The organism is Rhizobium sullae, assembly GCF_025200715.1.
In the GTDB taxonomy this organism is placed as follows: Bacteria; Pseudomonadota; Alphaproteobacteria; order Rhizobiales; family Rhizobiaceae; genus Rhizobium; species Rhizobium sullae.
Map to the genome: position 1 here is coordinate 794,345 of NZ_CP104144.1, position 456,884 is coordinate 1,251,228.

The window sequence follows — 456,884 nt, forward strand, 5'->3', positions numbered from 1 at the left end:
GCTCAACGTCGGTTCAGGTGCCGGGCGTTCCTCGCTCGAAGCGGCTATCATCCTTGCTGAGGCGCTGGGCGCCGATCCGGCCCTGATCACAGTACGCGGTGTTGCAAAGAACGCAGGTTTTGCTACGCTCAGTATATTGAGAGCGCGGAAACTCTTTGATTTCAATCCAATGCAGCTCGAAGCAGGCATAGCCAAATGGAAGGCGAGTGGTCAGCTGGCAAATTCGTTCAGATGATCGGAAAGGCGGTGGGCGAGAGCCACGATCGTGAGGGTCGGGGTGTCGTTCCCCGCGGTTGGAAAAACGGAACTTCCAGCCACGAAAAGGTTTGAGACCCCATGCACGCGGCAATTGCGGTCGACAACGCCGCGCGCGGGATGGTCATGTATTCGGGTTGTTCCCATATGATGCCAAGTCCACATTGGATTTTGCAAAACGTCCCATTCTTCCTGGGTAACAAGAAGTTCTCCGAGACCGCTGACGCGCATCTCGTTCTGCAAAATGGCAATTGTACGTTTCAGGCTGTCGAGGGTAGACCCAGATAGATGCCAGGACAGCGACACAAGGGGCAGGCCGTAGCGGTCTTTCTTGTCTGACAGCGCGAGCCGGCTTTCGAAGCAAGGTTCAGGCTCGATGAAATGATGCAGTCGAAAGCCGCGAACAAGTGAAGGCGGCCTGAGCAGATGCATTCCGCTAGTCCACGTCATATGCTTCGGTGATATTGAGGGAAAGCTCCCCCGACCTGATAGAATGAGCCTATCACGCGCGTTCAGGAGCGATAGCCGATAATCGTCATAGGCGCGCTGGCTCTGACCGAGAAAGCATGGCTCTACCCATGCGCGATAGTTCAGCAGCGCTTCCTTAGCATGAATTTCGAACGGCAACGTCAGGCCATTAACCACATAGCCGCCGGCGTCGCGCCACCCCAATGTCCGCGCCACGCGCTGGCGTCTCGTAACGCGGACACGGTCGAGTCCTGCGAAAACTCTTCGAACATATTTATTCGACGGGAACAGGGTTCCGATTGTAAAGCGAGGGTGATCCATGAAATATCGACCAACCAAGCCGGGTTCTCTTTGTGCGGCAAGATTGGAAATCATCAAGAGCCGGGCATTTTCAATCCCGCCCGCTGCGATAACGAAGGCGCGTGCGCTCACTCGAAACGTCCTTCCGTGACGATCTATGCAGAGGGCCGCTGCTATCGTGGATTGCCCCGGCGCAAACTCCAAACTGAGAACCGTTGCATCAAAAAATAAATCAACGCTCGTTGAGCTTTTGACGGGCTCACGAAAATGACGTCCGAGCCGGCGATTATTACACAATCCAACGGAATCAGTGGCAATGATCGGCGATTGCGCAGGAAACAATCGCTGACGCTCGCCAAGAAGGCTAACGTCCCCGAGACCGAGCGTTTGGCAAGCGCGCTCATAATAGGGACCCAAGTGCTCGAGATCGAATGGCCAGCCGCTATTGCCGACCCATGTCCTTTCGACAAAATCCTGTCGATCCAGCGGCTTGCAGAAACCTCCCCATCCCAGTTGCTGCGTGCTCCCGCCAAGACCCTTCAAGCGGGTTGTCGCCAACGAAGCATATGGGAGTCCGCCGTCATGGCCGTCACCCGAAAAATTCGGCTGTCCCTGTCCATCGACGCCGCCGCTTTCAAGCACGCAAACCGACAAGGATCTCTTAAGGAAATTGGATGCTATTGTCAGGCCACTTGCGCCGGCCCCGACAATGCATAGATCGAACGAAAGCTCCGCTGGAGCGCTACTGGCAGATTCGATGCCCATTCATCCCCCCGACTATCAACGGTTCCCATCAAATTTTAGAAGGCCGCATTTGATGGGACGACATGCCATCGCCGAAGAATTCCGGCTGCGCATCGTTCCTGCTGCCGAAGTCGTTGATGGTAACAAGCGGACAATCACACCTCGGTTGCGTTCACGCGGCAGCCAGCGCTGCAGATCGTTGTGGAATGCTCAGACGGTCTTCAAATCTCCCAGCACCGTTGGGATCAGTTCCGAGATGGTAGGATGGATCGGCACCGACCATTGCAGGGCAGGGTAGGTCGTGCCGGCATTCATTGCATCGATGATGCCGTGGATCGCCTCGTCACCCTCGATGCCGAGGATCGCGGCGCCGAGGATCTGCTTGGTTTCAGCATCCGCGATAATCTTCATGAAACCTTGCGTCTCGCCACGTTCATTGGCGCGGCCGACGCGGCTCATTGGGCGTGTCGAAATCATGATCTTTTTGCCGGAAAAGCGTGCTTCCTTCTCCGTGATGCCCGCACGGCCGAGCGGCGGATCGATATAGAGCGCATAGGCTGGAATGCGGCTGCTCACCCTGCGGTCGCCGCCATCCAGCAGGTTAGCCGCAGCGATCTCGAAATCATTGTAGGAAGTATGCGTGAAAGCCCCACGGCCGTTGCAGTCGCCAAGCGCGAAGATGCCCTCGACATTGGTCATCAGCCTGTCGTCGACTGTAATGTACCCGCGCTTGTCCGTCGCAACGCCGGCGGCATCGAGGCCGAGATCGTCCGTGTTCGGCCTGCGGCCGGTTGCAATCAGCACATGGCTGGCCCCGATTACCGGCCTGCCGGCGCCAGTGCTGACGTCAACGCCATCGCCTCTCTTCGCAAAGGCGATGCCATCCGCATTCGTGTGAACTGCGATACCTTCCGCGCGCAGAATGTCCTCGATTGCGTCGGAGATATCCTCGTCCTCACGGGAGGCAAGTTTCGGTCCGCGTTCGACGATGGTGACTTTGGCGCCGAAGCGGCGGTACATCTGCGCGAATTCGAGGCCGATATAGCTGCCGCCGATGACGGCGAGATGGCGTGGCAGCGTGTCGAGGTAGATTATCGACGTGCTGGTGAGGTAGTCGATATCCTTAAGACCGGGAAAATCCGGAATGACCGGGCGGGCGCCGACATTCAAAAAGACTTGCGGCGCGGTCAGCGTCTCGCCATTGACCGAAACCGTCTTCGGGCCGGTGAATTGCGCCTGGCCGTAGACGATGTCCGCCGTCTCCATACCGTCGAACCAACCGATCAGGCCGTTGCGGGCATCCATGATGACGGTCTCGGCGCGCTTGCGTACGATCTTCATGTCGACGTCGATCCCACCGGTGATCTTTACGCCGTAGTCGGCGCCGCGGCGGGCGACATGTGCAGCACGAGCGCTGGCAACCAGCGTCTTCGTCGGCATGCAGCCGGCATTGACGCAGGTGCCGCCTAGATATTTGCGCTCGATCAGCGCCACCTTCATGCCCTTCCCGGCCATGCGGGCGGCGAGGAAGGGTCCAGACTGACCGGCCCCGATGAAGATCGCGTCATAATTTTTCATGGCACAGCCCCCACAATCAGCAGCGCGCCGCCGATGGCGACGGCATCCTCGATAAGTGCTGCCGGCAAATCCTTGCCGAAAGCGGCCGCGAGCTTTGCGCGGATGGCGGCGCCGCCGAGCGTGCCAACGACGGCACCGACGATGCCGGCGACAAGACCGGCTATCAGGGAACCGCCCGGTGCGCCGATCATGGCACCGGCCAGTGCACCCATGATGATGCGCGCACCGAATTGCATCGGCACCTTGCGGCTAGGCGTCGTCGGCAGTTGGTCGGTTATCAATTCGACGGCGGCAAGCAGGGTCAAAACCCACGGCGTCCACCGGTAGCCCATGAAGGCCAGAGGTGTCTGAGAGACGTCGAACCAACCGAGTGCGGCGCCCCAGGCGACAGCAGCTGGCGCAGTCATGGCTCTGAGGCCGGCAACAATTCCAATCAAGAAAGCAAGATACAGAAGCATATGACAGACCCTTCCCCCATTCGGGCCGTTGCAACGACGGCAGCGTGGCACAATCTCCGAGTGGTTGCAATTCACGCCCCATGGCCCATCTGCAAAATGCGAATGGAGCATCGAATGGACAAGGATCTTGCATTTCCGATCGCGATCGGCATTGCGCTTGGCGTGGGGCTCGGTGCCGTCTACGGCAACATTGCGCTCGGCATCGTGGTTGGTGTGCTTGCTTCGGTCGCCTACACGCTCTGGCGCCGAAGGACGGGACGCTAGTTCGCGAAGGCCTGGATTCCCGTGATGGCGCGGCCGAGGATCAGCGCGTGGATGTCGTGCGTGCCCTCGTAGGTATTGACGACTTCGAGATTGACGAGGTGGCGAGCGACACCGAACTCGTCCGAGATGCCATTGCCGCCGAGCATGTCGCGGGCAGCGCGCGCAATGTCGAGCGCCTTGCCGCAGGAATTGCGCTTGAGGATCGAGGTGAGTTCCACCGGCGGGTGGCCTTCCTCCTTCATGCGGCCGAGCCTGAGGCACCCCTGCAGGCCGAGCGAAATCTCGGTTGCCATGTCGGCAAGCTTTTTCTGGATCAGTTGGTTGGCGGCCAGCGGCCGGTTGAACTGCTTGCGGTCGAGCGTGTATTGCCGCGCCGTCGCATAGCAGGCCTCTGCCGCACCGAGTGCGCCCCAGGCAATGCCGAAACGGGCGGAATTCAGGCAGGTGAACGGACCCTTCAGGCCCGTCACGTTCGGCAGCAGGTTTTCCTCCGGCACGAAGACCTCGTCGAGCACGACCTCGCCGGTGATCGATGCGCGCAGCCCCACCTTGCCGTGGATGGTCGGTGCCGAAAGACCCTTCCAGCCCTTTTCCAGAATGAAGCCGCGGATCACGCCGTCCTCCGTCTTGGCCCAGACGATGAAGACGTCGGCGATCGGCGCATTGGAGATCCAGGTTTTGGTGCCCATGAGGCTGTAGCCGCCATCGACCTTTTTGGCGCGCGTCGCCATCGAGCCCGGATCGGAGCCGTGGTTCGGTTCGGTCAGCCCGAAGCAGCCAATCCACTCGCCGGCTGCAAGCTTGGGCAGATATTTCTGTTTCTGCGCATCCGAGCCGAAGGCCTCGATCGGCACCATGACGAGCGACGACTGCACGCTCATCATCGAACGGTAGCCGCTGTCGACGCGCTCTACTTCGCGGGCAATCAGGCCGTAGGCGACATAACCCAAACCCGCTCCGCCGTATTCCGGAGCAATCGTCGGGCCGAGCAGGCCGAGTTCGCCCATTTCGCGGAAGATCGCCGGATCGGTCTTTTCATGGCGGAAGGCTTCGAGCACCCGGGGAGTGAGCTTCTCCTGCGCATAAGCGTGCGCTGTGTCCTGCACCATGCGCTCTTCGTCGGTCAGCTGCTCCACAAGCCGGAAGGGATCGGCCCAGTCGAACGTTTCGCGGGTATGCTGCATGACGGTGTCTCCTCACCATTTTTCAGGCATGCCTGATCAAGCTGGCCATAACCCCGGGTAGGTTCGGCGTCAATCGGGAGGAATATAGCGGACGGGCTCTTTTCAAACAGGTTTCGATGTTCCAACTTGCCGTCCAAAGGAATCGAATGAGGAGGCGAAAATGACATCGAGCGCTCTTTTCGTGCATGCCGAAGGCGCTGACTGGATCAGCCCTGAGCCGGGCGTCACGCGCCGCATCATGGTCTACCTACCGGAAATGATGATGGTGGAAGTCGCCTTCGAAAAGGACGCGATCGGTGCTGCCCATTCCCATCCGCATATCCAGGCAAGCTACGTCGCCGAAGGCAGCTTTGCGGTCACCATCGACGGCAAGACCGAAGTCCTGAAACAGGGCGGCAGCTTCATCGTGCCGCCGAACCTCGTTCACGGCGTCACGGCGCTGGAGAAGGGGCGGCTGATCGACACCTTCACGCCGCACCGCGCCGAATTCCTGAAATAGTCATCCGGCCTTTCGGCCGGAATGCATTGCCGCCGCAAATGGCGGAATGAACCGCGCGTCCTCGCCTTTCACGGCCTCGCGCAGAAAGTCGATGACGGCGCGCACGCGTGGCGCTTGTCTCATATCCTGATGACAAGTGACCCAGTAGTTCCGGCAGAGGTCCACCTCGTCCGGCAGGACGCGCACCAGCTCCGGATAAAGGCTTGCGAAGAAATAGGGAAGCACGCAAAGCCCCAGGCCGTTTCGCGTCGCCGTCAGCTGCGCAAAGATGCTGGAACTCTGGAACTGCGGCTTGATGCGCGGATGGACGTCGCCGAGATAATCAAGTCCCGGCGCAAAGATCATCTCTTCGATATAGCTGATGAAGGGATGGTTGAGCAGGTCGTCGCGACAGGTAACCGGCGGGTTTTTGGCGAGATAATCCCGCGAACCGTAAACCTGCAGATGGTAGTCGGTCAGCTTCTCGGAAAAATACGGTCCGCCCTTGGGTTCGTCCAATACGACGGTAATGTCGGCCTCCTTGCGCGACAGCGACATGATCTGCTGGATCGTCACCAATTCGAGCGACAGATGCGGGTGATGTGCTGCGAATTTCGGCAGCACGCTCGCAAAGAAGAAATTCGCAAAGCCTTCCGGCGCGCTGAGCCGCACGACGCCTCGCTGTGTCATCGAGCCTGCGGCAAGATCGGCACGTAGGCGCTCGGTCTCCTGCTCCATCTTTTCGGCGGTGTCCACGAAACGCGTGCCCATCGCCGTCATCACGTAGCCGCGCGGGTTGCGCTCGAAGAGCTTGACCTTGAGAGCGAATTCCAGCCTGTCGATGCGCCGTGAGACGGTGGCGTGGCTGCTGCGCAGCTGCCTTGCAGCCGTCGAGAGCTGGCCGGTGCGCGCCACCGCTAGAAAAAACTGCAGGTCGTCCCAAGTAAATTGTGGAGGATTGCTCATGCGGCGTCACGCATCCATCTACGTCTTTGGTCCAATCGTCGATGGCTGCACAAGATCGGAAAGCGCCCTAGGTTTCGTTCTCACGCAGTTCTGTTCAAAAACGAACAGATACTGTTTGCAATTAATTGTAAAGCGCCCGTTGCCTCAACGCGGAATTTCCGTGATCGTAGGCGTAGCGTCGGCTGGTTGAGGAGAACCGCTGGCCAATTTTGAACAGACTCGCGATCTGGCCATCTCTGGGAGGAGAGACATATGCGAAAGAATCTCATTGCGTCCGTGGCATTCCTGCTTGCAAGCAGCACCGCGGTACTCGCCGACGGTGCTTCCGATGGAAAGGTGAAGATCGGCATCCTGAACGATCAATCCGGCGTTTATGCCGATTTCGGCGGCAAGTGGTCCGTCGAAGCCGCCAACATGGCGGCTGAAGATTTCGGCGGCAAGGTGCTTGACGCTCCGATCGAGATCGTCGACGCCGACCATCAGAACAAGCCGGACATCGCATCGAACATCGCCCGCCAATGGTACGATACCGAACAGGTGGACGCGATCATGGAACTGACGACCTCGTCGGTCGCGCTTGCTGTCCAGGCAATCGGCAAAGAGAAGAAGAAGATCGATATCGTCACGGGTGCCGCGACGACGGATCTGACGGGCAAGGCCTGTTCGCCCTACGGCTTCCACTGGGCCTATGACACGCATGCACTTGCCGTCGGCACCGGCGGCGCGCTTGTCAAGCAGGGCGGCGACAGCTGGTTCTTCCTGACGGCCGACTACGCATTCGGCTATTCGCTGGAGAAACAGGGGAGCGATTTCGTGAAGTCCAATGGCGGTACCGTCGTCGGTGCCGTGCGCCATCCGCTCGCCAGCCAGGATTTCTCGTCCTTCCTGCTGCAGGCTCAATCCTCCGGCGCCAAGGTCGTCGGCCTTGCCAATGCAGGCCTCGATACGGCGAATGCCATCAAGCAGGCGGCTGAATTCGGCATCACGCAGGGTGGCCAGCGATTGGCCGCGCTTCTCTTCACGCTCGCTGAGGTTCACGGCCTCGGCCTCGAGGCGGCGCAGGGCCTGACCCTGACGGAAGGCTATTATTGGAACCTGGACGAGGAGAGCCGCGCCTTCGGGAAGAAATACTTCGCGCGCACCGGCAGGATGCCGAACATGACCCATGCCGGCACCTACTCGGCCGTGCTTCAGTACCTGAAGGCCATCCAGAAGGCCGGCACGGACGAAACGGATGCTGTTGCCAAGCAATTGCACGAGATGTCGGTGGACGACGTCTTTGGCCGCGGCGGCACCGTCGGCCCGAACGGCCGCATGATCCACGACATGTACCTTTTGCAGGTGAAGAAGCCGGACGAAAGCAAGGAACCTTGGGACTACTTCAACGTTCTCGCCACCATCCCCGGTAAGGACGCCTATATCGATCCCGCCAAGAGCGGCTGCGATCTGGTGAAATAAGCTGATGGCGGTCTCCGCAACACAAACGAATGCGACGCCGCGGGTGGTCCTGTCCGCCCGCGGCCTTCGCAAGGATTTCGGCGGCTTCGCGGCCGTCAAGAATGTCGATCTCGATGTGCATGACGCAAGCGTCCATGCACTCATCGGGCCGAACGGCGCGGGCAAGACGACGGTCTTCAACCTGCTGACCAAGTTCCTGCAGCCGACGCACGGCACGATCACGCTCATGGGCACGGACATCACCCGGACGCCGCCGGACAAGGTGGCGCGCATGGGGCTGGTGCGCTCGTTCCAGATTTCGGCGGTCTTCCCGCATCTGTCGGTGCTCGACAATGTGCGTGTCGCCCTGCAACGGCCGAACAATCTCTCCACGCAATTCTGGCGGCCGGTGTCGGCGCTCGATCGCCTGAACAATCGTGCCGAGCAGCTGCTCGCAAGCGTCGGGCTTTCCAAGGAGCGGGACCAAATCGCTGCCGATCTCTCCTACGGCCGCAAGCGCGTGCTGGAGATCGCCACGACGCTCGCGCTCGACCCGAAGGTACTGCTGCTCGACGAGCCGATGGCAGGCATGGGGCGGGAGGACGTCAGCGTCGTTTCGGCCATCATCCGCGAGGTTGCCCGCGACCGCGCGGTGTTGATGGTCGAGCACAATCTCTCGGTCGTCGCCAATATCTGTCAGCAGGTGACCGTGCTCCAGCGTGGCGAAATCCTCGCCGAGGGCGATTATGCGACCGTCAGCCAGGACCCGCGCGTCCGCGAGGCCTATATGGGCACGGAGGAAGGTTGATGGCCGCCCTTCTGGACGTTCAGGGCCTTAACGCTTGGTATGGCGAAAGCCACGTCCTGCACGGCGTCGACATGCGCGTCGGCGAGGGTGAGACGATCACCATCCTCGGCCGCAACGGCGTCGGCAAGACGACGACACTGCGCACGATCACCGGCATTGTCCGGGCCCGCAAAGGCAAGATCAGCTTTGGTGGAGCGGACATGATGCTGGTGCCGCTGCACAAGACGGCGCACAAGGGCATCGGCTTCGTGCCCGAGGAGCGCGGCATTTTTTCGACACTAACGGTCTCGGAAAACCTGCTTCTGCCGCCGGTTGTTGCCGAGGGCGGCATGAGCCTCGACGAGATCTACGAGCTTTTCCCGAATCTCTACGAGCGCCGCGCGAGCTCTGGAACCAAGCTTTCCGGCGGCGAACAGCAGATGCTGGCGATTGCCCGCGTACTGCGCACCGGCGTTAAGATGCTGCTGCTCGACGAGCCGACGGAAGGTCTGGCGCCGGTCATCGTCCAGCGTATCGGCGAGGTATTGAAGAAGCTGAAGGAGCGCGGCATGACCATTCTCCTTGTCGAGCAGAACTTCCGGTTTGCAAGCCGTATTGCCGACCGTTTCTATCTGATGGATCATGGGCAGATGGTCGCCGATTTCCCGGTTGGCGAACTGCCGCAGCGGATGGATACGCTGCACAGGGTCTTGGGAGTGTGATGCCATGACGATGATCTTCGGCATTCCCGTTCAGGCGCTTCTCGGCCAATTGCTGATCGGCCTCATCAACGGCTCCTTCTACGCGCTTTTGAGTCTCGGCCTGGCGATCATTTTCGGGCTGTTGCGCGTCATCAACTTTGCGCATGGCGCGCAGTACATGTTGGGTGCCTTCGTCGCTTATCTGATGCTTGCCTATGGTGGCATCGGCTACTGGCCGGCGCTTATTCTCGCCCCGGTGGCTGTCGGCCTGTTCGGCGCCGTCGTGGAACGGCTCTTCCTACGGCGGCTCTATGATCTCGATCCGCTCTATGGCCTGCTCTTCACCTTCGGCATGGCGCTGGCGATCGAAGGGACCTTCCGCTATCTCTACGGCTCTTCCGGCCAGCCCTACGCTACGCCGGCAGCACTTGCAGGGGGAACCAACCTCGGCTTCATGTTCCTGCCGATCTATCGCGGCTGGGTGATCGTCGTGTCGCTGGTCGTCTGCATTGGCACCTGGCTTCTCATCGAGAAGACGAAGCTTGGAGCCTATCTCCGCGCGGCGACGGAAAATACCGTGCTGGTGCAGGTCTTCGGCGTCAACGTGCCGCTGCTCCTGACGCTGACCTACGCGCTCGGCGCCGGTCTTGCAGCCTTTGCCGGCGTGCTGGCGGCACCAATCTACCAGGTCTCGCCGCTGATGGGATCGAACATCATCATTGTCGTCTTCGCCGTGGTGGTCGTCGGCGGCATGGGCTCTATCATGGGGGCGATCGTCACCGGCTATGTGCTGGGCATTGCGGAGGGTCTTACCAAAGTTTTCTATCCGGAAGCGTCGAACATCGTGATCTTCGTGATCATGGCGATTGTACTTCTCGTCAGGCCCGCGGGCCTCTTTGGCCGGGATGCGTAAGATGACGGACATCACCGAAACCATTCGTGCAGAAAAGAGTCGCACCGCACTGTCCGTACAGGCAGGCTTCCTGACCATCGGCCTTTTGCTTCTGCTGCTCGCGCCGTTCTTCTTCTATCCGATCTTCCTGATGAAACTCCTGTGCTTTGCGCTCTTTGCCTGCGCCTTCAACCTGCTCCTCGGCTACACCGGGCTGCTATCCTTCGGACATGCCACCTTCTTCGGCGGGGCGGCCTATTTCACCGCCTATACGGTGAAATCCTGGGGCTTCCCGCCGGAGCTCGGTATCCTTACGGGCGTCGTGGGTGCGGCGTTCCTCGGTCTCGTCATGGGATATCTCGCTATTCGCCGTCAGGGCATCTATTTCGCGATGATCACGCTGGCACTCTCGCAAATGTTCTTCTTCTTTTGCCTGCAGGCGGAATTCACTGAGGGCGAGGACGGCATCCAGTCCGTGCCGCGGGGGCAGCTCTTCGGCTTCATCGACCTGAACAATTCGACCAACATGTATTATTTCGTGCTGGCAATCTTCATCATCGGCATGCTTCTGATCTGGCGTTTCATCCATTCGCCTTTCGGCATGATCCTGAAATCGATCCGCGAGAACGAGAACCGGGCGATATCGCTCGGCTATTCGGTGGCGCGTTACAAGCTCGGCGCCTTCGTGATGTCGGCCGCCCTTGCCGGGCTGGCTGGGGCGTTGAAATCGCTGGTCTTCCAGTTCGCGACGCTGACGGACGTCGCCTGGCAGATGTCGGGCGAGGTGATCTTAATGACGCTTCTTGGCGGAATAGGCACGTTGATTGGCCCGATCTTCGGGGCAGGGCTCGTTGTGACACTGCAGAATTATCTCGCGACCTCGGAATTCCCGGTCACGATCATCACCGGCGTCGTCTTCATGATCTGCGTGCTAATCTTCCGTCGCGGCATCGTCGGCGAGTTCTACGCTTCGTGGGTCGGCCGGAAACTGGGCTTCGTATATCGCCGTTGAACGGCCGGTGACATCAGATGGATCGTTACGACTATATCATCATCGGCGCAGGCAGCGCGGGCTGCGTGCTGGCCAACCGCCTGTCCGAAGACCGCAATCGCCGCGTGCTGCTGCTGGAAGCCGGTGGCAGCGACAACTACTACTGGATCCATATTCCGGTCGGCTATCTCTATTGCATCAACAATCCGCGCACCGACTGGTGCTTTACGACAGCACCGGAGGAAGGGTTGAACGGCCGGGCCTTGGGTTATCCCCGCGGAAAGGTGCTCGGCGGCTGCTCTTCGATCAACGGCATGATCTACATGCGTGGCCAGGCGCGCGACTACGACCTTTGGCGGCAGATGGGATGTGCCGGCTGGAGCTGGGATGACGTCCTGCCGTTCTTCCGCAAATCGGAGGATCATTACCGCGGAGCAGACGCAATCCATGGTGCCGGCGGCGAATGGCGCGTGGAGAAGGCGCGGGTACGCTGGGCCGTGCTCGATGCCTTCCAGCAGGCGGCAAGGGAAGCTGGTATTCCGATGACGGAGGATTTCAACCGCGGCAGCAACGAGGGCTCCGGCTATTTCGACGTCAACCAGCGCTCCGGCATTCGATGGAACACGGCAAAGGCCTTCCTGCGGCCGGCGATGAAGCGCGCCAATCTAACGGTTTTGACCAAGGCGCAAGTGCGGCGGCTGCTTGTGGAGGAGGGAGCCATTTCCGGCGTCGAGTTCCAGCATGACGGCATCGCGAAGCGCGCTTACGCCACCAGGGAGACAGTGCTTTCGGCTGGCTCCATCGGCTCGCCGCATATCCTGGAGCTTTCCGGCATCGGCCGCGGCGAGGTCCTGAAGAATGCCGGCGTCGACGTCGTTACCCAGGTCAAGGGCGTCGGCGAGAACCTGCAGGACCATCTGCAGCTTCGCCTCGCCTATAAGGTCACCGGTGTGCCGACGCTGAATGAGAAAGCAACGAAGCTGATCGGCAAGGCAGCAATCGGGCTCGAATATCTCATCCGCCGCTCAGGGCCGATGGCCATGGCGCCGAGCCAGCTTGGCATCTTCACGCGCTCAGGGCCTGACAAGGAGACGCCCGACCTGCAATATCACGTGCAGCCGGTCTCGCTCGACAAGTTCGGCGATCCGGTGCACGCCTTTCCAGCGATCACTGCAAGCGTTTGCAACCTGAGGCCGGAAAGCCGCGGCTCTGTCCATCTTGCGAGCCCGGATTTCGCCGCGCAGCCGACGATTGCGCCGAAATACCTCACGACGGAGCGTGATCGCGACATCGCTGTTCGATCGATAAGGCTGACGCGGCGGATCGTTTTGCAGCCATCCTTCGCGCGCTTCAGGCCGGAGGAATTCAAACCCGGCCCCTCCTATCAGACGGAGGCCGATCTGGAGCGGGCGGCGGGCGACATCGGCACGACGATATTCCATCCGGTCGGCACCTGCCGGATGGGCGCCGACAAGGACAGCGTTGTTGATCCGCGGCTCAAGCTGCGCGCGCTCGGCAAGCTCAGGATCGCAGATGCCTCCATCATGCCGTCGATCACGTCAGGCAATACGAATTCGCCGACGATCATGATCGCCGAAAAGGCTGCCGCAATGATCCTCGAAGACAACAGATAGGAGGCCAGCATGGCACAGATCGCATTTATCGGGCTCGGCAATATGGGCGGACCGATGGCGGCAAATCTCGTCAAGGCCGGGCATGAGGTGACGGGTTTTGATCTTGCTGCGCCAGTTCTCAAGGCGGCGGAGGAAACCGGCGTGAAGCCTGCGGGCCACATCAGCCAGGCGGTGGCCAATGCCGAGATCGTCGTCACGATGCTGCCGCAGGGCAAACATGTGCTGACGGCCTGGCCAGACATTCTCGCTTCCATTCCCGCAGGAACACTGGTGATCGACTGCTCGACGATCGATGTCGAAAGCGCTCGCAAGGCCCATGCGATGGCCAAAACCGCAGGCTGCCTCTCGCTCGACGCTCCCGTCTCCGGCGGAACCGGCGGGGCAGCGGCCGGTACGCTGACCTTCATGGCGGGCGGTTCAAAAGAGAGTTTCGCCAAGGCAAAACCGATCCTCGAAGCCATGGGCAAGAAGATCGTCCACTGCGGCGAAGCGGGTGCTGGGCAGGCGGCCAAGATCTGCAACAATATGATCCTCGGTATCTCGATGATCGGTGTTTGCGAAGCTTTCGTGCTGGCGGAAAAACTCGGCCTTTCGCATCAGGCGCTCTTTGATGTTGCCTCGACCTCGTCGGGCCAGTGCTGGTCGATCAACACCTATTGCCCGGTGCCGGGACCGGTGCCGACCTCGCCGGCAAACAACGGTTACAAGCCAGGATTTGCCGCTGCTCTGATGCTGAAGGATCTGCGGTTGTCGCAGGAGGCCGCACTTTCAAGCGGCGCATCGACCCCGCTCGGCGCCGAAGCCGCGCAGCTTTATGCGCTCTTCGAAAAGCAGGGCAATGGCGGAAGGGACTTCTCCGCCATCATCGAGATGTTTCGCAGCAAAGTCTGATTATTTCGCGATGAGCGAGAGGTGAAGCCTACTGGCCTCGCCAAGGAGGATATCGATCTCGCCCGGCGAAGCGAGTTCAATCGCGCCGCAAAGGGTGCCTGTGGTGATCAACGCGCCGGCCTTCAGCGAGCTTTCCGGCCGAAACCTGTCATTGGCGTAGCCGACAAGCCAGGTGAGCACGTCGCCTTTCGGATGCTGCGCCGGGGCGTCGTAGATCGGTTGTCCGTTGAAGGTAACTTTCAACTGTGTTCCGGTTGCCGTATCGATCAGCGCCTTCGGCATGGTCGGGCCGAGCACATAGCCGCAGTTGCCGAGCCGATCGGCGAGGAAGAGGAAAAAGGAGAGCCTGCCGCTTTCCTCGATGGCGGAAGCCAGGAGTTCGGCGCCGAGATGGACAGTCGCAACGGCATCGGCGACTTCGGCCCGACTGTAGTTGCTTTCGCGGATCGCAAGATCCTTTCCGAGACGAACGGCAATCTCCGCTTCAAACTTCATGCCCTTCGCCCAGGGGATTTGGGCACCGGAATCGGTTTCCGCGTAGGGATGGAGCGGCGCCGTCACGGCCTGGCCATCCGGCGAAGCGGTCACTTTCCAGGCATTGCTGGTGATGCCTTCTTCGGCGGCGAGGAAATTCTGCGCATCCATGGCGTGGCGGAGATCGGCGGGAAGCGCGAAACTGGCAGTCGGCGCCAGTTTACCGGCATTGTGGAGACTGCGAAGCCGCGCGGCAAGGGCACGCGGATCAAAGACCGCGTTTGAATCCATCATGATGTTTCCTCCACCTGATTTTTGAACGATCCAACATTAGCTGCCGGCCTTGGGCGAGGTAAAGGGCGCGGATGAAAAGACTGCTATTCCATCGCTGCGTGCCAAGTGTGGCGATAGTCTTTCAGGCCGGCAATCGCAGCTGGCGTGAAATGCCTTTCCGGACCGGGTGTGGGTCTGATGCCGGTGAGCAGTGCGGCGCCTTGACTAGTGCCGGTCGATCCGGGCAGGGCAATCACGTCACGCGCCGTCAGTGCTGCGAGAACTTTGAGGTACGTCTCGTTCAGCGCGAACGGCCCTTCGACGATGACGGGCCCCCTGGCGCCGATCAAGCCGAGGCAGGCCTCGGTCATCAAGGCGAGGTAAAGGCACATGGCGGCGTAGCGTTCCGCAGGGCTTGCCCTATCGGCATTCTGCCAGCGTCCTTGGCGGCCGGGGAAGGGGCCCGAGCCGGTGGCGACATTCGGCAGCAACATCAGGTTTCCCGCAACGACGGGGCCGAGAGCTGCCGCAACGTCCTCTGGCGGAACACTGCCGATTTCTGTGGAAAGAATCTCGAACTCACGGCCCCCCATGAAGCGGGAGGACGGCACAGCGCGGCCATAGGCATCGACATTGGCAAGCGCATCGCGCTTCGGGTCGAGATGGGTAAGGTCGCCGCCGACGCCGAAATTGACGACCCACGTGCCCGTCGAGACAACCGCAAAGGGCGCCTGGCGCGCAACGAGATGCGGCAGCAGCGAGGCATTGGAGTCGTGGATGCCACAATAGACCGGGATATCGGCAGCGATCTCGATGCTGCGAGCGATCTCCGGCAAGACGGGACCGAGCGCCTCAAAAGCCGAATGGATGGGCGCCATGAGATCGCGGACGCCGAGCGTATCGACCAGCGAGGAATATTCACCTGCCTTCGGATTCCAGAGATCCGTGTGGCAGCCAAGCGAGGTCAGCTCATTCGCCGTAACGCCCGTCAGCCGTGCCGCCCAATATTGAGGATAGGTGACGATGGTTGCCACCTTCGCGAATTCCCGCGGAAAGGCCGTTTTCTGATAGTGAAGCTGGGCGCCGACATTCAGCCCCATCGACTGGCGCGGCGAATAGGTCTCCTCGAAGGGTGGGCGCAGCGCGCTATAAGCCTCTCGGATCTCTTGCAGATATTCGTGCTCGTAATCGAGAACCGGCATGGCGAGCTTGCCATCGGCGCCGATGAGCGCTGCCGACGCGCCGTGTGTCGTGATCGAAATCGCATCGAAGCCCGGCGCCGTCGCGAAAGACTTCAATGCATCGAGCGCGAAGGCCCATAAGCCGTCGATATCATAATGCGGATAGATGCCGGACCTGACGACCGTATTCGCCGTCTTTGCGGCTGCGATTTCCGTGCCGGTTTGGCTGTCGAGCACGACGACTTTCGCATTCGTCTTGCCGATATCGAGAACGGCGATGCGGCTGTAATCGGGCATGTTGTTCATGGCATGTGGAAGACGGTGACCAGATCGCTCTGAACCGGTGAATTGTCCGGGTTGGTTTCCATGATGTCGGCCATATGCGCCCACCACTTCTTCATGATCGGATGCTCTGGCAGGCTTGCCATCGTGTGATCTTTCGGCCGCGTCAGCACGCCGAACAGCGTGTTCGTCTCGCGGTCGAGATGGATCGAATAATCGCTGGCGCCGGAATGATGCAGCAGCTCGATAAGTTCCGGCCAGATCTCGTTGTGCCGTTTCTTGTACTCGGCTTCCATGCCCGGGTTGAGCTTCATTTTGAAGGCGTGTTTTTCGAGGGTCATTTGGAGCTCATGGCTTTGATACGGCGGGCGACGATCGGAATGGCAATCGTGATGATGAGCAGCAGGCCGATGAAGATCGACATGACGATGCCCGGAACATTGAGCAGGCCGAGGCCGAACGTAACGAGACCCATGACGAATGCGGCGATGACGACACCGCCGATCGTGCCGGAGCCGCCGAGGATTGAGACCCCGCCGAGCACGACCATGGTGACGACTTCAAGCTCCCAGCCCTGCGCAATCGAGGGACGGGTGGAACCGAGGCGCGAGGTGAGGCACACGGCAGCGACGCCGCTCATGACGCCTGTCAGCATGAACAGGATGAATTTCACGCGGTCGACCGGTATGCCGGAGAAGCGGGCGGCGAAGTCGTTGTTGCCGATCGTATAGACCTGGCGGCCAAAGTTCGTTGCGTGCAACAGGATGGTAAACAGGATCGCCAGCACGATGAACAGCACGAATTCGAACGAGAAGACCCAGACGACATAACCCTGGCCGAAGAAGGCGAAATCGGTGGGATATTTGCCGTAGGCCTGATCTCCAAGCACGATATAGGAAATGCCGCGGAAGAGGCTCATCGTGCCGATGGTGACGACGATCGATGGCAGCTTCAATGCCGAGACGAGGAAACCGTTGAAAACCCCGCAGACGAGACCGGTGCCGATACCGATCAGGACGAGGCCCGGTGTGCCGATGCCAGCCTGAGCGGCCCAACCCATGGCGGTCGAGGCAAGCGCGATGATGGCGGCTACCGAAAGGTCGATCTCGCCGGCAATGACGAGCAACGCCATGGCGAAGGCGATCATCGCCTTTTCGGTGAAGTTGAAGGTCGCGTCCGAGAGGTTCCAGGCATTCAGGAAGTAGGGCGATGCCATAGAATTGAAGATGAAGATGGCGATGGCAACGCCGAAGAGCAGCACTTCCCAGCTGGCCATGATGCGGCGGAGCGGCGTGCCGAGACGATCGGGAATGACGCGTTTTTCGATTGGGGCGGAAACGGTGCTCATGCCGTCACCTCGGCTGGAGTTTCTGCGGCTGCCTTGTCGCGCAGGATGATGCGCCCGCGGCTGCGTTCGCGCCGGGCATTGAAGACGACGGCGAGGATGATGACGGTGCCGGAGATCGCCATCTGCGTGAAGGGCGAGATGCCGATAACGGGAAGCGCGTTCTTGATGACGCCGAGGAAGAGAGCTCCGAGAACGGTACCAATGACCGAGCCGACGCCGCCGGCAATGGAAATGCCGCCGATAACGCAGGCCGCCACACTGTCGAGTTCGAAGCCGCTGGCGATATCGACATAGGCGACGGCGTAGCGCGAGACCCAGAGATAGCTCGCAAGGCCGGCGAGCGCACCGGACAGCACGAAGGCGAGGAACTTCGTCCAGCCTGTATCGATGCCTGCATAGACGGCCGCCGTCGGATTGCCGCCGGTCGCATAGGCCGAGCGGCCGAACTGGGTGTATTTCAGCAATATATACATCAGCAGTACGATGACGATGCCTACCCAGCCGAGAACGGGCAGGCCGAGGATCAGGGTGCGCGGCACGGAAAGGAACGTCGGCGTCATCTGGTGGGCGTTCACCCAGGCGCCGCCGGAGAGCACGAAGGCCATGCCGCGATAGATCGTCAGTGTTCCGAGCGTGACGACGATCGGCGGAATTTCAAGCGCCCATACGAGAAAGCCATTGATCGCACCGAGGCAGGCGCCGATCGCAATCGCTGCAAGGATCAGGACGACCAGCGGCAAATCGGGATAGGCGGCATTCATCATCGCGATCGCCATGCCGGTGAAGGCAAGGTTGGCGGCGACCGAAAGGTCGATGGATTTCGTCAGTATCACGGTCATCTGCGCCAGCGCCAGAATGATGAGGATCGACGTATCGTTGAAGATGCCGGCGAGGTTCGAAGGCGTCGCAAAATCCGCCGCGCGCGTCGAAAAGACCCCAATCATCAAGACGATGATGAGGAAAAGCAGTGTTTCGCGTTTTCTGATCAGTCTTGCCATGTTTTACCTCATGCATTTCCGGTCGCTGCGCGCACCAATGTCTCCGGTGAAAGCTCTGCTCGCGCAAAGAGGCCGACCGACAACCCTTCCTTCATCACCAGCACCCGATCCGACATGCCGATGATTTCCGGCAGTTCGGAGGAGATCATGATGATCGAAAGGCCTTCCGCGGCGAGTTCGCTGATGAAGCCGTGGACGGCAGCCTTGGAACCGATATCGATGCCCTTGGTCGGCTCGTCGAGGATGATGACCTTGGGCTGCGTCGCCAGCCACTTGCCGATGACGACTTTCTGCTGGTTGCCGCCTGACAGCGTGCCGACAGGGACGGAGAGGGCGGCGGCGCGAAGGTCCAGGCGCTCGGCATATTTGCGGGCAAGCGCAAATTCGTTGGCGGCTTTGAGGAAGCCCTTGCGCGAGGTGCGCGTCAGCGACGGCAATGTCATGTTCTGGTAGATCGGCATCGGCAGCGCCAGACCGTGGCGGCCGCGCTCTTCCGGCACATAGACGATGCCGGCGCGTATGGCATCATGAGGAGAGGCAATCGACAGCTCCTTGCCGTCGAGTATGAGTTTGCCGGAGAGCGGCTTGGTGATGCCGAAGAGCGATTGGCAAAGTTCCGAGCGTCCGGCGCCGATCAGGCCATAAACGCCGAGAATTTCGCCCTTGCGGAGAGTGAAGGAAATATCGCGGAATTCCGTGCGGTGACAGTAATTCTGGACGTCGAGGACCGGACCGCCGATCTGCACCGGAAACTTGGGAAACACGTTTTCGACATCGCGGCCGACCATGAGCTTCACGATCGCGTCCTGCGGCGTTTCCTTCAGCCTGCCGTTTCCGACGGCGCGGCCGTCGCGGAAGACAACGAAGTTGTCGGCGATCTCGTAGAGTTCGTCGAACTTGTGGCTGATGAAAAGGATCGCCTTGCCCTTTTCCTTCAGGCCCTGGACGATGCGGAAGAGATCGTCGATTTCTTTACGGGAAAGGGCGGCCGTCGGCTCGTCCATGATGACGATACGGGCCTCGATCGAAAGCGCGCGGGCGATCGCCACCAGATGGCGCTGCGCGATCGAGAGGTCCTTCAGCCGGATCGTCGGATCGATATTGCTTTCGAGTGAGGTCAGCAGCTCCTTCGAGCGGCTGTTCATTTGCTTCCAGTCGATCGTGCGGAATTTTGTGCGCGGCGCATGGCCGAGGAAGATGTTTTCGGCAACGGTCAACTCGTCGAAGAGGACAGTTTCCTGATGGATGGCCGTGACGCCCGCATCGATTGCGGCCTGCGCGCTTGCAAAGGTGACTGGGTGGCCGTCGACGATGATTTCGCCTTCGTTCGGCCTGTAGATGCCGGTCAGGATCTTGACGAGCGTGGATTTGCCCGCGCCGTTTTCGCCGATCAGCGCCGTCACCCTGCCGGGATAGAGCGCGATGCTGACATTGTCGAGCGCCTTTACGCCGGGAAAGATCTGCGAGATGCCCCGCATTTCGAGGATGGCCTGCGCATCTGCGGCCTTGCGGTCCGTGACGGGTTGTTGAAGGGCAGTGTTCATCAGCGCGTTACCGGTGTCGAATGAGAAATCCCGGCGGCCCTAAAGCCGCCGGGGCTTATGTATAACGGTTCGAGATCAGAAGACCTTGGAGAACTGGTCGATGTTCGAGGCGTTGTAGACGAACGGGTCTGCCATTGCGGCCTCGCCGTTGTCGCCAACCTTGATCTTGCCCATGCGGCCGGCTTCGATCTCGCTGCCCGGCTTGCCGTCGGTTTCACCCTTGACAAGGCGATAGGCAATCTGCGCGGCCGAATAGCCGAGGTCGATCGGGTTCCAGATGGCGAATTCCTTCGTCGCGCCCGACTTGATCGCACCGGCCATTTCGGACGGCAGACCGAGACCCGTGACATAGACCTTGCCGACGAGACCCTTGTCTTCGACGACCTTGGATGCCGCCAGAACGCCGACCGTCGTCGGAGCGACGATGACCTTGACGTTCGGGTTGGACTTCAAGAGGCCTTCGGCTTCGCGGTAGGACTTGTCCGAAAGATCGTCGCCGTAAACGGTGGTGACGAGGTTCAGGCCCGGGAAGTCCTTGAGCTGCTTCTTCATCTGGTCGATCCAGATGTTCTGGTTCGTCGAGGTCGTCGTTGCCGACAGGATCGCGAAATCGCCCTTGCCGCCGTCGAGGTGATCCTTGGCAAGCGTCAGGCACATCTTGCCGATCAGCTCGTTGGACGATGGGTTGAGCTGCAGGATGCGGCCTTCAGCGGCGACACCGGAATCCCAGGAAATGACCTTGATGCCGCGCTGCGTAGCCTTCTTCAAAGCCGGAACGACAGCGTCCGGGTCGTTCGCCGAAATCGCGATGGCATCGACGCCCTGTGCGATCAGCGAATTGATGACTTCAATCTGGCCTTCGGCCGTCGTCGAGGTCGGGCCGGTATAGATCACTTCGACACCGCCGAGCTCCTTGGCGGCTTCCTGGGCACCCTTGTTGGCCGCATCGAAGAAGCCGTTACCGAGCGACTTGACGACAAGACCGATCTTCATGTCGGCGGCACTTGCCGTGCCTGCCATCATGGCGACGGCGAGTGCGACGCCCACCGCGAGTTTCTTTGCGAGTTTCATGCTTTCATCCTCCCACGTTGATTAAGACTAACTACACCTGGCCGGCGCTTCTCAGGCGACCGACGAGGAATCCTCCTTCACGGATTGCAGGCCGGCGCTCGCGACGACGAGTCGGATGCCTGCATCCTCGATCATCTTGGCGGAATCGTCTTGGATGCCGTCGTCGGTGATGATCGTCGAAACACGGTCGAGCGGGCACAGAATGAGGCTCGACCGGCGGCGGAACTTGCTGGAATCGACCATGACGACGAGTTCGTCGGCCTGATGCATCAGCTTCTGTTCGCTTTGAATGATCTGCGCGTCGGCTTCCATGATGCCGAGCGGGCCGACGCCCTGAGCTCCGATGAAAAAACGGCGCGCATAGAAATTGCGGATGGCGTCGTTGTCGAAGGGCGACAGGATGAGGCTCTGCTCGCGGTAGATTACGCCGCCCGGCACCGTCACCGTATTCTTGGAATGTTTTACCAAATGCTCGGCGATCGCGAAAGAATTCGTCATGACCTGCATGCGATGCGCCGACATGAAGTGCACCATCTGGAAGGTCGTCGTGCCGCCATTGATGATGATTGCGTCGCCCGGGTCGCAAAGATCGACCGCGGCCCGCGCAATTGCGCGCTTTTTATCGATATTGACAGATTCTGAAACTCTAAAGGGGCGGCCCGCGAGATTGCCGAGCTGCGGTGGATGGACGGCCTCGGCGCCGCCACGCACACGCCGGATCTTGCCCTGCACATGGAGAGCCGCAATGTCACGACGGATCGTAGCCTCGGAAGCCCCGGTCAATTCGGAAATATCCTGAATTGTGACGACCGATTTTTCCTGGACCGCGCTCAAGATGATGCGATGGCGTTCACGTTCGTGCATTTGGCTCCTCCCTGTCGCATTTATTTCGTATCCGTTAAAAGCTGTCAATCAAAAACGATCAAGAATCTTCATATTGCGCTGCACAATAATTGTTTTTGATCGTTTTCGATTGACAATGTGCGTTTTGATGAGCGATACCGTCACCGAATAGCACGTGGATTTCGTCCGCGCATAAGGCACACAAGGGAGGATGACATGGCGGCCACCGTCCGGCTTCTTGAGAACCGTTGGGATAATTCTTACGCAGCAGGGCTCGATGAACCCGGCAAGCTGCTCTACCGCTCGAACCTGCTTGGCGCCGACAAGCGCATTACCAACTATGGTGGCGGCAATACCTCGGCCAAAGTGATGGAAACGGATCCGCTTACTGGCGATAAGGTCAAGGTTCTCTGGGTGAAGGGCTCCGGCGGCGACGTCGGCACCATCAAGCTCGATGGCTTTGCGACGCTCTATCAGGACAAGCTCGATTCGCTGAAAGGCATCTATAAGGGCGTCGAGGACGAAGACCGCATGGTCGGCTTCCTGCCGCATTGCACGTTCAATCTGAATTCCCGTGCCGCCTCCATCGATACGCCGCTGCATGGTTTCGTGCCCTTCACACATGTCGACCACATGCATCCGGACGCGATCATCGCAATCGCCGCATCCAAGAATTCCAAGGAACTGACGCGGCAGATATTCGGCGACGACATCGGCTGGCTGCCCTGGCGCCGCCCGGGCTTCCAGCTCGGCCTCGATCTCGAAGCCTTCGTCAAGGCGAACCCGCACGCCAAGGGTGTCGTGCTCGAAAGTCACGGCCTCTTCACCTGGGCGAACGACGCCAAGGCCTGCTACGAGCTGACCCTCGACATCATCAACAAAGCCATCGTCTGGTTTGCAGAAAAGACCGAGGGCAAGACGATCTTCGGCGGTGCTGCAACGCAGAGCCTGCCGGTTTCCGAACGCCGCGCGATTGCGGCCCGCTTGATGCCGGAAATCCGGGGCCGGATCGGAAAGCAAGAGCGCAAGCTCGGCCATTTCGACGATCAGGATGCTGTACTCGAATTCGTAAATTCGAAGAGTCTGCGTCCGCTGGGTGCGCTCGGCACCAGCTGCCCGGATCACTTCCTGCGCACCAAGATTCGCCCGCTGATCGTCGATTTTGACCCGGCAAGGCCGGATGTCGATGCGATTGTTGCCGGCCTCGACAAGGCGCTGGAGGACTATCGCGCCGACTACGCCCGCTATTACAACGACTGCAAGCACGATAATTCGCCCGCCATGCGCGATGCGAACCCGGTCATATTCCTTGTTCCCGGTGTCGGCATGTTCTCCTTTGCCCGCGACAAGGCAACCGCCCGCATCGCCAGCGAATTCTACGTCAATGCCATCAACGTGATGCGCGGCGCTTCGACGGTTTCCGAATACCAAGGCCTGCCGGAACAGGAAGCCTTCGATATCGAATACTGGCTGCTGGAAGAAGCCAAGCTGCAGCGCATGCCGAAGCCCAAGAGCCTTGCCGGGAAGGTTGCCTTCGTCACCGGCGGTGCCGGCGGCATCGGCCGGGCAACGGCGGCGCGTCTGGTAGGCGAGGGCGCCTGCGTGGTGCTTGCCGATATCGACCAGTCGGCACTGGAGGCGACTGAAGCCGACTTCGTGAAGAAGTACGGTGCGGATGCGGTTCGCACCGTAAAGCTCGACGTCACCAGGGAGGATGCGGTGGTCTCATCCTTGGGGGAATCCTGTGTCGAGTTCGGTGGCATCGACATCCTCGTTTCGAATGCCGGCATTGCGTCGTCGGCGCCGATCGAAAGCACCGAGCTTTCGATGTGGAACAAGAACATCGACATCCTGGCGACCGGCTATTTCCTCGTTTCGCGCGAAGCCTTCCGCCTGTTCCGCAGGCAGAGCCTCGGCGGCAATGTGGTCTTCGTCGCATCGAAGAACGGCCTCGCATCATCACCGAACGCTGCTGCCTATTGCACGGCCAAGGCCGCCGAAATTCATCTCGCCCGCTGCCTGGCGCTCGAAGGCGCAGAAGCCGGCATTCGCGTCAATACGGTGAACCCCGATGCTGTGCTGCGCGGCTCGAAGATCTGGAACGGCGAGTGGCGCGAACAGCGCGCGGCTTCCTCGAAGATCGAAGTGGACGACCTTGAGGAACACTACCGCAAGCGTTCGATGCTGAAGCTCAACGTCTTCCCGGAAGATATTGCTGAGGCGATCTATTTTCTCGCTTCGGACCTTTCGGCAAAATCCACCGGCAACATCATCAACGTCGATGCCGGCAACGCACAGAGCTTCCCGCGCTAAGGCGTTATTTCCGGAGGATCACCCATATTGCGTGGATGATCCCCGGGATGTAGCCGCAGAGCGTGAGCAATATATTGAGCCAGAAATGCAGGCCGAGCCCGACCTGCAGGAACACGCCGAGCGGCGGCAGGATGATCGCGAGAAGTATGCGGATGACGTCCACGAGCGCCTCTTTGGTGGGTTAGGAATGAAGCAATAGAACGCAGAACAGGGCCCCATGGTTCGCGTTTCAGGGAGGATTTGATGGCTGAGTTCAGGATTGCGCAGGATTTGATCGTCGAGGAAAACGACAAGAGGACGGCGGCGCTCAAGGCCGATTACGACGCGCTCGGTGCAAACCTTGCCCGCCGCGGCATAGACATCGACGCCATTACGAAAAAGGTCGCAGCATTCTTCGTCGCTGTTCCCTCCTGGGGCGTGGGAACGGGTGGCACACGCTTTGCCCGCTTTCCCGGCACGGGCGAGCCGCGCGGCATCTTTGACAAGCTGGACGATTGCGCCGTCATTCATCAACTGACGCAGGCAACGCCGACCGTTTCCCTCCATATTCCCTGGGACAAGGCTGATGCCGGCGAGTTGAAGGCCAAAGGTGATGCGCTCGGCCTTAGCTTCGATGCAATGAATTCCAACACGTTCTCGGATGCGCCGGGCCAGAAATATTCCTATAAATATGGCTCGCTCAGCCATACGGACGCAGCGACGCGCCAACAAGCCATCGAGCACAACCTCGAATGCATCGAGATCGGAAAGGCGATCGGCTCCAAGGCCCTGACGGTCTGGATCGGCGACGGCTCGAACTTCCCCGGCCAGAGCAACTTCACCAAAGCTTTCGAACGCTACCTTGCCTCCATGGCGGATATCTACAAGGCGTTGCCGGAGGACTGGAAGCTGTTCTCCGAACACAAGATGTACGAGCCGGCCTTCTATTCGACGATCGTGCAGGACTGGGGCACCAACTATCTGATCGCTCAGACGCTCGGCCCCAAAGCGCAGTGCCTCGTGGACCTAGGTCACCATGCACCGAATACCAATATAGAGATGATTGTTGCCCGCCTGATCCAGTTCGGAAAGCTCGGCGGCTTCCACTTCAACGATTCGAAATATGGCGACGACGACCTGGACGCGGGTTCGATCGAGCCTTACCGTCTGTTCCTCGTCTTCAACGAACTGGTCGATGCCGAGCAACGGGGCGTAAATGGCTTCCATCCGGCGCACATGATCGATCAGTCGCACAATGTGACGGACCCGATCGAGAGCCTGATCAATAGCGCCAACGAAATCCGCCGCGCCTACGCGCAGGCCCTGATCGTCGACCGCGAGGCGCTTTCGGGCTATCAGGACGAGAATGACGCGCTGATGGCGACGGAAACGCTGAAGCGTGCTTACCGTGCCGATGTCGAGCCGATCCTCGCCGAAGCCCGCCGCCGCGTGGGCGGCGCCATTGACCCGATCGCAGCTTATCGCGCCAGCGGCTACAGGAAAAAGGTTTCCGCCGAACGCCCAGCCTCTGCGGCCGGCGGCGGCGGTATCATCTAGGCCTCCCGAGGCATCCGGGCCGCCGCTTCAACAGCGGCGGCCGGGTGGAAAACTCAAGGCTTCCATTCGCCGGCGATCTGACGTGTGGCGATGTTCAGCCGGTTCCAGACATTGATGTTGGCGATGGCGATGACGAGGGCCGCGAGGCTCTTGCCGTTGTAATGGCGTGCAGCCTCGTCCCAGATTTCGTCCGGTACCGGATCGGCACGGTCGCTGACGCGTGTGACGGCTTCCGTCAGTGCCAGGGCCGCGCGTTCAGCCTCGCTGAAATAGGGTGTCTCACGCCAGGCGGATACTGCAAACAGGCGCTCGTCGGTTTCGCCGAGCCTGCGGGCAATGCGCGGATGACCGTCGACGCAGACGCCGCAGCCGTTGATCTGGCTGGCGCGCAGATTGACGAGTTCGAGCAGCTTTGGCGAAAGACCGGTCTTTTGAGGAATATTCCCGAAAGCGAGCAGCGCCTGCATGGCTTCGGGGATGACGACGGCCGGGTTTCCCATTCTCGATTGCATGATAGTCCCTTTCTATGTTTCAGAAAATGACGCCGCCGGCCGCTTGTCTGTCACATGGACCGGAGTTCGTTCGTCATGGTGTTGACGGAACGCGATGGAGGAATGTGACCGATGAACGAAAAAAATTTTTAGCGGACGAATTCGAGGCGAGCCGTGCACACCTGAAGACTGTCGCCTACCGCATGCTCGGCTCGCGCGCGGAGGCGGAGGATGCGGTGCAGGAGGCGTGGCTCAGGCTCGGCCGCTCGGAGGTAAGCGAGATCGGCAATCTCGGCGGCTGGCTGACGACGGTTGTCGCGCGCATCTGCCTCGACATGCTGCGCTCCAGGAAGTCCCGGCGCGAAGAATCGCTCGATCCGCCGGTCCATGAGAAGATCGCCGATATGGCGACGTTTGCCGACCCTGAGCGGGAGATCGTGCTGGCCGATTCCGTCGGCGCGGCGCTCTTGGTCGTGCTGGAACAGCTGGCCCCGGCAGAGCGCGTCGCCTTCGTCCTGCACGACATGTTCGATCTGCCTTTTGACGAGATAGCGCCGATCATCGGCCGCACGTCGGACGCAACCCGCCAGCTCGCAAGCCGCGCCCGCCGCCGCGTGCAGGGAAAGACCGATGTGTCCGAGACGGGCATCGAGCATAAGAAGGAAGTCGTCCGGGCTTTCCTTGCCGCTTCGCGCAACGGAAATTTCCAGGCATTGCTTGCCGTTCTTCATCCCGACGTTGTCTTCGCGCCTGATGCGGCGGCCGCTCGTTTCGGAGACGCCGGCGAATTGCGCGGCGCGCAGGCGGTTGCCACGACATTCAAAGGCAGGGCGCGCGGCGCGCTGCCGGCCTTCGTGGACGGCGGCTTCGGTTTCATCGTCCGCATAGATGATCAGCTGCGCATCATCGTCAAAATCGGCTTCGATGGCGAGAAGATCGCCAAGATCGAGGCGATCGCAGATCCTGGCCATCTCGAGCAGATCGAATACCGGCTGTTCGACCAATAGGCCTGCCAGCCAATGGTGAGAAGGCGCGCGCAGAGCCCTGCGCGCGCCTTCTGATTTCTGCACATAGCTCCACTTTCCCGGTTGACAGGATTACCTCCGTCGATACTCTATTATAAGGACTGATATAACATAATTGCGGAACAACAAACTGGGAGCATGAAATGAAGACTCTAGTCGCATTCCTTCTCGGCACGGCACTCGTCGCCTTGCCGACCACGATGATGGCCCAGGAAAAAGGTGGCGTCATCAACGTCGCGACGATCGGCGAGCCGCCGACACTCGATCCGATGTCCTCGACTGCCGACCTCGTCGGCATCGTCACGCAGCATATCTTCGAAACGCTCTATACCTTCGACAAGACATGGAACGTCACGCCGCTTCTGGCTGAAAGCCTGCCGGAGATCAGTGCGGACGGAAAGACCTATACGATCAAGCTGCGCACCGGCATCAAGTTCCACGACAACAGCGACATGACCTCGGAGGATGTCGTTGCATCGCTTACTCGCTGGACAAAGATCGCCTCGCGCGGCAAGCAGGCTGTAGGCTTCATCGAAGCGGTCGCGGCAGTCGATCCTGCGACCATCAAGATCACGCTGAAGCAGCCTTATGCGCCGCTGACCTCGCTGCTTGCCTTCAACAATTCAGCTGCAATCATCATTCCCTCCGAAAAGCAGGACGAGCCGATGAAGGACTTCATCGGAACGGGTCCGTACATGCTGAAAGAGCGCAAAGCCGACCAGTATATCCAGCTCGTTCGCTTCGACGGCTACAAGTCGCGCGACGGCGAGAGCGATGGCTATGGCGGCGCGCGCCATCAGTATCTCGATGAAATCCGCTTTGTTCCGGTGCCGGATCCGAACACCCGCGTTGAGGCGGCGGTCTCCGGCCAGTATGACTATGTCGATTCCATTCCGGTCGAATCCTTCGACAAGCTGAAGGCATCGACGGCCTCGCAGCCAATCATCCTGAAGCCCTTCGGCTATCCGGTCTTCGTCTTCAACACGAAGGAAGGCATTGCGAAGAATATCGAGGTTCGCAAAGCGATCCGCCAGGCGCTCAGCATGGAAGACATGATGGCCGCCGCCTTCGGCAGCGCGGATTTCTACACGCTGGATGGCGATATCTACCCGGAAGCCTATTCCTGGCACACGGATGCTGGCGTCGAAGGCAATTACAATGTTGCAAAGCCGGAAGAGGCTGCCGAAGCCTTGAAGAAGGCTGGCTACAACGGCGAGCCGCTGCGCATCCTCACCAGCCGCCAATACGAGTTCCATTACAAGATGGCGCAAGTTGCGGTGGAATATCTGAAGCTCGCGGGCTTTACCGTCGATATGCAGGTCGTCGATTGGGCGACGCTGACGCAGCGCCGTGCCGATCCGAAGCTCTGGGATATCTACATCACTCACAGTCCCTTCCTGCCGGAGCCGGCGCTGATCGGTTCGCTATCGACCAGCTCGCCGGGCTGGTGGGATACCCCCGCCCGCAAGGCCGCTGTGGATGCCTTCACCTCCGAAGTCGATCCTGCCAAGCGCGTCGAGCTTTGGGCCAATGTCCAGAAAGCGATTTATGACGACGCGCCCTTCATGAAGATCGGCGACTTCAACGCCGTCTCGGCGGAATCGACCAAACTTGAAGGCGTCGACCCGGCCCCGTGGCCGTACTTCTGGAATGCTTCGATCAAGAAGTAAGGCCTGATCGCGGGATGCCGGCATTCAATGCCGGTATCCTCTTGCATTGTGCCCCGCCGGGCATCGGGAAAGACTTAATGATACGCTACATCCTCCAGCGCCTCTTCGGGATGATCGTCGTGATGTTCCTCGTAGTCACGATTGTCTTTGTCATCGTGCGCGTGACACCAGGCGATCCGGCAGCTGTCATGCTAGGCCCTGATGCAACGCCTCAGGACGTCGTCGAGCTTCGCAGCCGGCTCGGGCTCGATCAGCCACTCCTGGTACAATATGTCTACTACATCGGACAGCTCCTGAGAGGCGACCTCGGGCAATCGATCTTCCTGAACATGCCAGTGACGGCAGCCCTTCTCGACCGCGCCGAGCCGACCTTCTTCCTGACGCTGTTTTCGCTTGCCATCGCCTGCATCATCGCGCTGCCGATCGGCATCTACGCCGCCTATCGCCGGGGCTCCTTCGTCGATCAGGCGGCTACGACAGTTGCGATGTTTGCGGCAAGCATTCCAAGCTTCTGGCTCGGCCTGATCTTGATGCAGTTTTTCGCCGTGCGCTTCAATTTCTTCCCGGTTTCGGGCTATGGCGGGCCGGGTGCGGGCTTCTTTGTGCGCATGTATCATCTGACGCTGCCGGCCTTTGCGCTCGGTATCGTTTCCTCGGCGCTGATCTTGCGCTTCACACGCGCCTCCATGCTCGACGTGCTCGGCGACGACTATATCCGCACGGCGCGCGCCAAGGGCCTGATCGAGCGCCGCGTCATCCTCAAGCACGCGCTCAAAAACGCGCTGATCCCGATCCTGACCGTTATCGGGCTGACGGCGGCGGTGCTGATTTCAGGCGCGGTTGTCACCGAAACGGTCTTCGGCCTTCCAGGTGTCGGCAATCTGGTCGTCTCGGCAGTCCTTCGCCGCGACTATCCGGTTATTCAAGGCGCGCTGCTCATCATTGCAGCGCTCTATGTGCTGATCAATTTTGCGATCGACATGCTCTATCTTCTGATCGATCCGAGGGTGCGTTACTAATGGCCGATATTGCCGCAAGACCCGCGAAGAGCGAAGGCAGCAAGTTCATCCGCCGGTTCCTGAAGCGCAAGACCGTCGCATTCGGCGTGCTGGTTCTTACGATCTTCGTACTGTTGGCGATCTTTGCGCCATGGCTCACCCCTTACTCGCCCTCCAAGCTTTCGATCGTTAACCGGCTGAAGCCGCCGAGCGAGATATTCTTCTTTGGAACGGACGAATTCGGCCGCGACGTTTTCTCGCGAACGATCTTTGCGGGGCGCCTGTCACTGCTCGTCGGTGCTGCCGTCGTCGTACTCTCGGCATTGATCGGCGTGACCCTCGGTCTGCTCGCCGGTTTCTTCAAGCAATTCGACACGCCGATTGCCCGGCTGATCGACGCGATGATGGCCTTTCCGGACATTCTGTTGGCGATCGCGCTGGTCGCGGCCCTTGGACCATCTTTGACAACTGTCATCGTCGCGTTGTCGATCGTTTATTCGCCGCGCCTGGCGCGTATCGTCCGCGCGTCGACGCTGGTCATTCGTGAACTGCCTTACGTTGAGGCGGCGCAGGCGCTTGGAATTTCGACCTTTCACATCATGACCCGGCATGTGTTGCGCAATCTGCTCTCGCCGATCCTGGTGCAGGGGACCTTCCTCTTTGCCAGCGCCATGCTGGCCGAGGCGGGGCTTTCCTTCCTCGGTCTCGGCGTCAGCCCGGAAATTCCGACCTGGGGAACGATGATCGCCGCCGGCCGCCAATATATCGGCCAGGCCGACTGGATGACGCTGTTTCCGGGCGTCGCCATCATCCTTTCCGTGCTCTCGCTGCAGATGGTCGGCGACGGGCTGCGCGACATGCTCGATCCAAAACTTCGAAAGGACCTTTGAATGACTGGGGATAAAGCGAGCAAACCGCTCCTCCTCGCCAATGTGAAGCCGATGGCTTTCGGTGCTGTGAGCCCAGGTGGCGCCATCGACATCCTGGTCGATGGCGATGGCAAGGTCGCGCAGGTCGGTCCACAACTCTCCGTCTCAGAGGACGCGGTCCGCGTCGATGGTCAGGGCGCCTGGATTTCGCCGGGCTGGGTAGATCTGCATGTTCATATCTGGCATGGCGGTACGGATATCTCGATCCGTCCGTCCGAATGCGGCGCCGAGCGCGGTGTAACGACGCTGGTCGATGCAGGCTCTGCCGGCGAAGCCAATTTTCATGGTTTTCGCGAATACATCATCGAACCGTCACGCGAGCGCATCAAGGCCTTCCTGAACCTCGGTTCGATTGGTCTCGTCGCCTGCAACCGCGTCGCCGAACTGCGCGACATCCGTGATATCGACCTTGACCGCATCCTCGAATGCTATGCCGAAAACAGCGACCATATCGTCGGCATCAAGGTGCGCGCCAGCCACGTCATCACCGGTTCATGGGGTGTGACGCCGGTCAAGCTGGGCAAGAAGATCTCCAAGATCCTCAAGGTACCGATGATGGTGCATGTCGGCGAGCCGCCGGCGCTTTACGATGAGGTGCTGGAGATACTCGGTCCGGGCGACGTCATCACCCACTGCTTCAACGGCAAGGCCGGTTCGAGCATCACGGAAGACGAGGACCTTTTCGATCTCGCGGAGCGCTGCGCGGGCGAGGGCATCCGCCTCGACATCGGCCATGGCGGTGCCTCCTTCTCCTTCAAAGTAGCGCAAGCGGCAATCAAGCGCGGCCTCTTGCCCTTCTCGATCTCGACGGACCTGCATGGCCATTCGATGAACTTTCCGGTCTGGGATCTGGCGACGACCATGTCGAAGCTGCTTTCCGTCGGCATGCCCTTCGACAAGGTGGTGGAAGCGGTCACGCATGCGCCCGCCTCCGTCATCAAGCTTTCGATGGAAAATCGGCTTGCCGTCGGCCAGCGCGCCGATTTCACGATCTTCGATCTTGTCGATTCAGATATCGAAGCGACCGATTCCAACGGTGACGTTTCCGTCCTAAAGACGCTGTTCGAGCCCCGCTATGCGGTGATCGGCAGCGAGGCGGTTGCCGCAAGCCGTTACATTCCGCGGGCCCGCAAGCTCGTGCGCCACAGCCACGGTTATTCCTACCGCTAAGAGCCAGAACAGAAATTCGCATGACAGGAGTTTGCGTGAACACGTCTCCAGCTACCGCCAAGCCGGCAAGCTCGCCTTATGAAAGGCTCGCCGCGCTCGGTATCGAACTCCCACCTGCGCCGCCGCCGATCGCCCATTTCGTGACGCATGTGCAGGAAGGCAATATTCTCTACCTCTCCGGCCAGGGACCGCGCAAGGCCGACGGCTTCCTGTATTCGGGAAAGGTCGGTGCTGAAATCAGCATCGATGATGCCTACAAACATGCACGGCTGACCGGCATAAATCTCCTTGCCGTCATGCATGACGCGCTTGGCGATCTCTCACGTGTGAAACGTGTCGTGAAACTGCTTGGCATGGTCAACGCCGTGCCCCAGTTTGGAGACCATCCGAGCGTCATCAACGGATGCTCGGATCTCTTCGTCGACGTCTTTGGAGAAGAGACCGGCAGTCATGCCCGTTCGGCGGTCGGATTCGGCTCGCTGCCCGGCAACATCACGGTCGAAATCGAGGCGATCGTCGCCTTGCGCGATTGAGGAAGGAAAGCCTAGTGGTTGCGCCAGCCCATGATCTTTTCGATGCGTTCGGCCGATGCGCGCACATGCGCGGTATAGCGGTTTTCGTCGGAAAAAGCCTTCTGTTCGGGAAGGACAATGGAAATGGTCGCGACGCACTGACCATTGCCGTCACAGATCGGCGAGGCGATGCAGGCAACTGCATAGTCGGACTCACCAGCCTGGATCGACAGGCGGGACTGGAACGCCGCGCCGGCGGCGGCGGAAAGCACGCCAGGGTCCATCTGGGCGCGGCCGGTCGGCGAAGATTTGGCGCAGCGCTTGAAAAGTTCGACGCGCTCCTCTTCCGGCAGATTGCCGACAAGCAGGCGGCCGGATGCGGTCCAGTTCAGCGGAACGCGGGTACCGACGCGCGAGGCGACCTGGAAATGACTCGGACCGTCGGCCATGGCGAGAACGAGCATATAGTCGCCGTCGCGGCCGCAAACCTGAACGGTTTCGCCCGCTTCACGGCAAAGATCGTGCATCTCATGCGTCGCGACACTCATAAAATCCAGCGATCGGGCGTAGGCCAGGCCGTAGTGGTAGAGCCGCGAGCCGAGCCAGATCGTGCCGTCGCCATTGCGCGTCAGCATGTTCTTTTCGACCAGATCGTCGACGATGACGTAAACGGTCGAAAGCGGCGCCTTCACCGCCTTGGCGATTGCATAGACCCCCGTCGGGGAGCCGGTTTCGTAAAGGTAATCAATCACCTGCAGCGCGCGGTCGATGCCGCTTACCCGCGAGCGGCGCGCGCCTCTGCCACCCGTCTCTTCAACAGGGGCCTCGTCTTCGGAGTAAACTATTGATGATGTCTTGCCGTCCAATTCCACGTTCCTCGCATGCGGGCATGAGTCTATTACATTACTATGGCATAGCCGCCGTGCGTGCAAGTTGCAATACTCGCCATCTCGCCACCAATTTTGGAGATACACATGTCTGATGACATTCGCACGTCGATCGGCCTTCGTCCGGTCATCAATGTTTCCGGCACGATGACCAGCCTCGGCGCATCGATCGTCGTTCCCGAGGCAATCGCGGCAATGTCGTCGATCCTGCCGCAGTTTGTCGAAATCAACGATCTGCAGCGCAAGGCAAGCGTTGTCATCGCCCGGTTGACGGGCGCCGAAGCCGGCTTCGTGACCGCATCCTGCTCGGCTGGCATTTCGCTGGCTGTTGCGGGCACTATGACCGGCAACAACCTTCTTGCGATCGAGAAACTGCCGGATGTGGCGCCGGAAAAAAACGAGGTTCTCGTGCAGATGGGCCATGTGGTGAGCTATGGCGCACCGGTCGACCAGGCGATCCGCCTTGCTGGCGCCAAGGTGGTGCTGGTCGGCCAGGCGACGTCGACGCACCGTTTCCACATGGAAAATGGGATCACCGAAAAAACCGCCGCAGCCGTCTATGTCGTTTCACACCATGTCGTCGACTACGGCCTTTTGAACCTTAAGGAGTTCGTCGAGATCGCCCATGCTAAGGGCGTGCCGGTCATCGTCGATGCAGCATCCGAATACGACCTGCGGATTTTCCTGGAGCAGGGTGCGGATGTCGCGCTTTATTCCGGTCACAAGTTTCTGGGTGGCCCGACCTCCGGCATCGTCGCCGGCAGGAAGGAACTGGTGCGTAGCGCCTTCCTGCAGAACATGGGCATCGGCCGCGGGATGAAGGTCGGCAAGGAAAGCATCTTCGGCGTCATGGCGGCCCTGGAGGCATGGGAACAACGTGACCACGCCGGCATCCGCGAGCGCGAGGCAGGCTACCTCGATCTCTGGAGGCAGACGCTGGAGGGTCGTCCCGGCGTGACCGCACTGATCGAGCCCGATCCGACCAACAATCCGCTCGACCGCATGCGCGTCATCCTGAAACCGGAGGAAGCTCACATCACCGCCTGGGATATGGCCGACGCTCTGGCGCGCGGGACGCCGCCGATCATCGTGCGCGACCACGAGGTCGAGCATCAGTATTTTTATCTCGATCCCTGCAACCTGCACCCAGGCCAGGAAAAGCTCGTTGCGATCCGCTTGGCCGAAGAACTGGACAAGGCGCGTGCCTCCAACGAGATCATTGCAACGCCTATCGAAAACCGCAGCAAGCGCCGGTTCGACGGCGTGTTGCGCTGGCCGGATTAATCTCTTTCAAGCATTCAAGAGGAATTGGATATGGCAAGCTTTCCGGCACAGACGATGCAAGGCGCAGAGCCCGTTCTCTCGGTCGAGAACCTGACGACATCGTTTCTGGTCGATGGCGAGTGGAGGCCTGTCGTTTGCGATGTTTCCTTTAACATTGCGCCGGGTGAAACGGTCGCAATTGTCGGCGAATCCGGCTCCGGCAAGAGCGTCACGTCGTTGTCGATCATGCGGCTTCTGCAGCCGGAAACGAGCCGGATCGAAGGTAAGATCATGCTTGGCGGCCGCAATCTGCTGGCGCTTCCGGAAAACGCGATGCGGCAGGTGCGCGGCAATGACGTGGCGATGATCTTTCAAGAGCCGATGACGAGCCTCAACCCGCTCTTTACGATCGGCGACCAGATTTCTGAAGCATTGCTTTGCCATTCGGCGATGTCGAGGGCGGAGGCGCGGGCCGAAACGGTCCGGCTCCTGGAAAAGGTCCGCATTCCTTCCGCCGCCTCGCGTTTCGATGAATATCCGCATCGTTTCTCCGGTGGCATGCGCCAGCGTGTGATGATCGCGATGGCGCTTGCCTCCAAGCCGAGGCTCCTGATCGCCGACGAACCGACCACGGCGCTTGACGTCACCATCCAGGGGCAAATCCTCGATCTCATCAAGATGCTGCAGGATGAGGAAGGAACCTCCGTTCTCTTCATCACTCACGACATGGGCGTCGTTGCCGAAATCGCCGACAGAACCGTGGTGATGTATCGCGGCGAGCAGGTGGAAACCGGTCCAACGGCCGACATCTTCCATCGCGGCCGGCATCCTTATACGCGCGCGCTGCTTTCCGCCGTTCCGGTGCTGGGCTCGATGCGCGGACACGAAAGACCGCTGCGCTTCCCCGTCGTCAATGTGGCGACGGGCGAATCGGACATACCGGTGGAAGTCGGCGATACGGTTGCTGCTTCATCGAGGCCCATTCTGGAGGTGAGGAACCTCATCAAGCGCTTCGACATCCATTCGGGCCTCTTCGGCCGCCTGACGGGGCGGGTGCATGCGGTCGAAAATGTCTCTTTCGATCTCTGTGCCGGCGAGACGCTGTCTTTGGTCGGCGAATCCGGCTGCGGAAAATCGACGACCGGTCGCGCCATCATGCGGCTGATCGAGCCGCAGAGCGGGTCGGTGAAGGCGGACGGCAGGGATGTGCTGGCGCTTGACAAGCATGGCATGCGCGAGATGCGCAAGACCGTGCAGATGATCTTTCAGGATCCCTTTGCCAGCCTCAATCCGCGTATCCGCGTCGGCGCGGCAATCGCCGAACCTTATCTGGAACACAAGATGGGAACGGCAAAGCAGGCGAAGGAAAAAGTCGCCGACCTTTTGGAAAAGGTCGGCCTTTCAGCCGACATGGCGTCGCGCTTTCCGCACGAGTTCTCCGGCGGCCAACGCCAGCGCATCTGCATTGCCCGAGCGCTGGCGCTCGATCCGAAGGTCATTGTCGCCGACGAAAGCGTCTCGGCCCTCGACGTCTCGATCAAGGCGCAGGTCATCAACCTGATGCTCGACCTGCAGCAGAGCCTCAAACTTGCCTTCCTGTTCATCTCGCATGACATGGCCGTCGTTGAACGCGTCAGCCACCGTGTCGCCGTCATGTATCTGGGCGAGATCGTTGAGATTGGACCACGTGCTGCGGTTTTCGGCGATCCGCAGCATCCCTATACGAAGAAGCTGATGTCCGCCGTCCCAGTGCCCGATCCGGACCGGCGGCGTGAGAAGCGGGCGGCGGCCAATGACGAAATCAAAAGCCCAATCCGGCCGGTGGATTACAAGATCGTGCCGCTGGAGTACCATGAGGTTTCGCCCGGGCATCTGGTAGCGATGTAGGTCCGGCCCCTAAATCAATTGATGCTGAGCACCAATGACTGCGGCAGCCTTTGCAAGCCCTTTGTCGCGGGTGAGCAGAGTTAGTCCATAATGGTGGGCGACGGCCATATGCAACGCGTCGCCCGAGCGCAGGCTAGTGTCATGACGGTCGGAAAGACGGGCGGCTTCGATGAAGCAGCCTCTTGGAACTTCCAGGCATTCGAATATACTCTCGCGAAATTCCTTGAAGACCTTGAGCGCTTGGTTCGGTCGTCTTGGATCAGCATCGAATTTCTGATTTTCAAACTCATTGCAGAGGAAAATTCTGTGATGGTCCAATCACTTATCGATATCGATGCGTCACGGTTTCGGCTCAGCCATTCGAGGACGCGCGTCGTCTGCGTCTCCGGGGAAAATACTGTTATAAGAACAGAGGTATCGACGTAGAACATCAATAACGCGCGTTATCGCGAAGCGTTCGTATGAATGCATCCGAATCGACCGGCTCTGCCGATTGACTCATGGAGGCCGTTAAGGCCTTCATTTGCTCTTTGGCTTTTGGATCGGGACGATCTCTGCGACCGGTTTGCCGCGTTTCAAAATCTGCGGTCTCGCCCGCCTCGACGCGCTGGACCAGTTCGCTCAGATGTGCCTTCACATCCGCCAAGTTGACCTTGGTCATCATCGATTCCTTATGACTATCTAGGTAGTCACATTATGCGAAAATGTGCCTGGCTGTAATGACGTGCTGCGCCGATTGTGGCGTAAAAACAGCGAAAGCCGCCGTTGGGGGGAGGCGGCAGCTCTCGCACGGGGCAGGGAAATGTCCCCGGGAAGTCAGCAGAAGCAGGAAACCGTCGTCGGGTTCACGCCGGCGCGATTGGCGATCGCGTTGATGAAGCCGCCGACTTTGGCGGTATTCTTCTCACGTTTGCCGGCTGCCGTCTCCAGGAGTTGCCTGAAATCGTCAAGCTTCACGCCATCGGCGCGCATCACCATGGCGATCAGCGGGTCGCGAAGGGCTTCGGATATCGTGAGGTCACTGGTCTTTCTCATGGTTCGTCCTCCTTTCGTGGGCAGTCGCCCGTGTTCCGCTGATGCCGCCAGCCCTCTCGGCATTGACTTGTACGATCAGCGGTGTTACCGGTAAGTAACAATGCATTTGTTACCGATCGGTCACATCGATGTCAAGGACTTCGTCCGTAAAAAACTCCCAAACTTCGCATGAAATCTCCCAGGTGCTGACAGACGTGAAAATCCCGCCGAGGGAGCGTATCGTCTCGACGGCTTCGGAATTGTTCCGCGAGCATGGCATCCGCGGCATCGGCGTCGATGCGATTGCCGATGCGGCGCTCACCAACAAGATGACGCTCTACCGGCATTTCGGCTCGAAGGACGAGCTCGTCTGTGAGACGCTGCGCCGCGCCTCGGAAAAGGCCGAAGCGATCTGGCGTGATCTCGAGGCGGCGCATCCGGGCAACCCACGGGCGCAGCTCGACGCATGGGTTCAGGCGCGGGCCGAGTGTCTGAATGGCGAGCCGGCCGGTTGCGATCTTGCCAATGCGGCAATTGAACTGAAGGGCGAGGGACACCCCGCCCAGGAGGTGATCGAACGCCACAAGGCCGAGCAGCGTCAGCGCCTTGAAAAACTCTGTTCCTCCGCTGGGGCTCGCGAGCCCCAGCTTCTTGCCGATACTTTGACACTTCTTTTGGAAGGCGCCCGCGTTACCCGGCAGGCGATGGGCAGCGACGGTTGCTGCAGCCACTTTTCAAAAGCCTGCAAAGCGGCAATTGCATCACTCTGCTAACCTAACGGCTGTATCGGAACCTTCCATTTTCGAGTTCGTTTTCCCACTTGATGGGGAAGGCAATATCGGAGGTGGTAAAGATATGAACTACACCTATCTCCATCGTCTGTATGCCAAGCGCGCTGAGCTGGAAGCCAAGCTCGAGCTCCATGATGCGCGCAATTGTTTTGGCGAGGAAGAACTCGAGGACGGCACGCAATCCGACCTGCGCGAGCGCCTCAATGAAATCTCCGAAGAGATTGCAGCGCTGGAACGCTCTCCCGGCAGCTAAGCTGCGGTATTGAGGATTTCGATCGTCCGCTCGTCGAATTCTCCGCCATAGAAATGATCGATTGCTTCATGAAACGGTGAGCGTTGGTCGCTCACGGCTGCAAAAAGCGTCAGTGAAGAGCGAAGCTTGAGATCGTCCGGGGACCCGAGAATGTCGTGCGCCGTGCGGTCTTTGACCGAGAGGATCGCTTGGACGCAGCGAATGAGCCGGGAACCCAGAATGGGATCTGCCACATAGGCGGCAGCCTCCTCGGCGGAGCGGATTGCATATCTCTCAGCCATCGCCGATGAGCCAAGCCCGGCGATCTGCGGGAAAATGAACCACATCCAATGCGAACGCTTCCGGCCTGACCTAAGTTCTTCCAGCGCCTGATCATAAATGCCGTTCTGTGCATTGATGAAGCGCTCGAGATTGTAATCGATCTCACCTGCCATGGCTTCTTTTCCTTCCTGTCCTTAACGCATTGAAGGTGGCAGATTTCCACGCCCAGCAAGCAAGGTCGATCCGGTCAGCAGCTCTTTTCAGCGTATGGACTGTATTCGCGGCAATGGTCCAAGCTGTTGTGAGGCGACGTAACAGGTTGAGGCGCAGCAATGGCACCGGTCACCTCAGGCGATACAGAAGAACTGAGATGCGCGGTCAATCCGGCAACGCCGAGAAGGACCAAGGCGCCGACGACAAGCATCCGTTCACCCAAAGTGAGCTTCTGCGCGTTGAGATGTTGCACATAATCCAGCTCACCTTCGCCGGCGGCCTCGTCATGCTTTGCGTGGTGCGCCACCATATCATTGCGGCTCGGGTTCAAAATATCGTGATGCGTCATTTTTATTACTCCTGCGGCACAGCAGGACCGGGCGGATCAAAATAAGATGGCCGGTGGGGTTCCTGCGCGTCGGGTGCATGTGGTCTTCCAAGGGGCAGAGTTGAAGAGCCGATCTGCAAACTCACTGTTCAGAAAATCAGACCAATCGCGGATGCCGTGTAAACAGGCTGGTCCGCGGCGGCGATCCGCGATAGGTCAAGGGAGACGATGCTTTTGCGGATTCTCCCATGACCAAGCCATTCGGCGCGATGACTGTCGCGCAACTCTCGGTTCTCATTCAGAGCGGCGCTGCTGATCCGGTCGAGATCGTGCGGTCGATCTTCGAGGGCATAGATAAACACCCGGACAAGGCGATCTTCACGGTGCTTTTGAAGGAGCGCGCCGTCGAAGAGGCGCGCGCCTCTTCACGTCGTATTCGCGACGGCCGCTCGCTCGGCGCGCTCGACGGAATTCCGATCGCCTGGAAGGATCTCTTCGATATCGAAGGCCTTGCAACGACGGCCGGATCGAAAGTGCTGACGAGCGCTGCGCCGACGGCAAGCGATGCGGCGATCGTTACAGCGTTGAAGCGTGCCGGAATGATTTCGATAGGGCGAACGAATATGAGCGAATTCGCCTTTTCTGGTCTCGGCATCAATCCGCATTACGGCACGCCGCAGAACCCCCATGGCATCGATGTGCCGCGCATCCCGGGGGGCTCCTCTTCAGGGGCGGCCGTGGCTGTCGCTGCCGGCCTCGTGCCGGTCGCGATGGGAACCGATACCGGAGGGTCGGTCCGTATCCCGGCAGCCCTTAACGGCATCGCGGGCTACAAGGCAACGCGCGGCCGCTATACCATGGATGGCGTCTTTCCCCTTGCAAAGAGCCTGGATTCACTTGGACCGCTCTGTCGGACGGTCAAGGATGCCGTCTGGATCGATGCTGCCATGCACGGCCTGACCGCATCTAAGGTGTGTGCCCGCCCGCTGAAAGGCATTGAGGTTGCCATTCCCCAAAATGTGGTCTTCGACGGCGTGGAGCACGGTGTCGCGGCTGCCTTCGATGCGGCGGTAGAACGGCTGGCGAAGGCCGGCGCCATCATCAGTCGCATGGCGATGCCCGCTTTCGACGAAATATTGGCTTCGATGGCCCGGTGCGGAGCGCTGGTCACCGCCGAAGCGTTCGCGCTGCATCGCGAACGCCTGGCTGGACCGGAGGCTGCGGATATGGATCGTCGCGTCGTCATGCGCACGCGCCTTGGCGAGAAGACCGCAACGCCGGATTATATTGCGATCCTTGACCTTCGCGCGCGGCTCATCGCTGAAAGCGAGCGGCTGATCGGCGACAGGCTGCTTGCATTCCCGTCCGTCGCCCACGTGGCGCCGCCGATCGCGCCTCTGGAGACGGACGACGATCTTTTCGTTGCGACGAATGCCAAAACGCTGCGCAATACGGCACTCGGCAATTTCCTTGACTGGTGTGGCGTCTCGATCCCCTGCGGCACCGGTGATGCCGGGATGCCGGTCGGATTCTTATTGTCGGCCCCGGCCAATCGCGACGAGGCGCTGCTTGGTGCGGCACTTTCTGCGGAAGCCGTCATTCGCGGAGATTTCGTTTGAAGCATCAAGGCTTTGTTGCCTAGGATGCATGATAGTCGAGGAGGAGACTGATGGCACAGGCTTTGCCGAATGGCCGTTTTGCCGTTTCCACATGGTCGCTGCATCGCATGCTTGGAGCGGTTTATCCCTACAGTCCCGATCCGGAAAAAAGTTCGGGGCGCAAGGAGCCCTACGGCCCCGGTGCGGCCTGTCTGATCGAGCTGCCAAGGCAGCTTGCCGAGCGCGGCATTCACCGGATCGAGGTTTGCTCCTTTCATCTGCCGAGCCTTGAGAGAGGCTATCTCGCTGACCTCGGCCGTGCGATGGAGGCATCGGGCGTATTCTGTCAGACGCTCCTGCTGGAAGACGGCGATCCCGGTCATCGAGATAACGCCGAACGCGATGCCGCATGGATGGCCGGCTGGATCGAAAGGGCGGTTTCGCTCGGCGCGCAGAACATGCGCGTGATTGCCGGCAAGCAGCCGCCGACCGAGGAAAATCTCAGCCGGGCGCTGAAGCATCTGAGGTGGCTGGCCGACGAAGCGGAGGGCAGCGGCGTTCGCATCGTTGTCGAAAACTGGTTCGATCTTCTGCCTTCGCCTGAGCAGATGAACTGGCTGCTGGACGGGTTGGAGGGCAGAGTCGGGCTCAACGGCGATCTCGGCAATTGGGCTGCGCCTGAAAAATATGCAGGCCTTGCCGATATCATGCGCCGCGCGGAGCTTTGTCATGCGAAAGCGGATTACAATGCCTCCGGTCTGGATGCAGCCGACTATAGCAGGTGCCTGGAAGCCTGCAGCGATGCGGCTTATGCCGGGCCGTTCACGCTGATTTACGACTCACCGTTTTTCCGGGATGAGTGGGAAGGCATTTTATTGCAGAGAAGTTTCATCGAGGAATTTCAAGAGACCAACAAACACGCGCTCGCCTGAGCGGTGAACGGAGAATGGCATGACGGAAACATCGGCAATCGACAGCTTTGCGGACAGGATCAGGACGGGCGGGCACGGCGGCCTGGTTTCCGCCTGGGTCGGCATACCCGAACCGATGGTCGTTCACCATCTGACACAGGAAGACTTCGATGCCGTCGTTCTCGACATGCAGCACGGCATGTGGGACATGGCTTCGGCGTCGAATGCCGTTGCCCAATGCCGTTCCGCCGGAAAGCCGGCGATTGCGCGCATTCCGGTCGGCGATTTCGCTTCGGCTTCACGTCTGCTGGACGCCGGCTGCACCGGCATCATCGCGCCAATGGTGAATTCGGTCGCGGATGCACAGGCTCTGGTCAGGTTCACCAAGTACCCACCGCTCGGTGAGCGCAGCTGGGGTCCAACGCTGGCACTTAACCATATGAAGCTTTCGGGCGATGACTATCTTCGCACGGCCAACCGGTTGACGCTGACGATCGCCATGGTGGAGACGCGGGCAGCGCTCGATGCGGTTGACGGCATCCTCGGTGTTGAAGGCATCGACGGCATTTTCGTGGGGCCTTCCGATCTGTCGATCGCGCTTTCAAAGGGCGAAAAGCTCGCGCCGGATACCGATGACATCGACAAGGAGCTGTCGCGCATTGTCGCGCGGTGCCGTGCGCACAAGAAGTTCGTCTGCGCCTTCGGCAGTGATGGCAAACGTGCCGGCGGTTTGCTGAAGCTCGGTTGCGATCTTGTTGTTGCGAGCGCGGATACGACGCAACTGCGTGCCGGCGCTGCTAGTGCGATTGCCGCGGCGCGGTCGTTTGCCGTCAGTGGTTAGGCAAGTTGCTTGACGGCGAGCCAGATGACGTGCCGCGCGCCGCCGCGTTTGCCGTTGGCGCGTATGTTGACGGCGTCCGGAGAAAAGCCGGCGTCGCGCAGCCTGCGGGTGAAGCTCGGATCGGGGCTTGAGGACCAGACCGCGAGAATGCCCCCGGGATGCAGAGCGTTGCGGGACGCGCGCAGGCCGTTGAAATCATAGAGCCGGTCATTGGATTTCCGGGTCAGCCCCTCGGGACCGTTGTCGACGTCGAGCAGGATTGCGTCGAAGTCTGCTCTGGCCAAGCGGATCGTTTCACCGACATCGCCTTGGTGGATTAAGACCCGGGGGTCGTCGAGGCATCCCTTGAAAACGTCAGCCATGGGGCCGCGTGCCCAGGCAACCACGGCTGGAACGAGCTCTGCGACGACCACTTCTGCATCCGCCGGCAGGACCGCGAGCGCGGCACGCAGCGTGAAGCCCATGCCGAGGCCGCCGATGAGAACCTTCGGACGTTTGTGGTCTTTGATCCGCTCGTAGGAAAGCGTTGCCAGAGCTTCTTCGGATCCGCTGAGGCGGCTGTTCATCAGCTCGTTCGACCCGAGCATGATGGAGAATTCGTTGCCGCGCTGCTTCAGGCGCAATTCTCCCCCTTCCCCGGGGATGATCGTGGAATCGAGCTGTATCCAAGGTAGCATCTGCGGCGCAGCCTCACGGAAATTCTTGGTCTCCCCTAACATGAAACGCATGCCGGGGAGATATAAATCTCACGTGAGGGCTCTGTTGCCGCCGCTGTTTTCCTATTGCCGGCACGCTTGGCCGTAGCGGCTTGTCTTGGCCGCGGCGCCACGCTTCGGCGGCGGGCAGCGATTGATCTCGGTCGTGCCGGCGTCGCGCGGTATGATGACATCGACGCTGCCGGTCTCGACCGGATCAAGCGGAATGACGAACGCATTCGCCGGTGCGCTCTCCGGCGAAGTGCCGAGAGGAGGCGTACCGTCAATGCGTCCGGTATAGTCTGTACCCATATTGGATTGCGCCAACACGGGACCGGCGATGCCGAGAAAGACAATCGAAGTCACCGCGATCATCGTGCGCATGATCAAATTCCTTTCGAGCTGATCAACGCGGCAACAACGGCGAAGACGGCCATTTGTTCCGGGGCTGTTCGATCATTTGATCGGGAGCGCTTCGCCTTGAAATCCAGCGGGTTCAGCGTGCTGCCCAGTTGGCACCGCGGCGGAAGATCGACTTCATCTGCGGCACGCTGAATTCATTGGCCTGATGGCCGAGCGAGGAATAGAAAACGCGGCCCTTGCCGTATCTCCGCTTCCAGACGACAGGCATCACTACGCCATCGATCCAGTAGGCGTGATCGCCGGTGAACGTCGTCGTCGCCAACACCTCGTTCGACGGGTCGACATGCATATAATATTGCTCGGACGTATAGGGAAAATCGGCAATCCCCTCCATCACCGGGTCGTCCGGCCGGGTGATGTTGACCTTGTAGTCGATGATATTGCCGGGATGGGCAACCCATTGGCCGCCGATGATGAACTGATACTCGACGCATTCACGGAAGCTGTCGCCCGCACCGCCGTGATAGCCGGCGATGCCGACCCCATTTTCGATCGCAGCGGCGAGATTCTTGATCTCCTCCTTCTCGATCTTCGACATGGTGACAATCGGCACGACGAGGCTCAGATCATGCACCGACGGGTCGGCGAAGGCCTCGGTGCTGTGCTCGACATAGACCTTGAAGCCATCCTCTTCGAGCATGTCCTTGATGATGGCCGCGCATTCCTGCGGTTCGTGGCCGCTCCAGCCGCCCCAGACGATCAGTGCTTCACGCATGTTCTTTCCTCCTGAATATTACTTGCCCAACCGTCCATCGATAAGGGAGTCCGACAGCGGCGCCGGGCGCTCCGTCTCGGTGGTGATCGTCACCGTACGGCCCGTTTCGGAGGCGGTGTGAAACGCCTCCATGACTTCGAGAACGTGGAGCGCAAGGCTGCCGTTTGCCCGGTGCGGGCGGTTCGAACGGATGGCGTGCGCGAGATCAGCAACCCCGAGCGAGCGGTAGTTGCCGTCCGCGTAAGGCGCCGTCAGTTCCTGCGGCTCAAAGCTGCCGCCCTTTTTCAGGAACTGGACCTCGCCGCCGAAATGATTCGGGTCGGGAACGATCAGCGTGCCCTCCGTGCCATAAAGTTCAAGCGGCACATGCTTGTGTCCTGCAACGTCGAAACTCATGCCGATCTGCACGACAGCACCGTTGGCAAAGGCCATGATGCCGGCGACGTGGGTCGGCACGTGCACGGGAATGCGCTCGCCGTTGCGCGGCTCGCTGGTGATGACGCGCTCCTTGCGCGGCGCAGTCGCAAAACCCGCGACCTGCGCCACCGGTCCGAAGAGATTGACAAGGTCTGTGATGTAATAGGGCCCCATATCGAGCATCGGCCCGCCGCCCACCTCGTAATAGAAGGCCGGGTTCGGGTGCCATCGCTCATGGCCGGGGCACATGAAAGTGGCCGTGCCGCCAACAGGCTGGCCGATCACGCCCTGGTCGATCAGGGTTCTAGCCGTCTGGTGCCCACCGCCGAGGAAGGTATCGGGTGCTGCACCGATGCGAAGATTCTTCGATCTTGCAGCATCTGCCAGTTTTTTCCCCTCCGCGAAATTAATTCCGAGGGGTTTTTCCGAGTAGGTGTGTTTTCCTGCGTCGAGCGCTTGCAGGCCGACCGACACATGCGCCTTCGGCACCGTTAGGTTGACGATGATTTCGACCTTCGGGTCGGCAAAGAGCGCGTCGACGCTCTTTGCCGGAAGGTCGAATTCGGCGGCTTTCGCCTCTGCCAGCGATTGGTTGAGATCGGCGAGGCCGCGGATGTCGAGGATCGGGAACGAGGCCATGGCCTTGAGGTATGCGCCCGAAATATTGCCGCATCCGATGATGCCGATGCCGACTTTCTCCATGAATTCCTCCCAATCGATTTTTGAGCTTCAGCGTTCAAAGTGCCGGCCCTGTCGTGCTCCAGGGCGACTCGTAGAGTTCGTAAAGGGCAACGGCAGCCGCACCCTGCGCCCAGAAGTCGTCCGTGGAGTCGTCGAAGACGAGTTCGGTGACGCCTTTCAGCGACGGCGGGATCGCCAGCGCATAGGCATCGCGCAGACTGTTCAAAAACGGCTCGCCGAGCGCCAGGCTGGAACCAACGAGGATGACGCGCGGCGGGGCAAAGAGGGTGACGATGTTGGCGATCGTCAGCCCGACGGCCTCGCCGGCGCGGACGGCAGCACCAATCAGAACATTGTCCTCCGCCTTGATCAGCGCCCGGGCGTGGTTCATGCCGCGGCCGAGACGGATTGCTTCTGCAAAACGCCCATCGGCCTGCTGTTCGCCAAGGATCGCGCTTTCACCTGCCTGGCTCGACAGCCGCACGGTTCCCTGCGGGGCCATGCCGAGCACAAGGTCGCCGAGATTGTGGCTGAGGCCGCCAGCACCGCGGAAGAGCCGATTGCCATGCAGCACGCCGAGCCCGAGCGTCTGTTCTAGCGAAATCAGCACCATATCTTCGAGATCCCGCGCCTTGCCGAACCAATGATGGGCAAGCGTGATTGCATGCGCGTCGCTCTCGATGATGGTCGGCGTGCCAAGCCGCGCTGTCATCTCGGAGGCGAAATCGACATTCGTGTCGCGAAAGATGGGACTGCTGCGAACGTGGCCGGTGCGATGTTCGATGACGCCTGGAAGGCCGAGGCAGACGGTATCGACATCTTCCAGCGACAAGCCGGCATCGACGACGCAGCGGCGCACGCCGTCCTCCACCAGATCGGCGATGACTGTGATCGGCTGCCGGTCGATACGGATCGGCAGCGTGAGCTTCGACAGTACGTCACCGCGGAAATCGGTGACGACGAAAACGAGCCGGTTGGCGGCAATCTTCGCGCCGACCACGCGCGCGGCATCAGGGTTTAACTCGAGCATGACGCGGGGACGGCCGCGCGCCGCCTCGTTGCGTATGTCGCCTTCGTGACGCGGCAGAATGAGCCCGTCATCGAGCAGCGAGGCGGTAATTGCCGATACAGTGGTGGTCGAAAGTTCGGTGCGTTCGCTGATCTCCACGCGCGCGATCGGTCCGTGGCGGCGGATCGTGTCCAGCACGTTCAAGCGATTGATCGCGCGCATCAATTCTGGATCTGCGGTCTTCATGGAAACTAGCCGGGCAATCGCTTCGCTTCAGGGCCGACGGCCCCGAATATTTTTGACGGGATACGAATAAATAACAGACAGGTTACTGTCTCTGTCAAGCGGATTTGGCAAAAAATCGAGCCACTGGGTTGACATCGGGCAAAAGCTCCGGTGAATTAATCCGCATAGGGGAAAAATTGGTGAGGACATTGGCCCCTTGGGAGGAACATCATGACATATATGCAAAAGGGTATTGCCCTTCGCGGCAAGCGCATCGCATTTGTGGCAGCGGCTGCGGGAATCTCCGTAATGCTCGGCGCCGGGGCGGCCTCGGCAAAGACCGTGGTGAAGTGGCTGCATCTGGAGCTCGATCCGAAATTTGTGGCGAAGTGGGAAGAGATCGTCAAGAAGTACGAGGAGCAGCACGCGGACGTCGATGTCCAGATGCAGTTTTTGGAAAACGAAGCCTTCAAGGCCAAGCTGCCGACGCTTCTTCAGTCCGATGACGTTCCGGATTTTTTCTACAGCTGGGGCGGCGGCGTCCTCAAGCAGCAGTCCGAGACCGGCGCGCTCCAGGATGTGACGGCCGCACTCGACGCCGATGGCGGCAAGCTGCGCAACCAATATACTCCGGCCTCGGTCAATGGCCTTACCTTCGATGGCAAGGTCTGGGCTGTGCCTTACAAAGTCGGCCTTGTCAGCTTCTTCTATAACAAGGAGCTCTTCGCCAAGGGGGGCGTAAAGGCCGAGGACATCAAGAGCTGGGACAATTTCCTCGAGGCCGTGAAGAAGCTCAAGGATGCCGGCATTGTTCCGATTGCCGGTGGCGGCGGGGAGAAGTGGCCTATCCACTTCTACTGGAGCTATCTGGTGATGCGTGAAGGCGGACAGAAGGTCTTCGATGCAGCCAAGAAAGGCGAGGGCGAAGGCTTCCTGGATCCGGCCATCATCAAAGCTGGTGACGACCTTGCAGCCCTCGGCAAGCTCGAGCCCTTCCAGCCCGGCTATCTTGGCGTTACCTGGCCGCAGGCGCTCGGCGTCTTCGGCGATGGCAAGGCTGCCATGATCCTCGGCTTCGAAAATACCGAGGCGAACCAGCGCAAAAACGCCGGCGATGGCAAGGGCCTGGCACCGGAAAACATTGGCCGCTTTGCCTTCCCGGCTGTGGAAGGCGGGGCAGGCAAGGTCACCGACACGCTGGGCGGCCTTAACGGCTGGGTGGTCACGAAGAACGCATCCAAGGAGGCGCTCGACTTCCTCGCCTATCTGACCAATGCCGATAACGAGCGCGACATGGCCAAGGCCGCAATGCTGCTGCCAGTTGCCGTCGGCGCAGATGACGGCGTCACGAACCCGCTGCTCGCCGAATCTGCAAAACAGTTGGCGGGTTCGACCTGGCACCAGAACTACTTTGACCAGGATCTGGGCGCCGCCGTCGGTCGCGTTGTCAACGACGTCTCCGTCGAAATCGTGTCCGGCCAGATGACTTCGCAGGACGGCGCGCAGCAAATCCAGGACGCTTTCGAACTGGAGCAGTAGGCGCGCTCCTATTCCTTCCCGGCGCCTCTCAGGGGTGCCGGGATCGGACACGACGAATGCGAAGGCAGGACAGATGGCAAATATTTCCATTTCATCCGGGATTAGGACGGCAAGACCGGCCAAAAATCTTGCGCGGAACCGCAGTTCCGTTGCGCATGACCGCTGGGCAGTCCTTCTTCTCTTTCTGCCGCCAGCTTTGCTGCTTTTTACGCTCTTCGTCATCATGCCGATGGGGGAGGCGGCCTGGTACAGCCTCTACAAATGGAATGGCTACGGGACACCAACGGAATTTATCGCGCTCCGCAACTTCCAGGTCCTGTTCCGGAATGGGGCCTTCACGCAGGCGCTTGTCAACAACGGCCTCATCATCCTGATATCGATCGCCATCCAGGTCCCGCTGGCGATCTGGCTGTCAACGATGCTGGCCCATCGCATTCCGGGCGTCGTTACCTTCCGCTTGATCTTTTTTCTGCCTTACGTGCTTGCCGACGTCGCGGCCGGCCTCATCTGGCGCTTCGTCTATGACGGCGACTACGGGCTCTTTGCCGCAATCTCGAATTTCTTTGGCTTGGCGACGCCGTACGTCCTCGCCGACAAGGATCTCGCCATCTATGCGGTGCTTGCCGTTATCGTTTGGAAGTATTTCGGCTTCCATATGATGCTCTTCATCGCCGGCCTCCAATCGGTCGACAAAAGCGTGCTCGAAGCTGCCGAAATCGATGGCGCGACGGGCTGGCAGAAGTTCCGTTATGTGACGCTGCCGCTGCTTGGATCCACGCTACGCCTTTCCATCTTCTTCGCGGTCATCGGTTCGCTGCAGCTATTCGACATGATCATGCCGCTGACGGGTGGTGGGCCGTCGAACTCGACGCAGACGATGGTGACCTTCCTCTACACATACGGCGTCATGCGCATGCAGGTCGGTCTCGGCAGCGCCGTCGGCGTCGTGCTTTTTATCATCTGCATGACGCTCGCCTTCGGCTACAAAAGGATCTTCATGCGCAATGATTGATACGAGCTCCACCATGCGCATGCCGCTGCAGACGCGGGTCTATCTCTATGCGTCCTTGACGCTGATTGCCGCATTGGTTCTGATCCCGTTGCTGACGACGGCGCTCGGCGGCTTCAAGACTTTAGGCGATCTGCGCACCAATCCTTTCGGACTGCCTGCGGCATGGCAATGGTCGAACTACGCCGATATTCTCTTCGGCGAGCGATACTGGCTGCAGATCTTCAATTCGCTGGTGATTGCCGCGCTGACGGTCTCCCTCACGCTGATCGTCTCATCGATGGCAGCCTTTGCCTTCGCGCATGTCCGCTTCTTTGGCTCTTCGTTCCTGCTGAACTACTTCCTGCTTGGCCTGATGTTTCCGGCAGCAACGGCGATCCTGCCGCTCTTCATCCGGATCCGCGATCTCGGCCTGCTCGATACCTATTGGGGCGTGGTGCTGCCGCAGGTCGCCTTCGGCCTCGGCATGAGCATCCTGCTTTTCAGGAATTATTTTCGCAACCTCCCGGAAGAATTGTTCCAGGCAGCCTTTGTCGATGGCTGCGGCTATCTGCGCTTCTTCTGGTATATCTCGCTGCCGTTGTCGCGGCCGATCGTTGCGACCGTCAGCATCATCTCCTTTGTCGGCAGCTGGAACAGCTACATCCTGCCGCTGATCATGTTGAATTCGGAATCGAAATATCCGTGGCCGCTCGGAATCATGGTCTATCGCGGCGAGTTCGGCACCGAATGGCAGCTGGTGCTCGCCTTCATCACACTCACCATCCTGCCGACGGTCATCGTTTTCTTCGTCGCGCAGAAGCATATCATCGCCGGTCTGACGGCTGGCGCCGTGAAAACCTGACGGGCGCCGCGGATCACCGCCAGAGCTGATGAAAATGCTGGACCGGCCCGTGGCCCGAGCCGACGCAGAGCGTGCCGGCTGCAGCGACGGCTTGGGCTAAATAATCCTTGGCGATGGCGGCCGCGGTTTCAGGCGGCACGCCCTTTGCCAGTTCGGCGGCAAGGGCGCTTGAAAGGGTGCAGCCGGTGCCATGCGTGTTCTTCGTCGGAACGCGCGGCGCTTCGAACCAGGTGATCCCGCTTTCGCTTACAAGTACATCGGGGCTTTGCGTTCCGGCAAGATGACCGCCCTTCACGAGAACGGCAGAGGGGCCGAGTGCGCGCAGTTTTTCCGCCTGCTGTTCCATAGCGTCGCGGTTCGCTGCGGCCGGCTCTCCGAGCAGGGCGGCCGCTTCCGGCAGATTGGGCGTCAGAAGCGTTGCAAGCGGCAAAAGCCGGGTCTTGAGAATGTCGATAGCTTCAACATCGAGGAGGGCGGCACCTCCCTTGGCAATCATCACCGGATCGAGCACGATCGGGATGCGGCGATGCGGCAAAAGCGCGTTAGCGACAGCTTCGGCAATCGGCGCATTGGCGATCATGCCGATCTTTACCGCATCGACGCGGATGTCGGCGAACACCATGCGGATCTGCTCGGCCACGAAGTCAGGCGGCACGGCGTGGACGCCGGAAACACCCTGGGTGTTCTGCGCCGTCAGGGCCGTCACGACGGCCATGCCGTAGGTGCCGCGTGCCGAGAAGGTCTTCAGATCGGCCTGGATGCCCGCGCCGCCCGAAGGGTCGGACCCGGCGATGGAAAGAACGTTGCAGATCATGCCCGTGCCCTTCGGATTGCGCGAGTGATGTCGGCGGCAGCTTGCCGCGGATCGGGTGTGCCGCAGATGGCGGAAACGACCGCAAGGCCCTTGGCGCCTGCGGCAAGAACGTCCGCTGCATGCTTTGCCTTGAGACCGCCGATTGCGACCGCCGGTACGGGGCAGGCCTTCGCAAGCCTTGACAATCCATCAATGCCGATCGGAGGCTTGTGATCCGGCTTCGTCGATGTGGCAAAGACCGGTCCGATGCCGGCATAGTCGACCACCGCCCGATCGACGGTCGCTGCCAATTCCTCGGTCTCCACCGAAAGTCCGAGGATCATCGACGGTCCGATCCGTTCGCGTGCGATGCGGGTGGCCAGATCGTCCTGACCGATATGCAACCCGTCCGCATCGACCGCTATAGCCGCCTCGACGTCGTCGTTCACGATCAGGAGGGCGCCGGTTCCGGCAAGCGCGGTTTTCAGCGCACGGCCGGTCTCGATCAGGCTTGCCGTACCGGCCTGCTTATTGCGCAGTTGCACGATCGTCGTTCCGCCTGAAACGGCGGCGCGCGCCGTCGCGACCATGCCGGTTCCTGCACACAGGTCCGGGTCGAGAACGAGGTAGAGGGACAGATCGAAGCGCTTCATACCGGCGTCACCCTCGCCGCTGCATCGAGCGTCGTGCCGTCAAGCCCAGCAAGCGCGTCAAGGAAGCGCCATGAAAAGGAACCGGGGCCGTCTGCGAGCGCAGCTGCCTTTTCACCTGCGACGGCAAAGCTCGCCAGTGCCGCGACGGTGGCATCGAAAGGCTCCTCAGGCGCAATTGCGGCAAAGGCACCGACGAGGCAGGTGAGCGCGCAGCCAAGCGCCGTCACTTGGGGCATCAGCGGTGATCCGCCTGCAATGCGCACGGCGTTTGCGCCATCGGTGACGAAATCGACCGCGCCGGTGACGGCGACCACAGCGCCATATTGAATAGCGACGTCGCGTGCCGTCTCTTCCGCCTGCTCGACGGTGTCGCGGCTGTCGACGCCTTGGCCGCGGCTTTCGGCTCCGCCAAGCGCGATGATTTCCGATGCGTTGCCGCGAATGATTGTGGGATTGAGATCGATCAGCCCAGCCACTGTTTCGCGACGGAAACCGCTCGCATAATGGGCGACCGGATCGAGAACCCAAGGCTTGCCGTTTCTTGCCGCCGATCTGGCTGCATTGTGCATGCCCTTCACCCAGCTCGCCGAAAGCGTGCCGATATTGATCGTCAGCGCGCCGGCGATTGCGGCGAACTCGCCGGCCTCTTCTTCGGCATGGACCATGGCGGGCGAGGCGCCTGCGGCAAGCAGGACATTGGCGGCGATATTCATCGCGACATAATTGGTGATGCAATGAACGAGCGGCGGCGTCGCGCGCATTGCCGTGACCAGTCTTCCTGGCGAATTTTGTTTCGGCATTTTGCCCCTTTCTGGCGGGGCAGAGACGCCGGGAGCCAAGCACAATAAGACCGAAGGCTCCGAGCGACTCCCTCCGCCAGCATTATCCGGTTCAGGTTCGAAGGGTACTTCTCAGCCCGTCTCGCAACGAACGCCCCTGTCTCTCATTGTGATCTTCTTCGCAGACAAACGCCGATCTGTCACCCTGAAAAAAGTACATGGCTGGCTTGTGACCGCAACTGGCCAGAGATTGGAAGACTGCTGGCGCGTTGGCAAGCAGCGAGGTGATCGCGATGCCGCGGCCAGGCGGTACTCGGCACGCAGAGGAGAAACCAGGCAACAGAAAGATAGTCTGCGGGCTGGATGAGCAACCGCAGTTGTCCTGGACCTTGTTTGGGCTGGTTGAGTCCTGCCACCATTGGACGTTGAGAGGCTGCGATGGGAAACTCGGGCCTTCTCGTTGACCGAAAAGGCAAACTTCACCATTATGACGACGCTGAATCAGGGATGACCCCTGCAAGAACGAGCCGATGCGTCTGTTGATCAACGTCATTGTCGCGACCATGATGCTGCTGGGTTCGCTTGCCGCGCCCTGCATCGCCGCGCCAGTCGATCGCGCCCGCGCCGACCAGGTCGTCGTCGGTGTTCCTTCGACCCCCCATGGACACGATCGCGGTGACGGCCGATCTGTTTCGAGAATGCACTGTCAGCAGGACGGCATCGTCGCACAGGCTCCCGATCTCCTTTATTCGCAGCCGGACGCCATCGCGTTTGGCGTTATCGCTGCCATTGCCTTTGCGGGCGTTCTCGAAACAGTCGAGCAGCGCCCCCCGATCGCCTCGGTCTGATTTCCGTTCGCTCGAATCCAGACAAGAGGGAAGGGGCATGACTCTACGCATGTCGATATTTTCAAGCTACGGCAGTAAGTTATATACGTGTTTTAATGTTCTGCATCAAATAAACCGGGGCCGGCGATACCTCCGCGAGTTGGCGCTTGCCGTCGTCGCGGTGGCCCTGAGCGGCTGCATGCAGTCGCTCGACGGTCTCGGCGAGCCGTCGCACGACGTACCGCCGAAGCTGCTGGCCAGCATGCGCGCCAAAGGCATGAAGCCGGAAAGTCCAGTCCTCGTGCGCATCTTCAAGATGGAAAGCGAACTGGAGGTCTGGAAAGTCGACGGCAGCGGCAAATACGCGGTGCTCAAGGTCTATCCGATGTGCCGTTGGTCCGGCAAGCTTGGCCCCAAGACGAAGACCGGAGACCGACAGGCGCCCGAGGGTTTCTACCGCGTCTCGATGGGAGGTCTTAATCCAAAATCGCAATTCTATCTCTCCTTCAACCTCGGCTATCCGAACCGTCTGGAGACCGCACTCGGTTATTCCGGCGAGGCCCTGATGGTACATGGCGCCTGCTCGTCGTCGGGGTGCTTTGCTCTGACCGACCAGGGAGTGGGGGAAATTTACGCCGTGGTCGAGAAGGCCTTAAAAGGCGGGCAGCAAGCGCTCCAGGTCCAGGCCTATCCATTTCGCATGACGCCGAAGAACCTGGCAGCACATCGCGACGACCCGAATTTCGCCTTCTGGAAGAACCTCAAGGAAGGCTACGACATCTTCGAAGTTCGGCGACGCGAGCCGAGGGTCGCCGCCTGTAGCAGGAAGTACGTTTTCGACGCCGAATTCAAGGGCGGCGATCCTGGCGATCCGCTCGCGGGATGCCCGGAGCGCATCGATCCATCCGATCCGGCTGTCGTGGCCAAATCGTCCGCCGACGATCGGAAATACCGGGAACTGGCCGCCAAAAGCTTCACGCCGCTCGCCTATCAGGATGGCGGCATGCACTCAAGCTTCCGCGCGCTCCTCGAGGAAAACGGCGACGTCAAGCTCGCGGAGAAGGTCTCCGTCATCAAGTATCCGATCAGTCGCCCGGTAGCGGCGCTGGCCGATCCGTTCGACGGAAGCAAGTGACGAATCCTGTCGGGATCGCGGAGGCTGCCGCGTTCCACGACGCACGTGAAAGCGAGGACGCCGTGCAAATGACCCTTGCGGCGATCAGGATGGCGTTTGCCACGGCCGTCCACGCCCATGAAGCGCTGTCGGGCTTCACCTACGAGCCGTTCTGGCGCAACGAAGACGGTGACAGCGGCGATTGCAGAGGATTTCGTCCAACGCCGTTCGCCCCCGGTCAGGAAGGATGAAGTGACGCTGCTGCCTGGCGACCATCGGTTGGCGACGCGCAGACACGTTTTCCTTATCCGACAGGCCCAGATAAGGGAGTCGCCGGACGGCGCCTATAACCTCCGCTTGTTTCCAACGAAGATACGGTGCGACCCTTCTATGCGCCCCCAATGGGGTTCTAAGGCAGAGGAGAACGTCGAACCAGGCGGGGAATGGCGGCTCATGCGCGGCCCGCTCGCGGTCGGGCTCAAGCGCCCGTCGTATTGCGCCGGGACGATGGCGATCGATTACCCGCCGGAATCAAAACGCCGGATCTTGCCGAAAAAATTCAACCCATGTCGATCTTGGGCCTGCCCGAACGTCCTAGGTCGGTGAGGCGCTGCGGCGCCAGAAGCCATTCGCGGCGTCACGTGAGATCATGGGAGATAATTGACATGAGCTTTTCTTACCGTTGGGTCATCGTCGGTGCTGGCGCATTGATGACCTGTGTCGCCATTGGCGCGATGTTTTCGCTGGCAATCTTCCTGGAACCGATGGCGACGACGACCCATTGGTCTCGCGCCGGCATATCGAGCGCCATGACGCTCAATTTTCTCGTCATGGGCGTCGGAGGCTTTGCATGGGGTGCGGCAACCGACCGTTTCGGCCCGCGCATCGTCGTGCTGACCGGCGCAGGGCTCCTGGGGCTTGCTCTCGTCCTGGCAAGCCAGACGGAGTCGCTGCTTGCATTTCAATTGACTTACGGTGTTCTCGTCGGCCTTGCAGCCAGCGCTTTCTTCGCTCCGATGATCGCGACCACCACCGCCTGGTTCGAAACGAACCGCAGCCTTGCGGTTTCCTTGGTCTCCGCCGGCATGGGAGTGGCGCCGATGACGATCTCGCCTTTCGCACGCTGGCTGATCTCGGCCTATGACTGGCGGACAGCCATGTTCGTCATCGGCATTGTGGCCTGGGCGCTGCTTGTGCCGGCGGCCCTGCTGATCCGCCGTTCGCCGGCTCCCGCTAACCCTGCCGATGCAAGCCCGGGTCTGATCGCCGAGGGTGAGGGGATGTCGATCAAGCAAGCGTTCCGCTCGCCGCAGCTCCTTGTCCTCGGACTGACATTCTTCGCCTGCTGCGCGGCGCATGCGGGACCGATCTTTCACATGGTGAGCTATGCGATGGTGTGCGGCGTGGCGCCGATGGCTGCCGTCAGCATCTACAGCGTCGAAGGCCTGGCTGGGCTGGGCGGCCGCGTTCTCTTCGGTGTGCTCGGCGACAGACTTGGCGTCAAACCGGTGCTGGTCGCCGGGCTGATGGTCCAGGCGCTTGCGATCGCGACCTATCTCTTCGTCAGCCAGCTTAGCGAGTTTTATGCCCTCGCCGTCATTTTCGGTGGCGCCTATGGCGGTGTGATGCCGCTCTATGCGGTGCTGGCCCGGGAGTATTTCGGACCGCGCATCATCGGCACGGTGTTTGGCGCGGTGACCATGCTCTCAAGCATCGGCATGGCGTTCGGCCCGCTCGCAGGCGGCTGGATTTTCGATACATTCGCCAACTATTCCTGGCTCTTCATCGGCTCAGCCGTCGTGGGTCTCGGCGCCGTGGCGATAGCGCTTGCCTTCCCGCCGCTGCCGCGCGCGCGGCTTCAGCAGGCATAGGTCGTATACGGCAGCCTCCTTTACGGCGACCAACGCAGCGCCGCCGTTACCACCGGTGCGTCCCACAAAGCTATCTCCTCGTCGGTCAGCAACGCCAGCGTGACCGACAGGCCCTGCATGTCGAGCGAGGTGACATAGGTACCAACCAGCGCGCGTTCGATGTGGACCATCCGCTCTTCCATGAAGCGGTGGGCGGCATAGTAGGCAAGGTAAAGTTCGGCCGGCGGCGTGGCGCCAAGGCCGTTGACGAAGAGCAGGGCCTTCGTGTCCGGCTGTATGGAGATGTCTGCGGAGATTGTCTCGCAGAGATGGCGGATTATGGCCTCGGCTGAGGAGAAGTGCTCTCTCGAATGGCCCGGTTCTCCGTGGATCCCGATGCCCATTTCCATTTCGTCGGCGTTCAATGAAAATGTCGGCCGCTGGTTCTGCGGCATCGTGACTCCACCGAGCGCCACGCCCATTGTCCGGATACGGCCATTCAACCGGTCACCGATCCGCTTCAGCTCCCCAAGTTCCAGACCCTGTTCTGCGGCTGCACCGACGATCTTCTCGACGACCAGCGTGCCCGCGACACCGCGGCGTCCACGGCCTTCGCCGGTCCTTGCCGTCTCGATATCGTCGCTGACGACGACAGTCTCGATCCTGTGCCGATCAGCGGCCATTTCCATCGCCATCTCGAAATTCATGACGTCGCCGTCGTAGTTCTTGATGATGAGCAGGCATCCGGCGCCCGTGTCCGCCTCCTCGATGGCGCTCGCGATCTGGTCCGGCGTCGGTGACGTGAAAATATGCCCGAAACAGGCAGCGTCCAGCATTCCCTTGCCGACGAAGCCGATATGCATCGGCTCGTGACCAGCGCCCCCGCCGGAGATGAGCGCGACCTTGCCCGGCGTGAGGTGGCGACGGCGAATACATTTCCGCCCAGTGCCGAACACGACGAACGCCTCATGGGCGCGGACGAAACCTTCCATGCTTTCGGCAACCATGGTTTCCGCCGTGTTCATGAACTTCTTCATCGAGCCCTCCCCAAGGCGATATAGATTGCGGCTCTCAACTGATCCCGTGAACCCCCCATCAATCCGCGCCTCCGGAAAGCGCGGCAATTTTCTGCACGAGGTCGGAAATGGCCTCCTCCAGGAGGCGGTTCTTCCTCTCGTCCCCGAAATCCGGAACCATGAGGGAAAGTTGCCGCAACTTGTCAGCATGGCCAAGCTCTGGAAGTTTTCCCGGATGCGCCGTTTGATAGGCGTCCAGAAAACGTTCCTGCTCGGCAGCGCTAACGTGGCAAACCCGAAAAATCGTCGCCAGGTGCCGGGCCGGCAGAGGTGTGGCGTAGGTCGGGCTTGTGATCTGCGTGACGAAGCTGCGGTGCTTTCCAAGCTCGGTCGCAAGCCGCTGGCGCGTTCCGGAAGGCCGGTTGTCGATGATCTGCGCCAGGATGGACTTGTAAGCGATAATGGCGTCTTCGGTGTCGTCGCGCGCCATTTTAGTCTCCGACTGCCTTTGTTCCATCGGCTCTCAATCCGACGATTGCTGATCTTATCGCGCGAAGTTGTTCGGGCGCCACGGAAAAATGCCGCAAACCGATCGCGAGCAGTCCCGGAAGCCGCTGCGGATCGCTTGCGATACTTCCGCAGATGCTGACCGGCTTGCCTACCTGTGTTGCAAGCCGCATTGCGCCTTTAAGAAAACGCAGCACGGCCGGTGCGGCTGGGTGGAGGTACATCTGCGAGCCCGCGCGATCACGGGCGGAAGCGGTGAGATACTGCGTGAGGTCGTTGGTTCCAAAGGAGAAAAAATCAGCCGTTTCAAACGTGTCCAGCATCAGTGCGGCTATCGGTACTTCCACCATCATGCCGATTGGGGGAACGAGGTGAGATATGCCGCGGCTGGTGAGGCGCGCGGCCTCTTCATGAAATAATCTGCGCATTTCGTCGACTTCCGACGGAAAGGTCACCATGGGCAACATGACGCGCAGATTGCCGTAAACTGCAGCACGCAGCAGGGCGCGGGCCTGCACGCGGGCAATTTCCGGGCGAGCGAGCAAGAGACGGACGCCCCGCAGATCCGCCGCCGCTGGTGGATCATCAAGCCCGGTGAGCGGCTTGTCTCCGCCGATATCCAGCATACGGATTGTCACCGGCCGGTCCGCCGCCCATTTCAGGACGCGATGATAGACGGCAAGCTGCTTTTCTTCGTTTGCCGCGTCCGCGACGGACGAAACCGCAAATTCAGACCGCATCAATCCAATGCCTGCTGCCGTTGCCGGGTCAACCGCGTCCAGCTCTGCTGCATCGTTGATATTGATGGACAGCAGGACCCGAATGTCATCGGCTGTGCATATTTCGCCATTGTCGCAAGGGCATTGACCGGCGGGCGTCAAAATCGTTCGGTGCGAAACGCGTGCGGCATCGCCGGCATGGATGACGACTGCGCCGGCATCGGCATCGACCCGGATAGGGTCGCCTTCCGAAACCGCGAAACGCCCTGCGCCGACGACCATCGGGATCGATTTCGCTCGTGCGAGCAGCGCGACATGGCCGGCGGCGCTGCCATTGAAGAGAGCGATGCCGCCGCCCGCCGACCAATCATGCGCTAGAAAGCGGCTCGGTTCCATGTCTCTGCCGACGAAGATCGAGCCAGCGGGGAAATCAGCAACCGGCGTTCCAGCCAACGCGCAGAGCACGCGGTTCTTGATGTCCAGGATATCGACAGCGCGGGCCTGCACCTGCTCCTCGTCTGCTGTCTCCAATTCGCCGATGTAGTCGTCGAGCGTGCCGACCCATGCAAAGATCGAATTTTCTCCGGCATTCATGCGCGCTTCGGTAGTCTCCACTATGGTCGGGTCTCGGAGGACTTCAATCTGGAAATCGATGATGTCCCGGCTTTCGGCATCGGATTTCCCGGCAAGGCCTTCAAGCTCGCGGATCGATGTCTCGATGGCGTCCATCAACGCCTGGTAGCCCGGAGCGATCTGCCGTTGAGATGAAGGGGCGACACCCGGCAGCTCGGCCAGATAGGCCGGTCCGTGTGCGACCCCGGCAGAGGCGCTCGTTGCTCTCAGCCTATCCGTTTCGGCCATATTTCTTGTCCTCATCGAAATTGCGTTCGACGAGTTCCTTCAATGCCTTGATTGCTTCGTCTGCCAGAATTCCGTCGGCTTTTATGCGCAGAACCGACCCTTTCCGGATTCTGGCACCCATTATCTTGATGATGCTTTTGCCGTTCAGCCAGACATCGCTGCCGTTGACTGCAACTTCGATCGAACACGGGAACGATTTTGCAAGCCGGGTGAACGTCACGGCCGGACGCGCGTGCAGCCCCACGCCATGCCTGACCTCCACGTCCGTCTGACAGCTGACATGCAATGGCTTGGCCTTTATGGTTTCTATTTGCAGTTCGCGGCTCATCAGGGTGAAAGCTCCTCGGCTGTGGCGACGACCTTCGCCAGCGATGCTCCACCGGAGGCTTCCGCCGCAGCGATAACTGCGCCTTCGACCAATGGAGCGTTGCAGATCGCAACGCGTGCCGAGCGCGGCGGGCCGAGCATCTCGATCGCCATCTCGCTGTTCGTTTCCGCCCCACCGAGGTCGACGAAGACGGCAACACCTGCAGCGGACCAGGCAGCCTCGATTGCCCGCAGTATGCCGCCGGCGTCGGTACCGAGCTCTCCGCGTACGTTGCCTCCGGACCAGGCGAGTGGCACGCAGTCGCCCACCATCTGCCGCACCATATCGGCAATGCCTCGAGCGATCAGCGGCGAGTGGGAAACGATCACGATCCCGACATTTGCGGTATTTCCACTCATTGCGGATGGTTCTCCCCGAGATAGCGGCAGATGGCCGTGGTCAAGAGCGCGCAGCTTGACGCACCCGGATCCACATGGCCGATCGAGCGATCGCCGAGATACGACGCGCGGCCGCGCATGGCCTTCATGGCGGCGGTCAGGTTGGCGGAAAACTCGGCCTGCTGGGCGATGTCGTTCAACGACGAACACTTCTGAAGCGCATCCTGGACCGGATAGAGCACGTCGAGCAACGTCTTGTCGCCCGCATGGGAACGTCCGCGTCTTGCAACCGCGTCAATCGCCTTTTTCAATACGATCGGGAAATCCTCGGTCCTGTCCCGAGCACGCAGCTCCCGGCCGATTTCGATCAACAGCGTGCCATAGAGAGGACCTGCAGCACCGCCGACATTCATCACCAAGGTCATGCCAATCCTTTCCACGGCATCGGGAAAGGGAAGGCCGGTAAGCGCCGCCGCTTCTGCGCTTACCGCCTCCCATCCACGTTGCATATTGATGCCGTGGTCTCCATCGCCGATCGCGCAATCCAGCGCGCAAAGATGATCGGTATTTGCCGCGATGGCCGAGCGGCAAGCTTCGATCAATCCCGCAACAAGCACCGGTTCTGCCTGCACCTCATATCCTCCCAACGGCGGCGCTTTCTCACGCCATTGCTGCCGCGACCTCAAATGCTCCTGCCACCGCGACAGCACCAGGATCCGGCACTCCCTCCAAATCCCTCTCGCCGACATAGGACGCGCGCCCGGCCTTTGCCTTCTTCATCGCCTTTGTCGACTCTGCACCTACCATTGCCGCCTTCGCTGCCGCCGCGACATTGCCGGACGCGAGGGCTGCGAGTGCCGGGGCAAGCGCATCGACCATCGTCCTGTCGCCGATCTCGGCTCCGCCATAGAACGTCATCCGATCGAGCCCGGCAAGGAGGGCTGCGGCGATATCAGCTTTTTCCGCCATTGCCTTGGCTGCGGCGGTAAAGAAGATCGACAGCAGCACGCCGCTTGATCCGCCCATGCTGATGCTCAGAATATCGCCGACCGAAGCCAGCGTGGCAGCGGGCTCCTTCAGTGGCAGCATGTCGATGCGGGCAAGCACACTGCGGGCGCCGGTCGCAACCGTGGAGCCGGTATCGCCGTCGCCGACGCGGCCGTCCAAACGGTTAAGCTCGTCTTCGAGCGAGATCAGGTGCTCGCAGAGCGCGGTTATCAGGCGACGGCTCTGGCCGTCGTCGCTGCTTGCGGCTGTTCCGTTCGGTTTGGCGCCTGTTTGAGGGGCTGCAACGATCTTGATCTCATGATGTTCGACTGCCGGCACCCAGGCATGGGGTTCGACCACAGTCATCAAAGCCGCCTCGCGGGCGCCATCCAGCCGGATCAACGAGAGCGAGAAACCGTTCATGTTGAGCGCCGTCATCATCGACGCCGGCCCGATAATCAGTTTGACGCGGCGTGAGAGGGACGACGAGAGGACGGCATTGGCGATCACGCCCATTTCGAGAGGCGGTACGGCGCCGAGATTGTTGATGAGCAGGGCATAGCTTGCCGAATGGTTAACCTTCGCGGCAAGCCGTTCGGCCATTGTGGCCACGAGGTCTGCTACCGGTTGGAGCGCAATGCGCTCGGCGCCTGGTTCGCCATGGATGCCAAGGCCAAGCTCGCCTTCGTTGGCCCCGAGGCGTTCCTCCTGCAACTGGCCGGGGACGCTGCAGGTCGAAAGCGACATGCCAAGAGAGACGATGTCGGCTGCCGCCGAGGCGGCGTGTCCGGCCACTGTCTTCAGGTTCTCGCCGGCCTCGGCGTAATATCCGGCGATCTTGTGGATGAACAAGGTGCCGGCGACGCCGCGCGGCTGGTTGATATCCGCAATCGCGATGTCGTCGGCGACGATGACCATCTCGACGTCGAAACCCTCGCCGCGGGCCTTTTCCGCTGCGAGACCGAAATTCAACCGGTCGCCCGTGTAATTCTTCACAATCAGCAGAGTTCCCTTGGGGCCGGTAACGGCGCGGATCGCCGTCAGAACAGCGTCGACGCTTGGCGAAGCGAATATCTCGCCGGATACTGCTGCCGTCAGCATGCCCTTGCCGACGAAGCCCGCATGCGACGGTTCATGCCCGGCACCACCGCCGGAAATGATGGCCACTTTCGATTTGTCCCAGTCCGCGCGCAAGATCACTTTGATCTCCGGATATGTGTCGAGACGGGCGAGGCGGCCCGAACCGCTTGTCAAAAGCAGGCCGTTGAGCGCTTCGGTGACGATGTTTTCCCGGCGATTGAAGAAATGTTTCATTGATTGAGACCTGTCTGTTTTGCATGCCTGCTTCGGTTCAGTTTCCGCGGTTCAAGCGAGCCGCTGTCCGCTCGCGTCGAAATAGAGCGGATCGCGGAGCGTAAGATTGATCCTGTCGCCCGGTCTGATCGCGAGATATGGATCCGCAAGTGTGACAAGCTTGTGATCGCGAACGCGGATATGCAGATGGTTCTGATCGCCCAGGTGTTCGATCCAGTCGACCTCGGCATTGGCATCCTTGCCGACGATGATGTCGAGGTGCTCGGTCCGTGCGCCAATTGTCTTCGTACCCTTAGGAGGGCTGCCGCCCGGAAGCAGATTGGCGGGCAGGAGATTGATATGCGGCTGACCGAGGCGGGCTGCGACATGAAGGCTGGCGGGATTGCCGTAGATTTCCCGAGGCGTTCCGACCTGCAGGAGCCTGCCTTCAGCAACGATGCCGATGCGGTCCGCCATCGTCATGGCCTCCACCTGGTCGTGGGTAACGTAAAGTAAGGTAGAACCCAGTTCCTTCTGGATGCGCTTGAGTTCTAGCCGAAGCTCTGACCGAAGTTTGGCGTCGAGAGACGAAAGCGGTTCGTCCATGAGGTAGATCGCGGGCTCACGCACCAGCGCCCGACCGATCGCGACTCGCTGCATCTCCCCACCGGAAAGACGGGTCGAGCGATTTTCCAGCTTGTGGTCGATCCTGACCATACGCGCGATCTCGCGCACGCGCCGATCGATCTCATCAGTGCTGAGCTTCCGCACCGGCGCCTTCAAAGGGAAGGCAAGGTTCTCGTAGACCGTCATGTGCGGATAAAGCGAATATTGCTGGAAGACGAAAGCCACGTCGCGCTCGGCTGGGGATTCGCCGGCGACGTTGCGGCCGCCGATCTCGATACGGCCGCTGTCGGGCCGCTCCAGGCCGGCGATCAGACGAAGCGTCGTCGTCTTGCCGGCGCCGGTCGGTCCTAGGAGCACGACGAATTCGCCGTCGCGGATCGCAAGATCGAGGGCGCTGAGCGCCTGTGTGTCGCCGAAACGCTTGTTGAGGCCTTTAAGAACAACATCAGCCATGCAGGACCTCCGAATGGAGCGATGAAGCAACCGCGCGACCCGACCGGCAGTCGAAGAGCGCTAGATTGGCAGGGTTGAATTCGAGACCGACCGTTTCGCCGATGCGGAAGTTGCGGTTTGCCGGAACGCGGGCCTTGATCAGTCCGCTGCGGGTTTCGATCGCCACGATCTGATTTGTTCCGAGATACTCGCTGCCATAGACGGCACCGCGCAGGGTCGAGGCGTCACTGAAGCGGATGTGCTCCGGCCGCACGCCAAGTGCCAGCTCGCCTACGGTCAGGTCCTGGTGAATCTCTGGAACGGCGACAACGACGCCATCGAGAGAGATGAATCGATCGCCCTTCTGAAGGCCGGAGATAAAGCGCATGAAATTCATCGGCGGCGACCCGATGAAATCCGCGACGTACATCGTCGCGGGCTTGTTGTAGATCTCCTGCGGCGTCCCGAACTGCTCAATAACGCCATGGTTCATGACGGCGATCTTGTCGGCCATGGCCATCGCCTCGTGCTGATCATGGGTGACGTAGACCGTCGTCGCGTGGATGCGATTGTGCAATTCGCGAAGCTCATGAACCATGACCTCGCGGAACTCGGCATCGAGCGTGCCGAGCGGTTCGTCCATCAGGAAGCATTTCGGGCGGCGCACGATGGCGCGACCGAGCGCTACACGCTGGCGGTCGCCACCGGCAAGCCCGGAGACGGATCTGTTGAGAATATGATCGATCTGCAGCAGGCGCGCGGTTTCCTCCACTCGGGCCTGAATTTCCGCCCTCGACATTCCTTGCGACAACAGCGGAAAGCCAATGTTCTTGCGCACGTTCATGTGCGGATAGAGCGCGAAGAGTTGAAAGACGAAGGCGATATCGCGGGCGCTGGCACGATTGAAAGTGACGTCCTCGCCGTCGAGATAGATCTTGCCGCTGGTCGGCAATTCCAGTCCCGCGATCATGCGAAGCGTGGTCGTCTTGCCGCAGCCGGACGGCCCAAGAAGCGCTAGGAACTCGCCGTCATGGACGATAAAGCTCGAATCCTCGACTGCGACGAAGCTGCCGAATTGCTTGCGGAGATGCTCAATTCTGATTTCCGCCATGGTTCACTCCGGGAATTTCGAGACAACGATGAACATCGCCGTTCCCGCAAGCAGCGTCACTAGCGAGTAGGTATAGAGCACCAACAGGAAGGGCTGGAACAGCATCAGGAAGCCCGCTGCGATCAGGACCGTGGCGATGTTTTCCATCGGCCCGCGCCGCAGGAAAAAAGGCCGTTTCGGACGGGCAGGGCGGGGCGTTTCGATCAGGTGCGTCATTTGCGGACCGCTCCGAAGGTGATGCCGCGCAGCAGCTGCTTGCGCAGGAGAATGGTGAAGACCAGGATGGGGATCAGGAAGATCGTAGTCCCCGCAGCGACGGCCGGCCAGTCCTGCCCCCCCTCGCCAATGATCGTAGGGATGAATGGCGGCGCGGTCTGCGCGCTGCCCGATGTCAGAAGTGCGGCGAAGGCATATTCGTTCCAGGCGAAGATCAGGCAGAAGATCGCGGTCGCAGCAATGCCGGTCGTTGCCTGCGGCAGGACGACCTTGCGGAAGGCCTGCAGCCGCGTGTAGCCGTCGATCATCGCAGCTTCCTCGTATTCACGAGGGATTTCGTCGATGAACCCCTTGAGCAGCCAAACAGCCAGCGAAACATTGACCGCGGTATAGAGCAGGATCATGCCCAATGCCGTGTCGGACAAGCCAAGCTCCCGGTACATCAGGTAGATCGGGATCGCGACGGCGATCGGCGGCATCATGCGCGTCGACAGGATGAAGAACAAAAGATCGTCGGCGAGTGGCACCCTGAAGCGGGAGAAGCCGTACGCGGCCAAGGTGCCGAGAAAGACCGCAAGGAATGTGGAGCCGAAGGCAATCACCAGCGAATTGACGAAGCGCGGCAGGAAATTTGAGGGGCCGGCGATCACCATGTTGCGCTTGCGGGTCACCTCATCACAGGTGCCGGTCGGTGCGGGCAGGGAGGCAATATATTCCGGCGTCTGCCGCGTCCTCGTAGTCAGAAGATTGCAATAACCTTCGAGCGACGGTGCAAAGACGATCTTCGGCGGATAGCTGATGGAGTCCGGCGGCGACTTGATGCTGGTTAGGAAAATCCAGACGAGAGGGACGAGCGTGATCAGCGCATAGAGGATCACGATCGCGCCGGCGACCCGCTTACTGGCGAGGCTAGGCTCGACGACAGAGTGGGCAGCGTTTGCGGAGCTCATCGTTGCTTCACCTTATTGAGGGCTTTGACGTAGATGTTGGCGAGGCCGAAAACTGCGACGAAGAGAATAATCGCGAAGGCGGAAGCCCGGCCGGTTGCCCAGCTTTCGAAGGCTGCACGCTTCAGCGTGATCGAGGCGACCTCAGTGACCGAGCCAGGCCCGCCGCCGGTCAGCAGCGTCACCATGTCGAACATCTTGAAGTTCTCGATGCCGCGGAAGAGGACGGCGAGCATGATGAAGGGCAGGGCCATCGGCACGGTGATCGACCAGAACTGGCGCCAAGCCGATGCCCGGTCAACTTCGGCCGCTTCGTAGATGTAGTCGGGGATCGAGCGCAGGCCGGCGAGGCAGATCAGCATCACATATGGGGTCCACATCCAAGTATCGACGATGATGATCGCCCAGGGCGCCAGTGAGACGTCGCCGAGCATCCGGATATCCGATGTTGGAATGCCGCTAAGCCACGAAACCGCATAAGCGAAGAGACCGATCTGCGGTTCGTAGAGAAAACGCCAGAAATTGCCGACGACGGCGGGAGACAGCATCATCGGGATCAGGATGATGGTCGTCCAGAAGGCGTGGCCGCGAAATTTGCGGTCGATCAGATAAGCGAGCGTGAAGCCGATTACCGTCTGCAGGATGATCGTCCAGAAGACGAAATGCGCCGTGGTCTGCATCGCCTGCCAGATGTCCGGATCGGTGAGGACGCGCTCATAATTTCGCAAGCCCACGCCTTCAACAGCAGCATTCGGCCGGTTGGCACGATAATTCGTAAAGGAAAGATAGATTGCCCAGATGAGCGGGAAAATGTTGATGGCAAGCAACAGCGTGATGGCGGGAGCGATAAACACCCAAGCGATTGCGCTGTCCGACAGACCGCGGACGCGTCTGGCAACAGATACCGGCGTTGACCTTGCTGTTGCATCCGCTGCCTGCTCGACAATGGAATTGGAAATATTCAAGATGTCACCCGGTCTTTGTGTATGTGAGACATCCGGCGGCCAGGCTCCTTTGCCGATCCGAGCCGCCATTCTGACAAGGATGTCGCGTGTCCAGATGGACACTAGATCTTGCCGTCGTCCTTGAAGACCTCGGTCCAATCCTCCACCAACCCGTCAAGCGCTTCCTGCGCGGTTCCGTTGCCGGCAACGACGTAGTTGTGAACGCGTTTCTGCATGTCCTGGAGAAGGGTGGCGTAGCTTGGTTCGGCCCAGAAGTCCTTGACGATAGCCATGGAGTCCAGGAAGGCTTGGGCGTAGGGTTGGCTTGTGGCGAAGCCCGGCGCCTTGACGACCGAATTCAAGCAGGAGAAGCCGCCAAGTTCCCACCACTTGGCCTGCACGTCAGGCTGGGCGAACCACTTGATGTATTGCAGGGCGGCGTCCTTCTTGTCGGAATAGGAAACGACAGAGATGCCCTGGCCGCCGAGCTGGGCAAAATGCGCCTTCTCGGCCGGATTGGGGAAGAAACCGATCTTGTCGCCGCCGACCTTCTCGTCCTTGTAGAGGCCGGGCCAGGTGAAGGCGAAGTTCATCTGCATCGCGACCTGACCGGATTTGAAGGCGTCAGCAGATTCGACCATATAGACGTTGGAGCTGCCGGGCGGCGTGCAGCAGTCATAAAGCGACTTGTAGAACTCCAGGCCTTTGATCGCCTCGGCCGAGTTGACGATCCCCTCCATCTCGTAAGGCTTCTTCGGGTCCTCGTATTGGAAGCCCCAAGAGTAGAGGACGTTGGTCACGCCCATGGTAATGCCTTCCGAACCGCGCTCGGTGTAGATCGAAGCGCCGTAGACTGTCTTTCCGTCGATCTCGCGCTTCTGGAAGAATTCGGCGACCTGCTTCAACTGGTCATAAGTCTTCGGCGCGGCGAGATCCCAGCCATATTTCTCCTTGAATTCTGTCTTCAGCTCCGGCCTTTCGAACCAGTCCTTGCGATAGGTCCAACCGACCACGTCACCCATTGCCGGAAGCGCCCAGTAGTTCGGGGTGTTCTTCGGCCATTCGGAATAGCCGACGACCGTTGCCGGCACGAAGTCATCCATCTTGATGCCTTCCTTGTCGAAGAAGTCGTTCAGCTTAACATAATGGCCGTTTTCCGCCGAACCGCCGATCCACTGGCTGTCGCCGATGATCAGGTCGCAGAGCTTGCCATGAGAGTTGAGTTCGTTGAGAAAGCGGTCGGCATAGTTCGTCCACGGGACGAACTCGAACTTCATCGTCGTTCCGGTCTTTGCGGTGAAGTCCTTCGACAGTTCCACGAGCGCATTGGCCGGGTCCCACGCGGCCCAGCAGAGCGTCAGTTCATCGGCTTTCGCAAGATTGGGCAATGCCGACGACAGCATAAGTGCCGAGGCGAGCCCGAGAAGGGCTTTCGATTTCTTCTGCATAAGTTCCTCCCAGAACCAAAGGCCGGCTCCCCACCGGCGTCGCAAGTTCACCCACTTCTAAAGAATGCTCACATGAACTCCTCAATCATCATGTTTAGCAATGTGTTTAGTAAAACGCATTTTGATAAACAATGCAAGCGGCGATGTTGCGGCGCCGCGCGTAATTTGCGGGTGACCGGATGAGGGGGAAGCACTGCAAGGCAATTCAGCGCCTCTTGGGGCGCGTCGGAATAATCACTCGAGCCTTCTGCGAAAGAGCCATGACGCAGCACTTAGGGTTCCGACCGCGATCACGCAGAGTGGCCACGTCTGGTGCCACACCTCCATGAGGGGAATGTCCTTGAGGAAGATGCCCTTCACGATCACCAGGAAGTAGCGCAGCGGGTTGATCAGCGTGACCGGCTGCAGCCAGTCGGGCATATTCTCGATCGGTGTCGCGAAGCCGGAAAGAAGCATGGCCGGCACCATGAACAGGAAGGCACCGAGGATCGCCTGCTGCTGCGTCATCGACAAGGCGGAGATGAAGAGCCCCAGACCGGCAACGGAGGCGAGATAGAAGAGCGAGCTGCCGTAAAGAAGCAGCAGCGAGCCGCGCAGCGGCACGCCGAAGATGAAGATCGCTGCCAGGATATAGACCGTCATGTGAAAAAGCCCGATCATCATCGGCGGGATGAGCTTGCCGATCAGGATCTCATGGGTGCGAAGCGGCGAGACCATCAACTGGTCGAAGGTTCCAAGCTCGCGTTCGCGGGCGATCGAAAGGGCGGTGACGATGAGCCCGATGAGCAGTGCGATGCTCGCGATCAGGTTCGGCACCATGAACCATTGGAAGATCAGGTTGGGATTGAACCAGTTGCGCGGCACTGTCGTGACGGAACGGGCACCTCCACGTATGCCTGCTGGGGTCTCGGCGGACAATGCTGCGACGATCTGCGTGATGTATCCCGAGACGATCTGCGACGCATTGGAGCGCCGGCCGTCAAGGATGACCTGCAGATCGGCCGGTTCGCCGGCTTCGATCTTGCGCGAGAAATCAGCGCCGATTTCGATTGCGGCGGTTACTGTCTGGCGATCGATTGCGTCCCGCACGGTGGCTGGCGTGCCGGCGATGATAACCTGGCGGAATGTCGGCGAGCCGTCGATGCGCTGCACGAGTTCCTGTCCCCAGTAACCGCTGTCGCGGTTGAGCAGCATCACATCGACATTTCGAACCTCGAGCGTGGCCGCATAGGAAAAGACCAGCAACTGCACGATCGGTGGGCCGATCAGTATGGTACGGCCCCTCGGATCGCGGAGCACGGCCAGCAATTCCTTGACAATGAGCGCTTTCAATCGGGTCCACCACATCTTAGGCAATCCTCTTTCTGGTGCTGCGCGCGGCAAGCAGGAAAAGGACGGATCCGATCAGAAACATCACGAGGATCGCATGGAGGAACATCGGCCAGATATCGCCGGCCAGGAAAACCGTCTGCAGGCTGGGAATCAGATAGCGCGCCGGCACGATGAAGGTAATCCACTGGATCACCGTCGGCATCGAATTGATCTCGAAGAGAAAGCCCGACAGCAAGAAGGCGGGAAGGAAGGCCGTAATCAGCGCCAGCTGCGAGGCGAGGAACTGGTTCTTGGTGATAGCCGAGATCAGCAGGCCCTGCCCGAGGGCCGGCATGAGGAAAACTGCGGACAGAGCATAGAGCGCGAGGACGGAGCCGCGAAAGGGAACGCCGAACAGAAAGATGGCGAGCAGCACGCAAAGCGTCATCGATGTGAGGCCGAGCACGAAATAGGGGAGGATTTTACCGGCAAGCAGCTCGGCGGCCGTCACAGGCGTTGCCATCATAGCTTCCATCGTACCCCGCTCCCACTCGCGGGCAACGACAAGCGACGTCAATAGCGTTCCGACCAATGTCATGACAATTGCGATCGACCCCGGCACCAGAAACGACCGGCTGGTTAGTTCCGGATTGAACCAGAAGCGCTGCTCCACGGAAATCGGCGGCCCGCCTGCGGCCAGTTCGGACTGCTGCTGCAGCTGCCAGTTGGCGACGGCGCCCTGGACATAGTTCTGGACGAAATTGGCGGTGTTAGGATCGGAACCGTCGACGATCACCTGGACCTGCGGCCGGTTGCCCGCTGCATAGTTCCTCGAGAAATCCGCCGGGATGACGATGATGCCGCGAATGTGGGAAAGCACCAGGTCCTCTTCGAAAAGCCGCCTGTCGCGGCCTGTCGTCACCGAAAAATAGCGTGATGCCTGGAAGCTTGCGGCCAGATCATTCGTCAGCGGTGTTGTTTCCTCGATTGCCAAGCCGACTCGCGTCCGCGTCGTGTCCAGTGAGACGCCGTAACCGAAGAGAAAGAGCAGGATGAGCGGCAGCACAAATGCAATCAGAATGCTGCTCGGATCACGGATGACCTGAAAGCTTTCCTTGCGAACCAAGGCTGCGAAACGGCGGGTTCGGCTGGAGCGGGACAGCGCGCCCGTTGCGGGGAGGAGAGCCGTCATGCCGCAATCCTCTCCTGCGAGGTTTGCACCAGCGCGATAAATGCGTCCTCCATGGTCGGATCGGGATTGTCGGCATTTGCAAAACGCGCCTTCAGCTCATCCGGAGAACCGAGTGCGATCGAACGGCCGCGATAGATCAGCGAAATACGATCGCAATATTCGGCCTCGTCCATGAAGTGCGTGGTGACGAGGACGGTGACGCCCTTTTCGACGAGCCCGTTGATATGTGTCCAGAATTCGCGGCGCGTAATCGGATCGACGCCCGAAGTGGGTTCGTCTAGAAAGAGCGCTTCAGGCTCGTGCATGACGGCGCAGGCAAGCGCCAGCCGCTGTTTGAGCCCGAGCGGCAGATCCTTTGCGGACATCGCAAGACGCGACCCAAGATCGAAAATCGACGTCATCAACTGCGTCCGCTCGCGCTTGCGCACGCCTCTCAGGCCATAAACGCCGGCAAAGAAATCGAGATTCTGCGCCACGCTGAGGTCGCCGTAGAGCGAGAACTTCTGCGCCATGTAGCCGAGACGGTTGCGTGCCTCGGCCGCATCGCGCCGCAGATCGAAGCCGGCCACCCGGCCTTCGCCGCTTGTCGGTTTCAAAAGTCCGCAGAGCATCTTGAATGTCGTTGATTTGCCCGCGCCGTTCGGCCCAAGCAGTCCGAATATCTGCCCGCGCGGGATGTCGAAGGTGATGTCGTCGGCCGCCGTGAAGTCGCCGAAGCGCTTGGTAAGACCCTTCGCCTCGATAACCGGCCTGTCGTCATTGCGCGCCAGCGGCTCCTGCGCTTCGGCAAGCCTCGACCGGCCACCCGGCCCTCCGCCCAGCATGTCGACAAAAGCGTCTTCGAAACGCGGCTCGGCGGGGGTTATTTTTGCTGTGCCAGCTGCCGTAAAGCGACCGTCGTGGCCTGTTGCGGTAACCAGCCTGATTGCCTCACCCTGGATAACACCGTCGACAACGCCGTCTTCGTCTAGGAGCTTTGCAAGCAATTGACGGCGCCGTCCCGAAACACCGGTCAACCGAAAGACGCGGTCTTTGACGCGGCCGGTCAGATCCTTCGGTTCGCCGGAAAAAAGCAGCTTACCCTCGTTCATCAGCAAAACGCGGTCGCAGGCCTCCGCCTCGTCGAGATAGGCCGTCGACCAGACGACGCCGATGCCTTCCGCCGTCAAATTCTCGACCATCTTCCAGAGATCGCGCCGGGAAATCGGATCGACGCCCACCCCGGGTTCGTCGAGGAGCAGGAGGCGAGGCTTCTTTAAAAGCGCGCAGGCAAGGCCGAGCTTCTGCTTCATGCCACCCGAAAGCTTTCCGGCAAGACGTCCGGTAAAGCGCTTCAGGTCCGTAAAGGTCAGAAGTTCATCGTAGGTCGCCGCCCGTTCACTCTTCGGCAGTCCGCGCAGATCGGCGTAGAGATCGAGGTTTTCCTGGACCGACAAATCTTCATAAAGCCCGAAGCGCTGGGGCATGTAGCCAATGGCGGCCTGAATGTCGGCTGCTCGATCGCGCGTTTCGAAACCCAGCACCTCGACAGTGCCGTTTTCCGGAAGCATGAGACCGGTCATCAGGCGGATAAGCGTGGTCTTGCCCGCACCATCGGGCCCGACGAGACCCGTGATCTTGCCGCCGTCGATCGACGCTGAAATCGCATCGAGTGCCGGTTTCGCCTCGCCGAAACGTTTCGTCACGTCCTTCAGGCGAACGAGTTCGGCGGTATCGCGCGGTTTTTCCGGAGCACTCATTTTTCCGCTGCCTGCAATGATGGAAAGCGAAGCGTCACCGGCATGCCCTGGCGAAGATCCGGTCCGGGTTTTTCGATGACCACGCGCAAGCGATAGACGAGGTCGGTGCGAAGTTCCGGCGTCTCGACAGATTTCGGCGTGAATTCCGCAACCGGGGAAATGAAGCCGATGGTGCCGTCATAGGGCTGATCCGGTTTGGTATCGGACGTGACCTTGACTTTCATGCCTGGATGAATCCGGCCGAGTTCCGTCTCTGTGACATAACTGCGTATCCAGACGGGTTCCGTCAGCGACAACACATAGACGGCATCGGCGGATGATACGATCGCACCGGGCTCCTTGATCCGTGACAGGATGATCCCGTCGTTCGGGGCGCGAAGCTCCGTATCGCGAAGTGAGGTCCGCGCCGTCGAAAGCGTTGCTTCGGCCGCTTTCAACTGGGCCGCCGCCGCAGCGATGTCTTCAGCGCGGCTGCCTTCCTTCAGCAAAGCGAGCGCCTGATTTGCGGATTCGGCGCGGGCCGCAGCCATTGCTCTTGCAGCCGTCGCCTGATCGAGACCAGCCTGAGAAACCGTACCCTGTGGCCGCAGCTGCCGGGCACGATCATAAGCAAGGTTGGCATTCTCCAGGTCAGCAAGGCTTTCGTTGTAGGAGGCGCTTGCCTGCGCGATCTCTGCCGGCCGCGGACCGGCCTTGAGTTTGTCGAGCGTGGCACGCAGCGCAGCAACATTTGCCTCGGCCGAGCGGACTGCATAGTCGTAAGGCTCGTTATCCAGCCGCGCCAGAACAGCGCCGCGCTTTACGGAATCACCTTCGTCGACGTGCGCTTCCTCGATCCGGCCGTTGACCCGAAAAGCGAGCGAAACCTGGCGGATATCGACATTGCCGTAGAGCGTTAACTGTCTCTCACTTTGCTGCGCCCAGCCGAGCCTGGACGGCATGTCGTACCACCAGCCAGCCGCGGCTGCGCCGGCAAGAAGGATCGTAACCGGGATGATCTTGTTCATTCTGGTTCTCCTTTCGCCGGTTCGAGCACGGCGACAAGGTTACGTGCATGGGCCTGCAGCTTTGCGATCTGCTCTTCGCCGATGTGGTCCCACTCCATCTGCGCCAGCACGGCAGCATTCGCCATCCGGAAAACCAGAAGACTGCCGACGAAGGACAGGCTGCGCAGGCGCACGTTTTCGGAGGCGGGATCGTCTTTCAGGATAGCTCCGATCAGCCGCCGTCCCATATTGATCATCGGCCCCATGATGCCGGCATAGACCCTTTCGAAAGCCGCCGTCGGCTCCAGCTGCTCTCGGATGATGAAACGGGCCCAGGCCTCGGATTCTCGGCTGACAAAGAGGACCACCATCGTCTCGACGATCTCTGTCAGAAAGAGGCGCGCCTGCGAGGCATTAAGGGGCATATTCGCTTCATCGAGTTCCGCAAGATGACGGCCGACGCGGTGCCGTATCTCGGCGACATGTCCCGCGACAACGCCGGCCAGATATTCTGCGGTCGCGATGTAAAGCCCCTCCTTGCCGCCGAAGTAGTAGGGGATAGCCTGCAGGTTGACGCCTGCCGCATCGGCAAGCTTGCGCGTGCTGGCGCCATCGAAGCCATATCGGCCAAACACGTCGAGTGCCGCTGCAAGCAGCTTCTCGCGGGTGGCGTCGCTTCGGGGAGTGTCAGTTTTTGCGTTGCTGATCTCTTTCATAGCGCGATTATACATCGCCTTGAGTTTTCAGTCAATCGAATGAATTATTCTTCTTCGGAAGCCAGTTTGCAAAGGTTGGCGACGATGGCAAAAAACGAGCGCCGTCTGAAATGGTTGGATCGGTATCGAAGGTTGTGCGCCGAAACGGTCGAACTTCGGTTCTTATTCACATGCCACGGTGTCACAGAATTTACTAGCAAATTCAGCCACTTAATGACATTTGATGCGGGGCTGCATTCGATGCTTGATCACAATATGCATCAGACCGGATAACCGAACTCTTCCAGATCCAGGCCGGTTAACGCGATGACGCGACGGTTGCTATGCCGATAGTGGCCACCAACGAATGCGCGTATCTTTCGGTCGATATTCCTGTAAAGCCGTTCGTCAAATGATTGCGGAGTTAGGTGTTCGAAGACCGGCTGCAGCAGTCCGAAGCGCCGCGCGAAGCGGGGGATTTGAACGATCCCGCCGCGGCTGAGTTCGTTGTTGCTCATAAGGCGGTTTGCAAAGCGCTGAATGACTTGCATCGTAACCGGACGCCTGCTGTTGGTGAGGACCTTTGCGATCACGGCGGGAGGCGGCATCTCCATGAACTGGGTGATTTGCCCCACGAAGCCTTCCAGATCCCGCACCATCATCTCGAAAGGCAGCACCAGGACGCGGCCAAAGAGCTCCTGGTAGTGCCGGATCAGCCGGTCGAACTCGTAGACCTCGAGACGGAATCCAGGCATGCGTCCTAATTGCGGCTCAGGGGTCTCAAGAAACCGGTCGAGCGAGAGGTTCCCGCCGTCGGTAATGTACTGGCTATATATCGATCTGATGAGCGATACCTGCTCTCGTACCACGATCAAAATTCGCGCCGAGGGGAACGTGTGCACGAGCCGATCCGCAATCAGCATGCGATCGTAACCGCCACTCGGCGGATATCCGGAAAGTCGTTCGTGGCTAAGGACGAAGCGCAGACCGTTGACGCGCGCGGTCTCGATGTAGGGGAGGTAAAGGTTTCGGCACCCAGAGGGGTCGAAGGTGAAATTGTCGGGGAATGCGATATCTTTCACAATGCGCGTTCTCGACCCGCCGATGTCGCTGGAGTAACCATTGATGGGCTGGAAGCAATGGTCCTGCAGATAGGTCGATCCGGTCTTGTGATAGCCGATATGGATAAGTATGTCGGCGAAATCTGCGTCCGCGGGTGCCGTTCCTCCGCTATCAATCACCCGATTGAAGTTCATCGCGCCCCCTTTTTCAGCGAGCGCCCTTGGCTCCACCGGTTGGTTGCAGTCACCTGCCTGATGCAGGAATCCCATTTTGCCATGACGGTTCCCGTCGCAAAGCGGCGGACGGTTTGATAGCCGGCTTCCGCAAAGCTTCCACGCAGGCTATCGTCCAGCATCAAGGTCTTCAACGCGGCCGCTAAACGATCGACGTCGTCGACGGGAACGAGAAGGCCTGAGACGCCGTCCTCGATGATCTCCGCCGGGCCAAAATCGCATCGCGTGGAAATAACCGCCAGTCCCCCCGCCATCGCCTCCATCAAAACGTTGGGAAATCCCTCATAACGCGAACTGAGGACGAACAAGGCGGCGTCATCAATCCAGGAGCCGGCCTTTGCCGTCACGCCGGGAAGCGAGATTCTGTCCTGCAAATGCCGAGCCCGGATCCTCTGTTGCAATTGGTGCCGGTCCGGACCTTCGCCATAGATCGTCAGGCACCATTCGGGAACCTCCGCACATACTTTGGCAAATGCTTCAATAAGCGTATCGAAACCCTTCTGATCCACCAGTCGCCCAACTGCCACGACACGTAAAGCTCTACGGGCAGGAAGGTCGCGGCTTCGGTCACAAGGATTACTGATGACGACCGCCTTTGCTCTCAACGATGTGGGCAGAGTTTTTGAGATGGCCTCTGTTTGCATGATCAAGCGGTGAGCTTGCCGTAGAACCAAGGGCTCGACCATATTCCAGAGGAAATGCCTGGGTTGAGCATCGGGATTGTTGCGTTCCGACACCACCACTGGAATGCCTAGTCCGCGCGTGGAAAGCAGGGAAACAATGTTGATCTTTGTCAGAAAGGAAAGCACGACGTCCGGGCGAAGCTTTCGCAGTTCTGAGCGGAGCCGCAAGATCCGTTTCACGGTTTTGAAAGAGCCCCTGGAAAACGGGCCCACCTGGGCGTCCGGCAACCGGTGGACAATCACGCCGCTGGGCAAGGAAAAATAACTGTCGTCCTCATCGGAGATGAAAGCGAAGACATGCACTTCGTCGCCGCGCGCGTGGCGGTCTTTCACGATAAGGCTGACGACCCGTTCAGTCCCTCCGGCGCCGAGGCCTGCTTCAACTAACGCAAGTCGCATGCTTCCTCACAATCGCAGGTGCTGCTGCCGGGTTCGCGGCCCGGCGATGATTGAGGTTGTTCCTAACCTTCGCTGTCCCGCTCCGGTCGTCTTGAACAAGGTTCTCCCATAAAGCTCCGCTTGGTATCCGACGCGCAGCACACCATCTCTCATCCGAGAGGCACAGGAGTTACTTAGTCGAGATCAAAGTGCTCCTTGTAGTCCTGCTTGAGCCGAGCGGGCTGATCGTCCTTTCGAAGTACGCAGTTGCCGATGACAAGACGCTCTATCTCGGTGCCCATGAAGCAGTGGAACGCGTCTTCTGGGGTGCAGACGATCGGCTCGCCACGCACGTTGAAGCTTGTATTGACCAGAACGGGACAGCCGGTGCGCGCCTTAAAGGCAGTCAGCAACTCCCAGTAACGGGGATTGGTCTCTTTATGCACTGTCTGCACGCGAGCCGAGTAATCGACGTGAGTAACAGCCGGGATTTCCGATCGTGAGACGTTCAGGCGGTCGATGCCGAACAATTCCTCCTCGTCCGTGTTCGGATGATGTCTTCGACTTTGCAATACGTCGCCAACGAGCAACATGTAGGGACTGTCGACATCGATATCGAACCAGTCCGATATATCCTCGCGCCTCACGGATGGAGCGAACGGACGAAAACTTTCGCGATATTTAACCTTGAGATTCAGCGTTCTCTGCATGGTAGGCGACCGCGGATCACCCAATATGGATCTGGCCCCGAGCGCGCGGGGCCCGAATTCCATGCGCCCTTGCATCCATCCCACAGCCTTCTCCTCGACGAGAGCATCGACAGTGCTCTCGGCAACGTCGGTGTCTGAGAGAACGTCATAGATGGCGCCGGCGGCAGCAAGGCGCTGTTCGATCTCCTTTTGGCCGTAGGCCGGGCCAAGATAGGCACCGGCCATGCTATCGCGACCATTGACTATCCGACCATTGCGGAGGAATCCGTGCCAAACGGCAAGGGCCGCGCCAAGAGCACCTCCAGCGTCGCCGGCTGCCGGCTGGATCCAGATGTTCTCGAAAATGCCTGCCTTAAGGAGCTTGCCGTTTGCGACGCAATTCAGCGCGACACCACCGGCAAGGCACAGGTTTGTTTCGCCCGTTTCTCGTTGGGCAAAGCGTGCGAGTTTCAAAACCACCTCTTCGGTCACCGCCTGGACGGACGCAGCCAGGTCCATTTCGCGCTGGGTCAGGGTGGATTCCGGCTTTCGTGGTTCAGCTCCGAAGAGGCGGTGGAACGCCGGCGAGGTCATTGTAAGACCCGTGCAGTAGTCGAAATACTGCTGATCGAGGCGAAATGAGCCATCCTCTTTCACGTCGATCAGATAATCTAGAATAGTCTGGGCAAAACGAGGACGCCCGTAAGGCGCTAAACCCATAAGCTTGTATTCGCCGGAGTTTACCTTGAAACCCGTATAATAGGTGAAGGCGGAATAGAGCAGGCCCAGAGAATGGGGGAAGTGTATCTCCTTCAAAAGGGCGAGGCGATCGCCAACACCATGGCCAATTGATGTCGTACACCATTCGCCCACGCCGTCCATTGTCAGCACCGCCGCAGCCGAAAAAGGAGACGGAAAGTAACAGCTGGCTGCATGCGCCAGATGGTGCTCCGTGAACAGGAGAGAGCCTGTCCACTCTTTCGAGCCGGCCAGTTTTCCGAGCCTCTGCCGCAGAAGTTTCTTTTGGAACAGCTTCTCCTTGATCCATATCGGCATCGCGGTCTTGAACGAGCGAAAGCCTCTCGGGATCGTTGTGAGATAAGTTTCAAGCAATCGCTCGAACTTCAAGAATGGCTTTTCATAAAAGACGACATGGTCAATTTCTCCCATGCTGCAGCCTGCCTCGGCCAGACAGTATTCAATCGCCCTCGTCGGAAAGGCCGCGTCGTGCTTCCTGCGGGTGAAGCGCTCTTCCTGCGCTGCAGCGACGATACGTCCGTCCTCGATTAAGGCTGCCGCACTGTCATGATAGAAGGCCGAGATCCCGAGAACGCGCACTAATTCTCTCCCGGTCAGAACAGGGTGTAGATAAAGGGCGCAACCGCGGTGCCCTGGGTCAGGACCGCAAGAGTTCCAAAGACAGTGACCATGATAAGGACGGGCAACAGCCAGAATTTCCTGCGGATGCGCATATAGAGGAAAAGCTCGCGTACCATTTCCATGTGTCGGTCCTTCATCGATCTTCGATCGCAGCGAAAACTGCGTCGTCAGAACTGATTTCGCATTGTGGACGGATCCGCCCCCTCCAGTGGATGGTTGGTCCAATAAGTGGCTGCCGCCCGGTCGAATCGTAGCGCGAGAGGATCGTGGCCGCGCATTCTCAGGGCGAACCCGATCGGCACGAACGTCGTCACATAGATGAAGAGCATCACCACGGGGTTGGCGACCTTGAATAGGAGCAGGCCGAGCTTGCTCCAAACCTGATTGGGCATGGTCAGAGAGACCGGGTAAATAAGAGCCAGCAGAACCAGAAGGCCACCCAAGCTGGCAAAGCCCAGCATGACGGGTGTCATCGTTCCGCTGATGATCCATCTTGCCGTAACAAGACAAAGGAGGATACCGCCCACCGTGTAACCGAAATTACGATTCGATGGCCCTTCGGGAATATCCTCGAATAATAGCTCGTGCGATTCGCTCACTGTTTCTTGCCCATAGACCAGGGAACAGACGTAAGGGACGCAGCTCGATTATCGTTTTATTAGCCTCGCGGTGGATTCAACAGGTACGCACCGTCCCGGTCAATATGCCGATGGATATAGACAGCGTTTGCGTTCTTCCCGCAGCCTTACGCAGTTACCTGACATTCGTTGCAGTCTTGGACGTGCTGTCGACGGTTTGCAGATGCTGGCTGATGACATCGGCGGCAAAGGCTGCTCCGTCGCGGTTGAAATGGCTGTCGGGGGCGTACATGCGCGCTGGGTCGGGTTGGCTCTCCAGCGCCTGGCACAGATCAATGACCTCGATTCCTTCGGCTGCCGCAGCATCGGTCACGATCGTACGGAGCTGATCGAAGACGCCGTCTGTCGAGAACGGACCGATGAAGCGGTCGACTCTCGGCACATATACAATCGCGAATTTTCCACCCCATCTGGCGGCCAGCGTTTTAGCTCGACGCAATGTCTCCCTGAATTCCGGCATCACACGTGCAGCCTTCGGGTAAATTAGCCCGAGCCTCGTAAAGGTTTGCTGCAGGGCGAGGAAGTTTCGAAGCATCGCTGTTCGTTTCAGTACATCAACGAAGTTGATGGGCTTGCTGTTGTTCCGGTTCAATATGACTCTGGCCTCAAGCAAGGCCTGCTGCGCGGTCGACGGTGTTCCAAAGTTGGCGGTCGGCGATAGCGCATCGCGCAGCCAGGGCTTGCCTAGCTCGGTCTCGAAATTCTCCCAGTCATTGCCTTCGAAGAAAACCATCACCACGTGGCGTGGTCGAAAGAGCGGCCCAAAACGGCCCAGAGTCGCGAGTTCGAGCAAGGGGCCGTTACCGCGAATTCCCGCCCCCGCCGCGGAAAAACCGCTCGCCCTTAGACGCGACGCAAGATCCTGGCCTGGTGGCAGGCAGAACCCCTCGACGAAGGAATCACCCAAAAGCATCAAGTCCAGCTGTTTGTCATAGACATCGTCCGGATTGTTGAAGCCATAGCGGTCCGCAGTGTACTTTATGATTTGATTGTCAGGCGTGCACAAAACGACGTCGGTGTTTGGGAAGCCCGACAAAAGCGCTGTCGATAGCGCGTCTGTTTCCAAGAAACGATTCAGACTGCCTAGCGCGAAGCCGCGGACGATGTTCTTGTCCTGCTCAACCGTTTCAGCCTGCGCAGGGCTGAGTTGGCCCAGCATGGCCAGTCGCACCGAAATCGATTGGAAGGCGAGAAACGCCTCGAATGCGAAAAGGGCCACCAGGACGCTCAGTCCGTAAACGCCAACCGCCGTTGCAAAAGCCGGTTTCGCAAACAAGGCTGTTGCCAGGAAGGCAACGCCGAGCAGACCAGGTACGGCGACATAGCGGATGAAAAGTGGAAGGTCTGAGGCAAAATCCCGAAAGTTTAAAAGCGCATATGCCGGGCTCACCAGAAGATAAACAGCAATGAGTACGCAGATTAGAATGCCACGTTTTCGCTTGATCACAACGTTTCTGCTTTCTCGCCTTTGGGCTTCAAAAGGTCGCGCTTGACGTCTTGCTAAAATCGGCTGTCATTCGTCAGCCATTGCCGTTTTGCTAGGTTTGCTAGCTCAACGCGTGATGAAATGCCAAGTTTGCCGTAGATGCTGTGAAGATGCAGTTTGACGGTGCCGTGAGAAATTCCGAGCTCGTCCCCGATCTCCCTGCTGCGCAATCCATCGGCAGCAAGACGCGAAACCTCAACTTCACGCGGTGTCAATGCTTGCAGAAGGGAGGTATATTGGAAATCGCTTTCGCGGAGCCTGTCCAGCGCGCAGACCAGGTTTTTGTCCGTAAGATATGTGCCGCCGGTGGCAACGGTCCGGATGCAGTTGAGAAGTACCGTCGGTGCCTGTTCCTTCAGCACAATGCCATTGACGCGATATTGCATGGCTATGGCCAGATTTTCGTCACTGATATCGGCGGTAAGGACGACGATTGGCAGGTCCGGCCTACTGGCGCGGATGTAATGAATGAACTCGAGTCCACTCATTGCGGGCATTCGAAGATCCAGCACGACGAGATCAACCTTTTCCCCATCGATCACCTCGATTGCGTGTAACGCGCTTTGACATGTAGCGATCACCAGCAAGTCGTCCTCGGTCTCGATCATGCGGCGCAATCCGTCCAGAACAATCAGGTGATCATCGACAATGACAATGCGCAAGCTCATGGGTGCACCGGCAATCTGATCAATATGCGTGTCCACTGCGCAACCCTGTCGATCGAAAGTTCTCCACCACGGGCTGCGGCCCGTTCGCGAAGGCTGCGAGGTCCGGTCTTGCTGTTCTTCAGCTCCGCATGATCAAACCGTCGTTCAAAGCCGAAGCCTGATCCATCATCATCGACCGTCAGCAAGATCGTGCCGGCATCCAGCTGCAAGTTGATTTCAAGCGTTCGCGCGCCACCGTGACGCACCGCATTGGCAGTGGCTTCGGAAGCCATGCGTATTAGCTCGTAGACCATCGTGGCGGGAAGACGAAGATCTATAGGGTTGAGAGCGAAGCGAATATCGATCGACCATTGCTTTCGTAAACGCCGGGCCAATGCCTCGAATTGCAGTGCCAAATGAGATTCGGGGAGGGTGCGGTACCCTTGACCTGGTTCGAGCGCATGGATGAAAGAGCGAAGTTCGCGTTGCTCGTCGGCAAGCATGGCTTGGATTGCAGTTACGCGCCCGTCGATCTGTTGATGCTCCCCGAGAGTGAATGAACGCAGGGACTCGAGTTGCAACGCCGTTCCGGCCAGAGCTTGAAGCACTCCGTCGTGAAGATCGCGCCCGATCTTGATACGCTCCTCGACAGCCGCTGCATCGCTAAGCCTGCGCATCAACATGGCCTGCTCGAACACTGCTTTGATCCTGTCGGCGATGACCTCTGCAACCGCCACGTCGTCGAGAGAAAGTGTCGGTGGATCCAAGAGAAATATGCGCGCCTCAAGATCATCGACGCGGAATTGTGTCGAGACGGCCGAGGCAATCGAAAAATCGGCAGCGAGCGCAGGACAAACAGGTGACATCGCGTCAGCCCATTCGTCGAAATATCCCTCGCCCCGGTGGACGAGGACCTGGGAATGTACGGCGTCGGCGATTAAGAGGCTCGCGCGTTGCAAGGGTTCGGCGACCCATGGCCAATAGGCGTCCGGCGGCAATTGCGCGACACTGCAAGCGCCATTCTTGCGCACTGCTACATACGTCCACGGCTCATCCGAGTCGCTCCAGATAAGGAGTGCGCGGGGCAAGTGCATCACGTGCGCTGCGTATTCGAGAGCCGCGTCAGCGGGCCACTCAGGCCCTTCGGGTGCCGCAGGAGTTTTCTCCACCAGGCGCAGCATCTCGGCGCGAACGACTTCCTGGTGAGCACCGAGCCAGACCAGTAAAGTGCCAGCGACAGTCACGAACAGCATGTGTGACATGTCCGTCGTCACGTCGGAGGTGGTTTCGAACGCCATCAGGTATACAGGGGCCGTCATGCAGACGAGGGCCGTCCAAAACGCACCTCGCCAACGCCAATGCAGCGTCGCACTCAGGAGAACGAAGGGCATAAATATGAAAAATGGACTGGAAGCTCCGCCAGTAAGTAGCATGAAGACAACAAAGGTCGCGACATCGACCACATGGCGTATGAGGGTCCCGCTAACACGCGAAATCTTGCTTCTCCAAACGTGGATTGCGCAAAGGATCGCGTATGAGAGATAGGCCGACAGAAGCGGAAACACAAACGCCGCAGAAATTAGCTGATGCTCCGCGTCGAGCCAGGATAGGAGAACGCTGCCGATCGCCGACATGACACGGCCAATCGCGATGACCTTATCCGCACGGGCACGATGCGTGTTGATCCAGGTCGTTTGACGGCTCGGGGCGTCTGCTTCGTCGGTTGTGCTAAGATCCTGGGGTCGAACAGGCGAGGCGTTATAGGCCCTGAGGAAGAAGTTTCGCCAGACTTTCATGCGCATGGCCCGTCTCCAGCGATGGCCGAGCCGGGCTGCTTTGCCCTCGCTCGTAAACGGCGCTCAGAATTAACCTGCCGACTGCTAACTACTCGATGTGACGACTGGGATATTCTCAGGCCATGGACTTGCTGCTTCCTGAGTCCTGGAACGTTTATTACTTCTATATAACATACTAAAAAATGAACTTAAACAGAATGATGAATTGCATTGCTCCAATCATGCGAACGACTGACTGCTTGAAGGCCGTGGCAACTCATTTTTAATACGCGTGCCATCTCTTCCCGCCAGCCGGAGGCTTCTTGGTCATCTGGAATTCAGCAGGGATTGTATTCTTATCTTCGCCTCGCATTGTGAACTTTATTAGTTCACGCGAAGCAGAATTGTAGTCGTGGCTATGCCGCGAAAACATGATGAAAGCTGTGGCGACGCCAATCAACGGTTTCCGGAGGCGGAACCTGTCTGTGTATAGCCGGGAGCTCGGCTGTGTCGTTCGGCTGCGGGGGTAAATCCGAATAGACCAGCGCCGGCGATACGCCATAGCTGGCCGCCAAGTTGTAGAGGGCGTTGCTTGCGAAATATATGATCGACGCGGAAGTTATCGCGTCGCGCACTCGCTGCTCGTCGCCAATTTCAATGTAAAGCACGCCTGGAATCGACAGCGGCATTGTCCTGACGACCGGGTCGAGAACCAAGTTAATAGCCTGCGGCGTCACGTTGTTCAGGACAAATACGACGAGACCATATTGGCTCGACCGATAGCCTGCTTCGATCAATTCGGCAGGTAACCGCCCGTTCGATGGCATGATTTCGATGACGCTGCAGCCTAACATGGTCATCTCCTGGCCAAACATTCCGACCCGGCAATTCAGCCATACGCAGAACAGCATCGCACAGCAAATCACCCAGCGGAAACCATCCCCGCCAGCCATTTCGACAAAATACTGTAGCTCCTTCTCCGTCTGCGGAATATATGTCCTTGGATATAGGGGGTGAGATTTCCGACCCGGACGGCCGGGCAGCAGACGCGGTCCGGACGCTGCATTGGGATCAACAACAATAGGCCAAGTGCCGGATACGCGCGACGGATCTTGGCGCTGCATGGCGGCGGCCCATCAGACCAACCGCCGCCTATCGGATCGACGGGAGCAGGCTCACAGCTTCGTGTTCGGGTGCTGGTTCCGGAACGCCGCTTCTCCGGCCTCCGACACCTCGACCCACGTCTTGTCGGGTGCTGCGTCCGCGACGTAGCTGTCGTGCCAGTTCCACCACTTGTAGGTCGGGGTCTGAGGATAGCCCTGGGGCGAGTCCTCCCAGACCTCCTGCCGGCCCAGCGGCGTGATGTCGAGGTAGTTCCATGTGCCTCCCATCTGCTCGTCGCCGCGGTTGTTGATGAAGTAGGTGCGGAATACCCGCTCGCCGTCACGGTAGAACACGTTCGTGCCGTGCCACTCGTCCACGCCGAAGTCGGCGTCGAAGCTGTCCGTGATGGTGAACCACGGCATCTCCCAGCCCATCCGCGCCTTTAGCCGCGCGATGTCTGCCTGAGGAGCACGCGAGACGAAGACGAGAGTGGTGTCGCGGGCGTTGAGGTGGGCGAGGTGTGCGACCTGGTCGGCCACCATGGAGCAACCCCGGCAGGCGTGGTCTGGCCAGCCGAACACCCCCGGCTCAAAGAAGGCGCGGTAGACGATCAGCTGACGCCGGTCGTCGAACAGGTCGAGCAGGCTCGCCTTACCCGCGGGCCCCTCGAACGTATATGCCTTATCCACAGTCATCCATGGCATTCGCCGGCGCTCTGCGGCCAGGGCGTCACGGGCGCGGGTCTGCGCCTTTTCCTTCACGAGCAGCTGCTGGCGGGCCGCCTCCCACGCCTGCGGCGACACGACCGGCGGTGTGTGCATGATAGACTGTCCATTCTTTGCTGATGTCGTCATGGCTGCTGAAACCTCCTGGTTTGGGTGAGTTCCCGCGCCTTGTGGCCGAGGCGCGGGTCCATCCGCTGCTCATCGCTCGTTGTTGTCTGTGAGATAGTGTGGCACCGGAAAGCGAACAGTGGGAGTAACAAGTGTGGCGGCATTCCGATGGAGGCGATGACTACGACCGTAGCGTCACGCGATATGTCACCTCTTCGCGGCGCGGCCTCCCAGGTCGGCCAGCCAGTCTGTGCCGGCTCACGCCCCGTAAGCACGCACCGCGACCACACGCGCCTCGGCCGCGCCGTTTGTCGCGGTGACCGTCAGGCGGAGCGCCGACGCGTTTGTCGGCTCGTCGAGCCGATGCGTCCGATGCCGCCGCCGGTTCCCCGTCACTTCTGCCACCGTCCGCCAGCTTCCACCCGAGAGGATCTCGACCCGATAATTGCGGACGAGGCTCGGCAGCACATCGAAGGGCGTACTGTGGTGATGCAGGTTGATAAGGTCCTCCTCGACGTCATCGTCGAAGATAAGGGAGATCTCGCCCACCCGCTGCGGCTCGGCCCAGTCGAGCCTGAGCCAGGGCGTGGGGTCGCTGGAAAGCGGCTCGGAAAGCCACATATTCGGCCCGCCATAAGGCCGCGCATAGCCGCCGATCACTTGGCCAGCCTCGTAGATATCAGTCAACTCTGGAAGGCGGAAGCAGAGGCCTTGCCGGTGAAGCACCTGCTTCCATTTCCGGAACTGCTCGGCGAATGCCTCGTCGGGCTCCGGCGCACGGTGGCGGAAATAGATTACGCCCGTGACGGCCCGCTCCGCCGTATGGAGCGTAAGAGCCTGGTTCGCGCCGAAGACGAGGAAGGCGTTCTGCGGTCCTGCCGGCCACCAGTCGATGGCCAAGGTGACCCATTGTCGCTCGCCCGCTTCGATCATGACCGTCCGACGGTCGACCAGCTTGAGCGGCAGATAGTTCTGCGGCAGATCAGGGTCGTGGACCTCGACCACGAGTGCTGTCGCCTCTGCTGCGTCGACCAGCACCTCGATCGCTGCGAGACTCGGCCTGATCGGAACGATCATGCCAAGTGCGGCGTCGAGCCGGCAGCGGCCTGCCGGCTCCTCGACGGCGATCCGGCGGAGCGTTGAGGAGGCCGTGACCGCAGCCACCCGCGCGAGATCGTCCGGATCGGTGTTCTCCGTGCCGAGAAGCGAGGCGTCCGCCCGGATGAGCGCGTTCCTGACCCGTGGGAAGGCGGCATGGCCGAGATCGCGCGGCATGAGCCCTGTGCAGGCCCCGATCGCAGCGGCGACCCCCGCCGCCTCGCCCTCGATGGCACAGGTTGCCATGACGCGCGTCGAGCCGAAGGCGACGTGGCTCGCGCTGATGTTGCGCCCCGCCATCCAGAGATTGCCGACGTTGATCGAATAGAGGCAGCGGAGCGGAATATGGTAGTTGCCGTTCGGATGCCAGTGCCGCGATCCGCGCTCGGTCGTGTAGACCCCGCCCGGCGGGTGGAGGTCGATCGACCAGCCGCCGAATCCGATCCTGTCCTCGAAGAGAACCTGGCCGAGCACGTCGTGCTGGGTCAGCGTGTAATCACCTACGAAGCGGCGATATTCACGCTTGCCCGGAACCGAGCCGATCCATTCGAGCGTCAGATTCTCCGCGTCGAAGCGGCCGGAATTCTTGATATAGTCCCAGATTCCGCAGACAACGGCCTGGAGTTCGTCGCGGATCCTTTCGTTGTCGTGGACGACGTCGAGCTCGCCTCCCCATTCGATCCACCAAAAGGCGCAGCCGTTCATGTCGGCGCGGATCACCCGGTGCTCGGGGATCCCGGCCGCGACGATGTCGCGGGCGAAGGAGGGCGGCACGAACTTGGTCGGGTGGCCGGCGTCCTTGGAATAGAAGAGGATCGTGCTCCCGAGCGTGTTGTCATCGGGCACTTCGGGCGCCCAGGATTCCTGAAATTCCGACCGCGCCTCCCGCCCCATGCGGAAGCGGGCGCCGGCGAGCGCGCCAACGAGGCCGTCGCCGCTGCAATCGATGAATTGGTCGCCGGTAAAGGTGATCACCGTCTCCGAGCCCATCTGCCAGCCGGTGGCGGAGCGGATTGTCCTCGCCTCGTCCGGCCCCGCGACCTCGACCTCACGCACATCCGTGTTGAGGAAGAGCTTGATGTTCGGCTCCGCGCGGACCGCCTCCAGCACGACGAGATCCCAGTAGTAGGGATTGCCGTCGGGATTGCGGAACTGGTTTTCGACGAAGAGCTCACCCATGATCCCGGTCTCGCGGGCGAAATGCTGGCTGCCGTGTGCTGTTGCTCCGCATACCCAGACCCGCACTTCGCTCGAAGAATTACCGCCGAGTACCGGCCGATTCTGGACGAGGGCGACTTCGACGCCTTGCCGCGCCGCGCCGATCGCGGCGCAGACGCCCGCGAGTCCGCCACCGATCACCGTGACGTTGCTCTTGACCGATCGTGTCTTCATCGCCGTTCCTCGCCGTCGGTGCTGCCGCTGGCCGAAGGCTCGCCTCCGACCGGATGCCCCGGCCCATAGGGATTGAAGGCGGTCATGTGCTTCGGCACACGCTGCGCGACCAGCACGAAGAGCAGGCCGGCCGTTAGCGTGTCGCTCGCCCGCCCGGCGAAGAACTCGGTCCAGTTCTCACCATTGCGAGTGCCGGTATAGAGCGCGATCGCCGCGGTCTTGGCGATCTTCGACTGTGGCTCGCCGGTGATTGCAACGGTGAGTGCGCCCCGCTCGCCCGAAAGGCGCAGGAAGTCGATCCCGGTCGGCTCTTGCCCAGCTCGCGACACGGCAAGCGCGACGTCGCCCGGGGCCAGCAGCCCGGCGCCGATGCGCGAGGCCTGGTTGCCGTCGTGGAACCAGACGGGAATGCCGATCCTGAGGAGCCGGATCGCGAGCTCCTGCGCGGGGATGGCGTCGCCCCACTCGCCGTAGATGTGCACCCGGTGCGCCACCGCGATCGCCTCGGCGACCTTGGTGATCGCTTCGAGATCGATCTCGGCGAGCGCGTTCCTGAGAGCGTTCGCCGCCGTGCCGGCAAGCACGCGCAGTACTTGGTCAGGCCTGTCGTTGGGCTGGATTGCCGAGCCGATATCGCTCTCCCAGGAGGATTGCGCGGCGCGCCCACGCTCCATGGCGATGGCCGTCCGGAGTGCCGGATAACCGTCGAAGCCGAGCTGTTCGGCAAGGCGTGTGACCGTCGCGGGCGACGTCTTTGCGGCTTCGGCGAGCCAGGTGATCGAGGAGCCCGCGACCTTTTCCGGCGAGGCGAGGATGATCTCGGCGACGCGCCGCGCAGCGCCCCGGCACTCGGGCATTGCATCGACGATCTGCTGGAGCGGATTGGCCTTTCCGGCACGGTTTGCGGCGGTTGATGGGTGGTCCATGGGGGTTCACTTATTTCAGGCCGCTATGCGTCATCGCGGCGACGAAGCGGCGTTGCAGGAAGATGAAGACGATGAGGATCGGAAGGATCGAAACGACGGAGGCGGCCATGGAGAGCCCGGGATCGATCTGGCCCTGCTCGTCGGTGAAGTTGGTGAGGCTCAAGGGTAGCGTATAGACGTCCGGATTGGAGATGAGGACCAGCGGCGCCTCATAGTCGTTCCAGGACCAGACGAAAGCGAGGATGCCCAGCGCACTGAGGACAGGTGCCGCCATCGGCAGGTAGATCCGCCTGAAGATTTGCCACTCGCTCGCTCCGTCGATCCGCGCCGCCTCGGCGAAGTCGCGCGGCTGGCTCACGAAGAACTGTCGCATGAGGAACGTGCCGAAGACCGTGAACATGCCGGGCAGGATCAGGGACCAGAGTGTGTCGTAGAGTCCCAGCTTCTGGAAATAGATGAACCTTGGTACCAGGAGGAGCTGGGCGGGAATGGTCGCGGTTGCGAGATAGAGGAGAAAGATGAACTCACGTGCGCGGAAGCGGATCATTGCGAAGGCGTAGCCCGCCATGGAGGCCGTGACGAGTTCGCCCGTGACCCGGAGCGCTGCGACGAAAAGCGAGTTGAGGAAGGCCGGGACGACCGAGTGCTCGCCCGTCAGCACCTCCACGTAGTTCCGCCACTGGACCGGATCGGGAATCCACTCCATCGGAACGCGGTAGGCGTCGACGCTCTGCTTGAGCGAGGTCGAGATCATCCAGGCGAAGGGGGCGAGGAAGAGAAGCGCCAGCGCCCAAAGCCCGATCCCCCAGAGCCATCGGTTCAGAAGTCGGCGGCGCTCGCGCGCACTGCGCAAGACGCCCGGCCGGGACCGCGCTGGCGTAGAATGCGTGACCTCACTCATAGAGCGCCTGTCCTTTCTGCGCCCGCCACGTGATGAGCGTCAGCACGAGCACGCCGGCGAAGGTTGCAAGCCCGATCGCCGAGGCATAGCCGAAGCGGTAAAATTGGAAGCCGTTCTGGTACATGTAATAGGAGAGCGTGGTCGTGGAGTCGCCCGGTCCGCCTTGGGTGATGAGCGCGATCAGGCCAAAGCCCTGCGACGCGCCGATGAAGAGTGTGACAAGGAGGAACACGGTCGTCGGCATGAGCGCCGGCCAGGTGATGACGCGGAACTTCGCCCACGCCCCGGCTCCGTCCATCTCTGCCGCTTCGTAGAGATGGGTCGGCGCATCCTGGAGCGCCGAAAGGAAGATGAGTGCCGCATAGCCGACGCTGCTCCAGACCGCCATCAGGATGAGGGCCGGGAGCGCCCAGTAGGATGAGGCGAACCAGGCGGGAAGCTGTTCCAGACCCAAGACGGTGAGCGCTTGGTTCACCAGCCCAGCCCTCGGATTCATCAGCATGAGCCAGGTCATCCCGATCGCCACAACGTTGACGATGTAGGGGAGGAAGAAGACCGCGCGGAGCGCGGAACGGCCTGGAAGGTCGCGGTTGAGCGCAAGAGCAAGCGCGAGCCCGAATGCAACAGTCAGCGGCACGCTCACTCCGGCATAGACGAAGGTCAGGATCAGCGCGTTCCAGAAGCCCGGATCGCGCGCGAGATTGACGAAGTTTTCGAGCCCTATGAACCGGATTCCCTCGACGCCTGAAACGAGGTTCCAGTCGGTGAAGGCGAGAACCACCACTGAGACGAGCGGGATGACGGTGAAGGCGATGACGCCGATGAGGTTTGGCGCGAGGAACGCGAGCCCGGTCCAGCCGCCGGGCTGCAATCGGCTCCGGCGGAGTCGGCCTTCCGTCTCGGGCGCAGCGATAGCGGTGAGCCTGTCGCTCACATGCGTCGAAACCATGGCTCAGCTCCTCCCCCGATAGCGCTCGATCGCGGCTTCGGCGCGCGCGTCGATTGCCCGGACGGCATCTTCGGGCGACTTCTCGTCGATCCAGCAGAGGTTCCGCTGCTGGGTACAGGCGAGGTGGATCTCTGGATACGCGGTGAGGTTCGTGTCGCCGCTGAGCTTGATGCCCTCGTCGAGGAGCACCCGGCGGAACGAGGAGACGTCGAAGAAGCGCTCGGGCTCGCTGCCGAGGAGCCCGGCGAGGATCGCGTCGCCGTCGAGCTGGTCGAGCGCCGGGATCTTGCCGCCCTTCATCATCGGCCCGCCGCCCTTCGTCACCCAGTATTTGACGAACTGCCAGGCGAGCTCCTGCCGCGGCGAATTCGGGTTGATCATGACGAAGTTGTTGAAGGTCCCGGTGTTCCAGTCGCCGCCACCCGGAACTCTTGGTACGGGTGCGCAGCTCACGACAAAGTCATGAGGATAGTTCTTCAGATCCTTGAGATAGCGCAGGTTGAACGGTGCGGTTGGCCAGACGGCGAACTCGCCGGTGAGGAACCCGTTCTGCTGGTAGACCTCCAACCTGCGGGCGAGCACCTCGGTCCAGGGATAGGCGCCGCCCTCCCGGATCATGTCCTGCCCGAGCCTCAGCCATTCGAGGAAGCGCGGATCGGCGAAGTTCGACCGGCCGTCGGCCGTGTACCAATAGTTGGGGCCGAGCGCGATCCTGGCGGTGTCCGGTGCGGCGTAAGCCCCAGGCGAACCAGGCGTGGTGAGGCGCCGCGCGAAGGCGCGGAAATCGTCGATGGTCCAGGCTCCCGGCAATTCAGCACGAGCCTCTTGCCGCCGCCGCTCATTGACGAGGACGAAATTCGGCTCGCGCGCCGTCGCGAGTGCCAGGATCCGGCCATCCGACCAGTAGGCGCGGGGCTGTTGCTGGTCCAGGAATGGCGTAAGCTGCGGATCGGCGGCCACGCGGCCGGTGAGATCGGCGGCGAGACCGGAATCGGTGCGAAGGGCAAGCGATGCCAGCGGATAGGAAAAGTAGACGTCGATCTCGACGCCACCCTGCAGCGCGGTGTCGAGCTTGAGGTTGCCCCAGTCGTCGTTGACGAAGCGGGTGTAGCTGACCTTCGAGCCCGGGTTCTCTCGCTCAAAGCCCTGGATCACTTCTGCCGGCCCCGAGGCCGCCGGCACGCCTCCCCAGACCTGCAAGACGCTGCCTTCGGCTTTTACGCGGCGACCGGGAAGCACGGCGGCAGCCGCAAGTGCCCCGACTCCCGCCAGAAGCCCGCGCCGGTCAATCCGAGATTGGGCCTGCATCTGTCGAGCCTTGCACCCGGCATCCACGATCCGCCTCCCTCGCTTCGTTGTTGCCATGACGAAAAAGATTATCGATTATTTATGAAATAACAATAGTAGATGCAAATCTTTTTCACAGCAGCGCCATCATAAGAGCCAAGTCGGAAAGACGACTCTTGCGCTCGCCATAGCCATCGCTCGTCGATCTATCTTGATCTTGAATCCGACGCAGACCTCCTCACGCCGCGAGGCGGCCAGCCTTGGGCCATCGAAATCAAACGCAGCCTGGCGCCAAAACCCGAGGAAGGGTTCTATCTCGCTTGCGAGGATCTAGACCCCGCGCGGCGCATCGTCGTCTATCCCGGGAAAGATTCTTTCCCATTAAAAGAGTGGTTTCGAAGTGATGCCGCTGGCCTCCGCAGGCAAAGCTCTGCTTGCCCTTGCTTGATGTCCTGTCGATCCTGCCCGCCACGCCTTCAACGATGTTCCCTACGCCGTCCAGCAATATGCGTGACGTTTTCAACGACTGAAGAGCCAGAACATCACCGACAGCACGATGCTGAAAAGCAGGCCGGTGGTAATTGGGATATAAATGGAGAAATTCCCGCGCTCGATGAGGATGTCGCCCGGCAGTCTACCTAGGCCGAGACGCGCAAGCCACGGCCATAGAATACCGATCACCACGAAAGCAAGCCCGATGATGATGAGGACTCTGGACACGGCACACCTGCCATTAGACGTCAGTCGATTAAATAATGACCGATTTCGGTATCAGCCATAATCTCACGTAGCGGTCACATAACCAAGGACGAGCCCCTGGATATGGTCCAGTCTTTCTTCCAAGGCGGCTGGCGATAAGAGATCTCTGCCGAAGATTGCGGAAAGCGTGTGATTGTTAGAGAGATAAAAATACGAGAGCGCCGCTATTGATATGTAAAGTTGGACCGGGTCGATATCCTTGCGGAACTCGCCGCTCTCCACGCCACGCTTCAAGACCTCCGCGAGCATGGCCACCAATGGCGAGTTCAGGTCCTTGATGTTGGGCAGCGCTGAAATATGCCGTGCCTTGTGCAGGTTCTCGCTGTTCAGTAATGTTATGAATTCCGGATTGTCGATGTAGTACTTCCAGGTGAATTCGGTCAGCTTGCGGATCGAGTCCCGCGGGTCCATCTCCGTCAGGTGGAGGTTCGATTCGGCAGCGCGAATCTTGGCGTACGCTTCAAGAAGAACCTCGGTATAAAGGTTCTCCTTGTTGCGGAAGTAATAAAAGATGAGCTTCTTGTCGACGTTTGCCCGCTCCGCGATTCGGGCGATACGGGCGCCGCCGAGGCCAAATTCCGCGAATTCCGCGCGGGCCACGTCCAACAGCAGTTTTCTCGACCTGTCCGCGTCCCGGGAACGCGCTATTGCCTCGCTCGACGCCTCGTCTGAAACCCTTCTGGTTTCCCGTGCACTTTCCATTGTTTTCCCATGAGCATCGATCTGAACGGCCATTTGCATTGACACCTAGCAACTCACAGCCGTGGCGTGAAGTTAGGAACGATGAGACCCGCGAGGTTCTTTTGGCCGATAGCTAAAACGTCATCATCCGGAAGTACCAAGTCATCCAACGACCTTAGCGTTTCTCTGACGAGATAAGAACCGCCTTCAGCATCGAACGGAAAATCCGTCGCGAAGACGACCTGATCGGTTCCGAAGAAATCCAGGCCGCACCGAAGGGCGCCCGCTGAGCCCGAGAGTGACGTATCCCCATAGAAGTTCTTGAAATACTCCACGACGGGCTTTCTCAGCGGGCGCGGCAGCAGGTCAGCATCAGACGGCGGGGTTCTCGAACCCATTTCGAGACCCCAGCCCTGCTCGATGCGTCCCGCAAAAAAGGGTATCATTCCACCCATGTGATGGGTAAGGACCCTCAAGTGCGGATGACGGTCGAACAGACCTGACAGCACCAGTCGAGCCATGGCCACGGACGATTCATAGGGCCAGCCAAAACACCACCAAATTTCGAACTTCGACTTCGCTTCCGTTGGATAGTCGGGCACAGGTCCCCTAATTGGATGGAGCCAGACAGTGCGGCCGGTCGCTGCAATAGCATCCCAGATGGCCTGGAATCTGGGATGGTCCAATGCCATGCCTTGAACGTGGCTTGGCAATTGAAAGCCAACTGCGCCGAGACTGATAGCCCGGTCGATTTCCTGGTGGGCGACAGTCTCGTTGCCCATGCTGATTCCGGCGACGAAGTAAGGAAATCGCCTTGGGTATTGATGCACGAGATCAGCCAAGGCGTCATTCATCAACGTCGAAAGGGACGCGGCTTCCTCCGCGTCTGCGATTTCGTCGAAAGCGGGCATCGAGGGCGTGAGAACCTGTGCATAATTCTCAAACTGATCCATGATGCGAAACCGCTCGTCGAGATCATAAAGCGATTTGAGCGTGAGCCACCGCTTCAACGGCCCGGAGGCGCTTGCGACCTTCTGGATTTGTCTGAAATAGCTCGGCGGGAAAATGTGCGTCCAGGCGTCGATCGATATGTGCGGATTGATCTGGCGTTTGCGCATTCTTGAATTTCTCCGGGTCCGAAAACGCCCAGCCGATAGGCACATCATGATCGGCAAATGCCATCCATCGAGCGGCGACCGAACCACGCTCCCCGCCAAGAAAATTATTCACCAGACGATGAATTGTCAATTCGAACCCATGCCCTTGAAGGCTGCTTTGCGCCGCACACGCAAGAGGCATAGGTCGACGCGGCCAACCTGAGGATTGACTCCACCGGGGAACCTGATGTTAATTCCCTACTTGGTGAATAACATTTTCGTTTCCGGGAGGATCGATCCTTTTGAGGCAAGGATCGGAAGGCCCGCTGACTGCGAGGAGAAACAGCGGGCAAGTTCTGGTTTATGCGGGGAGGAGCGACAGATGATGCAAAGCGCATCGTATGGAGTCATTACGCGGGAGGCTTAAGATCATGTACGCAATAATCAATTCGCCGTGGGTTCGGCCGGTCATTTTGGTAGCTGCCCTGATTCTGGTGTGGGACCTATCCATCCGGATCTTCGGCATTCCCGCATACCTGATCCCGACCCCTCTCGACGTCGGAAACCAGCTCTACACGCAGTGGCCCATGCTTGCTGCGGAAACGCTTCCAACGCTTCAGGCGACTATCGGCGGATTTGTACTCTCTGTTGTCATCGGGGTCCCGCTTGCCATGCTGATAGCGTATTCCCGGACCATTGAGAGCTACCTCTACCCGCTGCTGGTGTTTTCCCAAAGCATTCCGAAGGTTGCCATCGCGCCTTTGTTCGTGGTCTGGTTCGGGTTTGGTATTCTTCCCAAGATCATCGTTGCCTTTTTGCTCGGCTTTTTTCCGATCGTCGTATCGACGGTGATGGGCTTTAAATCCCTTGAAGCGGACCTGATCGACCTTGCAAGGTCGATGGGCAGCACACGCCTTAAGATGTTCTATAAAATCAGCCTGCCCAACGCTCTGCCGGCAATCTTCTCCGCCATGAAAGTCTCCATCACGCTTGCGGTGGTGGGTGCCGTCGTCGGCGAATTCGTCGGATCAAATTCCGGCATTGGCTACGTGTTGCAGCGCGCGAACGGTAATTTCGATTTGCCGCTGATGTTTTCCGCCCTCATCGTTCTTTCGATGATGGGTGTTTTCCTTTTCGTGCTGATCGATCTCGCCGAAAAGCTCGTATTGCCATGGCACATCTCCAATCGCGGCGACGCGCTCGCACCGACCTGAGACGTTCATGACTTGGATCACTAACGGAGGAAAAGTGATGCAGATTCCCAAGATAATCAAAGCCTGTGCGGTTTTAGCTGCAATTTCGGCGGCATGCGTGACAAGCGCGGCATCGCAAAGCCTCGAAAAGGCGACGCTGATGCTCAACTGGTACGTTACCGGCCTTCATTCACCTTTGATTCTGGGCAAGCAGAAGGGCTACTTCAAGGAGGAGGGTATCGACCTTGAAATCCTGGAGGGCCGTGGATCTGGCCCCACCGTGCAGGCCGTTGCGGCTGAGAACGTGATGTTCGGCTTTGCCGATCTGACGTCGATGATGGCGCTCGTCGCCAAGGGCGCACCGGTGATTTCGGTCGGCTCGGCATTGCAGACGAGTCCGTTCGCCGTCGTCAGCCTGAAGGAAAAGGGGATTGAAAAGCCTTCTGACATCCAGGGCCGGACTATCGCGATGACACCGGGCGATTCTCCGTCACAGTCCTGGCCGCTCTTCATGGAAAAGAACGGACTTCAGGCATCCGATTTCAAGACCGTCAGCGGCGACGCGAAGACCAAGGTCAACGCCGTGATCACGGGCCAGGCCGATGCACTTCTTGGCTTCGCCACCGATCAGGGCAGCCAGATCGAATCGGTAACCGGCAAGCCAGTGACCAACATGCTCTTCGCCGACCATGGAGTGAACAGCATCGGGTCGTCGTTCATCGTCAACCTCGAAACAGTGGAAGAAAACCCGGAGCTCATCAAAAAGGTCATGCGGGCGGCGACCCGCTCATTCGAATACACCGTCCAGCACCCCCAGGAGGCTGTCGACGCCGTGCGTGCCAGCTATCCGAATGCAGGATCGGCAGAGAGTCTGCTGTCTGGTCTGAACACGGCGATTCCTCTGCTCAAGAGCCCGGGCTCGGCCGACCTGCGGCCACTGCGCGTGACGTCTGCGCAAATCCAAGAAACCATCAAGACCATGATTGCGGTCGGGACGCTTAAAACCTCGGATGACGATGTTTCGAAGTACTATACCGATGCCTTCCTTCCGTAAGGGATCGGCGATGACGGAACCGGTCCACCTTTTTGAGGAAGAAATGGAAGCCAAAGAGCCGCAGTCTAGGCCGGGGATCCCCCTCATTGAACTCGACAACGTGACAAAGCGTTTCGGAGCCTTCGAAGCACTGCGTCCGATCAATCTGTCGATCAGTGACGGGGAGTTCGTCTCGGTTGTGGGGCCATCGGGCTGCGGAAAGAGCACGCTGCTGAGATTGGTTGCGGGCTTGGCTCCGGTGACGGACGGAGCGGTCCGTTTGGCGGGAAAGGAAATCAGCGGGCCCCAAATCGATGTCGGTATTGTCTTTCAGAGTGCGGTACTGCTCGCATGGCGCGTCGTCATCGACAACATTCTGCTGCAGGCGGAGATGCGGAATATGGACATGGTCGAGGCCCGCAGACGGGCCGAGACCTTGATCGAGATGGCCGGCCTGAAGGGGTTCGAAAACAAGTACCCGTGGCAACTGTCCGGCGGCATGCAACAGCGTGCCTCTATCTGCAGGGCGCTCCTGCACGATCCGAGGGTCTTGCTTATGGACGAGCCGTTCGGTGCACTCGACGCAATGACCCGAGAAAAGATGAATCTCGAACTTCAACGCATTTGGCTTGAATCGAAAAAAACCATCCTCCTGATCACCCACAGTATTCCGGAAGCCGTCTTCCTTTCAGATCGGGTGGTCGTCATGAGCGAACGTCCCGGTGCGATCTCGGAGGTTTACGACATCGATCTTCCTCGACCGAGAGGCCTGGATGTCATGGCGTCGCCCGCATTTGCCACTTATACAAGAACGATACGCAAGCATTTCTATGCGCAAGGCTCGCTGGACGACCATTGAATTAAAGATCGGCTCCAGACGCTGTTGCGGGATGGGATTCTATGTTCGCGCCACCGCTGCAGCTGTCGACGTATTTCCTTTTCCTCTTGACCGACACCCGCTAGCAGTCGCCGAGTTCCGGAACCATCCGTTTTGAAAGCAGGACACTTGAGGACTGGAGCGACCGCGCTTCTGCCCGCAAGGTGGCCTATTTGCCGCAGCAGACGCCGCCTGCCGCAGGCATGCGGGGCTTCGAGCGTCGGATAGTGTCCAAGCGGGAAGACGGATGCACGTCAGCTTCCCTCATTACCCAAGCCAAACTCCACCACGTGGTGCAGGGCTTTCGTTGAAGAAAAAGACGAAAAGTGCAGTCGTCATCTTGGCCTCACGTGCTGAGCGATGATCATTCCGATGCAGGCTGCGAGCGCGAGCATCACGGCCGCAAAAGCTGCCCACGCCTCCGGAGCTCCCATACTCCAAAGGGTTATGCCGCTTAAAAAACACCACAGAAGGGGGATCGGAAGGAGCAACGATAAGGTCTTGCCGCGGGCGAGAAGCAGAAAACCTAACGTTCCGATCGCTGTCGGATCGGGCGCAATGCCGAAAATCTCCGACGAGGCCCAAACCCGTCCTTGCAGCGGCGCAAGCAGCGGCTGCCCGGCAAGAGCGAAGGCAAGAAGCACATATCCCATCCCGCCGGCGGGCCCACGCCGGTCGCAGACGAGGCCATTGAGCAGCGTGCCGACGGCGAGGAGCAGCACGGCCTCAACGGCGAAGACTGGTGCGACATAGGCGGCCGCCCAGTTTATGGTCGTGTAGCGGTTCCAAAGGAAAGACCATCCGACGAAGGCCCAAAGGATCGCGAGAACGAGCGCGACGAAGCGCCCTGAGGCGTACGGCTGCCGTACGGCAAGCGCAATCGCCGCAAAGCCGAGGCCAACCGTGAGCGCCTGTAGCGGCCAGAGGGCCGCATTCTGCAACTCGAACATCCGCCAGTAGACGCGTGGCGAAAAGAGCAGAAAATCCTCAAGGCTGTAGGTCCACCATTCCGGCATCAAAGATCCTGCACGTGGGCCACCATGCGCGCGCGCGTGGCGGCGTCTGGCAAGGAGCCTATCGCCGCCGCGACGTTTTCGCGCACGTGGTCGACGCGGGTGGTTGCTGGGATCGCGACGGTGACGGCCGGGTGGGCGAGAATGAACTTCAGGAGGAACTGAGCCCAGCTCGATGCACCGAGTTCGGCCGCCCATTCGGGCATAGGTTCGCCCTCGAGCCGGCGAGTCAGCGCGCCTTGCCGGAAGGGCCGATTGATGATCACGGCAATACCGCGCTCTGCCGCCAACGGCAGGATCCGCTCTTCCGCCTCGCGATCGAGGATGTTGTAGGAGAGCTGTACAAAATCGATGGGTTCGTGCCGCATGATCTGTTCAAGAAGATCATGGCGGCGCCCTTCTGAGGTCGTGATCCCGACATAGCGCACCGCGCCGGCCGCCTTCATGTCGAACAGGGTCTGCAGATGCGCCTCCCAGGCAAGGAGATTGTGGACCTGGATGAGGTCGAACCGCGGTACATCCCAGAAAAGGCGGGATTGCTCGATCTGCCTTGGGCCGTCAGCGCCCGACGACGTCCAGACTTTCTCCGCCGAAAACAGCGCCGCGGGCTGCCCGAGCTTCCGCAGGCCATGGCCGATGACCGGTTGCGATGAGCCGTACATGGGCGAAGAGTCGATCATGCGTCCGCCAGCCTCGAAGAAGGCTGCCATGACGCCCGCGCATTCGTCCATGAGCACCCGATCGTCGCCGACATTGAAGGTGATCCACGTCCCAAGCCCGACGGCCGGAACTGCCTCGCCGGTCGACGGGATGCGGCGCATGACAGGCCGGCCGTCCTGGGGGCGTGCCAAGACTGGCGGGAAAATCGTCGCGGCCATCATAGCTAAGGAGGCCCGCACCAGCATTCGACGTGTCGTGTGCATACGTCTCCGTGATTCCGACGGCAATTAGGCCTGTCCGACGAGGGGGCGACGGCCGATCTCGATTACCTCGGGCTTTGTAGGGATTTTAGGACGTCGCTGAGGATCTGCAAAGGGTCGGTTGCGATCATATGTCCCGGCTTGAGAATCCATCTATGAGAATGGCTAGCCATCCTTGGATTGTCGAGCCGTTCGATCCGCGGCCATACGCGGGGAAATTCCGATCAGTCCTATCGACAACCGATTTCTCTTATGTTCGTTTGCAAGCTTCTTAGCGATAATTTTTCCTTTCCGGCTTTGAGGACGAAAGCACATGCGTGAAGCTGTTGAACAAAGCAGGAGACAGGGCGTTTCGACGACGGCTGGCATACTCTTATGCGCGGGCTGGGTACCGCATTTCCGTGTGTTCGTCTGGGGCTGCTTCTGTCTAACATCGGGCATGGATTTTATCCGCCACATAGAGATGACGAGGGTTCCCCACCGGAGCCCTGCCTCCATCTTTGTTCAACAGCAGATGTTTGCGTCTTGACTGGTTTGTCGCGCATTGCGCCGACGATTGGCTTTAGATTTTTGCTGTGGGAGCGACCTCCTGCCCGATCGCCCACAGGAACGCTGCCATTTCCCGGGCAACGGCGGTGACCGCGACGACCTTCGGCTTGCCTGCCGCCATCAGCTTGCGATAGCGCGCGCAAAGCCGCACCTGACCTTTCCAGGCAATCTCTCGAACCGCTCTTGGCAGGCCATCCAGCCGGGCCTGGATCGCCGGGCTCACGCGAGCCGGGAAGCGATATGTCCAGGCTCCTTCGACGAGGACCCTTCGCGCCCTTGTGTTGCCTGCCTTGGTGATCCCACCACGTTTGACCCGTTCGCCGGTTGAGCTTTCCGATGGCACGAGACCGAGATACGCCATCAGCTGGCGAGGATTGCCAAAGCGCCGGACATCGCCGATTTCGACCACAAAGGTGACCGCTGTCATGAACGCGACGCCGCGCATCGCTTGATAGGCGGCCACAACCGGCGCCATCGACCAGGATGCCGCGGTCTCGGCAACCAGCTTTGTCAGCCTGTCCAGACGCACGCCGGCATCCTCGATGGCCTGGCAAAATTCCGCCAACAGGATGTGGTGGGCGGGATGATCGAAGGCCTGGCGCGCCAGCCATCTTGTATGGGCATGCGTCCATGGCGTGCGGCCGGTATAAATCCGGCCGTGCCGCAGGAGAAAGGATTGGAGTTGCTGACGTGCCTGCTTCAACGCGTCGTTGGCAGCCTCGCGGGCCCGCACCAGGTCGCGGATCGCCTCATGGCCTTCATCCGGGACCCAGACCGCCGTCAGCTCGCCCGCCCGGTGCAGGCGCGCCAGGCTTACGGCATCGCGGCGGTTGGTCTTCACCCGGTCGCCCGCACGCCTGGGCACCAGCGATGGCGCCACCACCACGCAGTCATGCCCCAGTTCAACAATCTGGCGATAAAGACCGTAACCGGTCGGGCCGGCTTCATAACAAAAATGAAGCTTGGCTCCACGCTTGGAAAGCTTGGCGACCATCGACGCCACCGACGCCGGCTCCGACGAGATATCGCCGAAAAACCGCACCTCGCCGTTACGACCGCCATCGGCAACCGCCACTGAAATCTTCAGCTTCGACGTATCCAAGCCGATGAAAAGTACGCTATTCTCTTTCATGGTTCGCCCTCGCTAAGCATGGGGCTCGGCTCCGGCCAATCCAGAGCAACCCCCGAATTCAGCTTAACGCGGGGGCGGGCCACCTTCACCCCACGAACATACGGTCTAACCTGCCAGGCGCTGCCCATTTGCATCGAAGAAACGGCGCTCGGTCGTCTCGCTTGCAAGATGGACAGTGTCGCCGGCCTCGATTGCCAGCTGCGACCTGTGTTCTGCGGTGACGGTCTGGCCATCTTCGAGCTGACAGTATAGATACTGGGTTCCACCCAAATACTCGGAAAAATCGACCTTAGCTTTTAGGGTCTCCGCCCCAGCCTCAGCGACAACGAAATGCTCCGGGCGAACGCCGAACGTCAGCCTGTCGCCGGCTGAAAGCTTGCCGGCTGCAATCGGTGCCGGGATGACGGTGCCGGCGATTCTGATCGTGCCGTCACCGGTCCATGCGGCTTCCAGAAGGTTCATTCGCGGTGAGCCGATGAAGCCCGCGACGAAGACATTGGCCGGATTCTCGTAGACTTCGCGCGGCGTTCCCACTTGTTCGATGCGTCCATCGCGCAGAACGACGATCTTGTCGGCAAGCGTCATCGCCTCAGTCTGGTCATGCGTCACATAGATCATCGTGTTGCCGAGCTCGCGATGCAGCCGGGCGATTTCGATGCGCATCGAGACCCGTAACTCCGCATCCAGGTTCGACAGTGGTTCGTCGAACAGGAAGACGTCTGGCTTGCGCACGATTGCCCGGCCGATCGCGACGCGCTGGCGCTGACCGCCTGAGAGCTGGCCGGGCCTGCGGTCGAGCAGATGCTCGATCTTCAGAATCCCGGACGCCGCCTTCACGCGTGTCTCGATCTCGGCTGCCGCCGTTTTCGCCATCTTCAGCCCGAAGGCGAGGTTTTCGCGCACGCTCATGTGCGGATAAAGAGCGTAGGACTGAAACACCATGGCGATGCCCCGGTCCGACGGATCGAGATCGGTGACGTTGCGTCCCTTGATCTCGATCTCGCCGTCCGTGACCTCTTCGAGGCCGGCGATCATGCGAAGCAGCGTCGACTTTCCGCAGCCGGAGGGGCCGACGAAGACGACAAAGGAGCCCTCGGCGATTTCAAGGTCGATGCCATGGATGACATCGAAGCTGGCGAAGCTCTTTCGGACGCCGGACAGCACGACGCCAGTATCTGTCAACTTACTCACTTTACTCACCGCTCGAGCCACCTGCTCTGACCCAGACAAGCATCTCACCCGGAGCGCGGTTATCCCAGAACGGGTAGGGCACAAAGCGCGCGGTCGCTTCGCGTGCCTGCGGCGGCGACGTCCTGTAAAGCATGTTGCCCCAATCGGTTTCATCGCGTGTCACCGGCAGATCCAAAGCGACGGCGCCGCGAAGCTCGGCGATCTCGGCAGTTGTGGCTTTTGACGCATCGGCGCTGAGCCGGATACCGTTCAAGCCGGAACCGTTGTCAGTCGCTTCGACGCAATAGACAAGCGGCCCGCGCATCAAAGCCGTGCGGCCGGCATCCTGGCGCACCAGCGGATTGGCAAAGAGCGAGCGCGCCGCAAGGGGAATGTCGAGATTGACATGATCGCCGCTCTTCCATTCCCGTTCGATGCGGGCATAGCCGTCGAGCATCACGGATGAAAGATCGAGCGCCTCGCCATTCACCTTGATTGCGGCGCCGTCGGCCCATTCGGGGATGCGGAGCGACACGGCGAAATGCGCCGGTTTTTCCATCTCGATGTAAAAATGGATGGCGCCATCCCAAGGATAGCGCGTCTCCTGCGCGAGCGTGATCTTCGAGCCCGCGATTTCAAAGCGCGCCCTGCTTTCTCCATAGAGATGGACGGCAATCTCGTCGTCGGCAACGGCATACATATAAGATCCGATGGAGGACAGCAGGCGCGCAATGTTCGGCGGGCAGCAGGGGCAGTGATGCCAGATCCAGCGATGGTGCTTGCCGGCGCTCTCAAGCGGATTTTCATAGAAGAACGTCCTGCCGTCGAGCGAAATGCCGGCCATTGCGCCATTGTAAAGCGCCTGCTCCATGATGTCGGCATAGCGGCGATCGGGACCGCGGCCCAGCATGCGGCTGGCCCAGAACACCAGGCCGACCGAGGCGCAGGTTTCGGCGTAGGCGCTCTCGTTCGGCAGGTCGTAGTAGTCGGTGAACCCTTCATTGGACGCGGCTGGGCCGATGCCGCCGGTGATGTACATCTGCTTGGTCGTGAGGTCGTCCCAGAGTGTTTCGAGTGCGGCGGTCAGGGTATCGTCGTTATATTCCGTCGCGATGTCTGCCATGCCGGAATAAAGATACATGGCACGCACCGCATGGCCGACCACCTTCTTTTGCTGCCGCACCGGCTCGTGAGCCTGGTTGTATTCGTAGGTACTCTGGATGAAATTTGCCGGATCGCGGCCGTCGCGGATCGCCTCTTCGGTAAAGAAATGCGGCTCGGCGCCGCGCTCGTCGATGAAATACTTGGCGAGATCCAGATACTTCTTCTCGCCGGTCACGCGGGCGAGTCTGACCAGCGCCAACTCGATCTCTTCATGGCCGCAATAGCCCGGTATCTGGCCTTCGCCGTGGCCGAAGACCTTGATCACGTAGTCGGCATACCGGCACATGATATCGAGCAGCTTGCGCTTGCCCGTCGCCTGATAATAGGCAACCGCGCCCTCGATCAGATGGCCGGCGCAATAAAGCTCGTGGTGGTCGCGCAGATTGGCCCAGCGACGGCCTGGCTGGACGCGCTGGAACCAGGCGTTGAGATAGCCATCCTTGTCCTGCAGTTTCTCATACATGCCGATAATGTCGTCGACGCGGGCTTCCAACTGCGGATTGGGGCGCCGGTAGAGCGAATAGGCGACCGTCTCGATTGATTTGCCAAGGTCGCTGTCCCAGAACATCTGCGTCGTGCCGCCCCAGGGCTGGATCGGGATCACGACGCCGGGGCCTGGCTGGCTCGTATCGATCGCGCGCAGCATGCCGGCCGCCACGCAACGGTCGAGAAGCGTCTCGGCCGTGGACGCGCAGATCGCGTCCTGACGATCGCCGAAGAGCCCGTGCAATTCGACGCTCGGAACGGGAAGGGGGCGGAACTGGCGGTCTCTTTTCAGCTTGTTCATGGCTTCATCCATTTTGTCTTGAGATCACTTCACCGCGCCGGCCATGAGCCCGCGCATGTAGTAGCGTTGCAGAAGCAGGAAGACGATGAGGCAGGGGATCGTCATGACGACGACGCCGGCCTGCACCGCGCCCCAGTTGATCGCGCCGAGGCGGCCGGCGCGCACCGCCGTCATGAGGACGGGCAGGGTGTATTTCTCATTACTGGAAAGCAGCACGAGTGCCGCAAGGAACTCGTTCCAGGCATTGAGGAACGCAAAGATCGCGACGGTCGCGACACCGGGCAGGACAAGCGGCAACAGCACGCGCACAAGGAGCTTCAAATCGCGCGCGCCGTCGATACGCGCAGCCTCCTCGATCTCTTTCGGGACGGCATCGAAAGCATTGCGCATCATGAAGACGGAAAAGGGAAGCTGCAGGGTCACATAGACGAGCGTCAGCCCGAGCAGCGAATTGTTGAGCCCGAGCTTTGCAAGGATGATGAAGAGCGGCGTCAGGATCGACTGGAAGGGGATCATCAGCGTCATGATGATCAGCACGAAGAGCACGTTCTTCAGCGGAAACCGATAGCGCGAAAATCCGTATCCCGCGAGCAGGCTGACCACGACTGTCAGGACAACGGTGGCAAGCGAGACGAGCAGCGAATTGACCATGTGCCGCCAGATGCCGGCGCCGAACGTATCCAGCAATCTGTAGGAATCGAAGCTCACACCCGTCGTCGGCCATGGCGGCAGAGGCGGCAGGCTCGCTTCGGTTCCGTGCCGGAACGAGGCAAGCAGCGTGACGGCGAATGGCGCCAGAAAGAAGATCGCGATGGCGATCCCCGTCAGGTGGTAGGCCGACTTCGAGCGGAGGCGCTTGCGCGCGCGGCGTTCCTTCGCGGAGATCATGGGCGATCCTCCCCGACACGAAGCAGCCAGAGCTGTATGATGCTGATCGCCACCAGGATCGCGAGAAGCACGATCGACAGCGCTGCGCCATAGCCGAGGTTGAAGGACACGAAGGACTGATTGAAGATGTAATAGACGACCGAGATCATCTTGTTCTGCGGTCCGCCGGCCGTCATGATGTAGAACTGGTCAAAGGCAAGGACCGAACCGGTGACGGAGACGATCAGCGCCAGCGCGATCGTCTTGCGCATCAAGGGCAGCGTCAGATGCACGAACCGCTGCCAACGGCCGGCGCCATCGATGCGGGCCGCCTCCGTCAGTTCTGCAGGAATAGCCTGAAGCCCTGTCAAAAGGATGATCATGGTAAAGCCCGCGATCTTCCAGACGACCATTACGACAACAGTCAGAAACGCCGTATCGAAGGTCGCAAGCAGGTTTGGGCTTTTCTCGACGAGGCCGAGGCCTTTCAAGGCAGGACCGATGAACCCGCTGTCGACATTGGCAAGCCACACCCAAAGCAGGGAGGCAGTTGCAAGGCCGACGACGACTGGCAGAAAGATGATCGTGCGGTAGGCGCTGACGAACTGCCGTTCCTTTTCGACGAAGACCGCCAGCGGAAAGGCGACCACGAAGATCGCGACAGTGACGATCACGGTATAATAGGCCGTGAAATTCAGCGCCGTCATGAAGCGGCCGTCGTTATACATGCGGAAATAGTTGTTGAACCCGATCCAGCGCGAGGCCCCCATCAGCGGCCAGTTATGAAGGCTCATCCATCCGGTGAAGATAACCGGCATGATGAAGAAGACGATGACGAGCGCCATGGCGGGTGCGATATAGGCAAGGCCACGCCATTGCGATCTTCGCCGCCTGGGCGCGGACGATTGGCGCTGCAAGCCTGAACCTATCATCGAAAAACGCTCCGCATCTGTCATTAAGATTGGCCGGGAAGCTGCCACCGCTCCCCGGCCCACGGCCGGGAGAGACGTTATTGGCCGCTGTCTATGATCGACTGCATTTCCGATTGGGCGTTTGAAAAGGCGCCGTCGACATCGTCGCCGAAAATCGCGGCATTGGTGAAGGTAGCCCACGGGCCGTTGGCGCTGTTGATCAGATCGTTGAACTGCAGCGTATAGGGCGTCTTGGCAACGCTGATCGCCTCAAGTCCGACCTGCATACGCGGATCGAGCCCCTCCAGCACCTTTTGGGCGATGTCGCCGCGCGTCGGCAGGCTGCCGTACTGTGCCATGACCTTCTGGCCGTCCATCGAATAGATGTATTCGAGGAATTCCTTCACTGCATCGATCTTTTTCGTGCCCTTGGTGATGACGAAATTATCGCCGCCTGCGAAGGAGGAGGGCTTTCCATCGACACTTGGAATGAGGGTCACGCCGAAGTTGATGTCCGGATGCTCGGTCACAAGCGTGCCGATGGCAAAGGCGCCGAGGCTTTGCTGGCCGATCTTGCCGTTCGTAAAGGTCAGGAAGTTCGTACCGTTGTCGCTTGCCGCACCTGCCGGCACGAAGTCCTTCTTGACCATGTTGCGATAGATATCGACCGCCTTGCGCATTTGCGGCGTATCGAGCGTCGCCGTCTTGCTGTCGGCCGAGAGGATATCGGCGCCGCCACCCCAGACGAGCGGGGTGAAGGTGAAGATCATGCAGCCGCCGCAGCCGCCACCTGAGAAATAGAAGCCATAGGTGTCGTCACCGAGCGCGCGGATCTTTTCTGCGTTGGCGGTAATCTCGTCCCAGGTCGCCGGCGCCTTTTCCGGGTCTAGGCCGGCCTTCTTGTAGAGGTCTTTGTTCCAGGCAAAGACCGAGGTCTCGACTGAGAGCGGTAGGCCGTAAATGCGGTCCTGATAGGTGCCGAGGCGAACATGCGACGGCGACAGCGCGTTGAAATAGGGCAGGGATTTTGCCCAGTCCGTCAGGTCTTCCAACTGGCCGGCCGCAGCAAAGGCGGGGTTGTAGATGAGGTCCATCGAAAGGGCGTCGGGCGCTTGTCCGCCGGCGATCGCCGTTGCATATTTCTGCACCAGTTCGGAAAACGGCACTTCGGTTGCGTTGACCTGGTTTTCGTGGCTGGCATTATAGGCTTCAACGACCTTCTTGAAGGCGTCGCCGATCCCCGAGCGGACCCACATTTCAACTTTTTCGGCGGCCGATGCTCCCGATACCAGGCATAGGGTAGCGATGCTGGTCGCTGCCAATAGACGCTTGATCATGACGTTCCTCCCAATATGGCGCGTCTCCTCGCGCCGTTTCTCATACCTTGCAGGCACCCCCGCACGACTGCCGCACGACCAAACGGCACGGCAATTTCCTCACTCCGGGCTCGACAGGCCTGCCCTCGGCGAGCGCAAGCACGGTCAACCCTGCCTGACGGCCGAGTTCCTTCAATTCCATGTCGACCGTCGTCAGCGGCGGCCGCGTCTGCGCGGCGACGATCTCCCAATTGTCGAATCCGACGACCGAGACGTCCTCCGGCACTTTGACGCCCCGCTCGCGAAGCGCATCGACGACACCGCGGGCGATCTGGTCGTTGCCGCAGAAGATGCCATCGGGTTTTTCTCCGGCGCGGCTCCATATGCGGCCGACTGCCTCATGACCCCAGGCCTCTGCCCACGCGCCGTAGAGGACCGGCTCACTGTCACCTGCGATCTCGCGGTAGGCCGAGGCGCGCTCGCAAACCGAAAAAAAGCTTTCAGGACCGGTAATATGGGCGATGCGGGAACGCCCGAGTGCGATCAGCCACTCCATCGCGAGCCTTGCGCCCTGTGCGTCATCCGAGCGGAAGCTGACGCTGCCCGGCGTGCCTTCCGTAAAGGCGTAGACCACTGGGACCGGAAGGCTTGATAGATCGACCGGCAGCCGCCGGTCGAGCCGCTTACCCGATGCGATGATGCCATCGACCTGCTTGTCCAGCATCGCATCCACGTGAATCTGCCCAAGAGTCGGATCATCCTCGATCGCGCACAGGAAAACCGAAACCCCGTGGTCGACCAACGCCTCCGAAATGCCTGCCATCACCGGGAGCGTGAAGCGGCCATAAGTGTCGTTGGTCAAGAGCCCGATAGTGAAGCTGCGCTTGCTCAAGAGGCCACGCGCTAGCGCGTTCGGCCTGAAGCCGATTTCCAGCGCGATGCGCTTGACCCGCTCGCGCGTTTCCTCGCCCACGCGGCCCGCATCGTTCAACGCCTTCGACGCCGTCGAGATGCTGACGCCGGCTGCGGCCGCTAGATCATGGATCGTTATCCGGCTCTGTCTTCCCCCTGTGTCGTTCAGTCTCATTCTCCCATCAATTCGATGAGAGAAAACCTTTTCGCAACGAAGATGTCAACTGCGAAAAGGTTTTCTCAGCTGAGCTTTCGAGGCGCGCAAACGACGGTCTCAGGCGAGACTATGCCGAGCGATAGACTGATCGGGGGTCGAAGACTTGATCTGGGCAGGCTTATTTGTTCTTCAGCAGCCACATCTTGCCGGCCATCGTGATCCCGTAGACGTCCTTTGACGCATCATGATCGAGATGGCGTCGTTCCAGAAAGCCTGGCGCCTTCAATTCTTCCAGGGTCTTGCTGGTTACGGATTTCACTTTCTGCGGTCGTTCTTTCCAACGGTCGGTTCTTGCGTAAGTCACCGTTGCGTTTTGGTGCGTCCACTTCTTCGTCGGCTGAAGATAAAGATCTCCATCCCTGGCGAGTTTCAGTGCTGCGATCTGCGATGGCGTAAGTTCAATCATGGGTCCGGTAAGTCCTATCTGGTGTTCTTTGCCGCGACTTAGCACAGATTCATCGAGCCGCCTTAAAAAAGAAGCGAGGAGTCCGGATCATTGGCGATCTGTGAAACACACCGGCCATTGTCGCCGCACTCCTGGTGTCTAGACGGTCATCACCAGTTCCTGGCCATCTGATTGGTTCTACTCTTCGCGCGGCGCGATAAGACCGCGCGCCGCTCCCACCATGACCTTCAGATGGTCCGGGTTGCGAACGCCCTGGCGATAAAGTTCGATCGTGATCGCAGCAATACGCTCTGCTTCCTCGGAATCCTTGGCGACTTTGGCTACCGACCGAACCTCGTCGAATACGCATTGGCACATCTTAAGGTCGCGGGCATCAAGCGGCACGTCCGATCGGTTGATGATCGTCTGAACCATCCTAACCTCCATCCCGTGCGGCCCGCCGGTCGCCAGGCGGGCCGAATGTCAACCTAGAAGTCCATGCCGGCTCCGGGGGGCATCGCGGGGGCGGCGCCCTCCTTCTTCGGCTTTTCCGCGATCATGGCCTCCGTCGTCACCAGCAGGCCGGCGATAGAGGCAGCATCCTGAAGCGCGGTGCGCACGACCTTGGCCGGGTCGATCACACCCATTTTGAAGAGATCGCCGTATTCGTTGGTCTGGGCATTCCAACCATAGGAAAGCTCGGTCTTCTCGCGCAGCTTGCCGACGACGATCGAACCTTCCGCGCCGGCATTCTCGGCGATCTGGCGCACCGGGGATTCGATAGCGCGCCGGACGATATCGACGCCGACACGCTGATCCGAATTGGCCACGGCGACGTTGTCGAGCGCCTTGACGGCGCGCAGCAGCGCCACTCCGCCACCCGGCAGGATACCTTCTTCGACTGCCGCACGCGTTGCATGCAGCGCATCGTCGACGCGGTCCTTCCTTTCCTTCACTTCGACTTCCGTCGAGCCGCCGACGCGGATGACGGCAACACCACCGGCGAGCTTGGCAAGACGTTCCTGCAGCTTTTCGCGGTCGTAGTCGGAGGTGGTTTCTTCGATCTGCGCCTTGATCTGGGCAACGCGGCCTTCGATGTCCGACTTGGCGCCGGCGCCGTCGATGATCGTGGTGTTTTCTTTCTCGACGACGATCTTCTTCGCGCGGCCAAGCATGTCGAGGGTAACGGACTCGAGCTTGATGCCGAGGTCTTCGGAGATCACCGTGCCGCCCGTCAGGATGGCGATGTCCTCGAGCATGGCTTTGCGGCGGTCGCCGAAGCCCGGAGCCTTGACGGCAGCGATCTTCAGGCCGCCGCGCAGCTTGTTGACGACGAGTGTTGCAAGCGCTTCGCCTTCGACGTCTTCAGCGATGATGAGCAGCGGCTTGCCGGACTGGACGACAGCTTCGAGAACCGGGAGCATCGACTGCAGGTTCGAGAGCTTCTTCTCATGGATCAGGATATAGGGATCCTCAAGCTCGACCCGCATCTTGTCCTGATTGGTGATGAAGTAGGGGGACAGGTATCCGCGGTCGAACTGCATGCCTTCGACGACTTCGAGTTCGGTTTCGGCAGTCTTGGCTTCCTCGACCGTGATCACGCCTTCGTTGCCGACTTTCTGCATGGCCTCGGCAAGGAAGTTGCCGATTTCGGGATCGCCATTGGCCGAGATGGAGCCGACCTGGGCGATTTCGGCATTATTGGAGATTTTGCGGGCGTTGTTTTTCAGTTCCTTGACGACGGCATCGACGGCAAGGTCGATACCGCGCTTCAGGTCCATCGGGTTCATGCCGGCGGCAACGGCTTTTGCGCCTTCGCGAACGATCGCCTGGGCAAGAACGGTTGCCGTCGTCGTGCCGTCGCCGGCGACGTCGCTGGTCTTCGACGCGACCTCGCGCAACATCTGGGCGCCCATGTTTTCGAACTTGTCCTCAAGCTCGATTTCCTTGGCGACCGAAACACCGTCCTTGGTGATGCGCGGAGCGCCGAAGGATTTGTCGATCACGACGTTGCGGCCCTTCGGGCCGAGCGTCACCTTGACGGCATTGGCGAGAATGTCGACGCCGCGCAGCATGCGATCACGGGCATCGGCGTGGAATTTGACTTCTTTAGCAGCCATGTTCTTCACTCCTCCATAGGCAGCCAGCGTTGAAATGGGGTCAGCCCAAGGCCGATTAGGCGGCCTTCTTGTCGACCGCCGGGGCCTCTATGATGCCCATGACGTCGCTTTCCTTCATGATCAGCAGGTCTTCGCCGTTGATCTTGATCTCGGTGCCAGACCACTTGCCGAACAGAATGCGATCGCCGGCCTTAACGTCGAGCGGCTGGACCTGGCCGGCATCATTGCGCGCGCCCGGACCGACGGCGATGACTTCTCCCTCCTGCGGCTTTTCCTTGGCAGTGTCGGGAATGATGATGCCGCCCTTGGTCTTCTCTTCGGACTCCACACGGCGGACGAGAATGCGATCATGAAGCGGTCGGAACGTCATGTTTTCCTCCATGAACAAACGATGATCCATGTTTCATTGCCGGAGCGAGTGATCGATCCGGCGGCTGCCAGGCTCTTTGCCCGCCCGGCTGAAAAAATCTGCTACCGATTTTTTCGAATTTCAAGAGGGCTGCAGCAAAAAATTAGCACTCTTGCGGGGAGAGTGCTAACGCGCCGTTCCGGAACGGAAACGTCGACATTGGCGTTTACTCTATGCTGATGCGCGAGAAATTCTACGCAGCATCAAGCGTGTTCCAGACGAAGGTGACTCATATATGTCGCCCCATCGACAAAGGTAAAGGCGAGCGCATGAGGTCATCCTTCGACGCCTTGCAAGCATGGAGGTTGAGATGAGTGTTCGTGATCTTATTCCGTGGGGCCGCAGCAACAGTCCGGTCCCGACAGGTTATGCAGGCAGAGACCAGCATCCGTTCCTTGCGCTTCACCGCGAGATGAACAGGCTGTTCGACGACGTCTTCCGCGGCTTCGAGGGCCGCTTTCCCACAGTCGGCTCCGGTTTCATGTTCGAAACCGCCTGGCCGAAGATCGAAGTCGCGGAGACGGATAAGAACATCCGGATCCTCGCCGAAATCCCGGGAATGGAGGAGAAGGATATCGAACTTTTGATCGACAACGGCATCCTGACGATCCGCGGCGAAAAGCGCGCCGACAACGAGGATAAGGACCGGCAGTTCTCCGAGCGGTTCTATGGCCGCTTCGAGCGCCGCCTTTCACTCAACAGCGAGGTGCAGGAAGACAAGATCGACGCGTCCTTCAAGAACGGCGTCCTGACGATCACCCTGCCACGCTCCGAAACGGCGCAATCGCGTGCCAAGCGCATCACGATCAACGGCTAGCGGCCGTCGAACGGCACTCCATCCGTGGCCGAGAAATCGAATGGGATCGCGAGAAGCGATCCTGTTCGTTCGCAACGGCCTTGGATTGCAGCGATCGACGGCTAGTGCGCGGTGTCGAGCTTTGCGGCGAGTTCAAGGATCATGTCGTCGGCAGCATCGGCGATCGCCATGGCAACTTCCGCCGGCTTGAAGCCCCTCTTCTGGCCTTCCTTGATGATTTCCAGAAACATCGGCTCGAAGGATGCCCGGCAATCACGAAGTCGCTCGGCATACTGCGCAGGTTTGGCATTTACGCTGTAAGTATCCATGCTTTAACCCCTCAACCTTATGGGTCATACCATGGCGACAAACTCGGACGTATGCAAGAGCATGCTTAAATAAGGGTTAATCCCTCGGCTTATTTTTGGCCATTATTGGACAAGGCCCGATATCGAGAGATCGCTGCACACCGCGCTGCGCCGGTGCATGATTGACTTTACCGCGAAATGAGAACATAAAGGGAACAAACGCAACGGAGATTCTCATGACGCACGCAGAGCTCGTTATACAGAATGCCTTGGCTTTTGTTGCAGCATCGCGCTCGGCTCGCGAGCGCGACCGGAAACGGCGCGAGAAGCTGCTCGAACGGATTCAGCTGATGAGGCCACCGAACCCCTATCTCGTTAAGACGCGGGGCGGCGAGCAGCTCAAGCTCAAGCTTGATCTCGATCACTGAGGGGCGTCTGCGATCGGCAGAAGACAGTATTGCCCGCGCCCGATATGCGATATGACCATCATCATCGAAACCGCGTCGCTCTGAAACTGCGCGCCAGCCGAGCGGCAAGCTGCGGGAGGAGGAGAGATGATACATGACGAGCGGCCGCTGGCGATCAGCGCGCCGGAGCCGCGCACGCTCGACCTGATCTTTACGGCCGAGGCGAGAAAGCAGTTGCACGCCAGATATCAGATCGTCGAGGCCGATCCGGAAAATATCGAAGGGCTCGGCGATGACGTTCTGGGCAAGGCGCGCTACATCATCGGTCAGCCGCCGCTGTCGGCCGAAACGCTGGCCCGGATGCCCGCGCTGCGCTGCGTGCTGAACGTCGAAAGCAACCTTATCAACAACATGCCCTATGAAATCCTCTTTCAGCGCGGCATCCATGTTGTGACGACGGGGCAGGTCTTTGCCGAACCGGTGGCGGAAATCGGTCTGGGTTTTGCGCTTTCGCTCGCGCGAGGCATCGTCGACGCGGATGTCGCCTTTCGTGAGGGCAGGGAGCTGTGGGGTGGAGAGGGCAATGCAAGCGCCCGGCTGATCGGAGGCTCCGAAATCGGCATCATCGGCTTCGGCGATCTCGGCAAAGCGCTGCGGCGCGTGTTTTCCGGCTTCCGGGCGAAGGTCCGGGTCTTCGATCCCTGGCTGCCGCGCTCCATCCTGGAGGAGAACGGCGTTGAAGCGGCGAGCCTCGAAGAGGTAGTGACGAGAAGCGATTTCGTTTTTGTCGTTGCGGCGGTCACCAGCGAGAACAAGGGGCTCCTCGGTGCCGAGGCCTTTGCCAGCATGCGGCCGGGCGCGGCTTTCATCCTGCTCAGCCGGGCAGATGTCGTCGATTTCGATGCATTGATATCGGCTGTCGCATCCGGCCATATCGTCGCGGCAAGCGATGTCTATCCGCAAGAGCCGCTACCGCTTGATCATCCGGTGCGGAACCTGAAAGGCTTTATCCGTTCCGCGCATCGGGCCGGCGCACTGGACAGCGCCTTCAAGAAGATGGGCGGCATGGTGCTGGAGGACATGGATTTGATGGACCGCGGCTTGCCGCCGATGCGGTGCAAACGGGCCGAGCGCGAGACCGTATCGCGCATGCGCTCGAAGGGCGTGAAGATCAACTGATCAAAATATGTGTCGTGGCCGCGTGCTGCGAGCGCCGTCATGCGTTACGAAAATGTCGCGATCATAGGCTGTTGCTTTAAGATTGATGCGCCACGGCAGCATTTTTGGTGGGGAAATTCTGCGGATCGGGTGCTATCGTCCTGACATGGACCGATGAAGCGGAAGAGCAATGCTTCCGGTGTCACGGATCAACACTGCGATCTCGGGAGGAGAGCAGATGCTGGCGGCGATACGGCGGGATCGACGGCTAAGGGGAGAGGCCGGATGTATTCAGGTGGTTTGAATTTCGCGCTCGGCGACGAGATCGACGCTCTGCGCGAAAGTGTGAGGCGGTTTGCAAGCGAGCGCATCGGGCCGCTGGCGGCGGAAACCGATCGCAGCAACAATTTTCCAGCGCCGCTCTGGCGCGCGATGGGAGATATGGGCCTGCTCGGCATTACCGCGGATGACGCCTATGGCGGAGCAGGTCTCGGTTATCTCGCCCATTGCGTCGCCATGGAGGAGATCAGCCGCGCCTCGGCCTCGGTCGGCTTGAGCTACGGGGCGCATTCCAATCTCTGCGTCAACCAGATCAACCGCAACGGCAACGACGCGCAAAAGAGCCGCTATTTGCCCAAGCTGATTTCCGGCGAACATGTTGGCGCGCTCGCCATGTCCGAACCGGGTGCCGGTTCCGACGTCGTTTCGATGAAGCTCAAGGCTGAAAAGCGTGGCGACCGATACGTGTTGAACGGCAACAAGATGTGGATCACCAACGGTCCGGACGCCGAGGTACTGGTGGTCTATGCCAAGACCGACCCTGAGGCCGGACCGCGCGGTATCACCGCGTTCCTCGTCGAGAAGACCTTCAAGGGTTTTTCCACCGGCCAGAAACTCGACAAGCTCGGCATGCGCGGTTCAAATACCTGCGAGCTGATCTTTGCAGATTGCGAAGTGCCTGGGGAGAACGTGCTGGGCGCCATTGGCGGCGGCGTGAAGATACTGATGTCGGGGCTCGACTATGAACGCGTGGTGCTTTCCGCCGGTCCCCTCGGCATCATGGCGGCTTGCGTGGATATCGTTCTGCCCTATCTGCATGAACGCAAGCAGTTCGGCCGCGCGATCGGCGAATTCCAGTTGATGCAGGGCAAGCTTGCCGACATGTATGTGACGCTGAATACGGCGCGCGCCTATGTCTATGCGGTGGCGGCTGCCTGCGACCGCGGCGAGACGACCCGTAAGGATGCTGCCGGCTGCATTCTTTATGCCGCGGAAAAGGCGACAGCCATGGCGCTCGAAGCGATCCAGGCGCTCGGCGGCAACGGCTACACCAACGATTATGCCGCAGGGCGGCTCTTGAGGGACGCCAAGCTCTATGAGATCGGCGCCGGAACCTCCGAAATCCGGCGCATGCTGATCGGACGTGAGCTGTTCGCGGAGACGGCATGACCGTACTCAAATCCCAGATATCGACCAATTCAGAAACCTTCAGGGCCAATCAGGCGGCGATGCAGGAAGCTATCAAGCTTATCGAGGAGGCGGTACGAACGGCTGCGAGTGGCGGCGGGACGGCGGCGCGCGAGCGGCATGTGGGCCGAGGCAAGATGCTGCCGCGCGATCGGGTCATGGGACTGATCGATCCGGCGACGCCGTTTCTGGAAATCGCCGCGACTGCCGCTTATGGCATGTACGGCGGCGAGGCGCCGGCAGCAGGGCTGATCACTGGAATCGGCCGTGTCGCCGGGCGCGAATGCATGATCGTCTGCAACGACGCGACGGTCAAAGGCGGCACCTACTATCCGATGACGGTGAAGAAGCATCTAAGAGCGCAGGAGATCGCAGCGGCCAACAACCTTCCTTGCATCTATCTCGTCGATTCCGGCGGCGCCAATCTGCCGAACCAGGACGAAGTCTTTCCGGATCGCGATCATTTCGGCCGTATCTTCTACAACCAGGCCAACATGTCGGCGGCGGGGATCCCGCAGATTGCCGTGGTGATGGGATCCTGCACGGCGGGCGGTGCCTATGTCCCTGCCATGTCGGACGAAGCCATCATCGTCGAAGGGCAGGGTACGATCTTCCTCGCCGGACCGCCGCTCGTCAAAGCAGCAACCGGCGAGGTCGTTTCGACAGAAGAACTCGGCGGCGGCGACGTGCACACGCGTCTTTCCGGCGTTGCCGACTATCTGGCGCGCGACGATGCCCATGCCCTCGCGCTGACGCGCCGCGCCGTCGCCTCGCTGAACCGGACGAAAGCCCGCACGATCGAGCTTCGCGAAGCCGAGCCGCCGCTCTACGATCCGGCAGAGATCGCCGGTATCGTGCCGACCGACCTTCGCACGCCCTATGAGGTCCGCGAGGTGATCGCTCGCATCGTCGACGGTTCGCGCTTCGACGAATTCAAGGCGCGCTACGGCACCACGCTCGTCTGCGGCTTTGCACATGTCCACGGGATCCCTGTCGGGATCATTGCCAATAACGGCGTCCTCTTTTCCGAATCCGCGCTCAAGGGCACGCATTTTGTCGAGCTTTGCTCGCAACGGAAAATCCCGCTGGTCTTCCTGCAGAACATCACCGGCTTCATGGTCGGGCGGAAATATGAGACGGAAGGCATTGCCAAGCACGGCGCCAAACTGGTCACGGCTGTGGCAACCACCAGGGTGCCGAAGATCACCATGCTGATCGGCGGCTCCTTCGGCGCCGGAAATTACGGCATGGCGGGGCGCGCCTTCTCGCCGCGGTTTCTCTGGACCTGGCCGAACAGCAGGATTTCCGTGATGGGTGGCGAGCAGGCTGCAGGCGTTCTTGCGACCGTTCGTAGCGAAGCGCTGATCCGCGCCGGAACGCCATGGAATGCAGACGACGAGGCGGCTTTCAAGAAGCCCGTTCTCGATCTCTTCGAAGGCCAGAGCCATCCGCTCTATGCCTCCGCCCGCCTTTGGGACGACGGTGTCATCGATCCGGCAAAGAGCCGCGATGTGCTCGGGCTGTCGCTGTCAGCTGCGCTGAATGCACCGATCGAAGACACGCGCTTCGGCCTGTTCAGGATGTGAGGCGGCAATGTTTGAAAAGATCCTGATCGCGAACCGTGGTGAAATCGCCTGCCGGATCATCCGCACCGCCCGCCGAATGGGAATCCGCACCGTCGCCGTTTATTCTGATGCCGATAGCGGGGCGCAGCACGCTGGGCTCGCCGACGAAGCGATCCGCATCGGTGGTGCGGCGGCCCATGAAAGCTATCTCTCGATCGAGCGCGTTGTCGCGGCGGCGAAAAGGGCAGGAGCCCAGGCGATCCATCCGGGCTATGGCTTCCTTTCGGAAAATGCCGAGTTCGCCGAGGCTGTCGAGGCGGCAGGAATAGTCTTCATCGGCCCGCAGCCATTGGCGATCCGGGCAATGGGCCGCAAGGATGCCGCCAAGGCCCTGATGGAAAGCGCCGGCGTTCCGATCGTGCCCGGCTATCACGGCGACAGTCAGGAGCCCGACCTTTTGGCGGGCGAGGCAGCCGGGATCGGCTTCCCCGTCCTCATCAAGGCGCGGGCCGGCGGCGGCGGCAAGGGCATGCGCCGCGTCGACCGGGCGGAAGACTTTTCAGCAGCACTTGATGCAGCCAAGCGCGAGGCGAAGGGGGCTTTCGGCGATGATGCCGTTCTTATCGAGAAGTACCTGCTTCAGCCGCGCCATATCGAGGTCCAGGTTTTCGGCGACCGGCACGGCAATGTCGTCCATCTTTTCGAGCGCGATTGTTCACTGCAGCGGCGCCACCAGAAGGTCATCGAGGAAGCGCCAGCCCCGGGTATGACGGCCGAGATGCGCCGCGCCATGGGCGAGGCGGCTGTCCGCGCGGCCCGGGCGATCGATTATCGCGGCGCCGGTACAGTGGAGTTCATCGCCGATGTCTCGAACGGGCTGTGGCCGGACCGCTTCTTCTTCATGGAGATGAACACGCGCCTGCAGGTCGAGCACCCTGTAACGGAGGCGATTACGGGCGTTGATCTCGTCGAATGGCAATTGCGCGTGGCAGCGGGTGAGCCGCTTCCGAAGAAGCAATCCGAGCTGAAGATCGACGGCTGGGCGTTCGAGGCGCGCATTTACGCAGAGGATGCAGAAAGGGGCTTTTTGCCTGCGACAGGCGTGATCGATGAGATGCGTTTTCCGGAGGACGGCGTGCGGATCGATGCGGGCGTCAGGGCAGGTGACCGGATTTCTGCCCATTACGATCCGCTGATCGCAAAGATGATCGTGCATGGTCCGAGCCGCCGCGCGGCACTGGCGGCGTTGACCCGGGCACTGCAGGCCTCGCACATCGGCGGGACGGTGAGCAATATCGGCTTTCTCGCCAATCTGAGCCGTCAGGAGGACTTCGTCTCCGGCCATCCAGACACTGATTTGATCGAGCGCAATCTTGAAACGCTGACGGCAATTCCGACTGCTGAAGACACCGTGATTGCGCTTGCGGCGGTGCTGTCGTTGGAAGGAAAAAGGCCAGGCTCTGATCCTTGGGATACGCTCGGCCATTGGCAGCTTTGGAGCGAGATGCAGCGCGTTGTGACGTTGGACCATGCAGGCGGTCTTGCAAATCTGCGGGTCGTTGCGCGGGGCTTTGACATGTTCGCCGTTCATGACGGCCATCGCGTGATCCCCATCAGGATCATCAGCCGCCATGCCGACCGGTTGCAGGTGGAAGCCGATGGCAGGCAGGTGTCGGTCGGGATCGAGCGCGGTCCGCATCGGCTGTGTTTGAGGCTTGACGGCAACTTGCATCTCTTTGCGCTTGCCGATCCGCTGGACGGTACTGCCTTGGAAGCGGAGGCTGGCGATCGTCTCATTGCTCCGATGCCGGGCTTCATCAAGATCGTGCGGACAAGCGAAGGTGCCGTCGTCTCGAAGGGCGAACCGCTGATCGTCATGGAGGCCATGAAAATGGAGCTGACGCTGACGGCCGTGCGGGACGGCATCGTGGAAAGCGTTCAGGCGGGCGAGGGCCAGCAGGTTTCCGAGGGCGCCGTCCTTGTGACACTGAAGGCCGGGGAGGCATGATGACTACTTCCCATCAGGAACATGTCTCGATCGTCGAGATGGCGCCGCGTGATGGTCTGCAAAACGAGAAGCAGTTCATTGCGACAGCGGACAAGATTGCGCTTGTCGATATGCTGTCCGATTGCGGTTACGAGCGCATCGAGGTGACGAGTTTCGTGAGCGAAAAATGGGTGCCGCAGCTTGCAGACGCTGCTGACGTGATGGCCGGTATTCGCCGCAAACCCGGCGTGCGCTATGCCGTGCTCACCCCCAACATGAAGGGTTTTGAGGCGGCGCTTACGGCGAAGGCGGATGAGATCGCGATCTTTGCCGCAGCTTCCGAAAGCTTTTCCCAGCATAATATCAATTGCTCGATCGCCGAAAGCATCGACCGTTTCCGCCCAGTCGCGCAGGCAAGCCGCGAGCACGGCATTCCGATGCGCGGCTATGTCAGCTGCGTCGTCGAATGCCCTTATGAAGGTACCGTACCGCCCGCCAATGCCGCGAAGGCTACGGCATGGCTGAGGGAACTGGGGTGCTATGAGATCAGCCTTGGCGATACGATCGGCCGCGGAACACCGGAAGCCATAGGGAGGATGCTCGCGGCCGTGCTTGATGAGGCGCCGGCTGCGATGCTCGCCGGCCATTTTCACGATACCTCAGGCCGCGCGCTCGAAAATATCGACGTTGCGCTCGACCTTGGGCTTCGCGTCGTCGATGCCTCGATCGGCGGGCTCGGGGGCTGTCCTTATGCGCCGGGCGCAAAGGGCAATGTCGACACGATGGCCGTTGCACGGCATCTGGCGGCAAGGGGTTTTTCGACAGGGCTGGCGGAAGATAAGCTGCGGCAGGCAGCGGCCTTTGCCCGCGCGTTAAGGAGTGAGCCGTGATGCCAAAAGCGCTTCGCATCGACATCGACGCCCGCGGCGTCGCACGGCTGACGCTTGCGCGGCCCGAAAAGCATAACGCGATCTCGGCCGAGATGATGGATGAACTGATCGCGGCAGCAACGGCGCTGGGTACCGACCGCGGCGTTCGGGTTATCGTGCTTGCCGGCGAGGGCGCAAGTTTCTGCGCGGGCGGTGATCTTGGCTGGATGCGCGCGCAATTTAATGCCGGACGCGCCGAGCGGATTTCCGAAGCAAGGCGGCTTGCCACGATGTTCCGAGCGCTGAACGATCTTCCGAAGCCGATGATCGCCCGTGCCCAGGGCAACGCCTTTGGTGGCGGTGTCGGCCTTCTCAGCATCTGCGATCTGGTGATCGCCGCCGAAAGCGCGCGTTTCGGCCTGACCGAGGTTCGTTTGGGTATCATCCCGGCGACGATCAGCCCCTTCGTCATCGCCCGGATCGGCGAAGGTGCCGCCCGGCCGCTCTTCATGTCCGGTAAACTGATCAGCGCATCGGAGGCAAAGGCTGCCGGGTTGGTTGAGCATGTTGTACACGCCGAGGATCTCGATGCGGCAGTCGAAGCCGAAGTCGCGCATTTCCTGAAAGCATCGCCCGAGGCAGCGGCAAGAGCCAAAATGCTTGGACGTTCGCTTGGAATGCCGATCACGGACACGGTCGTCGAAAGCGTTATTAAGCAATTGGCGGACACCTGGGAAACGGAAGAGGCGCGCGAAGGCATCGCCGCCTTCTTCGAACGCCGGAGTCCATCCTGGCGTCGCGATGCTTGAATTGAGCGTATTTTGCGCCTATTTTGATTTAGGTGAGGTCAAACTATGTGAGGATGCTTATCATGGCAGCCACGGGTTTCAGTAATGTCGCTGCCCGGTTCGGTGATGAACATTCGTCGTTTCTGTCCGCCCGACGGGTCGCCGAGCAACTTGGCGTGACGCTTTCCGAGCTCGCTCGGCTGATCGGGGTGGCGCGCAATACGCTGACGGCGAAGTCGAGCGCCCGCAAAGTCGATGGCGCGCTGAGCAACGTCGTTCGCATTCTTGCGATGGCAAGCGAAATGACCGGCGATGAAAGCCGCGCGGTCATCTGGTTCAAGCATCAACCAATTCCCGGCTGGGGCGGCAAGACGGCGTTTGATCTTGTCGGTGAAGGCAAGCCTGACCGCGTTCTCGCCTATCTCGAAGCAGTCCGCTCCGGCGTCTATGCCTGAGGTGCAATCGGGCGCCATCGTGCATCTCTGGCGCGCCTTTGTTCCCAGATGGGCCTACGCGCCGCTTTCCGGCGAGGGCGCCAGCCGTTTCGGTGGCCGGTGGGATCCGGTCGGCGCCCCGACGATCTATGCGGCCTGCGAGTTGTCGACGGCCTGGGCCGAGTACAACCAGGGCTTCGTCCAGCATCCGGCGATGATCGTGCAGTTGGAGCTTAGAGGCGCTTGCCTTGCGGACACGACAGATCCAGGGCTTCTTCGCGAATTTGAAGTTCCGGCGGACATCCATCGTTGTGAATGGCGGATGCTGATGGATCAGGGCAAGGTGCCGGAGGCCCACCGGTTGCGCGAACGCCTGCTTGAATCGGGATATCACGGCGTGATCTATCCGTCCTTCATGTCGCATGGCGGCACATGCGTCGCGCTGTGGGGATGGAATATGCCCGGAGCACCAGAACTTCGCGCAATCGATCCAGAGGGCAGACTGCCAAAATCATCGGCCTCCTGGCTGTAGCCTGCGGACGCGTTGGAGGATCGAGACGTAATTACGCATGGAACTCAATGCATTAGCCGCTCGGCAGGATCTGCACGCCGAGATAGCCATGCGCGATCGAACCGTCCTTCTGAAGCTTTGCGACGATCGCCCTGGCTTCGTCGGACGGGATGGCAAAACCGACGCCCACGCTGCCGCCATTCGGCGAGCTCTTCTATTGATAAGCGTGATTCCGCTCCATGAACACACCCGACGGCCGAGGCGGCGGGGTCATGGCATATAAAGGGGCCTCCCTAGTCGGCGGACTAGGAAAGCCCTTAACCTGTCACGCGGCATACCGAACAGTGCGCTTCAGGTCACGCGGAACATGCATCATATTTTCCGGAGAGGAAATCGGACTGAAGCCTGAGGAGCGGCCAGACTTTGGTCCTAGTCAATCATCGAATTCCCAGCAAAAGTGAGCTACCTGAACATGTTAAGTTTTCTTACAAGTTCGGCAGCAACGAAGACTGCATGGTCCGTCACCTGCGGTAGACCCATCAGTTCACCGAACGTGCCGCGCGCAAGCGGACCCGAAATCAATAGGGATGGGTTCGATAGACCGTCCTTCCCGACTGCTTCCGAACTCTCATTGCAGGCGATGCCAAGGCCGGTCGGATCGAGCTGAAGATAACCGCTCTGATTGAGCGCATGCAGCCATTGCTGGCTCTCGAGAATGCCGCCATGACTGGGACCTGTGGTCACGGCCACGGCGTCGAAGCGTTTTTCGACACGCTCGCCGTTTCGCCGACGAAGCAACACATCGATCGCGTCGCCGTCGACTTTGACGCCTGCAACGGACGCGGCAAGAACCTCAAGCCGTCCTTCGGCAATGGCGCTTTCAAGAACGGCCTCGACCTGCGGCGCAACGCGGAAGCGATGGACATCCCAGTAAGGCCGCAAGTGGCGGACGATGCGGCACCGTTCGGCGACCGGCAGATTGCGCCAGATCTCATTGCCGTTGCTGCGCACCTGATCGATAACCGCGTGCCAGCTTTCGCCGATTTCGGCTGCCTGAGCGATCGCCTTGCGAACGTTCCGGAGGAGTGCCGCAGCACTTGCAGCCGGCGCGGAAAGGAAATCGCCGAACGGTTCCTGCGGGCAGGGCGGGTGGCCGCGCGAACGAAGGCCGCGGCGGGAAATCGAGGTCATCGGTCCATGATGCCCGCTGCGCGTCAGCGATGCGGCAATATCGGCAGACGTCAGCCCATTGCCGACGATGAGGACGCGATCGTCCGGGCGAATGATATCGAGTGCGCCGGGTCGTGTCGAATCGGCAACAAAACGCGGATGACCGTCCAATGCGGCAGAAAGGCTGCGTGGTGCTGAGGGCGCGGGATGGCTTGTCGCGATCACAAGAAAATCGGCCTGGGTGTCCTCGTCATTGCTATCCGTTATCAACCAGCCGTCCGAACCGGACGAAACGTTTGTTACGATCGCCTTTCTGTGCTCCACCGCACCGCTTAAGACGACGGGGCGCAGCCGCGCGGCGACATATGCGCCGAAGAGGCGGCGCTGCGGGAAGAGATTGCCATTCAGCCATAACGCTTCCCGGTCGTCGGCAACGGCGTCATTTTCCACCACCCAATCGAGAAAATCTTCCGGCAGATCGGGCAGCAGGCTCATGCGCGCAGCAGGGACGTTGATGCGGTGGGCCGGATCTTCCGTATCATAGGCAAGTCCGCGGCCGATTTCCCGGCGTGGTTCGAATACGATGATCCGCGGCAACTTGTCCGGCATGGCTTTTACCAGGTGATAGGCGACACCCGCACCGGAAAAGCCGCCGCCGACAATGGCAACGGCCGGTCTTTTGACGCTATCCGCTTCGTTTTTCGTCACTGCTGCTGATCCAACTGGGTTCGAGATTTGGGAGGAGCTTGACGCATCTTTGTGGCTCGGCCTAGCCAATATTTTGGCGCCGTCGCAGTAAATTAATCTATAAGATTTATGGAGATCAATCGGAACCTTAAGCTGCCCACCGAGGCTAGTTGAAACTCCTCTCGGCAATCGGCAAAGTCGAAGTTCGCAAATGAAACCCCTTTAGGCTTCGGAGGTATGCACCAGAAGGGAAACCTAGGGTGCCGGCTGGATGATGTGCTGCGCGAGGCGAATTGCAAGGGCGATTGCTGTCAATGTTGGGTTGGCCTGGCTCGACGTCGGAAAGACAGAAGAACTCGCAATATATGCGTTAGCAAGATCGAAGATCTTCAAGTTCGCGTCGACGACGGCGTCGTTGCGGTTCGTTCCCATGCGCGTCAGCCCGATCTGATGCGTGCCGTGGCGGATGCGCGTAGCGATGGCACTTGCAAGCGTATCATCACTACGATTCAGATCGAGTTGACCCAGGTCATTTTTTTCGAGCCAGTCATTCAGGACTCGATGGGTGCGAACGAGTGAACGGATATTCTCGTCAGGCACGCGCATGTCGATCGTCAGCCGCGGCACGAAGAAAGCATCGACACTGTCAGACAAACGCACGTGGCTTTGCCTGTCTGGGAAATGTTCGGCATGGAAAGCGAGCCTGTACGTCCGACGGCTGTTATTGATGAAGAAGCCAGGCTTCCTGGCGCTTCGCCCGTAGCGATTGCGCAGATAGCCTGGTAGCTGCCTGACAATCTCGGTCGGGTTAGCGGCGAGGTTCTTGAGATGGCCGGCGATTGCATCAAGACGGCTTGCATGATGCCGGCGGATGACTTCAGGCGTGAGGAACCGTCCGAGTGGACGAAAGCTCAAGGCAAGGTAAGCGGCGGACAAAAAGGCACTTTCATGCTGCGGATCTGAAAGGGTCGGCACGTCGGGCCAGAACGCCACATTCGGTAAATGATGCTGGTTGATGAGCGTATCGCTGGGCACGATCCGTCTGCGCACGTATGCGCCTGCTTCGTCCCGGTGGAAGTCGAAAAGTGCCTCGGCCGGTCTGTTCGAAAATCTGAGCGCAGCAATATGCCCGAAAAGATGGCCCATGTAGTAACGGCCGAGCGCTCCATGAGGCCCCCCAAACATCAGCGGGTGACGCCGCTGGATGTTGAGCAGAAGTCTCGCCGCTTCCAGCCCACCTGAGGCAACAACCACGAGTTTGCATGAAATGCGATAGGCAAGACCGTTTTTGTGACGGGCCACGACATGGCTGACGCTGCTGTTTTCCGTCAGGACCAGATCCACGACAGTGGTGTTCAGGAGGATTGTCAGTCCCCTATCCTCGCTGAATTGCTGAAGGCTCGCGCGAAACAGTTTCGGATCACGACTGTAACGTTCGAGGTGCGTTAGTTCGAAACGGGCGTCTACCGACGCAAGTGGCGCTTTATCGACGAACCCCTGGCCGCAGTTGGCGTATTCAACGGCACGGTCGTAGAACGGTCGTATCTCGTCATAGGAAATGGGCCACCGCCCATCGGGAAATCGATTTTCAAAGTCGATCGGATCAAAGGGAAGGCATCGCCCGGTCCAAAGGTTGCTTGTTCCGCCGAATTGGCGCGAGACGCAGATGCGGACGTCGTCGTGGGTGGCGGGCTCCAGGATTAAAGCGCCGGCGAGTTCATTCGAAGCCGCAGATTGGTCTAACCCACCCGACTCAACAACGAGCACGCGCTTGTCGGCCTGCCGAAGCTCTTTGGCAAGGGTGAGGCCGACGGGTCCGGATCCGACGATGAGGACATCGATGTCACCTGGCATGTCATCAATACGCCCTGAAATCATTGCGGCCCCGTCACAATGTTAGCTATGGTGCGATATGTTGGAATGCATTTAATGCAAAAGAGCATGCTGGTGTGGAGTCACGAAGATTTCGGATTAAAAATCCCAATGACTCTCACGAAAGATACAGTAGCTTGGTTTTGAATTTCGTGCGGTATTTATTTACTATCATAAGTTTGAAATAGTGTTCAATCACGTTATGTATATGTAAAAATGCATCATATGAGTATGTTTAAAATGGGAATTTAATCAATATTGTCTACGATCATTTCGTGTAAATATAGTTACATTACTAGTATTATGTTAATAATACTTGCGACGGTGTACTCGGAAATTTTCGATGTGACGCCTCGGAAGGATCGGAATTCCGATAGTGATCATTTCCGGCATTTATCGCCAAGGCACCTACAGTGGGTCTTCGGGTGGAAGAGATACCGCTCCCTCCGCGGGTTAAACACGGCCGCGTGTAAACTTCTTTCAGGCAGATAGCGCACGAGAACCGCTTATCGGTCAGAGGGGTGGGCTTCTTTGTCGCTTGCAACTCCAAGCGCGACCGCAACCATATCCGCGATCGCAAGCGATCCGGTCAGGCCGGGGCTTTCGATCCCGAACAGGTTGACCAAGCCTTTGACACCATGCAGGCGCGGCACGTCAATGCGGAAGTCCGGCATTGGCATGGTTGCGTTGTGAAGCTTCGGCCTTATCCCGGCATAATCCGGCTGCAGGGCGCCGTCGCGCAAACCTGGCCAATAGCGGCGGATCGCACCGTAAAACTGTTCCGCGCGGGAGGCAGAAACATCGAGCGAATGGTTCTCATCGACCCATTCGACATCGGGTCCGAAACGGCAGCGCCCGTTGAGGTCGACCGTTGCGTGGACCCCAAGGCCGGCATGGTCGGGCATTGGGTAGACGAGGTGCGAAAAGGGCTGACGCCCGGAAAGCGAAAAGTAGTTGCCCTTGGCGTACCATTGTGACGGCACCATCTTGCGGGAAAGCCCTGTCGTCCTCGCTGCAAGGCCGGGGGCGCCGTGGCCGGCGGCATTGACCACGAAGCTCGCCTCAATTTCGGTCGGCTCGGCTCCGCCCGTAGTCAGGCCGATCTTCGCACCACCGCACCTGATCGCCGCAGCCGGCGTGTTGAAGGCGAGCATGCCGCCGGCGGTTTCAAAATCGTCGCGTAGCGCCTGCATGTAACCGTGACTGTCGATGATGCCCGTCGATGGCGAAAACAGCGCGCCAGCGCAATGCAGCTCCGGTTCAAGGTTGGCGACGTCGCTCGGTGAGAGTGGAACGAGATCCAAAACGCCATTGCGTTTGGCCGCAGCGGCGATCGCTTCAAGCTTGGGCAATTCCTCGGGGCTTGCTGCAAGCAGAATCTTGCCTACGCGTCGCGCTTCCACGCCGCGACGGGCACAGTAGTCGTAAAGCGCCGCCCGGCCCTCGACGCAGACCGTCGCCTTAAGCGAACCCTGCGGGTAATAAAGACCAGCGTGGATAACTTCGGAGTTCCTGGACGAGGTTTCTGTGCCGATTGCGTTCGAGCGCTCGAGAATAATGGTTTCGAGGCCGCAAAGCGCGAGCTTGCGGGCAACCGCCAGGCCAATGACACCTGCGCCTACGACAATGGCGTCGACAAAAAATCTGCTCATCCGGCTTTCATCTCACGCCAACCGTGTACGCTGGGCCTTGTCCGCCGCCACGCATGAACCATCCTCCTTCATCTTACCGGTGAGCAACGGAGTCAATTGTGCAGCGTGCAAAGCGCAGCAGATTTTCGTCACGGTAAAGCGGATAACACATCACCCTCGACCGATCTGGACAATCACACACCTTGAGCTGCTCGGAGACAATGAGGGTCCCGCATCAAGATCGGGGGCCGACTGCTTTGCCCGGAATATCAAGGGCGCGAGCAGGCCTGGACATGTCCTCGTGCCAGACCAGAAACAGGACACCGAGAAAATAGCCCATCTGGATCAGGACAGCGCATAAGAGGCTATCGGTAAACGCGCTGAGGACGGAGTCTTGCGTCCATAACATTGCGCAAAAGAAGGCGACGAGCACGGCGGCCATCGAAATAAACACCTTGGGTGCGTACATGAACTCCCCCATCCCGCCTCACGATGCGCATTTTGGAGCCTGGCCGTCTTCTATCGTCGCGCAATACTGCGCTCGGTCGGAGATAACTCGGTTCCTCGATGCAGTGTTGTCATGCTTAATGCGTCCCTTGGAGCTTCAACAGACAAGATGTCAAAAAGATGTCGTCGTTAAAAAGTCGTTAAACGCGATCTTTCGTGGTGTCTTATGTCGAAAATGTCGAAAACTTGTCAGTAATCCGAAAGAATAAAGTTTACAAATGATAGGCTAATGAATCTTCGCGAAGAGTAGAAGTCTATGCGCGCGATAAAATGTGACCGTGCAAATCGAGGTTGACGCAACGCTACGTACGGTAGCGTACGCATCCCCGGACGTAGTTCATCATTTCGGGGGTATACATCAGATTGTTCTTGAAAAATACTAATCAGTGCGATTTAAATGGCCAGTACTGTGGGGACCTCAGAAATGAAGTACGATGCCGAATTTGCCGATGCTTCGCATAATCACAGGGATCGACACGTCCCGCAGCCTGCGGGCGGTGCACAGAAACGGATTTTTGACGCCGTTCTGGCGTGTGTTGCTATCCTTTGCCTTTTGCCACTGATGATTGCAATCGCTTTGCTTGTTCGCTTGACCGATGGCGGTCCAATGCTTTCCGCGGAAAAACGGCGATCAGTCGGGGGAGAGGGTTTTGAATGCTACAGCTTTCGGAAATTGCCGGTCGACTGGCGCCTCCGGCTTGGCCAGCATCTGTCGCGCCATCCAGACGAGCTTGCAAGCTGGATTATGACGGCAACGTTGAAGGACGATGTTTTGCTGACGCCGGTTGGCCGGATTCTTGATCGAACGGGGCTTGATGATCTGCCGCAACTTCTCAATGTGCTTCTCGGTGACATGAGCTTTGTTGGTCCGCCATCGCTGCCCGTTGATCGCAGCGACGTCAAAAGGGGCAACGTGTCGGCACAGTTTTGCAGACCGGGGATGATCAGCGATTGCCGCACCAGTGCTGACGGCACCAGGAACTGGGAAGCGGCGGCTGCTTCCTATGCGGCCCAGTGGAGTTTTGTGGGTGATCTGAAGATTCTGGTTCGCGCGATTAGCGGTCTGTTCCAGGCCGAAAGATTTCAGCTCAATCATTGAGGAGATCATTGAGGAGATCGCTCATGGCGGCACGGTTCAGCACCGTGCTTGCGCGTAAGCGAGTTACCTGCTTTGTGTTGAGCCCTCACTGGCGAATGACGAGCTGTACGCGCGTAGTATTGGTCTGGCTATCACGCTGAAGCGAAAGCCGCGCGCCAAGACCATTGACGGCGAGCCTCAGGATGGCCGCGTCACGGCCGCTCATGAATGGCGACAGCAGTGCGGCGCTTCTCTGGATGAAAGTCACCGAGGTGTCTGCTGCCCCGTCTGCGATCTCGACACTGACGGCCTCGGACTCTTTTGCGCTCGCTGCCATGGTCGACAGCGCGATGATCAGGATCAGCAGTCGCTCTCGATGGCCTTCAATGCCGTCGAAACTACGCAATGAAGATACCCGCAGATCAAAAAGGATGGTCAGCGCGTCAAGGGCTCGATGTAAGACAAGCCCGGGCAGCGCGTCATATTGCGGTACATTGCTTGCGATCTCGGTGAACGTTTTGAGCAACTGGCCGATCAGGAAGCTTGCGGCGGTCAGCCTTTCCACGATAAGCGCGTCGCTGCGTCGCGCAGAACGCCTTGCGATCCCGACCGCACCATTTGCCAAGCCCTCTGCCGGAGAAATTGCGGATGTCTGATAAAGCCCGAGTTCGCTGGATCTGACTTCGAGCACAGCCCCGGCAAAATCGCGGAAGTAATTGTCGGCGGTCGCCCCGGTTTTTTCCTCAAAGTCTTCAATGATTTCGCACCTTGCCGGTGCGCCCGGTGTGCAAATGATAAGGACGAAGCGAGTCTTATGGTGAAAGTACAAAAACGACAGATCAGCGCTCTCGCAGACCAAAATCCTGTCGAGAATGCGAACCGATGCTGCCTGAACGGCGGGAAATATTGCATCATTGAGTAACATCACTAATAACACCATTGGTGGCGCCAACAGTATCAAGATATATCCAACTAAAATCCAGATAAAAACTTCGATTGTAGGCTCTGGATGTTACGCTCTTTGGATAATGAGACATAAATGCCTCAAGATTAATCTCGCAGTTGATCTGCCGATCTCTATCCCGCGATTGAAAGCGAGTCGGGAGCAGCCTTTGGCCCCGATCCTGCCTGTTTGTACTAGAGAAGCAGACAGATGACCGCGAGCAGGATAAGAAGCCAGAGGACCATCGACACGCCGGTGGCGTTCAGCAATGTTGCTTTCTTCATGCCGCTCTCCCGCTTTCGAATGAGAAGAAGGATAGGCGGTGAAGCTTGCGTCGGGTTATCGCCTGTCTGCGACGAGACGTGTCATCTGCCCCGCCCGAGCAGGAGCTGGATACGTTCGATCATCCATCTCCTGCTGAAGCAGGTGAGCCAGCCGAAATAGATGACCATGCCGAGACTCGCGGAGATTGCGAGGCGGAAGGGAGGGTGCATCCCAGCCAATGCTGTTGCTTGCACGTAGTATGTGACGACGCCCATGGCGAGGGCCGCCGCCGCGGCCGGCGCGAGCCCCATGTAATGCGCCCTTGCCTTAAGGTTCAGCCGACGCAGTAACAAGACATTGCCGATCACGCCATAGACGAGCGCCGGCGACGACATCACCAAAATCGCGGCGCCTGCCGTGCTTGTCGGTATGACGACGAGCGCACCGATACAAGTCAAGGCAACGGCGATAGAATATTGCAGCGACATGCGGTTCAGGCCAAGTGCGTTCATTGCAATGGGGTTGAACCAGACAAGCGGGATCATCAGCGAGGTGATCGACACGGCGCGAAGAATGGGCGCAACGCCGGCATACGACGAAGGCAACAGCAACGCCACCGCATCATCGGCGACGACGATCAGTCCGGTAAAGGCCGGCAGCGCCACGAAGGCAGCGGTTCGGATGATGGCGGTAAACACTTCGCCTTCCGCCGCAAGGTTGCCGCGCACCTTGCTCATCAACGGAAACCACAGCGCAAAGAGCGGGCTGACCAGGGGATTTTGCAGCGACTCGCTGATCCTGTCGGCAGCCCGGAACAAGCCCACGGTCGTGCCATCGAAGCGGATGCCGAACACCAGCATGGCAGCGCGCTGCATGGAGATGTTAATGGCAGCGACCATCCACAGAGGCAGGAAGCGGCGAAGAATTTCACGGCACGCGCCTTTTTCGGTATGGCGCCCGGGAAACCAACCGGTATGACGAAACTCAAAGAGAACAACCGCCATTGTCGAAATAATGCGCTGAGCAGGCAGCGCCCAAATCGCCAGCGGTGAGAACGCCAATGTGATACCGGCGATTCCGCCCGCAAGGGTCGAAATCATATTGCGCTGAGCAAACGTCTTGAAGCCCAGCTCACGCATTATGAGGGCATCCATCACCGACAGCCAAGGCGTAAAGAACAAAAGAAGGCCAAAAATCGGCATGTAGTAAGCAACCAGCGGCGCGTTCTCAAAGTCAGCGAACAAAGGCCCAGCCATGAACAGAAGGAGTGCAAAGGGTGTGGCCACCAAAGACAAGGAAATGAACGCTGCGTTCAAGCTCTTCTTGTCGAAATTACCACGCTGCAGGATCGCGTCCATGCCGGCATAGCGGCCGTCATTGGCGATGAAGTCGGCCACAACAGCAGAGAGCGCGACTGCCCCGAAGACGGCAGGTTCCAGCATGCGCGCAAGGATCAGAAAGATGATAAACCCGGCGCTCTGCGAAAAGATTGCGTTGATGGTATTCCAGGCAATGCCATTTCGAAGTGCCGTTGCCAGCGACGTTTCAGACATGGACCATCCCATCTGTGCAAGGCGCAACCGACGCAGTCGCACCGCCACGGATCATAGTCAAGCATGGGCGGCTGGAAAAGCAGGCGCCCCTCACGCCTGCAACCGGTACCAGTTGAAGATGGTCTTGATGCGCCGACGCAGGTCCTTGATAAAATGGACCTCGCCAAGCTTGAGGACCTGCGCCCGATACGGGGTCTTTTTCAGATAGCGGTAATAGGTCCAGATCAACGGATGCCATCCGTCCGTCGACCACGGTTTGTTGTGCTCCGTGAAGTGGATGATCTTTGGCCTGCGCCCTTTTCTCATCTCGGCTGCGGTTGCATAGCAGGGCTTGCCTTCCTGCCGCATCAGCATTCGGCGTTGGACGTTCCACAAAATATCAAGCCGCTTCCATCGGCTCCAGAAGACAACGTTGAGCGCGCACTGATCGCCATACTCCATATCGCCGATGCGCGTTTCCAAGACAGTGATGACTTTGGAAAGATCGTCACTGGCACGCAGCTTAGTGAGATCCATCAACAGCACGCCGGAATTGAAGTAGCCGAGGCGCCTGGGCTGCAGCTGAAAACGCCCGGCGAACGCCTCGCCGTCCATGCCGACGTCGCAGACCGCACCGATTGCATGCTCGCCCAGATCGGTGGCGTAGAGTTCCCTAATATCACCCATGACGACGAGGTCGGCATCGAGATAAAGGACTCGATCGATATCCGGCGGGGCAAGCTCGGAAAGCATCAGGCGATAGTAGCCGGCGCGGCTGATATGGCGTTGGCCGGGCATTGCAAGGACGCTCGAGCTTTTGATCTCGAGCCAATCGAACTTGTGTCCTTCAGCACAGCGTTCGAAGGTCGAACGGGCTTGGGGTGAAATTCCATCATGGACGACCAGAAAGCGGAATTTTGCGCCCGGCGCGTTAGCGAGAAGCGACGCCAGCACAACACCTGCATGCGGCAGGTAAGCGGTATCGAGTCCAAAGGCGATTACCACCTCCGGGGCGGGCGGGCGCGGGCGGCTGTATCGCTGCATCGCTGCCTCAAGCAGAGGCTCGGCAAGGGCACGGCCGTTCAAGCCTTCGGCGATTGACCGGAAATTGGCGGTCTTCATCGGCAAGGCGCCTATGGCACGAGATGCCAGATTGCCTTCAAATGCGGGATCACTCATTACCCCTCCAAGCCGGAGCCTCATGCTCCGGTCTCATTTCATCGAAACGTGCGCTGCCTATTGCCAGCCCGGATATCCGCTCCATGCGCGGCGTATGCCAAGCTTGACGTAAATCCAGTCCAACACGGCATCGACGACAAGCATGCCGTTGACACCAAAGCCGGCCCTTGCCAGTGCATTAAAATGGGGTTGCAGATGGTCGCGGCCGCGATCTTCGCGCCACCAGGTCAGAATGCGGCGTACATAATAGCGGCGAAACGCAAGAAGCTGACGGCGGTAGTCGGTCCCGAAGGCGATCGGGCCGTGGCGCATGATGAGATCAAGGCCATCGCGCGTCCAGGCGCGGGTTTTGCCGGCATAATGTAAGGCGGTTACCGTATTCTCGTGTACACGGGTAAAGCCAAGCGCCTCGTGCACGAAACCGAAATCGCTGATCGCCAGCATCCGGAAGACCGTATCGAGGTCCCAACTGCCGTCCATGGCGCTGGCAAAAAGCGGTTCGAGCGCGTCAGTCACGCGCCGGCGCCACATCATCTGGACCGGCATCAAAATGCCCTGGCGCAGCAGCGCCATACGCATGGCGTCCTTCCCGGGAAAAACCGGCTTGCCGGGCGGCCAGAAGAAATCCTGAACGGCACCCGCACACTCATGCAGGCTGCCGATTACCCCGACATTCGGAAAGGTTTCGCCGAGCGCCGCCATCTTCGAGATCGACGTCGGGCTGAGCGTGTCATCGTCGCACAGATAGCGCACATAGACAGCGTCCCGGGGCACCAGGCGATAAGCTTTCGTCCAGTTTTCACGCTGATCCAGCGTCTTGTCATTGCGGAAGCAAAGGACAGGGATGCGCTTGTTCAAATAGGCGGAGACGATTTCTTCGGTATTGTCGCTGCTATTGTTGTCGAGAACGATGTGAACAAGATTTGGCCAATCTTGCTGCTGGACGGATTCCATCGTTTCAGCCAAGAACCGGCCGCCATTATACGTCGGGGTCACAACAGCGACAAGTGGCAAGGACATTCTACATTCCCCCACGTGAAGGAAACCCAACTAAGCACTAAGGCTATGTTATAGTTCAGGCGATGCGAGTCAATAATGGTCTGGCAAAGAATCTGATTTATTATTGCGATACTGTCGATTCTCTGTATAGCTGACTATCAAAGACCTTGGCAACATTCCTTTGCAAAGGCTATTTGAGCTTATCTGACGAGGGTTCGGCATCAGCCGTGGCTGACCTTGGACAGGTCATCATCATCATCGGTCACCCGAGACCGCCGCGGCGAGGCACATGAAAACCTTCGCTGTCGGCGAATTGAGGATAATACTCCACCAAGGCATTGCCTGCCGTTCCCGCGACCGGTTTCGCGAGTGCACCGGCGCAGTAGTAGATGAGGAAGGATCCGATCGTGTATTGATTAAGAAAATCGACTTCGAAGAAGGAGCGACTGACGAACAGTATGATGAGACCGAAGAGCACGACATCCTCGTTTCGCGCGCCTGACGACAGGAGGCGTCTGATATAACCAGCGAGGAGGCCAAGGATGATGGTGCCGAGCAGGACAAGTCCGATATAGCCAAGTTCGACCATGGTCTCGATGTAGGTATTATGAAAGTGAAAGCCCGTACGCGAGGCAATATAGAACTGCTGCCACAAGACCTCCGGTTGAGAAAAACCCTGGACCCAGAAACCCTGGAAACCGATGCCGAAGACAGGTTGTTCATGGGCGATCTCGAGGCCGCGCTGCCAAAGATACGTCCGCCCTGTCAATGTCGCATCCTTGCCGAAGATGCCGAGGATCGCTCCGAACAGCCCGGCACTCAGTGCAATCAACAAGGCGACGGCTGCTGTCGGAACGATCGACAGGAAGAGGACCATCCGATGCCGCGGTGAGAACTGCTTCAAGAAGACCGCAGCGACTGTTGCGGCAATCGTTGCGGCAATCGTAATCGTGGAGGTCGCAGACTGGGCCGCGTGGAGCGAAAAGGCGCCGAAGGCGCCCGACATCAGGGCCAGGATGCGCCACATCGTCTGCACGTGCAGAATGAAGACCAGCGAGAAGGAAGCAAAGACGCCGAGCGCGGCAAACATGCCGAGTTGGTTCTTCGATGCGAACGCGCCGATGAAGCTGTAGACACCATCAAGAGGATCGTAGCTGAAGTGCCCAAACAACAGCGAGTAGAGCAGCACCAGCGACGCGCCGAGGCTCATGCCCAAAATCATCGCCTTGACGGGCACGACCCGTGCGGCAACCAACGCGCAGACAATCGTTGAAAGGTATTGTAGCCCGCCGCGCAGGCTGAGCCCCGGAACCGCAGACCAGAAAAAGGATAGGCAGGCAAAGATGGAAAATGCAACAATCCAGTAGAGAGGCCGTGGATCGCCGATGACTGCGCGCGGATCCATGGCAAGAAGAGGCAGCCACACCAGATAGAACAACAGAATGAAGACGGAGCCAAACACCTGCGCATAGGCGATAAAAAACATCGTCGCGACCATCGCAAAGATCGCAAAGGGCGTGTTCCGTTCAGGCGATAAGAAAGCGTTGATACTGATACGCATGCCAACCTGCCGAGCCCTAGTCCTATGATTTTTCGTTGATGACGCTGACCTTGACCAAGTCTCCCGGCTGCACTGGCGTCGTCTCAGTTGCTGGAATCTCCTGGATCTTGCTTGCGACTGTTCGAACGATCGAATAGCTGACGAGCTTGACAGCGTCACTTCCGGTCAGTTGCGAGGCCGTTGGCGCATTCACCAGCGACTCGGCCATCAGTTGCCGGTACATCTGAAGCTGCAGCGCATTTTCGTCCAGCTGCGACTTGGTTTCCTGCATATCGAGCGCAATCTTCGATTTGCGCTCGTTCTTCAAGTCGATCGTGTCGAGTGCGGCCTTGTTCATTTCCTGCTTGGCGCGCAGTGTGGCAGCGTCGAGGTCGAGCAGGTTGCTCTGGGTATCGGCAAGCGTTGTCTCGAGCCCCAGCGCCCGGGAGCTGACGGCCAGACCCTGATTAACGAGCTTGGCGGTCCTTTCGAGCTCCTTCTTGTAAAGGTCCACCTGCCGGGCCTGGTTGTCGACTTTCTTGCTGAGCGAGGTGATTTCGTTGCCATAAAGGGTTTGCAGCTCATCGAGCCCTTTGAGGCGAAGGTCGAACGCATTGCGGTTCGTTTCCATGATTGCCATTTCATCCTCGACCAGCGTTTGCGATTGCGGGATGGCGGCAAGGTCCTCTGGAATCGCAATCTTCTCCTCACCGGCCTCCTCGGAGGCAAGTCGCGCTTTCTTCGCCATCAGACGGGCGCGCTCGGCAACAAGTACCTCGTAGCTGCCCTTGGCATTGATGAAGTCGCGTTCGAAACGCTGACCTTCGTCCAGCCCGCGACGCATGCCGCCGGCAAGACTGATTGCCTTCAGGACCGTCATTTCCGGATCGTAGGGGTATTTGCCGGGCGTGTGGACTTCTCCAGCTACGAAAATCGGCCGGAATTCGAGAATCTCAACCGAAGCTTCCGGCGGATCGGGAAGCCCGAAACGCTCCTGAAGGCTGCGGGCGATCTCGCGCGCCACCTCCGAGGTCGACCGGCCGGCTACTTTCAACTCGCCCGTAAAAGGCAGAGCCAGATCGCCGTTCGGACCCACGATGTATTCGCCGGTAATACTCGGCCACTCGCGAAACTGCCCCTCGGCAGTCTGCCACTCGACCACTCGGACGGACAGCTTGTCCATGATTCCCAGCTTATAGGGATCAGCGTGCGCAGGCGACAGAAACGCCAGATGAACAAGAAAGACGACTGCGGCAAGTGTTGCAAGGCACAGCCGTGGCAGCGCGCAAATGGCGTTACGCGCGGCAGGAGAGAGCTGACGAATTGACCTCATAGTTCTTTCCTTATCCTCGCCTGGCAAAGGCGTCGGCGTGCTAGCAGGCACCCCGCGCGAGCAGGACAACCGGCACGGTCTTCAGAATGATCCAGATATCGCCGACGAAGGACCAGTGCTCAACATACAGGCTGTCGAGTTGGATGCGTTCCTCGTAGGTCGTGTCGCTTCTCCCGCTCACCTGCCACTTGCCGGTGAGACCCGGACGCGAGCGGAGGTAGTGATTGCCGCGATCACCGTAAAGAGCCATTTCTTCGCCCATGATTGGACGAGGGCCAACCAGACTCATATCGCCGCGCAGGACATTGAGCAGTTGTGGTAACTCGTCGAGACTGAGTTTCCGCAGCACCTTTCCGGTGGTGGTTACCCTGATGTCGTGGCGCAGCTTGCGGGTCGTTGCCCATTCGGCAAGGGCGGCGGGATTTTCGGCCAGATAGGCAGCAAGCCGCGCATTGCTGTCGGTGACCATGGTTCGGAATTTCAGGCAACGGAATGACCTTCCGTTATGGCCAATGCGCTGATGACCGAAAAGAACGGGTCCGCGGTCATCAAGCTTTACGGCGATCGCGATCAGCAAGAAGAGTGGGGAAAACAGGACAAGCAGAACGAGGGAGCCGACAACGTCAAACACCCTTTTTCGCAGCCCGCCTATTGGCCTCACGGGTCGCCGCTGGGCGTAGTGCGGGAAAATAGAGGCATCGGTCAAGTCGACATCATGCTTCATCATGAAGCTCTCCGAAAGCATATCGTTAAGAAACTAGTAACAAAAACCTCAAAAAAATCAATAGAAAAGCGCAAGTGGTAGTCGAAATATACTTGATGTATCATTATGATACAGATTGTACCTGTCGCTCGCGCAGTTCCCAGGCGATATTCCACGAATCGCATAGAGGATATTATTCAAGTCTGGTTTGGGTGCGCCAAATCACATAGGCGCTATGCCGCTACTCAGCGGTTCGGTTTACCCCGGTGTCAGGTCCAGAGTTTCCACGGCGCCTTGCCGCTCTCCCAGGCCTTTTCGAGGACCATCTTGTCGCGCAGCGAATCCATGCTTTGCCAGAAGCCCTGGTGCCAGTGCGAGCCAACCTTGCCCATGTGAAGCGCTCTGTCCATCGGGCCCTCTTCCCAGACGGTGTCATCACCGTCGATGAGGTCGAAGACATCAGGCTCGCAGACGAAGAAGCCGCCGTTGATCAGACCGCCATCGCCAATGCGCTTTTCGCGGAAGGCATGGACACGCTGACCGTCGTCCGACAGGCCAAGCGCGCCATAGCGGCCCGGCTGGCTGACGGCGGTCAGCGTGATCCAGTTTCCGTTCGTCTCATGAAGCTCAATGGACGCGGCGATATCGGTATCGGAGACACCGTCGCCGTAGGTCAGAAGGAAGCGCCTATCGCCAATGACGTCGCGCGCGCGCCTCAACCGTCCGCCCGTCATCGTGTTTAGTCCGGTATCGAGCACGGTGACCTTCCACGGCTCCAACGCGCGGCGCAGCCACTTGAATTCGCCTGTCGCTAGGTCGACCGTGAAGTCGCTGTTTATCATCGCATAGTTGATGAAGTAGTCCTTGATGTAATCCGCCTTGTAACCGGCAAGCACAACGAAGTCGTTGAAGCCGTAATGCGAATAGATTTTCATGATATGCCAGATGATCGGCCGTCCGCCGATCTCGACCATAGGCTTCGGCCGAAGCGTCGTTTCCTCCGAAAGGCGGCTCCCGTAGCCTCCTGCAAATATGACAACTTTCATTGCGTCCCTCGTCATTTTGAATGGTTGCCCGCGCTATGCGGCGCTAAAGTAGCTGTGTCACATGATCCGGTTCAGCCAGGCATGGCTTCGCGCGTCCGAAGCGCGAGGTCCTTGAAGCCGGGACTGAAAGTAGCGGCGGCCGGATTGGCCGTGTAACGCAGGTCGGCACCAAGACTACCGCCGTCGATCGCCCGCGTAAGCACGTTCAGCCGCACGAGTTGCGAAGAGCGGTAATCGGGATCCTTCAAACCCGCCGCATCAAGCCCGGTCTTCAGATCAGCAATAGCGCCTGCAAGTGTTACTTCCGGCTGATGAGCCGGTGCCAGGCTCCGGTAGAGATCGAAATTAACCCGATAGGAACGCCGGTCCGGTGGAGCGTCCTTGTTGATTTCGACCACAGTCCCCGGAATCGAGGCGGCGACGGCCTCCGCGAGTTCGCGGACCTGATAGTTCCAGTCCTCGGAACCGACATTGACGGCCAGAAAATTCCCGCCATCCTGCCTGAGCAGCGCCCATTCGATCGCCCTTGCCATGTCGTTGACATGAATGAGCGGCCGCCAGGGCGTGCCGTCAGAGAGGACCGAAACCCGCCCGGTCTTCAGCGCCGAGGCCACAAAATCGTTGAGCACGAGATCGAGCCGCGTGCGCCCGGAAAAGCCACAGGCGGTCGAAAAGCGCAGAGCGCTGACCGTCATCTGGCTGTGGCGGGCGATCTCGCCAAGCCCGGTCTCGGCGGCGACCTTCGAGCGCGAATAGGCGGTTAGAGGATTGAGCTCATCTGACTCGGTGCGCGCGCCGCCCTCGGCAAATCCGTACATGGAGCAGCTGGAGGCAAAGACAAAGCTCTTTACGCCCATCCCGGCGGCGAGTTCGGCCGTTCTCAGCGTGGCACGATGGTTAATCTCGTCCGTCACCGCCTCAAAGCGGCCGCCCATCGGGTCATTGGAAACGGCCGCCAGATGCACCACTGCATCGACGCCCTCGAATAGCTCGGCAGGCAGGTCGCGGACATCGGCAAAGACCTGACTGTTAAGCAAACGCTCGGGCAGGCTTGCTTGGGTCAGGCAATGCGCGAAAAGGCCAGTATCGACGCCAACAAGCATGCAATCAGGCATCTCACGGCGCAGGTGAGAGACGACAGCGGGCCCGACGTAGCCCATGTTTCCTGTGATTAAGATCTTCATTTCAAACGCTCCGGAACTGGTGACTGTCATTGAAAATGGACATGGTGCAAACTAGGGGGTGTTGCTTCACGACCAACGTTGCATCGGATCAGTGCTTCTTGCGTGTCTAGTTAGAGCTCCTTCGATAGCTGCGCGCGCGCCTTTCGCTGTCGGCGACCTCTCGCCTTCATGATCGGCTCGCCATGCTCGAGGTAGTAACTCGCATATCGGGAAAAGAGCTTTTCGGAACTGCCAAGCCCGCCATAGGTTGAAAGTTTCTCCTGATCGGCCTTGTTGAGCACAACGCCCAGCACTTTCGCGGCGATCGCTGGTTCCTGTTCAAGTGTTGACTTCAAAAGGGCCCGCGGCGTGCCCCCCCATTCCGACACGAGCAGGAATCCATCGGCCAAGGGCTCAAAAGCCTTGGCATCAAAGACCGGCCCGATCGGTGGAAGATCGACGATTATATAGTCGAACATGGACCGGGCTTCTTCCAACACAGTTGCCATGGAGGGCCCCGAGATCAGCTCGCTCGTGTTGAAGACCTTCGCCTGGCGCGGTGTCGCGAGAAGGCTTGTACCCGTCTGCGGATCGACAACCAGAGTGTCTTGCCATCTGATTGTCCCAGCCAATGCCTCTGTCCAGCCGGTTTCAAACGGGATGCCAAGACCCTGCGTCAGCGAACCGCGTCTGAGATCGGCATCGATCATCAGCACCTTCGCTGGGCTGGATGCCACGAGTGTCGCGAAATTTGCCGCGACCGTCGTCTTGCCTTCGCCTGGCAACACCGAGACGACGCCGATCACTTTGCAGTTCTGGCTGCCAAGCATCGTGTCGGTCACGATCTTTGCATGCCGTATGGTCTCGGTAAATTTGGAACCGCCCGATTTGACCGCAAACCGCATCGTTTCGACATCGGGATTGGCGATCAGCCTCCTTTCGTCATCGGGAGAGGGACGCGTGGCCCCTGGAATCGGCGGCAGGTAACCCAAGAACTTCAGGCCGAGCGTCGTCAATTGCTCGCCAAGGCGGAATGTACCCTCCCTAACCTCGCGCCACAGGCCAAGACCGATACCGAAGATCGCACCGAGTATCAGCGAGCCGCCAAGCGTCAACGTGCGCTTCGGACTGGATGCATCGACCGGCGGCGAGGCAGGCGAGATGACGCGCGCTTCTGATATCGGGAACGACTGGTTCTGGGCCGTTTCCTGATATTTCGTCAGATAGGTCTTGTAGAGGTCGCTGATGGCTTCGGCGTTGCGTTCCAGATCCTTCAATTGCACGAGCGATTCGTTCGCGGCCGACGTTTGTCCAGTGATCTTCGACAGACCCTCCTTCAGCGATGCCTCCCGCGAGACCGCGACCTCATATTGATTGCGGTAGCTTTCCGTCATCTGCTTGAGCTCAAGGAATATCTGCCGCCCTACGTCGTCCTGCTCCTTACGCAGCAGGATTGCTTGCGGATGTTCGGGACCGAAACGGCGCTCGATATCCTGGGTCCGCTTGATGACGTTCAGATAGTGCGTTCTGAGTGTCGAAATGACCGTCGAGCCTTCCTGCTCGGAGACGGTTGCGGCATTGTCGACCGCAGTCTGCTGGCCGGCGGCGACGATTGCCTTATACTGGTTGTAGAGCGCAAGCGCCTTGGCGCTGTCCGCTTGGGCCAGGATGTATTGACCACTGATGTCGGAGAGCTGTTCTTCCGACAAGAGCGCACCTTTTGCTGAGGTAAGGCCGTTTTCGGCGCGGTAGCGCTCGACCTTCAGGGCCGCTTCCTGCGACTGCTCCTTCAGATCGGTCAGCCGAGCGCGCAACCAGACCGTTGCCCTTTGCGAAGCGTCGAAATTAGCATCGAGCTTGTCTGACAGGTAGGCCTCGGCATAGGCGTTAGCGATCTGCGCCGACAAGGCCGGGTCGGTCGATGTATAATAGAGGTCGATCACGAAGCTCTGCGGCTGCTGCTCGACCCTCAGATTTTCCATGAGAACTGCCACGGCAGTGCCTCTGCGCGCGTCGAGGCTATCGGCATTTGCCATCTCCATGCCCTTGCCGGCAAACAGGTCCATCGTCATTTTGGCAAGGCCCTTGATCTCCTGGGTGACCGAGACCGGAGGATTGATGAATTCGTGCTTTTCGTAAAGCTGCTGTTTGTCGACCACCTTTGCCGCAAGCGAGCTTGACCTTAAGATCGCCACCTGGCTCATGATCTTCTTGTCAGATTCCATGTTTGCAGGCGCCGGCGAAACGTCGCCAGCAAACCGGCTCAGATTGTCATCGATCAGGACGCTGGTGCCTGCCGTATAATAATAGGTTGCAAACACCAGCCGGGTAACACCGAGCAGTAGTCCAATGGCCGCGAAAAGGGCCACGAGCTTTGCCTGGCGCCTGGCGATCTGCATCAGGTGTTCGACGTCAATGAACTTCTCCCCGCCGACCTCAGCGTGCTTGGCCGTGCCCGGCTGACCGAGATAGGGGCGTACTGCCTCCTGCATCATCTTTGCCTTGCCCATGAACTCGTTCATTGCGACACCCGTCTAAAGGCCGAACTCGGTGTCTGCAGCGCCACCATCGCTCGCTTGAGACGTGCCGTGATCGGCATCTTGAGATGACGGGCTGCTGCCGGATTGCGCAGGACGTCCTTCACAGCATCCGCAACAGAACGCTGTTTGATATGATCAACGAGGGTCAGAAACGCAGCCGCCTCCTCAAGATTCTTAATTCTTCTGAGTTGTGCTGCGCGGGCTGCGGCATCCACCGGGAAGGTAGCCAGAAAATCACGATCCGCCCGAATCATGGCTTCGACGTCGTTCAGGTTCATGACGTGCGAGATCGAGCCCTTGGCGGAATGGTAGAGGTATCCTGCCTCCGGCTCAACGATGCAATATGCGCCGCGCGACAGCGTCCTTGCGAGGAACAGATAATCCTCGCCGATGCGCAGTTGATCGTCATAAGCAATGCCGTTTGCCCGAATAAAGTCGCGGCGAATGAGTGGCTTCAGGTAGCCAAGATTGAAGCGCCCGGCAAAGAGCATGTTGTGGTCGATGAAATGAGCAAGGCTCAAGTTCCCGAGCCGTGCTAGATCGGCCGTGCGGTGCAGAAGCCGCTCCTTGCCCTCCGACTTGATGACGAGGTTATCGACGACGGCGTCGACGGCCGGGACATCGGCGCACGTGAGGAGCCGTTTCGTCCTTTGAGGCAGGATCTCGTCGTCGGCATCGACAATCCCGATCCATCTGCCTCTCGCATCTGCGATCGCCGCATTGCGGGCGCCGCCAGGTCCGCGATTATCCGGCAGGCTGACGAGCCGCACCTTTTCGCTGCCGTAGGAGCGCACGATGTGAGCCGTCTCATCGACCGAGCAGTCGTCGGCAACAATCACCTCGACATCGACACCCTCCTGGGCGAGCACGCTTTCAATGGCGCGTGCGACCGTGCCTGCGGCGTTGTAGGCAGCAACGATGTAGGAGATGTCCGGGACGTCAGGCAACATGGGGATTGCTCCTTGCTGCTGGAACTGGCCCGCCGTAATGCATCGCTTCACGGACGCCAAGCAGACCGGCAACGACGCCGAGATGCAGAATTCCTCTCAAGACATAGCGCCAACGGTCGACTGGCAGGAACCATAAGACAAGGCTTACGGCAAAGCAGACCAGCGCCTTCAGTGCGGCAAGCACGATCTGCAGTGCCAAACCAGGTGCGGCTGCCGTCGTGCGCAGGACGCGTGCATGGCTCTGCCCGGAGCGGAACCGGCGCCCGGCGAGCCATCCGATTGAGGCGCGTTCCTCGGCAACCGGTTCGATGACCAGTGCCTTATCCGCAAATGCGATCTTGCCGCCGGTCGCGTGGAGGTCGGCAAGGAATGCCGTGTCCTCGCCGCCGCAGCGACCAAGCGCCAGGTCAAAGCGCCGGTCGCGGAAGGCTTCGGCGTTCCTGTCGAGCAGCAGATTGCAGGTGTATCCCGTCTTGATCTCGCCATTGACGAAAACCGGTTTCGTCGAGTGGAAATCGCCTTCGACCATGAACGCAGGAGCATCCTTGCCGTAGCGCGCCGACACAGGACCGAGCACGGCTGCTGCATTGGTCTGTTTGGCGGTGGCCAGCAGTGCCGTGAGCCAGCCTGGCGTGACTAGCTCGTCGTCGTCGACAAAGGCCAAATAGTCGCCTGTAGCCCGATCGAGGCAGGCATTGCGGGCAATCGATATGTTGCCGGCAGGGCAATGAAGGTAAATCACCTGATGCACAATCTTGGCCCTGATGGCCTCGACTGCATCTCTGGCGCTTTCTTCAACATCGTTGTCGGCGACGATGATGCGAAGGACGGCATGCTCAGGCACGGCAATCGCCGCAATCGAGGCCAGCGTGTGGCTGAGCGAGCTCCGCCGGTATGTGCAGACGGCAATTTCGACGAGAAGCGGCCGGCTCATGAGGCGCTCCTTTTTGGCCGAAGCGACAACATCTCGAGCCAGAAGCCGGTTGACCACGCCATATGCATGACCATTGCAATCAATCCGGCCAATGGTCCGTGTGGCATCTGCTGACGTACGCGAAGATAAAAGCCATAGCCGACACAGGTGAAGGCCCAGACGAAAGCTGGAACGATCGCCGCCCAGTAAAACAGCGCGAGCACGGTGCCAGCAACGGCGGGCGCGACTGTTAGCGGCAGCATTTGGCGTAAAGCCGGCATGGTCTTGTGTTTGCGGATATTGCGCGCCCGCCCGCGGCCGTAATTGAGATATTGACGAAACAGTGCAGCAACGCTTGCGCGCGGATGATAGACCATGCATGTCGTGCCGCTGATCCAGATCTTGTAGCCAGCCTTCCTCAAGCGGAAGTCGAGCTCGGCATCCTCATTGTGGGAAAAGGTCTCGTCATATCCGCCGACGGCGAGAAAGGTCCCGACGTGCATCAATGCGTGGTGGCCATGGTCGACGTAGCCGCCCGTCGACAGGTTGCGATGCGCAGAACCGCCGTTACCGATCTTGGAGTTCTGGGCAATCGCGGCTGCTTTCTGGATCGCGTTGAAACCGGTCGTTTCCAAGGCGACGACGACGGAGGCGGCGCCGGTCATCTCGGCATCGGCAATTAGTCGTTGGCAATAACCCTTCGGATATTCACCATGCGCGTCCATGCGCACAAAATATTCAAAATCACGGCCGTAGCGTGCCACGGCAAGATTGATCGCCGCACTTTGCAGGCGCTTCGGATTGTCAAGGAAGATGATGCGCGGATCGATGGCGGAGGCGGCCTTGATGATATCCTGTGAACCGTCCTTGCTGCCGCCATCGGCCACCACGATGCGCCAGTCCGGAGCCTGGAGCTCCATGCTCAGGGCGCTCAGAAGCGCACCAATATAGTTTCGCTCGTCAAGGCATGGAATGACGATCAAGCAGCAATCTTCTGGACATACGTGCTTTTTCATCGCGTTCAACCCTATATGGCAAATGACGAATTGATCGGAAGGCGATCTGAAGTTTTGCGAGGCCCGGCTGGCGCCAAGCCGGCGAGCCAGGCGACCAAGTCCTTGCAGTCTGCCTCATCGATCGCCCAGTTGCGCCGATCGCATGCGGCAATCGCGGATTTCAGGCGCTTAAAGCGCTGAACGTCCAGGCCCTCCATCGCCATACTAAGCGCAAAGGGCGTGGCGTCGGACAAGATCAGGCCGATATTGTTGCGCCGAAGTGCCTCAGCCGTCTCGGTGCCTTGAACGGCAATCGGTACTGCCCCGTACAGGCATCCTTCGTAAAGCCGGTTCGGTAACAGCCACTTGGAATTGAGACCCTCCTCGAAAAAATCGGCCGCCCAGGCAAAGTCGACCTCGCCGTAAATTGCACCGAGGTCCTCCGGGTTTCGGTAGGGACCACAAAAACGCATGAAGGGTTCGTTCTCCACGAAGGCGTCGAAGTCGCTAAATTCCCTGTAAGCCGGCCGGCCGCGCAGAACGATCTCGAACCTGCCGTTCGCCATCCTTGAGAAGCGCGCAAGCAGCTTCAACGATTTTCTGCAACGCAGCGCGCCAAACCAGCCTATGCGCCATGGCCGGCCTTCGAGCTTTTGCGGAACGGGAAGAAGGCCCTCCCTTGGAGGCGGGACGACCTTGTTCTCGACGATCACGACCGGGACCTTCAGAAAAGACTGCACATCGAAATAGTTGCTCTTGAAGGCTGGTGAACTGGTGACGATCGCGGTGACGCTTCGGCCAAACCAACGTTCGGCTAATCGCATCGAGCGCCCGACAGGACCCATTCCGATGAGAAGCCTGTGAATATCGAGGCACTCGTAAACGATTGGCACGGACCCGCCGAAATAACGGTTGGCGCGGTTTGCCAGTGCCAGCGTTTCGAGATTGCGGGCGACGATCACGTCCGGTTTGCTGGCGCCTGCAAGAACAGAACGCAGCCTTGCCATCGCTTTGAGAACAGCCCAGGAGCGCTGGACAAAGCGGCCGTCGGCCGTCTTGCCGAGATTGACCGGATTGATGCCTTCGATATCGCCTGGGATCTTCGTCCGCGCAAAGCCTGCAAGATCAACCGTCGCGCCGCCGCGTGTCAGCATGATCAGGCGCCGGCGAACTGCCGGATCCGACAGGTCATGGACGAGGTAAAGCACGCGCGGCATCAAAGGTTCTCCTGCGTCTTGGCAGGGGCGCTGACGGTGATGGTCCGATCGCAGGTCAGTGAGCCTGCAAACAGGCATCTTTCGCCTGCAGCAGTAAAGCTCACCCAGTCGACCTGCATGATAGTCGGTCCTTTGTAGGCAAAGGGGCCCATCCAGCCTGTAAGCGTATCGGTTCCCCACAGGCTAAAGAAGATCTTCTGCCGTTCCGTCGGAATACGGAGCTTATCGGTGACCTCGTTGACGAGGACGCCGTTGACGAAGAACCGGAGTCTCGAGGGCTCCCAGATGAAGGCGAAGTGGTTGAACGCCTCGTCGGCCGGGCCAGCTAGCGAAACCAGCCTTTCGTTGCCGCCCTTCGCTTTCACATACTGGTTGACTTGGACAGTAGCACTGTCCTTACCCAGCACCTCGAAATCGATCTCGTCGTGCTCCTCATGGTCGGCAGGGCCGATATAGGAGAAAAATGCCGAGTTAAGGCCCGACCCGGTCGCCGACTTTATCCGTGCCTCATAGGTGCCAAAGCCGTAGCGCTGCTTCGTCTGGAGTTCTGCGCAAAGGAGGGTCTTCTGATCGGCCGCGTCCTTTGCGAGCATCAGCGACGCAAAGCCGTCGGCAATCTTGATCATTCGCGCCGACCAGATGCAGTTTTGATGATCACCGTTCGTCCAGCCGTCTGAAATATACCAGAAGTTGGAATCGAGCCGATCAAAGCTCTCGAAGAAGGATGCTCCAGGGCGCCCGTCCGCAGCCTGGACGTTAGGGGCAAGCCAGCACGTCAGCAAGATCAGCGAAAAGACCCGCCGGCAAATGCAACTGAAATCCTGACCGCTAACCGCACGGTTAACATGTGAAGGTTGATCGAAATTCATAATAGCAGCCCGAAGCGAGTACGAGAAACAAATGACACGGCGACGTTGGCACTAAAGATGTCAGGCTATACTTTTTGATTTTCCTTTACAGACAGAATAAACGCGCGGTGCCCTCATCGCAGAGTTATCCTGCCAGAAGTGCAACGCCGATGTTGCGTATCTCGACCGCGTTTAACTGGTAGTGGTCGTATATACAGGCATCCCTAGAACGGCGTAGCAGTATTTGTAGGGACGTTATTTCAGAATTGGTAAAGAGGCAACCAAAAATTAACGAATCTAGTCGCTAAAAGCTTGATCTAACGCCGCAGATTAACGCTGTGACAAATTTCAGCTTCTGTCGTTTCATAATGATACAGATGGGCATTCCGAACGCTGGAGAGGGCAGGCACGCCTGTCCGTCAGGAGCACACGTGCTCTATCGCGCTGGCTCCGCAGGTGGCGGCAACCAATATCTAGCCGTTGAAGGTCGGTGGTGCCGGTCGTGCTGGCCGCATGAAAATCTCCGTGACTTCGCAGGAGGATGGCATCGACAAGGCTGTGATCAGGTTCGCTGCCACCGATTCCGGCTGCAGTAGCTCGTCCGCTTGGTACGAAAGCGCTCTCGCATCATGGATGGTTTCCTGCATCGCCGTTGCTGTCTTCCCGGGAAAGATGCTGAGGACGCGCACATCCTGGCCATTGATCTCGGCTCTCAGCACGTCGGCAAAGGCCTTCAGGGCATATTTGCTCATCGTGTAAGCAGCGAGCTCCATTCTCGGATTCAGCCACACGCTCGAGTTGATAAATGCGATATAACCCTTCTGTCTGGTCAGCGCCGGGAGCAAAAGCTGCGTCAGAACATATGGCGCACGCAGATTGACGCGCCAGACGTCATCGAGTTCTTCCGCTGGGCTTTGCGCAACCGGGCCCGAACGAAAGACGCCAGCACTGTGCACCAGGTAATCAATGCCGCGATCAGTCACCCGCAAACGGGCGACGAATTCGGCGATCGCCCTGTCATCGGCAAGATCGACATGATGCCAACTGATTGATGCTCCATTGCTGAGCGACGACTGCGGGACGCCGCCGCGGGTTAGAGCATGAACTGTCACGCCGGCTGCACCAAAGGCTGAAACGATCGCTTGCCCGATACCGCTCGCTGCCCCGGTCACCACTGCCACGCGCCCCTGAAGAGGTTTTTCCATGATCTTAGTCCCTCTCCACCGGTGCAAGCAGATCATGGCCGAGCAGAAGATCCGCGGCATCGGCGATCAAATCAAATGCTAGACCCGATTTTCTGGCGATGTCGAGGAGATCATGTTTGCCGTCCGAGTAGTTTAGAACCCAGAGTAGGGCCATCTGACGCGTCTTCGTGTCCGACTTGCCGCCAACGGCATCGTAGAGCCCCCGCTTTCCAAGCTGCGGTTCGCACATCGGCGAAAGGTTCAGGAAAGCTCGGTTGCGGTCCAGTGTGCCGAGCACGCAGACGTAGGTCTCGAACGAGTGGGCAAGCGCTTCCGGCTTGATGAAATCAAGATTGTCGGCCGACGTATGGTATTCGGCAAACTGTCCGTAGGGTGTGCGCGACAGACAGCCGAAGGGAAGGTTGATGCCAGGCGAACCGAACTGCCGTTCGTCATAGCCATAGGGAGAAAAAGCCATAATCGAATGGGCTTCCCCCGCTGCCGTCAGCACATGCTCCACCACCCGATCGATCTCGGCCGTCTCGTGGCGACTTTTCTTATAATGCAGCATGCCAGGGTCACCGAGGTTGACGGCGACGAGACCATGTTTGATGCGCGACAGCCGCTCGCGGTTCATCGAAAGCCAGGCAATTGAACCGATCGTGCCCGGAATGAAGAGCAACCGCACGGAATAGCGCCGCTGTGACGCCATCAAAAGCTTAGCAAGCTCGACACACACGGCGATGCCGGACAGATTGTCGTTGGCAAGCGACGGATGGCAGATGTGCGTCGAGATAATGATTTCGTCGGTTGTGGAGCCGGGGATGAAACACTCGCCCCACAGCAGTTCGCCGTCTGAAAGTGTTGAGTCTATCAGGACCTCGTAGGATCCTTCGCTCATCGCCTCGAGGGCGTTGTGGGACAGGCAGAAGCCCCAGTCCTCCTTGTAGTAGCTCGTCCGGTAAGGTATCCAAGCGGGATGGCCAGGGTCGGTGTGCAGGTGAGGCTTCAGCGCCTTAAGCGGCAATGTCGCGCGGATCGGTCGTGAATAGTTGACGACGTGCAGATTGCTTGCCTTGAAGTCGATGACGCGATTGCCCTTCTCGTCCTTCACATAGGCATCGCGGATGCTCCATTCCTGCGGGACCGTCCAGTCGAAGATCTCTGTGCCGCTTGCGATACGATGAATCTTAACCGGAATTTCCTGCCTGATAATCTCCAGTGTCTCGACGACGCCCGGACCGGTGATGCTGCGGCAGATCGGATAAAGCCGCTCAATGAGGGCATACATCCGCGCGCCGGCAGGCTCCTTGTCGGGCGCGCTGACGGCGCTCAAGCAACGACCTCGACATTGGGAAGCGGAACGACAAACCGGCTGCGCAAGTCTTTGACCGCCGACATCTGGCTGATGATCTCATCCTTGATGTTCCAGGGAAGGATCAGGACGTAATCGGGCTTGGTTTCCTCAATCTTTTGTGGTGCGTGGATCGGGATGCGGGTCCCCGGAAGCAAGTGGTTTTGCTTATGGGGGCTGACATCGACAGTATATTCGATGAGATCCGTGCCAACGCCGCAGAAATTCAAAAGCGTGTTGCCCTTTGCCGGGGCGCCATAGGCGACAACCGTCTTTTTGCTCTCTTTCGCATCGATCAGAAAGCGCAGCAGATCGCGCTTGGTGCGGTGAACCTGCTCGGAAAATTTGGCGTAGCGTTGGATAGAATTGACGCCGCCTTCAATTTCGCGCGCGCGCAGTTCACCGACACGCACCGACACTGGCTGGCTTTGATCTTCGGCGTGACGGGCATAAATGCGCAACGATCCCCCTTGTGGACGGATCTCATCGACATCGAAGATCGTCAAGCCGTGATGGGCAAAGATTTTCTCGACACAGTAGAGCGACAGGTACGAATAGTGCTCATGATAGATCGTATCGTAGTAATTGAGCTCCAGCATCTTCATGAGATGCGGAAATTCGATTGTTACGATGCCGGTTGCCGATAACACGATTTTGATGCCGGCAACGAAATCGTTGATGTTGGGGACATGCGCCAGCACGTTGTTGCCAATCAGAAGGTCAGCCGTGAGGCCGTCGCCAACCAGCTGCCGTGCCGTCTCGACACCGAAAAACTGCACCCTGCTCGGGATGCCGGCCTCTAACGCGGCGGCCGCGACATTGGCACAGGGCTCGATGCCGAGCACCGGAACGCCGCGTTCCTTGAAGTTCTTTAAAAGGTAGCCGTCGTTGCTGGCAATTTCGATCACCTGATGGCCGGTGTCGAAATGAAACCGCTCGACCATCTGGTCAACATATTCGCGGGCATGGCTCAGTACCGAGGCCGAGTAGGAGGAGAAATAGGCATATTCGCTGTCGAAAATGTCTTCCCGCGGCGCCATGGGAGGTACCTGGACCAAGAAGCATTCGTCGCAGACGAAAGCATGGAGTGAAAAGAACGGTTCGGGATCCTGCGTTTTGTCGATGGCGATATAGGAGTTTGCAAGCGGTGACGCGCCAAGGTCGACGACTGTCTGAGTGAGTGGGGTGTTGCAGAACCGGCAGTTGAAGGAAGTCATGATCTTCGCCCCCTAGACGAAACGATGTGGTGAGGAGTACGTGATCTGAAACATATGGTTGACGTTTGCGGATCTGTTCGCAGCACAACAACGAGCACCAAACATGACCGCGACTTCGAGGCTCCTCGATAAGTGGTGAAGCACCGTCAAACCTCCCTACCGGCCGGCAGTGGCAAAGCTCGTCTCGCGCCGTTTGACGCGACGATTTAGTTCAGGCGCCAGAGCGGGAACACCGTCAGGCAGGGTTGTCAGGCGGTTCGTGGCGCGGAACACCACGTCCGATGGTCGGCCGACCAGATAATTGGACACACCGTCCTCAAGGGCTTTGCGATAAATGCAAAGCGCACCGTCAACAGCATCGAGCGTCTTTGCAATCTCGGGGTCGCCGTGCGTGTAACTGACAACGAAGGATGGAGCGAGAACGCCGCGCTTGATCAATTCCTGCAGGAACAGCGTGCGGAAGGCTTGGGAGGGACGGCCGTCCTCATCAAGCGTTGCGTAAACGAGGTTACTTGCCAGCCCGAAGACGCTGAAATGATTGCCAATCCCATGGCTGCCGGCGATCTGCGTAATACCTTCTCGAAGCGCCTCGCCTTTTTCAAAAAGATGCTCGATCACCGGCTCTTCACGATAAATCTTCATCGTTGCAATTGCCGCCGCCATGGCGTGCGTTTCAGCTCCATGGGTGGTCGACAGCAGGAAAACGCGTGGCTTCTCGCGCTGATCGATACCGCCAAGCTCCATGAATTCGCGCTTTCCCGCAAGCGCGGAGATCGCAAAGCCATTGCCCATCGCTTTGCCGAAGCAGGATAGATCTGGTTGGATATCGTAAAGAGCCTGGGCTCCGTTCCGGTGCCACCGGAAACCAGTTATCATCTCGTCAAGGATGAAAAGTGCTCCATTGGCATGACAAAGATCACGAAGACGGTGCAGGAAATTATCCCTTGGCGACTCGCCTTTCGATGGCTCAAGGATGACAGCCGCGATCTTACCGGGATGTTGCTCAAACAGTGCTTTGGCACTGTCAATTTCATTGTAGTTAAACGATAGCGTCATATCCCGTATGGCTTTCGGGATGCCGGCGTTCATGGGCGTTGTGCCGATGAACCAGTCGTCGGTCGAAAAAAATGGGTGATCGGCGCATCGGGCAACAAGGTCACGGCCAGTGATGGCTCTCGCCAGCCGGATGGCGCCAGAGGTTGCATGTGAGCCATCCTTACAGAATTTGACCATTTCGGCGCCTTGGATCGTCTCAAGGAAGCTCGATGCGCAATCTACCTCGATGACTGCCGGCCGGGTGAAGTTCGCACCATTCTTCAACTCCCGCTCGACAGCGCGCAAGACCTTCGGGTAGGCATGGCCAAGGGAGACTGCGCGGTTTCCCATGCCAAACTCGATGTATTTGTTGCCGTCAACGTCAAAGACATAAGCGCCGTGGCCCCGGGCAATGAAGCCCGGCGATAAGACCGGATACTGATCGTCGCCCTTTGCGTAAGTATGGGCGCCTCCTGGAATCAACCTTCTGGCTCGCTGACGCAACTCTTTCGAGTTCTCGAAGTTGCTAATGAGGCTCGTCACTGTTCTTTCCCCTCCGAAAACACGTCGTATGCCGTTGCAAGGGGCGGACGTGTTTAACGACGCTTTGAAATGGCTGAGCGGGAGGGGTGACCGTGGGATGTCCCAAGCGCGGGAAGACAAAACCTTGAGAGATCAAAGTCGCTGAAGTCTTCTCTCAAAAACTGTTGAGCCAGCCGCATATATTGCAACGGGCGCAAAATCGAAATCGTGCAGAGATTGCTGGATTTCAAGTTTGTCGGGTACGCACAGGATACACGCAAGTACACTATACTCCACTGCTACTGTTACTAGAGTTATCATTAAAGAAACAGCATGTAAATAAGAATTAATGAGGTGTTAATATAAGATTTAATCTGGTGTATTTTGTGCATTTGGTACTTGGTGTTCCGTGCATTGCGCCAGACGAGCGTGCAGTCGCAGCCAGATTCCTTCGAGATGAACCATAACGGGATTCGAGAGCCTTCCTCTTTGAACTTCAGTTAAGATATTTCCTGTAGAAGATTTGGGTCCTTGTCATTTTGGTGGATCAATGTTTCACGTCCCGATGCGTTGGCGCCGCAAAATGATCCCGAAGTCGACCGGCAGGCAAAGGCTCTTGTGGCCTGATATCGACTTCGACGCGATCTATGCCATTAGCGATGTGCACGGTTGTGCGGATGAACTGGCAGAAGCCCAACGGCGCATAGCCGATGACGCCAGGGCCCATCTGGGCCCCAAGCTCATCGTTTTTCTCGGCGACTATGTTGATCGCGGTCCCGCCAGCAGCAAGGTGCTCGACATGCTTGCGGCGGAGCCGCGTGAGAGCTTCGTGCAGGTCGCGCTTGCGGGCAATCACGACGATGAATTTGCCCGCATGTTCCGCAAACCTTCCATCATTGCCGATTGGCTCGACTTCGCCGGGACCGAGACGCTTGCTTCCTACGGTATCGACGTTGCGCATGTCATCAAGACGAAGGGGGTTCGCGGTCTCCAAGTTCTTGTCGCGGAACTCGTGCCAGAAGAGCACATCGCCATGATCGAAGCGATGCCGGTCTCGCTTCAGATCGGCAAATTGCTGTTCGTACACGCCGGCGTAAAGCCTGGCGTCGACATGTCAAAACAAACGGATATGGATCTCATGTGGATCCGCGAGCCATTTTTAAGCGAAGGCCCGCGTCAGCCGCTCTTCGTGATCCACGGGCATACACCTGTCCTGCAGCCGACCTTCGGACCGCAGCGGGTTGCAATCGACACGGCGGCAACGGCCACTGGCCACCTGACGGTGCTGAAGATCGCCGAGGCAAGCTTCAATTTCATCTGACACAAGCCCGGCCTTTGAGCTTACCGGCAAGCGCGACGGCCGCTGAACTATAGTCCCGATTTCCTCAGCGGACATTAAGGCAGATGCCGTCGCCGCATTGCCGTCAAAACGCAGCGATCCCTGCGTTACCCTTGCGCCTGCTACTCATGCGAATGCCGAAACCAGCTCGAGGCTGCGGGGTATGGCTCTAAGTAAATCAACCCTGCTCTCCAGCTGAGGCACCGACCGCTTCGGCTGGTGAAGTAAGCAATCGACGTAAAGCGAAGATAGTTAACCAGAAATCCGACGATCAAAAAAGAATACATGTTACACAGTACAGATTAGAAAGTTTCTCCAGTTTCACTGTTCTATTGACTTAGGCCTCGAAGCTGGTTACGCGTGATTAACACACCTGAAAATCCTTCAACAAACTAGGATCTTCATGAAATATCGGCCGGAGATTGACGGATTACGGACGATTGCAGTATTGCCGGTGCTGTTTTTCCATGCCGGCGTCGCTGGATTTTCTGGCGGTTTCGTTGGCGTCGACATTTTTTTTGTTATTTCAGGCTTTCTCATAACAAGAATTCTGGATGATGATCTCAGGAATGGCCGCTTTTCCATACTGACTTTCTACGAGCGGCGTTTTCGCAGGATCATTCCGGCACTGGTTTTCTATGTTTTACTGACGGCGATCGCCGCCTACGTGCTTTTCCTGCCACCGTTCTTCGAAGACTTCGCCCGAAGCCTGCTGGCAGTCGGGACATTCACCTCAAATGTCTATTTCTGGAAGTTCTCAGGTTATTTCGAAAGCAGCGCGCTTCTACGCCCGCTCTTGCATACCTGGTCGCTTGCGGTCGAAGAGCAGTTCTACATCTTCATGCCGATCGCCATGTGGCTGCTCTATAAAGTGACGTTCCGCGTGCGGTTGGCGGCATTCGCACTCGCCTTGATCCTGTCCCTGGCACTTAGCATCTATGCAATCGACGTCGCTCCGACAGCAAACTTCTTCCTCTTGCCGACACGAAGCTGGGAGCTCTTGATTGGAAGCTTGCTGGCGCTTTGGGGCGGTCAAAGCACGCTGTCTTACCGGGCAAACAGTGCCGTTGCGATCGGTGCCGCGATCTTGATCCTCTTTTCTGTATTTGCCTATACGGATGCGACACCATTCCCTGGGCTCGCCGCCGTTTTGCCATGCGCAGGTGCAGCTCTCGTCATCTATACAGGCGGACCGACCCGTTCGGTGGTTGGTAAAATCCTTGCGAGCGCGCCGTTCGTATTCATCGGCAAGATTTCCTATTCGCTCTATCTGGCGCATTGGCCAATTACCGTCTTCGTCCGATACGTGACCCTTGAGGAGCCCAACGGGCTCCATGCCATGGGCATTATCGCCGCCAGCGTTTTGCTTGCCATTTGCTCCTGGCGCTTTGTCGAAACGCCATTCCGTCTGCAGACCGTGCGCTGGCCTCGGCGCGCCCTCATCGGCTCGGCCCTTGCCAGCATGTCGATCGTCTCGCTGTTCGGTTACGCGGGCATCGCCGCTCATGGCTTCCCTCAACGTTTTCCCGGCTATGCAACCGAGGTCGAAGCGCGCATGGTTGACGTCTCTGCAGTTGTAGCGAGCGCGGATACGACAGTGCGCGCCGGCCAGACGTGGCGGAACGGCATCTGCTTTTTCGAAGACGACGACGGCTTTAAAAAATGGCGCCCCGAAGATTGCGCTTTGACGACAAACACCGGTGATGTTGCGCTTCTGTGGGGAGATTCCTACGCCGCCCACTATGCCCCCGGGATCGTCGCGAATGCCGCGTCCATTCATGGCCGCGTCTATGAGTATACATTTGCCGGATGCCCTCCGGTCCTTGCCTACTACTCCTACGCCAGACCGAACTGCCAGGCATTCAATCAGAAGGCGCTGGACATCATCCGGTCGCTTGACGTTAAGACCGCCGTGCTTTCAGGCCGATGGGTTGATTTGCAACGCCGGGGCCTGGACATGCTCGAGGACACCGTCAGACAACTCCAGGAGGAGGGCGTCCGGGTCATCGTGATCGGACAATCGCCGATGTTTGTAACCAATGTCGACGTCATTGCTTTTAAGAAAGCCGCCGCTGGCCAAAAGGTAGCTTCCTGGTCAACCGTGATCGACAGCGAATTTAACCAGCGGCTGCGAGCTGCTGCGGGCGGTGCCGATTTCGTTGATCCGATTGCGATGGATTGCGCAGCCGGCGAGTGCCCTTACATTGACGACGGAAGGATGCTTTATTTCGATTCCGGTCACCTGTCGAATTTTGGCAGCGCCCGCGTTGTCGAACGCTACTTCCCGCTCGTATCTCGCGTCAATTGAAGTCTGCGCTGGTCATTTTGCGATCGTGCCGCGTCGAGGTAATCAGTGTCAATTGCACTCACAAGCAGGCTTCACCAATTCGATCACCATGACATTCGCTTCATGAGCGGCTTTGATGAATGCTGCTCGAACATCTTCGGGAGGCACGCGGTTGTGCAGGCCCTCCAGGCACGCCATCACTGCCTCGGAAAAATCCTCGCCGTCATCGATCGGCCATCGCTGCAGAAGCGTTTCGGCGGCGCGCCTGACAGAATTAACCACTCGATACTCTCCGATGCAATGCATTGCCAGACCGACGGGCCGAAAGGCCAAACTGTTCCCTTTCATGACACCTTGCTCTCTGTTTCTCCAAGTAGCTATAGCTGTAGCAAAATCCATGCCGGGCGGCTGAAGCGTCACGAAGAGAGAAGTTGTCTGCGGGAAAGGCGTCGAAAAGTCGTTAACGAAGGCTGCTTCGGTAGGTCTGATGCGATCGGGCGCCGATCATGACCGGTACGCCCATTCGCGAGACCCGATGGACATGATCTTCCACGGCTGGTCGACGAGCCTGTTCCATGTGGCGCAGCAATGGGTGACGATGTCGTTGCAGTCCCTGAAGATACGATTGGAGAGCCAGTTGTCGCCTATGAGCTTTGATATTCATTGTAAGCAGTCTTCGTAACTTTCGGCGTTCTCCTACTGGCATAGGGGATCCGGTTTATTTGAGGCGGCGTAAGGCTGGAGACAGAGTTTTGAAAATGACGGTTTAGCAGACTCTGGCGCGCATTGAATACCGCATTCCATATGTTGCGCCTTGGGCTGCGTCGATCTGCCAGTGGGGCGTTAGTTCAAGATTATCGGCCATAAGTCCCGTCTCCGGCACTACGCAGCAAACATTGCCGCCTGTTCGCGGCGCAGGAGATCGATGATGCGGCCGGCCGGCAGCACCACATCTGCATAGGTAAGGACTTGATCCTTCGCCACGGCATGTTTCAAGATGCATCCCTCTGCAACACCCATGGGCAGCAAGTCCTGAACGCCGACGACATCGACGCGCTCGCACTGACCATAGCTCATGTAGCCGCCCAGACCGTCGATCGTTTCGCCGGCATTAAGGCCGCGCTTTGCAGTCGCAACAACCTCCACCCTAGGCCCGTCCAGTGGTTGAAGCACGGGATCGCGCAAGAGTGCAACGCGAGCCACGGAGAGGGGGACTTCGAAATGGCAAAGATGGTAAGGTGTGTAAAAGCTATAAAGCGGGCCGGTTCCGAGCTTGTAAAGGTTCAGGTAATGCTGCTGCTTCGGATCGTCGTGGTATGCGAGAATAAAGACGCCCGGACCTGGGGTTGCTCCCACGACATAGTCGACGGCTCCACCGACGGCTTTCAGCGCCTCAATGTCGTACGCGTTGACGAGTTCATCGACATGGCCACGATGCTCGACACCTGTCATGCCGCGCTTCAAAATGGACATGCCAGTGCCGTTCGCGACAATAGCTTGCTCAAAGCTAATCTTCGTGCCATCAGCGAAGCTGGTGACCATATGCGGGTCCTGCCCCCATTTCGCAGCGAATTCGGCCTGCGTTGTCGGTGTGCGATAGGGATCCTGCAGGCCTTTGATATTGCCGCACATGAGCGGAGTAAGGCCGATCGATTTGACGAAGCGCCACAAGTTCATCTGTACGCCAGGCTGGTCTCCATCGCAGGCCGTGAAGATAACCCCCGCCGCATCGGCTTTTTTCTTGAGAAGCGGACCAACCGTACCGTCCAGTTCGGCATTCATGGTCACCATGTCGCGACCGTGCGCGATTGCGCCTAAGCTGACGTTGGCGCCATATTCGATCGCACCCGTCGCATCAATCAAGCAATCCAGATCACCCGACTCATACAGCAATGCTGGATCGTCGGTGACAGCCGCCGTGCCTTCGGCGATCAGGCGGGAGAGACTGCTGCCATCGCTGGCGTAGGAGGCCTCAAGGCCAGCAGCGCGGTAGGCTAATATAGCCTTCTCCACGTTTCGGTTGCAGATCACGCAAAGGATCATTCCCGGTACGGAATTTGAGATCTGGTTGACGATGCCCTTCGCCATGAAGCCCGCGCCGTACATCCCGACCCTAATGGGACGGCCATCCTCTTCCCGCTTCTTCAGGAGCGTATCAATCACCATCAAAACCTCCTGTTAGATGCCGCGTAGGCGTTCCACGCCATGAAAATCCTCATCGAAGTCGGGCCATTTCGCGTCTTTCTCCGAAATCACAGCCCCTTCAACCGGCCATGCGATGCCGAACTTCGGATCATTCCAACGCACACCGCACTCCGACTTTGGATCGTAGAATTCGCTGGAAAGATACAACGTCTCAGTGTTGGGCCTCAGTGTCACAAACCCGTGGGCAAAGCCGCGGGGCACATAAAAGGCCAGACGGTTCTCACCCGTTAACTCAACCGCGTGCCAACCGAGGTACGTCGGGGAATCGGGTCGCAGATCGATGATGCAGTCCCACAGCGCGCCGGAGAGGCACCGGACGATCTTAACTTCTGGCGAGGGCGGAAGTTGATAGTGCAGCCCACGCAGGGTGCCTGCTTCGGCGTTGAACGAATTATTGACTTGAACGAAACGGCCTTCCACGCCGGCGTCGGCCATTTCCCGCTCGCAGAAGACGCGCTGAAACCATCCACGTTCGTCCCCGCGCGGCTCCGGCTCGATGACGTATGCACCATCCAAGGGCGTTTTGTGAAACTTCATGCTGCTCGGCTCACATCCTCTATTTGGCAGTCAGCTGCGACGCAGCCCTGAACGTAGAACAATGACTCTTTGAGCGCCTTCAAAGGCCTCGAAAAGACTAATTTTAATCATATGCCCTTCACACTACGACCCGAATTTAGTGTTACCTGAACGATGAACGTCAAGGCTCCAAAAAACCAAATAAGCGCATGCCTTATACAAAATAGCAACGCCGCTGCAACGGGTTCCGTTAAGAGAATGTCGAACCGTTCCTTTTGCACTAAGAAAAGGCATTCAAACAAGAATGTTGGCTAAAATACGTACACTCATCAACAGAGATACTTGCTCAAATCGATAAAGCGATATCCTCGCGAACATATTCCTTCATATTATATGCTACCTTTCGCAATTGCGTAATGTCAACTCTTAAGACTTACTCGTTCGGAAGAAATAACGTCGGCCGGAATACGCCGAGACTGAAGGTGTCGGACAGCATCATCTTGATGTTCCTGCCGCCGCGCTCACCGGAACTGAAGAACGCAAAACGTCTGGCAGTTCATGGGCGACAACTGGCTCCCCAACCGTATCGTCATGGACCGGGACGACATCGTCACCCATTGCTGCACTGCACGGAACATGCTCATCGACCGGCCGTAGAAGATCATGTCCATCGGGTTCCCCGAACGGGCTCACTGGTCATGATCATCGCTCGTTGGTATGACCTCACCTGGATCTCTCATCACGCGGGTGCATAGGCGGGAAACGCTCCGTTAACCAACGCCGCTTGAAATGAAGCGTGGGCCCGGAACCGTTGCGACTCGCAGACCGTTTATGGTGCGGGAGGTGCTGCATCATGAAACGGGCCATTTGGGACACTCCAATCACTGTTGAAGATCCGGCGACGGGAACGGTGTGAACGGTCAAGACCGTGCGACAGGCCAAAACTATGCTTGGCCGTTTCTGGCCTGCATACCATGGCAGCCAATACCGGCGGGCTGAGCGGGTTTGCGACGATGCCTTGCAGGGAGACTGTGACGCCAACAAAGCTCGGCAAGCCTTCATTGCGGCTGCGGTCGAAGCTCATTTCCATTTGAGCTGAGAAACGCTGCTCATGCCGCCGGCTCCAACTGAACGAGATGGCCGGCGCCGATCTCGCGGTAACTGCGCTTCGGCACGACATAATCCAGCGGCCGGACAGGACTTTTTAGCTCGTCCGCCGATAGTTCGCGCTTGATGCCGCGACGATCCGGATCGGGTACCGGAACCGCCGCCAGCAGCTTCTTCGTATAGGGATGCTGCGGATTGCCGAAGACGGCGTCGCGGGGACCAATCTCGACGATCTCGCCGAGATACATGACGGCGACCCGGTGGCTGACGCGTTCAACCACGGCCATGTCGTGAGAAATGAAAAGGAAGGCAAGGTTCAGGCTTTGCTGCAGATCCATCAGCAGATTGCAGACCTGTGCTTTGATCGAAACGTCGAGGGCGGAGACGCTTTCATCGGCGACGATCACTTTCGGATCAAGCGCCAGCGCCCTCGCAATGCAGATGCGCTGACGCTGGCCACCGGAGAACTCGTGCGGGTAACGCGTCATCATATCCGCTTTCAAGCCGACGCGTTCCAACAGGTGGGCGGCCTTGTCGCGCGCGTCGGCGCGTGTGCCGAGGTGGTGCTCGACAATCGGCTCGGCAACCGCAGCCCCCACCGTCATCCGCGGATTGAGGCTTGCAAACGGATCCTGAAAGACCATCTGGATGCTGCGGCGCATGCGGCGAAGGCTCGATGAATCCAATGCCGTCACGTCATAGCCGTCGAGGCTGACCTTGCCGGCGTCCGGCTCGATAAGCCGGGTGATCGAGCGGCCGGTCGTCGATTTGCCGCAACCGGATTCGCCGACGAGGGACAGCGTCTCTCCTTGAAAGAGATCGAAGGAGATATTCTCGACTGCATGGATGGCGCCGGTCTTGGCGCCGAAAAGTCCGCCTCGGACAGGAAAACGCGTGGTGAGGTTCTTCACTTCGAGGATCGGCGTCTTGCGGCGATCGACAGTATCGGCCACTGCCACGGGCTCGCTGCGGGTGCCGGTGGCGGTATCGACGACGGGGAAGCGCAGCGGCCATTTTTGTCCGGCCATCGAACCCAGACGCGGCACTGCGGCAAGCAACGCGCGGGTGTATGGGTGCTTGCCGTGATGAAAGATGTCGCCGGTCGTTCCGTCCTCGACCGCTTCGCCACGATACATGACGATTGTGCGATCGGAAACTTCAGCGACGACGCCCATGTCATGGGTGATAAAGAGAACCGACATGCCTTCCTCTTCCTGCAGCAATTTGATGAGGTCGAGAATCTGGCCCTGGATCGTGACGTCGAGTGCTGTCGTCGGCTCGTCCGCAATCAGAAGCTTCGGCTTCGAGGCGAGCGCCATGGCGATCATCACACGCTGCCGCATGCCGCCGGAGAACTGATGTGGAAATTCTTCGAAACGTGAGGCGGCATTCGGAATGCGCACCTTCTCGAGCAGTCGGATCGTCTCCTTGCGCGCGTCCGGCTTGGGCATGTCCCCATGGCAGGTCAGCGCTTCGGAGATCTGCCGGCCGATCGAAAAGATCGGGTTGAGGCTGGTCATCGGCTCCTGGAAGATCATTGCGGCGTCATGGCCGCGCACCTGGCGCATCTCCTTGCCGGAAAGCGAAAGGACGTCCTTGCCGTTCAGGCTGATCTTGCCCTCGATGCGGCTCTGGTTCTTGGCAAGCAGACGCATGATCGAGAGCGAGGTGACGCTCTTGCCGGAGCCGCTTTCGCCGACAAGCGCGACCGTTTCACCCGACATCACATCGAAGGAGACGTTGCGGACCACCGGCTTCCATTCACCATCGACGAGGAACGACGTCGTCAGCTCCTTGACCGAGAGCACCGGGGTTTTAACACCCGCCATAGCCTTTCCTTGCGTCACGGCCTACCTCCCGACTGCATAAGCCTGCATCAGGCGCGGCGTTGCGGCAGCCCGCATCAATCCATCGGCGTCGCGGCGTGCAGCGGTCAGACGGCCAACCGTCCACGGGTCGGCGACGGTCAGGTTGTGGCCCTTTCTGCGCAGCGCATCAAGCACTTCGGCGCCGAAATTCGCCTCTGCCATCAGGCTGCCGGGCTCGCGGGTGCGCGGATAAAAGGAGCCGGGAAAATGCGATGTGTGGAAGAGCGGCTGATCAATTGCCGCCTGCAGGTTCATATTGTGATGGACATAGCGCAGGAAGAAGGAGAGCTGCCATTGCTCCTGCTGGTCGCCGCCAGGTGTGCCGAAAGCGAGTGTGGGCCGGCCTTCGTGAAGGGCGAGTGTGGGCGTCAGCGTCGTGCGCGGACGTTTGCCGGGCGCAAGCGACGTTGGCAGGCCGGGCTTCAACCAGAACATCTGCGCGCGCGAATTCAGGCAGAAGCCGAGGCCCGGCACGACCGGCGAGGACTGCAGCCAGCCGCCTGACGGCGTAACGGAAACCATGTTGCCCTCGCGGTCGATCACGTCGATGTGGACGGTGTCGCCGCGCTTTTCAGAAAGATGCGCCATGGTCGGCTCGTAGACGGCGCCAGTTTTCGAGGTGGCGCCGAGCATTTCCATGGTCAGGTCATACTGGGCTTCGAAGCCGGGGACGAGCCCCGGACGCAGCTCGAGTGAGGCATCGGAGGTTATCAATTTCCGGCGCGGGGCCGCATAAGCATCAGAGAGCAAATGCTCGACCGGGACTTTCGCGAATTCCGGATCGCCATAGTAGATTTCACGGTCGGCGAAGGCGAGTTTCATGGCTTCGGTGACGGTGTGGACGAAATCGGCGCCAGCCGGGTCCATTCCGGCGATGTCGATTTCCTTCAGAAGTGAAAGCGTCTGCAGGAAGACCGGACCCTGGCCCCATGGGCCGGTCTTCGCAATCGTCCAGCCGTGGTAATCATAGGTCAGCGGCTCTTCGATCGTCGCCGACCAGTTCGCCATGTCATCTGCATTGATAACGCCCAGGTGCCGGGTGCCGCTCGCATCCATCACCTCGGTCGAGCCGGCGTATCTGTCGATCGCCTCGGCAACGAAGCCGCGATAGAACGCATCGCGGGCGGCCTCGACCTGCGCCTCGCGCCCACTCTTTGCTTCGGCCTCAATGAGGATCCGCTTCCAGGTTTCGGCAAGGACCGGATTCTTGAAGTTCGAATGCGGCGCTGGAGCCGAACCGCCGGGCAGCCAGGTCTTGTGTGACGTCGGCCATTCTTTTTCGAAGAAAGCGGCAAGGCCGGAGATCGTCGCCGAAACGCGTGGTAGAACCGGATGGCCATGCTCGGCATAATGGATTGCCGGTTCAAGGATGTCACGGACCGTCAGCCTTCCATAGTCCCGCAGCATCAGCATCCAGCCGTCGAAAGAGCCGGGAATGACGGTCGCAAGCAGGCCGTCGCCGGGAATTAGCTTGAGACCTTCGGACGTATAGTGCTCGATCGTCGCCCCGGCCGGTGCGGAACCCTGGGCACAAATGACTTCGACCTTGTCCTTCGTCTTCGAATAGAGGATCGCCGGCATATCGCCGCCCGGCCCGCAAAGATGCGGCTCGACGATCTGCAGCACGAAACCGGTGGCGACGGCCGCATCGAAGGCATTGCCGCCTTTTTCGAGGATGCTCATGCCGACGGCGGACGCGATCCAGTGGGTCGATGTGACGACGCCGAAGGTGCCCAAGATCTCCGGACGGGTCGTGAATGCTGTCATTTCAAAAGTCCTTTCGATAAATCATGCTTCGCGCGGGTCGAGCGCATCGCGCAGGCCGTCGCCGAGAAGGTTAAAACCGATCACCACGAGGAAGATCGCTGCACCCGGCCACATCGCCATCCATGGCGCCTGAGACAGGAAGTTCTTGGCAACGTTCAGCATCGAACCCCAGCTTGGAGCAGGCGGCTGCTGGCCGAGGCCGAGGAAGGATAGGCTGGCTTCGGCGATGATTGCGGTGGCGATCGTCAGCGTCGCCTGCACCAGGATCGGCGCAAAGACGTTCGGCAGGATGTAACGGGTGATGATGCTGAGGTGCCGGAGCCCGATAGAGCGCGCCCCTTCGACATATTCCTCCGTCTTGACGGCAAGCACCTGGCCGCGCGTCAGCCGGACAAAGACTGGCATGGCCGAAAGACCGATCGCAATCATCGCATTCGTCAGGCTCGGGCCGAGGAAGGCGGCAAGCGCGATCGCAGTGATCAGGAACGGCATGGCAAGAAAGGCTTCGGTGATGCGCGAGATGATCTGGTCCGTCCATCCGCCGAAATAGCCGGAGATGAGGCCGAAGGGCACGCCGATAACAAGCGCGATCGCCACCGAGAAGACCCCCGCCATCAGCGAGGCCTGTGCCCCCCAGATCATCCGGGAGAGAATGTCGCGGCCGATATCATCGGTGCCGAGCCAGTGGGCGGCCGACGGCGCCTTGCGGATCGCCGACCAGCTCGTCGCGTTAGGATCCGGGATCGGCAGCAGTGGGGCTGCGATCGCGAGAATGGTGAAGAAGGCGATGATGCCAAGGCCTACGAGCGCACCCTTGTTCGCTTTCAGCTTTCGCCACGCCCGGCTCGGCGGGCGCTGTTCGGTTGCAATGGTGATCTGGTCGAGAGCAGTCACAGGGCAGCCCTTATGCGCGGGTTGAGGAGGACATAAACGATGTCGGCCAAAAGGTTCATCAGGATGAAGCCGATCGCCGTGCAAAGCACGACGCCCTGGACGACAGCATAGTCCCGGTTGAAGACGGCATCGACGATGAGTTTGCCGAAGCCGGGGATAGTGAAGATCTGTTCGGTCAAGACCGCACCTGCCAGCAGTTCGCCGAAGAGCAGCGCGCTCAAGGTCACGATCGGCAGCACGGCGTTTCGGAAGCTGTGCTCGAGCACGACGGAGCGCTCGGAAAGGCCCTTCGCGCGCGCTGTGCGGATATAGTCGGCGCTGAGCACACTGAGCATCGCGGAGCGGGTGTGGCGCATCAGCGTGGCGGCGAGGGCATTGCCGAGTACGAAGGAGGGCATCAGCATCGTTTCGATCGAGCGCAGCGGATTGCTGAAAAAGGGTTCGTAACCGGAAGCGGGCAGCCAGCCGAGCTTCACCGAAACCAATAAGATCAGCATGATGCCGAGCCAGAAATTCGGAATCGAAAGGCCGGAAAGCGCGATCAGGTTGGCAAGATAATCGAAGACAGTGTTCTTCTTGACCGCGGCTAAAATTCCCATCGGCACACCGATGACGAAGGCGAAGATCATCGACATGATCGCAAGCTGGATGGTGACCGGCAGCTTTTCCGCCACGAGTTCCAGAACCGGCTGGTTGGTGCGCAGCGATATGCCGAGATCACCCTTCAGAACCGAGCCGAGCCAGGACACATACTGATACGGCACCGGGTCGTTCAGCCGGTATTTTTCGCGCAAGTATTCGATCACCTCAGGATCGCGCTCCTCGCCTGCCATGGCGAGGATGGGATCGCCCGGCAACAGCTTCTGCAGCGAGAAGACGAAGACCGAGATGATCAGCAGGGTCGGAATGGCGACCAGAAGCCGCTTGGCGATATAGGTGTACATGAGCGTCCTGACAGGGCAAGAGGCTGCGGCGGCAGGTTGGTCTGCCGCCGCGATCTGCTCGGATCAGCCGGCCTTCTTCACGCCTGCAAGGCGGATCATGCCGTCCGGCGAGGGAATGAAGCCGGTGATGTTCTTGTGGAGCGCCCAGATCCACGACTGATGGCCGAGATAGATGATCGGCATGTCGTCGTTCAGGATCACCGCAGCCGCATCATATTTCTGCTTGCGGACAGCATCGTCGGTCGAGGCGCGGGCCTCGTTCAGCAGCTTGTCGACCTCAGGGTTGCAGTACTTGGTGTCGTTGATGCCGCCCTTGCAGGTGATGAACTGGTGGATATTGCCGTCGGGATCGACGCGGCCGGACCAGTCGGAGCGGCTAAGCTGATAGTTGCCGGCGGTCTGTTCGGAAAGCAACGTTGCGAACTCCGTCGATTTCAGGCTGACGTCGAAGCCGGCTTCGGCCACCATGGACTGGACGATCTGCATCATCTGCGCTGCGACCGGGTTGTTCGGAATCTGCATCTCCACGGGCACGCGATCGAAACCTGCTTCCTTCACGAGAGCCTTCGCCTTGTCGAGATCGCGAGCAGGCACCGGGATGTCCTTGCTAAACCACGGGCTGTTCGGCGGGAAGGGCTGGTTGCCGCCGACCGCAGTGCCTTCGTAGACGATCTGGTTCAGCGCGTCGCGGTCGATCGCCAGCGAAAAGGCCTGACGCAAACGCTTGTCCTTGCCGAACGGATTGTCGGCGCGCGGGCCGTTGGCGATGTTCGCATAGAGAGCCATGTAGCCGATATTGACCACATCCGCGTAGGTGAGACTCGCATCTTCCTTGACCGAAGCGGCGTCGGTCGCGGCCAGCCGCTCGATCATGTCAAGGTCGCCGGAACGCAGGTTGGCGAGGCGCACCGTCGTGTCCGGGATCGGCAAATAGGTAACCTTGTCGATGAAGATATGGTCCTTGTTCCAGTAATCCCCAAATTTCTCGAGCACGATGCGGTCCTGCTGAACGCGTTCGACGAACTTGAAGGGACCGGCGCAAACCGGGTGGCTGCCGAAATTGGCGCCGAGCTCCTTTGCAGCCTTCGGCGAGACGATCATGCCGGCTCGGTCGGAGAGCTGGGCAAGCAGCGTGACGTCCGGGCTCTTCAGCGTGAACTTCACTTCGTAGGGAGCAGCCGCTTCGACTTTTTCAACGGAGGCGAGCTCGCTCTTGCGGCGCGATTCCGGCAGCGTCATGTTGCGTTCGATCGTGGCCACGACGGCTTCGGCGTTGAGCGGCGTTTCGTCATGGAATTTCACGCCTTCGCGCAGCTTCATGGTCAGCACCTTGCCGTCGCCCGACCAGTTCCACGCGGTCGCAAGCTGCGGCACGATCTTCAGGTCGGGGGTAACGTCGACCAGTTTGTCGCACATCGCCGTGTAGACGATGCGGCCGACGAAGGTGCGCGACTGTGCGGGGTCAAGCACGTCGGCGTCGTCCTGCAAGCCGATTTTCAGTTCGGCGGCGAATGCGGGCAGGGCGATTAAGGCACTTGCAAGAAGGCTCGTCGCGAAGTTGGCGGTCTTCATTCCATTCTCCTCTGTTTGTCTTTGCTTCATGAGCGACGGTATCCGCCTCTCTGCGTCTGGCTCGCTTAGGCGAGTTCTTGTTTGCTCTGCCGTTCGTGGTGGTCGAGTGAGGTAATCCGGATCAGGCTTTCCTGCAGCGTCAGCAGGTGCCGGCGCATGGCTTCGCCCGCCGTGGCGGGGTCTCGGGCAGCAATCGCATCGACGATTGCCGTATGCTGGCCGTAAGTCACCGTGCGTGTCTTGCTGGCGTTGCGGGCGCGCTCGCGGATAGCCTGCCAGGCCTCGTCTTGACGCACTTGGTTGATGACGTCGAAGATCGCCAGGAAGAACTGGTTGCCGGCGCATTGGGCAATCTGCCGGTGCAGGGCGCCGTCCCAGAGTTCACGGCCGTCGGCATCGGTGCTTTCGTAGATCTTCTTGACGAGCTCATACATGCGGGCGACATCGGCGGCCTTGGCGCGCATGGCGGCAAGCTGGGCGAGCTGCGGCTCGATGCGCAAACGCACTTCCATGACTTCCATCAGGTCGGTACCGGCGACGATCGAGCCGACATGCTGGCTCCAGCCATCGGGGCGCCTGCCGGCGAAGGTGCCAGACCCTTGACGTCGCCAAATGAGTCCCTCGGCTTCCAGAACCTCCAGTGCCCGGCGCACGGCACGGCGGCTGACACCCAGAGTTTCCGAAAGCGCACGTTCGGTCGGCAGTTTGCCGTCGGCATCCAGACTGCCGGAGCGCAACAGCGTCCGCAGCTTGTCCAGAGCAAAGTTCGAGTTGCCGGCTTCTTCCATTGGCAAATGGTCCGTACCAATTGACTATTGGTTCAGTGCAAACCAAATCAGTTCCTCCGTCAAGCGAATTTTTGTGCAAGTTTTGCGATGCACAAAATTTGAGCTACTCAGGGGAGCAACGGGCATTACGATCCGGACCAACGGAGAAATATGGAGGGACAATGGGAGTACGATCACCCGGTGATGATTTATCTGAACAGTTTCGCAGGCCGTGCCCTTCGGCAAGAGCCGGAGCTATCAGCCTTCGATATAGACGGGATTGCTGAGCGCCCGGCAGATCGGCTGGCCGGCGATGTCGGCGACGCGAAGCTGCCAGGGCAGGCTGCGGCCGGACAGTGCTGCGGTGAATTCCGATAGAAGCCGGTCACGGCTTGCCTTGGCGATGACTTCGGCGCGCAGAAAGGTCTTCGGCTTGCCTGAAAAACGGCCGATCCACTCATCGCTCTCGATCGGCTCGTCGATCAGCACGCCCGTGGCGTCCAAAAGGACAAGGTGATCGCCTTTCGCACCCCGGACATTGGCCTCGGCGGAAACCGGACCGGAAACTGTTTCGCCCATCGGATGCCCGTTGACAGTAAGGGCCAGATGAGGACCCGACGGGCTTTCGGTAATGTAGCCGCTGCCAGCCTTCATGGCGGCAAGGATTGCGTCTTCCGAGAATTCCTCGAGCCACAGGACGGTGGTTGGGCGGGCAAGCACCAGCGGACCTTCCGGCATCAGGCGTGCGGGCTGGTGGAAATCGCTGCCGCCGATGGCGGCGATCTTCAGACCGGAGGCGAGGCGTTTTTGATAACGGTCAAGCGATATCCAGTTCCAGGCCATCCAGCTCGACTGCCAGACCTCCATGCAATCGATCTGCGGAAGCTTGTAATTCCAGGGGATCGCCGGCTTGTCATGGTTGATAGACAGAAGTCCGCCGCGCTCATGCACCAAGCGGGCGAGCGTATGGGCATCTTCCGGTTTCGTCATGCGGAAATCGATCCAGTCGTCTACGCCGAAGACATTGGCGTGGCCGGCGGCGGTCGTCACTTCCATGGCGCGAACGAAGACGAGATCGGCTGACGAATGAGGATGGAAATAGCGGCGCTGCGCGATCGTGTTGTGATCGGCGACCGCCAGAAAGTCGAGGCCTGCCTGCCTTGCTGCTTCGTGCAGCAGTTCCGGGGAGCCTGCGGCATCCGAATGGTAGGTGTGGCAATGAAGGTCGCCGCGATACCAGCCGGCGCCCTTGCGCACCGGATATGTGCGGGCGGGAGGCGGTTCCAATTTGCGCTTCGCCTTGTCTAAATCGATCGTGAAGAAGACATCGGCGCCGTCTGCCGGCACTTTATAAAGCCCGAGCATCACCTGCCAGCGGCCGGCCGGCATATCGCCATGGATGTAGCCGGGCGTCGCGTCGTCTGTCGCAACGAAGAAGCGATCACGCGCCCCGCCGCTCCAGCCCCTGAAACCGGCAGTGGACGGATAGCCGGTCGCGCGGGGATCAAGCAGGCCGAGATCGATTATGCAATCCTCTGCCTTGGCATAGCGCATCGTCACGTCGATGCGCGTCGTCGCCTCGGGAACGTCGAAGGCTATGTAGAAATAAGGGTTGTCAACCTGGTGGGCACGGGTGACATGGACGGTGATTTCGCTCATTTCCGACGCCTGACCTACTCGCCAATCGCTGGAATGCGTGCGCCAGTGCTGTCGAAGAGCGTCACATGCGCTGTATCGAAGGATAACTGCACGATGGTGTCTGCCTTGATCTCGTCGTCCGTGAAGATGCGGGCCGTGACGCGACCCGAATCCTGGCGCTCCATCGTCACCAGGCTTTCCGGCCCCATGTTTTCATTGGCAAAGAGCATGCCGGAAATGACATTCGTATCACCCGGCCGCGCCATGCGCAGATGTTCCGGGCGGATACCGAGCGTCATCGTTTTTGCGGCTGCCGCATTTGCGATAGCCTCCGATACTGCAAGCCCCGGAAGCGTCAGCCCTTCGGCGTGAAGTTGCAGCCTGTCTTCGGCGACCGTGGACTCGACCGGTACGAGGTTCATCGGTGGGTTGCCGACGAAATTCGCGACAAACGTAGTCGACGGTCGGCGGTAGATTTCGATCGGCGGGGCAAATTGCACGATGCGCCCCTTGTCCATCACCGCGATCCGGGTCGCAAGCGCCATCGCCTCCGCCTGGTCGTGAGTGACGTAGACGGCCGTCATGCCCATGTCTCGCTGCAGATGGTTGAGGAAGCCGCGGGCCTCCAGGCGAAGCTTCGCATCGAGGTTTGAGAGCGGCTCGTCGAAGAGATAGACCTGGCTTGGATAGACGAGAGCACGGGCAAGCGAGGTGCGCTGCTGCTGCCCGCCTGAAATCTGGCTCGGCAGGCGCTTGAGGAGATCGCCGATCTTGAGCACGTCGGCCACGTCCTTGGCGCGGGCATGGCGCTTGTCCTCGGCCTCGCCGCGCACTTTCAAGGGATAGGCGATGTTGTCGGCAAGGTTCATATGCGGGTAGAGCGCATAGTCCTGGAAGACCATCGAAATCTTGCGGTCCTTCGGATGCAGATAGGTGACGTCTTTGCCGCCGATCAGCACTTTGCCGGAGGTCGGGGTTTCCAGGCCGGCGATCATGCGCAGGCTCGTGGTCTTGCCGCAGCCCGAAGGTCCGAGCAGGCAGACGAATTCGCCGTCGGCGATCGAAAAGCTGATATCCGGCACGGCGTTGAAGGCGCCGAAACTCTTGGAGACGTTCTGGAATTCGACAGAGGCCATGAGACTGATTTTCCGATTAGGACTTGATGCCACCGAAGAACCGGAAACCGAACTTCCAGTTCACGAAGAGATAGAGCACGATGACCGGCAGCGAATAAAGAAGCGAATAGGCGGCGAGCAACGTGACGATCGGCGTGCCGGCTTCGGAATAGAAGGAATAGATCGCAACGGAGGCGGGCATCAGATTGTCGCTTCGCAACAGGATGAAGGGGATGAGAAAGCTGCCCCAGATATTCACGAAGGCCCAGACGACGACCACGACGATGCCGGGCCGGATGACGGGCAAGGCGACATCGAAGAAGGCTTGAAGCGGCGAGGCGCCGGCAACCATGGCGCTTTCTTCATAGGAGCGCGGGATCCCATCGATGAAATCGCGAAGGATGAACATCGCCGTCGGCAGCAGGCCCCCGGCAAAGACCAGGATGACGGCAAGATGCGTATCGATGAGGCCTGCGGCCGACACGATCAGGAAGATCGGCACCATCGCCGCCGAGCCGGAGACCACGGACGAAAAGAGCAGCAGGACGTACGTGACCGCTCCCTTGCCCGGGATTGCGGACCGGGATAGCGCATAGGCGGCAAGCGTTGCGGCAGCGCCGACGAGAATGACGCCGCCGAAAGCCTGGATCAGGCTGTTGAACAGCGCCTGCATGGCGAAGCTGTTTTTGAAGACGGCCGCGAAGTTCGAGAGCGTGAATGGCGCCGGAATGGCAAGACCAAGTTCGGCGCGCGCGTTGAACGGCGCAAAGACAAACCAGATAAGCGGTAACGCGAATATGGCTCCGAGCAGCGCGGCAGCAACCGAAAAGCCGATGCGCCGCATATAGATTGTGCGCGATATCTGCATCACTCGGCCTCCCCCGTCTTCTTGCGGGCGATGCGCAGATAAGCGAGTGCGAATACGAGATTGATGAGCATGATGACCACGCCGACGGCAGCACCTTTGCCGAATTCGAAATCCTTGAAGGCGATCCGGTAGGTATAGATGGAGAGGATCTCCGTGCGGTAGGACGGGCCGCCGTTTGTCAGCAGGAAGGGTGTGAAGACGTTGAAGGTCCACATGGTAATCAGGATCAGGTCCGTCACCACATGTCCGCGGATAAGCGGCAGGGCGATATCGCGCAGCTTCTGCCAGGAGGTTGCGCCGGCCACATCGGCAGCCTGGAAATAGCTCGGCGGGATCGACTGGAAAGCCGAGTTGAAAAGCATCATCGAGAAGGCGGCGCCGCGCCAGGTGTTGAAGAAGATGATGACCCAGAAGGGCTGCTGCAGCAGCCAGTCTCCCGGCGGCAGCCCGAGGCCGCGCATGATCATGTTCAAGGTGCCGTTGTCATAATCGAGGAAGGCGAACCAGGCAAAACCAATCACCACCTCCGGCAGGATCCAGGCTGCAATCACGGCCGTCTGGAGGAAGGATTTGGCGGTTGGCGAAGCCGACTGGCTGAGCCAGGCAAGGATAAGGCCGAGCAGTGCCTGGCCGACGAGCGCTGACAGCAGCACGAACTGGATCGTCAGGATCAATGAAAAGCCGAATTGGCCGCGGGTGAAGAAGGTCGCGGGATTGAAGAGCGCGAGATAATTCTGCAGACCGACGAAATCCGGATCGAGCGCCGTGCGGCCAAGGAGAGTCCGGTTCGTGAAGGAAACGAAGATCACCCAGAAGAAGGGAATGATGACGAATACACCGACCAGTACTGCGGCGGGCGCCAGAAAAACCGCGCCCCCGCGCGTGGAAAGCAGGGAGAACTTCTTCATGCTTGAAAACCCGATGGCGGTTTGCGGCGTCCGCTCAATTGCGGCCCGGCCGCTAAACCGGCCGGGTGCAGCTTTCGATCGTTCAAAGACGGCTGACCGTATTTTCTTCGCCGACGATGGCGATAACGGCGGCCCTGTACTGGGCCATCGCATCTTCCGGCGACATTTCGCCGGAGACGACGCTTTCTGTCATGCGCTGTATCTCGGTGGAGACCTTGTTGTAATTGGCATCGTTAGGACGTGCCGTCGTGATCGGCAGCAGCGATTTTGCCGTGTCCGTCAGGAACGGCGAGTTCGGGATTGCTACGTCGTCACGGATGCGGATTGCCGGCTGGATTTCCTGGAACGCCGTCAATTGCTCCTTACTATTCATGAAGGAGAGCAGTTCCCAGGACTCCTTCGGCGCATCCGTATGCGGATTGATGACGAAACCGGTGCCGCCGGAGACGGTGACGAAGTCCTGACCGCGCAGGCCCTTGCCGGGCTGGGCTGCCGGCATCTTCTTCCACGTCATGACCTTGTCGCGGTCGGCGACGGCAAATTCGGCTCCCGGCGCCGTCACAGAACGGTAGAACCAGTCGCCTTCCACAAGCATGGCCGTCTTGCCGTCGCGGAAGTTCGCGAAGGTGCGGTTGCGGCCATCAGCCAGAAGCTGGGCGCGCTGGTCGCCGAGCTTGTCGTCGACATAGATGGTCTTGTAAAGCTTCAGCGTATCGAGAATGCCTTGGCTCGCGACGATATACTTGCCGTTTTCGTCGGTGACCTGCTCGCCGGTGCCGAGAAGCGCCATCCAGTAGCCTTGCATGGTCGTCGCTTCGCCCATGGAAACGCCGGCATTCAGTTGCAGCGGGAAGGAATCCGGATTGGCAGCCTTGATCTTGCGCGCAGCCTCAAGCAGCTCGTCCCAGGATTTCGGCTGCCAGCTATCGGCATCGAGGCCGGCCTTCTGGAAGAGGTCCTTACGCACAAAGATCATGCGGGCGTCGGTGCCGAGCGCGATGCCGTAAGGCTTGCCCTGATAGCTCATCAGCGCTTTGATGCCGTCGCCGATATGGCTCCAGCCTTCCCAGTTGTTCACCTCCGACCCCGCAATGTCTTCAAGCGGTTTCAGAAGCCCGCCTTGAACGAAGCTCGGTATGAGGAAGCCATCGAAAGCCGAGATATCCGGACCGGCGGCGGTCGAGAAATCGAGCGCCAGTTGCTGCGTCAACTGTTCGTCTTCGCCGCCGAACTGGGTGAGTTTGACGGTGACATCCTTGCCCTCAGCCTTCATCTTTTCGGTGAAGGCCGGGATGATCTTGTTTTGGATCCATTCCGCCGTGCCGCTGTTCACGCCGCCGACGACGCAACGGCAGGTGATGGCGAGATCGGTGGCCATGACCGGACCCGACAGCGCGATCACCGCCGAAGCCCCCAGCAATAAAGACTGAATGCTCTTGCGCATTGCAATTCCTCCCAAGAATTGGCCCGGATTCGGCCGGACGCCTTTTCGGTTTCGATACCTCGGGACTGGCTGGAACCTCCTTCAAGCCATACCCGCCTCATCCGCCCTCAAGAATGAACACGCTTTCATTTTTGTCAACACTACGGACGACGAGGACTGGAATATTCGACGAGCGGAGACGCCGATATGATCAAAATCGCGCATTTCTCTGAAAATTGCTGCCAAATACTTGACGCCATACCGTTCGCAAGTCCACGATTGAATGAACACGTTTTCAATTCCGGCCTGAACATTTCAATGAGCGAACGAAACGACAGAAAAGTGACCCGAGCGACCGCCGATCTTGTGGCGCGTGAAGCCAATGTTTCGCGGATTGCCGTTTCGCGCGCGTTCAACCCCAATGCATCTTTGAAGCCTGAAAAGCGCGATCGCATTCTGAAGATTGCCCGGGAGTTGAACTATACGCCGGATATGGCGGCGCGTTCCCTGGTGACAAGACGTTCGCATCTTGTCGGCATGATCGTGCCTGACGTCTGCAGCCCGTGGGAAAGCCAGGAAATCGACGCGCTGACGACTGCCTTGCAAGCGGAGGGTTTTGCGACATTGCTGTTCAAGGTCAAGGCCGACTTCAGCATGGACCAGACCCTGCTCACCTATATGCGCGGATTCAATCCGGATTCGGTGATTGCCTTCACTGAGAATGTGGAACCGGCCGTCCTTAGTGGATTTCTCGATCGCGCCGTGCCGGTCTACATCATTTATGACGATGCGGAAGAGTTTGCCGCGAAGCGATCTACCAGTCTCTACGACCGGCTGGTCGTGCGGCAGAAGGAGGGCATCGAGCAGGCCGTTGCATTGCTGCAAGGTTATGGCGCCCGCCGCGTTGCCTATCTTGGCGGCAAGCGGCAGTCGCTCGCCAATACCGAGCGCGAGCGCATTATCACGCAGGTTCTGGCCGAGCGCGGAATGGCGCCGCCGGTCGTCGTACCTGGCGATTACACATACGACACCGCCTACCGTGCGACGCTCGACCTCTTTCGTGTCGGTGATGGAGCCGACGCAATTTTCGCCTCCAACGACGTCGCTGCGTTCGGTGCAATCGATGCGTTGCGCCACGAACTTTCCCTGTCGGTGCCGGGCGACGTCAAGGTCGTCGGCTTTGACGACATCCCGCAGTCGCATTGGAAAAGCTACAACCTCACCACCGTCCGGATCGATCTTGCAGATCGGGTCCGGGCGCTCGTCCGGCTGATCCTCAGGCGGCTAAAGACACCCGGCGCCGACCCCCTGGTCGAGACGCTGAGCACACGCCTTGTCGTGCGCGGCACGGTGGGCTGAATGGAATGCGAATGACAGAAAAGCGCGTGCATCTGGTCTTCAAGACCCATCTCGACATCGGCTTCACCGACCACGCCGAAAAGGTCCGCCGCCAGTATCATGAGCGCTTCATTCCGCAAGCGATCGAAACCGGCGCGCATTTCTACGCAGAAAATCCCGATGCCCCGAAATTCATCTGGACCACCGGCGCGTGGCTGATCTGGGACCATCTGAATTCGTGCGCGCCGGAAGAGGTGGCAAAACTGGAGCAGGCGATCGAGCGCGGCCTGATCCGCTGGCACGGCCTTCCGTTCACGACCCATACGGAGCTCATGTCGCCGGATCTTTTCCGGGCCGGGCTTTCTTATTCGCAGGAATTGGATCGCCGCTTCGGCAAGAAGACGATTGCTGCCAAGATGACGGATGTGCCAGGGCATACGCTCGGCATGGTGCCGCTGCTGGCCGAGGCCGGGCTCCGTTTCCTGCATCTCGGCGTCAACACCGCCTCGCCGCCGCCGGAGGTGCCCGATATCTTTCGCTGGCGCGCACCCGGCGGCGAAGAAATCGTCGTCATGTATCAGCGCTCCTACGGCGAAACATACTTCCCGGATGAGTTTGCGGATGGTCTCGGCTTTGCGCACACAAGTGACAATATAGGCCCGCAAAGCGTGCCGCAGACAGCCGACGTCTATCGGCAAATGCACCAGCGTGACCCGGACGCCACCATCCGTGCCGCGACACTTGACGATTACGGCGCGCTTCTTTGGGAAGCGCGCGAACGCTTCCCCATCATAGAATTCGAACTCGGCGACAGTTGGATCCACGGCAGTGGCAGCGATCCGCAGAAAACCGCGCAGTTTCTCGCCTTGCAGAGGATCTACGACCGCTTCGCAGCAGAGGGCCTGAATTCCAGCCGCCTCGCATTCGGCCGAAAGCTGACGATGGTTGCAGAACATACCTGTGGCGTCGACATCAAATCCTATCTCCGCGACCATCAGGCCTGGTCCCGCAAGGATTTCGAAACGGCCCGAAAGAGCGATTACCGCTTTGCCTACACCGAGGCGTCCTGGGAAGAACAGCGCGCCTATCTCGATGACGCCGTCCGGCAGTTGGATGGCGCGGATGCAAAGGCCGCGCAGGCCGTCCTTGCCGAGCTTTCTACACCTGCATTGATCTCGGGGATCTCGGGCAGGGAGCAGACGACCCGCCTGACCGTCGACGGCTGGACCATCGATCTCGATCCTGTAACGGGCGATATTTCCGCTCTTGTGGCGCCTGCCGGCAGGAAGATTGCCGGCCGGGGCGGATCGCTGATCGCCTATCGCTACGAGAGCTATGATGCCGGCGATGTCGCCCGGCATATGGATACATACCTCACGCACCGTCAGGAATGGGCGATCCTCGATCACGACAAGCCGGGCCTTGCCCGCTCCGGTGCAGCCTTATCGAGGGCCCATATGCCGACATTGGAGAGGGCCTTTCCGGCAGGCGTGCTGCTTGCGATGCCTGAAGAAGCGGTCAGCCGATCCGGTGCGCCGGCCCGTGTCACGCTGCAATTTTTATCGCGTGGCGATGCGCTCGAGCTTCGGCTGACAATGTATTCAAAAGCGGCAAACCGCATGCCGGAGGCAAGCTTTCTTTCCTTCACGCCGGAGGCGGAGGCCGAATGGAGCCTGCGCAAGATGGGGCTCTGGCACAAGTCGGGGAACATTGCTCGAAGCGGCGGCGCTCAACTCCAGGCCGTCACCGGCGTTCGCGCCAATATGGATGGGGCCTTGCTGTCGATCGAGCCGCTCGATACGCCGCTTGTCGCGCCGCAAAGTTGGGATTTCATGACTTTCTGCAAGGAACGTCCTGATTTCGCAGACGGTGTGCGTTTCAACCTGCACAACAACAAATGGGGGACGAATTTCCCCATGTGGTGGGAGGGCGATTTTTCGGCGCGCTACCGGATCACGGTCACATAGGTGCCCCAGGGCATATATTAGGTCACGGAAATACAGTAGCCGCCGGATACCAATGTCGTAAGAAATTACATTGGCAGCAGCCGAAGGATCGCTGTTATGTGCGGCAAAGCTTTCTGAATGCGTTAGTCGCGGCCGTTGCTCTTGCGCTGACGTCCCCGTCAGAAGGAACGGGGAGGGTGCCGATGACCCGCCTGATCTGCAGATCGCCGATCAGCAGGCTTATAAACCACTCGGCCGCCAGGCTTGCCGAGGGCGCAGCCATCGCGCCGGTCTCTAGGCCGCGCTCGATTAATTTCTCGATCAGCGGAAAGACGGAATCGCGGCCCGCGGCGGCTATCGTCGCACCAAGTTCGCCGCCATCGTCGGCAGCGGCAGCTCTGTTCAGGGAAATCGCTTTCTCCCCAAGAAGCATCGAAAGCAAGATCGGAGCGACCGCCTCAAGGGCCGTCAAAGGATCGGCTCTATCCATAACCGCCGCATCAAGCGCCGCCTTCGTTGCCTTGGCATTGCTTTCGACCATTGTCTTGAACAAGGCATTCTTGTCTGCGTACCAGCGATAGAGCGTTTCGTTTGATGCTTTCGCCTCCTTAGCAATGGCGAGCATGGAAGTGCCGCCATAGCCTCTCTCTCGCAGAAGCTTATAGGCCGCCTTCTCAATTGCGGCGCGACGCTTGGCTTTAATCTCTTCCTGCATTCCAACCTCCGAAATCCCTTGACTGGAACCGTACACATCTATACGCATGGGTAAAGGTGTACAGATATGTACGGATAGGAGGAGGGCAAATGCCCAGGGTGGTTACCGGATTTGCGGTCATGTCGATCGTCTTCTGCGGGGCGATCTTCGGATTCTTTTATGCTTGGGTTTGCTCCACAATGTGGGGCCTCGATCAAGCCGACCCACGCGTGGCGATTGCGGCCATGCAAGCGATGAACGCGTCGGTTCGCAACATGGTTTTCTTTCCGGCGTTTTTTCTGACGCCAGCTATTCTGGGGCTGACCGCCATCCTGACGAATCTCAAGGGTCATAAGGTGTCTGCGTGCTGGTTTGCATCGGCGACGGGCGTCTATCTGATATTCGGCCTCTTTCTCACGCTCACAGTGAACGTACCCATGAACAAAGCGTTGTCTGAGATCGCCCTGCCCGATGACGTCGAGACTGCGCGCAAGATATGGCGTGATTACTCACAAAGATGGCAGTTCTGGAATCAGGCGAGAACTGCCGCCTCAGGTATCGCGCTGGCTTTTGCGGGTTTAGGTCTCGCGAAGTTGTAAGGAAGCGGACTGGACGACCGCATGGATCGGACCTTCTTATCCGTTGTGCCATTCCGGATACTAATATATTACTCCTTGTAAATCTCATGGGGACGGCAATCAATTGCTGTTTCCTGCAGTGTTTTGACGGAGCGATTTGATGGGCGAAACGCGTAAAAAGCGCTCCTTAGCAGGTGTTACGCACTTCTCCCATCAACGCGCCACGGCACCCCGGGCCGCGACCCTCGTCTACAATGCTTTGCGCAACGACATCCTTTCGCTGCGTCGCAAGCCGATGGATCTGCTCAGCGAGAAAGCGCTCGAGGCACAGTTCGGCGTCAGCCGGACGCCGATCCGCGAGGCGATCCTGCGTCTATCCGACGATGGCCTCGTCGATATCTTTCCGCAATCCGGCACGTTTGTTTCACGCATTCCGCGCCATGCGCTCTATGAGGCGATCCTCGTGCGCAAAGCTCTCGAGACGACCACTGTCGGCCTTGCCGTCGAGAAGATGACGCCCGCCGGCATCCGTCTGCTCGATCGCAATGTCGATGATCTTGGCGCCTGCCTTCGCGATGGCGACGTGACAGCATTCCACCTGTTTGACAAGGACTTCCACAAGCTGATCAGCGATATCGCCGGTTTCCCCGGCATCTGGGCAATCATCGAGCAGGTCAAGGTGCACAGCGACCGTTACCGCCTCCTGACGCTGCCACGGGAAGGCCGCCTTGCGCGCGTCATCGAAGAGCATTCGGCGGTCATCGGCTGCATGCGCAACGGCGACAAGAAGGGTGCCGTAGAGGCTATGGAACTCCATCTCGGCAGGCTTCTATATGAGGTCGAAAGGGCCGAAATCTGGGATCAGAATTACTTTATCGAGGATGCGAAAAACCCCTTGGTATCCGCTGAAAAGAAAGGACATTTTCAATGAAAGTCGACGTAAGACACGCTTCGCACCCCGAGGCCGTTCGCGGCTACGACACCGACACGCTCCGCCACCACTTCCTTGTCGAGAGCGTCTTTGAAGGCGGCGAAATCAGGCTTACCTATTCGCATTACGACCGCATGGTGATCGGCGGCGCAATGCCGCTCGGCTCGGCGCTGGAATTGACGGCGCCAAAGGCAATCGGCCAGGACACCTTTCTTGCGGAACGCGAACTCGCCGCGTTGAATATCGGCGGAGCCGGTCGCATGGTGGTCGGCGGCAAGGCCTATGATCTTGCTAAATACGATTGCCTCTATGTCGGCAAGGGTACGATCGATATCTTCTTCGAGAGCGACGACGTCAATAATCCGGCGAAGTTCTACTTCGTTTCGACGCCGGCACATCAATCGCATCCAACGGTGCTTCTGACGCGCGAACAGGCGCGGCATCTGACGTTAGGCGAGGCAACGACTGCCAACAAGCGATCGATCTACCAGTTCATCCATCCCGAGGTCTGCCAGTCCTGCCAGCTCACCATGGGCCTCACCATTCTGGAACCGGGCAGCATCTGGAATACCATGCCGAGCCACATCCATGACCGGCGCATGGAAGCCTACCTCTACTTCGACCTCGATGCCGACCAGCGCGTCTTCCACTTCATGGGCGAGCCGCAGGAAACCCGGCACATGCTGCTCGCAAACGAGCAGGCGATCATCTCGCCGCCCTGGTCGATCCATTCAGGGGCAGGCACCAAGAACTACAGCTTCATCTGGGCAATGGCCGGAGACAACAAGAGCTTCACCGACATGGACCACATCGCGATCGCGGATCTGAGGTAAGTCCAATGGCAAACCCTTTCGATCTTTCCGGCCGCGTTGCCATCGTCACCGGCGCCAATACCGGGATCGGCCAAGGCATTGCCGTGGCGCTCGCGGAAGCGGGCGCCTCGATTGCTGCCGTCGGCCGTTCGTCCATGGATGAAACCGGGTCGATGGTCACGAAGGCCGGCGCGCGCTTTCAGGTCATCAATGCCGATCTCGGCACGATCGAGCCGGTAAAGCGCATCGTCTCTGAAACGCTCTCGACCTTCGGTGCCCTCGACATCCTCGTCAACAATGCCGGCATCATTCGTCGTGCGGATGCGATCGACTTCACCGAGGAGGACTGGGACGCTGTCATCGACGTCAACCTGAAGACCGCCTTCTTCCTGTCTCAGGCGGCTGGTCGCCACATGATCGAGAAGGGCAGGGGCAAGATCATCAACGTCGCCTCGCTGCTCTCCTTCCAGGGCGGCATCCGTATCCCGTCCTATACGGCCTCAAAAAGCGGCCTTGCGGGCATCACAAGGCTGCTTGCCTGCGAATGGGCGGGCAAAGGCGTCAACGTCAACGCGATCGCGCCTGGCTACTTCGTCACCAACAACACGACGGCGCTGCGGGAAGATCCGGATCGCAATGCCGCCATCCTGGCGCGTATTCCTGCGGCGCGCTGGGGAGCACCTGCCGAGCTTGGGGGTGCTGCCGTGTTTCTGGCGTCGTCGGCATCCGACTACGTCCACGGCACGATCCTGCCCGTCGATGGCGGGTGGCTGGCGCGCTGAACGATTCGCACCCTCCAGATGCAGGCCCTTGGTCAAGCGAAGCTTCGGCGATTCCTCAGCCGAGGCCCTGCGCCCGCTTCCGATAGACCCCGGGGTCCGGGATCGGCACGGCGGCGATGAGCGCTTGCGTGTAGTCGTCCTTTGGACTCTCGAAAATCTCCCGCCGCGTTCCCGTTTCGACGATCCGGCCGCCACGCATGACGGCAACGTGGTGCGACATACGCTCGATGACCGCCATGTCGTGCGAGATGAAGAGATAGGCAAGACCGATCGTCTCCTGCAGTTCGAGCATCAGATCGAGTACGCGGGTCCGCACCGATACATCGAGTGCGGCAACGCTCTCGTCGGCGACGATTAGCCTTGGCCCGACAGCGAGCGCACGGGCGATGCAGATACGCTGGCGCTGACCGCCGGAAAATTCGTGCGGGTAGCGCGTAGCGGCATCCGGCGTCAGGCCGACGCGCCGCAGCAGATCGGCGACACGATCCCGCCGCTCACTCTTGCTGCCGATGCCGTGGATAACCATCGGCTCGGCGATCGCTGCACCCACCGCCATGCGGCTGTCGAGCGATGCATAGGGGTCCTGGAAGATCATCTGCGCCGACCGCCGCACCGGCCGCATCGATCGCTGGTCGAGACCCGCGATGTTTTGGCCGTCAATCAGTACGTTGCCGGTGAAAGGAATAAGGCCGAGGACTGCCTTGCCGGTCGTCGACTTGCCGGAACCGCTTTCGCCGACAAGGCCAAGCGTTTTTCCCGGCAGAATATCGAAGGATATGTCGTTGACGACCTGAACAGGCGCCTTGCCCTTGAAAATACGGCCGACGGGGCTGCCGTAACTCACGTTCAGCCCGCGCACATTCATAACCGGCGAGCGGTCGCTGCGCTCCGGTTCGATCGTGATTGGGGTCACCCGCGGCGGGCCGTCGGTTCCGGCGAGCGCGCCGAGGCGCGGCACGGCGGCGAGCAATTGTCTCGTATAGGCTTCCTTCGGCCGACTGAAAATCGCAGGCGACGGACCCTCCTCGACGATGCGGCCGTTCTGCATAATGGCAACGCGATCCGCCATTTGCGCGACCACGCCCATGTCGTGTGTGATCAGGATGATCGAGGTGCCGAATTCTGCCTTGAGTTCCCGCATCAGCTTCAGAATCTGCGCCTGGACTGTTACGTCCAACGCAGTGGTAGGCTCATCAGCGATCAGCACCTTGGGCTGGCAGGAAAGCGCCATGGCGATCATCACGCGCTGACGCATGCCGCCGGAAAGTTCGTGTGGAAACTGCTTGATGCGTCTTGCCGGTTCGGTGATCTGCACGGCGTCGAGCATCCTCAGCACCACGGCTTCGGCATTTTCGCCACCCTGATGCTCCCGGATCGCCTCTGTCAGCTGCGCGCCAATCGACATGACTGGATTCAGTGACGTCATCGGCTCCTGAAACACCATGGCGATATCGCCGCCGCGCACACTGCGCATCGTGCGGTTGGAGAGCGCCAGAAGATCACGCTTGCCAAGCAGGATGCTACCGGAGGTGACGCGCAGCGAGGTCTTCGGCAAAAGCCCCATGACGGCAAGTGACGCCACCGATTTTCCGGAGCCGGATTCCCCTGCGATGCAAAGCGTCTCACCGCTTGTAAGATCAAAGCCGACGTCCCTAAGCACCGGCTTCAGGCCTTCGGGCGTCAGGGCATCGACGCTGAGGTTTCGAACGGAAAGAATAGGCGCCCCAATCAAAGACAAGATCACGCGAATACGATCCTCGGGAAGTAGAAGGAAACCACCCAGTTCGGCTGATCGACGATTTCGCTGATGCGAAGATCCCCGCAGACCGAGCAGAGCAGGTAGGCATCGATGGCGTTCATCCCATGTTCGGCGCTGAGCAGGTCGATCATGCGCATGACGCTTTCGCGTGCGCCCGTCATCAGGTCAGGACCGATGCCGGTCGTGACTTCATAGCCTGCCCCATCGAGATGCCGGGTAACCGGCTCGGTTGTCGTAAAGCGCGGCGTCTGGAGCCTCGCGTCCTTGACGAGTTCGATCGTCGCCTCGACGTTCATCTGGCTTTCGATCGCCGTGCCGCAGACTTCGCCGTCGCCCTGCGCGGCATGGGTGTCGCCGATCGAAAAGAGTGCGCCTTCGACCTCGACCGGAAGGTAGAGCGTCACGCCGGCCGTCAGATCGCGAATATCCATGTTGCCGCCGACTCGGCGAGGCGGCACCACCGAATGCGTGCCGGCCTCGGCCGGAGCAAGGCCGATCGTGCCGGCGAACGGCTTCAGCGGTACACGGCCGCCGGGGCCATAAAGTGCCGGCACCATGCTGTTGGCGTCATAGGACCAAACATGCAACGCCGGGTCCTTGAACTGATCGGCAAGCAGACCAAAACCCGGAATATTGGCGGTCCAGCCGACGCCCGACGGGACGAATTTGCGGAGCGTCACCTTCAGCGCATCGCCGGGCTTGGCGCTTTCGACGTAAACCGGACCGGAAACCGGGTTGATCTTGCCGAAATCGAGATTATTCAGGGTCTCGAGCGTCGCATCGTGGCCAAGCTGGCCCCCGGAGGAATCCAGGCATTCGAAGTGGATCGTCTCGCCGGGCTTGGCGATCACGGCCGGTGCGAAGTTCTTGTTCCAGCCGAAATTGTGCTGGGCGCGGTGAATGGTGTGAGTGCAGGCGATGCACATGGGGTGTCTCCCTCGCTTTATGGTCGCCTTCCCGTGGGCCGGGAAGGCGTTCGATCCGTTCAGGGTCTACTGATTGACGTAGATCGCGTCGTAGTTGATGACGCGCGTCGGATCGATGTAGATGTTGTCGCCGCCGCCCATGCGCAGCGACTTTGCAACGACGCGGCGCTCGTTGATCACCGGGACCCACGGCGCATCAGCCATGATGTCGGTGAAGATCTTGCCCCAGGCAGCGGTGCGCTCTGCGACCTTTGCCGGGTCGGACATGGAGTCGGCCGCAACCGCCCGCTTGTCGAGGTCGGCGTTGCAATACCAGGACCAGTTCCAGCCGCCCGGAACCGCGCCGGCGCAGCCGAGGATCGGGCCGTAGAAGTTCGACGGATCCGGGAAGTCGGCGATCCAGGCCATGCCGCCCGACCAGATCATCGGCGCTTCGCCTTCCGTGCCGCCGGCCGAAATGACGTTGGCCTGGGCAAGCGCGCGGATTTCGGCCTTAATGCCGACGGCTGCCAGATCCTGTTGCAGCGCCTGCGCGATGCGTGGCTGCGGGTCTGTGTTGGTCGAGTAGAGCGTGGTTTCAAAGCCGTCCGGGAAGCCTGCTTCGGACAGCAGCGCCTTTGCCTTCTCAACATCGTAGGAGTAACCGGCAAACGACTTGTCATAGCCGGGCATCAGCGGCGGCAGCGGCTGGGTGGCGGGTGTGGCGCGGCCGTTGAGGATGCGCGTGATACGCTCCTTGTTGATCGCCAAGTTGACGGCCTGGCGAACCTTGACGTTGTCGAGGGGTTTCACTTTGGTGTTCAGCGTCACATAGCCGGTATGCAGCTGTTCGCCGTCGACGATCATCTGCGGGCCCTCGGCCGAATTCTTGATTTCAAGGAACTTTGCCGGCGGAATGCCGTCGCCGGCGATATCGACCTCGCCCTTCTGAAGGCGAAGCAGAGCCACCAGCGGCTCCTGGCCGACTTCGACGGTGAAGCTGTCGATATGCGGCGTGTCCTTGACGTAATAATCCTTGTTGCGCTCGAAGATGAGCTTCTGACCGATCGTCCAATCCTTCAGGACGAAGGTGCCGGAGCCGACCGGCTTCTTGCCGAAATCACCGGCTGCTGCCTCGACCGCCTCCTTCGGCACGACCGAGGCGAAGTTGATTGCGAGAACATGCAGGAATGTGGCGTCGGGGCGGGAGAGATTGAAGACGACCGTGCCGTCGTCGGGTGCCTCGATGCCGGAAAGTGTGGCCGCCTTGCCGCCCGTCACATCTTCAAAGCCCTTGATGGCGCCAAAGAAGCCGGCGCCGGGCCCCTGCGTCTTCGGATCGACGGCCCGTTCGATGGAATATTTGACGTCGGAGGCGACGACTTCGCGGCCGTTCGAGAATTTCACGCCCTTGCGGAGCTTGAAGGTATAGGTGAGGCCATCCGGCGAAACGGCATTGCTTTCGGCGAGCGAGGGCACCAGGTTCGGCGTGCCGGGCTCATAATCCATCAGCCGGGAATAAAGGCTCTTGATCATCGACCAGTTGACCCAGTCGTAGCCGATCGCCGGGTCAAGCGTGGTGATGTCGTTCTTATAGGTGACGATGATATCGCCGCCCTGCTTGGGCGTTTCCTGCGCCATGACCGAGAGCGGAGCGAGCGCCATCATCGTTGCCGCGGTTGTGTGTTGAAGCCAGTGTTTGAACATCGTGGTTCCCCTTCTTTGGTTGCTGTCAACGTGTGCGGATGCGCGGATCGATGACCGGCGCGATGAGGTCGGCAAACAAATTGCCGATGACGATGGCGAGCGCCGAAACCAGCGTGACGCCCATGATGATCGGGATATCCACCTGCTGGATCGCCTGCCATGCGAGCTGGCCGATGCCCGGCCAGCCGTAGACGGCTTCGACGACAACCACGCCGCCCATGAACTGGCCGATGTCGATGCCGATCATGGCGATGATTGGCAGGACGGCGTTGGGAAGTGCATGGCGGAAGATGATGCGGCGGGACGAGAGCCCCTTGGCACGTGCGGTGCGGACATAATCCTGGTTGAGCACATCGATCATGGCCGAGCGCACCATGCGTGCATACCAGCCGGCGCCGAGAATACCGAGGGTGGAGGCTGGCAGTACCACATGGGCGAGCGTGCCGTAGCCGCTCATCGGAAACCAGCCAAGCATCACGGCAAAAACGTAGAGCAGGAGAAGTGCCACGACGAATTGCGGCGCTGAGGCACCGACGAAGGAGGCCATCATCACCAGCCGGTCGACGAAGCCGCCGCGGCGCACGGCTGCGATCGTGCCGAGAATCAGACCGAGCGTCACTTCGACCAGGATACCTGCGAGCATCAAGGTTAGCGTAGCGGGCAGGCGTGCGGCAATCAGCGTTAAGACCTCGGTCTTCTGCGCATAGGAGCGGCCGAGATTGCCGGAAAGCAGATTGACGAGATAGGTCCAGAACTGCACGAGCAGCGGCTGGTCGAGGCCGAGCTGGGCGCGGATATTGGCAACCGTCTGTGCCGTGGCACTTCGGCCAGCGATCATGCGGGCCGGATCGGCCGGCAATGCATAGAGCAGCAAGAAAGTGATGGCGGCAACGCCGAGGAGGATCAAAGCGGCCTGCATGAGACGGCGGAGAACGAGAAAAGCCATCAGCCTCTCCCCCGCTGCGTCGGATCGAGGATATCGCGGAGCGCATCACCGACGAGATTGAAGGAAAGGGCCGTCAAGAGAATGATCGCGCCGGGAAAGAAGACGAGCCAGGGAGCCGCCTGGAAATAGCTCTGGCTTTCGAAGATGATATTGCCCCAGGAGGGCTGCGGCGGCTGAACGCCGATGCCGAGAAAGGAAAGTGTGGCTTCGAGAAGCACGGTCGTGGCGATTCCGAGCGTTCCCCAGACGATGGCCGTCGGGATCAGGTGCGGCAGGATATGCATGAAGAGAACGCGTAGATGCCCGGCACCGAGCGAGCGTTCGGCCATGATGAAGTCGCGCTCGGCAAGGCTACGGGTTTCCGTGTAGACGATGCGCGCCACCTGCACCCAGTTGACGAGCGCGATCACCATCGCAACGATCCAGAGGCTTGGCCTCAGGAGAGCCGCGAGCATGATGGCGAGAAGCAGCGCCGGAAAGGCCGTCATCAGATCGGTGAAGCGCATCAGCACGTTACTGGCGAAGCCTCGAAGATAGCCGGCGACAATGCCGACGAAGAGACCGATTGCCACTGCGATCCCGTTTGCCACCAGACCGATGACCAGAGAGGTGCGGGCGCCGAAGAGCAGGCGCGAGAAAAGATCGCGGCCGAGCGTGTCCGTTCCGAGCAGGAATTGGCCCCCCGGTGGCAGCGGCGCTCCATCGAGCGACAGGCCGTCGAACATTTGGTCGCCGGGGTTAAAAGGAGCAAACCAGGGCGCACCGAGGGCAAGGACGATGACAAAAGCAACGACGACGAGGCCGAAGAGTGCCGATGGCTGACGCATGATGGCTTTGAGAACACGCATCACCCGGCCTCCGGCAAGGGCTCGGCACCACCGAGAATGAAGGCGGCGATCTGCTCCATCGGCAGGCGGCGGCGCATCGCACAATCGCGAAGGATCGCGTAGGCGCGTTCTTCGTCAATGGCGCGAACGCTCATCAGCTTTTCGACGGCGGCATGAACGAGCGGGCGCAGCCGCACGCGTTCTTCCAGATATCGCAGCTGCGCGGCAGCTTGCTTGCGCTCCTCGTGGATCGAGACCGCCATGACCAGAGCGGGATAGACGGCGGAGGTGGCAATCGGCTTGGCGATGATCGCGCCCGCACCCTGTTGCAGTGCCCAGGCGATGCGACCCGGCGCTTCAGAACCGAGCAGCGCGACCACGGGGCAGGGCACCGCTCCGTTCCACGGCAAGAGATCGTCCCAGCCCTGATCCGCATCGACGATCACCAGATCTGGCAATTCGGCGGCCGAAAGCGGCGCCCATTGCTGTGTCGAGCGAATACCGAGCAGGCGCAGTTGGCGCATCAACCTTTCGGTGTTGCCATCCTCGCGGTGGATGACCGCAACATGCCAGCCTGTGAAATTCGGCGTGTCTCTCATGACACCACCCGCAGTCTCGGCGCTGCCTGCCTGCTACGTCCAGTAAGATAGGGGTCGGCGGCGAGCGGCGGACGGGAGGTGACGATATCGAAGCCGTTTTCCGAATTGATGCGGCCGAGGTGAAACGGCAGCGCTGCATGGTTTGTCTCTGGATCGATCGAAAGGTTGCCAAAGACCGTCGGCCACGCATTGCCATAGAGCTCGCGGCGGACAGCTGCCGGCTCGTCGCCGCCTGCAGCGAGGATGGAATCGGTGCAGAGCCTGACGGCCGTATAGGCGCTGGCAAAGACGCCGGAAACGCGGCGCCCCGCGCCATGTTGCGCAGCAACGCGAGCCTTGAATGCGGCGTTTTCCCGCGTGCCGAGATTGTCGAAATAGGATGCGGCGCAAAGCTGGCCTATGGCGGCCCCCGCCGTGATGTCATCCAGCTCGCATTCCATCAGGTCGCAGCTGACGACCGGGCAGTTTTCGGCACTAAAGGTCGGATCGCGGTCGCCGAGCTTCTTGATTGCCTCAAGGAATGCATAGCTCGAAGGGCCGATCAGATTGTTGAGGATGAAGCTCGGACGGCGCTGCTCGATATCGGCAACGATACGGTCGACCGCGGTTTCTTCGAGTGGCAGATAGCGTTCGCCGAGAATTTCGCCGCCGGTATTGGTGATAAGCTCGCGGGCAAGCCGGTTCATCTCCCAGCCCCAGACGTAGTTTGCGCCGACGAGATAGGGGCGGGCGCCGAAGCGCGGGATCAGGTGTTCGAAGAGCGGGATCAGGTGCTGGTTTGGGCAGCCGCCGAGATAGATGACGTTCTCGTTTGCCTCGAAACCCTCATAGGGGCACATGTACCAGAGAAGTCCGTCATGTTTTTCCACAAGCGGAATGACTTCCTTGCGCGCGGCGGACGTGATCGTCCCGACGATATGGCGGCATCCGGTGCGCAACAGGTGGCGGGCACCTGCGAGATAGGCGGCAAGATCCGCATGCGGATCAAAGAAGACCGGCTTGATCATCCGCTCGGCTGCTTCTGCAAACTCCTCCATCGCAAACTCTGCGCCGGCGCGCGCATCGCGGCCCATCGATCCGTAGGGTCCGGTCGTCGAAAAGAGAATGCCGACCTTCAGCGCTTCATTCATGCGGAACCCCAAAAACCAAAAGCCCCACGACGCGGTCCCATCGGCGATGGGGCGTCATGGGGCGAAACTGCCCGGCGACTATCGAAGTCATGTGATCGCGGCCAGCAATTTGCCTAATCCGCAGGCTTGAATAAAATACGGGCAGTTCGGCTTGTCAAGGGCGCCAGACATGCAGGCTCTGCTTTTGTTGGGAGGGGATCCCATTCCATCAGGACCACCTTGAAGTCATTGACATTGGGTCTTGAACCGGTCTGGAGAAGGCCGCCGATCAAGGCGAAGGCCGAGCAGCCATTCCCTTCGTCTTGACACCAGCAACACTCGACTCTAACCTTTCCTCATTCACCAGGGGGGTCCCGGCAAGGGGCTGAGATACTGCTGACGTGCGCAGTGACCCGTTGAACCTGATCCAGTTCATACTGGCGTAGGGACGGTGCGAGCGCTTAAAAGGCTTTGGATTCACGCGTGGAATCCGGGCCGGCGTCTTTCCATCATTCCGGCTGAGGACTGGGTCTCCAATTGCAACTTGGAGCCTCAAACCATGAACATTGCCGCAAAGAACCTCACCCCGACCGTTACCACCGGCCCCCTGCCGGCATCCCGGAAGATCTACATTCCAGGAGAGATTCATCCTGACGTCCGGGTGCCGATGCGCGAAATCAGCGTCCATCCGACTTCGGGCGAACCGCCGGTCATCGTCTACGATTCCTCCGGCCCCTATACGATCGAGGGCGCTGACATCCTTATCGAGGAAGGCTTGCCTCAGCTCCGGCGCGACTGGGTGCTCGCCCGCGGCGATGTCGAGGCTTATGACGGTCGCCATGTGCGCCCGGAAGACAACGGCTTTGCTAGTGGAGAGCGGCTAACGCCCGAATTTCCAGGCCAGCGTCAGCCGCTGCGGGCCAAAGGTGGCAAGGCTGTCACGCAGCTTGCCTATGCGCGCGCTGGCATCATCACGCCGGAGATGGAATTTATCGCCATTCGCGAAAACCTCGGCCGTAAAGCGCAGGGCGAGCCCACGGTCCGCGACGGCGAAAGCTTCGGCGTCCATATCCCCGACCACGTCACACCGGAATTCGTCCGGCAGGAAGTGGCAGCGGGCAGGGCGATCATCCCTGCCAACATCAATCATCCGGAAGCCGAACCGATGATCATCGGCCGGAACTTCCTGGTTAAGATCAACGCCAATATCGGCAATTCCGCCGTCACTTCGTCGATGGCCGAAGAGGTAGAAAAGATGGTCTGGGCGGCGCGCTGGGGCGCCGATACCGTCATGGATCTTTCGACGGGGCGCAACATCCACAACATCCGCGAATGGATCATCCGTAACTCGCCGCTGCCGATCGGCACCGTGCCGCTCTACCAGGCGCTGGAGAAGGTCGAAGGCATTGCCGAGAACCTCACCTGGGAGGTCTATCGCGACACGCTGATTGAACAGGCTGAGCAGGGCGTCGACTATTTCACGATCCATGCCGGCGTACGCCTCCATTACATTCCGCTGACCGTCAACCGTGTGACCGGCATCGTCTCGCGCGGCGGGTCAATCATGGCGAAGTGGTGTCTGCATCATCACCGCGAGAGCTTCCTCTACGAGCACTTCGAAGAGATCTGCGACATCTGCCGGGCCTATGACGTCTCCTTCTCGCTCGGCGACGGCCTGCGCCCCGGTTCGATTGCCGACGCCAACGATGCGGCGCAATTCGCCGAACTCGAAACCCTTGGCGAATTGACGAAGATCGCCTGGGCGAAGGACTGCCAGGTGATGATCGAAGGGCCCGGGCACGTCCCGATGCACAAGATCAAGGAAAACATGGACAAGCAGCTTGCCGTCTGCGGTGAGGCGCCCTTCTATACGCTCGGGCCGCTGACGACCGATATCGCACCTGGCTACGATCACATCACCTCAGGTATTGGGGCTGCGATGATCGGCTGGTTCGGAACGGCGATGCTCTGCTATGTCACGCCGAAGGAGCATCTGGGTCTTCCCGATCGCAACGACGTGAAGACCGGCGTCATCACCTACAAGATCGCAGCCCACGCCGCCGATCTCGCCAAGGGACACCCGGCCGCCCGTCTGCGGGACGATGCGCTGTCGCGCGCCCGCTTCGAGTTTCGCTGGGAGGACCAGTTCAATTTGTCGCTGGACCCCGAAACAGCGCGTTCCTTCCACGACGAGACCCTGCCGAAGGAGGCCCATAAGGTCGCGCATTTCTGCTCGATGTGCGGCCCGAAATTCTGCTCCATGCGAATTTCGCATGACATCCGCGCTGAAGCGCAGAAGGAGGGGCTGGACGCGATGGCGGCAAAATACCGCGAGGGCGGCGATCTCTACATGCCGGTCGAAGCCCTTCAGCATTCGGACGACTGAGATGCGCGTGCTTGTCAAAGGGGCCGGCGTCGCCGGCCTCACCGTTGCGCACGAGCTCTGCAGCCGCGGCGCCCACGTGACAGTCGTGGATCCGAATGAAGGTCTAGATCGCGCCGCATCCTGGCTCGCCGGCGGGATGCTGGCGCCCTGGTGCGAGCGGGAAAGTGCTGGCGAGGCAGTGCTACTGCGCGGCCTCGATGCCGCCGACCGATGGGATGTGATGGTGCCGGGAGAGGTGCGACGGAACGGTACGCTCGTGGTCGCGCCAGCCCGCGATCTTGGTGAACTGGAGCGCTTTTCCGGCCGCACGACAGGTTATAAATGGCTGGATAAAGAGGCTATTGCCGGGCTGGAACCGGCCCTTGCCGGTCGCTTCAGGCAAGGCCTGTTCTTCTCCCGTGAAGTCCATCTCGATCCGCGCCGGGCGCTCACGAGGCTGCGGGAGAGGCTTGCGACGCAGGGGGTTTCGTTCCTTCGTGACCCCGGCGAGCGCGACTTCGATGATTGCGTCGATTGTACGGGCGCGGCGCAGATCGGCAAGGCCGACGGCCTGCGCGGCGTTCGTGGCGAGATGCTCTATTTGAAGACCCACGAGGTCGACCTCGCCCGCCCGGTTCGCCTGCTGCATCCCCGCATCCCCGTCTACGTCGTTCCGCGCGGCGACGGACTTTTCATGGTCGGCGCTACGATGATCGAGAGTGACTTCGATGGGCCGGTTTCGGCGCGCTCGTTGATGGAACTGCTGAATGCCGCTTACGCGCTCCATCCGGCCTTTGCGGACGCAACCGTCGTTGAGACCGGAGCCGGAATCCGCCCTGCTTTTCCCGACAATTTTCCCCGCGCGTTCCGTCACGGAAACACGGTTTTCCTCAATGGTTTCTATCGCCACGGTTTTTTGCTGGCGCCGGCGATGGCGGCCGAGGCGGCCGACCTTGTCTTCAGCAGACCCGAACAGGAAGGAATGTACCCATGAGACTGATCGTCAATGGCGAACCTCAGGATATCACCGCCAAGACGCTCTCCGAGCTGCTGACGCTGATGGAATACGAGGGTGAGTGGCTCGCGACCGCCGTCAATGGTGAACTCGTCCACCGGGAGGATCGTGTCGGCCATGCTCTTCATGAGAACGACCGGATAGAAGTCCTGACCCCGATGCAGGGAGGTTGACCTATGCTGAACCTCTATGGAACCGAAATCGCGTCCCGTCTTCTGCTCGGCACGGCCCGCTATCCTTCACCGGCGATCCTGACTGAGGCCGTCAAGCGATCGGGAACCGAGATCGTGACTGTCTCTCTACGCCGCGAGACCGCCGGCGGCCGGAACGGCGGCGCGTTTTTCGAGATGATCCGAGCGCTCGGCGTGCGCGTGCTGCCCAATACCGCCGGCTGCCACGGCGTTTCCGAAGCGGTGCTGACCGCCAAGATGGCGCGCGAGGTGTTTCAGACCAACTGGATCAAGCTGGAGGTGATCGGCAATCACGATACACTGCAACCCGACGTCTTCGGACTGGTCGAAGCCGCGCATGTTCTCGCCGGTGAGGGTTTCGAAGTCTTCCCTTATACCACCGACGATCTTGTGGTGGCGGAACGGTTGATAGACGCGGGCTGCAAGGTGCTCATGCCCTGGTGCGCGCCCATCGGAAGTGCCGCAGGACCTCTCAATCTCTCGGCCCTTCGGGCGATGCGCGCGCATTTCCCTGATGTGCCGCTGATCGTCGATGCAGGCATCGGAAGGCCATCGCATGCGGCAACGGTCATGGAACTCGGCTTCGACGCCGTGCTCCTCAACACGGCTGTTGCCAGCGCCGGTGACCCCGTCGCCATGGCCGATGCATTCGCCAAGGCGATCGAGGCGGGCAGGCAGGCATTTGGCGCCGGCGTGCTGGAACCGCGCGACTTGGCGGTGCCTTCGACACCGGTTATCGGAAAGGCGGTCTTCGCATGAGGCTCGATCCTTTCTATCTGATCGTCGATCGCGCCGAATGGATCGCCCGACTGGTGCCGCTCGGCGTCAAGCTCGTGCAGCTCCGCATCAAGGACAGGACTGAGGCCGAGATCCGTGGCGATATCCGTAAAGCAAAGACAGTCTGCTGCGCGCATGGATGCCAGCTGATCGTCAACGACTACTGGCAGCTGGCGATCGAGGAGGGATGCGATTTCCTCCATCTCGGCCAGGAGGATCTGGCTGGTGCCGACCTTCGTGCGATCCGCGCGGCCGGTTTGAAGCTGGGGCTCTCGACCCACGATGATGTCGAGCTGGAGACAGCGCTCGCAGCAGAACCGGACTACGTCGCGCTTGGTCCTGTCTATCCGACGATCTTGAAGCAGATGAAATGGGCGCCGCAAGGGCTGGGACGGCTTAGTGAATGGAAGGCGCGGATGGGCAATCTGCCGCTTGTCGCCATCGGCGGGCTCAATGTCGACCGCATCGACGGTGTCTTTGCCCATGGCGCAGACAGCGCTGCCGTGGTGACCGACATCACGCTGAACAGCGATCCGGAGGGGAGAACCAGGCAGTGGCTGGAAGCCACTGCGAGATGGAGACGCTGATGGTCGTCATGATCTCATCTCGCACGTGAAGAGAGCTAACTTATAAACGAGGACGTCCAGGGAGCAGGTCAACCGGGCTTCTGATCGCGGGAGGTCGGCGTGGAGGCTTTCGCGGCCTGGGTGCGCGCCCACGGCGACCGGCTCTAACTTTCGACGATCACCATCGCCGAGATCCAGGCGGGAGGCCCGCCATGCCGGCTTGATCCTCGATCAGGCGCGAGCCCACGATCCCCGCTTCTAGGATATTGCTATTGCGGCCACCCCTCCGCGCACGGCCTTACTGTTCTGACAGCCAATGAGCGTCATTTCGAGCCGCTCGGCGCTCCGGAGAAGAAAGAGTTGACGCGACTAGACTCTTGCGACCGCGATCAGAAGTCCTGCCCAGAACAGCGCGGCCATCTCAGCCGCAACCAGAAAACCGAAAACTGTGTCGTTCATCGCGTCCTCCCGCCATCGACACTTGCTTATTAGCAGAGCGAGATAATGGCGAGTATCGCAAAATTTAACGATGAAGTGGGTTTGCATCGATGGGCACAATACCGCACGAGGCTGCCGCTTTGTATCCGCCTGCCCGCGGAGCTTAGTGATCGCGAAACGGCAACGGGCGATACTCTTCCAAGTTCTTCCCGCAACAAGACCCGCGCGGGCCAGGGCGAGCTCGCGGAATAGGGCGGCGGTTGCTGCTTTGTCCTTTCGCGGCATATAGCCCATCCCGGTCTGAATGGCATATCGCCACGCCGGCAAGATCGTCGAGACGGTTTGCAGCGCCGAGCGATTCGAAGATCAAGACGGCTTGCCTAGAGTCCTTCTCGCGCTCTGCAACTCCAATCTTATCGACCAGCCGTCGAGTGAAACGCCTATATGTGCAATGCGTGGCCGAGTGCTTTGAGGGCTGCTTCCTGGATCGCTTCGCTGCGCGTTGGGTGGGCATGGATCGTGCCGGCGATATCCTCAAGGCGCGCGCCCATTTCCATCGCATGCGCGAAGGTCGCAGAAAGCTCTGAAACGCCGGCGCCGACGGCCTGCAGGCCTAGGACGAGATTGGTATCGGTGCGCGCAACCACGCGCACGAATCCTTCTTCCGAATACATCGTCATGGCGCGCCCGTTGGCACTGAAGGGAAACTGGCCGACGCGGATGTCATAGCCCTGGGCACGGGCCTCGCCGGGTGAAAGACCCGCTGTGACGATCTCCGGATCGGTGAAGCAGACCGCTGGAATGCAACGCTTGTCCCAGGCCCGTTTCCGGCCGGCAACGATCTCGGCCACCATTTCGGCCTGTGCCATGGCGCGATGGGCAAGCATCGGCTCGCCCGTGACATCGCCGATGGCATAGATGCCGCGCATTGAGGTACGGCAGCGCTCGTCGATCCGCAGGTAAGGCCCTGAACGGTCGAGATCGAGTTCTTCGAGGCCCGATCCCGCGGTTTTCGGTTTGCGTCCGACGGTGACGAGTATGCGGTCAGCCGGCAGCTGCTGTTCGTGCCCGTCCGCCGTTTCGACAAGGAGCGCGTCGCCGTCGCGGGAAGGGCCTTTCGCCTTTGCGCCCGTCAGCACGCGGATGCCAAGTTCGCCGAGCTTGCGTAGCACCGGGCGCGCGAGATCGGCATCATATTGCGGCAGGATCTGCGGCATCGCCTCGACGACGGTCACCTCGGAACCCATCTTGGCAAAGGCGGTGCCGAGTTCGAGGCCGATATAGCCGGCGCCGACGACCACGAGCTTCTCCGGCAGATCCCTGAGCGACAGGGCCTCGGTCGAAGATATGACGCGGCCGCCAAACGGAAGGGCTGGGAGTTCGACCGGCTCCGAGCCGGTGGCGATGACCACGGTGTCGGCGCGGATGATCTGGGCGCCCGTCTCGGTCTCAACCTCCACGGTCTTGCCGTCGCGAAAGGCCGCGTGCCCGTGGACGATCTTGACATTCGCCTTGTGGAGCAGCGTCGATACGCCGCTGGTGAGCCGGCCGACGATGCCGTCCTTCCAGCCGATGGTCTTTGCAAGGTCGATGGCAGTGTCGCCGACCCGGATGCCGATCGGGCTCCTGCCGGCGGCCATGCGGCGGACGGCGGCGAACTCCTCTGCCGCATGGATGAGTGCCTTGGAGGGGATACAGCCGACATTCAGACAGGTCCCGCCCGGCTTGCCGGTCTCGACGATGACGGTGTCGATGCCGAGTTGTCCCGCCCGGATGGCGCAGACATAACCGCCGGGACCGGCGCCGATGACGAGGAGCTTGCAGAAGATCTCTTTCATGGATCTCAGCTTTCGATGAAAATGAGTGCCGGCGTTTCGAGAAGAAACCGGATGCGCTGGACGAAGGTGGCCGCGTCCCATCCGTCGACGATGCGATGGTCGAAGCTGGAGGAGAGGTTCATCATCTTTCGCGGCACGAATTGCGTGCCGTCCCACACTGGGCGGACGGCGATCTTGTTGACACCGATGATGGCGACTTCGGGATGATTGATCACCGGCGTCGAGACGATGCCGCCGAGCGCGCCGAGGGAACTGATGGTGATCGTCGAGCCGCCGAGTTCGTCGCGTGTCGCCGAACCGGTGCGTGCTGCCTCCGCCAGTCTGTTCATCTCGCCGGCGCAATCCCAGATACTGCGCGCCTCGGCGTGCCGCACGACAGGCACCATCAGCCCAGCGGGCGTTTGGGCTGCAATGCCGATGTGGACGCCCGCATGACGGGTGAGCATGCCTGCGTGATCGTCGAAGGTGGCGTTGAGGTTCGGCTGTTCGGCAACCGCCTTGACGATCGCCCGCATCAGGAAGGGCAGGACGGTAAGCTTCGGCTGGTCCTTCTTGCGGTCGCGGTTCATGGTAGCCCTCAGTTCTTCCAACGCCGTCATGTCGATTTCCTCGACATAGGTGATGTGCGGAATGCGGGAGGCAGACAACTCCATCTTCTCCGCGATGCGGCGCCGCAGGCCGGTAAGCTTGATCTCCTCGGTCGCAGTCTTCCTTGCCGGAGCTTGCGCCGGTGAGGGCACTGCGCCGCGCGCGAGAAACAGGTCGATATCCTCGCGCAGGATACGGCCGGCGGGACCGGTTCCCGTCACCTGCCTGAGATCGACGCCATGCTCCAGGGCAAAGAGCCGGACGGCCGGCGAGGCGAGCGGCTTTTCGGCAGGCATCGCTGCGGCTGTACGAGGCATGATCTCGGGTTTCGGTTCCGTTACCTTTACGGGTTCCACCGCAGGCGGCAATGGCTCAGCGGCCCTTGTAGACGTTATGGCCGCAGGGATTTCCGCCTGCACCTTGCCGCCTTCTCCAGCCGTCTCGATGCGCACCAGCGGCGCCTTGACGGCGATGCGGTCGCCGATCTCGGCGCCGAGCCAGACGACGGTTCCGGTAACGGGAGAGGGTATTTCGACCGTTGCCTTGTCCGTCATAACGGCGGCGATCACCATGTCTTCACGCACCGGGTCGCCGGCCTTCACGTGCCATTCGACGAGCTCGGCCTCGGCAACGCCTTCGCCGACATCGGGCATCTTTATGACAAATTCGCCCATGACTCAGGCCTCCATGACTTCGGCAAGCGCCCGCCCGACACGCGCCGGCCCCGGGAAATAGTCCCATTCCTGCGCGTGCGGATAAGGCGTGTCCCAGCCGGCAACGCGCACGACCGGCGCTTCCAGATGATAAAAGCAATGCTCCTGCAGCAGCGACACGACTTCCGCGCCGAAACCGGACGTAAGGGTTGCCTCATGGACGACGACGCAGCGGCCGGTCTTTGAGACCGACTGGACGATGGTGTCGAGGTCGAGTGGCAAGAGACTGCGCAAGTCGATAACCTCGGCATCGATGCCGGCATCTTCGGCGGCGGCAAGCGCCACATGCACCATCGTGCCATAGGCGACCACCGTCACCGCCGATCCGGCGCGCCGGATCTCTGCCTTGCCGATCGGGATCGTGTAATGGCCTTCCGGCACTTCGCCGAGCTCATGCTTCGACCAGGGGGTGACAGGCCGTTCGTGATGACCGTCGAAGGGACCATTGTAGAGCCGCTTCGGCTCCAGGAACATCACTGGGTCCGGATCCTCGATGGAAGAGATGAGCAGACCCTTTGCATCAAAAGGGTTAGAAGGCACGACGACCTTCAGGCCGCAGACATGGGTAAAAAGCGCCTCCGGGCTCTGGCTGTGCGTCTGGCCGCCGAATATACCGCCGCCGGTCGGCATGCGCAGCACGATGGGGCAGGTAAAATCGCCATTCGAGCGGTAGCGGATGCGGGCGGCCTCCTGCGTGATCTGGTCGTAGGCCGGATACATGTAATCGGCGAACTGGATCTCGACGCAGGGTTTCAGTCCGTAGGCCGCCATGCCGATCGCCGCGCCGACGATGCCGGATTCGCTGATCGGCGTATCGAAGCAGCGCGTTTTGCCGTATTTCGCCTGAAGTCCCTGCGTGCAGCGGAAAACACCTCCGAAATAGCCAACGTCCTCACCGAAGACCACCACGTCGTCGTCGCGCGCCATCGACACGTCCATGGCGCTGCGCACGGCCTCGATCATCGTCATCCTGGCCATGTCAGTATCCCGCCTTCTGCCGCTGGCGGCGGAGATGTGGCGGCATCTCCGCATAGACACCCTCGAAGATGTCGCGCACCGAAGGCCTGCCGCCGGCATGTAGCGTGCCGTGGTGCTCTGCCTCTTTCTGCGCCTCGATCACCTCGTCCATGATCTCGGCTTCAGCCTGTGTATGGCGTTCTTCGGACCACACGCCCTTGACGATGAGGTGTTTTTTCAGGCGAAGCACCGGATCGCCGAGCGGCCAGGCCTCGGACTCCGTCTTCGGGCGATAGGCACTCGGATCGTCCGACGTCGAATGGGCGCCGACGCGGTAGGTGACGTATTCGATTAGCGTCGGGCCGAGATTCCGCCTGGCGCGCTCGGCCGCCCAGCAGGCGACGGCATAGACGGCCAGGTAGTCGTTGCCGTCGACGCGCAGCGCCGGGATGCCGAAGCCGAGACCGCGGGCAGCGAAGGTGCCCGAACCGCCGCGGGCGATGCCCTGGAAAGTCGAGATTGCCCACTGATTGTTGACGATATTGAGGATCACCGGTGCCTTGTAGGTCGAGGCAAAGACCAGGGCGGAATGAAAATCGGATTCGGCCGTCGAGCCGTCGCCGATCCAGCCGGCAGCAATCCTTTCGTCGTTCTTGATGGCGGAGGCCATCGCCCAACCGACCGCCTGTACATATTGTGTGGCGAGGTTGCCGGAGACCGTGAAGAAACCGTGCTCCTTCGAGGAATACATGATCGGCAGCTGGCGGCCGTGCAGCGGATCGCGCTCGTTCGAGAAGATCTGGTTCATCATCTCGACCATCGGGTAATCGTCGGCGATCAAAAGCCCTGCCTGGCGATAGGTCGGAAAGTTCATGTCGCCTGCGCGAAGCGCTTTTCGGAAGGCACAGCTGACGGCCTCCTCGCCAAGATGCTGCATGTAGAAGGAGGTCTTGCCTTGGCGCTGTGCCATCAGCATGCGGGCGTCGAAGGCGCGCAGCTTCATCATGTGACGAAGACCGGCGCGCAACGCCTCGTCAGAGAGCATGCCGGACCATGGACCTACCGCCTCGCCGTCGCGATTGAGGACGCGGATGATCGAATAGGCGAGATCGCGGATGTCTTCGGGTGCAACGTCCACCTCAGGGCGCGGTACCGCGCCTGCCTTGGCGATCTTGACGTTGGAAAAATCAGGCTGGCCGCCTGGACGGACGGCGGGTTCGGGGACATGCAGGCTCAGTTGAGCGAATTCCGTCATATGGTCTCATTCCTCCCTTTGCCGCTTGCTCCTCTCCTCCAGGAACGGGACGGCACATGTTTGTGCTACAGATTGCGCGCAATCACCATGCGCTGCACGTCGCTCGTTCCCTCATAGATCTGGCAGATGCGGACATCGCGATAGATGCGCTCGACGGGATAGTCCGCCATATAGCCGTAGCCGCCGTGAATCTGGATCGCGTCGGAGCAGACACGCTCGGCCATCTCGGAGGCAAACAGTTTCGCCATCGACGCTTCCGAAAGACAGGGCAGGCCGTTTTCGCGCAATGCCGCTGCATGGAAGACAAGCTGGCGCGCCGCCTCGATCTGCGTCGCCATGTCGGCAAGGCGGAAGGCGACGACCTGGTGTTCGATGATCGGCTTGCCGAAGGCGATCCGCTCGCGGGCATAGTCGCGCGCCGCCTCGAAGGCTGCCCGCGCCATGCCGACCGCCTGCGCGCCAATACCGATCCGCCCGCCTTCGAGATTGGCTAGTGCGATCCGGTATCCTTCGCCTTCCTCGCCCAGCCTGAATTCTGCCGGGATGTGCATGCTGTTGAAGGCGATTTGGCAGGTATCGGTCGAATGCAGACCAAGCTTTTCTTCGATGCGGACGACTTCGTAGCCGGGTGTGTCAGTCGGTACGATGAAGGCGGTTATGCCCTTCTTGCCGGCCTTTGGATCGGTGACGGCAAAGACGATGATGATCTGGCCATTCTTGCCCGAGGTAATGAACTGCTTGGCGCCGTCGAGCACATAGTGATCGCCGTCGCGGCGGGCGCGGCTGCGCAGGTTGGAGGCATCCGAGCCTGCCTGCGGTTCGGTGAGCGCGAAGCCGCCGATCCATTCGCCGCTCGCAAGCCTCGGCAAGAAGCGCTGCTTTTGCTCCTCGCTGCCGAATTTTAGGATCGGTACGCAGCCAACCGAACTGTGGACGCTCATGATGGTCGAGCACGGCCCGTCGCCGGCCGCGATCTCCTCAATGGCCGCGGCATAGGCGACGGTGCCGGTGTCGGAGCCGCCATAGGCTTCCGGAACCAGCATTCCGAGCATTCCGAGCTCACCCATCTCCTTGAGTTCGTCGCGCGGATAGGTGTGCTCGCGGTCGCGGGCAGCCGCGCCCGGCGCTAAGCGCTCGCGGGCAAAATCGCGGGCGAGATCGCGTATTTGCTGCTGCACATCGGAAAGAATCATGTGCTTTCCTCCCCGGTGTCCGTTAGTGCCGCTCAACGGCGAGTGCGGTTGCCTCACCGCCGCCGATGCAGAGTGCGGCCATGCCGCGCTTCAGGCCGTATCGCTCAAGGGCCGCAAGCAGTGTGACGATAATGCGCGCTCCCGATGCGCCGATCGGATGGCCAAGGGCGCAGGCGCCGCCATGCACGTTGACCTTGTCGTGCGGCAGATGGAGATCGCGCATCGCCGCCATGGCAACGACGGCGAAAGCCTCGTTGATTTCGAAAAGATCGACGCTCTCAAGCGACCAGCCGGTGCGATCGGCAAGCTTCTGAAGCGCGCCGACCGGAGCGGTGGCAAAGAGATTGGGTGCCTGCGAATGGGCGGCCTGGCCGGTGATCGTGGCAAGCGGCTGCAATCCGCGGCGTTCGGCTTCCGAGCGGCGCATCAGGACGAGGGCCGCCGCACCGTCGGAAATCGAGCTTGAATTGGCCGCGGTCACGGTCCCGCCTTCGCGGAAGGCAGGCTTCAGGGTAGGGATCTTGTCGAGCTTCGCCTTGCCCGGCTGCTCGTCGCGGTGGACTGCCTGATCGCCTTTGCCTACCTTGACGACCACTGGCGTGATCTCGTCGTCGAAATAGCCGGCCTCGATCGCTTTCTGGGCCCGCGTCAGAGAGGCGATCGCATAGCTGTCCTGAGCGGCGCGCGTGAATTGATAGGCCTCGGCGCAGTCTTCCGCGAAGGTGCCCATCAGACGTCCCTTGTCATAAGCATCCTCCAGCCCGTCGAGGAACATATGATCGACAACGCGCCCGTGGCCGAGCCGGTAGCCGCCACGTGCCCGATCAAGAAGATAGGGCGCATTCGTCATGCTTTCCATGCCGCCGGCGATCGCCACCGAGGCGTTTCCTGCGGCAATCAGATCATGAGCGATCATCGTGGCCTTCATGCCAGAGCCGCACATCTTGTTGACGGTACTGGCGCCGGTCGAAAAGGGAAGGCCGGCTCCGATCGCCGCCTGTCTTGCCGGCGCCTGACCCTGGCCGGCGGTCAGAACGCAGCCGAAGACCACCTCATCGACGGCTTCGGCCTCGATGCGGCTGCGTGCCAGTGCGGCCCGTATTGCGGCGGCTCCAAGTTCGGGCGCCGCAGCGTCCTTAAGTTCGCCCTGAAATCCGCCGATCGGCGTGCGTACCGAGCCGACAATCACGACAGGATCCTGCAATGGCATTTTATTCCTCCTGGGCGACGCTTACTGCGCACCCATCCGCAATGCACCGTCGAGGCGGATGACCTCGCCGTTCAGCATGATGTTCTCACATATATGGCGCACCAGGGCGGCGAATTCAGCAGGACGGCCGAGCCGCGGCGGGAAGGGGACGCTCCTGCCGAGCGATTCGCGAACCTCAGATGGCATGCCGGCCATCATTGGTGTTTCGAAGATGCCGGGAGCGATCGACACGACGCGAATACCGCAGCGGGCAAGCTCGCGGGCGATCGGCAATGTCATGGCGGCCACACCACCCTTGGAGGCGGAATAGGCCGCCTGGCCGATCTGACCGTCGAAGGCGGCGGCAGAAGCGGTGTTGATGATCACGCCGCGTTCACCTTCGCCATCCGGCTCCTGTTGCTGGATGGCGGACGCGGCAAGGCGGATCATGTTGAAGGTGCCGATCAGATTGATGCCGATCGCCTGCGAGAAGCTCTCGAGCCGATGCGGCCCATCGCGCCCGACGACTTTTTCGGCCGGGGCGACACCGGCGCAGTTCACGAGCCCACGCAGGCCGCCGAATGCGTCGGTCGCCGTCGCGACAACACGCGCGCCGTCTTCCTCGCTCCTCACGTCGGCACGCACGTACGAGACCTCGGCGCCGAGTTCTGCGGCGATCGTCTCACCCGCCTCTTCATTGAGATCGGCAATGACGACGCGGGCGCCGCACGCGACCAGCATCCGCACGGTTGCCGCACCGAGACCGGATCCGCCGCCGGTGACGATGAAGGTTGCTCCAGGAATCAGCATGGATCATCTCCCACAGCCCTACGATGCTCCACTCATGTAGTGCCCAGCTAGAATAACACGGACTGTATGTCGTCCCACTATTGCAAGCGATGACGAAACTGCTTCATATTTTCGGACAAATTTACCACAGAGAGAGGAAGACGACGATGGCCGAACTCGAAAGGCGCATGATTGCACCGGGATTCGTCGAAGAGGCACTCGAAAGTCTGCGTAGGATGGGGAAACCGACGGCGCCGCTCCTTTCAGCGCTCGGACTGCCGCTGCGTGTCGACCAGCCGATATCGGCCGAGCGTTACGGGGCATTGTGGCTTGCGATTGCTGCCGAGCTCGATGATGAATTCTTTGGAATGGGCGGAAGGCCGATGCGTAGCGGAAGCTTTACGCTGCTCTGCCACTGCGTGCTGCATGCGCCGACCCTTGGCCAGGCGTTGCGCCGGGCGCTGCGCTTCCTCAATGTCGTCCTTGAGGATCCGCGGGGCGAACTCGTCGTACGCGACGGCTTGGCGCAGATCACGCTTCAGGATGCCGGCGACGCTCGCTCGGCATTCGCCTACCGTACGTACTGGATCATTATGCATGGAATTACCTGCTGGCTGGTGGGGCGCCGTATCCCGATTCGGCTCGTCGATTTCCGGTGCGCCGAGCCGAAGCAGGGAGCCGACTACCGGCTCTTCTTCGGTGCCCCTGTCCGGTTTTCTCAACCCGTCAGCCGGCTCGGCATCGACAGCGCCATGCTGCAGCTGCCGGTTTCACGGACCGTACATGCGCTGAAACAGTTCCTGCGTGGCGCACCTGCAAATATCCTCGTGCGCTATCGCTACGATGCCGGGCTCGCCTCGAGCGTTCGCCTCAGGCTGGGGAAGCTGCCGCCGCCGGCCTGGCCGAGTTTCGTGGAGCTTGCAGCGGAGATGCGCATGCCGCCTTCCACCCTGCGCCACCGGCTGAGTGACGAAGGACAGAGTTATGCCGGCATCAAGGATGACATCCGCCGCGACATGGCCATCGACCTTTTGCTCAACACGCCGAAGACGATCGGCGATGTCGCCGCGCAGCTCGGCTATTCCGAGCCCAGCGCCTTCTTCCGGGCGTTCCGCAAATGGATGTCCAAGAGCCCGGACGCCTTTCGCCGGGAGAGCGGGCAGGCGGTACCGACCACGTAGCCGCCGGCGCCGGATCGTCGCTATCAGCCAATCAAGATCGCCCTGAAATCGTTGACATTGGTGCCGGTGGGGCCAGTCTCAAAGAGATCGCCGATAGCCCGGAAGGCCGAATAGCTGTCGTTGCCGTCAAGCAGGCGACGGGGATCGAGCCCGCTTTCGCGCAGGCGCCTGACGGTTGTACCATCGGCAAAGGCGCCGGCATTATCCTGCGAGCCATCGATACCGTCGGTGTCGGCTGCCAGGAGATGGATGCCGTGGCCGTCGATCGCGAGTGCCGCGGCAAGCGCGAATTCTCCGTTGCGCCCGCCTTTGCCGCCTTTGGCACGCAGCGTAACCGTCGTCTCGCCGCCGGAAAGGATGACCACCGGCTTTTCGAACGGCCGGTTGCGGCCAAGCACCTCGCGGGCGATCGCCGCATGGACCAGCGCGACATCGCGGGATTCGCCCTCGATCGAATCCGACAGGATCACGGGGCTGATTCCATTGGACTTCGCAAGTTGAGCTGCCGCCTCGAGCGACACGCCGGCAGAGGCAATGATGTGGTGCGTGTGCGTGGCAAAGACCGGATCATCCGGGTCGGGGGCATCAGCGTTCGGCGAGGCGAGATGGGCAAGGGCTGCCTGGGGTAACTTCAGGCCGTACTGCCGGACGATCTCGATCGCGTCATACCGTGTCGAGCCATCGGCAACGGTAGGACCCGAGGCGACATGGGCGGGATTGTCGCCGGGGATATCCGAGACGATCAGACTGACAACGCGTGCCTTCGTTGCCGCCGCGAGCCGCCCGCCCTTGATCGTGGAAAGATGTTTGCGCACGACGTTCATCGCCGAGATCGGCGCGCCGGAGGCGAGCAGCATTTCGTTGAGCGCGATCTCATTATCGAGCGTCAGGCCTTCTGGCGGTGCCGGCAGAAGCGCCGAGCCGCCGCCGCAGATCAGTGCGATGACCAGGTCGTTCCGCGTCAGGTCCTTCACTGCCTCGGTCAGCCGCCTCGATGCAGCAAGTCCGGCGGCATCCGGCACTGGATGGGCCGCTTCGATGATGTCGATCTTCTGCGTTTCGCAGCCATAGCCGTAGCGCGTCACGACCACGCCATCGAGCGGCCCGTCCCAGACGCTTTCAAGCGCGCGCGCCATCTGCGCTGCGCCTTTGCCGGCGCCGATCACCACTGTGCGGCCTCTCGGCCTTGTGGGCAGGTGCGCCTTGATGCCTGTCAGGGGGTCGGCGGCACGAACGGCGGCGTGAAACAGCGACGTCAAAAAGCTGCGGGGGGATGAAACAATCACACGACAATCTTTCGAATCTCAATCGCCGGGCAGCTTTCGCGCGTCGGCATCTCCTCAAGCTGCAGCTTCCAAGAGATTGGCAGCTTAGGCAAGGTGGTTTGACCAATTTTGTATCGCATGATCGCCGCAGCCTTGGTATTCGCGAGGATGAACTCCGGATATTACCAGCTGCCGGCGGCCGTATTCGCTCCGAGGTCATTGGACGGATCATCGTTGCGGATAAGGCCTTCCGAGCCGCCTTGAAGGTTATTGTTACGGATCACATTGTGCTGCGCGAAATCAAGGCTGCTGACGCTGCTCCCGTAGGGATGTGCCGGGTCTTTAAAGCAATAGCTGCTGTTGCCGTTGCGCGAGTTCAGCCAGACTGCGGGCTTTGCGCCAAACGATGGCCCGTAGCGGAACGTGTTTCCCGTGATTTGATTGAACTGCGGCTTCTGGTGGCGGATGACGCCGCCTTCTCCGCAGTTCCGGTACACGAATATGCCGCCGTTTTCGGGGTGTTCGAATGTGTTGCCGGTGATCTTATTGCTGGCCGAGCCGTCTATGGCAATCAGTTCCCGCTTTTCCGTGACGATACTGAAAACGTTGTTGCTGATCGTGTTGTTGGCGGACTCTGCATCAAGGTAGACCGCGACAGACGTCGATTTGCCGCCAACCCTCGAGTTGACGAGAGCAGCACCCGTCACGCCAGGCCCGATATAGAGAGGGATGCCGCCGGGAGCATTGAAAGCCACATTCTCCAACCGCACGTTTTTTGGGGCGGATGCCTGAGCGAATGCCGTGTGACTGGCCGACAGCGATGATGCTTTCATGACCTCGCCGTTGGCGTTCTCGCCGAGACCATAAACGCGGACAAATCCGTTTATCTTGCAGTTGCGGATGGTGACGCCGGTCGGCGCGTCCCATGGCCCAGAGGTGGTCTTCTTCGAACGAACGATGATCGCCGTCTTTTGCTGCCGCGATCCTCCGGAGCTGACATCGATCGTTCCTCCTCCGCAATCCAGCAGCGATCCGGACGCAGCACGTCCTTCGAACACAAGGGGGTGATTGACGATATCCGCCGCCGACAGCTGTACGCTGCAATTAATCGTGACGGGGTTTGCACCTGGGGTTTTCAGCCTGGTGTGAACGTCGGCGCCGCAGGCCGGTGCCTGGTTTGTATTCTGCGCAGGCGGTGTCGTCGGAATTGTCGGTTCGGTTGATGGATCGATGGGCTGCCCGGTGTCAGCTTGGTGGTTGGTCGGATAGCGGGTCGGTTCACGAAACGCGGCGTCCGCGACCATGGCAAGATCGCTTTGGCAGCCACCCAGAATAAGCCCGATCAGCATCAGGCTTGAGGACTTTGTGGGGCGCATGCTCGTCTCCGGTCGTGGTTCCGCCCCACTCAGATAGAGGCTTATGCTTAACGGAACATAAATAGTGTGCTTCCGCACAGCAATCGCGATTCAGTGTAGGACGATGCGGCGGCGCGAGACATTAACCGTCGCCGAAACGCACTGTCGTACCGCCCGCCCGGGGGCCAAGGAGAACGCCCTGCGGCTCTCGGCGACTGAACGTGAAGCCAAGCAGCGATGCGCATCCGGGCTCGCCATCTTCGCGGGGGTCAGGCCAAGACATATGCCCCTTAGCGGCTACGCAGATAACTTTGCCAATTCTTCCTGCCGCTGCATAATTTCCGGCTGCCGCGCGAAGCTGCCCCCGCTCTGCCGCCTCTGGAATTCAAGGTTATGCGCGCATGCTTCTCAAGCAGGATGAACGCCCGGTATTCAGGATCGCAAGACAAAACGGGTCGCAAGCATTAGACGCACGGCCTGTTCAGCCGCTTCTGCAAGGAGGGTTTCTGTTTCGCGGATCGCGTCTTCCAGCGTACAGGGTCGGTTGAGGATGCTCAACACCGCATCAATTCCGATCTCCCGTGTCGCCTCAACGCCCGAACCGACGGTCCCGGCCAAGGCGAGAACCGGCAGCCTGTGGCGTTTGGCGCGGCGGGCGATTTCCGCCGGAACCTTGCCGTACCGCGTTTGTCCATCAATTCCACCTTCGGCGGTCATCACCAGGTCAGTCTTGGCCAGTCTTTGATCGAGTTTGATATGCCGAAGGATGAGTTCGAAACGGGGATGTAGCTTGGCAAAGGCAAACACGTGAAGGCCCGCCCCAAGTCCACCCGATGCTCCGCCCCCCTTCAAGGCCTCAAGGTCGATATTGAGATCGCGGCGGACAACCCGGGCAAAGGTCTGAAGACCTTCTTCCAGAATTGCCACTTGATCCGGCGTCGCCCCCTTCTGTGGCCCGAATACCCGCGCGACGCCGTTCTTTCCGAGCAGCATATTGTATGGATTGACGGCGACATCTATTCCCACTTTCTCAAGACGACAATCGCGATCGGTTGCATCGATACGGTCGAGCGAACGCAGTGCCGCGCCGTTGCCGGCAATCAGTTGGCCGGCTCGATCCAGGAGGTGGACGCCGAGCGCCTGAGCCATGCCGGCGCCCGCATCGTTAATGCCGGAGTCGCCGCAGCCTAGCAGGATGCGTTCGGCACCGAGATCGAGTGCCGCGCGGATCATTTCACCAACGCCGTAACTCGTTGTTCGAGTGGGGTCCCGCATATCCCTTGGCACGAGACGTAATCCGGCAGCGGCAGCCATCTCGATCACAGCTGTGCGTTTCCTGCGTCCCGAAAGAAAGCCGATGTGAGCATCGACGGGTTGCCCGACCGGGCCGGTCACTGTGATTGAATGCAGTTCGCCCCCCAACAGATCCACCATGGTGCGAACGAAGCCTTCACCACCATCGATCATCGGCATGCGCGTGATCTTTGCCCGGGGTAGTGCATTACGCACGCCCCGAGCGATCGCGTCTGCGACTTCGCGAACGCCAAGCCCCTCCTTGAACCCGGAGGGTGCTACCAGAACACGCAAACGCCTGTGCTTTTTCGACATTGTCAACTCCTGCGGCTACACCGACATCGATTCGATGGCGGGCCAGATGATGAGCACGAAGATCATGATGAGAAGAAAATGGACGGGCAGTAGCACCACGCTGAGCCGAACAAGATCATCCGCGCTATACGCGTTCTCGTCCAGCCGGCCAAAGAGCGCAACCGGCTTTGCGCTCACCATCAGGGTCTGACAAAGGCCAGTCGCAGAGACCATCGTCAGCATCACCATGACGGCATCCGCGCCTGACGCCTGAGCAAGCATCAGGGCCGGCGGCAACAAGATCGACACCCGTGCGGTACGGCTGTGGACGAACAGATGCGAGAACAATCCGATCGCCGCGATCAGCGCCATGAACATGGCAGGCGACAATTCCCCCGCTCGCAGAGGACGGAACACCATCGTGACCAGAGCCTCATTCAGCCCGGAAGTCACGAAACCATCGGCAAGGCAGATCATCGCGGCAAGAAAGATCAAAAGTGAAAGGTCAGTGTCGCGGAGGGCGTCGCGAAATGAGATCGGCCCAACAGAGGGGAAGAAGGCAGCAAGCGCGCCGATAAGCGCTAGCATTGTCGGGTCGATCCCGTGCATGGATTCCGTCAACCAGCCGGCTATGACGGCTGCGGCGATCCAGAAGATCGGCCGTTGCCAGAGCGGTTCGCAGTCCAAGCCTATATGAGCGAGAGCCAGTTCGGCTCGCCGCTCTTGCGCCGTCAAAAAGAGCCGCAGGATAACACTGGTCGAAAGAAATGCGCTTGAAGCGGCAAAAGGCAGGCCCAAAGCAATCCAGTGAAGGTAACTGATCTCCTCGCCAGACAGGCGTCGCACCAAATCGATGGCGATGAGATGTGCGCCGGCACCAAGAGGGGAGGCGAAGGCAGATAAGAGCACGATTGTTGGAAACAGCAGCGCGAAGGCCCTTCGCACCCGGGGGCTGGTACAGTGCTCAGCAATTGCCGCGTAGGCCGGCACCATCATGGCCGCGCGGCCCGATGTGGAGGGAATGACGAAAGCCGTCGCGAGAAGGATCGCGGTCAAGGCGTAGGCGAGGGACTGGACTGACCGCAACCGACCGGCTGCCAGAGCAATGATCCGGTCGGTGATACCGCTCGCCTTAAAGGCTGCCGCCAGCAGGAACGATGCGAGAAGAAGCCAGATCAGCTGGTCGCCAAGAGCGCCGAACAGAGCTTCCGGCTTTCCGGTGACGAGAAGGGTCATTGCAACGGCTGCGGTGACAGCGACAAAGGTGTCATCGAGTGACGTCAAAGTCCACCCGACCAAAGCCAGCGCAAGAATCTGCAGGGAACGCCGAGCTTCCGACGCCATCCCAGATGCAAGAAGCTCAATTGCAACGGCCATCAACACTGCAACGAATAAACTCACCGTTAAACGCCGTCGCGTGGACGCCATAGCCGCGTGCGTTCCAGGTGAAGCCCGCCCGGATAGGGGTTCCGGCCAGGTGGTTGCCTTCTCCATTGAGCTACTCCGCCTAATGATCTTGGCCGGCAGCGTGCGGGCCTCGACATCTGCGGTGCGATCTTAAGCATGGCAGGTTAGAGGACAGGGTGTGTAAGGTTAGAATTTGGAGAGACTCGCCGTTTTGCGGCCTCAACCCTTGTCCTGAAATCTCTAATCGGCAATTGTTACGACGAAGCTCCCAACCAGACACGAGGCAGTATGACCGTCCGGCGGCGCATTCTTCTCTTTCACTTTGTCACAATCGTCTTTGTCGCGATGGTTGTCTGCCTGATGCTGATGACCCTCAAGCTCACCGACGATTTCGTAAATCGCATCGATGGCGTCCATTCTCGCTTCGAGGCGATCAGCGATCTTGATGGGCTTGGCAATAATTACGCCGAACAGTTGGCGGAGGTCCTTTTGCTCGGCCCTGAACAGATGCCGGATTTCCGACTCGCCCGGCAAAAGATGGCGGACGGATTCCGTGTTCTTGCAGAGGTGACGCGCAAGGAGTTCGCCACGCTCGGAAGCCTTGGCGACGTCCAGCAGGAATTGCCTGAAATAGAGTTCGCCGCACGACTTCAGGAATTCTATCGAGCGATCGATCGGGCGGCTGAACGCGTATTCCAGGCACAAGCGGCCGGCCAGCAGGATCGCGCCGTCGATATCTTCCGGCGAAGCATCGAGTATCGCCTCTCCAACGACTTCGAGACCATGCTCAGCGATGCCCGGCAGGAGGAGCGCGGAGAAGTTGCCAAGGAGCTTGACCGGGTACGCAGCACACAGCACACGGTGCTGATTGTTGCCGGGACCTTTTCGATCCTGGTGATTGTGGCGGGCCTGGGTTTGGGTCTGACGCTCCAGCATTCGATCGTCCGGCCGGTCCGCCTCTTGGTGGCCGGTGCGGAAGCAATTGCCAGTGGTCAGCTCGATCATCGCATCCTGACGGGGCGCCGCGACGAATTCCTGGTTCTTTCGCAGAGTTTCAACAAGATGGCGGAGGCAATCGAACGGCAAAGAGCGAGCCTGACATCAGCCCAGGCACGGCTCGAACGCGAAGTCGATCAACGGACACGTGAGCTGCGGCAGGCAAATGACCAGCTTCTGGAGCTCGATAGCAAGCGCAGCCAGTTCCTTGCGGATGCGAGCCACGAACTGCGTACGCCGCTTACAATCTTGCGCGGTGAAGCCGAGGTGGCGCTTCGCGCGAAACCAGGACTTGCTTCTTTCCGCGATGCATTGAACCGCATTCAGCTTTACGCCGCCGACATGGCGCGGCTGCTTGAGGATCTGATCGACTTTACGCGATCGGAGATCGACGACGTCACCTATGATTTCGAAACGGTCGAGGCTGAAGACGTGGTCGTTGCCGCCGTGCACGAAAGTGAAATTCTTGCACGACAAAAGCAGATGGTAGTTCAACTGCTTTCGAGAGCACCGAAGCAATTGATCCGGGCAGATCCCAGACGCTTGAAGCAGGCTTTGATGATTGGGATCGATAATGCGATCAAATATGCCGATCCAGGTGGAAGCATCGACATAGACATTTGTTGCAGCGATGAGATCCTTGTGCTGACCATCCGTGATCATGGTTGCGGGATTGATCCTGCGGAACTGCCTTTTGTGTTCGATCGGTACTATCGCGGAAGGAACAACACCAGCCGCGCAGCCACTGGCCTCGGCATCGGTCTGCCGATTGCAAGGACAATCATCGAACGGCACGGTGGCACCATCGCCCTCGGGCCCGCGCCGCCGCGCGGTGCTGTTCTCACCATCCGGCTGCCTGTCGCAGAAAGGAAAATCGCATGCGAATCCTGATTATCGAAGATGACCGGCGGATTTCGAGCTTCCTAACGCGCGGTCTCGAGGCCGAAGGCTATCATGTGCAACTTGCAGAGGATGGACGCGACGGCCTCGAACGGATCCGTCATGAGGCTTTCGATCTAGTCATACTCGATCGAATGATTCCTTATGTGAATGGGATCGAAGTGTGCCGCATCATCCGGCAGGAGCGACGTTCCGTGCTCGTCCTTATGCTCACCGCCAAGGAAAGCGTCCGCGATCGTGTGGATGGCTTTCAAAGCGGTGCTGACGATTATCTCATAAAGCCCTTTGCGTTCGACGAACTGATTGCACGGATCGAGGCTCTGCGCAGACGTCGCCCAACGATCGAGCGCACTGATCTCCTCCAGGTCGGTTCACTGACCCTCGACCCGGCAACACGCCGCGTCACGAAGTCGGATCGGGAGATCGAATTCACCGTGCGGGAATTCGAATTGCTCCGCTACCTTATGCTCAATGCCAACAAGGTGGTCAGCCGTCAGCGGCTGCTGAACAACGTCTGGAATTACGATTTCGACCCCGGAACAAAAATCGTCGAAGTCTATATCCGCTATCTGAGGCGCAAGCTCGACGGGGGCGGTCAGTTGGCCATTCGAACTGTTCGGGGGGTAGGCTACACCCTGGTCGATCGCGTATCATAGCATGGTGGAAGGAACGGGGCCGCTGGCCGCGACGACCTTGGGTGGCGGGTATCGCTGCATCCGCCAACAGATCGAATTTCTGGCTCACCTGCAAACATCAAAGATAGATTCATTTTTGCTCCATCTCACCTGCGCGCTATTCAAAGAGACTGGAACTCCAGTAGAAGAGCGCCGAGATGAGTGCCGCAGCCGGAAGCGTGATCACCCAGGCGATGACGATATTTCCAGCCAGTCCCCAGCGCACCGCGGAGAGCCGTCTTGCGGCGCCGACACCGATTATCGCGCCGGTGATCGTATGCGTGGTCGAGACGGGAATGCCGAGCCATGTGGCGCCGAAAAGCGTCAGCGCGCCGCCTGTTTCGGCGCAAAATCCCTGCATCGGATTGAGGCGAGTGATTTTGGAGCCCATCGTGTGGACGATACGCCAGCCCCCGAACAGCGTTCCGAGCGCCATGGCCGCTTGGCATGAGAGCACCACCCAAAACGGCACGTGAAAACTTTGGCCGAGATAACCCTGCGAATAAAGCAGGACTGCGATAATGCCCATCGTCTTTTGCGCATCATTGCCGCCATGGCCGAGCGAGTAGAGCGAGGCTGAGGCGAATTGCATGACGCGAAAAGTTCGATCGACGGCGAAAGGGGTCTGGCGCACGAAGATCCACGACACCACCAGCACCAGAATAAGTGCGAGGAAAAAGCCAATCAGAGGCGACATGACGATGGCGCTCGCGGTCTTCAAAAGCCCGCTCCAGACGATCGAGCTCAAGCCGGTCTTCGCAAGCCCGGCGCCAACAAGCCCGCCGACAAGGGCGTGAGAGGAGCTGGAGGGAATGCCGAAAATCCAGGTGACAATGTTCCAGATGATCGCTCCCATCAATGCCGCGAAGATCACTTGCGGGGTGACAATGCCCGGATCGATGATGCCGGTACCAAGGGTTTCTGCCACATGCAGCCCAAAAAACAGGAATGCGATGAAATTGAAGAAAGCTGCCCAAAAGACGGCATAGTGGGGCCGCAGCACGCGGGTCGAGACGATGGTCGCGATCGAATTGGCGGCGTCGTGCAGGCCGTTGAGAAAATCAAAGAACAGCGCGATCGCAATGAGTCCCGCGAGCAGGGGGAAGGCGAGTGCAACCTCCATCAGACGTTCTCGATCACGATACCACTGATCTCGTTGGCGACGTCCTCGAAGCGATCGACGACCTTCTCCAACTCCCCATAGATCTCGCTGCCGATGATATAGGCCATTGGATTCGAGGCGCCGTAGCGACTGAAGAGATCCTTGAGTCCCCGTTCATGCAGGTCATCCGAATGGCCCTCGACCCGGGTGATATCCTCAGCGATGGCGGTAAGACGAGGCGCATTGGATCCCATGCGGTCCAGCAGGGGAATGGCCTCCGCAATTAGATGGGCCGCCTCGACGATTGCCGCGCCCATCTCCTGCATGCCGGGATCGAAGGTTTTCTGCTGGAAAAGACGGATGGTCTTGACCGTCTTTTGCATCATGTCGATCGCGTCATCCATCGACTGGATGAGGTCCTTGATGTCGCCACGGTCGAATGGGGTGATGAAGCTTCGCCGGATGGAAAGCAGCACCTCGCGCGTTATGTCGTCAGCTTCATTCTCCAGCCGGACGATCGTCTCGCAATGGCGCTCGATCTCGCTGCCAGCCAACAACTGGTTCAACGCTTCGGCGGCTCCGACAACGGTGCGCGAATGTTGAGCGAAGAGATCGAAGAAACGATCTTCGCGCGGCATCAGTCTACGAAACCAACTGAGCATCGCTATCCCATTTGTTTGTCACATATCTGTCATAATGAAGCGGTGCCGCCCTGAAAAGCAGCAGGTGCTCTTATTCCGCACATATTCGCAGTTGGCTGCATGGCTTTGGCGCAAGGCCGCGCGGGTGCAAAGCGATCGTGAGCCTCAAACGCGGTCCCAAGGACGAACGCTCGGTGGCGCCCCGGTATCTTGGCCTACAAGGCTAAGTGAAGGGGCGATTGCAAGAGCTGCCCGTGTGGTGCTCAGCGTCGACATCTCATCGAGCGAATACTGATATCCACCAGCCGATCCGGCCTACCATGTCATACGCCTGCCACCGTCATCGAAGAGGTGAAGGCTTTCGGCAGCCGCGGAGACGGACACATGCTCGTCAATCGCGATCCGGGACCGGCCCGGAACCCGAAAGACAATCGGCTGACCGTTCGCAAGCAAACCGTGGACATAGCTCTCGGCACCAACGAGTTCGACGGCGCCAACTTGCGCATCTGCCTTGAAGGTATCGGTCACCCCATCTTGCCAAATATGGAGGTCCTCCGGCCGGATCCCCAGCGTGACGGCACTGGCAGGGAGCCTGATGGCGGGCGAAAGCGAAAAGCCGTTGCGATCACCCGTCCTGTCCCACAGGTTCATCGAGGGTGAACCGATGAAGGTTGCAACGAAGGTCGTTGCCGGTTTCTCGTAAAGCTCGATCGGTGTGCCGATCTGATCGATCTGGCCACCGTTCAGCACCACAAGACGATCGGCCAGCGTCATCGCCTCCATCTGGTCATGCGTCACGTAGACGCTCGTCGTCGCCAGCGAACGTTGTAGACGTTTGATCTCGACGCGCATTTGCACGCGGAGCTTGGCATCAAGGTTCGACAGCGGTTCGTCAAACAGAAAAGCGGCGGGCTCTCGCACGATGGCGCGCCCCATCGCGACACGCTGACGCTGCCCGCCCGACAACTGCCGCGGCTTGCGCTCAAGAAACCCCTCGATCTCGAGCGCCCTCGCTGCCTTTTCGATGCGACGCTCGATTTCGTCTCTTGGTGTGTTGCGGTTCTTCAGGCCGTAAGCAAGGTTCTGCCGAACCGTCATATGCGGGTAAAGCGCATAGTTCTGGAAGACCATGGCGATATCACGCTCGGATGGCTCCAGCCGATTGACCACGCGATCGCCAATGGCGATTTCGCCCGACGTGATGCCTTCGAGGCCGGCGATCATGCGCAGCAACGTGGACTTGCCGCAGCCTGAAGGTCCGACGAGCACGACGAACTCGCCGTCTGCGATTTCCATCGAGATACCTTTGATGGCTTCGATACCGGCGCCGTATGTCTTCCGGACATCGTTGAGGGTGATCCTGGCCATTACTTTTCCGTCTCCACAAGACCTTTTACAAACCAGCGCTGCATGAGCACCACGACGAGAATGGGCGGGATGATCGCAAGGATCGCCGTCACCATCACGTAATTCCAAGGGGTCGCCGCATCGGCGAAGTCCATCATCTTTCGAAGAGCGATGACAATCGTGTTCATCTTCGCGTCATTGGTGACAAGCAGCGGCCAGAGATATTGCGTCCAGCCATAGATGAAGAGGATCACGAAGAGTGCCGCAATATTCGTCTTCGACAAGGGTAGTAATATATCGCGCATGAAGCGGAAGGGGCCGGCACTGTCGATGCGTGCGGCTTCGAGTAATTCGCCGGGGATTGTCAGGAAGAACTGGCGGAAGAGGAAAGTCGCCGTGGCAGATGCCATCAGCGGCAGCGTCAATCCGGCGTAGGTGTCGATCATGCCGAGGTCGACGATCACCTTATAGGTCGGGAGGATACGGACCTCGACCGGCAGCATCAATGTGACGAAGATCATCCAGAAGAACGCCATGCGCAACGGAAAGCGGAAAAAAACGATCGCGAAGGCTGAGAGGAACGAGATCAGGATCTTTCCGACCGCAATCAGGACGGCCACCACGAAGGTGTTGAAGAGCAGCCGCTCAAGACTAACTCCAACGACCTGTTCAACACCGCCTGAAAGTGCGGTGCCGTAATTCTCCGCGAAATGATCGCCAGGCAAGAGCGAGATGGGGGGCCTTATGATCTCCGCCGACGTCATCGTCGAGGCGACGAAGGTGTAATAGATCGGGAAGGCGACGATGATGATGCCGATAATCAGCATCAGATGGCCGACAAGGCTGGCAATGGGGCGTTTTTCGATCATCGCCGCGCCTCACGCATAATGCACGCGCTTTTCGACGAAGCGGAACTGAAACGCGGTCAATGCGATGACGATGATCATTAGGATGACGGATTGAGCGGCCGACGAGCCGAGATTGAGGTTCACGAAGCCGTCATTGTAGACCTTGTAGACCAGCGTTTCGGTGGCCTTGGCAGGGCCGCCGCCGGTCACTGCATGGATGATGCCGAAGGTGTCGAAGAAGGCGTAGACGGTGTTGACGACGAGCAGGAAAAAAGTCGTCGGTGCCAAAAGTGGAAAAACGATCGTCCAGAAGCGTCGATTACCCCGCGCCCCGTCGATTGCCGCAGCCTCGATCAGCGATTTGGGAATGGCTTGCAGGCCGGCGACGAAGAACAGGAAGTTATAGCTGATCTGCTTCCATGCAGCCGCCACGATGACGAGCAACATCGCCTGATTGCCGTTGAGCAGCGGATCCCACAAGAAGCCGTTGCGCCGCAGAAGATAAGCAAAGGTGCCCATCGCCGGATTGAACATGAAAAGCCAGAGCATGCCGGCCACGGCGGGCGCAACCGCGTAAGGCCAAATCAGCAGGGTGCGGTAAAAGGTCTGACCGCGCACGACCTTGTCTGCGGCTGTTGCGAGCGCCAGCGCGACGATCATCGAGAGCATTGCCGTCAGCAGACTGAAGATGATCGTGACCTGTAGCGAATGCAGGTAATTGGGATCTGCAAACACGTCGCGGAAATTCGCAAGGCCGACGAAGCCGCCTTTCAAACCGAACGGATCTTCGCGCCGCACTGATTGGTAGAGCGCCTGGCTCGCAGGCCAGAAGAAGAACACAACAGTCAGGACGATTTGCGGAGCGACCAGGAAATAGGGAAGGATCTTGTTTGGAAAAACAACGCGCTGCACGGCGAACTCCTTGGCGTGAAGGACCGCCCGCAGCGTTTAAGCCGCGGGCGGAATTACGTCGGCGATTATTGGCTGACGGCCTGCTTGATGGCGGCGTTGCCGCGTTCGACAGCCTTGTCGAGTGCCGTTTTTGCGTCCTGCTTTCCCGCAAGCATTGCCTCGAACTCCTCGTTCATGATGTCGCGGACCTGCGGCAGGTTCGGGAGGCGCACGCCCTTGGAATTTTCGGTCGGTGCCTTGCCCATCATCTGCAGGATCGGTGTTTGCCGGCCAGGGTTCCTGTCGTAGAAGCCTGACGTCTTGGTTTCCTCATAGGCGGCCATCGTTACGGGCATGTAACCGGAAACCTGATGCAACCGTGCCTGGATCTTCGTTTGCGACAAGAAATGGAAGAATTCGGCGATGCCTTTGTATTCAGCACCGCTCTTGCCGGCAAAGACCCAGAGACTCGCTCCCCCGGGAATCGTGTTTTGCGGCCGCCCTTCGCCTTCATAATAGGGCAACTGTCCGATGCCGTAGTTCATGCCGGATTTGACGATGTCGCCGAGACCGCCTGACGATTCCGTCATGATGCCGCATTCACCGGAGGTGAAGAGCTGTTTGGCTTCCGAGGTGCGCCCGCCGTAACGGAAGGTGCCATCCTTGGCGAGGTCGGCGATTGCCTGAAAATGCTGGACGAACAGGGGGCTGTTGAAGGCGAGCGTCACGTCCGTTCCGCCAAGGCCGTTTTCGTTTGAACCGTAGGATAGGTTGTTCCAGGCTGCGAAATTCTCCGTCTGGATCCAGGTGAGCCAAGTGGAGGTAAAGCCGCAGGATGATGCGCCGCTCGCTTTGATCTTCTTGGCGGCCTCGAACACGTCCGGCCACGTCTTCGGTGGATTTTCCGGATCAAGGCCGGCTTTCTTGAACATGTCCTTATTGTAATAGAGGATTGGCGAGGAAGAATTATAGGGGAAGGACAGCATCGTGCCGTCCGGCTTTGAATAATAGGCAACGATACCTGGCAGATATTCCGACTTGTCGAACTTGTAGCCGCCCTGTTCGAGCACTTCGGCCGCGGGCATGATTGCGCCTTCGGCCCCCATCATGACCCCGCTGCCGGCGTCGAAGACCTGAAGGATGGCGGGCGCCTGCTTGGCGCGGAAGGCGGCGATGCCGGCATTCAGGGTTTCCGGATAGCTGCCCTTGAAGACCGGAACGATCTTGTAGTCATTCTGGCTTGCGTTGAATTCCTTTGAAATCTGCTCAACGGCCTCGTTGTTTGCGCCGGACATGGCGTGCCACCACTGCAGCTCGGTGAGTGCAAACGCGTGCGATGCTGCGCCAAACGAAAGGGCCACAGCCGCTGTCGATGCGAGAATTGTACGAATGGACATTAATTCCTCCCTGTTTGTTGGTGAAGCCGGCAAGCCGGTTTCTAAATATTCCACGGACGATCCTCCTCGATCGGCTGTGGAAATTCTGTTTAACGGTCGTCCGAAGGACAAAATGCCGGTGCCGCTGCACACGCGTTCGACGCAAGTTAGCGCCCCTTCAGGCTCTGTCCAGCGGCACATGGATTGTGTGCCCGTTTCATAGGCCTGCGACCTGTCGCAGGTCATTGATAGCTCCGGGCGCAGCGGCGAGAACCGGCGCCCCTTTCGTCAGCTGTTCATCTTCCGTCGGGAAGGAATGGTACCAGCCGCCGGCTTCCTTCACCAAGCAATAGCCCGCCAGGCAGTCCCAGGCGTGCATGTAAGGCTCGTAATAGCCGACGAGACGGCCAGCGGCCACATAGGCAAGCATCAGCGCACCCGAGCCGTTGCGGATGAAATTGCCGCCTGCCGAAAGCAGGCTCTCGACCATCTTGCCCACGAAAGCTGGCGTCACGTAGTTGTTCGCGCCAATGCCCGTTACGCTGTTGCGGATGGTGCGCGAGGGATCGAGCGAGAGCTTCTTGCCGTTCAACGTCGCGCCAAGCCCTATTGCGGCCGCGTAAAGCTCATCGTGGCATGGCGCGCAGATGACGCCGACGACCGGAACGCCCCCGTGCAACAGCGCGATCGAAATGCACCAGTTCGGCATGCCGTTTACAAAAGGGCTGGTGCCGTCGATCGGATCGACCACCCATGTAAAGCCCGAGGTGCCGACTTCGAGCCCATATTCCTCGCCAAGTACGCCGTCAGCAGGATAGATCTCGTTGAAACGGCCGCGGATCAGGTTTTCGACCTCCCGATCGGCGATCGAGACGACATCCTGCGGGTCGCGCTTGGTTTCAATCACCAGCGTCTCACGGCGCTTGAAGTAATCGAGCGCCATAGCGCCCGCTTCGCGGGCTATAACTTCTGCGAGTGCCAGCCTGGCTTCGAGACCTGGTACGACATGCGACGTCATGAATATTTCCCTTGATAAAAATGCGGTGTTCAGCCGCCGATGATGGCAATTCCGCGATCCTTGAAGCCGATCTCCACCTCTGTCAAAGGCGGAAGCGCTGTTTCCACCGCCGGATCGACGACGAAGAGCGTGCCGTTGGCTGTCTTCACTTCATATTCCACGTGATCGCCGAGATAGGCCGCATGGGTGATCTGTCCGTTGAAAGTGCCGCCATTCCGCACTGACAGCGTAATGGCGTTCGGGCGCACCGCGAGCTGTGCCGGTCCGGTGCGGACATTGCGGCCGGGGACGCGTCGCACCAGGCCCTCGACGTTGATCGTCGCGTCCCCGCCTTCGACACCAACAACATCACAGGGAATGACGTTTGCCTCGCCCATGAAGTCGGCGATGAATGCGGAGCTCGGCTGATCGTAGAGATCGCGCGGCGCACCTTGCTGGGCCACTTCGCCGTCCTTCATGACGATGATTTGGTCGGACACGGCGAGCGCCTCGTCCTGGTCGTGGGTGACATAGACGGCCGTGAAGCCGAGGCGTTGCTGCAGTTCGCGGATTTCCGTCCTCACCCGGCGGCGAAGCCGCGCGTCGAGGTTTGACAGCGGTTCGTCGAGAAGCAGCACCTGTGGTTCGAGCACAAGGGCGCGGGCAACGGCGACGCGCTGCTGCTGACCGCCGGAGAGCTCGGCAGGCAAGCGCTGACCCATGCCGGCGAGGCCGACGAGCTCCAGGCCCTCTTCGGCGCGATCGCAGGCCTCCTTGCGCTTCAATCCCGAGGATTCAAGGCCATAGGCGACGTTATCAAGTGCCGTCATATGGGGGAAGAGCGCGTAGGACTGGAAGACCATCGAGACGTCGCGCTCGTTTGCCGGCAGCATCGTCACATTCTTGCCGCCGATCAGGATGCGCCCGGCGGACGGATGTTCGAGGCCCGCCAGCATGCGCAACGTCGTCGTCTTGCCGCAGCCGGAGGGGCCGAGCAGCGTGACCAGGGTGCCAGGCTCGATTGTCAGCGACAGGTCGGGGATCGCCGTAAAGGCGCCGAAGGTCTTGCGAACGTTTTGGAAAACGACGGAACCGGGCTTGTTGGTGCTCATGCGGTTTTCTCCTGACCGAGAGGTGCGGTGGCAGTGGGCACGGCAAGTGCAACACGGTTTTCGCGCCGCAGCCGCCGTTCGCCGACGAGAAGCTGGAAGCCTGCGATGACTGCGACCATGACGATGATCAGCGTTGAAGAATAGGCGATGGCGACGCCGTATTCGCCGTTCTCGACGAGACCGATGATATAGGATGTCGCCATGTTGTATTGAGCGCTAACGAGGAAAACGACAGCGCTGATTGAGGTGATGGCGCGCACGAAGGAATAGACCAGTGCTGCTGTGATCGCTGGCCGCAGCAGAGGCAGGATAACCTTGCGGATCGTGCGGAAGCTATCAGCGCGCAGCGTCAGCGAGGCTTCATCGAGGCTCTTGTCGAGTTGGCTCATGGCTGCCACGCCGCCGCGCACGCCAACCGGCATGTTACGGAACACGAAGCAGGCGACAAGAATCAATGCCGTGCCAGTCATTTCGAGGGGCGGCAGGTTGAAGGCCATGATGTAGCTGATGCCGATGACGGTGCCTGGGATCGCAAAGCTCATCATCAGCGCGAATTCGAAGAGGCTCCGCCCCGCAAACTTCTGCCGCACGATGAGATAGGCAGTCAAAAGGCCGACAGCGGCGGTGAGCGGGGCGGAGATCAGGGCGATCTCCATCGTCGTCCAGAACGAATTCCAGGCGACCCCCGTCCACGCTAGGCCGCCGTCATCCCGCAACCCGATCGAAAATGCACGCAGATAGTGTTCAAATGTTAGCGAGTTGTCGAGCCCCCAGGTACGCACGAAACCGCCGAAAAGGATCATCGCGTAGACGACGATCGTGAAAATCATCCAAGGGACGACGATCGCATGGACGGCGATTGAAAGACTGCGCGGTAGCGCGATATGCTGGCCGGAATCGCCCTTGCCGGTAACCGTCGCAAAATTCTTGCCCGATAGCCAGAAACGCTGTGCCAGGAACGCCGAAAGCGTGAAGCAGAGCAGGATCATGGCAAGGACTGCTGCCCGCGATGGGTCGTTTTGCGAGCCGACGACGGCAAAGAAGATTTCGGTCGACAGCACGCCATGGCTTCCGCCGAGCACCAGCGGATTGCCGAAGTCCGCCATGCTTTCGATGAAGCCGATCAAGAAGGCATTCGCCAGGCCCGGCTTCATCAGCGGCAACGAGACACGCCAGAAGGTGCGCCAGCGACCGGCGCGCAGGGTCTGCGATGCTTCCTCCATCGACGGGCTGACCCCTTCGACCACGCCGATCAGTACGAGGAAGGAGATCGGGGTGAACGAGAGCACCTGCGCGATCCAGATGCCGGTCAGGCCATAGAGCCAACGGCCGGGCTCAACGCCGAGCAGCGAGGAGACGAACTGTGTTGCAATGCCCGAACGGCCGAAAAGCAGGGTGAGCGAAAGGCCGACGACGAACGGCGGCGTGATGATCGGCAAGATCGTGAGCAGGCGCAGGCTTTTCTTGAAGGGAAAGTGCGTGCGGGTGGCGACTAGGGCGAAGCAGAGTCCAAGCGTTGTCGACGCCGACGCCGTCGTGATCGCGAGCCATAAGGTGCGCCAGGCGACACCGCATCGCTCGCCGCCGGCGATACAACCGACGCTCCAGACGGACGAATCCTGGATATTGCTGACAAAACCATGCGGATTGAAGGAACCGTCGAAGTCCTGGAAGGCGCCAACGAACATGCTACCGATCGGATAGAAGACGAAGACGGTGACGAGAAGCACGAGCGTGGCAATGGCCCCGGAGACGAAGGCGTCACCCTTCAGAACACCGCGCTCGGCGAGGCCGAAGGCAAAGAACAGCACGAAAACGAAGCCGATGACGACCGCTCCGGCGCCGATGGCGGGCTGGCCGTCTGGCAATGCCCCAAAGAACCTTTCGCTGAGTGTCCAGGTCCAGCCGGAAAAACCGATCGCAAGTCCCTGCAGCGCCAAAAGGAGAAGACCAAGGCCGCCTGCCCACGCAACCAAGGTACCGCGGCGCGCTGGATCGGGGAGGAGGCGCGCGATGCCGCCAAGCAAAACAAAGAAAACGGCGATCGCGAGCCACCATCGGCCATGCTGGACGATCTGGAGTATGCCGGGCGCCGTGGAGGGATCACCCGGGAAGCTAGACAGCCAGCCAAGGCCGAAGAAGCCGCCTTCGATCCGATACCACGGGAGCAGCATCAGGGCGGCAACAGCAAAAACGAGAGCGGTATCCAGTCTGCGAGTGTGGTTCTTCATGAAATGCGCTCCCGGCCTTGCCGCATTGACCCGCCAGCCGGCGCCTTCCGCCAGCCGGCCATAGGCCCCTCTGATCAAAAGATCAGTTTGCCTTCGCGCCAATGTCCTTGTCCCAACGCGAAAGCAGCGCCTTGCGCTTGTCCGGCTCGCCATAGGTCTTGAAATCGTAATCGATCAGCTTGATGTCCTCGAACTTCGGCGATTCCTTCGGCACTTCCGCCGACTTGTTGGATGGCAGCTGGAAGGACTTCGCATCCTTCATGTGCGATTGAACATCGGCGGACAGCGCCCAGTCATACCACTTCTTGGCGTTTCCGACGTTCTTGGCGCCCTTGATGATCGACATGGAGCCGATTTCGTAACCGGTCCCCTCGCAAGGCGCGACCGATTTGACCGGGAAGCCTTCCACCGTCTGGGCGACTGCGTCGTGCATGAAAACGACGCCGATCGTTGCTTCGCCGCGGGCGGCGGCCTTGACCGGCGCCGAGCCTGATTTTGTGTATTGCGAGATGTTGGCGTTGAGCTTGCCAAGATACTCGAACGCCTTGTCCTCGCCCATGATCTGTACAAGCGTTGCAAGGGCGGTATAGGCCGTGCCCGATGAGTTGGGGTTGGCGATCTGGATCTCGCCCTTGTAGGATGGATCGAGGAGATCAGCCCAGCATTTCGGTTCTTTCAGCCCCTTCTTTTGCAGCACGTCGGTGTTGTAGCCCCAGCCGAGCGCGCCGGCATAGACGCCGACTGTACGGTAATTTGCGCTTTCGGCTTGCTTCTTTGCCCAATCCTGAAGCTGGTCGAGCAGTGGCGACTTGTATTCCTGCGTTAGCCCTTCGCTTGCGGCCTGGAGATGCGGGTCGCCCGTGCCGGCCCACCAGATATCGGTCTTTGGGTTGCGCGCTTCGGCGCGGATCTTTGCATAGGTTTCGCCGGACGACAGCCGAACCATGTTCACCTTGATGTCCGTTTCCTTCTCGAAGCGGTCCTTCATCATCTCACAGATAACGACATCTGCGGAGCAGATGAGATTGAGGTCCCCAGCGGCGTGGACCGAATAGGCGCCAAAAGTCACACTCGCGACAAGCGCTGCCGCGGCAATTTTTACCGAACCCATTATTTCCTCCTGATTATCACGGCGCCTCCACGCCGTCCGCTCGTTGCAAGCGTGTGCAAATGGTGCATGAGGCGCCAAAAACTGTCAATCACATTCTTCATAAAACCTTCATAAAGCATCGCTGCAAGACGGCTTGCACGCTATTGCAAAGCGTAGCAAAATCCGATGAGGGGATAGGAGGAGCTGTGTCGTCCAAGATTTTTGTCAGCGCTGACGAAGTTGCCAAAAGAGCAGGGGTGTCGCGCTCCGCTGTTTCGCGGGCTTTCACGCCCGGGGCGAGCGTATCGGCCGAAACACGGCGAAAGGTAATGGAAGCCGCCGACGAGCTCGGCTATCACGTCAACCATCTGGCGCGCGGGCTGATGCGGAATGAAAGCGGCATCGTCTGCCTCATTGTTTCAGAGGTCGCCACGCCCTATCGTTCGGCCTTGCTGCGGGAATTGACGCAGCAGCTGCAGAGCGTCGGCAAAGTTGCGATGCTCGTGAACACGGATCGGTCGGACGGGAGTGTGGATCGGGCTTTAAGCCAAGCCATTCGGTATCGCGCAGATGCTTCAATCATACTATCCGGGCTGCCGGATAAATCGATCACGCAGCTTTGCCTGAGAAACGGACAAAGGCTCGTCTTGATCAATCGCGACGATGATCAACCCGGTCCGCTTCGCATCAATCTCGATGATTATGAAGCAGCGGGACGAGTGGTAACAGCCTTTCTTCGTGCTGGCTGCAGCAAGCTTGCGTTCGCGAACTCGGAAGCGGGCACGCCTAGCCTCATGGCGCGGGAACACGGTTTCATTGCCGCTGCGAAAACTTTCGGCTTGGATGTCATTGTTGAGCGCTATGGCTGGACAGGATACGAGGCCGGCAAGATCCTGGCGCAGCGCATGTTGACCAGAAAGGATCGTCCGGATGCAGTTTTCTGCGCCACCGATCTTCTTGCCTGTGGTTTTATGGATGCAGCCAGGCATCAGTTCTCAATGACCATACCAAATCAGCTTTGCATTGTGGGCTTTGACGATATCGAGCAGGCATCCTGGTCTTCCTACCAGTTGACGACCTTCGCGCAGCCCGTGGAGGCAATCGCGCGGCAAGCCGTTGCTTGGCTTGGAAATGATGCGGAAAGTCGAGCCGAAAACCAATCCCTGAGGTTGCACGCTCAACTGGTTTGGCGTGGCTCAGTCAGAGGAGGCTGAGAATACTAGGCACGTGAGCGCCTGGGCCAGACCAGCCGCCAGTCTTCGATCCTGTGCAGCATTCAGAAAAGCCGAATGGCGACAGATCGCCATCTGTCCCTTGCCGCGAGCGCGAACTTCCGGTTCTGCATTGTTTCAATCGAGGGCGGCCACGACAATGAAATCGATCTTGTGTGCGCCGAAACGCGGAACTCGCTCAGGCAGCGACGCGCAGTCCAGACCCGCCATCCTCGACCACACCGATGATCCGCGCTGCGGGATAGCCTACCGCAACGATCTTTCCGAGCAATTCTTCCGCTTGAGCCATGCTGCATGAAACGAGCAGACCCCCGGAGGTCTGGGGGTCGGTGAGTATATGGCGCTGCCATATTGGGAGGTTGTCGGGCAGGGAAACGTTCATACCGTAGCTTGCCCAGTTCCGCTGCGATGCGCCGGTCACGAAACCCTGCTCGGCGAGTTCGGCGGCGCCGGCAAGAAGAGCCATGTCCCTGACTCTAAGCGATATCCGCTTGTTCGATCCCTGAGCCATCTCAAGGGCGTGACCAAGAATGCCGAAGCCGGTGACGTCTGTCATGGCGTGGACGTCGGCATCCAAGGCGAGTTCTGCTCCGACGCTATTGAGGAGCGTCGTTGACGCGATGAGTTCGCCATAGGCGTCCGGTGGCAGGGCGCCTTTCTTGAAGGCTGCCGAATAGATACCCACGCCGAGTGCCTTCGTCAGGATCAGCGCATCGCCAGCTCTTGCGTCACTGTTGCGGCGCAGGCCGGAAACCGGGCAAGTGCCGACGACCGCTAGGCCGTAAATCGGCTCCGGCGAATCGATCGAATGACCGCCTGCGACGGGAATGCCGGCCTCTGCACAGATGGCGCTGCCGCCATTCAATATCTCCCGTACCGTTTCGGTGGGCATTTTGTCGATCGGCATGCCGAGAATGGCGAGTGCCATCAGCGGCCTGCCGCCCATGGCATAGACGTCGGAGATCGCGTTGGTGGCGGCAATGCGGCCAAAATCGAAGGGGTTATCGACCATCGGCATGAAGAAATCGGTGGTCGCGATCAGGCAGGTTTCATCGTCAAGCTGCCAGACGGCGGCATCGTCGCCTGTTTCCGTTCCCACGAGCAACCGGGCGAAGGGCGCGGCCGCGGCTTGGCCCGCAAGCAATTGCTGTAGAACAGACGGCGCCAGCTTGCAGCCGCAGCCGCCGCCATGAGCGAGCGCCGTCAGGCGGAAGGGCGATGTTGCAGCAGGATTATCCATGATGGCCTCCCATAAAGGTCGCAATCGGATACTGCCGAATCCGCCACAGCGGTTCGCAGTTCTGTATTGTCGAAAAATTCCAATGTTACGGAAAACGGGTGGGGGCACGATCCCGGGGCTCCGCCATTTCCGGCGGGTCCTGATGCGGCAGCGCAATGCGCAAAGCCCCGAAACTCGGGAGCGGCAAGCAAACCCATTCGATTATTATCATCGCTTTAAAGCTGGACGTCAATTTTTGTCATGGTGGCGACGCGCTGCATATCCATCAACTTCGAAGCGTTTCGACGGTTGGATGAAGATATTCCCGACTGATCGCACAGCTTTCCGGATTCCAGCCAGTTACATTCACAATTTTGAGCTTCTTATTGATTTGACAATAAAATGTGCTGACCTAGTTTCTAAAAATCGAGCTACGTCTCGAATTGCAGAGAGTGTCTCCAATTCTCCGGCTTGCCGTATTGGCGAAGCCGGCTTCAGGGGAGGTATCAAGCCATGAACATGGAGCTCTCACGGCGCCAGTTTCTAGCGGCGGCCGGCGCAGGTGTTGCGGTTACGGCGCTCGGGGCTTTTGGCTTCGGCGACGTCGAAGCGGTCCATGCCGAAGCGATCCGCGCTTTCAAGCTCGTGAACACCACCGAAACACGGAACACCTGTCCGTATTGCTCTGTGGCATGTGGCATCATCATGTATTCGAAGGGTGACCTGAAAAAAGGCGAGAAGGCCGAGATCATCCATATCGAGGGCGATACCGACCATCCCACAAATCGCGGCACGCTCTGTCCGAAGGGCGCAGCCTTGCTGGATTTCGTCAAGGCCGAGACGCGGCTGAAATATCCGATGATCCGCAAGCCCGGGTCGGACAAGTTCGAGCGCATTTCCTGGGATGATGCGCTTAACCGCATCGCCCGGCTGATGAAGGACGACCGCGACGCCAATTTCGTCGAACGGAACGCCGCCGGCCTTGCGGTGAACCGGTGGACGACGACGGGCTTCCTTGCCGCATCTGCGACAACGAACGAGACGGCGTGGGAGACCTACAAGGTCGTGCGCAGCGCCGGAATGCTGGTCTTCGACAATCAGGCGCGTGTCTGACACGGCCCTACGGTAGCCAGTTTGGCTCCAACATTTGGCCGCGGCGCAATGACCAACTCCTGGACCGACATCAAGAACACCGATCTTGTTGTCATCATGGGCGGTAACGCAGCCGAAGCACACCCTTGCGGTTTCAAGTGGGTTACGGAGGCGAAAGCCAATCGCGGCGCAAGGCTGATCGTCGTGGATCCGCGGTTTACACGTTCGGCTTCGGTCGCCGACGTTTACGCACCGATCCGCCAAGGCACGGATATCGCTTTCCTGCTCGGCGTCATCAATTACTGCATCGGCAATGACAAGGTGCAGTGGGACTATGTCAAGGCCTTCACGAATGCGGCTTACATCGTCAAGGACGACTTCGCCTACAAAGACGGGCTCTTCACTGGCTATGACGAGGCCAAGCGCGGCTACGACATGTCGAGCTGGGACTACGTGATCGGTGAGGACGGCTATGCCGTGATTGACGATACGCTGAAAAATCCGCGCTGCGTGTGGAGCCTCCTGAAGGAGCATGTCGCCATCTATACGCCAGAGATGGTGGACCGCATCTGCGGCACGCCGAAGGACAAGTTCCTGAAGGTGGCCGAGATGATTGCGGAATGCTCGTCACCGACCAAGGTGATGACCTCGATGTATGCGCTCGGTTGGACGCAGCATTCCAAGGGCTCGCAGAACATCCGCGCCATGGCGATGCTGCAGCTGATCCTCGGCAATATCGGGATGCGTGGCGGCGGCATGAATGCGCTGCGCGGTCACTCCAACATCCAGGGCCTCACCGACGTGGGACTGATGTCGAACCTGTTGCCTGGCTATCTGACGCTGCCGAACGAGAAGGAAGCGGATTTCGACAGCTACATGTCGACACGCGGCTTCAAGCCGCTCCGCCCGAATCAGATGAGCTATTGGCAGAACTACAGGAAATTCTTCGTGAGCTTCCTGAAGGCGATGTGGGGTTCGGCGGCGACGCCGGAAAACAAGTTCGCCTATGACTGGCTGCCGAAGCTCGACGTGCCGGGCTATGACGTCCTGCGCGCTTTCGAACTCATGAACCAGGGCAAGATGACCGGCTACATTTGCCAAGGGTTCAATCCGCTTCTGGCCGTTCCAAACCGCGCGAAGGCGACCGCTTCACTGTCGAAGCTCAAATTTCTCGTCACCATGGATCCGCTGGATACCGAAACCTCACGGTTCTGGGAGAACCACGGCGACTTCAACGACGTCGATTCTTCGCAAATTCAGACGGAGGTCATCCAGCTGCCGTCCACCTGCTTTGCCGAAGATGAGGGGTCGCTGACGAATTCCAGCCGTTGGCTTCAATGGCATTGGCCGGGCGGCACCCCTCCCGGCGAAGCCAAGACCGACAACTGGATCATGGCGCATATCCATGTGCGTCTGAAGGAGCTCTATCGCAAGGAAGGCGGAACCTTCCCCGATCCGATCGTCAATCTCGATTGGGCGTACGCCGATTCAGGCGAGCCGACGGCGGAGGAACTTGCCAAGGAGATCAACGGACGGGCGCTTGCCACCGTTTTCGACACGGCTGATCCTACCAAGGTAGTGGCCGAGGCAGGCAAGCTGGTGCCGAGCTTCGCGGCCCTTCGCGACGACGGCTCGACCTCCTCGGCGTGCTGGATCTATTCCGGTTGCTTTAACGAGAACGGCAACAACATGGCCCGGCGTGACACGTCGGATCCGGACGAGACCGGCGCCTATCTGAAATGGACTTTCTCGTGGCCTGTCAACCGTCGTATCCTCTATAACCGCGCATCGGCAGACCTTTCCGGCAAGCCATGGGATCCAAGCCGCAAGCTGATCGAATGGGACGGCGCAAAATGGTCGGGCTATGACGTGCCCGATATCGCGCCGACGGCCAAGCCTGCCGATGTCGGGCCGTTCATTATGAATCCGGAAGGCGTCTCTCGCCTTTTCACAAGGGCGATGATGCGCGACGGGCCGTTCCCGGCTCACTACGAGCCATTCGAATCGCCGGTTGCCAATCTTGTTGCCCCCGCAGTGCGCGGCAATCCGGCCGCACGGGTATTCGAGGACGATTTCAAGCAATTTGCCGAACCGGCCTCTAAGGAGTTTCCCTACGCGGCGACGTCCTACCGCCTCACCGAACACTTCCACTACTGGACGAAGCATGTCTGGGTGAATGCCGTGCTGCAGCCGGAGTTCTTCGTCGAGATTTCGGAGGAACTCGCATCGGAAAAAGGCATCGCCAAAGGCGGTTGGGTGCGTGTTTGGTCCAAGCGCGGCTCCATCAGGGCCAAGGCGGTTGTTACCAAGCGGATCAAGCCGCTGATGTGCGACGGCAAGGCCGTCCATGTCGTGGGCATCCCACTGCATTGGGGGTTTACCGGAGCTGCCAAGAAGGGCTTCGGCCCGAATTCGCTGACGCCTTTCGTCGGCGACGCAAACATAGAGACGCCCGAATACAAGGCGTTCCTGGTCAACATAGAGCCCATCGCCGGGCCGGTGGCATAGGAGACGGTAGCCATGTTCCCTCCTGTTCCAAATCCGACAGTCACGCCTGAAAGCCCAAGATTCGGCGAACGGGATCTCATCCGCCGTTCGGCGTCACGCGTGACCCCGCCGGCAGAGCGCCAGACCGAGGTGGCGAAGCTTATCGACGTCTCCAAATGCATCGGCTGCAAGGCCTGCCAGTCGGCCTGCATCGAGTGGAACGACACGCACCCCGCCATCGAGGAGAATGTGGGCATTTACGAGAACCCGCATGATCTGACGCCGGACATGTTCACGTTGATGCGCTTCACCGAGTGGGAAAACCCGGAAACGAACAATCTCGAATGGCTGATCCGCAAGGACGGCTGCATGCATTGCGAAGATCCCGGCTGCCTCAAGGCCTGTCCGGCGCCGGGTGCAATCGTGCAATATTCGAACGGCATCGTCGATTTCGTGCACGAGAACTGCATTGGTTGCGGCTACTGCATCAAAGGATGCCCGTTCGATATTCCGCGTATTTCTGCGGTCGACCACACGGCCTATAAATGCACGCTCTGCTCCGACCGTATCGCTGTCGGCCAGGGACCTGCCTGCGCCAAGGCCTGTCCGACGCAGGCAATCGTCTTCGGTACGAAAGATGAAATGAAGCAGCACGCCGAAGGGCGGATCACCGATCTGAAGTCCCGTGGATTTGCAAATGCCGGCCTTTATGATCCGCCGGGCGTCGGCGGCACACATGTCATGTACGTGCTCCACCACGCCGACAAGCCAGAGATTTACGCCGATCTGCCGAGCAATCCGCGGATCAGCCCGGTCATCGAGGCCTGGAAGGGTGTTACGAAATATGCCGGGCTCGCGGTCATGGGTGTGGCGGCTGTCACCGGCCTCTTTCACTATCTTGTCAACGGACCCAATCGGGTTTCCGAGGAGGACGAAGAGGCGGCGCAGAGATTGACGGGAGACGGTTCCTCATGAGCGCGGACACCAAAAAAGATGATGCAGCAAAAGGCGAGGGTGTTCACCCAGGCAAGCCGGTGACAGTTGATCGCTATACTGGAGGAGCCAGGATCAATCACTGGATCACGGCGACAAGTCTCGTGCTTCTGGGGCTTTCCGGGCTGGCCCTGTTCCATCCAAGCCTCTTTTTCCTGACTGCGCTCTTTGGCGGCGGCCCTTTGACCCGCATCATTCATCCGTGGATCGGCGTTCTGCTCTTCTTCAGCTTTCTCGGCCTTTTCCTGCGTTTCTGGAAGGCAAACCTCTGGAGGAGGGAGGACAGCGACTGGCTCGCACACGGCCGCGACGTCCTGGCTGGTCACGAGGAGCGTGCGCCCGAGGTCGGCAAATACAATGCTGGTCAGAAGGTCGTGTTCTGGTCGATGTCGATCTTGATCACTATCCTGATCGCAACAGGCTTGATCATCTGGGATCAGTATTTTTCGGCCTATACCACGATCGAGCAGAAGCGATGGGCGGTGTTGTCGCATTCAATCGCAGCCGTCGTCATCATCAATGTCTGGATCATTCATGTCTATTCAGCCTTCTGGGTACGCGGTACGATACGGGCAATGACGCGCGGCTCGGTGACAGGCGGCTGGGCGTGGCGGCATCATCGTAAATGGCTGCGTGAACTGGTCACCAGGTCATCAGGGAGAAAATCGGGAGGAACGCCCGCCGAATAAACCGGGCGTCAGGGTCTGCATCACGTGGCCCGTGCGGTTCGTGAGGGAGTGTCATGAAAGGCAAAAGCGCGGTCTTGCCGGATCCAACGGCAATTGGGGATGTATCATCGCCACCGTTTGCACGGCTTCCGGATTCCGCCTTGCTCTTTTCGGCCAGGTCGAAACGTCTGCGTCAACTCGCTGAAACCAGCAGCCTTTCGCCTTACCTTATTTTCCTCGCACAGCTCTCCGAAGCTCAACACGATATCCAGGCGGCTCTGCCACTTCCGGAACGTCCGGATCCCGGCAGAATCAAGCGTGCCCGGGAGTTTGAAATGCCGCCGCTCGACCGAGAGATAGACGGCGGCGGAACGATCAGCGACATCTTCGATCGCCTCTTTGCAGCCGCCGACACTATCGAAAAGCCGGCTGCGGCTGCCGAAGCGCTTGCGCGCGTCGCCAAGGCCGACGTCAGAAACCGCTTGGCAATGGTGCAGAACGTGTTTTCCAGTGTCTTGCCTGCGGATGCGATTGCCGAGCACGTGTTCGTCTGGGCAGCGCTTCAGGTGCAGTTCGCTCGGCTTGCCTCTGTTCTCGACGCAGCAATGCTGGTGCCGGTGGCTGATGGTCTTTGCCCTGCATGTGGCAGCAGGCCGGTATCGTCCATGGTCGTCGGCTGGCCGGGCTCGCATGGCGCACGCTTCTGCTCATGTTCGCTTTGCGGCACTTTCTGGCACTATGTCCGGGTCAAATGCACACTTTGCGGCTCCACCAAAGGCATCGGCTATCAGGAGATAGAAGGGCAGGGCGGCGTCGTCAAAGCCGAAACCTGTGACGAATGCCACGGCTGGTCGAAGATATTCTATCAGGATAGGGAGCCGGGGGTCGATGCGGTCGCCGACGATGTGGCAAGTCTGAGCCTGGACCTTCTGATGCGCGAAGGTCCGTATCGCCGGGGTGGATTTGCACCGCTCCTGGCCGGCTTTTGAGGTGGGAGAGATGGACGCCAGCGCCAACCTGCGGGATATTTCATCCGTCGACCAGATCTTGAAGACAGCTCCCGCCGCCGCCGCGATCGAATGTTTCGGGCGGATCGCGGCGACGGAGGCAATCCGCGCCATCCTTTCTGAAACGAGAGACAAGGTGCGCCAGGGGCAGGAAGTCCCATCACGCGAGGAGATCGCGGCTCTTGCGTTTTCTAGGCTTGACGCGAATGATCGCCCGATGCTTCGCTCCGTCTTCAACCTGACGGGCACGGTGCTCCATACCAATCTCGGCAGGGCCATCCTTGCGGAAGCCGCGATCGATGCAGCGGCAGCGGCCATGCGCGAGGCTGTTGCGCTCGAATTCGATCTTAAGAATGGCAAGCGCGGCGAACGGGATGATCATCTGCGTGCGCTGATCTGCGAATTGACGGGCGCTGAAGATGCAACCGTCGTCAACAACAATGCTGCGGCCGTCCTTCTGGTGCTGAACAGCCTGGCCGCCGGCCGGGAAGCCATCGTCTCCCGGGGCGAACTCATCGAAATCGGCGGGGCCTTCCGCATGCCGGACATCATGGAACGCTCGGGCGTCCGTCTCGTCGAGGTCGGCACCACGAACCGCACCCATGCCCGGGACTACAGGGATGCCGTCGGTCCTGGCACAGGCGTGATACTGAAGGTCCACACGTCGAACTATCGAATAGAAGGTTTTACCAAGGAAGTCGGCGCACGCGAACTTTCAGGCATCGCCCGCGACAAGGGCGTGCCGCTGATCAACGATCTCGGTTCCGGCACCCTTATCGATCTGATCCGTTTCGGGCTTGCACACGAACCCACCGTCCGCGAGGCGATCGGCGAGGGTGCAGATGTCGTCACCTTTTCCGGCGACAAACTTCTCGGCGGGCCACAGGCCGGGTTCATTGTCGGGCGCCGGACACTTATCGAGACGATTAACAGGAACCCGATGAAGCGCGCGCTACGGGTCGATAAGATCAGGTTGGCCGCTCTCGAAGCGACATTGAAGCTTTACCGCGATCCGGAGCGCCTGGGCGAGCGCCTCCCGGTGATGCGGCTGCTTTCCCGTTCTCAGCCCGAAATCAACGCGCAGGCGGAGCGGCTGGCGCCTGTCATGCAACACGTGCTGAATAACGCCTTCCGCGTCTCGGTCATCCGTTGCGAAAGCCAGATCGGCTCCGGCGCGCTGCCGCTTACGACCGTGCAGAGCGCGGGGCTGGCCTTGACGCCGGTCGAAGGCAGCGGGCGGATGCTCGCCGGACTGGCGGCGGCATTGCGGCGTCTTCCTATCCCGGTCATCGGCCGCATCGAACGAGGTTCGCTGCTGTTGGACCTGCGCTGCCTCGAAGATGAAGAGAGCTTCGCTGCTGGCATTCGCCGCATCGCCCTGCCGGTCGAAGAAGGTTTCGAGAGCGAAGCCTTCACCTTTTCTGCCGGGGCCGAAAAGGGGAATGGATCATGATCGTCGGCACGGCGGGGCATATCGATCACGGCAAGACATCTCTCGTCCGCGCGCTGACCGGCATCGACACTGACCGGCTGAAAGAGGAAAAGACCCGCGGCATCTCGATCGATCTGGGTTTTGCCTATATGCCCGTGGACGGCGCGGAGACACTCGGTTTCGTCGATGTGCCGGGACACGAGAAATTCGTCCACACGATGCTTGCCGGCGCCTGCGGTATCGACTTCGTCCTCCTGGTCGTCGCAGCCGATGACGGCATCATGCCGCAGACGCGCGAACATCTCGCCATTATCGATCTTCTTGGCATCGAGCATGGCGCTGTCGCCCTCACCAAGGCCGATCTCGTGCAGGAAGACCGCCTCGTCGAGGTCGAAGCCGCTGTGCGCAACGAGCTTGCCCGCTCGCCGCTCGGCGCTGTTCCCGCCATCGCCGTCTCGACGGTTTCAGGCAGGGGTATTGAACCTCTGCGGGACGAAATCGCCGATGCAGCCCGGAAATTCATGCGGCGGCGGGCGACAGGGCGCTTTCGTCTGGCCGTCGATCGTTCCTTCACAATTCAGGGGGCAGGCACGGTCGTGACCGGGACAGTCCTTTCAGGCATGGTGTCGATCGAGGATCATGTCACGGTCAGCCCTTCCGGCCTTGTCGCCCGGGTACGCTCGATCCATACGCAGAACAGACCAAGCAAAAATGGTTGCGCGGGGGATCGTTGCGCCCTCAACCTCGTTGGCCAAGGCATCACGAAAACGGCCATCAATCGCGGTGACATGGTGTGTGAGCCAAGCCTGCATGCCCCGGCGAGCCGTATCGACGCAACGTTGCGTGTGCTTCGTTCAGAGGTGAAGCCCATCGGTCACTGGTTCCCCGTCAGGCTTCATCACACATCGGCAGAGGTCGGTGCCCGTATCGTCCTACTTGCCGGAGAATCGGTAATGCCGGGAACAGATACCCTTGTGCAGCTTGTGCTGGACAGTCCGATCGCGGCTGCGGTCGGCGACCGCTACGTCATCCGCGACACTTCGGCCCAGCGCACGGTTGGCGGCGGCCGATTCCTGGATTTACGCGCACCGGCGCGCAAGCGCCGGACGCCGGAGCGGACCGCTCAGCTCAAAGCTCTGACCTCGGTTGCGCCCGAACGGGCATTCGAGGCCCTGCTCGCGGTGCCTCCATTTTACGTCGACGTTGCCGCTTTTGCCCGCGACAGGGCAGTTGCCGAGGCAGATGCCGGCGCCCTGGTCGCCTCGATGGGAACGGTGCAATTGCCTGTGGATGACACGACCTTCGCCATTTCGCCAGATCGCTGGGAGAAATTCCGCGCCAACCTTCTGAGCCGGCTTGAGACGTTCCATGCGGAGAACCAGGATCTGCCAGGCATGGGCATTGAGCTGTTGCGGGCAGGACTCGACCTGCGCTTGCCGATCCCCGCGTTTCGCGCCGCTCTGCAGAACCTCATCGGTGGGGGAGGGATCGTGCTGGACGGAGCGTGGGTCCGGCTTGCCGGACATCAAGCAACGATGACATTGGCCGACGAGCGGCTCTGGGGAGGGATCGAGCCGCTATTGGGCGGGGCCGAGCGGTTTCGTCCGCCGCGGGTTCGCGAGATTGCCGCATTCCTGGCGATCCCCGAGCCGCAGACGCGCCGGTTGTTGAAACTCGGCGGCCGCATGGGCAAGGTGCATGAAGTGGCACACGATCACTTCTTCCTGCGTGAGACGGTTGCGGAAATGGTGGCGATCATCGCGGAGATCAGCTCCGGCGCCGATAAGGGCTGGTTCACCGCGATGCAGTTTCGCGACCGTGTCGAAAATGGCCGCAAGGTCGCGATCCAGATTCTCGATTTTTTCGATCGTCATCGGGTCACGCTGCGTCGCGGCGATCTCCGTCGCGTCGATCCCATCCGTCTGGACCTCTTCGGCAATTTGACGAATAGTATCGCCGGCGGCGATATCGTTTCTGGAGGAGATACGTCCCCGGTGGGGCGTCCGGACTTCAAATCCGGGAGGGGCCGAGAGACGGTCTTTCGTGGGTTCGACTCCCACTCTCTTCCGCCAGAAAAATCGCATATGTAATTGATAAAATAACAATATTGCCGAGACAACGCGGCGATGCGGTTATGAAGCGCAGCGGCAATCCGACGACGGAATTTTCCGATCGTCCTGCCATTTCGTGCGCGAGGAGCTCCAGAACCTTTTCGATTTCGGGTCGGAAGTTTCTCGTCAGCACCGTCGACACCCCTGTTGCCAGCAACTCTTCGGCAACCCGCTGGCGCGCTGCTTCGCAATGAAGCGGCGCGCCGGCGGCCTGAGGAGCGCGAGATTAAGATTTTAGCGGCGGGTCACTTCACGTATCACTTGCCCTTATCAATCCGCGAGAAAGCAGCGAGAACCGTGCGCTCAGACTGTATTAGGTATGACTCGAGTGCTGCGGAGGCTTCGGCCGTTGACCCCGCCTCGAGCTTTTCGACGATCGACGCATTCAGGTCGACATAGGGCGCGTGCAACAACTCGGGATCGGCAAGCAGACCGAAGCTGAGCCGCAGTTCTGCGGCGATTTGAGCATAGAAGGCATTCAAGCGCTGACTGTCGGCAAGATCCACGATCGCAGCGTGAAAGACCATGTTTTCGCTGCCGACCGTGCTCCAGTCCTTGGCATCGCGCGCGACCGTGGCACGCTCGACAGCCGAGCGCATGCGCGCCACTGCCGGATGCTTGGGGTAGGCCTTGGCGAGCGCCTGGCATTCGATCATCCGGCGCACCCGGTAGATGTCGATGATCGAGGCCATGCTCGGCGTTGCGACAAAGACGCCGCGATTGGGCTCGTGGCGCAACAGGTTTTCCTTAGTCAAAAGCCGGAAGGCTTCGCGCAGTGAATTGCGCGACACATCCAGCCCGGCGCTGAGCGCCGCCTCGGATAAACGTTGGCCGGGCTTCAATTCGCCTGCGATCAGCTTGTCGCGGATCTCCTCCGCCAGCCGCGGCGCAAGCGCCGATATGGTCTCCTGCTCAACCATCAAAGCCCCTTATGCATGAACAAGGATGAAACATCCGTCCTCCTCGTGGATCGATACAGCGGTTAGCGCTTTCATCGGAACCATGAGAGGAACGATCTCGCCAAGCGGATCATGGCGACGTCAGACATGATTCACGATCAGTCGGGCAACCATGAAAAATGAACGCTCCGCATCGGCGTCCTTATCGTTGATGGCACGAAAGGAGGCAAGAGCGGTCCCGAGCATGGCTAAATTTACTCCATAAAGGGCATTTTGTGCCCAAGGAAAGTTCATATCGCTCAACATTTTTGCATTATAGTAGAACGATAAGATAAAATCGTTGAACAATATTGACAGAATTGTGAAACGCGGCGACGCTGGCTCTGTCAATAATTTCACGCGGCCCATCCTTGGGATTGAGGGCGGTCCGCACATAAGGAGAGGGTTTAATGGAACAGCTATCTATTTCATCCAGTGACGGCGCGTCGGCCACGTCGTCTGGCATGTCGGTCAAGTCGCGCCGCGCGGCGCTCACGGCCGCGATCTTCCTGATGGCCACTTCGGCCATCGGCCCGGGCTTCATTACCCAAACGGCAACGTTCACAACGAAGCTCGGCGCAGCCTTCGCCTTTGCGATCCTTTCCTCGATCGTCATTGATTTCGTCGTGCAGCTTAATATCTGGCGGATCGTGACGCTGACGCGCATGCGCGCCTCAGATCTCGCCAATGCGGCAATCCCGGGCTCCGGCTATCTGCTTGCCATACTCGTTATCGTCGGCGGGCTGTTCTTCAATATCGGCAATATCGGCGGCACGGGTCTTGGAATCAACGCGATGGTCGGGCTGGATCCGAAAATCGGCGGCGCAATCAGCGCGGTCCTTTCGATCGGCATCTTCTTGTCGAAGCGCGCCGGTATGGCCATCGACCGCTTCATCATCTTTGCCGGCATCCTGATGATTGCATTGACGCTCTATGTGGCCATCGCGTCAGGCCCGCCGGTCGGCGAAGCGCTGTTCCAGACGTTTTTGCCGGCAACGATCGACTTCGCCACGATCACAACGATCGTCGGCGGCACGGTCGGTGGCTATATCACCTATTCCGGCGCCCATCGCCTGCTCGACAAGGGCACGGTCGGCATCGAGAACCTCAGCGCCGTCAACCGCGCAGCGCTTACCGGCATCGCTGTCACCGGCGTCATGCGCTACGTCCTCTTTCTCGCCGTGCTCGGTGTAGTCGCCAGCGGTGCCGTGATAGATGTCTCGGGCAAGGGGGCCAACCCGGCCGCCCAAGCCTTCCAGGCAGCCGCCGGCGATGTCGGAATGCGCATCTTCGGCATTATCCTGTGGGCCGCCGCCATCACGTCGGTTATCGGCGCCGCCTATACCTCGGTTTCCTTCCTCACGATCTTCAAGCAGGATATAAGCGAGCGGGCTCGCAACATCGCGACCGTGATCTTCATCGCGGTATCGCTGTTCTTCTATGTGATTATCACAACCCCGCCGGCCCAGATGCTGGTCTTCGTCGGCGGCCTGAATGGTCTCATCCTGCCGATCGGTCTGTCGATCTTCATCTATGCGGCCTGGGCCCGTTCCGACCTGATGGGTGGCTATCGCTATCCGCGCTGGCTGCTGGTGCTTGGCGTTCTGGCTTGCGCCCTCACCTGGTACATGGGCTACAAGTCGATCGGCCCGATTTTCGCGCTTCTGTCGGCCTAAGGAGACCTGTTATGACTGCCATCGATCTGAATAGCGACCTCGGTGAAAGCTATGGCGCCTGGGGCATGGGCGATGACAAGGCGATGCTTGCCATCGTCTCCAGCGCCAATGTCGCCTGCGGCTTTCATGCCGGCGATCCGCTCGGCATCCTGACAACCGTCAGGGCCGCAGCCGAAAAGGGTGTGTCGATCGGGGCGCATGTCTCCTATCCTGATCGCGTCGGCTTCGGCCGGCGTGACATGGATGTCACAAGCAACGAGCTGACCGCGGACGTCATCTATCAGATCGGCGCACTGAAGGGTATCGCCTCTGCAGCTGGCGTCACTGTCGGGTACGTCAAGCCGCATGGTGCGCTCTACAACCGCATTGCCCACGACCCGAAGCAAGGCCAGGCGGTAATTGATGGCATCAAAGCGGTGGACCCCTCGCTGGTGTTGATGGGCCTTGCCAACGCACCGATCCTCAAGCTCGCCCGGGACTCCGGCCTGAAGACCGTTGCGGAAGCCTTTGCCGATCGGGCCTATACGCCGGATGGCGAGCTCGTCTCACGCCGTGAACCGGGTGCCGTACTGCATGATCCTCAGCTGATTGCTCGCCGCATGCTGCAGCTTGCCCATGAGGGCACGCTCGAAGCAATCGACGGCTCGACCATCAAGATCAACGCCCGGTCGATCTGCGTGCATGGCGACAGCCCCGGCGCTGTAGCCATTGCCCAGGAAATCCGCCGCGTCTTCGAAGTTGACGGAATTACCGTCCGCTCCTTTCTGTCCGCCTGATCAAAGCTGAGGGAGACACGCAGTGATCACGATGGAATATCTTCGTCACATCAACACCGAGCCCGCTCGAAAGGCCCGCGAACGCTATCGGGCAGGTAGCATCGAGCCGACCTCGGGCGTCGCGCCGGGCTTCACTCAAGCCAATATGATCGTGCTTCCGCGCGACTGGGCCTTCGACTTTCTGCTTTATGCGCAGCGCAATCCAAAGGCCTGCCCTGTGCTCGATGTATCCGATCCCGGCTCGCATGCGACCCTGCTCGCACCAGGTGCTGACCTACGCACTGATCTGCCGCTCTATCGCATCTGGCGTGATGGAAAACTCGCCGAAGAGACCGCGGATGCGACTGGGGCTTGGGCGGAATATCCCGATCTCGTCAGCTTCCTGATCGGCTGCAGCTTCACCTTCGAGACGCCGATGGTGGAGGCCGGGATCGAGATCCGTCACATCGCCGAAAAGTCCAATGTGCCGATGTATCTGACCAACAAGCCCTGTCGGTCGGCCGGCCGGCTGCATGGCAACATGGTCGTTTCCATGCGGCCGATCCAAGCGTCCCGCGTGGCGGACGCCGCAACGATCTCGGGCCGCTTCCCGGCGGTGCATGGTGCACCCGTGCATATCGGCACTCCGGAAGAGATCGGCATCCAGGATCTCGCCAAGCCGGAATTCGGCGATCCGGTGCGCATCGAGCCGGGCGAAATTCCCGTCTTTTGGGCCTGCGGCGTCACCCCGCAGGCGGCCGTGATGGCTTCCCGCGTACCCTTTGCGATCACCCATGCGCCGGGGCATATGTTCGTCACCGACGTTCCAGATTTCGCCTATCACGCCTGAGGCTCCCATGCGTTTTCTGCCCGTCAGCCTGACGACCATGCTTGTCGAACTCACGGATCTCGATGAGACGCTGGCGCTATTTGCTTCGCTCAGAGCTGATCCGGTGCAAGGTGTCGAGGACATGGTGCCTGCCGCCCGTACGCTTATGATCCACTTCCGACCGGAAAAGCTGACGCGGGAAGAGCTGGCCGGCGAGATCGCGACACGCGATCTGTCGATACGCATCGCACCCTCCGGCAAGCTCATCGAGATCCCCGTCCGCTATGACGGCGAGGATCTTCGCGACGTCGCCGACCTCACCGGCCTGTCGGTCGAGGATGTCGTTCGCCGCCATACCGAGAGCGAATTCACCGTCGCCTTCTGCGGTTTCGCGCCCGGCTTCGGTTATCTCGTCGGCGGCGACCCCACGCTGCAGGTGCCGCGCCGCCAGACCCCGCGTACGAGGATCCCAGCCGGCTCGGTTGCCTTGGCCGGCGCCTTCAGCGGTGTCTATCCGCAGGCAAGCCCAGGAGGCTGGCAGATCATCGGAACGACACCTGAAAAGATGTGGGATCTGTCGCGCGATCCACCGGCGATTCTCCAGCCCGGTTACCGTGTACGGTTTTTCGATCTCAAAAAGAAGACCGCCCCAACGTCCAGGATCACGACTAAGACGCCGGTCACTCAACCGCCAGAAGTCGCGTCCGGCGCCCCTACGCTCAAGGTTCTCGCTGCCCCCATGCCGGCGCTGTTCCAGGATCTTGGCCGCTTCGGCCAGACCGGTCAGGGGGTTTCATCCTCTGGCGCGCTTGACAAAAGCGCGCTGAGGGCTGCCAATCGCGTGGTCGGCAATCCGGCCGGCATGCCCTGCCTCGAAATCACGCTTGGCGGTTTTTCCTTCGAGATCTCCGGCCGCGCCGTCATGGCGCTCACCGGCGCGGCCTGTCCCATCGGCATCCGCGACGCAGCTGGCCGCACGATCAGCGCTGGGACTTATCAGCCAATCTCGCTTGAAGCCGGCGATATTGTAACACTCGGCCATCCACCCAGGGGCATGCGCAGCTACCTCGCGATGCGCGGCGCTTTTGCAGTAAAGCCCGTACTCGGCAGTGCTTCGACCGATACGCTGGCTGTTGTCGGCCCCGACCCCGTCACAGCAGGTAGCGTTCTAACCGTTAACAATGACGGTCTGGCTCTAACCAGCGTTTCGCTCCATGAATCGCCGGCCTTCGATCATCCCGCCTGCGGCGAGGTCGTCACGCTCGACGTGATCCTAGGCCCGCGCAGTGACTGGTTCACCGACAAAGGAATCGCCACTTTATCCGACCAGCTTTGGCAGGTAACGCCGCAGTCGAACCGGGTGGGCATTCGCCTCGTCGGCAATGTGTCGCTGAAACGTAGGGACAATAGTGAACTGCCAAGCGAAGGCACGGCGACAGGTGCAATCCAGGTACCACACAACGGCCAGCCGGTCCTTTTTCTTGCCGACCATCCGCTGACCGGCGGCTATCCGGTCATCGGCACGGTCGCCGAATACCATCTCGATCTCGCCGCGCAGATCCCGGTCAACGCCCAGATACACTTCCGGCCCGTGACGGCTTTCGCCGATATTCAGCCTGCCAAGGCCCGAGATCGCGGACGCCGGCCGACAAAAACAGTGAGGAAACATCCATGAAGAAGGTCCTGATCGCCAATCGCGGCGAGATCGCAGTGCGCATCATCCGGGCTTGTCGCGATCACGGCCTGCAATCAGTCGCCGTCTATGCCGATCCGGACATGGACGAACTCTTCGTCAAGCTGGCCGACGAAGCCTATGGGCTCTCGGGCGCACGTCCGGCCGAGACCTACCTCGACATCGACAAACTGATCGACATTGCCAAGCGCTCCGGTGCGGACTCGGTGCATCCAGGCTATGGCTTTTTATCCGAGCGGGCTGAATTCGCCCGCGCCGTGATTGATGCAGGCCTCACCTGGATCGGCCCCGATCCGCATGTCATTGAGGCGTTGGGCGACAAGGTCGAGGCGCGGCGGATCGCAACCAGCGTCGGCGCGCCGCTGGTTGCGGGAAGCGATGGCCCGGTAAAGACGGCGGCCGAAGTCATCGCCTTTGCCGAAGCGCATGGGTTGCCCGTTGCCATCAAGGCCGCCCATGGCGGCGGCGGCCGAGGCCTAAAAGTCGCGTGGAAGATAGAGGAGGTTGCAGAGCTTTTTCAGTCGGCAGTCCGCGAGGCAAAGGCCGCCTTTGGACGCGGCGAGTGTTTCCTCGAGCGTTTTCTCGACCGTCCGCGCCATATCGAGGCGCAGGTGCTCGCCGACAAGCACGGTAATGTGCTGGTCCTTGGCACCCGTGATTGCTCGCTGCAGCGACGCAATCAGAAGCTCGTGGAGGAGGCGCCCGCCCCCTTCCTCAGCGACGTACAACGCCAGTCGATCCATGATGCCGCGAAGAAGATCTGCGCCGCCGCCGGCTATTCGGGCGCGGGCACTGTCGAATTCCTGCTCGGCGTCGACGGCACGATCTCCTTCCTCGAAGTGAACACCCGCCTGCAGGTCGAGCACCCGGTAACCGAGGAGACAACCGGCATCGACCTCGTCATCGAACAGTTCCGTATCGCCGACGGCCTGCCTCTGCGGGTCACCGAAACGCCTGTCCCGCGCGGCCATTCGATCGAATTCCGTATCAACGCCGAGGATCCCGGCCGCGGGTTCCTGCCGACGCCAGGTACAATCACCGTCTTCGACGCACCCTCCGGCCCGGGTATCCGACTTGACAGTGGCGTGGCCCCCGGCTCGACGGTGGCCGGCACCTTCGACTCCCTAATAGCGAAGCTAATCGTGACCGGCGCCACGCGCGAAGAAGCGCTGAAACGCGCCCGGCGCGCGCTCAGGGAATTCAAGATAGACGGCATCGCAACGGTTCTTCCCTTCCATCGTGCCGCAATCGAGGCAGAGGACTTCACGGGCGAGAGGGGCTTCAAGGTGCATACACGCTGGATCGAAACCGATTTCGCCGGGCGTCTTGAAGCAGAAGCCCGGCCCGAGCAGGTTGCCGATCCGACACTGATCCGCACCCATGCGGAAATCGATGGCAAGCGCTATGAAATCGGCATTCCGGCTGCACTGCTGGCTGGTCTCGGCGGGCTTGCAGGCCAGCGCATCAGTGGTCCCGTTAAGGCGGCCAGGGCAGAAGACGCGTCGAGCGTGACCACGCCGATCTCCGGCACGCTGCAAGCCTTCAAAGTCGAGGATGGTGCAGAGGTGTCGGCGGGCGACCTTATCGCTGTGATGGAAGCGATGAAGATGGAGACCCAGGTCACGGCACAGCGGGCCGGCAAGATCCGGATTACCGCCGAGCCCGGCGCCTATCTGCAAGCCGGCACCGAGATCGCCTGCTTCGAAGCCTCGGTGTCGGTCAGCAACGACGATTGATCTCGAATTCCAGGATCACTCCACTTCGCCTGAGTTCGTCGTTCAACCAAGCCTTGCGGGCGAGTCCGTGTCGTCTTGCGACAAACGTTTGAGCCGGCCGCTCCTGTTCCAGAGATTTTGGATCTCCTTGCAAAGGCTGGCTGACCGCTTCAGCCCGATAATTTGATCTCGATTCTCTCATGTCACGATCAGGTCCGGGCCTCGCCCATCGCCGATGGGCCAACGCAAACCTAGAGGCGTCTCCGCGGCAAATTCGACAGCTCTGCGCCCTTGTCTTGTGCGAGACGGCTGCCATCTATCGATGATCATTTGGAATCACGTATCGGTGTCATCGGACATTTGACAGAGAAGCATGGAAATCAGCGAAATCGTTGCCGCTTACATACGCGTCTTGGCTTTGGCTGTCTTAGTCGTCTATGCTTATGCTTGGGTCATTCGCACTGTCGGGCAGAGATTAACGAGGGGCGTCGCGGCAGGCCTTTTGTTCGGCCTCGGCGGCATTCTGTCCATGAATGATCCGATCGTGATGAGACCGGGGCTTATCTATGACGCCCGGTCCATCCTCCTGATCCTGTCCCCCATCTACGCAGGACCGATCGGCACGGTCATTGCGGCAGCAATGATGGGCGCGCACCGTTTCCTTCTCGGCGGCGTCGGCGCGACGGGCGGTGCGGTGAGCGTCGTCCTTGTGGCGCTCTGCGGTTACGCCAGCACGTTCATACCCCGTCACCGCGTCGGCACGGGCTGGGTGAGATCGCTGCTACTCGGCCTTACAACTATCTCTTCCTTCATCGTTCTTGTCTTTCTGCCTCCGGATATTGCCAGCGAGCTCCTTCTAAGCGCTGCGGCTCCCGTCATGCTTGCCAATATTCTCGGCGTGCTCCTTCTTGCCGATCTGCTTGAGCGCGAAAAGCAGCGGGTCCGTATGGTACGTGCGCTCGAAAATGAGGCGAGCGTCGACCCGTTGACGAAGCTGCCGAATCGCCGCGTCTTTCAGCGGGCGGCCGACCGCTGCGCCAAAGAGGCGAGCAATCGCGGGCGGCCCTTCTCGATCATCATGCTCGATGTCGACCACTTCAAGAAGATCAACGATACTTGGGGCCACAGTGTAGGCGACAGCGTGCTCTCCAAGGTTGCCGACCTCATTCGCCAGACCGTTCGCAAGACCGATATCGCAGCCCGCTACGGGGGCGAAGAAATCGTCATTCTGCTTCCGAATACCGAAGGGCGCGACGCATCAACGGTGGCGGAGAAGATCCGCCATGCAATTGAGTCGGAAGACCTGATTGTCGGCGGCACCGCAATCAAGGTTACCGTCAGCATCGGCGTCTCGGCTGTCGATTCCGACAACACCAATATTCGTGCGACGATCGAGGCCGCCGACAAGGCTCTCTATCGCGCCAAGACCGCCGGCCGCAACCGCGTCGAATTGGCAAACGCTGCCTGAGTGTCTGTTCAAGAATGGCTGGCGGTCGTGGGGTTGAGTGAAGGGCGGCAATCAGATTCTTTGTATTTTGCGACAAATACGGAGAGATCGAATGGCCTGGACACCCTTCACCCGGCGTCATCATGACAGAAGCCGCATGCGCTACGCAAGCGATCTGACTGACCGTGAGTGGGGCCTGATCGAACCCTTTATGCCAAGGCAGCCTCGACTGGGCCGCCGACGCAAGACGTCGCTTCGGGCGGTGATGGACGCGATTTTCTATCTGCTGCAGTCAGGCTGCCAATGGGCATTGCTGCCGCATGATTTTCCACCGAAGAGCACGGTCTATCATTATTTCAAGCGGTTCTGCCGGGACGGGACGTGGCGTCGTATCCATGACGCGCTCTACTGCCGGACGCGGCGGCTTGAGGGGCGCGAAGAACAGCCGTCATTTGCCATCATCGATAGCCAATCGGTGAAGACCGGCCCAGATGCCCGTCTCGATATCGGATACGACGCAGGCAAGAAGATCAAGGGCCGCAAGCGGCACATTCTGGTTGATACCCTGGGCATGCTTCTGAAAGCGGAGGTTCATTCGGCAGGTATTCAGGATCGTGATGGAGCAGCACTTGTTTTCGACAGGCTCGTCAACCGCTTTCCATTCATCGAGAAAATTTGCGGCGATGGCGGGTATCAGGGCCCGACAGTCGAAGAGGCCAGTCCGCGATCGATGGAAATCGTCAAACGCAATCAGGCCGGCTTTCAGGTGCTCCCGAAGCGATGGATCGTCGAGCGGACGTTGGCGTGGCTCGGCATAAACCGCCGAATGGCAAAGGATTTCGAGCGCTTCTCTGGCACAAGCCTCGCCTTCATTCAGACCGCTATGATCAAGCTAATGACAAGAAGGCTCGCTCGATATCCGCTTTCTTGAACGGACTCTGAGAACGAGTTTCCTCTAGGGCCATAGCGGCGCCGCATCTGAGAGCGGAGATCAGCCTGACGTCTCTGGGCGCGTTGCTTGCCTGAGGTCGGCAAGCCCCCTGTTGGCGCCCTTGCTGCCGGTGGCAGCCGCCGCGGTGAATATCCGTTCGGCATCGCCATACATTTTGAGATTCAGATAGCAGTAGCCCCGCAATACCATGAGGTCGACTGTTTCCCGTTTGATCTGTGCTCGCTGATCGAGATAGATCAGCGTTTCGCGATAACGCTTGGCGCCATAGGCGGCGAGTGCGCGGTCGGCGAGGATCGAGATCTGGAGTTCCGCGGCGCGCTCACGGCTTTGAGGCGCGCGGGTTGCGGCAACCGCGGCATTGTTGGATAGGCCAACACGAAGATAGGCGAGACTCTGCCCATAAGCGGCATCTTCGCGTGTCCGGCGCTGGGGTAGACGTGGGCGCGACCGCCTTCGCCTGTCGGGTCTGGCGGCGGACGGCAGCCGGCGCCGGTTCGTAACCGGTCTCAATGGCGCCCGCGCGGTAACCGCCGTCGTGCGGGTAGATAGGGCTGCCGGTACGACCGAGAACCTCATCGGCTCCCTTTATTTCGCCGTACGGGTTCCATATATCGCCATCAAGCGTACCGGTGATCGTATAGCCATACATGACACTCAGAAGCTGGCGCTCGCTGGCACGCGCATCGCAGAGGCGAAAGCCGCACCTGGATCATCCCGAAATTGCGCGCCTGCGTGTGTGCCGCCTGGCTCGACCGGATCTGCTGCCAGCCATAAAGGCATGTATCGCCGCCACGGCTGCGACCCGAGGCGTAGGCAAACGGTCCATAGCTGTTCTGCAGGAAGGTGTTGTTCCTGACCATCGCGACGCCTGGCGCGGCGGCGAATGCCTCCCGAGAGATGCCGCTTTCGCTGATCATCTTGTAGGTAGCGTTCCCGGTGCGCGGATTGGAGCCGCTTGCCCCCAGGAACTGCACCTTCAGGAAGTTTTCCCCCGGGACGGAGGAAGACGTAAAGAGCGAAAGCGTCTGCTCCACGCCGTTGCCGCGCCTGGTTTCGACGACGCTCACGATGGACGGGCCACCAGGGGGCGGAAGAACGAGCGCCTTCTCGCTAGCCACGGCTTCGGGTGCGGAGGGCTGCCTGACGCTCCCGCTCGTCGACGTGCAGCCGCCCAGCAAAGCTGCCGCGACCACCGATATCAACCCCAGCAAGCGCATCTTTGGTGCCGCCGCAAATCGTCTTTTCAGATACCCATCGGCACTTCGTGCGATGGATGTTCGAATCAACGACCGAGCGGCCGTTAATGATGAATAAACGGCCGATATGGTTAACAGAAAGTTAGTATCGGCGTTCTTGCGACAGCCATAGGTGATGGTGATGCAAAGACTGTCGATCAGAGCACTCTACGCCCTTTACGGGACGACGTGGCCATGGCGCGCCGACCAGCTTGATGGCTTTCCGGGACACTGAGCTCCGGACGCGTAGCTTCGCCCACCGCCTGCAGGTCCGACCCGCGGTTTGTTTGCGATTCCTTAAATAAGAAGTCTTTAATGTAGGGTCGAAAATCCGGCCACTACACGCATGAAAGATAGCGCGTTTTGGTAGAGTTCTGCGTTGACTGCAACGAGGCTTGCTCTAAGCTCTGATTTCGAACGGGCATTGGGGCTTGGCAAGGATGTGCCGAGATCACGTTAGGCGCGGCGGGTTGAGGAGGGTGACTCCATGCCGAAAAATCGTGCGAATTGGCCTCAGCCGATCACGCAAGCGTTCGGATTCGGCAGCCGCGCCGAGGAGCTATTTTCGCTGTGGGATCCCGATCTCCGACTTATCGATTGGTCTGAAACGCTCAAGGAACGCCTGGACTTTGCTGACGAGGCAGCCGTTACATTGCGGGACGTTTATCCCGCCTTGGCAAATCCCGAGTTGGCTGCCGTCGTTCAGCTCGTCGTTGACACCGGCAAGCCGCGAACCATTCATCTCGGCGCCCCTGAGTCCGAGCGGCGCAATCTGCTCTTGTTCCACGCCAAGGCCGGCCTTGCGGTCGTCGAACTCGCCGGCGCTGATGTTGATGAGGCAGCAAAGGCGGAGGAGCAGGAACGGGCATTGCTCCTTCACCAAGCAACCCATGACGTTTTGACCGGACTGCCCAATCGCCGGCAATTCAGCGACAAATTGGGCAAAGCTCTTCCAGTTCGCGGAAAAACCGGCCTTGCACTGATGCAGATCGATCTGGATGATTTCAAGCCCGTCAATGATACGCTGGGCCACGGAGCCGGGGATATCGTCCTCAAGCTTGCCGCAGAGAGAATTCGAAAAACGGTAGGCGAAGACGAGACCGCCTTCCGTCTCGCAGGTGACGAATTCGCCGTCATACAGATCGCTCGAGAGCAACCGGCTGAAGCCGAAAGATTAGCGGATTCGCTGGTCAGCGAATTTAAGAAGCCGTTCACAGTAGACGGCATTACGGTGTTTGTCGGTGCCAGTATCGGCGTAGCGATTGCGCCTCGTGACGGCAATGAGAGCGAGCAGTTGATGAAGGCTGCCGACGTTGCCCTTTATGCCGCCAAGAAGGACGGACGCCGGCGCGCGCGGACCTTTGATCCAAGCATGCTGCAAGTGCTGGAACAGCGGGAGTTATTGAGACGAAGCCTGCGAGTAGCGCTGCAACACGGCGAGTTCTTTATCGAATATCAGCCGCTAGTCGACCGGTCGCTGGCGATAACCGGCTTCGAAGCACTTCTGCGCTGGCGCCATCCAATCCTCGGAGCAATATCGCCGGTCGCCTTTATCCCTATGGCCGAAGCAGATGGTCTTATGAGCGAAATCGGCCAATGGGTGCTTGAAGAAGCCTGTCGGCAGGCTCTGACTTGGCCCGCCCACTATACCGTTGCGGTCAATCTGTCGCCGGCCGAATTTCTAACGCCAGGCTTGACCGACCGGGTGTCCCATACGCTCGATACGGTCGGATTGCCCGCAGAACGCTTGGAGCTCGAAATCACCGAAACCGTGCTACTGGAACGCACGATCAACAATCTTGACGCGCTGAACACCCTCAACGTGCTTGGCATCCAGATTTCCCTTGATGATTTTGGAACCGAGTACTCCTCTTTGAGTTATCTCAAGAATTTTCCATTCGATAACATCAAGGTCGACAAGTACTTTATCAACGATCTCCCCGATGATCAGAAAAGTCAGACCATAGTCCGCTTTGTCATAGCAATGGCGCATGGGCTTGGCATGCGGGTGACTGCCGAAGGCGTTGAGACGGCCGAACAGGCTTCCTGGTTACAGGCGGAGGGATGTGACCGGCTGCAGGGATATTTCCTAAGCCCCCCTCTCAGGGCAGAACTGATTGATGAATTTATTCATAGGAGCCTGCTGACATCGGAAACCGCCGATGATCAGGCCAAATCCTGAGTATTAAGCGGCAATTCGCCGAGGAGGTGCCGTTTGAAAAGTCAAGAAGCTGTAACGAGCGTTCCATTTGACCAGCTGCTCAGTCTGAAGATGGACATGGCGACCTTTACCGCCGAATGGTTGCATTGCGATCAGCTGTCTAACTACGTTGCTCGAATGGTCAGCCACGATCGCCGCGACCCTGTGCGCCACTCTAATCTGCTTTCCTCAGCTCTTAACGAGCTCCTGGAGATGTCGTTTCGCTCGGAGGCGAATGATGGTGAATTCGTATGCAGTTTTTACCGCCGGCAGCAGATCGAGCGCGTTGAACTGACCTTTCCTTGCCCGCCAGAACAGCGGCAATTCTACAAAAAAAGCCTCCTGGGGCTAAAAGCCGACCGAGCGCTTGCGAGCTATCTCAACGTTATCACGAGCGATGCCGCATCTGACGCTCAGGCAATCCTGCTGGGACTGGTTGTGAACTACGATGCTGAAATTCAAATCCGCGATGTGGACACCGGCACACTCACATTTGTCGTCGACCTGCCGCTCGAAAGGCTACAGAATTGACCGCGCAAAGTCCTTCTCCTGTCTTCACAGCCCAATTCGATGTCAACGATCAGGAGTTTTCCTTCGCTGGCGTGCTTCGCCCCCATTCCACGGCTGAAATTGCCGACGAGCTCTTGCTGCTGCGAAATGGGATTGAGATCGTAAACGGTGTTTTATACGTCAATCTGAAGCGCGTTACACACATGAACAGCACGGCATTTCGAGCCCTGACGCGGGTTCTGGTCGATGCTTCGCGTTCAAGGCCTGAGCTCAAGTTTGTGGTTGTCATATCAAGCGTAGTCGCCTGGGCGGCACGGATGTTCCGGCATTTGAGCGATCTTTCACCGAACATCGCCGTCGAGATCTACGATTCTGCTTTCTATCCCGGCCAGACGTTCGTTGAAGACCAAAGCTTCATTCCCATCCTTAGGACGCAGACCAAGATGACCTGGCGACACGAGCGAGAAATCTTGCCACGCCATGGACTTCACAGCGGCATGGTGATTGCCGACATTTGTTGCGGCATCGGCGATTTCGCGATGCTTGTCAGGAAGGAATTTGATCCAGCGAGGATCGTGGCGCTAGACCATTCGGTTGTAAGCCTCGACTATGCCCGCGATGTTGCGGAAAAGTTCGGTGTCCGCGACATTGAATATACCTATGGCGATGCATCGCAGATGCTGTTCGAAAGCGACCAGTTCGATTTCGTGACCTGCCGGCACTCGCTGCAGATCTTCGATCGACCTGAACTGCTGCTCAGGGAACTCTATCGGATTTGCAGGCCAGGTGGCCGGGTTTACATCACCAACGAGAAAAACTCTCATTGCCTCGGGGAGCCGCGAGCTGACAGCATCCAATGGACCTATACGGAGGTCGCCAAGCTCTTCAGTCACTTCGAAATGGATGTCGAAATGGGACCAAAGGGCCTGCGCCTTTTGTTGGACGCAGGCTTCGAGGCCGTGAGAATGGAAAGCTTCATGGTCACCAATCTGGACGGAAATCCCCAGGATTTCGCAGACATCATTGCAGCATGGCAGGACGTCTACGCAGGCGAAATGTCTGTCCGCAGGGGCGATTCACCGGAGTTCATCGAACGCTTCAAACAAGGGTTTGCTGACCATATCTTTGCGGCGCTTCATCCAAGGGGCTACGCCGGTTGGCCCATCTGGGCAGCGTCCGGGCAGAAGCCGTTATGATAGTCGGCCGAATCAGGAAGCCAAACCTCGGCTTGCGCTCATTTCGGGCGAAATTCATGATTGTTGTGGGCGGGGCAGTCCTTTTCGACCTGCTTGTCAGCGGCGGCCTCGCGCTCTGGAACGTGCAGCGTCTTTCTCGCGACGCGACAGCAGAAGTAGGGCAAGGCCTTGAAAAGGCGAGCCAGGACTATATCCGCTCTTACACGGACTCGACGGCGGCACAGGTTGGCTTGCTTCTCCACCAGGTCCATTCCGACGTCAAGGCGCTGGCCGGCGTGCTTCAAGGCCAGATCGATCAGCCGACGAGAAACAGCGAGATTGGAGCCGCCATGGCAAGGGCGGCTCCAGCTGCGGTGACCGTAACGTTCGACAGCAAAGGCCAGTGGGCCCAGAACCGTCCAGGGTCGCCGTCCGTTGTCAGCGTGTGGGGCTATCTCCTCGACAAGGAACACCATCCGCTGCCGCAGGTGCAGACCGATATCGAGACGAGTGCCGTCCTTGATCTTGTGGCCCCGGACCTTTTGCAGAATGGCGCGTCGAAGCTGCAGATGTACTATATTGGGCCGAAGGAGCGTCCGATCTTCAGGACGGCACCGTATACAGATCAAGCGCAAACATTCGATCGGCTCTATCCCGGCCACAATAGTGCAGACTTCTGGGATTTCTTCTTCCCGGGCCTCTACGAGTCTTGGCAAAAATGGGCAATGGACATCACTTCCCGGCCGGTCCCTGACAATATCACGCAGACCGCTCCTTATACGGACGCAATCACGGGCAAACTGATCGTCAGCTTCTTCCATCCGCTTTGGACTGCCGATCGGCGCAGCGTGGCGGGAACTGCCGGAGCAGATATCACCCTTGATCAGCTCGCCGAAATTGTCGAGCGCGTGAAGGTCGCCGAAAGCGGCTTCGGTTTTCTGACCATGTCGGACGGCAATGTCGTTGCAATCAACCCTGCCGGGGAAAAGATCATCGGTCTACGCTCGGCGAGCGACGCGACGAACAAAGGCGTGACGGGTCTTGACCGCTCTTTACGCAACAGTTCGCAAAAGGCGGTCGCCTCACTCCCGCTTGATGCAGATGGCATCATAAAGCACATTTCGCTAAACGAGAACGGCGAAGACGTTCCTTATCTTGTCGTTACAAAACAGCTAAACGCGACCAATCTTTGGATAAGCGGTCCGGTTCAACGCGAGGTCATGTCGCTCGGCATCGTTGTCCCCGAGCGCGAGATCTACGCTTCCCTCATTGCCGCCAGAGATCAAATATCCCGGGCAACCAACCGCATCCTGATTTATCAGATCCTCGCGGTTTTTGTTTCGATGCTCGTCGTTACTGCTGCGGTCATTGCGGCATCTAAGCGAATTACCAGCGGGATCAGCGCGCTGGCGGGTGCCGCCAAGCGCATCCAGGCAAAGGATTATTCCGTAAGGGTCGATATAGCCACCAAGGACGAAGTCGGCGAGGCTGGTCTCGCGTTCAACCGCATGGCCGAGGAGATCAGCTTCCATACCGAAAATCTTGAGAACCTGGTGGCCGAACGCACGAAGGAAATTGAAGCTGCCAAGGAAGAAATCTCAATCCTGAACGGCCAATTGAAGAGCGAAAACGTGCGCCTTGGTGCCGAATTGGATGTGGCTCGGCAGATTCAGCTTATGGTGCTGCCACGCGAGAAAGAGCTTGCTGCAATCGAGCAACTGGAGATTGCCGCCTATATGCGGCCCGCCGACGAAGTTGGTGGGGACTACTACGACATCCTGCAAAACGGAGATCACCTGAAGATCGGCATCGGGGACGTCACGGGCCACGGCCTCGAAAGCGGCGTGCTGATGCTTATGGTGCAGTCCGTCGCCCGCGCGCTACAGGAAGCTGGCGAAACGGACCCTTCAAGATTCCTCACTTATCTGAACCGCTCGATCTACAAGAACATTGAGCGGACAAGAACCGACAAACACCTCTCGCTGTCATTTCTGGACTATGATGGCGAGCGCTTGATCATTTCGGGCCAGCATGAAGATTTAATTGTCGTTCGCCATACCGGCGAAGTCGAACGGATCGACACCGGCGATCTCGGCCTGCCGGTGGGACTTGAAGCTGACATATCGTGCTTCATTGATACCCGCGAAATACCTTTTCAGAAAGGCGATTTGATTGTCCTTCATACCGATGGCGTCACGGAGGCAGAAAATCCCCATGGCGAGCTCTTCGGGATCGAGCGGCTTTGCGAAAATGCACGCCGCCTGCACGGTCGGACAGCAGAGCAGGTGATGAATGGCATCCTCGAGAGCCTCATGGCTTATATCGGAACGCAAAAGATATATGATGATATCACGCTCGTTGTGATACGGCATAGGTGATCGCATGACAAAGGTTCTTTATGGACAAGAGCATCTCGCTTCCTTTGACACAACGCGCGCCGTTCAATTGCGGCTACTCGACGGCCCGCTTGATCTTGCCTGGAAGCACTCCAGCATGACATCGGATTTCATCGCCGAGATGATTGCGCTCAGATTTCGTCCTTCGAAGCGCCGTTACAATCAGGTTCGACATGACATCGGCTATCTGACGAACGAGCTGATCGAGAACGCCATCAAGTTTCGCGCTTCTGGCGAAATCGCGATCGAGGCCGTAGCGGAAGGCGACAACTTTAAAATGAGGGTATCAAATTTTATCGACAGCGAAACGGCAGCCAAGTTCCAGCAGGTGCTGTCGAACATAACGCAAGGCGATCCGAGCGATCTTCTCATCCAGCAGATCGAGGCAAGCGCCGCAACGATCGGTAGCGGTTCCGGATTGGGATTGCTGACTTTGATGAGCGACTACCAGACAGATCTGGCTTGGCTCTTCGAGGAGGACAGTCCCCGCAACCGGGCAAAACTCGAAACATATGCCGTAATGCCAATTTCACCGTCATGAAACCGCGAGAAATGAGCTATGGAAATTAGAGAAGAAGCGTTCCGCGTCTGGTCCGAGGGCGGTACTGTTTACTTTGACGGAACTATGCGACTGGCAGGTCCCGATGCGTACGCGCCCATTCATGCTTTGGCCATGAATGCGCTCAAAGATGGGGACGGTAAGACCATTTTCGACGTAACCGGCCTTCAATTCTTGAACTCCTCCGGCATAAACCTGCTCGCCAAATTGACGATCGAAGCGCGCAAACAGCCGGACATTCATTTGATCATACGCGGTTCGTCCCAGGTTCCGTGGCAGATGAAATCGTTGCCCAACCTCAAGAAGTTGCATCCAGGTGTGGATCTACGGCTGACCTAACGATCACACGTGCGCATGAATACTGATTGGCGCCGCATGGAAGCACCGCCAGTACACAGCACAGGCGGCCAAGAGACGAGGGCAGCCTCACGTCGCATTATCCAGGTTCTCACGCTCAGCACGCGGGCCGGTGCGGGGCCCCTGTCAACCCGGAGCGGCGCGTGCTAGATCACTTGCAACGGGGATGCGCCGGCACGGCACGGCGTGGCGGCAATCTTCATCAGGCAAGGGCGATCACGATGAGACAACTCAGTGAAGAGGGCCGACGGACCCTGGAAGGGATTGCAGCGCGGTACGGGGTCAGCCCTGGCGCGGTCGAGCACCTTTTGATGGCGATTATCGCCGGGCAGGCGACCCAGGCCCAGTTCAACCATCCCGATCTGGGTGGGATGGGGCAATGGTCGCAGGGCGGCATGATCATGGTCGGCGACATGTTCAACAATGCGCTGAAGGCAAACGTGGCCGGGATATGTTCCGAGCTTGCAGCCTTGGTGCGCGGCATGGATTTGCGAGACTCACAGACGTCGCACCAGTCCCAATATCAAGGTCAGGGCGGCGGCGTCAGCCTGTTCGTGCCCGGGGCGCTGTCGGCCGGGAACTGGTGGCCCGAGGAATTCGGGCATCCTGCCTCGACCGGGGCGCAGAATGACCTGCGCTACGCCTTTTTCCCGACAATCCGGCGGCTGGCGATCGATGTCGGCGGCCAGGTTACGGTCTATGACACGAAGGACCATCGCATTGGCGGTTTTTCGCAACAGCAAAGTGGCGACCAGTCGCTGAGCTTTACCTCTCAGCATGGGCTGGTGAGAATTTCGGAACTGGATGTGGTCCGCCAGGACGGCACGGAACCGGCGGACACGCCGGCTAGCGGAACATCCGCTCCCTCGGCTGCGCCGGCGATATTCGAATCGCCTGCGCCGGGAGCCGCCGAGCCACAACAAGCGGCGCGTCCAGCACCGGAGGCGCTTCGGCCCGATGAGGACGTCTTCGACAAGATCGAACGCCTCGCAGCACTTCATGCGAAAGGCATTCTCACGGATCAGGAATTCGAGACCAAGAAGTCGGAGTTGCTCAGCCGACTATAGCATCGATCAATGGCGGCCCAGGTAATTGTTGAAGGCTTTCGATCGCACCGGGCTGGAGCAGCGGGCGCGTTGGAGTGCCGCGAGCAACGGCGTTCCCGATCATCCCTCGCTAGTGGTGGAAGCCCGGCATCCCATCGACGCGCCACGAGGCAAGTGGCTCGATCAGACCCGCCGTCTCCGCGCCATCAGAAGCGCCGCGAGTACACAGCACAGCAGGCCCAGGGACGAGGGCAGCCCTTGATGTCCGATCAGTTGCATCGCCAATCCTGTCGCGGGCGAGCCCACGATGCCGCCGACGCCCCATGCGAACGCGAAGGCCGCGTTGCCAGCGATCAAGACTTGACCGGTGAAACGCTCGCCGAGTTGAATCAGCGACATGGTGTAGATCCCGAACGAGACCCCGCCTAAGACGAAAACGAGCGGCCAGATGAGCCACGAGGTGAAGAGCGGCGGCAGCAGCAGGCAGCCGGCCAGCGAAGCAAGGGCACAGAATAACATGGACTGCGTCGAGCCAAACCGTTCGGCCACGCGCCCAAGCAAAATCTGCAGTACGGCATTGCCTGCTATGAAACACGTGATGAGCGAAGCGATCCGCTCCTCGGCGCTGCCGAGCGCGGCGCCATAGACCGCGAACAAGGAAAGCAGGATCTGCTCGAAGGCGGCAGCAGTGAAAACCGCGAACGATAGAAGCGGCGCCAGTGTAAGGAAGCCGCCGACCGATGTTGCCGTGCCTTCATGCGGCGTCTTCGGCAGGCGCGGCACGACCGCAAGCACGATCAGGCCGCAGACAAGGAAGGCCACGATGCCGACCGTGAAGGGCGGCCAACCCTGTGTGCCGACCAGGCCGAGCGACAGCGGGCCGATAGCGAAGCCACCGGAAACGATCGATGAATAGAGGCCCATGATGCGGCCCCGGCGTGGCGCGGGCGTGATCGAGATCAGCCAGGTTTCGCTGATCACGTAAAGCGGATTGGCGAAGAAGCCGAGCAGGAAGCGCAGCGGCATCCAGGTCCAGACGTCCTGCGTCCAGGCAATCGCGATCAGGGTGAGCGCGGCCAGGACCGAACACAAGATCGCTAGCCGCGCCCCGCCTACGCGCCGCGCCAGCGCCGGAATGAAGGACGCGGATACAATAAAACCCAGCGGCGTCATCGCCGACGACAAGCCGATCAGGCCGGACGTCGTCCCCTGCCGCTCCAGGATAAAGCTGAGCAGCGGATAGGTGAGCCCCTGTGCCACGGCGAACACCGTGACGGTCGAGATGATGCCCGCCATCGCGGCCCATGGAATCCCCACAGGCGTTCCCGGTTGCGCCGTCGCAGACCGGGCCGATGCAAGGGTGGGGGTATCGTGCATGGCAAACCTCCATACGGGGGTAAAGGGGGCCGGGCCCCGACCTGAAAGAGGATGAATTCTGCAGGATCCGAACAGCGTCGTAATTAAGCTCTCCCAAATAGTTCTCAAAAATTTCCAAACCGGCTATGGATGCGCCGTATGCAGGGATCGCGCTTTGCCTTTGGTCCGTTCGTGCTTGATTCCGGTGCGGGAACGCTCCTTCGGAACGATATCCCCGTCGCCATTGGCTACCGCGGGCTGAGGCTGCTTGCAGCGCTCGTCGGACGACCCGGCGAAATCCTGGGCAAGGCCGAGTTGATGGATGCGGCGTGGCCGGGCAGGGCGGTCGAGGAAGGCAACCTCACTGTCCAGATCGCGCAACTCCGGAAGCTGCTTGATCCGGCCGATGCCGGAAAGGGGGGCGGTGAATGGATCGCCACGGTTCCGCGCGTCGGCTACCGCTTCTTAGGCACCGTCGAACAGCTCGGTGGCGCGAAGCGAAAACCTTTGCCGCTGCCCAGCAAACCATCGGTAGCCGTGCTGCCCTTCGTGAATATCAGCAACGATCCCGAGCAGGAATCCTTCGCGGATGGGTTGACCGAAGACCTGATCACCGACTTGTCCAGGATATCCGGCCTGTTCGTCATCGCACGTAACTCGGCCTTTGCCTACAAAGGTAAGGCGATGGACGTGCGCGGGATCGCCGAGGACCTTGGCGTGCGCTACCTGCTGGAGGGAAGCGCCCGACGCGCCGCTGGGCGCGTACGCATCAACGCGCAGTTGGTCGACACGGTGAGTGGCGATCATCTATGGGCGGAACGCTTCGATCGCAGCCTCGACGATATCTTTGCCGTTCAGGACGAAGTGACGGCCAAGATCGTGGAGGCGCTGCTCGGCCGGCTGCGTGCACCGCCGCCGCGCAACCGGCCCAAAAATCTCGAGGCTTACGATCTCTGCGTGCGGGCGCGCAAGCTGATGGATGACTCGCCGCAGTCGGCGCGGGAAGCGCATCTGATGCTCACGCGCGCGGTTTCGCTCGATCCTGATTACGCCGAGGCATATCGCTGGCTCGCCATGAACCACTGGATGGGATGGATACACGCCGGCGGACCAACCGAATCGACCCGTAGCGCTGCCTTGGAACTGGCGCGCACGGCCGTAGCGCTCGATCCCAACGACGCCGGCTGCCGCTGGGTCCTGGCGTATCTGCTTGCCTATGAGCGTCGCTTCACCGAGGCGGATACGGAATTCACCACCTCGATCGCGCTCGACCCGAACGAGGCCGACGCCTGGGCGGCATTATCCGACATCGCGATCCTGGCCGGGCGCGTCAATGAGGGCCTTGAGCACATTCGCAAGGCGTTCCGGCTGAATCCGTTTCCGGCAAGCTGGTATTATCTGACGCTCGGCCAGGCGCAATATGCGGCCCGCGACTACGAGGCCGCGGTCGAGACACTGCGCAGGGACGAGACTTATCGTACGAGCTCACGCCGATTCCTGGCAGCAAGCCTTGCGCAACTCGGCCGGCTCGATGAGGCGCGCGCAGAGGCCGAACTGTTCCTCGTCGGCAATCCGCATTTCACAATCCGCCACTGGGCCGCGACGGAGCCGTTCCGCGACGGTGCGATGCTTGAGCATTTCGTTGATGGCTATCGCAAGGCCGGTCTTCCGGAGTGACACCGGCGTGATGGAAGGCACCGCTTTCCCCTTGGAAGCGGACATGCGGCCGGGGAGAGAAAGCGGCTGTTTTGGTGAATGGCGTCAATTCGGCAAGGGCGAACGAACTTCAGCAAATGTTGCAGCGATGGGTCCGTGGCTGGCGGTCCAGGTTTGTCCATGGGCACCTACGTCACGCTTCCTTTCACTACGGATCGTTTGTGAAGCGCCGTTGATAGCAGATATATCTTCTATGCCCCACTGAAGGGCACCTTGCTATTTCGGCAATTCGTATCCTTGAAAAATTACGGAAATCCCGTATATTCCGGAAAAAGGAGTTTTCAAGATGACATCGACAGTTACGGCCGCAGCGGTATCCAAGAATTTCGGTGCTTTTCAGGACGCGGCCGTGCGTGAACCGGTAATCATCACTAAGAACGGCCGGCCGCGCACGGTGCTGCTAGCCTATGAAGACTATCTCCGTCTGGCGCGCCGTGATCGTCGCGTCGAGGCCTCCGCGGCTCTGACCGAAGACGATCTTGCAGCGGTTGAGGCAGCCGAGATGGATGGCGACCTCGATGATCTCAATGCCGAGCTGCTGACGGGTAAGAATGCTGCCGATTGATCCCAAGATCGGCTGGGTCTTTCGTTATTCCTATCTCTGGCACAGGCAATACCTTCAAGGCCGCGAAGAGGGCGACAAGGAACGCCCTTGCTTGGTGTTGGCGCTGGTGTCGATGCTCGAGGACGGAACGCGGGTGGTTCGCGTACTGCCGATCACGCACACGCCGCCCTCCGACGCCGCTGAGGCCATCGAGTTGCCACCGGCCACCAAGAGGCGTCTTGGTCTCGAGGACGAGCGGTCGTGGATCATTTTGACCGAGAGCAACCGCTTTGTCTGGCCCGGTCCGGACATTCGAGCGGTCGATAGCGAGACAGGCTATTATGGGCCATTACCACCGGCACTGTTTGACGAGGTTAAGCGCCGCTTCGTCGAATTGGCGCGGGCTCAGCGCCATACCCCGGCGCAACGTAGCGAGTGAACGACGGCAACAGTCGTCTGTCTTTTTTTTGGAGAATCGACGCCAAGTGCAACAGGCCGGATTACAGGGTAGGGGATCAGCCACATTCGCGCAAATGGGCGATGAACACTTCGGCCGGTGTTTTGTAGCCGAGGCATTTTGCGTGGCTGCGCATTCAGGTGATGGTCGAGGTCGACGAGCTGTTGCTGGGTGGGCCCTGTCGGCTCGAAGCTGCATATTTGGCCAACTCAAAGAACAAACGGTAAACGTTACGTTTCATCAGTGACCAAGCGCTTCGCAAGGCGGCTCAATGTAGATCGTGAACATCCAGTCGCATTGACGATACTGTTCCAGCTTTGTCCATTCGTCAGCATTTGCTCAATTGCCTGGTTTCGGCTCTTATCTTCCGGGCGTCCCCGATAGAGGCCTCGCTCTTTCGCCTTGGCGATACCTTGTGCCTGCCGTTTACGTCGGTCGTCATAATCTTTGCGCGCAATTGCCGCCAGCATCGAGCATCATACTGTTAATCGCATTAAACATACGGGCGGTGAATTCATCATTGTTCCCGGTCATCATCATATGCGATGTCGGTAAATCCAGCGCCACGATCCGGAGCGCAAATGGGACTTGAGAGCTTAATCATATTTCTGCTGATAGGCGCTGTTGCCGGTTGGTTGGCCGGGTTGATCGTCAAGGGCTTCGGCTTCGGATTGCTGGGGAACATTGTTGTCGGTGTCATCGGAGCTTTCATCGCCGGATGGCTACTGCCTCGCGTCGGTGTCAACATTGGCGCCGGTTACATCGGCGCCATTATTCACCCGATGATCGGCGCGATTGTTCTCTTGCTGGCGATTAGGCTGCTGAAACGAGCTTAATGCTCTTGAACCTGCCAGAGCAGACTTCAGTGCACATTGTTGCCTGGTTGAGGCAGCATCAAGGGAAGCGCTGACGCGGCGCTTCCCAACGACGGACGTCCTCGATGCGATTGCGGCAAGCCTATGAGAAGCCGTCGGTGAACAAGGCGCGCCAGAAGTCCGAGGGCATTAGCCGTCAATGCAAGAAGCTCGAAAGCCGCTTCAGGGAGAAGGCCTTCGCCGCCCGCAAAAAGAGGTCGGGCCGGTAGATCGCCAACCTGCGGCGATCGTCATCGGCGTTGTCATGTCCGGGGTGAGTGGGATCGCGCTCGCTTTCATGGCGCCTTGGAGTGCCGGTGATGGTGCCCGCTCTTGCGCGCATCGATCCAGACATCAAAGCTGATAGCGCCCCGGGAGTCGAGGAAAACAGTTAGCCGTCCAGCCGACAACCGAGGTCCATCTGACGCAATAAAAACATCGGCTTACGTTGCCAGTTTACGGCATCGGCAACTCTGCCGGCACAACCGGCAGGATTTGTGGCAGGATGGTTCAACGATACGCGAGACACGTCCTGCGGGTGCTCAAGCGGAAGGTGTGTTGAGGCCTCTGGAATGCGCGCCTCAAAAGAGTCCGAGAGTTCGCAGCAAGCTTTCGAATGTGACCTTTGGCTTTTTATCCGTTTGCCAATCCGGGCGCGTGTGGTCCCCGGACGTCCGCTTGTGTATGTTGCTCGGGCTGTACCCGAACTGCTGCGTGAAAGCGCGACTAAAGTTCGCTGCTGAATCGAAACCGATTGCTAAACCAACTTCGGCGATCTTTCGGGTGTCTGAAGGATCCGCCAACATTGCATGAGCTGCGGACAGGCGCCGTCGGCGAATATAGTTCGCAACGCCACCGGACGTTTCGAAAAGTTCATAGAGCCGCGTCCTCGAGATCGCCAGTTCCCGGCCGAGAGCATCCGGTGTCAGGTGGGGCGAGGCAAGATTGCTCAGAATGAAGCGTCTCGCCCGCGTCATCAATCCTATTTGCGAAATCTGATCGTTGCCGCCATCACGGTCCACCAAAGGTGTGATCGTGTCGAAAACCATTTCCCGCAAGCGGTCCTTAACGCCCTGAAGGTCGTCATGCGTGAAGCGATCGAGATTGGTTTCAACGCTCGACAGATGATCGATTAGCAATTTGGCTCTGTGTCCACCCAAAACGACGTTATTGCTTGCCGTTGTCAGGCCACCTCGATCAGCAAACAGGTCGACCGGAACGATCAAACTCACCGAATCCGTTGCTAATGCTCGCCCGCTAAACGGATGACCGAGTGAGCGAACTTCAATCATGCCTGGTTCATTTTGCACAACACGTCCAGCATTGCCGGTCCAAGTGCGACCGGCACGGAGAAAGGTGATCTGCCAATGGTCTATCGGACTGAAACGCACCGTGTCTGGCGAGCGTTCATAACTGAAAGCCGGAATGGTTTGTTGCAGCAACAGCATACCGCCCAGATTCCACACAGCTTGCCGGGCGACAAATCCATCGTCGGGATGAACATTGTCTGGCAGACGCGTATCCGACAATACCGCCATGTGCTCCTGCCAGGCCGGAAACTGCTGGTATGGTGGAAGGCTCTCCGTCTCAAAAACCAGCGGAACCAAGACGGTTTTTTTCACATCATGCTCCCCGGGGGGATCTTGCGACACGCGCGGCCAGCGACGTCGTTCTACGAAATCCGGCTCTGAATGGCGGTCATCGTCATTGTCCGACATCATTGCCCCCAGCCAAGACCCGAAATGCGGAAACGTCGCGCCTTATAGCCGTGGTAGTCAGCATCGCAGAGCCGTCCTTGCCCGCCTGCGAAATCTGCGAAGGTATGAAATCCCAATGAGTCCCGACAACCTCCGCCCATATCACGCAGATAGGCAAGGAATTCAGAAATATTACGATGTAAAGATTCAGGAAATCCAATTGAAGCATGCCCACCGCCGTTTTGCTTTGAACTGCTCTTTTGCTTCAGGCCCCGATTGAGGCGTTAGGCGCCGAAAATTTCGCCATCATGTCGAACTGTGCCTCTGTCGCACCAAATCAAGGCGTGCTCTCTCATTATCCGCCCTATTCTGAAACCACCCACCCATGAACGGGCATTCCGGTCCAGTGGTAAAGGCCTACAGTTGCATTGGTTTTGACTTCGGCGACGGGATTGCTTGAGTGCCGGCGCACGCCCCGAAAAGCTGCTTGCTGGGGGCTTCAGAGCTTTCTTACAAGAGCTTCGAGTGTTGTAGGGCGGTAAAATTTGAGGGCCGCCCTGGGTCTCGATCTGCGTCCAGGCGTGCGATCCTCCTGTTGTGCCCGACGCCTCCAAACGAATGGCTGCCGATATCTGTAAGAAATGGACGAATTGAATAGTTTCCGGACGACCGGATATCGCAACGCAGGAACCGGGTCGGTATTAGAAACTACCAAATCTGCTTCAGGACGAAAATCGAAAAAGCTCTGTTAGTTTCAGTAGTTTTCACATGGCATCGTTCTTTCTGGAGCATTGATGCATATATTATTCTTGTTCTTGGGAGCGTGTTGTGGGAATCATCTTCAATTCGTCTAACTTTCGTTCTGATCGCGCCTCAAAACCGCGGGTTCTTGTTGCAGGCGGCGCGGGGTTTCTAGGATCTCATCTTTGTGAGCTTCTTTTGCGTGAAGGTCGGACCGTAGTCTGTGTGGACAATTTTTCCACGGGACGAATGGAAAATATGCGCCACCTCTTGCGCTTTGACACGTTCAGCTATGTACGTCACGACATCGTTGATCCGATCGATCTGCCAGTGGACGAGATCTACAATCTCGCCTGCCCGGCGTCGCCGCCGCACTATCAGGCCGACCCGATCCATACGATGAAGACCAACGTGATCGGTTCACTCAATCTTCTCGAGCTGGCCGCACATTATCAGGCGCGGATTTTCCAGGCTTCCACCTCGGAGGTCTATGGCGATCCTCACGTGCATCCTCAGCCCGAGAACTACTGGGGCAATGTCAATTCTTTCGGTCCGCGCTCCTGCTATGACGAAGGCAAGCGTTCCGCCGAAACACTTTTCTATGACTTCCATAAGCAATACGGCGTCGACATTCGTATCGTGCGCATTTTTAATACCTATGGTCCGCGCATGCGTCCAGACGACGGCCGGGTCGTCTCCAACTTCATCGTGCAGGCGCTCAAGGGCGAAGATATCACCGTTTACGGCGACGGATCGCAGACCCGCTCCTTCTGTTATGTGGATGACCTGATCGAAGGCTTTCACCGGCTCATGTACAGCCCTCGGGCCATTCACACACCGGTCAACATCGGCAATCCCGGTGAATTCACCGTGCGTGAACTGGCCGAGCAGATCGTTGCCATGACAGGCTCGCCATCGAAAATCGTCTATCACCCTCTGCCTGCAGATGATCCGCGCCAACGCCGGCCCGATATTGCTCTGGCAGAGCAGGAGCTTGGTTGGGCACCGAGCATTGCGCTGACGGACGGCCTGAAGTCGACGATAGCCTATTTCGAACGCCAGCTGGTGAGGCCCAATGGGGGACTCGCAGAGGTGGCATGATGAGTGGGCAGAACGTACTCGTTGTCGGCGGCGCGGGCTTTATTGGAAGTCATACCGCCAAGCTCTTGTCCAAGCAGGGTTACGAGCCTGTCGTCTATGACAATCTCTCGACGGGGCATCTCGCATCCGTGCGTTGGGGAACTTTCGTTGAAGGCGACATTCTCGACACGCAGCGGCTCATCGAGGTGGTCGAGGATCACGATCCGATCGCGGTGATCCATTTCGCCGCCTCGGCCTATGTCGGAGAATCTGTGGAGCACCCGGCTAAGTATTACCGCAACAATGTTGGCGGAACGCAGTCGCTGCTGGAAGCTTGCCGTTTCGCCGGCGCGCGCAATGTCATCTTTTCGTCGAGCTGCGCAACCTATGGCGTTCCGGATCAACTGCCGATCCGCGAAGGCGAAGCGCAGCGCCCGATAAACCCATACGGTCGTACCAAGCTGATCGCGGAGCAGATGCTTGCCGATTATTCGGTTGCTTATGAGCTGCGCTATGTGGCGCTGCGTTATTTCAATGCATCCGGAGCGGATATCGACGGAGAAATCGGCGAAACCCATGATCCCGAAACGCATCTCATTCCGCGGGCGCTGATGGCTGCCGCGGGCAGCATCGACTTTCTGGAAATTTATGGCAACGATTACGATACGCCGGACGGTACCTGCATCCGGGATTACATCCATGTCGCCGATCTGGCACGCGCGCATGTGCTGGCAGTCGAACATCTCGTCAATGGCGGCAACAATCTGGCCGTCAATCTAGGCACAGGACACGGCACGTCTATCAAGGAGATTCTGGATGCGATCAGGCGCCTGACAGGCCATAACGTGCCAGTCGAAATGCGCGCTCGCCGGGCCGGCGATCCCCCGGTGCTTTATGCCGATCCGGCGCTTGCAGCGGAAAAACTTGGCTTTCAGGCGCTTTATTCCGATCTCGATACGATCATTCGCACGGCTGCTCCCTTCTTTGGGCTGGAGGTGCGGACATGAAAACACGCCGGGCAATATGGGAGGCTACCCCAGATGAACCTTTGATGGTTCCGGTTTTTACCGGCTGGCGGCGCGTAGAATATCTGCTCGGTGCAGCGTTGTGGGCCGCGGCGCTCTTCTACTTTTGGCGCTGGTGGCTTGAACCGGCCAACCATGTGAGCCTTGCGGGCTCCGTTCTGGTTACGGCCATCCTGGCCTGGGTGACGTTGCTGCCTGCATATTTCATCGTCCTGTTTTTCCGTGCGCGTCGTCCAAGCGGCCCGTTGAGTCTTCCGGCAGGAAGCCGCATCGCTATGGTGGTAACAAAGGCGCCATCAGAACCTTTCGAGGTGGTGGCCGAGACGTTGCGCGCCATGCTGGCCCAGGATGTGCCGCACGACACATGGCTTGCCGATGAAGACCCTTCTCCGGCAACGCTCGCCTGGTGCGAGAAACATAGTGTCTTCGTTTCCACGCGCAAGGGACGCGCGGACTATCACCGCAAGACGTGGCCGCGTCGCACGCGCTGCAAAGAAGGTAATCTCGCCTTTTTCTACGACCATTACGGCTACGACGCTTACGATTTTGTGGTGCAGCTCGATGCGGACCATGTGCCGGATTTGAACTATCTGTTTCAGATGCTGCGTCCCTTCGCTGATCCGGCTGTGGGTTATGTCTCCGCGCCCAGCATTTGCGATCGCAATGCCCATGAAAGCTGGTCCGCTCGCGGGCGTCTCTATGCAGAAGCCAGTATGCACGGATCGTTGCAGGCCGGTTACAACAACGGTCTAGCCCCGCTTTGCATCGGGTCGCATTATGCGGTTCGCACCGCGGCATTGAAAGAAATTGGCGGCCTGGGACCGGAACTGGCGGAAGATCATTCCACCACTTTGATGATGAATGCCCATGGCTGGCGCGGCGTGCACGCACTCGACGCCATCGCACATGGCGACGGACCGCGCACCTTTGCCGATCTCATCACGCAGGAGTTTCAATGGTCGCGCAGTCTGATGATGATCCTGCTGCAGTATTCGCCCAGGCTTGTTGGTAATTTGCCGCCGCGACTGAAATTCCAGTTTCTGTTCTCGCAATTCTGGTATCCTCTGTTTTCTCTTTTCATGGCGCTGATGTTCGTCTTGCCGATCATTGCGCTGGTGGTAGGGGATAGCTTCGTTGCCGTCACCTATCCCGATTTCCTGAGCCATTTTCTTCCCCAGGCGATCATGTTGATCGTGCTGGCCTATCGCTGGCGCGCTTCCGGCACATTCCGCTCGTATGATGCGAAAATACTGAGCGTCGAAATGACCCTGTTTGTGTTCGCGCGCTGGCCATGGGCGATGGCTGGAACGTTGGCTGCGCTGCGCGATTGGTCAACGGGTTCATTCGTGGATTTCCGCGTCACGCCGAAGGGGGCGTCCGAAGTGGATCCCCTGCCGTTCCGTGTGCTCGCACCCTACGGTTTCTTGGCGGTTTTCTCGATCCTGCCGGTGCTGCTCATCCCGCATGCGAGCGACAACAGCCGCGGCTTCTATGTCTTCGCCATCGTCAACGCCGTGATCTATGCGCTGCTCCTGTTCGTTATCGTTCTCCAGCATGCACGCGAGAACACGGTTCGCTACCGCACGTGGCTCTATCGCCCAGCGCTTGCCGCCAGCTTGCTTGCTCTTGTGGCTCTGCCGAGCTTTGCAACCGCCGAACGGGGCCGTGACGGCATCGAGGCGCTCGCATGGGGAACCCAAAGCTTTTCCCTGTTCGAGGATCGCTTTTCAGTTGCCGGCGCAGGTGTCGGTGGTCGCGATGTTCACAAAACCATCTTCAATCCGCGCTGGCGCACCAACGCTCCCAACAAATCAAATCAGCAATAAAAGGCAATCAAACACATGAAGATCGCAGTCATAGGAACCGGCTATGTCGGATTGGTCAGCGGGACTTGTTTCGCCTCATGGGGCCATGAGGTTGTATGCGTCGACAAGAACGCTCAGAAAATAGACGGCCTTGAGCGCGGCGTCGTGCCGATTTACGAGCCCGGTCTGGATGAACTGGTGGAACGCAATTCAGCGGCGGGCCGCTTGAGCTTTACATGCAATCTGGCCGAGGGACTGAAGGGAGCATCGGTCGTATTCATAGCGGTCGGCACTCCGCCGCGTGCCGGTCAGGGGGATGCTGATCTGTCGTTCGTTTACATGGCCGCACGGGAACTGGCGCCGCTGATTGACGATGATGCCGTTGTGGTCGTGAAGTCCACCGTTCCGGTGGGCACAGGCGACATCGTGCAGAAGATCATTGGATCCGTGCGCAAAACCGGCACTTTCTCGGTTGCGTCCAATCCTGAATTCCTGCGGGAAGGCGTCGCTATCCGCGATTTTCTGGAGCCCGATCGCGTCGTGATCGGCGTCGAGGATGAGCGCGCGCGCAAGGTTCTTATGAAACTCTACGGTGCGCCTCTCGAAGCGCGCAGGACACCCATCGTGGTCACCCAGCGCCGGACTTCTGAACTGACCAAATATGCCGCCAACGCGTTTCTGGCGACCAAGATCACCTTCATCAATGAACTGGCCGATCTTTGCGAGCAGGTCGGCAGCAATGTCAGTGAACTGGCGCTGGGCATGGGTCTCGACAAGCGCATCGGGACAAGTTTCCTCAATGCCGGTCCAGGTTACGGCGGCTCGTGCTTCCCGAAAGATACGATGGCGCTTTTGCGCACAGCCCAGGACTATGGCGTGGCGGTGCGCATCGTAGAAGAAACCGTGACCGCCAATGAAGCGCGCAAGCGCCGCATGGCTTTGAAAGTCGTGGACGCTCTGGACGGTGATGTGGAAGGCCGGACGATCGCCGTTCTGGGTCTCACTTTCAAACCCGATACGGACGACATGCGCGATGCGCCCTCCGTTCCACTCATCGAAACCCTGCAGCGTTTCGGCGCCACTATCCGCGCCCATGACCCCGTGGGTATGGAGAATGCCAGCCGCATCCTCTCGGATGTTGAGTTTTTTGACGATGCCTATGAATGCGCGCGCAACGCCGATGCTGTTGTCATCATCACGGAATGGGACAGCATTCGCAAACTCGACCTTGCGCGCCTGAAGAAGACCATGCGCCAGGCGGTATTGATCGACCTCAGAAATGCCTTTGAACACGGCGTTGCGGAAGAAATCGGCTTTCGTGTATCGGCCATCGGCCGATCAACGACGGCTCGGTATGATGGGAGTACCACCGGCGCGCTGCCTCATACGTCGGAACAAGTCCATCCAGGACGAAAAAGGGAGGGCGCTCATTTCGAGATAGCGGGAGGTTCCAATGACAATCTCTAAATCTGGAAGGGCTCGATTCCTGCGGGGTTTCCGGATGACAACGACAGTCGCTTGGGCGGCATCTTGTATTGCCGCACCGGCTATTGCCGCGCCGTCGAAGGCGCCTGGACAGCCGACAGGAACTCGCGCCATGACGCCTTTCGAAATCTACGCACTCTATAAGAACAAGAGCTGGCAGTGGGACAACGGAGCCGGATATATGACGGATGCCGGCCGGCAATTCAGTGCATGGGCCGACGGTGATAAGGGCAAATCCTGGGCAGAAGGTCGCTGGGTCATCACCGCGACAGGAGGGTTGTGTCTCAATGCGACATGGCATTCCGGACAGGGCGCATTTCCGGCCAAGACCTGTTTTTCGCATCGTATCGGCAATGGAGCGATCTATCAAAAGCGCGAGCCCGATGGTGAGTGGTATGTATTCCGCCACGCCGAAGCCCGCGAAGACGACGAGGCCCACAAGCTGGTTTCCACCGATCTGGTTTCCCAACAACGCGACAGCATTAAAACCGCGCTTGGCGCGGCCCAGTTGCCTAAACAATAAGAAAAGGAGGGGGCGATGAAAAGTCTCTTTAAACTAACCGCAGCTTTGCTTTGCGGCGCATTCGTTTCCGGTGGTGTATATGCTGCCAGCGGTGTGTCAGGAGCGAGTGTCGACAGCCGCAACAAGTTTCAGGACAAGCGGCCCATCATCACGGCTGAGGCCGTGACGCCCGGTGCCTATGATCCGCACGGGGATTATACCAACGATTCCACTTCCAAGATAGAACACCTGTTCCTGCCTTGGGAGAACGTGGATCTGACAACCCTCAGTGCCGCGGACGCATATGCGCGCGAGCGTGGACGGTCCCTCTTGATCACCGTCGAACCGTGGTCATGGGCGCGTGACTGGCGCATCAGCCCGGATGATCTGCTCAGCGGGATTCTAGCGGGACGGTACGATTCCAACATGGCGGCGGTCTGCTCTGCGGCAGCAAAGCTGAAAAGCCCTGTCACCATCCGCTGGGCGCAGGAAATGGAAGATAATGACGGGCAGTTCACCTGGGCCTTCTGGAAGCCGGAAGGTTATGTGAAGGCCTATAGACATGTAAACGACGTATGCCGCAAGCAACTTCCGTCGGCCCAATATATGTGGTCGCCGAAAGGAGAGGAGGGCCTGGAAGCCTACTATCCGGGGGATGAATATGTCGACATTATCGGTCTGTCCGTCTTTGGCTATCAGCCCTATGACAAACTGGAGGTCGGTCACGACACGACGTTTGTTGAGCGGACAAAACCCGGATACGATCGTGTGGCACGCTTTGGCAAACCAATCGCTATTGCGGAGCTTGGCTATGAAGGCAACGACGATTACGTTCGCGACTGGGCTGCAGAAGCAAACAAGCCACATACCGAGTTCCCTGCCATGACCGCGGTTGTCTACTTCAACGATGGTGAAGTTTATCCGTGGCCGAGGGACGTTGGCCGCCCTGATTGGCGCGTCGCCAACCATCCGCTGCTGGACTGATCCCCGGCTTTTAACTGAGCGGTTCGACTTTTGCACCAGTTCGCGAACCGCTCCATCCCTTTGTTCTATGCGATTCCAAACGCAAGTACCCTAACGCATTGTCGATGGAACTGCTTTATTAGTCAGGAGTAAAAAATGTATCCGATCCATTCAATTATCGTAAGTACGGCGCTGTCCGCACTCTTGCTGGCTGGCAATGCCAGCGCCGCATCCAAGGCACAAGTGGACGACGCGACAGCGAAGCTTGCCGCCGCCGCGTCGCCGATGAAGGCCGTGGCACTGGAAAAGCTCTATGTCGACCGCACGTGGAAATGGAAAGATGGGGGCGGGTTCTTTTCGGCCGACGGGAAACAGTTTACCGCGTGGTCACGCAAGAGGGCGGCTTGGTCCTACGCCGAGGGCCGTTGGTATGCGATCAATGGCGGAAAGCTCTGCTTGCGGGCTCGCTGGTCCAGCAAGATGGACTGGTCCAGCAAGATGGAAAGAGACGGCGCAGTCACATGTTTCCTGCATCGCGAAAAGGACGGCGTCATTTATCAAAAGCCAAGCTTGGGTGGCAAATGGTACGTCTTCCGGCATAATCCCGTTCGGGAGGGTGATGAATCGCTCAAGCTGGTTAAAGGCGATCGGGTGAGCAAGGAAGTGTCTCGTCTCAAAGACATTCGTCGATAAACACGGCGAAGAGCTGCCGAGCGGATCGGGCGCGGCAGCTCCTTCACTACGAAATTGCTCTCTAAACGTTTGGCCGCTTAAAAATGTTTGGAGTATAGCAACGCGCTTTTTGCCCAAAGCCGCTAGGCGTGCAGACATAAGGATTGCTGTTCATATATTGCGAGGCCGACACCTTCACGACCTTGCCAGCAGACTTCTTGGTATAACGAATTTCGTTATTGACCCGATATTTGACGAGGTAGACGGATCGTATCCCTTCTTTTGGTTTGCGGCTTTCTCCGGCTTGTGCGCTTGTGCTGAGAACCGCGGAAACTGCGAGTCCGATTGCCGCTGTCGTTATCCATTTCAGACTGTTCCGATGCGCGATGGAAAACTTCATGTAGTAGCCTCCAATATTGTTGTTCTGGAGAGCGTTCTAGTGATCAGGATTTAAGGTTCCGGCTGAACTATCCTGAATATTTTACGCAAATTGTTGCTTCTCGACCGCCCCTCGCCCCTCATCGAACGCACATCTAATTGGCCAGCAGCCACAACCAGGGCCGCCACCACGGTATCATCATCCAGCAAATCCCGTTTGACGCTCGCAAAATACGAGTGAAGAACCTGCGATGCGAGGCCCTGAGTATGCAAGATATCCAGACAGGAATTGAGAAGCTTAATAGCCATTCTATTGTTTCCAAAAAACTAAGCGACCTTTTGTTCGTACTCAATCCGGCTGATCAGATCGAGCTCAAACTTTCCATACGGATTGACGTGTGAATAGATCAGTGGCGTCAGACCGCGATAATCGTCCGGCGTCAGCCGCTCAGACCATTTCGGCTCGATCAGAACAGATTGCAGCATCCGCGTGTTCACATAGACGAGTGATGCCTGCAGCAGATGCAGCGCCAGCACAGATATTTCCTCGTCCAGGCTTGGTGCCGCGTTTCTGATAGCCGTTGCTCTGGCTGCCATCGCTGATGCCGAACATATGATCCGTCTGGCCGGTGCGGCGCGGGCCGCTCTTGCTGCGTTGCTGTTGGCGCCCAGCCTGCAGCTCGGCGACGATCGAAAGCATGTCATCCAGCCGTTTGTTCTCGACCACCTCGGAGCGATGCACGGAGCGTAAGGTGTCGAACGTTCTGTAGGGCAGGGAGGCTTCCCCGTCCGTGATCTCCAGGCGTCCGTCGGGATAGTCGCAAACGACCACCTTCTTGCCCGCCAGCGCCGTTGCGCGCTCTGTCGGATCGAGAATGAACATCACCTTGTCATAGCGCAGCGTCAAGGAATGCGACAGCTTACGAACCTCCTTGCGGCACATGGCACCATCGAGGTTCTCGTGATCCGCCAGCGGCCGATGCATGTCCTTGGGATTGCGTGGTGGCTTGCCGAAACGAAAGTTGAAATCCGCCATGAACTCCGGCGCATAGGCGTTGGCCGCGTCGATCGTATCGATACCGCGCAGCCGCAGCTCCTTGACGAGGCGATCCTGCAGCGTCTGATTGGCCCTTTCTACGCGGCCTTTGGCCTGCGGGGTGTTGGCGCAGATAATGTCGATGTTGAGCTCATACAGCGCCCGGCCGAATTGCGTCAGACCGCTCGTGCGGTCCTTCTCCGACGCATGCGTGCTGCGGAAGATGCCGTGCTTGTCGCTGTAGAACGCGATCGGCTTGCCCCATTGCTGCAAATAGGCCTTCGTCGCGTGCAGATAGTCGAAGGTGTTCTCTGAAGTCGCAAAGCGCAGATGCAACAGCTTGCCCGTGGCATCGTCGATATAGACCAGCAGGGCGCATTTGCCGCCGCGGTTCTCGAACCACCAGTGATGCGAGCCATCGATCTGCACGAGCTCACCAATACAATCGCGCCGGCCGCGCGGCTGGAAGACCCGCTTCTTGCGCTCGCGGCGCGACACCCAGATGCCGGCTTCCATCATCCACTGGCGCAGCGTCTCCTTGCTGACGGCAATCCGGTGGCGTTCGATCAGCTTCTCGGCCGCCAGCGTTGGGCCAAAATCCGCGTAATGCTCACGCACCAGGTCGAGAGCCAGATTGCGGAAATCCTCGCTATGGCGCCGGTTGCTCGGACGGCCGCGCTTCTTCGAAACGAGACCGTCAGCGCCATTCTCGTCATAGGCCTGCAGCAGCCGATGGACCTGGCTGCGACTGAGGCCAAGCAGCGCCGCCGCCCGTGTGACCGTCAGGCTGCCTTGGCGAACCCGCTGAATATGTTCAAGACGATGCAATTCCTTTTGAGACATGACAATCAAACAAGACATGACGACTCCGAACAAAGATGACCTCGGCCACGATGCACGTCGCTAATCTTGCTTCCCAACGCTGACGTTCGACCAGCATCCCAAGAGGCGACGACTGTCGCATCTCTAACTGGCCCAACTGTCGCATTACTAAATAGCCCTTACACACACATATCGCATAAGATAGATTATGGAACGTCAGAGCGGTTTGCCGACTGTTGCTTTTTCTGTGGGTATGGAAGGTTCGCATTGGTCTCTTCGAGCGCGGGTCATTATGCCGGTCAATCTAGCTTCTCCATCGTTACCGCCGACGATGTCCGGCCTGGTCAGTCAGCATCGGCCCTTCCGGCGCTCCACGTTCCTGGGCGACGATCTGGAACGACGTTCTGACGCAAGGCCACCGCTGCGCAAACTCTTTCCTGGCGTCAGGTGAGTCCGGCCGATCGTCACCGTCGACGTCGCCTATCGTGGCCGCACCGGCGACGGCCTCTTATCGCCCAGGGTCGGACCGTTCGGATAATGCCCCAAAGATGGTCTGACTCACCCGCGAGATAACCGAGACGGTCGAGTGCATCACGGCCCAGTTCGGCTTTAAGTCCCAATCCCTCTAAATCGGACGGTCAAATGAAAGTAGCAGACTTTCCACCCCGCCCTCGATGACGTCTCGATACGGCAGAAACCCTGCGGACAGCGAACCACGAATAGCTATTTTGTTCTCTTTAGCGTGACAGATGAAGCATTTGCAGTCTTGGGGAAAAATGGAAGGAACCACGTTCAGAACATAGGAGCGAAGCATAGCCTTCCCCAAGCCCCTCCCCATGAAACGCGGCTCACCGATAAATAGGTCGACCGCTACGCCGTCGTGCTCGCCCATCTCAGACGCGAAATCGGGATAGTTGCGAAGCAAATAGCACTGCAACATTCCAAAAGGCTTCCCTCTATAAAAAGCTATATGGCAATGGGTGGGATGGCTTGGGCTCAGGCGCTCAGAATACTTCCCCTGAACTTCCTCGATCGTTGTTGGCGTCTTCTGATAGTGAGCACGCATATGAGGGCTATTTAGCCATTCACACAATATCGGAAAATCTGCTTCGGTCAGTGGCCTGAAATCAATCATCTGGGGCTGTACCTTTAGGTCGTGATTCGAGCATCGCATCAGGAAAGCGAAAGACGCACCATGCCTGTCGCTATTTTGATCGGAGCTTCTGGGTCGGGCAAGACCACGATTGCTCGGGCCGTCTCGGAACGCTTTCGAGACAATGTCGAAGTTCTCTTCTTTGACCGGATAGGCGTGCCTACCTTCGAGGACATGGTGAGAGAATATGGGTCGAGTGAGGCGTGGCAGCGGGCCAAGACCATTGAATGGATGAAAGACATATCAAGTGTCCGCCATATTCCCGCAACCACCTCTTGCCGTTGACGCGTACGCTGAAAAAACCGGCCGGTTTGCGCTCAACCAGGTGTCCCGCTTCGTGGCACTACAAGGAGCACACCGAAGTTCGCTCGACCAATTTACAGGACACAACGCGGCGGCTCGGACAGACCTCAGTTCCGGCCACCACGCTGTTCAACAGTTCCGCCCCTTCGAGGCCGAGATTATAATACGGCAAAGCCGCAGTGGTCAGCTCCGGCTTCAGCGCCTGGGAAACGGTCCGGAAGTCGTCAAAGCCGACGATACTCACATCCTCGGGGATACGGAAACCCAATGCCATGGCCGCAATGTAGACTTGGATCGCCATTTCGTCGTTGCCGCTCATGATTGCCGTCGGTCGATCCTTTTGTTGAAGCATCTCGGTTGCGGCAGCAAAAACGTAGTTCTTCTCTGCTCCTACCGGTCCTTCCATCCCGAGACGGATAGTCAGGTCGTTCTCCCCAAGGCCAAAATCTCCGATGGTTTTGCGGAATGCATCGAGGCGCAGTTCCGCGCCCAACAAAATGGGATTGAGCCGGATGTAGCCGATCTTTCGATGGCCCCTTTCAAGCAGATAGCGTGTCAGGTCCTGCGCACCCTGATAGTCATCGGGTTCGATCGACGGCAACAGCTCGCCCGTGCGAGGTCGACAGTTGATCATGACTGTGGGGATGCCGACGTCGCCGGTTTCGGGATCAACAATGCGATGGTACATCGTTACGTAGAGAACACCGTCAATGCGATGCGATTGGAACAGTTTCCAAATTTTAATTTCCTGCTCGGACGCACCGCCGGTGTTTGCCATCAGGATGGTTTTGCCGTTAGCATTAGCCCAATCCTGGATCCCGCGAACGATATCCACTGAATAAGGCGTCGTCGACACGTAGTCAGCGATGATACCAAATGTGTTGGAGCGACTTGAGCGTATTTGGCGCGCGGCCATATTAGGCACATATCCGAGGTCTCGAATTGCCCTTTCTACCCTCTCCCTCGTTTCCTCGGTCACATATGGTTCGCCGTTAATGACCCGCGACACAGTTTTGTTGGAAACCCCCGCCACTTTCGCGACGCTGACTATGCTGACCATGTATGCCGATCTCCTTGCTGGGATTCTTTTTAAACCAGACGCATGACAACGTCGACATATTTCTCTGACAACGTCGACATTCAACATTGACAACGTTGTCATGCGGAGACTATCTTCGCAGCAGGAAGGAGGGCTCAATGCCAGCGCAACGAGCCCAATGGGAGGAATCGATGAAAAAATTGCTCTGCGCCAGCGCACTCGCGCTTGTTTTCATGGCCGCCACTGCCAATGCCGAAACCATCAACATTCTGGTGGAAGGTGGCGGCGAAATGTTACAGAAGTCGGTCGCCGAGAAATTTACTGCCGAAACAGGCATCAAGGTGAACTTCACGGTCGTGCCCTATCAAGGCGTCTTTGACAAATTCTCAGCCGAGATTGCTTCCGGTTCGTCCGCGTTCGATGTCGTGACGATCGATGTCGTATGGAATGCGAAGTTTGCAGACCATGTCGAAGACCTCTCTCCTCTTTTCAACGATGAGGTTCGTGCGGATTTTCCGCCTGTCTTGCTTGCCGATGCAAAGGTCAGCGACAAATTGATCGGCATGCCCGCATGGGCGAATGCAGAGATCGTCTTCTATCGAAAGGATCTCTTCGACAAGGCGGAGGAAAAGGAGGCTTTTCAGGCAAAGTTTGGCTATCCTCTCGCGCCGCCCAAAACCTGGCAGCAATGGCGCGACATTGCGAAATTTTTCACGCGCGACACTGACGGCGATGGAAAGACTGATTTCTGGGGCACCCATACCATCGGCACCTTTTCAGAGGAATGGATGGCGCATGTCCTGCAGGCGGGTTCGCCCGGGGTGATCCTCGACAAGGATGGACAGGTTATAATCGACAATGAAGCGCACAAGAAGGCGCTCGAGTTCTACATCGCGCCGCACTGCACCGATCATTCCGTCCCTGAAAACGTCAATGAAATCGGCTGGGGCGAAGCCCAGAACCTCTTCTACCAGGGCAAGACCGCGATGATGAAATTCTGGGGCCACGCATACAAGATGACGCCCCCGGACTCCAAGATCAGCGGTCAGGTCGGCGTTGCACCGATGCTGGCTGGCGATGCTGGAATCGGGGCCATTCCCGGTCCATGGTACAACGTCGTCCCATCGACCTCCCAGCACAAGGACGCCGCCAAAAAATTCATCGCGTTTGCGATCGCTAATAACGCGCTGGGCATCGAGGCGCCGCTCGGCCTCGCCGCGACGAATTCCGCTTATCGCAGCTATGCCGGCAAGCCCGGCTATGAGCATTTCACGCCGCTTCTCGAGACGCTGAGCGCTCCGGCGACGCAAGGTCGACCGATAACAGGGAAATATCAGGAAATAGTCGACGAAGCGGTGCTGCCCGCCGTCCAGCAGGCGCTTACCTGTAAGGCGGATATCGGTGAAGTCCTGACGGAAGCCAGGGAAACGATTGAGGACATTCTCAACTAGCCTCGCACATTCCTCAACATCGCGCGGGTGGATATGCCACCCGCGTCCTTTAGCTTTCGGAGACGGACATGTCGGGTGAAGACCGATTTGTACTTTGCATGCTCGCGCCTGCAGTCGCCATCCTCGGCGTGCTGGTCGCTTACCCGGTGGGGCTCCTGGTACTCGACTCCTTTTTCAAGGTCGATACGATCACGCCCCATCTACGCGAATGGGTCGGCCTGCAGAACTATGTCGATGCCCTGACGTCGAAACGTGTTGCGGAAAGCGCTCTGCGGACCGTTCAGTATTCGGTCTTCGCGCTCTTTTTCGAGTTCACGTTCGGCTTCTGTGCGGCTCTGCTTTTTTCGGCGCTTGCCGGCCAATCGCGGTGGCATCGCACGATCTTCGCTCTGCCGCTGATGGTTCCTCCCATCGTCGCGGGTCTACTCTGGCGATTTCTGCTCGTCGGCAATATCGGCATCCTGAACTACGGGCTCGTCCGTCTGGGTCTCATAAGCGATCCGGAAGCGATCGCATGGTTGTCCAGCAAAGATATCGTCATCTATTCTGTTTCCTTTGCCGACATCTGGCTGACGACTTCCTTTGTCGCCCTTGTGTCCTTTGCCGGGCTGACGAACATCCCGAAAGACCTGCTGGAGGCAGCGCGGATCGACGGGGCGAATGCGCTCAAGCGCTTTTGGCATGTCACCCTTCCCCTCATGCGGCCGGTGATCGCCGTCGTGGTGATCGTGCGGGGCGTGGATGCTGCAAAGACATTCGACCTGATCTGGATACAGACGCAGGGTGGTCCCAGTCACGCTTCTGAAGTGTTCTCGATGAACATCTACCAGCGCATGGTTCGGTTCGGCGATCTCGGCGAGGCTTCCGCGTCCGGAACATTGTTTCTCATCGTCATGATGCTCTTGGCGGCAGTCGCCTATTGGAAGATATGGAGGCCGGTACATGCGTAGAGCTCCCCGCCTCAATCTCAGCGGAATCCTGATCAACGCGGCAGCCCTCGTGTTGGTGCTATCCTACGCGCTGCCTTACATCTATCTGCTCATGACCTCCATCAAGCCGGCGGCTGATGTCCAGCAGATCCCGCCAAGCTTCTTTCCCGCCGTTGTCTCGTTCGAGAATTTCCGCGAAGTGCTGCAATCCTCCACTTTGCCGAGAGCCTTCGTGAATTCCCTCACCGTCGCGGTGCTGACGACTGCTCTCTCGCTTTCGGTGGCCGTGCCTGCCGCTTACGTGGCTACGCAGTACCGGCGCCGGATCACCACCATTTTCCTGCTCTTTGCCCTGGTGACGCGCATGGTGCCGTCGGTGGCGCTCGGAGTGCCGCTGTTCCAGCTTTTGAAATCTGTGGGTCTGCTCGATACCATTCCAGGCCTGGTGCTCGCTCACACGTCGGCCGCGGTACCACTGGCACTGCTCCTCATGTCTGCGTTCTTCGAGGGCATACCGAAGGAGCTCGAAGAAGCGGCGCGCATGGATGGCTGCACACGATTCCAGGCGTTTCGAAAGATCGTGCTTCCGGTCATGAAAGGGGGGATAGCGGTCACCGCGCTCTTTACCTTCATCACAAGCTGGAACGAGTTCCTCTACGCGCTGCTGCTCACGTCCGAGGCGACCAAAACGGCGCCGATCGTCATCGCCGAATACAATTCGGTCTACGGGCTTGCCTGGGGGGCGATGACAGCTGCAGCCGTGCTCTACTCGCTTCCGGTCATCATCGTAACGCTCGCACTTCAGAAACAGATCGTCGGCGGCCTGACTTTCGGCGCTGTAAAGGGATGAGGGAGGCAAAAGCATGGCCGGCATAGAGTTGCGCAATATCAATAAGATCTACGGAAACCGCTTTCACGCGCTCCAGGATCTGAGTTTCGATATCCGTGATGGCGAGTTCATGGTTTTCGTCGGTCCGTCCGGATGCGGGAAATCGACAGCACTTCGGATGATTGCCGGCCTGGAGAGCATTTCCAGTGGCGAACTCAGGATCGGTGACAGGTTAGTCAACGATGTCGATCCCAAGGATCGCGACATTGCCATGGTCTTCCAGTCCTACGCGCTCTACCCGCACAAGACAGTGCGGGAGAACATCGCCTTTCCCTTGCTGATGGCAGGCCTGTCGAAGACCGAGATTGCCAGCCGCATAGACGAAGCCGCACGCATCCTCGAACTGACGACTTTGCTCGACCGCAGGCCGGCACTCCTTTCAGGAGGCCAGCGTCAGCGTGTCGCCATGGGACGGGCGATCGTCCGCAAACCAGCGGCCTTCCTGATGGATGAACCGTTGTCGAACCTCGATGCCAAGCTGCGCGTGCAGATGCGCGCCGAGATCGCCAGTCTCCAGAGAAAACTGAATGTCACGACGATTTACGTGACCCACGACCAGGTCGAGGCGATGACGATGGGTGACCGCGTCGCTGTCATGAAAGGCGGCGTGTTGCAGCAAGTCGACACACCACAAAACCTGTACAATCGACCTGACAATGTCTTTGTCGCCGCCTTTATCGGATCGCCCTCGATGAATTTGTACGAGGCCGTTCTGAATGGAAGGACGCTGACACTGGGCAGCAACAGGTTGGAAATCCCCGACCGGGTTTTCGAAGACCGCCCCTCGCTCAACGGTGCGTCTCACCGTCAGGTGATTGTGGGCATCCGGCCCGAGCACATGAACGACGCCGCAATCCGGCCTTCTTCGGCCGAGATCTCGGCCCCGGTTACTCTTGTTGAGGCGCTAGGTTCTGAATCCATGGTGCATCTGAATATCGACGCAACCCGGGTGGATGCCGGCGACCCGGACGCCGTCGTCGACATCGGCAACGAAAAGGCTGCTGTAGCCCGCTTTTCTCCGAAGAGCACAGTCCGCGCAGGTGGCATCGCGCGCATCGCTGTCGATGCCGAAGAACTTCACTTCTTTGAACCGGACATCCGCACCAGCATCTGGTGATGGTGCGCAGGATCTTGCTCCAAACTCAAACAAGAGAGCCGTTGAATGCATTTCCCCCAGGCGGCTTGCGCACGACAACCAATCAAGAACATCGGTCTACTCTCGCTGTGGAGTAGGAAATGGCCGAGGAGACATTAGCAATGGTAAGTGAGAACTTTTACGACGTAACACGATATCCCGTAGGCAACCCCTATGAGGATATTGGGTCGGTCATCAATAGCATCATTGCGGATATTAAAAGCAGGCAAGCGGTTCCCGACCTAAACGACGGCGGAAAGCCTGGAGCAGTGATCTATATACCGCCAGGCGATTATCGTCTTGTCACTCAAGTCGTTATAGACGTGAGCTATCTGAAGATTGTGGGCTCGGGACATGGTTTTACGTCTTCGAGCATCCGTTTCAATACACCCGCAAACGAACTGGCACAGTGGCGCGAAGTGTGGCCGGGCGGAAGTCGCGTACGTGTGGACATTTCTCCAGAGGCCGCCGACGGTGAGGCTGCCGGAGCCGCGTTCTATGTCAAGCGCACCGGAAGTCCTCGTATAAGCTCTGTGGAGTTTGCTGACTTTTGCATCGATGGCCTGCACTTCATTGACGATGGTTCGGGGCAGAATGATGCAGAAAATACCTACAGGAATGGCAAAACGGGAATCTATGTGGGCAGCGCCAATGACTCATTCCGAATAACGGGTATGGGTCTTATCTATCTGGAGCATGGAGTTACCGTTCATGACGCGGATGCGCTGGCGATAGACAACAATTTCATTGCAGAGTGCGGCAACTGTATCGAATTGAAAGGTATGGGGCAGGCCTCGAGGATAGCGAATAATTTTGTCGGGGCCGGATATAGGGGACATTCCGTCTACGCTGAAAATTATGGCGGCATTCTAGTATCCTCAAACAACGTGTTCCCTCGAGGCGCCAGCAGCGTCTATTTTTCCGGCGTGGTGCGTTCGTCGATCACAGGAAACAGATTCCATTCCTTCTATCCCGGAATGCTGGTTTTTGCTGAGAACTGTTGCGAAAACCTGGTTTCCTCAAATCACTTCCTGCGAGATCGAGAGCCGTGGGCGCCCATGCAGAAGTACGATAACGGCCTGGATGACCTGTTCGGACTTTTGCGCATTGATGGCAGCAACAATTCTGTAATCGCCAACCACATTTCAGAAACGATCGATACTCAATATATCAAGCCTCTCGCCGTAAAGCCTGTGATCATCAATGTGGTTGCCGGTAGCGGCAACTACATAGCCAATAATCACATCGTGGCTACGACCGAAATGTCGCAAATCAACGATGCACCAAACAGTGCGTGTTTCTCAACGCAAGTGGGCGCATTGCTTTCAACAAGCAATTTGAAGGCGCTCGAAGTAACGGCAGTACTGGTTCAAAGGGGGTCGGTGCGGAATACAGTCCTGGATTCGGGCAGTGACGAACAGGTCGGGATGGAGAGAACAGTGAATGCATTCAGGGGCACTCCAGTTCCTGGGCGATAGTCGGCAAAGTTTCAATATAGACCGAGCGTAGCTAGAGCGTCTGTCGAAAATTCAGTGACTATTCGGAGTTGTGTTCATGACGAACCAAGTGGAACGGGAAGATGGCCCGTTGATGACGCAAAACCTATTCCTACCCTTGGGGTACTGCTTGGAGTTTTGGGCCGCGGGCGACGGCTTTTTTCGTTTCAACATTGATGGGAAAACGGTTTGGCAGGCTCGGTCATTTGCCATCCATCCGGAGTTTTTCTCGTATCACCACAGGGAAGCTTGCGAGGTCACTGTTGTCACCAATGCGCCGAACGCTGTTCTGTGGGCCTATGGATATCAGCCTCAAACCGTGAACGAGACCGGTATAACAGTGTTTGAATTTTCGGATAAAGGGATCCTTCAACGCACCGGTGCGGAAATTGAAGATTGGCTTCGGTCCGATCCGGATCGTCCTACGCTTCATTTCTCGCCAATCCGGCATTGGATGAACGACCCCGTAGGTCTCTGCAAGATCGACGAGATATGGCACCTTTTTTATCAATTCCATCCCAGTGGCAGTGATTGGGGACCGATGCACTGGGGACATGCGACCAGCCGCGATCTGGTCAATTGGCTTCACATGCCGGTATTTCTGCATCCAGAACAGAACCTGTGGCGTCTCGGCGCCACGGGAGGCGCATTCTCCGGCAACGCCTTTCGGGATCGAGATGGAAGTTTGATGTTCTTTTACACCGAGCGCCTGCCCGCCTATGACCTTTTCAAGGGTTATCGGGAAATCCAGAAAATAGCGCGCCCAGATCGGCGGATGATCAAGGCGGAAGGCATTGTGACGGTGTTGGAGCAGCGTCCCGACGGGGTGGAGCACGACTTCCGCGATCCAAAGGTTTGGTGGGACGATGCAGCCAACGCCTATCGCATGATACTCGGCGCGTCGATCGAGGGCGATCCCGCTGTGTTGTTGTTCGGCTCCGGCGATGGTCTCGATTGGCAATATCTCAGGCCGCTCTACCGTGCGCCGGTTACCTTCCGCCAAGAAGGCGCGCGTGCGGTCGAATGCCCGGATTTCTTCCCGCTGGAGGATAAGTGGGTTCTGGTGATGGGCTTTGTTGGCCACGTCGAGCCACGAACACGGCGCCGCAATCTCCTTTATGCCCTGGTCGGCGAGTTGATCAACGATGCCTTCGTACCCGACACGTCGGAACTGCAATTGCTGGATTTCGGCACCGACTATTACGCGATGCAGAGTTTCGAGGCAGACGGACGTCAGATCGCCTTTGCCTGGCTTTTCAACTGGGAATACCGCAAGCCCGAGGGTTCATCCTATTCCGGGGAACTGTCCCTGCCCCGTGCTCTAAGTCTGAGCGAAGACAAGAAGAAGCTGCTCATGCTGCCAGTGATCGAAGTCGCCGAGCGGTATGCCGCCGATCCTGTCGTCGAGGACAAAAGCGGCAAATTCTCGCTGCCGAAGGCTCCCATCGAAATCCGCCTTTCCGGACCGCTTGAGGGCAGCAAGCTCGTCGCGACGCAGGGCGGCGAACTTGCCTTCGAGGTGAACGTCGCCGAGGGTGTCCTCTCGATCCGGCTCGCCCAGGACGACGGCTCGATCCAATACGTGGCGGAGCTTGGCGGCGGGAAGGACCTTCGTCTGTTTCATGATCATGGAATCGTCGAGATCTTCGCCGACGGCGGAACGGTCTGTGGAACCCGCCGCGGCTATGCGAATATCGAGCCCGATCACCTGGAAATCTCATCGTCCGCTTCAGCACAGGTTATCGAAAGGAATTTGAGATGATCCTCTGCTGCGGCGAAGCGCCTTCCATGGTGTCGGTGCCGCGCGAGATGTCGTCGATCTCCGCATCGATCAGCCGGGCAAAGAACTCGCCAATGCCAAGGATCGTCTTCAACAGCTTCACATTGGCCTTGGTCATCGCCCGGATCGTCGCTTCCGACTGCTTGATCCGCACATTGATGTCGTCGATGAACTCGAGGCCACGGTCGATCTGGATGCGGTCGATCTCTGAGGCGTTGACCTTCGCGAGCTGGACGCGGACTGCCTTGCCGAACAGGTCGCCGAGCTTCTTATCGCTTCAGCAATCACGGCACTTTCGACGCAACCGCCCGAGACCGAGCCGTGAAAATTACCCTCGCTATCGGTAACGAGATGGCTCCCGGCCCAGCCCGACCCGGCCCAGCCCAGCCCAGCCCAGAGCCCAGGTTTCGATCACCGTCGCGACCGCAACATTGCGGCCATTCACGTCAAAGTAGCAACCTCACTCACCTGCAATGCGGTGAGAGACTTAATGGTTTTTCTCGACCGTCAGTGATAAAAAACGCTAAAGGCCCTGTCCGACCGATCGGGCCCGATGCACGCCTTGTGGAACGAAGGCAAACTCGCCCGCTATGCCAAGAAGGTCGGCAGCCAGATGCAGCGTTGAAAGCCACATCTCTGTGCCTTGCAAACCCGCTACTTGGCCGTCCGCAAAAGCGAAACCCTGTCCGGAAACCCATCGGTCTTGCGCTTGGAGGATGATTGTCTCAGCCACATTTTCCGCCTGCGCACGCATGAAATCCGTTTGCTTGAGGCAAAGCCAAAGTGGATGGATCGTATCGAGCAGATTGCAGGCGGTGTAGGTCGCTCCTGAAAATCCGCGGTTGCTGCGGTAATGAGAAAGCACGGAGTTAATCGCCGCTTCCGGCAAAGGCACCGGAATGCCGAATTGAGCATAGGCTCCGCGCGTCAGCCGGTAGAAACCGTTGACGGGCTGCAACAGGCCTTGCTCAGCCGTCGGTTTTCCCCAAAGCCCCGTTGCACGATCCACATGAGTCGCCAGCCAGCCAAAGAGAATTTCTTTTCCGCGGCCACTTTTGAAATATCGCGCGTTGAAATAAAGCGCAGTGGCGATCGCATCCACCCGATCGCCACACAGCCAAGCGCGCGTGCTCCAGGGAAAGGATTCCAGCCAATCGAAGAGCGCTGAAGCGTCCAGTTCAACTCCGGAAATGGGATGAGATGGATGGGTGCCGAGAATTTCCAGCGCATACCCGATCGAGAGTACGTTATAGAGCGCCAGCGTATCCTCCCGGATATTCGCCGCCGGATTCGGTAGCCGATAGGGATCGGGGAAAAAGCCATTCGATGGATCTTGCAGCGCCTGCAGGCGATCGATGATCGATTTTGCCTCGTCGCCCGTCGGCGGTTGACCAAAACCGGCTGCGATCTCGATAGCATCGCATTGATGTCGGATTGCCTTGCGGACCATCCCGTCCGCCTCTGCCGAAATGTATCCCTCCGGCGTCGAATGACGCACCAGCGCATCACGCCATTCAGTTTCGGCGGTTTTGCTGATACGCGTCAGCGCATTTTCGACTTCACCCCGCCGGGACCGTGCAATCACCGTCTCTCCCCGGCGACGAACGACTTTAGCGGGCACGCCGGCGACGATCGCCAGCTTCGGCACGTCCTTCGTCACCACCGCTCCTGCTGCGATGACGGCGCCATTGCCGATAGTCACGCCATCGAGGATGACCGCGTTAGCGCCGATCCAGACGTCATCGCCGATCAGGATTCCAAGCGCTATGTGCGGTTGATCATTGATCGGCACATCCGGATCGTCGAAACCGTGGTTGAACCCGACGATCGAGACCAGCGATGCGATGCGCACGCCGTTTCCGCAGCGCACTTTTCCGGAAATGCAGGCATAGGGATTGACCGAGCAGTTGGAGCCGAATTCGACATCGCCTCGCACAAGGGCATGCCCAGCAATCCACGAGCCCTCGCCAATGACGAGCGACGCGGTGAAGACGCGTGCGTCGCGGGCAATATAGGCGCTGTCTGCAATTCGTGCACCGGCGGATCGAGCAAGCTCCTCCTTGAGCTTTTTCTGCTGATCACTCCCGATGTCCTGCGCACTGCGCTCCCAGGTCAGGAATTGCAACCTTGCATCTCTTTCCGTGTCGACTGCGGAACGGTTTTTGGAAATTTCTTTATCCATCCGCATGGCCTCGCTCACCTTGCACTTGCTGCCACGATTATCGACGGCATCCGCCGTAGGTTTCATAAAGATAGGGCATCTCTCAAGCTCGGGGCGCGCGCACTATGTCATCATACCAATTTTCGGCACCGCGGGCCTGGAACCGAATACAGCAGGCATTTTCCAGCGTCCAGCTTTACTTTCCCCAGAAGGGCCCCGCGCGAAGACCTTGCAAAATACGATACAAAAGCATTGTTGTATTGCAACGACGCAGGATTTGTCATACATGTGTGATGAATACGGCGATCGCCTTGAAGATCGCCCGCATTCCATTAAGGGGATCGAGCGTGACCATCCAGACCAAGGATCGCAGCAAGGGGCCGGGGTCACTGGTTTCGAAAGTCGGACAAAGCCTTCGTCACGCGATTGCGAGCGGCCAATATGTCCCCGGCGACAAGCTCCCGAGCGAGGTTGAGCTGACCGAAACCCACCGGGTGAGCCGGACGGTGGTGCGCGAAGCCGTGGCCGCGATGAAGTCGGATGGGCTTGTCGAGGTGCGGCAGGGTGCGGGCATCTTCGTTCTTGACCCCGACATCCAAGCGCCGTTCAACCGAAGGATCGACAAGGCGCGTGTCTCGTCGGACCTCGAGGTGCTGGAAGTCAGAGCGCCGTTGGAAATCGAGGCCGCCGGCCTTGCGGCCTTGCGGCGCTCCCCGGCCCAGGAAGAAGCAATCTTCGAATGTCACCGGCAGATCCTTCGCTGCATCGAAAACGACCAGTCGATCCGCGAAGCCGATCTTGCACTTCACTTCGCCATCGCCGATGCGACCAACAACCCGTTGTTCCGGCAGCATCTGGAGTTTCACGGGGCGGCGGCTATTCCGCAGTCGAAAGTGATGCCCGACCCGCGCCCTGCCGATCAGACTGCCTACCGGCGGATGATCCACAAGGAGCATGAAGTGATTGTCATGGCGATCTCCGACCGGGACGAGGAAGCAGCCCGCAACGCCATGCGCGACCACCTGCGAGGCAGCCAGATTCGCTACCGCGATCTGCTCCGGGACTTCCGGGCATTTTCATCCTGACACTGCAATTCCCGACGCTTCCACGTTTACGATCAGTCCACTTCGCGGCCCCAGACTTCGATCTGGGTCAGTGCCGGAAAGGGAGAAGGGTCGTCGGCCTTGATGAGGCTGTGCAACCGCACCCATTCCACGGTCTTTTCCGCGAACGGAAAAGATTGCGCGGCACCGGATTTGACCAGTGAGAAGCTCTCCGTCTCTCCATCGGAAAAGGTGATGCTCGCCTTTTCCCACGAGGCATCGTGCGGAAAATCGGCTCGCAGATAGAAGACGATTTCGTCGATCCTGACGGGGCGCCCGAAATCCAGCGTCAGTGCGGCTTCGGGATCACGGTTGATGCCCCAACTCGTATAGGGCCAAAAACCGTGATCGTCGTTCGCCTTTTCGCCATCGATCGCATTGCGGGCGGCAAAGACTGCCTCCCCACGTGTTTCGACATTCGCCTTGGCATGCGGGAAGATGGAGGAATTGGCGTGGTCGTCCCAGGGATTGAACGCCAGATTTCGGCGCGATCCGATCTCCTCCCGCCGCGCCTTGCGGACAAACAGTCGATGGAGCACGCCTTCGAAAGCATGTGGTGAATAGGGAACGCGCTTCGCCTCGAACGGGACGCCGAGCGCATAGGCTTGTCCCTTCATGTAGACCACTGCAGGCTGCATCGCGTCATCAAGCGCCAAGACCAGATGTCCGGGCTCGGACGCTTCGACGACGACGTGATCCCCCTCCTTGTAGGCATCACGATAGACCAGATAGATCTCGTCCATTCCACTTGCCTTGGCACGAACCTCGCCGGCAATGTCAACGACCTTCAGTGTCAGTTCCATCCCCGCCCTCCTCAGACGATCCGCAGGTTCAGGCGCGTCCCGGCAAAGGGGATACGCAGCCGGTAGATTTTTGACGGCCAGGAAAGGCGCAGGCGGGCGTCGTCGATATCGATCGTGTCGACCTCAATCTCGCCGCCGCCATCGAGTTCGATCCGTCCCAGGCTTTCGAGATGAAGATTTTGGCCATCCACGGCCGGCTTTGCGCAGGTCATCAGCGACAGCACGGCCGGCAGGTCGCCGTCATGGCTATCGGAAACCTCCACGTGCTGCCCGCGCAGCAGCGTGACGGTTCGGCGATAAGTTCGCACCTTGGCAACTGCCGAATAGGCGGAGGCAAGGTCGAGAGATATCCGCGCAGAACCTTCATTGAACTCCACATCCACGTCGCGCGCAGCAAAATCCGCGCCATCCGACTGCATCACGCCGCCGAACGTCGGCAGGTTGTGGAAGGCGGACTGCATGGTCCAGATTTCATAGCGCCGTGGCGAGAAGGTTTTGGACGTATAGGTTTCGACGCCGATATCAATCAGGAAGGGCTTGCCGTCCTTGTAGAGCGTCAGACTGCCGACATCGTTGTGATTGTGGCTTTCGCCATTGTTGCCGCCTTTAACTGCCAGCGCATAATGATCGTCGCGGGCAACGAACAGACCGATGCCGGGGTAAAAGATATCGGTTTTTGATGCGTCAGCCGGCGCGGCTACCAGGTCGGAGCCGACGAGCAGCTCCTGGACGCGGTACCAGAGGTTCCACTCGTCCGGCAGGTGCGGTTTTTTCGATGAAAGCCTGTCATTTGCGGCAAATCGCGCCAGCGCGTCGGATCCGACCGCCTTGCCGAAGAGATATTCGCGCACGGTGCAGGGCTCGATGACAGCGGCGGAATCGGAAAAATTGAAGTATTGCCGGCCGGCCACATGCATGTGGGAAATATATTCCGCCATGCTGCGGATCTTAGGAGCCCGCCAGAGCCTCGCCATGCAGCCCGGTGCCGCCTGATCCAGAATGGCCATCGCGCCGGCCATGCAAAGCGCCGCGTGCCGGTAATAAACGACCCCTTCTTCACAGCCGCCATCCGGAGCATAGTCCTTTACGAATGCATCCAGACTGGAGAGCGCCTTTTCGGTGATCTTTCGACGCAGGCCCTGATCCGTCTTGAGACCGAAGGTCGACAACAGGACATTCTGCGTGATCCACGCCGTCCAGTTGTTCATCCGCTCGGCACCGTTGCCCATCCACCAGAAATGCCGGGTGAGATATGGCGTCAAGAGTCGGGTCCGCACCTCCTGCTCGATACGGGCGCCGACCAGCGGGCTGACCTCGTTCAGCCGATCTCCAAGTAGCGCCACGATCGTAGCCAGCAAGGCGCCCGTTTCAGCCGCGAAAAGATCGATAACCGGCTGTTCGGCATCGGGTAAAGCAAACCTTTGTCCGCCCCGCTCATAGGCATTGTGGGCTGGAAGCTGCCATCCGCTTTCCTCGCAAACAAGAAAGACGCCGTCGACGATTGCATCGATGAAACGCCCCCTGCCCTCCAGCATTTCGGCGAGCACAAGATCGTTCAATCGCCGCCGCCGCGAGAAATAGAGCGCCTCGAAACACGATCGATTGCCGTTCAGCGCATATTCCCGGTAATCGGACGCCTTGATGACCGACCAGGCCTGGCCAAGAGCGGCCTCCGCATCACCGATGACCGCCGTACGCATGTCCGCCGATACGGCTTCCCAAGAGAGGCGATCCGAAAAGGGCGCGCCGGGAACGAAGTCTGCCAATACTGGCGGCAAATCTTCCGCGATCTCGCTAAACATTCGCCCCCTTTTCCACGTCTTCGGCAACAAACCTGGATGCCACCTATCATACGTATTATAAGATGACCATAGAAGTCATATGATTTATCCAGAACTTGTTTGACCAATGTTGGATCTGTGCTATGTCCGGTCACGGCACGGGCTGCGAGAGCGGGTAATTTCGCGCATCACCCGAGTGCCTGGGAAGCGCCGCTTCGAGGAGGAATGAGGTGTCCATTTCGAATTCGACCATCGCGGCAAGCGGTGCGCCGGCAACGGCTCGACGCTCCGCCAAGGCCATGTCACGTCGTCGGCGCAAGTTGCAGAACGCGCTGATCGCCTATTCCTTCATTGCGCCGAATTTCCTGGGCTTTGCGGTCTTCACGCTCGGCCCGATCGTCTTTGCCTTTGCACTTGCTTTCATGCACTGGGACGGGTCCAACGCGATCACGTTCGCGGGCCTCGACAATTTCTGGCGGCTGTTCGAGGACAAGGCCTTCATCGCTGCCTTTTGGAATACGATCATCTATACGGCCGTATCGGTGCCGGCGACGCTCGCCTGCGCGCTGGGCCTTGCAGTTCTCCTGAACCAGAAGATCTTCGGGCGCGATTTCTTCCGCACAGCGATGTTCTTCCCCTATGTCGCCTCGCTGGTCGCCGTTGCGGTGGTCTGGAACATGATCTTCAACCCGGAAATGGGTCCGGTGAACATGATCCTCTACACGCTCGGCCTCGACCCCAAGGACATGCCCGGCTGGGCCGCGGACCGGCATTGGGCCATGGTTACGGTCATCCTCTTCGGTGTCTGGAAGAGCATGGGCTATTACATGGTCATCTACCTGGCCGGCCTGCAGGGCATCAATTCCGAGCTCTATGAGGCCGCCGATCTCGATGGCGCCAATTCCTGGCAGAAATTCCTTTATGTCACCGTGCCCCAGCTGGCGCCGACGACTTTCTTCGTCACCGTCATGCTGACCATCCAGTCGTTCAAGGTCTTCGACCAGATCTACATGATCACCCAGGGAGGCCCCGGCACATCAACCCTCGTCCTCGTCTATCACATCTACAACGAGGCCTTTATTTCCTGGGATCTTGGCTATTCCAGCATGATTGCATTGGTCCTCTTCTTCCTCGTGCTGGCGGTCACCGTCGTGCAGTTCCGCCGCCAGAAAGAGGACTGACGTCATGCAGATCGCCAAGCGCTCCGCCAGGAGCAGACAGATCAGGGTCAAGACGATTGCGATTTACCTGACCGTCATCGTCATCACCGCGGTGATGCTCATGCCCTTTGCCTGGATGCTGTCCGCCTCGCTGAAACTCAGCCGCGACGTCTTCGTCTTCCCGATCGAATGGATCCCATCTGAACCGCGCTGGCAAAACTATATCGACATCTGGTCCAAGATCCCGCTGGCGCTGTTCATCTACAACACATCTAAGCTGACGGTCATGGTCACGTCCTTGCAGCTCCTGACGTCGAGCTTTGCGGCCTATGCATTCGCCAAGCTGGACTTTCCCTACAAGAACACGCTTTTCCTCGGTTATATCGCCACTATCGCCATGCCCTGGCAGGTCTATATGGTGCCGCAATTCCTGCTAATGCGGGAATTCGGGCTGAACAACACGCATCTGGCGCTCATCTGCTTGCAGGCCTTTACCGCCTTCGGTGTGTTCCTGATGCGGCAGTTCTACATGTCGATCCCGACCGAGCTCTGCGAGGCGGCGCGCATCGACGGCATGAACGAGTACCAGATCTGGGCGAAGATCATGCTGCCGCTGTCCAAGCCGGCGCTCTCGACGCTAACCATCTTCACCTTCGTGACCACCTGGAACGACTTCCTCGGGCCGATGATCTACCTGACCAAGACGGAGCTGAAAACGATCCAGATCGGGCTCCGCATGTTCATCTCCCAATATTCCGCCGAATACGGGCTAATCATGGCCGCATCGGTCGTCGCCCTCATTCCGGTCCTCATCGTCTTCCTGTCGCTGCAACGCTTCTTCGTCGAAGGCGTCGCCTCCTCGGGCCTGAAAGGTTAAGTTCATGACTGCCGTTATGCCGACCGCGCCGCAGCCGATCACCGATGCCGAGGTCAAGGCCGCGCTCGATCTCGCCGTGGCACAGGTCCGCCGCAACCTGCCGACATTCACCTATGCGTCGCAGAACCATTCGAGCGTCGGCAATGTCTATCCGGCGGTCGCCAACGACCAGTGGACCGCTGGCTTCTGGCCGGGGGAAATCTGGCTCGCCTTCGAGCATGCCGGCGACAAGGTCTTCCAATATGCGGCGCAGATCCAGGTACAGAGTTTCCTGCATCGGATTGAAAACCGCATCGAGACCGACCACCACGACATGGGCTTCCTCTATTCGCCCTCCTGCGTCGCGGCCTGGAAGCTGGTGGGCGACGAAGACGGCCGCAAAGCCGCAATCCTTGCCGCCGATCAGCTCATCGAACGCTTCCAGCCCATCGGTCAGTTCATCCAGGCCTGGGGCCGCAAGGGCGTCGCAGAGGAATATCGCTATATCATCGACTGCCTGCTGAACCTGCCCCTACTTTACTGGGCGACGCGGGAAACCAACGATCCGAAATACCGCGACATCGCCCTCATCCATGCCCGTACGACGCTTGCGAACTCGGTACGGCCGGACGACTCCACCTATCACACCTTCTACATGGACCCGGTGACGGGGGCGCCGGTGCGCGGTGCCACGAAGCAGGGATACAGGGACGACAGTTTCTGGGCGCGCGGGCAGGCTTGGGGCATTGCCGGAATGGCGCTGTCCTACCGCTATGAGCGGATCGACGAATACCGCAACACCTTCGACCGGCTGCTGAACTTCTACCTGCACAGGCTGCCGGCTGACCTCATCCCCTATTGGGACCTCGTGTTCTCCGACGCGGACGGCGAGCCGCGCGATACGTCGGCCGCGTCGATCGTCGCTTGCGGCCTACTCGAAATGGCCGCGATGGTCGAAGACGACGTCGCCGCCCGTTACCATGACCTCGCGCGCCGCATGATGAAAAGCCTCGCAGAGCGTTATGCGGTCAAGGATCCGGCCGTCTCCAACGGCCTGGTCCTGCATGGCACCTATTCGAAGAAATCGCCCTACAATACCTGCCGAGGCGAAGGCGTCGACGAGTGCGTCTCGTGGGGCGACTACTATTACATGGAAGCCCTGACGCGCCTTTCGCGCGCTTGGTCTTCCTATTGGTGAGAGATCAGATGGCCAGCATTTCACTCAAGAAACTGAACAAGACCTACGGCGCGCTAACCGTCGTGCACGACATCGATCTAGAGATCGCCGACAAGGAATTCATCATCCTCGTCGGCCCTTCGGGCTGCGGCAAATCGACGACGCTCAGGATGATCGCCGGCCTGGAAGAGATTTCCGGTGGAAATCTGGTCATCGGCGGCGATCTGGTCAATGACGTTCCGTCAAAGGACCGTGACATCGCCATGGTCTTTCAGAACTACGCTCTCTACCCGCACATGACGGTCTATAAAAACATGGCGTTCGGACTGCAGTTGCGAAGAGCGTCACGCGAGGTCATCGACCAGAAGGTTCAGGAAGCCGCAAAGATCCTGGACATCACGCATCTCCTGAACCGCAAACCGAAAGCGCTTTCCGGCGGCCAGCGCCAGCGTGTCGCGCTCGGCCGCGCCATGGTCCGCAATCCCGCCGTCTTCCTGCTGGATGAGCCGCTGTCCAACCTCGACGCCAAGCTGCGCGGCACGATGCGCGCCGAAATCACCAAGCTGCACAAACGTCTCGACGCCACGTTCATCTATGTCACTCACGATCAGATCGAGGCGATGACGATGGCCGACCGGATCGTAGTGATGAAGGACGGCCATATCCAGCAGGTCGATACGCCGCAGAACCTCTATGACCGACCGATCAACATGTTTGTCGCAAGCTTCATCGGAGCGCCGCAGATGAACATGCTGCCCTCGGCGATCGAGCGTCGGGGCGATGGGTATGCCGCCCTGTTCGACGGGTGGGAACTACCGCTGCCGGCTCATTTCGAAAAGAGCCGTATCGAACCCTATGTCGGCCGCGGACTGGTCGTCGGCATTCGTCCGGAAAACTTTCACGAACTGCCGCCGGCCGATATTGCGCCGGAGAATCTGGCGCCCTTTGGCGCCGTCGTGGAACTCGCAGAACCGATGGGGTCGGAAGTCCATCTGAACATCGTCGCCGGCGGCCGCGACCTAATCGCGCGTGTGTCGCCACGCTTCAAGACGAAGATCGGCGACGAGGTAAAACTGACCGTCGATACGACCAATGTGCAGCTCTTTGACAAAGAAACGGAGCGCTCGATCCTCTACTGAGGCGGCACTGATATAACGGGTGGGAGAAATGGCCATGCAATCGCTGCGGGACATGTGGACGAAGGAGGGGCCGGGCATTGCGAAGAATGCGCCGAAGAAGAACGGCCTTGCCCTCTTCGTCGAGACATTCGCCCGTGAATGGTGGGAAATGGTCAAGCTGAACATTCTCTTCATCCTGGCCAGCCTGCTCGTCGTCACCATTCCCGCCGCGATCGCCGCGATGGCCCGGATCTCGGTCACTTTCGTCGAGGACCGGAACACCTACCTTCTCAGGGATTTCGCCGAAGGCTTCGTCGAGTATTTCTTGCGCGCGACCATCTGGGGACTGGCCTTCGCACTGGCGATCGGCCTCGGCATCTATGCGATCGCTACATATGCTGCAGCAGCCCAGGACAATCTCGTGCTCGCCCTGCCGCTGACGATCGCGCTGTTTGCGACGGTATTCATCCTTGTCATCGCCTGCCATCTCGTAGTGCTGATGGTGATGCGCGATATGCCCGCGCATCAACTTCTGCGGCTTGCTGCGGTCGCCTCGTTCATCCGACCGCTACCGGCACTTGCGGCACTTCTGTTCGTGGCCGCGCTTTGGCTTGCGCATGTCGCCTTTTATCCGGTGTCCGTCTTCATGCCGGCCACCCTCAACTTTTCACTCGGAATGTTCGCCGTCGCATTCGGCGTCCATCGGGCAGCGGTAATGGTTCTGGGCCTCTCGCCCGCCGCCCCGGCACCTCGCGAACCGCATGCTTATGACGCTACGCATATCTAATCCAGAGACACTTCAGGGAAGGAGAACAGAAATGTATTTGGAGAAATTCGGGAGATCAGTGAAATTCGCTTTGGCCGGTATGGCACTCGCCGCATCGACCGCAGGCGCGGCATGGGCCCAGTCGCCGGTGACGCTCAAATGGGCGCTGTGGGACCTCGACAAGACGACTTATTATAAGCCGCTCATGGATGCCTATCAGGCCAAACATCCGAACGTGACGTTCGAGGCCGTCGATCTCGGCTCGCAGGACTACCAGCAGATGATCGCCACGCAACTGGCCGGCGGCGCCAAGGACCTCGACATCGTGACGGTCAAGGACGTCCCAAACTACGCGAACCTTGTTCGCGCGGGCTCGATCTCGGACCTTTCCGGCTTCATGACGGAACAGAAGATCGACCCCGCGTCGTTCGGCGGGCTCGTCGATGAATTGAAGATTGACGGCAAGGTTTATGCTCTGCCGTTCCGCTCGGACTTCTGGATCGTCTACTACAACAAGGACATTTTCGATAAGGCCGGCGTTGCCTATCCGACTAATGACATGACTTGGGCGCAGTTCGACCAGATCGCTACCAAGCTTACCGGCGGGATGGGTGCCAACAAGACCTATGGTGCGCTTTTTCATACCTGGCGTTCAACGGTCGAGCTTCCGGGCATTCTCGACGGCAAGAGCACGCTAATAGGTCCGGACTATGCCTTCCTGAAGCCGTGGTACGAACGGGCTATTGCGCTTCAGAAGGCCGCTGTCGTCCCCTCCTATGCGTCTTTGAAGACGTCCAATACCCACTATTCGGGACCGTTCTTCAACGGCACGATCGGTATGCTACCAATGGGCACATGGTTTATCGGCACGCAGATCGCTAAGGTCGCGTCGGGTGAATCCAAGAGCAAGAACTGGGGTATCGCCAAATATCCACATCCGGAAGGCGTCGCTGCCGGTACGACAGCGGCGCAGGTCGCTTCGCTCGCCGTCAACGCCAATTCCAGCCACAAGGCGGAAGTGCTCGACTTCATCAAGTTCGTCACCGGTCCGGAAGGTGCCGCGATCATCGCCGCAACCGGCACCATCCCGACCGTCCGCACGCCAGAAGTCACCGCCAAGATTGCGTCGCTACCGGGATTTCCGCAGGACCAGAACAGCAAAGATGCACTGCAGTCCGGCAAGTCCTTCCTGGAAATGGCCGTCTCACCGAACGCCGCCAAAATCGAGGTCGTCCTCAACCGAGCGCACGACTCGATCATGACCGACAATATCTCGATCGAAGACGGTCTTAAGGAAATGACCGATGGCGTTAAGGCCATCAAATAATCCTTCGAACTGACCCGACCCGCGGGAGCCGGAGCTTCCGCGGGTTTCTTCTCTATGATGATGGATTGCCAGTGATCTACGACCCTGCCCGCGCCAATCCCCTTTACGGGAACGCCCTCCTCTCTCGAGACGATGTCGCAAGAGCGGCCCTGGATCTCTTCAAGCCGCTCCTCCCCTATTTTTCCGAGGGTGGAGCCCGCGTGCGGCTCAGCGCCATCGGCGCTCACTTCGATCGCGCGGCCGCTGATCTCGAAGGCTTTGCGCGACCACTTTGGGGCATCGTACCGCTTGCGGCCGGCGGTTATGATTTCCCTTATTGGGATCTCTACCGGCGCGGCCTCGCAACTGGTACCAATCCCTCGCATTCTGAGTATTGGGGTGACATTTCCGACCGCGACCAGCGTCAGGTAGAATTGGCCGCCGTAGGTTTCGCGCTTGCCATGGTGCCTGAGCATATCTGGGAACCTTTGAGCGACGCGCAAAAGGAAACTGTCGCCTCCTATCTTCTGTCGGCGCGCGACAAGGAGTTCGTCGATAATAACTGGAAATTCTTCCGCGTCCTGATCGACCTTGGATTGACGCGCGTCGGGGTCGCGTTTGACCGCTCGAAGACCGATCGCTATCTTGATGAAGTGGAGGCCTTCCGTCTCGGAGACGGATGGTATCGCGACGGGGCTGTCAAGCGGGTCGATCACTACATCCCCTTCGCCATGCATTTCTATGCGCTGATCTACTCTGTTCTCGCCAAGCATGACGTGAAGCGTGGGGAGGCCTATCGGAAGCGCGCGGAGGTCTTCGCCGTCGATATCCGCCACTGGTTCGGCCCCGATGGCGCCGCACTGGCCTTCGGGCGCAGCCAGACCTATCGGTTCGCAGCAGGCGGCTTCTGGGGCGCACTGGCCTTTGCCGAGGTCGAAGCTCTGCCTTGGGCCGAAATCAAGGGCTACTATATGCGCCACATCCGCTGGTGGTCGCAATTACCAATCGCCGACCGAGACGGCGTGCTGTCGATCGGCTACGGCTATCCCAACCTGCTGATGAGCGAGAGCTACAATTCGGCTGGGTCGCCTTACTGGGCGCTGAAGTTCTTCTTGGCCCTAGCCCTGCCGGCCGATCACCCGTTCTGGCAGGCGGATGAAGCACCTGCGCCTTCCTTCGCCGATCCCGTTCCACTCAAGGAACCCGGCATGGTCGCCATGCACACTCCCGGCAATGTCGTCGTTCTCGCCAGCGGCCAACAGCACGACAAGATGCGCGGTGCCAACGAGAAATATTCGAAGTTCGTCTATTCCACGCGCTACGGCTTCAACATCGAAGCGGATGACCGGCATTTCGCGGCGGCAAGCTTCGACGGGATGCTGGGGCTTTCCGATGACGGCGTGCATTTCCGAATTCGCGAAACACTGGAAGAAGCGTTGATCGCTGGCGACAAGCTCTATTCCCGCTGGAGACCATGGAACGACGTAACGGTCGAGACATGGCTGATACCGTTTAATCCCTGGCATATCCGCATCCATCGCATCGTCACACCCCGTCCCCTGCAGACGACCGAAGGCGGCTTTGCAATCGAACGATCTGATTTCAACTCCGACATCGCTGAACAAGACGAGGCACGTGCCGTATGGCGAGGCCGGAATGATATCAGCGCCATTGTCGACCTGTCGCCAGCCTCACGGAGAATGGGGCATGCGATAAGCCCGATCGCCAACACCAATCTAATTCACGCCAAGACTCTTCTTCCCCAGCTTCGTGGCGAGATCGATAACGGCTGCACGCTACTCGCCGCCGCCGTCATCGTGATGCCCGTCTCGGATCCGCGGAAAGTTTCGCTCGGCCCTGTGCCGACGATCCCCGATCTGGCTGAACTGCAGAAATCTTTCAGCTCATCCGGCACGAGGCTTGCGCTCTTCGATGCTGGATAGTCTGACGAAAGATGCATTCTATTCCGACTTCTGAAGGTGTTCCTGGCGCTCGACCATCACGGCATAGCCTCCCGCCATGCGCTGTGCCCGACCTGTTGGGGTGGACGGCCCCCCGAACGGCGTCGAAACGTGCCAGAGTGAGTCGTTAGCGATCTCAAACGAAGGAGCCATCCGTGGACCAGATTATCCGCATTGGCATGGATACGTCAAAGCACGTCTTTCAACTTCATGGCGTTAAGGCTGCCGAACAAGTGATCCTGCGCATGAGGATGCGCCGCAAGGAGATGGTGGATTTCTTTGCGAAACGCCCCCCGACCGTGATTGCGATCGAAGCCTGCGGTGCTTCGCATCGCTGGGCCCGGCTGCTACGGGGCTCGGACATGAGGTCAAATCGGTCGCGCCGCAGCTCGTGAAACCCTACGTCAAGCGTGGCAAGAACGATGCGGCCGATGCGGAGGCGCTATGCGAGGCGATGAGCCGCCGGACAATGCGGTTCGTTCCGATGAAGAGCGCTAATCAGCAAGCCACGCTGATGCTGGTGGGTATGCGCGAGCGCACTGTCGCCGCTTGCCAATACGATTCGTGGCTATGCAACTGAATTCGGGATGATCGCGGCCAAAAGCATGTCTCACATTCCGCTCCTTCTGGAACGCATCATGATTGATGAAAGCATTCCGGATGTGGTGCGTGAGCTGTTCTCGTCTCTCGCTGAGGAGTTTGCGCAGTTGGGTGCACTCCATTCTGGATCTGCATGTAAAGCCCGCTGTTCGTCTGGAACACGACGGCGATACCGTTAGGTGCCGCCGAGTTCACCGGCCTGATATAGCCTTAGTTATGGCGATGGCTCCCCTCAGCCTTATGGCGGCGCAATTGAAGCCGTCATCGGCTCAACCCCTTCCCAGCTGTGAATTCAGATGATCGGCCAGCCTGATCGCAAAGGCCAGGATCATTAAAGTGGGATTCGCATGGCCGCTGGTTGGAAGCACCGATCCGCCGGCAAGATAGAGATTATGCACGCCGTGAACTTGGCAATTTCGGTCGACAACGCCTGTCTTCGCGTCGGCCGACATGCGCGTCGTACCGAGCGTGTGTGCCATGTCGATGATGACGATGTCCTGTGGCCGCCGTTCAACTGCCCAGTTTTCAAGCAGGGGGGCTGGCAGGCCAGCGCTCGGAAGGGCTGCACGTGAGAGCTCGGCAATTCTAAGAAGTGTCCGGCGCTCTGCATCGTTGATCCGCCAATCGATTTTGGCGAGCGGGACCCCAAACCGGTCCTTCCGGGAACTGAGGCTGATCCGGCTGTCGGGGTTCGGAATCTGCTCGCATATCGCCTCGATCCGCAAGCCGGTCAGCTTGTGGGGGAGGCCCTGACGCTGAAATTCATCGGCGACTAGATTCGGAGACAAGCTGATCGCGGTGTTGATCACAAGGTCTTTGAAAACCTTGGGCGTCCGGTCATCAGAAAGGATCTTCATTCCGATGCCCCTGATGACGAGTCCAGAGCCTGCCGCAACTGAACGCAGGTCACGCCAGAGATTCGTATCGCGCCAGACCAAGAGCCGTTTCAATGCATCCCATGGATCGTCGGGCGCGCGCTCGGTGGCGAAATAGATGGCCGCGTTGAGCAACTGCTCGCGCTCCTGAATCTCAGGGGTCAGCGCTAAACCATGCATGAACATGTGCGCGCGGCCTTTGTGATGAACGCCGAAGAAGCCGAAGAGCTTGGTCAGCACAGCCATTTGGTCGGTCGCAATGCGGCCGATACGGGCGCCGGGATGATCCATAAGATATCGCCCGACGACGTCCTGGTGATTGCCAATTCCATTCGAATGCACATCGTTGGATGCCAGCAGCAATCTGGCATTTTCAATTCCACTTGCGGCCATCGCGCACAGCCTGGCTTCGATGCGCACGTACTTGCCTTCCATGCTTGTGACATCGAGGTGCGAGAAACGCGATCCATCCGCGCTCAGACCAACACGCGTCACTGTCGCATTCAGAAGAACATGCACGTTGTCCGGCCGCTGCGCCGTGAATTCTCTCCCGAAGCGCATAATGTCCAGCCGATCCACGCGTGAGCGGGCAAATTGCCAATAGAAGGAATGGAGCCCCCCTTCATCAAAACGATTCGGCGGCTCCCTGGGGCTGAGGTTCAGCACCTCCATTGCGCGCAGGAGATAAGTATCCATTTGCTCGCGATTAACCGGCCAGCCGGAATTGGGAACCCAGGGACGCGCCTTGAAGTCCATGGGATCGAAAGGTGCCGATTTGCCGGCCCATGCATGCGTCGACCCGCCAAAGGCCCGGCAACGGACACCGAATGGCTGTGTCCCATTCGACCAGAATTTTGCTTGCGGGCTGTGAAATTCGATGCGCTTGCGGATTTGTGCCTCTGACTGAAGCTCGCCGATATTCTCGACCTCGTTGAGCGCCGAATGCTCGGGATTTTCGAGTTCAAGCCCGCTTTCGACGACGAGCACTTTTCTGCCAGCCCGCGCGCATTGCGCTGCGATCGTCAGCCCCGTCGGGCCGCCTCCCACAATTACGAGGTCTGCCACGATGGTCGAATTGTCGTCAAACTCGGAAAGTTGCGCGATTTTCATGTTCCGCCGTTCCGGTCTTGTCGCAAGCGCTGAGCACGGCGGCTTTCGCCTCCCTATAATGGATATGGCTCTGTCACTTTAGCCCGCGCTAGATCGCAAGCTGCATCATATCGCGGTCAATCGCGGCAAGAGACAGGACGCATGTTTCCAACGTGGAAACATATTGCTTGAGTTCTGCTGCAATTCATTGATCTCGCGCAATAATAGATCCTATGAGGAGGGTGGGAGGCGATCCGCGCTGTGACAAAGTGAGGTCGCTTTCAATCAACACCTTACTCTGGAGAGGCCGAACATGCTCGTTGCGAATGAACGACCTGAAGTGCCGACCGCTATCCGCATTGATCTTGGCGCAATCTTCGTCTCCTTGGAACTCAGCCGTTCGAAATGGCTAATCACCTCGCTGTCGCCGGACAGTCGAACCATCGAAACTGCCTGTCACGAAACGCGGCCCTCCTCGCTCACATCTTCAAACAACCCAAGCAGACCGCTCAGGATATCCATCGGCGATGGAGGACATCCTGGAATATGCAGATCGACGGGCACGACCTTGGAAACCCCGCCGATCACAGCATAACTGCCAGCGAAGCAGCCTCCATCGCGCGCGCAGCCGCCGAGGGCAACCACCCATTTGGGATCGGGGGTGGCGTTGTATGTCCGTTCGAGGGCCTGCGCCATGTTCCGGGTCACCGGGCCGGTAACCAGCAGAACATCGGCATGCCGCGGCGAGGCGACAAAACGGAGACCGAAGCGCTCGATATCGTAAAAAGTATTGCTAAGGGCATGCATTTCCAGCTCGCAGCCGTTGCACGACCCGGCGTCGACGGCGCGGATCGACAGGCTGCGCCCAAGCCGGCGGCGGGCGCTCCTTTCGATGGCAGCGGCGAGCTCTGTCATCGCAGCCTCGGAAACCGGCGGTGCCGGTTCCGTCAGTGGCGGCCGGATGAGACTTTCGAAGAGGAGCTTGCGCATGATTGGCTGCCTTCAGAGATCATGACCGGAATATGAACAGTTGAAAGACTTGTTGCAGAGCGGGAAGTCCGCAACGATATTGCCTTCGATCGCCGCCTCCAGCAGCGGCCATTGAAACCAGGATGGATCGCGCAAATGGCAGCGGTCGATCCTGCCGCTTTCGGCAAGACGAAGCCAGACCAGCACGTCGCCGCGAAAGCCTTCAACAAGCGCCATGCCCTCCCGGTTCTCATTGATGACGGGAATATCGCTCAGGGTCGGACCGTCCGGCAACCGGTCGAGGATCTGGCCCAGCAGTGACAGGCTCTGCTCGACTTCGCGAATGCGGATCCAGACGCGGGCGTTGACATCGCCCTCGTTCAACACCGGAACCTCGAAGGCGAGCTGATCATAGGGCGGATAACGCAGCGTATACCGGGCGTCGAAGCCGCGCCCCGAGGCGCGCCCGACATAGCCGCCGGCGCCATAACGGCGGGCGAGTTCCGGTTTCAGCGTGCCGGCGCCGACGGTGCGATCCTGAAGCGACGCTGTGTTGTCGTAGAGCTCGACTAATGCCGGGAACTTCTGGGCGATCTCCATGGCGACGGCTCGCAGAGCCGTGATGCCCTCATCGTCCAGATCGGCAGTGACACCGCCGGGCGTGATGCGGTCGCGCATCAGGCGATGGCCGAAGGCGGCGTCGGCCGCACGCAGCACACGCTCGCGCAGCACGCCGCAGTGGGCGTGCATGAGGGAGAACGCGGCGTCGTTGCAGATGGCGCCGACATCTCCGAGGTGGTTAGCGAGCCGTTCGAGCTCGGCCATGAGCGCGCGCAGCCAGACGGCGCGCGGCGGGACTTCGAACTGGGCGGCGGCCTCGACCGCCCGCGAAAAAGCATAGGCATAGGCGACCGTACTATCGCCGGAGGTTCGGCCGGCGAGTTGTGCAGCCCGCTCGAGGCTTGCCCCCGTCATGAGCGACTCGATTCCCTTGTGGACATATCCGAGGCGCTCCTCGAGGCGGACGATCGTCTCGCCGTTGGCCGTAAACCGGAAATGCCCCGGCTCGATGATGCCGGCGTGCACCGGGCCGACCGGGATCTGGTGCAGGCTTTCGCCTTCTGCGCGCAAGAACGCGTAAGGAGCGGCTCCAGGCGAAGCTTCCGGGCTCCTGCCCAAGGGAAATCGCAGGCCCCAGCGGCCGTGATCGAGCCACGGACGCGAATCCGGCAGATCCTGTGGTGCGAGCCCGGTGAGATCATGGATCGCGCGTTCCAGCTGGAGGGCCGGAGAATGGTATTGTCCGACCGAAGGATAGCTGCCGTCCAGTCCGTCCAGTCCGATCACACCAATTATACCTGCAGATTCGTCGAGTAGAGCCATGTGAACGGCGTTCGCCTCTCCCCAGAGGCCGAGCAGGGTCCAGTATCCTTCCGCGAGCGCCGCAGATGCTGATGTCCAGACGGCTGTGCCGACGATCGCACGCCGCCACGGGCGGTGGTGTTGAACTGCATGGCCCTCGCGGATGAGATCGGTCAGCGCTTGCATTGAACGGCTCCCATCATCGAAGAAGGTTGGCTATGTGCTGGAACCAGGCGACCAGCGGTGGTGGAAGGTAGATGCCCGCGCCCAGCACCAGAGCGAGGTGGGAATACATCGGTATGTAGGAAGCCTCGGCCGGCGTGATGCTCCCGCGTGGCTGGCCGAAAGCGACGCCGGTGAGCCGCAGCAGCAATGCGCCAAAGGCGACCAGAAGTCCGAAGACGAGCGGGATGGCGAGCAATGGCTCCTTCGCAAAGGTGGAACTCACGACCAGGAATTCGCTCATGAAAATTCCGAGCGGCGGCAGGCCGGCAATGGCGACCACTCCGATCACCAGTCCCCAGCCAAGGGCCGGATGGGTTTCGGTGAGGCCGCGGATGCTGGAAAGCCTCTGTGTGCCTTTGATCTGGGCGATGTGGCCGACGGCAAAGAAGATCGCCGATTTTGTCAGGGAGTGCATGACCATATGCAACAGCCCGCCGAAATTGGCGAGCGGCCCGCCCAGACCGAAGGCGAAGACAATGATGCCCATATGCTCGATCGAAGAGTAGGCGAACATGCGTTTGATGTCTCGACGTCGATAGAGCATGAACGCTGCGAAGATGAGCGAGGTGAGCCCCATCGTCATCATCAGCGGTCCGGGAGCGATCGCCTCGGGGCTGGCTGCGAGCAGTATCTTGAAGCGCAGCACCGCGTAGAGCGCGACATTCAGGAGAAGGCCGGAGAGCACAGCCGAGATCGGCGTCGGCCCCTCGGCATGCGCGTCCGGCAGCCAGGCATGCAAAGGTGCGAGACCGACCTTGGTGCCGTAGCCGAGCAGCAGAAATACGAAGGCGACGTTGAGAAGTGCTGGGTCGAACGTGGCGGCGTGCGTGATCAGGATGGTCCAGACCATCGCATCGTAACCTTCACCGACGACCGGCTGGGCCACGAGATAGACAAGGATGGTTCCGAAGAGCGCAAACGCAATGCCGACGCTTCCCAGAATGAAATATTTCCAGGCGGCCTCGAGCGCTTCATGCGTGCGGTAGATACCGACCATCAGCACGGTGGTGAGCGTCGCAAGCTCGACGGCGACCCACATCAGGCCGATATTGTTCGAGACGAATGCGAGATTCATGCCGAACATCATGATCTGATACATGGCGTGGTAGAAACGGAGGTTCACGGGTGTCAACCGGCCGGTTTCCAATTCGTGCGCGATGTAGCTGGCGCTGAACACACTGGTGGTAAAACCCACGAAGGTATTGAGCACGATGAAGACGATGTTGAGATCATCGACGAGGAGATATTGTCCCGGCGCCGGCCGTTCGGCCACCAGCATGGAAAGTGCGGCAAGCAAGGTGAGCAGGCTCGCGAACACGTTCAGCCGCGCCGTCGTTCTATAACCGGGCAGAAGCGCCAGAAGAACTGCCGACGCGATCGGTATCAGGAGGACGGCCGTCACCGCGTCGAAAACCGGGATGGAGGAAAAAACGCTCATTTCCGCCGTCTCCCCTTGAAATCATCGAGCGCGCGGACATCCACCGTGTCGAACCGTTCGCGGATGCGGAACAGGAAAACACCGATCACGATGAAGGCGATCAGGATCGAGAAGGCGACGCTGATCTCGACGACCAGCGGCATACCTTTGGCGCCGGTTGCTGCAAGAACCAGTCCGTTTTCGAGCGACATGAACCCGACGACCTGGCTGACGGCATTGCGGCGCGTCACCATGGTGAGCAGCCCGAGCAGCAGGACCGACAATGCGAACGCCAGATCTTCGCGTGCTAGCGGATCGGCTTCCGTCGTCACGCGCAGCATGACCGCCATCGCCAGCGCGATCAGTCCTATACCGGCGAGCATCGTAGGGCCGATGCCAACCACCGTCTCGATCTCGCGATGGATGCCGAGTTGACGGATCATGCGGTGGAGCGCCACGGGGATGATGATGGCCTTGAAGACGAGGGCGATCGCCGCCGTCATATAGAGATGCGGCGCATCTTGAACGAAGGCCTGCCAGGTGACCGACAGCGTCAGCACCAGCGAGTGCAGCGCAAAGACGTTGAGCAGCGCGTAGAGACGGTCCTGATAAAGCATCATCATGCTGACCAGGACCAGACCGCCGGCGAGCATGTGGGCAATGTCGAAGGTAAGACCGTTCATCACAGGCTCCTCGACACGAATAGCAGGAGGGTCGCGAGCAGGCCAAGCATGAGTGCTGCCCCCAGGAATTCGGGTACGCGGAAAATCCTCATCTTGGCGGTCGCGGTTTCGAACAGGGCAAGGAGCGCGCCGCCGACTGCGAGCTTTGCCAGATAGGCGAACATCCCGACCGCATAGGCGGCCGGGCCGGCTGCCAGGGCCGCCAGCTTCCACGGCACGAAGATGCAGGCAATCAGCGAGATGTAAAGCAGCAGCTTCAGCGATGCCGCCAGTTCGATCATCGCGAGATGGCGCCCCGAATATTCCAGCACCATCGCTTCGTGCACCATGGTGAGTTCGAGATGGGTCGCCGGGTTGTCGACCGGGATGCGGGCATTCTCCGCGATCGCCACCATGATGAGCGCGATGAGTGCGATCCCCAGCGAAACACGCAATCCGACCTCGGGAGACGTCATAAAGGCGGCAATGGTCGAAAGCTGGGTCGAGCCGGCGACGAGGGCGAGCGTGAAGATGACGAGCAGCATCGAGGGCTCGGCCAGCGTCGCGATCATCATCTCCCGGCTCGATCCGAGGCCGCCGAAGCTGGTGCCAACATCCATGCCGGCGAGCGCCAGAAAGAAGCGGGCGCTGCCAAGCAATGCAATGATTGCAATCAGGTCCGCTGTCCAGCTGAAGATGAGGCCTGTGGCGAAAGTGGGGATGATCGCGGCCGCGACCCAGGTCACGGCAAAGATGAGATAGGGCGCCACTCTAAACAGCCAGGAGGCGTTCTCGGCCAGTACCACGTCTTTGCGCAGGAGCCGCAGGAGATCGCGGTAGGGCTGGATCAGGGAGGCGCCTTGCCTGCGCAGTAATCGCGCCTTGAGCTTGCGGATGAAGCCGCTGAGCAGCGGTGCCAACAGCACCACGAGCGCCATTTGGAAAGCCTGGGTGAGGAGAGCGGAGATCACGACCATAGCGCCAGCACCAGGAGCAGAAAGACGAGCGCGAGGAAGACCAGGCTCAGGTAGCGGCGAATGGTGAGGAACTGCAGGTGGTTGAGCTTCTCGGCAGCGAAGCCGACGGCGCCAACGATCGGCAGGTAAAGCCCTTCCCAGATCAGGTCATGCGTCTCGACAGTAAGGCGCGCCGGCCGGAGATCGCCGGGCACCGGCATGTCGACCCGCTCGCGGACGCGGAGAATCAATGTCCCGAAGACACGGCGAACGGGCTGGGCAAAACTGCCGGCGCCATATTGGCTCAGCGGGTTGATCTCTGGAAAGCCGCAATCCCAGGCGGGCGCCCGGCGGAGCCGCCGCGACGCAAAACGGTGGATCAGATAAGCCGTCAGCGAGGCAGAGAACAGAGTGAACAGGAATACCAGAAGGCCGTTGTAGGAGCTGCGGCTCTCAGCAATCGGCACGATCGACAGCCATGGAATATCCGCCTGCACAGGCATCCGGTCGCCGATCAGCGACAGCGTCACGGGTGCGAGGCCGTCGATGACGATCCCCGGAAGGATACCGGCAAGAAGGCACAACGCCGCCAACACCGACATCGCCGTAAGCGAAAAGCGGTCGACCTCCAGCGCCTGTTCGGCGGCGGTGCTGCGAGGACGACCGAGAAACGTAACGCCGAACACCTTGACAAAACAGGCCGCGGCGAGCGCTGCCGATAGCGCAAGCAAGCCTCCAACCGCCGGCACCAAAATCTTCAAACCCCATTGCGGGAGAGCCGGGCTTTCGAGGATCGCCTGGAACGTCAACCACTCTGAAGCGAAACCGTTGAACGGCGGCAGCGCCGAGATCGCGACGCAGCCGACGAGAAATGCGATGCTGGTGACGGGCATGCGATGGATTAGGCCACCGAGCTTGTCCATGTTGCGCTCGCCCGTCGCCGTTAGCACCGCGCCGGCGCCGAAGAAAAGAAGGCTCTTGAAGAAGGAATGGTTGAGAACATGGAACAGAGCGGCGGTCAGCGCCAACGCGGCGGCCAGTTCCATGCCATTCGCCTTGAAGGCAAGCGCCAGGCCGAGGCTGGCGAAGATCACGCCGATATTCTCGATCGTGCTGTAGGCGAGCAACCGCTTGAGGTCCGTCTCCAGCATCGCCTGGAGGATACCGAGCACCGCTGTGCCACCGCCGAGCATCAGGACGATGATGCCCGACCACCATGCCGGCGCGGCGATTAGATCGAAGACCACCCGGATAAAGCCATAAACAGCAACCTTTGTCATGACGCCGCTCATCAGCGCGGAGACGTGGCTCGGTGCTGCAGGATGTGCCAGTGGTAGCCAGACATGCAGTGGCACGAGACCAGCCTTCGAACCGGCGCCGAACAACAGCAGGATGAGCACGAGGCCGGCTGTCGAGGGGGTATAGGCAGCCCCGCGCATCGCGGTAAAGCCATAATTGCCGTTCGCCCCTGCAAGGAGACCGAAAGCAAGCAACAGCGCGAGCGTGCCGAAGCTTGCCATGACGATGTAGAGGTAGCCGGCCCTTCGATTGTCGGCGTCACGGTGGTGCGCCATCACCAGCGCCCAGGATGCAAGCGACATGAACTCCCAGGAGATGAGGAAGGTGAAGGCATCGTCCGCCAGAATCACCAGGTTCATGCCGGCGAGGAAGGCCGGGAAGAACGGCAGCACCCGATGCGCAGCATGCTCGTGACGGCCATAGCCGAGTGCGTAGAGACTGGCGAGCAGCCCGGCGAGATCGACGACCACGAGGAAAAAGGCCGCAAGCGCGTCGAGCCGGAAATGCGCACCGAGCCACGGCAAGCCGAGGGGAAGGATGATCGTTGATGCTAGGGGCGCTACGCCAGCAGAGGAAAGCTGAACGAGCGCGATCGCAAAGGCGACACCCGAAGCCACAAGGCTGGCACTGTAAATTACCCGTGTCGCCCAGTTCGATCTGGCGATAGCGACGGCCAGGATCGCCGTTCCCAAGAAGGCCGCCGTACACATAAGCAAGGCGACTGCAGGCGTCATGGCCGCGTCCTCGTTCTACGTGCGGGCGCGAGTTTGGGTTTCCGCCGGAGCGGCTCGACGCTGGGGGCTACCTTCAGCCGCACTCCGCGCCCGCCATCTTTGCTGACCGCTCCTTCATTAATGACCTCGATGCCGGCGGTGTCCAGCGCGGCGAGTAACCGCATCAGCGAATCCACGTTGCCGCGCACAACCTGGCTGCTTGCTTCCATGCGTTGAACGGTTGGAACCGAAATTCCAGCGAGTTCGGCCAACTGACGCTGGTCGATACCGAGCAGGGCCCTGGCGGCCCGCAGCTGAGCGGCAGTAATCACAATTGAACCATCGCTAATCCCACCAAGGCTCTAATATTCAAAGTCTATGACCTCTCTATTGATGTTTCAAATCAATATTGCGAGGCCATGTAGATCACACTCGGAGCGATGTCGGGTTGGAATAACGAGGGACATGCCTAGGTCATCCAAGACGAATCCATTGTTTTTTATAGGCACGTTCCGTTTCTTGCTTTCCGTTCATCCCCGCGGGGACGCCGTGATAGTTACCGCCGAGGAAGCGCCTACCGCTACGGCCGCATGAACGTCTGCATCTCCTCGGTGTTGTTTTGCTCGTGGACCGTCTCGAACCTCTGGCTGGCGCGCGCCAGAGCGTTATCGTGGGGCTTGGGCTTTCAATCGCTGGGATGATTGCTGCCGCCTGGGGATTTCTTCTGCCTCTGCAGGATGCGTTGCTGCAGGAAGCAATCGATGTCGCTGTGATCCTCAACGCCTTGTGCGCGCTACGGCCTTCAGGATCGAAAGCTGGATACGGTCATGAACCTGCCCGCCTGAAAATGGGGCCGCCTCGCGGGTGGCGGAGGCACGGCGCAACGCAAGGTTCCATCAGGTGTGCCTGTCCCGCATTGCAGTGGCGGCTGCCGGCATGGCCAAGTCGAGCACGATGCGGCCTTCGACCGTTCCCGACTTCAGCCCGGCGAAGATGGTATTGATGTCTTCGAGCGGCGCCGTGGCGATCTCGGCGCGAACCCTGCCTTCGGCGGCAAAGGCGAGGGCCTCGTCGAGATCCCGTCTCGTACCGACGATCGAGCCACGGACGGTGATGCGCTTCAAAACGACATCGAAAATCGGAGTCGGAAACTCCCCCGGCGGGAGACCGACGAGGCTGACGGTCCCTTTACGGCGCACCATACGCAACGCTTGAGAAAAAGCCGGCGGAGAAACGGCAGTCACGAGGATGCCGTGGGCGCCACCATCCGTCGCCTTCAGCACCGTCTCGACGGCATCTTCGGAAAGCGCGTTGACCGCGAGATCGGCACCGACTTCGCGCGCCATTTGCAGCTTTGCGGCTGCGACATCGAGCGCGACCACCTTCAGGCCCATCGCCTTGGCATATTGAATGGCGACATGACCGAGACCGCCGACGCCGGATATCGCAACCCATTCACCCGGACGCGCTTCGGTTTCCTTGAGGCCCTTGTAGGTCGTCACGCCCGCGCAGAGGATCGGTGCGATTTGCGCGAAATCTACGCCTTCCGGCAGGCGGGCGGCGAAGGCGGCGGAGGCGATGACGTACTCGGCAAAGCCGCCATTGCAGCTGTAGCCCGTATTGTGCTGATGTTCGCAGAGTGTTTCCCAGCCGGTTTCGCAATATTCGCAACGCAGGCAGGCATCGTGCAACCATGCGACGCCGACCGGATCGCCCTCTTTGAATTCGGTCACGCCCGGTCCGAGCGCGGCGACAACGCCGGCAGCCTCATGTCCCGGGATGAAAGGCGGTGCCGGGCGAACCGGCCAGTCGCCGTGCGCAGCATGAAGATCGGTATGGCATACGCCACACGCCATGACCTTGACGAGGATTTCACCAGGTCCCGGAACGGGAACGGGCACGCATTCGATGGACAGCGGTTTGCCGAATTCCTTCACCAGTGCCGCCTTCATCATATTGGCCATCATAACCTCCATAGCCTTGCCAGTTCACAATTGCGGGGTAGAAAATGCGGATCAGGGCGTGACGGCATTGATCCATCGCAAAATGCCTGCCCGTTCGGACAGGTTGTTGCGTGACGAGCATGGAAGACCCAAGTCTTGCCGCCGTGAGGCTTGATCGCGGCGCCGATGAATTGCCATCACGATGCTTCCTCCTGGAGCGCCCTCCTAACCTTCCGCAAAATCACGGCCCGCCCCTTCTGATCGGCGGCCTGACGTAGCTTTTCCTCAAGATCCAGGACCACAGATTGGTAGTCATTGTGCCAATCACGGTGCCCGACTTGCTCTGCGGAGAGGCGGGGCGGCGGGGCGGCGCGCAGAACTTCAACAGCGCCGGTCTTGGTCAGGCGGTACCCACTGTCGAGCGACGGCGTGATCATCGTCGCCGCGGGGATCGCCGCCGATAGCCGATCCTTCAATCCGTCGATTGCCACCGGCTCGCCATGGACCAGGAACAGGCCAGACCGGATCGGCTTGCGAGCGGCGACCCAATCCACCAGTTCCGTCGCATCGGCATGGCCGCTATGGGCTTCGATTGACCGGATGGCAGCGCGTACCACAATCTCTTCGCCCTGAATTTTGACCGTGCGTGCGCCGTCCTGGAGTATTCGCCCAAGTGTCCCCTGCGCCTGAAAGCCGACCAAAAGCACGGTGCCCTCATCGCGCCAGAGCCAGTTCTTCAGACGATGCCGGATGCGTCCGGCCTCGCACATTCCGCTTGCGGCAATGACGATGTGGAAACCGGAAATGAGATCGACGGCCTTCGACTGTTCGGCACTCTCCGTGAATCTGACCGTACGCGAGCGCAGTGCATTCATGAGCAGATTGCCGTTTGAAAGCGAGCGCGCGTGACGCTTGAAGATTTCGGTTGCCCGCGATGCCAGCGGAGAGTCGATGATAATGGGGCACCGAAGCAGTTCGCCAGCGTCCATCAGAGCATTGAAATCGGCAAGCAGTTCTTGCGTGCGTTCGACCGCAAATGAAGGGACCAGCAACGCACCGTTTTGATGATACGCCTTGCTCACATCATTATCATTTCGGGCCGGGCGGATGACATCGACCGCGTCGTCGGCCTCGAGATTGGTGCCGACGATTACATCACCAAGCCTCGCAGTCTGACTGACGGTCCGGATGTCACGCGCCAGGGTCAGCCCATCCTCTCCTGGCAAACCGATATCGAGCAAGATCAGATCGATCGCATTTAGCGCATTCTGGCGTAGCTGAACTCCATTCTCTGCGGCCGAGACCCGGAAGCCTTCAGCCTCGAAATATTTGGTCAGCATGGACCTGATCTTTGGATCATCGTCGACTAACATGAGATACGCCGCTACGGCATACTATTCGGGCATGACGCTCCCTCTGCCTGCCGATATCAGGTCAATCCTGCGACAGTTAAGCTGGAAGCGGCGAACCATATTTGATCCGGCTCAATTCTCCATGGATTGCGCAAAATTCAATGCCGCTATGAAGCGGCGAAGACTGCGTCCACTGGCCGCCGCGGCGAGAACGGCAAGATAGGCCCGTATCCGAAGCGCATCACTATGTCTGGTCTGCGTCCGGGTGTCCCGGCAAGACCCGCAAGTTGTGGCCGCAGGGAGGCGACCTCGACGGGCTGATTGATGAAGGCGTGCTTGAGGCCGAGCGCAGTTGCCTGCAGGGCGAAGCGCTGGCAGGCGCGTCCAGCGCGCATCCAGTGATCCTTGTCGTCCCGCTCCGACACGAAGATCGCGATCCCTGCGGAGGAACGCAAATGGCCGGCGTATTTGTCATTCTCCGTCGCGCTGCGGAAGACCAGATCGAACATCAGGCCGCCGAGCCAAGCCGGCGCCGTCGGATTGTCGCTCGCCGCACTGAATAGGCCATCGCCGGTTTCGAGCGCCTGGCGGGGATTGAAGCGCAGCCAATCCTTCAGCTCACGCACGAAGGCAGGATCGCCCATCTGCGCACTGTTTCCTGCGATGACCAGATCAAGCATGCGCTCGACCTGCTGCCGATCGGTCACCAGGACGAGATCGATGCCAGGAACGCGCGCAGCCGCGGCCAAGGCCTCAAGATCGGCGGTGGTGACCGGTCGGCCATCATAATCGGCGCGCGTCGATTGGCGCTTGGGGATCGCGTCGAAGAGGATCGAATGTTCCGCAGGCGCGCGGGCAAACTCGAAAACGACCGAGCCTGTCCCATCTGGCTCGAAGCGCAGGTTGCCTTTGCGGCCATGCGCGGCGGCGGCGAGTGCGAGGTTCTCGGCGGCACAGCCGAGGCTGACGAAAAGATGATGATCATCGGGATCCACGACAGGTGTGCGCCGGGCGAAATCCGGAAGGATCGCTATGCGGTCGTCGGCAAGGCGAAAACGCCAGGGCTGGGTATTGTGGCCGTTTGCCGCCAATGTCGCGTAACGAACAAAATCCTTGAGTTCCGGACGTTCGGAGAGCGTCGCGCGCGCGGCGGCGACCGCAGCCTCGTAGCCGGCCATCGAGCCGGTGCGCAAGAAGCCGAACGCCGCCGCGCCAGCCGCCAATGCACCTGCACCTATCAGCATTTGCCGCCTATTCATCGATCATACCCCTCAAGACAGGCTATCTTCAGTTTCTCGCCCGGCCTCGCTCTCCACCAAGACGTCATGCCGAAAACAATATGTGATCCTGGCGGCACATGGTTTGAACGGCGGCGCGGGCGGTCATCAGACCGGTCGGCAGACCGCCGCCTACTTGAACCCACTGACCGGCCCGCAAGAATTGCCGCAGCCCCGGCAAGGTCAGCGGCAAAGACTTGGGGCCCGTCTCGGGCGTCATCAGCCAGCCTTCCATGCTGCCCTTCCAACTGCCGGTGTAGCGGATGACCGAGGCGGGCGTGGAGATATCCGTGATCTCGATATCGGCCCCGATGCCGGGCATCCGGCGTTCGAGGATGGCGATGACCGCCTCGGCCACGCGGTGTTTTTCGGCCTGATAAGCGCGCGGATCATGTTCGCGCAAATCCGCCCAATAGCTGAAATTGTGCGTCGGCAGAAAGCAGGTGACGGCTGTCTTGCCCTTTGGCGCGAAGGTAGGATCGAAATGAAAGAGGCGGAAAGACACATCGGGAAGAGCCGTCTGCGGATCGATCTCCAGCGGTTCATTCAGAACCCGCGTCACATAGCCGGGCTGATCCGACAGATCGCGGGCCACCCCGAAAGATACCTGAAGATAGGAGGGGAAGGTCTCGAAATTGTCATAGGCGGCATCGACGGTCCTATCCCTGTACTTGCCGCCAAGCATTTCATAAATGGTGGTGTGGCCATCGGCGGCCGAAAGGACCCAGTCGGCCTTGACGATTTCGCCCCCGGCCAGCTGCACGCCGACCGCCGCCTCGTCTTCGACCAAGATTCTTTCGACCTTCGCGTCGTAACGCACCCGGCCGCCCAAGGCCGTGAGCTTTTCGGCAATTAGCCGGATCAGTGCCTGCGCCCCGCCGATGGCGTAGCCCGCATTCCCTGTGCTCATCCAGCCCAAGGATATGATCAGCGCCAGAACAGACAGGTGGCCCATGGCCCCCGCTCCGAAGAAGCGCCGCAACAGTGGATGGTTGAAACGCTGACCATACTCTTCGACGCTGATGTGCGACAGACGCCACAGCAAGGGAAGATCGGGCATGATGCGCACCAGGTCCAACGCCTTTTGCGGCCAGCCCTCGCCCAAACCGGGCATGGGAAGGTCGCCAAGCTGGCGAATGGCCCCGGCGAGATGGCGGATTTCTATTTCGTCCTCGGGTGCGGCGTTCAGCAACTCCCTCTCCAGGCGTTCGACATCGGTGTAGATGCTTAACGAACCGCCGTGTTCGTCCTCCAGACGGAGATATTCCCGGGCATAGACAAAACTTAAGCTGTCGATGTCGCACACTTCCTGCCATTGTGCGTGCAAGGTGCCGCCGGGCTTGGAGCCAAGTAGCCAATGCAGGCAGGTCTCGAAGGTGTAATCGCCCCGTTTCCAACTGGCTGCCAGCCCGCCTGGACTATGGTGCTGTTCGAGAAGCTCGACTTCATAGCCGCACTTTCGAGCGTAGATCGCTGCGCACAACCCGGCGATGCCCCCGCCGATGATAACGATCTTGCAGCTTTGACTTGTCATTGCGACCTCATCTGATTGCGAACCGCTCAATCTCGCAATTGAGCAGTGGGCAGCATGACGGAGTTCAAGCATCGTTCTCTTTCAGCGCCGTTTGGCGCAGAACGCACTGCATCCTGCTGCTAGGGCGTCAGATGCCTTTCGATTTCCCACACTGGCAGATGAGCGAGGTCCTTTGCGACTTCTCCTGAAAGAACCTCATCCACGGATGGGTCGAGATGCTTTCGCAAGAATCCCAGAGCTTTGGCCGGTGCGACGAGAAGAAGGCGCTCAATGGGCTGAGCGCGCGTTTGCCGGGCAAGCTCTGCGGCAGCCGAAGCCAGGAACCGTTCTTCGGCCAGTTCATGAAGATTGCTTTCGCTCATCGCACTTCGACGTCCGTCAGATGAGGCAAAGGCGCGGCCGGGCGGTGATGTTCCCAGCTCATGGGTGGGCGGGTGGTCCTCAATCTCGATTTTTCACCGGCGTTAGATTCAAATGTTCGCCGTCGCCGTCATTGCGCAAAAGCAATGCCTTGGCGGCATCACAGACAAGCACCCAGCTCTTGTTCGGAATCTTGATCGTCTTCATAGTTCAAGTCTCCTTCAGTGCGCCATCAAGGCAGGCAGTTTCAGTTGATCGATCGTCGCTCTCGTCACGCCGCCAAGGATGCGCTCGCGCAGCCGTGAATGACCATAGGCACCCATGACGATCAGGTCGGCGCCGATCTCTCGCGCATGGCGTACCAGAACGTCTGAGATCGGACAGCCGCAACTGGCAATCCGGTCGACCACGACATTGATTCCGTGCCGGGCAAGATAGTTGGCCATACCGGCGCCTGGCTCGTCTCCGCCTTCAAACCTTGAACGCGGCTGGTCCACAAGCACGACATGGACTTCCTCTGCGGCAACAAGGATATCATGGCCCGCGCGTACAGCGCGCCCTGCGGGGACACTCCCATCCCAGGCCAGCAGGACCTTTCTCGGGCACAAGGTCGAGGGATGATCTGGCAGAAGCATTGCCGGTTGACCAGCATCAAACAGAACGCCGCCAATGAGGCGGGGCTTCAGCTCAGGATCGCGCAAAGCGCTCGAGCCGATCAGCACGAGATCAAAACACAATGCGTGCGCCGCAATGGCGGCGTCCGCCCAGGCGCGCTCGGGATAGATGCTATCGACCTCAAACGATAGCCCGGCCAGCTCGCATTGCTCCTTGCAGCGCACCACTTCTGATTCAACACTTGCCAAGTCCTGTTCGCGTTTGTCGAGCCAGATTTCGCCGACCGGATAATCCCCGACAGTCGGTGGGTCAGCAATTGCCGCAACCAGCACCGCGAGGTGATCATTTGCCACTGCGGCCAAGGTCAATGCGTTTTGCACATCGATCTTCGAAGCAGTTGGGGCGATCACGAGTAAGATAGATCTCACGTCCATTGAGGCTCGTCTCCGCTTTTCTTGCCAGCACTCTAGGCCAGCGGCGCGGCTACGACATTGACGCTGGTCAAATGACAAAACAGCAGCGCGAAATCCATAGCGGAAGGTGATCGGGCGAGTGATTGCGTTCCCACGCGCGGTTACCCCTGCGCGGTATCTCAGAAGCAACGGTGCCGGGAGGGAGGCGCGTGTTCAAGGCATTGATCACAACATCAGCGTCAAGTTACGGCTAGCAGGTATTGCCAGATTGACGCGGATCAAAGCATCTTTCCGGCCAATCGCTATCGTCAAACTATGCTCACTACCGAGCGCGGAGGCACGAATATGCGCTACAAAACCATTCTCGCCGTTCTCGGCGTTAATCACTTCCAAGAGGATCTTAAGAACGCGATTGCCTTGAGCCAGGCAATCGAGGCGCACCTGTCGACGGTGATCATCGCGATCGCCGCGCCCCCGCCTTTCGGCTCCTACGCCGAGGCGATCTCAACGGCATGGCTCGAAGAGCGTCAGGGCGATATTGACAAGCTCGCCGAGCAGGCCGGAACGGTCAAGGAAATGCTCAAGGCCTCAGGCCTGTCGTTTGATGTCCAGGACATCTATACCGAATTTGCCTGGGCCGATGAAGATATCGCCGAGCGCGCACTCTATGCAGACCTGACGCTCGTCGGCCGACAGACCGGGCGGGATGAAGACCTTTGCAAACGCGTTCTCGACGGCGCCCTGTTCCAATCGCCGGCGCCGTTGCTTTTCAACCCGACGGATCAGGCAGCCAACCTTACACCGCGGTCGGCTCTGATCGCCTGGGACTCTCGGCCAGAGGCCGCCCGGGCAGTTCAGCAGGCGTTGCCGGCCCTGCAATCCGCAAGCGAGGTACATGTCACGTTGATTGACCCGGTTGCAAGATCGTCTGCAAGCGGAGAGGAACCCGGAGCCGACATTGCCACATATCTCGCACGTCATGGCGTTCCCGTTGCCGTTGATGTCCTTTCGAGCGGCGGCAGGCATGTTGATGAGGTATTGAAGCAGCACGCGGTTGATGTTGGCGCCGAGCTTCTGGTCATGGGAGCCTATAGCCATTCTCGCCTTCGGGAACGAATCTTTGGCGGGGTCACACGGTCGATGCTTGAGACGGCCAGACTCCCCATTTTCTGCAGCCACTGAACCGATCAGGATTGGCCCCACTCGGATAGGAGGAACACTATGTATTGCTCGGCGTCAGGGAGGTTGGTGGGAGAGGCCGACCGCTTGCGGCCAAAGCACTCGGCTTGGGCACATCCCAAATTCGACGGTGGCGCACCAGTTACTTGATTTCACGACCTCGGGTCGCCGGCTGAACACTTGTCGGTTGCGCACTGGTCTCAACCGGCATGAGGCGGGTCTTACGCGGAGTGAATCTCGCGACATCGAGCAATCACCGCAGCTGGCAGTGTCGCCCGAGCACGAGCCGGGAACAGCGTCAGCCAACCGCAAGATGCGGATCTCACCGCCTGAAAGGAAGGGTGGCATGAACGACGGTTACTATGAGATCGATATCCTTCGGCCGCATCTGGTGGATCGCGCCTATTTGCTCGTTCAAGCCGTCGTACCGACCCTTACACTTGCCGAATGGCAACAAACTGTCAAAAGCTTCCTCAAACAAGAGAAGGTCGTTACTGTTGCCGATGGCGAAGGCGTTGTTCGGGGCTTGTGCATCTACTGCATCCGCGACCTTGAGGTCGTCGGCAAAATTCTTGATGTCCCCTTCCTGGTACCCATCAGCGCGGCGGACCAAGAGGGCGTGGCTCGTGCCTTATTGAAGCACGTGATGGACGTGGCCAGTTCGGCTCAATGCACATCAATCCGGATATGGACCCTCGAGCCGGAGAATTGGCGGCGCATGCGCGATCCTGCATTCTTCACCCGTTGGGACCATGGCCTCATTATGGGGTGAGTGCCGCATGTTACGCATTGTTACAAACTGTTTCCTTTTATCTCAGAGCTGGCATCAGCAAGTTACGTGAAAGGCGTGAACTACTAGCAGAGACAAACAGAGGGCTTTGCCATGCATGCCGCAAGCATTGGACAGCATTTCAATCGTTTTCCTGTCAACGCGGATGCCACAAACCCGCCGCTGACAATAAAGGCGCTTTTCAGCAAGCAGGCACTCAACCAAATCGAAGCGGGATCGACCCTTTTCCTTGAAGGGGATCAAGCAAAGCACCTTTATGAAGTCGTCGATGGCGTTTTGCGCGTCTTCAAAATTATCAGCGACGGTCGCCGCATTATCACGGGTTTTCTCTTCCCCGGCGATCTCGTTGGCGTTTCCTTGAGAGATCGTTACCTTTACAGCGCAGAGGCTGTGACGCTAACCCGCTTCCGCCGGTTCGGCCGTCGCGAATTTCAAGATGCGGTGAATTCATCGCCTTCGCTCCAGCCTCAACTCTTCGATCGCATTTGTGATGAGATGGCCGCGGCCCAAAGGCAGATGGTGCTGCTGTCACGCAAAAGCGCCGAGGAGAGGGTTTGCAGTTTCTTGCTGGAGCGCTTGCGTCATCAGCAACAGACGAGCCCGCTAGCCATGGTCGTCGATCTGCCGATGACGCGGCTGGATATTGCCGACTACCTCGGACTGACCATAGAAACGGTTTCCCGCACCATCACCAAGCTCACAGCTCGCGGCATTTTCGTACCCGAGGGGCGCCACGGGCTTCGGATTCTCAGATCAAAGAGCCTGGAAAGGTTTGCAGGCGATGACTATGAAGATGACGATTGCGGCCATGTCGCGCGGCGGAATTGACGCAGTCTGCGCCACCGGAACTCAAGCATGCATGAGCGACAACCTCAACGATGACTTCGATCCCAACTCGCAGCGATCCGCCGTGATCAGTGGCAAAGACGTCATCACTGCTGCTCGACCGGCCGGGTGGACCGTCCGGTGAGTGTTTGAATGTTGATCGCATAGTAGATCGGGTCGATCGCAGCTTCCAACTGCATCGACTCCGGCTTTAGGGCGCCAATTTCCCACCAGTCCTTATGTCTTTGCAGAAGTGACCATGCATGCAGTCTTTGGGCCGCGCCACGGTTCAATATCGGGCAACTCGTAGAACTTGCCCGTGGCGATGACGCTGTTCCAACCCTTGCCTCCACCGTGTTCTTCGGTTTCGAGGCAAACGTTTGGATTGTCCCGCATCCATTCGATCTTCCTGCCCGCCAGCGAGAAGCTGTAGATCGTGTTCGATTCATAGGCGAAATAGACCGGGACAATGTAAGGACAGGCCTCCCTGCAGCATCCAAGCCGGCCAAAGTGTGCTTGCTGCAGCAGTTCCACGCATTCCTTGTTGCTCATTTCACGAAGCTCAAACACCCAAACACCTCCCTGCGATTTAAAACAGCGAACCGCGCCCGGATTGGTAGCCAGTATGCCTGCAAGGAAGGTCATCCGGCCTTGATGTCGATCTTGCCCGCGCTCTTCTGTGCCTCTGCACTCTTCGGAAGATTGATCGTCAGAACGCCATTGTTGAACGACGCTTCGATTTTGGCCGTATCGACACCTTGCGGCAGCTGGAAGCTGCGCTGGAAGGAGCCGTAGCGGCGCTCGGAGAGGTAGTATTCCTTCTGCTTGTCTTCCTTGGCTTCCTGCTTTTCGCCCTTGATCGTCAGCACATCGTTGGAAACCCGCACTTCAAGGCCGTTCGGATCAATGCCCGGCAGCTCGGCCGTAATCTCGTAGGCCTTTTCCTGTTCCATCAAGTCTACGGCCGGCGCCGTGATCGCGGCAGACGATCGGTCGCGCGACGGGCGGGCGAACGGGCGCTGCCAGAAGGCCGGCGTGAAGTCGTCAAACAGGCGATCAATCTCCTGACGCAGGTTCTCAAAAGGCAGCCAGCCCGATGCAGAGGCCTTTGCCGGTTTGTCCTCAGATTTGACGGAAAGCTTCGTTGCCATATCAGCCATCTTCATTCTCCTCTTGTTTGAAGGACGAAGCGGCAGGCATTCTGACCTCACCGCTTCAGCCGCCGGGCGATCACTCGCGCTGTGCCGGCGGTTGCATCATCAAAGCCCATCCAAACCCGGCTGGCATTGATCACCGTCAAACGGACGAACAGGACGCTGCATTTGATGCGCATCAATGTGCGTTGCCGCCTCCGGTTGCACATTGGATCGTGGACCTAGCGGAACCAGGTGATGGTCGAAGGCCATCGCGATGCAGGGTTCAAGCTTGCAATCGCGCCGATCTCCCTTTTGTCATCGGAGGTGTGTGGTGACACAGTCTAAAGATGGCGGCCGCTGGCTGCGTTGGCTGCTTCTCGATCATCTTCTTCTGATCGTCGTGATCCTGATGATCGCCGCGCTGCTCAGCACCCTCTACTTCAAGTCGACAAACCAGGAGAGGCAACGGGACTACGAACTGCAGCGTTCGATATCGACGCAGCTTTGAGGAGGAACAGGAAGGTGGCGGTCGCGGGGAACCGGCAGGAGGCCGTGCGGCTATGATCACGATCCGCTTGTCTGCTCCTCCCGGCGGCCATCGCCTAAAGCCCCATTTCCTGACGAACGGGGTTGTTCTTTGGTTCCTCGGGTATTTCCGTCATCGTCGCCTCCGTCAGAAGCAGCACGCTTGCAACGGAGACCGCATTTTCAAGCGCGACGCGAACGACCTTGGTCGGATCGACGATGCCCGCAGCAAACATGTCAGTGTAGACCTTCCTTTCGGCATCGTAGCCAAGGCTGCCGCTGCCCTCGAGGACTTTCGCGACCACGACGCCGCCGTCGATCGATGAGTTGTCGGCTATCTGGCGGATCGGAACTTCGAGCGCGCGTTTGAGAATTTGCACGCCGGTTCGTTCGTCCCCTTCGCATCGGACCTCTTCTTGCGTGAGCGCATCAGAGCAGCGCAACAACCCGATCCCGCCGCCTGGCAGAATACCTTCGGCCACCGCAGCTTTGGTCGCATTGATGGCGTCGTCGAGCGCTTCCTTCTTCGTCTTCATCTCCGCCTCGGTGGCAGCGCCAACCTTGATGACTGCCACGCCGCCAGAGAGCTTTGCCAGGCGCTCCTGAAGTTTTTCCTTGTCGTAATCGCTCTTAGTCTCTGCGATCTCGCCGCGAAGCTGCTCTACACGCGCGGAAATTGCGTTCTTGTCGCCCGCGCCGCCGATAATGGTTGTGGTCTCCTTCGTGATCACCACCCGTGCTGCGCGGCCGAGCTGCTCCAAGGTCACCGTCTCGAGCTTGATGCCAAGGTCTTCAGACAGCACCTGCCCTCCCGAAAGGATCGCGATGTCTTGCAACATCGCTTTACGGCGGTCTCCGAAGCCTGGACTCTTGACAGCACAGTTGTGCAGCGTTCCGCGGATTTGATTGACGATAAGCGTCGCCAGGGCCTCGCCCTCGACGTCTTCGGCAACGACGAGTAACGGCATGTTGGCTTTCGCCACCGCCTCAAGCAGGCCGACACAATCGTTGAGCGCGTTCAGTTTGCGATCGACGAGAAGGATTGCTGCCTCCTCCAGAACGATTTCCATCCGTTCGCTGTCGGTTACGAAATATGGTGAGAGAAATCCACGGTCGAACTGCATTCCTTCGACGACATCGAGCACGGTTTCCGTTGTCTTGGATTCCTCGACCGTGATGACGCCTTCGTCTCCGACTTTTTCCATCGCGTCGCCGATCAGCGCGCCGATTGCCGCATCATTATGAGCAGAAATCGTTGCCACTTGAACCTTTTCAAGCTTTCCGGTGACCGGCTTGCTGTTTTCCCTGAGGCAGGCGACAGCGCGTGCAAGGGCACGATCAAGGCCGCGTTTGATGTCGATCGCGCTCGCACCGGCAACGACGTTTCGCAAACCATCGGAGAATATTGCTTGAGCGAGGACTGTCGATGTGCTGGTCCCGTCGCCGACAATCTCGCCGGTTTTTTCTGCCGCCTGCCGGAGCATGCGAGCACCAAGATTCTCCTCTGGATCCTTGAGATCGAACTCCTTTGCGATGGTCACTCCGTCGTTGCAAACGACCGGCGTTCCCCACTTCTTTTCAATCAGAACCGCCTTCGACCGGGGTCCGAGCGTCACCCGCACCGCGTCGGCGAGTTGAGTAGTGCCCTTAAGAATTTTCTCTCGGGCAGCTGAACGAAAAAGAACCTGTTTGTGTGCCATAACATCACCTCCGTTGCCAGAGAGTATCGGTGATAAACGGCGACATGCTTTGATCCCTATCAAACTAAGAGGGAGCTCAGAACCCTTAAGTTCAATTGCGGTTCGGGGTGTCTCAGGATGGACGATCTTCGAAAACTCGGAGAAGAGGCGGTCGGCATCGACGCCGGTGCCCGGCAGCGCTTCCTTCACCAGGAAGTCGTGGAGCTTCTCGTCGATTGCGAGACCATTTTCTCGATACGGGCCATCTTCATTTCCTGCGTTTCACTGCGGCGAAGAACACTGATCCGGAAGATGTGTTTGCAATTAGCATGAGAAGGAACCCGCCCGGCAAAGGCGGGAGTTGGTGTATTGACCAACAAAACCAAAAACTCGTACACGTTTCAGCAAATGATAGCGGTTTTACCCGCCGATCGAAAGCTCACGCACTAGGTGTTGAACGGACGGTCGATCTTGGGTCTCTATCCAGCTACAGATAAGCGGAGCCTGGTCGATTGTCGCTCTCATAGGTGAAAAGGAGGAAGGGGTGGTCGTTCAGTTTCGATCAGCTTTCAGGGTTCTCCAACCGTGCGCGCAAAACACGCTCCGCGTCTCTTCGAGATTGCCCTCGGCGTCACCGTTCGAGGGAATTATCGATGAAATGGTGCTTGTCGTCCCCGCTCACATGAGGTGTCACCAGTATATTCGGCGTGTTGCGGACGCGAGCCTCGAGGTCTCGCGCGACGGCACCGACTACATCAAGAACCGCGCCGCCGAGCGCTCCCCTCTCAACGGCAGCGCAGACCGCCGCCTCGTCCACGATCGCTCCCACGCTGAGGCGACCTTCGCCTCGACCCGGCGGTTGATCGGCCTCCATCATCGGGGACGAACGCAATTCGCGGGGCGAAGGTCGCTGCGACGGCCAACTTCATCAGCTGAAGATAGATGAGATAGCTGCTGACGGTGACAAGGACGCCGATCGGCAGCAGCGGCTCGGAAATGCTGGTTCCAACGAAGCCGCCCACCGGTTCGGATTCCGCAAGAACGATCGAAAGCTCGACACCCTCCAGCATGGATTCCGGCGGCCGCGTTTCGGCCCGATGCAGAACACGCGCCCGCAGCCAGAGCGTGCCCTTCTCTCCCGCCCGACTTCTGTAGAGATTGAGAGCGAGCTTTATTCCGCCCGCGGCTAGGGCCACCGTGAGACAGAGCGAAACGAGAACGAGCAGCGACCCGTATGAGGCTTTCTGCGTCGCCCTCGTTGACGATCCGACGCTGGAGCTCGAGAGGTATCGCGCCGATAACAAAAATGACTAGGGACAGCCCGGCGATCGACGCCTGGTGACGCCTTCCCATCAGCCAGATCAAACCGAATAGGCCGGGGGCAAAGCGTCTGCCTCCCCTTCAACCTGCTCCGAGGAAGAACCAGACACTTTCATCGTGGGTCGGCACATGCTCATCGCGCTATCACGGACCCGACAGTGAACGCTCGACGCGACCGTTTCGCGCGTCGCCGCCCGACGACTTGACCAGAAGAACGCCCACCACCGTTCCGATCATCAGGATGAGAATGACGAGCAGAAGTCTCGAAATGATGGCGTCGGCGATGACCCTAAGGAACATGGCTGCAGCTCCCGTACCCGATGTCATCGTTTGAAGCGGCTCACCATGCGATACGCGATCCCGATCCGGTTCACCACGCCTTCGACACCCCGGACGCTTTCGGCGGCCACCGTCGCCGCCTCGCGCTCAAGCTCTGTCTCGACCTCTCCCTTCAAGGTGACGACGCCGTTGGAGACGGCGGTCTGGACCGTTGGGGGCAGGATTTCCAGCTCTGCTTCCAGACGGCAGCGTACGGCGGTTGCAAGGGCGTCGTCTCCGGAAGCAGTGCAGTCCTTCGGAACGTCAAGGAGTGCACGCATCAAGTCGCGACGGCTGATCATTCCGACAAGCCTGCCGCTCTCGACGACCGGCACGTGCTTGATGTCGTGGACCTGCAGAAGTTCGGCGAGCTGGCTCGCAGTGGCGGTCGGGGTGGCGCTCACAACGGGTGTCGACATGACGTCCTTGATGCGCCAGCTCCTGGTCTTCACATAGTTTGCCAGAGCGTCCTCCCGGTCGCGCGTATGCGGTACGGCCCGCCTCGCCCAGGACGACGCCACACGCCGAAGCAGGTCCCCCTCGCTGACGATGCCAGTCAGCCGTCCTTCGGCGTCTACGACTGGAATTGCTCCGATCCTGCTGGCGTTGACGAGTTCGATCGCCTCTCTGACGTTGTGGCCCTCGTCGATCGTCGTCACCGGGGTCGTCATAATGTCTTTGGCCAGCATCGCCTTGCCTCCTTGGTTGGCAGTGCGATTAGAGTTGGGATTCGAAAGGAGCGCTTTGACCCTGATCAATCAAAGCGCACGCACGTCCTGAGGAGGTCTTCAGCCGTCGGTCATGCGCCTCAGGACATTCGTCTTCAATAGAACTGATGAGCAAGCACGCCAAGGACATGCGCGGCGATGATGGCCCGCCGGATGATCTTCGGCACCTCGGCGTGTACCTCTCCTGCGCCGTCGTAACCGGGGTAGAACGCGGCGACGCCTGTCACCGGCAGCGCGACAAGGAGGAAATAGGGTGTTGCATGAGCGGCTTTGGCCATGAGCCCCAAGATCCCTGGTTCTTCCGGCGGGACCGAAGGAGCTCCCTGGACGAAACGGAGGACGAGGCGGACGCCGATCAACATCAGTATTGCGATGCCGACGTACACGTGGATGTAGGCGCTTGCCAATTGTTCATCTGCGGCAGTACCCCCACGGCCCGATGCCACTCGCTCTCTGCTTGATTGGACCCGGGCCCTCTACGGGACGATACTGACGCATTCCTGAACCGTGTATTCGATGCACTGGCGTGCCGGAGATACGGAACTGGCGCGGGGCCGGGACCTCTAGGGAGCATTGGCGAGATCGGGCACTCGCGCGATCGCCTCGAGAGCGAAATGATACGTGTCCAGCGTCGTTGTCGTACCCACCTCCACGAATCCGCGCACGTGGATGCTACCGCGACTGGTGCGCCGGTACGTCAACCGGTGGATGAGAAAGCTTGTGCCGGATGATGACTTCGATCGCCTCGTTGGCGATGACCTGTTCCTCGTCGGTCGGAAGGACGAGGGCGACGATTTCGCTTTCCCTCGCGCTGATCACGGTCGCGTTCATCTTGTTCGCGGACTCACTTAACGAGAGACCCAGCCAACCCAGGTGATGGGCGACGCCAGTGCGTATCTCGGGCTGATGCTCGCCGACGCCGGCGGTGAAGACAATGGCGTCCACCCCGCCCAGAGAGACGGCGAGCCTTCCTATCTCGCCGGCGATCCTGAAGCAGAAGAGATCGAGGGCTTCTCTGGAAGCCGGATGGAAGTCCTCCAGCAGAACGCGGACGTCGCCGCTTTTTCCGGAGACGCCGAGCAGCCCGCAACGGTGATAGAGGAAATCCTCGAGACGATCTGCGTCGTGGAAATTGTTGCGCAGAAGGTGGACGACAGCGCCGGGATCGAGCGAACCCGGCCGGGTCGACATCGGAATTCCGTCCAGCGCGGAGAAGCCCATGCTGGTGTCTATACTCACGCTGTCTACCATGCCGCAAAGGCTCGCGCCGCTTCCAAGATGCGCGCAAACCACACGGCCGGCGGCCAGGTCGGGATCGTGTTTCCTGAGTTCGCCGGCGACGTACTTATAGGAAAGACCATGGAAGCCGTATCTCCGGACACCCGCTTCGTGCAGCGCCCTTGGAATGGCAAGCCGTGTGGCAAGACTGCTCTGCGACGAATGGAATGCGGTATCGAACGACGCAGTCTGCGGTATGTCCGGATATGCACTCCGGACGGCGCGGACGATTGCAAGTGCCGGGGGAAAGTGCACCGGCGCTAGAGGCCCCAGATCTTCCATTCTGAGGACGACGTCCGGCTCCAGCAGAACGGGGCCATTGAAGGCCTGTCCGCCGTGGACGATGCGATGGCCGGCCACGATAGGCTCGAACCCTCTGCGGACGATGCAGCCGACGACCTGCGAAACGAGTCGCGCGTCGATCCCTGCCCCGGACGGAAGATCGATAGCCTCGTCTCTGCCAGAAGATCGAAAGGTGAATCTTGGTTCGTCCCCGAGCGTTGCAATACCACTTCCCAACCGGAGCGCCAAGCCGTCCTCCAGCCTGAAGACGCCGATCTTGAGGCTGGTGGATCCGGCGTTGAAAGTGACGGCAACCCTATCCATGGCTCGAAGTCCTGGAGCGTGCAGTTTCAGCAGGCTCCGCAGCTGCCTTCGTCGCCGCCTCCTGCTTTGCCGCCTCGAAGAACTCGCATGCGTACTCGAGGACGGCCGTCTCCTCTTCCGACGATTGTACAAACGACGCGCACTGCTCCTTCATGGCACGCAGGACCTTCTTTTTTAACGCGGCGACCGCAAAGGCATTCTTCCAAGCGAGAACCTCCCGCAGGCAGGTTATAGCGACGATCTCCAGGAGGATAAGCTTGCCTTGCACCTCCCCTTGGGTCGGTATCGCGAAGTGTTCTCCGCCGCGCTTGCAGTCACGATCCATGATCAGCATCGGGGTCTCTCCTTCCGTCGACCGCCGGAACCTCATCCGGGTCCAGTGCGCGTCGAAGCCTGCGCAGCACGACCGCGCGGCCCTTCTCGTCGGCGACGGATTTCAGACGGTCGGACAGGTCGAGAACGAAACGCTGGTAGTCGTTGTTCCAGTCAGGCCTGCCGGGCACGGCCGGCTTGATACGTGCGTGCGTCCTGTCTTCGATGAGGCGTGCACCCATCGGGGAAAGCTCGTAGGCGTCGTCCAGCGACGGGCAGACGACCTTTGCGGAAACTTTCTTCGGGAGCCGCCCGGACATCGCTTCACGAGCGCGCTCCTCTCCATGGACAAGGAAGATTGCTTTCCGGATCGGTTCCCGCTCGGCAACCCACGCATCCAGTTCGCTTGCATCCGCATGTCCGCTGTAGGCGTCGAGCGTGGCCATCCTGGCGCAGACGTGAATCTCCTCGCCCTGGATGCGGACCTCGGTCGCGCCCTCCTGCAGGATACGGCCGAGCGTCCCCGCCGCTTGGAACCCGACGAACAGCACTGTGCACTCCCGCCGCCAGAGCCAGTTCTTCAGGCGGTGGCGGATCCGCCCGGCCTCGCACATTCCGCTTGCCGCGATGATGATGTGAAAGCCACGGACGAGATCGAGCGCCTTCGACTGCTCGGCCGTCTCGGTGAAGCGGACGTTCGGCGCGTTGAGCGCGCGAAGGAACGCCTTGCCGTGACCGAGTTCGGCCGAATGCTTCTTGAATGCCTCAGTCGCTCGCGACGCGAGCGGCGAGTCTATCATGATAGGGCACCGCGGCACCTCTCCTTCGTCCATGAGGGCGATGAGGTCGGTCAGCACCTCCTGCGTCCGTTCGACGGCGAAGGACGGAATCAGAAGAACCCCGCCGGGGTTGTTCGAGGTCGCCACGACTTCCCGCAGCCGGTCCCGTCGATCCTTCAGAGCGTACTCTTCCCGTTCGCGGTCGCCGTAGGTGCTTTCGCAGATCAGGTAATCGACCCCGGACGGCCCCTGAGGGAAGTTCTCGAACAGCTTGTTGCTCGCGCCGACATCGCCGGAAAACATTACCGTGACCGGACCTTCGGCTCCAGGCGTCTCGAGTTCGATCGACGAAGACCCCAGCAGGTGCCCGGCGTTCCAGTACCGGAACCTGAGGCCGCCAACCATCTCCCGCCACTCGCCGTTCTCGACCGCCATGAATTGCGGGAGCATGCTGCGGGCGTCGTCGGCGGTATAGATGGGCTCCACTGTCTCTCGCGCCCGTCTGCGATTCCTTCGATTGAGCTGCCGGACCTCCGACTCCTGGATGTGACCCGAATCCTGCAGCATGATCGTGCAAAGGTCGATCGTCGCTGCCGTTGCAAAGATTGGTCCGCTGTATCCCGCCTTCGCGAGCTTCGGAAGCAGGCCCGAGTGGTCGATGTGCGCGTGCGTGAGCAGCACTGCGTCGATCCGCGATGGTTCGAACGGAAAGGGCTTGTAGTTGAGCTCCTTCTCCGACTTTGATCCCTGGAACATTCCGCAGTCGATCAGAATGCGCGTGCCACCGGCCTCTAAGAGGAAACACGATCCGGTCACCGAGCCCGCGGCGCCGTGGAAGTGGAGAATGGGATTGGCCATGACAACTCCTGCTGTTGTCAAGAACTTTGGGACACCGCAGACGATCGCACGTTGACGAAGGTCAAAGAGATGTCCGGCGCTCGCCTGACGTCCGGTCGATTGGGGAAACGCAGGTCGTCGCCGGGTTAATTGACCGAGCGCAACGCCGGAAATTTCGGATGGCGCACCATGCCCACGAGGCCACGGGCTTAGGAACCCAACAGGAGGTAGAAATGACGGATCTAGGAATCCAACAGGACGTACTCGACGAGCTGGCGTTCGAACCCAGCATCGACGCCGCCCATATCGGCGTCTCGGTAGAAGATGGCATTGCGACCCTTTCCGGTCATGTGCCGACCTATGCCGAGAAGCTGACCGCCGAGGACGTTGCAGCGCGGGTGAAGGGCGTCCGGGCGGTGGCTGTAGAGATCGAGGTGCGGTGCGTAGGTCACAAGCAGCATGCGGACGACCAGATCGCATCGCGGGCGGTCGACATCATCGCCTGGAACACAGCGCTTCCGGAGGGACCGGTTCATGCAAAGGTCGAGAACGGCTGGGTGACGTTGTCGGGCGAAGTACGCTGGCAGTTCAAGAGGGCCGCCGCCGAACACGCCGTCAGGAAACTAGGCGGCGTGGTCGGCGTCATCAATCTGCTGACGATACGGCCATGCCTGACGGTGCCGGACATCCGCCGTCGGATCGAGGAAGCGCTGAAACGGAGTGCCGAAATCGACGCTGGCGGCATCTCCGTGAAGGTTCGCGGCGACAAGGTCGTTCTGGAAGGCGGCGTGCGCGCCTGGAACGAGCGCGGCGTCGCCGAACGGACGGCCTGGTCGGTTCCAGGCGTGGCCACCGTCGAGAACCAGGCCGCTGGAGGCTGGATTCGGAAATACGACCGGGTTGAGGCATTGCGTTGTGTCAAACACCACCCAGGCTTCTTCGTCTCCTTCACCACCCAGACGTCGAGGCGACTCCGGGCCATTCGCCACGCCACGATGGGCGTTGCCGCAGCAGCGGCTGAAACATTTAGCTCTTCTTTAGGCACGTCGGCCGGAGGCGCCTCCTACCAAGTCACGCAGCCTGCAAATTGCACTGTTATGGTGGTATGCTATGAACCACTTTGAATGGCATCAGCGCCGGAGTACTGGTCGGCATATCGTAACGTCATCCCAACCCGGAATGCGGGGACATGGAGCAGGATATCGCGATGCGAGCAGCGATCATCGCAGTCATTGCCGGAACCACTGCAACGGTTCCTGTTGTTCAGGCACAAGATATTCGGCATGGGCGTCGGCTCGCGCTTGAGGTCTGTGCAATCTGCCACGCCGTCCTCGCGGACCAAACCCGATCCCCTGTTGCCGAGGCGCCCAGCTTCGAAACCGTGGCTGTGACACCGGGAATGACAGCCATGGCACTTAACGTTTGGCTCACGGCCCAAAGTCATCCGACCATGCCGAACATAATACTGTCGCGGACCGATGTTCAGGACGTGTCAGCCTATATTCTAAGCTTAGCGGAATAGAGACTTTCCCATTTGACGGAACCGTAAGCTGAGGCGAAGCGGAACGCCGGCACCATGCAGGCGAACCGGAACAACTGCGGCGTGAGCCTCAACTATTTCTTAAAGCGGCCAGCGGCCTCATCCTCGAAAGACACCTGCAAAGCGGCCGCCGGCATTGCTGCTTGAGAATGCGAGCAAATGGGCGTGGACCGGTACCCGGGCACGGATGCTGTGCAGCGGTGACAAGTGTGATGCGTCAGCTTTTCTTGTAACACCGTGCATGCCAAGGGCTTTGTCGCCGAGCATGTTAATTATTGTCTCGATCAACAGGGAAAGCTAAGCTTCCGGCCGCACCTTAAAAATTTAGATCGGACCCAAATGGCAGACGACATCGAAGGGTCACTGGCTGGGCAGGCATCGAAGCTTCGGGCAATTTTGCAGTCGGCGCTCGATGCCATTATTACGATTGATAGCTGCGGCTCCATAACCACCGTCAACCCCGCAACCGAGAAGCTGTTCGGCTATGAGCAGTCTGAATTCCTCGGCCGTAATGTCAATTTCCTGATGCCGGAGCCTTATCATCGGGAGCACGATGGATATATCAGCAACTATCTTGCCACCGGACGCCGCAAAATCATCGGGATCGGCCGCGAGGTGACCGGGCGTCGCCGCGACGGCAGCACCTTTCCGATGCATCTGGCTGTTAGTGAATTTCAGATCGATGGTGAACGCCATTTTACCGGTATCATTCACGACCTGTCGGCGCACAAGGCGACCGAGCGGGCCTTGCGCCAAGCCCAGAAGATGGAGGCCATGGGGCAGCTTACCGGCGGAATCGCCCACGACTTCAACAATCTCTTGACGGTGATCGTCGGCAATCTGGAGATGCTCGAGGCGCGGCTAACGACGACAGACCAGCGCGAACTGGCACAAGAAGCGCTGGATGCGGCCGAACTGGGCGCTCGCCTGACCTCTCGACTTCTGGCGTTTGCCCGCCGCAGTTATCTCGAACCGGAGGTCGTCAATCTGAATTCCTTCGTTCTGGGCCTTTCGGAAATGCTTCACCGCACGCTTGGTGAGACGATCTTGCTCAGCACGAGTCTCGCCGCTGACCTTTGGCTCGCCAGGGTGGACCCATCGCAAGTCGAAAGTGCCATCGTCAATCTTGCCGTCAACGCAAGAGATGCCATGCCCAATGGCGGGCGGCTCGTGGTCGAAACTCAAAACGCCCGTATCGACGAGCATTCCGCGATTGTCCTTGAGGGCCTCTCTCCTGGTGATTATGTCCGGCTGTCTGTCTCCGACACAGGCATCGGCATGCCTCGCGCCGTACAGGATAGAGCCTTCGAGCCGTTTTTCACGACCAAGGAAACGGGCCGCGGCACCGGTCTCGGTCTCTCGATGATCTATGGCTTTGCCAAACAATCAGGTGGCCATGCCAGCATCTATAGCGAGGAAGGCAAGGGAACGACCGTCAACATCTATCTGCTGAGGCACGTGACGGCAGACGCGGCAATTGAGGCAAATTCTCCCGATGTCACCGCCATATCTGGCGACGGCGAATGCATTCTTGCCGTGGAGGACGATGACCGCGTTCGGCGTCTAACTGTTGCCCGTCTAAAGCAGCTTGGTTACCGCGTGCTTGAAGCGGAGAACGGGGCGGAAGCGCTTGGTAGATTGGCGTCTGATCCCAACATCGACCTATTGTTTACGGACCTGGTGATGCCCGGCTCGATAAGCGGCTACCAGCTCTGTCAGGAAGCCCGGAGACTTTATCCCGGACTGAAGGCGTTGCTCACTTCAGGTTACGCAGAGGAACTGGTCCAGTCCGACCGGCTCGGCGGAGAGAATTTGAAAGTATTGCGCAAGCCCTACCGCCAGACCGACCTCGCCAAGGCAATTGGCGAAGCACTGAAAGACGACTAAACGAGCTTAAGTGCGAGCGGCTCATCTTAAGTTCGTTGATGCCCATCTGCGTTGCGCCGTTGTGCAGGCCGCTATTTCCAATTCGTCGCGGCTTGTTTGCACCGCGGGGTAGAAAATGCGAACGCTTGTTCCGTGCCCAGCTTTCATTCCGGTCGCGCGTGCGCTGTTGCCATGCGCGTGCTTGCCGCCGCTGAAGGGTGGTGGGGCATCGAAACAGTGTCTAATCAATGTGACATGAGGACAGGCAAAAGAGGCTCTTCCAAGACGCCGTCTGTGGCTCCGCCGAGGACAAAGTCGCGCAGCCTCGAGTGTCCGAATCCTCCCATCACCAGCATATCAGCACCCAGCTCGAGCGCGGTCCGCTGAATGCTTGCGCCAATCGAAGACGAGGCAAACCGGGCAACGGATGCGCCCGCATTGACCCCGCTCGAGACCAAGATTTCAGCGAGGTGCGCTCCACTTGTTTCCGGCAGCGGCTTTTCGCCGGTCAAAGACAATACCGACACCCGTCGGGCTTTGCGAATGAAGGGGCCTGCATCGCTGACTGCCCGGGCAGCGGCCCGGCTTCCGTCCCAGGCTATGACCAGATGGTCAATCGGGCCTGCGAAGGTCTTGTTGGGAAAGATGACGGCTGGTCGGCCAGAGCCGAATATCACCGCTTCGGCAATGCTGCGCGTATCTGGAACCTCGGAGTTACATTCAAGAATAGTCAGATCGAAAAAACGCGCTTCTGTTGCTGCCGTTTCGTGCAGCAAGGGCAAGTTGGCTTTTACTTCTCTCGTAGAGAGATCAACATTTTCGTTTGCTCCGAGGTTCGTAGCGGCTGCCATCAGCGTAGCTGCGCGGTCGCGGCTTGACATCTCTGCCTGCTCGATCATCTTTGGAGTATCCAACAGCAAGGAAGACCATGCGTTGGGGATGCGCGGAATCTCGATCCTTATCGCACATACGTGGAGATTTGCGTCGCACGACTTAGCAAAGGTTACAGCGTTCGAAACGATCAGTCCGGAACTTGAATCGGGATACGTCGCCAGCGGAAGAAAATACTGCGCAGTCATCTCTTGCTCCTATCGCGGACTTGCCGCGTTTCTAATTCACTTTCTCTTTTCGGAGCTGCTCCGGCATTGATGTAGCGCAAATGCGTACCCCAAAAAAGCGCTCATTCATTCGAAATTCAAAGCTTCTTCATCTGACAGACGATCAGCATGGTAATTAAGTGCCCGATGCGGCGATGGGCTGTTGAGACAGATCAATGCGGCGCCTGATGAAGCAGGTTTGATCAAGCGTCGATCAAGGCCTAATAAGCGACGCCGCGCTTTCGCGCACAAGCCACGGCGGCGGAAGCGGATCATGATCCTGAACGCAGCGACCGGACCGATAGCCTTTCTCTCTAAAGCCCGCGGCATGTGGCTGCCGCTAATTGCGGCCTTCGGGCTTTTGGCGGGGCTGATCTTTACGCTGCTGAAAGACCCGGCCAATGCCCGGCTTGTATGGACGATCGCCACCCTGCCGGTCCTCGGCGCGCTGCTGTGGCAGACGTTCCGGTCTCTCCATCGCGGCGATTTCGGGCTGGACATCCTAGCAGCACTATCGATGGCATTCGCCCTCTCATTCGGTGAACCCCTTGCCGCCAATGTCATCGCTCTGATGTATGGCGGTGGCCAGATGCTGGAAGCATACGCATCCCGGCGCGCCGCCCGCGAGATGACGGCATTGCTGGGCCGGGTTGCCCAGACTGCCTTTCGATACGAGGACGGCTATCTGCACGAGGTCCCGATTGCCGAAATCAAGTCCGGCGACCACCTTATGGTGCGCCAAGGCGAGGTTTTGCCCGTCGATGGAATCGTCGTCAGAGATCATGCTCTTCTCGATGAGTCTGCATTAACCGGCGAAGCCCTCCCCCGAAAACATGGTATCGACGAGGAAGTGCTAAGCGGCAGTACCTCGGTGGGGGGCGTCTTTGACATCAGGGCTATTCGCCCGGCTTCCGAAAGCACCTATGCCGCGATCATCCGTCTTGTCGAGGCTGCACAGAACAGCAAAGCGCCGATGGCTCGCCTTGCAGATCGCTACGGGTTGGTGTTCCTCGCCGTGAGCGTGTCTTTGGCTCTGGCGGCGTGGTTCCTTTCCAACGATTCACGCCGGGCGCTTGCGGTTCTCGTCATAGCGACACCCTGTCCGCTGATCCTGGCTGTTCCCGTCGCCATCATGTCGGGTATTTCCCGCTGCGCTGCCATCGGATGCCTCGTGAAGGATGGCGGAGTCCTGGAAGCTTTGAGCCGCGTGCGCGTCGCCATCCTGGACAAGACGGGTACACTCACCCACGGTGCGGCGGTCATTACCTCTATAAAAAATGTCGAGTGTATCAACGAGAACGAGTTGCTTCGTCTCGCCGCATCGCTCGATCAGGCATCTGGTCACGTCATGGCTGCAGCGCTCATTGCGGCCGCGCGTGATCGCGGCCTGAATCTTGTGCCGCCAGCCGATGTCACGGAGTCTCCTGGCGCAGGGATCGAAGGAACTGTCGGCCGGCATCGCGTGACCGTCGGCGGCAGCGGTTTCGTGGAGCGCCGGGTGTTGAAGGGAAGCCCACGCGCATTCCTGTCCGGACGTCGTGCGGGCGAGGCGGTCGTGGCGGTTGCAGTCGATGGCGTGGCGGCGGGCGTGATCGTTATGGCCGATCCTGTACGACTGGAAGCAATGACCGTGCTTCGAAAACTGCGCAATGCGGGGATCGTAAGAATAATTCTGGCTTCGGGAGACAGGCTGGAAGTCGCAAGGTATGTCGGCGAAGCGCTTGGCATCGAAGAGATTCTTGGTGAGCAAAGCCCCGCTTCAAAGGTCGAATGCGTTAATTCCGCCCGGCGCTTCGGCCCGGTGATGATGGTTGGCGACGGCATCAATGATGCCCCAGCGCTTGCCGCCGCCGACGTCGGTGTCGCGCTGGGCGCGCGGGGAGCGGCCGCATCCTCGGAGGCCGCTGGTGTTGTTTTGCTCGTGGACCGTCTCGAACCTCTGGCTGACGCGTTGATCGTCGCCCGGAGGACGGTCGTTATTGCGCGCCAGAGCGTTATCGTGGGGCTTGGGCTTTCGATCGCCGGGATGATTGCTGCCGCCTGGGGATTTCTTCTGCCTCTGCAGGGTGCGTTGCTGCAGGAAGCAATCGATGTCGCTGTGATCCTCAACGCCTTGCGAGCGCTACGACCTACAGGATCGAAAGCTGGATACGGTCATGACCTGCCCGCCTGAAAAGGAGGCCCGCAATGATCATCACTGAGATGAAATGGCGGGAATGCCTAGATTTCCAGTTCGGCCACAGGCTTGGCAGGGTGGTATGCGCGAAGGACGACTGGGCATATGTCGTCCCGATATTATGCCTTCACCAAAAAACTGGTTTTGCGGGTTCTCACTCTCCGCCAGAAGGTGGAGTGGATGCGGGATAACCCGCACGTCTGCGTCGAGGTCGATGAATTCCAGGATCATCGCTGCTGGGAGAGCGTCATTGCGGGAGGTATCTATCAGGAGTTACCGAAGACCGAAGAGTGGCGCGAGGAGCGAATGCGCGCATGGGTGACCCTCCAACACCATCCCGGGAACCTAAAGCCCCACCAGTGTCGTGTTCTTTGAGTGATCGTGCAGGAACTTACGGCAAGAAAAGCCATTGGTGACGAATGGAAGCCGGACGAGGTGGCATGACTGCCGGAGTGTCTTTGCCCCGCATGACTCGTGTCTGGTTGATCCGGATCAATGTCGGCCGAGTGGAATTCTGTAGAGTGGGCGAGTGACTTCACGAAGGATCAGACGATGCTCAGAGCCAGACGCGACAGCCTGGGAGGCGAGCCAGGCAAGGCAATTCCTTCTCTTGGCGAAATCGAAGGGCGAATGATGATTCTCGAACTAGTCGCCGTAACGGCGCTCACGCGTCTTCTTCGCCTTCATGATGCCCAAGAACGATCGGCCCTGATGGAAGCGATACGGCATGCCGTCGACCGCAAATGCAGTGATGCCAAACTGTGCAGCCCCGATATCTCGTCGGCCGAGAAATATGCGGAAGAATTACTGAAAAGCGCGCAGGAGCAGGCCGACGATCTCGATGCCATTCGCGATTCTTCAGGATGAAATAAGGAGAAACCTGCACTACAGGCTCAGGGCACCATGACAACGAAGCAAAGGAGCGCATCAATGACCATTGATCCAGGTTGCTCGCGGACTGGCGAGGCATTACTTGCCGGAGCAGGATGTCCGATCCCGCACCACTCCGACTGCGACCTCGCGCTCGACAGGATAACAGTCGATCAATGGGAAATTTCAATCCGCTCGCCCCGCGCCGACGCCTGGGTTCGTAAGGAACTCTGCGAGCCGTTCGGTCATTGTCTCGGCGGAAGCATCATCGTCGACGTTTTGAGCGCGGACCGATTTATCAAACGTGCACGGGCTCAGGGTCTTCGCATTGAGTTCGTGGGGCTTGGCGGCAAAGATCTCCTTTAGGAAGTCTCAGCCGCTGTCAGCAGACTGAGCAACTGACAGTGAAGTCGGGGGCCTCTCCTATCGGCCATGTTGGTTCTGTTTTGACTGCCAATTCATAGCGCCGGTCTGAGCTCTAATGGCATAGGAGGACCGGTACCTCGAGGCCGTTAAGCAACGATCGTGTAACGCCTCCCAGAATAAGTTCGCGCAATCTCGAGTGTCCGAAACCTCCAGCAATCAGCAACTCTGCTCGCGCTTCAGCTGCAGCGGACTGAATTGTGCCGGCTACTGGAGCTCCCTGTGATTGCGCATTGGCGATCTCGACAGCAAGACCGGCGTCGCGAACAAGCGCCGCAAAGCGATCGCGAAGGTCGGCGTCTATCGCCTTGTCGTCCGTGACCGAGATGAGTACAGCCTTCGAGGCCTTGTCCAAAAACACGCGGGCTCCGGTCAGCGCCCGCGCCAAAGTCGCGCTGCCATCCCATGCAATTGCGACTGTATCGATTCGGCCGCAACAATTGTCCGCCGGGAACAACAGCAGTGGTCTCCCGCTCTCGAATAGAATGCGCTCGATCACGGAACTGGCTATTGGCGAGGTTTCCATGATCGAGAGGTCGTAGACACGCGAGATCTCCGCAATTCTGTCGCCGACGAGCGGCTGCGTAGCCTCAAATGATGAGATCGTCACTGCCAGGTCGGCTTTACCGGCATAATCGCGCACGGTTTCGATCAGCGTCGCAGCGCAATCCCGGCTGGAGCGCTCTGCGTCAGCGGTCATTTTATCGACATCGACATGTACTATCGGCGGAAATGGCGGGGACACCTTCGGTATCTTGACCTTGAACACGCTGACATGAAGCCGCGCTTCCTGGTGCCGTGCAAAATCGATTGCGTTCTGGATCAGGGCAAAAGAGCTGGGGTCGGGATAGGTAAGCAAAGGCAGGTGGAATTGAGCTTTCATGACGTATCTCCTCATCTCGGCTGCAAGGTGGAATGCTCGTCCGAATGGTTCATGCCTGCGTTGATCTTGCGCAAACGGCGTTGCCGAAGATCAAGATTGCCCCGTCCATCAAGCGCATCCTGTTGCCAGGCACGAAATTTGGAAAGGCATGCGGCGCGATTGATGCTGATCAATGTGCCGTCAGGTGGTTGGTTTATGAAGAGCTTGCGTCTCACGAAGACGAGAAAATGGCCGCCGATGAGCAATTTGCGGTCACCGTAACGATGAGGAGAAAGCCATGGCCAATATGGCAACCAAGCTCCCTGCGAGCACGGAAAAGAACATCACACCCACGACACCAAGATGGTCGCCCTTTGAAAGTCTCAGATGGGAGATCGATCGGGTTTTCAATGAGTTCAATCCGGGGTTCTTCGATCGGACATTATTTGCCCGCCTGCCAGCCGCCTACAGCCGCGAAGTTCCCGCTGTCGATTTCGCCGAAACGGACAAGGCCTATGAGCTCACCGCTGAGTTGCCGGGTGTCGAAGCAAAAGAGCTGGATGTGACGCTGACGAACGGCATTCTGACCATCAAAGGCGAGAAGCAGGAAAGCAAAGAGCAGACGGAAAAGGAATACTGCCTGTCCGAGCGCCGCTACGGCTCCTTCCAGCGCAGCCTCCAGCTGCCCGATGGTGTCGATGCCGACAGGATCGACGCGTCGTTTGCGAACGGCATCCTGAAGGTCGTCCTTCCGAAGACGCCAGCGCAGCAGAACGGCCAGAAAATCTCGATCAAGGCAGCTTGAATGCGCTGGGGCGCATCTGCCGGTTCAGCCTCGATGAGACTGAATATTGGGGGCCGGCAGGCAAAGGGAGGGGGAAACACCCCTCCCTTTCAGCTGACACGTAAGGTGGCTTTTCAACCAGCGCCCCTGGAACTGATCGCGTGCTTGTTCCCACGACGCTCTGTTAGGGTACCATCCCCAATAAGTGCTTTCGGCAGGTGCTGAAAAAATGTCCGCCAGAGCAGCCTGTCGGCGAACGGCGCCCGAGGTCCATGGGCATCACGCGTCTCAGTTGATGGCACTTTTCAGCTTCCATGGAAACGACTGGCGCCAAGGACGCAAACAGCGGTTTTGGTGGCCATGACTTATCGGGCATCTGCAAGGGTCCGGCGGAACCGGATGAGTGCGATTGCAAAGAAGGCAGAGCCGATGATCGTGAGAGCCAAAATCTGTGGCCAGACGGCGCCAAGCCCTGCCCCGCGATAGAGGATCGCCTGCGACAGGGCCACGAAATGCGAAGATGGCGAAAGCTGCATGACATATTGCAGCCAGCGCGGCATGCTGTCCATCGGCGTCGTGCTGCCGGAAAGCAGGTTCATGACGATGAGGACGGGCATTGAAATGAGTCCGAACTGCGCCATCGAACTCGAGGCCGTTGCGATCAGAATGCCGAGCGATGTTACCGAGAACTGATAAAGCACGGCGCAAAAAACAAACAGACCGATCGAACCGGCGATCGGCACGGCGAGAAGGCGCTCCACGACGATGAGCAGCGAGAGGACCGATGCCACCACGATCACGAGACCATTCGCCACGATCTTCGACAGCATGATTTCGCCTGACGTGACCGGCATGACGAGCAGGTGTTCGATCGTGCCGTGTTCGCGTTCCCGGATAAGCGCCGCACCCGTCAGGATCACCGATAGCATCGTGACATTGTTGATCACCTGCATGACCGCCGCGAACCAGGTCGACATCAGGTTGGGATTAAACCGGGCGGAGACGACCAGATTGATGGGTTGGGGCGCAACAGCATTGGGCAGCGCTGCGGCGACCTCCTGCATGATGATGCTCTGGATATAGGACGCGCCGTTGCCCGCCTGGGACATGGCGGTTGCATCGATGTCCAATCGCAGTGAAGGCCGCCGTCCTTCGATGGCGTCCTCCTCGAATTTGGGCGGAACTTCCAGAATGAAGACAAAGCGTCCGGCATCCATGCCATCGTCGATCTCAGCTGCGTCGATCAGCACGGGTTCCCTGAAGAAGGGCTTCAAGAGCGCGTCGCGCAGGCGCATCGACAGCATCGAGCGATCTTCATCCACTACCGCCACGGACGCATTCTCCACCTCGAACTTGGCCCCTGTCGAAACCGTATAGACGGCGATGGTGAACGTATAGATGATCAATACCATCATCACCGGATCGGCCTTCAGGCTGTAAAGCTCCTTAATGGCGAGGCGGAATATCCGGTTCAGCCGATCCCACATGTCAGGCCCCGCGCTTTCTCAGAGCCGCGAGCGCTGCGGCGACAAAAACCAGGCCAAAGGCGGCGAGTACGACCAGATTGAACCAGAGTTCGGCAAAGCCCAATCCCTTTGTGATCACGCCCACGCTTATCGGCTGATACCAGGCAGCCGGGAACAACAGCCCCATGAGGCGTCCCCCGCCTGACAGCGACGACACGGGAACCAGCAGACCGGAGAAATTAACGGCCGGAATCATGGTGATGATCGCCGTTGCAAAGATTGCTGCCACCTGACTGCGTACGAAACTGGAAACGAGCAGGCCGAAGCCGGTCGTTGCCAGCACGTAAAGTACCGATCCCGCAACAAGCAGCGGCAACGAGCCTTTGATCGGCACGCCGAATACAAAGCGCGTCATGGCGGCGAGCATCAGAAAGCTCAAGAACGCAATTGCGGCATAAGGCAGTTGTTTGCCCAACAGGAATTCGATCCGCGTCACGGGGGTCGCCTGGAAGTTGGCGATTGAGCCGGTTTCCTTTTCCTTGACGATACCAAGCGCCGCCATGATCGCCGGGATCAGCACCAGCATCAGCACGATGACGCTCGGCACGATCGCGTTTGCGCTCTTGAAAGCCTGATTGTACCGAAACCGGCTTTCTACGCTGACCGGATAAGGCGAAGCGCTGCGGCCTGAATGCCGTGCCTTTGCGTCAGACAGGTAAGCCTGGATGAGCCCCGTGATATAGCTGCGTGCGGTTTCCGCCCGGAAGGGCATCGCACCGTCGAGCCAGACCGAAACTTCGGGTTGTGTCTGCCGCATCAGGTTTCGGCCGAAATCAGGCGGGATCTCGATTGCCACCGTTAACTCGCCGTCTTTCAGGCGAGCTTCCAGTTCCGTGGCCGAACCGATCGCTGCATGCTCATCAAAATAACGGGAACCTTGCAGGTTCTCCACAAGCTGACGGCTTTCCGCCGACTGGTCCTGGTCGTAGACAGCGAAGGGTAAATGCTCGACATCGAATGAAATGCCGTAGCCGAAGGTGAGAAGCAATATGACCGGTCCGAGGAGCGCGAAAACAAGGCGTGCGTGGTCGCGAAGAATTTCCAGGGTTTCGCGCCGTGCATAGGCAAGGAGGCGGCGCGGATCAAAGAGCCGCGGAGGCGGGGCGCTTTCCCCGAGAACTTCGCCGATTTCGCGAGAGGCGCCGGCACCCATACCAGCCTCGGTCAATACGTCGATGAAGGTCTGTTCGAGAGACGTCGAGCCTCGTTCAGCGCAAAGTTCGCGAGGCGCACCGATCGCCAGCACTTTGCCTTCGTGCATCAACGAGATGCGGTCGCATCGCTCCGCCTCGTTCATGAAATGCGTCGATAGAAAGATGGTCACGCCATCACGTCGCGAAAGGGTGATCAAAGAGCGCCAGAAAGCATCGCGGGCCACGGGGTCAACGCCGGAAGTCGGCTCGTCGAGGATCAGAATCTCCGGCCGATGGATGACGGCCGCCGCCAGCTGCAGGCGCTGGCGGATGCCGAGCGGCAAGTCTTGCGGTTGCTGATCGGCCACCTCCTTGAGGTCGTAGGTTGAGAGCATTTCGGCAAGACGCGGTTCGATCTCCTGAGCCGGCAGCCCAAAGAGGCGGGCATGCAGCAAAAGGTTCTGGCGAACGGTCAGCTCGCCGTAAAGGGAGAAGGCCTGAGACATGTAACCGACGCGTTTGCGCGTCTCGATATCGCCTGCCTCGAGCACCTGCCCGAAGAGCCTTGCTGAGCCTTCGCTTGCCGGAAGCAGCCCGGTCAGCATCTTCATCGTCGTGCTCTTGCCGCTGCCGTTCGAGCCGAGAAAGCCGAAGATCTCGCCCTTCGAGATGCGGAAGCTGACATGATTAACGGCCACGAAATCTCCGAAGCGGCAAGTCAACCCCTCCGCTTCGATCGCAGGTGGGCCATCGACACCGCGCCACGGGACGATCACGATCTCTGCATTCTTCGCTGCCTTCGAACCAGGCATCAGGGTCGTAAAGGCGGCTTCGAGCGTCTTTCGGCTGGCGCGGTTCATGATGTCGGCGGGACTGCCCGTCGCGATGAGCCGTCCGCCGTGCAAGGCCGACAACCAGTCGAATCGTGCGGCTTCCTCCATATAGGCAGTTGCCACGATGACGCTCATGTTTGGGCGGCGTTGCCGGATGCGATCGATCAGCTCCCAGAACTGGCGGCGCGAGAGCGGATCGATACCCGTGGTCGGCTCATCAAGGATCAGCAGATCGGGATCGTGCAGGAGCGACGCGCAGATGCCGAGCTTCTGCTTCATGCCGCCGGACAGCTTGCCGGCCAGGCGATCGCGAAACGGCAGCAGACCGGTCATCCGCAGGAGTTCGTCCATCCGGCTTCTGCGCTGGCGCCCGTCCTGCCCAAAAAGGCGGCCGAAGAAGTCGAGGTTCTCCGCAACGCTCAAGGTCGGATAGAGATTACGGCCGAGGCCCTGGGGCATATAGGCGATTCGGCCGCAAACGGCGCGTCGATGGCTAGCGCGCGCCATGTCGCCGCCGAGAACCTCGATTTGTCCTTGCTGGATCTTGGTGACACCGGCCGCCAGTCCAAGGAGGGTTGATTTGCCGACGCCATCAGGACCGATGAGACCGGCCATGCAGCCAGCGGGAATTGCAAGTTCGACATCGTCGAGCGCGGTGATCTTGCCGTAGCGGTGCGTCACCGAACCCAAGCATACGGCTGGTTCGCTCATTGCGGCAGCTTCACTTGCAGGTTGGCTGGCCAGCTTGCAGTGGGATCGGTTCTGACATAGCCGATGCCGCGTACGCCGGTTTTCACGCGCGTCTCATATTCCTTCAGCAGATCCGGTGCGATCTTCAGCTTGACGCGGAACATCAGCTTCTCGCGCTCGTCCTCGGTTTCGACCGTCTTGGGCGTGAATTGCGCCTCTGAGGCGACGAAGGAGACGGTCGCCGGCACCACATACTGCGGTGCCGGGTCAAGAATAATGCGGGCCTCGTCGCCGATTGCCAGCCGGCCGGCGGCGCGTGCGGGCAGGAAAATCATCATCGAGACGTCTGAAAGATCGAGTAAGGTTGCAACCGGGGCGCCGGCAGCCACGACCTCGCCGGTCTGCACGAGCTTGTATTCAACACGTCCGCGGCACGGGGCCTTCAACACGGCATCATCGAGCAGCGATTGAATGCGGGCAGCTTCGGCGCGCGCGGCTTCCGTTGCCGCCTGCGCCTCGTCTTGGCTTGCACGCGCTGCACGGTTTGCTGCTTCCGCGACATGCAACTGGCTGCGCCGCAAATCCAGTTGCTGCATGGTCCCGCTACCCGTCTTGCTCATCGCCAGCGCGCGTTCGAGCTCCTGGCGGGCGAGAGTGAGTTCACTTTCGCGCTGTGCGATCGAGGCCGCCGCCTCTATTTCGCTGGTCTCGGATCGCCGGATCTGAGCCCTGGCACCAGCCAGCTGTGCGTCGAGATCGGCCGTATCGATCCGCGCGATGGGCGCACCGGCGTCGACGATCTCTCCCTCGTTGACGAGAACCTGCGCGAGGCGGCCCGCAAACTTGGCGGAAATCAAAACCTGCTGTGCCTCAATCCGTCCATTGGACATCGATATGTTCGGAAAAAGACGCTGGCCGGTCACCTTGTTCCAGAGGTCCTCGAAGCTGACCAGCATCGCGTCACTGTCGCCGGCGAGCGTCGTATTCGGGGCAAACGTTACGGCAGTTGCAAGCAGGATGCCAAGATATCGTCTCATCAGACCAGCCTTCGATCAGCGTTCCGGCGGCGTGCGCCCTGTCGTCTTCTATTGGCCGTGGCGACGGTCATCCTTGATATAAGTCATCCTCGGAGAGAGGTGGTTCATCCGGCAGGCCACCATCACGTGGTCCTCGCCCGTTGGCAGAATGGGTTGCCGCCGAAACGACCTCGAGGCTTATGTGGATGAGGTTGTGGCAACGGCCTTGCCTCGACGGAAGATCAGGATTTGCTGCGGAAGATTGTCGTGGACTTCAATGCCGCCGGCCAGGCTGCCGATGAAGTACTTCTTCACGAGAAGATGCACGACCTGATCTTCACGGCTGCAGAAGTCATGGAGCAACCGAACTGGCGGCGATGTCGTCGATCGTTCGCAAAGCCTCGCCGTGTGCGATTGTCGCGGTCTCATTTGCAGTCTTTGCCGCAACGGCAAAGATGCGGCTGGTTTCGCGTGCATAGTCCGTGATCATTTGTGCTGAGAAATCATTGATAAGGTCCGATGCGTCACGCATCGCCTGAGGGTTCGCAAGGGCGCTGGCGAATGTGACGTCCTTGCCAACGCGATCGAGCCAGAACGAGAGGCCCTCGATCTGATACCGAAGCGCCGCGCCAGCAAACTCCGCCTGAAACTTCGTGCCTGCCAAAATGGCAGCGCCGAATGGGCTGAATTGCAAGAATGGAAGTGACATCTGCAGGCTGGTCATGTGTGCGGCCTCCGCGGTTATTCAGATGATTGAGCTACGCCATTTCTTCGTCTTCGTCCTTGATCTCGCTCAAGGCGGATTAGGAAATGACCGTCGCAGTTTATGGCCTCCCGTGTTTGCATCACGCTTGTTCCGCCCCCCTGCCGCATTTGGATCGGAAAGCCTGATGCGGACCTGTTTGAGGCTTGCATCGCCGGATGAGGTCACGACCTCAAAGCCGAGCTTGCGGCACAGCCCGAGCATCTTTTCGTTGCTGCGCAGGACGGCACCACGAACCTCCGCCAGACCTTCTGCACGCGCAAACGTCAGAAGCTGTTGCAGGAGCGCCGTGCCCAAGCCGATGCGCTGTTGGTCGCTCCTGACCAGCACGCCATATTCGCCCCACTCCCTCCCCGCGTCGATCACGAGACGAGAAACGCCTACAAGCTGCCCCACCGGATTGATCGCCACGAAGGCCATCTCCCGCTCATAGTCGATATGCGTCATGCGGACGATTGCCGCCTCGGAAAGCCTGGTCTGCCCAAAAAACCGCATCCGCAAATCGTCTGCCGTTGTCTGCTCCAGCAACCCCGCATATAGCTCGGCGTCCAAGGGAAGGATCGGTCGCAAGGAGAAGCATTGCCCCCTCAAGGTGACGTCGCTGCTCCACCCGGCCGGATATGGCCTGATCACCAGGTTCCGATTCGGCGCTGGTTCCCGCAATCTGGATGGATCGATCTCGATGCGGGCGTCGAGGGCGATGATTGTTCGAGATCCGGCGACCAGCGGATTGATATCAACAGCACGAACGAACGGAAAATCGACCGCCATCTGCGACAGCGCGAGAAGCACTTTTTTGATGGCGTCACGATCTGCGGCCGGAATGTGACGAAAGCCTTGCAACAGCCGGTCGATGCGGGTGGCTTTGATCAGATCGTCTGCTAGGCCGTCATCAAGAGGCGGTAGGCCCATGGCGACGTCGTCGGTCTGCTCGACCGCAATCCCTCCAGCCCCGAACACGATGGCTGGCCCAAATACGGCATCAGCCGAAAGTCCCGCCAGAAGTTCGAACCCATTGTCGACCTTGACCATGGGCTGGAGGACATATCCGTCGATCTGGTCGGCAAAACCTGCCGTCGTTGCCGCTGCTTTCATTTTACGTGCGGCCCGGCGCACCTCGGCCGTGCTTGTGAGATTCAAGGCGACGCCACCAATGTCCGATTTATGGGTAATTTTCCGCGACAGGATCTTCAAGACGATGGCTGGATGGTGCCGCAACATTCTCGTCGCAAGGGTGTCGACGGCCGCGATCGTTCCAGCAACGAGATATTCGGGAACTGGAATCCCGTAAGCCCCAAGCACGCCTTTTGCTTCGATCTCCGTCAGCATCGCCCTCCCCTCGCTCGCCGCTTCCTCAAAAATGCCGAAAGCTGCATTTCGATCGAAGCTGCTCTCTTTGGTGGTCGAACCCGCAATATGCGTGAGCTGCTCCTTGCGCCGGCCCCACTGGGCGAGAATATGAAGGGCGGCTATCGCGTCGTCGGGCATTTCATGGTCGGAGATGCCAGCACCGCGCAGAATCTGGCGGCCGTCCCTGGCCGCCTTCCCGCCCAGGAAGCAGGTGAGCAGCGGCTTGCCGGCCACGGTGCCCTCCTGCACTATGCCTGCAACCGCCAGAGCGGTCACAGCCGGCGGCGCAGCCTGTACCGGGCAATGCAAGGCAAGAACGGCATCCACCCCGGTATCGGCGGCGATCGTCCTGACTGCTGCAGCGTAGCGGTCGGGTGTTGCATCGCCCGCGACATCGACGGGATTGTTCCTCGACCATCCGCCCGGGAGGAGCCGGTCGAGGTCGGCTACCGTTTCTGCCGTCAACGATGCAAGCACTTCGCCCTTGTCAAGAAGGCTGTCGACGGCAAGCACGCCGGCGCCGCCGCCGTTGGTGACGATGGCGATACGCGTAGGAGAGAGCGGCGGGAAGCGCGCGGTGATCTCGGCAGCGGCAAACAGTTCCGAAAGCGTCATGACCCGAATGATGCCGGCCCTTTTCAGGACCGCATCAAGAATGCGGTTGTTGCTGGCGAGCGCGCCGGTGTGGGTCGCCGCCGCCGCAGCAGCAGCCTTATGGCGGCCCGGGACGATGGCGATCAACGGCTTCAGGCGCCCCGCCGCACGCGCGGCCGAGATGAATTTCCTCGGATTAACGATGGATTCCAGATAGATGATGATTGCAGACGTCTCGTGATCGGTCGCCAGGAGATCAATCGCATCGCCAATATCGACGTCGATCATATCGCCAAGCGAGATGACCTGTGAAAACCCAATATCGTGATCGCCTGCCCAATCAAGAAGAGAACTTACGATAGCGCCGGATTGGGATAGCAGCCCAATGTTGCCGCGGCTGGCACCTGTGAGCACGAAGCTTGCATTGAGATTTGCCGTCGGCAGGATCAAGCCAACGACGTTTGGCCCGAAGAGCCTCAAGCCGTAAGGCTTGCTCGCCTCAAGAGCGGCTTGCCTGAGGCCGTTCTTGTCAGACAGTCCTGCCGTGACAAGAACCGCGATCTTGGTTCCCTTCTCTCCCAACTCGCGAAGAAGCGACGGTATCGTCGGGGCCGGTGTCGCAACAATTGCGATGTCCGGCGCGGCAGGCAATGCAGAGACGCTTGGATAGCAGCTTTGCTCAAGAATTCGCGCGTGTTTCGGGTTGACCGGCCAGATGTCTCCGGCAAATCCTCCACGCAACACATTATCCAGAATCTTTGACCCGATCGCGTCTGGCCGCGTGGAGGCGCCGATAATGGCAATCGATCGAGGATGAAGCAGCGGCGCAAGGTTCTTGATCGACATTCATCGCCCTTTCACTGTTAGCGGCAGGCGACTATTGGCTCGCGAGTGTTCATGGCCCCGCGAGTCACGCCGGAACGCACAGGATCGACCTTAGCGATGCGGTAGCGGCTAGCGTTGATCCGCATCAAACGTGGACGTCACATTTGCCGCGTTGCGGCGGCTTGAGAAGGATCGGCCGGAAATTTCAAGTCGTTGCCGTAGCGAGCTCATCGGACATCGATCCCGCGAGGATCTCGTCGCAGATGAGATCAATGTTTTTGGAGGCATCGATCTTGCGCCAGGCGAGCCCATCAACCCGGCGTGAAAGCTGCATCATAAGGACCTCGAGCCTCGCATCCGAAGGACCACCTTGGCGGTCCTCCACGCGTTTCCATAACATGGCAGGTTCAGCATTGAGCCAGAACCCGCTGAACCGGATGTTCCGCCGGCACGCTGGCGTCTCGATCGCAGCCCGATGTTTTGCATCGTCGAAGACAGCGTCAGCGACGACGCATCCGCCATCGGAAAGAATGGCGTCCGTCCGCAGGACCATTTCCATATATACGCGTTCAGACACCTCTCGGCGGTAGGCCGCCTTCGGAAGGCGTGTTTCCGCCGGAACGCCGTGCATGGCTTTGCGCAGGCGGTCGCTTTCGACAATGCGCGCGCCCGGCGCTGTGCCGATGTGGGGAGCAAGGCGTTCCGCCACCGTTGTCTTGCCGGAGCCGCTCAATCCGCCGAGCGCAATCAGCCGTGGAGGTCTTGCTACGAGCAGCTCTTGCGCCAACTCGAAATAAGATCGGGCTTCGGCGCGCAACGCTTCGATGTTCGCCTTTGCAGTTTCAGCCTGCGTTGCCGTCACGTGGGCACGCACGGCAGCACGCACTGCCAGGAAAAAAGGCAAGAGGGTAAAGCCATCCTCATTGTCGGACTCGTCGAAATAGCGGTTCGCAACCAGATTGGCATGCTGACGATGGCCTCGATGCCAGAGGTCCATGAGCAGGAAGGCAAGGTCGTAAAGGACGTCAACCGTGGCGATTGCATCGTTGAATTCGATGCAATCAAACAGGCGCGGCTCGCCGTCAAGAAGGCAAATATTGCGCAGATGCAGATCGCCGTGGCAGCGCCTTATCTTTCCCGCTGCACTTCGCGCCCGCAGCCGATCCGCATGCCGTTCAAGCGCGCATCGCAAAAGCTGGTCAAAGGCAACAACCTCATGTTCGGTAAATAGGGTGCTGGTGGCAAATCCCGCCCTGTTGACGCTCAGGACCGCCTCCATCTCGGCCACACCATCCTTGCCTTGCGTGACAATCGCATCTTGATGGTAGCGTACGATCATTCGCGCTGTCGACGTCATCAGATCGTCGGTCAGCTTGTCGGCTGCCGCAAGCCTGTCGAATAAGAGATCCTGGTCGAAGCGGATCATCTCGACGACGGCGTCAATGCACGTGCCGTCTTTTGCGAAACAGACGGCGCCGTCTTTGTCCCTTGAGAGGGTCTTGACGCCGAGATAAAGGCCGGGGGCCGTCAGTCTGTTCAGCTCCACTTCCTTTTGACAGGCATTCAAACGCAGGGGTGCGGTCGAGAAATCGACATAAGGGAGCTTCACCGCTTTCTTCATTTTGTAGGCGCGCTGACCCGCCAGAAAAATCCGCGAGATATGCGTTTCGATCACATCAACCGCCACGCTGAGACCGTACGATTTCGGATCGCTTAGGAAGGCTATCGCCTCCTGCTGATCGTCGAGACCCATTGCTATCTCCGTTTTAAGCCGTTCATCCGGATGGCGTAGCCACTTAACAGCGGCGAAGAGCTTTGAAGTCCGCTGAAGAATATCAAAGCATGCCCGAATGTATCCGCATTGATGAAGATCAACGCTGCCATGCCCCGTTGTCCCGTCAGGGTTGCTCATTCAGCTCCGTCTTGAGATGCGCGCCGAGGGCCGGTTGTCGAGCGCTCAACGAAAGCCAGAGCTGCCCTGCAACGAGCGGTAGCAGGCTGGAGCCGATGGCAAGCGCCCAGCCTTCCATTCCTATGGAGGCAATTTCCAGGGTTTCCGACAGTAACGGCACGTTGATCCCTGCAAACAGCAGCGCAAGGCAAAGTGCGGTGGCATACCAGACAAAGCGGTTTTGGGTTACCGAGTTATACCAAAAACCACTCCCGCTCTCCCGCATGTTGAAAGTGTGCCACAGCTGGGCAAGCGCGATGGTGACGAAGGAAACCGTCGTCGCCTGTTCGGCTGCCAGGCCAAGCCAACGTATCGACGAAATCAATGCCAAAAGCGTGGCGCCCGAAATTGCCGCTCCATAGATCGCGACAGAGAGCCATTGCGCCTTCGTGAGGATTGCCTCGTTCGGTTGGCGCGGCGGCCGGACGAGGACGTCGTCTTCGCCTTCGCCGGCGGCAAGCGCAAAGGCCGGAAAGACATCCGTGACAAAGTTCAGGAATAGAATTTGTAGTGGCAGCAGCGCCAGTGGCAGTCCCGTGAAGACGGCAATACCCACAACGAGCACCTCTGCAAGATTGCAGGAGAGCAGGTATGCGGAGAACCTGCGGATATTGGCGAAGATGATCCGTCCCTCGCGAACGGCATGCACGATGGTTGAAAAGGCGTCGTCGAGCAAGACCATGTCCGCAGCCTCTCGGGCCACATCTGTTCCACGTTGCCCCATGGCGACACCGATGTCCGCCTTGCTGAGAGCCGGCGCATCATTGACCCCGTCTCCCGTCATGGCGACCACTTCGCCTTCGCGCTGAAAGGCACCGATCAACTGGAGCTTTTGCTCCGGGCTCACGCGCGCGAAGATCTGCCTGTGAATGATCTCCTGACGCTCCGCCTCGGACGCGTCATGCAGCCGGGACATCTCTGCGCCAGTCATCACGAACGCGCCAGGCTCCGTTAGGCCAATCGCTTGCGAAATTCCGAGGGCGGTACTTGGGTGATCGCCGGTTGCCATGACGACGCGGATTCCTGCACGTCGCAAAGCGGCGATCGTTTCCGGTATATCGCCCCGCGGTGGATCGCGAAAAGCGACGAGGCCGTAGAATACCAATCCGTCTGGAACCGGTTGATCCTGGCTCGAACGTGGATGAACGGCGACCGCCAGGACCCTCAGCCCTCTTGCCGCAAGTTCTTCACCACGACGCAGCCAAACCGCTCGCTCCGCCGCATCAAGCGTGTCCATCTTGATGCCGATCCGGTCTGCAGCTGCCAACACTTCTTCAGGAGCACCTTTTACGGCGGCAAAGTGATTGTCACCAGATCTGTGTATGGTTGCCATGCGCCTGGTTGCCGTGTCGAAGGGATGTTCGGCCACTTCCGGGAACGTCACGATCTGTTCCTTGCGGTCAAGACCCGCGAAGCTTCCAGCGCGCAGGAGAGCGACCTCCATCGGATCACCGGTGCCGGAATAGGCATGGCGGTCATATTCCGCGTTTGAACACAGAACACCGATCAGCAGTGCCTGCATGAGTTCTGGATCAGCCGAGGGATCGACAATGTTGCCATCCTTCAGGATGGAGGCCAGGTCGTGATCAATCGAAAAATCACCTGAAGGCGTGAGAATTTGCTCAACCTCCATGCGATTTTCGGTAAGTGTGCCGGTCTTGTCGGTCATGATGACGGTCGTCGAACCGAGCGTCTCTACGGCAGCCAGGTTTTCGACCAGTGCGTTGTGCCGTGCCATACGCAGCATGCCGCGTGCCAGTGTCAGCGTCGCCACGACCGGCAGACCCTCGGGGATAGCGGCTACGGCAAGTGCAATCGCCGTTTCAACCATCAAGAAGACCGGCCTTCCCGACGAGAGCCCGGCTACAGAAATAGCCGCGGCGAGGGCCAAGGTAATCCATATGAGCTGCCGCGATAGAAGCGCAAGCTGGCGTTCAAGGGGAGTGTCTCCGCCGCTGGCCTCGTCAACCAATTCAGTAATGCGGCCAAGTTCTGTGGCAAGACCGGTACCCGTTACGATGCCCTCGCCACCTCCGCTAACGATATGTGTGCCTTTAAAGAGCATGGCGTCGCGCTCGTGTAATCCGGCAAGGGCTGAGTTCGGCTCGATCCCCTTGCCGACCGGCACGGATTCACCGGTCAAAGCCGACTCGTCGATTCTTAACGCGGCGGAACTCGAGCAACGCATATCGGCTGCAATCACGTCGCCCGCGTCAAGCAGCACAACATCCCCGGGAACCAGTTTCTGCGCCGCAATTTGCTGCGCATGGCCCGCTCGACGCACGCGCGCGCTGCGTTTTCCAAGACGCCTTAAGGCCTCCAGAGAGCGCACCGCCCTTCGCTCGGTGAAATAGCCGATTGCCGAATTGATTAACAGCACGGCAGCTATTGCCACAGCCTGCTGGTACTCGCCGAATGCAAGCGAAAGCGCAGTAGCCGCGGCGAGCAACAGCATGACAGGACTCGCGAACTGTCGCAGTAACAAGCGAACATCCGACAGACGCCTCTTCGTCGTGAGGGCATTTGCGCCGAACTGCTGCAGCCGATGCTCGGCGTCGTGCTCGTCAAGCCCACGGGCCGGATCAACGCCGAGTGCGACGGCGACTTCCGAGACAGTCATTGAATGGGCGTTGCGGGTGGGCGATACGGCCGAGTCCAAATCAGTTCTCCCTCGAGTGTCTTTCCGGTTGCTCTTCCTTTCTGACGCGGGAGGACGATGATGCGCCAGTCGTCCGGCTGTTCTCTCAGCACCTAGCGCAAATATCTATCCTTCGCCGGCTTTCGCTTTGATGAAGGTCAAATTCAACAAGCCTCGCGAGCATGGTTTCGCCGTCACGGAACGATGACGGCCGCGCCGCTAAACCGGCCGGCGCGAAGGTCCGCAAGAGCCTCGTTTGCCCGTTCGAGTGGATACGTGACCGTATACGTGCGCACAGTCGCCTCGCGGGCGATCGGAAAGAACTGCGTCGCGTCTTCACGGGTAAGATTTGCGACGGAAACAAGCTCCCGCTCTCCCCACAGCAGGGTATAAGGCATGGCCGGGATGTCGCTCATATGAATGCCGCCGCAAACGACGCGGCCACCCTTGCGGACCGCCTTGAGAGCGGCCGGGACGAGCCCGCCGACCGGCGCAAAGATGATCGCCGCATCCAGCAACACCGGCGGCCTGTCATCCGAGCTTCCTGCCCATGCGGCTCCGAGACTTATGGCGAAACGTTGCGCTTCATCGTCCCCGCGGCGCGTAAAGGCATAGACTTCACGGCCTTGCCACACGCATACCTGGGCAATGATATGGGCTGCCGCTCCAAAGCCGTAGAGCCCGATCCTCCTGCCGTGACCGGCCTTCTTCAGGCAGCGCCAGCCGATGAGCCCGGCGCAGAGCAAAGGTGCAAGCGAAACCGGATCATCTTCCGGGTCAAGGTCAAAGGCATAGGACGCGTCGGCCACGACATCGGTGGCAAAGCCGCCATCGCGCGTATAGCCGGTAAACTCCGGCCGGTCGCAGAGGTTTTCAGCCTTCGACCGGCAATAGGGGCATGTGCCGCAGCTGTGGCCCAGCCATGGCACGCCGACACGGCTTCCTATTCTCGTGGCCGCCACGCCGTCACCGACGGCATCGACGATCCCGACGATCTCATGGCCCGGCACGAGCGGCAGCTTCGGGTTGGCGAGGTCGCCGTCGATCACATGCAGGTCCGTGCGGCAAATGGCGCAGGCCTCCACCTTCAGCCTGAGTTCGCCCCGACCCGGCAATGGATCCGGCCGTTCGACGAGAACCAGAGGCTTTCCGATGGCCTGAAGCGTCATCGCTTTCATGGATATATCCTCCTGGACCCCGGCGCTTCAATGGTGGCAGAGGTTTCCACCGAGCCCTATTATAAAGCGTCACCATGGCTTGGCGGCTTAATCGGGAACGAGTGTACACTCCTACACATATTCACAGTAAATCCGATCGACTTTGACCGGAATCAAAGTTGATTGATCCCGCGTCTTGTTCACTGCTTCCCGGAAACATCGATTTGCGAGGAAGCCGTGGCTTCGGCGGCATCTCGCAACTGTCGCAATCTTGCGACAGTTTGGATTGGCCGTTCGGAAGTCATCGCAATTTAGCAGAATTGCAAAAGACGCGCATTTAGGTCAGTTTACTCTCGTGTTCCGTGGGAGGAGCCGATGCACCAATATTCCGCGCATGCGGATCACGTCTATACGTGCGCGCAGCAGAATTCCGCTGCAGCAAGTTCTCCAATCGTGGCTTCCTGGCGGCGCTGCATGACCATGCATCAGCTTGCCCCGGAAGACAAACGCACGCCTGTGCGGCTGACTGATTTGGAATTCCAGCTTGCACGCGAGCAATCGGATCAATTGATCAAGGACGCGACGGACGAACTCGACCGGCTTTTCTCGACGGTCGGGAGGGCCGGTTGCTGCCTGCTGCTGACGGATCGCAATGGCATCGCGCTGGAGCGGCGCGGCTCTGCCGGTGACGACAAGGAGTTTGGCGATCTCGGCCTCTGGACCGGATCTGTCTGGACTGAAGCAAGCATTGGCACAAACGGCATCGGCACGGCGCTTGCAGACGAGCGTGCCGTCGCAATTTTCCGCGACCAGCATTTCTTCTGCTCCAATATCCGTCTCAGTTGCACGACTGCGCCGATCCGCGACCATCGCGGTCAACTGGCTGCCGCGCTCGATATTTCCACTTGCCGTGACGACGTCAATGAAATGACGCTGTCGATCCTGTCACAGGCGGTCCGCGACGCTGCTACCCGCATCGAACTCAATATCTTCCGCAGTGCCTTTGCCGGTGCACGCTTCCTGATGGTGCCATCGGGCGCGAATTCTGCAGCGGCATTGCTAGCGGTCGACAAGCATGATCTTGTGCTCGGCGCGACGCGCGCGGCCCGGCTGGCGCTCAAGCTGGATGACCGGCGGATCGCCGCAGGTGTTCCAGCGGCCGATGCGCTTCATGAAAGCGGTGCGGCTACCGGCGACGTTCTCTTGGAAGCAGAACGTGCAGCCCTGTTGCGTGCGCTGACCCGGACCAACGGCAATGTTTCGCAGGCCGCGATCAGTCTTGGCATGAGCCGCGCCACACTTCATCGGAAGATGAAGAGGCTCAACCTTCACTGAGCCTTCCCTCCAAAGAGTAATCCTGTCGCAGCGTTGCGACACTGTGCACTGCAGCAATGCGCCGGGAGCCTGTTGCAATCGATAAAACACGCGCAGACTCCTTCCATCGGTTCGCTCCTGAACCTGGCTCATCTTGGGAGGATGACATGCTGCATCAAAAGATCGTTGAATCACCATTCAAGCTGAAATACGGCAACTATATTGGCGGCGAATGGCGCGAGCCCATCGGCGGCAGGTATTTCGACAACGTCACGCCGGTCACGGGCGGCAAGCTCTGCGAAATCCCGCGCTCCGACGAAAAGGATATCAATGCGGCGCTGGATGCCGCCCACGCTGCTAAGGGTCAATGGGCTAGAACTTCGGCTACCGAACGCTCAAACATTCTGATGAAGATCGCGCAGCGCATGGAGGACAAGCTCGAGTTGCTTGCCCAGGCGGAAACGTGGGACAACGGCAAGCCGATCCGCGAAACGATGGCTGCCGACATCCCGCTTGCCGTGGATCACTTCCGTTATTTTGCCGCCTGCATCCGCGCGCAGGAAGGCTCGATCGGCGAGGTCGATCACGATACCATCGCTTATCATTTCCATGAGCCGCTTGGCGTCGTCGGCCAGATCATCCCGTGGAATTTCCCGATCCTGATGGCCGCCTGGAAGCTCGCTCCGGCGCTTGCCGCAGGCAATTGCGTCGTGATCAAGCCGGCCGAACAAACGCCCGCCTCGCTTCTCGTCTGGGCCGAACTCGTCGGCGATCTGCTGCCGCCAGGAGTGCTCAACATCGTCAATGGTTTTGGCCTGGAGGCCGGAAAGCCGCTCGCCACCAGCCCGCGCATCGCCAAGATCGCCTTCACCGGCGAGACCTCGACCGGCCGGCTGATCATGCAATATGCCAGCCAGAACCTCATTCCGGTCACGCTCGAACTCGGCGGCAAGTCGCCGAACATCTTCTTTGCCGACGTCATGGCCGATGATGACGATTTCCTCGACAAGGCGCTCGAAGGCTTTGCGATGTTCGCCCTGAACCAGGGCGAGGTCTGCACCTGCCCGAGCCGCGCCCTCATTCAGGAATCGATCTACGACCGCTTCATGGAAAAGGCGCTCAAGCGCGTCGAAGCGATCAAACAGGGCAATCCACTCGACAGTGCAACGATGATCGGTGCACAGGCCTCGGCGGAGCAACTCGAAAAGATCCTTGCGTATCTCGATATCGGCAAGCAGGAAGGCGCCGAGGTGTTGACTGGCGGCACCCAAAACGATCTCGGCGGCGAGTTGGCCAATGGCTTTTATGTCAAGCCGACGATCTTCAAGGGTCACAACAAGATGCGCGTCTTCCAGGAGGAGATTTTCGGCCCTGTGGTATCTGTCACGACCTTCAAGGACGAGGAGGAAGCGCTGGAGATCGCCAACGACACACTCTACGGCCTCGGTGCAGGAGTCTGGACGCGTGACGGAAACCGCGCCTACCGCTTCGGCCGCGAAATCCAGGCCGGCCGCGTCTGGACGAATTGCTACCACGCCTATCCGGCGCATGCGGCATTCGGCGGCTACAAGCAGTCCGGCATCGGCCGCGAGACGCACAAGATGATGCTCGACCACTACCAGCAGACCAAGAACATGCTGGTGAGCTACAGCCCGAAGGCACTCGGCTTCTTTTGAGAACCGGATTGATCACAAATGGCTACCTTCTCCCCTTTCGGGGAGGAGGCTTTTGGCTTGGAGGAAATCATGGAGACGACCGTCAATGGCGAACCGCGCGTTCTTGCGACCGACGCGGCGCTGGCTCTCATAGATGAAATCCGCCGCGATCATCCCGACATCCTTTTCCACCAGTCCGGCGGCTGTTGCGACGGGTCCTCGCCGATGTGTTATCCGGCGGGCGAATTCCGTGTCGGGGAGACGGACGTGAGGCTTGGTGAGATTGGTGGCGTACCAGTTTATATCAGCGCCAGCCAGTTCGAGGCCTGGAAACACACGCAGTTGATCATCGATGTCGTACCCGGCCGCGGCGGTATGTTCTCGCTCGACAACGGCCGCGAGAAGCGTTTCCTCACCCGCTCGCGGCTGTTCGGCGGCGGCGAGGCCTGTGGTATTCCGAGCCTTACCAAGCGCGCCACTTGACAAGTAGACCGGGCGCCGCCCCTCGAACAAAAGCGATCTGAGCGGCGAACATTTTCAGATCTTACGCGACTTGCCTTGCCAGGGCGCAGCGCGACCAGAGCGAATGGAGTGCCGCGACCAGTTGTTCGATGTCGGCATCGGAATGCAGCGGCGTCGGGGTGATGCGCAGCCGCTCGGTCTTCTTCGGCACCGTCGGATAGTTGATCGGCTGGACATAGACGCCGAAATTGTCGAGCAGGATATCGGAGATCCATTTGCACTTCGCCGCATCGCCGACCACCACCGGTACGATATGGCTCGGGTTCGGCATATGCGGAATGCCGCGCTGATCGAGCAGCGTTCGCAGCTTGCGCACCCGGTCCTGATGGCGGGCGCGCTCGATCTGGCTGATCTTCAGGTGCTGGATCGAGGCCACCGCACCGGCCGCCAGCGCCGGCGGCAGCGCCGTGGTGAAGATGAAGCCGGAGGCAAACGAGCGGATGAAGTCGCACAGTGCCGCCGAGGCGGCGATATAGCCACCCATGACGCCGAAGGCCTTGCCGAGCGTGCCTTCGATCACCGTCAGCCGGTCCATCAGCCCTTCGCGCTCGGCAATGCCGCCGCCGCGCGGGCCGTACATGCCGACGGCATGGACTTCGTCGAGATAGGTCATGGCGCCATACTTGTCGGCGAGATCACAGATCTCCTTGATCGGCGCGATATCGCCATCCATCGAATAGACGGATTCAAACGCGATCAGCTTCGGCGCCTTCGGATCGGCGGCCGCCAGCTTGGCTTCGAGATCGGCCACGTCGTTGTGCTTCCAGATCACCTTGCCGCACTTCGCATGGCGGATGCCCTCGATCATCGAGGCATGGTTCAGCGCGTCGGAGAAGATGATCAGCCCGGGGATTTTGGCGCCGAGCGTGCCGAGGCTTGCCCAGTTGGAGACGTAGCCGGAGGTGAAGATCAGTGCCGCTTCCTTGCCGTGCAGGTCGGCCAGCTCGCGCTCGAGCAGGACGTGGTAGTGGGTGGTGCCAGAGATATTCCGGGTGCCTCCCGCACCCGCGCCACAGTGGTCGATGGCGTTCTTCATCGCCTCGATCACCTTCGGGTTCTGGCCCATGCCGAGATAGTCGTTGGAGCACCAGACGGTGACGTCCTTCGCACCGTCCGCCGTATGGCGCGTGGCGCGCGGAAAGTGGCCGCGGTGACGCTCGAGATCGGCAAAAACGCGGTAGCGGCCTTCGGCGTGAAGCCCGTCCAGCTCGCTCCTAAAAAACCCTTCGAAATCCATGCATGTGCTCCAGTATCCACCAGGTGCCGACGGACATAGCGCATGCCGGACACGGTGGTTTTGACATAAATCAAGTTAGACCGTCATCCGGTTCTCGATGATCATTGCGTGCCCTCGCCTTCCTTCCCCTTGCTTTCCTGCCAGAAACCCTGCGCCTTCAGCCGGTCGGCAACGTCCTTGGGCATGTATTTCTCGTCGTGCTTGGCAAGCACCGTGTCGGCGATGAACTCCCGGCTGCCGACCGCAAACTTGCCTTCGGTCACCACGCCCTGCCCCTCGCGGAAGAGGTCGGGCAGGATGCCGGTGTATCTGACCTTCACAGCATCGCCGCTGCCGTCGGTGACGGCAAATTCCACCGTCGAGCCGGCGCCGCGCACGACGCTGCCCTCGCCAACCAACCCCCCGAGGCGGATGCGCGTCTCGGGTGCGACCGGCGTCCTGGCGAGATCGGCCGGCATGTAGAAATAGGCGACCGACTGGCTGAAGGCGAACATGACGAGCATCACCGCGGCAAGGATGAAGCCCATGCCGCCGCCGATCACCACCAGACGCTTCTGCTTGCGCGTCATTCCGTCTCCCCCTCCGCCGCAACGCCGAGCTCGCGCCCCAGCGCAATCAGCTGCCTGCCCTCTTAGGGAGTTGTCCCCTTTCGGAAGGATATACGGACTTCGACCGCGACCAACATTGACCGTCGTCAAATAAATCTGATGCTGCGATTACTGCTAGTGGCCGCCACCGGTAAACACATAGCCGATGCCGCGGACGGACTGGATGATCGTCGGGTTCTTGGGGTCCTGTTCGATTTTTCGGCGTAGCCTGGCAATTTGCGCATCGATCGTTCGATCGAATGCCTCCAGGTTGCGGCTGCGTGTGAGGTCCATCAAGGTTTCGCGTGAGAGAACCCGGCCGGGGTTGCGCGCGAAGACGAGAAGCATATCGAATTCACCGGTTGTCAGCGCTTTGTCTTTGCCGGAAGGGTCCGTTAACTTGCGCCGATGGATGTGGAGTTGCCATCCATCGAACTCCAGCACACCCTCGGCACCGGCCTGCGGTCCCGCCGGGCGTTCGGCAGGCTGGCGGCGGCGCAACACGGTTCTCAGCCGGGCAAGAACCTCGCGAAGGTGGAATGGCTTGGCGATGTAATCATCGGCTCCGACTTCGAGGCCTACGACTTTGTCGGTCACATCGTCGCGGCCGGTGAGCATTAAAATCGGCACGTCCGAATTCGCGCGGACTTCCCGCACCAACTGAAGCCCGTTTTGGCCGCCAGGCAAAACCAGATCGAGGAAAATGGCCGTAAAGTCTGTCTTAGCCAGCTCAGCATGCATGGCGGTCCCATCGGCGACGGCCGTGACCCGATATCCTTCGTCTTCAAAATAGCGGATCAGCATCTGCCGAATCCGGGCGTCGTCATCGACGACCAAAATATGCTCGGACTGCTTATCCGTCATTTCTACATTCCCTCGGGCTTTTCCGAGAAGACACTCGCGAACCGCCAGTTACTTTCCCCAATTATCGAATTTCTCGGGAAATGGGAACGCAACAGTCCCGCTTCTCCCAAAAGAATGACCTAGCGGTTTGCAAGGACTGCGAAAAAGTCCAGTTTTGCATGCTTTTCTCGCGCATGCGGTTGATCAAAATCAAATAGGAGTTCACTCACGCAGGTTAAATCAGGTTTGGAATTCACCGAGGGTAGGAAAATGTCCGTCGAGACCTCCGTATTGGCGCGTTCAAAGCTCTTTGCCGGGCTAGGCAGCAACACTGCCAACATGCTGCTCAAGCATGCAGAGATTATCAGGTTTGAGCCGCGTGATTTCATCGTCCGGGAAAACCAAAGAGCCGACGCGTTCTTTTGCGTGATCCAAGGCTATGTTCGCTTGTTCAAGACGAATGAGGTCGGCCGCGCCGCAGACATCAGGATCTGTGAACCGCGCGACACCTTTGCCGAGTGTCTGATCGGTGGCGGTGGTATCTATGCTTACAATGCTCAGGCGGCGGATAATATTGTGCTTGCACGCTTCAACCTCGACGGCGTGAGGCGGCTCGCCGAAGAGGATCGCGCTCTGGACCGGAACATCATGCAACTGATGGCCGATCATCTGCTTGTGACGATGGAATGCGTGGCCAGCGACCGTTTGCAGACCGCCCCTCAGCGGGTTGCCAACTATCTTCTAAGCCAATGTTCGCCTGGCAAACCAAGCGAAACCGTTCGCCTCCCCTATCAAAAGAGCCTGCTCGCCGGCAAGCTAGGCCTTGCGCCGGAAGCGCTTTCGCGTGCATTCGGCTCGCTCAAGAAAGCAGGCGTCACTGTCAGAGGCAGAACGGTGCGGATCGACGATATCGCCGCTCTGCGCCAGATGTAGAATAGCGCCGGCGACGATCCGCCAACTCTTGGCATCCGTCATAGCCTTAAGGCCGGGGCATCTTTTCATCCTCGTCATCGAGGATGCGCCATGACGCGCCTTCGAGATCGTCATATTGGCCGTTCTTCAGAGACCAGAGAAAACCAAAAAGACCCAAGCCGCCCATGAACAGAGCGATCGGAATGAGGTAGATCAACATGTTCATAGCGAAACGACCCCCACTGTCGAACGCTTCGTATTGCGGGCGGGATGTCGCCTGCCGGCTAACTTCGCTCTGTCGTTCAGACGCAGGGCATTTGCGACCACGATGAGCGACGATGTCGACATCGCCACGGCTGCGACCAGGGGCGTCGCGTAGCCCGCAATCGCGATCGGCACGGCAATGATGTTGTAGCCGATCGCCAGCGCGAAGTTCTGCCGAATGAACCGAGCCGCGCGGCGCGACACGGAAATCGCCTCGGGCACGGCCTCCAGACTGTCGTGCAGGAAGACGAGGTCTGCTGCCTGCCTGCCGACATCTGCCGCTGTCGCCGGCGCCATCGAGACATGGGCTACCGAAAGTGCCGGTGCATCATTGATGCCGTCACCGACCATCAGGATGCGATGGCCAAGCTTGCCCAGCCGTTCGCATTCCTCCATCTTCCCCCGGGGCGTCAATCCCGCCAGCCAGCGATCAATTTCAAGCGTCTTCGCCGTCGCCTCAACGACGCATTCCCGGTCGCCCGACATGACAACCACGGCAAGCCCCTGACGCGCAACGCTCTTGATCGTGCCATCAGCACCCGGCCGCAACGTATCCTCGAAGTAAAAGCGTGCGAGCTCGATCCCGTCCTTCGTTAGGACGACCTCGGAGAAAGCCTCGCTCTGTTGTGCGCCTCGGGGCCTTTCAGGGCAAGCGAAGGCCGCGTTGCCGAGACGGTAGATTCCATTCCCGGTTCCGGCTTCCAGCCCAGCGCCTGGGATCTCCTTGACCGCATCAAAAGCCAGGGCATGTAGCCCAGCTTCGCGTAAAAGCGCTTGCGACAACGGATGCCGGGAATGGGCTGCAAGACCAGCGGCGACGGCCAATTCGTAAGCACCGGCATCGGTGCGGTGGGCGAGACGGGGCCGGCCCATCGTCAAGGTTCCGGTCTTGTCGAACACGACCATATCGATCTCGGCCAAGCGTTCCATGGCCGAACCGTCCTTGACCATGATGCCCCGTCGGAACAGGGTCCCGGCAGCCACGACCTGAACAACGGGAACCGCCAGGCCCAGCGCGCAGGGGCAGGTGATGATCAAGACGGCGACGGCAACCAGCACCGCTTGCTTCCAGTCGCCGCCGATCAGGCCCCAGCCGAGAAAGGATATCAGCGCCAGAAGATGAACGGCCGGCGAGTAGTAGCTCGCCGCACGATCGGCGATGCGCCGGTAGCGGGCCCGCCCGCCCTCTGCGGCTTCCATCAAGCCGATGATCTCTGCCAGCAACGAGTTCTTTGCAGTCGCTGCCGCCCTGATCGTCAACGAGCCCATCAGGTTCATCGCGCCGGATTTCAGTTCGGCACCCGTCGACACTGCCATCGGAGTGCTTTCGCCCGTGACAATCGACAGGTCGACCTCGCTCTGGCCAGCAACGACGGTGGCATCGACAGGAATGCGCTCGCCGGCCGGCACGGCGATCAGATCGCCGACATTGATTTCGTCCACCGGTGCGTAACGCTTCGAGCCGTCCGGGTTGATCAGCAGCGCGCCGCGCGGGGCAAGCCGCGCCAGGCCGGTGATTGCCGCGCGTGCCTTGTCGCGCATGACGTGATCGAGCGTGCGGCCGATCAACAGGAAAAATAGCAAAGATACCGATGCATCGAACCAGGCGTGTTCTCCATGGTGGATCGTTTCCCAGAGCGACATCGAATAAGACAGCGTCACCGCAAGCGATATCGGCACATCCATGTTGGTGCGGCCGTGCTTCAGAGCATTCCATGCGGACTGATAGAAGAAACGTCCGGCATAGATCAGCGTCGGCGCTGCGATCATTGCCGATATCCAATGGAACATGTCGCGCGTTGCAGCCTCGGCCCCAGACCAGATCGATACGGATAGCAGCATGATGTTTGCCGCCGCAAAGCCGGAGACGCCGACTGCGAGCAGAAGCTGATTGCGAACGCGGTCGTCGTCGCTCAAGTCAGCCGTGAACAGATGCGCGTGATAGCCGCAGGCCGTGATTGCAGACAGGATGCCGGCTGGATTGACCGGCTTGCCGTCCATCTCCTCGTACCACACGCAGCTAACGCGCTTTGCCGTGAGATTCACACGCGCGCTCTTGACATAAGGCAGCCGCGTCAGCGCCTTTTCGATCGTGGAAATGCAGGCACCGCAGTGGGCGCCCGGAACGCTGAAATCCGATTGCCTGAGACCGGAGCCCAGCGGCTGGCTGGCGAGCAGCGCCTCCTCGGCGCTTATGGCGTTGCTGCTCAGTGACAGCACGCCTTCGGCATCCATGGTGCAGCATGTCATTGGACGAACCCTGCGGTATTGATCCTCAGGGCCTCGTGCATCACGGTCGTGCCCTGATTCTTCGAAATGACTTCAACAATCCAGTCGCCCGACAGGATGCGGCGGCGTGCCTCGAAATGGCCGTCATGGCTCTTCGGCAACTCGATGACGAAGTCCTCGTGGTCCCCGACCGGCCGCTTGAAATGCGCCGTGACCTCGTCAGCAGCGGCGGGGGAACCGTCGCGATTGTGCAGCTCATAGACGATCAGCCCGTCATGAAGCGCGAACTTGCCAGAAACGCCGCTCATGGCCATAGCGCGCATTGCCTCCGCCTTCTTGTTGAATTCCTGGCTCGCCACATAGGTGTTTTTCACCACGAGCCCGCTCCAGCTCGATGAGGCGTACCAGGCCATCGTCATGTTGACGGCAATAATGATGCCAAAGAAGGTAAGCATAATGAGGAGCATATGTCGGCCGGTAAAGCCTTTGCCGCCGGTGATCGGATAGTCGCTCATTTCCTGGCTCCTGGTGCATTGAAGGCGGCTTTGTAGACCGAGCTATCTGTGCCTGCCGGGTCGTTGGCCACGAAGAGAAACTCGCTGACCGCACTGGTGGCATTCTTGGCTGTGACGAAGACCTTGAGCGCCATTGCCGTGTCGGGCTTCGTTTCGATCATGAATTTCCGGCCTTCCCCTGTCGATAGTTCCGGAATCCTCATCGTCGCACCGTCCATTCCTTCGAGATGCAACGCAATCGTGCGGGGCTGCGGCAGCATGTTGAGAATGCGAAGCGTGTAACCGTTGCGGACCGAGCCGTCTGATTCCAGCACGAACTGCGGGTTTCTGTCGTGCACGACGTTGAGGTCAAGCCGCTCGCGCAGTGCGAGATGGACAAGCATACCGACCCCTGCCGCTGCCCAGACGGCTGCATAGAAGATCACGCGAGGCCTGACGATGACGCGCCAATTGAAATGCCGGACCGCTGCGACGAAGGCTCCGCCGTCGTCGCGAACGCGCTGGGGCTGCACGCCGATTTTCCCGTTGTCAGTAGCAAGCGCCATGTTGGCTGCATATTCGCTCAGCGTCGCATAGGCGATGAGGCCGCGCGGCTTGTTCAGCTTGTCCATGACGCCATCGCAGGCATCGATGCAAAGTGCACAGGTGATGCATTCCATTTGCTGGCCGTCGCGGATGTCGATGCCCATCGGACAGACGGCCACGCAGGCGTTGCAATCGACGCAGTCGCCAACGGCCTGGCCCGAGAGGGCCGCCTTCTTGGCATGGCGGGAGCGCGGCTCGCCGCGCCAGTCATTGTAGGTGACGACAAGGGAGTTTTCATCGAGCATCGCGCCCTGGATACGGGGCCACGGGCACATGTAGGTGCAGACCTGCTCGCGCATCAGTCCGCCGAGCACATAGGTGGTTGCAGTGAGCGTTGCGACGGTTGCATAGGCGACCGACGGCGCTTGGCCATTCAGAAAACTCAGCGCCAGCGTTGGCGCATCGGCAAAGTAGAAAATCCAGGCGCCCCCGGTTGCAGCACCGACGACAAGCCAACTCGCGTGTTTGATGACGCGCTTCACCAGCTTGCCGGCGCTCCATGGCGCATTGTCGAGCTTGATTCGAGCGTTGCGATCGCCCTCGATGGCGCGCTCAATGACGAGAAACAGATCGACCCATACCGTCTGGGGACAGGCATAGCCACACCATGCTCTCCCGACCGCGGAAGTCACCAGGAACAAGCCGAAGCCCGCCATGACAAGCAGACCGGCTACGTAGAAGAATTCCTGCGGCCAGATCTCGATGAAAAAAAAGAAGAAACGGCGGGATGACAGATCGACCAGGACCGCCTGATCGGGCGCGTAAGGACCTCTGTCCCACCGAAGCCACGGTGAGAGATAATAGATCCCGAGCGTGATCAGCATCACGATCCACTTGAACCGCCGGAAACGGCCTTCCGCCCTCTTGGGAAAGACCTTCTTGCGCGCGGCATAAAGTGGCTGACGATTGCGCGCGGCGTTGACCGGCTCTACGTGAAGATGTTCGACGGTCTTGTTGTCGCTCGGGCTCGGGGCGGTGTAGAGGTTCATGATCAGCATCCGTCATTGATGCGCCCTTGTCGCATTCCGCAGCGCCGCCTTCCTTGACGTAGGTCAAGAAGCAGGCCGAACGACAAATGCAAAAAAAGCCACGCCCAAAGGCGTGGCCAGGAGGGAACTGCAGAGGGAGAGCCCTGCAGGGGACGTCTGCTTATTAGCGGCTTGTGGTCGAATGATCCTTGAGGCAAGTCAAACTGATCATCGCTTGGCCAAGTTTTTCGGATTCTTCCTTTTCTTCGTCTGCCGTGACAGGCACTTTGGCCCGGACGGAGACGCGCGTGTGGACGACCGAGCGCGGTGTTCCATAGAGCGAGATCAGCGGATTGCTATCGTGTGTCGACATGATTGAGCCCCTATTTTCCGCCGCCCAAGGAATGGACGAAGACGGTGAGTTCCTTGACGGTCGTATCGCCGAGGCGGGCGGACCAGGCCGGCATCATTCCGTGTTTGGGCGCGCTGATCTGGCGGGCGACTGCTTCTTCGCTCTCCCCCTTCAACCAGATGGCATCAGCCAGATTGGGCGCACCCATGTCAATGTTGCCCTTGCCGTCTTCCCCGTGACAGGCCGCGCAATTGTCGAGATAGGGCTGTTTCCCGGCCCTTGCCATCTCCGGATCGGAGAGCGTTTTTGTCAAGCTCCAGACATAGGCAGCGACATTGCGGGTCTGCGAGGCATCGAGGATATCAGCAAACGCCGGCATCTCGGACACATGGGTGTCGCTGTCACCGTCAAAACGGACGCCATGGGCGATGGTCTTTCGGATTGATTCAAGATCGCCGCCCCATAGCCAATCGTCGTCATTCAGATTCGGGAACCCCGGACCACCGGCTGCGCCACTGCCATGGCACTGCGCGCAGTTGACCTTGAACGCTGAAGCGCCGCCGGAGATGGCGAACTGCCGCAGATTGGCATCTGCGTCGATTTCGCCGACCGTCTTTGCGGCGATCTGGTCGAGAAACATGGTCTGGGCTGACATTGCCGTTTCCACCTCCTGCGTAAGATCGGCGCGGCTCGAAAAGCCGAGCAGCCCATCGGTGGCCTTGGTCAAAAGTGGAATGGAAGGATAAGCAATGGCATATCCCACCGCCCACAAGATCGTCGCATAGAACGTCCAGACCCACCACCGCGGCATGGGATTGTTCAGCTCGCGGATACCGTCCCATTCATGCCCGGTGGTTTCGACGCCGCTGAGTTCATCAACATGTTTGTCCGACATATCAGTCATCCTTCAAGGGTATGCTTGCGGCTTCATTGGCGCTTTCCCTGCTGCCTGGACGGAGCGTGAAAAGGACGACGCCGATGAAGAACAGGGTCATGGCAAGAAGGCCCCAACTGTCGGCGAAGTGGCGCATTGCGGTGTAGGTTTCCATGGCGCATTCCTCAGCGATATCCGGTTGCATCGTCATAGGTCGAATAGTCGACCAAGGTGCCAAGCATCTGTAGGTAAGCCACCAACGCGTCCATCTCCGTCAGCTTCGAAGGGTCGCCGTCGAAGTCACCTGTCTTGGCCTTCGGATAACGTTCGAGCAGCGCTGTGGTGTCGGCGTTCGGATCGGCCTGCATTTTCATATCGGCCTCGGCGTTGGCGATCATGTCCGGCGTGTAGGGCACACCGACAATTCCGTTTGCCTTGAGATCCATGCCGACATCCTTGACTGCGACCTCGTTGGTTTTGAGAAAGGCGTAGCTCGGCATGATCGATTCCGGCACGACCGCGCGCGGATCGGCGAGGTGCTGGACTTGCCATTCATTCGAATAGCGACCACCCACGCGTGCAAGGTCGGGTCCGGTACGCTTTGAACCCCATTGGAAGGGATGGTCGTACATAGATTCGGCGGCGAGCGAATAATGTCCGTAACGTTCGACTTCGTCGCGGAATGGCCGGATCATTTGGCTGTGGCAGACGTAGCAGCCCTCGCGGACGTAGATATTGCGGCCGGCCAGCTCCAGCGGCGTATAGGGACGCATTCCCTCCACCTTTTCGATCGTGTTCTGCAGGTAGAACAGCGGTGCGATTTCCACGATGCCGCCGACGCTGACAACCAGGAGTGATCCCACCAGCAGGAGCGTCGCGTTCTTTTCTATGATCTGGTGTTTCTCAAGTATCGACATGGTCGTTCCTCACTCGGCAGGCTGGGCGACGAGAGCACCTGGCATCGGTGCCTCGTTGCGTTGGTAACCACGGATGGTCATGTAGACATTGAATGCCATGATCAGACCGCCCGCGAGGTAGAGAGCTCCACCCACGGCTCGCAGCAGGTAGTATGGGAACATTGCAGCGACGGTCTCGGCGAAGGAATAGACGAGGAAGCCCTGGCTATTATATTCGCGCCACATCAGGCCCTGCTGGATGCCGGCAACCCAAAGCACGGCGGCGTAAATAACGATGCCAAGCGTCGCGAGCCAGAAATGCCAGTTGACCATGCGCAAGCTATAGAGACGCTCCTGTCCCCAAAGCTTCGGCGTCAGGTAATAGATGGCACCGAAGGTGATCATGCCGACCCAGCCGAGTGCGCCCGAGTGGACGTGACCGATCGTCCATTCCGTATAGTGGCTGAGCGAGTTGACAGCCTTGACCGACATCATGGGACCTTCGAAGGTCGACATTCCGTAAAAGGCGATTGCCATGATCATCATGCGGATGATCGGGTCTGTGCGGATCTTGTCCCAGGCGCCCGAAAGCGTCATCAGGCCGTTGATCATGCCGCCCCACGACGGCATCCAGAGCATGACGGAAAAGACCATGCCGAGCGTCTGCGCCCAATCCGGCAGCGCCGTATAGTGCAAATGGTGCGGACCGGCCCAGATATACATGAAGATCAGGGCCCAGAAGTGGATGATCGACAGGCGATAGGAGTAGACCGGCCGGTTCGCCTGCTTCGGTACGAAGTAATACATCATGCCCAGGAAGCCAGCAGTCAGGAAGAAGCCGACTGCGTTATGGCCGTACCACCACTGGGTCAAAGCGTCCTGAACGCCGGAGAATGCTGAATAGCTCTTCGAGCCGAGCAAGGAGACCGGCATCGAGAGGTTATTGACGACATGCAGCATCGCCACCGTGACGATGAAACCGAGGTAGAACCAGTTCGCGACATAGATGTGCGGTTCCTTGCGCTTCAAAAGCGTCCCTAGGAATGCGAGCAGATAAGCGACCCAGACGATCGTCAGCCAGATGTCGACATACCATTCAGGCTCCGCGTATTCCCGCCCCTCGGTGATACCCAAGAGATAGCCAGTGGCGGCCATGACGATGAAGAGCTGGTAGCCCCAAAATACGAACCAGCCGAGGTTGCCGCCGAAGAGGCGGGCCCGACAGGTTCTCTGGACGACATAGAAGGACGTGGCAATCAACGCGTTGCCGCCGAAAGCGAAAACGACAGCGGATGTGTGGACCGGCCGCAGGCGCCCAAAGTTGAAATACGGAGCGATGTTCAGATCGGGATAGGCGAGCTGAAGCGCGACAACGACCCCAACGAGAAAGCCGACCACGCCCCAAAATACGGTGGCGATGACACCATACCGAACAACGTCGTCAAAATATTCGGACGAAGCTGGCTTCGGCCGCTGGGCAGCCGGTGCGAAATTAACGCGGCGGAGAAGCACAAGCGTGCTTCCCATCAGCACGAAGAACAGCACCCACATATGTGCTGCAAAGAGGTGGTCGTGCGCGAAAGCAGCGCCGAGCAGCGCGAAGAACGCGAACACGGCTATTGCCACCGTTTCCGTCATATAGTTCATGTCGTTGTCCCCAAGCACAGACGATCACGCAGAAGCGTAATCTTCTTTCCGATCTTGTAGGGGGAGAGCTGACACGAGCGCCGGGGCCGATCCTTGATCTATGTCAACGATCGCAACACGGGCGGCGGGCGCACGCTGACTTTTATGGATTATTCTGCATTTTCCCTCGCGAATCTGTTGCTCTGTTACAGACTGTTACACTTTCGCACCAATATGCACGCTGCGAGCATTCCCGCGTAACGCGAGCCGTTTTTACTGCCCTCATCAAACGGGACAGAGGGTTCAAAAATGTTGATGCAAAAAAATATCGCGTTCGAAGCTGTCAAGGGCTCGATGGCCGACAATTCGGGACAAATGTCCCTGAAATCGCTTTTTCATTCCATTCCGCAGGAAGTGCTTCAAACCGGCAAGGCCATGTTCTGGGAAGGCGACGCGGCGAACCATCTTTTTGAACTCGTCGACGGCGTTATGCGCCTCTACCGCATCATTGGCGACGGCCGGCGCGTGATCACGGCCTTTCTGTATCCGGGCGACCTCGTCGGCACGTCGCTCCAGGAGCGCTATCTCTACACTGCCGAAGCCGTCACGAATTGCAAGATTCGCCGCATCGCGCGGAAGAACTTCCACGACGAAATCTTCCGCTCCGCCTGTCTTCGTCCTGATTTCATGTCGGTGCTGTGCCAGGAAATGGCTGCCGCTCACGATCAGATGGTACTGCTGTCGAAGAAGAATGCAGAAGAGCGCCTGTGCAGTTTCCTGCTCCAGCTCATCTCTCGTGACATGACGAACGCGGCAGGTGACCTCGTGACGCTGCCGATGAACAGGCTCGATATCGCCGATTATCTTGGTCTCACCATCGAGACTGTGTCACGCACCATCAGCAAGCTCGCCAGCCGGAACATTCTCGTCCCCGTCGGACGCCACGACATGAAGATCCTGAGTCTGAAGCGTCTCATTCAATTGTCCGGCAACGGGGATGATTTCTCTCTGGAAAATTGCCATAGCTGCAGTATTCACTAATGGGCTCGGGATAAACGAGTTGAAAACTATGCCGCATCGTTTCACTTCACCGCGCACAGCATCAAAGCAAGAGCTCAAGGCCATCGTCCGCATCATGGGCGGCGCCAACAATATCATCGTGCACGGCTTTGACGGCGTCATCGTTGAATGGTCGGCCGGATGCGAAAACATGTACGGTTGGACGCGTGACGAGGCTGTCGGCAAAGCCTTTGACAAGCTGCTTGGGTCGCAGTTTCCCGAGCCGCGCGAAAGCGTCAGCGAGCAGCTGCGTCAACAAGGATATTGGCAGGGTGAAATCATCCATCGCCACAGGGACGGCCATGACGTCTATGTGGTGTCGCGCTGCATGGTGGTGAATCTTTCCGACGATGGAGCCGTCGTCGTCCAGACCGACAACGACATCAGCGATCTGAAGCGGGCCCAAAGCGAGGTCAACGCGCGCGAAGCCCACCTCCGCTCCATTCTCGCAACGGTTCCCGAAGCGATGATCGTCATCGACGAGCGCGGAATTGTTATCTCTTTCAGCACTGCCGCGGAAAAGCTTTTCGGTATCAAAGCAGACGCCATCTGCGGCCGGAATATCAGCAACTTGATGCCGAACCCCGATCGTGATGCCCACGATGGTTATATTTCGCGCTATATCAGGACGGGCGAGCGCCGCATTATCGGCTACGGCCGCGTGGTGACGGGTCAACGGGCCGATGGTTCGAAATTCCCGATGGAGCTTCATGTCGGTGAGACCACCGCAAACGGCGAGCGGATATTTACCGGCTTCGTCCGCGATCTGACAGGCAGGTACAAGATCGAGGAAGATCTCAGGCAGGCGCAGAAGATGGAAGCCGTCGGGCAACTAACAGGGGGGATTGCCCATGACTTCAACAATCTTCTGACGGTAATCAGCGGTAATCTCGAAATGATCGAAGCGAAGCTTCCGGAGGGGCCGCTCAGTGTGCTGCTGCGCGAGGCGCAGGACGCAGCCGGCGATGGCGCAAAGCTGACGGAGCAACTTTTGGCGTTCGGGCGCCGCCAGCCTCTCAATCCAACGCTTGCGGACCTCGGGCAGCTGGTATCGAGCTTCTCCGATCTGTTGCGGCGGACGCTTGGCGAAAATATCGACCTGAAGACGGTCATTGTCGGCTCAAATCACAATGTGCTGGTCGACAGTTCCCAGCTGCAGAACGCGCTTTTGAACATTGCTCTGAATGCACGCGACGCGATGCCGCGCGGTGGCAGCCTGACAACGGAGATCAAGCGTGTCTATCTCGATGCAGACTACGCGAAGATGTATCCGCAGGTGCGCACCGGAAACTTCGTTCTCATTTCCGTCACCGATACAGGCGTCGGCATGTCGGATGAAGTCAAGGAACACGCCTTTGAGCCGTTCTTCACCACCAAGGATGTTGGTTCCGGTACAGGCCTCGGCCTCAGCATGGTCTACGGCTTCGTGAAGCAGTCGGGCGGTCATCTGCAGCTCTACAGCGAGCTCGGGCGCGGCACGACGATCCGCATCTATCTTCCCTGGGTACAGGCAGTTGCGGCAAAAGTTGAGGCCTCCGAAACGAGACCAGAAGCGCGCGATGTGCTGCCGGGCGGCGCCGAGACGGTGCTGGTGGTCGAGGACGATGCACGCGTGCGGCGGGTCGCGGTCGCGCGCCTGTCGTCGATGGGCTACAAGGTCGTCGAGGCGAACAATGCTCAGACGGCGTTGGAGATTCTCGCCGAAGATCCCACGATTGCCCTTCTGTTCACAGATATTGTCATGCCCGGCGGCATGACCGGCGACGAACTTGCCAAGGAGGCGCATGTCATGCGCTCCGACCTGAAGATCCTCTTTACATCGGGTTACGCTGAACCGGGCCTCGGCGGTCGCGAATTTGCAACGCCCGGCAGTTGGCTGCGCAAGCCCTATACGGCAAAGGATCTCGCCGTGCGGGTTCGCGAGCTGCTGGACTGACTATCCTTTGACTGCCCAGCGCGCCGATAAATGAAGCGCGCTCGCAGCGGTGTGCGAAGCGGACCGTCAGCGCCCGCAATCCACAAGCCACTCACGATTCCACAATCCGAGCGAACGGTCGGGCCCCCGGCCACCCGAGGGCCAAGGCAGGCACGCCGATCTGTCTGTGGCCATGCGGGTCGGCTCCGTCCTTCGAATATTCTAAGCACGTCCCCCTCAGCGTTCGGCCGGTCGCGGTGATCATCTGGGTGGACGTTGATGGCTCTATTTGACCAACGTCAAAGAAGCACCCGTGCAGCAGGCGTATCACACCAGCCGACGGCCAGTTCGGCCATCGTTCAACTAGGAGATATGAAATGCGTTCGATATTTGCGGGTCTTTTTGCCGCGACGGCCGTGCTTGCTGCGACCACGATGCCGCTGATGGCAGCCGACCACCAGGTGCAGATGCTCAACAAGGGTGCTGCCGGCGCCATGGTGTTTGAGCCGAGCTTCACCAAGATCGCCCCTGGCGACACGATCACTTTCGTCCCGACTGACAAATCTCACAATGTCGAGTCCTTCAAGGGTTTGATCCCGGAAGGCGCCGCTGCATTCAAATCGAAGGCAAGCGAGCAGGTTCAGATCAAGTTCGATGCGCCCGGCGCCTATGTGATCAAGTGCACGCCGCACGTCGCCATGGGAATGGTCGCGCTGATCCAGGTTGGTGATGCGCCCGCAAATCTTGAAGCCGTTAAGACCGCCAAGCTTCCAAACATGGTCCGCAAGCGCCTCGATGCGGACATCGCCAAGATGACCCAATAATCCCGCTCAGCGCTTAGATGCCGGCAGCTGGGCTGAAATGTCCCAGCGCCGGCAAGCCGCCGACGGCAATCAACCCAGGAGAGTGACAGTGCTGAGAACATCCCTCATCGCACTTGGTCTTTGCATTGCAGGAGCGGCTTCCGCCAGCGCCCATGTCTCGCTTGAAAAGACGGAAGCCCCTGCCGGCAAGGTTTATAAGGCGGTTCTGCGTGTCGGACATGGTTGCGACGGCAAGCCGACGATCAAGCTGCGCGTGAAAATTCCGGAAGGCATTCTCTCGGTCAAGCCCATGCCGAAATCCGGCTGGACGATCGAAAAGGCCAAGGGCCAATATCCAAAAGCCTACGAGCTTTACGGCAAGCCGGTCGCCGAAGGCATCACCGAACTCGTCTGGTCCGGCGGCAATCTTGCCGATGATGAGTATGACGAGTTCGTCTTCCGCGCTGTTGTTGCCAACGAGCTTGCTGCTGGTTCCAAAGTCTATTTCCCGGTTATCCAGGAGTGCACGGACGGCGCCGTCGAGCGGTGGATCGATATCCCGGCCGCTGGCAAGGCGTCGGACGATTACGAGACGCCGGCTCCCTTCTTCGCGATTGTCGCCCAGCCACGTTCTTGAGAAAGCGCGATCGAGGAACCGCCATGGCTGAGTCGCGAAACCGGATCTCGGCCCGTTCCTCCATCCTTCTGCTCACGCTTCTTCGGTTTTTGGCTCTTGCTATCCTGATGGCGCTATTTGAGCCGGCCGCTGCATTGGCCCATGCCTCCCTCGTCGGATCGACACCCGCCCAAGGGGCGGTGATTGCGACGCCGCCCCGCGCGATCGTCTTTGAGTTCAATGAAGCCGTTGCTCCTCTCGTGCTGACCGGAATTGCGCCGGGCGGGAGCAGCCGAAAGTTCAGCGCGACAGCAGACGGCACGAGACTTGTCGTTTCCGATCCCGATCTTCAAGCGCTTGGAACCTATCTCTTCAGTTTCCGCGTCATCTCCGACGACGGCCATACGGTTGTGGGCACCATCGCCTTCTCCGTCGGCGCGCCGAGCGCCTCGCCTGGAACTGCGGCGGAACGGAAATCACCGCCTGCATTGGTCAATTTGGGCGACGCGTTGGCTGCTTTACCTCTGTTTCTCCTTCGCAATCGGAGGCGCGTTTTTCGAAACTTGCCTGAAGAGCACACCGCCTGTGTCCAGTCTCAGCCGAACCTGGGCGCTGCTTGGCCTGGCGCTTCTTGCGGGCTCGGCCTACCTGCAGAGCCTTGATGAACTTGGTCTTTCCCTTGTGGCAAGTCCTCAGCTTGCGCCGTTCCTTCGTGCTCTCCACGGCGGTTACGGCATTTCGATAGCCTGTGGGGCGGCCGCGTTTTTCCTTGCTGGCTGACGTCGATGCGCGCGCATGGAGATGGCAGTCGTTGGATAGGATTGACCGCATTGCTTGCCGCAGCCACAGCCTTTTCATCGACCGGCCATGCAAGCACTGCCGAACCGAGATGGCTGGCGCGTACGGCGATCTTCATTCACAGCGGCTCATCGATGTTCTGGGTTGGCAGCCTGCCCGTCTTGCTGAAACGTTGCCTGGGCGCGCATTACAAGGAAGAAGGCGTCCTACGCGTCTTTTCACGCCTCATCCCGCTTCCGCTTACTGCCCTCATCGTCTCAGGCGCTGTCGTCATCAGCCTGCAGGTTCCGAAACTGTCGTCCTTGTGGACTTCATCCTACGGCCTGATTTTGACGATCAAGCTGGTGTTCGTCATAACATTGCTCGCCTTGGCCTGCTTCAATAAGTTCATGAGTGGGCGCGCGGCCGTCGCGCGTCGCATCGTGGAGGGCGAGGTCTTCGAGGTGGACGAGCTCGCCGTCGATCCACAGCGAGACGCAGGCGTCGGCGAAATGAGATCGTCCGAGCCGGACCGTCGAGCGGGCGATCTTCTCGTCAAGCCGCCCCAATAACACCAAAGCATCCGGGCTTTGAGGTCTCGTTTCTTCTGGCCAAGCCGCTTGCTGCCAGACCAATTTGAACTATAGTCACTATAGTCATCATGGACGCCGCTTTTCGACGGTATCGAGGCAAAGATGAGCGAGGAAGAACTGGCGCTTTCACGCTCGACGCCCGGCTCCCAGTTCCAGGCGGTGGCGTAAGGAGGGCGGGCAATGGAGGGGGTGCCGAAGGAAGAAACGCTCGATCCTTCCGACTGGTCGGAAGTCGAGACCCTGTCGCATCGCATCATCGACGATGCGATCGGCCATCTCCGCGACGTGCGCGACCGGCCAGCGTGGCAGGCCATGCCCGCGAACGTGCGGGACATCTTCCGCAGCCCCCTGCCGACCGACGCCACGCCGCTCGGGGAGGTCTATCGCACGGTCGTCGATGCCGTGATGGCCTATCCGATGGGCAATATCCACCCGCGGTTCTGGGCCTGGTACATGGGTTCCAGTAATTTCACCGGCGCGCTCGGCGATTTCCTGGCCGCGATCCAGGGCTCCAACGTCGGCGGCGGCAACCATGCCGCAGCCCTCATCGACAGCCAGGTCGTCAGCTGGTGCAAGGAGATGCTGGGCTTTCCGGCGGAGGCCAGCGGCACGCTCGTCAGCGGCGGCTCGATGGCGAACCTCATCGGGCTGACAGTCGCGCGCAATGTCAAGGCCGGCGTGGACGTTCGCGAGCATGGCGTCGCGGCAATGCCGCAGCCGCTGCGCTTTTACGGATCGGACCAGATTCACGGGTGCCACCGCAAGGCCATTGAGGCGCTCGGCCTCGGCAACGGCGCATTGAGGCGCGTCGGCACCGACGCAGCGCTCCGGATCGACATCGCGGAGCTTGAAGCGGCGATCACGCAGGATCGCGCGCAGGGCATCCGCCCCGCCTGCATCATCGCGAATGCGGGCACGGTCAATACGGGCGCGATCGACGACCTTCCTGCGCTCGCCGACCTTGCGGCACGCGAAGGGCTCTGGCTGCATGTGGACGGCTGTGTCGGCGCGCTCATCGCGATCGCGCCGGAAAACCGGCATCTGGTCTGTGGCATCGAGCGTGCCGATTCCGTAGCTCTGGACCCGCACAAGCTGCTGCATGCTCCGTTCGAAGCCGGATGCGCGCTGGTCCGCGATGCGGCCGCACATCGCGGCGCCTTCGCGACGACGGCCGAATATCTCGAAACCGCGCCGCGCGGCCTAGCGGCGGGCGGCTGGCTGAGCGATTACGGCTTGCAGACCTCGCGCGGTTTCCGGGCCCTGAAGATATGGATGGCGCTGAAGGAGCACGGCGTCGCGAAGTTTGGGCGCCTCATAGACCAGGCTATTGCGCAGGCTCGCCATCTCACGCAACGGATCGAAGCCGAGCCGATGCTGGAACTGGTTGCCCCGACCGTTGTCAACATTGTGTGCTTTCGCTACCGGCCGCGCGATACCGACGCGTCCCGGCGAAAGGAAATCAACGTAGAGATCATGCTACAGCTACAGGAAAATGGCATCGCCGTCGTCTCCGACACGACGGTTCACGGAGAGCACTGCTTGCGCGCCGCGATCGCCAATCACCGTACACGACAAGAAGATCTGGATCTTCTCGTGCGGGAAGTGATTCGCACTGGCGATCAACTGCACGCAGCAACCTCTTGAGGGGGTTTTCAGGTGCGAGCTTCAAGCTCGCCCCCCGGCGGCGCTTATATCTTTCGTGCGCCAGAAGGAGGCGATCCTGCCGGAAGACCTCATCGCGATCCTTGAGACGCTTGACCGTGCCGGCCTTTGCGACCGCACAGTACTGCTATCGGCTTTGCCGGAGGCCTCTGCCGTTCGAAGATCACCGGGCTCGATCTTGGTCGCGACCAGACAGAGGCGGACGCGCCTGTTCTCAGGGCAATCGCCGCGCGCCGGCCTTGCCTCCTCGGCCGACATCGAGGAGCGCTACGTTCAGAAACAACTAGGTCACGCCTCGGCCGAGATGACCCCGTAAATATCAGCGGCGACGCGACCGCTTCCGAACCAATCTTACCAAGGCGTCGGGGCTTTAAGGCCCCTCACCTGCCCCGGTGATGAAACCGCTAGGCCAAAATTGCGCGCTGGGTTTTCAGCTGAGCGCTTCAATTGAAACTGAGGGCATCGCGTTGAAAGTACGCGAAACTCGCTTATCGGCAGCTTCGCGTTCTTGACCATCCCCAGCACTCCGGCTCGGCCACGATATGGCGCCGCATGCAGCAGACGAACGAGCGCAGCATGTCGCCTATCGAATCCCACGACAGCCTTCAACTCGCCACGAGACTTTCGGCGGATGCGCCGGGCAGGCAGACAGATGCCGACTTCCTGGGAGCCGGGCGGGCGGCCTGCGAGAAATCGACGGCGGGAGAAGGTTCTATGCGCATGGCAAGCCTCGATGCGCGGGCGGACCGACCGGCCATTACGGGGATAGCACAGCGCACACTCTTCTCGTGCCTTCCTCCGTCCCGATAGAGCACTGTCCCGCCACCGTCGAATTCTGACACAGCGTGATGACGACGTCGAAATCGAAGGCGGGATCTCGGCCAGGTCCGCCCTCGGCCAGACTGAGGCTGACCGACCGGCTACCGCCCTACGAAGCAGTGTCGAAGATGGCAATCCCGGACGCCGCCGATATCGATGCGAACTGCGCGCAAAGGATCAGAGACAGAAGGACCCGGCGCATCTCTCCCCCGCCGTTATCGATGTAAGCCGACCGAAGGCTCCGCGATTATTCGCGGAGCCTTCGAGGTTGGTCCCTCGGCCCCACTATGGCCGCATGAATGTTTGCACCTCCTCGGTCGTGACCTTGCCATCGTTGTTCGCATCCACGCTGTCGAATATCCGCTTGTGGATCGCCGTCACCTCCTCGAAGGACAGCGCGCCGTCTCCGTCGGCATCGGCGACCGCGAACATGATCTTCATCATGTGTCCGCGCATCGCCATCATCGGCATGCCGCCCATCATGCCGGACGGCATCATGTTCCGCCCCATCATCCCGCCAGGCATCATACCGGATCCGCCGGGCATGGCTCCCTGGCCCTGCCCCGTCATTCCGCCGTCCGCGTCGGATGGGGGTGGTGCCTGCGCCGGCGTCGCAGGATGATGCGGGTCTGCAACGTTCGTCTGCGCGTGCGCGAGACCAGTTCCGCCGGCCGCGATCAGTGCGGCTAGCATCACCGCCTTTGGCAATATTGTCGTCGTCATGTTCATTCTCCTTTTGCTTGGTTCTTCGACCTGCGTCGTCCATCCTGCGCAGGACAGGCATTTACACATCATGCTCCGGCGGGCGCTGACCTAGTCCAAGGACGAGCGGCGCAGGCGCAGCGAATTGCCGATGACGCTGACAGAAGACAGCGCCATGGCGGCGGCCGCGATGATCGGCGAGAGCAGCAGCCCCAAGGTCGGATAGAGCACGCCGGCCGCTATGGGCACGCCGACTGCGTTGTAGACGAAGGCGAAGAACAGGTTCTGGCGGATGTTGCTCATCGCCGCGTGGCTAAGCTTGCGTGCGCGAGCGATACCCTGCAGGTCGCCTTTCAGCAGCGTCACGCCGGCGCTCTCGATCGCAACGTCCGTTCCCGTGCCCATGGCGATGCCGACGTCGGCGGCGGCGAGAGCTGGCGCATCGTTGACCCCGTCGCCGGCCATTGCGACGACGCGACCTTCACTCCGCAGCCTGGCGACCACCTTGCCCTTGTCCTCCGGCAGGATCTCCGCCTCCACCTCGTCGATGCCGAGCCGGCGGGCCACCGCCTGTGCCGTCGTCCTGTTGTCGCCGGTCAGCATGACGACTCGGATGTTCTCCTCCTTGAGCGAACGCAGCGCCTCGGGCGTCGTCGCCTTGATCGGATCGGCGATGGCGATAAGACCGCCGACCTTGCCGTCGATGGCGACATAGATCACTGTCGCACCCTCGCCGCGCAGCGCTTCGGCCTCGGCCATGAGAGCCGCAAGATCGACGCCTGCGTCAGCCATGATCCGGTGGCTGCCGATGACCAGCTTCCTGCCATCGACCGTACCGGTAACCCCTTTGCCGACGGGGCTGTCGAACTCGCGGGCCTCGCTCAGGGCGAGGCCCCTCTCCTGCGCCGCGGCGACAATGGCCGCGGCAAGGGGATGTTCGCTGGCACGTTCGAGCGTTGCGGCCAACCTCAAGAGTTCCGCTTCGTCTATTCCTCCGACTGCCTTCAATTCGGTTACCTTCGGCCTGCCTTCGGTCAGTGTGCCGGTCTTGTCGACGACCAGCGTGTCGATCTTTTCGAAGCGCTCCAGCGCCTCGGCGTTCTTGATGAGGACGCCCATTCGCGCACCGCGCCCGACGCCCACCATGATCGACATCGGCGTCGCCAGTCCGAGAGCACATGGGCAGGCGATGATCAGCACGGCGACGGCGGCGACGAGGCCGTGGGCAAAGCGCGGTTCCGGTCCCCAGACGCCCCAGGCGACGAAGGCGACGACCGCGATGAGGATCACCGCCGGTACGAACCAGCCCGATACCTGGTCGGCGAGCCGCTGGATCGGAGCGCGCGAACGCTGGGCGTCTGCGACCATGCGGACGATCTGCGACAGCATCGTGTCGCGCCCGACCTTGCCAGCCCGCATGACGAAGCCGCCGCTCCGGTTCATGGTGCCGCCAATCACCTTCGCGCCGACGTCCTTCGTGACCGGCATGGATTCGCCGGTAATCATGGATTCGTCTACGGAGCTGCGTCCTTCCAACAACTCCCCGTCGACAGGGACCTTCTCGCCCGGCCGGACGCGCAGGCGGTCGCCGACCGCGACGGCGTCCAGCCCGACGTCCTCATCTGAACCGTCGTCCCTGATGCGGCGCGCCGTTTTCGGCGCAAGGTCGAGTAGCGCCCGGATGGCGCCGCCAGTCTGTTCCCTCGCCCGCAGTTCGAGTACCTGCCCGAGCAGCACCAACACTGTGATGACCGCTGCTGCCTCGAAATAGATCGCGACCGAACCGTCGGCGGCGCGGAACGTGGCAGGAAAGATGCCAGGCCCGGCCGTGGCGATGACGCTGTAGATCCAGGCGACGCCGGTTCCCATCGCGATCAGCGTGAACATGTTGAGGCTGCGGTTGACGAGCGAGGCCCAGGCCCGCTTGAAGAATGGCCATCCGGCCCATAGAACCACGGGTGTCGCAAGCACGAGCTGGATCCAGCTCGAGAGCTGCGCACCGAGCACCATATGCAGGTTGGTGAGATGGCCGCCCATTTCCAGCGCGAGAACGGGCAGCGACAGGACGAGTCCGATCCAGAATCGCCGGGTCATGTCGGCAAGTTCGGTACTCGGTCGGGCCTCTGCGGTCGTGACTTCCGGTTCGAGCGTCATGCCGCAGATCGGACAGGTGCCGGGGCCGTGTTGCCTGATCTGCGGATGCATCGGGCAAGTGTAGATCACGCCTTCCGGAGCCTTGGGCCCGGCACCTGTCGAGTCGGCCGCCTTCTCGCCTCCATGATGGCGATCACCATGGACATGGCCTTCGTGCATGTGATGATCAGTCATGGACTGCTCCTCCGCGATCGCTTCCAGCCGCATTCGTTCCGCGGCCGAACCTCGGAAGGAACTGAGGAACGGTCCTGGCATAGGCGTCCCATTCGGATCCAAACTCGGCCCGCGAGGCCACCTCCTCCCGCTTCGCAAGGCGAATATAGACCCATACCAGCACCGGGAACATGACGAGCGTCACCAGGGTCGGCCATTGCAGTAGGAATCCGATCATGATGACGACGAAGGCGTCGTACTGTGGATGGCGGACGCGCGCGTATGGCCCCGTGGTCGCCAGACGGCGGTCGCGCTGGGCGGCATAGAGCACATGCCAGCTTGACGCGAGCAGCCAGAAGCCGGCGACGATCAGGATGTTGCTTGCGAGATGGAACGGCCCGAGATGCGGGTTGACGCGCCAGCCGAGCGTCATCTCCAGCAGGTGGCCGGCGTCGTGCGACCAGAAATCGACGCCCGGAAAATGCCGCCCGAGCCAGCCGGACAGCAGATAGATGGTCAGCGGAAAGCCATACATCTCGGTGAAGAGTGCCACGACGAAGGCGGAGAAGGCGCCAAGCGAGCGCCAGTCCCGTTTTGTCTCGAGCCTCGTGAAGCTCGCGGCGAAGACAATGAACACCATGGAATTGATGATCACCAGGCTCCAGAGTCCATAGGCGGGAGTGTCAGACATCTTCTTTCTCCTTCGGCTCGTGTGGCGTCGTGCCCGCTCGATGGGTCGAATGATCTTGACCGGTATGGCCGCCGTGTCCGTGATGCATGAACATATGCATGAGCGGGCAGGCCAGGATGAGAAGCCAGGGCAGGACGCCGAGGACGTGGACGCGATGCTCATAGGCTACGAGCCCTGCCGCGATGACGGCGAAGGCGATGAAGACGGTTCGGCTGTACGTGCTCCATGCCGACGGATAGGAATGGTTCTGATTCATGAGGATGCCTCGGTTCCTTGGAGTTGCAGAAAGGGCTTCGCGGTTTCCGAGACCGCGTCAGCCGACGCCGTCATAGGTCAGGTAGGCCATCATGCCCGTCGCCATGTGGTAGAGATGATGGCAATGAAGCGGCCAGCGGCCGGGATTGTCGGCGTCGAAGGCCAAGACCACGCTCGCCATCGGCGGCACCAGGACGGTGTCCCTGACCGCGCCCACGACCGGCGCTCCGTTGATGCCGACCACCTGGAAATGATGCCCGTGCAGGTGCATCGGATGGGCCATCATGGACGTGTTGCCGATCGCGACTTCGATCCGCTGGCCGCGCTTCACGACGAGACCGTCCGCGCCGTCGACGCGCCAATTGTAGGCGGCCATTTCGCCCGTCAGCGAGAGTTCGAAGCGGTGGTCGGCGGGCCTGGTGGCCAGCGGGCTGACAGGGTGCAGGCGCTGCTCAAGGTCGATCTCGAGAACCGGCCCTTTCGTGTCACCCGCGACCGTCATGTTTCGGATGTCCGCGCCTGCGGTGGCCAGGACGATACCCGTGCGCTCCCGCGCTCCTTCGCGGAGGGCGAGAACGGGAAAGGCGCCGCCCTCCTTCGGCAGGCTCAGGCGGATGTCCAGGCGCTGGCCCATGGCGACGGGGAACGACATCCCGGCGACCGGCACGACCCCCTGCCCGTCGACAGCAACCAGTTCTCCGGGAAGGCGGCCCATGTCGATGGTGAAGGCGGTCGCTGTCGCGCCGTTGATGATGCGCAGACGGACCCGGCCACCCTTCTCGACCCTCACGACCTCGGGATCGTCGAGCATGCGATCATTGGCGAGATAGGCGTCATAGTTGATGTCGTTGAGGTCCATGGTGCCCGGCATTGCCATTCCGGACACGCTGTTGCCGGACATCGTATGCTGGATTCCCGCCATGCCTTGCACGGCGCCATGGTCCATCGGCATGGCACCGTGCGGGCTATTTCCCTTCAACCTCGCCAGCAATTCCTCCGCCGGCAGGAACGAGAAGTCATGCAGCAGAACGATGACCTCCTGCTCGTCCCGCTTTATGTCGTCCGCGGTCCGCACGATCAGCGGAGCAGCGAGCAGATTCTGTTCCTGGAGTGTATGCGCGTGCATCCAGTGCGTGCCACCCGCGCCGACGGGAAAGGTGTAGCGGCGGGTTTCGGACGGCTGCAGGAGGGCGGCGGGATTGTCGGGCACGCCGTCGGCCGCCCAGGGGGGCGTCAGGCCATGCCAGTGGATCAGGGTGGATTCGTCGATGCCGCTCGACAGCGCGACGTCGAATTCGGCCCCGGCGTCCAGCGACAACCCCGGCGTGCCGTCGGGCTGGACGAGCCCGAAGACGCGGGCGGATCTGCCCTTGACGTCGATGCTCCGGTAGCCGAGCGATAAGGTGTCTGGCGCAGATGGTTTGGCGGCGACGCCCTGCGCCCAGGTGCGGATCGGATGGAGGGCGGCCGAGGTGCCGAGCGCGGCTGCGCCGACCATCAGGCCGTTGAGAAAGTCACGGCGTTTCATTGTGATTGTTCCTGGTTTCCGGGTCGGCAGCGCCGACCATTAGTCTTGGACGTCCAGGAGGACGTCCGTCGAAGCAACCAGATACCGCGACGACAGCGGCGTCCGGACTTCTCAGACCGGAAGACGAGGAGGACCGAGCATCGGCGGAAGCGCCAGACCGCTACCGGTCTGGTCGCCCCATACGAAGTGGAGGAAGGAACCTATGGTTAATGGTGCCTCCGCCCTGTCCTTGTTGGTCAGGACGGTGCAGAAGCCGCACGGGACAGCGCAGCAGCCCTTGTGGTCGGGAGTGTGAAGGCCGCCTTGGAGCGAGACGTAGGCGTCCTTTGTCACAAACGAGGAATGCTCGAACCCGGCGTGCCCGTGGGTAGGGCGTTCATGGCACTGCATCGCCTGCGCTGTGGCCGCGGGCGCAAGCAGAAGCGCGAGTGCGACCAGGAAGGTCAGCATTGCGTTCATCCATGCGAACTTACGACGGTCGGCGACCATGTGGGCTCCGTTCCCCTGCTCAGCCGAGGCGCCGGCTGATGACGTTGAAGATCGCAGCGATTGATGCTCCTGCATAGCCGCCGAAGATGACGCTTTGAAGGAGACCCAGTGCCAGGCTTCGAAGATCGAAGCCCGTCAGGCCGAGATAGAACTGCAGCCATGGCCTGTGCAGGCCCCATTCGGGAGCGACCAGGCCGAGCAGCATGCACAACAGGAACGAGATGGTGGCGAAGGTGGCCAGCGTCGCCCCAAGAACCGGGACGGAGACATGTGCCGGCGTCGCCGGAGATGTTACCGGATGGGTCTGCAGGGTTGCATTCGCCATTGAACGATCCTCCGCCGGGCTGTCCTTGCAGCCGTGATGACAGATATTGAATATCTCTTCTCATATTGAACTCGCCGTCGGTGAGTTCCTTGATCTATGTCAACAAATACCGGAGCGAGCCAAACGAAGTTTGGAAACGCCCCCAGGGCATGCGCAGAGGCGGCAGACAGCCCGGCGGAAGGAGCAGAAGATCAAGAAGATGAAGCCGGATGGGAGACGGCATTTTTCGAATCGAGATCCGCCGTCTCAACGTCTTCCTGGAGCGGAAGAACCGTCTCCGAGATCGATGACGAAACGTCCTTTTGAACATCAGAAGGTCCGCAACGGCAGCACGGTGCGGAACGCATTGGTTGCACTAAGGTAGATCGTCAACTTCGCCGGGGGCAAAGGGAAACTCAACGAGGGCGGACGAACCCTTGACCATGCGATGCCGCCAAAAGCCAAGGGACACGTGACTTCTTCCGAGCCGAGGTCGCGAAACCGCCGGGGCGCATACAGGTCGAAGAGCATCGCGCGTGCGTCCGCGGACGCAGCCGACCGCCTGGATGGGTTCGCCGCCATTCCCGAAATTCGGCCCCGATGACGTGCCTCATCTTGCAGCGGATAAGCAAAAACTCCCTTACTGGGCGAGCTTCGCGTTCTTGAGCATTCCGAGCATCTCCTGTTCAGCCGCGATATGGCGCCGCATGCAGCAGAAGAACGAGCGCAGCATGTAACCGATCGAATCCCACGACAGCCTTGAGCCGCCCGCTTTCAACTCGCAAAGCGTGACGACGATCTCCTCGGCAGCGTTGCGATCCCGGTGATGATCGTTGCGGCGCCTTGCGATCGCATCGGTCGCATTTTCATCGCCCAAAGAGCTTTCCATACGAGGAAACACCAGTCTTTCTTCCAGCGCCTGCGTCCTCTCCAAAACAGGAAGCAGGTGCGAGCAGATCCTCTCGCAGACCCGCTCGTCGATGCGGCATGGGAGAAAGTCGGCGATAGCTTCCAGAACGCTGCACCATGACAGCAGCTCGCGATAGTTCTCCTCAAGCTCGGCAAACTCGCCGGTCTTCGGCATCATGTTCATGGCTACATCTCCGTCATCTCTGCAAGACCAGGCTGGCCGCGATCACAATGGCGGCAAACACCGCCGCCAGCGTCGCGCCGCGTTGCAAAACGCCCATGCGGTTCAGCGTTATGGCAAAAAGGATGATGACCGGGGTGGCCACCGATAGACCGATCTGTGCGTCTGTCATTTTGCGCCTCCAAACAACCAGTGACCTAGCGCTGAAGGTCGCAAAACTCTTTGCGCTGGGTCAAAGAGCCCTTGCCGCTGAGGAAATAAACCGGCTGGGATCAGAGAAACGGACAAGAATGCAAAACAGTCGCGTGCACCATGCATCTGAGGACAATGACATGCTCCTGGCATGGGTGCTCGGTTGGAGCGAACTCGTCGCCTTCGGCGCCCTCCTGGGTGCCTTTCTGGTTGCCGGCTACTTCCAGCCAGCCGCGTTCGCTGAGGGGCGTGGTCATCTCGCTCTATCCTATCCCTTGCTCAACACGGTCATCCTGCTTTCAAGCGGCTGGTGCGCCGCCAAGGCCGCTTGCTACCCGGCCGGCGTGCCGAGGCAGCGAGCGGCGTTGCTGGGTGCTGCGGCTGGCGGTTTTGCGTTTTCTGCCGTCAAGATCACCGAATATCTGCGAGAGCTGCCGCACCTTACCGGTGAGCGGCTCGAGACTTTCAGCCAGCTCTATTTCCTGACGACCGGCTTTCATCTCGTTCACGTGATTTTCGGGTCGCTGGTGCTCATCGTCGTCGCCTGCCGGCCGGGGCGCGAAAACGTAGCGATCATCACGACGCTCTGGCATGTCATCGACATCGTCTGGCTGGTCATGTTTCCGGTGGTTTACGCGATATGAAGTCCGAAAAGCTCGCCGATCGTGCGCTTGTGCACCTGGTCGCCCTGACTGCGCTGACATCTGCAATAGCCTACTTCGCCCATGCGGTGGCTGGGCTGGGTGTTCTGATCATCGCCGCCGCGCCGGTGGGGCTTATGAAGGTACGACTCGTTCTGCTGGAATTCCTGCATCTGCGGGGGCGGGCAAGTCCGCTCGTTCCGTCCGTCGTTGCCTGGGCGGGGCTGGTGCTGACGATGGCATGCCTCAAGCTGCTTGCTCTTTCTGTAACCGCTGCAGGCTAGCGCCGCTTTGGATTTTGTTTGCGCGACAGCAAAGACGGTTTCGATCGATCCTTTAGATGGTGACGATCACGAGCTGGAAGGCTCAACGGCCGAGTTGCGGTGTTTGCGCGCCTCGACGATGAAAGGATGATCGATGGCAGAACGCCTAACAAAAACCGGGGCCCGGAACGTCTTTTACGGCGGGTCTATTTTCTTCTTCGCGATCTTTGTCGGGCTGACGGCCCACAGCCACTATTATATCCGCACTACATCCACCGACGAATCCACGCTGACCGAAAGTGTCGCTCGCGGGAAACACGTCTGGGAAAAGAACTCCTGCATCAACTGTCACACACTCCATGGCGAGGGCGCCTATTTCGCGCCGGAACTCTCAAATGTCTGGAAGCGCTGGGGCGGCGATACCGATCCCGCGAGTGCGCGCGAGACTCTTCGCGCCTGGATGGCGTCGCAGCCCTCCGGAATCGAAGGGCGCCGCCAGATGCCGCAATTCAACCTCAGCGAACAGGAAGTCAACGACCTTGCAGATTTCCTCGAGTGGGTGAGCCGCATCATGACCCAAAACTGGCCGCCGAACCAGGCCGGATGATCGGCGACAAAGGAACAAATCTATGAAGTACAAGACACAAAGCGTCGCCATGCTCTACTTCTACGGAGCGCTTGGCCTTTTCATCGCACAGCTGCTTTTCGGCGTTCTGGCTGGAACGATCTATGTCCTGCCCAACACGGTTTCGGAACTGCTGCCCTTCAACATCGTGCGCATGGTCCACACGAATGCGCTGATTGTCTGGCTGCTGATGGGCTTCATGGGAACAACCTATTTCCTGCTCCCCGAAGAAGCTGAAACCGAGCTCTATAGTCGCAAGATTGCGGTTGCGCAGTTCTGGATCTTCCTGATTGCGGCGGCGGTCGCCGTCGTCGGATATCTCTTCCATATCCATGAGGGGCGCGAGTTTCTCGAACAACCGTTCGCCATCAAGGTCGGGATCGTCATTGTTGCTCTCATGTTCCTGTTCAACGTCACGATGACGGTGCTCAAGGGCCGAAAGACGACGGTTACCAACATCCTGCTGTTCGGTCTGTGGGGCGTTGCGATCTTCTTCCTGTTTGCCTTCTATAACCCTGCGAACCTGGCGCTCGACAAGATGTACTGGTGGTACGTCGTCCACCTGTGGGTCGAGGGTGTCTGGGAATTAATCATGGCCTCTGTGCTCGCATTCCTCATGATTAAGCTGAATGGCATCGATCGCGAAGTGGTGGAAAAGTGGCTCTATGTCATCATCGGGCTTGCACTTTTCTCCGGCATTCTCGGGACGGGGCATCACTACTACTGGATCGGCGCTCCCGGTTATTGGCAGTGGATCGGCTCGCTGTTTTCGACGCTTGAGGTAGCGCCCTTCTTCACGATGGTCGTCTTCACGTTCGTCATGACCTGGAAGGCCGGCCGCAAGCATGAGAACAAGGCCGCACTCCTGTGGTCGATCGGCTGCTCGGTCATGGCCTTCTTCGGCGCAGGCGTCTGGGGCTTCCTGCATACCCTGTCGTCGGTCAACTACTATACGCATGGCACACAGGTGACCGCAGCCCATGGGCACCTCGCCTTCTTCGGCGCCTATGTGATGCTCAACTTGGCGGCGATGGCCTATGCCATTCCTCAGATCCGCGGCCGTGCGCCCTATAATCAGTGGCTGTCGATCGCCAGCTTCTGGATCATGTGCGGTGCGATGTCCGTCATGACCTTTGCCCTAACGTTTGCTGGGGTCATTCAGGTTCATCTGCAGCGCGTGCTCGGCGAATCCTACATGGATGTCCAGGACCAGCTTGCGCTGTTTTACTGGGTGCGCCTCGGATCCGGCATGTTCGTTTTCATCAGTGCATTGATGTTCCTCTGGGCAGTCTTCGTGCCCGGGCGGCAGCGCGCCGCCGCACATGTCGTAGTACAGCCCGCCGAATAGGCGGACTTTCCCTCTCCCTCAGATTGGAATTCGTCATGACGATCGCCCTCACCAAGCCGCTGCCTCTGCCGCCGGAGATTCCCGCCTATGTCCCATCCGGCAACGAATGCACCCTCTTTGAGAGCGCCTGGACGCGGCAATTGCCGTTGCTGCTCAAGGGGCCGACAGGATGCGGCAAGACGCGATTTGTCCATCATATGGCCGCGCGTCTCGGCCTGCCTTTGTCGACGGTCTCCTGCCATGACGATCTGACCGCTGCGGATTTGACCGGGCGCTACCTCCTCAAGGGCGGTGACACGGTTTGGGTGGATGGACCGCTGACCCGTGCGGTCCGCGAGGGCGGGCTTTGCTATCTCGACGAGATCGTCGAGGCGAGGAAGGATGTCGCTGTTGTTTTGCATCCGCTCACCGACGACAGGCGGATCCTGCCGCTTGAGCGGACGGGCGAACTTCTCGAGGCCCAGCCAGGCTTCATGCTCGTCGTGTCGTACAATCCAGGCTACCAGAACCTGATGAAGGCGCTGAAACCCAGCACCCGCCAGCGCTTCGTTGCAATCGAGTTCGACTTCCTGCCCAAGAACCAGGAGATTGCAGTGGTCTCGTCCGAAAGCGGACTGGATGAAGCCCGTGTGGCGCCGCTGGTCGAACTCGCACGGCGGCTGCGCGCGCTCAAGGGACATGATCTTGAAGAGGGCGTATCGACGCGTCTGCTGGTGTATTGCGCCAGCCTGATCGATAGCGGCCTGCCGGTGCGCGATGCAGTGCGCTCGGCATTGATCGAACCGCTGACGGATGAGCCCGACGTCAAAGCGGCTCTGATCGAGGTCGCAAACGCCGTCGTCGATTGAAGGAACGGACATGCTGGAATTCCTGGAGCTTGAAGAGACCGTCGGCCGGGCCTGGCATCGGTGGGTGGGCGACACAAGGTCTTGGCCGCGCTCCCCGGATCACGCGGTCGCCTTGAATGATCTGAGGTCACCGTTGGCGGTGTGCTTTCGCGGATTCGGGGGAGAGGCAACGGTCCAATTGCAACCGGTGCGTCCGCAGACGTCGCGGCACCGGCTGAAGCTGCGCCAAGTCGTCGGGCTTGGCGAAGAGCGCAGCGATCATGCAAGACGGGACGAGTCGGCGATCATGCTGCCGGCCCAGATTGACCTGTTTGCCGACAGGGGCCTGAACCGCGACCTCTATTTCTGGATGGTCGCCTACATGGCGGTGATGGGAGAGGCTGTGCCCTCGCCTGCCGATCCCCTGCTCCTCGATCTCCATAGGATCGCGCTCGGCCGCAGCATCGCTGCGCGCGTGCTCAAGGCGTTTCCCGGCATGCGCTCGCGTTACGACCGCCTGTGCCAGGGCGTGCTTGCGGCGCGAATCCGCGGCCGGCTGCCGGGCGTCGAGAGCCAGGTTGAGGGTTTGATCTGCCTGGCACTGACCCATCCCCTTGGCCACGTCTTGCCGGAAAATGCGATGCCATCGGTTTTACGCGCTCCGGCCGGATATCTGCCGATGCTGCCTGTTCCGCTGTGGCCGGACTTCGTTGCGCAGACGGAGATGGCCGCGACCGAACGCGAGGACCTTCCCTCGAAAGGTGACGCCGCCTCCAATGACCGGCAAGCGCATGCGGCGACGCGAAAGCAGGATCGCGACGACCGCGGGCGGGATCCGTTCATTCTCAACCGGTTCGAGAAGATCCTTGCGATGGCAGAGATGGTCAATGTCGACCGGCCGACCGATGACCGCGACGATGACGCGCAGGCCGCCAACGAACTGGATGAGATGTCGCTCAGCGAAACGAAAGAGCGTCCGAAGTCGCGGTTCCACTTCGACCTCGATCTGTCGCCCGAGGCCTTCGATCCGACGCGGATCCAAGCCGAATCGACCTATCCCGAGTGGAACTACCGCAAGCAATTCTATCTTGAGGACTATTGCCGCGTCGTCGTCACCTCGGTGGAAGAGCCCCTCGCGTCATCCGTGCTGGCCTGCGACGATATGCTCGTGCGTAAGGTAAAGCGGCAGTTCGAGACATTGCGGCCGCGCCGCGAGCTCCTCAGATCGCAGGTCGATGGCAATGACCTTGACCTCGAAGCGGTGGTTCGGTCCCGGACGGATTTCCTGGCGACGGGACAGCCCGACGATCGGATCTATCAAGCCACGCGGCCGATGGCTCATGAACTTGCGACGTCGATCCTTGTCGACGTTTCTCTGTCGACCGATTCCTGGGTCGACAATCACCGCGTTCTCGATGTCGAAAAGCAGGCGCTCGACGTCTTCGCCCGCGGCCTTGACGCCTGCGGCGACAGCTTCGCCATCAACACGTTCACGTCGCGGCGGCGTTCCTGGGTCCGCATCGAAACGGTGAAAGCCTTCCACGAAGCCTTTTCACCTAAGACGGTCTCGCGCATCAACGCTATGCGGCCCGGCTACTACACCCGCATGGGAGCGGCGATCCGCCATGTGACGGCGGAGCTCTCCAAGCAAAGCAGCCGCAAAAAGCTGCTGCTGATGCTCACGGACGGAAAACCCAACGATGTCGATCATTATGAAGGACGGTTCGCGCTGGAGGACAGCCGGCGCGCTGTCGGCGAAGCGCGTGCATTAGGCCTTTCTGTTTTCGCGGTGACGATCGACCGCAATGCGCAGGACTACCTTCCTGCCATCTTCGGAAGAGGCGGATTCGCTCTCGTTTCCGATATCACCAGGCTGCCGGCCGCTTTGCCGGCCATCTATCGCGGGCTGGTTTGCTGAGGGGTGCCAGCCCCCGAAGGAGAGACCCGACCGGCTGGGGCGGCCACGGGTCTCTCCACCCCGTCAAGCTGCTTTGCTATGGGTACGGCCGGATGCGCCGATATAGGCATCGAAGGCTGCGGCCACGGCCCTGATCATGAACCTGAGATCCTTGCGCACGGTAACAAGACCGTCGCGGACCGTCACGACGCCATCGTTTTCGAGCGCACGCAGCCGATCGTTGCCGTCAAGAACCAGACCGGCTTCATGGCCGAAACGCGCTCCAAGCCGATTGAGATCGACGACGAAATCGCACATCAGCCGTTCGATGATTGCCGCCCGGAACCGGTCCTGCCCGGTCAAGCGGTACCCTTTCACGGTGGCCAGGATGCCCGAGGCAATCCGTTGCGCATAGGCCCCGGGGGCGACCTCATTTTGGACATACCCTCCCGGAAGCTTCCCGATGGCGGATGCCCCGAGACCGATCAGGGTCTCGCACGTGTCCGTGGTGTAGCCCTGGAAGTTACGCTTCAAGTCCCCGCGCGCGCTGGCCATCGAAAGTTCATCTGTCGGCAATGCGAAGTGATCAAGACCGATCTGCACGTAGCCGGCATCGACAAGCGCTTCTGCGATCGCCTCGGCCTGGCTGTTGCGCTCTTCTGCGTTCGGCAAGGTCGCCTCATCGATAAGGCGCTGATGCTTCTTGAAGGCCGGGATGTGTGCATAGCCGAAGACTGAAAAGCGTTCGGGGCGCAACCGGACGGCTGTCTGCACGGTATCGATGCAAGATGGGACCGTCTGATATGGCAGGCCATAGATCAGATCGAAGTTGATGCTACCGATGCCGGCCTCTCTCAATTGCAGAACGGCGGTCTCGGTCTGCTCGAAAGTCTGGTTGCGGTTGATGGCCGCCTGGACCACCGGATCGAAACTCTGAACCCCTAAGCTTGCACGACAGACGCCCCCCTTAGCGAGCGCGTCGACCATTTCGCTTGCGAGTGTGCGGGGATCAATCTCTACGGCGATTTCCACCTCCGGCGTTAATTCGAAGGCGTTCCTCAAATGCTTCATTAAATCTACGAACTCTTCAGGCCGCATGATCGTCGGCGTGCCGCCGCCGAAGTGCACATTTTGCACGAGCAGCGGTTGCTTCGCCCTGGACGCAATCAGATCGATCTCCTGGCGGAGAACATCCAGATAGTCGAGGATCGGCCGGTCTTGCTTCGTGATCGTGGTGTGACACCCGCAATACCAGCACATCGACCGGCAGAAGGGGATATGAAGATAGAGCGAGACCGGGTCCCCGGTGTGGAGCTCTGCCAGCCAATCCCCGTAGGTGCCCCCACCGATCGCGGAAGAAAAGGCAGGCGCGGTCGGATAGCTCGTATAGCGCGGCAGCCGCGTTTCGCCATACTTCTCGACGAGGGGGTGAGACATGATGCGTTCCTTCATAGACGTTTTGGCGACTTTGAAGGTGCTGAGGGTGGCTGTCCTTGTCTTAGGTCAATGATGACGCCGGCCGCATTTTCGAGAATCCGGAAATTGTTTGCTCACAGTCAAATTGCCGCAGCGAGATTGCCGTTAGGCTTTTGAACATCCGGCAAATCACGGCTGCGGTTTGACCGGGACTTCATTCGAATGCAGCCTATAAGGGTTCCAATCCATGACTGAAGCGACGATCGCTGAAAGCAACAAGCCGCTGATCGATGTGCGCACGCTGGCGCCGGCCGAACGGCATCCGCGCATTTTCAATACCCTCAATGCGCTCGCGCCGGGCAGTTCGCTGCTGATCACCAGCGACCATGACCCCAGGCCGCTACACTATCAACTTGAAACCAAATTTCCCGACAAGTTCGCCTGGGAGTATCTCGAGCAGGGTCCCGCGGTATGGCGCGTAGAGATCGCTCGCTTGGATTCGGGCTGCGACTGCTGCTGCGGCAGCCACTGACAGGCATTAGGCGGGTAGCGACGATGATCCCCGGTGCAACACTCTCGCGATGGACGATGTCCTATTTCGCTGCCGCGTTGCTCTTTCTGCTGCTGGCAGAAGGCATGCTGGCGGCAGGTCTTTGGAAACCATCCGCCGACATCGGTGATCCCATTACGCTGATCATAGTGCACTGCGTCACGATCGGCTGGTTCGGCCTATTGATGATAGGTGCATTGCTGCAATTTGCACCAGTACTGACGGGGGCGGGGCTGGTGACGGAACGGCTCAACCTCCCTGCCCTCGTCGCCATCGTCGCCGGTCTTGCGGCCCTGATTTGTGGCTTTGCCGCGATCAAGACCGGATCGCCGACGGTCGCCGTGACAATGCCGGTCGCTGCGGCATTGCTCGCTGTGGGTCTGATTGGCATAGGTGCCGTGCTGTTTACTGGACTATGGTGCGGACGCAGCGCTCATTCCGCTGCGTCATTTGTTCTTCTTGGCATCCTCTGTCTGGCCGTGACCGTGGTGTTGGGTGTTGGTTTCGCGCTGGTGCTATCGGGGGCGACGGATGTTCCGCTGCTCGTCGATCTTTCCCTGCGCACTGTACCGCTGCATGCCGGTTTTGGGCTCGGCGGATGGATGAGCCTCGCCGCCATCGGCGTCAGCTACAAACTTATGAGCATGTTCCTTCTGTCGCCCGATACGTCACGAACGCGCGTCGTACTGGCTGGCGGAGCTTGCACCTTTCTGACGCTTGCTGTTGCCCTGTTTTGCCTGTTCACGCACCGGGACGTGATTGAGCCGCTGCTCTTCATTTCGGCTGTCGTGTTCCTGGGAACGATTGCAGTCTACGCGACCGAAATGCGCATCCTCTACCGCGCAAGACGGCGCAAGACGCTGGAGCTCAACAGCATCGGTTCGATTCCGGCATTTGTGCTGCTGGCACTGTCGATGGCAGCGCTCGTCGTTTCCATCCCTCTGCACGCGGATGACCGTACTCGTGCTGCGATCGTCTATCTTTTCGCTTTCGGATGGCTGACCGGGCTCGGTCTTGCACAGTTGTTGAAGATCGTTCCCTTCCTGACCTGGCTCGAAGCCTTTGGGCCACTGCTTGGCCGGCGCCCGACGCCACGGCTGCAAGACCTGATCAAGGAGCGCCGCGCATCGTTCTGGCTTGCCGGATTTTACCTTGCGGTCGTTTCGGCCGCCGCATCCATCGCCGCAAACACCAATGCGGGGTTTCAGATATCAGCCTTTGCTCAACTGATATGCTCTGCTGGCCTGATCTTCGAACTGTTCCAGGTTCGTATCCTTGCCAACGTCGGTGCCATCGCCAAAAGCAGTCCCTTCCATCAACCCGGTCTGTTGATCGCCAAAATCAATTCAGAGAGGTAACGACAATGATGCCAGTTCGAGAACTCGATGTCAGACAACTCCTGAAGGACGGCGTCATGCCGTTCCAGGTCATCATGGAAACAGTCGAATCGCTGCATCCGGATGAAAGTCTCCGTCTCCTCGTGATCTTCGAACCCGTTCCCCTCATTCGCCAGCTGAATGAGCGGGGATACAGTCACCACAGCACCAAACGTTCGGAAGACGATTGGGAAATCGTGTTCACACCGCTGGCGCCGGCTGCCTCGCCAGCGGCTGACGATAGCGCTGCTCCGGCGCCGGATATCTGGCCGGAGCCGGAATGGAACCTCGATCTGACGGATCTGGCGCCTCCCGAGCCCATGGAGCGGATCCTCGCCCGCATCGAGACAATGAACCCGGGCGAAGTCCTGTTTGCGCTCCTCGCCCGCGAGCCGGTGTTCCTGTTCAATGAGCTGAAGAGGCGCGGCCATGAATGGGCCGGCAACTTCGATGTGAGCGGGTCGACGTACCGCATCATGATCCGCGTCAATCCGTCAGCGAGAGTCTCATGATCACGCTCCAGCCGATCACCGTTTCCACGGTTCTGCTCGCGTTACGGACCATTCAAGATCCCGAGGTTGGGACTGACGTCGTCGAGCTGGGCTTGATCTATCTGGTCGAAATCAAACCGGATGCAGCTGTGCGGATCGCTATGACGACGACCACACGCAGTTGTCCCGCTTCGGCCTTCATCGCGGACGCTGTGCGTGAGCGATTGAGCACAATCCCGGGCATCGGGCGGATATCGGTCGATCTGGTCTACGAGCCACCATGGTCGCCGGATATGATCGGCAAGTTTGTGGCTTGAACCGTCATTGAGGCCGGGCTGTGCGCCCGGCCATTTTTCATCATCGCAATGGTTTTGTCTTCCTGCAAAGATGAGGCGCGTGTTCGGCCAGGAACAATCCAAAGGCCATGATCCACCCGAGCGCCGCGATCATCAGGACTTCATAGGTGTATGCCGGCAAAAGTTCGGCGGCTGGCCTGACGACGGCGACGACCGCAAGGACGGCATAGGACGTCGTCGTCGCAGCGCTTGCCTTGAGCTTGCGGCCCGTATGCCCCCGCGTTGCACGCGTCATGACCGCCAGCATCATGAGAGCTACTACGCCGATCGCGAGCGTATGCAGGATTGATACCTGATCGAGGCCCATCGATCCGAGCGCGATCATTGCGAAGCCGAAGGGGACGAAGAGGTAGGCGACATGAAGGACCGAGAGAATGGGTTCCCGGCGAGTCGTCCAGCCGCGCCATCGGTAAAGCCGGATGAGATTGATAACGGCCGCTATGGCGCTCAGGCCACCGGTTGCGATTGACGCTGGTGCGATCGTCCAGCATGCCAGTGCGACGACACCGGTAATGATCGCTGCTGCGTCGAAGTGATTGTAGGGGACGGGAAAGTCGGTTCGGCCGAACTGGTTCAGCCAGTTGCGGGTAAAGCTTGGAAGGATCCGTCCGCCGACGATCGTGATCAAAGCGACGTAGGCGCTGAGTGCCAGGCGGATCGGGAGTTCCGGGCTAGCGCGTTCGATGACCAGGATGTGGAAACAGATGTTTGCCGCCGATAGCGCCGCAAGGCCGCTTACAACTTTCAAGTCCTTCCACTTCCGGCCGGCGATCACCTCGCGGGCGCAGATGACCAGCATTGCTGGCAGAAAAAGACTATCGATGACGGCGGCGGGCAGTACGCCGATTGTGTCCGACAAAAGGATGGCGACCCGCCCGAACGTCCACAGCCCAAAAAGAACGACAAGCGGCCGGCCCGAAACCGGCAAGCGGCCGGTCCAATTCGGCACCGCCGTCAGCAGGAAGCCGGCGAGGACCGCCGAGGCAAACCCGAAGAGCATTTCATGGGCATGCCAATTGGCCGGTCCGTAGTTGAGCGCGATCGCTGGCCCCGAGGAGAGAAACGCCGCCCAGAGCCCTATGGAAAGAATGGACCAGGCCGCAGCGCCGAGGAAGAAGGGCCGGAAGCCGTAAGAAAAGAGCACCGATCCTGACGTCCACATTCCTCTTGGGATGCGCGGGGCCGGTTCGGCTGCTGACCTGTTTTGCATGATTAAGATCTCCGAATTGACCCGCCAGTAATGGTCGCATCGGCCGAAGCAGTCGTTGACAATACGCAAAGAGCAGTGACGCGACTTTGTGCTCCCACAAAGACCGAATTTGCTCCAAATCAAAGAGATTACGCACCATTCTCCTAGAACTCTTGTGACCGGGCGGCTTCCGCTCCGTCTTCGACTTCAGGAGAAGAATGATGACAAATACATTGCAAATGACCCGGCGCACGATGCTGACGGGCGCTGCTGTTGCCGGAGCGCTGACCCCCATCCTCACCTCGGCGGCGGCGAATGCCTCCCCCACTCCTGTCAGAAAGCTCAGCGCCACTGAAATCGCTGCCCTTCCGCGCAGGAAACTGGACCTCGTGAAGCCACCTTTCGTCCACGTACATACGCAAAAAGCAGAAGGCGGACCGAAAGTCGTCGAAGTCACACTGACGATCGAGGAAAAGAAGCTCGTGATCGATGGCAAGGGCACCGAAGTCAATGCCATGACCTTTGACGGATCGGTTCCTGGTCCGCTCATCGTTGTGCATCAGGACGACTACGTCGAGGTCACACTCGTCAATCCCGAGACGAACACGCTGCAGCACAACATCGATTTCCACTCAGCAACCGGTGCGCTCGGCGGCGGTGCACTGACGGTCGTCAACCCGGGTGAGAGCGCGGTATTGCGCTTCAAGGCGACCAAGGCGGGCGTCTTCGTCTATCACTGCGCCCCTCCCGGCATGGTACCCTGGCACGTAACCTCGGGCATGAACGGCGCGATCATGGTGCTGCCGCGCGAAGGTCTGACAGATGGCCATGGCAAGGAACTTGTCTACGACAAGGTCTATTACGTCGGTGAGCAGGACTTTTATATTCCGCGCGACGAAAAGGGTGAGTTCAAAAAATATGACAGCCCGGGTGAGGCTTATGAGGATACCGTCGCCGTCATGCGTACCTTGACCCCGACGCATATTGTCTTCAATGGCGCCGTGGGCGCGCTCACCGGTGAAAATGCTCTGACGGCTGCCGTCGGCGAGCGGGTTCTCATCGTTCACTCGCAAGCCAACCGTGACACCCGGCCGCATCTTATCGGCGGTCATGGCGAATATGTCTGGGCCACGGGCAAGTTCGTCAACGTGCCCGACCGGGATCAGGAGACCTGGTTCATTCCCGGCGGCACAGCCGGGGCGGCCTACTATACGTTCGAACAGCCCGGTATCTATGCCTACGTCAACCATAATCTGATCGAGGCTTTCGAGCTTGGCGCTGCGGCTCACTTCAAGGTCACCGGTGATTGGAACGACGATCTAATGACCACCGTCAGGTCGCCATCGGGTAGCTGATCCAGACAGTTCATGCCGGCGAGCGGACCAGGATGTAGCCCGCTCGCCGAAATTCCACGTGAGGCGCCTTCAAACGCGTAGCGGCTGTGATACTAGACGAAGTCGATGATCAGGTTTCGGGAATTTCCATCGCCATACCGCTGGTGCTGTTGGCGATCCTGCTAGCTACGGTCGCCGTTCAGTCCGGCCTAGTCGCCTTGCGTGGCGCTCAGAATCCGGTCGCCAGTCCAGATGTGATTACCGTGGTCCCCAGGTCGTTTGCATATCGGGACCATGCGGAATATTTCCGTGCCGGGTTCGCCGTCGATGCGCCGCGTTCGGTCGTCGCGATTGAAACGCCGCTGGCGATCATGAAATATCAGGTTTCGCGCGCGGAGTATGATCGCTGCGTCCAAGATCAAGCCTGTTCCCCGGCGGAGAGCGAAGAACCGGCCTCGCCGGACAAAACACCTGTTATCGGCGTCAGCTATGACGACGCCCTGCACTATGCGGCGTGGCTTTCGGACCATACCGGGCACTCATGGACCCTGCCGACAGATGAACAACTGGCCTTTGCCGCGGGAAGCCGCTTTCCCGACGACGCGCTCGGCGTTGCAAGCGACGACAAGAATCCCGCCATCCGCTGGCTCGCAGAATACGAGCGGGAGGCGCGCCGGTCCGCCTCGAAGGACCCCCGTCCCCAGCTCCGGGGATCGTTTGGCGTCAGCGAATACGGGCTGGCCGACTTTGCCGGCAACATTTGGGAATGGACGCGCAGCTGCAGCAAGCGTGTCGATATGGACGCTCAAAAAGCCGATCAGGAGGCTGATCCGTCGCGCTGCGGTATCCTGATCGCTTCCGGTAAACATCGAGCTCCGATGAGCAGCTTTATCCGCAATCCAAAAGGCGGCGGCTGCACTGTCGGCAGCCCGCCAGACAATCTCGGTTTCCGGCTCGTTCGCCAACCAAGTTCCTTGGAGATGGCGAAAGACTGGATCAGGCGCATGATCGGTTTGACCACCTTTTCGATAAACGCCGTTCCCCCGGATGAAGGACCTACGTCATGAAGATTGATCGCGCCGTATTGAAATCGCTGCCGTTGTTCGATCGAATTACGGATTCTGATCTCGACGCCATGGTGGAGCATGCGGTTTCACGGCGTGTCGCACAGGGCGATGCCGTTTTCGAGCAAGGGGCGCCTGCCAAATCGTTCTTCCTGCTCCTGCATGGCAGATTGAAGGTCACGCAGGTCACGGCAGATGGCCAGCAGATCATCGTCCGGGTCGTTCACCCGGGCGATTTGTTCGGTTTTGCCAGAGCCTTGCAGCGTACCGACTATCCGGGTACCGCAATCGCGGCCGCCGAGAGCCTGACGCTTTCATGGCCGACCGATCTATGGCCGCAATTCGTCGAGCAAAATCCACGTTTGGCGGTTACCGCGATGCAGACCATCGGCCAGCGGCTCGAGGAGGCTCATACGCGGATCCGCGAAATGTCGACAGAGGAAGTGGAAAGACGCGTCGCTCACGCTGTCCTGAGGCTTTCCAAGCAGGCAGGAAAGCAGGAGGGCGATGGCATTCGTATCGACTTTCCGATTTCTCGCCAGGATATCGCGGAAATGACGGGAACGACGTTGCACACGGTTTCAAGAATCCTCAGCGCCTGGGAAGCCAAGGGCCTCGTTGAAGGCGGCCGTCAAAAACTGCTTGTCTGCGACTACCGGAAGCTGATGATTCTCGCCAACGGCGGCCGTGAATAAAGGTCACCCCCCGCGTCTGCCCTCGCCCGCTCCTCGATCACATCAATATCTCTGATCGGCATCTGCCACGGAAAAAGCCGGATCCTTGATCCCGATCAATTTGCAAAGGCCGCATCGCGCCTAAGCTTTGTTTCGGGCACACCCGTCGAATGCAAGGAACCGCCATGCAAGCCAGAGACATAATGACGAGGCCCGTCGCTTCAGTCAGCGTGACGGCCAGCATCCGTAAGGCTATCGAAATAATGATCGCCGCTGATTGCAGCGGGCTGCCGGTCCTCGGCGACGACGGAAGCCTGCGCGGGATTATCACCGAAGGCGACCTGCTGCGTCGAAAAGAACTGGACTTAAGGGCGGCCGCCGATGCAGGCACCGTCGATGCGCTTAGCGACTATGTGCACGGTAGTAGCTGGCGGGTCGAAGACGTCATGTCCGCTGATGTCGTCTCGGTAATGCCCACAGCGCCTCTCGGCGAGATCGCCGGGCTCATGGCGGTACATTCAATCAAGCGCGTGCCGGTCGTCTTGGATGGCAGGGTTGTCGGTATCGTCAGCCGTCGCGACCTTCTTAAGGCGGTCGTTGCAGGCCTGCCCGATCGCATACCGCGCGGCGAGGAGGCGTTGCGCCTTGCTATAGCGACGCGGCTGAAGAGCGATCTGAACCTCCCGCGGGAGCAGATTGCAGTGGCCGTTCAGGATGGCAACGTCATACTCACCGGTATTGTCGAGACGGAGCTCCATCGCAAGGCGATAAAGGTTCTCGTCGAGAGCCTCAGAGGCTCGGCGACCGTTGTCGACAACGTGAAGACGATCGCGGATCGGCCGTAGCCCTATGTGCCCTCAGCCGAGGAAAAAGAGCGCCCAAACTCCACAGGTGGCAACAATCGGAACACTGATTGCTGCTGAGACGCCAAGCCTTGCAAAGCGCGACGGGCCGTAACGCCCGGCGATGCTGTATACGAGATAGAGGGACCAAAAGCCCGCCGTGCCAACGAGCAAGGAGCGGACTTCGTCGATCATCGGGATCCGTACGCCATCCATGCGCAATTGAGTGACGGTCAGCGACAGGAGCCCGCAGAACAAGCCTGCCGCGGCGACCGGAATTAATGCCTGGGCGAGGTGATGGAACCGGCGGCGGCTCCACCCGCCCAACAGGATGGCGCCGGCCGAGAGAGCCGGCAGGCATGTCACGCACGCCAGTAAACCCGCGCCTGCGATAAAGATCAGAAGAGCGGCTCCGTCGACAAGCGTCATCCGATCGCCGGGATAGTTCGTCAGCATCCACCATGGAAGGCTGGCGTCAAGCGGCCACGACACCCCGGCATTAAGACACCAGATCGCAATTTGTGCCTTCAACGTCACGTAAAGTGCGCTGCCGGACCACTGCAGGGCGCCCGTGGCCATGCCCATGAGGACGGCCGTGATCAAAAAGGTCTCCCATCCGTTGGCAGTCTCACCGCCGACGGCTACGATCTCTTCGTTGGGCGAACGCCAGGCGAGACGGATAGCCCCGCGATATCCGCTGCAGCGGCCGCACATGTGACATCCACCGGCACCGCGCATCGTTTTGATCGGCACCAAGGGGGCGCAGTTCACCGCTACGGGCGGCTTGGTCCCTGTGCGGGGCTGCGCCCTGTGCCACGCTGGCCCATCAACCTTGAAATGCAACGGCGCGATTTTGGCCAGCAAACCGAAAACACCGCTTACCGGACAAAGAAAACGGCACCATACGCGTTTCGCCTTGCCGTAACGGGCCCCAATAGCGATCGCAGCTAAAGTCGATCCGCCAAGAACGACGACGGCCGGCGCGGGATATTGGTAGACGCTTGTCAGCTGGCCGTAGATCGTGGTCATGATGAAGGCGACAGTCGGCCAGCCCGGCCATTTCAACCAGGCCGGGATCGCCCGCCCCGCGCCTCGCTCGCTAGCCCATTCCGAGAGCGCACCTTCGGGGCACAGTATTCCGCACCAGAAGCGGCCCACCAACGCGGTGCTCAGCAATACGAACGGCCACCACACGCCCCAGAAGGCAAACTGCGCGAACCGAACAGCATTGTTCCAGATGAAATCTGTCCGCGCCGGCAGGGGTATCAGCGCCGGGCCTAGCAGAAGGACCAGATAGACCGCGATCATGCCCCATTCCAAAAGGCGGATGCGCTTCTGCTGGCGCGCGAGCCATTGCCCCGCGCGATCCAGGTGATCCGGAACGGGCCTCAGCATCACAGTCAGGCAGCGAGCAAAAGCTGCCTGCGCGGCCGCAGGAGATACCCTATTGCGAGCCAATAGGCGGCATAAAGAAGCAGCGGCAAAAGTTCCGGTCGGGCCCGATAGCCGGAGAGACCCGCAATGAATGCCCCTAGTCCGCTGCCGTCATCAAGAACCCGGCTCGTGTCCCAGATCGGACCCGACAGTGGCGCCACAAGCCCCAGGCCGATCGCCCGGTCGACCGCAGTCATCAAGAGTCCCGCGCCCACGACGAGGAGCAGCGCTTCACTCACGCGGAAGAACAGGTTCCATGACAAGGCATTCGCACCCCACCGCAGCATCAGATAGCTGAGGCTTGCGGCAAAAAGGCCGAGTGTTGCCGAAACCAGGTTCGAAATTACACCCGCACCAGACGCTCCCGCCAGCAATCCGTAGAGAAAGACGACCGTCTCGCTGCCTTCGCGGCCGATCGCCACTGCGGTGAGGATCGAAAGCCCCAGCCAATTGCCGAGCTCGCTCGACCGGCGCGCGACAGGCCGGAGCTCACTGCTCATCTGCCCTCCACCGCGGCGCATCCACATGACCATGTGCACGATGAGGCAGGCGGCGGCGGCGACCATGACGAATTGCAGAATGTCCTGCCCGTCGCCGGACAGAAAGCTCTCAAACGAGACCAGGACCACTGCCAGCGACAGGGCGAGGAGAAGACCGGAGGCGATACCGGCTGCCAGCGCCAAACATGCCTTTCGCTTGCGCTCTGGACCGCCTCTGAGCGACCATGTCGCCAGAATGCCAACCACAAGCAGCGCCTCGAGGCTTTCGCGCCAGACAACAAACGTCACCTGAAACGCCTGTGCTCCCGTCAGCGTCATCGTGCGATCAGCCTTGCCGGCGGCATATCAAGGTGAAAATCGTCAAAAAAGGCATAGTTGCCGGGAGCGAGGTTGCGAATGACGATGAAGCTCTCGGCGCCTGGTGCCAGCACTTTTTCCTTCCGGAGCGGCAGGCTTTCAAATTCGACCGGGCTGGAGCCGTCGTTATGAAGCTCGAGCTTGAAACGGGTGTTTGCCGGAACTTCGACCACCGCCGGCGATATCACGCCGTTGCTCATGTGAATGACGAATATCGGATAGTCATCTTCGGCACCAGCTGGCATGGCGGTTGCCAATAATGATAGAACAGATAATGCCGGTAGGGCGGCGGAGACAGGCTTTGCTGACATGGGTGGGGAAGCTCCACTACGGTCGCGGTTCAGACGGTAATCAGTATCCACCCTTCTTGCCGACGCCGGCAAAAACGAAATCGTAATTGAGCGTGAAGTCGTTGGGCCAGGCGGCGACGCCGGTCTCCTTATCGACGTGGCGCCCGAATGCCATTTCGCCATGCCCGCTAGGATGCACCGTCAGGACGAGACGGTATTTGGCGGGGCCGAAGAGCTTGACGTTGTCGCCGTAATGCGGTCCGTCGCTGGCAACCATTGGTCCGAGCGCGCCCGAGGCTTCCCGACCATTTGCGAGGTTCGTCAACTGATATTCGACGTGCAGGTTGGGAAGCCAGTCTCCTTCCGCGAAACCGTTGGCATTGTCGGCGGTTGCGTGAATGTCGGCTTCAAGATGGATATCCGATTGCGAGGCCTCAAGCATCATTCCCGGCGGGTCCATTTCGACCGGCTGCAAAAAGACCGCCGCGACCTCCATCCCCTTAACAAGTTGCGGCTCGCCGATCGGATATTCGGCCGCCCGCACGAGCGCGGGCGCAGTTGCAAGCGAACCGATTGCGATGACCGTAGCCAGTGTAAATCTTGACATGAAAAAGCTCCGTTGCTGCCGCTGGACCCGTTGTTGTTTGAACTATTCAAACATGATTTGCTTGCTCACCTTTATGGCCGTCAATCGTGCCGCTCTTTGTTCCAGCGCAAATACGAAGCCAGGCGGCGCGTTTGAGATTTCGCAATGAAGCGATGACTGAAGAAGGGATAGAGGATGGGGTCGACAACTACTTGAGGGTTGAACGTGCAGGAATTCGCAGCCGCCTTCGCAGTCTTCATCGCGCTGCATTCGATCCCGGCGATCCCGGCTCTGCGCTCGCGCATCATCAGCATCGTCGGAAGACCAGCCTACTTCGTCATCTATTCCGTCATCTCAACGGCGGTTCTCGTCTGGGTCTTTCGCGCCGCGCTGATGCTGGACTACATCCCGCTTTGGGATTTTCGGCCCTGGCAGGCAATCGCGACGTTTGTCCTGGCCCCGGTGGGTATTTTTCTGGTGATTGCCGGGCTCTTGAGCGACAATCCGCTGTCGATCTCGCTGGCACGAGGATCGACGCCAGGAGCGATCGTCAGCATCACGCGGCATCCGGTCTTATGGGGCTTTTTTCTTTGGGCGGCCGGGCACGTGATCGTCAACGGAGACCTGCGCTCCCTGCTGCTTTTCGGCGGATTTGCGCTCTTTGCCATCGGAGGCATCCCCATGGCGGAAAAACGCGCCCAGCGCCGTCTTGGCGCCGGCTGGGCGACTGTTGCAGCCGGCACATCAAATGTGCCGCTGCTTGGCGCTCTGACAGGGCAAATGAAGCCGCGCTTCGACATGCGTCTCGGCGTGGGCGCCTTGGCCACCACTGCTTTGGTGGTGTGGTTGCTAGTGGCTGGCCACAGCTATCTGTTTGGGACCGACCCGCTTTCCCTGCTCGGTTGAGCCGGGCCAGGGCCGGCAGGCCGTTCTCCCTGCCAGGTCTGCGCAAGTGGCCGGATCGGCAATGCCAGCAGGTCGATTGCTCGTGAAGCAATGTGGTCCACGACATCAGCGACCGTTTCCGGCTTCTGATAGAAGGCCGGGACCGGCGGCATGATGATGCCGCCGCACTCGGTGACGGTAACCATGTTACGCAGATGGCCAAGGTGAAGCGGTGTCTCGCGAGCCAACAGGACCAGTCTCCGCCGCTCCTTGAGCTGCACGTCGGCTGCGCGCACGATCAGGTTGTCGGAGAAACCTGCGGCGATCCCCGCCAGTGTCCGCATCGAGCATGGCGCGACGACCATGCCATGAACGGGAAACGAGCCGCTGGCGATGGCTGCTCCGATGTCGGCGGCATCATGGGCTTTGCGCACCTTGAGCAGAAGCTTGCCATAGGCATCCGCGCTGATCTCATGGGCAAGCGTGCGCCGTCCCGCTTCCGAAACCACGAGATGAACGTCGATGCCGTGTGCAATAAGCTTGTCCGCAATTGCGACACCGAAGATCGCGCCCGAAGCGCCGGTGATCGACAACACCACGCGAGGTGCCATCAGAGGGTCATAAATCACGTTTCACCCTTTCCCAAATGGCACCGGCGCGGGCCGAAACCTCGGGCGGCATCGACAAGACACGCCCCCAGTCGCGCTCCGTCTCCGAGCCGATCTTGTTGGTCGCATCGCAGCCCATCTTGGCGCCCAAGCCAGGTCTCGGCGAAGCAAAGTCAAGATAGTCGATCGGCGTGTTTTCGATGACGGTGAGGTCGCGGCTGGCGTCGAACCGCGTCGACAGGGCCCAGATGACGTCGGCCCAATTGCGGACGTTGATGTCGGGATCGACCACGATGATTAGCTTCGTGTAGTTGAACTGCGGCAGCATCGACCAGAGACCCATCATAATCCTCTTGGCCTGGCCCGGGTAACGCTTGTCGATCGAAACCACGATCGCGCGATAGGAGCAGGCCTCCGGCGGCAGCCACAAATCGCATATTTCCGGAAACTGCCGCTTGACTATCGGCACGAAGAGATCCGTCATCGCCTCTCCCAATCGCGACGGTTCATCGGGCGGGCGGCCGGTGAATGTAGAGAGATAGAAGGGATTTTTTCGACTTGTCATGGCCGAGACGGTCATGACCGGGAATGGCTCGACGCTGTTGTAATAGCCTGTATGGTCGCCGTAGGGTCCCTCGGGCGCGCACTCCGTGGCTGACACCGTACCTTCCAGGATAATCTCCGCATTGGTCGGAATTGGCATCGGAACCGTCAATGCGGAGCTCACCTCTGTCCTCGCCGATCGCAGGAGGCCGGCAAAGTTGATCTCGCTGAAGCCTTCCGGAAGGGGCATGACCGCCGAGAGAATGCTGATGGGGTCTGCGCCTATCGCGATTGTGACGGGCATGTCCAATCCTTTGCGCAGCCAGGCCCGATGATGTTTTGCTCCGCCGCGATGATCCAGCCAACGCATAATGAGTGAGCGTTGGTCACGCACCTGCATCCGGTATATCCCGACATTGATATCGGACGGATCGTCCGGAGAGCGCGTGATCACCATCGGCCAGGTGACGAGTGGCGCCGGCTCGCCCGGCCAGCACCATTGGATCGGAAGCAGCGAAAGGTCCACGTCCTCTCCTGTGCGCATCACCGCCTGCGCCGGCGACCTTGCCCGGCGCTTGGGTCGCATTGACATCGCCGCCCGCACAAGCGGCAACTTGTCCCAAGCCTCCCGGATGGTCTTCGGCGGGGTTGGCCGATGCAGCTCGCCCAGCATGGCCGCAAGGTTTGCCAGGCCTCCGGTCGGCAAGCCGAAGCCGAGTTCAATCCTTTCCCGGGTACCAAAGAGATTGACGAGAACAGGAATGTGCTTGGTCCTGCCGGACGCATCGACCGGCGTCTCGAAAAGAAGGGCCGGACCGTCTTCTTCCATGGACCTTCGGTGGATCTCTGCCATCTCGTGGACGAGTGAGACCGGCTCGCTGATACGGTGAAGCAGGTTGCGCCGTTCCAGGTCGAGCGCAAAGCTTTGGAGGTCTGGAAATGTGGCAACGGGAGCGGCGTGATTATTCATCCGCATGCCCATCGGTAAAAAAATCCGGCCTGTCTTTGAGATGGCGCAAATACCGGCCGATCAGCCGGCGCTAAACCGGTTCCCGCTACCAATGAGGCGCGCATGTTATTCCGACCACGGCTGATGGCTTCCTTGCACGCGGTTCCGTTACCGCTTGCTCAAGGCGTCTCGGCTTTCCTGTTTAGACAGATCCTCGAACGGCATTCAGGACTCTTTGACCGGCTGGGAGCTTTCAAGGAAAAGCGATTTGCGTTTGTTCCGACGGATTTGCCCTTTTCCTTTCTGGTCGATCCGTCCTGCAAGACGACAAAGGCGGTCCGAAAGAGCCACCCGATTACGGCAGACGCGACGGTCGAAGGTCCCCTAGCGCTCTTGCTGGCGCTGGCGGAGGGGCGCGTTGATGGCGACGCCCTGTTCTTTTCGCGCCGCCTGGCGGTAACCGGCGATATGGAAAGCGTCATTGCTCTTCGAAACGCTCTCGACGACTGCGATATCGACATTGCCGAAATCATCGCCAACGCCGCCGGCCCTCTGCACCCGATGCTGAGGTCATTGATGGTTTCGATCCGCAAACAGGCCCTAACGTCGGAGGGGCTCTCATGGAACTGATTTGTCCCGCAGGGACTCCGGCAGCCTTCAAGGAGGCCGTCGACGAAGGCGCCGACGCCGTTTATTGCGGCTTTCGCGACGAAACCAATGCCCGCAATTTCCCCGGGTTGAATTTCACGCGGGAGGAGCTTGCCGCGTCAATCGAATATGCCCGGGCCAAAGGTGTCCGAACCTTCGTGGCGCTTAACACGTTCATGACGGCGGGCTGCGAGAGGCTCTGGTATTCAGCCGCCGATGACGCTGTGGCGATCGGGGCGGATGCGCTCATCCTGGCTGACTTCGGCCTGATGGCCTATGTCGCGGAACGCCATCCCCAACAGCGCCTGCATGTTTCCGTGCAGGCTTCTGCGTCAAACCCTGATGCGATCGCCTTTCTCGTAGATATGTTCAGCGCAGCACGCGTCGTTCTACCGCGCACGTTGACAATTCCCGATATCGCCCGGCTTGCCCGCAAGATCAAATGCGAACTGGAGGTCTTCGTCTTTGGCGGCCTGTGCGTCATGGCAGAAGGACGTTGTTCCCTGTCCTCTTATGCCACGGGAAGGTCGCCGAACATGCAAGGCGTCTGCTCCCCTGCCAGCCATGTGCGCTACCGCCAGGGGCCGGACGGCCTCGTCTCCGAGCTTGGCAATTTCACCATCAATCGCTTCGGGCCTAATGAGGCTGCGGGATATCCCACCTTATGCAAGGGCCGTTTCGACATCGCCGACAGCCAAGGCTACGCGTTCGAGGATCCGACGTCGCTCGACGTCATGGATGAGATCGATTCGCTGAGGGCAGCAGGCGTTTGCGCGCTTAAAATCGAAGGGCGCCAGCGCGGCAAAGCCTATGTCGGCGAAGTCGTATCGACGCTTCGCGCCGCTGTCGATGCGGCCCCGGCCGAACGGTCTCGCCTGCTTGCCCGCCTGCGGACATTAAGCGAGGGGCAGAAAACAACGCATGGCGCCTATGAGAAACGGTGGAGATAACGACGTGATCGATCATTCGACGACGCTTGTCCTCGGTCCCGTCTATTATCTCTGGGACGCCGATCGCTGGCGCGATTTCTATTTCCGCATCGCCGACGAAGCGCCGGTCGACACGGTCATCATCGGCGAAACGGTTTGCTCGAAACGGCTGCACATCACCGAACCGGCTTTTGCGGATGTCGTCGATCGGCTGGAAGCGGCGGGCAAGTCCGTCAGGCTTTCAACGCTTGCTCTCATTACGCTTGATCGCGAAAGCCAATATCAGCGCGATCTTATCCGTGACGGTGGCCACGTCATCGAAGCCAACGACCTGTCGGCCCTCAATTTGCTCAAGGGCCGCAACCACGCCGTCGGGCCTCTGGTGAACGTCTATAACGGCCCGGCGGCGCGATTCCTTGCAAAAAGCGGAGCATCGACAATATGCCTGCCGCCGGAGTTGCCGGCGGTGTCCGTCAAGGCGATCACGACGGATTGCCCGGAACTCGCCTTCGAGCTTTTCGCATTCGGCCGCCTGCCGCTTGCCGTGTCGGCGCGCTGCGCGCATGCAAGGGCGAAAGGCAGGATCAAAGACAATTGTCAGTTCGTCTGTGGCGAGGAACCTGACGGTCTGACCGTAAAGACGATGTCGAACCAGCCGTTTCTTGCGCTGAATGGCGTTCAAACCGTTTCCTATACGTGCCAGGCGCTGCTGCAGACGGACGCGGATATCAAAGCACTCGGCGTGTCGGCGCTCCGGCTGTCGCCGCAGGTCTGCGATATGGTCGAGGTCGCCGGGATCTTTCTCGATCTGACGAAAGACAAGATCGATCCTGACGAGGCGGCGCTTCGCCTGCGAACGGCCTATCCGGCCGTACCGTTGTCGAATGGCTTTCACCATGGTCACGCCGGCGCCGAATGGGTCGCCCGCAGCCGCAACGCCACGATGGGAGGCCCCCAATGAGTGATTCCAATTCCGTTCTGGCCGCAGCCAACGTCCAAGCTGTCATGCACCAGGTCCGTGCGATTATTCGCACCAGCGCTCTGGATTGCAAGTGCCGTGATGTGGTCGATGACGCGCTTGAGGATCTCGAGCGCCGGGAGACGGCAGTCGCCACCGAGGAACTGCTGAAAGCTGCCGTCGGGCAAAGGGACAAGATCATAAAGCTCACAGAGTTGTTGCGCGACCTCGGTGATGTGTCGACCGGCTCCGATGGTGGGGTCATCGATGAGGCCGCGCTGCTGTTTGAAGATCTGGCCATGCAGGCGCAGATGGGATCGCAATTCCTGCACGCGATCGCACGCAGCAGCGATATCCCGGGCCGCAAACCCGAGCAACCGGGATGATCCGGGACGTCTGCACTGGAGCAAAGACCGACCCGCTTCGGCTTGTAGCGTTGAGGGCGCGCAATGAAATAGGGACTTCATTAATGGCCTGCGACCTTACGGCACATCGCCGTGACACTGTGATCGCGATGGCGGCGTCCGGTATGGCGCTGTCAGGCGAGGCGATGTGCTTCATCGATGCTTTTGAAGACTGCAGTGTTCCCTCGGCATCGGCCTTTCGCCGACATGATCGGTCTCTGCTGCTGCACCTTTGCCGCCGCCTCAACACTTGTGTTGTCCACATTTTGACGCAGATCAAGATGATCCGCCCGAAATCGCCCTAACTATGGTGGGCAGAGGAAGAACCCGGAGAACCAGGATGCAAAAAGAGAAATTTGAAAAGATTCTGCGGGGTCGATTGCAAGATCTGAACCGACGCCTGCACCTCGTTGATAGCGATCTGGGGCGGCGAAAGGATGCCGACGATGAGGACCGTGCCGTCGAGCTCGAAAACAACGACGTGCTCGAGGGCTTTGGACGTGCGGGCCAGGAAGAGGTGCGCGCCATCCACGCCGCCCTGCAGCGTCTGGAAAGCGGAACCTTCGGCATCTGCGTAGAATGTGGCGCGCCGATTTCGGAAGCGCGTCTTGAAGCTGTTCCGTTCGCCGTCAAATGCCAATCGTGCCTCAGCGAGTAAGCCGCACGACGATATTCAAGGAAGGCACGTGCCGGCGGTCGTCAGTGGATGTTACGCACTGCAACAAGGGGAGTAGCAGGTCATGGAGTATGGCATCGTAGCAGCCAGGTTGGACGCGGACGAGAAGTCGGGATGCATCATATTGCAAGTTGGTCTACAATGCCGGACCGTCCTGGTGACGCGCCGCGCCATACTGAACGTCGCCTCCCCGCCGCGCTCGAGCGAGGCGCATTTCCTGGAGCACGTCAGGACGTTTTGCGAGATTGCCGTCAATCGTATGCAGACGCCGATTGTCAATCAGGACATCGTTATTACGGCAGACGACGTGCGGGGCTGGCGCCGGCATTGGCCGTCATCTCCAGCGAAGCTTTCCCCTCGCTCGAATGAAACCCGCAACAGCGGGTGTCACATTGGCAAGCAGCCACATCATCTGCGGCTGGTCTCAGCCAAGTCCCCGGAGGAAAAAAGCTATACCGTGGAAGGAAGCTGAGCGGTTGGACGGCCGACGGGGAAGGTCAGTGCCGGTGGCCGGGATCTGATTTCCACTTGGAGACATCGCCGGCAGAGATATGGATACGGCCGTCAGACGCAATGTCCTTGACGCAGTGCTTCGCGCGCACGATGTCGCAGAAGAGCTCGATATTTTCCTGCAGCCGCGTCTCGTCAGCACGCGGCGGAGAGGCGACGTCGAGGAGCGCCTGTTTGTCGACAACGGCAATCTGATTGCATCCGGCTTCCTCAAGGATGATCATGGCATTTTCGCCGGAAGATCGCAGGAAGGCTGTAACGAACTTCAAAGACATCGCGATACCTCATCGCTCGATGAACAAGCGCCCAGGGGGCGTCTCATGACGCATAGAATATGCCGCACGGACAAATATCGCCGCAACGCGAAGCGATGTCTTTGAGGAAGATCAAAATCGCTAGATGTTTCGATGTTTGTTGGCGGGTTATTCCGATTCCATCATCAATGCCGTGCTGAGGTATCCGAGTGCGATCGTATCGCCAAACGCGAAAATGAAGACGCCCTGGGCCACGTAACTTTCCAACGGGCCGAGCGAAGCTGCTGAATCCGAAAATCCTGTTGTCCAAAGAATTGAACCCGCTACGCTCCCGATGAGGAAGCCGATGGCCATTCTGACGATGATAAACCGGACGAGCTGGGGCATGGCGCAAAAAATCCTTAACGCCTCATAGGGAAACAGCGAAACGCCTGAAAAAGTTCCAGAAGCAGAGCAAGCTCTTGACCTTCGTCAAAGCGGTCCCTCCCCTTTCCGATCAAATAGTCCCGATCAGATTGACGGGGAAAGCATGACCCAATTTTCGATTGCTGCCAGTGCCTTTGCTCTTATTGCAATGCCGGGTCCGACCAATACGCTTCTTGCGCTCGCTGCCCACCGACGAGGAGTATGGCAACTTGCAATTCTCGCAACAACTGTCGTTGCTGCTTACCTGTTGGTGGTGGTTTTGCTTACCGTCCTTACCGGAGGGTTGCTGCATTCCCATCCACAGGTCGCCGCCGCCCTCAAGCTGGTCTCTGCTGCCTGGGTTTTATATCTTGCCTTCCGGTTGTGGTCCGCGGCCGGTCCACTATCGGCCGCGGACCTCTCGGTGCGTCATGTCCTGATAACGACGTTGCTCAATCCGAAGGCAATCATCATCGGGTTGGCCATGGTCCCTGTGGCCGGCGTTTCGACGCAAATCCCACATCTCCTGACCATCGCCTTTGCTGTCGCTGCAGCCTCGATGCTTTGGCTCGCAATCGGCAAGCTTGTGATTGGGGAGCAAGAAAGGTTGCCGACGGCCATGCGCCGGGGCAGTTGCGCTATGCTCATGCTGTTTTCAGCCAGTTTGACCGCCAGCCTTTTTACCTGACGATGTTTGGTTGGCGCCGAGCTATTCGAGCGCGTTGTTGAGATATCTCAAACAGTCTGCCTCCTGAACGGCATATATTTACGCAAAGGCCTTGAGGCCAGTGAGGCAATCTCGCCGCGAACGGCGCAATTGCCTGAAGTAAGGAGTATTGTAATGGGTTCGTTCAGTGCATGGCATTGGCTGATTGTAATGGCAATCGTTCTGCTGCTCTTCGGCCGCGGTAAGATCCCGACGTTGATGGGTGACGTCGCAAAGGGCATCAAGGCCTTCAAGAAGGGGATCGCAGACGAGGACAAAGTCTCTCCCGCGCCCGAGGAAATAGCCCACGGCCAGATAGAGCAATGATCGGCAATCGCTGACGAACTGCCGCTTTCATGCAAGGTTCCGGCGGCTGGTCCTTTTCATCGTGCCAGCCCGGGCGAAGGTCATTTCTTCGGAAATGACGGTGTTGGACTTGTCGAGGATTGCACGCCAAATGCGGTTACCGATCCTGAGGCTCAGCCGCCGCAGGCCGGCATCCTCGCCTTCTCCAATTTCCACGGTACTTGCAACCAATCCCATCTGCAGCTTTCGCTTGAACTCAGCTCCGGAGAGGCCGAACCGCGAGGAAAGCTCTGCGGGGTTCAGAACAAAATCGCCATTGTCGTCACGCGTTATCTGCATACTGGATCCTCTTTCCGGCCTCGTCATGATCGTGTCTCTAGGCGACGCACGACAGACAGACAGTGAATAAGTTCGCCTGCGAATATCTGCGCCAGCTCACGTGCCGCTTGATCCTTGCAGCTCTCGGCAAGGTCGAGATAACAGTCAAGCAGAAGCTCGCTCAGTCCACGAAGGTTCGGCGCTTCACCGTTTCGCGGCACGGCAACCGTCATCGAAACTGCAAACGGCCAGGACCGGACAGCGGCAGCACGTGCCCGTGCCTGCCGCGCAAGCGCAATGACGTCAGCCAAATCGGCAGCCTCCAGTGTCGAGAACTGCCCATCGAGGGCGCCGGTCAACCGTTCCTCCAAGAACGCAATACTTCTGACGACGGTTGCATCCGAGCGCCTTAGAGCATGGAAAGCGCGGCGCCGTTCCTGGCGAAGCGTTGCGACATGTCCGAGCTCTTCCCGCGCCATGCGCTCGGCGGCTGATCGCATCTCCGGCGTCGGCGCGCCGGCGGCGACATAGGTCCAGAACACAAAGGCGCGTTCCTCATTGCGTACCGCGATCGAGAAAGCGCGATAAGCGTTAAGCATTTGCGGCGCGACAATACCCGCACCCTCGTCGTCAAAGACGCTATCCTCATCATTCAAAGCCACCGTCTCGCAGGGAACACCCGTTTGGGCGGACCATTGCTCGACCATGCCGAGATGGTCCTGTTCCTCGGCGACAAGCCGATCGAAAACGGCAGCAAGCTCGGCCCTCCCTTCCCTGACCATGCGTTCGGACAATGCCTGATAGCCGGCGACCGCCTCCTGCTCCATCGACCGCGCCGTCGTCAGCAGATCCTGCATCGATTGGATGGTTTTCGGCTCATCGCTCAGTCTCTGCATAGGCATTTCCTCCTGTTGCCCCGGAAAAGCGTCTTGCGGCGGCTGTCGTCCCGAACTGCATTAGCAGGAGCGAAAACCCAAGAGTTTGACCTTCATCAAAGAATGACGTTGTCAGGCGACTAGGTTGCAGCCAACTCATCAGCAAGAATCTGCAGGCAGCACCGGCACTATGTCTTCTCCAATTTCCAGATGGTTCCACCAGCACATCGTCCGATGGCTGACGGCTCTGTGCTTGTCTCTTCTTTCCGCCGGACCGGCTTTTTGCGGTGAGCAGCTTTCCGCCTATTTGCCGAAAGTGCAGCCATCGGAGCTTTTTGCGGGAGCCGATCATTTTGGCGCCATTCAGGGCGTGCCGCCGATCGCCGCGGTATTCCGCGGCAACGACATCGTGGGTTACGCCTACCTCAATTCCGACTTCACGGCGTCCACAGGTTACTCCGGCAAACCGATCCATATCATCGTCGGCATCGATCCGGCCGGTGTCGTCAAGGGTATCAAGCTCGTCGATCACAAGGAGCCGATTGTCCTGATCGGCATACCGCAGGCGAAAGTCGTCGCCGCGTTGAATTCGATTATTGGCAAGGACCTCGGACGCGTGGCGGCAGGAAAAGAAAGGCCGCCTCAGGTCGATATCGTCAGCGGCGCCACCGTTACCGTCCTGGTGATGGGCGACAGTGTCGTGCGATCGGCGGTCAAGCTCATTCGCAGTCACCGGCTCGATGGCGGCACGGCACAAAATGTTGCCCCCGCGGTCGTCGAGAAGCGGATGCTCAATGAGGCAAAGACCGAGAGCCGCGACTGGAAGACTTTGATCGGCGACGGATCAGTCCGCAGTCTGCGGCTCACGGTAGGCGAAGTCTCGCAGGCGTTTCTAACAGCCAAACAACCGGAAGCGGCTGCACATCCTGAAGATCCCACACCGGAAAACCGTTTCATCGATCTCTTCATCGCGCCGGCAAGTGTTCCGGCCATCGGCCGGAGCCTGCTAGGCGACACCGGCTACCAGCGCCTGCGTGACCGGCTGAAACCCGGCCAGTCCGCGCTGATCGTCGCCGGTGACGGCACCTATTCCTTCAAGGGTTCGGGCTATGTCCGCGGCGGCATCTTCGATCGGATTGAGCTGCTCCAGGATGGCCAGGGGCTGCGGTTTCACGATCATGACCACACACGAATAGCATCGCTTGCCGCCGAGGGTGCCCCACGCCTGCGCGAGATCGCATTGTTCGTCATACCGGACGACTTCCCCTTCGACGTGACGGCGCCGTTTGAGCTCCAACTACTCGTCCAGCGCAGCGCCAGCGGCCGTGACAAAGCCGTCCTGCCCTACAATCTGGGTTACACGCTGCCGGACGATTACGTCTCTATCGAGCGAGCAGCACCGCCCCAGCCATCCGTTCAGGCCGCAGCGCCCGCAGATGGGCCGGTGGCGGGGGACGGAGACGACGGCGCTGACCAAGCTCTCTGGATCAGCATCTGGCAGATGAACCGCGGTGCGATCGCTGTCACGATCGGCGCACTCCTGGTCCTGACTGCCATTTTCTTCTTCCAGGACTGGCTGGTGCGGCGCCCGAAGCTCTTTGCCTGGGTGCGCAACGGCTATCTGCTGTTCACGCTGGTCTGGCTTGGCTGGTATGCCAATGCCCAGCTGTCCGTCGTGAATGTCCTGACCTTTGCCAATTCCCTTGTCACCGGGTTCAACTGGGAGTTCTTTCTCGCCGCGCCACTCGTCTTCATTCTCTGGGCCTCGGTGGCCGCCGGGCTCCTGTTTTGGGGACGCGGCCCCTTTTGCGGCTGGCTATGCCCTTTCGGAGCATTGCAGGAGCTCACGAACAATATCGCAAAGAAGCTGAAGGTTCCTCAGGTCAAGCTGCCCTGGGGCCTGCATGAGCGCCTCTGGCCGGTCAAATACATCATCTTCCTCGGTCTTTTGGGTTTGTCGTTCTATTCGATGGCACTTGCCGAGACCGCCTCGGAGGTCGAGCCATTCAAGACCGTCATCATTCTAAAATTTGCGCGGCAATGGCCGTTCCTGCTTTTTGCAACGGTGCTGCTGGGCGCAGGACTGTTCATCGAACGCTTCTATTGCCGGTACCTCTGCCCGCTCGGCGCGGCACTCGCCATTCCGGGCCGCATCCGGATGTTCGAGTGGCTGAAGCGGTGGCCGGAATGCGGCTCGCCGTGCCAGCGCTGCGCCAAGGAATGTCCGGTGCAGGCGATCCATCCCGAAGGCACAATCAACGTCAACGAGTGCATCTACTGCATGCATTGCCAGGAGTTGTACCAGGACGATCAGCGCTGCCCGCACATGATCCAGGTGCGGCTCAAGCGCGAGAAATTCATGGCTCTTTCCACTCCCGCGTCCCGCGGCGAGACACCTGAAAAGCGGCCCAAGGTGGAAGTCACCTACAAGGGCACTCCTATCAAGAGCCCTGATGCTGTGCCGGACCAACCGGCATAACCCGAACAACCAAGGAGAGACGAAGTGGCAATTGATGATAGACAACCGCGCCTCAATCGGCGCCAGCTTTTGGGAACGACGGCCTTTGCCGCAGCGGCAGGTGCCGCAAGCGTGGGTGGCGCGCTGACGATATCCGGCGCCATGGCGACGCCGGCGCGTGCCGCCAGCGGTCTCGCGTACGAGGTCAAGCCCGGAGAACTGGACGAATATTACGTCTTCGTGTCGGGCGGCCAATCGGGGGAAATCCGCGTCGTCGGCTTGCCCTCGATGCGCGAGCTCATGCGCATTCCGGTCTTCAATCGCTGCAGCGCCACCGGGTGGGGTCTCACCAACGAAAGCCGGAAGGTCCTGACGGAGGGGCTGCTGCCCGAAACCGTCGAATTCCTCGGCGAGCGCGGTGGAATTTATCTGAATGGCGACCTGCACCACCCACATCCGTCCTTCACCGACGGCACCTATGATGGGCGTTACCTTTATGCCAACGACAAGGCCAATACCCGCGTCTGCCGCATCCGTCTCGACGTGATGAAGTGCGACAAGATTATTCAACTGCCGAACCAGCACACGGTTCACGGTCTGCGCGTGCAGAAATATCCGAAGACCGGCTACGTATTCTGCAATGGCGAAGACCGCGCTCCGATCCCGAACGACGGTAAGGTGCTCGACGACCACAAGCAATATCACGCGATCTTCACCGCTGTTGACGGCGAGACAATGAAGGTTGCCTGGCAAATTTCGGTCGATGGCAACCTCGACAACGTCGATGCCGACTATCAGGGCAAGTATGCCTTCGCCACCTGCTACAACTCCGAAGAAGGCGTCAATCTTCCTGAGATGATGGCCAGCGAGCAGGATTGGGTCGTGGTTTTCGACCTCAAGCGCATCGAAGAGGCCGTTGCGAAGGGTGAATTCAAGGAAATGGGCGGCGTGCCCGTCCTCAACGGCCGCCACGGCTCACCCTACACCCGCTACATCCCGGTCTCCAACAGTCCGCATGGCATGAACACCGCTCCGGACGGTATCCATCTGGTCGCCAACGGCAAGCTGTCGCCAACTGTTACCGTCTTCGATGTCCGCAAGTTCGACGACCTTTTTGCTGACAAGATCAAGCCGCGCGACACCGTGGTTGCCGAGCCGCAGCTCGGCCTCGGCCCGCTTCACACGGCCTACGACGGCAAGGGCAACGCCTACACGACGCTCTTCATCGACAGCCAGGTCTGCAAGTGGAACATCGAAGATGCCAAGCGTGCCTACAAGGGCGAAAAGGTTGATCCGATCCGCCAGAAGCTCGACGTCCAGTACCAGCCGGGTCACAACCACACCTCGATGGGCCAGACCAAGGAAGCCGACGGCAAATGGCTGATCTCGCTGAACAAGTTCTCCAAGGACCGGTATCTCAACGTCGGACCGTTGAAGCCGGAAAATGATCAGCTCATCGACATCTCCGGCGATCAGATGGTTCTGGTCCACGATAATCCGACGTTCGCCGAGCCGCATGACGCGACGATCGTCCACAATTCCAAGATCAACCCGGTCAGTACCTGGAACCGCGACGACCCGTTCTTCGCTGACGCCGTGAAGCAGGCAAAGGCCGACAATATCGACCTCGTGTCGGACTCCCAGGTGATCCGCGACGGAAACAAGGTGCGCGTCTACATGACGTCGGCGGCACCGGCCTTCGGTCTGGAGAGCTTCAGCGTCAAGGAAGGGGATGAGGTCACGGTCTATGTGACCAATATCGACGACGTCGAAGATCTCACGCATGGCTTTGCCATCGTCAACTACGGGATCAACATGGAGGTTGGCCCTCAGGCGACGGCCTCGGTGACCTTCAAGGCCGACCGGCCAGGCGTATGGTGGTACTACTGCTCCTGGTTCTGCCATGCCATGCATATGGAAATGAAAGGCCGCATGTTCGTCGAGCCGAAGCAGGCGTGATGCGGCATCTCCTGACCATCGGGATCATTGGAATGGCGGCCGTTGGGGCCGCCACTCCGGCTGCTGCGGCCGAACATACCGTCGGGCGCGCGCAGGCTTCCGCTCTTCAGTCAATTCTGGACGCCTCGGCCTCAGGCGACATCATCAGGCTGACGCCGGGCGAGTATGAAGGGCCGTTGCGCGTTAGCACACCCGTGAGACTTGAAGGGCAACCGGGCGCCGTAGTTCTGGGCTCGGCCACGGGAAGCGTGGTCACGGTCACTGCCCCGGGCGCGGTGGTGCGCGGGCTGGAAATCCGCGGCTCGGGCCGCGATCTCGCCGCAATGGATTCAGGCGTGTTCGTTGCTGCCTCGGCAAAGGGCGCGCTCATCGAAAACAACCGGATCATCGGCAATCTGACGGGCGTTTACCTCCATGGCGCGGCACACTCGATCGCGCGTGGCAATCAGATCATCGGCATGAACGCCGGCCGCATGAGCGAGGCGGGCAATGGCGTGACATTGTGGAACGCGCCTGGCGCTGAGGTCGTCGACAACGACATCAGCTTCGGGCGCGACGGCATCGCGACCAACTCCAGCAAGCGCAACGTCTTCAAGGGCAACCGGTTTCGCGATCTGCGCTTCGCCATCCACTACATGTATACCAATGACAGCGTGATCAGCGACAATGTCTCGACCGGCAACCTTGTCGGTTATGCGATCATGTTTTCCAGCCGGCTGAAAATCTCCAACAATCTGTCGGATGGCGATCGCGATCATGGCCTTCTCCTGAACTTCGCCAATGGCTCGACGGTCAGCGGCAATACGGTCCGCGGCCGTCTGCAGCCCGCCGATCGCTGGGTGATGGGCGGCGCACGGGACGACGACAAGGACTTGCCCAAGATCGACGAGCAGGCCGACGGCCGCTTCGCTGAAGCCGAAGAGCGGCTCGGACCGGAAAAATGCGTCTTCATCTATAACGCCAATAAGAACACCTTCACCGACAATGTCTTCGAGGGCTGCTCCATCGGCATTCATTTCACCGCCGGATCCGAGGGTAACTCGATTACCGGCAACGCTTTCATCGCCAATCGAAACCAGGTCAAATATGTCGGCACGCGCTATCTCGATTGGTCGAAGAACGGGCAAGGCAATTATTGGAGCGACAACCCGGCTTTCGATCTCAATGGCGACGGCCTGGCCGACAGTCCCTATCGCCCCAACGATATCATCGACCAGGTCTTATGGACCTCTCCACAAGCGAAGGTTCTTACAAGCAGCCCGGCGGTCCAGGTGATCCGATGGGCGCAATCCCAGTTTCCCGCGCTGTTGCCCGGCGGAGTTGTCGATAGCCGGCCTTTGATGGCTCCGCCCGGAAGGAAGGACAAGACACCATGACACCCTCGGTATGCTTGACGGAAACAAGCAAAAGCTACGGCAAGTTCGCTGCAGTCAGGGATATTTCGTTGTCACTGGGTGAAGGCGAGACAATCGCGCTCGTCGGCCATAACGGTGCCGGCAAGACCACGATCATCAAGCTGATTCTCGGCCTGATCAGGCCGACATCGGGCACGGTGAGCGTTCTGGGCGAAGATCCGGTGACGGGAAACACCGGCGTGCGGCGCCGTCTCGGCTATCTACCGGAAAGCGTGTCCTTCCATCTTGCGCTCACCGGCCGCGAGATTTTGGCTTTTTACGCAAGCCTGAAGCGGATACGGCTGGCGAAAACGCATGACCTTTTCGCGCGTGTCGGTCTTTCCGAAATCGCCGCCGATCGGCCGGTCCGCACCTATTCGAAAGGCATGCGGCAAAGACTGGGCCTGGCGCAGGCCTTGCTCGGCGAGCCGCGGATCCTGCTGCTTGATGAACCGACCAGCGGACTGGATCCCGCACTCAGACGGAATTTCTATGACGTTGTCTCCGAGCTGCGCGCAAAAGGCACGACGGTCCTTTTGTCATCCCACGCGCTCACCGAGCTGGAGGACCGGGCGGACCGCGTGATCATCGTCAACGGCGGCGTCAAGATTGCCGACGGGACGCTTGAGGACCTGCGGCAGATCGCGCGGCTTCCCACCCGTATTCGCTTCAGGCCAAGCCAGGAGACCGCGAATGGCCACCGGGCGGCGGGTCGTTTCCCATGGACGCAATCGGCCGACGGCTTCCTTGAAGCCGATATCGACCACGAGGAGAAGATTGCTGCCCTTTCCTGCGTCACGGCCGATCCGCAATCCGTGGGAAGCCTGACGATCATGGAGCCGACGCTTGATGACCTCTATGCGCATTTCCTCAACGGACAAGGCACGAGACAATGACGAATATACTGATCATCGCCGGCAAGGAAATTCAGGAGGGAATGCGAAATCGCTGGGTCTTGGCCATGACGGTCCTTCTTGCAGCCCTGGCGCTCACTCTGTCTTTCCTAGGTAGCGCTCCGACCGGACATGTGGGCGTCAACCAGCTCGACATTGTCATCGTCAGCCTCTCGAGCCTGACGATCTTCCTCGTGCCGCTGATTGCGCTCTTGCTCTCGCATGATGCGATCGTCGGTGAGATGGAGCGCGGAACGATGCTGTTGCTGCTGAGCTACCCGCTCGCCCGGCGCCAGGTGATTTTCGGCAAGTTTCTGGGACATATTGCGATACTCTCCTTTGCGACGCTTTGCGGCTATGGCGCCGCAGCAGCAGCCCTCGCCTTGACCGGATCTGCCGTCGCTGCCAGCAGCTGGTGGGCTTTCGCGTCAATGGTCGGCTCGTCGATATTGCTTGGCGCAGTCTTCATCGCCATCGGGTATTTGATGAGTGTCTCGGTTAGCGAGCGCAGTACGGCGGGCGGTATCGCCATCGGCATATGGCTGTTCTTCGTCATGCTCTACGACATGGCGTTGCTTGGCACGCTCGTGGCGATGCAGGGCCACGGCATTCCAGCCGGGCTGCTCGACGTGCTGCTGCTGATCAATCCGACGGATGCTTACCGTCTCCTCAATCTGAGTTCCGGTGGGGCTGGAACGCTCTCCGGCATGAGTGGCGTTGCCGCAAACGCGACACTGACACCCGCGCTGCTGCTTTCAGCGCTTGGTCTCTGGACGCTCGTGCCACTTACGCTCGCCACGCTGCGTTTTTCCAGGAGAGAACTATGAAACGGACAAACCTTGCTGCGATGATAACGGCGGTGTTGCTGCTTGCCGCCTGCGAGAAAACCGAAACCGCAGCGCCGCCAGCCGCGCTGCTGACGTCGGAAGCCGTCGACCACTACTGCGGCATGGCCGTCCTGGAGCATCCGGGTCCAAAAGGGCAGATCATACTCGAAAGCCGTGACGAGCCCGTATGGTTTACATCATCGCGGGACGCGGTCGCGTTCACCAAGCTTCCCGAAGAACCAAAGGACATTGCGGCCATCTACGTCTCCGACATGAGCCGCGCTTCAAGCTGGGAGCATCCCGGAAACGATAATTGGATCGACGCACGACGCGCCCACTACGTGGTCGGCAGCGGCTTGCGTGGTGGCATGGGCGCACCCGAAACCGTGCCGTTTTCGAGCCGTGAGGCCGCAGCGGCGTTCGCGGCGAAAAACGGCGGCAAGGTCGTCGTCTTCGAGGAAATCCCCGAGAGCTATGTTCTCGGAGCAGACACAAGCGCCCCTACCGGCGGCGACACGGGCAACGAAGAAGAGAGCGCGATCAGTGGCTAGTTTGTTTACCCGCCGGCGAGCCATCGCGATCTTTGCCGCAGCTGCCGGCTTGCCGCTCCTTCGGTCGGGCGAACCTGCCCGTGCAGCAGCTGATGCCGTCGTTTGGAGGGGGCAGGCGCTTGGGGCGCCGGCAACGCTGATCCTCCATGACGACAATCGTAGCCGGGCTACGATGCTAATTGCCCGAGTGGTGGCAGAGGTGGAGCGGCTCGAGGCGATCTTCAGTCTATACCGCAGCGATTCTGCACTCTGCGAGCTCAACCGCGTCGGTGGGCTGGCAGCGCCGCCGGTAGAAATGATCGCATTGCTTGATGCGTGCCGAAGCTATTGGGAGACGACCAAGGGGATATTCGATCCGACAATCCAACCCCTTTTTGCACTTTATGCTCACCATTTCTCGGCACCCGGTGCCGATGCGTCCGGTCCGCCGGCTGCCCAGTTGAAGGCGGCATTGGCCCGCATCGGCTTCGATGCCGTCAGGTTCAATCGCGACCGGATCGCCTTCATCCGCCCCGGCATGGCGATGTCGTTGAACGGCGTTGCACAGGGCTTCATAACCGATCGGGTCGTCGATCTTATGCGCAATGCCGGCGTCACCAGCAGTCTCGTCAACATGGGCGAGGACCGCGCGGTCGGCGCTCAGGCGGGCGGCAGCCCGTGGCGCATCGGGCTTGCATCGCAGGAAGACAGCTTGAAGCCAGATGCTGTGCTGGAGATCGTCGACCAAGCCGTCGCCACGTCGAGCGCGGGCGGTTTTCATTTCGACGCATCCGGCCGCTTCGGCCATATTCTTGACCCATGCACCGGAGCCGCCCCGCAGATCTACCGCCGCTTGAGCGTCCTCGCCAAGTTGGCAGCCACGGCAGATGCGCTGTCGACTGCCATGAGTTTGGTGCAGCCGCAACAGATCCCGGACATGCTGGCTCCTTACCGCGGCGAGGTGAGCGTCGACTTGATGACGATGTCAGGCAAACGCCTTCGTTTTTGGTAAGGGTATCTGATCCACAGCCAGGAGCACGGTGCAGGCGCCCTGACCTTTTCCTCGCTATTCGTTTGGACGGCCGGGCCTTTGATCCATCTCAAAGTGCAAGAGGGACCTTCCGTGTAAGCTGCCTCGCATGACACTAACAAGGGGTGGGAGGTTCGCCATGCGCGTCAACACCATTATGACATCGACGGTCATCACGATCCAATCGACGGCGACGGTCGCTGAGGCAGCAAATATCATGCTAAGCAACCGTATCAGCGGCCTGCCGGTCGTCGATACACAAGGCACGCTTGTCGGCCTCATCAGCGAGAGCGATCTTCTGCGGCGCAGCGAACTTAACACCGAGCGCCAGCGTTCATGGTGGCTGGCGCTGCTGGCAAGCCCCGGAAAAGTTGCCGAGGAGTATGTGCGGGCACATGGACGGAAGGTCAAGGAGGTCATGTCCGCGCCAGTGACGACGGCATCGCCCTACACGACGCTTGGGGAGGCGGCCGATCTGATGGAGAAATCGAAAGTGAAGCGCCTGCCAGTTGTTGCGAACGGCCGGCTTGTCGGCATTGTCACCCGCTCGGATTTTCTGAAGCCGCTACGCCAACCTCAGGCAGAACCGGGTCAGCCGCTGCCCGACGCAGCCATCGCAGCGGCGATTGCCGAAGAGCTGGCTGCCCAATCCTGGGCCAAAAATGGCCTTATCCGCGCCTACGTCAAGAACGGCGTCGTGACGCTCAATGGATCGGTGCTGGATGAGCGCGAGCGCGGTGCGGCGATCGTCGCAGCCGAGAATGTCCCGGGCGTCAAGATGGTTCGCGATCAGCTTGCCTGGATCGATCCGAGCTATGGTATCGTCGTGCAGGCACCGTAAGACTTCCGGCCCGGGGGCTCTCCTGTTCTCGGCTGGAACATGTTTTTGCTGGAGTACTCTCATGGCACTGACACTTCGGACTATGACACAAGGAGAGTGTGTTTCCCTGCTTGAACAGTCGCGTTACGGCCACCTTGCCTGCTGCAGCGATGGCCAACCCTACATTATGCCGATCTACTTCTCCTACGATAAAGGTGTCCTCTACAGCTTTTCCATGCCGGGGCAAAAAATCGATTGGATGCGTGCAAACAGTAGGGTTTGCCTGCAGACGGATCACCTCAGCGACGTCGGCTGGCAAAGCGTCGTCGTGACGGGAGAGTACGAGGAGTTCCCGGATACCGATCTGCTGCACAGCGAGCGTATGCATGCCTGGTCGCTACTGCAAAGGCATTCGGATTGGTGGGAAATGGGATCGCTCAAGCCAGAGCCGCAGGCGGCGCAATCCCATTCTCCGCACATCTTCTATGGTATCCTGATAAGGGAAATGGCAGGACGAGCGGCGCTTTCGGGCGATTGAACAGCCGAAACCTTTGGGCAGGCGGCTTTAACGGGAGTCGAGGTTTTATATCTGCGCTGCAGATGGTTGGGCACCAAAATGGGCCTTCCGCCCAGACGACTGTTTGACGAAAGGATATTCCGTGCGGCTGCTGCTTGCTGCCTTTGGTTGGGGTTTCGTTACAATCGGCGTTGTCGGCATCTTCGTGCCGCTGTTGCCGACGACACCGTTCCTGATCGTTGCCGCCGCGATATTTTCTCGCTCCTCCCCGCGCTTTGAAGGCTGGCTGCTTGCCCATCCCCGCTTCGGTGAGCCGCTGCAAACCTGGCGCCATCAAGGAGCGATCCGGCGGCGCCATAAATTTGTCGCCTGCGTCTCGATGGCGTGCAGCTTTGCAATTCTGCTGGTGTTTTTCACACTTCCGGCAGTCGCGATAATTGTTGCTGGAGTTCTGATGGCAACTGCCGCAGTCTATGTCGCGTCCAGACCTGAACCGGGACACTGAGAAACCGCTAACAATTTTTCGCTCAGCCCCTGCTTGGAATGCTCCTGCATGCATGTGGCGCAAGGCGCCTATCCGGGGTTTCCGGTAGAAGAGCACGCGCATCGTGTTGGTTGAAGCGCAATGGAACCGGAGGATTGGAGGTGCGTTTCGAGATATGACCTGAGGAACGAATGCGCCAACAACCGCTCCCGAAGGAGCCGCGAGGATGAGTATCGAAGGGCATACGACAGCGCCTGGTGCGAACTTCCATGAGAACCATTACTGCGGCTATGAGGATGCATCTGGCATCCGCTGCACGGAATGGGGTTGTTATGGCTTCGAGGAGAGCACTGGCGCCATGCGCTGGTATTGCCGCAAACACCAGCCGTTGATCTATCGCGGACTGCCTCCACACGGCAGCGTGCAAGGCTTGAGCGGAACATAGCCTCCGCTCGTTTACTGCTCTCGGCACGACCGGACGTGCGTGGCTTGATTAGCCAGCAGCTCTAATGGTCGCTCTGTTCGCCGGATATGAAGGCGCTGCTGGCGTCGCTGACGATGGCGACGTGAGAATATGCCGCCCGTGCCGCCGCAGCCCCGTCGGCGCGCAGGATCGAGGCGACGACTATCTCGTGTTCACTGAAGGATTTTGAAAGGCGGCCCGGCAACCGGAACTGCGCTCGTCTGAAGGGTGCCAGACGAGCTCTCGTCTGTGTGACCAGCTCGTATATGTGATCATTGTGCGCGCCGCGATAAAGCCGGGTATGAAACTCGACATTGTAGACGGCATAATCTTCATAAGCGCCCTGATGAACCAGGCGGGCGGAATTGCGGTGCCCGAGCTCCAATTCCCTGCGCTCGTCGACCGTCATTCTTTCTGCTGCCAGCCGGGCGCAGATGCCTTCCAGTTCCGCCATCGCCTCGAACATACCGTATAGGTAAGCCCCGCTGACATTGGAGACGACGGCGCTCCGATTGGGCTCGCGCCCGACCAGCCCCATGGCTCCGAGCTCGCGAAGCGCTTCCCGGACCGGCGTTCGAGAAACCTCGAAGCGCGCGGCCAAGGAGATTTCGTCGAGCCTTTCTCCCGGGTGCATCTCGCCTGTCACAATCATGTCCGCGATAGAGCGAACAAGCTGCTCGACGGTCGTTCCCTGGCGAATGACTTCCTTGCGTCTGTTATGCTTCAATCCAAGAATCCATGCATCTCCATCTGCATACAGATGCGACGCGCTTCCACGGATGTCAAATCATGCGTGCATCACTCTGGTTTTATCTGCTTTTTTCCCTTCGTCGCTCCGTTTGACACGCATACCGCAGAGAGCTGCAGATGGAAGGAGCGGCGAAATATTTTGCATGCCTATTTAATAATCTCATTGGCCTGAATCTGCATACACTTGTTGCACCTGTTCCTGATCTTCGCGGCGCAGTGCAATGATATCAATCGCTTAAAATCTGGCATGGGTATTGCATACACTTTCATGCAGCATTTTAACTGGCCACAGGCCGACAGGGGGCACTCCAATGACCAAACTCCTTTCGATGAACCGCCGAAATTTCCTCCAAGCCTCGGCAGCGGGCGCTCTGCTGAGTGCGGCGCCTGGCTTCCTGTCTTCGCAAGCATCCGCTCAAGGTGCACTGACCGTCGGATTTATCTATGTCGGCCCCAAGGATGACTACGGCTACAACCAGGCGCATGCCGAAGGTGCGGCAGTTATCAAATCCATGCCTGGCGTTACGCTAGTGGAAGAGGAAAACGTTCCCGAAACCGTCGACGTTCAGAAGACGATGGAGTCGATGATCAACCTCGACGGCGCGGCGGTGCTGTTTCCGACCTCGTTCGGCTACTTCGACCCCCATATGCTGGCCATGGCGGCCAAATATCCGGAGGTCCAGTTTCGCCATTGCGGCGGGCTCTGGCAGGAATCCAAGAACCCGATGAATACCGGATCGTATTTCGGCTATATCGGCCAGGGCCAGTATCTCAACGGTGTCGCCGCCGGCTACGCAACGAAGAGCAAAAAAATCGGTTTTGTTGCCGCAAAGCCCATTCCGCAAGTGGTCCAGAACATCAATTCCTTCCTGCTGGGCGCGCGATCGGTCGATCCCTCGATAACGTGTCAGGTGATTTTCACCGGCGAATGGTCGCTGGCGGTCAAGGAAGCGGAAGCGACCAATGCTCTTGTCGACCAAGGCGCTGACGTCATCACGTGCCATGTCGACAGCCCGAAAGTGGTCGTCGAAACCGCAGCCGGGCGCAATGCCTTCGTATGTGGTTACCATGCCAATCAGAGCCCGCTTGCACCGGAAAAATATCTGACGGGCGCCGAATGGGCGTGGGGGAACGTCTATACAAGCTTCATCAAACAGGCACAAGCAGGTGAAAAGCTTGGCAATTTCGTCCGTGGCGGGCTGAAGGACGGCTTTGTGAAGATGAGTCCCTTAGGCCCGGCGGTCTCCGATGAATCGAGGAAAAAGTTCGAAGCAACGCTTGCCGAAATCATGGCCGGCAAATTCAGCGTGTTCAAAGGACCGATGAAGGACAACAAGGGCAACGTTATCGTTACCGCCGGCAGGAGCTTCGCCGAGGACGCGATCGAGCTGGAAAGCATGGATTATCTCGTCGAAGGTGTCATGGGTTCGACGGCCTAGGGCTTGGGAGACGCGCCATGACGGTCGATGCGAACATTCCCGCAATCATTACGCCGGACAAATTTTCCATGCTCGACGCGGTTCGGGAATGGGCAGCAAGGCGTGCCGAACCGATCGTGATCAGCGTGGGCGCCGTCGTGATTGGCCTCGGGCTTTTCTGCCTCTTCATTCTGGCCGTCGGAAAATCGCCGGTCATGCTTTTCCAACTGATGTACACGGGCGGTTTTGGTAGCTGGTTCTCGCTGCAGAACAGCTTGAGCCGGGCCGCGCCCCTGCTCCTGACGGCACTATGCGTCGCGCTTCCGGCGAGACTCGGTCTTGTCATTATCGGTGGCGAAGGGGCCGTGGTGCTCGGCGGCGTCGCGGCTGCGGCTGCGGCACTTCCCATTGTCGGCATATTGCCGCCGCTCGTGGTTTTTGCGGCGATGGGGATCGCCGCGATGACTGCGGGCGGTGCCTGGATCGGCCTTGCCGGATTTCTTCGGCACAAACGCGGGGTCAACGAAACCATCTCCTCTCTGCTTCTCGCATATATTGCGATTGCGCTGATGAACCAGTTCGTCGAAGGGTTGCTGCGCGATCCGGCCAGTTTGAACAAGCCGTCCACAAGGCCCTTGCCACCGGACTATATGCTCGGAAACATCCCGGGGATGGACGTGCATTTGGGATTGGTGATCGGGATCGTCGCCTGCTTGTGCACCTGGATATTGATCGAGGCAACCAGTTACGGTTTCGCGGCACGGATCGCAGGCGGCAATGTCCGCGCCGCCCAGATCCAGGGCCTGCCTGTCGGGCGGCTGATCGTCGGCTTTACGGCAATCGCCGGAGCATTCGCGGGTCTAGCAGGGATGATCGAAGTGGCGGCAGTCCAGGGCAGCGCCAATGCCTCACTTGCGGCGGGCTACGGCTATACCGGCATCCTCGTTGCCTTCCTCGCGCGGCACGATCCGCTGGCGATCATTCCCGTCGCAATCCTGCTGGGAGGCATCGATGCATCGGGCGGCTTGATCCAGCGTCGGATGGGACTTCCCGACGCCACGGTTCTGGTCATGCAGGGCACGCTCTTCGTCGTCATATTGTTCTGCGAGACATTTTACGGGCGTTTCAAGGTGTTTAACCCCGATCTCTGGAAAAGGACGGCATGATGGACGAGACAGGAGTAGGTCTTTGGGGCGTGCCGCTTGCCATACTTGCCGGCGCGGTTCGCGTCTCCACCCCTTTCATCTTCGTCAGCCTCGGCGAAACCATCACCGAGCGCTCCGGACGCATCAATTTGGGCCTGGAAGGAACACTCGTCTTCGGAGCGATGACGGCCTACGCGGTGGCAGTGATCAGCGGCTCGCCCTGGCTCGGCGTTTTGGCCGCAATGTGCACGGGAGCGGTCTTCGGCCTCGTTCATGGATGGATTTGCAAGTGGCCCAAGGTCAACGATATCGCAATCGGCATTGCCCTGATGCAGTTCGGGCTAGGCTTGGCGTTTTTCCTCGGCAAGCCCTACATCCAGCCGGCTGCCCCGCGGCTACCTTCGATCCCATTTGGTGCCTGGTCGCAGGTTCCGCAGATTGAGGCGGCGCTCAACATCAACGTATTGTTTCTTATCGGAGCCGTTCTTGCTGCCGTCCTGTGGTGGGCATTTCGCAATACGCGGATCGGCATCGTCCTTCGCGTGGTCGGTGACAGCACGGACGCCGCACGTGCCATGGGCATCGACCCCGATCGAGTGCGGCTGCTTGCGACTGCCGTCGGCGGCTCGCTGGCTGCGATCGGCGGCGCGTACCTTTCGCTCTATTATCCCGGCTCTTGGAATGAAGGTATCTCTTCGGGTCAGGGGCTGATGGCCGTGGCACTGGTGATCTTCGCCCGCTGGAACCCCATCGGCTGCTTTCTGGCGGCTCTCCTTTTCGGCGGAGCGGGAGCCCTGGGACCGGCGTTGCAGTCGGTCGGCGTGTCGCAGGGATACTATCTCTTTTATGCCACCCCCTATGTGCTGACCCTCATCATATTGATCGCGACCTCCTCTCCGACACGCGCGCTTGCCGGAGCACCAGGCGCCCTGTCGCTCACCAAGTAGTAGGAAGGGAATATTCGATGAATGCTTTGGGTGGAATGGACGCGATGGTGGAGACAGAAGGCACATATGTCACGGCGGACCCATACCCCTGGCCCTATAACGGAGACTTGAGGCCGGACAATACCGCGCTCATCATCATCGACATGCAGACGGATTTCTGCGGTGAAGGCGGATATGTCGATCATATGGGCTACGATCTTTCCCTGGTCCGCGCGCCCATCGAACCGATCAGAAAGGTCCTCGCTGCCATGCGTGCGAAGGGATACCACATCATCCACACCCGCGAAGGCCATCGTCCGGACCTCGCCGATCTTCCGGCAAACAAGCGCTGGCGTTCGCGGCGCATCAATGCCGGCATCGGCGACCCCGGCCCCTGCGGCCGGATCCTCGTGCGCGGCGAGCCCGGCTGGGACATCATCGACGAGCTGAAGCCGATCGACGGCGAAACGATCATCGACAAGCCCGGCAAGGGCTCCTTCTGCGCCACCGATCTGGAGCTGATCCTCAATCAGAAGCGTATCGAGAACATTATCCTGACCGGGATCACCACCGACGTCTGCGTGCATACGACGATGCGCGAGGCGAACGATCGCGGCTTCGAATGCCTGCTTCTGCAGGATTGCTGCGGCGCTACCGACTACGGCAATCACCTCGCCGCGATCAAGATGGTGAAAATGCAGGGCGGGGTCTTCGGTTCCGTGTCCGATTCCAAGTCGCTGGTCGCCGCCCTTCCCTGATCACATTTCTGGAAATGCCGTCCTCATCAGCAAACAGGAAAGCAAGCCCTCATGAGCACTGTCCGCGATACACCGCTGCCCGAGGCAGGCAAAGCTGTTGGGATCGAGACGCATGGAATGACCATGCGCTTCGGAGGCTTCACCGCGCTCGACAATGTCTCCATGAAGATCCCTTCAGGCACGTTTCACGCGCTCCTAGGCGAAAACGGGGCCGGCAAATCCACGCTCGTCAAATGCATCATGGGTTTTTATCATCAAACGTCCGGGTCACTGTCGGTTGGTGGCAAAGAGGTTGCGGTCGCCTCGCCGAAGGATGCAGCGGCATACGGCCTCGGCATGGTCTATCAGCATTTCACACTGGTGCCGTCACTCACGGGCGCGGAAAACCTGGTGATCAATCGCCCGAACGTCCCTGCTGTCATCAACTGGGCGAAAGAGCGTGCAGATCTCTCAAAATTCATGGAAAAGATGCCGTTCAAGATCCCTCTCGACCGCCCGGTCAGTCATCTGGCGGCGGGCGAGAAGCAGAAGCTGGAAATCGTCAAACAGCTCTATCTTGGGCGCGGATTCCTTATTCTCGACGAGCCGACATCGGTGCTGACGCCGGCAGAGGCCGATGAAATGCTGGGGCTTGTGCGTGGCATGACCGAGCGTGGCGAACTCAGCGTTTTGATGATTTCGCACAAATTCCACGAAGTGACGAAATTTGCTGACGCCATCTCTATTCTTAGGCGCGGCAAGCTCGTAGGAGGCGGGAACGTCGGGGAATTGAGCATCGCCGATATGGCCTCGTTGATGATCGGCGACGTCAAGCTCGCCTCGCTGGACATGCGCATCCCCGTCGCCGAAACCGCAAAGCCGGTGCTGAAAGTCGAGCAGGTAAGGGCCTCCGATCGCTCCGGCCTCAAGACCATCGAAATCGACAAGCTTGGCATCCGATCCGGCGAGATCGTCGGCGTCGCCGGCATTTCGGGAAACGGTCAAAAGGAACTGACGGAGATATTGGCAGGACAGCGGCTGGTGAGCGCCGGCACCATAGAGGTCAACGGTGAAGCCTATGGCGCGACACGCGCCGAGACGCGCAGGAACAGAGTTCGCTTTATCCCGGAGGAGCCGCTGCAGAACGCCTGCGCACCGCGCATGACCGTCAGCGAAAACCTTGCCTTCCGCACCTTCGATCTCGGGGACGGCGGCAAGGACGCCATCTGGCTGAACAAGGGGCGGATGCGAAAGCAAGCCGTCGATCTGATCGCCGACTTCAAAGTCAAGACGGCGTCCTCCTCGTCGCCGATCGCAGCTCTGTCCGGCGGCAATGTGCAGCGCGCAGTCCTTGCCCGCGAACTCACTGGAAAGGTCGACCTTCTGATCGTCTCCAACCCGTGTTTCGGTCTCGATTTTGCCGCGGTCTCAGAAATACGCGCACGCATCATCAAGGCACGGAACGCGGGGGCAGCGGTCCTGCTTCTCTCGGAAGACCTCGACGAACTCCTGGAACTGTCGGATCGCATCATGGTCATTTCCGAGGGGCGTCTCGTCTACGAAACGCCCGCACGCGGCGCGAACATCGAGGTGATCGGAGCGCATATGGCGGGGCACCACTGATGGACCAGATCCGCGCGTTGCCGTTCGCATTCCCGCTGCAAAAAGATCATCTGGCGCTCATCGTCATCGACATGCAGCGCGATTTTGCGGAGCCGGGCGGTTTTGGCGCGAGCCTCGGCAATGATGTGAGCCGGATCACCAGAATTATTCCGGATGTGAAGCGATTGATCGAAGGCTTCCGGCGCGCCGGGCGTCCTGTCATCCACACGATGGAATGCCACAAACCGGACCTTTCCGATCTTCCTGATGCGAAACGCAACCGCGGTAGCCCGAAACTTCGCATCGGTGACGAAGGGCCGATGGGACGGATTTTGATCACAGGCGAGCCGGGAACCGCGATCCTGCCTGAGCTTGCTCCTACTAAGGGCGAGGTCGTCATCGAAAAACCGGGAAAAGGCGCCTTCTATGCCACGGATCTCGGGAAAGTACTCAAGGTGAAGGACATCCGGCAGCTTGTGTTTGCCGGTGTGACGACGGAGGTCTGCGTTCAGACCACCATGCGAGAGGCGAATGACAGAGGCTACGAGTGCCTGCTAGCGGAGGAAGCCACCGAAAGCTATTTCCCGGAGTTCAAGGAGGCCGCGATCGCCATGATCCGTGCACAAGGCGCGATCGTCGGCTGGACTGCGCACGTTGGTGACATATTGGAGGCGATCGGTGCCTGAGACAACGCGCGAGCTGTTAACCTCCAGCGGGTGGAAGGATTTGCCCTTCAACGTCTTTCGCGACGGGGTGACGATTCACTGGATCAAGCCTTTCGACGGTGACTCGCCAGGTGTTGCCCTCTTGAAATACGCAGCAGGCGCCTCCGTTCCGCGCCACCGCCACGAGGGACTGGAAACCATCCTGGTGCTTGAAGGAACCCAGTCGGACGAAGCAGGCGATTACGCTAAAGGCACCTACATCGTGAATGCCGCGGGCACCGAACATTCTGTCTGGAGCGATACGGGGTGCGTTGTTCTGATCCAGTGGGATCGGCCCGTAACAATACTGGAAGGCTAAGGATGAGAGATTTTCGTCCCCTGGACATCGCGTCGCTTCGCCGGTTTTACGCTGCGGGTGGCAGTCCGATGGAGATCGTAGAGCAGTTTTTTGCTCGACATGCCGAAGTCAACGATCCCGGCATCTTCCTGCACCTCGCCAGCAGATCGGCGCTCCTGCAGGAAGGCGGCGGCTCTCGGCGAGTTCGATCCGGTCGCCAAACCGCTCTGGGGAATTCCTTTCGCGGTGAAGGATAATATCGACGTCGGCGGAATGCCGACGACGGCAGCCTGCCCCGCTTATTCATATTTGCCGGAGAGCGATGCGACGGTCGTCAGGCTGCTGACAAACGCAGGCGCCCTCGTCGTCGGGAAAACAAATCTCGATCAGTTCGCCACAGGCCTCGTCGGCGTGCGGACACCCTATGCTATACCAAGGAATGCGTTCGATCCCAAGCTTGTGCCTGGAGGGTCGAGCTCCGGGTCGGCGGTCGCCACAGCTCAGGGCATCGTCAGCTTCGCGCTTGGCACCGACACGGCCGGATCGGGGCGTATCCCCGCCGGTCTTAACAATATCGTCGGATTGAAGCCCAGCCTGGGCGCGATATCCACAACTGGCGTGATCCCAGCCTGTCGGACGCTCGATTGCGTATCTATCTTCGCCTTGACGGTTGATGACGCATGGAAAGTGTTTCGAGTTGCTGCGCGCGAAGACGCGGCCGATCCCTATTCGAAACCGATCCGGGCAGCCGAGCTGACTAAACTCCCGAACTGGTCGTCGGGGTTCCCTGGCCCAAGGATCGCCAGTTCTTTGGCGACACGGCGATGGAGGCGTCCTATTCACAAGCGCTCGATACGCTGCGAAGTCTCGGCCACGATCTCGTGGAAATCCCCTTTGAGGATTTCGACCGTGTTGCCAAGCTGCTTTATGAGGGGGCTTGGGTCGCTGAGCGTTATGCCGCGATCAGGGATTTCTTCGACAGAAATGAGGCGTCGCTGCACCCTGTCACGCGCAAGATCTACGGCGATGCCAAGCGCTTGTCGGCGGCCGACGCCTTCGGCGGCTTTTATGCGGTGCAGACACTGAAAAAGCAAATCGCACCGATCGTCGCGTCGGTCGACGTGATTTGCGTGCCGACCGCGCCGAGGCATTATACGACCGCCGAACTCGACGCCGAGCCCGTTCGTGAAAATTCCCGGCTCGGTACCTATACGAATTTCGTGAATCTGCTCGACATGTGCGGCATCGCCGTTCCGACAGGGACCCGAACGGATGGACTTCCGGCGAGCGTCACGCTGCTCGCCCCTTCCGGCCGGGATCATGTGACAACCTCGCTGGCTCGCGATCTTCACATCGCAAGCGAAGCAACGCTCGGCGCTACCGGACGACCTCTGCCTCCACAGGGTGCTGATGAAACCGCAAAGGTCGAAGGCATTGAGTTGGTGGTCGTTGGGGCGCATCTGAGCGGAATGCCGTTGAACAGCGAACTGCGGGCGTTGGTGCCCGCTTTCTAAGAGAAGTCCGCACATCGCCAGACTACGAGCTATTGGCTCTGATAGGTCAAACGCCTGCCAAACCCGGTCTCATCCGCGTCGAACCGGGCGAAGGGTCAAAGATTTCCGTTGAGATTTGGAACTTGGTGCCTGCCGCATTCGGCGCGTTTGTGGCGCAGATCCCCTCGCCCCTGACGATCGGTACGATTGCGCTGGAGGACGGTTTGACGGCCAAGGGCTTCCTGGTCGAACCAGCGGCGCTCAAGGAGGCCGAGAACATTTCGAACTATGGCGGCTGGCGCGCCTATATTCAAAGCCAGGCAGCGGGCATATTGCAGGATCCATCAGCGCCGAAATCCGCAGCAAGCACAATCGTCTCAAGCTCATGATAGATGCGTTTGGCGGGTGTTCTTCAGCGGTCGGGTGGCTGAATTGAAGACGTTACGACCATGTCCGGTTTCTGCGCCTGTAGTCGAACCGAGCCAAATTCGATCTTTGCAAGGATTAGCGGAGGATCAGGTTCGGTCGGGCGCAACAGGCCCCCTTGCGGCCAGACGCGCTTCAGCTCTTCCCTCGACATCGCTGCGACGTTCACGTCGATGTCGGTAAGCGTGCCCGGCACACGATAGGGACAACGCCGCTTTGAACAATTGCTGGCGGAAGAAAACTGCCAGAGAAAGTAGTTCTGCCAGTTTCCAAGCGGAAAGACCTTGCGGATGTCCGGCTTGTATCGCGCATACCACAGCGGCAGCCTCGCCAACACACTGTAGTCCCGGCGATATGCGGCAATATAACGTGCAGTGTCATGGTTGGTATAAAGGATCGGATAGCGTCCGGTTCTCGCCCTGATATGGCCGACAAATATCTGCGCATCCTCGAGCGACATGAACTGGTTGGCATCGATCCCCTCGATGTCGAGGATCATCAGATCGTTCGCATCAGGCGTCGCGTAGTCGAGAAAGTGATTGGCCTGGTCGATGGGGTTGCCCGGACGAGCGACATGGTAGGCGCCCCACAGCAGGCCGTTTTGGCGGGCAATCATCCGGCGGCTCGTATAGAGTTCGCGGCTTACCGCGTATTTCCGCCACATGGTCTTGCAATGCGCAAAGGTGTCCCCACGGTGCTCTCCGTCGCAGCTGAAGCTCTCGGGCAAGCCATCGGATGCCTTGGAGATAAAGGCCGCGATGCGCTCGTCCTTGAGCAGCGCCTGCCAATCGATCGCATTCATTTCGTAGGCGTCGACAACCAGCGCATTGTTCGAGCTTTTCCACGGTGACACGTCTGCCGCACGCAGGGCTGCTGCATCCATGATGAAAGCAAGCAGACTAAGGCAGGAGAGAATCGATGTTCGGAGCCCCTTCATCGATCCAAAGTAGAATATCCTAAGTTTATAATATATTAAGAATAAAATCTTCTTAGTGCCCCGCATTGGGCTGCTGGTTGAGCGCCACCTCCGTGGCGCTCAGGAGCACGATGTATTCCTGCCGCGTTCGTGAAAACATTTCAGTTTTCACCTCACGCTTCAGTCTCCTTCGTTCAAATGTGCCAGTCCGTTGTCGCAGACTGGGCGCTGGCAGTGGCAGGAGCGTCATCGAGCGAATAGGCATGGATGTAGTCTATCTTCATCTCAGCGCCGTCGCTAAAGCTGGCTCCCGGAGTTCCGGCGGTACCGCCCACGGCCAGGTTGACCAGCATGTACATCGGGTCGTGCATGTCGGCCGGCGTATCGGCATGCGCAACGGCGACGTCATCGAAATACCAGACGATCTGATCTTCGTCCCACAAGACGCCATAGGTGTGAAAACCGTCGGTGCTCGGGACCTTGACCGGCGTCAACTCCGATGTGCGCGAGCCGGTTTCGTTGCTGTGGACCGTCACGTTGACGGTGTTCGGGTCCTGCCCCCGCATCTCGACGACATCGAGTTCGGGTGGCCACGATCCGTCCGCAGGAAGGAGCCAGAAGGCCGGCCAGGCGCCCTGTTCGGCCGGCATGTCGGCGCGAACTTCGAAGTAACCGTAGGTCTGGGCGAAAGAGGAATGCGTGTTCAGGAGCCCCGATGTATAATCGTAACCATCTATCTGCGATTGGATCGCTGCAGAGGCCGGCGCCGCCGTAATGGTCAGCACCCCGTTGTTGACAGAGAAGGGATTGACGGCCGAGGTCGCAGAATAGGACGGGTTGATATACCACTGGAGCTCCCCATTGGCGGAGAGAGTGCTGCCCTTCTCCGGCGCCCACCAGAATTTGGCATCCCAAACGCCCTGGTCGCCATTGCGCAGCGACAGGCTGTTGAATTCGTCCGCAAATGTGGGTGTGAGTGCGGACCGGTCGAGCGTCAGCTGGAATTGATCGGCATCAAGGTCGGCAACCGTCTTGTTCGCAAAGACCAGGCTTTCTCCGCCGCCAAGATCGAGCCGGAGGTTGGACCCCTCCTGCGTCAAGTGGCTCACGACCTGATCGAAGGTCGAAAGTCCGTAGCCGTTCAATCGGACAGTATCGTCGGTGCTGAAATCGACGATAAGGTCGCTGCCATTGCCGCGCGTGAGGATGAAGGTATCAGCACCGCCGGCGCCAATGAGGACGTCATTTCCCCCACGACCATCTATCGTCTGGCTGCCGGACCCGCCGGTGATGATATTATCCACAGCATTGCCAAAGGCGTAGCGGCCACTGCCGGTCACGGTCAGATTTTCGAAGTTCGCAGGGAGCGTATAGCTCATCCAGGTGCTGATCGTATCGACCCCGGCGTTCGGGGCCTCGACGGCGCGATTGATGCTGGAATAGAGATAGTAGATATCGTCGCCCGTTCCACCCTGCATGGTAACGTTTACGGAGCTGTCGCCCCAGATCGAATCATTGCCGCTCGTGCCGTTCAGCACGGAGCCTGAACCTTTGGCCGAGAACCAGGCGCTCGATGCACCGCTATAAAAGAGTGATTTACCAACGGCGTTCGTAACCGAGCTTGCCATATATAATTCTCCTTCGTTTTCTGCCTTGTGATCAATAGACGACGATTTAGGCGGTTTTGACACTTGTCGATTTGGTTTTGAGCGTCAGCCTCCACGGAAAGCCTGCAACAGACCTAATGGAAACACGGCCGCGCGCTCGCTGCTGTGCCATCATCTGGCGTTCGGATCATGTTGATCCATTGTGAGACGGCGAATATTCGCGCGCCCAATCACTCAATCCTCCTTGAAAGCACGAGCCACTTGATCGGTCAGCGGCTTCGTCAGATAGGCGAGAGCGGTTCGTGCGCCCGTTTGCACGAAAGCTTCCACCGGCATGCCGGGGACCGGAATCAGATCACCCAATCGTTTCCATTCGTTCTCAGGAACAGAAATCCGGACTGTGTAGTATGCCGTGCCCGTCTGCCGATCGGTCGTCAGGTCAGCAGCAACCTGCTGCACAACGCCATTGATCTCGGGCGTGTTTCTTTGGTTGAAGGCGGAAAGCCGCAGAGTGACTTGCTGGCCGACGGACACCTGATCGATGTCCTGGGGCAAAACACGGACTTCCGGTGTCAGCCTGTCGCGGGCGGGCACGATCTGCAGGATCGGCTCGCCAGGCGGAACAACGGCGCCGGCGGCATGGACCGAAAGCTGATGGACGATACCCGCCTGAGGCGCCCGGATGTCGACACGCTGCAGCTCGTCTTTCGCCGCAACCAATCGCTCGGAGAATTCACCGATGTCGCTCTGCGTCTTGCGCAGTTCGTCCGATACCTCACTGCGATGATCGTCATCGACCTGAATGATCTGCAACTCCGTCTCGGTCACCTTGCCGTTCGTTTCGGCAAGGCTTGCGACGAGACTGCCGAGTTCACCCTTCAAGCGCGCCGATTCACGTTCAAGCGCATAGAGGCGGTTGACCGGGACGATACCCTGGTCGAACAGACGCCTGACGCTCGCAAGCTCTTTGTCGATGAGTGCCATCTCCGCCTTCTTGCCGGCCTGCTGTGCGAGAAGCCCCTCCACTTGCTGCCGCAATTGCTGGATGCGCTCGTGCAATTGAGCCTTCCTGCTGGCGCGCGATGTCCGCCGATCTTCGAACAATCGCCGTTCGCCGTTGATGATGCCACCCTCCTCGGCGTCGCTACCCTGCTCCAGCAGGCTATCGGGAAAGGCGATCTCCTCAGCGCCATCCCGTTCGGCGCCCAGCCTGGCGGCTGCGGCGGACAGTTCGTTCAAACGCCGGGAGATGATCGCGCTGTTTGCCCGCAATTGCGTGTCGTCTAGATGCACCAGGATCTGCCCAGCCTCCACAAGCCCGCCGTTTTTGACGAAGATTTTCCCGACAGTGCCTCCCTTTTGATGCTGAACGGGTTTGACATAGCTGTCGACGACGAGCGTGCCACTCGCAATCACCGCGCCGGAAAGATAGGTCGTGGCTCCGAGGCCGCCGACCACGCCAACCAGAAGCACGACAAGCGCGAGTGCGATCGTCGTGAGGCGGCTGATCGCGGCTTCGGATATCGGAGCTGGCTTGCCGGTCAACTGTCACCTCCCGCGATGACGGTCAGCGTGTTGCTGCGCGGAGCCGTCGAAACTGTTGCCTTTTTCAGAACGTCGTCTTTCGGCCCGAAGGCCTGAAGCTGGCCGTTTGCGAGCACGAGAACGAGATTGGCGGCGGCCAAAGCACTTGGCCGGTGAGCAATGACAATGGCAATGCCCTTGCGCGCCCGGATGTCGGCGATCGCCTGGGCAAGCGCTGCCTCGCCGTCGCTGTCGAGGTTCGAATTCGGCTCATCGAGAACCACGAGGAAAGGATCGCCGTAAAGCGCGCGCGCCAGGCCGATGCGCTGGCGCTGTCCGGCAGAGAGCATCGAACCGTTTTCGCCGATCTGTGTATCGAAGCCGTCGGGGAACTGCACGATCATCTCGTAGACGCCCGCAGCCCTTGCCGCGGCGATGATCTTCTCGGATGGGGCATTTCTGTCAAAACGGGCGACATTCTCGGCGATGGAGCCGTCGAAAAGCGACACCTCCTGCGGTAGATAGCCGATCGACCGGCCGAGCGATGACGGGTCCCACTGATCAAGCGATGCCTTATCGAGACGTACCGCGCCGCCCATAGGTTTCCAGAGGCCGACAAGTCCGCGGGCAAGCGACGACTTCCCCGATGCGCTCGGTCCGATGATGCCGACGGCATCCCCGGCCTCCGCCTTGAACGAGATTCCCCGCAGGACCATCGTGCGGGTACCGGGGACTGCAAGGTGAAGCGCTTCCACGGCAAGACTTGCGGTGGGTGCCGGCAGGTCGACATGCCGTTTGTCGGCTGGCAGCAGATCCAGATGCTTCGTCAGCCTGCTCCAGCTTTGCCGGGCGGCGACAAAGCCTTTCCATTGTCCGATTGCAAGCTCAACTGGCGCGAGTGCCCTGCTGACGAGGATGGAGCTTGCAATCATGATGCCGGGCGTCGCCTCTTGCCTGACGACGAGGACAGCGCCAACCGCCAGAACGCCGGATTGCAGCATCATCCGAAGGACTTTCGAGATCGCTGTCAGACTGGTGGTGAGCGTTGTCGCCGAGATATGATTCGCAAGATACCGGTTGTTGACCTCCGTCCATTTGGCGGCCAGCAGCGAGCCGAATCCCATAGCCAGCACGGCCTCGGAGTTCCGCCGTGTCGCTTCGGCAAGGTTCAGCCGCCGCGCCGCCAGCTCCGCGGCAACCTTTGCGGGCCCGCGGGATTTGTATTCGGCAAGCGCCGCGAGGCCTATCAAAAGAACGGCCCCCCCAAGTGCCGTGACGCCGATCCAGAAGTGAAAGAGAAAGCACAGGCCGATGTAGAAAAGCATCCATGGCATGTCGAACAATGCCGTAGGCCCGGGACCTGAGAGGAAGCCTCGCACGGTGTCGAGATCGCGGATCGACTGCAGACCGTCGCCCGGCATTCGCATCCGCGAGGGCAACAGGATGAGGGAGCTGAAGATATCGCCTCCCAGACGTTCGTCGACGGCGGCTCCGGCGCGCATCAAAAGCATCGACCGGATAAAATCGAGCAGTCCCTGGAAGATGAAGAGGGTCGCCGCAATGATCGCAAGCCCAGCAAGCGTCGGCAGGCTTCGGCCCGGGATCACCCGATCATAGACTTGCAGCATGAAGAAAGAGCCGGTGAGCGCCAGTATGTTGACGATGCAGCTTGTCGCTCCGACACCGAGGAAAGCGCGCTTGAGGGAAAAAAGCGCCGCCACAAGGAAAGCCTGTGGTGGGCTGGATTTTTCATTCGCCATGCAGCGCTCCGCGGTTACATCATCGACGAAGCGGAAGCCGTCTTCGTACGGATATTCAATATTGCGTTCTTCAGCTTGAGGCCATTGTTAGCATCCCATGTGGCCGACGTGACCCCCTTAAAAAATTTCTTTCGGTCTAAATTAAGGACCGCTTTATGTCGGACGCAGGTGAAGCCCCGCTGTGCAGTAACGAGATCGATTGCACACATGCAGCTCGCCTTGCGGATGAAGTTCTCGCCCACTATCTCGATGTCGGTGTAAGGTTGCGGCCGGTAACTTTTCATTAACCTTATCGGCCTATCGATGGCTGGCCGCTTTTCGGCGATAACAAAGCAGCATGCGGCGTGCTGAGTCTCATAGATTCGTGCCTGCCGCTCTTGGACTGGACATCTTCTCCAAGGAGGTTGCAATGCAACTGATCGCTCTACCAGATACGTTCAACCTGATCGGCAATGATGCGATTATCGTCATGAAGGCCGACGACACGCATCAAGCCGTATGTGTCACGAAAGACGCGCTTGCAAATGTTCAGGCCGCGCCTGACGCGCGGTGGCTGCCGCAGGATCTCAGCGTGCTTGAACACATCGCGAGCCGGAAATTCGATCATGGCGAGATCGCCTTCGATGGCCGAATCTGGATCACGGCGAAGGATATCCAAAACTGGCATAAGATGACGCGGCATTAGCGCCCAGAGTGCTCCACTCGCCGCCTCGATAAGAATACCCGACCCGAAGGTGCCGAAAAGGCAGTTTGTCGCATTTCCGTAATGTGGCAGCCCTAAGTTTAGAATGGCTCCAAAACTAGGGGCCAATTCTCAACTTTGGAGGCATCCCATGAACGAACATCTTTCTCAAAAGATATTCCCCACGACGCAACTTGAAGACGCGGATGGCGAAGGCCACAATTCAAGTGCCAATCCGACGATGGGCGAGATCATCAGCAAACGTTTTTCGCGCCGTAATTTCCTCCAGGGTTCGCTTGCTGTTGCCGCCATTACCGCGACCGTCAGCCCGGTCGCCTTGATGACGGCGGAAAAGGCGCGTGCGAACGGCGCTTCGGCCTTCTCCTTCCCGGAAGTCGAGGCAGGCGTCGATGCCAACCATCACGTCGCCGAAGGTTACAACGCCGACGTTCTCCTGCGTTGGGGCGACGCGCTGTTCCCAGACTCGCCGGCCTTCGATCCGGCCAAGCAGACCGCAGAAGCCCAGCGCCGCCAATTCGGCTACAATAACGACTATGTCGGTTTCATCCCGCTCGAAGGCTCTTCGACACATGGGCTGCTTGTCGTAAACCACGAATATACCAACCCGCACCTGATGTTCCCCGGCATCGTCAAGATCGTCGATGGGAAGATCTCCCAGGACAAGCTCAGCAAGGAACAGGTCGACGTCGAAATGGCCGCGCATGGCGGTACGATCGTCGAGATCCGCAAGGTCGACGGAAAGTGGCAGGTCGTTCCGGAAGGCATCCACAACCGCCGCATCACATCCACCACGGAAATGCAGCTTACCGGCCCGGTCGCCGGTCATGATCGCGTCAAGACTTCGGCGGATACGACGGGCACACGTGTCATCGGCACGCTCAACAACTGTGCCGGCGGCGTGACCCCTTGGGGCACTTACATCATGGCGGAAGAGAATTTCCACGGCTATTTCTCCGGCGATCTGCCGGAAGGCCATAAGGAAGCTGCCAATTACAAGCGCTATGGCGTGCCGGAGGGGAGCTACGAGTGGGGCAATTATTACGACCGCTTCGACCTCTCCAAGGAACCGAACGAGCCGAACCGCTTCGGATGGATCGTCGAAGTCGACGTCATGGATCCGACTGCAACTCCGAAGAAGCGCACTGCTCTTGGCCGCACCAAGCATGAGGGTGCCGCATCGATCGTCAGCAAGGATGGCCGCGTGGTTTTCTATCTCGGCGACGACGAACGCTTCGACTACGTCTACAAGTTCGTGACTTCGGGAACGCTCAATGCGACCGATCGTGCTGCCAATCTTGATCTCCTCGATGAGGGCACGCTTTATGTGGCGAAATTCGCAGAAGACGGAACCTTCCAGTGGCTGCCGCTCGTTTTCGGCCAGGGGCCGCTGACGGCCGAAAACGGCTTTGCCAGCCAGGCTGACGTCCTCATCGAAACGCGCCGCGCCGCCGACATGCTCGGTGCAACGAAAATGGATCGGCCGGAAGACATCGAGCCGAATGCCGTTAATGGCAAGGTCTATGTCATGCTGACCAACAACAGCAAGCGCAAGGCCGATCAGGTGGATGCCGCCAACCCGCGCGCCGAAAATGCCTTCGGCCACATCATCGAGATCACGGAGGAAGGTGGCGATTTCGCTGCGACTTCAGGCAAATGGGAAGTGCTCTTGAAGTGCGGCGATCCTACGGTTGCCGAAGTCGGCGCGACTTTCTCGACCGAAACCTCGAAGAACGGCTGGTTCGGCATGCCGGATAACTGTGCAGTCGATTCGGCCGGCCGTCTTTGGGTCTCAACGGACGGCAACAGCAACAAGGCCACCGGCCGCACTGACGGCCTGTGGGCAGTCGACACTGAGGGTGACGCCCGCGCCACCTCGCGCCTCTTCTTCCGCGTCCCGGTCGGCGCCGAGCTCTGTGGCCCGCTCTTCGCCCCGGATGACGAAACGGCTTTCGTCGCTGTGCAGCATCCCGGCGATGGCGGTGATGACTGGGCTGGCCACGGGCGTCCGTCTTATTACGAGGATCTTTCCACCCGTTGGCCGGATTTCAAGGACGACATGCCGGTGCGCCCGTCCGTACTTGCCATCACCAAGATCGGCGGCGGCAAGATCGGCGTCTGATTCGGCGCTTTTGACAGAGCTTTTGGTAGCCGGGACGAGCACGTCGTCTCGGCTACCTTTATTCGCACGAACACCATCCCGTCTGGATGTGCGCCCTCTCCGCGTCACAAAAGCTTCATGCGCCTCTGCGAAAGCTTCGAGGCAAACGAAATCCGCCATCCGATTCATAAGAATTCTCTTCATGACATCCTCCTCAGTTTCCACCCGCTTGTCACCGGCGGCCTCGCCACGCCTTGAGCTCCTCGCGAAAACGGCGCTGAAAGCGGGAGAAACCGCCCGCAAGTCGCTGAGGCGGCGACTGGTGAGCGAGATCGTATCGAAGGCACCACATGACTATCAGACGGAAATCGATGTGGCCGTCGAACGGATCATCGTCGATGAAGTGACGAAAGCCTTTCCTACGTACGCGATCAGGGGGGAGGAAGCCGTCGGCAATCGTGATGCCGACGCAGGCATACCGACCATCTACATCGACCCAATAGACGGCACGACAAACTTCGCCTGGGGAATTCCGCATTTCGGCATGACGATCTCGATCGCCGAGGGCGGCCGCATCGTGGCTGGTATCGTCTATGATGCGATGCAGGATGAATTGTTCAGTGCCGAGGCCGGGGGTGGCGCTTATCTGAACGGCGAATCGATCCGCTGCATCGAGAACGCGGAAATCGAAAATGTCCTCATCGGGGCCGGACTGCCCGTTCCGGGACAAGTGAAAGCCGTCACCGAGGATATTTATTTCAACGCGCTCAAACGGCTGATGGCCAATACGGCAGGTGTACGCCGGCTCGGCTCGGCAGCACTTTCGATTGCCTATGTGGCTTGCGGACGGCTGGACGGCTTCTTCGAAGACGGCCTGTCGCTGCATGATTATGGCGCGTCGGCCCTTCTGGTCGAAGAGGCAGGCGGACAGGTTTCGGCCTTTTCCGGCAGGCCGGTTACGGCAAACGGCGACATCCTCGCCGCAAACAGGGCGATCCATCCGTGGCTTGTCCAGGGCTTCAACTGATCTCGACTTACAGGTGCTTGAGCAGAAGCGCTTCCAGCCCGACCGGATCGTCGGTGGTGATCTGATCCGCTTTCAGCGCAAGGAGCCGTAGAATCTTTGGCAAAACCTCGGGGACGGCTGCCGTGATGGTATAGGTATCGACGCGGCGGCCGATACGGTGGAAGGCGCCAATGAGATCATAACCTGCAGCGTCGGCGAAGAGCACCAGCTCGTGGTCCAGATAGATCATTTTCGCGCGCGGCGATGCCGCCAGCGCCGTTTCCACGAAACCCCCGAAATCGCGGCTTTCCATCAAGCGCTCAATGGCTCCGTCGTAACAGGGATCATAGCCAACAAGCATGTCGGGAACCGCACGGGAAAGCCGTTCGACGGCTCTAGCGTCACCGCCCGACAAGATGACCGACCGTGCCACCGACAACATCGCCGAGGTAAAGGCGGTGATATCCACATCGCGGATGCTAGCCGACTCCTCCTTGAGATCCAGCTGCAGAACGGCGTTCTCGTGGCATCCGCCCGCGAGAAGAAGCTGTCCGAGGTCGCCGATCAGCATCACCGGGTGATCCGTCAGCAGACCGGCCTGATCGCGCAGCTGCAAGCCGCGCAGATACTCCTCCGATGCATCGAGGACACGGCCCGTGCCCGTCGTTGCGCGATCGAGCGTTTCATCGTGAAGAACCGCGAAACCTTCACCGCGAAAACGAACCAGATCGATCTCGACGCTGGCGCCGAGCAGCATGCCTTCTGCGATCCGCCGGCGCGTGAATGAGATATCACCGGCAAAGCGATGGCCACGGTGCCATTTCAGCCAGGTCCGGTGCCCTTCCCTCTCGATGGCGATTCCCCTGCGGTCAGACATGGCCGAACACCCGATTGGTTTGCAGCTCGCCGGAAGCTGCCGATTGATGGATGAGCTTGTTGTCGCGAAAGGCGAAATAGGCGGTGGCTGTCGGTTCGACAAGGGAACCCCTTGTCCAATCGACATCCGGCGGCGTCATTGCCTTCAACCGCGCTCCGTCCGCAAGGTCGATGTCTACGATCCTGTGCGTGCCGAAATCGATGCTGCGATGGACAATGGCAGTGTTTGGCGTTTTGGAGGGACTGAGCACGAGCGCTTCCGGACGGAAGGCAAGCACGGCGTCGCCGTCCTCGACAGGGACGGCAAGCGGGAAGTCTGGATGCTCGCTGATCCCGTTGCGGATGTTTGCGCGAACAAAATTCATGGAGCCGATGAAACCTGCCACGAATTCGGTTTTCGGTTCGCGGTAGATTACGTCCGGTGGCGCGATCTGGTCCGTGCCGCCGTCGCGCATGACGACGATCCGGTCGGCAAGGGCGAGCGCCTCGTCCTGCCCATGAGTGACAAACAGCGTCGTGATACCGAGGCGCTGCTGGATGTCGCGAACCTCCTCCCGCAGACGCTCGCGCAAATGCTGGTCGAGACTGGCAAAGGGCTCGTCGAGCAGCAGGATCTTCGGCTCGAGCACGAGGGAGCGCGCCAGCGCCACACGCTGTTGCTGCCCGCCCGAAAGCTGCGTCGTCATCCGGTTTCCATAGTTCGAAAGGCCGACAAGCGCGAGCGCGTTTTCGACGCGCTCCTTGATCTCGGATTTCGGCATCCTGCGAATCTTCAACCCGAAGGCGATGTTGTTGAAGACGTCCATATGCGTCCAGAGGGCATGGCTTTGAAACACCATGCCGGTAGGACGTTTTTCCGGCGGAAGCGCCGTGATATCCTTGGCGTCGACAAGAATAGAACCCGCGCTTGGTCGCTCGAAGCCGCCGATCATGCGAAGGAGCGTCGACTTGCCGGAACCGGATGGTCCAAGCAGGCAGACGAGCTCGCCATCATCGACGTCGAGCGAGAAATCGCGCACCGCGAATGAAGCGCCGAAGGTCTTCGAAACCCCTTTGATCGTCAAGCGTGCCATCTCAAGCCTTTCTTCGGGTCGTACCCGATCTGCGCGTCACGCGCCGAAACCGCGGGCAAAGGCGCCTGTTCCGACGACGCGGCGGGCAAACATCAGCGCGATGAAGGATGGCACCCACAACATGACCGAAAGGACCGCGCCATACTGCACGACGATCTGGTTGTTAATGAAAGTGATCATCAGCACTGGCATCGTGCGGATCTCCGGCGCGCCGATCAGCCACGCGCCCTCCGTTTCGTAGAAGGTACCGACGAAGGTGAGCAAAAGCGCGGCCACGATTGTCGGTGCGGCCTGCGGAAGGGTGATCGACCAGAATACCCGCAGCGGGGTTGCCCCTGCATCCTGCGCCGCTTCCTCCATGCGCCGGTCGACATTCTGAAATGCCGCGACGGGGATCCAGATCATCAGCATCAGCGTGCCGACGAGCTGGATCAGGACGACGCCCCAGAAGGTGCTGATCAGGCCGAGCTGCAGAAAAATTCCGGCGATCGCGACAAGCAGTCCGAACTTCGGGAAGGCGTGCGACGCGAGAAAGGATAGAAAAAGGATGTTTTTGCCGGGAAAGGTCAGGCGCGCAAAGGCGTAAGCCGCGGGAAGGCAGATCACGGCCGACAGCAGCGTCACCGTCGCCGTCAGCCGCAGGCTAAGAAAAAGCGATTCCCAGACGTCGCTGCGCGACAGCGTCTGCGACCAGAAGCGCAGCCCGAACTGCTGCGGGATAACGGAGGGATAACGCCAGACTTCCGTGAAGGCCCAGGTGCCGACGACGATCAGCGGAAGCGCGATGAACAGCGTCAACAGCGCCGCAAACAAGATGCCTGTCCAATCGATCCTTGCCGCACCAAGGCTCATCGGCCGGCCTCCCGGTTTTTTGCGATCGAGCGAACATAGAAGATCCCGAAGAACAGGCAGAAACCGAAGGTGATGACGGCTTGTGTCAGCGCATTCAGCGGATCGTTGAGGTCGGAGAAGGTACGCTGCATGAAGGGACCCATCATCTCCGGCGAAGCAGGGCCAAGCACATAGGGCAGCGTGAAGGACGAAAAGATGCCAAGCACCGCGAACGAGGCCGTCACGAGCAACGAATTGCCCATGCGCGGCATGATGATCGAAACGAAGACCCGCAGCGGCGAGGCGCCGACATCTCGAGCGGCTTCAATCGAGCTTTTTGCAATGTTGCCCAACCCGGCCGTCAGCATCAGTACCGTCAGGGGAAGATTGTCCCAGACCAGACCGATCACCGGCCCCCAGGGCGTGAGATAGGGAGAAGGCAGCTTCGGAAGCCCGACAGCGTTGAGCAGAATGTCAACAGTGCCGTTCGGACCTATGGTGCGGATGAGCGCGTAAGAAAGGATGATCGACGGGACGAACATCGGAAAGATCGCGAGACCTTGGACATAGGCTGGTAAGCGTCCTTGCGAAAAGCGCAGATAGAGGGCGATCGGCAAGCCTGTGACGAGAAGCAGCAAGCCGCAAACCACCGTCGTCCAGAGCGTGAGCCAGAGATTGGTCAGGCTATAGGCATCGCTGAAGAAAAAGCGGTAGGAGGCGAGCGAAAATGCCGTAGCACCATCCGGTTGGCGTACGAAGATCGTGCCGATGACTGCGGCGATGATCGGATAGACGATCAGCCAGCTGAGCAGAAGAACCGGCAGGGCGACCAGAAGAAGCCCCGTCGAAGCATTCATGCTGACTGGCGCGCGCCAGCGCGTCAGCGATTGTAGCACAAGATCCCTGCGCATCAGGTGCGGCTGATGCCTGGTGCGACATTGCGGTACCAGCCGTCGTTGATCGCTGGCTCCCAATCGCCGCTCGGAAAGGTCGGGATCGATGCCGGGACGACGTCGGCATATTTCTGGCGGAGATCATCCGAGATGTGATCCCAGGAGATGCCGGGGAAGCCGCCGATCTCGGTAATGATCGCTTCCTGCATCTCCTTGGTCAGCAGGAATGCTGCAAGCTTCAAGGCGACGTCCTTATGCGCGCCGTTCGACAGCACCGTCATGCGCGAGAAATTGCCGCAAAGCGCGAGATCGCCAAGCTGAATGAGGCTGGTCGTTTCCGGCAGAACGCCTTGGGAAATCGCCTGCAAAACCTGGTCCGACCAGACCGGAACCATGGTGACGACGCCTTGGGCAAGAAGTTGGATCGATTGGGTGTTGCCGGCCGTATAGGCGCCCTTTTCGTAAAGCGACGGGGCAAGATCATTGAGGATCGCCCAGGCAGGCGTCAGCGTCTGGCTGGCATAATCGGCCGAGAAGTTGTCGATGGTGAACTTCTTCGGATCGCGACCGTTGGCCTCATGGATCGCACGGCGAACGAAGTTGCTGCCCGAACCGCCTTTGTCGGGACGATTGTAGATGAACTGGCCGGGATTGGCCTTGATCCATACCGTCAGCTGCTCCCACGTCTTCGGCGCATCCTTGGGATCGAGCTTTGTGTTGTCGTAAGCAAGAAGAACCTGCGAGCCGCGATAGGGAAGCGAATACTCGTTATCGAAACTCAGCGGATTGACGCGGTCGAAGCCTTCGATGTTCTCCGCCGAGAATTTGACCCAGAGGCCGGCGTCGATCCCGCCTTTCGGCAGGCGCGGGTCGAAGGTTTCGAAAATGTCTGCCTGCGGATCGGTCTTGGTCTGGAGGGCCGCCAGCGCGCGATCGGCAATGGCGCGCAGGCCGGTGTTGTCGCCGGCGTCGGTTACCTTCAGAGCAATCTCAGGGTGGGCCTTTTCGAAAGCCGGACGCACGATATTGTTCCAGAAGTCGACGATATTGGCGTCGGAGGGGCTGTAGAGTTCGATCGTCTGTGCTGCCGCCGAAGCGAAACGCGGCACGGCCAGAAGAGCTGTTGCGGCTGACGATGTGATAAGAAACTCGCGTCTGTTCATGACCGTCTCCATTCGGTTTTTCGAGGCTGTGCCCCTCGTGGCTGATGGAGCTAGCTAACGCTGACGCGTGACATCGGGATGACAAAAGGGTCTATGTGCGGGATTTTTTGCACAGCCGTGCATTTCATCTCCTCGAACTGGAAAAACATCGAATGCGCAGGCCGATTCGAGGCTTTTGATGCGGCCTATGGTTTAGGCCCGTCCTGCGGCCATCTTTTCGCCGTCGCTTTTACATTAGATTGTAATCAATCGCGGTTAGATTGTTTTCCTCATCAGGAGGCAACTATGCGCGATATGACCATGTCAGAGATATTGAGCGATCCGCTGATCCGTCAGCTTATGCGCGCCGACAGGGTATCGCTTGACGTTCTCGCAACATTGCTTCGAGACGCTGCAGAACGCGTTGACGCGCAGGCGAACAAGAGCATGACCGCCGTCGTGCGGCCAGATCACAATAACAATGCGTTACCGAAGACGCTCGGCGAGGTCATGCAAACGGAAGCAGTCTAGCATTGAGAGCCTGGCGCGGCCCTTGTGGACAACGGCCGTACACCTCAATCGGCTGTAGCCGCAGCAGCTTGTGATTCTGGCGGAGGGGTGATAGGTGCGTTTTCATCCCCAGGGAGTATGCCTGTGTTTGCCGTAGCGGCAATTTTAGCACTCACCCGCCACGGCGCTGGAAGTGATGGTCCTTAGGCTTGCTACAGGCGAAACGCCAGCTCCCCGTTCCGCCTCAGCGCACCCCCCGGGCCACACGAGATGTCGAGAAAGAATGATCGTCGAAGCAACTACTTGTGACTTTGAAGCGCTGCTGAAAGGCACCGCGCCTCGCAATCTTCGCGTCGTTCGCGACGGCACGATCGCACCTCCAGACGTGCTGGAAATGCTGAGTAAGCTTGCCGACGAGATTCGCCCCTGGTTCGCGCCGTCGGCCTGGCTGATCGTAGGCGAGGATGAGGTCGTTGGTCTTTGCTCCATAGTCAGAGTTCCCCAGGGCGGGGATATCCATATCGGCTACGGGGTGGCGCCAGCGCGACAAGGCCGTGGATACACGAGCAGGGCTATTGGCGAACTACTTTCATGGGGGCGTGCTGACCCGCGCGTCGTCCAGATATCCGCGGAGACAGGCGTCGAGAACATCGCGTCCCAACGCGTTCTGGAGCGCAACGGGTTCATCCGCATCGGCGAACGTGTCGACATGGAAGATGGCCCGCTGATCTGTTGGCGAGCAATGACCGCCTAAGTCCGCATGCTCGGTCCTATGTGGATGCCATCTACCGTGGTTGGGGTGCGCTGCATGGTTGTCACTCCCCGCCGAGCCTGCGGGTGACAAACACGGCCACGCCACCGATCCCCAGGACGATGAGTCCCCACAGAATCCAGATGCTTTGATTGATCATAAAACTCGAGGACGGGTACGGGAAAAATCCGCTCCCCTGGCCGATCCAGATCAATCCGAGCAGGATCAAAATCGTCCCGAATGTGTAACCGAATTTCCGTCTCATTTGCCATCCCTCTCGCACACCACTCGATGCCGACGATAGACCGATCATACGCCGGCGCTGCCTCGATAGCACCTACAACTCATGGCCCCTCAGGTGCGGGTCGAACTTCGATGCTGGCGCTATCCCTTTCCGATAATCTCCTCGAAGCGTCTCGGCAGTGCATCGCCCGATGCTGCCGATGAAGCCAATACGACTTCCCAGCATGCATCGGCGTCTTTCAGACGGCAAACACTCAGTATCTGAGCCCGGCTGCAGGCTACCGATTCCGGCACGAGTGCGATGCCCAGCCCGTGTCCGACGAGTTCCATCAATGTGCCGAGGTCGCTCACCTCGAATGCGATCTTGCGATCAATATTCGCTCTCAGAAATAGATCATCTATGATCTTGCGCGTACCCAAATCCTGCTCGAATTCGACAAAGGCATGGGATGCAATTTCGCCAAGAGAAACAAACTCGCTTGATGCAAGCGAATGCGTCTTGTTGCAGACAACGACCAGTTCTTCGCAGGCGATCGTGACGGTTGCAATGTCGCTCGGGGGATCGAACATCGGCAGGAATGCGAGGTCGAGTTTGCCGTTCCTGACCTTCTCCAGCAGATGGGCCGCCCCGCCCTGTATCAGGCGCACGTCGATATGCGGATGACGCTCATGAAAACGGGCAAGCAGAAGCGGCAGATCGAGAAATGCCGGAAGGCCCTGAACGGTTCCCAGGTTCAGCTTGCCAGATTTCGCCTGGGTAACGGCACTTACCGCTTCCCGTGCATCCTTCGCTGCCTGAAGGACGATCTCCGCCTTCTCGAGCAGCGCCCTGCCGGCGGCTGTCAGCCGCACCTTTCGAGTGGTGCGGACGAAGAGCTGCGCCTTCAGCTCTTCTTCCAATGCCCGGACCGAACTCGATAGAGCGGACTGAACGATGTTTAAGCGTTGCGCGGCTTTCGTAAAATGCTCGGCCTTTGCTGCAGCGACAAAATATTGGAGCTGGCGTAGTTCCACTGGATCCTCATTGTGCAAAGAAATCGATCAATCTTATCTAAATCTTCCGTTTGAAAGATGGAAGCGCCTGACGCATTCTCTCGCTGTGTTATCGGCACAGCTTCTTCCTCAAGTGACCAATCCTATTCTTCACTCACCCGATTCATGAGTGCCTTCTCAGGCCTTGCACTTCGAAGGCTGCGGAAGAAAAGGAAGCAATGGCTGCGGCACCGCCGTCAGTGCCGATGATGCTGAGATAGTGGCCGCTCTTAGTGTCGCGGCCTTGATGTTCATTGGAGGTAAGCATGGATTATCGCAAACTCGGTCCGAGCGGCACGATCGTGACCGCCTATTGTCTCGGCACGATGACCTTCGGCGCAGAGGCTGACGAAGCCGCCTCTCACAGGTTGCTCGACGACTATTTCGCCTGGGGCGGCAATTTCATCGATACTGCCGATGTCTATAGCGCCGGCAAGTCCGAAGAGATCATCGGGCGTTGGCTGAAGGCGCGGCCAATCGAGGCAAAGCAAGCTGTGATCGCGACTAAAGGTCGCTTTCCGATGGGTTCGGGTCCGAACGATATCGGCCTTTCGCGCAAACACCTCCACCAAGCGCTCGACGACTCCCTCCACCGTCTCGGCGTCGAGCATATCGATCTCTACCAGATGCATGCCTGGGACGCGCTGACGCCGATCGAGGAGACGCTGCGTTTCCTCGATGACGCCGTTTCAGCCGGCAAGATCAGCTATTACGGCTTCTCCAACTATGTTGGTTGGCACATTGCCAAGGCTTCCGAGATTGCCAAGGCGCGCGGCTACACACGACCGGTGACGCTTCAGCCGCAATACAATTTGCTGATGCGCGATATCGAGCTTGAAATCGTCGCCGCCTGCCAGGATGCCAGCATGGGATTGTTGCCCTGGTCACCGCTCGGCGGCGGCTGGCTGACGGGCAAGTACAGGCGCGATCAGATTCCGACCGGCGCAACCCGCCTTGGCGAAAATCCAACGCGCGGCGGCGAGGCTTTCGAAGCCCGCAATGCGCAGGAGCGTACCTGGGCCATCATCGGCGCGGTCGAGGACATCGCGAGAGCCCGCGGCGTCAGCATGGCGCAAGTTGCCCTTGCCTGGACGGCGGCGCGCCCGGCCGTGACCTCCGTCATTCTGGGCGCGCGAAACCCCGAGCAGCTCGCCGACAATCTTAGCGCCGCCAGTCTCGTGCTTTCGATTGAGGAGACTGCCAGGCTCGACGAGGTCAGCGCCCCGACACCCGGGCAATATCCCTATGGTGCGCACGGCATCAACCAGCGCCACCGCAAAATGGAAGGCGGCCGCTAGCTTTTGAAGGCGGCGTCAGATCCTGACGCCGCTTGCCTCGTCGAAAAGGTGTAGCTGAGCCGGATCGACGACCACGCCGACGGTGTCCCCCGCCTGCGCGCTGCCACGCCCGGTTTCGACGATGGTGAGTTCCGGCTCGGTTGCCGCGGTGATGAAGGTCGAGGAACCGGTGGATTCGACGACGGCGACCGGGACATCGAAGGTGCCCTGCCCTTGGCCGGTGATGCCGATATGTTCGGGGCGGATGCCGGCCGTCACCTTGCGGCCGGGCTGCAGTTTGCCGGCAAGCGCCAGCTTCTGCTTGAGCGGACCGAGGTCGAGCGTCAGGCTTGCACCATCTTCGCCGACGATCGCCGGGATGAAGTTCATCGCGGGTGAGCCGATGAAGCCGGCAACGAACTTGTTGGCGGGCGTGTCGTAAAGATCAAGCGGCCTGCCCTGCTGCTCGATGATGCCCTCGCGCATGACGACGACGTGATCGGCCATGGTCATAGCCTCGATCTGATCATGCGTGACGTAGACCGATGTTGCATGAAGCCGATCGTGCAAGGCTCTGATTTCCTTGCGCATATGAACGCGCAGCGCCGCATCCAGATTGGACAGCGGTTCGTCGAAGAGGAATGCCTTCGGATGACGGATGATGGCGCGGCTCATGGCGACGCGCTGACGCTGGCCACCGGAAAGCTCGCGCGGATAGCGCTTCAGGAGATGCGACAGGCCGGTGGTGGTGGCGACTTCCTCGGCGGCTTTCTTCGCCTCGGCTTTCGCGACGCCACGGATCCGGAGACTGTAAGTCAGGTTCTGCTCGACGGTCATATGCGGATAAAGCGCGTAGGACTGGAAGACCATGGCCACATCGCGCTTGCGCGGCGGCACGTTGTTCATCAGCTCGCCAGCAATCTTAAGGTCGCCTTCGGAGATGCTTTCAAGTCCCGCCAGAGACCGCAGAAGCGTGGACTTGCCGCAGCCGGAGGGACCGACGAGGGCCACGAACGTTCCCTTGGCGATCGACAGGTTGATGTTCTTGAGAGCGTGGAAGGCGCCATAGTGCTTGTTGACGCCGGCAAGCTCGATCTGAGTGGTCATTTGAGGGCTCCCGAGGTGAGGCCGGATACGATGCGGCGCTGCAAGAGAACGAAAATGGCGAGGATCGGCGTCACATACATCGTGGCGTAGGCCATGATATTGTTCCATTCGTTGGTGTTCGGTCCCATGAAGGAATTGAGACCGACGCTCGCCGGCTGAAGCTCGGCGGCCTGGATCATCGACTTCGCATAGACGAATTCGCCGAAGGCCTGCATGAAGATTAGGATCGCACTGACGAGGATGCCGTTCCGGGCAAGCGGCAGGACAATGTTGAAGAAGGCGCCGACGCGGGAATTGCCGTCGACGAGGGCGGCCTCCTCGAGTTCCTGCGGCACCGCCATGAAAGTGGCACGGACGAGGACGACGAAGAAGGGCATGCTTTTCGCAGCAATGGCGATGATAACAGCAAGGCGCGGATAGTTGAGCATGCCGAACTGCGAGAAACCGACGAAGATCGGCGTGACCATCAGCGAAGCAGGAAGAACCTGCAGCATCAGGATGAGGAACAGGCCGATATCCACCCAAACATTGCGGTAGCGCGCCAGCACGTAGGCGCAGCCGACGCCGAGAAAGGTGATGAGCGTGACGGAGCCGATGGCGATGACCAGCGAATTCCAGAGATAGCGGCCCATGTTCCGGCTTTCCCAGACATAGCCGTATGTGCCCCATTGCGGCGAGGAAGGCCAGAAGCTCGGCGGCGTGGCGAACATCTCCGAGCCGCTTTTGAGCGTCGTGATATACATCCAGTAGAGCGGAAAGAGATAGATCGCCGCCATGACGATGGCGATCGCGAGCATCAGGCGGTTGCGGTTCGTCTCGCTCATCCGCGCACCTCATGGCGTGTCGAGCGTACGTAGACGACCGAGGCGATCATGACGAAGACGATCATGATGACGGAGATCGTGGCCCCTTTGGCGAAGTCATATTGGCGGAAGGACAGGTCCCAGGCCCAGTATTGCGTCACGTTCGAGGAATTGTTCGGCCCGCCGGAGGTGATCGCCGCGAAAAGGTCAAACTGCTGCAGCGTGAAGATCAGGCCGAGCGCGACGATGGCACCGATTGTCGAGCGCATCATCGGCAAGGTGATCGTCCAGAAGCGCTGCCAGGCATTGGCGCCGTCGAGTTCGGCTGCCTCGTAAAGATCGCCTGGAATGCTGGACAGGCCGACGGAGAGGAGGATCATGTTGAACGCAGTGCCGAGCCAGACATTGGCGATGATGACGGCATAAAGAGAGTAGTGTGGGTCCGAGCGCCAGAAGATGTTGCCGCTGATGATGCCGCTTTCTTTCAGGATGAAATTCAACACGCCGAAGTCACCGGAGAGAATCCAGTTCCAGATGGCGCCGACAACGAGGCCGGGCATGACCCAGGAGACGAGGAAAAGACCGCGCAGCCACGATGCGCCGGGAAAATTCACCCAGAAAAATAACGCCAAGCCGAAGCCGATCAGGAACTGGCCAGCGATGGATCCGATGACGAAAATTGCCGTGTTGCGAAGGATCGGCCAGGTTTCCGGCAGCGCGAATAGGTCGGTGTAGTTCTTGAAGCCGACGAAAGGACGCGAGAAGGTGCCGAGGCTGAACATATCGACCTCTTGGAAACTCATCACGACGTTGTAGATGAGTGGCAAGCCTGCCATCACGAACAGAAAGATGAGCGGAAAGGCGACTAGCGCGATATCGAAACCGCGGCCGTCCCTGACGCTGGAAAGAATCCTTTTCATCGGTCCTCCGATACTCCGAACGGGGCTGCCTGATGCTTTCGCTCATAGGCAGCCCCTGCCGGGAGGAAATGATGGGATGGCCCGAAGGCCATCCGGTTAGGTCGGGAGACTAGCCGAGGACTGCCTTGATCTTGTCTGCGGCCTGATCAAGCGCATCCTTCGGGCTCATCTGGCCGGTCAGTGCAGCCTGGATTGCATCTTGGATCGCCTTGGAGATCTTTGGCCATTGCGGATGCGGGCCGCGGGGCTTGGCGTATTTCAACTGCTCGATGAAGACCTTGAGGGCGTCATCCTTCAGTGCTTCGCCGGTCGCCGGGATGGTGATGTCGGAACGGGCCGGAAGCTGACCGTAGTTCTTGAACATCTTGTCGTCCTGCGAGGCGAAGAATTCGAGCACTTTGAAGGCTTCGTCCGGGTGCTTGCTGCTGGCAAAAATCGCCCAGTTGAAGTCGCCCATGGCCGACGAGCGCTCAGCGCCTTCCTTCGGAACCGGAAGCAGGGTCACACCCCAGTCGAACTTGGCTTCCTTCATCATGCGGTCGAGTTCCCACGGACCGGAGATCGCCATTGCGGCATTGCCGGAGTTGAAGGTGCCGGTCGAATCCCACTGACCACGTGTCAGACTATCGGGCGAGGCAAGCTTCTCGTCCATGATGGTCTTCCAGGTCTCAAGCGCCTTGACCGCGCCGTCTGCATTGATGTTCTCGTAGCCGCCGCCACCCATCTGGGCCCAAGGAAGAAACTGGAAGGTACCTTCCTCGTTCGCCTTGGCGGAGAAGGCCAGGCCATAGACGTTCTTGGCCGGGTCAGTCAGCTTGCGCGCGTCCTCAACGAGTTCGTCCCATGTCTTCGGCGGCTTGTTCGGATCGAGGCCTTTCGCCTTGAACATGTCCTTGTTGTAGTAAAGCGCGATCGTGTTGGTCGCCTTCGGCACGCCGTAGTACTTACCGTCCCACATCACGGACTTCAGCGGTCCGGGAAAATAGTTCTCCGGCTTTACGACCGTCGACTTCGAGATCATGTCTGTGAGATCGAGGAATGCGCCGCGCGACGAGAAGAGTGCGTGCTCAGGATTGTCGACGGCGATGATATCGGGCGCCTGTCCTGTGGAATAAGCGCGCATTGCCTCACTGACGACGTCATCGAACTGAATCTGGCGATATTCGACTTTAATACCGTTGTTGAGCTTGTTGAAATCTTTGACGAGATTCGGCGCCGGCTGGATGTCGCGGTCGAGCGACCAGACGCTGATGGTAACGTCTTCCGCCTTGGCGGAAAGGCCAAAGAGCGAGACGCCGGCAAGTGCCAGAGCGCCCAGAACTGCAAATTTACGGATAGCCATGGTTCTCCTCCTTTGTGGTTATCCCCGACAGTCCGGCAAAATCCTCCTTGCCGGACGCGGTATCGTCAAACCGGATCGACGACGAAATCGCCGCCCCGGGCATGCTTCAGATGATTCAGTGCATGGACCTGGCCGGTCATCTCCAGCGCATCGCGGTAGACCGGATCATGCCAGCCTTCGATATCGATCGAGCCCGACCAGCCGGCCAGACGCAGCTCGGAAATGATGTCCGTCCAGTTGCTGTCGCCGAAGCCCGGCGTGCGCATGAAGACGAACTTTTCCTTGCCGAAGATGCCATGCTCCTTGATGACATCCCAGCGGATCGTCGCATCCTTGCCGTGGACATGGAAGATTTTCTTTGCCCACTTGCGGATCTGTGGCAGCGGCTCGATCAGGTACACCATCTGATGGCAAGGTTCCCACTCAAGGCCGATGTTGTCGTCCGGCGTCTCGTTGAAGATCAGCTCCCAGGCATCCGGATTGTGGGCGATGTTCCAGTCGCCGGTCGTCCAATTGCCGTCCATCGCGCAGTTTTCGAAGGCGATCTTGATGCCCTTGTCGGCGGCGCGCTTGGCAAGCTCGCTCCATATCTGCTTGTAGCGCGGCAGGCTGTCGGTCAGCGGCTTGCCCCGAACCCGGCCGGTAAAGCCGGCAACGCAGGTGGCGCCGAAATGATGGGCATTGTCGATGCAGTCTTTCCAGCCTTGCAGCGTTTGCAAGTCGATATCGGTTTCTTCCAGCGGATTGCCGAACATGCCGAGCGTCGAGATGGTGATGTCGCGGCCGCCGATCGCGTCGAGGGAACGCTTGCCGAGTTCGGCAAGATCCTGCCCGTTGGTCGTTTGCCAGAAAAAGGGCTCGAAGCTCTCAAAACCCATATCGGCGATCTGGCCGATGCGCTTGTCGGCGCCGCCCTTGGACGCGCTGACCATTGTGCCGATACGGATGGACTTTGCAGAATTGCTCACAATCTCATTCCTTATGCTGAAATCTCGATGCGCTTGCCGGTCCTGGCGCTTTCGATCGCGCCGAAGACCATGGCAAGGCTTCTGATATTGTCGCTGCTGACAGTCTCCGGCCGTTTGCCGGTCCGGATGGCGTCCACGAAGCCGGCAATCACGCTGGCATGGCCGTGTGTTTCCTCGTCGCGCTCCGGCTCCGGAACGTTGACGGGCGCAAAGCCGCGCAGCAGACCCGTCTCCTCCCCTGCAACCGCGGCGCTGAACGTGTCGTCTCCATCCCAGGTCAGCATTCCCCTGGAGCCGACGAGACGCCACTGGCTTTCCCAGCTCGTGCGCTCGCCTTCGGCGCACCAGGAGCCGCGATAGGTGAAAACGACATCGTCGGAGAATTCGAAGGTGGCGTTCGCAGAGGCGCCGTGACGGTACCACGATCCCTTGGGATTGCGCTCGATGCAGTAGACAGCGAGCGGCTTTTTGCCAGCGACATAGCGTGCGGCATCGAAAGTGTGGATCGCCATGTCGAGAAGCAGGACGTTATCCATGTCTTCGCGAAAGCCGCCGAAATGCGGGGCGAGGAAGAAGTCGCAGTGGATGCCGGTCAGTTCGCCGATCGCACCCAATTCGACAAAACGGCGCATGCGGCGGACACCGGATATGAAGCGGCGGTTCTGGATGATTGCGTGGATCTTGCCGGTTTCGGCCGCAAGATCGATCAACGCAGCCCCTTCCGTCAGGGAGGTTGCCATCGGCTTTTCGCTGAGCACATGACAGCCGGCCTTGAGTGCCGTGGAGACGACGTTGAACCGGGCAGTCGGGATGACGACGTCGAAGACGATATCCGCCTTCGCCGTTGCAATGACGGCGGAAAGATTTGTGCCGATGGCAGCCCCGCTCAAGCCGAATTCAGCGGCGAGCGCTTCGGCCGCAGCCGGATTGACATCGACGAGGCCCGTAACCTTGATCGCTTCGGCCAGAGCCGGGGTTTCCTTTATGGCGCGCAGCCAGCCCTTGGACATGGCTCCGCATCCGCAGAGAACTGCATTCAATTTCACGATTTCCTCCCGCGGCGCGCGTCCCGGCAATTCGCCGAAAGCGTGTCCCGTAAACGTTTACGATACTAAGCGGAAAGGTTTCTTTCTGTCAATAGAGGGCAGATTTGAGCAAAATGCTGCGAAAAATGGCTTTAAATGCGGACCTTTAGGCAAGTTCGTGCCGCAGCGCAGCAGAGAAATATCCACCATGTCATCTGACCGTAAAACAAACATTCTACCAGACTCGGCTCGCACAGCCGTGCAATTGGAGGGATTGAGCATGACACACGACGCGGTTCTGGAGCTTAATTCCGTTGCCTGCCGCTATGGCGCAACGCAAGTTCTGGACGAAATCAATCCCAGCATCGCCCGCTGCGAATTCACTGCCCTGCTCGGCTCTTCAGGCTGCGGAACGACGACGCTGGTGCGTGTTCTTGCCGGCTTCATCACCCCTCCTCCGGCTCTGTCACCATCCTTGGTTTTATGCTGATCGTGGAGCGATTTCTAAAGACAGACGTGCTAAAGGAACGCCAATGAACGACGGCCCGATCAACGAGGGAAAGACCAAGCGCAAGGATCGAATGCGCTTTGTCAGCGCCGAGCAGGTGGCACAGCTTGCGGGCGTTTCCCGCTCCGCGGTTTCACGGACGTTCACCCCCGGCGCGAGCGTCGCACCCGCGACCCGCGAGCGAGTGCAGAAGGCTGCCGAGGAACTCGGCTACCACGTCAATGATCTGGCGCGCGGCGTTCTTGCCAATCAAAGCCGCCTTGTCGGAATCGTCGCGACACGCCCGGAAGTCGGTTTTCGCGCCCATCTGGCGGCAGCACTTGCAAAAACGCTGATAAAGCGGGGCAGCATCCCGATCCTGATCAATACCGGGCAGACCGAGGATGAATTGCTTGCAGCGCAGAAGATGCTGATCGGCCACCGCGCCGAGGCAACGATCATCCTCTCCGGTTCGCCGCCCGAAAGCTTCGTGGATATCGCCCACCGCAACGGCCAGCCGTTGGTGGTCATCGGCCGCACCGAGCCGGATGCCGATCATGTCAGTGCAGGAAACACCGAAGCGTCCGGCAAGGCAGCGGTAGCCTTCTTCGACAATGGCTACCGGCGGCTGGCTGTTGCCGCGTCGCATTCGGCGACATCCAGCATTGCCGAGCGCGAGACGGCCTTCCGGGTGGCAGCCGAGGAGCTGGGCGCTTCGGTTTCGGTTGGCCGCGGCAGGGATTCCGACTACGACAGCGGCATTGGTGCGGCACGCCAGCTCTTCGCACAGGCTGAACAGCCGGAAGCCGTCTATTGCGCCAACGACCTGATCGCCTTCGGATTGATGGACTATGTGCGAAAGACGCTCGGCTTGCGGATACCGGAAGACGTCGCGGTGATCGGCTTCGACGATGTACCGGAGGCGGCCTGGCTAAGCTACCGGCTCACGACGTTCCGCCAGGATCCGGCCGTGATGGCGCAGCGCGCCGTCGAACTCGTGGAACGTCGGCTTGCCAACCCGGACCTGCCGCCTGCCTACGAGAGGGTCATTCCGGAACTTATCATCCGTGACAGCTTCAAGCCTTGATCCACGAAAGATCGCCATGCGATGGGAAGGCAGTCCGTGTTTCGCACTTCTGCGCCGATCGCATTGCTCGGGCTCTTCAGGTCCGATCCTCGAAGACGCCGGACTACTGAAGGCGATGATCGACACCACAGCAATGTTGCCGTTATGCAACAATTACGACGGCGATCTCTGCAATTCAGGATTTAGTGTTGCCGATCATTCGATGTCGTGTAATAATAAAACTATTCCGCAATTCTATCAGAGGAGGCGTAAATGAATTCCATTATCATGTTTGTGCGCCCCATTGGCGGAACGGCTCTCATGGCTTCGATGCATTGCGCATCTAACTTGGGCCGACATTACTCCGTGACCTTCTAAGTCCCGGATTTCCGCCATTTTGGCGTTTTCTCACCTAACCTGACGTGACCGGCTGGCAGAACGGCTATTGGCGTTTCTGTGTCCGCCTCCGCGCGTCTTTTGATTCGAAAGGACCTGGCTGCTTGACGGCGCCGGGGCAGAAAATCATGCGTGAAGCACAATCAATAGTTGTTGAAAGCCTCTCGGCAACGGTCGATGACCTGTGCCAGAAATT

At 59.6% G+C, this 456,884-nt stretch carries 427 protein-coding genes, 1 tRNA gene, 22 pseudogenes and 2 riboswitches (2 of these 452 running past the window's edge); of the genes and pseudogenes, 191 read left to right on the forward strand and 259 right to left on the reverse strand.

Annotated elements, in window-relative coordinates; genetic code table 11:
* A protein-coding gene (locus N2599_RS24495; protein WP_051336615.1) for an NAD-dependent epimerase/dehydratase family protein crosses the window boundary here: on the forward strand, positions 1-235 show its final stretch. The gene continues 680 nt to the left of window position 1, outside the view; 235 of the gene's 915 nt are visible here — the last part of the coding sequence; its start codon lies off the left edge, out of view; its stop codon occupies positions 233-235.
* Here the strand turns inward: N2599_RS24495 and N2599_RS24500 are convergent.
* The 3 genes from N2599_RS24500 to N2599_RS24510 form a co-directional block, all read right to left on the reverse strand.
* A complete protein-coding gene (locus N2599_RS24500; RefSeq protein ID WP_084606500.1) occupies positions 211-1,788 on the reverse strand; it encodes an FAD-dependent oxidoreductase in 1,578 nt (525 codons plus the stop codon). The two genes, N2599_RS24495 and N2599_RS24500, sit on opposite strands and share 25 nt — an antisense overlap.
* Before the next feature lie 189 nt (positions 1,789-1,977).
* On the reverse strand, positions 1,978-3,345 hold the full coding sequence (locus tag N2599_RS24505) for an FAD-containing oxidoreductase (protein WP_027510983.1): 1,368 nt from the start codon (positions 3,343-3,345) through the stop codon (positions 1,978-1,980).
* The gene (locus N2599_RS24510; RefSeq protein ID WP_027510982.1) at positions 3,342-3,803 is read right to left on the reverse strand and encodes a DUF4126 family protein; all 462 of its coding nucleotides are present in this window, start codon (positions 3,801-3,803) and stop codon (positions 3,342-3,344) included. Before N2599_RS24510 ends, N2599_RS24505 begins: the two co-directional genes overlap by 4 nt.
* A 114-nt stretch (positions 3,804-3,917) precedes the next feature.
* Here N2599_RS24510 and N2599_RS24515 point away from each other — a divergent pair, with 114 nt between their 5' ends.
* Positions 3,918-4,067, forward strand: a complete 150-nt coding sequence (locus N2599_RS24515) for a hypothetical protein (RefSeq protein ID WP_167333910.1) — start codon at positions 3,918-3,920, stop codon at positions 4,065-4,067.
* On the opposite strand, the gene N2599_RS24520 is transcribed toward N2599_RS24515, so the two are convergent.
* Positions 4,064-5,251: an acyl-CoA dehydrogenase gene (locus tag N2599_RS24520; RefSeq protein WP_027510981.1), complete on the reverse strand. Its 1,188-nt coding sequence runs from the start codon at positions 5,249-5,251 to the stop codon at positions 4,064-4,066. The genes N2599_RS24515 and N2599_RS24520 overlap by 4 nt on opposite strands.
* 160 nt (positions 5,252-5,411) lie before the next feature.
* On the opposite strand from N2599_RS24520, the gene N2599_RS24525 reads away from it, so the two are divergent.
* Entirely contained in the window at positions 5,412-5,750 is a 339-nt protein-coding gene (locus N2599_RS24525; RefSeq protein WP_027510980.1) for a cupin domain-containing protein, read from the forward strand.
* Here the strand turns inward: N2599_RS24525 and N2599_RS24530 are convergent, their stop codons facing one another.
* Positions 5,751-6,695 (reverse strand): LysR family transcriptional regulator, encoded by a 945-nt coding sequence (locus N2599_RS24530; protein ID WP_027510979.1) that lies wholly within the window; start codon positions 6,693-6,695, stop codon positions 5,751-5,753.
* Positions 6,696-6,947: 252 nt separating this feature from the next.
* Here N2599_RS24530 and N2599_RS24535 point away from each other — a divergent pair, with 252 nt between their 5' ends.
* From N2599_RS24535 to mmsB, 7 genes are read left to right on the forward strand one after another with little or no spacing between them, the layout of a single operon-like run.
* A complete protein-coding gene (locus N2599_RS24535; RefSeq protein ID WP_027510978.1) occupies positions 6,948-8,153 on the forward strand; it encodes an ABC transporter substrate-binding protein in 1,206 nt (401 codons plus the stop codon).
* Positions 8,154-8,157: 4 nt separating this feature from the next.
* Positions 8,158-8,940, forward strand: a complete 783-nt coding sequence (locus N2599_RS24540) for an ABC transporter ATP-binding protein (protein WP_027510977.1) — start codon at positions 8,158-8,160, stop codon at positions 8,938-8,940.
* Positions 8,940-9,641 (forward strand): ABC transporter ATP-binding protein, encoded by a 702-nt coding sequence (locus tag N2599_RS24545; RefSeq protein WP_027510976.1) that lies wholly within the window; start codon positions 8,940-8,942, stop codon positions 9,639-9,641. The genes N2599_RS24540 and N2599_RS24545 overlap by 1 nt, the downstream gene beginning before the upstream one ends.
* Before the next feature lie 4 nt (positions 9,642-9,645).
* Complete coding sequence (locus N2599_RS24550) at positions 9,646-10,533, forward strand: branched-chain amino acid ABC transporter permease (protein WP_027510975.1); 888 nt, start codon at positions 9,646-9,648, stop codon at positions 10,531-10,533.
* 1 nt (position 10,534) lies between these two features.
* Positions 10,535-11,524: a branched-chain amino acid ABC transporter permease gene (locus N2599_RS24555; protein ID WP_027510974.1), complete on the forward strand. Its 990-nt coding sequence runs from the start codon at positions 10,535-10,537 to the stop codon at positions 11,522-11,524.
* Positions 11,525-11,541: 17 nt separating this feature from the next.
* Entirely contained in the window at positions 11,542-13,137 is a 1,596-nt protein-coding gene (locus N2599_RS24560) for a GMC family oxidoreductase (protein ID WP_027510973.1), read from the forward strand.
* 9 nt (positions 13,138-13,146) lie between these two features.
* Complete coding sequence (mmsB, locus tag N2599_RS24565; protein WP_027510972.1) at positions 13,147-14,028, forward strand: 3-hydroxyisobutyrate dehydrogenase; 882 nt, start codon at positions 13,147-13,149, stop codon at positions 14,026-14,028.
* On the opposite strand, the gene N2599_RS24570 is transcribed toward mmsB, so the two are convergent.
* The 8 genes from N2599_RS24570 to N2599_RS24605 all read right to left on the reverse strand — a co-directional run bounded on the left by N2599_RS24570 (position 14,029) and on the right by N2599_RS24605 (position 22,063).
* Positions 14,029-14,796 (reverse strand): fumarylacetoacetate hydrolase family protein, encoded by a 768-nt coding sequence (locus N2599_RS24570; RefSeq protein WP_027510971.1) that lies wholly within the window; start codon positions 14,794-14,796, stop codon positions 14,029-14,031.
* Positions 14,797-14,879: 83 nt separating this feature from the next.
* Positions 14,880-16,253 carry an FGGY-family carbohydrate kinase gene (locus N2599_RS24575; protein WP_027510970.1) on the reverse strand — a complete coding sequence of 458 codons (1,374 nt, stop codon included), beginning with the start codon at positions 16,251-16,253 and terminating at the stop codon, positions 14,880-14,882.
* A 5-nt stretch (positions 16,254-16,258) separates the two neighbouring features.
* Positions 16,259-16,579 (reverse strand): L-rhamnose mutarotase, encoded by a 321-nt coding sequence (rhaM, locus tag N2599_RS24580; protein WP_027510969.1) that lies wholly within the window; start codon positions 16,577-16,579, stop codon positions 16,259-16,261.
* Entirely contained in the window at positions 16,576-17,586 is a 1,011-nt protein-coding gene (locus tag N2599_RS24585; protein ID WP_027510968.1) for an ABC transporter permease, read from the reverse strand. Before N2599_RS24585 ends, rhaM begins: the two co-directional genes overlap by 4 nt.
* Positions 17,583-18,584, reverse strand: coding sequence for an ABC transporter permease (locus N2599_RS24590; RefSeq protein WP_027510967.1), 1,002 nt, complete (start codon positions 18,582-18,584; stop codon positions 17,583-17,585). Before N2599_RS24590 ends, N2599_RS24585 begins: the two co-directional genes overlap by 4 nt.
* Before the next feature lie 8 nt (positions 18,585-18,592).
* Positions 18,593-20,128, reverse strand: coding sequence for a sugar ABC transporter ATP-binding protein (locus N2599_RS24595; protein WP_027510966.1), 1,536 nt, complete (start codon positions 20,126-20,128; stop codon positions 18,593-18,595).
* Between the two features lie 75 nt (positions 20,129-20,203).
* Positions 20,204-21,199, reverse strand: a complete 996-nt coding sequence (gene rhaS / locus N2599_RS24600; protein ID WP_027510965.1) for a rhamnose ABC transporter substrate-binding protein — start codon at positions 21,197-21,199, stop codon at positions 20,204-20,206.
* Positions 21,200-21,250: 51 nt separating this feature from the next.
* Positions 21,251-22,063 (reverse strand): DeoR/GlpR family DNA-binding transcription regulator, encoded by an 813-nt coding sequence (locus tag N2599_RS24605; protein WP_027510964.1) that lies wholly within the window; start codon positions 22,061-22,063, stop codon positions 21,251-21,253.
* A gap of 195 nt (positions 22,064-22,258) precedes the next feature.
* Here N2599_RS24605 and N2599_RS24610 point away from each other — a divergent pair, with 195 nt between their 5' ends.
* Positions 22,259-24,355, forward strand: a complete 2,097-nt coding sequence (locus N2599_RS24610) for a bifunctional rhamnulose-1-phosphate aldolase/short-chain dehydrogenase (RefSeq protein WP_027510963.1) — start codon at positions 22,259-22,261, stop codon at positions 24,353-24,355.
* A 4-nt stretch (positions 24,356-24,359) separates the two neighbouring features.
* Here the strand turns inward: N2599_RS24610 and N2599_RS24615 are convergent, their stop codons facing one another.
* Positions 24,360-24,518 (reverse strand): YqaE/Pmp3 family membrane protein, encoded by a 159-nt coding sequence (locus tag N2599_RS24615; protein WP_037142322.1) that lies wholly within the window; start codon positions 24,516-24,518, stop codon positions 24,360-24,362.
* Between the two features lie 80 nt (positions 24,519-24,598).
* Between N2599_RS24615 and rhaI the strand changes: the two genes are divergently transcribed.
* Positions 24,599-25,891 carry an L-rhamnose catabolism isomerase gene (rhaI, locus tag N2599_RS24620; protein ID WP_027510962.1) on the forward strand — a complete coding sequence of 431 codons (1,293 nt, stop codon included), beginning with the start codon at positions 24,599-24,601 and terminating at the stop codon, positions 25,889-25,891.
* 53 nt (positions 25,892-25,944) lie between these two features.
* On the opposite strand, the gene N2599_RS24625 is transcribed toward rhaI, so the two are convergent.
* Complete coding sequence (locus N2599_RS24625; RefSeq protein ID WP_027510961.1) at positions 25,945-26,403, reverse strand: carboxymuconolactone decarboxylase family protein; 459 nt, start codon at positions 26,401-26,403, stop codon at positions 25,945-25,947.
* A gap of 104 nt (positions 26,404-26,507) precedes the next feature.
* On the opposite strand from N2599_RS24625, the gene N2599_RS24630 reads away from it, so the two are divergent.
* The 6 genes from N2599_RS24630 to N2599_RS24655 all read left to right on the forward strand — a co-directional run bounded on the left by N2599_RS24630 (position 26,508) and on the right by N2599_RS24655 (position 32,707).
* Positions 26,508-27,389 carry a sigma-70 family RNA polymerase sigma factor gene (locus N2599_RS24630; protein ID WP_027510960.1) on the forward strand — a complete coding sequence of 294 codons (882 nt, stop codon included), beginning with the start codon at positions 26,508-26,510 and terminating at the stop codon, positions 27,387-27,389.
* A gap of 161 nt (positions 27,390-27,550) precedes the next feature.
* The gene (locus N2599_RS24635; protein ID WP_027510959.1) at positions 27,551-29,077 is read left to right on the forward strand and encodes an ABC transporter substrate-binding protein; all 1,527 of its coding nucleotides are present in this window, start codon (positions 27,551-27,553) and stop codon (positions 29,075-29,077) included.
* Positions 29,078-29,154: 77 nt separating this feature from the next.
* Complete coding sequence (locus tag N2599_RS24640) at positions 29,155-30,096, forward strand: ABC transporter permease (protein WP_027510958.1); 942 nt, start codon at positions 29,155-29,157, stop codon at positions 30,094-30,096.
* Positions 30,096-30,965: an ABC transporter permease gene (locus N2599_RS24645; RefSeq protein ID WP_027510957.1), complete on the forward strand. Its 870-nt coding sequence runs from the start codon at positions 30,096-30,098 to the stop codon at positions 30,963-30,965. Before N2599_RS24640 ends, N2599_RS24645 begins: the two co-directional genes overlap by 1 nt.
* The gene (locus N2599_RS24650) at positions 30,966-32,174 is read left to right on the forward strand and encodes an amidohydrolase/deacetylase family metallohydrolase (RefSeq protein ID WP_027510956.1); all 1,209 of its coding nucleotides are present in this window, start codon (positions 30,966-30,968) and stop codon (positions 32,172-32,174) included.
* Between the two features lie 20 nt (positions 32,175-32,194).
* The gene (locus N2599_RS24655) at positions 32,195-32,707 is read left to right on the forward strand and encodes a RidA family protein (RefSeq protein ID WP_063829608.1); all 513 of its coding nucleotides are present in this window, start codon (positions 32,195-32,197) and stop codon (positions 32,705-32,707) included.
* Between the two features lie 11 nt (positions 32,708-32,718).
* Here the strand turns inward: N2599_RS24655 and N2599_RS24660 are convergent, their stop codons facing one another.
* Positions 32,719-33,558, reverse strand: coding sequence for an IclR family transcriptional regulator (locus N2599_RS24660; RefSeq protein ID WP_027510954.1), 840 nt, complete (start codon positions 33,556-33,558; stop codon positions 32,719-32,721).
* 102 nt (positions 33,559-33,660) lie between these two features.
* Between N2599_RS24660 and N2599_RS24665 the strand changes: the two genes are divergently transcribed.
* Together N2599_RS24665 and N2599_RS24670 are read left to right on the forward strand one after the other, a co-directional pair.
* Complete coding sequence (locus tag N2599_RS24665) at positions 33,661-34,857, forward strand: aminotransferase class V-fold PLP-dependent enzyme (RefSeq protein WP_027510953.1); 1,197 nt, start codon at positions 33,661-33,663, stop codon at positions 34,855-34,857.
* 30 nt (positions 34,858-34,887) lie between these two features.
* Positions 34,888-36,723: an ABC transporter ATP-binding protein gene (locus tag N2599_RS24670; RefSeq protein ID WP_027510952.1), complete on the forward strand. Its 1,836-nt coding sequence runs from the start codon at positions 34,888-34,890 to the stop codon at positions 36,721-36,723.
* A gap of 9 nt (positions 36,724-36,732) precedes the next feature.
* On the opposite strand, the gene N2599_RS24675 is transcribed toward N2599_RS24670, so the two are convergent.
* The 3 genes from N2599_RS24675 to N2599_RS24685 all read right to left on the reverse strand — a co-directional run bounded on the left by N2599_RS24675 (position 36,733) and on the right by N2599_RS24685 (position 37,758).
* Complete coding sequence (locus tag N2599_RS24675) at positions 36,733-37,041, reverse strand: type II toxin-antitoxin system VapC family toxin (protein ID WP_244915001.1); 309 nt, start codon at positions 37,039-37,041, stop codon at positions 36,733-36,735.
* Positions 37,042-37,153: 112 nt separating this feature from the next.
* Entirely contained in the window at positions 37,154-37,387 is a 234-nt protein-coding gene (locus N2599_RS24680; protein ID WP_311319508.1) for a type II toxin-antitoxin system Phd/YefM family antitoxin, read from the reverse strand.
* A 152-nt stretch (positions 37,388-37,539) separates the two neighbouring features.
* Positions 37,540-37,758, reverse strand: a complete 219-nt coding sequence (locus N2599_RS24685) for a hypothetical protein (protein ID WP_027510950.1) — start codon at positions 37,756-37,758, stop codon at positions 37,540-37,542.
* Positions 37,759-37,886: 128 nt separating this feature from the next.
* Here N2599_RS24685 and N2599_RS24690 point away from each other — a divergent pair, with 128 nt between their 5' ends.
* Both N2599_RS24690 and N2599_RS24695 read left to right on the forward strand, forming a co-directional pair.
* Positions 37,887-38,510, forward strand: a complete 624-nt coding sequence (locus N2599_RS24690; protein ID WP_027510949.1) for a TetR/AcrR family transcriptional regulator — start codon at positions 37,887-37,889, stop codon at positions 38,508-38,510.
* Between the two features lie 82 nt (positions 38,511-38,592).
* Positions 38,593-38,781 (forward strand): hypothetical protein, encoded by a 189-nt coding sequence (locus tag N2599_RS24695; protein ID WP_027510948.1) that lies wholly within the window; start codon positions 38,593-38,595, stop codon positions 38,779-38,781.
* Here the strand turns inward: N2599_RS24695 and N2599_RS24700 are convergent.
* Together N2599_RS24700 and N2599_RS24705 are read right to left on the reverse strand one after the other, a co-directional pair.
* Complete coding sequence (locus N2599_RS24700) at positions 38,778-39,215, reverse strand: DUF1810 domain-containing protein (protein ID WP_027510947.1); 438 nt, start codon at positions 39,213-39,215, stop codon at positions 38,778-38,780. The genes N2599_RS24695 and N2599_RS24700 overlap by 4 nt on opposite strands.
* Positions 39,216-39,289: 74 nt before the next feature.
* Positions 39,290-39,604: a hypothetical protein gene (locus N2599_RS24705; protein WP_245209259.1), complete on the reverse strand. Its 315-nt coding sequence runs from the start codon at positions 39,602-39,604 to the stop codon at positions 39,290-39,292.
* Between the two features lie 227 nt (positions 39,605-39,831).
* Here N2599_RS24705 and N2599_RS24710 point away from each other — a divergent pair, with 227 nt between their 5' ends.
* The 3 genes from N2599_RS24710 to N2599_RS24720 are packed head-to-tail and all read left to right on the forward strand — an operon-like array spanning position 39,832 to position 42,933.
* A complete protein-coding gene (locus N2599_RS24710; RefSeq protein WP_027510945.1) occupies positions 39,832-41,202 on the forward strand; it encodes an amidase in 1,371 nt (456 codons plus the stop codon).
* Between the two features lie 50 nt (positions 41,203-41,252).
* Positions 41,253-42,113, forward strand: coding sequence for a sugar phosphate isomerase/epimerase family protein (locus N2599_RS24715; protein WP_027510944.1), 861 nt, complete (start codon positions 41,253-41,255; stop codon positions 42,111-42,113).
* A gap of 19 nt (positions 42,114-42,132) precedes the next feature.
* On the forward strand, positions 42,133-42,933 hold the full coding sequence (locus tag N2599_RS24720) for an HpcH/HpaI aldolase family protein (RefSeq protein WP_027510943.1): 801 nt from the start codon (positions 42,133-42,135) through the stop codon (positions 42,931-42,933).
* On the opposite strand, the gene N2599_RS24725 is transcribed toward N2599_RS24720, so the two are convergent.
* The 5 genes from N2599_RS24725 to N2599_RS24745 all read right to left on the reverse strand — a co-directional run bounded on the left by N2599_RS24725 (position 42,930) and on the right by N2599_RS24745 (position 47,119).
* Positions 42,930-43,610, reverse strand: coding sequence for a spermidine synthase (locus N2599_RS24725; protein WP_027510942.1), 681 nt, complete (start codon positions 43,608-43,610; stop codon positions 42,930-42,932). The two genes, N2599_RS24720 and N2599_RS24725, sit on opposite strands and share 4 nt — an antisense overlap.
* Positions 43,611-43,712: 102 nt before the next feature.
* Positions 43,713-44,012, reverse strand: coding sequence for a hypothetical protein (locus N2599_RS24730; protein ID WP_037142316.1), 300 nt, complete (start codon positions 44,010-44,012; stop codon positions 43,713-43,715).
* 112 nt (positions 44,013-44,124) lie between these two features.
* Entirely contained in the window at positions 44,125-44,766 is a 642-nt protein-coding gene (locus tag N2599_RS24735) for a ThuA domain-containing protein (RefSeq protein ID WP_027510941.1), read from the reverse strand.
* 18 nt (positions 44,767-44,784) lie between these two features.
* Positions 44,785-45,885: a Gfo/Idh/MocA family protein gene (locus tag N2599_RS24740; RefSeq protein ID WP_027510940.1), complete on the reverse strand. Its 1,101-nt coding sequence runs from the start codon at positions 45,883-45,885 to the stop codon at positions 44,785-44,787.
* A gap of 34 nt (positions 45,886-45,919) precedes the next feature.
* Positions 45,920-47,119: an ROK family transcriptional regulator gene (locus N2599_RS24745; RefSeq protein ID WP_027510939.1), complete on the reverse strand. Its 1,200-nt coding sequence runs from the start codon at positions 47,117-47,119 to the stop codon at positions 45,920-45,922.
* A 210-nt stretch (positions 47,120-47,329) separates the two neighbouring features.
* Between N2599_RS24745 and N2599_RS24750 the strand changes: the two genes are divergently transcribed.
* From N2599_RS24750 to N2599_RS24760, 3 genes are all read left to right on the forward strand, one after another.
* Entirely contained in the window at positions 47,330-48,637 is a 1,308-nt protein-coding gene (locus N2599_RS24750; RefSeq protein ID WP_027510938.1) for an ABC transporter substrate-binding protein, read from the forward strand.
* 73 nt (positions 48,638-48,710) lie between these two features.
* On the forward strand, positions 48,711-49,649 hold the full coding sequence (locus tag N2599_RS24755) for a carbohydrate ABC transporter permease (protein WP_027510937.1): 939 nt from the start codon (positions 48,711-48,713) through the stop codon (positions 49,647-49,649).
* Positions 49,642-50,490 (forward strand): carbohydrate ABC transporter permease, encoded by an 849-nt coding sequence (locus N2599_RS24760; protein ID WP_027510936.1) that lies wholly within the window; start codon positions 49,642-49,644, stop codon positions 50,488-50,490. Before N2599_RS24755 ends, N2599_RS24760 begins: the two co-directional genes overlap by 8 nt.
* Positions 50,491-50,503: 13 nt before the next feature.
* Here N2599_RS24760 and thiD read toward each other — a convergent pair whose 3' ends face one another.
* The 3 genes from thiD to thiM are packed head-to-tail and all read right to left on the reverse strand — an operon-like array spanning position 50,504 to position 52,736.
* On the reverse strand, positions 50,504-51,304 hold the full coding sequence (gene thiD / locus N2599_RS24765) for a bifunctional hydroxymethylpyrimidine kinase/phosphomethylpyrimidine kinase (RefSeq protein ID WP_027510935.1): 801 nt from the start codon (positions 51,302-51,304) through the stop codon (positions 50,504-50,506).
* The gene (thiE, locus tag N2599_RS24770; protein ID WP_027510934.1) at positions 51,301-51,936 is read right to left on the reverse strand and encodes a thiamine phosphate synthase; all 636 of its coding nucleotides are present in this window, start codon (positions 51,934-51,936) and stop codon (positions 51,301-51,303) included. The genes thiD and thiE overlap by 4 nt, the downstream gene beginning before the upstream one ends.
* Complete coding sequence (gene thiM, locus N2599_RS24775) at positions 51,933-52,736, reverse strand: hydroxyethylthiazole kinase (protein WP_027510933.1); 804 nt, start codon at positions 52,734-52,736, stop codon at positions 51,933-51,935. Before thiM ends, thiE begins: the two co-directional genes overlap by 4 nt.
* 51 nt (positions 52,737-52,787) lie before the next feature.
* Positions 52,788-52,884: riboswitch (TPP riboswitch) on the reverse strand.
* A gap of 361 nt (positions 52,885-53,245) precedes the next feature.
* On the opposite strand from thiM, the gene N2599_RS24780 reads away from it, so the two are divergent.
* The 4 genes from N2599_RS24780 to N2599_RS24795 all read left to right on the forward strand — a co-directional run bounded on the left by N2599_RS24780 (position 53,246) and on the right by N2599_RS24795 (position 56,527).
* Positions 53,246-53,563: a hypothetical protein gene (locus tag N2599_RS24780; RefSeq protein ID WP_027510932.1), complete on the forward strand. Its 318-nt coding sequence runs from the start codon at positions 53,246-53,248 to the stop codon at positions 53,561-53,563.
* A 178-nt stretch (positions 53,564-53,741) separates the two neighbouring features.
* On the forward strand, positions 53,742-54,677 hold the full coding sequence (locus N2599_RS24785) for a L,D-transpeptidase family protein (protein WP_063829610.1): 936 nt from the start codon (positions 53,742-53,744) through the stop codon (positions 54,675-54,677).
* Positions 54,674-54,907 carry a hypothetical protein gene (locus N2599_RS24790; protein ID WP_244914995.1) on the forward strand — a complete coding sequence of 78 codons (234 nt, stop codon included), beginning with the start codon at positions 54,674-54,676 and terminating at the stop codon, positions 54,905-54,907. Before N2599_RS24785 ends, N2599_RS24790 begins: the two co-directional genes overlap by 4 nt.
* 414 nt (positions 54,908-55,321) lie before the next feature.
* Positions 55,322-56,527: an MFS transporter gene (locus N2599_RS24795; protein ID WP_027510930.1), complete on the forward strand. Its 1,206-nt coding sequence runs from the start codon at positions 55,322-55,324 to the stop codon at positions 56,525-56,527.
* Positions 56,528-56,547: 20 nt separating this feature from the next.
* Here the strand turns inward: N2599_RS24795 and dhaK are convergent, their stop codons facing one another.
* From dhaK to N2599_RS24960, 33 genes are all read right to left on the reverse strand, one after another.
* Complete coding sequence (gene dhaK, locus N2599_RS24800; protein ID WP_027510929.1) at positions 56,548-57,543, reverse strand: dihydroxyacetone kinase subunit DhaK; 996 nt, start codon at positions 57,541-57,543, stop codon at positions 56,548-56,550.
* A 58-nt stretch (positions 57,544-57,601) separates the two neighbouring features.
* Positions 57,602-58,012 carry a hypothetical protein gene (locus tag N2599_RS24805; RefSeq protein ID WP_027510928.1) on the reverse strand — a complete coding sequence of 137 codons (411 nt, stop codon included), beginning with the start codon at positions 58,010-58,012 and terminating at the stop codon, positions 57,602-57,604.
* A 1-nt stretch (position 58,013) separates the two neighbouring features.
* Complete coding sequence (locus tag N2599_RS24810; protein WP_027510927.1) at positions 58,014-59,609, reverse strand: putative PEP-binding protein; 1,596 nt, start codon at positions 59,607-59,609, stop codon at positions 58,014-58,016.
* The gene (locus N2599_RS24815) at positions 59,593-59,937 is read right to left on the reverse strand and encodes an HPr family phosphocarrier protein (protein ID WP_027510926.1); all 345 of its coding nucleotides are present in this window, start codon (positions 59,935-59,937) and stop codon (positions 59,593-59,595) included. The genes N2599_RS24810 and N2599_RS24815 overlap by 17 nt, the downstream gene beginning before the upstream one ends.
* Entirely contained in the window at positions 59,937-60,335 is a 399-nt protein-coding gene (dhaM, locus tag N2599_RS24820; protein WP_027510925.1) for a dihydroxyacetone kinase phosphoryl donor subunit DhaM, read from the reverse strand. Before dhaM ends, N2599_RS24815 begins: the two co-directional genes overlap by 1 nt.
* On the reverse strand, positions 60,332-60,946 hold the full coding sequence (dhaL, locus tag N2599_RS24825; RefSeq protein WP_027510924.1) for a dihydroxyacetone kinase subunit DhaL: 615 nt from the start codon (positions 60,944-60,946) through the stop codon (positions 60,332-60,334). Before dhaL ends, dhaM begins: the two co-directional genes overlap by 4 nt.
* A 28-nt stretch (positions 60,947-60,974) precedes the next feature.
* Positions 60,975-62,615: a dihydroxyacetone kinase subunit DhaK gene (locus tag N2599_RS24830; RefSeq protein WP_027510923.1), complete on the reverse strand. Its 1,641-nt coding sequence runs from the start codon at positions 62,613-62,615 to the stop codon at positions 60,975-60,977.
* Between the two features lie 51 nt (positions 62,616-62,666).
* Entirely contained in the window at positions 62,667-63,674 is a 1,008-nt protein-coding gene (locus tag N2599_RS24835) for an ABC transporter ATP-binding protein (RefSeq protein ID WP_027510922.1), read from the reverse strand.
* On the reverse strand, positions 63,667-64,764 hold the full coding sequence (locus N2599_RS24840) for an ABC transporter ATP-binding protein (protein ID WP_027510921.1): 1,098 nt from the start codon (positions 64,762-64,764) through the stop codon (positions 63,667-63,669). The genes N2599_RS24835 and N2599_RS24840 overlap by 8 nt, the downstream gene beginning before the upstream one ends.
* 3 nt (positions 64,765-64,767) lie before the next feature.
* The gene (locus tag N2599_RS24845; protein ID WP_027510920.1) at positions 64,768-64,980 is read right to left on the reverse strand and encodes a hypothetical protein; all 213 of its coding nucleotides are present in this window, start codon (positions 64,978-64,980) and stop codon (positions 64,768-64,770) included.
* Entirely contained in the window at positions 64,977-65,930 is a 954-nt protein-coding gene (locus N2599_RS24850; protein WP_027510919.1) for a carbohydrate ABC transporter permease, read from the reverse strand. Before N2599_RS24850 ends, N2599_RS24845 begins: the two co-directional genes overlap by 4 nt.
* Positions 65,927-66,892: a carbohydrate ABC transporter permease gene (locus N2599_RS24855; protein ID WP_027510918.1), complete on the reverse strand. Its 966-nt coding sequence runs from the start codon at positions 66,890-66,892 to the stop codon at positions 65,927-65,929. The genes N2599_RS24850 and N2599_RS24855 overlap by 4 nt, the downstream gene beginning before the upstream one ends.
* Before the next feature lie 101 nt (positions 66,893-66,993).
* Positions 66,994-68,319: an ABC transporter substrate-binding protein gene (locus tag N2599_RS24860; protein WP_027510917.1), complete on the reverse strand. Its 1,326-nt coding sequence runs from the start codon at positions 68,317-68,319 to the stop codon at positions 66,994-66,996.
* 234 nt (positions 68,320-68,553) lie between these two features.
* Positions 68,554-69,666: an ABC transporter permease gene (locus N2599_RS24865; protein ID WP_027510916.1), complete on the reverse strand. Its 1,113-nt coding sequence runs from the start codon at positions 69,664-69,666 to the stop codon at positions 68,554-68,556.
* Position 69,667: 1 nt separating this feature from the next.
* Positions 69,668-70,822 (reverse strand): ABC transporter permease, encoded by a 1,155-nt coding sequence (locus N2599_RS24870; RefSeq protein WP_100771982.1) that lies wholly within the window; start codon positions 70,820-70,822, stop codon positions 69,668-69,670.
* Positions 70,819-72,561: an ATP-binding cassette domain-containing protein gene (locus tag N2599_RS24875; protein WP_027510914.1), complete on the reverse strand. Its 1,743-nt coding sequence runs from the start codon at positions 72,559-72,561 to the stop codon at positions 70,819-70,821. Before N2599_RS24875 ends, N2599_RS24870 begins: the two co-directional genes overlap by 4 nt.
* Positions 72,558-73,568 (reverse strand): secretion protein HlyD, encoded by a 1,011-nt coding sequence (gene hlyD / locus N2599_RS24880; RefSeq protein ID WP_027510913.1) that lies wholly within the window; start codon positions 73,566-73,568, stop codon positions 72,558-72,560. The genes N2599_RS24875 and hlyD overlap by 4 nt, the downstream gene beginning before the upstream one ends.
* Positions 73,565-74,263, reverse strand: coding sequence for a CerR family C-terminal domain-containing protein (locus tag N2599_RS24885; RefSeq protein WP_027510912.1), 699 nt, complete (start codon positions 74,261-74,263; stop codon positions 73,565-73,567). Before N2599_RS24885 ends, hlyD begins: the two co-directional genes overlap by 4 nt.
* 260 nt (positions 74,264-74,523) lie before the next feature.
* Entirely contained in the window at positions 74,524-75,498 is a 975-nt protein-coding gene (locus tag N2599_RS24890; protein WP_027510911.1) for a sulfotransferase, read from the reverse strand.
* The gene (locus tag N2599_RS24895) at positions 75,495-76,553 is read right to left on the reverse strand and encodes a glycosyltransferase family 4 protein (RefSeq protein ID WP_198521622.1); all 1,059 of its coding nucleotides are present in this window, start codon (positions 76,551-76,553) and stop codon (positions 75,495-75,497) included. Before N2599_RS24895 ends, N2599_RS24890 begins: the two co-directional genes overlap by 4 nt.
* Before the next feature lie 239 nt (positions 76,554-76,792).
* Positions 76,793-78,625: a carbamoyltransferase family protein gene (locus N2599_RS24900; protein WP_027510910.1), complete on the reverse strand. Its 1,833-nt coding sequence runs from the start codon at positions 78,623-78,625 to the stop codon at positions 76,793-76,795.
* 14 nt (positions 78,626-78,639) lie between these two features.
* Positions 78,640-78,789 (reverse strand): DUF5989 family protein, encoded by a 150-nt coding sequence (locus N2599_RS24905; protein WP_087002203.1) that lies wholly within the window; start codon positions 78,787-78,789, stop codon positions 78,640-78,642.
* A 45-nt stretch (positions 78,790-78,834) separates the two neighbouring features.
* Entirely contained in the window at positions 78,835-79,266 is a 432-nt protein-coding gene (locus N2599_RS24910) for a hypothetical protein (RefSeq protein ID WP_027510909.1), read from the reverse strand.
* A 154-nt stretch (positions 79,267-79,420) separates the two neighbouring features.
* A complete protein-coding gene (locus N2599_RS24915; protein WP_027510908.1) occupies positions 79,421-80,752 on the reverse strand; it encodes a GDSL-type esterase/lipase family protein in 1,332 nt (443 codons plus the stop codon).
* A gap of 53 nt (positions 80,753-80,805) precedes the next feature.
* Positions 80,806-81,399: a response regulator gene (locus N2599_RS24920; protein WP_245209258.1), complete on the reverse strand. Its 594-nt coding sequence runs from the start codon at positions 81,397-81,399 to the stop codon at positions 80,806-80,808.
* Between the two features lie 56 nt (positions 81,400-81,455).
* The gene (locus N2599_RS24925) at positions 81,456-83,240 is read right to left on the reverse strand and encodes a sensor histidine kinase (RefSeq protein ID WP_244914993.1); all 1,785 of its coding nucleotides are present in this window, start codon (positions 83,238-83,240) and stop codon (positions 81,456-81,458) included.
* Between the two features lie 389 nt (positions 83,241-83,629).
* Positions 83,630-84,337: a hypothetical protein gene (locus tag N2599_RS24930; protein ID WP_156915291.1), complete on the reverse strand. Its 708-nt coding sequence runs from the start codon at positions 84,335-84,337 to the stop codon at positions 83,630-83,632.
* A gap of 51 nt (positions 84,338-84,388) precedes the next feature.
* Positions 84,389-85,171, reverse strand: a complete 783-nt coding sequence (locus N2599_RS24935) for a DUF899 domain-containing protein (RefSeq protein ID WP_027510905.1) — start codon at positions 85,169-85,171, stop codon at positions 84,389-84,391.
* A 237-nt stretch (positions 85,172-85,408) separates the two neighbouring features.
* On the reverse strand, positions 85,409-87,640 hold the full coding sequence (locus N2599_RS24940; RefSeq protein WP_027510904.1) for an FAD-dependent oxidoreductase: 2,232 nt from the start codon (positions 87,638-87,640) through the stop codon (positions 85,409-85,411).
* A complete protein-coding gene (locus N2599_RS24945; RefSeq protein WP_051336612.1) occupies positions 87,637-88,566 on the reverse strand; it encodes a MurR/RpiR family transcriptional regulator in 930 nt (309 codons plus the stop codon). Before N2599_RS24945 ends, N2599_RS24940 begins: the two co-directional genes overlap by 4 nt.
* Positions 88,567-88,576: 10 nt before the next feature.
* Entirely contained in the window at positions 88,577-89,467 is an 891-nt protein-coding gene (locus N2599_RS24950) for a carbohydrate ABC transporter permease (RefSeq protein WP_051336611.1), read from the reverse strand.
* Positions 89,460-90,416 carry a carbohydrate ABC transporter permease gene (locus tag N2599_RS24955; RefSeq protein WP_027510902.1) on the reverse strand — a complete coding sequence of 319 codons (957 nt, stop codon included), beginning with the start codon at positions 90,414-90,416 and terminating at the stop codon, positions 89,460-89,462. Before N2599_RS24955 ends, N2599_RS24950 begins: the two co-directional genes overlap by 8 nt.
* Before the next feature lie 3 nt (positions 90,417-90,419).
* Positions 90,420-91,724: an ABC transporter substrate-binding protein gene (locus N2599_RS24960; protein ID WP_198521621.1), complete on the reverse strand. Its 1,305-nt coding sequence runs from the start codon at positions 91,722-91,724 to the stop codon at positions 90,420-90,422.
* A gap of 264 nt (positions 91,725-91,988) precedes the next feature.
* Between N2599_RS24960 and N2599_RS38205 the strand changes: the two are divergent.
* Positions 91,989-92,033 (forward strand): annotated as a pseudogene (locus tag N2599_RS38205) (hypothetical protein); the annotation flags it as partial.
* Positions 92,034-92,222: 189 nt separating this feature from the next.
* On the opposite strand, the gene N2599_RS24970 reads toward N2599_RS38205, so the two are convergent.
* The 4 genes from N2599_RS24970 to N2599_RS24985 form a co-directional block, all read right to left on the reverse strand.
* Positions 92,223-92,423: a DUF2905 domain-containing protein gene (locus N2599_RS24970; protein ID WP_027510900.1), complete on the reverse strand. Its 201-nt coding sequence runs from the start codon at positions 92,421-92,423 to the stop codon at positions 92,223-92,225.
* Between the two features lie 63 nt (positions 92,424-92,486).
* Positions 92,487-93,164 carry a TetR/AcrR family transcriptional regulator gene (locus N2599_RS24975; protein ID WP_051336610.1) on the reverse strand — a complete coding sequence of 226 codons (678 nt, stop codon included), beginning with the start codon at positions 93,162-93,164 and terminating at the stop codon, positions 92,487-92,489.
* 53 nt (positions 93,165-93,217) lie between these two features.
* Positions 93,218-94,234 (reverse strand): amidohydrolase family protein, encoded by a 1,017-nt coding sequence (locus N2599_RS24980; protein WP_260308589.1) that lies wholly within the window; start codon positions 94,232-94,234, stop codon positions 93,218-93,220.
* Positions 94,119-94,391: a hypothetical protein gene (locus tag N2599_RS24985; protein WP_244915022.1), complete on the reverse strand. Its 273-nt coding sequence runs from the start codon at positions 94,389-94,391 to the stop codon at positions 94,119-94,121. Before N2599_RS24985 ends, N2599_RS24980 begins: the two co-directional genes overlap by 116 nt.
* Before the next feature lie 280 nt (positions 94,392-94,671).
* On the opposite strand from N2599_RS24985, the gene N2599_RS24990 reads away from it, so the two are divergent.
* The 3 genes from N2599_RS24990 to N2599_RS25000 all read left to right on the forward strand — a co-directional run bounded on the left by N2599_RS24990 (position 94,672) and on the right by N2599_RS25000 (position 97,325).
* A complete protein-coding gene (locus tag N2599_RS24990; RefSeq protein ID WP_198521620.1) occupies positions 94,672-95,454 on the forward strand; it encodes an ABC transporter permease in 783 nt (260 codons plus the stop codon).
* A 97-nt stretch (positions 95,455-95,551) separates the two neighbouring features.
* Positions 95,552-96,487: an ABC transporter substrate-binding protein gene (locus N2599_RS24995; RefSeq protein ID WP_157814365.1), complete on the forward strand. Its 936-nt coding sequence runs from the start codon at positions 95,552-95,554 to the stop codon at positions 96,485-96,487.
* Between the two features lie 43 nt (positions 96,488-96,530).
* On the forward strand, positions 96,531-97,325 hold the full coding sequence (locus N2599_RS25000) for an ABC transporter ATP-binding protein (protein WP_027510895.1): 795 nt from the start codon (positions 96,531-96,533) through the stop codon (positions 97,323-97,325).
* Between the two features lie 353 nt (positions 97,326-97,678).
* On the opposite strand, the gene N2599_RS25010 is transcribed toward N2599_RS25000, so the two are convergent.
* The 13 genes from N2599_RS25010 to groES form a co-directional block, all read right to left on the reverse strand.
* Positions 97,679-98,359 carry a DUF6064 family protein gene (locus N2599_RS25010; RefSeq protein ID WP_027510894.1) on the reverse strand — a complete coding sequence of 227 codons (681 nt, stop codon included), beginning with the start codon at positions 98,357-98,359 and terminating at the stop codon, positions 97,679-97,681.
* Positions 98,359-99,279, reverse strand: coding sequence for an aldo/keto reductase (locus N2599_RS25015; protein ID WP_027510893.1), 921 nt, complete (start codon positions 99,277-99,279; stop codon positions 98,359-98,361). Before N2599_RS25015 ends, N2599_RS25010 begins: the two co-directional genes overlap by 1 nt.
* 559 nt (positions 99,280-99,838) lie before the next feature.
* Positions 99,839-100,957 (reverse strand): IS110 family RNA-guided transposase, encoded by a 1,119-nt coding sequence (locus N2599_RS25020; RefSeq protein ID WP_260308238.1) that lies wholly within the window; start codon positions 100,955-100,957, stop codon positions 99,839-99,841.
* A 105-nt stretch (positions 100,958-101,062) separates the two neighbouring features.
* On the reverse strand, positions 101,063-102,139 hold the full coding sequence (locus tag N2599_RS25025; RefSeq protein ID WP_027513795.1) for an ABC transporter ATP-binding protein: 1,077 nt from the start codon (positions 102,137-102,139) through the stop codon (positions 101,063-101,065).
* Between the two features lie 10 nt (positions 102,140-102,149).
* Positions 102,150-104,078 carry a glycoside hydrolase family 127 protein gene (locus N2599_RS25030; protein ID WP_027513796.1) on the reverse strand — a complete coding sequence of 643 codons (1,929 nt, stop codon included), beginning with the start codon at positions 104,076-104,078 and terminating at the stop codon, positions 102,150-102,152.
* Between the two features lie 24 nt (positions 104,079-104,102).
* Positions 104,103-104,966 carry a carbohydrate ABC transporter permease gene (locus tag N2599_RS25035; RefSeq protein ID WP_027513797.1) on the reverse strand — a complete coding sequence of 288 codons (864 nt, stop codon included), beginning with the start codon at positions 104,964-104,966 and terminating at the stop codon, positions 104,103-104,105.
* Entirely contained in the window at positions 104,963-105,877 is a 915-nt protein-coding gene (locus N2599_RS25040; RefSeq protein ID WP_027513798.1) for a carbohydrate ABC transporter permease, read from the reverse strand. The genes N2599_RS25035 and N2599_RS25040 overlap by 4 nt, the downstream gene beginning before the upstream one ends.
* A 77-nt stretch (positions 105,878-105,954) precedes the next feature.
* A complete protein-coding gene (locus N2599_RS25045; RefSeq protein ID WP_027513799.1) occupies positions 105,955-107,193 on the reverse strand; it encodes an ABC transporter substrate-binding protein in 1,239 nt (412 codons plus the stop codon).
* 40 nt (positions 107,194-107,233) lie between these two features.
* Positions 107,234-108,259: a LacI family DNA-binding transcriptional regulator gene (locus tag N2599_RS25050; RefSeq protein WP_051336857.1), complete on the reverse strand. Its 1,026-nt coding sequence runs from the start codon at positions 108,257-108,259 to the stop codon at positions 107,234-107,236.
* A 160-nt stretch (positions 108,260-108,419) separates the two neighbouring features.
* The gene (locus N2599_RS25055) at positions 108,420-108,707 is read right to left on the reverse strand and encodes a hypothetical protein (RefSeq protein WP_027513801.1); all 288 of its coding nucleotides are present in this window, start codon (positions 108,705-108,707) and stop codon (positions 108,420-108,422) included.
* A 177-nt stretch (positions 108,708-108,884) separates the two neighbouring features.
* Entirely contained in the window at positions 108,885-109,121 is a 237-nt protein-coding gene (locus N2599_RS25060) for a hypothetical protein (RefSeq protein ID WP_027513802.1), read from the reverse strand.
* Between the two features lie 53 nt (positions 109,122-109,174).
* A complete protein-coding gene (groL, locus tag N2599_RS25065) occupies positions 109,175-110,806 on the reverse strand; it encodes a chaperonin GroEL (RefSeq protein ID WP_100771971.1) in 1,632 nt (543 codons plus the stop codon).
* 55 nt (positions 110,807-110,861) lie between these two features.
* On the reverse strand, positions 110,862-111,176 hold the full coding sequence (gene groES, locus N2599_RS25070; protein WP_027513804.1) for a co-chaperone GroES: 315 nt from the start codon (positions 111,174-111,176) through the stop codon (positions 110,862-110,864).
* Positions 111,177-111,525: 349 nt separating this feature from the next.
* Here groES and N2599_RS25075 point away from each other — a divergent pair, with 349 nt between their 5' ends.
* Positions 111,526-112,032 carry an Hsp20/alpha crystallin family protein gene (locus N2599_RS25075; RefSeq protein ID WP_260308577.1) on the forward strand — a complete coding sequence of 169 codons (507 nt, stop codon included), beginning with the start codon at positions 111,526-111,528 and terminating at the stop codon, positions 112,030-112,032.
* A 101-nt stretch (positions 112,033-112,133) separates the two neighbouring features.
* Here N2599_RS25075 and N2599_RS25080 read toward each other — a convergent pair whose 3' ends face one another.
* A complete protein-coding gene (locus tag N2599_RS25080) occupies positions 112,134-112,340 on the reverse strand; it encodes a hypothetical protein (protein ID WP_027511671.1) in 207 nt (68 codons plus the stop codon).
* A 215-nt stretch (positions 112,341-112,555) separates the two neighbouring features.
* On the opposite strand from N2599_RS25080, the gene N2599_RS25085 reads away from it, so the two are divergent.
* From N2599_RS25085 to N2599_RS25125, 9 genes are all read left to right on the forward strand, one after another.
* Complete coding sequence (locus N2599_RS25085; protein WP_037142778.1) at positions 112,556-112,747, forward strand: hypothetical protein; 192 nt, start codon at positions 112,556-112,558, stop codon at positions 112,745-112,747.
* A gap of 126 nt (positions 112,748-112,873) precedes the next feature.
* Complete coding sequence (locus N2599_RS25090) at positions 112,874-113,905, forward strand: hydroxyacid dehydrogenase (protein WP_027511669.1); 1,032 nt, start codon at positions 112,874-112,876, stop codon at positions 113,903-113,905.
* Positions 113,906-114,169: 264 nt separating this feature from the next.
* Positions 114,170-115,333, forward strand: a complete 1,164-nt coding sequence (locus tag N2599_RS25095) for an isovaleryl-CoA dehydrogenase (RefSeq protein ID WP_027511668.1) — start codon at positions 114,170-114,172, stop codon at positions 115,331-115,333.
* Entirely contained in the window at positions 115,330-116,937 is a 1,608-nt protein-coding gene (locus tag N2599_RS25100) for a carboxyl transferase domain-containing protein (RefSeq protein WP_027511667.1), read from the forward strand. Before N2599_RS25095 ends, N2599_RS25100 begins: the two co-directional genes overlap by 4 nt.
* A 7-nt stretch (positions 116,938-116,944) precedes the next feature.
* Positions 116,945-118,924: an acetyl/propionyl/methylcrotonyl-CoA carboxylase subunit alpha gene (locus N2599_RS25105; protein WP_027511666.1), complete on the forward strand. Its 1,980-nt coding sequence runs from the start codon at positions 116,945-116,947 to the stop codon at positions 118,922-118,924.
* Positions 118,924-119,793: a hydroxymethylglutaryl-CoA lyase gene (locus N2599_RS25110; protein ID WP_027511665.1), complete on the forward strand. Its 870-nt coding sequence runs from the start codon at positions 118,924-118,926 to the stop codon at positions 119,791-119,793. Before N2599_RS25105 ends, N2599_RS25110 begins: the two co-directional genes overlap by 1 nt.
* Positions 119,793-120,581, forward strand: coding sequence for a crotonase/enoyl-CoA hydratase family protein (locus N2599_RS25115; RefSeq protein WP_027511664.1), 789 nt, complete (start codon positions 119,793-119,795; stop codon positions 120,579-120,581). The genes N2599_RS25110 and N2599_RS25115 overlap by 1 nt, the downstream gene beginning before the upstream one ends.
* Positions 120,582-120,643: 62 nt before the next feature.
* Entirely contained in the window at positions 120,644-121,015 is a 372-nt protein-coding gene (locus N2599_RS25120; protein WP_027511663.1) for a DUF2384 domain-containing protein, read from the forward strand.
* Complete coding sequence (locus tag N2599_RS25125; protein ID WP_027511662.1) at positions 121,008-121,526, forward strand: RES family NAD+ phosphorylase; 519 nt, start codon at positions 121,008-121,010, stop codon at positions 121,524-121,526. The genes N2599_RS25120 and N2599_RS25125 overlap by 8 nt, the downstream gene beginning before the upstream one ends.
* Before the next feature lie 52 nt (positions 121,527-121,578).
* On the opposite strand, the gene N2599_RS25130 is transcribed toward N2599_RS25125, so the two are convergent.
* The 5 genes from N2599_RS25130 to N2599_RS37920 all read right to left on the reverse strand — a co-directional run bounded on the left by N2599_RS25130 (position 121,579) and on the right by N2599_RS37920 (position 127,346).
* Complete coding sequence (locus N2599_RS25130) at positions 121,579-121,695, reverse strand: S1C family serine protease (RefSeq protein ID WP_244914985.1); 117 nt, start codon at positions 121,693-121,695, stop codon at positions 121,579-121,581.
* Positions 121,696-121,967: 272 nt separating this feature from the next.
* On the reverse strand, positions 121,968-123,383 hold the full coding sequence (locus N2599_RS25135) for an FAD/NAD(P)-binding protein (RefSeq protein ID WP_051336700.1): 1,416 nt from the start codon (positions 123,381-123,383) through the stop codon (positions 121,968-121,970).
* Positions 123,384-123,617: 234 nt separating this feature from the next.
* A complete protein-coding gene (locus N2599_RS25140; protein WP_027511661.1) occupies positions 123,618-125,216 on the reverse strand; it encodes an FAD-dependent oxidoreductase in 1,599 nt (532 codons plus the stop codon).
* Between the two features lie 524 nt (positions 125,217-125,740).
* The gene (locus N2599_RS25145) at positions 125,741-126,886 is read right to left on the reverse strand and encodes an NAD(P)/FAD-dependent oxidoreductase (RefSeq protein ID WP_027511660.1); all 1,146 of its coding nucleotides are present in this window, start codon (positions 126,884-126,886) and stop codon (positions 125,741-125,743) included.
* A gap of 214 nt (positions 126,887-127,100) precedes the next feature.
* Entirely contained in the window at positions 127,101-127,346 is a 246-nt protein-coding gene (locus tag N2599_RS37920; RefSeq protein WP_051336699.1) for an exopolysaccharide production repressor protein, read from the reverse strand.
* Between the two features lie 450 nt (positions 127,347-127,796).
* Here N2599_RS37920 and N2599_RS25150 point away from each other — a divergent pair, with 450 nt between their 5' ends.
* The gene (locus N2599_RS25150) at positions 127,797-128,471 is read left to right on the forward strand and encodes a sugar transferase (RefSeq protein WP_051336698.1); all 675 of its coding nucleotides are present in this window, start codon (positions 127,797-127,799) and stop codon (positions 128,469-128,471) included.
* Positions 128,472-128,556: 85 nt separating this feature from the next.
* On the opposite strand, the gene N2599_RS25155 is transcribed toward N2599_RS25150, so the two are convergent.
* The 19 genes from N2599_RS25155 to N2599_RS25245 form a co-directional block, all read right to left on the reverse strand.
* Positions 128,557-129,411: a hypothetical protein gene (locus tag N2599_RS25155; protein ID WP_156915313.1), complete on the reverse strand. Its 855-nt coding sequence runs from the start codon at positions 129,409-129,411 to the stop codon at positions 128,557-128,559.
* 347 nt (positions 129,412-129,758) lie between these two features.
* Entirely contained in the window at positions 129,759-131,222 is a 1,464-nt protein-coding gene (locus N2599_RS25160; protein WP_037142773.1) for an oligosaccharide flippase family protein, read from the reverse strand.
* A 78-nt stretch (positions 131,223-131,300) separates the two neighbouring features.
* Positions 131,301-132,368, reverse strand: coding sequence for a glycosyltransferase family 8 protein (locus tag N2599_RS25165; protein WP_027511657.1), 1,068 nt, complete (start codon positions 132,366-132,368; stop codon positions 131,301-131,303).
* Positions 132,369-132,425: 57 nt separating this feature from the next.
* Complete coding sequence (locus N2599_RS25170) at positions 132,426-133,388, reverse strand: glycosyltransferase family A protein (RefSeq protein WP_027511656.1); 963 nt, start codon at positions 133,386-133,388, stop codon at positions 132,426-132,428.
* Between the two features lie 241 nt (positions 133,389-133,629).
* Positions 133,630-134,928 (reverse strand): O-antigen ligase family protein, encoded by a 1,299-nt coding sequence (locus tag N2599_RS25175; RefSeq protein WP_051336696.1) that lies wholly within the window; start codon positions 134,926-134,928, stop codon positions 133,630-133,632.
* A 22-nt stretch (positions 134,929-134,950) separates the two neighbouring features.
* Complete coding sequence (locus N2599_RS25180) at positions 134,951-136,240, reverse strand: polysaccharide biosynthesis/export family protein (RefSeq protein ID WP_027511655.1); 1,290 nt, start codon at positions 136,238-136,240, stop codon at positions 134,951-134,953.
* Between the two features lie 40 nt (positions 136,241-136,280).
* Positions 136,281-136,967 carry a sugar transferase gene (locus tag N2599_RS25185; RefSeq protein ID WP_375714147.1) on the reverse strand — a complete coding sequence of 229 codons (687 nt, stop codon included), beginning with the start codon at positions 136,965-136,967 and terminating at the stop codon, positions 136,281-136,283.
* Between the two features lie 245 nt (positions 136,968-137,212).
* Complete coding sequence (gene rfbF / locus N2599_RS25190) at positions 137,213-137,989, reverse strand: glucose-1-phosphate cytidylyltransferase (RefSeq protein WP_027511653.1); 777 nt, start codon at positions 137,987-137,989, stop codon at positions 137,213-137,215.
* 71 nt (positions 137,990-138,060) lie between these two features.
* Complete coding sequence (locus tag N2599_RS25195; protein WP_063829618.1) at positions 138,061-139,173, reverse strand: NAD-dependent epimerase/dehydratase family protein; 1,113 nt, start codon at positions 139,171-139,173, stop codon at positions 138,061-138,063.
* A 110-nt stretch (positions 139,174-139,283) separates the two neighbouring features.
* Positions 139,284-141,674, reverse strand: coding sequence for a GNVR domain-containing protein (locus N2599_RS25200; RefSeq protein ID WP_051336695.1), 2,391 nt, complete (start codon positions 141,672-141,674; stop codon positions 139,284-139,286).
* Positions 141,671-142,642 (reverse strand): glycosyltransferase family 2 protein, encoded by a 972-nt coding sequence (locus N2599_RS25205; protein WP_037142769.1) that lies wholly within the window; start codon positions 142,640-142,642, stop codon positions 141,671-141,673. Before N2599_RS25205 ends, N2599_RS25200 begins: the two co-directional genes overlap by 4 nt.
* Positions 142,632-143,576 (reverse strand): glycosyltransferase family 2 protein, encoded by a 945-nt coding sequence (locus tag N2599_RS25210; protein ID WP_037142766.1) that lies wholly within the window; start codon positions 143,574-143,576, stop codon positions 142,632-142,634. Before N2599_RS25210 ends, N2599_RS25205 begins: the two co-directional genes overlap by 11 nt.
* Positions 143,573-144,571, reverse strand: coding sequence for a glycosyltransferase family 2 protein (locus tag N2599_RS25215; protein WP_027511652.1), 999 nt, complete (start codon positions 144,569-144,571; stop codon positions 143,573-143,575). Before N2599_RS25215 ends, N2599_RS25210 begins: the two co-directional genes overlap by 4 nt.
* 11 nt (positions 144,572-144,582) lie before the next feature.
* Positions 144,583-145,767 (reverse strand): glycosyltransferase, encoded by a 1,185-nt coding sequence (locus N2599_RS25220; RefSeq protein ID WP_051336694.1) that lies wholly within the window; start codon positions 145,765-145,767, stop codon positions 144,583-144,585.
* Positions 145,767-146,636 carry an endo-1,3-1,4-beta-glycanase ExoK gene (exoK, locus tag N2599_RS25225; RefSeq protein WP_084606553.1) on the reverse strand — a complete coding sequence of 290 codons (870 nt, stop codon included), beginning with the start codon at positions 146,634-146,636 and terminating at the stop codon, positions 145,767-145,769. Before exoK ends, N2599_RS25220 begins: the two co-directional genes overlap by 1 nt.
* Positions 146,637-147,088: 452 nt before the next feature.
* Positions 147,089-147,820, reverse strand: a complete 732-nt coding sequence (locus N2599_RS25230; protein ID WP_037142763.1) for an SDR family NAD(P)-dependent oxidoreductase — start codon at positions 147,818-147,820, stop codon at positions 147,089-147,091.
* 4 nt (positions 147,821-147,824) lie between these two features.
* Positions 147,825-149,135: a DUF4910 domain-containing protein gene (locus N2599_RS25235; RefSeq protein WP_027511650.1), complete on the reverse strand. Its 1,311-nt coding sequence runs from the start codon at positions 149,133-149,135 to the stop codon at positions 147,825-147,827.
* Entirely contained in the window at positions 149,132-150,370 is a 1,239-nt protein-coding gene (locus N2599_RS25240) for a class I SAM-dependent methyltransferase (protein WP_027511649.1), read from the reverse strand. The genes N2599_RS25235 and N2599_RS25240 overlap by 4 nt, the downstream gene beginning before the upstream one ends.
* A 156-nt stretch (positions 150,371-150,526) precedes the next feature.
* Positions 150,527-151,948 carry a glutamate-1-semialdehyde 2,1-aminomutase gene (locus N2599_RS25245; protein ID WP_084606551.1) on the reverse strand — a complete coding sequence of 474 codons (1,422 nt, stop codon included), beginning with the start codon at positions 151,946-151,948 and terminating at the stop codon, positions 150,527-150,529.
* Between the two features lie 562 nt (positions 151,949-152,510).
* On the opposite strand from N2599_RS25245, the gene N2599_RS25250 reads away from it, so the two are divergent.
* Both N2599_RS25250 and N2599_RS25255 read left to right on the forward strand, forming a co-directional pair.
* A complete protein-coding gene (locus N2599_RS25250) occupies positions 152,511-153,248 on the forward strand; it encodes a metallophosphoesterase (RefSeq protein ID WP_244914695.1) in 738 nt (245 codons plus the stop codon).
* A 421-nt stretch (positions 153,249-153,669) separates the two neighbouring features.
* Complete coding sequence (locus tag N2599_RS25255) at positions 153,670-155,574, forward strand: acyltransferase family protein (RefSeq protein ID WP_027511647.1); 1,905 nt, start codon at positions 153,670-153,672, stop codon at positions 155,572-155,574.
* Between the two features lie 48 nt (positions 155,575-155,622).
* Here the strand turns inward: N2599_RS25255 and N2599_RS25260 are convergent, their stop codons facing one another.
* The 4 genes and pseudogenes from N2599_RS25260 to rfbC form a co-directional block, all read right to left on the reverse strand.
* Positions 155,623-155,835 (reverse strand): DUF982 domain-containing protein, encoded by a 213-nt coding sequence (locus tag N2599_RS25260; protein ID WP_244914694.1) that lies wholly within the window; start codon positions 155,833-155,835, stop codon positions 155,623-155,625.
* A 222-nt stretch (positions 155,836-156,057) separates the two neighbouring features.
* Positions 156,058-156,195 (reverse strand): annotated as a pseudogene (locus tag N2599_RS25265) (IS630 family transposase); the annotation flags it as partial.
* A gap of 240 nt (positions 156,196-156,435) precedes the next feature.
* Positions 156,436-157,719, reverse strand: coding sequence for an NAD(P)H-dependent oxidoreductase (locus tag N2599_RS25270; protein ID WP_027511644.1), 1,284 nt, complete (start codon positions 157,717-157,719; stop codon positions 156,436-156,438).
* Between the two features lie 12 nt (positions 157,720-157,731).
* Positions 157,732-158,295, reverse strand: coding sequence for a dTDP-4-dehydrorhamnose 3,5-epimerase (gene rfbC / locus N2599_RS25275; RefSeq protein ID WP_027511643.1), 564 nt, complete (start codon positions 158,293-158,295; stop codon positions 157,732-157,734).
* 925 nt (positions 158,296-159,220) lie between these two features.
* On the opposite strand from rfbC, the gene N2599_RS37925 reads away from it, so the two are divergent.
* The gene (locus tag N2599_RS37925) at positions 159,221-159,373 is read left to right on the forward strand and encodes a DUF982 domain-containing protein (protein WP_084606550.1); all 153 of its coding nucleotides are present in this window, start codon (positions 159,221-159,223) and stop codon (positions 159,371-159,373) included.
* A 10-nt stretch (positions 159,374-159,383) separates the two neighbouring features.
* Here the strand turns inward: N2599_RS37925 and N2599_RS25280 are convergent, their stop codons facing one another.
* The 11 genes from N2599_RS25280 to N2599_RS25330 form a co-directional block, all read right to left on the reverse strand.
* A complete protein-coding gene (locus tag N2599_RS25280; RefSeq protein ID WP_027511642.1) occupies positions 159,384-161,210 on the reverse strand; it encodes an ABC transporter ATP-binding protein in 1,827 nt (608 codons plus the stop codon).
* 21 nt (positions 161,211-161,231) lie between these two features.
* Positions 161,232-163,016, reverse strand: coding sequence for a gamma-glutamyltransferase family protein (locus N2599_RS25285; RefSeq protein WP_027511641.1), 1,785 nt, complete (start codon positions 163,014-163,016; stop codon positions 161,232-161,234).
* Between the two features lie 21 nt (positions 163,017-163,037).
* Positions 163,038-163,910 (reverse strand): ABC transporter permease, encoded by an 873-nt coding sequence (locus N2599_RS25290; protein ID WP_027511640.1) that lies wholly within the window; start codon positions 163,908-163,910, stop codon positions 163,038-163,040.
* Positions 163,907-164,854 (reverse strand): ABC transporter permease, encoded by a 948-nt coding sequence (locus N2599_RS25295; RefSeq protein ID WP_027511639.1) that lies wholly within the window; start codon positions 164,852-164,854, stop codon positions 163,907-163,909. Before N2599_RS25295 ends, N2599_RS25290 begins: the two co-directional genes overlap by 4 nt.
* 63 nt (positions 164,855-164,917) lie before the next feature.
* On the reverse strand, positions 164,918-166,426 hold the full coding sequence (locus tag N2599_RS25300) for an ABC transporter substrate-binding protein (protein WP_027511638.1): 1,509 nt from the start codon (positions 166,424-166,426) through the stop codon (positions 164,918-164,920).
* 65 nt (positions 166,427-166,491) lie between these two features.
* Positions 166,492-167,220 (reverse strand): FadR/GntR family transcriptional regulator, encoded by a 729-nt coding sequence (locus tag N2599_RS25305; RefSeq protein ID WP_027511637.1) that lies wholly within the window; start codon positions 167,218-167,220, stop codon positions 166,492-166,494.
* A gap of 231 nt (positions 167,221-167,451) precedes the next feature.
* Positions 167,452-168,852, reverse strand: coding sequence for a CehA/McbA family metallohydrolase (locus tag N2599_RS25310; RefSeq protein ID WP_027511636.1), 1,401 nt, complete (start codon positions 168,850-168,852; stop codon positions 167,452-167,454).
* Between the two features lie 14 nt (positions 168,853-168,866).
* Positions 168,867-169,967, reverse strand: coding sequence for an ABC transporter ATP-binding protein (locus tag N2599_RS25315; protein WP_027511635.1), 1,101 nt, complete (start codon positions 169,965-169,967; stop codon positions 168,867-168,869).
* A 16-nt stretch (positions 169,968-169,983) separates the two neighbouring features.
* Positions 169,984-170,814, reverse strand: a complete 831-nt coding sequence (locus tag N2599_RS25320; RefSeq protein WP_027511634.1) for a carbohydrate ABC transporter permease — start codon at positions 170,812-170,814, stop codon at positions 169,984-169,986.
* Positions 170,814-171,722 carry a carbohydrate ABC transporter permease gene (locus N2599_RS25325; RefSeq protein WP_027511633.1) on the reverse strand — a complete coding sequence of 303 codons (909 nt, stop codon included), beginning with the start codon at positions 171,720-171,722 and terminating at the stop codon, positions 170,814-170,816. The genes N2599_RS25320 and N2599_RS25325 overlap by 1 nt, the downstream gene beginning before the upstream one ends.
* An 82-nt stretch (positions 171,723-171,804) precedes the next feature.
* On the reverse strand, positions 171,805-173,166 hold the full coding sequence (locus N2599_RS25330; RefSeq protein WP_027511632.1) for an extracellular solute-binding protein: 1,362 nt from the start codon (positions 173,164-173,166) through the stop codon (positions 171,805-171,807).
* Between the two features lie 297 nt (positions 173,167-173,463).
* Here N2599_RS25330 and N2599_RS25335 point away from each other — a divergent pair, with 297 nt between their 5' ends.
* Positions 173,464-174,504 carry a LacI family DNA-binding transcriptional regulator gene (locus tag N2599_RS25335; protein WP_027511631.1) on the forward strand — a complete coding sequence of 347 codons (1,041 nt, stop codon included), beginning with the start codon at positions 173,464-173,466 and terminating at the stop codon, positions 174,502-174,504.
* Between the two features lie 11 nt (positions 174,505-174,515).
* The gene (locus N2599_RS25340) at positions 174,516-176,450 is read left to right on the forward strand and encodes a DUF5054 domain-containing protein (protein ID WP_027511630.1); all 1,935 of its coding nucleotides are present in this window, start codon (positions 174,516-174,518) and stop codon (positions 176,448-176,450) included.
* A gap of 94 nt (positions 176,451-176,544) precedes the next feature.
* On the opposite strand, the gene N2599_RS25345 is transcribed toward N2599_RS25340, so the two are convergent.
* Positions 176,545-177,144 carry a TetR/AcrR family transcriptional regulator gene (locus tag N2599_RS25345; RefSeq protein WP_027511629.1) on the reverse strand — a complete coding sequence of 200 codons (600 nt, stop codon included), beginning with the start codon at positions 177,142-177,144 and terminating at the stop codon, positions 176,545-176,547.
* Positions 177,145-177,233: 89 nt separating this feature from the next.
* Between N2599_RS25345 and N2599_RS25350 the strand changes: the two genes are divergently transcribed.
* The 4 genes from N2599_RS25350 (at position 177,234) to kduD (ending at position 180,226) form a co-directional block, all read left to right on the forward strand.
* Positions 177,234-177,722, forward strand: coding sequence for an anthrone oxygenase family protein (locus N2599_RS25350; protein WP_027511628.1), 489 nt, complete (start codon positions 177,234-177,236; stop codon positions 177,720-177,722).
* Positions 177,723-177,861: 139 nt separating this feature from the next.
* The gene (locus N2599_RS25355) at positions 177,862-178,632 is read left to right on the forward strand and encodes a GntR family transcriptional regulator (RefSeq protein ID WP_027511627.1); all 771 of its coding nucleotides are present in this window, start codon (positions 177,862-177,864) and stop codon (positions 178,630-178,632) included.
* Entirely contained in the window at positions 178,629-179,465 is an 837-nt protein-coding gene (gene kduI, locus N2599_RS25360; RefSeq protein WP_027511626.1) for a 5-dehydro-4-deoxy-D-glucuronate isomerase, read from the forward strand. Before N2599_RS25355 ends, kduI begins: the two co-directional genes overlap by 4 nt.
* Before the next feature lie 5 nt (positions 179,466-179,470).
* Positions 179,471-180,226, forward strand: coding sequence for a 2-dehydro-3-deoxy-D-gluconate 5-dehydrogenase KduD (kduD, locus tag N2599_RS25365; RefSeq protein ID WP_027511625.1), 756 nt, complete (start codon positions 179,471-179,473; stop codon positions 180,224-180,226).
* Positions 180,227-180,281: 55 nt separating this feature from the next.
* Here the strand turns inward: kduD and N2599_RS25370 are convergent, their stop codons facing one another.
* The 7 genes from N2599_RS25370 to N2599_RS25400 all read right to left on the reverse strand — a co-directional run bounded on the left by N2599_RS25370 (position 180,282) and on the right by N2599_RS25400 (position 188,099).
* Complete coding sequence (locus N2599_RS25370) at positions 180,282-181,970, reverse strand: ABC transporter ATP-binding protein (RefSeq protein ID WP_027511624.1); 1,689 nt, start codon at positions 181,968-181,970, stop codon at positions 180,282-180,284.
* A complete protein-coding gene (locus tag N2599_RS25375) occupies positions 181,967-182,911 on the reverse strand; it encodes an acetamidase/formamidase family protein (RefSeq protein WP_027511623.1) in 945 nt (314 codons plus the stop codon). The genes N2599_RS25370 and N2599_RS25375 overlap by 4 nt, the downstream gene beginning before the upstream one ends.
* A gap of 66 nt (positions 182,912-182,977) precedes the next feature.
* Positions 182,978-184,597 (reverse strand): ABC transporter substrate-binding protein, encoded by a 1,620-nt coding sequence (locus N2599_RS25380; RefSeq protein WP_027511622.1) that lies wholly within the window; start codon positions 184,595-184,597, stop codon positions 182,978-182,980.
* Positions 184,598-184,622: 25 nt separating this feature from the next.
* Positions 184,623-185,543, reverse strand: a complete 921-nt coding sequence (locus N2599_RS25385; protein ID WP_027511621.1) for an ABC transporter permease — start codon at positions 185,541-185,543, stop codon at positions 184,623-184,625.
* Positions 185,543-186,391 (reverse strand): ABC transporter permease, encoded by an 849-nt coding sequence (locus N2599_RS25390; protein WP_027511620.1) that lies wholly within the window; start codon positions 186,389-186,391, stop codon positions 185,543-185,545. The genes N2599_RS25385 and N2599_RS25390 overlap by 1 nt, the downstream gene beginning before the upstream one ends.
* Complete coding sequence (locus tag N2599_RS25395) at positions 186,391-186,969, reverse strand: ANTAR domain-containing response regulator (protein ID WP_027511619.1); 579 nt, start codon at positions 186,967-186,969, stop codon at positions 186,391-186,393. Before N2599_RS25395 ends, N2599_RS25390 begins: the two co-directional genes overlap by 1 nt.
* Positions 186,966-188,099 carry a transporter substrate-binding protein gene (locus N2599_RS25400; protein WP_027511618.1) on the reverse strand — a complete coding sequence of 378 codons (1,134 nt, stop codon included), beginning with the start codon at positions 188,097-188,099 and terminating at the stop codon, positions 186,966-186,968. Before N2599_RS25400 ends, N2599_RS25395 begins: the two co-directional genes overlap by 4 nt.
* A gap of 334 nt (positions 188,100-188,433) precedes the next feature.
* A riboswitch (TPP riboswitch) is annotated at positions 188,434-188,545 on the forward strand.
* A gap of 92 nt (positions 188,546-188,637) precedes the next feature.
* Here N2599_RS25400 and thiC point away from each other — a divergent pair.
* Genes thiC through N2599_RS25425 form a run of 5 tightly spaced genes read left to right on the forward strand, consistent with a single transcriptional unit; the run spans position 188,638 to position 193,013 of the window.
* Entirely contained in the window at positions 188,638-190,464 is a 1,827-nt protein-coding gene (gene thiC, locus N2599_RS25405; RefSeq protein ID WP_027511617.1) for a phosphomethylpyrimidine synthase ThiC, read from the forward strand.
* 1 nt (position 190,465) lies between these two features.
* Positions 190,466-191,437, forward strand: coding sequence for a glycine oxidase ThiO (thiO, locus tag N2599_RS25410; protein ID WP_027511616.1), 972 nt, complete (start codon positions 190,466-190,468; stop codon positions 191,435-191,437).
* Positions 191,434-191,631, forward strand: coding sequence for a sulfur carrier protein ThiS (gene thiS / locus N2599_RS25415; protein WP_027511615.1), 198 nt, complete (start codon positions 191,434-191,436; stop codon positions 191,629-191,631). Before thiO ends, thiS begins: the two co-directional genes overlap by 4 nt.
* A 3-nt stretch (positions 191,632-191,634) precedes the next feature.
* Positions 191,635-192,408, forward strand: a complete 774-nt coding sequence (locus N2599_RS25420; protein WP_027511614.1) for a thiazole synthase — start codon at positions 191,635-191,637, stop codon at positions 192,406-192,408.
* Complete coding sequence (locus tag N2599_RS25425; RefSeq protein ID WP_027511613.1) at positions 192,405-193,013, forward strand: thiamine phosphate synthase; 609 nt, start codon at positions 192,405-192,407, stop codon at positions 193,011-193,013. The genes N2599_RS25420 and N2599_RS25425 overlap by 4 nt, the downstream gene beginning before the upstream one ends.
* An 857-nt stretch (positions 193,014-193,870) precedes the next feature.
* On the opposite strand, the gene lpdA is transcribed toward N2599_RS25425, so the two are convergent.
* The 7 genes from lpdA to N2599_RS25460 all read right to left on the reverse strand — a co-directional run bounded on the left by lpdA (position 193,871) and on the right by N2599_RS25460 (position 201,973).
* Entirely contained in the window at positions 193,871-195,268 is a 1,398-nt protein-coding gene (gene lpdA / locus N2599_RS25430; RefSeq protein WP_027511612.1) for a dihydrolipoyl dehydrogenase, read from the reverse strand.
* A gap of 5 nt (positions 195,269-195,273) precedes the next feature.
* A complete protein-coding gene (locus N2599_RS25435; protein ID WP_027511611.1) occupies positions 195,274-196,530 on the reverse strand; it encodes a dihydrolipoamide acetyltransferase family protein in 1,257 nt (418 codons plus the stop codon).
* A 3-nt stretch (positions 196,531-196,533) separates the two neighbouring features.
* Positions 196,534-197,547 carry an alpha-ketoacid dehydrogenase subunit beta gene (locus N2599_RS25440; protein WP_027511610.1) on the reverse strand — a complete coding sequence of 338 codons (1,014 nt, stop codon included), beginning with the start codon at positions 197,545-197,547 and terminating at the stop codon, positions 196,534-196,536.
* Between the two features lies 1 nt (position 197,548).
* Positions 197,549-198,781 carry a 3-methyl-2-oxobutanoate dehydrogenase (2-methylpropanoyl-transferring) subunit alpha gene (locus N2599_RS25445; RefSeq protein ID WP_027511609.1) on the reverse strand — a complete coding sequence of 411 codons (1,233 nt, stop codon included), beginning with the start codon at positions 198,779-198,781 and terminating at the stop codon, positions 197,549-197,551.
* 65 nt (positions 198,782-198,846) lie between these two features.
* The gene (locus N2599_RS25450; protein WP_027511608.1) at positions 198,847-199,974 is read right to left on the reverse strand and encodes an acyl-CoA dehydrogenase family protein; all 1,128 of its coding nucleotides are present in this window, start codon (positions 199,972-199,974) and stop codon (positions 198,847-198,849) included.
* A gap of 22 nt (positions 199,975-199,996) precedes the next feature.
* Positions 199,997-201,184, reverse strand: coding sequence for an acetyl-CoA C-acyltransferase (locus tag N2599_RS25455; RefSeq protein WP_027511607.1), 1,188 nt, complete (start codon positions 201,182-201,184; stop codon positions 199,997-199,999).
* Between the two features lie 21 nt (positions 201,185-201,205).
* Positions 201,206-201,973 (reverse strand): 3-hydroxyacyl-CoA dehydrogenase, encoded by a 768-nt coding sequence (locus tag N2599_RS25460; protein WP_027511606.1) that lies wholly within the window; start codon positions 201,971-201,973, stop codon positions 201,206-201,208.
* An 89-nt stretch (positions 201,974-202,062) separates the two neighbouring features.
* Between N2599_RS25460 and N2599_RS25465 the strand changes: the two genes are divergently transcribed.
* Complete coding sequence (locus N2599_RS25465; protein ID WP_037142754.1) at positions 202,063-203,133, forward strand: AraC family transcriptional regulator; 1,071 nt, start codon at positions 202,063-202,065, stop codon at positions 203,131-203,133.
* A 23-nt stretch (positions 203,134-203,156) separates the two neighbouring features.
* Here N2599_RS25465 and N2599_RS25470 read toward each other — a convergent pair whose 3' ends face one another.
* The 4 genes from N2599_RS25470 to N2599_RS25485 all read right to left on the reverse strand — a co-directional run bounded on the left by N2599_RS25470 (position 203,157) and on the right by N2599_RS25485 (position 208,834).
* Entirely contained in the window at positions 203,157-204,419 is a 1,263-nt protein-coding gene (locus N2599_RS25470; RefSeq protein ID WP_027511604.1) for a glycerate kinase type-2 family protein, read from the reverse strand.
* Between the two features lie 161 nt (positions 204,420-204,580).
* Positions 204,581-205,774 carry a NosD domain-containing protein gene (locus N2599_RS25475; protein WP_027511603.1) on the reverse strand — a complete coding sequence of 398 codons (1,194 nt, stop codon included), beginning with the start codon at positions 205,772-205,774 and terminating at the stop codon, positions 204,581-204,583.
* A 411-nt stretch (positions 205,775-206,185) separates the two neighbouring features.
* Positions 206,186-207,361, reverse strand: a complete 1,176-nt coding sequence (locus tag N2599_RS25480; RefSeq protein WP_027511602.1) for a glycerate kinase family protein — start codon at positions 207,359-207,361, stop codon at positions 206,186-206,188.
* A gap of 15 nt (positions 207,362-207,376) precedes the next feature.
* The gene (locus N2599_RS25485) at positions 207,377-208,834 is read right to left on the reverse strand and encodes an SLC13 family permease (protein ID WP_027511601.1); all 1,458 of its coding nucleotides are present in this window, start codon (positions 208,832-208,834) and stop codon (positions 207,377-207,379) included.
* Positions 208,835-209,035: 201 nt separating this feature from the next.
* Here N2599_RS25485 and N2599_RS25490 point away from each other — a divergent pair, with 201 nt between their 5' ends.
* Both N2599_RS25490 and N2599_RS25495 read left to right on the forward strand, forming a co-directional pair.
* Complete coding sequence (locus tag N2599_RS25490; protein WP_027511600.1) at positions 209,036-210,634, forward strand: sensor histidine kinase; 1,599 nt, start codon at positions 209,036-209,038, stop codon at positions 210,632-210,634.
* The gene (locus tag N2599_RS25495; protein ID WP_027511599.1) at positions 210,622-211,299 is read left to right on the forward strand and encodes a response regulator transcription factor; all 678 of its coding nucleotides are present in this window, start codon (positions 210,622-210,624) and stop codon (positions 211,297-211,299) included. The genes N2599_RS25490 and N2599_RS25495 overlap by 13 nt, the downstream gene beginning before the upstream one ends.
* Before the next feature lie 136 nt (positions 211,300-211,435).
* On the opposite strand, the gene N2599_RS25500 is transcribed toward N2599_RS25495, so the two are convergent.
* From N2599_RS25500 to N2599_RS25545, 10 genes are all read right to left on the reverse strand, one after another.
* Positions 211,436-212,440, reverse strand: a complete 1,005-nt coding sequence (locus tag N2599_RS25500) for an inorganic phosphate transporter (protein ID WP_027511598.1) — start codon at positions 212,438-212,440, stop codon at positions 211,436-211,438.
* A complete protein-coding gene (locus N2599_RS25505) occupies positions 212,440-213,081 on the reverse strand; it encodes a DUF47 domain-containing protein (RefSeq protein WP_027511597.1) in 642 nt (213 codons plus the stop codon). Before N2599_RS25505 ends, N2599_RS25500 begins: the two co-directional genes overlap by 1 nt.
* A 294-nt stretch (positions 213,082-213,375) precedes the next feature.
* On the reverse strand, positions 213,376-214,428 hold the full coding sequence (locus tag N2599_RS25510; protein ID WP_027511596.1) for a sn-glycerol-3-phosphate import ATP-binding protein UgpC: 1,053 nt from the start codon (positions 214,426-214,428) through the stop codon (positions 213,376-213,378).
* A complete protein-coding gene (gene ugpE, locus N2599_RS25515) occupies positions 214,428-215,276 on the reverse strand; it encodes a sn-glycerol-3-phosphate ABC transporter permease UgpE (RefSeq protein ID WP_027511595.1) in 849 nt (282 codons plus the stop codon). Before ugpE ends, N2599_RS25510 begins: the two co-directional genes overlap by 1 nt.
* Positions 215,277-215,285: 9 nt before the next feature.
* Positions 215,286-216,167 carry a sn-glycerol-3-phosphate ABC transporter permease UgpA gene (gene ugpA / locus N2599_RS25520; RefSeq protein ID WP_027511594.1) on the reverse strand — a complete coding sequence of 294 codons (882 nt, stop codon included), beginning with the start codon at positions 216,165-216,167 and terminating at the stop codon, positions 215,286-215,288.
* 65 nt (positions 216,168-216,232) lie between these two features.
* Entirely contained in the window at positions 216,233-217,543 is a 1,311-nt protein-coding gene (ugpB, locus tag N2599_RS25525) for a sn-glycerol-3-phosphate ABC transporter substrate-binding protein UgpB (RefSeq protein ID WP_027511593.1), read from the reverse strand.
* Positions 217,544-217,739: 196 nt separating this feature from the next.
* The gene (locus N2599_RS25530) at positions 217,740-218,540 is read right to left on the reverse strand and encodes an inositol monophosphatase family protein (protein ID WP_027511592.1); all 801 of its coding nucleotides are present in this window, start codon (positions 218,538-218,540) and stop codon (positions 217,740-217,742) included.
* A gap of 29 nt (positions 218,541-218,569) precedes the next feature.
* Positions 218,570-219,631 (reverse strand): ABC transporter ATP-binding protein, encoded by a 1,062-nt coding sequence (locus N2599_RS25535; protein WP_027511591.1) that lies wholly within the window; start codon positions 219,629-219,631, stop codon positions 218,570-218,572.
* Entirely contained in the window at positions 219,628-221,862 is a 2,235-nt protein-coding gene (locus tag N2599_RS25540) for an ABC transporter permease (protein WP_027511590.1), read from the reverse strand. The genes N2599_RS25535 and N2599_RS25540 overlap by 4 nt, the downstream gene beginning before the upstream one ends.
* Positions 221,863-221,944: 82 nt before the next feature.
* Positions 221,945-222,973, reverse strand: a complete 1,029-nt coding sequence (locus N2599_RS25545; RefSeq protein WP_027511589.1) for an ABC transporter substrate-binding protein — start codon at positions 222,971-222,973, stop codon at positions 221,945-221,947.
* A gap of 185 nt (positions 222,974-223,158) precedes the next feature.
* On the opposite strand from N2599_RS25545, the gene N2599_RS25550 reads away from it, so the two are divergent.
* Positions 223,159-224,166 (forward strand): LacI family DNA-binding transcriptional regulator, encoded by a 1,008-nt coding sequence (locus tag N2599_RS25550; RefSeq protein WP_027511588.1) that lies wholly within the window; start codon positions 223,159-223,161, stop codon positions 224,164-224,166.
* Between the two features lie 196 nt (positions 224,167-224,362).
* Here the strand turns inward: N2599_RS25550 and selD are convergent, their stop codons facing one another.
* Positions 224,363-225,424, reverse strand: a complete 1,062-nt coding sequence (selD, locus tag N2599_RS25555) for a selenide, water dikinase SelD (protein ID WP_027511587.1) — start codon at positions 225,422-225,424, stop codon at positions 224,363-224,365.
* A gap of 492 nt (positions 225,425-225,916) precedes the next feature.
* On the opposite strand from selD, the gene fdnG reads away from it, so the two are divergent.
* The 7 genes and pseudogenes from fdnG to N2599_RS25590 all read left to right on the forward strand — a co-directional run bounded on the left by fdnG (position 225,917) and on the right by N2599_RS25590 (position 235,154).
* Positions 225,917-229,003: a formate dehydrogenase-N subunit alpha gene (gene fdnG, locus N2599_RS25560; protein WP_084606549.1), complete on the forward strand. Its 3,087-nt coding sequence runs from the start codon at positions 225,917-225,919 to the stop codon at positions 229,001-229,003.
* A gap of 12 nt (positions 229,004-229,015) precedes the next feature.
* A complete protein-coding gene (fdxH, locus tag N2599_RS25565) occupies positions 229,016-229,957 on the forward strand; it encodes a formate dehydrogenase subunit beta (protein ID WP_027511584.1) in 942 nt (313 codons plus the stop codon).
* Positions 229,954-230,664 (forward strand): formate dehydrogenase subunit gamma, encoded by a 711-nt coding sequence (locus N2599_RS25570; protein ID WP_027511583.1) that lies wholly within the window; start codon positions 229,954-229,956, stop codon positions 230,662-230,664. Before fdxH ends, N2599_RS25570 begins: the two co-directional genes overlap by 4 nt.
* 53 nt (positions 230,665-230,717) lie before the next feature.
* A complete protein-coding gene (fdhE, locus tag N2599_RS25575) occupies positions 230,718-231,632 on the forward strand; it encodes a formate dehydrogenase accessory protein FdhE (protein ID WP_027511582.1) in 915 nt (304 codons plus the stop codon).
* 10 nt (positions 231,633-231,642) lie between these two features.
* Positions 231,643-233,103: an L-seryl-tRNA(Sec) selenium transferase gene (gene selA / locus N2599_RS25580; RefSeq protein ID WP_063829617.1), complete on the forward strand. Its 1,461-nt coding sequence runs from the start codon at positions 231,643-231,645 to the stop codon at positions 233,101-233,103.
* Positions 233,100-234,929, forward strand: a pseudogene (gene selB, locus N2599_RS25585) (selenocysteine-specific translation elongation factor); the annotation flags it as partial. The gene selA and the pseudogene selB, both read left to right, overlap by 4 nt.
* 129 nt (positions 234,930-235,058) lie before the next feature.
* Positions 235,059-235,154, forward strand: a tRNA-Sec gene (locus N2599_RS25590).
* 296 nt (positions 235,155-235,450) lie between these two features.
* Here the strand turns inward: N2599_RS25590 and N2599_RS25595 are convergent.
* Positions 235,451-236,113, reverse strand: a complete 663-nt coding sequence (locus N2599_RS25595) for a GntR family transcriptional regulator (protein WP_027511579.1) — start codon at positions 236,111-236,113, stop codon at positions 235,451-235,453.
* Between the two features lie 120 nt (positions 236,114-236,233).
* Positions 236,234-236,491 (reverse strand): hypothetical protein, encoded by a 258-nt coding sequence (locus N2599_RS25600; protein WP_156915311.1) that lies wholly within the window; start codon positions 236,489-236,491, stop codon positions 236,234-236,236.
* A gap of 50 nt (positions 236,492-236,541) precedes the next feature.
* Here N2599_RS25600 and N2599_RS25605 point away from each other — a divergent pair, with 50 nt between their 5' ends.
* From N2599_RS25605 to N2599_RS25635, 7 genes are all read left to right on the forward strand, one after another.
* Complete coding sequence (locus N2599_RS25605) at positions 236,542-237,807, forward strand: NRAMP family divalent metal transporter (RefSeq protein WP_027511578.1); 1,266 nt, start codon at positions 236,542-236,544, stop codon at positions 237,805-237,807.
* A gap of 11 nt (positions 237,808-237,818) precedes the next feature.
* A complete protein-coding gene (locus N2599_RS25610; RefSeq protein WP_027511577.1) occupies positions 237,819-238,583 on the forward strand; it encodes a LamB/YcsF family protein in 765 nt (254 codons plus the stop codon).
* Between the two features lie 31 nt (positions 238,584-238,614).
* Entirely contained in the window at positions 238,615-239,412 is a 798-nt protein-coding gene (locus tag N2599_RS25615) for a putative hydro-lyase (protein ID WP_027511576.1), read from the forward strand.
* A gap of 7 nt (positions 239,413-239,419) precedes the next feature.
* Positions 239,420-241,066 carry a 5-oxoprolinase subunit B/C family protein gene (locus tag N2599_RS25620; RefSeq protein WP_051336692.1) on the forward strand — a complete coding sequence of 549 codons (1,647 nt, stop codon included), beginning with the start codon at positions 239,420-239,422 and terminating at the stop codon, positions 241,064-241,066.
* Positions 241,063-242,820 carry an acetyl/propionyl/methylcrotonyl-CoA carboxylase subunit alpha gene (locus N2599_RS25625; protein ID WP_027511575.1) on the forward strand — a complete coding sequence of 586 codons (1,758 nt, stop codon included), beginning with the start codon at positions 241,063-241,065 and terminating at the stop codon, positions 242,818-242,820. The genes N2599_RS25620 and N2599_RS25625 overlap by 4 nt, the downstream gene beginning before the upstream one ends.
* A 352-nt stretch (positions 242,821-243,172) precedes the next feature.
* On the forward strand, positions 243,173-244,267 hold the full coding sequence (locus tag N2599_RS25630) for a diguanylate cyclase (RefSeq protein WP_027511574.1): 1,095 nt from the start codon (positions 243,173-243,175) through the stop codon (positions 244,265-244,267).
* A 91-nt stretch (positions 244,268-244,358) separates the two neighbouring features.
* Positions 244,359-245,177, forward strand: coding sequence for an IS5 family transposase (locus N2599_RS25635; protein ID WP_087003020.1), 819 nt, complete (start codon positions 244,359-244,361; stop codon positions 245,175-245,177).
* 60 nt (positions 245,178-245,237) lie between these two features.
* On the opposite strand, the pseudogene N2599_RS25640 reads toward N2599_RS25635, so the two are convergent.
* Positions 245,238-245,630 (reverse strand): annotated as a pseudogene (locus N2599_RS25640) (cellulose synthase); the annotation flags it as partial.
* Positions 245,620-246,415 (reverse strand): annotated as a pseudogene (gene bcsN / locus N2599_RS25645) (cellulose biosynthesis protein BcsN); the annotation flags it as partial. The pseudogenes bcsN and N2599_RS25640, both read right to left, overlap by 11 nt.
* 505 nt (positions 246,416-246,920) lie before the next feature.
* Here bcsN and N2599_RS25650 point away from each other — a divergent pair.
* From N2599_RS25650 to N2599_RS25680, 7 genes are all read left to right on the forward strand, one after another.
* Positions 246,921-248,615 (forward strand): putative bifunctional diguanylate cyclase/phosphodiesterase, encoded by a 1,695-nt coding sequence (locus N2599_RS25650; RefSeq protein WP_037143005.1) that lies wholly within the window; start codon positions 246,921-246,923, stop codon positions 248,613-248,615.
* A gap of 90 nt (positions 248,616-248,705) precedes the next feature.
* A complete protein-coding gene (locus N2599_RS25655) occupies positions 248,706-249,164 on the forward strand; it encodes a hypothetical protein (RefSeq protein ID WP_051336733.1) in 459 nt (152 codons plus the stop codon).
* A complete protein-coding gene (locus tag N2599_RS25660; RefSeq protein ID WP_027512120.1) occupies positions 249,161-250,339 on the forward strand; it encodes a class I SAM-dependent methyltransferase in 1,179 nt (392 codons plus the stop codon). Before N2599_RS25655 ends, N2599_RS25660 begins: the two co-directional genes overlap by 4 nt.
* Positions 250,340-250,395: 56 nt before the next feature.
* Positions 250,396-252,696 carry a SpoIIE family protein phosphatase gene (locus tag N2599_RS25665; protein ID WP_245209283.1) on the forward strand — a complete coding sequence of 767 codons (2,301 nt, stop codon included), beginning with the start codon at positions 250,396-250,398 and terminating at the stop codon, positions 252,694-252,696.
* A 4-nt stretch (positions 252,697-252,700) separates the two neighbouring features.
* Positions 252,701-253,255: a slr1658 superfamily regulator gene (locus tag N2599_RS25670; protein WP_027512122.1), complete on the forward strand. Its 555-nt coding sequence runs from the start codon at positions 252,701-252,703 to the stop codon at positions 253,253-253,255.
* A gap of 18 nt (positions 253,256-253,273) precedes the next feature.
* Complete coding sequence (locus N2599_RS25675) at positions 253,274-253,612, forward strand: slr1659 superfamily regulator (protein ID WP_027512123.1); 339 nt, start codon at positions 253,274-253,276, stop codon at positions 253,610-253,612.
* 239 nt (positions 253,613-253,851) lie between these two features.
* A complete protein-coding gene (locus tag N2599_RS25680) occupies positions 253,852-254,697 on the forward strand; it encodes an SHOCT domain-containing protein (RefSeq protein ID WP_027512124.1) in 846 nt (281 codons plus the stop codon).
* Positions 254,698-254,859: 162 nt separating this feature from the next.
* Here N2599_RS25680 and N2599_RS25685 read toward each other — a convergent pair whose 3' ends face one another.
* The gene (locus N2599_RS25685; RefSeq protein WP_051336723.1) at positions 254,860-255,972 is read right to left on the reverse strand and encodes an MFS transporter; all 1,113 of its coding nucleotides are present in this window, start codon (positions 255,970-255,972) and stop codon (positions 254,860-254,862) included.
* A gap of 219 nt (positions 255,973-256,191) precedes the next feature.
* Here N2599_RS25685 and N2599_RS25690 point away from each other — a divergent pair, with 219 nt between their 5' ends.
* The 3 genes from N2599_RS25690 to N2599_RS25700 all read left to right on the forward strand — a co-directional run bounded on the left by N2599_RS25690 (position 256,192) and on the right by N2599_RS25700 (position 258,731).
* Positions 256,192-257,709 carry a winged helix-turn-helix domain-containing tetratricopeptide repeat protein gene (locus N2599_RS25690; protein ID WP_027512126.1) on the forward strand — a complete coding sequence of 506 codons (1,518 nt, stop codon included), beginning with the start codon at positions 256,192-256,194 and terminating at the stop codon, positions 257,707-257,709.
* Positions 257,710-258,034: 325 nt separating this feature from the next.
* Complete coding sequence (locus N2599_RS25695; RefSeq protein ID WP_027512127.1) at positions 258,035-258,313, forward strand: type II toxin-antitoxin system Phd/YefM family antitoxin; 279 nt, start codon at positions 258,035-258,037, stop codon at positions 258,311-258,313.
* Positions 258,300-258,731 (forward strand): mRNA interferase PemK, encoded by a 432-nt coding sequence (locus N2599_RS25700; protein WP_027512128.1) that lies wholly within the window; start codon positions 258,300-258,302, stop codon positions 258,729-258,731. The genes N2599_RS25695 and N2599_RS25700 overlap by 14 nt, the downstream gene beginning before the upstream one ends.
* 248 nt (positions 258,732-258,979) lie before the next feature.
* Here N2599_RS25700 and N2599_RS25705 read toward each other — a convergent pair.
* Positions 258,980-259,325 (reverse strand): annotated as a pseudogene (locus tag N2599_RS25705) (recombinase family protein); the annotation flags it as partial.
* A gap of 5 nt (positions 259,326-259,330) precedes the next feature.
* Between N2599_RS25705 and N2599_RS25710 the strand changes: the two are divergent.
* Complete coding sequence (locus N2599_RS25710; protein WP_027512129.1) at positions 259,331-259,585, forward strand: GlsB/YeaQ/YmgE family stress response membrane protein; 255 nt, start codon at positions 259,331-259,333, stop codon at positions 259,583-259,585.
* Between the two features lie 599 nt (positions 259,586-260,184).
* On the opposite strand, the gene N2599_RS25715 is transcribed toward N2599_RS25710, so the two are convergent.
* On the reverse strand, positions 260,185-261,324 hold the full coding sequence (locus N2599_RS25715; RefSeq protein ID WP_086996032.1) for a helix-turn-helix domain-containing protein: 1,140 nt from the start codon (positions 261,322-261,324) through the stop codon (positions 260,185-260,187).
* An 804-nt stretch (positions 261,325-262,128) separates the two neighbouring features.
* On the opposite strand from N2599_RS25715, the gene N2599_RS25720 reads away from it, so the two are divergent.
* The 7 genes from N2599_RS25720 to N2599_RS25750 all read left to right on the forward strand — a co-directional run bounded on the left by N2599_RS25720 (position 262,129) and on the right by N2599_RS25750 (position 269,594).
* Positions 262,129-263,142 carry a UDP-glucuronic acid decarboxylase family protein gene (locus N2599_RS25720; protein ID WP_027512132.1) on the forward strand — a complete coding sequence of 338 codons (1,014 nt, stop codon included), beginning with the start codon at positions 262,129-262,131 and terminating at the stop codon, positions 263,140-263,142.
* Complete coding sequence (galE, locus tag N2599_RS25725) at positions 263,142-264,128, forward strand: UDP-glucose 4-epimerase GalE (protein WP_027512133.1); 987 nt, start codon at positions 263,142-263,144, stop codon at positions 264,126-264,128. Before N2599_RS25720 ends, galE begins: the two co-directional genes overlap by 1 nt.
* Positions 264,125-265,972 (forward strand): glycosyltransferase family 2 protein, encoded by a 1,848-nt coding sequence (locus N2599_RS25730; RefSeq protein ID WP_027512134.1) that lies wholly within the window; start codon positions 264,125-264,127, stop codon positions 265,970-265,972. Before galE ends, N2599_RS25730 begins: the two co-directional genes overlap by 4 nt.
* Before the next feature lie 15 nt (positions 265,973-265,987).
* Positions 265,988-267,418: a UDP-glucose dehydrogenase family protein gene (locus tag N2599_RS25735; RefSeq protein ID WP_027512135.1), complete on the forward strand. Its 1,431-nt coding sequence runs from the start codon at positions 265,988-265,990 to the stop codon at positions 267,416-267,418.
* Positions 267,405-267,959 (forward strand): DUF995 domain-containing protein, encoded by a 555-nt coding sequence (locus N2599_RS25740; protein ID WP_051336724.1) that lies wholly within the window; start codon positions 267,405-267,407, stop codon positions 267,957-267,959. Before N2599_RS25735 ends, N2599_RS25740 begins: the two co-directional genes overlap by 14 nt.
* A 15-nt stretch (positions 267,960-267,974) precedes the next feature.
* On the forward strand, positions 267,975-268,922 hold the full coding sequence (locus N2599_RS25745) for a glycoside hydrolase family 26 protein (protein ID WP_027512137.1): 948 nt from the start codon (positions 267,975-267,977) through the stop codon (positions 268,920-268,922).
* A gap of 135 nt (positions 268,923-269,057) precedes the next feature.
* Entirely contained in the window at positions 269,058-269,594 is a 537-nt protein-coding gene (locus N2599_RS25750) for a DUF995 domain-containing protein (RefSeq protein ID WP_027512138.1), read from the forward strand.
* A 61-nt stretch (positions 269,595-269,655) separates the two neighbouring features.
* Here the strand turns inward: N2599_RS25750 and N2599_RS25755 are convergent, their stop codons facing one another.
* The 5 genes and pseudogenes from N2599_RS25755 to N2599_RS25775 form a co-directional block, all read right to left on the reverse strand.
* Positions 269,656-269,973 carry a hypothetical protein gene (locus N2599_RS25755; protein WP_027512139.1) on the reverse strand — a complete coding sequence of 106 codons (318 nt, stop codon included), beginning with the start codon at positions 269,971-269,973 and terminating at the stop codon, positions 269,656-269,658.
* Positions 269,974-270,023: 50 nt separating this feature from the next.
* Complete coding sequence (locus N2599_RS25760) at positions 270,024-270,260, reverse strand: hypothetical protein (protein ID WP_027512140.1); 237 nt, start codon at positions 270,258-270,260, stop codon at positions 270,024-270,026.
* Positions 270,261-270,278: 18 nt separating this feature from the next.
* Positions 270,279-270,503 (reverse strand): annotated as a pseudogene (locus tag N2599_RS25765) (Tn3 family transposase); the annotation flags it as partial.
* Positions 270,400-271,848 carry an ISNCY family transposase gene (locus N2599_RS25770; RefSeq protein WP_375714148.1) on the reverse strand — a complete coding sequence of 483 codons (1,449 nt, stop codon included), beginning with the start codon at positions 271,846-271,848 and terminating at the stop codon, positions 270,400-270,402. The gene N2599_RS25770 and the pseudogene N2599_RS25765, both read right to left, overlap by 104 nt.
* A 586-nt stretch (positions 271,849-272,434) precedes the next feature.
* The gene (locus N2599_RS25775; RefSeq protein ID WP_027512141.1) at positions 272,435-272,944 is read right to left on the reverse strand and encodes a GNAT family N-acetyltransferase; all 510 of its coding nucleotides are present in this window, start codon (positions 272,942-272,944) and stop codon (positions 272,435-272,437) included.
* 60 nt (positions 272,945-273,004) lie between these two features.
* Here N2599_RS25775 and N2599_RS37930 point away from each other — a divergent pair, with 60 nt between their 5' ends.
* On the forward strand, positions 273,005-273,247 hold the full coding sequence (locus N2599_RS37930; RefSeq protein WP_051336725.1) for an AAA family ATPase: 243 nt from the start codon (positions 273,005-273,007) through the stop codon (positions 273,245-273,247).
* Between the two features lie 58 nt (positions 273,248-273,305).
* On the opposite strand, the gene N2599_RS25780 is transcribed toward N2599_RS37930, so the two are convergent.
* Entirely contained in the window at positions 273,306-274,325 is a 1,020-nt protein-coding gene (locus N2599_RS25780) for a LacI family DNA-binding transcriptional regulator (protein WP_027512142.1), read from the reverse strand.
* 170 nt (positions 274,326-274,495) lie between these two features.
* On the opposite strand from N2599_RS25780, the gene N2599_RS25785 reads away from it, so the two are divergent.
* From N2599_RS25785 to N2599_RS25810, 6 genes are all read left to right on the forward strand, one after another.
* On the forward strand, positions 274,496-275,755 hold the full coding sequence (locus tag N2599_RS25785; RefSeq protein WP_027512143.1) for an ABC transporter substrate-binding protein: 1,260 nt from the start codon (positions 274,496-274,498) through the stop codon (positions 275,753-275,755).
* A gap of 68 nt (positions 275,756-275,823) precedes the next feature.
* A complete protein-coding gene (locus tag N2599_RS25790) occupies positions 275,824-276,705 on the forward strand; it encodes a carbohydrate ABC transporter permease (RefSeq protein ID WP_027512144.1) in 882 nt (293 codons plus the stop codon).
* On the forward strand, positions 276,698-277,534 hold the full coding sequence (locus tag N2599_RS25795; protein WP_027512145.1) for a carbohydrate ABC transporter permease: 837 nt from the start codon (positions 276,698-276,700) through the stop codon (positions 277,532-277,534). Before N2599_RS25790 ends, N2599_RS25795 begins: the two co-directional genes overlap by 8 nt.
* A gap of 13 nt (positions 277,535-277,547) precedes the next feature.
* On the forward strand, positions 277,548-278,690 hold the full coding sequence (locus N2599_RS25800; RefSeq protein WP_027512146.1) for an ABC transporter ATP-binding protein: 1,143 nt from the start codon (positions 277,548-277,550) through the stop codon (positions 278,688-278,690).
* Between the two features lie 140 nt (positions 278,691-278,830).
* A complete protein-coding gene (locus tag N2599_RS25805; protein WP_027512147.1) occupies positions 278,831-280,186 on the forward strand; it encodes a NosD domain-containing protein in 1,356 nt (451 codons plus the stop codon).
* A gap of 112 nt (positions 280,187-280,298) precedes the next feature.
* Complete coding sequence (locus N2599_RS25810; RefSeq protein WP_051336734.1) at positions 280,299-281,966, forward strand: GH32 C-terminal domain-containing protein; 1,668 nt, start codon at positions 280,299-280,301, stop codon at positions 281,964-281,966.
* 40 nt (positions 281,967-282,006) lie between these two features.
* On the opposite strand, the pseudogene N2599_RS25815 reads toward N2599_RS25810, so the two are convergent.
* The 3 genes and pseudogenes from N2599_RS25815 to N2599_RS25825 form a co-directional block, all read right to left on the reverse strand.
* A pseudogene (locus tag N2599_RS25815) lies at positions 282,007-282,255 on the reverse strand (IS110 family RNA-guided transposase); the annotation flags it as partial.
* Positions 282,255-282,429 (reverse strand): annotated as a pseudogene (locus N2599_RS25820) (XdhC family protein); the annotation flags it as partial. The pseudogenes N2599_RS25820 and N2599_RS25815, both read right to left, overlap by 1 nt.
* Before the next feature lie 78 nt (positions 282,430-282,507).
* Entirely contained in the window at positions 282,508-284,166 is a 1,659-nt protein-coding gene (locus N2599_RS25825; protein ID WP_027512150.1) for an acyltransferase, read from the reverse strand.
* Between the two features lie 272 nt (positions 284,167-284,438).
* Between N2599_RS25825 and N2599_RS25830 the strand changes: the two genes are divergently transcribed.
* Complete coding sequence (locus N2599_RS25830) at positions 284,439-285,230, forward strand: FadR/GntR family transcriptional regulator (RefSeq protein ID WP_198521530.1); 792 nt, start codon at positions 284,439-284,441, stop codon at positions 285,228-285,230.
* A 32-nt stretch (positions 285,231-285,262) separates the two neighbouring features.
* Here the strand turns inward: N2599_RS25830 and N2599_RS25835 are convergent, their stop codons facing one another.
* Positions 285,263-286,051: a discoidin/SUN/FTP domain-containing protein gene (locus tag N2599_RS25835; protein ID WP_027512152.1), complete on the reverse strand. Its 789-nt coding sequence runs from the start codon at positions 286,049-286,051 to the stop codon at positions 285,263-285,265.
* An 11-nt stretch (positions 286,052-286,062) separates the two neighbouring features.
* Positions 286,063-287,853 (reverse strand): heparinase II/III domain-containing protein, encoded by a 1,791-nt coding sequence (locus N2599_RS25840; RefSeq protein ID WP_027512153.1) that lies wholly within the window; start codon positions 287,851-287,853, stop codon positions 286,063-286,065.
* Between the two features lie 209 nt (positions 287,854-288,062).
* Between N2599_RS25840 and N2599_RS25845 the strand changes: the two genes are divergently transcribed.
* From N2599_RS25845 to N2599_RS25880, 8 genes and pseudogenes are all read left to right on the forward strand, one after another.
* Positions 288,063-289,013, forward strand: coding sequence for a carbohydrate ABC transporter permease (locus N2599_RS25845; protein WP_027512154.1), 951 nt, complete (start codon positions 288,063-288,065; stop codon positions 289,011-289,013).
* 4 nt (positions 289,014-289,017) lie between these two features.
* Positions 289,018-289,869 carry a carbohydrate ABC transporter permease gene (locus tag N2599_RS25850; RefSeq protein WP_027512155.1) on the forward strand — a complete coding sequence of 284 codons (852 nt, stop codon included), beginning with the start codon at positions 289,018-289,020 and terminating at the stop codon, positions 289,867-289,869.
* A 4-nt stretch (positions 289,870-289,873) separates the two neighbouring features.
* The gene (locus N2599_RS25855; RefSeq protein ID WP_027512156.1) at positions 289,874-291,046 is read left to right on the forward strand and encodes a glycoside hydrolase family 88 protein; all 1,173 of its coding nucleotides are present in this window, start codon (positions 289,874-289,876) and stop codon (positions 291,044-291,046) included.
* An 8-nt stretch (positions 291,047-291,054) separates the two neighbouring features.
* Positions 291,055-292,164 carry an ABC transporter ATP-binding protein gene (locus N2599_RS25860; RefSeq protein WP_027512157.1) on the forward strand — a complete coding sequence of 370 codons (1,110 nt, stop codon included), beginning with the start codon at positions 291,055-291,057 and terminating at the stop codon, positions 292,162-292,164.
* Between the two features lie 34 nt (positions 292,165-292,198).
* On the forward strand, positions 292,199-292,930 hold the full coding sequence (locus N2599_RS25865; RefSeq protein ID WP_027512158.1) for a DUF624 domain-containing protein: 732 nt from the start codon (positions 292,199-292,201) through the stop codon (positions 292,928-292,930).
* 31 nt (positions 292,931-292,961) lie between these two features.
* Positions 292,962-294,236 (forward strand): ABC transporter substrate-binding protein, encoded by a 1,275-nt coding sequence (locus tag N2599_RS25870; RefSeq protein ID WP_027512159.1) that lies wholly within the window; start codon positions 292,962-292,964, stop codon positions 294,234-294,236.
* 71 nt (positions 294,237-294,307) lie between these two features.
* A complete protein-coding gene (locus N2599_RS25875) occupies positions 294,308-296,158 on the forward strand; it encodes a DUF2264 domain-containing protein (RefSeq protein ID WP_027512160.1) in 1,851 nt (616 codons plus the stop codon).
* 173 nt (positions 296,159-296,331) lie between these two features.
* Positions 296,332-296,922: pseudogene (locus N2599_RS25880) on the forward strand (IS110 family transposase); the annotation flags it as partial.
* A 123-nt stretch (positions 296,923-297,045) separates the two neighbouring features.
* On the opposite strand, the gene N2599_RS25885 reads toward N2599_RS25880, so the two are convergent.
* Entirely contained in the window at positions 297,046-298,677 is a 1,632-nt protein-coding gene (locus tag N2599_RS25885) for a GMC oxidoreductase (protein ID WP_245209285.1), read from the reverse strand.
* Between N2599_RS25885 and N2599_RS25890 the strand changes: the two genes are divergently transcribed.
* Positions 298,594-298,794: a hypothetical protein gene (locus N2599_RS25890; RefSeq protein ID WP_245209287.1), complete on the forward strand. Its 201-nt coding sequence runs from the start codon at positions 298,594-298,596 to the stop codon at positions 298,792-298,794. The two genes, N2599_RS25885 and N2599_RS25890, sit on opposite strands and share 84 nt — an antisense overlap.
* A 259-nt stretch (positions 298,795-299,053) precedes the next feature.
* A pseudogene (locus tag N2599_RS25895) lies at positions 299,054-299,176 on the forward strand (IS110 family transposase); the annotation flags it as partial.
* A gap of 20 nt (positions 299,177-299,196) precedes the next feature.
* Here the strand turns inward: N2599_RS25895 and N2599_RS25900 are convergent.
* Genes N2599_RS25900 through N2599_RS25930 form a run of 7 tightly spaced genes read right to left on the reverse strand, consistent with a single transcriptional unit; the run spans position 299,197 to position 306,675 of the window.
* Positions 299,197-299,730 (reverse strand): NADH-quinone oxidoreductase subunit B family protein, encoded by a 534-nt coding sequence (locus tag N2599_RS25900; RefSeq protein WP_027512164.1) that lies wholly within the window; start codon positions 299,728-299,730, stop codon positions 299,197-299,199.
* 12 nt (positions 299,731-299,742) lie between these two features.
* A complete protein-coding gene (locus N2599_RS25905) occupies positions 299,743-301,257 on the reverse strand; it encodes a hydrogenase large subunit (protein WP_027512165.1) in 1,515 nt (504 codons plus the stop codon).
* Positions 301,258-301,270: 13 nt separating this feature from the next.
* Entirely contained in the window at positions 301,271-302,734 is a 1,464-nt protein-coding gene (locus N2599_RS25910; protein WP_027512166.1) for a hydrogenase 4 subunit F, read from the reverse strand.
* Positions 302,731-303,396, reverse strand: a complete 666-nt coding sequence (locus N2599_RS25915; protein WP_027512167.1) for a hydrogenase-4 component E — start codon at positions 303,394-303,396, stop codon at positions 302,731-302,733. Before N2599_RS25915 ends, N2599_RS25910 begins: the two co-directional genes overlap by 4 nt.
* The gene (locus tag N2599_RS25920) at positions 303,396-304,352 is read right to left on the reverse strand and encodes a respiratory chain complex I subunit 1 family protein (RefSeq protein WP_027512168.1); all 957 of its coding nucleotides are present in this window, start codon (positions 304,350-304,352) and stop codon (positions 303,396-303,398) included. The genes N2599_RS25915 and N2599_RS25920 overlap by 1 nt, the downstream gene beginning before the upstream one ends.
* The gene (gene hyfB, locus N2599_RS25925; protein ID WP_027512169.1) at positions 304,343-306,364 is read right to left on the reverse strand and encodes a hydrogenase 4 subunit B; all 2,022 of its coding nucleotides are present in this window, start codon (positions 306,362-306,364) and stop codon (positions 304,343-304,345) included. The genes N2599_RS25920 and hyfB overlap by 10 nt, the downstream gene beginning before the upstream one ends.
* A complete protein-coding gene (locus N2599_RS25930) occupies positions 306,361-306,675 on the reverse strand; it encodes a helix-turn-helix domain-containing protein (RefSeq protein ID WP_051336726.1) in 315 nt (104 codons plus the stop codon). Before N2599_RS25930 ends, hyfB begins: the two co-directional genes overlap by 4 nt.
* Positions 306,676-306,956: 281 nt before the next feature.
* On the opposite strand from N2599_RS25930, the pseudogene N2599_RS25935 reads away from it, so the two are divergent.
* A pseudogene (locus N2599_RS25935) lies at positions 306,957-307,346 on the forward strand (hypothetical protein); the annotation flags it as partial.
* Here the strand turns inward: N2599_RS25935 and adhP are convergent.
* Positions 307,240-308,310, reverse strand: a complete 1,071-nt coding sequence (gene adhP / locus N2599_RS25940; protein WP_027512170.1) for an alcohol dehydrogenase AdhP — start codon at positions 308,308-308,310, stop codon at positions 307,240-307,242. The pseudogene N2599_RS25935 and the gene adhP overlap by 107 nt on opposite strands.
* Positions 308,311-308,483: 173 nt before the next feature.
* Positions 308,484-309,425, reverse strand: a pseudogene (locus N2599_RS25945) (MBL fold metallo-hydrolase RNA specificity domain-containing protein); the annotation flags it as partial.
* On the opposite strand from N2599_RS25945, the pseudogene N2599_RS25950 reads away from it, so the two are divergent.
* Positions 309,369-309,497, forward strand: a pseudogene (locus N2599_RS25950) (hypothetical protein); the annotation flags it as partial. The pseudogenes N2599_RS25945 and N2599_RS25950 overlap by 57 nt on opposite strands.
* On the opposite strand, the pseudogene N2599_RS25955 reads toward N2599_RS25950, so the two are convergent.
* The 6 genes and pseudogenes from N2599_RS25955 to N2599_RS25980 all read right to left on the reverse strand — a co-directional run.
* Positions 309,453-309,659: pseudogene (locus N2599_RS25955) on the reverse strand (response regulator); the annotation flags it as partial. The pseudogenes N2599_RS25950 and N2599_RS25955 sit on opposite strands and share 45 nt — an antisense overlap.
* A 146-nt stretch (positions 309,660-309,805) precedes the next feature.
* Positions 309,806-310,897 carry an Acg family FMN-binding oxidoreductase gene (locus tag N2599_RS25960; protein WP_027512171.1) on the reverse strand — a complete coding sequence of 364 codons (1,092 nt, stop codon included), beginning with the start codon at positions 310,895-310,897 and terminating at the stop codon, positions 309,806-309,808.
* Between the two features lie 64 nt (positions 310,898-310,961).
* On the reverse strand, positions 310,962-312,479 hold the full coding sequence (locus tag N2599_RS25965; RefSeq protein ID WP_198521529.1) for a phytoene desaturase family protein: 1,518 nt from the start codon (positions 312,477-312,479) through the stop codon (positions 310,962-310,964).
* A gap of 89 nt (positions 312,480-312,568) precedes the next feature.
* A complete protein-coding gene (locus N2599_RS25970; protein WP_311319509.1) occupies positions 312,569-312,901 on the reverse strand; it encodes a host attachment protein in 333 nt (110 codons plus the stop codon).
* Positions 312,891-313,016, reverse strand: a complete 126-nt coding sequence (locus N2599_RS25975; RefSeq protein WP_245209284.1) for a host attachment family protein — start codon at positions 313,014-313,016, stop codon at positions 312,891-312,893. The genes N2599_RS25970 and N2599_RS25975 overlap by 11 nt, the downstream gene beginning before the upstream one ends.
* A 14-nt stretch (positions 313,017-313,030) precedes the next feature.
* The gene (locus N2599_RS25980; RefSeq protein WP_156915319.1) at positions 313,031-313,936 is read right to left on the reverse strand and encodes a universal stress protein; all 906 of its coding nucleotides are present in this window, start codon (positions 313,934-313,936) and stop codon (positions 313,031-313,033) included.
* A gap of 246 nt (positions 313,937-314,182) precedes the next feature.
* Here N2599_RS25980 and N2599_RS25985 point away from each other — a divergent pair, with 246 nt between their 5' ends.
* The 3 genes from N2599_RS25985 (at position 314,183) to N2599_RS25995 (ending at position 316,634) form a co-directional block, all read left to right on the forward strand.
* Positions 314,183-315,019 carry a universal stress protein gene (locus N2599_RS25985; protein ID WP_027512174.1) on the forward strand — a complete coding sequence of 279 codons (837 nt, stop codon included), beginning with the start codon at positions 314,183-314,185 and terminating at the stop codon, positions 315,017-315,019.
* Between the two features lie 343 nt (positions 315,020-315,362).
* On the forward strand, positions 315,363-315,788 hold the full coding sequence (locus tag N2599_RS25990; RefSeq protein WP_051336727.1) for a hypothetical protein: 426 nt from the start codon (positions 315,363-315,365) through the stop codon (positions 315,786-315,788).
* 111 nt (positions 315,789-315,899) lie between these two features.
* The gene (locus N2599_RS25995) at positions 315,900-316,634 is read left to right on the forward strand and encodes a helix-turn-helix domain-containing protein (RefSeq protein WP_051336728.1); all 735 of its coding nucleotides are present in this window, start codon (positions 315,900-315,902) and stop codon (positions 316,632-316,634) included.
* Between the two features lie 234 nt (positions 316,635-316,868).
* Here the strand turns inward: N2599_RS25995 and N2599_RS26000 are convergent, their stop codons facing one another.
* Both N2599_RS26000 and N2599_RS26005 read right to left on the reverse strand, forming a co-directional pair.
* Positions 316,869-317,276, reverse strand: coding sequence for a pyridoxamine 5'-phosphate oxidase family protein (locus N2599_RS26000; RefSeq protein WP_244914681.1), 408 nt, complete (start codon positions 317,274-317,276; stop codon positions 316,869-316,871).
* Positions 317,273-317,791, reverse strand: a complete 519-nt coding sequence (locus tag N2599_RS26005) for an Hsp20/alpha crystallin family protein (RefSeq protein ID WP_027512176.1) — start codon at positions 317,789-317,791, stop codon at positions 317,273-317,275. Before N2599_RS26005 ends, N2599_RS26000 begins: the two co-directional genes overlap by 4 nt.
* A 307-nt stretch (positions 317,792-318,098) precedes the next feature.
* Here N2599_RS26005 and N2599_RS26010 point away from each other — a divergent pair, with 307 nt between their 5' ends.
* A complete protein-coding gene (locus tag N2599_RS26010) occupies positions 318,099-318,275 on the forward strand; it encodes a hypothetical protein (RefSeq protein WP_156915320.1) in 177 nt (58 codons plus the stop codon).
* Between the two features lie 94 nt (positions 318,276-318,369).
* Here the strand turns inward: N2599_RS26010 and groL (N2599_RS26015) are convergent, their stop codons facing one another.
* From groL (N2599_RS26015) to N2599_RS26055, 10 genes and pseudogenes are all read right to left on the reverse strand, one after another.
* A complete protein-coding gene (groL, locus tag N2599_RS26015) occupies positions 318,370-319,992 on the reverse strand; it encodes a chaperonin GroEL (protein ID WP_027512177.1) in 1,623 nt (540 codons plus the stop codon).
* Between the two features lie 610 nt (positions 319,993-320,602).
* Positions 320,603-320,848, reverse strand: coding sequence for an NAD(P)-dependent oxidoreductase (locus tag N2599_RS37935; protein WP_100770301.1), 246 nt, complete (start codon positions 320,846-320,848; stop codon positions 320,603-320,605).
* Positions 320,757-321,167: a hypothetical protein gene (locus N2599_RS26020; RefSeq protein ID WP_244914682.1), complete on the reverse strand. Its 411-nt coding sequence runs from the start codon at positions 321,165-321,167 to the stop codon at positions 320,757-320,759. Before N2599_RS26020 ends, N2599_RS37935 begins: the two co-directional genes overlap by 92 nt.
* A 268-nt stretch (positions 321,168-321,435) precedes the next feature.
* Positions 321,436-321,591: a hypothetical protein gene (locus N2599_RS26025; RefSeq protein WP_167333927.1), complete on the reverse strand. Its 156-nt coding sequence runs from the start codon at positions 321,589-321,591 to the stop codon at positions 321,436-321,438.
* A 23-nt stretch (positions 321,592-321,614) separates the two neighbouring features.
* A complete protein-coding gene (locus N2599_RS26030; RefSeq protein WP_027512180.1) occupies positions 321,615-322,298 on the reverse strand; it encodes a CBS domain-containing protein in 684 nt (227 codons plus the stop codon).
* 134 nt (positions 322,299-322,432) lie between these two features.
* Positions 322,433-322,783 (reverse strand): cytochrome b, encoded by a 351-nt coding sequence (locus N2599_RS26035; protein WP_244914683.1) that lies wholly within the window; start codon positions 322,781-322,783, stop codon positions 322,433-322,435.
* A 132-nt stretch (positions 322,784-322,915) separates the two neighbouring features.
* A pseudogene (locus N2599_RS26040) lies at positions 322,916-323,062 on the reverse strand (phosphoketolase family protein); the annotation flags it as partial.
* Positions 323,010-324,221, reverse strand: a complete 1,212-nt coding sequence (locus tag N2599_RS26045) for an acetate/propionate family kinase (protein WP_051336729.1) — start codon at positions 324,219-324,221, stop codon at positions 323,010-323,012. The gene N2599_RS26045 and the pseudogene N2599_RS26040, both read right to left, overlap by 53 nt.
* Complete coding sequence (locus N2599_RS26050; RefSeq protein WP_027512181.1) at positions 324,214-324,555, reverse strand: hypothetical protein; 342 nt, start codon at positions 324,553-324,555, stop codon at positions 324,214-324,216. The genes N2599_RS26045 and N2599_RS26050 overlap by 8 nt, the downstream gene beginning before the upstream one ends.
* Entirely contained in the window at positions 324,536-326,170 is a 1,635-nt protein-coding gene (locus N2599_RS26055; RefSeq protein WP_027512182.1) for an MBL fold metallo-hydrolase, read from the reverse strand. Before N2599_RS26055 ends, N2599_RS26050 begins: the two co-directional genes overlap by 20 nt.
* A 212-nt stretch (positions 326,171-326,382) precedes the next feature.
* On the opposite strand from N2599_RS26055, the pseudogene N2599_RS26060 reads away from it, so the two are divergent.
* The 3 genes and pseudogenes from N2599_RS26060 to N2599_RS26070 form a co-directional block, all read left to right on the forward strand.
* Positions 326,383-327,012, forward strand: a pseudogene (locus N2599_RS26060) (BON domain-containing protein); the annotation flags it as partial.
* A gap of 326 nt (positions 327,013-327,338) precedes the next feature.
* Entirely contained in the window at positions 327,339-327,671 is a 333-nt protein-coding gene (locus N2599_RS26065) for a c-type cytochrome (RefSeq protein ID WP_244914684.1), read from the forward strand.
* A 357-nt stretch (positions 327,672-328,028) separates the two neighbouring features.
* Positions 328,029-329,576, forward strand: a complete 1,548-nt coding sequence (locus N2599_RS26070; RefSeq protein WP_051336730.1) for a PAS domain S-box protein — start codon at positions 328,029-328,031, stop codon at positions 329,574-329,576.
* 224 nt (positions 329,577-329,800) lie between these two features.
* On the opposite strand, the gene N2599_RS26075 is transcribed toward N2599_RS26070, so the two are convergent.
* Positions 329,801-330,634, reverse strand: coding sequence for a universal stress protein (locus N2599_RS26075; RefSeq protein WP_027512184.1), 834 nt, complete (start codon positions 330,632-330,634; stop codon positions 329,801-329,803).
* A gap of 292 nt (positions 330,635-330,926) precedes the next feature.
* Here N2599_RS26075 and N2599_RS26080 point away from each other — a divergent pair, with 292 nt between their 5' ends.
* From N2599_RS26080 to N2599_RS26090, 3 genes are all read left to right on the forward strand, one after another.
* Positions 330,927-332,825 (forward strand): heavy metal translocating P-type ATPase, encoded by a 1,899-nt coding sequence (locus tag N2599_RS26080; RefSeq protein ID WP_084606583.1) that lies wholly within the window; start codon positions 330,927-330,929, stop codon positions 332,823-332,825.
* A 498-nt stretch (positions 332,826-333,323) separates the two neighbouring features.
* A complete protein-coding gene (locus tag N2599_RS26085) occupies positions 333,324-333,695 on the forward strand; it encodes a hypothetical protein (RefSeq protein ID WP_156915321.1) in 372 nt (123 codons plus the stop codon).
* 63 nt (positions 333,696-333,758) lie between these two features.
* Positions 333,759-334,064, forward strand: coding sequence for a hypothetical protein (locus N2599_RS26090; RefSeq protein ID WP_027512185.1), 306 nt, complete (start codon positions 333,759-333,761; stop codon positions 334,062-334,064).
* Positions 334,065-334,176: 112 nt separating this feature from the next.
* On the opposite strand, the gene N2599_RS26095 is transcribed toward N2599_RS26090, so the two are convergent.
* Entirely contained in the window at positions 334,177-335,004 is an 828-nt protein-coding gene (locus N2599_RS26095) for a universal stress protein (protein WP_027512186.1), read from the reverse strand.
* Between the two features lie 277 nt (positions 335,005-335,281).
* On the opposite strand from N2599_RS26095, the gene N2599_RS26100 reads away from it, so the two are divergent.
* Positions 335,282-335,788, forward strand: coding sequence for an Hsp20/alpha crystallin family protein (locus tag N2599_RS26100; protein ID WP_027512188.1), 507 nt, complete (start codon positions 335,282-335,284; stop codon positions 335,786-335,788).
* 344 nt (positions 335,789-336,132) lie between these two features.
* Here the strand turns inward: N2599_RS26100 and N2599_RS26105 are convergent, their stop codons facing one another.
* From N2599_RS26105 to N2599_RS26145, 9 genes are all read right to left on the reverse strand, one after another.
* Positions 336,133-337,254, reverse strand: a complete 1,122-nt coding sequence (locus N2599_RS26105) for an ABC transporter permease (RefSeq protein ID WP_027512189.1) — start codon at positions 337,252-337,254, stop codon at positions 336,133-336,135.
* Between the two features lies 1 nt (position 337,255).
* On the reverse strand, positions 337,256-339,970 hold the full coding sequence (gene rbbA / locus N2599_RS26110) for a ribosome-associated ATPase/putative transporter RbbA (protein WP_027512190.1): 2,715 nt from the start codon (positions 339,968-339,970) through the stop codon (positions 337,256-337,258).
* Complete coding sequence (locus N2599_RS26115) at positions 339,967-340,986, reverse strand: HlyD family secretion protein (protein WP_037143017.1); 1,020 nt, start codon at positions 340,984-340,986, stop codon at positions 339,967-339,969. The genes rbbA and N2599_RS26115 overlap by 4 nt, the downstream gene beginning before the upstream one ends.
* A 177-nt stretch (positions 340,987-341,163) precedes the next feature.
* On the reverse strand, positions 341,164-341,292 hold the full coding sequence (locus N2599_RS26120) for a hypothetical protein (RefSeq protein WP_260308578.1): 129 nt from the start codon (positions 341,290-341,292) through the stop codon (positions 341,164-341,166).
* A 25-nt stretch (positions 341,293-341,317) separates the two neighbouring features.
* Positions 341,318-341,689 (reverse strand): hypothetical protein, encoded by a 372-nt coding sequence (locus N2599_RS26125; RefSeq protein ID WP_027512192.1) that lies wholly within the window; start codon positions 341,687-341,689, stop codon positions 341,318-341,320.
* A gap of 69 nt (positions 341,690-341,758) precedes the next feature.
* Entirely contained in the window at positions 341,759-344,518 is a 2,760-nt protein-coding gene (locus tag N2599_RS26130; protein ID WP_063829619.1) for a bifunctional acetate--CoA ligase family protein/GNAT family N-acetyltransferase, read from the reverse strand.
* Positions 344,519-344,702: 184 nt separating this feature from the next.
* Positions 344,703-346,250, reverse strand: coding sequence for a bifunctional aminoglycoside phosphotransferase/ATP-binding protein (locus N2599_RS26135; RefSeq protein ID WP_027512193.1), 1,548 nt, complete (start codon positions 346,248-346,250; stop codon positions 344,703-344,705).
* A 145-nt stretch (positions 346,251-346,395) separates the two neighbouring features.
* The gene (locus N2599_RS26140; RefSeq protein ID WP_063829620.1) at positions 346,396-349,107 is read right to left on the reverse strand and encodes a cation-translocating P-type ATPase; all 2,712 of its coding nucleotides are present in this window, start codon (positions 349,105-349,107) and stop codon (positions 346,396-346,398) included.
* Between the two features lie 173 nt (positions 349,108-349,280).
* Positions 349,281-350,264 (reverse strand): zinc-dependent alcohol dehydrogenase family protein, encoded by a 984-nt coding sequence (locus N2599_RS26145; RefSeq protein WP_027512194.1) that lies wholly within the window; start codon positions 350,262-350,264, stop codon positions 349,281-349,283.
* 354 nt (positions 350,265-350,618) lie between these two features.
* Between N2599_RS26145 and N2599_RS26150 the strand changes: the two genes are divergently transcribed.
* The 3 genes from N2599_RS26150 (at position 350,619) to N2599_RS26160 (ending at position 353,695) form a co-directional block, all read left to right on the forward strand.
* On the forward strand, positions 350,619-351,578 hold the full coding sequence (locus N2599_RS26150) for a helix-turn-helix domain-containing protein (protein ID WP_027512195.1): 960 nt from the start codon (positions 350,619-350,621) through the stop codon (positions 351,576-351,578).
* A gap of 146 nt (positions 351,579-351,724) precedes the next feature.
* A complete protein-coding gene (gene adh, locus N2599_RS26155) occupies positions 351,725-353,233 on the forward strand; it encodes an aldehyde dehydrogenase (RefSeq protein ID WP_027512196.1) in 1,509 nt (502 codons plus the stop codon).
* 69 nt (positions 353,234-353,302) lie between these two features.
* Entirely contained in the window at positions 353,303-353,695 is a 393-nt protein-coding gene (locus N2599_RS26160) for a DUF779 domain-containing protein (protein WP_027512197.1), read from the forward strand.
* A 61-nt stretch (positions 353,696-353,756) separates the two neighbouring features.
* Here the strand turns inward: N2599_RS26160 and hemA are convergent, their stop codons facing one another.
* The 3 genes from hemA to N2599_RS26175 all read right to left on the reverse strand — a co-directional run bounded on the left by hemA (position 353,757) and on the right by N2599_RS26175 (position 356,422).
* Positions 353,757-354,971, reverse strand: coding sequence for a 5-aminolevulinate synthase (gene hemA / locus N2599_RS26165; protein ID WP_260308579.1), 1,215 nt, complete (start codon positions 354,969-354,971; stop codon positions 353,757-353,759).
* Positions 354,972-355,072: 101 nt separating this feature from the next.
* Complete coding sequence (gene ccmE, locus N2599_RS26170; protein WP_027509763.1) at positions 355,073-355,540, reverse strand: cytochrome c maturation protein CcmE; 468 nt, start codon at positions 355,538-355,540, stop codon at positions 355,073-355,075.
* A 153-nt stretch (positions 355,541-355,693) separates the two neighbouring features.
* Positions 355,694-356,422 carry a response regulator gene (locus N2599_RS26175; RefSeq protein ID WP_027509762.1) on the reverse strand — a complete coding sequence of 243 codons (729 nt, stop codon included), beginning with the start codon at positions 356,420-356,422 and terminating at the stop codon, positions 355,694-355,696.
* 249 nt (positions 356,423-356,671) lie between these two features.
* On the opposite strand from N2599_RS26175, the gene N2599_RS26180 reads away from it, so the two are divergent.
* Positions 356,672-357,334, forward strand: coding sequence for a Crp/Fnr family transcriptional regulator (locus N2599_RS26180; protein WP_051336538.1), 663 nt, complete (start codon positions 356,672-356,674; stop codon positions 357,332-357,334).
* A 46-nt stretch (positions 357,335-357,380) separates the two neighbouring features.
* Here the strand turns inward: N2599_RS26180 and ccoS are convergent, their stop codons facing one another.
* From ccoS to ccoN, 9 genes are all read right to left on the reverse strand, one after another.
* Positions 357,381-357,539 carry a cbb3-type cytochrome oxidase assembly protein CcoS gene (gene ccoS / locus N2599_RS26185; protein WP_063829594.1) on the reverse strand — a complete coding sequence of 53 codons (159 nt, stop codon included), beginning with the start codon at positions 357,537-357,539 and terminating at the stop codon, positions 357,381-357,383.
* Complete coding sequence (locus tag N2599_RS26190) at positions 357,536-359,827, reverse strand: cation-translocating P-type ATPase (RefSeq protein WP_051336537.1); 2,292 nt, start codon at positions 359,825-359,827, stop codon at positions 357,536-357,538. The genes ccoS and N2599_RS26190 overlap by 4 nt, the downstream gene beginning before the upstream one ends.
* The gene (locus N2599_RS26195) at positions 359,824-360,321 is read right to left on the reverse strand and encodes a FixH family protein (RefSeq protein WP_027509760.1); all 498 of its coding nucleotides are present in this window, start codon (positions 360,319-360,321) and stop codon (positions 359,824-359,826) included. The genes N2599_RS26190 and N2599_RS26195 overlap by 4 nt, the downstream gene beginning before the upstream one ends.
* The gene (ccoG, locus tag N2599_RS26200) at positions 360,318-361,895 is read right to left on the reverse strand and encodes a cytochrome c oxidase accessory protein CcoG (RefSeq protein WP_027509759.1); all 1,578 of its coding nucleotides are present in this window, start codon (positions 361,893-361,895) and stop codon (positions 360,318-360,320) included. Before ccoG ends, N2599_RS26195 begins: the two co-directional genes overlap by 4 nt.
* Before the next feature lie 163 nt (positions 361,896-362,058).
* The gene (locus N2599_RS26205) at positions 362,059-362,247 is read right to left on the reverse strand and encodes a hypothetical protein (protein ID WP_027509758.1); all 189 of its coding nucleotides are present in this window, start codon (positions 362,245-362,247) and stop codon (positions 362,059-362,061) included.
* 10 nt (positions 362,248-362,257) lie between these two features.
* Entirely contained in the window at positions 362,258-363,121 is an 864-nt protein-coding gene (ccoP, locus tag N2599_RS26210; protein ID WP_027509757.1) for a cytochrome-c oxidase, cbb3-type subunit III, read from the reverse strand.
* Position 363,122: 1 nt separating this feature from the next.
* On the reverse strand, positions 363,123-363,275 hold the full coding sequence (locus N2599_RS26215) for a CcoQ/FixQ family Cbb3-type cytochrome c oxidase assembly chaperone (RefSeq protein ID WP_027509756.1): 153 nt from the start codon (positions 363,273-363,275) through the stop codon (positions 363,123-363,125).
* A 10-nt stretch (positions 363,276-363,285) separates the two neighbouring features.
* A complete protein-coding gene (gene ccoO / locus N2599_RS26220; protein ID WP_027509755.1) occupies positions 363,286-364,017 on the reverse strand; it encodes a cytochrome-c oxidase, cbb3-type subunit II in 732 nt (243 codons plus the stop codon).
* A gap of 9 nt (positions 364,018-364,026) precedes the next feature.
* Positions 364,027-365,643: a cytochrome-c oxidase, cbb3-type subunit I gene (gene ccoN / locus N2599_RS26225; protein WP_027509754.1), complete on the reverse strand. Its 1,617-nt coding sequence runs from the start codon at positions 365,641-365,643 to the stop codon at positions 364,027-364,029.
* Positions 365,644-365,931: 288 nt separating this feature from the next.
* Between ccoN and N2599_RS26230 the strand changes: the two genes are divergently transcribed.
* From N2599_RS26230 to N2599_RS26255, 6 genes and pseudogenes are all read left to right on the forward strand, one after another.
* A complete protein-coding gene (locus tag N2599_RS26230) occupies positions 365,932-366,663 on the forward strand; it encodes a Crp/Fnr family transcriptional regulator (RefSeq protein WP_027509753.1) in 732 nt (243 codons plus the stop codon).
* A 28-nt stretch (positions 366,664-366,691) separates the two neighbouring features.
* A complete protein-coding gene (locus N2599_RS26235; RefSeq protein WP_027509752.1) occupies positions 366,692-368,617 on the forward strand; it encodes a hybrid sensor histidine kinase/response regulator in 1,926 nt (641 codons plus the stop codon).
* 356 nt (positions 368,618-368,973) lie between these two features.
* Positions 368,974-369,420, forward strand: coding sequence for a pseudoazurin (locus N2599_RS26240; RefSeq protein ID WP_027509751.1), 447 nt, complete (start codon positions 368,974-368,976; stop codon positions 369,418-369,420).
* 88 nt (positions 369,421-369,508) lie between these two features.
* The gene (locus N2599_RS26245; RefSeq protein ID WP_027509750.1) at positions 369,509-370,036 is read left to right on the forward strand and encodes a YcnI family copper-binding membrane protein; all 528 of its coding nucleotides are present in this window, start codon (positions 369,509-369,511) and stop codon (positions 370,034-370,036) included.
* 23 nt (positions 370,037-370,059) lie between these two features.
* Positions 370,060-370,677 carry a copper resistance CopC family protein gene (locus N2599_RS26250; protein WP_027509749.1) on the forward strand — a complete coding sequence of 206 codons (618 nt, stop codon included), beginning with the start codon at positions 370,060-370,062 and terminating at the stop codon, positions 370,675-370,677.
* Positions 370,678-370,947: 270 nt separating this feature from the next.
* A pseudogene (locus N2599_RS26255) lies at positions 370,948-371,145 on the forward strand (copper resistance protein); the annotation flags it as partial.
* A gap of 51 nt (positions 371,146-371,196) precedes the next feature.
* Here the strand turns inward: N2599_RS26255 and N2599_RS38135 are convergent.
* A pseudogene (locus N2599_RS38135) lies at positions 371,197-371,370 on the reverse strand (RHE_PE00001 family protein); the annotation flags it as partial.
* Between the two features lie 195 nt (positions 371,371-371,565).
* Between N2599_RS38135 and N2599_RS26270 the strand changes: the two are divergent.
* Entirely contained in the window at positions 371,566-373,029 is a 1,464-nt protein-coding gene (locus N2599_RS26270; protein ID WP_027509747.1) for a pyridoxal phosphate-dependent decarboxylase family protein, read from the forward strand.
* 58 nt (positions 373,030-373,087) lie between these two features.
* Positions 373,088-373,421 (forward strand): annotated as a pseudogene (locus tag N2599_RS26275) (hypothetical protein); the annotation flags it as partial.
* A 381-nt stretch (positions 373,422-373,802) separates the two neighbouring features.
* Here the strand turns inward: N2599_RS26275 and N2599_RS37940 are convergent.
* From N2599_RS37940 to N2599_RS26325, 10 genes and pseudogenes are all read right to left on the reverse strand, one after another.
* Positions 373,803-374,068, reverse strand: a pseudogene (locus N2599_RS37940) (hypothetical protein); the annotation flags it as partial.
* A gap of 83 nt (positions 374,069-374,151) precedes the next feature.
* Positions 374,152-374,589 carry an EF-hand domain-containing protein gene (locus N2599_RS26285; RefSeq protein ID WP_027509744.1) on the reverse strand — a complete coding sequence of 146 codons (438 nt, stop codon included), beginning with the start codon at positions 374,587-374,589 and terminating at the stop codon, positions 374,152-374,154.
* A 90-nt stretch (positions 374,590-374,679) separates the two neighbouring features.
* Positions 374,680-376,896, reverse strand: a complete 2,217-nt coding sequence (locus N2599_RS26290; RefSeq protein WP_037141738.1) for a copper-transporting P-type ATPase — start codon at positions 376,894-376,896, stop codon at positions 374,680-374,682.
* Positions 376,889-377,566, reverse strand: a complete 678-nt coding sequence (locus N2599_RS26295) for a methyltransferase family protein (protein WP_027509742.1) — start codon at positions 377,564-377,566, stop codon at positions 376,889-376,891. Before N2599_RS26295 ends, N2599_RS26290 begins: the two co-directional genes overlap by 8 nt.
* Positions 377,559-377,822, reverse strand: coding sequence for a DUF2933 domain-containing protein (locus N2599_RS26300; RefSeq protein ID WP_027509741.1), 264 nt, complete (start codon positions 377,820-377,822; stop codon positions 377,559-377,561). Before N2599_RS26300 ends, N2599_RS26295 begins: the two co-directional genes overlap by 8 nt.
* A 57-nt stretch (positions 377,823-377,879) precedes the next feature.
* Complete coding sequence (locus N2599_RS26305) at positions 377,880-379,349, reverse strand: multicopper oxidase family protein (protein WP_027509740.1); 1,470 nt, start codon at positions 379,347-379,349, stop codon at positions 377,880-377,882.
* Positions 379,350-379,460: 111 nt separating this feature from the next.
* The gene (locus tag N2599_RS26310; RefSeq protein WP_244914850.1) at positions 379,461-379,799 is read right to left on the reverse strand and encodes a hypothetical protein; all 339 of its coding nucleotides are present in this window, start codon (positions 379,797-379,799) and stop codon (positions 379,461-379,463) included.
* Between the two features lie 58 nt (positions 379,800-379,857).
* Positions 379,858-380,163 carry a hypothetical protein gene (locus tag N2599_RS26315; protein WP_027509738.1) on the reverse strand — a complete coding sequence of 102 codons (306 nt, stop codon included), beginning with the start codon at positions 380,161-380,163 and terminating at the stop codon, positions 379,858-379,860.
* A 619-nt stretch (positions 380,164-380,782) separates the two neighbouring features.
* Entirely contained in the window at positions 380,783-381,235 is a 453-nt protein-coding gene (locus tag N2599_RS26320) for a hemerythrin domain-containing protein (protein WP_063829593.1), read from the reverse strand.
* A 13-nt stretch (positions 381,236-381,248) separates the two neighbouring features.
* Positions 381,249-381,404: a hypothetical protein gene (locus tag N2599_RS26325; RefSeq protein WP_087003650.1), complete on the reverse strand. Its 156-nt coding sequence runs from the start codon at positions 381,402-381,404 to the stop codon at positions 381,249-381,251.
* A gap of 160 nt (positions 381,405-381,564) precedes the next feature.
* Between N2599_RS26325 and N2599_RS26330 the strand changes: the two genes are divergently transcribed.
* The 6 genes from N2599_RS26330 (at position 381,565) to N2599_RS26355 (ending at position 387,046) form a co-directional block, all read left to right on the forward strand.
* On the forward strand, positions 381,565-382,068 hold the full coding sequence (locus tag N2599_RS26330) for a cytochrome c oxidase subunit 3 (protein ID WP_244914859.1): 504 nt from the start codon (positions 381,565-381,567) through the stop codon (positions 382,066-382,068).
* The gene (locus N2599_RS26335) at positions 382,065-382,349 is read left to right on the forward strand and encodes a cytochrome C oxidase subunit IV family protein (RefSeq protein WP_037141733.1); all 285 of its coding nucleotides are present in this window, start codon (positions 382,065-382,067) and stop codon (positions 382,347-382,349) included. The genes N2599_RS26330 and N2599_RS26335 overlap by 4 nt, the downstream gene beginning before the upstream one ends.
* A gap of 133 nt (positions 382,350-382,482) precedes the next feature.
* The gene (locus tag N2599_RS26340; RefSeq protein ID WP_027509736.1) at positions 382,483-382,935 is read left to right on the forward strand and encodes a c-type cytochrome; all 453 of its coding nucleotides are present in this window, start codon (positions 382,483-382,485) and stop codon (positions 382,933-382,935) included.
* Between the two features lie 22 nt (positions 382,936-382,957).
* Positions 382,958-384,301 (forward strand): cbb3-type cytochrome c oxidase subunit I, encoded by a 1,344-nt coding sequence (locus tag N2599_RS26345; RefSeq protein WP_027509735.1) that lies wholly within the window; start codon positions 382,958-382,960, stop codon positions 384,299-384,301.
* Between the two features lie 35 nt (positions 384,302-384,336).
* Entirely contained in the window at positions 384,337-385,149 is an 813-nt protein-coding gene (locus tag N2599_RS26350) for a CbbQ/NirQ/NorQ/GpvN family protein (RefSeq protein WP_027509734.1), read from the forward strand.
* Between the two features lie 10 nt (positions 385,150-385,159).
* Positions 385,160-387,046 (forward strand): nitric oxide reductase activation protein NorD, encoded by a 1,887-nt coding sequence (locus N2599_RS26355; protein ID WP_027509733.1) that lies wholly within the window; start codon positions 385,160-385,162, stop codon positions 387,044-387,046.
* Between the two features lie 63 nt (positions 387,047-387,109).
* Here the strand turns inward: N2599_RS26355 and hemN are convergent, their stop codons facing one another.
* Positions 387,110-388,462 carry an oxygen-independent coproporphyrinogen III oxidase gene (gene hemN, locus N2599_RS26360; protein ID WP_027509732.1) on the reverse strand — a complete coding sequence of 451 codons (1,353 nt, stop codon included), beginning with the start codon at positions 388,460-388,462 and terminating at the stop codon, positions 387,110-387,112.
* Between the two features lie 226 nt (positions 388,463-388,688).
* On the opposite strand from hemN, the gene N2599_RS26365 reads away from it, so the two are divergent.
* The 4 genes from N2599_RS26365 to N2599_RS26380 are packed head-to-tail and all read left to right on the forward strand — an operon-like array spanning position 388,689 to position 391,175.
* Entirely contained in the window at positions 388,689-388,973 is a 285-nt protein-coding gene (locus N2599_RS26365; protein WP_027509731.1) for a DUF2249 domain-containing protein, read from the forward strand.
* 23 nt (positions 388,974-388,996) lie between these two features.
* On the forward strand, positions 388,997-390,349 hold the full coding sequence (locus N2599_RS26370; protein ID WP_051336536.1) for a hypothetical protein: 1,353 nt from the start codon (positions 388,997-388,999) through the stop codon (positions 390,347-390,349).
* A 5-nt stretch (positions 390,350-390,354) separates the two neighbouring features.
* Positions 390,355-390,879, forward strand: coding sequence for a DUF2249 domain-containing protein (locus tag N2599_RS26375; RefSeq protein WP_027509730.1), 525 nt, complete (start codon positions 390,355-390,357; stop codon positions 390,877-390,879).
* On the forward strand, positions 390,876-391,175 hold the full coding sequence (locus N2599_RS26380) for a metal-sulfur cluster assembly factor (RefSeq protein WP_037141730.1): 300 nt from the start codon (positions 390,876-390,878) through the stop codon (positions 391,173-391,175). The genes N2599_RS26375 and N2599_RS26380 overlap by 4 nt, the downstream gene beginning before the upstream one ends.
* A gap of 40 nt (positions 391,176-391,215) precedes the next feature.
* Here the strand turns inward: N2599_RS26380 and N2599_RS26385 are convergent, their stop codons facing one another.
* Positions 391,216-392,424 carry an NnrS family protein gene (locus N2599_RS26385; RefSeq protein WP_027509728.1) on the reverse strand — a complete coding sequence of 403 codons (1,209 nt, stop codon included), beginning with the start codon at positions 392,422-392,424 and terminating at the stop codon, positions 391,216-391,218.
* Positions 392,425-392,624: 200 nt separating this feature from the next.
* On the opposite strand from N2599_RS26385, the gene nirK reads away from it, so the two are divergent.
* The 4 genes from nirK (at position 392,625) to N2599_RS26405 (ending at position 396,320) form a co-directional block, all read left to right on the forward strand.
* Entirely contained in the window at positions 392,625-393,758 is a 1,134-nt protein-coding gene (nirK, locus tag N2599_RS26390) for a copper-containing nitrite reductase (protein WP_027509727.1), read from the forward strand.
* A gap of 86 nt (positions 393,759-393,844) precedes the next feature.
* The gene (locus N2599_RS26395; protein WP_051336535.1) at positions 393,845-394,804 is read left to right on the forward strand and encodes an SUMF1/EgtB/PvdO family nonheme iron enzyme; all 960 of its coding nucleotides are present in this window, start codon (positions 393,845-393,847) and stop codon (positions 394,802-394,804) included.
* Positions 394,801-395,496, forward strand: coding sequence for a Crp/Fnr family transcriptional regulator (locus N2599_RS26400; RefSeq protein ID WP_027509726.1), 696 nt, complete (start codon positions 394,801-394,803; stop codon positions 395,494-395,496). The genes N2599_RS26395 and N2599_RS26400 overlap by 4 nt, the downstream gene beginning before the upstream one ends.
* Before the next feature lie 182 nt (positions 395,497-395,678).
* Positions 395,679-396,320, forward strand: coding sequence for a CBS domain-containing protein (locus N2599_RS26405; RefSeq protein WP_051336534.1), 642 nt, complete (start codon positions 395,679-395,681; stop codon positions 396,318-396,320).
* Positions 396,321-396,332: 12 nt separating this feature from the next.
* Here N2599_RS26405 and N2599_RS26410 read toward each other — a convergent pair whose 3' ends face one another.
* The 4 genes from N2599_RS26410 to N2599_RS26425 form a co-directional block, all read right to left on the reverse strand.
* Positions 396,333-397,625, reverse strand: coding sequence for a 4Fe-4S binding protein (locus N2599_RS26410; protein ID WP_245209232.1), 1,293 nt, complete (start codon positions 397,623-397,625; stop codon positions 396,333-396,335).
* A 92-nt stretch (positions 397,626-397,717) separates the two neighbouring features.
* The gene (locus tag N2599_RS26415) at positions 397,718-398,569 is read right to left on the reverse strand and encodes an FTR1 family iron permease (RefSeq protein WP_027509723.1); all 852 of its coding nucleotides are present in this window, start codon (positions 398,567-398,569) and stop codon (positions 397,718-397,720) included.
* A complete protein-coding gene (locus N2599_RS26420; protein WP_244914898.1) occupies positions 398,566-398,853 on the reverse strand; it encodes a cupredoxin domain-containing protein in 288 nt (95 codons plus the stop codon). Before N2599_RS26420 ends, N2599_RS26415 begins: the two co-directional genes overlap by 4 nt.
* 106 nt (positions 398,854-398,959) lie before the next feature.
* Positions 398,960-399,505 carry an iron transporter gene (locus N2599_RS26425; protein WP_027509721.1) on the reverse strand — a complete coding sequence of 182 codons (546 nt, stop codon included), beginning with the start codon at positions 399,503-399,505 and terminating at the stop codon, positions 398,960-398,962.
* A gap of 204 nt (positions 399,506-399,709) precedes the next feature.
* Between N2599_RS26425 and N2599_RS26430 the strand changes: the two genes are divergently transcribed.
* Positions 399,710-400,390 carry an NnrU family protein gene (locus N2599_RS26430; RefSeq protein WP_027509720.1) on the forward strand — a complete coding sequence of 227 codons (681 nt, stop codon included), beginning with the start codon at positions 399,710-399,712 and terminating at the stop codon, positions 400,388-400,390.
* Here the strand turns inward: N2599_RS26430 and N2599_RS26435 are convergent.
* Positions 400,351-400,983 (reverse strand): UbiX family flavin prenyltransferase, encoded by a 633-nt coding sequence (locus N2599_RS26435; protein WP_311319510.1) that lies wholly within the window; start codon positions 400,981-400,983, stop codon positions 400,351-400,353. The two genes, N2599_RS26430 and N2599_RS26435, sit on opposite strands and share 40 nt — an antisense overlap.
* Before the next feature lie 4 nt (positions 400,984-400,987).
* A complete protein-coding gene (locus N2599_RS26440) occupies positions 400,988-402,490 on the reverse strand; it encodes a UbiD family decarboxylase (protein ID WP_037141770.1) in 1,503 nt (500 codons plus the stop codon).
* A 102-nt stretch (positions 402,491-402,592) separates the two neighbouring features.
* Here N2599_RS26440 and ubiT point away from each other — a divergent pair, with 102 nt between their 5' ends.
* From ubiT to N2599_RS26470, 6 genes are all read left to right on the forward strand, one after another.
* Positions 402,593-403,099 (forward strand): ubiquinone anaerobic biosynthesis accessory factor UbiT, encoded by a 507-nt coding sequence (gene ubiT / locus N2599_RS26445; protein ID WP_027509718.1) that lies wholly within the window; start codon positions 402,593-402,595, stop codon positions 403,097-403,099.
* Positions 403,090-404,067 carry a ubiquinone anaerobic biosynthesis protein UbiU gene (ubiU, locus tag N2599_RS26450; RefSeq protein WP_027509717.1) on the forward strand — a complete coding sequence of 326 codons (978 nt, stop codon included), beginning with the start codon at positions 403,090-403,092 and terminating at the stop codon, positions 404,065-404,067. Before ubiT ends, ubiU begins: the two co-directional genes overlap by 10 nt.
* A gap of 7 nt (positions 404,068-404,074) precedes the next feature.
* On the forward strand, positions 404,075-405,007 hold the full coding sequence (gene ubiV, locus N2599_RS26455; RefSeq protein WP_375714153.1) for a ubiquinone anaerobic biosynthesis protein UbiV: 933 nt from the start codon (positions 404,075-404,077) through the stop codon (positions 405,005-405,007).
* Complete coding sequence (locus N2599_RS26460) at positions 405,004-405,390, forward strand: hypothetical protein (protein WP_051336531.1); 387 nt, start codon at positions 405,004-405,006, stop codon at positions 405,388-405,390. Before ubiV ends, N2599_RS26460 begins: the two co-directional genes overlap by 4 nt.
* A gap of 358 nt (positions 405,391-405,748) precedes the next feature.
* Positions 405,749-406,066: a TraR/DksA family transcriptional regulator gene (locus N2599_RS26465; RefSeq protein WP_084606440.1), complete on the forward strand. Its 318-nt coding sequence runs from the start codon at positions 405,749-405,751 to the stop codon at positions 406,064-406,066.
* Positions 406,067-406,148: 82 nt separating this feature from the next.
* Positions 406,149-406,556 carry a hypothetical protein gene (locus N2599_RS26470; RefSeq protein WP_051336530.1) on the forward strand — a complete coding sequence of 136 codons (408 nt, stop codon included), beginning with the start codon at positions 406,149-406,151 and terminating at the stop codon, positions 406,554-406,556.
* Positions 406,557-406,581: 25 nt separating this feature from the next.
* Here the strand turns inward: N2599_RS26470 and N2599_RS26475 are convergent, their stop codons facing one another.
* On the reverse strand, positions 406,582-406,869 hold the full coding sequence (locus N2599_RS26475) for a hypothetical protein (RefSeq protein WP_027509713.1): 288 nt from the start codon (positions 406,867-406,869) through the stop codon (positions 406,582-406,584).
* A gap of 147 nt (positions 406,870-407,016) precedes the next feature.
* Positions 407,017-407,235 carry a hypothetical protein gene (locus N2599_RS26480; protein WP_027509712.1) on the reverse strand — a complete coding sequence of 73 codons (219 nt, stop codon included), beginning with the start codon at positions 407,233-407,235 and terminating at the stop codon, positions 407,017-407,019.
* A gap of 142 nt (positions 407,236-407,377) precedes the next feature.
* On the opposite strand from N2599_RS26480, the gene N2599_RS26485 reads away from it, so the two are divergent.
* Positions 407,378-407,941 (forward strand): hypothetical protein, encoded by a 564-nt coding sequence (locus N2599_RS26485; RefSeq protein ID WP_027509711.1) that lies wholly within the window; start codon positions 407,378-407,380, stop codon positions 407,939-407,941.
* Positions 407,942-408,094: 153 nt separating this feature from the next.
* Positions 408,095-408,286 carry a twin-arginine translocase TatA/TatE family subunit gene (locus N2599_RS26490; protein ID WP_027509710.1) on the forward strand — a complete coding sequence of 64 codons (192 nt, stop codon included), beginning with the start codon at positions 408,095-408,097 and terminating at the stop codon, positions 408,284-408,286.
* A 27-nt stretch (positions 408,287-408,313) separates the two neighbouring features.
* On the opposite strand, the gene N2599_RS26495 is transcribed toward N2599_RS26490, so the two are convergent.
* Both N2599_RS26495 and N2599_RS26500 read right to left on the reverse strand, forming a co-directional pair.
* Complete coding sequence (locus tag N2599_RS26495) at positions 408,314-408,604, reverse strand: DUF6522 family protein (RefSeq protein ID WP_027509709.1); 291 nt, start codon at positions 408,602-408,604, stop codon at positions 408,314-408,316.
* Between the two features lie 23 nt (positions 408,605-408,627).
* Complete coding sequence (locus tag N2599_RS26500; RefSeq protein ID WP_244914865.1) at positions 408,628-409,479, reverse strand: ferritin-like domain-containing protein; 852 nt, start codon at positions 409,477-409,479, stop codon at positions 408,628-408,630.
* A gap of 169 nt (positions 409,480-409,648) precedes the next feature.
* Here N2599_RS26500 and N2599_RS26505 point away from each other — a divergent pair, with 169 nt between their 5' ends.
* From N2599_RS26505 to N2599_RS26555, 11 genes are all read left to right on the forward strand, one after another.
* Positions 409,649-411,937: a NosR/NirI family protein gene (locus N2599_RS26505; protein WP_037141721.1), complete on the forward strand. Its 2,289-nt coding sequence runs from the start codon at positions 409,649-409,651 to the stop codon at positions 411,935-411,937.
* A gap of 24 nt (positions 411,938-411,961) precedes the next feature.
* The gene (gene nosZ, locus N2599_RS26510; RefSeq protein ID WP_027509706.1) at positions 411,962-413,875 is read left to right on the forward strand and encodes a TAT-dependent nitrous-oxide reductase; all 1,914 of its coding nucleotides are present in this window, start codon (positions 411,962-411,964) and stop codon (positions 413,873-413,875) included.
* Between the two features lie 32 nt (positions 413,876-413,907).
* Positions 413,908-415,251, forward strand: a complete 1,344-nt coding sequence (locus N2599_RS26515; RefSeq protein WP_037141762.1) for a nitrous oxide reductase family maturation protein NosD — start codon at positions 413,908-413,910, stop codon at positions 415,249-415,251.
* Complete coding sequence (locus N2599_RS26520) at positions 415,248-416,165, forward strand: ABC transporter ATP-binding protein (RefSeq protein ID WP_027509704.1); 918 nt, start codon at positions 415,248-415,250, stop codon at positions 416,163-416,165. Before N2599_RS26515 ends, N2599_RS26520 begins: the two co-directional genes overlap by 4 nt.
* Positions 416,162-416,989, forward strand: coding sequence for an ABC transporter permease (locus N2599_RS26525; RefSeq protein WP_027509703.1), 828 nt, complete (start codon positions 416,162-416,164; stop codon positions 416,987-416,989). Before N2599_RS26520 ends, N2599_RS26525 begins: the two co-directional genes overlap by 4 nt.
* The gene (locus N2599_RS26530; protein ID WP_027509702.1) at positions 416,986-417,540 is read left to right on the forward strand and encodes a nitrous oxide reductase accessory protein NosL; all 555 of its coding nucleotides are present in this window, start codon (positions 416,986-416,988) and stop codon (positions 417,538-417,540) included. The genes N2599_RS26525 and N2599_RS26530 overlap by 4 nt, the downstream gene beginning before the upstream one ends.
* Positions 417,533-418,531 (forward strand): FAD:protein FMN transferase, encoded by a 999-nt coding sequence (locus N2599_RS26535; protein ID WP_027509701.1) that lies wholly within the window; start codon positions 417,533-417,535, stop codon positions 418,529-418,531. The genes N2599_RS26530 and N2599_RS26535 overlap by 8 nt, the downstream gene beginning before the upstream one ends.
* 157 nt (positions 418,532-418,688) lie before the next feature.
* Positions 418,689-419,390 (forward strand): CBS domain-containing protein, encoded by a 702-nt coding sequence (locus N2599_RS26540; protein WP_027509700.1) that lies wholly within the window; start codon positions 418,689-418,691, stop codon positions 419,388-419,390.
* Positions 419,391-419,451: 61 nt separating this feature from the next.
* Positions 419,452-419,907, forward strand: a complete 456-nt coding sequence (locus tag N2599_RS26545; protein WP_027509699.1) for a pyridoxamine 5'-phosphate oxidase family protein — start codon at positions 419,452-419,454, stop codon at positions 419,905-419,907.
* 121 nt (positions 419,908-420,028) lie between these two features.
* A complete protein-coding gene (locus N2599_RS26550; RefSeq protein ID WP_027509698.1) occupies positions 420,029-420,391 on the forward strand; it encodes a YbaN family protein in 363 nt (120 codons plus the stop codon).
* Positions 420,392-420,596: 205 nt separating this feature from the next.
* Complete coding sequence (locus N2599_RS26555) at positions 420,597-420,815, forward strand: hypothetical protein (protein WP_084606438.1); 219 nt, start codon at positions 420,597-420,599, stop codon at positions 420,813-420,815.
* Between the two features lie 61 nt (positions 420,816-420,876).
* Here N2599_RS26555 and N2599_RS26560 read toward each other — a convergent pair whose 3' ends face one another.
* Positions 420,877-421,560: a GntR family transcriptional regulator gene (locus N2599_RS26560; protein WP_027509697.1), complete on the reverse strand. Its 684-nt coding sequence runs from the start codon at positions 421,558-421,560 to the stop codon at positions 420,877-420,879.
* Positions 421,561-421,894: 334 nt separating this feature from the next.
* Between N2599_RS26560 and N2599_RS26565 the strand changes: the two genes are divergently transcribed.
* From N2599_RS26565 to atzF, 8 genes and pseudogenes are all read left to right on the forward strand, one after another.
* Positions 421,895-423,022, forward strand: a complete 1,128-nt coding sequence (locus N2599_RS26565) for a BMP family ABC transporter substrate-binding protein (protein ID WP_027509696.1) — start codon at positions 421,895-421,897, stop codon at positions 423,020-423,022.
* Positions 423,023-423,039: 17 nt separating this feature from the next.
* Positions 423,040-424,167 carry an ABC transporter permease gene (locus N2599_RS26570; RefSeq protein ID WP_027509695.1) on the forward strand — a complete coding sequence of 376 codons (1,128 nt, stop codon included), beginning with the start codon at positions 423,040-423,042 and terminating at the stop codon, positions 424,165-424,167.
* The gene (locus N2599_RS26575; protein WP_027509694.1) at positions 424,167-425,093 is read left to right on the forward strand and encodes an ABC transporter permease; all 927 of its coding nucleotides are present in this window, start codon (positions 424,167-424,169) and stop codon (positions 425,091-425,093) included. The genes N2599_RS26570 and N2599_RS26575 overlap by 1 nt, the downstream gene beginning before the upstream one ends.
* Positions 425,094-425,128: 35 nt before the next feature.
* Positions 425,129-425,830: a biuret amidohydrolase gene (gene biuH / locus N2599_RS26580; RefSeq protein ID WP_027509693.1), complete on the forward strand. Its 702-nt coding sequence runs from the start codon at positions 425,129-425,131 to the stop codon at positions 425,828-425,830.
* Between the two features lie 51 nt (positions 425,831-425,881).
* The gene (locus N2599_RS26585) at positions 425,882-427,432 is read left to right on the forward strand and encodes an ABC transporter ATP-binding protein (RefSeq protein WP_027509692.1); all 1,551 of its coding nucleotides are present in this window, start codon (positions 425,882-425,884) and stop codon (positions 427,430-427,432) included.
* Positions 427,432-428,097: a cysteine hydrolase family protein gene (locus N2599_RS26590; RefSeq protein ID WP_027509691.1), complete on the forward strand. Its 666-nt coding sequence runs from the start codon at positions 427,432-427,434 to the stop codon at positions 428,095-428,097. Before N2599_RS26585 ends, N2599_RS26590 begins: the two co-directional genes overlap by 1 nt.
* The gene (locus tag N2599_RS26595; protein WP_027509690.1) at positions 428,090-428,434 is read left to right on the forward strand and encodes a cupin domain-containing protein; all 345 of its coding nucleotides are present in this window, start codon (positions 428,090-428,092) and stop codon (positions 428,432-428,434) included. Before N2599_RS26590 ends, N2599_RS26595 begins: the two co-directional genes overlap by 8 nt.
* A gap of 2 nt (positions 428,435-428,436) precedes the next feature.
* Positions 428,437-430,295 (forward strand): annotated as a pseudogene (atzF, locus tag N2599_RS26600) (allophanate hydrolase).
* A gap of 23 nt (positions 430,296-430,318) precedes the next feature.
* On the opposite strand, the gene N2599_RS26605 reads toward atzF, so the two are convergent.
* The 4 genes from N2599_RS26605 to N2599_RS26620 all read right to left on the reverse strand — a co-directional run bounded on the left by N2599_RS26605 (position 430,319) and on the right by N2599_RS26620 (position 436,139).
* Entirely contained in the window at positions 430,319-431,215 is an 897-nt protein-coding gene (locus N2599_RS26605) for a glycoside hydrolase family 25 protein (protein ID WP_051336542.1), read from the reverse strand.
* Positions 431,216-431,442: 227 nt separating this feature from the next.
* On the reverse strand, positions 431,443-432,876 hold the full coding sequence (gene eglC / locus N2599_RS26610) for an endo-1,3-1,4-beta-glycanase EglC (RefSeq protein WP_027509688.1): 1,434 nt from the start codon (positions 432,874-432,876) through the stop codon (positions 431,443-431,445).
* Positions 432,877-433,089: 213 nt separating this feature from the next.
* Entirely contained in the window at positions 433,090-434,400 is a 1,311-nt protein-coding gene (locus N2599_RS26615; protein ID WP_027509687.1) for an HlyD family type I secretion periplasmic adaptor subunit, read from the reverse strand.
* Entirely contained in the window at positions 434,397-436,139 is a 1,743-nt protein-coding gene (locus N2599_RS26620; protein WP_027509686.1) for a type I secretion system permease/ATPase, read from the reverse strand. Before N2599_RS26620 ends, N2599_RS26615 begins: the two co-directional genes overlap by 4 nt.
* Before the next feature lie 409 nt (positions 436,140-436,548).
* On the opposite strand from N2599_RS26620, the gene N2599_RS26625 reads away from it, so the two are divergent.
* The 3 genes from N2599_RS26625 to N2599_RS26635 all read left to right on the forward strand — a co-directional run bounded on the left by N2599_RS26625 (position 436,549) and on the right by N2599_RS26635 (position 439,967).
* Positions 436,549-436,824 (forward strand): hypothetical protein, encoded by a 276-nt coding sequence (locus tag N2599_RS26625; protein ID WP_027509684.1) that lies wholly within the window; start codon positions 436,549-436,551, stop codon positions 436,822-436,824.
* Between the two features lie 148 nt (positions 436,825-436,972).
* Complete coding sequence (locus N2599_RS26630; RefSeq protein WP_027509683.1) at positions 436,973-438,961, forward strand: PhoX family protein; 1,989 nt, start codon at positions 436,973-436,975, stop codon at positions 438,959-438,961.
* A 181-nt stretch (positions 438,962-439,142) separates the two neighbouring features.
* A complete protein-coding gene (locus N2599_RS26635; protein ID WP_027509682.1) occupies positions 439,143-439,967 on the forward strand; it encodes an inositol monophosphatase family protein in 825 nt (274 codons plus the stop codon).
* 7 nt (positions 439,968-439,974) lie between these two features.
* Here the strand turns inward: N2599_RS26635 and N2599_RS26640 are convergent, their stop codons facing one another.
* Genes N2599_RS26640 through N2599_RS26660 form a run of 5 tightly spaced genes read right to left on the reverse strand, consistent with a single transcriptional unit; the run spans position 439,975 to position 444,782 of the window.
* Entirely contained in the window at positions 439,975-440,823 is an 849-nt protein-coding gene (locus N2599_RS26640; protein ID WP_027509681.1) for a glycerophosphodiester phosphodiesterase, read from the reverse strand.
* Complete coding sequence (locus N2599_RS26645) at positions 440,816-441,895, reverse strand: ABC transporter ATP-binding protein (RefSeq protein ID WP_027509680.1); 1,080 nt, start codon at positions 441,893-441,895, stop codon at positions 440,816-440,818. Before N2599_RS26645 ends, N2599_RS26640 begins: the two co-directional genes overlap by 8 nt.
* Before the next feature lie 36 nt (positions 441,896-441,931).
* Positions 441,932-442,747: an ABC transporter permease gene (locus N2599_RS26650; protein WP_027509679.1), complete on the reverse strand. Its 816-nt coding sequence runs from the start codon at positions 442,745-442,747 to the stop codon at positions 441,932-441,934.
* Positions 442,744-443,583 (reverse strand): ABC transporter permease, encoded by an 840-nt coding sequence (locus N2599_RS26655; RefSeq protein WP_375714154.1) that lies wholly within the window; start codon positions 443,581-443,583, stop codon positions 442,744-442,746. The genes N2599_RS26650 and N2599_RS26655 overlap by 4 nt, the downstream gene beginning before the upstream one ends.
* A 53-nt stretch (positions 443,584-443,636) precedes the next feature.
* Entirely contained in the window at positions 443,637-444,782 is a 1,146-nt protein-coding gene (locus N2599_RS26660; RefSeq protein ID WP_027509677.1) for an extracellular solute-binding protein, read from the reverse strand.
* 285 nt (positions 444,783-445,067) lie between these two features.
* Between N2599_RS26660 and N2599_RS26665 the strand changes: the two genes are divergently transcribed.
* Both N2599_RS26665 and N2599_RS26670 read left to right on the forward strand, forming a co-directional pair.
* Positions 445,068-445,292, forward strand: coding sequence for a hypothetical protein (locus N2599_RS26665; protein WP_037141715.1), 225 nt, complete (start codon positions 445,068-445,070; stop codon positions 445,290-445,292).
* A 262-nt stretch (positions 445,293-445,554) separates the two neighbouring features.
* Positions 445,555-446,025, forward strand: a complete 471-nt coding sequence (locus tag N2599_RS26670; protein ID WP_027509676.1) for a GNAT family N-acetyltransferase — start codon at positions 445,555-445,557, stop codon at positions 446,023-446,025.
* A 61-nt stretch (positions 446,026-446,086) separates the two neighbouring features.
* On the opposite strand, the gene N2599_RS26675 is transcribed toward N2599_RS26670, so the two are convergent.
* Both N2599_RS26675 and N2599_RS26680 read right to left on the reverse strand, forming a co-directional pair.
* On the reverse strand, positions 446,087-446,287 hold the full coding sequence (locus N2599_RS26675; protein WP_027509675.1) for a hypothetical protein: 201 nt from the start codon (positions 446,285-446,287) through the stop codon (positions 446,087-446,089).
* Positions 446,288-446,406: 119 nt separating this feature from the next.
* Positions 446,407-447,279 (reverse strand): LysR family transcriptional regulator, encoded by an 873-nt coding sequence (locus tag N2599_RS26680; protein WP_027509674.1) that lies wholly within the window; start codon positions 447,277-447,279, stop codon positions 446,407-446,409.
* Between the two features lie 284 nt (positions 447,280-447,563).
* Between N2599_RS26680 and N2599_RS26685 the strand changes: the two genes are divergently transcribed.
* Positions 447,564-448,595 carry an aldo/keto reductase gene (locus tag N2599_RS26685; RefSeq protein ID WP_027509673.1) on the forward strand — a complete coding sequence of 344 codons (1,032 nt, stop codon included), beginning with the start codon at positions 447,564-447,566 and terminating at the stop codon, positions 448,593-448,595.
* Between the two features lie 15 nt (positions 448,596-448,610).
* Here the strand turns inward: N2599_RS26685 and N2599_RS26690 are convergent, their stop codons facing one another.
* The 6 genes from N2599_RS26690 to N2599_RS26715 all read right to left on the reverse strand — a co-directional run bounded on the left by N2599_RS26690 (position 448,611) and on the right by N2599_RS26715 (position 454,760).
* A complete protein-coding gene (locus N2599_RS26690; RefSeq protein ID WP_027509672.1) occupies positions 448,611-449,681 on the reverse strand; it encodes an ABC transporter ATP-binding protein in 1,071 nt (356 codons plus the stop codon).
* Positions 449,678-450,505 (reverse strand): carbohydrate ABC transporter permease, encoded by an 828-nt coding sequence (locus N2599_RS26695; RefSeq protein ID WP_027509671.1) that lies wholly within the window; start codon positions 450,503-450,505, stop codon positions 449,678-449,680. Before N2599_RS26695 ends, N2599_RS26690 begins: the two co-directional genes overlap by 4 nt.
* A complete protein-coding gene (locus N2599_RS26700; RefSeq protein WP_027509670.1) occupies positions 450,502-451,404 on the reverse strand; it encodes a carbohydrate ABC transporter permease in 903 nt (300 codons plus the stop codon). Before N2599_RS26700 ends, N2599_RS26695 begins: the two co-directional genes overlap by 4 nt.
* 109 nt (positions 451,405-451,513) lie before the next feature.
* Positions 451,514-452,746, reverse strand: a complete 1,233-nt coding sequence (locus N2599_RS26705) for an ABC transporter substrate-binding protein (RefSeq protein ID WP_027509669.1) — start codon at positions 452,744-452,746, stop codon at positions 451,514-451,516.
* Between the two features lie 65 nt (positions 452,747-452,811).
* Positions 452,812-453,714: a sugar phosphate isomerase/epimerase family protein gene (locus N2599_RS26710; protein ID WP_027509668.1), complete on the reverse strand. Its 903-nt coding sequence runs from the start codon at positions 453,712-453,714 to the stop codon at positions 452,812-452,814.
* An 11-nt stretch (positions 453,715-453,725) separates the two neighbouring features.
* Positions 453,726-454,760, reverse strand: a complete 1,035-nt coding sequence (locus N2599_RS26715) for a Gfo/Idh/MocA family protein (protein WP_027509667.1) — start codon at positions 454,758-454,760, stop codon at positions 453,726-453,728.
* On the opposite strand from N2599_RS26715, the gene N2599_RS37665 reads away from it, so the two are divergent.
* The 3 genes from N2599_RS37665 to N2599_RS26730 all read left to right on the forward strand — a co-directional run.
* Positions 454,699-455,229: a hypothetical protein gene (locus tag N2599_RS37665; protein WP_198521590.1), complete on the forward strand. Its 531-nt coding sequence runs from the start codon at positions 454,699-454,701 to the stop codon at positions 455,227-455,229. The genes N2599_RS26715 and N2599_RS37665 overlap by 62 nt on opposite strands.
* A 43-nt stretch (positions 455,230-455,272) precedes the next feature.
* Positions 455,273-456,313 (forward strand): LacI family DNA-binding transcriptional regulator, encoded by a 1,041-nt coding sequence (locus N2599_RS26725; protein WP_027509665.1) that lies wholly within the window; start codon positions 455,273-455,275, stop codon positions 456,311-456,313.
* Positions 456,314-456,816: 503 nt separating this feature from the next.
* Positions 456,817-456,884, forward strand: the start of a protein-coding gene (locus tag N2599_RS26730; protein ID WP_027509664.1) for a DUF1127 domain-containing protein. 169 nt of this gene lie beyond the right edge of the window; 68 of the gene's 237 nt are visible here — the first part of the coding sequence; its start codon is at positions 456,817-456,819; its stop codon lies off the right edge, out of view.

Excerpts from the sequence above, each read along its gene's own strand:
- N2599_RS25320 (WP_027511634.1), bottom strand. The coding sequence starts at position 170,814 with ATGCAGATATCGCGCACAATCTATATGCGGCGCATCGGCTTTTCGGTT.
- N2599_RS26375 (WP_027509730.1), top strand. The coding sequence starts at position 390,355 with ATGATGCCAGTTCGAGAACTCGATGTCAGACAACTCCTGAAGGACGGC.
- N2599_RS25900 (WP_027512164.1), bottom strand. The coding sequence starts at position 299,730 with ATGCGCAAGCTCCTCTTCGAAAGTCTCATCCGGCCGCCACTGACGGAA.
- N2599_RS26085 (WP_156915321.1), top strand. The coding sequence starts at position 333,324 with ATGTCGGCCGAGTGGAATTCTGTAGAGTGGGCGAGTGACTTCACGAAG.
- N2599_RS24930 (WP_156915291.1), bottom strand. The coding sequence starts at position 84,337 with ATGCAGCGCCAAGATCCGTCGCGCGTATCCGGCACTTGGCCTATTGTT.
- N2599_RS24690 (WP_027510949.1), top strand. The coding sequence starts at position 37,887 with ATGTCAAGGACTTCGTCCGTAAAAAACTCCCAAACTTCGCATGAAATC.
- N2599_RS26650 (WP_027509679.1), bottom strand. The coding sequence starts at position 442,747 with ATGAGCCTTGGTGCGGCAAGGATCGATTGGACAGGCATCTTGTTTGCG.
- N2599_RS26380 (WP_037141730.1), top strand. The coding sequence starts at position 390,876 with ATGATCACGCTCCAGCCGATCACCGTTTCCACGGTTCTGCTCGCGTTA.
- N2599_RS25150 (WP_051336698.1), top strand. The coding sequence starts at position 127,797 with ATGAAGTACGATGCCGAATTTGCCGATGCTTCGCATAATCACAGGGAT.
- N2599_RS24875 (WP_027510914.1), bottom strand. The coding sequence starts at position 72,561 with ATGAGTGCTCCGGAAAAACCGCGCGATACCGCCGAACTCGTTCGCCTG.
- N2599_RS25445 (WP_027511609.1), bottom strand. The coding sequence starts at position 198,781 with ATGACGGAATTCGCTCAACTGAGCCTGCATGTCCCCGAACCCGCCGTC.
- thiE (WP_027510934.1), bottom strand. The coding sequence starts at position 51,936 with ATGAAGCGCTTCGATCTGTCCCTCTACCTCGTTCTCGACCCGGACCTG.
- N2599_RS25040 (WP_027513798.1), bottom strand. The coding sequence starts at position 105,877 with ATGATAGGTTCAGGCTTGCAGCGCCAATCGTCCGCGCCCAGGCGGCGA.
- N2599_RS25380 (WP_027511622.1), bottom strand. The coding sequence starts at position 184,597 with ATGTTCAAACACTGGCTTCAACACACAACCGCGGCAACGATGATGGCG.
- hemA (WP_260308579.1), bottom strand. The coding sequence starts at position 354,971 with ATGGATTTCGAAGGGTTTTTTAGGAGCGAGCTGGACGGGCTTCACGCC.
- N2599_RS25055 (WP_027513801.1), bottom strand. The coding sequence starts at position 108,707 with ATGATTGAACTTACGCCATCGCAGATCGCAGCACTGAAACTCGCCAGG.
- N2599_RS25475 (WP_027511603.1), bottom strand. The coding sequence starts at position 205,774 with ATGCGCCCCACAAAGTCCTCAAGCCTGATGCTGATCGGGCTTATTCTG.
- N2599_RS24760 (WP_027510936.1), top strand. The coding sequence starts at position 49,642 with ATGATTGATACGAGCTCCACCATGCGCATGCCGCTGCAGACGCGGGTC.
- N2599_RS26345 (WP_027509735.1), top strand. The coding sequence starts at position 382,958 with ATGAAGTACAAGACACAAAGCGTCGCCATGCTCTACTTCTACGGAGCG.
- N2599_RS25175 (WP_051336696.1), bottom strand. The coding sequence starts at position 134,928 with ATGCGTATCAGTATCAACGCTTTCTTATCGCCTGAACGGAACACGCCC.
- rfbF (WP_027511653.1), bottom strand. The coding sequence starts at position 137,989 with ATGAAAGTTGTCATATTTGCAGGAGGCTACGGGAGCCGCCTTTCGGAG.
- fdxH (WP_027511584.1), top strand. The coding sequence starts at position 229,016 with ATGTTCCCTCCTGTTCCAAATCCGACAGTCACGCCTGAAAGCCCAAGA.
- N2599_RS25170 (WP_027511656.1), bottom strand. The coding sequence starts at position 133,388 with ATGTCCTTGCCACTTGTCGCTGTTGTGACCCCGACGTATAATGGCGGC.
- N2599_RS26285 (WP_027509744.1), bottom strand. The coding sequence starts at position 374,589 with ATGACGACGACAATATTGCCAAAGGCGGTGATGCTAGCCGCACTGATC.
- N2599_RS26385 (WP_027509728.1), bottom strand. The coding sequence starts at position 392,424 with ATGCAAAACAGGTCAGCAGCCGAACCGGCCCCGCGCATCCCAAGAGGA.
- N2599_RS25165 (WP_027511657.1), bottom strand. The coding sequence starts at position 132,368 with ATGAGTGATCCCGCATTTGAAGGCAATCTGGCATCTCGTGCCATAGGC.
- N2599_RS25505 (WP_027511597.1), bottom strand. The coding sequence starts at position 213,081 with ATGCTCAGTTGGTTTCGTAGACTGATGCCGCGCGAAGATCGTTTCTTC.
- N2599_RS26660 (WP_027509677.1), bottom strand. The coding sequence starts at position 444,782 with ATGAACAGACGCGAGTTTCTTATCACATCGTCAGCCGCAACAGCTCTT.
- N2599_RS24845 (WP_027510920.1), bottom strand. The coding sequence starts at position 64,980 with ATGACGCACCTGATCGAAACGCCCCGCCCTGCCCGTCCGAAACGGCCT.
- N2599_RS25345 (WP_027511629.1), bottom strand. The coding sequence starts at position 177,144 with ATGCAGGAAGAGATTAAAGCCAAGCGTCGCGCCGCAATTGAGAAGGCG.
- N2599_RS26460 (WP_051336531.1), top strand. The coding sequence starts at position 405,004 with ATGAGTGATTCCAATTCCGTTCTGGCCGCAGCCAACGTCCAAGCTGTC.
- N2599_RS24535 (WP_027510978.1), top strand. The coding sequence starts at position 6,948 with ATGCGAAAGAATCTCATTGCGTCCGTGGCATTCCTGCTTGCAAGCAGC.
- N2599_RS26490 (WP_027509710.1), top strand. The coding sequence starts at position 408,095 with ATGGGTTCGTTCAGTGCATGGCATTGGCTGATTGTAATGGCAATCGTT.
- biuH (WP_027509693.1), top strand. The coding sequence starts at position 425,129 with ATGGACGCGATGGTGGAGACAGAAGGCACATATGTCACGGCGGACCCA.
- N2599_RS24840 (WP_027510921.1), bottom strand. The coding sequence starts at position 64,764 with ATGGCGGAAATCAGAATTGAGCATCTCCGCAAGCAATTCGGCAGCTTC.
- rbbA (WP_027512190.1), bottom strand. The coding sequence starts at position 339,970 with ATGAGCGAACCAGCCGTATGCTTGGGTTCGGTGACGCACCGCTACGGC.
- N2599_RS26545 (WP_027509699.1), top strand. The coding sequence starts at position 419,452 with ATGGCACTGACACTTCGGACTATGACACAAGGAGAGTGTGTTTCCCTG.
- N2599_RS24710 (WP_027510945.1), top strand. The coding sequence starts at position 39,832 with ATGACCAAGCCATTCGGCGCGATGACTGTCGCGCAACTCTCGGTTCTC.
- N2599_RS26325 (WP_087003650.1), bottom strand. The coding sequence starts at position 381,404 with ATGACAGACGCACAGATCGGTCTATCGGTGGCCACCCCGGTCATCATC.
- N2599_RS24785 (WP_063829610.1), top strand. The coding sequence starts at position 53,742 with ATGCAGTCGCTCGACGGTCTCGGCGAGCCGTCGCACGACGTACCGCCG.
- N2599_RS26500 (WP_244914865.1), bottom strand. The coding sequence starts at position 409,479 with ATGCAGAGACTGAGCGATGAGCCGAAAACCATCCAATCGATGCAGGAT.
- selD (WP_027511587.1), bottom strand. The coding sequence starts at position 225,424 with ATGGATAATCCTGCTGCAACATCGCCCTTCCGCCTGACGGCGCTCGCT.
- N2599_RS25480 (WP_027511602.1), bottom strand. The coding sequence starts at position 207,361 with ATGTCGAAAAAGCACAGGCGTTTGCGTGTTCTGGTAGCACCCTCCGGG.
- mmsB (WP_027510972.1), top strand. The coding sequence starts at position 13,147 with ATGGCACAGATCGCATTTATCGGGCTCGGCAATATGGGCGGACCGATG.
- N2599_RS26525 (WP_027509703.1), top strand. The coding sequence starts at position 416,162 with ATGACGAATATACTGATCATCGCCGGCAAGGAAATTCAGGAGGGAATG.
- N2599_RS25665 (WP_245209283.1), top strand. The coding sequence starts at position 250,396 with ATGATTGTTGTGGGCGGGGCAGTCCTTTTCGACCTGCTTGTCAGCGGC.
- N2599_RS26425 (WP_027509721.1), bottom strand. The coding sequence starts at position 399,505 with ATGTCAAGATTTACACTGGCTACGGTCATCGCAATCGGTTCGCTTGCA.
- N2599_RS25730 (WP_027512134.1), top strand. The coding sequence starts at position 264,125 with ATGAAAACACGCCGGGCAATATGGGAGGCTACCCCAGATGAACCTTTG.
- N2599_RS26695 (WP_027509671.1), bottom strand. The coding sequence starts at position 450,505 with ATGAGCGAGACGAACCGCAACCGCCTGATGCTCGCGATCGCCATCGTC.
- N2599_RS26625 (WP_027509684.1), top strand. The coding sequence starts at position 436,549 with ATGCAACTGATCGCTCTACCAGATACGTTCAACCTGATCGGCAATGAT.
- N2599_RS25790 (WP_027512144.1), top strand. The coding sequence starts at position 275,824 with ATGTCGGGTGAAGACCGATTTGTACTTTGCATGCTCGCGCCTGCAGTC.
- N2599_RS24685 (WP_027510950.1), bottom strand. The coding sequence starts at position 37,758 with ATGAGAAAGACCAGTGACCTCACGATATCCGAAGCCCTTCGCGACCCG.
- dhaK (WP_027510929.1), bottom strand. The coding sequence starts at position 57,543 with ATGAAGAAGTTCATGAACACGGCGGAAACCATGGTTGCCGAAAGCATG.
- N2599_RS26315 (WP_027509738.1), bottom strand. The coding sequence starts at position 380,163 with ATGGCGAATGCAACCCTGCAGACCCATCCGGTAACATCTCCGGCGACG.
- N2599_RS25090 (WP_027511669.1), top strand. The coding sequence starts at position 112,874 with ATGATACATGACGAGCGGCCGCTGGCGATCAGCGCGCCGGAGCCGCGC.
- N2599_RS25865 (WP_027512158.1), top strand. The coding sequence starts at position 292,199 with ATGCAATCGCTGCGGGACATGTGGACGAAGGAGGGGCCGGGCATTGCG.
- N2599_RS26050 (WP_027512181.1), bottom strand. The coding sequence starts at position 324,555 with ATGCTGATCATGGATCGTGACTGCAAGCGCGGCGGAGAACACTTCGCG.
- N2599_RS26575 (WP_027509694.1), top strand. The coding sequence starts at position 424,167 with ATGGACGAGACAGGAGTAGGTCTTTGGGGCGTGCCGCTTGCCATACTT.
- N2599_RS25300 (WP_027511638.1), bottom strand. The coding sequence starts at position 166,426 with ATGAAGACCGCCAACTTCGCGACGAGCCTTCTTGCAAGTGCCTTAATC.
- N2599_RS25990 (WP_051336727.1), top strand. The coding sequence starts at position 315,363 with ATGAACGACGGTTACTATGAGATCGATATCCTTCGGCCGCATCTGGTG.
- N2599_RS25770 (WP_375714148.1), bottom strand. The coding sequence starts at position 271,848 with ATGTCTTGTTTGATTGTCATGTCTCAAAAGGAATTGCATCGTCTTGAA.
- N2599_RS25785 (WP_027512143.1), top strand. The coding sequence starts at position 274,496 with ATGAAAAAATTGCTCTGCGCCAGCGCACTCGCGCTTGTTTTCATGGCC.
- N2599_RS25095 (WP_027511668.1), top strand. The coding sequence starts at position 114,170 with ATGTATTCAGGTGGTTTGAATTTCGCGCTCGGCGACGAGATCGACGCT.
- N2599_RS25915 (WP_027512167.1), bottom strand. The coding sequence starts at position 303,396 with ATGAACGGTCTTACCTTCGACATTGCCCACATGCTCGCCGGCGGTCTG.
- N2599_RS25910 (WP_027512166.1), bottom strand. The coding sequence starts at position 302,734 with ATGAGCGTTTTTTCCTCCATCCCGGTTTTCGACGCGGTGACGGCCGTC.
- N2599_RS25755 (WP_027512139.1), bottom strand. The coding sequence starts at position 269,973 with ATGAAGTTTTCCATCGCGCATCGGAACAGTCTGAAATGGATAACGACA.
- N2599_RS26705 (WP_027509669.1), bottom strand. The coding sequence starts at position 452,746 with ATGGCTATCCGTAAATTTGCAGTTCTGGGCGCTCTGGCACTTGCCGGC.
- N2599_RS24695 (WP_027510948.1), top strand. The coding sequence starts at position 38,593 with ATGAACTACACCTATCTCCATCGTCTGTATGCCAAGCGCGCTGAGCTG.
- N2599_RS25750 (WP_027512138.1), top strand. The coding sequence starts at position 269,058 with ATGTATCCGATCCATTCAATTATCGTAAGTACGGCGCTGTCCGCACTC.
- N2599_RS24780 (WP_027510932.1), top strand. The coding sequence starts at position 53,246 with ATGCGTCTGTTGATCAACGTCATTGTCGCGACCATGATGCTGCTGGGT.
- N2599_RS26505 (WP_037141721.1), top strand. The coding sequence starts at position 409,649 with ATGTCTTCTCCAATTTCCAGATGGTTCCACCAGCACATCGTCCGATGG.
- N2599_RS26080 (WP_084606583.1), top strand. The coding sequence starts at position 330,927 with ATGATCCTGAACGCAGCGACCGGACCGATAGCCTTTCTCTCTAAAGCC.
- N2599_RS26420 (WP_244914898.1), bottom strand. The coding sequence starts at position 398,853 with ATGCCAGCTGGTGCCGAAGATGACTATCCGATATTCGTCATTCACATG.
- N2599_RS26515 (WP_037141762.1), top strand. The coding sequence starts at position 413,908 with ATGGCGGCCGTTGGGGCCGCCACTCCGGCTGCTGCGGCCGAACATACC.
- N2599_RS26605 (WP_051336542.1), bottom strand. The coding sequence starts at position 431,215 with ATGGATGCAGCAGCCCTGCGTGCGGCAGACGTGTCACCGTGGAAAAGC.
- N2599_RS24650 (WP_027510956.1), top strand. The coding sequence starts at position 30,966 with ATGACTGGGGATAAAGCGAGCAAACCGCTCCTCCTCGCCAATGTGAAG.
- N2599_RS24940 (WP_027510904.1), bottom strand. The coding sequence starts at position 87,640 with ATGAAGACACGATCGGTCAAGAGCAACGTCACGGTGATCGGTGGCGGA.
- N2599_RS26350 (WP_027509734.1), top strand. The coding sequence starts at position 384,337 with ATGACGATCGCCCTCACCAAGCCGCTGCCTCTGCCGCCGGAGATTCCC.
- ccoP (WP_027509757.1), bottom strand. The coding sequence starts at position 363,121 with ATGTCGGACAAACATGTTGATGAACTCAGCGGCGTCGAAACCACCGGG.
- N2599_RS26365 (WP_027509731.1), top strand. The coding sequence starts at position 388,689 with ATGACTGAAGCGACGATCGCTGAAAGCAACAAGCCGCTGATCGATGTG.
- N2599_RS26630 (WP_027509683.1), top strand. The coding sequence starts at position 436,973 with ATGAACGAACATCTTTCTCAAAAGATATTCCCCACGACGCAACTTGAA.
- ugpB (WP_027511593.1), bottom strand. The coding sequence starts at position 217,543 with ATGTCCATTCGTACAATTCTCGCATCGACAGCGGCTGTGGCCCTTTCG.
- N2599_RS25420 (WP_027511614.1), top strand. The coding sequence starts at position 191,635 with ATGCTGAACCTCTATGGAACCGAAATCGCGTCCCGTCTTCTGCTCGGC.
- N2599_RS24740 (WP_027510940.1), bottom strand. The coding sequence starts at position 45,885 with ATGGAGAAAGTCGGCATCGGCATCATCGGATGCGGCAATATTTCGGGC.
- N2599_RS25870 (WP_027512159.1), top strand. The coding sequence starts at position 292,962 with ATGTATTTGGAGAAATTCGGGAGATCAGTGAAATTCGCTTTGGCCGGT.
- N2599_RS25400 (WP_027511618.1), bottom strand. The coding sequence starts at position 188,099 with ATGAATGAAGCGCTGAAGGTCGGCATTCTCTTTTCGACGACCGGACCC.
- N2599_RS26485 (WP_027509711.1), top strand. The coding sequence starts at position 407,378 with ATGACCCAATTTTCGATTGCTGCCAGTGCCTTTGCTCTTATTGCAATG.
- thiC (WP_027511617.1), top strand. The coding sequence starts at position 188,638 with ATGAACATTGCCGCAAAGAACCTCACCCCGACCGTTACCACCGGCCCC.
- N2599_RS24990 (WP_198521620.1), top strand. The coding sequence starts at position 94,672 with ATGTACGCAATAATCAATTCGCCGTGGGTTCGGCCGGTCATTTTGGTA.
- N2599_RS26160 (WP_027512197.1), top strand. The coding sequence starts at position 353,303 with ATGGAGACGACCGTCAATGGCGAACCGCGCGTTCTTGCGACCGACGCG.
- groES (WP_027513804.1), bottom strand. The coding sequence starts at position 111,176 with ATGACGTTCCGACCGCTTCATGATCGCATTCTCGTCCGCCGTGTGGAG.
- N2599_RS26495 (WP_027509709.1), bottom strand. The coding sequence starts at position 408,604 with ATGCAGATAACGCGTGACGACAATGGCGATTTTGTTCTGAACCCCGCA.
- N2599_RS25745 (WP_027512137.1), top strand. The coding sequence starts at position 267,975 with ATGAAAAGTCTCTTTAAACTAACCGCAGCTTTGCTTTGCGGCGCATTC.
- N2599_RS25615 (WP_027511576.1), top strand. The coding sequence starts at position 238,615 with ATGGAATATCTTCGTCACATCAACACCGAGCCCGCTCGAAAGGCCCGC.
- N2599_RS25295 (WP_027511639.1), bottom strand. The coding sequence starts at position 164,854 with ATGTACACCTATATCGCCAAGCGGCTTCTGGTCGCCATTCCGACCCTG.
- N2599_RS26175 (WP_027509762.1), bottom strand. The coding sequence starts at position 356,422 with ATGACGGATAAGCAGTCCGAGCATATTTTGGTCGTCGATGACGACGCC.
- N2599_RS26055 (WP_027512182.1), bottom strand. The coding sequence starts at position 326,170 with ATGGCCAATCCCATTCTCCACTTCCACGGCGCCGCGGGCTCGGTGACC.
- N2599_RS25210 (WP_037142766.1), bottom strand. The coding sequence starts at position 143,576 with ATGAGCCGGCCGCTTCTCGTCGAAATTGCCGTCTGCACATACCGGCGG.
- N2599_RS25960 (WP_027512171.1), bottom strand. The coding sequence starts at position 310,897 with ATGAATAGGCGGCAAATGCTGATAGGTGCAGGTGCATTGGCGGCTGGC.
- N2599_RS24525 (WP_027510980.1), top strand. The coding sequence starts at position 5,412 with ATGACATCGAGCGCTCTTTTCGTGCATGCCGAAGGCGCTGACTGGATC.
- N2599_RS25500 (WP_027511598.1), bottom strand. The coding sequence starts at position 212,440 with ATGGAGGTTGCACTCGCCTTCCCCCTGCTCGCGGGACTCATTGCGATC.
- N2599_RS26645 (WP_027509680.1), bottom strand. The coding sequence starts at position 441,895 with ATGGCACGCTTGACGATCAAAGGGGTTTCGAAGACCTTCGGCGCTTCA.
- N2599_RS26440 (WP_037141770.1), bottom strand. The coding sequence starts at position 402,490 with ATGAATAATCACGCCGCTCCCGTTGCCACATTTCCAGACCTCCAAAGC.
- N2599_RS25110 (WP_027511665.1), top strand. The coding sequence starts at position 118,924 with ATGACTACTTCCCATCAGGAACATGTCTCGATCGTCGAGATGGCGCCG.
- N2599_RS25105 (WP_027511666.1), top strand. The coding sequence starts at position 116,945 with ATGTTTGAAAAGATCCTGATCGCGAACCGTGGTGAAATCGCCTGCCGG.
- N2599_RS24870 (WP_100771982.1), bottom strand. The coding sequence starts at position 70,822 with ATGACGGCTCTCCTCCCCGCAACGGGCGCGCTGTCCCGCTCCAGCCGA.
- N2599_RS26570 (WP_027509695.1), top strand. The coding sequence starts at position 423,040 with ATGACGGTCGATGCGAACATTCCCGCAATCATTACGCCGGACAAATTT.
- N2599_RS26475 (WP_027509713.1), bottom strand. The coding sequence starts at position 406,869 with ATGTCTTTGAAGTTCGTTACAGCCTTCCTGCGATCTTCCGGCGAAAAT.
- N2599_RS25485 (WP_027511601.1), bottom strand. The coding sequence starts at position 208,834 with ATGGAGAAGGCAACCACCTGGCCGGAACCCCTATCCGGGCGGGCTTCA.
- N2599_RS25455 (WP_027511607.1), bottom strand. The coding sequence starts at position 201,184 with ATGCCATTGCAGGATCCTGTCGTGATTGTCGGCTCGGTACGCACGCCG.
- N2599_RS25185 (WP_375714147.1), bottom strand. The coding sequence starts at position 136,967 with ATGATGAAGCATGATGTCGACTTGACCGATGCCTCTATTTTCCCGCAC.
- N2599_RS25800 (WP_027512146.1), top strand. The coding sequence starts at position 277,548 with ATGGCCGGCATAGAGTTGCGCAATATCAATAAGATCTACGGAAACCGC.
- N2599_RS24645 (WP_027510957.1), top strand. The coding sequence starts at position 30,096 with ATGGCCGATATTGCCGCAAGACCCGCGAAGAGCGAAGGCAGCAAGTTC.
- N2599_RS25620 (WP_051336692.1), top strand. The coding sequence starts at position 239,420 with ATGCGTTTTCTGCCCGTCAGCCTGACGACCATGCTTGTCGAACTCACG.
- N2599_RS25030 (WP_027513796.1), bottom strand. The coding sequence starts at position 104,078 with ATGAACAAGCTGAAAAGAGACCGCCAGTTCCGCCCCCTTCCCGTTCCG.
- N2599_RS24590 (WP_027510967.1), bottom strand. The coding sequence starts at position 18,584 with ATGGCAAGACTGATCAGAAAACGCGAAACACTGCTTTTCCTCATCATC.
- N2599_RS25530 (WP_027511592.1), bottom strand. The coding sequence starts at position 218,540 with ATGACGTCGCATGTCGTACCAGGTCTCGAAGCCAGGCTGGCACTCGCA.
- N2599_RS26205 (WP_027509758.1), bottom strand. The coding sequence starts at position 362,247 with ATGTCGACACACGATAGCAATCCGCTGATCTCGCTCTATGGAACACCG.
- N2599_RS26025 (WP_167333927.1), bottom strand. The coding sequence starts at position 321,591 with ATGTTCCTTAGGGTCATCGCCGACGCCATCATTTCGAGACTTCTGCTC.
- nirK (WP_027509727.1), top strand. The coding sequence starts at position 392,625 with ATGACAAATACATTGCAAATGACCCGGCGCACGATGCTGACGGGCGCT.
- N2599_RS25425 (WP_027511613.1), top strand. The coding sequence starts at position 192,405 with ATGAGGCTCGATCCTTTCTATCTGATCGTCGATCGCGCCGAATGGATC.
- N2599_RS26320 (WP_063829593.1), bottom strand. The coding sequence starts at position 381,235 with ATGAACATGATGCCGAAGACCGGCGAGTTTGCCGAGCTTGAGGAGAAC.
- N2599_RS25255 (WP_027511647.1), top strand. The coding sequence starts at position 153,670 with ATGAAATATCGGCCGGAGATTGACGGATTACGGACGATTGCAGTATTG.
- N2599_RS25120 (WP_027511663.1), top strand. The coding sequence starts at position 120,644 with ATGGCAGCCACGGGTTTCAGTAATGTCGCTGCCCGGTTCGGTGATGAA.
- rhaI (WP_027510962.1), top strand. The coding sequence starts at position 24,599 with ATGGCTGAGTTCAGGATTGCGCAGGATTTGATCGTCGAGGAAAACGAC.
- exoK (WP_084606553.1), bottom strand. The coding sequence starts at position 146,636 with ATGAATTTCGATCAACCTTCACATGTTAACCGTGCGGTTAGCGGTCAG.
- N2599_RS24640 (WP_027510958.1), top strand. The coding sequence starts at position 29,155 with ATGATACGCTACATCCTCCAGCGCCTCTTCGGGATGATCGTCGTGATG.
- N2599_RS26465 (WP_084606440.1), top strand. The coding sequence starts at position 405,749 with ATGCAAAAAGAGAAATTTGAAAAGATTCTGCGGGGTCGATTGCAAGAT.
- N2599_RS24655 (WP_063829608.1), top strand. The coding sequence starts at position 32,195 with ATGACAGGAGTTTGCGTGAACACGTCTCCAGCTACCGCCAAGCCGGCA.
- N2599_RS26125 (WP_027512192.1), bottom strand. The coding sequence starts at position 341,689 with ATGACCAGCCTGCAGATGTCACTTCCATTCTTGCAATTCAGCCCATTC.
- groL (WP_100771971.1), bottom strand. The coding sequence starts at position 110,806 with ATGGCTGCTAAAGAAGTCAAATTCCACGCCGATGCCCGTGATCGCATG.
- N2599_RS25355 (WP_027511627.1), top strand. The coding sequence starts at position 177,862 with ATGGGCGAAACGCGTAAAAAGCGCTCCTTAGCAGGTGTTACGCACTTC.
- rfbC (WP_027511643.1), bottom strand. The coding sequence starts at position 158,295 with ATGAAGTTTCACAAAACGCCCTTGGATGGTGCATACGTCATCGAGCCG.
- N2599_RS25180 (WP_027511655.1), bottom strand. The coding sequence starts at position 136,240 with ATGAGGTCAATTCGTCAGCTCTCTCCTGCCGCGCGTAACGCCATTTGC.
- N2599_RS24795 (WP_027510930.1), top strand. The coding sequence starts at position 55,322 with ATGAGCTTTTCTTACCGTTGGGTCATCGTCGGTGCTGGCGCATTGATG.
- N2599_RS25080 (WP_027511671.1), bottom strand. The coding sequence starts at position 112,340 with ATGGATACTTACAGCGTAAATGCCAAACCTGCGCAGTATGCCGAGCGA.
- N2599_RS25075 (WP_260308577.1), top strand. The coding sequence starts at position 111,526 with ATGAGTGTTCGTGATCTTATTCCGTGGGGCCGCAGCAACAGTCCGGTC.
- N2599_RS25775 (WP_027512141.1), bottom strand. The coding sequence starts at position 272,944 with ATGATTGATTTCAGGCCACTGACCGAAGCAGATTTTCCGATATTGTGT.
- N2599_RS25450 (WP_027511608.1), bottom strand. The coding sequence starts at position 199,974 with ATGATTCTTTCCGATGTGCAGCAGCAAATACGCGATCTCGCCCGCGAT.
- N2599_RS26290 (WP_037141738.1), bottom strand. The coding sequence starts at position 376,896 with ATGACTGATCATCACATGCACGAAGGCCATGTCCATGGTGATCGCCAT.
- N2599_RS25995 (WP_051336728.1), top strand. The coding sequence starts at position 315,900 with ATGCATGCCGCAAGCATTGGACAGCATTTCAATCGTTTTCCTGTCAAC.
- N2599_RS25215 (WP_027511652.1), bottom strand. The coding sequence starts at position 144,571 with ATGAAAAAGCACGTATGTCCAGAAGATTGCTGCTTGATCGTCATTCCA.
- N2599_RS26095 (WP_027512186.1), bottom strand. The coding sequence starts at position 335,004 with ATGAAAGCTCAATTCCACCTGCCTTTGCTTACCTATCCCGACCCCAGC.
- N2599_RS25570 (WP_027511583.1), top strand. The coding sequence starts at position 229,954 with ATGAGCGCGGACACCAAAAAAGATGATGCAGCAAAAGGCGAGGGTGTT.
- N2599_RS25685 (WP_051336723.1), bottom strand. The coding sequence starts at position 255,972 with ATGGCGGGCATCATCTCGACCGTCACGGTGTTCGCCGTGGCACAGGGG.
- N2599_RS26195 (WP_027509760.1), bottom strand. The coding sequence starts at position 360,321 with ATGAGCGACTATCCGATCACCGGCGGCAAAGGCTTTACCGGCCGACAT.
- N2599_RS25810 (WP_051336734.1), top strand. The coding sequence starts at position 280,299 with ATGACGCAAAACCTATTCCTACCCTTGGGGTACTGCTTGGAGTTTTGG.
- N2599_RS25440 (WP_027511610.1), bottom strand. The coding sequence starts at position 197,547 with ATGGCCAGGATGACGATGATCGAGGCCGTGCGCAGCGCCATGGACGTG.
- N2599_RS24925 (WP_244914993.1), bottom strand. The coding sequence starts at position 83,240 with ATGCGCATGAAAGTCTGGCGAAACTTCTTCCTCAGGGCCTATAACGCC.
- N2599_RS24805 (WP_027510928.1), bottom strand. The coding sequence starts at position 58,012 with ATGGCGCGCGACGACACCGAAGACGCCATTATCGCTTACAAGTCCATC.
- N2599_RS25695 (WP_027512127.1), top strand. The coding sequence starts at position 258,035 with ATGACATCGACAGTTACGGCCGCAGCGGTATCCAAGAATTTCGGTGCT.
- adh (WP_027512196.1), top strand. The coding sequence starts at position 351,725 with ATGCTGCATCAAAAGATCGTTGAATCACCATTCAAGCTGAAATACGGC.
- N2599_RS24735 (WP_027510941.1), bottom strand. The coding sequence starts at position 44,766 with ATGCGTGAAGCACTGATCGTCTGGGGCGGCTGGAGCGGCCACGAACCG.
- N2599_RS25020 (WP_260308238.1), bottom strand. The coding sequence starts at position 100,957 with ATGAAAGAGAATAGCGTACTTTTCATCGGCTTGGATACGTCGAAGCTG.
- N2599_RS24670 (WP_027510952.1), top strand. The coding sequence starts at position 34,888 with ATGGCAAGCTTTCCGGCACAGACGATGCAAGGCGCAGAGCCCGTTCTC.
- N2599_RS24515 (WP_167333910.1), top strand. The coding sequence starts at position 3,918 with ATGGACAAGGATCTTGCATTTCCGATCGCGATCGGCATTGCGCTTGGC.
- N2599_RS26030 (WP_027512180.1), bottom strand. The coding sequence starts at position 322,298 with ATGCTGGCCAAAGACATTATGACGACCCCGGTGACGACGATCGACGAG.
- N2599_RS26135 (WP_027512193.1), bottom strand. The coding sequence starts at position 346,250 with ATGGGTCTCGACGATCAGCAGGAGGCGATAGCCTTCCTAAGCGATCCG.
- N2599_RS25125 (WP_027511662.1), top strand. The coding sequence starts at position 121,008 with ATGCCTGAGGTGCAATCGGGCGCCATCGTGCATCTCTGGCGCGCCTTT.
- N2599_RS25830 (WP_198521530.1), top strand. The coding sequence starts at position 284,439 with ATGAATACGGCGATCGCCTTGAAGATCGCCCGCATTCCATTAAGGGGA.
- N2599_RS24885 (WP_027510912.1), bottom strand. The coding sequence starts at position 74,263 with ATGAAAGAGATCAGCAACGCAAAAACTGACACTCCCCGAAGCGACGCC.
- N2599_RS26555 (WP_084606438.1), top strand. The coding sequence starts at position 420,597 with ATGAGTATCGAAGGGCATACGACAGCGCCTGGTGCGAACTTCCATGAG.
- N2599_RS25015 (WP_027510893.1), bottom strand. The coding sequence starts at position 99,279 with ATGCACACGACACGTCGAATGCTGGTGCGGGCCTCCTTAGCTATGATG.
- ccoN (WP_027509754.1), bottom strand. The coding sequence starts at position 365,643 with ATGAACTATATGACGGAAACGGTGGCAATAGCCGTGTTCGCGTTCTTC.
- N2599_RS24700 (WP_027510947.1), bottom strand. The coding sequence starts at position 39,215 with ATGGCAGGTGAGATCGATTACAATCTCGAGCGCTTCATCAATGCACAG.
- N2599_RS25760 (WP_027512140.1), bottom strand. The coding sequence starts at position 270,260 with ATGGCTATTAAGCTTCTCAATTCCTGTCTGGATATCTTGCATACTCAG.
- N2599_RS26105 (WP_027512189.1), bottom strand. The coding sequence starts at position 337,254 with ATGTGGGATCGGCTGAACCGGATATTCCGCCTCGCCATTAAGGAGCTT.
- N2599_RS25195 (WP_063829618.1), bottom strand. The coding sequence starts at position 139,173 with ATGAAGATCTTAATCACAGGAAACATGGGCTACGTCGGGCCCGCTGTC.
- N2599_RS24665 (WP_027510953.1), top strand. The coding sequence starts at position 33,661 with ATGTCTGATGACATTCGCACGTCGATCGGCCTTCGTCCGGTCATCAAT.
- N2599_RS26305 (WP_027509740.1), bottom strand. The coding sequence starts at position 379,349 with ATGAAACGCCGTGACTTTCTCAACGGCCTGATGGTCGGCGCAGCCGCG.
- N2599_RS25045 (WP_027513799.1), bottom strand. The coding sequence starts at position 107,193 with ATGATCAAGCGTCTATTGGCAGCGACCAGCATCGCTACCCTATGCCTG.
- N2599_RS24935 (WP_027510905.1), bottom strand. The coding sequence starts at position 85,171 with ATGACGACATCAGCAAAGAATGGACAGTCTATCATGCACACACCGCCG.
- N2599_RS25010 (WP_027510894.1), bottom strand. The coding sequence starts at position 98,359 with ATGCCGGAATGGTGGACCTACAGCCTTGAGGATTTTCTGCTCTTTTCG.
- fdhE (WP_027511582.1), top strand. The coding sequence starts at position 230,718 with ATGAAAGGCAAAAGCGCGGTCTTGCCGGATCCAACGGCAATTGGGGAT.
- N2599_RS24585 (WP_027510968.1), bottom strand. The coding sequence starts at position 17,586 with ATGAGCACCGTTTCCGCCCCAATCGAAAAACGCGTCATTCCCGATCGT.
- ubiU (WP_027509717.1), top strand. The coding sequence starts at position 403,090 with ATGGAACTGATTTGTCCCGCAGGGACTCCGGCAGCCTTCAAGGAGGCC.
- N2599_RS24850 (WP_027510919.1), bottom strand. The coding sequence starts at position 65,930 with ATGAGCTCCGCAAACGCTGCCCACTCTGTCGTCGAGCCTAGCCTCGCC.
- ccoS (WP_063829594.1), bottom strand. The coding sequence starts at position 357,539 with ATGAACATGTTGATCTACCTCATTCCGATCGCTCTGTTCATGGGCGGC.
- N2599_RS26240 (WP_027509751.1), top strand. The coding sequence starts at position 368,974 with ATGCGTTCGATATTTGCGGGTCTTTTTGCCGCGACGGCCGTGCTTGCT.
- N2599_RS25200 (WP_051336695.1), bottom strand. The coding sequence starts at position 141,674 with ATGAACGAGTTCATGGGCAAGGCAAAGATGATGCAGGAGGCAGTACGC.
- N2599_RS24550 (WP_027510975.1), top strand. The coding sequence starts at position 9,646 with ATGACGATGATCTTCGGCATTCCCGTTCAGGCGCTTCTCGGCCAATTG.
- N2599_RS26690 (WP_027509672.1), bottom strand. The coding sequence starts at position 449,681 with ATGACCACTCAGATCGAGCTTGCCGGCGTCAACAAGCACTATGGCGCC.
- N2599_RS24810 (WP_027510927.1), bottom strand. The coding sequence starts at position 59,609 with ATGGCCGAAACGGATAGGCTGAGAGCAACGAGCGCCTCTGCCGGGGTC.
- N2599_RS25465 (WP_037142754.1), top strand. The coding sequence starts at position 202,063 with ATGACGAAACTGCTTCATATTTTCGGACAAATTTACCACAGAGAGAGG.
- N2599_RS26115 (WP_037143017.1), bottom strand. The coding sequence starts at position 340,986 with ATGAGACGATATCTTGGCATCCTGCTTGCAACTGCCGTAACGTTTGCC.
- N2599_RS26635 (WP_027509682.1), top strand. The coding sequence starts at position 439,143 with ATGACATCCTCCTCAGTTTCCACCCGCTTGTCACCGGCGGCCTCGCCA.
- N2599_RS24505 (WP_027510983.1), bottom strand. The coding sequence starts at position 3,345 with ATGAAAAATTATGACGCGATCTTCATCGGGGCCGGTCAGTCTGGACCC.
- N2599_RS26565 (WP_027509696.1), top strand. The coding sequence starts at position 421,895 with ATGACCAAACTCCTTTCGATGAACCGCCGAAATTTCCTCCAAGCCTCG.
- hyfB (WP_027512169.1), bottom strand. The coding sequence starts at position 306,364 with ATGACGCCTGCAGTCGCCTTGCTTATGTGTACGGCGGCCTTCTTGGGA.
- N2599_RS26585 (WP_027509692.1), top strand. The coding sequence starts at position 425,882 with ATGAGCACTGTCCGCGATACACCGCTGCCCGAGGCAGGCAAAGCTGTT.
- N2599_RS26075 (WP_027512184.1), bottom strand. The coding sequence starts at position 330,634 with ATGACTGCGCAGTATTTTCTTCCGCTGGCGACGTATCCCGATTCAAGT.
- N2599_RS26310 (WP_244914850.1), bottom strand. The coding sequence starts at position 379,799 with ATGCTGACCTTCCTGGTCGCACTCGCGCTTCTGCTTGCGCCCGCGGCC.
- N2599_RS25160 (WP_037142773.1), bottom strand. The coding sequence starts at position 131,222 with ATGGGATGGTCCATGTCTGAAACGTCGCTGGCAACGGCACTTCGAAAT.
- N2599_RS24950 (WP_051336611.1), bottom strand. The coding sequence starts at position 89,467 with ATGAGTGAGGTCACGCATTCTACGCCAGCGCGGTCCCGGCCGGGCGTC.
- N2599_RS25270 (WP_027511644.1), bottom strand. The coding sequence starts at position 157,719 with ATGGTGATTGATACGCTCCTGAAGAAGCGGGAAGAGGATGGCCGTCCC.
- N2599_RS24755 (WP_027510937.1), top strand. The coding sequence starts at position 48,711 with ATGGCAAATATTTCCATTTCATCCGGGATTAGGACGGCAAGACCGGCC.
- N2599_RS26540 (WP_027509700.1), top strand. The coding sequence starts at position 418,689 with ATGCGCGTCAACACCATTATGACATCGACGGTCATCACGATCCAATCG.
- N2599_RS25780 (WP_027512142.1), bottom strand. The coding sequence starts at position 274,325 with ATGGTCAGCATAGTCAGCGTCGCGAAAGTGGCGGGGGTTTCCAACAAA.
- N2599_RS25540 (WP_027511590.1), bottom strand. The coding sequence starts at position 221,862 with ATGAAGAACCACACTCGCAGACTGGATACCGCTCTCGTTTTTGCTGTT.
- N2599_RS25985 (WP_027512174.1), top strand. The coding sequence starts at position 314,183 with ATGCGCTACAAAACCATTCTCGCCGTTCTCGGCGTTAATCACTTCCAA.
- N2599_RS25635 (WP_087003020.1), top strand. The coding sequence starts at position 244,359 with ATGGCCTGGACACCCTTCACCCGGCGTCATCATGACAGAAGCCGCATG.
- N2599_RS26675 (WP_027509675.1), bottom strand. The coding sequence starts at position 446,287 with ATGAGACGGAAATTCGGTTACACATTCGGGACGATTTTGATCCTGCTC.
- N2599_RS37920 (WP_051336699.1), bottom strand. The coding sequence starts at position 127,346 with ATGGGGGAGTTCATGTACGCACCCAAGGTGTTTATTTCGATGGCCGCC.
- N2599_RS25920 (WP_027512168.1), bottom strand. The coding sequence starts at position 304,352 with ATGGTCGTGATCTCCGCTCTCCTCACCCAGGCTTTCCAAATGGCGCTC.
- N2599_RS25850 (WP_027512155.1), top strand. The coding sequence starts at position 289,018 with ATGCAGATCGCCAAGCGCTCCGCCAGGAGCAGACAGATCAGGGTCAAG.
- N2599_RS24830 (WP_027510923.1), bottom strand. The coding sequence starts at position 62,615 with ATGAAACATTTCTTCAATCGCCGGGAAAACATCGTCACCGAAGCGCTC.
- kduD (WP_027511625.1), top strand. The coding sequence starts at position 179,471 with ATGGCAAACCCTTTCGATCTTTCCGGCCGCGTTGCCATCGTCACCGGC.
- N2599_RS25050 (WP_051336857.1), bottom strand. The coding sequence starts at position 108,259 with ATGAGACTGAACGACACAGGGGGAAGACAGAGCCGGATAACGATCCAT.
- N2599_RS26230 (WP_027509753.1), top strand. The coding sequence starts at position 365,932 with ATGTTGATGCAAAAAAATATCGCGTTCGAAGCTGTCAAGGGCTCGATG.
- N2599_RS24500 (WP_084606500.1), bottom strand. The coding sequence starts at position 1,788 with ATGGGCATCGAATCTGCCAGTAGCGCTCCAGCGGAGCTTTCGTTCGAT.
- N2599_RS24750 (WP_027510938.1), top strand. The coding sequence starts at position 47,330 with ATGACATATATGCAAAAGGGTATTGCCCTTCGCGGCAAGCGCATCGCA.
- N2599_RS24610 (WP_027510963.1), top strand. The coding sequence starts at position 22,259 with ATGGCGGCCACCGTCCGGCTTCTTGAGAACCGTTGGGATAATTCTTAC.
- N2599_RS24520 (WP_027510981.1), bottom strand. The coding sequence starts at position 5,251 with ATGCAGCATACCCGCGAAACGTTCGACTGGGCCGATCCCTTCCGGCTT.
- N2599_RS25545 (WP_027511589.1), bottom strand. The coding sequence starts at position 222,973 with ATGGGTTCGGTAAAAATTGCCGCGGCAGCGCTTGTCGCGAGTGTGACT.
- N2599_RS25000 (WP_027510895.1), top strand. The coding sequence starts at position 96,531 with ATGGAAGCCAAAGAGCCGCAGTCTAGGCCGGGGATCCCCCTCATTGAA.
- N2599_RS25285 (WP_027511641.1), bottom strand. The coding sequence starts at position 163,016 with ATGACAGCATTCACGACCCGTCCGGAGATCTTGGGCACCTTCGGCGTC.
- ubiT (WP_027509718.1), top strand. The coding sequence starts at position 402,593 with ATGTTATTCCGACCACGGCTGATGGCTTCCTTGCACGCGGTTCCGTTA.
- N2599_RS26090 (WP_027512185.1), top strand. The coding sequence starts at position 333,759 with ATGACCATTGATCCAGGTTGCTCGCGGACTGGCGAGGCATTACTTGCC.
- N2599_RS25100 (WP_027511667.1), top strand. The coding sequence starts at position 115,330 with ATGACCGTACTCAAATCCCAGATATCGACCAATTCAGAAACCTTCAGG.
- groL (WP_027512177.1), bottom strand. The coding sequence starts at position 319,992 with ATGGCACACAAACAGGTTCTTTTTCGTTCAGCTGCCCGAGAGAAAATT.
- N2599_RS25325 (WP_027511633.1), bottom strand. The coding sequence starts at position 171,722 with ATGAAGAAGTTCTCCCTGCTTTCCACGCGCGGGGGCGCGGTTTTTCTG.
- N2599_RS25145 (WP_027511660.1), bottom strand. The coding sequence starts at position 126,886 with ATGAGCAGATTTTTTGTCGACGCCATTGTCGTAGGCGCAGGTGTCATT.
- N2599_RS25610 (WP_027511577.1), top strand. The coding sequence starts at position 237,819 with ATGACTGCCATCGATCTGAATAGCGACCTCGGTGAAAGCTATGGCGCC.
- N2599_RS24860 (WP_027510917.1), bottom strand. The coding sequence starts at position 68,319 with ATGCAGAAGAAATCGAAAGCCCTTCTCGGGCTCGCCTCGGCACTTATG.
- ccoO (WP_027509755.1), bottom strand. The coding sequence starts at position 364,017 with ATGTCGATACTTGAGAAACACCAGATCATAGAAAAGAACGCGACGCTC.
- N2599_RS25240 (WP_027511649.1), bottom strand. The coding sequence starts at position 150,370 with ATGACTTCCTTCAACTGCCGGTTCTGCAACACCCCACTCACTCAGACA.
- N2599_RS24705 (WP_245209259.1), bottom strand. The coding sequence starts at position 39,604 with ATGACGCATCACGATATTTTGAACCCGAGCCGCAATGATATGGTGGCG.
- N2599_RS25630 (WP_027511574.1), top strand. The coding sequence starts at position 243,173 with ATGGAAATCAGCGAAATCGTTGCCGCTTACATACGCGTCTTGGCTTTG.
- rhaM (WP_027510969.1), bottom strand. The coding sequence starts at position 16,579 with ATGACCCTCGAAAAACACGCCTTCAAAATGAAGCTCAACCCGGGCATG.
- N2599_RS25680 (WP_027512124.1), top strand. The coding sequence starts at position 253,852 with ATGAGACAACTCAGTGAAGAGGGCCGACGGACCCTGGAAGGGATTGCA.
- N2599_RS25975 (WP_245209284.1), bottom strand. The coding sequence starts at position 313,016 with ATGAAGACGATCAAGATTCCGAACAAGAGCTGGGTGCTTGTCTGTGAT.
- N2599_RS26700 (WP_027509670.1), bottom strand. The coding sequence starts at position 451,404 with ATGAAAAGGATTCTTTCCAGCGTCAGGGACGGCCGCGGTTTCGATATC.
- adhP (WP_027512170.1), bottom strand. The coding sequence starts at position 308,310 with ATGATGGCCAATATGATGAAGGCGGCACTGGTGAAGGAATTCGGCAAA.
- N2599_RS25710 (WP_027512129.1), top strand. The coding sequence starts at position 259,331 with ATGGGACTTGAGAGCTTAATCATATTTCTGCTGATAGGCGCTGTTGCC.
- thiM (WP_027510933.1), bottom strand. The coding sequence starts at position 52,736 with ATGCCGAAACAAAATTCGCCAGGAAGACTGGTCACGGCAATGCGCGCG.
- ccoG (WP_027509759.1), bottom strand. The coding sequence starts at position 361,895 with ATGAACCTCTACACCGCCCCGAGCCCGAGCGACAACAAGACCGTCGAA.
- N2599_RS25060 (WP_027513802.1), bottom strand. The coding sequence starts at position 109,121 with ATGGTTCAGACGATCATCAACCGATCGGACGTGCCGCTTGATGCCCGC.
- N2599_RS24945 (WP_051336612.1), bottom strand. The coding sequence starts at position 88,566 with ATGGACCACCCATCAACCGCCGCAAACCGTGCCGGAAAGGCCAATCCG.
- N2599_RS25655 (WP_051336733.1), top strand. The coding sequence starts at position 248,706 with ATGGACATGGCGACCTTTACCGCCGAATGGTTGCATTGCGATCAGCTG.
- N2599_RS25605 (WP_027511578.1), top strand. The coding sequence starts at position 236,542 with ATGGAACAGCTATCTATTTCATCCAGTGACGGCGCGTCGGCCACGTCG.
- N2599_RS37925 (WP_084606550.1), top strand. The coding sequence starts at position 159,221 with ATGCTTGGCCGTTTCTGGCCTGCATACCATGGCAGCCAATACCGGCGG.
- N2599_RS24815 (WP_027510926.1), bottom strand. The coding sequence starts at position 59,937 with ATGAGCCGCGAACTGCAAATAGAAACCATAAAGGCCAAGCCATTGCAT.
- N2599_RS24905 (WP_087002203.1), bottom strand. The coding sequence starts at position 78,789 with ATGGAAATGGTACGCGAGCTTTTCCTCTATATGCGCATCCGCAGGAAA.
- N2599_RS26355 (WP_027509733.1), top strand. The coding sequence starts at position 385,160 with ATGCTGGAATTCCTGGAGCTTGAAGAGACCGTCGGCCGGGCCTGGCAT.
- thiO (WP_027511616.1), top strand. The coding sequence starts at position 190,466 with ATGCGCGTGCTTGTCAAAGGGGCCGGCGTCGCCGGCCTCACCGTTGCG.
- N2599_RS26300 (WP_027509741.1), bottom strand. The coding sequence starts at position 377,822 with ATGAATCAGAACCATTCCTATCCGTCGGCATGGAGCACGTACAGCCGA.
- N2599_RS26665 (WP_037141715.1), top strand. The coding sequence starts at position 445,068 with ATGCGCGATATGACCATGTCAGAGATATTGAGCGATCCGCTGATCCGT.
- N2599_RS25860 (WP_027512157.1), top strand. The coding sequence starts at position 291,055 with ATGGCCAGCATTTCACTCAAGAAACTGAACAAGACCTACGGCGCGCTA.
- N2599_RS26370 (WP_051336536.1), top strand. The coding sequence starts at position 388,997 with ATGATCCCCGGTGCAACACTCTCGCGATGGACGATGTCCTATTTCGCT.
- N2599_RS25805 (WP_027512147.1), top strand. The coding sequence starts at position 278,831 with ATGGTAAGTGAGAACTTTTACGACGTAACACGATATCCCGTAGGCAAC.
- N2599_RS25905 (WP_027512165.1), bottom strand. The coding sequence starts at position 301,257 with ATGCAAGCGCTGACCGATCTCATCCGCGAGGGCCATGCAGTTCAACAC.
- N2599_RS26215 (WP_027509756.1), bottom strand. The coding sequence starts at position 363,275 with ATGGAAACCTACACCGCAATGCGCCACTTCGCCGACAGTTGGGGCCTT.
- N2599_RS26250 (WP_027509749.1), top strand. The coding sequence starts at position 370,060 with ATGGCTGAGTCGCGAAACCGGATCTCGGCCCGTTCCTCCATCCTTCTG.
- N2599_RS24595 (WP_027510966.1), bottom strand. The coding sequence starts at position 20,128 with ATGAACACTGCCCTTCAACAACCCGTCACGGACCGCAAGGCCGCAGAT.
- N2599_RS24625 (WP_027510961.1), bottom strand. The coding sequence starts at position 26,403 with ATGCAATCGAGAATGGGAAACCCGGCCGTCGTCATCCCCGAAGCCATG.
- N2599_RS26590 (WP_027509691.1), top strand. The coding sequence starts at position 427,432 with ATGGACCAGATCCGCGCGTTGCCGTTCGCATTCCCGCTGCAAAAAGAT.
- N2599_RS26330 (WP_244914859.1), top strand. The coding sequence starts at position 381,565 with ATGCTCCTGGCATGGGTGCTCGGTTGGAGCGAACTCGTCGCCTTCGGC.
- N2599_RS24510 (WP_027510982.1), bottom strand. The coding sequence starts at position 3,803 with ATGCTTCTGTATCTTGCTTTCTTGATTGGAATTGTTGCCGGCCTCAGA.
- N2599_RS26415 (WP_027509723.1), bottom strand. The coding sequence starts at position 398,569 with ATGACGCTGACGGGAGCACAGGCGTTTCAGGTGACGTTTGTTGTCTGG.
- N2599_RS24715 (WP_027510944.1), top strand. The coding sequence starts at position 41,253 with ATGGCACAGGCTTTGCCGAATGGCCGTTTTGCCGTTTCCACATGGTCG.
- N2599_RS24540 (WP_027510977.1), top strand. The coding sequence starts at position 8,158 with ATGGCGGTCTCCGCAACACAAACGAATGCGACGCCGCGGGTGGTCCTG.
- N2599_RS26725 (WP_027509665.1), top strand. The coding sequence starts at position 455,273 with ATGAACGACGGCCCGATCAACGAGGGAAAGACCAAGCGCAAGGATCGA.
- N2599_RS26685 (WP_027509673.1), top strand. The coding sequence starts at position 447,564 with ATGGATTATCGCAAACTCGGTCCGAGCGGCACGATCGTGACCGCCTAT.
- N2599_RS25315 (WP_027511635.1), bottom strand. The coding sequence starts at position 169,967 with ATGGCCTCTGTCGAATTCCAGAACGTCTCCAAGAGTTTCGGCGCCTTC.
- N2599_RS26655 (WP_375714154.1), bottom strand. The coding sequence starts at position 443,583 with ATGAATGCTTCGACGGGGCTTCTTCTGGTCGCCCTGCCGGTTCTTCTG.
- N2599_RS26270 (WP_027509747.1), top strand. The coding sequence starts at position 371,566 with ATGGAGGGGGTGCCGAAGGAAGAAACGCTCGATCCTTCCGACTGGTCG.
- N2599_RS25385 (WP_027511621.1), bottom strand. The coding sequence starts at position 185,543 with ATGGCTTTTCTCGTTCTCCGCCGTCTCATGCAGGCCGCTTTGATCCTC.
- kduI (WP_027511626.1), top strand. The coding sequence starts at position 178,629 with ATGAAAGTCGACGTAAGACACGCTTCGCACCCCGAGGCCGTTCGCGGC.
- N2599_RS26410 (WP_245209232.1), bottom strand. The coding sequence starts at position 397,625 with ATGATCGCGGTCTATCTGGTCCTTCTGCTAGGCCCGGCGCTGATACCC.
- N2599_RS25340 (WP_027511630.1), top strand. The coding sequence starts at position 174,516 with ATGACAGAAAAGCGCGTGCATCTGGTCTTCAAGACCCATCTCGACATC.
- N2599_RS26180 (WP_051336538.1), top strand. The coding sequence starts at position 356,672 with ATGTCCGTCGAGACCTCCGTATTGGCGCGTTCAAAGCTCTTTGCCGGG.
- ccmE (WP_027509763.1), bottom strand. The coding sequence starts at position 355,540 with ATGACGCGCAAGCAGAAGCGTCTGGTGGTGATCGGCGGCGGCATGGGC.
- N2599_RS25495 (WP_027511599.1), top strand. The coding sequence starts at position 210,622 with ATGCGAATCCTGATTATCGAAGATGACCGGCGGATTTCGAGCTTCCTA.
- N2599_RS25735 (WP_027512135.1), top strand. The coding sequence starts at position 265,988 with ATGAAGATCGCAGTCATAGGAACCGGCTATGTCGGATTGGTCAGCGGG.
- N2599_RS26640 (WP_027509681.1), bottom strand. The coding sequence starts at position 440,823 with ATGTCTGACCGCAGGGGAATCGCCATCGAGAGGGAAGGGCACCGGACC.
- N2599_RS26130 (WP_063829619.1), bottom strand. The coding sequence starts at position 344,518 with ATGTCGATCAAGAACCTTGCGCCGCTGCTTCATCCTCGATCGATTGCC.
- N2599_RS24745 (WP_027510939.1), bottom strand. The coding sequence starts at position 47,119 with ATGAAGACCGCAGATCCAGAATTGATGCGCGCGATCAATCGCTTGAAC.
- dhaM (WP_027510925.1), bottom strand. The coding sequence starts at position 60,335 with ATGAGTGGAAATACCGCAAATGTCGGGATCGTGATCGTTTCCCACTCG.
- N2599_RS24725 (WP_027510942.1), bottom strand. The coding sequence starts at position 43,610 with ATGCTACCTTGGATACAGCTCGATTCCACGATCATCCCCGGGGAAGGG.
- N2599_RS25700 (WP_027512128.1), top strand. The coding sequence starts at position 258,300 with ATGCTGCCGATTGATCCCAAGATCGGCTGGGTCTTTCGTTATTCCTAT.
- N2599_RS26400 (WP_027509726.1), top strand. The coding sequence starts at position 394,801 with ATGAAGATTGATCGCGCCGTATTGAAATCGCTGCCGTTGTTCGATCGA.
- N2599_RS25535 (WP_027511591.1), bottom strand. The coding sequence starts at position 219,631 with ATGAGCACCAACAAGCCCGGTTCCGTCGTTTTCCAAAACGTTCGCAAG.
- N2599_RS24960 (WP_198521621.1), bottom strand. The coding sequence starts at position 91,724 with ATGCAGGCCCAATCTCGGATTGACCGGCGCGGGCTTCTGGCGGGAGTC.
- N2599_RS24730 (WP_037142316.1), bottom strand. The coding sequence starts at position 44,012 with ATGCGCACGATGATCGCGGTGACTTCGATTGTCTTTCTCGGCATCGCC.
- eglC (WP_027509688.1), bottom strand. The coding sequence starts at position 432,876 with ATGGCAAGCTCGGTTACGAACGCCGTTGGTAAATCACTCTTTTATAGC.
- N2599_RS25435 (WP_027511611.1), bottom strand. The coding sequence starts at position 196,530 with ATGGGCGAATTTGTCATAAAGATGCCCGATGTCGGCGAAGGCGTTGCC.
- N2599_RS24955 (WP_027510902.1), bottom strand. The coding sequence starts at position 90,416 with ATGGTTTCGACGCATGTGAGCGACAGGCTCACCGCTATCGCTGCGCCC.
- lpdA (WP_027511612.1), bottom strand. The coding sequence starts at position 195,268 with ATGAAAGAGATCTTCTGCAAGCTCCTCGTCATCGGCGCCGGTCCCGGC.
- N2599_RS25690 (WP_027512126.1), top strand. The coding sequence starts at position 256,192 with ATGCAGGGATCGCGCTTTGCCTTTGGTCCGTTCGTGCTTGATTCCGGT.
- N2599_RS24865 (WP_027510916.1), bottom strand. The coding sequence starts at position 69,666 with ATGTGGTGGACCCGATTGAAAGCGCTCATTGTCAAGGAATTGCTGGCC.
- thiS (WP_027511615.1), top strand. The coding sequence starts at position 191,434 with ATGAGACTGATCGTCAATGGCGAACCTCAGGATATCACCGCCAAGACG.
- N2599_RS25835 (WP_027512152.1), bottom strand. The coding sequence starts at position 286,051 with ATGGAACTGACACTGAAGGTCGTTGACATTGCCGGCGAGGTTCGTGCC.
- N2599_RS24975 (WP_051336610.1), bottom strand. The coding sequence starts at position 93,164 with ATGGAAAGTGCACGGGAAACCAGAAGGGTTTCAGACGAGGCGTCGAGC.
- N2599_RS26100 (WP_027512188.1), top strand. The coding sequence starts at position 335,282 with ATGGCCAATATGGCAACCAAGCTCCCTGCGAGCACGGAAAAGAACATC.
- N2599_RS25375 (WP_027511623.1), bottom strand. The coding sequence starts at position 182,911 with ATGTGCATCGCCTGCACTCACACCATTCACCGCGCCCAGCACAATTTC.
- N2599_RS24560 (WP_027510973.1), top strand. The coding sequence starts at position 11,542 with ATGGATCGTTACGACTATATCATCATCGGCGCAGGCAGCGCGGGCTGC.
- N2599_RS25310 (WP_027511636.1), bottom strand. The coding sequence starts at position 168,852 with ATGAGCGAAATCACCGTCCATGTCACCCGTGCCCACCAGGTTGACAAC.
- N2599_RS25220 (WP_051336694.1), bottom strand. The coding sequence starts at position 145,767 with ATGCCGCGCGTGCTTTACCTCGTCCATGACCTGTCGGATCCGGCAGTT.
- hemN (WP_027509732.1), bottom strand. The coding sequence starts at position 388,462 with ATGTCTCACCCCCTCGTCGAGAAGTATGGCGAAACGCGGCTGCCGCGC.
- selA (WP_063829617.1), top strand. The coding sequence starts at position 231,643 with ATGGACGCCAGCGCCAACCTGCGGGATATTTCATCCGTCGACCAGATC.
- N2599_RS25140 (WP_027511661.1), bottom strand. The coding sequence starts at position 125,216 with ATGCCAGGTGACATCGATGTCCTCATCGTCGGATCCGGACCCGTCGGC.
- N2599_RS26145 (WP_027512194.1), bottom strand. The coding sequence starts at position 350,264 with ATGAAAGCGATGACGCTTCAGGCCATCGGAAAGCCTCTGGTTCTCGTC.
- N2599_RS37930 (WP_051336725.1), top strand. The coding sequence starts at position 273,005 with ATGCCTGTCGCTATTTTGATCGGAGCTTCTGGGTCGGGCAAGACCACG.
- thiD (WP_027510935.1), bottom strand. The coding sequence starts at position 51,304 with ATGATCTGCAACGTTCTTTCCATCGCCGGGTCCGACCCTTCGGGCGGC.
- N2599_RS25510 (WP_027511596.1), bottom strand. The coding sequence starts at position 214,428 with ATGGCCAGGATCACCCTCAACGATGTCCGGAAGACATACGGCGCCGGT.
- N2599_RS25625 (WP_027511575.1), top strand. The coding sequence starts at position 241,063 with ATGAAGAAGGTCCTGATCGCCAATCGCGGCGAGATCGCAGTGCGCATC.
- N2599_RS25115 (WP_027511664.1), top strand. The coding sequence starts at position 119,793 with ATGCCAAAAGCGCTTCGCATCGACATCGACGCCCGCGGCGTCGCACGG.
- N2599_RS26530 (WP_027509702.1), top strand. The coding sequence starts at position 416,986 with ATGAAACGGACAAACCTTGCTGCGATGATAACGGCGGTGTTGCTGCTT.
- N2599_RS25715 (WP_086996032.1), bottom strand. The coding sequence starts at position 261,324 with ATGATGTCGGACAATGACGATGACCGCCATTCAGAGCCGGATTTCGTA.
- N2599_RS25825 (WP_027512150.1), bottom strand. The coding sequence starts at position 284,166 with ATGGATAAAGAAATTTCCAAAAACCGTTCCGCAGTCGACACGGAAAGA.
- N2599_RS24920 (WP_245209258.1), bottom strand. The coding sequence starts at position 81,399 with ATGATCGAGACCGAGGACGACTTGCTGGTGATCGCTACATGTCAAAGC.
- N2599_RS25205 (WP_037142769.1), bottom strand. The coding sequence starts at position 142,642 with ATGTTGCCTGACGTCCCGGACATCTCCTACATCGTTGCTGCCTACAAC.
- N2599_RS25250 (WP_244914695.1), top strand. The coding sequence starts at position 152,511 with ATGATCCCGAAGTCGACCGGCAGGCAAAGGCTCTTGTGGCCTGATATC.
- N2599_RS26235 (WP_027509752.1), top strand. The coding sequence starts at position 366,692 with ATGCCGCATCGTTTCACTTCACCGCGCACAGCATCAAAGCAAGAGCTC.
- N2599_RS25335 (WP_027511631.1), top strand. The coding sequence starts at position 173,464 with ATGAGCGAACGAAACGACAGAAAAGTGACCCGAGCGACCGCCGATCTT.
- N2599_RS25890 (WP_245209287.1), top strand. The coding sequence starts at position 298,594 with ATGCTCGGGATTTTCGAGTTCAAGCCCGCTTTCGACGACGAGCACTTT.
- N2599_RS25855 (WP_027512156.1), top strand. The coding sequence starts at position 289,874 with ATGACTGCCGTTATGCCGACCGCGCCGCAGCCGATCACCGATGCCGAG.
- N2599_RS26620 (WP_027509686.1), bottom strand. The coding sequence starts at position 436,139 with ATGGCGAATGAAAAATCCAGCCCACCACAGGCTTTCCTTGTGGCGGCG.
- N2599_RS25595 (WP_027511579.1), bottom strand. The coding sequence starts at position 236,113 with ATGGTTGAGCAGGAGACCATATCGGCGCTTGCGCCGCGGCTGGCGGAG.
- N2599_RS26520 (WP_027509704.1), top strand. The coding sequence starts at position 415,248 with ATGACACCCTCGGTATGCTTGACGGAAACAAGCAAAAGCTACGGCAAG.
- N2599_RS25840 (WP_027512153.1), bottom strand. The coding sequence starts at position 287,853 with ATGTTTAGCGAGATCGCGGAAGATTTGCCGCCAGTATTGGCAGACTTC.
- N2599_RS24605 (WP_027510964.1), bottom strand. The coding sequence starts at position 22,063 with ATGCACGAACGTGAACGCCATCGCATCATCTTGAGCGCGGTCCAGGAA.
- N2599_RS25230 (WP_037142763.1), bottom strand. The coding sequence starts at position 147,820 with ATGGAAAAACCTCTTCAGGGGCGCGTGGCAGTGGTGACCGGGGCAGCG.
- N2599_RS26065 (WP_244914684.1), top strand. The coding sequence starts at position 327,339 with ATGGAGCAGGATATCGCGATGCGAGCAGCGATCATCGCAGTCATTGCC.
- N2599_RS26190 (WP_051336537.1), bottom strand. The coding sequence starts at position 359,827 with ATGACATGCTGCACCATGGATGCCGAAGGCGTGCTGTCACTGAGCAGC.
- N2599_RS24575 (WP_027510970.1), bottom strand. The coding sequence starts at position 16,253 with ATGCCCGATTACAGCCGCATCGCCGTTCTCGATATCGGCAAGACGAAT.
- N2599_RS25085 (WP_037142778.1), top strand. The coding sequence starts at position 112,556 with ATGACGCACGCAGAGCTCGTTATACAGAATGCCTTGGCTTTTGTTGCA.
- N2599_RS24680 (WP_311319508.1), bottom strand. The coding sequence starts at position 37,387 with ATGATGACCAAGGTCAACTTGGCGGATGTGAAGGCACATCTGAGCGAA.
- N2599_RS26405 (WP_051336534.1), top strand. The coding sequence starts at position 395,679 with ATGACGAGGCCCGTCGCTTCAGTCAGCGTGACGGCCAGCATCCGTAAG.
- N2599_RS25795 (WP_027512145.1), top strand. The coding sequence starts at position 276,698 with ATGCGTAGAGCTCCCCGCCTCAATCTCAGCGGAATCCTGATCAACGCG.
- N2599_RS37935 (WP_100770301.1), bottom strand. The coding sequence starts at position 320,848 with ATGATGGAGGCCGATCAACCGCCGGGTCGAGGCGAAGGTCGCCTCAGC.
- N2599_RS26070 (WP_051336730.1), top strand. The coding sequence starts at position 328,029 with ATGGCAGACGACATCGAAGGGTCACTGGCTGGGCAGGCATCGAAGCTT.
- galE (WP_027512133.1), top strand. The coding sequence starts at position 263,142 with ATGAGTGGGCAGAACGTACTCGTTGTCGGCGGCGCGGGCTTTATTGGA.
- N2599_RS25675 (WP_027512123.1), top strand. The coding sequence starts at position 253,274 with ATGGAAATTAGAGAAGAAGCGTTCCGCGTCTGGTCCGAGGGCGGTACT.
- N2599_RS26470 (WP_051336530.1), top strand. The coding sequence starts at position 406,149 with ATGGAGTATGGCATCGTAGCAGCCAGGTTGGACGCGGACGAGAAGTCG.
- N2599_RS26150 (WP_027512195.1), top strand. The coding sequence starts at position 350,619 with ATGCACCAATATTCCGCGCATGCGGATCACGTCTATACGTGCGCGCAG.
- N2599_RS25460 (WP_027511606.1), bottom strand. The coding sequence starts at position 201,973 with ATGCTGATTCCTGGAGCAACCTTCATCGTCACCGGCGGCGGATCCGGT.
- N2599_RS25740 (WP_051336724.1), top strand. The coding sequence starts at position 267,405 with ATGACAATCTCTAAATCTGGAAGGGCTCGATTCCTGCGGGGTTTCCGG.
- N2599_RS25280 (WP_027511642.1), bottom strand. The coding sequence starts at position 161,210 with ATGGCGGGTGTTAAAACCCCGGTGCTCTCGGTCAAGGAGCTGACGACG.
- hlyD (WP_027510913.1), bottom strand. The coding sequence starts at position 73,568 with ATGAACAAGATCATCCCGGTTACGATCCTTCTTGCCGGCGCAGCCGCG.
- N2599_RS25350 (WP_027511628.1), top strand. The coding sequence starts at position 177,234 with ATGCCCAGGGTGGTTACCGGATTTGCGGTCATGTCGATCGTCTTCTGC.
- N2599_RS37665 (WP_198521590.1), top strand. The coding sequence starts at position 454,699 with ATGGCGCGCAGCCAGCCCTTGGACATGGCTCCGCATCCGCAGAGAACT.
- N2599_RS26480 (WP_027509712.1), bottom strand. The coding sequence starts at position 407,235 with ATGCCCCAGCTCGTCCGGTTTATCATCGTCAGAATGGCCATCGGCTTC.
- N2599_RS26045 (WP_051336729.1), bottom strand. The coding sequence starts at position 324,221 with ATGGATAGGGTTGCCGTCACTTTCAACGCCGGATCCACCAGCCTCAAG.
- N2599_RS24570 (WP_027510971.1), bottom strand. The coding sequence starts at position 14,796 with ATGATGGATTCAAACGCGGTCTTTGATCCGCGTGCCCTTGCCGCGCGG.
- N2599_RS24890 (WP_027510911.1), bottom strand. The coding sequence starts at position 75,498 with ATGAACTTCAATCGGGTGATTGATAGCGGAGGAACGGCACCCGCGGAC.
- N2599_RS25490 (WP_027511600.1), top strand. The coding sequence starts at position 209,036 with ATGACCGTCCGGCGGCGCATTCTTCTCTTTCACTTTGTCACAATCGTC.
- N2599_RS25035 (WP_027513797.1), bottom strand. The coding sequence starts at position 104,966 with ATGATCTCCGCGAAGGAACGCCGCGCGCGCAAGCGCCTCCGCTCGAAG.
- N2599_RS25670 (WP_027512122.1), top strand. The coding sequence starts at position 252,701 with ATGACAAAGGTTCTTTATGGACAAGAGCATCTCGCTTCCTTTGACACA.
- rhaS (WP_027510965.1), bottom strand. The coding sequence starts at position 21,199 with ATGAAACTCGCAAAGAAACTCGCGGTGGGCGTCGCACTCGCCGTCGCC.
- N2599_RS24555 (WP_027510974.1), top strand. The coding sequence starts at position 10,535 with ATGACGGACATCACCGAAACCATTCGTGCAGAAAAGAGTCGCACCGCA.
- ugpE (WP_027511595.1), bottom strand. The coding sequence starts at position 215,276 with ATGATCGAAAAACGCCCCATTGCCAGCCTTGTCGGCCATCTGATGCTG.
- N2599_RS26295 (WP_027509742.1), bottom strand. The coding sequence starts at position 377,566 with ATGTCTGACACTCCCGCCTATGGACTCTGGAGCCTGGTGATCATCAAT.
- N2599_RS24835 (WP_027510922.1), bottom strand. The coding sequence starts at position 63,674 with ATGGCTGATGTTGTTCTTAAAGGCCTCAACAAGCGTTTCGGCGACACA.
- N2599_RS25395 (WP_027511619.1), bottom strand. The coding sequence starts at position 186,969 with ATGAGAGACACGCCGAATTTCACAGGCTGGCATGTTGCGGTCATCCAC.
- N2599_RS25330 (WP_027511632.1), bottom strand. The coding sequence starts at position 173,166 with ATGCGCAAGAGCATTCAGTCTTTATTGCTGGGGGCTTCGGCGGTGATC.
- N2599_RS25650 (WP_037143005.1), top strand. The coding sequence starts at position 246,921 with ATGCCGAAAAATCGTGCGAATTGGCCTCAGCCGATCACGCAAGCGTTC.
- N2599_RS24530 (WP_027510979.1), bottom strand. The coding sequence starts at position 6,695 with ATGAGCAATCCTCCACAATTTACTTGGGACGACCTGCAGTTTTTTCTA.
- N2599_RS24635 (WP_027510959.1), top strand. The coding sequence starts at position 27,551 with ATGAAGACTCTAGTCGCATTCCTTCTCGGCACGGCACTCGTCGCCTTG.
- N2599_RS26005 (WP_027512176.1), bottom strand. The coding sequence starts at position 317,791 with ATGGCTGATATGGCAACGAAGCTTTCCGTCAAATCTGAGGACAAACCG.
- N2599_RS26670 (WP_027509676.1), top strand. The coding sequence starts at position 445,555 with ATGATCGTCGAAGCAACTACTTGTGACTTTGAAGCGCTGCTGAAAGGC.
- N2599_RS26340 (WP_027509736.1), top strand. The coding sequence starts at position 382,483 with ATGGCAGAACGCCTAACAAAAACCGGGGCCCGGAACGTCTTTTACGGC.
- N2599_RS24545 (WP_027510976.1), top strand. The coding sequence starts at position 8,940 with ATGGCCGCCCTTCTGGACGTTCAGGGCCTTAACGCTTGGTATGGCGAA.
- N2599_RS25390 (WP_027511620.1), bottom strand. The coding sequence starts at position 186,391 with ATGCGTGTTCTCAAAGCCATCATGCGTCAGCCATCGGCACTCTTCGGC.
- N2599_RS26000 (WP_244914681.1), bottom strand. The coding sequence starts at position 317,276 with ATGACCTTCCTTGCAGGCATACTGGCTACCAATCCGGGCGCGGTTCGC.
- N2599_RS24720 (WP_027510943.1), top strand. The coding sequence starts at position 42,133 with ATGACGGAAACATCGGCAATCGACAGCTTTGCGGACAGGATCAGGACG.
- N2599_RS26335 (WP_037141733.1), top strand. The coding sequence starts at position 382,065 with ATGAAGTCCGAAAAGCTCGCCGATCGTGCGCTTGTGCACCTGGTCGCC.